The sequence below is a fragment of the Treponema sp. B152 genome, from assembly GCF_024181665.1.
GTDB lineage: Bacteria > Spirochaetota > Spirochaetia > Treponematales > Treponemataceae > Treponema_B > Treponema_B denticola.
Genome location: NZ_CP058668.1, coordinates 749478 through 1210850 on the forward strand (window position 1 = coordinate 749478; position 461373 = coordinate 1210850).

Here is a 461373-nt window from a genome sequence, read left to right on the forward strand (position 1 = left end):
TTCCTTATCGATATTATTTTTAAGTTTTTTTAATCCTTTAAAAAAACGCTTTTTACTTTTTTTAAGGCTGTGATCATAACGTCTATGTCTTCCTTGGTATTAAAAATAGAAAAACTTGCACGGCAGCATGAATTTATGTTTAGGTAAGCCATCAGGGGTTGCGTACAATGATGTCCGCTTCGAACCATAACGCCGTATTCATTTAAGATGTAGGATGTGTCATGCGAGTGCACATCTTTTACATTAAAGGCTATTATACCCGCCCTTTCCTCAGCATCGGTGCCGTAGGTTTCTATAAAATCAAGTTTTTTTAATTCCGAAAGAGCATAAGAGTCCAATTCTTTTACGGTTTTTTCTATATTGTCATAACCGATTTTTTCGATATATTCTATTGCATTTTTAAGAGAAACTATGGCAGTTGTATCGTGGGTGCCGCCTTCGTATTTGTAGGGGGCTTCCTTAAACTCGCTTGATTCTTCTGAAACAAAGTTTATCATATCTCCGCCGTATAAAAAAGGCGGCATCTTGTCCAAGAGCTCTTTTTTTCCGTAAAGAACCCCGACACCGAAGTCCGAAAAAATCTTGTGTCCCGAAAAAACTAAAAAGTCGCAGTCAAGGGCTGATACGTCCTGCTTGTAGTGAGCAATGGCTTGGGCTGCATCAACCACAACAACGGCTCCGTTTTGGTGGGCTAGTTTTATTACCTCTTCTACAGGGTTTATAATTCCTGTAGCATTTACCACGCTTGAGATGGCGACCACCTTTGTTTTAGAGGAAAGTTTAGCCTTAAAGTCATTTATGTCCAAGGTACCGCTTTTGTTAAGATAGATAAATTTTACGGCAGCCCCCGTTTGTTTTGCAACAAACTGCCAAGGTACGAGGTTTGCATGATGGTTTGATACCGCCAATAGAATTTCATCTCCGCTTTTAAGCTGTGATAAGCCGTAACAATAGGCAATTATATTGAGAGCCTCGGTAGAATTTTTTGTAAAGATAATGCTTTCAATTTTGTCGGCTCCGATAAACTCGGCTGTTTTTTTTCGTGTTTCTTCAACCAAAATAGAAGAGGCTATTGCAAGGGAATGAGAGCCTCGTCCCGCATTTCCGTTTGACTGTAAAAAATATTCTTTTATGCCTTCTATAACCGGTATTGGCCTCTGTGCCGTTGCCGCCGAATCCAAATAATGAATGTTAGGATTTTGCATAAGCAATGGAAAATCATTTTTGTACATCTATTTCTATGCTCCTTAAAGCCGCATTTCTCTTTATTTTACATAAAAATAAGCCTTTTGTCCAGCAATGGGGGATCGAAAAGGAATTAAGATGAGGGTAAGACTTGACAAGTAATCAAAAAATGATTATAATTTACATATGTATAGGATAATCCAAAAAAAACGGATCACAAAGGCTGTAGCAAAAATGCCGCAAAAAGAACAAGAATTATATGCTCAGCTCATACTTGATTTAAAAGAATCCGGACCTGTACAAACGGCTTGGTCCAATTTTAGTTCTTTAGGTAAAAATAAATATCATTGTCATTTATCATATCATTGGATTGCATGTTGGAAAGAGACGATAAAAGGTATTGAAATGGAGGTCTATTATGCTGGTTCACGTGAAAACGCCCCTTATTAAAATTGAAGGTGACATTCCGCCTGATTTATTAAACTTTGTAAAAACTAAATACAACCATGTTACTGTTGAGTATGATGAAGATGACGAATATGAAGAGGTAACTGAAACAGAATGGTTTAAAAATATTCAAAAAAATATGACACCTCAAAAAACATTAAAGCTTTTAAGAAACCGTGACAATCTTACACAGGCTCAACTCGCTGAAAAACTTTGTATTAATGTACAAAATGTCTCCGGCATGGAAAGGGGTGCCCGTCCTATCAGTATTGCTATGGCAAAAAAACTAGGAGAGGTATTTAACACAAGCTATAAAAAATTCTTATAGTATTTTTACTTGGAAATAAACATAACAGCTCCGCAAAATATGAAAATAGCAGTGAAATAGACAATTCCATTTATCAGGTTCTTTAATTGGAATTGTCCGGCCTTGCAGCATATTTTCTACATATTGAGGATTAGGCGAAACAGTTTACCTAAATATTCCAATGATAATAAGTCTTTTGCGTGAGATTAAACGAATATGACTGATTTTGCTTTTAAAGGAAGGATTGGGCGCTGACGGGATCGAACCGCCGACATTCTGGGTGTAAACCAGACGCTCGTACCAGCTGAGCTAAGCGCCCAATGATATGGATAATATTACAAATCACAAAAAATGTCAATACATATTTTGTAAAAAAATGAAGTTTTTTGCCGCAGTCTTATCGCTTCTTTTTGAGCTATTTATTTAATTTTACAAGCCCCGGCACCGGCTGAGGCTTGATAAATTTTATAAACTTAAATGGATGTATATCTATTGCATTTGAATACCAGCCGCCTATGGAGTAAATATCTATAATATTTACGCTTAACCTATAGGATATCGGAATAATCACGCTCTCTCCCAGCAAGAGCTCTTCTGCCTTGCTCAACATCTCGTATCGTTTTTTAAAGTCTTTTTCGGCATGGGATTTGAGGATTATTCTTTCAAATTCCTGATTTTTCCAGTCCGAGTCATTGAGGTTGGAATTAGGCCGGAACATCTCCAAAAAGGCCAGAGGGTCTGCGAAGTCCCCTATCCAAGTGATTGTTCCTAAATCGTAATCATTTGATTTTAGACTGTTATAATAAGCGTTCAAAGAAATAAGCTTAACTTCGGTTTTTACCCCGATTTTTGACCATGCAGCCGATAAAATTTCGGCTAATTCTTGATAATACGTATTTTCGGGTATTTTAATTACCACCTTTTTTTGTTCTTCGTTTAAATTAAGTTTATTTATGATTTCTTGGGCTTTTTGCAGGTTATATTCATTTACACCCTGAATTTTGGGGTAGCCTGCAAGGGGAAAAATCAAAGTTTCAGCCTTTATGGGATAACCATTGCGTAATTCCTCATAGGGAACAGCTAAAAGAAGGGCCTTTCTAAACTCCGCATCCTTAATATTCGGAGATGAAGTCTTAAAGAAAAAATAATCAGTTGCAAAAAGAGGGTCGATATTTACACAACGCTGATCGCCTATTTTAGAAATCACATCGCTTCTTGAAAGCCAATGAATCTTCCCTATATTGAATTTTTCTATAGCTTCTTCCTTGCTTAAATCGAGGAAGAGGTTTATTTGAGGAATCTGGACATTATCCTTATCCCAATAATTTTCATTTTTTACCAAAATCAGCTCTTTTTCGGAAAATTTTTTTATCTTATAGGCACCGCTTGATATGGGTTTAAAGCTGTCCCTTAATTTTTCTATTCTTTCTATGTTAGAAAATTTTAAGGCCGCTTCAAGCTGAGAGGCTTCAACTGCTGAAAAGGCATGATGGCATAGAATATTGGGAAGGTGCTCAATTTCTGTATTTGTGGTTATTAAAAGAACTTGCCCGCTTTCGGCTTTTATTCCGACTTGATTTTTATTTTTTAGTTTTCCGTTACGGTAATCGGCTGCTCCGTCTATGCAGTCCAAAAGCGAAGCGTATGGATGATTGCCGGCAGGGTTTAAAAGATTCAGCCATGAATCGACAAAGGTTTGAGCCGTTATGGGTTTTCCGTTTTCAAATTTTGCATCCTTTCTGATTGTAAAACGCCACGTTCTTCCGCCTGAAACACTGTACTTTTCGGCAAGAGCCGGAACCGGCTGCAATGTATAAGGATCATATACAAAAAGGCCTTCACAAAGGGCCGTTAAGATTTGGGCTTCTCCCGCATCGAAGGCCGTATGAGGGTGAAGCATTGGTATTCCTGAAGTTATGGAAATATTCAGTTCTTTTTTTTGGTCTTCTTGTGAAAACAGACAAAAGGATAGTAAAAACAAAAATAATGCTAATAGTTTATTCTTCATATAAGCGACATTATATTGTTTTTTTTATTATTATTCAATCGGATTATATTTTAGATAACCCCAAGTTTTTTCATTTGGCTTACTTCTTCGCTGAGAGTCTGATATTCGGCCCGGTATTGGTTTGCCTTTATAATCGAATTTGTGATTGTTGTAATTTCTATCTTAATACCTCTTATTTTGCTTCTAAGCTCAGGTTTTACGTTTTTATAAAATTCGTCAAGCCCTCCGAGCTGTTTTAGGATTTCATTGCTGTCGCTTATGTATTTTGTAAGGCTGTTAAAAAGAAGCTCGTTAGGCATTGTTTTTATTTTTTGATTGACAACCGAATTCGGCATCAAAATACTTTGGAATAAGGCTATTTTTTGAAGCACTTCTTTTTCAAAAACGGAATAGTTAATTGTTTGTTTTTTTGTATTTTGATTGATATTATCGGTAATAATGATTGTTATATGCTTTTCAGGAGGCTCCAATTTTAAAATTTGCCTGAAAATTTCAGCAATTTTTCTAAATAATGTATTTTCGGATTTATAAACGAGATCTTGATTTGATTTTATTTTTTCCAATGCTGCTTTTAAGTGAGGAGCGGAATTTGAAAGAACCCTTAAGCCCGATATTAAAATAGGTCTGTGGTTGACTTCTTTATTTTCAAAAGAACTTTCCTTTGGTTTGACTTCAAGGCGGGATAGAACCTCCTGTTGTAATATGGCCGAATCATCCCCGTAATCTTCTCTGATTATTTCGACTATAAGATCCGTGTAAAAAGGCTTTTTTTTGAGCTTTAGGGTGAAAATCTTTTTTATTTCCCTTAGTATATTTGAAGGATTTGCACAATCCGCCTTGGTTATCTTTACTGAAGGTATAATTTCTCTGCGTATTAAAAGTTTGTATTCTTCACGGTGAAAGATGGAAAGGCTTTTAAGCTGGGTATTGATATAGGTCTCGCTTTTTCCAAGATGAGCTACGGAATCCCGTAAAAGACTGCTTGATAATTGGTCCGGACTTTTAAAAAGGTTATTTATTATATCGGCTATAGCCCGCGTATTTGTATGACTCGATGTATTTGTAAAATCCGACCAAATAAAGGTACTGTTTAGTTCAAGAAGGATGGAAATTCTTTTGGGAGTCAAAAACTCGGTATTAAACTGATAATAATTGTTGACAAATTCCAGCATTGTTTCATAATGGGCCAAGCGGGTACCTATAACGCTAGCCTTTTCCGAGTCTGCAAAGTTTTCCTTGCTGGGAATTTCAACCTCAGTCATTTTACTGTCATATTTATAAGGATCATCATGGATGACCCGTTTTTTTAAAAGAGTGCTTCTGACTGCGTGAAGGGCACTGCTTTGAATATTGTAGTTTTCCCTCACCTTGGGAAGAATTTGAGAGTTAAACTCATTCCTTTTTGTTTCAAGTATTACCGAAAGTTCCTCAACAAAGTTTTTTCTATTTTCCATACCCCACTTATCGGCATTTTTCTCTTTTTGTATAAGTATATAATAAGTAAAGATTTTTACCGGCCTTAGGGGTTTGACAAAGTTCTTCTTTTATCGTATTCTGTTATACATGTTTGTTTCAGTTGTTATAGATCCGGGTGGAAGGGAATCGGCTTCTCATCTCGCAGAAGTTCTAACGGCCAACGGCTTTGAACGGGTTCAGCATGCCTGTTGGGAATCGGTAACAATAAACGATGAAGGCCTTGTTACATTAAAGCAGGATATAGACCGAGTTACCGACTATTATGATATAGTCCGCCTTTATCAATATCCTATTCAGGACGTGTTTGCCGTAACTACGCTTTATAAAAAAAAGTGGAGGAGGGTGCTTGTACGCCCGCCTGCAAAAAAGTTGGAGAATTAAACCTTATGGAAGACTATAGATCAAATTTAGAAGCCTTAAAAAACGATATCTCTAATATTTGGGGGCGTCTTTGACCCCGAGGCGGTTAAAGCAAAAATAGCCGAAAAAGAAGCTATAACCTTAGCTCCCGATTTTTGGAATGACAGTAAAAAAGCCGAAAAAATTATGGGCGAGATAAAGGCCCTTAAAAACAGAATTTATCCTTGGCAGGAGCTTATGGATGAGGTTTCCGATTTGGAAGTTTTAATGGAGCTTTCGGAAGAATCCGGCAATGAAGAACTGTCTGAAGAAATCGGCTCAAATTATAACTCGGTTTACGAAAAATATAAAAAATTAAGTATATTGAGCCTCCTTTCAGGTGAGGTCGATAAAAACGATGCCTACCTTACGGTTCATGCAGGGGCAGGGGGAACTGAGGCCTGCGATTGGGCCGGTATGCTGGTGCGCATGTATTTGCGCTGGTGCGAGTCCAGAGGCTTTAAAACGGAAACCATAGACGTTGTTGAAGCCGAGGGCGGAATTAAATCTGCAACATTTCAGATTTCAGGCGAATTTGCCTTCGGCCTTTTAAAAAGCGAAACGGGGATTCATAGGCTGGTGCGTATCAGCCCCTTTGATTCCAACGGCAGGAGGCATACATCTTTTACATCGGTCTTTGCTTTTCCTGTCCTTGATGATACGATAGAGGTGGATATAAGGCCTGAAGACTTGCGTATCGACACATACCGAGCCGGAGGGGCCGGAGGTCAGCACGTAAACAAAACCGACTCGGCCGTACGTATTACCCATATTCCAACCGGAATAGTTGTAGCCTGCCAAACTCAAAGGAGCCAAATCAGCAATAGGGCCACGGCTATGAATGTTCTAAAATCCAGGCTTTATAATTATTATGAAGAACAAAAAGAAAAAGAGAATATGAAGTTTGCCGCCGAAAAAAAAGGTATTTCTTGGGGCAATCAAATCCGTTCCTATGTTTTTCAGCCTTACACAATGGTAAAAGATCACAGGACAAAGTATGAAACGGGAAACATTCAGGCTGTAATGGATGGAGAAATAGACGAATTTATCAACAGCTTTTTAAATACAAAGATTGAAGATATGAGTATTGATGAGGACGATTCTCTATGATATGTATTGTATGCAAATCCGAATTTTTGGCAGCCGATATAAGAGCAATATGTCTTTCTCATGTAAACGAAACAATTAAGATTTTGCCTCAATCTTTGCTTTTGCATACATTAACAAATGAAGATGTCCGCCTCGTTTTTTTTGATTCAAGCCTTTTTACGGATACGGCTTCTTTTAGAAAAAAAAGCCCTCATACTCAATTTGTTGTTATTTCTTCTATCGGGGATGAAGGTCTTGCAGAAAAAGCTCTTATCTGCGGCGCCTCGGATTTTTTATTATGCCCATTTACGGAAAAAGGAGTTACAATCTGCTTATGAGGTTCTCCTTTAAATTGAAAAAACTTATTTTTTTATTCGCATTTTTTTTTATAGCTTGTTTTTTATTTTCACAAAAAAATGAAGATGAAAATTCCTATTGGACTATTGCCGTTTCGGAATTTAAAACGGACGGACTTCCTTCTTCTTATCAAAGTTATAAAACGATAGTGCCTGAAATGTTTTTAATCTACATGGATACCGGAGCAAAAAGAATAGTCCCCTTTGAAGAAAAAAAAATGAGGGCTGTGATGGAAGCTTCAAATAAAAAGCTGAGGCTTATAAAAGACAGGGCAAAACTTATAAAAGAAAGGGATGAGCTTTTTTTGTCGGTTGAAGACAAAAAAATAAAAGACGAAAAAGAGAAAAAACTTACGGAAGAAATTTTAAAAAAAGAAAAAAGTATTTATGAAGCCGATATAGATATCAAAATTGAAGAAACCCGTTTTTTTAGTTCAAGTCATCCTAAAAATATAAACTTATGGAAGTACGGAGAATCTTTATATACGATGTCTGAAAATGCCGACCTAGGTGAAAACTTAAAAAAAGAAAATATCTCGGCTCTTATTTACGGCTCGGTAAAAGATATTTCGGACTATATGGTTATAACCGCTTATTTGGATATGGGTATTCCCGGAATGAAGATTCACGAATTTTCGGGGGCCGGAAGATATGATGATGTTGAAAAAGTCGTAGAAATGATGGTGCGTCAAATATACACGATTATTCAAAATACAAAAGAGGTAAAGGTATTTTTTGATGTTACTCCTAAAAATGCAAAGGTTTATATTGACGGTGAGTTGATACGGGATTTTTCAAAACCCATAACGCTGCGTGAAGGATTTTATCAAATAGGAGCTTCTGCTCAAGGTTATGTTGAAGAAACAAAAAAACTGGAATTAAAAAATAAGGATGCCTATACCCTAAAAATTAATTTAAAAAAAGAAGAATCTATGGCAATCGGTTTTAATCTTAAAAGTGCTTCTCCCAATTTATTTTTTAAATCCCAATACTCTATTCGTATTCCCGGAATTATAACTATACCTAAAATGAAGTCTATTTTTGAATTTGAGGAAAATGGTGTCCATACTTTCGGTGTTCTTGAGCCGAAGAATAACACTTTTTCTCCTCAAAATGTTCAAAACATGATTATAAAGTTAAACAAAAAAAATGTAAAAGATTCGATAGAGACTCAACGAAAAATTTTATATTGGTCTTTAGGGGCTTTGTACATAAGCCTGCCTATAACGATGATTTTAAATTCTAAAGTAGATGATCAAGTATACGCTTTTAAAAGCGGAAAACTTCCTTATACACAATCCGAAGCAGATCGTATAAATAAACTCGTACTGACCCAAAATATTCTTCAAGGAGTTACGATTGCTTTGGGCATTAATTATTTTGTACAGTTGATAATCTATCTTGTGAAGGCTGATAGGGCCTTACCGCGAAAGATAAAACCTAATTATTCAGTTCCTGTTTATGAGGAAGTTAAGACTGATAAAGATACTGTAGTTAATGATAAAGATACGGTTATTAAAGATGAGGAGAATAAAAATGAAGAATAAAAGTTTTGCTGCCGGATTAAAAAAACTATTCGGTTTATATAAGGGTCCGGAAGAATCTTTTTTTGAAGATTTAACCGATACTCTGATAGAAGGAGATATAGGTGCAAAGACGGCCCTCGAAATAGAAGCTTCTTTAAAAGAGTTATGTAAAAAGGAAAAACTCGTTTCTGAAGATGATGTTTTAAACGGTCTTTATAATATTTTATTACCCTATGTAAAGGTAACTTCTTTAATTCCGGAGAAAGACAAGGTTTCTATTTATCTTGTCTTAGGGGTAAACGGAGTCGGCAAAACAACTTCAATAGGAAAGATGGCTCATTATTATAAACAAAAATACGGTACACCCATCATTTTGGCGGCCGGAGATACTTTTAGAGCCGCTGCAATTGAACAGTTGAAATTTCACGGTGAAAAAAATGATGTGAGGGTTGTCGCTCATCAGCATGGGGGAGATCCGGGGGCGGTCATCTTTGATGCCGGAGATGCAATGGCTTCATCAGGCGGAGGTCTTGTCCTTGCAGATACGGCAGGACGGCTTCACAATAAAGATAATTTGGTAAGGGAGCTTCAAAAAATCGACAGGATTGCAAAGACAAAGGCTTCTGAAGGCTGCTATAAAAAGATATTGGTATTGGATACAACTACCGGTCAAAACGGTTTAAGACAGGCTGAAGTTTTCCATGAAGCTATAGGAGTCGATGCGGTCTTTTTAACAAAGTATGATTCTACGGCGAAGGGCGGTGTGGCCGTTACGGCAGGAAAAGAGCTTAACCTTCCCATGCTTTTTGTCGGAACCGGAGAAAAATATGAAAACATATCTCCTTTTTCGGCTGAAAACTATGTAAAGGAATTTATCGGAAAAATATAAATGAGTTTAAAAAAAATATTATGTTTTGTTTTTATTTTATACTCTCTTTTTATTTTTGCAGACGGATCGGAAAATTCTGATGTTCAATCCCCTCCTGTTACAGAAACCGAAGATCAAAATTTGCCTGCAACCGAAAATAAAAATTTATCCGAAAACGAAAAAGATCCGGAAGAATCCGATAAGGGATTTTATTCCATCCAAAGCTCCGGGCTTACGGCCTGTTTTGGAGACAGGTGGTTTTTTGAACAACTGGATGATAAGGGCAGACCTCTTATTTCCGTCTTATATGAAAAAGATAAACTTATAGAAAAAAAAACATATACCTACAAAGACGGTTATCCTGAATCTTGCGAAGTCGTTTTATCGGATAAACTTATCAAAATAAAATATAATCAAAAAAGAATGGAAACCGAAAAAATCATTTACGATGCGGAAGGCAAAAACGAGCTCGAAAAAAATATTTATACTTATAATGAAAATAATTTATTGATAGAATCGTTTTTAAAAAAAGAAGGAACCGAATATATTTCAAAGTATGAATACGGACCTGAAAATAAAACAAAATCTAAAACCGACTTTGTAAACGGAAATAAAATTTCTTACACGGAATATATGACGGATAAAAAGATAGTTCATTTATTCGAATATGGAAAAGAAGTCGGTGTGGTAGAGGAAGAAACATAAAATGAAAAAGAATAATTGTAGATGGATTTTTTTTGTTTTAAATAGATTTAATTCCGCAGATACAAAGGGGCGTTCTTCAATCTCGACTCTTTTTTCCATATTGGGAATTGCCTTCGGTGTAATGGTCTTGACCGTGATTCTCTCGATAATGAACGGTCTTCAAATGGGATACATAGATACAATCCTGCAAGTTAGTTCGGGTCATATAAGGTTGTACGGCGAAAAAGAAGATCTAAAAGAAGCCGAAAATTTAAACCTCCATAAGGCTTTTTTTATTTTTCAGGAATCTCAAACATTGATGCAGGGAAATTACGGCAAGCAGCATGGCGTTTTAATCCGTTCGGTGGAAGAAGATATAATGCAAAAAGACAAAGGGCTTGCCTCTGCCTTAAAAATAACATCCGGTTCTTTTAATATCTTGGAAAAAGATTCTGTGATTTTGGGTTACGAGTTGGCCCGCCAGCTCGGTGTAAAAGTAGGCGATAATGTAAATATTATAGCCGTGTCAGGTTCATCCGAAACAAGTCTTTTTCCTGAAAATCAAGATTTAATTGTTACGGGTATTTTTAAAACGGGATATTATGAGGTGGATTCTTCTTTTGCCTTTATGTCTTTGGAAAACGGAGAAAACTTATTCGGAAAAGAATCGAAGCTATATGCCTCCGTCAAACTACAAAACCAAAACAATGATGCTGCCTATATATCTTCCCTAAATGCTTCATCCATTAATTTAAAAGCGGAATCATGGCGTACTTATAATCATGCTTTTTTCGGAGCTCTCAGAATAGAAAAAAATATGATGATGCTTTTGGTGATTTTAATTTTTTTGGTTGTGTCGGTTAATATTTATAACGGAATGAGGCGTTCAATTTATGAGAGGAGGGAAGAAATTTCCGTTCTTGCTTCTCTTGGGGCTTACTCCAAACATATACAGACCCTTTTTATTGCAAACGGTTTTACAATAGGCTTGATAGGTGCAAGTGCCGGTCTTTTATTGGGGCTTTTGCTCTCGGTTCAAATAAATTCTATTTTTAATTTAATAGAAAATATAGTAAATTCGGTTTTGAATTTTGTGTCAATATTGTTTCAAAATTCATCCGATGCGGATTTTGCTGTTTTTAGTCCGGTTTATTTTTATATGGAAACCGTTCCGGTTAGAATATTTTTTAATGAAATTTTATTGATTTTTTTGTTCGGCATTTTTTCTTCATCCGCTGCGGCCATGATAGCTGCGAGACGGATACTAAAATTAAAGCCGGCGGAGGTATTACGCTATGAGTAAGGATATAGTTTTAATTTCCGGTTTAACCAAAACATTTTCCTCGGCAAGTGAAAAACTTGTAATATTCGATAAACTGAATTTTTCCATTGAAGAAGGGAAAAAGATTTCGATTACCGGAGAATCCGGTTCGGGTAAAAGTACCTTTTTAAATATACTGGGCGGTCTTGAATCGGCTGACAGCGGCGAGATTATTGCAGGTTCTTATAAGGTTCATTCGCTTGATGAAAAATCTCTCACCGAATATCGAAGTTCCTTTTTAGGTTTGGTCTTTCAATTCCATTATTTGTTAAAAGATTTTACCGCTCTTGAAAACGTAATGCTTCCCGCCCTTATTGCAGGAAGATCAAAAAAAGAAATAAAGGAAAAGGCTCTCTCCCTTTTGGAGGATGTAAAATTAGCCGAACGCAAAAATCATTTTCCGTCTCAGCTGTCGGGAGGCGAAAGACAGAGGGTTGCTGTTGCCCGCTCTTTGATAAACAGTCCCTCTCTTATTCTTGCTGATGAGCCTACGGGAAACCTAGACCCTGCAAATGCCGAGACTGTTCAAAACCTTTTATTTTCTGTAGTCGATAAACACAAAAAGACCTTGGTTCTTGTTACCCATGATCAAAACATCGCATCAATGACGGATATTTCTTATAAACTTTATAAGGGCAATTTGGAAGAAGTATGAAAAATTTAGTCTTTATAAAAATGGCATTTAGATTTTTAGGTATAGGTTCGGGAAAAACGGTTTCCAATGCCCGCAAAAGTTTATTCGGTGCCGTTTTAGGTATAGGCATAAGTATAATTCCCCTCATTGTTGTTTTGGTTGTATCTGACGGTATGATTCAAGGAATAACTTCCCGAACAATCGAGCTTGGAACGGGTCATCTGCAAGTTATAAATATGCGGTCGATATCAAGCTATAAAAATGCAGAAACCGAAAAAAATGTGCGTTCATTAATTCTTGAGTTTAATGAGGGAAACTTTGTTGAAAATGCTTGGATTGAGAGGCAGGGAAACGGTTTGGTTATAGGTAAAAGCGGAAGAAGCGGCGGTGCAATCCGTGCAGTCGAGCCCGAATTCTTTACTCAAAATATCAGGGCTCTTAATCTTATAAAAGTCATATCCGGCTCTCTTGAATTTGAAAATAATAAGTCTGCAATTTTGGGAACAGCCATAGCCGAAAAGCTCGGCTTAAAAGTAGGGGATACATGCAGAATCATAACCATATCTAAAAACGAAAAAGGTAAAACAATTCCCCGCGTAAGTTCATTTAAAATTTCAGGCCTTATATCTTCAGGCTATCAAGAGCTGGATGCCTTGTGGGTTTTTATTCCTTTGGAGGAGGGCTTGAAGATTATGCCGATGAGTTCTTCTTTAACCTCAATAGTGGTTTCGACCAAGGACCCATTTGATGATGATAAGATGCAGGCTATCCAATTAAAATTAAGCTCGATATTACCCGAAACTTTTTCGATATATTCTTGGGCCGACTTAAACCGCTCTGCCTTTACTTCTTTTAAGACCACAAAGAATATTTTACTTTTTATCATGTTTTTGATAGTCTTGGTTGCTTCTGCCAATATTTCGTCGGCTATTGTTATGCTTGTAATGGAGCGAAGGCGGGAAATTGCCATACTAAAAGCAGCCGGCGCCCATCCCTCGTCTATAAGCCTTGCTTTTTTGCTTGCAGGTCTTTTAACGAGCTTAGGCGGAATTATTTTGGGAATGCCCTTAGGAATTTTAGCTGCCATACATATAAACGAAATCTTTGCCTATGCAGAAAAGATTTTAAACCACATTCAAAACTTTTTTTATACCTTCGTTTATGGGACCGGCGGTACCGGAAAACCTCTTGAAATTCATCTTTTAGACCCTGCATATTATTTGGAGTATATTCCCGTAAAATTAAATCTTTTTGACCTTTACACAATAGCCGTTTCTATGTTAATATTATCGGTAGTAGTGTGTTTGATTCCTGCAGTACGGGCAGGAAAAGAAAAGCCGATAGAAATTATGAGGAAATTATGATTTGTGATATGTGTAAGTTAAACGAGGCTAAAATTTCTGTGGAACAAGTTGCAGACGGTGTGACTAAAAATATTTATCTGTGTCCGGCTTGCTCGCAAAGACTTGGATTTGGTATGTTTTCCGAAACTATCGATATTTCCATAACAAAAATACTTGGATCTAATGATAATGATGGCGGCAGAAAATCGGATCAATGTCCTATATGCGGATTAAGTTTTAGAGAAATCGAATCTAAAAAAATGATAGGATGCTCAGACTGTTTTTCGTTTTTTAAAACCGAAATTATGGAAATATTGGGAAAAAAGAAAAAAAATCTAAAGTATTCGGGCTCTATCACGGATGATCAGTCTCCCGAAACATTTTTTGAAACTCATACTTCTGAAGAATTACATGAAGAACTAAAAAAGGCTGTCGAAACAGAAGATTATGAAAGAGCTGCCGCTTTAAGGGATGAGATAAAAGCTTTGGAGAAAAACCATGATATCAAAATTTGACGGCTGGTATATGGAAAGCGGTCCCGATACCGACGTAGTCCTATACAGCCGTTGTGATATAGCCCGCAATATATCGGGTTTTTTGTTTCCAAATAAAATTAATCTTTCCGACTCTGCTGACGTTGTTTCGCTTGTTTTTTCTTTTTTTTGCTCTTTGGGCGATTCCTCTTATTTTAAAAAGTTAAAACTTAGAGCAATAGATCCGCTTTCAATTAAGCTGCTTGAAGAAAGAGGGATTATTCTCCCCGATATGCCTGAAAAAATAGAAAAGGCAGTTTTGGTGCACGAAAACGGCTCTCTTTATATAGGCTTGAACCTTGAAGACCATATAAACATAACTTCTTTTGCTGCCGGAATGGATCCGGAAGAGGTATATGCAAGGGCATCATTTATGGAACTTAAAATGAGAGAAAAAATTAAATTTGCAGAAGATAGAGACTTGGGTTTTTTAACTTCCAATCTTATGAAAATCGGTACGGGACTGAAATTCTCGGTTTTATGCTCTTTTCCGGGAATCCTTTATTCCAACTGTTTAGGTTCAGTCTTGGAATTAACAAAACAAAACAATCTTAATGTTGCCGGTTACTACTCGCCGAATTCCAAAAGTTCCATAGGGGCTCTTTTTTTGATTTCGAATGACGTATCTGCAGGCGATAATGAAGAGATTCAGACTGAGGATTTTATTTCCTGTGTAAATTCCATAATTGAAATTGAAAGAGAGAAGAGAAAAATTTTTCTAAATGAAAATACATTGAAGGTTGAAGATATGCTTAGAAGAGTTCTCGCTGTAGCTCAAAGTGCAAAACTTATGGATTTTAAGGAAGCTGCCGATATAGTTTTTAAAATAAAGTTCGGCTTAAATATGGGCTTAATTACCGGTATTACCAATGAAGAATGCAACTCGATGATTTTTAAGTCCCAAATGGGTCATCTTGCTTTTTTATTGTTAAACAGTCATACAGGCTTATCCGATAGAAATTTAAACGATTTTTCTATAGAAGAATATAGGGCTCGTACCATTCAAGAACTTTGTTCAAAAGTCCGAATTATAATGTGAGGTGTTATATGTGTCAAGGTCTTTCACAAGATGCTCATAAGCTGCTTACTCTTTTTGGTCAGCAGGAAGCCAGGCGGGTTAATGCGAATCTGTTTCAACCCGAGCATATTTTATCTGCTTTGATCCGCAATAAGGTAGGCAGGGGTTATATAATTCTTCAAAAATTAAATATTGATATTCTCAATTTACAGTTATTTATAGAACAAAACACTCCTATCCGTACAGGGGATAGAATTATAGGTGAAATTCCTCCTTCTCGAAGAATTAAGACTTTGGTCGATATTGCAACAATAGAAGCAAGGACTATGAGGCAAAGTGTGGTTGGTACCGAACATCTTCTTGTAGCCCTTGTCAGAGAAGAAAATTCCATAATATCCGATTTTTTTATGCGGTATAATATCGTCACTGAAGATATAAGGATGATAATATTAAAAATAACCGATCAGATGGATTCTGTCCGAACAGCTAAAGCAGCTGATGCGTCTAAGTCAAAACCCTCAGCTCTTTCCGAATTTGGACGCAACCTGACGGATATTGTAAGTTCCGGAAGTCTTGACCCAATTATAGGCCGCGAAAAAGAAATCAGAAGGCTCATCCAAATCCTTTCCCGCAGAACAAAAAATAATCCCATCCTTGTAGGAGAGCCCGGAATAGGAAAGACCTCCATTGTTGAAGGCTTGGCCTTTGCCATAATAAATGAAAACGTGCCTCACGATTTATTGAATAAAAGTATTGTTTCTTTGGATCTCGGTTCCGTAATTGCAGGAACAAAGTATAGAGGTCAGTTTGAAGAAAGACTGAAGCAAATTATAAATGAAATAAAAGAAAATAAAAATATAATTTTGTTTATAGATGAAATTCATACCCTCATAGGTACCGGCGGCTCTCAGGGAGCGATGGACGCTGCCAATATTTTAAAGCCTGCCCTAGCCAGAGGCGAAATACAATGTATTGGGGCTACAACAGTTGACGAATACAGAAGATATTTTAAAAACGATTTGGCCCTTGAAAGGCGTTTTCAGTTGATTCAAGTTAAAGAACCGAATCCTGAAGAGACCTTTGATATACTATGCGGTATAAAACATAAATATGAAGAACATCACAACGTCATCTATGAACCCCAGACTGTAACCAAGATAATTGAATATTCAAAACGGTATATCACGGATAGATTTTTTCCTGACAAGGCTATTGATGTATTGGATGAAGCAGGGGCAATGAAAAAAACTATCCTTGACAAAAAACCCGGCGAACTTTTTGAAATTGAAGACAAGATAAAGGTTTTGATGCTTGAAAAAGCCGAGATGGTTGAGATGCAAAATTATGAAAAAGCAGCCTTAATCAGAGACGAAGTCCTTGAGCTAAAAAACGATATATATCAAATTAAAAATAAGTGGATGACTTCTTATCAGCATCCTATTTCCTATGTTGATGAAAACGATATAGCAGAAGTTGTTGCAATGATGACGGATATCCCCGTAAATAAATTGAGCCAAGATGAGGCCGAAAGGATGCTTCATATTGAAGATGAATTAAAAAAATCTGTGATAGGGCAAGACGAACCCATATCGATTTTGTCCAATTCAATTAGAAGGTCCCGTGCAGGTATTTCGTCTCCAGACAGACCCATAGGTTCATTTTTGTTTTTAGGCCCTACCGGTGTCGGAAAAACCCTTCTTGCAAAAACTCTCGCCGAATTTTTATTCGGCACAAAAGAAGCTTTAATCAGGGTCGATATGAGCGACTATATGGAAAAACATAATGCTGCAAAACTTATCGGAGCTCCTCCCGGATATGTCGGTTTTGATTCCGGCGGATTTTTAACCGAAAAAATAAGACGAAATCCGTATTCCGTTTTGCTTTTGGATGAGGTAGAAAAAGCTCATCCCGATGTCTTTAATATTTTGTTACAAATTTTAGAAGAAGGTGAGCTTAGAGACAGCAGCGGACGCATCGTCAATTTTAAAAATACGGTTATTATTATGACCAGTAATGCAGGCTCCAAGTCCATCATAAAAGAAAATCAGTTAGGCTTTAATCTTTCGGGAGATGGTGTAATGGCCTATTCCGAGATAAGAGCAAGCGCTCTTAACGAAATAAAAAAATTCTTATCACCGGAATTTATAAATAGAATTGATGAGTTGCTTGTTTTTAAGCCCTTGGATAAGGATGACATCAAACGGATATTAAAACTCGAGCTTAAAAAATTTGAAGATAGAATTGCAAAGCTGGATTTATATATTGAGCTTTCAAAAGAAGCCGAAGATTTCTTTGCAGATAAAGGATATGACCCTGCCTACGGTGCACGCCCCATGAGAAGACTTCTTCAAAATAAAATCGAAGATGTATTGTCCGTTAAAATAATAAGCGGAGAGTTTTCAAAGGGTAAGACTGCCCTTGTAGATTTTTCGGCTTCAGCGAATGATATAATAATCGGCATTAAAGAAAATCCGAATTACGAAGGTGCTTACAGCGCACCGGTTAAATGTGAGGTCGAATCCAACTGATGCGCCGATACTTTTTATATTGAAGTATTATCAGGTATTACGGAATTTTTTACTATAACGTATATTCCACCGACAACATGATAGAAACCGTAGTCGCCGTCGGGAGGTGTTTGGTCCATACCTATGGATACGTTATTTCCTATACGCACATTTTTGTCTATTATTGCAGAACGTATGCGGCAATGATTTCCTATACCTAAGCCGGGGCTTCCTTCTTTTAATCGGGTTTCCTTTTCCTCATGTGTTTCGTAATAGTCCGCCCCCATGCAGATAGAATCTTCTACAAAGCTGCCTGTTTCTATGATTGACCTGACCCCTATTACGGAGTGATTTATTGTGGAATTCGTTATGACACAGCCTTCGCTGCAGATAGATCTGCTCAAGTGTGCATAGTTTACTTTTGATGGAGGTAGATTTCTGTTATGGGTGTATATTGGCCTTTCAGCGTCATAAAAGTCGAATTTAGGTGTTATTTCCGTCAGATCAAGAGTTGCATCATAAAAAGACTTGATGGTTCCTATGTCGGACCAATATCCGTTATGAGGGAAGGCAGAAACCTTATATTTCCCGTTTATGGCGGCAGGAATTACTTCTTTTCCGAAATCGGTATGATCACTGTCTAAACATTCTTCCATAATCTTCGCACTGAAAATATAAATACCCATGGAAGCCAGATATTGTTTATTGGGATCATTCGGTTTGATAAGAGACTTTTCGGGAATTTTCCAATCATCTATGTTTTTGTCGGCTCCCGGTTTTTCCATAAACTCGGTAATTAAAGAATCCGAATTAACCTTCATAATACCGAAACCTGATGCATCCTCTCGTGTGACCGGAGTACAGGCTACGGTAATATCGGATTCCGATTCTTTATGAAAATTTAAAAACTTTTTTAAATCCATGCGGTAGAGTTGATCGCCTGCAAGGATTAAATAATGGGATGGATTTTGATGCCGAAAATGATGAAGGTTTTTTCTTATGGAGTCGGCCGTTCCTTCATACCAGCCCGTATTGTCGAAAGTTTGCTCAGCTGCAAGAATTTCTACAAATCCGTTTGAAAACGTATCAAAAGTGTAGGCTTTTGCAATGTGAATATGCAAAGACGCCGAGTTAAATTGTGTTACAATATAAATATTCCTAAAGCCGGAATTTATACAATTGGAAAGAGGTATATCGATAATTCGATGCTTGCCTCCGAAAGGAACAGCCGGTTTAGATCTATGCATGGTAAGCGGATAAAGACGTGTCCCTTTTCCGCCTCCCAATATTATGGAAAGAACTTTTGACATAGGCATCCCTCCTTGCCTAATATTATATAATGCTTTTTAAAATTTTACCAGACTAATTTACTGATTTATTAATTCTTTATAAATTCTTTCTACTTTTTTTGCAAAATTGGCAGACGAAAAGTCCTCGGCTATCTTAAATGCTTCTTTTGCATAACTTTGAATTTCTTCTTTGTTGTTTAATGCGAATTTAATGTTGTCCAAAAGTTCATCGTTTTCCTTAAATAATAAGCCTGTCTTTTTGTGCAAGACGAGTCCTTTGATATTTGTGTCGTCATATACCAAAACGGGAACTCCTGCGGCCATTGCTTCTAGAATTGTTAGGCCCTGTGTTTCAGTTTTTGATGGACTTATAAATAAATCGGCAGCTTTGTAATATATAGGAACCTTGTCGTTTGGGATTCTATTTGTAAATATTACATTATCTTGTAAATCTAAGTATCTTACCCTTTCTTCAAGCTCTAACCTATCAGGCCCGTCACCTACAATGATAAGTTGGATATTGTTATTTTCGCTTACTATTTTCGGCATTATATTAATTAAAGTTTCAATATTTTTTTCTTTTGATATTCTTCCTAAAAATATAAGTTTAAATGAATCTTTTTTTATGTTAAAAGATTTTAGTAAGCTATTCGTTTCGGCATCGGGAATATCTTTTTTAAATTTCTCAAGATTTATTCCTGTAGGTACTACATAAATTTTATTTTTTACTCCATAACTTATGAGAAGGTCCCTTGTTTTTTCTGTGGGTGCTATAACTCCTGAAAAATGGGCAATATAACGTTTTGAGAGCTTTCTTACTACTTTTTTTAAAGGGCTTTTGCCGAAATTGGAAATATAGTGGGTATATTCTTCATAGACAGTATGATATGTGTGTATGCAGGGAATATTTAGATCTTTTGCAATGAAAGTACCGAAGTTGCCCATAGAAAATTCCGTTTGAGTATGTACTATATCGAAATTTAAAGCCTTTACTTTATTGTATGCCTTTGTATGTTTTAAAAATAATCCTATTCTGAATTCGGACCATTTAAAGAAAGGGATTGAAGGAATACGGATAATATGTTTTTCATCCTCATCCTTAAAATTGGGAAATGTGGTTGTGATTATATAAACTTCATGGTTAAGCTTTTCCAGCTCTTTTTGTAAGTTCATCGTAGAGGTTACAACTCCGTTTATTTGAGGATAATAACAATCGGTAAAAATTCCAATTTTCATTTTATATAGCTCCAATCAAAATTTATCATATGCGGTTTTATTTTATCACAAATATTTTTCTTTGCCAACAGCTTTAGCAATACTTGACATAAACTTTAAGACCAACTAAACTAATCTTAGTATGAGCGGTTTTGATAGGCGGATCATTATCCTTATTTTTCTTTTTCTAAGTGCTCACTCTATCTCATCCGAAGAAGGAAAAACTTCATTTAGTTTTTCTGTTTCTCCGTCGCTTATAGCAGGTTCGGGATTCGAGTATGTCTTTAGCACTGACTCACATATTAGAAGCAAGCTTGATTGGCCTCTTTTGCCTGCCGGAGGCCTTACTGCCGATACCGAGTTTAAGCTTAAAAACGGATTGTACTTTTCTTTTATTTCTTCATTTATAATCCCCGCATATTCGGGACAAATTTTTGATTATGACTATCTTAATCCCTATGATTCTTCAATGCTGACCCATTTTTCGGAGCATAAGGCCTATGTTAAAAAGGGCTTGGATTTAAATCTAAATATCGGCTTTATGAAGCTTCTTGTTGAGTATAAAACCCCTTCGAATAAAAAAATAAGAGTCTCTTGTGCTCCATCCATAGGAATAAGGTATATTTTAAATGCGTGGGATGCCGTGGACGGTTACACCAAGTATCCTCCCGATACAAATCCTCCAAGTCCTGTTTTACCTGATACTCCTACCATTTCCGTTGCAGGACTCGGAATAAGTTATAAACAAAGCTTTATTTTACCAAGTGTAGGAGTTCTATTTAGATTTGAGCTTCCAAGGGAGTGGAAGATTGATTTATCTACTCAGCTTTGCCCGAGTGCTATTGGGTTTGCAGAGGATTTCCATTATAAAAGAGAGGATGGCGGCTTAAAATTTGTAGATGTTTTTAAAAAGAAAAATCTGTCCTTTTATTTATACCTTTCGGCTGAAAAAAGACTTTCAAAGCATTTTTCTTTTTTTTCTTCCATTGACTACACCTCGATTACGGCCTACCATGGAAAGCTTTTTACTTATTATTTAAAATCAGGAATATTGAAAAGCAGCTCATCTACCGGTTCGGTTGGCGCTGCTTTATATTCTACCCGTATCAATTTAGGCTTTATATTTCATATAGTAAAATAGATTTTTCAGATAATTTTAAATAAAAAACCCAAGCTCCCTCTATGGAAGCTTGGGAAAAATTATTTTAGGAGGTTCTATGTTTTACCAACTTTCTTGGCGTAAGACATAATCGTTAAAAGAGTTTAACTCAAGCACTCTTTTTACTTTTTCAAGTTCATGAGGCCTAATACCGTATAAAACAACTCTTGTAGTTGTTTCCGTTTTTTCATAGGCGGGTTCAAAACCTATCTTTCTTAATTTTATGACAAGCCTTAGGGCATTTTCTTCACGCTTAAATGAGCCCAGCTGAATTCTCCATAAAACGCCTTCTGTTTCCGAAGCCTTGGCAGGCGTATAAACAAGGCTTTTATTTTTTGTGCTGTCGGTTAAAGCTTGAAAGTCCTGCTCTTTTGTTTTTACCAAGTCCTTTGCTCTGCTGCTTGTTTCTTCCGTTTTTACGGGAGTCTTTTCCTGATTGATAGGCTTTTCTGACGTTTCGGTACTTGTAAAAGAACCCATATTGTTAGGATCTATCCTTCTTAGACTTACCCTTACAACTCCATAGGATAGCATATCCAAGGCAGCGGCGGCAGCCTTCGAAACATCTATTTCGCGGTTACCAACAAAGGGTCCTCTATCATTTATTCTTACGATGACCTTTCTTCCGTTCTCTAGGTTGGTAACTTCAACAAGAGTTCCGAACGGAAGAGTTTTATGAGCCGCAGTGTAAGCATTCATATCGAATATTTCTCCGTTTGCAGTCGGCCTTCCGTTAAAGGCTTCCCCGTAGTACGAAGCATAAGTTTCCTCGCTTATAATTTCTCCCTGTGCAGTTAAAAAAAGCATAAAGGATAAGAATAAAATTAACATAAGGATTGTTTTTTTCATTTAATTCCTCCCGAATTAAAATCTTATATATTCAGTATCGGAATAAAAAAAAAGAAGATTAGAAAAAAAAGCCTTAAACCGATTAAGTTTAAGGCTTTTGTGCTGAAGACGGGAATTGAACCCGTACGGCATTACTGCCAAGGGATTTTAAGTCCCTAGTGTCTACCTATTCCACCACTTCAGCGGATGTGGTATACTATCATAAATTTTAAAGGTGGTCAAGATGTTTTCCGATTCTCATGCACATTTTTTTATGATTTTTAAACGAAATGAAGGCGATGCTTCATTTTTAAATACAATGATGGAACGCAAATTCAGGTTTGCCATGGATATAGGCACTCAACTGGGAGATTTAAAAGAAAGACAAAAATTTATTTCGGAGGTTTTTGAAGGTAAAATACAAGGGCAAGAGACCGTTCATTTGCCTGAGCGTTTCCCCGATTTTTTGCATTTTGCTGCGGGGCTTTGGCCCCATGCCGAAAGCATTGCCGAGCCTGAAAAGGCTCTTGCAGCCCTAAAAACCGATATCGGTACTCTTTTTTTACAAAAAGCCGAAGCGGAAAAGACTAATCCGAAAAAGCCCTTTTATTGCGGCCTTGGAGAATGCGGACTTGACCGTTATTGGAACGGCCCTGCTGCCGAAAAAAGGGGCGGGGATTTAAATTCCGAAGAAAAAGGCACAAGCGATATAGAAGGGGAGGAATTCCTTTTTAAGGAACAGTTAAAAATTGCAAAAGAAAAAAATCTTTCCGTAATCGTTCATTCAAGGGATGCTTACGAAGATACCTTAAAATGTATTGATGAGGTAGGCCATCACAAGGGGATAATCCACTGCTATTCCTACGGGCTTAAAGAGGCTTATTCCTTTTTGGAAAGGGGTTGGTATATTTCCTTTCCCGGAAACATAACCTATGCTAAAAAGCAGGCCGATAAGGATAGGATTGCAGAGCTTGTGAGGGCAATTCCTGCCGATAAGCTCTTGCTTGAAACGGATGCCCCGTATTTAGCTCCCGTTCCTTTTAGGGGAAAAATAAATACTCCTCTTTTAATAGAATACACCTATGCCGCCATTTCCGAGATTTTAGGTAAATCCATGGAAGCTTTGACGGAACAAATTTATCAAAACTGCTGTTCTTGTTTTTTGGTAAAGTAGGATAGGGAATCTCTAAAAACTCGATTGTTTTTTAGAGGTTCCGTATAGTTTAAAAAAAGGTTCTTTACAGTAAAAAGGCTGTCCGCCCGTATGGGAGCCCCTTGTGGGGTACCCGTATGGGGAACAGTCTTTTGTTTTACTTAAAAAGTCTTAAGTTTTACTGCTTAATCAAAATAAATTCGACTCGGCGGTTTTTCCACCAATTGTCCCTGTCATTAAGAGAGGCAACGGGTTTGGAGCTTCCCATTCCTATAGAAGAAAGACGGGAGCTTTTAAGGCCTTCCTTTATAAGGAATTGGCGGACAGCCTCTGCCCTTTGTTTTGATAGGGGGAGGAGGGCTGTTGTTTCTTCTTTTTCGGTACCTGTCGTAGTATTGGCATGTCCTTCAACCTGAACTTGATATTCCGGGAATTTATTGAGGATAACGGCAATACGTTTTAAAATACTTTTATTCTTATCGACGATGGCCTTATCGAGGCCTTCAAAGTCGGCTGCATTTGCCCTAAATATAATCGAAGGTACGGCTATTTTAAGTTTATCCCCATCCCTGATAACAAGAATATCTACCGGAATGTAACCCCTGTAAACCGAGGTGAGGCCTACCTTGTCGGTTACCGTAAAGGTAAAAGGATAATCCGTTGCAGACTGTACAGTTTCTCCTGAAAGAGAGCGGCCGTCCCAGATAAGTTCATTAGTTATTTTTTCTTTTCCGCCGGTTTTCCAGAAAAGCTTTCCGCCATTTTCTTCCGGTTCGGTGATTTCAAACTTCCAGTTTTCGATGCCGGCCTTTGAATCGGCTTTTAGGCTTATGTAGAGGTCATCATCGGTTCCGTCATTATCGGGGCTGAAATATTTAGGCCTTGTGCTTACGCCGATCTTAGGCGCCTGAGTTGAAAGGATGAAATCTTCCGTAAAGGCCGTTACGATATCGCCTTTTTTGTACTCTATGTACATGGTTGCCATATACCTGCCGTCGGGAGCCTTTGAGTTTCCGCTCTTGCCGTCCCATACAAGTTTTTTAAGAAGTTTTCCGTCCTTTTTGGAAGTCCATTCGGCAAAAACCTTACCGCTTTCCACATCCGAAATCTGAATATTCCAGTTGTCTATTTCGGCATCAATATTTGTAAGCACCGAAATATTTTGAACATCCTTTATTCCGTTACCTGTAGGAGAAAATACCTTGTGTTCGGCGGTTATATAACCCTTGGCTTGACGGCGGTCTACGATGATTCCTTCAAGTTTTTGAACGGTCTTGTTTCCTGCCTCGTCTTCAGCCTCTACGACATAGGTATACTTTTCATCGGGGGCTTTATTGCCCTTATCATCATCTGCCTCCCAGATAAACTTATCGGCCTTGTTCTTCCATTTTAGGGTTTTTACCGTTTTGTTTTTGGAATCGACAAAGCGTCCTACCCATTCTTTTTCGGAAGAAGATATTTGATCTATGGGAAGGTTGGGCTTGTTGTTTCCTTCAACGGGAGAAAAGGCCAGATAAGGAGCGGAAATTTGAATTTCAGGATAAACCGTGTCTATCGTTATCGATGAAATAATTGATTTTGCCTTATTTTTATTTGCAAGCTCTACTTCAAATTCTGCGGAGTATATTCCGTCAGACACTATCGCTTTTTTATCGGCTGAAGGGAGCTCATCAGGCTGTCCGTCCCAAGTTATTTTCTTTGGAGGAGTATTGCCCTTGTAGGCTTTAACAAGTTTGCCCTTTGAATCTTTAATGTTAAGAGTAAATGAGCTGACAGGCGTTTTTGATTTTACTACAGGATAGAATTCCATGCTGTCCTTTACCCCGTCATTATTGGGAGAAAAGGCTGTATAATTTGATTGGAGAATGATATCCGCTTTTTCGGTATTGAGCTCTACAAGCACGGTATTCGAGAGAGCTTCGTTTTGAGCCTCATCAATTCCCCTTAACACATAGATGTACTTACCGTCTTCGGCAAAACTGCCGTCGGACTTTCTTCCGTTCCATTCAAATTGAGGAGGCAGCTTGTCCCCAAGGCTGCTTGTAAAAATAGGCGTACCGCTGATTGTATTTCCGCTTGAGGCCTTATAGATTTCCGCCGTCCATCTGCCGGGTTTTTCTTCCTTGTGAGTAAAGATAATGCTGTCCAGTTCTCCGTCGCCGTCGGGAGAAAATAGTTTTTGGTTCGTACTTGCTTCAGCCTTGGGCGGTGTAATGTCCAAGGTAAAAGAGGGCGTTTGAGTTGAAGGCTTATGTCCGTTTATATACCTTGCGGAAATAAATGCCTTGTATGTACCCTCGGGCAAGAGCTTTCCTGTTTCGTCCTTTCCGTCAAAACTTTTGGTTTCTATCTTTGAAGGAGTTCCCGTATATGCTTTTACGGTTGCACCTGTTTGATTTTTTACTTCAATCTTCCATTCTTCAAGCCCCTTGGTAATCGGAATAGAAGGAATAAAGCTTATCTTATTGTTTGAGCTGCTTACCGGTGAAAAGGCGTTTTTATCTATATTTATGTTAATCGAGGGCTTGTAGGTATCTACAATGATGTTTGAAAGGCTTGATACGGTTTTATTCTTTGCCCTGTCGGTAGATTCGATTTTATAGCTGTAAACTCCGTCAGGTACAAAAATCCCCGAATCGTCTTTTCCGTCCCAGCTTAAAGGAGAAAGTTCATTATTTTTAACCTCTATTTTTTTTACGACCTTGCCTTGGGCATCGCTTATGCTTGCCGTCCAAAGGTCTTCATTTGAACCCTTATTGTCGAAAACAAAGACATCCTTGTTTCCGTCCCCGTCAGGACTGAAGATGAGGGCTTCTTGGTTTTGAGGTTTATTAAATGTAAGAGCGGGAGGAGTTTTATCCACATAGGCTGTGTAAACTTGAGATTCCGATTTATTTTTGTTGTCGTCTTCGGCTCTTATTACAAAGCTGTATTTTCCGTCGGGGGCTATTTCTCCCGAATCGGTGCGTCCGTCCCAGCGGAGGGTATCGGGCACTTCAACACCTTCTTTGGATTTTCCTAAAAGTTTAAAAAATGAAGCTGCATCTTTCATTTCGCGCAAAGGGGTTTTGTTCGAAATTGTGCGGACAGTGTTTCCTTTTTCATCCTTTATTTCACAGCTCCAAGCCGTTACATATCTTTTGTCGGTAATTTTTAAGGGGATTTCCATTGCATCGTTTTCTCCGTCATTATTGGGAGAAAAGTACAGTGTGCCGTTTTCGGGCATTTCGGCTTGGATCTTAGGCCCTTCGTTGTCCTTTAGACCGAAGTGAACATTTACGCCTCCGCCGAATGCCCAAATTCCGTTATGGAATGGTTTTGCTGCAAACTCGGGTCGGATTTCGCTTTCTTCCCAGCCGTTTTTCTTTAAAAAGGAATCATCTGCCCCTTTAGATTTAATCTTTATATTTACCCCTATGTTGAATGATGGGATAAATGTTTGTTTTTTATTAATTGCTTCAAGCGTGTTGATGACAAAGCCCGTTTTAAAGGATATCATATCGGCCATGAGCATGTGAAGTCCCGTATTAAAAATAAGATTTTGGAAAAAGGGGGCCGAAAGGTCTGCGTGCATTCCGAGTTGGAAGCCGTCAATATCTACCAATGTTGAAGCAAAGCCTACCCTCGGAGTGAGTATTGCAGGGCTGCCGCTTGAAGCTCCTCCCTTTATGCCCGTTGCCTTTGGGTTATAGGTTTTGCCGAGTCCCGTTATCGAAACGCCCAGCTTGGAGTTTTTTAGAAATCCGAGGTCTCCGAACATATAAAGAGCTCCGATATCGAGCCCGAGTCCCCAGTCCTTTCCGATATCGGCGTAGGCTCCGACACCTATTAAAAATTTATCGGTTAAATCCTTTGAATATGAAAAGCGTAAGCCTCCCATTGTTCCAAGTTTTAAGGAATTAAATTCGGCATTTAAAAAGTGAAGACTTCCTGCAAGGTTTCCCCATCTAAAGGGGTAAAGGAGGCCTGCATTGACCTCATGACCTAAGCCTTTTTCTTCGCTAAGGCCTGCAATTAAAAAATAGGAAACGTCGAGAATAGGCCTTTGTTCGGCCCCGCCTAAAGCAGGGTTTACGGCAAGGCTGCCCGGCACCGTGTCCCCGAAAGGCCCTCCCGTAACAGAGGCCTGTCCTCCGGCAACCGAGGGGGATTGCAGCGCCGGCTTTTCTTCCCCTCCGGGCATGGGATCATAGGCAAAAACCGCCGATCCTATCATAAAAAAGCATAAAACAAAAAAAACTTTCGCTTTTAAACCGAATTTAAAAAAAATCATATTGAGCTCCTTTAAAAGCAAATATAACTGCTTAGTAAAACACTTTTAATAGGTAAAGTGTTACTTAAATTGGCTTTTAGGCAAATTAAAATCAAGAAAGACCTAGAAAAGCTGAAGTTTTTCGAGGTCCCTTTATTCCTTATATATCGGCAAAAACTTATTTTTTTTATGGATATATGAGTCAAAAACTGTTATAATAATTAAGGGAATATGTTGTACCGCATATAGGAGAGAAAATTATGGATGGTTGGAAAGGTTTTATTGTTATGTTTAGTGGTTTTTTAGTTGCTGTAATTTTAAGTATATACCTAAGTAAATAATTATGGTATAATATTGCTATATATATGGTGGGCTGCCAATAAAAGTAGAGAGTTTGGAATAATATGATCTATGAAAAATTTAAAGAGAGAAAAAAATATATTTTTTTAATTACAGTTTATTTAGTGTTTAATTTTGTTATTATGCTTATAGTGTTTTTACGTATTTTACCAGGATACTCAAGTAAGTTATATATTCCTGTAAATGACAGTGATATATCCATATTGAAAATAGAGCCTGTTCTTCAAATGCTTGGAAAGTATGATAAAAATTATACTTTAAGTATTAATGGTTCAGAATTTGAATTTGGTTTGAATATGAAAAAAGTAAGAAAAATTCTTATGGCAACTTTAATAGTGTTTTTTATCCCGAATTTTACTTTTTTTGTTTTTTTACTATATACTTATATAAATAAAATAAAAGATTTTACTCGAAAACAAAAAATAAAAATTATTTTTATTATAACTATTTATGTCATAATGAATATTATACTTTTTTTGTGGATAGATTCGTATTTTAATAAGCCAAAAAACTCGATAAGTTTTGTACCGTTGAAGAAAGAAGCAGTTGTTATAGATTCAGTTCCCACTGAGATCACTGAAAGAGGCTGGTACAATTCACAATTAGCACAAACGATTTCAGGTGCTGAATATTATATTGCAATTAAGTTAATACGCGTGAAAGAAATTGTTTTAATATTTTTAAAAAGGTTTTATATATATAATTACATATATACAATTCTTTTAATTATATATATGGGATATGTTATTAACTTAAACAAAGAAAAAAAATACATGAATATGAAAATAACAGATGTCTTTTTTTACATTGGTTGTGTTCTTCTTTGTGTTTCACCTATGATAGTAAAAATAGGCAAAGAAGATGTTTTTTTATATACTATTTTTATCGAGACTCTTGGTATAGGGTGTATGCTTCCAAAAGTTTACTTAGACTGTAGATATGCTTATTATCTGGGAAAAAAGTCGACTTGGTTTTTTGTGAAATTATTCGTTTTATCCCTTATATTTATAGCAGCTGTACTAATGTTTACTAGAACTTTATTGAGTGGATTTTAAAAATTTTATGTGTTTAATTAAACTTGAATTTCTATCAGATTGGTTTAGAATATGAAAACAAATTTTTACTTTTATTCACAACCTAACTATTTCAAACTGCAGCGGAGCCCTGAAAACTGAGATGCCGATACTTGCTTATTTGTATATTTTGTGCAATAATAAAAGCTATAAGAAAGCTTCAGAATTATTAGGGATAAGGTACAGCTAGTGCAGCTTCAAGCTTTATAATCCGGTGAAGTGTATGGATCCGGATGGTAGAGCTACATGGATAGACCAAGATGGCCTAGTTAAAAACGTGATTAATGATGTAACATTACGAGACACTAGTAATATTTTAGCAGGAATGAATGCTGCTTTTTTAGTATAGAATTTGACGATTTTCAAAAAGGTGCTGTGGCATTATATGCTAAGGGTATTTGGGGGGCTGTATAACGTTTTTGGTCAGGTTCCTATGTATGGAGAAAATAAATATCGGTATACGCGAAGTTTATATGGATATAGTATTATCCTAAAGTAAAATGAAAAGAGGTGAGTAATGAAGAAGAATATTTTTTTATTTATTATAAGTGTGCTTTTATTTTTTATATTTATAGCATATTGTATATATACAAAAAATATTTTTGATTCTGCAAGACAGGTAGTCTTATTTAATCATAATAAAAATATTCTTGTACTGTCTTACCAAGAACCTCTTTTATATTATGGCTCAGGAAATAAAATTTTATATATTTATAATAATTTTTATATATTGATAGACAAATGCCGGTATGGAGAATTTCCATTAAAAATAGGAGATATAAATAATAATGATATTGAGCTTCTGATCGAAATACCGTTTTCTAGTGCTTCCTGGGGTTCATATAAAGAATATACAATTGATTTTATTAAAAAAAATAAAAAAATAGGAAAGTATGATATTAATTATAAAATTATTACTAAAGATGAGGTCATATATATCAAAAATGGAGATTAGTTATTGTCATGTACAGCCTAACCATCTCACTTCTCGGACAGCGATTGAAGCGGAAATCCTTTTTGCGGTGCGTTTAAGCAAAAAGCAAGCTCTGACCGGAGGAAAGAGCCTTGCCTGTGAAGAGAGATGCAGTAAAAAGATTGGAGCGGTATTGGTGCAGCAAGCCGATAGGCGCAGCTTCGAAGCAAGCGCGGTGCCGATACTTGTTTGTTTTTATATTTTGTGCAATAATAAAAGTTATAAGGAACCTTCGGGATTCTTAAGGGCAGAGCCCTTAAGCAGCAGTTTTGAAGATAGGAGGGGTTGTAGGGGAGGGAAGAAACTTTTATCTGACAAAAGTGTCTTTCCTTCCCTAACCACAGCTCCGATAAATGATGAAGCGAAGAAACACAATGAGAACCTGCCCGGAATGGGAGGTATATACAACACGGTAAATTTACATGTTTATCATTATGCGGGGAATAACCCGATTAAGTATACCGATCCGGATGGAAAATGGTTTTTTATTGATGATTTACTTGTTTCAATTTTTGCAAAGTTAGAAGGTTTGCAAGATGAAGGAATATTTCAAGGAATGTGGATGTATTTTAAAGCATCATGGATGCATCCTATTGATTATGGAAAAGCATTTATTAAATTTGTAAAATTTATTTATGAAAAATATAAAGTGTTGAAAATTCCAATTAATAATAAATTAAAATTTTTTATTGATTGGGAAAAGAAAAGAATCGGTGTAAAAACACCGGATATAAAAGAAACTGAGATGAACATACCTGAATTTAAAATATTTGAAAATAATGATAAGGAGAATATGCAATGAAAAAAATAATTTTTGTTATTTTAGTGCCAATTGTTTTGTATGAGTTTATTTCTTGTAATTCTATTCCAAATAGTGAAATAACGGAGAAAGATAGTTTTATTATATATCAAATGAATCTTAGTAAATATGAAAGACAAATTGAGAAAGACCCCAATAATTATAAACTCTATTATGAGCGAGGTTATTATTACAGCTTATCCGGCTATTATGATTTAGCAATACATGATATAAACAGATCATTAAAAATAAATCCTAATTATGAAGAATCTATTTTACTGCGAGGTCTTATTTTTTATGCAATGATGAAATATAATGAAGCTATTGTAGATTTTTCTAGAGTGATAGAATTAATTCCCAATGATCCTAGAGCTTATAACAATAGATCGTCTTGTTATTTAGAATTTGGTGATTTCGAGAAAGTACTTTGTGATATTAATAGTGCAATAAAATTAGACCCGAAGGATTCTTTGCATTTTAAAAATAGAGGAGAGATATTTTATCGTCTGAAAGATTATGACAATGCTATTTTAAATTATACACAAGCATTAAAATTAAACCCGAGGGATTCCGATGCTTATTTTTCACGAGGTTTGTTTTATGAAACGATAAAAGATTATAATAGTGCATTATCCGATTATTATAAAGCCTTGAAGTTAAAATATCGTTCCAACGATATTTATTTTCATATAGGCCTTTCTTGTTATGCTTTAAAAGAATATGATAACGCAATAAATGCTTTTAATAAATATATTAAGATTAATAATACTGATGCTGAGGCTTATACATGGAGAGGTAGTATTTATTTTATATTGAAAAATTATGATAATTCGATAAAAGATTTGGATATGGCTATAAATTTAGGCGGCAGTAATGAAGTAGTATTTTATAATAAAGCCGTCGCTTTATACTCAAAAAATGAATTGAATGAGGCCATTGATTGTTTAGAAGAAGGTATAAATTTATTTCCTGATTATTATGATTTTTATCAAGTAAAAGCAAAAATTTATCGAAGTCTGTCTGAACAGACGAAGGATGAATATCAAAAAGGTATGTTTTTAAAGCTTGCAAATGACTATGAAGTAGTTTATAATAGTAAAAAAAACTAATTGAGGTTAATATGTTTTTTGTAAATGATTTATACTTATTGTCTAATTATGTGCAGAAGGTTGGATAGATAAACAATGAATTTGTGCAAATAAAATATAGAAAATAAATTTTATGTAATAAGGCTCAAAGATAATAAATTATTGGTATATAATAAAATAAAGGAAAAAGAAACGGTGTATATATGTAGAAATAAAACTTTTTTAGACAATGTGGTATAACCCCGAGCTATTGCTAATGATTTTGTTATGGATATTTTAAGATTTAAAAAACAAGAATGAGAGATGAAATGGAAAATTTACCTTCTTTTTTTGATTGTATTTGTATTTTTGGTATGTATTTTGTTAATTTATATTCATATGGTGGGTGGTAAAAAAAACTTTAAGGTAACCAGTAAAGAAATGGAAAAAATGAAAAATAGGAATTTATTAAAACAACAAGATAGTTTAACTTCTCGGACAGCGATTGAAGCGGAAATCCTTTTTGCGGTGTGTTTAAGCAAAAAGCAAGCTCTGACCGGAGGGAAGAGCCTTGCCTGTGAAGACAAATGCAGCAAAAAGATTGGAGCGGTATTGGTGCAGCAAGCCGATAGGCGCAGCTTCGAAGCAAGCGCGGTGCTGACACTTGTGTACTTTTATCTTTTGTGCAATAATAAAAGCTATAAGAAAGCTTCGGGATTATTAGGGGTAAGGTACCGCTAGTGCAGCTTCAAGCTTTATAATCCTGTGAAGTATGTGGATCCAGGATGAAGAGAAAATACTGCTATAATCCGTATTGATATATTCAAAATAGAAAAGGTAAAAACTGTTCCATTTTACCCGAATAACTTATTAAGGGAGACTAAATAATGAAAATTTTAAGGAATATGATTTTTATTTTTATGTTGGTTCTTTTGGTTTCATGTATAAAAAGAGAAAACAAGATGATTGTAAATGATGTTCAGCAGAATACCATAACTGAAAGTTCTAAGAATATTGACAAAACTCCTAAAGAAGAGAAAATTGAATTTGATACTTCAGGAAGTGGTAAAAAAAGTTGTTTTCCATATGGAGCTAATATTGTAAATAATACAAGTTATCCGTCAGATATTAATTTTGGTGATATATCTTTATTTCCAACTGATGCCCGTTATTTGAATGAAAATTTTAGATATAAGAAAATAATTTCTTGGCGCCGGTGGGATGAGCCTGCAATAAAACGAAAGTTAAAAAGTTATGCTGAAACCCCGGAAGGTGAAAATTTTATCGGTCATAAATATAGTTCTGCAGATATAGGTTTGATGCAATTAGAATCTGCAATTTTATTTGACGAAGATCAAAAGAAAATTATTGAAGTAGAAGATTCTCCATATTATGATGGTAAAATAGTAAAGTTGAATGAATATAATGATCTTGGTCTTCAAACAAATATATATGATTTTAGATTGGATAATGAAATTATCTTATTTAGTGAAGAATTTTATAATGAATTAAAAAATATTGATGATAAATTAATGTATTCTTATGAATACATTGATATTAAAGATAATCCGAATATTTTGAAATATAATCACTATTTTTATCATTCTAAGGGAAAAAAGATTTTGGAAAGCGGCCGAATAAGTAAAACTCTTAACATGAAAAATACTATGGATAATAATTTTTTTATTGCAAGAGCTAATAAAAGTTTAAAGTATTATTTAAAAGAAACTCATTCTTATGCATTATTTTATTATGATGAAATGGGGAGGCTTAGTAAAATAGAGCCTCTTCCTACTTCAATGGGGTGGAAATTCTATGATGCAAAGTATAATGGAAATAAACTATTGGAAGGGAAATTAAAATTCGATGAAAAATCGGATGCTTATTTTAAATATGTTTATATTAAACATGATAAAAATGATAATTGGATTGAAGCTAAAATATTTTATGATGATGATACTGAAGCTTCATATACTGCAATTAGAGAGATAGAATATTATGAAAATTAGGAAATCTAATACTTCAAAAATTATTTTTATTTTATTATGTTCATTTATATGTCTCATTATTATTTTTAACCCTGTAACGCTATATACGGTAGGCTGGCTAAGTGTAAAAATAATGGGTTCTATGGGAAATTTATTTAATTCTGCTGATCCGTCCATATCAATTAATATTTTTAAGAATACTCCTGCATGGGATTTGGCAAAAGCAGTTAATTCGCAAAATATAAAAAAAATAAATCAAATTTGTTCTGAGAACAAAGAATTGATAAATTACCGTGAGCCTCTTTATGGTACACCTCTGTTGTATTGGGCAATTGTAAACAGTAAGTATAATTCAGCAGAAATATTACTTAAAAACGGAGCTGATCCTGATCTTATGCAGCGTGCATCAAATAACACGCCTCTGTATTTAGCAGTTGGCAAGCGGTGGAAAGGCAAAAGTATTGATATGAATGAAAATATTAAATATACGAAACTATTATTAAAATATGGTGCAGATCCGAATATTCCATATTTTGAAGAATCTTATGGTGACAGAACCGTATTGATGAATGCAATATTTACAGGAGATAGTAAGTTATTGGTAGAGCTTCTGATTAATAACGGCGCCGATATCGATGCACGGCGAAATGCAGGTACTACTGCTGCAAGCCTCGCTTTACGTTTGAAGAGATATACCATTGCTTATTATCTTATAGTAGAATGCCATGCTGATATAACTGAAGCATGTTATGACCCTATGATAGATAAGAATTTGTATATATCACGAAAAGAAAAAATATATCCTGTAAATATCTTACGTGATTATTCTTGGGTGTTTCCGTTAGATAGTAAAGAATATAAATTAAAGCAGGATATAATCGCCGAATTTAAAAGACAGGGTGTCGATTATTATGCAACGCCTATTTCTGATAGAACGAAGTATCATATAAAATATACCTATCCTGATAATTATGAGGAAATGCTTGAAAAATTTTAAATATAAACATACTTATTAAGAAAATGTGTACACCGAGGATATTTGATGAAGAATAATTATAATCATAGGCAACCCAACTATCTCTTTTCTCGGACAGCGATTGAAGCGGAATGCGCTGTGCTGACACTTGTTTATTTTTATATTTTGTGCAATAATAAAAACTATAAGAAAGCTTCAGAATTCTTAAGGGCAAGGTGCTTGCACCGGCCCTTTAAACAGCAGTTTTGAAGATAGGAAGGGTTATGAGGAAGGGTAACAACCAACAATGTTTCGAGGTAAAGAAACTTTTATCTGACAAAAGTGTCTTTCCTCCCCTAACCACAGCTCCGATAGATGATAAAGCGAAGAAAGATAACGAAAACTTACCGGGCATGGGAGTCGTATACAATACGGTAAACTTGCATGTGTATCATTATGCGGGGTATTCGCAGCGCAGCTTCGAGCTATATAATCCGATTAAGTATACAGCTCCTGATGGGAGAGATATGGAAGAATCTCCAATCATTTCTGGTTCTTTAGCAGTTTTATTCGCAGCACGTGGCAGTATTGGATTTGCAAAAGATAGTGATAACCATATTGCATTATATATTAAAGAAGAGCTAGGACTTGGTGCAGGTGCAGATATTGATGTAAAAAAAATGCTTTCTAATGTACTTGGTAATGCAGGTAAAATTTTTACTGATAAACTGTTACATAGTTTTTTCGATAAAATGGTAGGAGAATGATATATGGTTATACGAGTTAATCCGTTTCTTGGAATTTCAATATTTATATATTTCATATCGGGCGCGATAATGAGATTTTATTTGCAGATAAAAGGAGGACGGTTGATCTCAAAAAAATTAGATTGTTTGGAATCATTAGGCATCGATAAAATTTTATTGTTTATGCCTGAATTCGTCCCTTTGTCGGTATTAAAACCGATATATGAAGGGCTTTCAATTTTCGATACCGAAAAATATGAATTGGAAGACTATATAAAAATGTTAAAAATATACCGCAGAATATATGTTGTACCGTTTTTTATAGGCGGTAGTATTACTTTGTTATATACGTTCATAAGAGCATTTTCATAGGAGGATTATGAATTACGAAAAAGTTAATGCGAAGGCTTGTCTTATTGCCTCCGTTTTCCTTGGAATAGTTTATGTTTTGATTTTTTATTTTTTCCCTTCCGCAAAAGAAAATATGAAATATAAGAATATTGATTTTTGGGAATTAGTTCATGCTTTAAAAATTCTTTACTTATGTTTATTTGGTTTGGGAGTTTCTTTTTATAAGTTCAGTTTTAAACTTTTAAGAACAAAAATTGAGAATATATATCCTAAACTTATAAAATTTTTACTGGCGGTCTTTAAAATATTGCTTTATATAACTTCTTTTCTTTTATCAAAAACATATATTTCTATTTTTGATCCTAAACCAAAATTTATTTTTTTTGTTATTCATATTTTATTTTTAATTGTGGGTATTGTGCAAAATATTATAACGGAAGCTGTTTTTGATTTCCATTCGGATAACTATAATCATCCATATTTGCAGTTAATTTTAGGAAAATTTGTTTTTATATTATGTGCTTTGCCTCTTTATGTTGACTTTCTTGGAGGTGTTTATTTATTATTATCTTTATTTTAAATTATTATGAATAGTTGGAGTGCTAAAGAAAAATTATGCTAGATTATAAATATAAACAGTTTTATATTTATCTCCCTCGGACAGCGATAGCGGAGCCCTGAAAAGCGCGGTGCTCAATTTTGTTTTCTTCGTAATGCTAAAAAACAAAATTGAGCAGTCCGCCGCTCAAAGCTGCTTAAAAAACAACTTATTACTAAACCGCCTCACTGACAGGACTTTTGAAAATAGACATGTTGGATGCAAGGAGAGAGAAAAAATTAACCGCAGGCGTACTTTATGTACGTTGAGGATTAATTTTTTTGAAGCGACGCAGCAGACAGCGTGTATATTTTCAAAAGAGGTTACCAGTTAAACCTCCCCTTAACCCATATAGAACTTATCTTGTTTAATTGTGCAAAGTCTCCTTTGCCGTCATAGCCTTTGGTGTAAAGGTCTCCGCCCGAAATTACATGCATGTTGTCGGTAAGGGAATAGTCAACCGAATAAGTGCTTGATGTGCTGCCGTAGTTTATATCGACTGCTCCGCTTGCCGAAACTTTGAGCGTGTCCCGCAAAAATGTTTTGCTTATATTGAGACTGACAAAACCCTTGTGCATAGGTCTTTCTATATCATCCTTATGATCGAGGATGAGGTCTTCAAAATATTGTGCGCTAAGCGTCCAAGAATTCTTAATCCAATCGACTCCTGCGAGTGCCAATAGCTGGTGTTTTTTAATTGCTGAATTAAACTCAAGCGTAACATCATCAGGTGTCTGTATTTTTAAATCATTGATAGACTTTTCTGTAAGCAAATTCTTCGGTTCAAAATACCGGCCTCCGATATAAGCAGTCTCCAGTCTAATCGTTATATCGCCTGCAGGAATCGCCGCATCAATGCCAGCCATTCCGATACGGTAATATTCTTTGTTTAAATTGGTGTGTAGTTCTTTCGGTACATATGGATTTAAAGGTCCGAACGGAGCGGCAGGATTAAAAAGCCCTTTTTTTGCATAGCCGCTTTTTACAAAGAGAGGATTTTTATCCCAGCCGTAAAAACCGGAAACGGAAAAATCGATTCCGGGTAAAAAGAAAGAAAAACGGGCGGCAGCTTCCGTGTCGGTAAACATCTTAGGTTTAGCGCTTTCGGTTTTTGTGTACTTAATTGGTATTGAGCCGAGAGGTGTCTTGGTATCGTAAGTGTCCGGCGTATCGATATAGTATAGATCGTCCTTTGCGCCGTCTTCAAAGTTGAATCGCGGCGGTTTGTTCGGGGTAAAAAACGGAACGGCTATCGCTTCAAATGTAAAAATATCGTGGAAAAATCTTAAGCGGATACTGTCAGATGCAAGTTTTGTGTCATCGGAAGAAAGAGCTAAAAAGGTGGAAGAATCTTTTGCACTCAGCACATCGGTAAGGGAAAAGCCGTCAGCCTGTCCCCAGTTGATGAGCTGTCTTCCGAAACTTAAATCCCAAATCTCGCCCGAATAGCGGAAATAGGCTTCATTAAGTTTAAAGCCCGTGCGTGCGGGATTGCGGTAATTGTATTCTGCCGAGGCTGAAAGAAAGGCATAGGCCGAACCTGCAAGGACTTCTCCTTTTATTTGAGCAATAGAACGGGACAGACTGTATTCGGCTCCTTTGTTCCATCTAAGACCGTGGGCCGTTTCCAGTTTTCCGCTTACCGTAAATACAGGTTTTGCGCTGTCATCTTCAGAATCGGCAGAAAATTCGTCATCACCTGAATCATCGGCCGCTTGATATTCGGATAATGTTCCTCCTGCTTCCTGCGCACCGCACGGAAATGTTAATGCAAAAAATAACATACAGAATGTAGTACCTAACAAGAATGCTTGTCTGTATTTTCGTATTGTTTTCATATCTTTATACCTCCCATAAAAACTTTTGCAGCAAATATCAATTTGCGAAAAAAAGTTTTTTCAAGTAGTTTTGCTTTATGCAAAACTACATACAATAATGCGACGTTTGCCGATGAGGCAAACTCGAAAGATAAACGGTGAGGCACTATTTGTGCCGAACTGTTTATCACACCTCCCATAAAAACTTTTTGAAAAAAGTTTTTTCGATACAGCTTACCGTAAGAAATCGTTTTCTGCTGTGTACTTTTAGAAGGAAAACAGAAATTGTATTAGCATTACAATGCCTGTTTGAACCAGAGAAAAAAACGGCACTATTATAAACGGCCACAACAAAAAATGCTCCGGTATTCCTATAACCTTCATCCAATTTTTTGTTTGATAGATTGGGTTATCTTCTGTTCCCGGAATGACAATCAACTTAGTCCACTTTTGGAATAAAAGACAATCCAACAAGAAAAAATCACCGAAATTCACGATAATCCAATGAATATATGCGGTACAAAATAGTAGCCTAAATGTATGAATTCCGCCATATAATGTACTGCTTACTCCATAAAGCCAGCACGTTCCCATTACTATAACCGTAAATATTTTATTTACCCGTTTTTCTTTTTTACTCATCGGTTCAGGTGCAGCTTTTTGAATCCCCTTAGGATATGAATCCATCAAATATCTTGGGTTAGCTATTACAAGAGCCGCCGCCGAACCGTTAAATATGGCCGCCATCGCTATGCCGTCCAATATTGCCCTGATTATATCCATATGGATTCCTCCTATAAAAACTTTTTGTAAGGATTATCAAATCCTGAAAAAAGTTTTTTCACGCAGTTTGTTTACAAGCTGCATACAATAATGCGATGTTTTGTACCTTGTGTACAAAACTCGGCAGATAAACAGTGAGGCAGTATTTGTGCCGAACTGTTTATCACACCTCCTTTTTAAAAAAAGCCTTTTGCAAATAGGCGAGGTAGATGCTAGGAGCGTACAAAAAACACCCACAGGCGTACTTATTGTACGTCGAGGACTGTTTTTTGTTAAGCGACAACGCAGATGCCCGCATATTTGCAAAAGTTCTACCTAATCTTCCCTTCCTCAAGCGAATTGACTCTAAAATAAGAATCCGGTATCTCTTTGTTAAATTCATGTTTTAGAATTTCAATTAAGGTTTTATGTTTTTTTTGCAGGTTGTTCATTTCCATTTTATTGCCTGTCCAAAAGCCGTCTTTTTTTTCGATACCGCTGACGGTAAGCACCTTTAAAATAGAACCTTGCTCATCATAAAATTCCGCCTTTATGTTTAAAAGGGATTCCTTGTCTATCCATGAAACATATTTCGAGTACATGGATTTTTTTACCGGAATTGATTCAATTTTCCAGCAGTCCTTAGAATCGATTTTTTCTTCGCCTAAAAGAGTATGTTTATAATCGTCCACCTTGCGGCCGCTCATGTCATCATAGGTAAAATCCGTTCCCATAAAGTAGTCTTGGCTTGATGAACCGCTTATGCGCTTAGCTTTTTTTAATGCAGGCATATAAAGCCAGCGGTCATCGCTTTTTGATTCATCGTCATACGAGAACGAAAGATAGCCGACGCCTTTTACATCTGCAGGAAGTAAAAACACCATAACCGTTTTTTCTTCCTTTCCGTAATCTTTTGAATAGGCTGAAACTTCCCTCACTCGTTTTTTTCCGCTTGAGTTTATAAGGGTCATCCTCATCTTAAAAGAATCGGTTACGGCCTTTTCCCTGTTACTTGCTTTTTGCATTATTTCTCTTCCCGTCAATTCCTGTGCAAACGCAAAGCTCACTGCTGCTGCCGCAAACACGGTCAGCACAATCAAATGTTTTATCCTTTTCATATCAACCTCCAAATAATTTATAATTATTGCCTCTGTATATTTTTTTTCTACACCTGCCACGATGCAGCTTTTTCGCGCATACCGACAAAGTGAGCATAAATACCGTCCTGCTGCATCAGCTCGGAGTGTTTGCCGTGTTGTACGATATTTCCCTTATCCATGACAAATATTTGATCGGCGTTTTTGATAGTTGAAAGCCTATGCGCAATGATGATTGCAGTTTTGTTTTTTAAAAGTTCATCGAGGGCTCTCATCAATTTCTCTTCGTTTTCGGGGTCTACACTTGAAGTTGCTTCATCGAGGATAACAATGGAGCTAGGCTTGAGCATTGCCCTCGCAATGGAAATACGCTGGCGCTCTCCGCCTGAAAGATTGCTTCCGCCTTCCTGCAGTACCGTATCATAACCGTCCGGCAGTTCCATAATAAAATCGTGACATTGCGCTGCTTTTGCCGCAGCGATAATTTCTTCATCGCTTGCATCCGGTTTTCCGAATTTGATGTTGTTTTTTATCGAGTCTTCAAAGAGATAGACATCCTGAAATACAAATGTAAAGTTCGATAAAAATGTATCGTATGCAAAATCTTTTATATTGGTATCGCCGAGCCTTATTTCACCTGCATCGACATCCCAAAAACGGGCAATCAGCTGGCAAAGGCTTGTCTTCCCCGAACCTGAATAGCCGACTAATGCGGTTACGCTGTTTTTCGGAATATACACATCCAAGTTGCAGAAGAGCTTTTCTTCAGTGTTCTTTTTTCCGCCGTATCCGAAGGTGATATTCTTGACGGTAATATCGTCATCACCTTGGGGCAGCTGTGAGCCTTCCGGTAAGGCTTGAATATTTTTAACCTTAAAGAGCGTATCCAAATTCTGCACCGCAACACCGCGCATTCTCTGCATTGTACCGGCTATTTCAAAACCGCCGAATACCACAAAGCTCGCGACAATCAGCATCAGCGTTTTTTCAATATCTATAGTCCCAATCGAATAGCGGTATAAGGCGCTCACGATAATTGCGGTTGTTCCTAATTTTAGCAGCAAAGAAAAAACCAGCAATGAAGGTGTCAGAGTCTTTTCTACGGCAAAGAAACCTGTCTTGCTTTTTTTAATACTTTCCGTCACATTTTTGAGTGCTTCGCTTGTTCTGCCGAACGCCTTTACTACGCCGATTCCTTGCACATACTCCAAAATATCGGTACGCAGCTGCAGCTTAAGCTCAGTCAGTTTTGCCGTTACCGCATCCGTCTTTTTTTGGAACAGATTATTGAATACAATCGCTACTGCAAGGGTAACAAAAATGATGCAGCCTGTTACCATGTCAAAGGGGAATACGAACAGTGCCATGATAACCGTTTGAATGCTTCCTGCAAACATCATTTCGAGAATCATCATGTCGATTGTTTCAACATCTGTGATAACCGTTGTTAATGCGCCGGAAATATCTCCGAGTCTCCTTTCGGAAAAATATCCCATGTGCACGTTTTTCAGCTTATCTCCGATGACGAGCCGATTTTCAGCTCCCATCGTATACGATGCGATATTTTTATTTCGGTCGGAAATATACCCAAAGATAATCTTTCCTATTATGCCGATAAGCATAATACAGAACACCGTAATGCTGTTGTTTTTTGTAACCGGCAGCGCCTGAAACACTGCACGGCTCAGCGTCAGTAAAAAATATCCGAGCCCGCCTAGAGTGAATCCTTCGAATATGCTTTTAAGCATATCGCAGATAAACATCGTTGTTATGCGCTTTGATTGCTTTCCCGCAATCGTGTATATCTTTTTCAATAAATCAAACATCTTAGCATTCCTCCAATTATCCGTTATCCCTGCCGCTGATATGGGACTGCCACATTTTTTGGTAGAGCGGCGAATCTTGTAACAGTTCGGTGTGCGTTCCCTCTGCAGCAATCCGGCCCTTATCCAGCACGATGATTTTATCGGCGTTGACAATAGTGGAAAGCCTGTGTGCAATCATAATAACGGTTTTATCTTTGACGAGGTTGTCGATGGACTGTTGAATAACGGCTTCGTTTTCAGGATCGGAATAGGCGGTTGCCTCGTCGAGTACGACAATGGGACTATCCTTGAGAAGCGCACGGGCAATGGTAAGCCGCTGCCGTTCACCGCCTGAAAACTTACTGCCTGCGTTTCCCGCATTGGTGTCATACCCGTTAGGCAGGCTTTTGATAAAATCATGGATGCTTGCTTTTGTACAGGCTGTTTCGATTTCCTCATCCGTTGCATTCTCTTTTGCCATCTTTAGGTTTTCCCGAATGCTCTTGTTGAATAAAAAATTCTCCTGCGACACATATGTAACCAGCTGCATGTTCCGTTCCAAACTCATGCTGCCGATGTCAGCGCCGCCGATGGTGATGTGTCCGCTGTCGATATTCCAAAAGCCTGCCAGCAGTTTTGCAATGGTAGACTTGCCGCTGCCGGAAGATCCGACAATCGCGGTGAGTTCACCTTCCTTTGCCGTAAAGTTCAATCCATCGAACACCTTTGTACCGTTCTTGGCAGCTGCACCGTCCGTTTCGCACAGTGTTCCGCCGTAGCCGAATACCACATTTTCAAAGCGCACATCAAAGCCTTGCGGATCGGGAGCCGTATCGTGCCGTATCAGTTCCGGTAAATCGAGCACCGATTTTATTTCACCGAATACGACACGCACATTTGCCATCGCATCCGTATAGGCCATCGCTTTTAAAAGCGGTTTGTACGACGCATACGAAAGCAAAATGCACATAATCAGCGTAGGAATTGTAATCCCTCCGGTCATAAAGAGGTAAAGCCCTACCGGTAATACGATAAGGAGCGTAGACGGCAGAACCTCCATCGCAGCTATCATGGCAAAACATACGCTTAAATACCAGTCGAGCATAGAGTCCCGATTGTCCTCCACTGCTTTTTGAAATTTATCATAGGATGAAGCCGACTTATTAAACGCCTTGATAACTTTGATGCCCTGAATATATTCGACGGCGGCAGCATTCATTTTTTTTGACGCTTCAATGTACCGCTTGGACTTTGCTTCGTAATCTTTCATCATCAGCATCGAAAAAAGTATACCGAGCGGCAGCGTTACAAGGTTTGCAAGACCGATCTTCCAATTTAATATAAAAATGATAACGACAATGACAACCGGAATGAGCACATTCGCCAATACTTCAGGGATTACATGTGCAATAGGTTTTTCCATCTTATCAAGTGTTTCTACCACAAATTGAGACCACTTGCCGCTACTTTTTTCTTCTATTGTGCCCATCGAAAGGCGGCTCAGTTTTTCCACAACCTTTTTCCGCGTATCTTCGATGACACTGAACGCAAGATTATGGGAACCGATTGTCGATATAGAATGCCCGATAAGCGCCCCTGCAAACCCTGCAAGAATAAGCCCTGCATAAGGCAAGAAAACGCGGTAATCCGTGACACCGTTTATCAGCTCTGTCACAATAGATGCAACAGCAAAGTACGGAACAATGCCGCAGGCAACACCGATAATTGCGAAAACCACCGGAACGATGATTGCGCCGATATGTTTTTTTAAGATATCCATAATACCTCCATGTGTAAGTAGTTCATAATTATTTTTTCTCTTTTCCGAAAGGTTTTGAAATATAAATTAATACGGGTGTCATCAGATAGTCGGCAATGAGGGCCGAAAAAAGACCGACGGCTGCTAAGATTCCCAATCGCAGGAATGCATCTATTTTGCTTGCCATGTACATTAAAAAAGTAACCGACAAAATTATCGTAGTCATTGCAAGTGTCTTTCCTATGGAATAAAAAGAACCGACAATCGCTTTATCATAAGAGCCTTCTTTTTCAAATAGGTACTTTGTATGGTTGGTAAAATGGATTGTGTCATCTACTGCTATACCGAGAACCATGGGCATAAGCGCCATTGTTACCATATCTAGAGGAACATGGAAGTAGCCCATAATCGCTCCTGTCGTAATAATGGGCATAATGTTAGGTATAAGACCTATGAGTCCCATTTTAATACTTCCGAATACAATCATCATTAAAACACCGATTGCTGCAAGAGATGTAAAAAAAGAATTTATTTCTCCATATACTATTTTGTTATTCATTTCTGCGGCATGGGCTGCAGCTCCTGTTAAAAAGGTTTCCGCATCGGGGAAAAGTTCCGCACATTTTTTATACACGCTTTCCAAATTGGCGGCAAGTTCATTTCCGTCAAAGGCGGCAACATCGACGGTCATTCGGAGAGTCCTGAATTCGTCATCAACCCAACGGGAAGTTTCTCCACCCGATATTTCGTATAAAAATAAAAGTTGAGTTAAGAGGTCTTCATCTTCAGGTATGGTATAAAAGGCCGGATCGTCGGCATGCATCGTTTGATTCATATCTTTTACAACATCTAAAATTGAAAATATTTTCGGCACTCCGTTATTCAGCTTTGTCAATTTAAAGCCCGATATGAGGCGGCTTAACTCCTCCAGCTTTTTTAAGTTTTCCGGTTTTTTTACTGCATCTTCTTCTTTAAATGTCAGCATTACATTGTAGTTAAAATAGGCTCCCAATTGAGAATGTGTAATTTCATAAATGCGTTTTACATAAGGAATTCTTGTTCCCATAAAGTTAAAACTGTCCATGTTTACGGTTATCATAAAAATACCGGGAAGACAAAGGACTGTTACAAGTGCAAAAACAATTAAAATCGGTTTTCGTTTTTTTAATACGGACCTTCCGAACTTTTCAAAAAAAGAATCCAGCTTTTTATATCTTATTGCACTCTTATTTTGTTCAGGAGGACAGTCCTTTCCGAAACTCATCAAAATAGGAATTAAGATGCTGACATAGACATAAACCGCAAAAACCATAGCGGCGCTTGCAAGCCCCATCCAATGCATCGGCTCGAGGTCAACCGTTAAAAACGATAAAACGGAAGCAACTGTCGTAACAACCGTAAAAAATAAAGGCCAGCCCGTATTTTCTATTGAATCGATAACGGCTTCTTTACGTTTTCCTATTGCGTAAAAACTGTTTCTAAAAGAATTTACAAGGTGAATTGAGTAGCCGACCGAAAGAGCCATTGCAAGAATTATTGGAACGGAAAGCATTTCGGAACTTCCTTCAATATTTAAATGCCCCATAAAACCTAAAACTGAAACTATTGCGCCTGTGGTGGCGATGATAGGCACTATCGTACCTCTTAGCGAGCGTGCAAAAATAATCAGGAGAATTATCATACACATAAAACTAAGGCTTACGCATTTTTTTATATCTGCGTTCATAACAATCTTTTCTTCCGTTTCAGTGTAGGGAAGACCTGCAGGTTTTATTGTGTAGGCGGAGCTTTTATATTTGGGATTTGTTACAATATCGATTGCTGTTTCTCCCATGATATACATAAGCTCCTTATCCGAAGTTTTCATCCATTCTTCTCTACTCGGGGTTGCTTTAAGCGAAAGAACAAGCCAGGTTTCTTTTGCATCGCTTGAAACAAGTTTATTTACGATGGATTTTCTGGATAGGATAAAATCCTTTGCTTTTTTAAGTTCGGCAGGATCTTCAGGGATACCGTCTTTAAAGGGATTTTTTATCTCGATTCCTTCTTCCGTTCCGATGCTTATATCGATATCGGTGATAGAAGTAACCGAATCGGCGTACGGAATTTTTTCCAAAAGTTCGCTTCCGATTTCCTTAATCATTTTTAAAACTTCAGGCTTAAAAACATCATCGGATTCTATAAGCAAAACTATGGTGTCATTGCTGCCGAAAAGCTCTTTAAACCTGTCTTCATTTTTTCTCATATTCTCCGTAATGTTTACAAAAACTTCTTCGGTCATTGACGTGGCTCTAAACTTTTTTAAGCCCATTGCGGCAAATATGCTTATAGCTGTCAATAAGATGAGTAAAAGCCAGCGGTATTTTAATTGAAACTCACCGATCTTTTTAAAAAATATATGCAAACTTTCAAGTTTCATAGTACAATCCCCTTGTAATACTAACAATTAGTAAACACTGTTTACCAGTTGTTAGTATAGCCATACATTAAAAATTTGTCAAGAGGAAAAAATAGTATTTTATCTGTTTATTTCCGCTTCCGGCTGCATAATTTTATTCCAGCAAAAATACATCACATCGGTTAATATGTCTATGAAGCCTTGGGTTTCTTTATACGAATATTCATGTGTGATTATTTCAAAAAGAGGTGTTAAGGCGGTGCTGTAAATTAAGTGAAGCTGATCGTCGTTTAAGGATCGGACTTTTATACCTCGTTTTTTTAAGTCGGCAATGAATTTTTTGCACGCTGTAACATCTGCCGTTACGAATTCGTGACGGATATTTTCGTATTTTGTTCCCGCCGAGCGGTTAAATAAAAGCCTAAAATCATCGAAGTGATTGTAAACCAGCGTACATAAATTTTGCAACGATATGCGTATTGCTTCTTTTGTTGATAAAAAGTCTTTAGTTTCATATAAATGTATTGCAATTTTGGAAAAATCGGAACCGATACTTAAGGTTTGTCCGATAAGCGGCTCTACGAGAGCTTCAAATATTGCCGCCTTTGACGGGAAGTGTTTGTATAAAGCTCCGGCCGTTATGCCTGTCATTGCGGCAATGGAACGCATCGATGCTTTTTCAAAACCGTTTTGCAAAAACTCAGCTTTTGCATTTTTGAGAATTTCCGTATAGGTATCATTTTTCTTTTTTTTCGATTCTTCCATCATTTATATTATAGGCCTCAGTTTGAAAATTGTCAAAGGGGGCATAAACGGTGTTTATTTAATTTGTAATTGGTAATATTTAATGAGTAATTATGCATGCAAACTGCTCATTACCAATTATACATTGCTTATTCCTCCTGCAACCGAATTTCCGTACCGTCTCCATCTTCGGTTTGCATGTACAGCTTCCAGTTTTTTTGTTTTGCAGCTTTGAAAGCCGCTCGAAACTCGGCTGAGGCGGGAACGGCCGACCCGCTTTCTTTAGGGAGCTTCTCCCCTTCGCTGTACAGTACGGCGAGGCCTTCTTCGTCCGTTTTGCGGTCGGGCAAACTTTTGAGTATCCGTATAAGGGCGTCTTCTTCAAGGCGGTTATGCTGAAAACCCAGCGCCTGTAAGGCGGGTAAGCCCTGCACATTGAGTGCGGTAATCTGATTATCCGAGCACACCAGTAACTGTAAAGCCGTCAGACCCTGTACATCGAGGGTGGTTAGCCGGTTATTTTCACAGTACAGCGTATGTAAGCCGGTAAGTCCCCGTACATCGATGGAAGCGATTGCATTGGAACTGCAATCCAGCTTCTGTAAAGCAGTCAAACGGCGTACATCCAGTGCGGTAAGCCGATTATCGTTGCAGAACAGCGTACGTAATCCGGTTAATCCCCGTACATCAAGCGAAGTCAGCTTATTGTCTTGGCAGTACAGATTTTTCAAAGCCGTTAAAACGTGTACATCAAGCGAGGTAAGCTGATTGGAGCTGCATTCCAGTACCTGTAAAGCAGGTAAGCCCTGCACGTCGAGTGAGGTCAGTTTATTGAAGTGGCAGTCCAGCCACTGTAAAGCCGTCAGCCCCTGCACATCAAGGGATGTCAGCCGGTTATTGTCACAGTACAGCGTATGTAAGCCGGTAAGCCCCCGTACATCGAGGGATGCGATTTCGTTATCATTGCAGTACAGCTCCTGCAAAGCGGTCAACCCACGTATATCCAGTGCGGTAAACCGATTTTTGCCGCAATACAGCGTATGTAAGCCGGTTAATTCCCGTACATCAAGCGAAGTAAGTATATTGTCTTGGCAATACAGCTCCTGCAAAGCAGTTAAACCGCGGACATCAAGCGAAGTCAGCCGGTTTTTGTAACAGACCAGCTCGATAAGAGCACCTTTAAGGACAACCTTTGTTCCCGTTGCCGTAAGTACCGTTTCTTCGCCGCTCGGGAATTCCGTAACCGTGCAGCCTTCTACCTGTACGGGCGAGCCGTCTGCCGTTACCGCCGTCACGGTTATCTCTTTTTCATGCGGGCTTATACCGAGTACCGCCCTGCCTGCGTTTTCCGTCGCAGCGACAGCGGTCAACAATCCCGCTGCAAGCAGTATTATTATAAACAGTTTTTTCGATTCTTCCATCATTTATATTATAGGCCTCAGTTTGAAAATTGTCAAAGGGTTATCTTTAAAAATATGGGGTTAGTTATTATTGACATAAGCTCTCTTATATTATACAATTATGTCAGCTTTTATAGCTAAACCGGAGAATGACTTATGAAAGAAATATACGGAACGGTCTACGATAAAAACAATAAACCTCTTGAAAAAGCCCTCGTAGCCCTCCTTAACAATAAATTCGAAATTGAATATTCCGATGAAACAAATAATGAAGGAAAATTCAATTTATCTGCTGAGCCGAAGTATTATCCGTTTTTTATTGCTGTAAAAGAGTACAAAGAAAATTATCTTGAATACTGGAGTCAAAATATAGACCTTGATGAGGATTTGGAAATTAATCCTAAAATAGATGTGATTGAGATATACGGTTTACACTGTTTTCAAGTTAAGGGAGCAGGTAACTATTTAATGGTCTACTTTAGACCCATGAGCCTAAGTAAGTTTAAGGCAAACGAAAAAAATATTGTTCTCGATATAGGTAAAGAATCTTTAACCGTATCTGTAAACGGTGAATTTTGCGAAATATTGACTCTTTCCTATGTTGAAGAACAATTTTCTGATGCCCAAATGACATCCTTTCTTATACAGATTTCAACGGATGGGGTAAAATTTTCCGGTAAGAATAAACTTGAACTTAGCATAACCGATAGGAACGGAGACTATGGAGAAGCTTCAATATTCTTTAAACTTTAATTTTTCTACAAATTTTATAAGGAGATACTAATGCAAAACAAAACTGCACCGAGATGGGATTTAAAAAATATTTATCCCGATTTTAAATCAAAAAAATATGCGGAATCAAAAAAGAAAATTCCTGCATTGACTTCCAAGTTTGAAAAACACTTAAAGGCTTTTTCAGATAAGGACTTAAAAAAATGGCTGGTAAAAGCTTTGGATATTTTAAACGAGTTTAATGCCGAAGCCGAAACTCTTTATGCCTATGCTTCGGCCGTGTATACAACCGATACCGAAAACAAAGAAGCTTTATCTGAGCTTAACTCGATATCGGCTCTCTTTGTTCCGTTTACGCCCCTTGGAGTGCGCTTTTCGAATATCTTGGCTTCCGTTTCTAAAGAGGTAAAGGCCTTGATAAAAAACGACAAGGATTTAAAATATGCTTCCTTCTATTTGGAAGATACATTGTTTTGGCAAAAAAAACAGATGAGCGAAGAAGAGGAATCCTTGGCTGCCGATCTTGCCCGCTCCGGTGCTTCGGCTTGGAGCAAATTACAGAGCACGATGACTTCCACAGCTTCATGTATTTGGGATGAAAAAACTAAGGAAGAAAAAACCTTGGTTCAGCTTAGAGCGATGGCCTATGATAAGGATGAGGCTGTCCGCGAAAAGGCTTTTAAAAAAGAACTTGAGCTTTGCAAGTCCATCGAAAAACCCGTTGCCGCAGCCTTGAACGGCGTAAAAGGAACTTCCATCACCTTAAATAAAAGGCGTAACTGGAAGGGCGGCACAATCGAAAAATCTGTAAAGCAGGCAAATATAACTCAAAAAACTCTTGACTCCTTAATTTCCGCCATCGAAGATTCTCTTCCTTCATGGAGAAAGTATTTAAAGGCTAAGGCCATGCTCTTAGGCAAAAAGGATTTACCCTTTTATGACCTCTTTGCTCCGGTTTCAAAATCATTTCCGACATATACTTGGGAAGAAGCAAAGGCCTTGGTAATCGAAAACTTTTCTTCATTTTCAAAGAACATGGGAGACTTTGCAAAAAAGGCCTTTGCCTCCAACTGGATAGACGGTGAGGTCCGTAACGGCAAGGTCGGCGGAGCCTACTGTACTCATTTTCCCGTAACAAAGGAACCCAGAGTTCTTTGCAACTTTGACGGCTCTTTTTCTTCTGTAAGTACCCTAGCACACGAGCTGGGACATGCCTTTCACTTTAATGTTGTAAAGGATATGCCCGTAATAAATCAAAGCTATCCTATGACCCTTGCCGAGACAGCTTCTATTTTTGCAGAAACCATTTTGTTTGAAAGCGAAATTAAAAAAATGAATGAAGAGCAAAAGACGGCTCTATTGGAAATTCATCTTCAAGACGGATGTCAGGTATTGATCGATATTCTTTCTCGTTTTTATTTTGAACGCTCCTTTATGGAAGAAAGGGAAAAGCATGAACTCACAGCTGAAGACTGCTGCCGCCTGATGCTTGAAGCTCAAAAGAAAAGTTATGGAAACGGCCTTGATTCTAAATTGCTTCATCCATATATGTGGCTTGTTAAGGGACATTATTATTCTGCCGACTTGGGCTTTTATAACTTCCCCTATGCTTTCGGCCAGCTTTTTGCTCTCGGTCTTTATAACCGCTATAAAAAGGAAGGAGAAAAGTTTACTTCCGTTTACGAGGATATTTTAAAAAAGACCGGTATGATGGATGCCGTTAAGGTAACAAAGAGTGCAGGCTTTAATATCGAAACTCCTGACTTCTGGAAAGAAGGCATAAAGATTTTTACGGATCAGATAAGCGAATTTGAAAAGCTCGTAAAAAAAGCAAAGAAAAAATAAGCCTTATTGTTTTGATAAAATTATTTATAAACTGCCGATTAAAAGCCCCGATTTTTTTGAATGAAAAGGTCGGGGCTTTTTGATTTTAAATATGTCTTTTTATTTTGAGCTTAAATTAAAATAAATTTTGAACGAGTTTGCCGCCGTCAGTTTCCGATGAAGAATTCTAATTGGGGTGATGAGGCAAAAGATAAAATAAGATGGGCAAATGAGATAAAAGATAGGATAACTAAGCCTTTAATTTGATTATTTGTCTTGAGTTGCAGAAAATAACACCGTTTAAAAGTTTTATTGTAAATATATTTGTTCCTTAAATAAACCGGCAAAAAGCGAATGAGATAAAAGTTCATTACATACGGTTCCGTCATATATTATTTTTCCGTTTTTAAAAAACAATACCCGTTTAAATTTCATTACGGTAGAAAGTCTATGTGAAATACATAAAACGGTAGTGTCTTTTTTCTTAAGTATTTTAGGAAGTATTTTTGCTTCCGTTTCAGAGTCGAGATTTGCCGTTGTTTCATCCATTATAATAAGTTCCGCTTTTTTTTCATTTATACGGCATACTGAAAGTCTTGATTTTTCTCCCTGTGAAAGAACCTCCGGTTTTAGAAAAGTCAATCCTCCAAATTCCAGCCGGTCATAAAATTCTTTAAGTTCTGCATCTTTCATTGTCTGTTCGGTTTTTTTATAGTTTTTTAAAGAAAAAAATATATTTTCAGTTAATGACATTTTAAAAAAATAAGGCTGTTGCTCCGCTGCGGCAATTTTAGCAAATCTATTTTTTGTTTTACAGGCCCTTTCTCCTGCAAATAAAATATCGCCTGATGAAGGCTCAATACTGCCGATTATTGCATTTAAAAAAGAAGTTTTACCGCTGCCCGTTTCTCCTACAATAGCTATTTTTTCATCTTTGTCTATTTTTAAATTAATGGAATCAAGTATTTTCTTTTCATTTATATGTATGGAAAAATCTTTAAATTCTATTGGAAAAATATTTTTAATATTACCGGAAATATTTTTTTGAGACGGAAAACTCAATATCAGTTCTTCAGTCATAACCGCAGTTTCCCGTATAAAAGAAAAGAAATCTATAAACTCATATAATATTCCCGTTATAAAATAGATGTATGTAAGCGATGTAAGAAAAACTTCCGGCATAATTTTAAAAAAAGGAATAAAAGCCGTAAAGACAAAAAATAAAGGGATATACAGAGTTTTTATCATATCGGTAAGAAGAGATTCATTATAATTTCCGCAAGCTTTTTTAATATTAGCGGCTCTTGCTTTTTTACTTTTAGCAAAAAACTGATTTAAAAAATAGTTTGAAGCTTCATATTTTCTTATTGTTTCTATGCCATTGCCTATTTCAGAAATGGTATTTTGCAATGCCTTATTTGTTTTTGATGCATTTGATATTTTTTCTTCCATATGTTTATAAAAATAAATTTGAATTGGAATTAAAAATAAAACGGGAATTACAGATATAATAAGAAGTTTTGAATTTATAAAAAAGCAAATGGTAATTACAAGTATAAGTTTAAAAAAAGAAAGCAGCATATATGCGATTATTTCCAGATATTCTATAGACATCATTCCGTTTGAATTAAAAGAGTCTATAAGAAAACCGTGATTTATTTTTTCACGTGCATTTAAAAATTTTTTATAAAAAGTTACTGCAATAATATGAATCGGTTCAAATAAAAAAACTTGTATATGTTTTTTAAGTAAAATAATTGAAAATATAAACCATACGGTAATTGAAATAAAAAGATAAAAAAGAATTTGAGGGTCATTGTTTTTATATAAAATATTTATACCTATTGGAATTGGAATAATAAAAAGAGAGATAAATAACTCTTTTAATAAGAGTATTGCATGTTCTTTTTTATAATTTTTAAAAAAATACAAATAAAATTTAATTAATCTCATAAATATAATCTCCTAAAACAAGTAATTTATTTAGTTTCTCTTTGTTCCATAAAAAGACTTTGTAATAATTCATTTTGCATAGCGGTATCTTTAGGTTCATCAAAAATTACACAACCGTCTTTAATCATAATCATCCGCTCCATATCTTTTATATCAGAAAAACGGTGAGATATTATGATTAACGTTTTAACATGGGGTTGTATGAACCGTATTATTTCATCTGCCAGTTTTGAGCTCACTGAAGATAGGGCTTCATCTATAATTAAAAAGTCCGGTTTACGTATTAAAGCACGTAAAACCCCTATTCTTGATTTCTCGCCTCCCGACAAATTTTTATGGAGTACATCATCTTCTGCAAAAGAAAAAGAAAATAATTTTATTGCTTTAGTTAAAAAAACTTTATCATAATTTTCCAATCCCAATAAAATATTTTCCTTTAATGTTCCTGAAAAAATAAAAGCATCCGAGCCTGCATAGCCTATAAGATTTCCTGCAGAAGTTCCGTATAAAACCTGTTTTCCGTTGTATTTTATTTGCCCGGATGAAGGAGCAAGATTAAGCATAAGTGTTTTTGCAATGACTGATTTGCCGGAACCTGTTTTTCCTATTATGCCTACTTTTTCATTTGACCTAAATTCTAAACTAACATCATTTAAAATATTTTTACCGTCCAGTGTAAGGTTAATATGTTCCATATTAATGCGGTTTATTCTTTCCGGGAAAACTGTAAGTTCTTTATTTTTAATAAACGGTTTAAGGTCAGTAAAGAATTTTAAGCTTTTATATGTTTTAAAATTGGTATTTATTAAACTTACAACAACGGGCAAAAAAAGGAGGAAAACCGAGTAAGCACCCGTTAGACTTCCTATCTTATTTGTACTATTTAAATTTATGTATATAAACATAAGAGGTAAAATAAACGGAAAAATGGTAAAAAAAAGCTCCCGAAATCTTCCCGTAAAACCTGTTAATTGAAAACTCTTGCTTAAATAGTCTATGCTTTTTGTAAAACGGTGTATAAAAAAATCTTCCGCAGAATTAAAATGGATCGTATAAGATGCATCCGCCATTTCAGTTAATAAATCGATGCTATGGGACTGAGCAGTATTTATATTATCAAATCCCCGTTTTTCATATTTTAAAAATCTGCGCCCTACAAAAAATATGATAAGCATACAACCAAAACCGATTACTGAAACAATAAAGTTGAATTTGGCAACGGCATATATGGAAACGGATATTTTTAAAATATTCAATATGGGGCTTCTAATTGAGGCAACAGCTGATGTAAAACCGTTAATCTTGCGGTTGATATCTAAAATATTGTTTATATTTAAATCTGAAGTCATAATATTTTTTAATATAAGCACTTGTAAGAATTCATTAGGTTTGGTAAATAAAAATATTTGAATCAGTTTATACTTAAAGGAATCAAATACCAGGGAAATAAAATATAAAAAAATCGGTAATAATGTAATCAGATAGTAAGAAATTCCATTCGCAGTATTCGTAAATTCTGAAATATTTTGTGTAAATGCTATTAAAAAATCGGATAATTTAAAAAATACATAAATGGAAAATAAATCCAATACGAAAATAACGGTATAAATAGGTGTATACTTTAAATATATTTTAAAAAACATATTTTTACGCATTATAAATCTCCTTATTTAAATCTATGATAGATTTAATAAAATTCATATTGTTTGGAACAGAGGCACTATATATCTCAAAAAAATCATTTCTATTTTTTATTAAAAATTGTACTAGTAACCCGCTCAAAATATAATCTTTATCTGTTTTACAATCTGTTAAATTTGATAAGTCATAAATACTATAACTCTGAATTTGAGGAAATGAATCAGTTATAACCCATGAAAGATACATCGCCAAACCTTCTTCTAATATTTTATTAGCATAACAATTTATACAAGAGGCAAAACCATGTATTAATTCATGAATGTTTTTTAATTCTGGAGATATAATGAGTTTGTATTTTTTTATAAAAAAAGAAGACTTATATATATCAAAAAAAATAGTCATTGTCTCAGAATAAAAAAAAGAAAATTTATAATTAAAGTCTTTTGGAAAATGAACATATATATCATTCAAAAGTTCGCTCAGATCATTTAATTGTTTACTTGTAATAAGTGTATCAGATACTAAATCTACATAATAGCTGTTTTTTTTTTCTAAATTATAACAATATAACTCAGGATTATATCCTTTTCTTTTTAATTCTTCAATTAATTGTGCAATATTGGAATTCATTTAGATTTCCTATTTTTTAGTTTTTGAATAATCAACCTTTTAGTCATTTCTCTATATGCTTTACATTTTGAAATATATAAAAAATCTTGATTTATGTTTTTGGCGTATTCTCTTATTAAATAACAACCTCCGGCACATATGCCTTCAAGTTCACAATTTATACATTCAGAGTTAGCACCTCGCATATTTTCAAGATAAAAGGTTTTAAGTTTTGGTATGTTGATATTACAAAAATCATAGTTATTTCCGATATAATTAGTACTTAAATTGCAGGTCGTTATATCTCCGTTAGGATACACAGATAATCCACTTCCACACATTGCATCACAATACGAAAATCTATTTTTAAAAAAATTATCGAATGGAACGAACAGATCTGCTTTTACTGTTATTCCATTTTCCAATCCGAAAATATATAATTCCTCGTATTTTTGTAATAGTGCATACAAATTTTTATCTGAAATATTTGTTAATGTATCTGTTGTCAAATATATAGAGTCAATTAATAATTCTTTTTTTAGCCAGGTAATAAAATTGACTGTAATGTAATCAAAATTATTTTGATTTATAAATATATTGATGTGGTATATGTGTTTTTTACCCGATAGATTTAATATTTTTATTGTTTCAACTAATCTTTTTTGTGATATACTATCTCGCAAAGGGCGAATTTTTATATCTATATTTGGGGGACCATCCATACTTGTTATAATTGAAATATCATAGTTTATAATATCATTGATAATTTTATGGCCAATATTAACAAGATTTGATACCATTGAAAATTGCAATATCCCTAATTTTATTTGTTTTTCAAAATATTTTAGCATTTTAGATATTTCTATCCAACATAATGTAGGCTCTGCCCCAACTAAAGAAATATAGTTTTTTTGTGCTTTATTGTACCATTTAAAATTATTTATTGCCTTTATCATATTCGTAGCAGTAAATACTCCTTCAGTTTTTCTATTTGCAGCTTTTCGTGTTCTGAGCAATATGCAATGTTTACAATTTAAATTACAATTATCTGTTGTTATTATTGCTAAATTATTAGTCATTTTTGGAGTATAGTTAGTAATAAATTCTAAATTCTCTTTTAAAAGTATATCTCGATCATCTATATTAACAGGTTTTAGTATCTTTTTTTTTATTAAAACATCCCATATATCTTTAGAAAAGATATCGTATTCATTAATTATAGATTTTTTCTCTTTTAGCTCTTCCAATTTATTAGCTAATTTTTTATTTATTATCATTGGTTGTGAAAATATGGAATTCCATACAAAAGTCTCATTCTCAAAATCAACGAGTTTTAATCTTTTTGTAATATTATACTTCATATAGAGCTTCCTGTTGTTCAAGATATTTTTTTATCATAAATTTAGTTCCCTCTTTATATAAAGAACATCTATATTTTTGTAGTTTATTGTTCATTGTATTAAATGCGGCATGACAGCCGCCAATACACGAACCTTCCAGAGAGCATCCTTTGCAACGAGTTAGTTGGCCGACACTTTTACTTCTGATTATTTCTATAAAATTTTTATTTGATTTTAATTCATTAATACTACTGAAACGAATTCTTTCTGGTGTGTATGAGCAAAATGAAATTGTTTTATCAGGTAATAAAGTAAAGCCTGCACCACTAAAAGCTCCACATGCAGTATCAGTATTATACGAAATCAAATTATCATATGCATTAAATGGTTCTGCATGAATTTTTATTCCTAATTTTTGTCCTTTTTCAACCATTGAGTAAATTTTCATTATAATATTGTCAATACTATCGTTGATTATACAGGTGGCATCTGTTGTGATATATATTTTTTTTATATTATATTCATTTATAATATATTCTATTAACGATTCATCAATAAACTTATAATTTTTATTTGAGATCATAATAACTACTTGATTAACTTTTGATTTAAAATTTGAATAATTGATCGTTTTTATATTTTTGTCTACACAAGTAAATATATCACTATTATTCTTTGCAATTCGATTAATATTATTAGCTATCCCTAATCCATCAAGACTAGTCCCAATTGCAAGATTATAATTTTTAAACAGGTCTATGGTTATTTTATCCAAAACTAATAAATTAGAGTTTATACTATACTCAAAATCATATTCAACATATTTTTCCTCACAATATTTTATTACATTAATTATAAATTCAGAACATAATGTTGGTTCCGCTCCGGAAAATGATATTAATATTGGGACATTAGTACTTTTATGATCTTCAACAAGTTGGTCAATTATTTGATATGCTAAAGATATAGGGAATTCCTTTAAGGTAGGCAAACTTTTTGTTTTCAAATTTCTATATAAAATACAGTTAGGGCATGACATGTTGCATTTGTAAGTAACAAAAAATACTACACCATGTATAAGATTTTTAATTTTTTTATTTTTATTTTTAATTTTTTCTTTACAAAAATTATCAATACTTTCTTTTGTGGTGTTTTTTATAAAAGATACGAGTTTTTTTGTACAAGTATTTAGTCTATTAAATTTTAAATCACTTTTTAATTGTTCAAAAATCGAAAACTTAAGAACAAAAGATTGACTTGTTATACGGTTAAATAGAAAAACTGTCTTTTGTGAGGGGCTGATGATATATAAATAATAGTCGGTCAATGTATAGAACAGCATAATAGAATCCATTTTTTTAGACCAAATATCTCATGCAACATAGCATCCTTTTTAAAATCAATCATAATCTCAGACTCTTTAGCCTTGTACTATTTAAGCGAGACAATTAGGGTAAATCAGCATCTTTGTTGGTCATCTTATAATCTCAGCTGAGCATTCTCCTCAAACTTTTCATTGAATTATATACAATATCATGTGCCATTTTTAATTGTATATAATTAACAAAATTACTAACTAAAAACACATACAACGAAAGAGGAAGTGCTAAAACAAAATATTTTAGCACTTCTCAACTTAATAGATTGATAATTGCCCATTAATTATACTGTCGATCATCTTCAGTTTTTTTGGATCCATTATCCCATTTGTAGTGGCAACACAAATTAATCTCATCTTCTTTCTTGATGAGTTCAAGAATCTCAAATTCGGATTCTTTTTTATTATTTTCATTCATATTATAGCCCTCCTAGTATCTAATTTAATCATATTAATTAAATTTTTTCAACCCCTTAATGTCAAAATTCTTTAGAAAAATCGTAATTTTGTTAAAAAATTCAATTATAATATATTTTTTTAAAAACCGACTTTCGTGAATCAGTAATAAATCAAAAAGTAATAAAATCATCTACAAAAATCCGGAAGGTATTTTATTCATTGGCACAGGGCTGCTTCTTCTTCGATATTGGGCACAGGACTGTTTTTGCTCGACTCAATGTTGACTATTCTGCGGGATATTTTTAAGAGGTCGAGGCTTCCCCTGCCTGAAAGTTTTTTGCTTCGAAAATCGCAGTGACGGCTCTTTTTCTTCGGTCAGTACCCTTGCACATGAGTTGGGACACGCCTTTCACTTTAATGTTGTAAAAGATATGCCCGTAATAAATCAAAGCTATCCTATGACCCTTGCCGAAACAGCTTCTATTTTTGCAGAAACCATTTTGTTTGAAAGCGAAATTAAAAAAATGAATGAAGAGCAAAAGACGGCTCTATTGGAAATTCACCTTCAAGACGGATGTCAGGTATTGATCGATATTCTTTCTCGTTTTTATTTTGAACGCTCCTTTATGGAAGAAAGGGAAAAGCATGAACTCACAGCTGAAGACTGCTGCCGCCTGATGCTTGACGCTCAAAAGAAAAGCTATGGAAACGGCCTTGATTCTAAATTGCTTCATCCATATATGTGGCTTGTTAAGGGGCATTATTATTCTGCCGACTTGGGCTTTTATAACTTTCCCTATGCCTTCGGCCAGCTTTTTGCTCTCGGTCTTTATAACCGCTATAAAAAGGAAGGAGAAAAGTTTACTTCCGTTTACGAGGATATTTTAAAAAAGACCGGTATGATGGATGCCGTTAAGGTAACAAAGAGTGCAGGCTTTAATATCGAAACTCCGGACTTCTGGGAAGAAGGCATAAAGATTTTTACGGATCAGATAAGCGAATTTGAAAAGCTCGTAAAAAAAGCAAAGAAAAAATAACTTTATCTTTTTGATAAAATATTTATAAGCCTCGATTGATTCACTCAAAAAGAAACAATCGAGGCTTTTTGAATTTAAGCCTTTTTAAAATAAATTCTGAACGAGTTTGCCGCCGTCAGTTTCGGGATCCTTGGTGCTCAGGTACTCCGAAATATCGACATCCTTTTTATAATAGTCAAGCATGTCCTTGTTTTTTTCAAAGAAATGACTTAGGGCTATTTTGAAGAATTCCATACAGACTCTGGCATCGTCTTCGGCACGGTGAGCATTTACAGCCTGAACCCCGAACTGTGTTGCAAGGTTTTGGAGAGCATAGCTTTGTAAGCCCGGCAGGGTTTCGCGTGCAAATGTTAGGGTGTCAAAAACCTTGTTTGTAAGTTTTGTTTTTCCGCACCTTTCAAGCTCGCAGTTTATAAAGTTTATATCGAAGCTTGCATTATGGGCAACGAGAACAGTGTTGCGGATAAAGTCCAAAAAGTCGGGTAAAACTTCTGCAAATTTAGGCTGACCTGCAAGCATCTCATCGGTTATCTGATTTACCTTGCCCGCTTCGGGAGGCATTGGTTTTTCAGGGTCAATCAGAACATTGTAGCGGGCGATAACTCCGCGAATGTCGAATTTTACGCAGCCGATTTCGACAACTCTTTCTGCCTTGGCCTCCGTGCCCGTTGTTTCGGTATCGAAGGCCGTAAAAACCGCCTTATCATAGACGGCACTAATCCAATCGTAAGAGCTCATTAGGCGTTTAGTACCCCGTTAAATTCTTTTTCGAATTCGGCAATTTTTTTATCCGATTGTTTTTTAGCTTCTTCAACCGATGAAACAACCTTCTCGGAATGGATTATGTAGATCTTTATCTTGGGTTCGGTGCCGCTGGGCCTTATGCAGATTATGGAGCCGTCTTCCAAATAATATTGAAGAACATTGCTTTTAGGTAAAGTAACTGTAGTTTTTTTGGCCGGCTCTAAAGGAGAATATTCCGTGCTTTCCTGAATATCCCTGATGGTTTTTACCTTCACTCCGGCGATTTCGCTTAAATTTCTTTCCCGTACTCTTACCATCATGTCCTGCATAATCTTTAAGCCTTCTGCTCCCGGGTATACCATGTTGATGGTCTTTTCTCCATAAAAGGCAAATTTAGAAAAGATTTCGTTTAGCCTGTCTAAAAGGCTCTTTCCCTTGCTCCTCCAATAGAGGGTCATCTCGGCACAAATTGCAGAAGAGGCGATACCGTCCTTATCTCTTACCTCGGTTCCGAAGTTGTAGCCGAAGCTTTCTTCATAACCGTAAAGATAGGAGTGGGAGCCCGTGCTTACCATCCTTTCGGCAACGCCGCATATCCACTTAAAGCCGGTAAGACATTCTTCGCTTTGCACATTGTAAGAGGCAGCAATCAAATCGCTTAAGGGAGAGGTTACTATCGAGCGTACTATTGCGGCATTTTGAGGCAGTTTATTTTGTTCTTTTAATGTAAGACAGATATAATCCGCAAAGAGGGCACCCATCTGGTTGCCGCTTATAAGCTGCATTTCGCCTGCATCGTTTTTTACTGCACAGGCAAAACGGTCGGCATCGGGATCGGTGGCCATCAAAATATCGGCTCCTTCCTTTATAGCCAAATCCATGGCCATCTTTAAGGCTTTCGGGTCTTCGGGATTGGGATAGCTTACCGTCGGGAAATTCCCGTCAGGTTCACGCTGTTCGGGAACGCTTATAACATTAAAGCCCATTTCTCCCAGTACCTTTTCTACATGCACGGCTCCCGTTCCGTGAAGGGGAGTGTAAACTATCTTTACCTTGGAAGCCATATTTTTAATAATTTCTTGACGGCTGATTTTCTTTTTAAGCATAGCCCAATATTTTTCGTCTATTTCTTTATCGATTATTACGAGCTTTCCGTTTTTAAGGGCTTCTTCTTCGCTCATCATTTTGATTGAAGAAACCTCGCCTACCTTTTTGATGATGCCCGAATCATGGGGCGGGGTAATCTGGGCTCCGTCCGACCAGTAGGCCTTGTAGCCGTTGTATTCCGGAGGATTGTGTGAGGCTGTTACTACAATTCCAGTATCGCAGCCGAGTTCCCTTATGGCATAAGAAAGTTCCGGCGTAGGTCTAAGGCTCGAAAAAAGGTAACATCGGATATTGTTTGCCGCAAAAATCAGAGCAGCCGTTTTTGCAAACACATCCGAAAAGCGTCTTGAGTCGTAGGCAATTACGGCACTTAAAGAACCGGCCTTGGCCTTCTCAGGCTTTGCTTCAATCAGATAATCCGCAAGTCCTTGGGTTGCGTTTTTTATTACTAAAGGATTCATGCGGTTTGTGCCGCCTCCTATAATTCCTCTTAAACCAGCCGTTCCGAATTCCAAGTCCCTGTAAAATCGGTCATATAATTCTTTTTCATCGTTTTTTTCGATTAAAGCCTTAACTTCTTCTGCGAATTTTACTTCCTTTTCTTCGGAAACATATTTTTTTGCTCTATTTAATACTTCATTTTTATCCATAAAAAGTCCTCCGGTTATAACTCTATAATTATACCACAGTTCAAAGGTTTTCTGCAAGTGTGAGAAAATTCTTGACAAGCTTATAATAAGTACTTCAGTAAATCTGCTTTATTACTTGGATTGTTACAGATACGGAAAAAGAGATTTAACCTCGGCAGAGATAAATTTAGATTGCTTTAAGGCGCTTTGTATTCTTTTTAGAAGCGTATCGGATATATCCTCTTTTTTTATCAGCCAGCCTTTATTGATACCGTTTATAATATCTATTGTAGACATAATCTTTGTACGTTTAAAGTCTACAATAGATTTATGCTTTATAAAAGGATGCTCGCCCGGATGTATTATGCAGCCTGTATCCTGATTATCAAATTTTAGAGAGGTAACGGATACCACTATTTGCTCGTTATTTTTATCGGAATCGGAGACTATAATACGTAAGTGCCGAAATTCTTGGCCCGATTTAGATTTTTCAGGCTTGCTTAAAAAGGCTGTTTTTTTAGGCATTTAATTCGGATAGTTGAGCAAGGGCTGCTTCTTCTTGAGCAAAAGATTGTTCCTCTTCAATAATAAAAGCTATCTCATCGGGGCTTTTGCCTAGGGCTTGTAGGATAGATTCAATGCTTATCGGTAGGGCTGAATCTTTAGGATCAGTCCATTCCGGGCAGTTTGCATGAGTATATTCGATAAGGTCTGTAAATGTGTAATTATGAAATTTAGAGTCGATACCGTCTAAAACTTCTTTTTCGTAGTCGGATAGTGTATTACAGGGTATCTTATCTGTTAGAGCCACAAGATCATAAGCGTCTTTTAAAAAACGGCTATTCCATAGATTCTGATCGTTTTGATTGCCTTTATTACGGATAAGATTATATGTATTTGATAATATAGGGCCTGCTTTTAAGGCTGCGTAGGTATCGCCAGTAATGGGAGAACCGATATCATAGTAAGATTGACGATCGGCAAGGTAGAGCATTTTAAGAAGTTTTGTATAATTGAGCCGATACTCATATTTTTTGAGCATATAATTTACAACTTCAATGAGTTTATGTATATTCATAAAATACCCCCTTATTTTTAATCTAGCACCTAGGCTCCCTTTTGTCAATACTTTTTTTACAATTTTTACTTTTTTTACGATAGAAAAATTCAGCGTATTTCTTCAAGGGTGCAAAAAACTTAACAAATCAAAAAAATTCCGGAACTAAAACCGTCTATAAAAAATCCGGAAGATACTTTATCCACTGCCTCAAGGCTGCCGCTTCTTCGATATGGGCCAAAGAAATATTTTTGCTTGACTCGATGTCGGCGATTGTGCGGGATATTTTTAAGAGGGCGTGGCTTCCTCTTCCCGAAAGCTTTTTTGAGTCAACAATCACGGAAAAAAATCTTTCCGCCTCGCCGCTCATTTTGCAAACTTCAGCCGTTTCTTGCGGTGAAAGTTTTGCGTTTTCATAAATTATGTTTTGCACTTTTTTCTCCTTATTTGTAAATTTTAATCTTTCCCATTGAATGAGCCTTGCGTTTTTTATTTTTTCTCTCATCGTTTGGGTAGAATATTTTGCCTCCGCCAAAATGTTTTCAGGTTTGGGCGGCATGACCGGAACCCTTATATCGATTCTGTCCAAGAGTGGGGCGGTGAGTTTTTTCCAATATTTTTCGATTTCGTAAGGGAGACAGGTGCAGACCTTTCCGGGGCTTCCGAAGTTCCCACAGGGGCATGGGTTAATCGCAAGTAGAAGCTGAAAGCGGGCAGGGAAGGTGCTGTTTCTTCCGGCACGGCTCAATGTTACGCTTCCAGTTTCTAAAGGAGCACGGAGACTTTGCAAAACGCTTGCCTTAAATTGAGCCGCTTCATCTAAAAAAAGAACGCCCCCGTGAGCTAGGGAAACTTCGCCCGGCATACATTTTCCGGCTCCTCCTATGATGCCTTCCATACTTGCATTTTGAGATGGCATTCTAAAGGGCGGCCTTTTTAAAAGACGGGGGCTCGATTGGGGCAAGAGACCGGCGATGCTGTAAATGCGGGTGGTTTCCATTGCCGTTTTTTCTTCCATGTCGGGGAGGAGGAGGGAAAAGCGGCTTAAAGAAAGAGTTTTTCCGCATCCGGGAGGGCCATAGGCTATGAGGTTATGGCCGCCTGCTGCCGCTATTTCTAAAGCCCGTATAAGGCCGTCCTGTCCGCGGATATCCTCAAAGCCTTTTACCAAGACGATCCCGCTTTTTGAGCCTTTTTGAAAATCGAAATTTTCTGTTTCTTCCTTATCACTCCATACAAAAAGATGTGCTGCTTCCTTATCGAGGGCGGTTCCCTTATCGGGAAAGCTTTCTTTTTTACGGCCTTTTGGCTCTGTGTAAAGTTTTCCGTTTTCTATTTGGTAGAAAAATTCCAGAGCTTCGATTAAATCGGACACTCCGAATACATTGATGCCGTCTTCGATGAGGGCCTCGGCTTCGTTTTCTTTTGGAACTATAAAGTATTTGATGCCTTGAGAACGGGCTGCCGAGATAGCTCCTATGAGACCGCGCACAGGCCTTACCCTGCCTGAAAGCTCAAGTTCGCCCATTATCATCACGGATTCTTTCGCCCTTTCTTCATCTTGGGGAATTATAGTTTGAGCTTTTGCTTTAACCTCTGCCGATTTTTTTCCCGCCTCTTTTGCAGTTAGGACGGCTATGGCAATAGGAAGATCGAAACCGCTTCCTTCTTTTTTTTGGTCGGCAGGGCTTAAATTTATCAGTATTCTGCTTGCAGGAAATTCAAGCCCCGAATTCCTGATAGCTGCCCTCATTCTGTCTCTTGCTTCCTTTACGGCAGAACCGGGGAGTCCCACTATGTCGATAACCGGCAATCCCCGCCTTAAATCCGCCTCAACCTTAATCAATTCTCCTTCATACCCAAATGATGAAAAACTTAAAATTTCCATTTTATACTCCTTTCTACTATTATTTTAGAAAAAAAATGATTTATATAGTAAAATTTTGGGAGAAATTTAAATTTCTCTTGCCCCTTGTTCCTTTTTTGTTTTAGTACTATAATGCCTGTAATTATCAATAAAATAGGAGTTTTTTATGCGAAGGGAACATGACTTACTAGGAGAATTGGATATTCCGGAAGATGCTTATTACGGTATTCAAACTTTCCGAAGTGTTGAAAATTTTCAAATTACAGGATTAAGGCTCTGTGATTTTCCCGATTTTATTAAGGGGCTTGCTTACACAAAGCAGGCAGCGGCCGAAGCTAACCATGAACTCGGTTATTTAAGCGATGAAGTTTACAAGGCTATGATTCAGGCTTGTAAAGAGGTTGCCGAAGGCAAATTCGACAAAGAATTTGTAGTTGATATGATTCAGGGCGGAGCGGGAACTTCTACCAATATGAATGCAAACGAAGTTATCGCCAACCGTGCAAACGAAATTTTAGGAAAGACTAAGGGAACTTATTCGCCCTGCCATCCCAATAATCATGTGAATTTTGCCCAATCTACAAACGATGCCTATCCTACAGCTGCAAAGCTCGGCATCTCGCTAAATACACCGGCTCTTATAGATGAGCTAAAATCTCTTGTCGCTTCTTTTAGAAAAAAAGCCCAAGAACTTGGAGACAATATCAAGATGGGAAGAACCCAGCTTCAAGATGCCGTACCCATGACCCTCGGCCAAGAGTTTGAATCCTATGCCGCTTCTTTGGAAAACGAAATTCCTCAGATTCAATTTGCAAGGGAAAATCTTCACACGATAAATATGGGAGCTACCGCAATCGGAACAGGTATCAACTCGGATCCAAACTATACACCGAAAGTAACCTCGCATTTGGCAAAGATTTCGGGGCTTGATCTAAAGGCTGCAAAAAACATGATAGCTGCCACGAACGATACCTCCGACTTTGTAACATATTCTTCCGAGTTAAAACGCCTTTCTGCAAAGCTTTCAAAGATATGCAGCGATTTACGCCTTCTTTCTTCGGGCCCCAGAACAGGACTTTACGATATAAGCCTTCCTCCGATGCAGCCCGGTTCTTCTATCATGCCCGGAAAGGTAAACCCCGTTATCCCTGAGGTTGTCAATCAAGTTTGTTACAGGGTTATCGGAAACGATACTGCCGTTATCTTGGCTGCAGAGTCTGCACAGCTTGAGCTCAACGTTTTTGAACCCGTTATGATTTATTCTATCTTTGAGTCGATTAAACTTCTTATAAATGCAATGAAGACTTTGAGGGAACGATGCGTTACGGGCATTGTAGGAAACTATGAGCATTGTAAGGAAAGCGTTCACCGAAGTATCGGCTTGGTTACGGCCTTAAATCCCGTCATCGGTTATGAGGCTTCTTCCGATATTGCAAAGACTGCCTTGCGCGATAACCGCAGCGTTTATGACCTTGTTTTGGAAAGAGGGCTTCTTTCAAAAGAAAAATTGGATGAGGTTTTAAAACCTGAAAACATGACAAAGCCCAGAAAGCTTTAGCTGATATAAAACCTCTAAAAACTTCAGCTTTTTAGAGGTTTTCCTTAGCCTATAATAGTAATCTCGACGCGTCTATTTTGAGAGCGCCCTTCCTCGGTGCCGTTTGGGGCAATGGGCTTTGTTCCGCCGGCACCCTGATAAATAAACTTTTCGGCCGGTATGCCCCTCTTTACAAGTTTTTCGATGACGGTCTTAGCCCTTTCTTGGGATAGATTTTTTTCATCTTCCGGCTTACCGACATCGGCTGTATGACCTTCCACAAAAAAGAATTCGCTTTCCGATTTTTTTAAAATCTTTGCTATTTCATCAAGCTTTGCTTCTTCTCCTTTTAAAAGAACAGCTCTATCAGGTTCAAATTGCAGATTGTTTAGCCTCAGCATTGTGCCCCGTTTTGTTTTAGCTACCTCAAAATCTTTATTGGGTTTGATTTCGGCTCGTACCGTGTAAGAATAAAAATGAAGCAAAAAGCCTCGGTGCTTTATTTTTTTTCCGTCCGAATAAAAAAACTCTTCATCTATTTTTTCCCGTATCAAAATGGGCCTATTTATATCATCAAGATAGATGTCCGTCTTTCTTCCGCCTTCCGAGCTCATAAGTTCTTCATCGCCCAGCATGTCTGAGTGTTTGTAGCGGAGCCCTAAGGCGGCTTCTACATGATGAACGCTTTGGCCGTTTAAAATAGTTTTTCCCTTATACTTAAAGCTTGCATTTACCGGAATCCTTACAGCAGTTTTTTCAGGCTTGGGTCTTACCACTACGGTACATTTTCCTTCCCAAGTTTTTCCTATGTCATCTGGTGTAAATTCTGTTTCAGGCAAAATCGGAAAATTTCTTAAAAGAGGGTAACCCGAATCTTCATCGAAAATTTGAGGCTGGTAAGGATTTTCAATATCTTCTTTATCTTGTTCCGGAATAAATTTAAATGAAAGGGGTAAAATCGAATCTATCGGTAAAGCGGCTTTAAGCCCGTCTTTCCGAGTCTTTTGAAGAACAAAGGCTTCTCCCTCGTAAAGATAGGCTTCCTCATTGCTGAGCTTTGTTTCGCTCATATAGAGGCGGGTTTCTCTGGAAGTGAGCCCCGCATATTTTCCGTCAATGTAGACGGAGTAATCGGCTCTTTCCGTAATGAGTATTTTACCTTGAGATAAATTTTCTTGCCCTAAAAGAAGATTTAGACAAAAACTAGAGAGAAAGCAGATTAAAAAAAGTTTTTTTACGAAGGTGCGGTTTTTGGGTTTATAGTAATTTTTAGCCGTCTGAATATTTATCATGCTAATAATTATAACACAAGCGAGTTCGTTTTTCAATTAAGGAATGCCGGAGTTAAGCCTGTGTTAATAATCAGAAGTATTTTTATAATTTACTATTTTTTTCAAATAATTCCTATAAATATAATGAGGAGGGAGAATATGAAAAAAGTAGGAGAAAAAAATGGTAAAAAGATTTGAAGATTTAACAATGCGGGATTCCAAAGGGCTGCAAGTCCTTTGGCAGCGCGAGGAAAAGGGATGGGGTCAAAGGGGAAGGGAAAAACCACCGCCCTGAACGGGGGGTTGTCCCTTCCCCTTTTAGAGGTTATAATAAATGCGGATGCCTTTAAAGACACTAAAGACAAAGATTTAAAAGAATTTTTAGAATATCTTAAAACAGGTAAGCCAAATAATGAATTTACAAGGAGGATAGAAGAAGTGATACAAACAATAAAAGAAAACGAACAAGCAAGACAAGAATATAGATTAATGTCTACTTTTGAGATGGACGCTAGGTATAAAGGTTTTTCAGAAGGCTTAAAGCAAACGGCTAAAAATATGAAAATGGAAAAGCTGGATATATCTTTAATTAAAAAAATAACCGGTCTTTCCGAATCCGAAATAGAAAAACTGTAAGTTTATCAAGATATTTATTATTAATTCCTCAAATCTTTATCTTATAGAAATACTTTGCAATAAATAGTAAAATTCCGCACTTGAAATCGGCAGGGAAATATGATAAAATCGCCGTCTTGAGCGATAGGTCTTAAAGCATGGAATACTTTGATGATGATTATTTTGACGACGAAAAAATATACCCCCTGGACCCTAAAAAGGTTTCTTCTCTTTTGGAGGAAGATGGACCCCTTGCTTCTTTTTTTGAAAAATACGAAGCCCGTGAGCCGCAGCTTGCTTTAACAAAATCGATTTGCCGCTGTTTTAATGAAGAGACTATAGGCGTCTTTGAGGCCGGTACCGGGGTAGGGAAGAGCCTTGCTTATCTTTTGCCTGCAATGATGTGGGCAAAACAAAATAAAAAACGCGTTGTAATTTCGACGGGGACTATAAATTTACAGCAGCAGCTAATCGAAAAGGATGTTCTTACTGCAAAGAAAATTTTGGGAAAGGGTTTTCAGGATATGAAGGCTTGCCTTGTAAAGGGGCGGCATAATTTTTTATGCTTACGCCGGATGACTCAGGCATTAAGGGAGAACGATTTTTTTACTGAAGGACAGGAAGAACTTGATAAGATAAAAGAATGGGCAACCGAAACAAAGGACGGCAGCCGCTCGGACCTTGATTTTATGCCGACGGAAAAAGTTTGGTCTACTGTTTGCTCCGAGCCCGACAACTGCCCGATGAATAAGTGCCCTTATTTTTCGGGCTGCTTTGTGATGAAGCTGAAAAGAGAAGCGGAAAACTCTTCCATACTGGTTGCTAATCATCACATCTTATTTGCAGACCTTTCAGTTAGGGCAGAAGGCTTCGGCTATCAGGGAACGGCAGTTCTTCCTTCTTATGACAATATAATAATCGATGAAGCTCACGGAATTGAAGATGCTGCACAAAGTTTTTTTTCGAGCGATATTTCCCGCTTTGCCTTGCACAAGCAAATCAATTTACTTTACCGCTTTAGGCGGGGAAAGCAGGCAGGCATTTTAAGCGGCATAGTTTCAATATCCAAAAAGGCGGAACTCTTTACCGAAATCATAAACCTTCTCGAAGTTGCTGCAGCTTCTTTTAATATTCTTGAAGAACAGGCCTTGCAAGTTCTGCAAACCTATCAGTCAAAAAGCCTCGCACAAATTTCAAGCGATGAAAAAGAAAAACTCTTATCTTGTGTAGATAATTTTTTTAAAAACATAAACAACCTAAACATAAAACTTGAAAACCTTATCAATGCAGCTGATGGAGAAGAAGATGAAGAAGGCTATATAAGAGACGGTCTTGTAGTCTTGCGCCGCTTAAAAAAAATGGCTTCCGTAATGGAAAACTTTTTAAACAGCAGCGAATTCCCGAACGATGTTTTTTGGTTTGAAAAAATAAAAACCTCTCAAGGGGAGGCAGTCCGCTTTATTCAGACACCGTTAAATTTGGCCCCGATAATGCGGCGTTCGGTTTTTATGCCCATGGCAACGGTCATCTGTGTTTCCGCTACCTTAAAAATCGGAGACGATTTTAACTTTTGGCTTAACAGAAACGGCCTTTATAATTTTACCGAAAAGAAAATTATAAAAGATTTTTTCCCTTCTCCTTTTCCGTACGAAAAAAATGTTGTCTTTAATATTCCGGCCGATATGCCCATGCCTGATGAAAACAATTTTCAAGATGCCGTAAACGAAACCGTCCTCGCCTTATTGGAAATAACTCAAGGCAAGACCCTTATTTTGTTTACGTCTTATGATTCTCTTCAAAAAACTTGCGAATATGTAAGAGAGCATATTGATGAAAAAATAAAGATTTTAAAACAGGGCGAGGCTGATAGAATGCAGCTTTTATACGAATTTAAAGATGATCTTACAAGCTGCCTTTTTGCTACTTCGTCTTTTTGGGCAGGTGTGGATGTGCCCGGGGAATCCCTTTCCCATGTAATTTTGGTAAAACTTCCATTTGCGGTTCCGACCGAGCCCATATTTAAGGCAAGGGCTGATCTTATCGAAAAATCGGGCGGAAATTCCTTTATGCAGTTGAGCGTTCCGGAAGCTGTTGTACAATTTAGGCAGGGCTTTGGAAGGCTCATGCGTTCCAATACCGACAGGGGTATAGTTACCGTCCTGGATAAAAGAATTTTAGTAAAGCGTTACGGTTCAATATTTATTCAAAGCATTCCGCAAACAATTCAATGTTTTTCGGAAACAAAAGCCGTATTGAATAAAATAGAAGATTTTTTGTATAATAACTAGATTCAGTTTCATAGGAGAAGAAGATGGGTGCTCTTATTGCGATTTTATGTTGTTTGGTAGCCTTGTCATGGAGGGCTGCGTTGATAGGTGTATGTCATTCCGTTTACAGACGCGGCTGTGATTGGGTTAATAGCGAAGTAATTGTAGGACCTGCTCCGCGCTTATTGTTTGCGATTTTTAAACAATATATCGGTTTTAGGTTTGAAGGAGATTATACTCTTACGGATCAGCTTCCTGAGCAGTATTTGGTTATATCCAACCATCAAAGTATTTTAGACATAGTGGTTCACATGAACTATTATAACGGAACGCGTCTCCGATTTGTTGCAAAAGAAGAACTCGGACATAATGTTCCCCTTGTTTCTCCTATGCTTAAAAGCGGAAAACATTGTTTGGTAAAAAGAACCGGAAGCCCGACGCAGGCTATGAAGGCAGTCGATAAATTTGCAGACCATGTTGTAAAAAACAATCTTATTCCCGTTATCTTCCCTGAAGGTTCCCGCTCAAAGGACGGTAATTTAAAAACTTTTCATGCGGCCGGGTTCCGCCGATTTTTAAATGCGGCTCCAATGCCTGTAGCAGTCTGTGCCGTTGACGGAGGTTGGAAAATATCTTCGCTGACCCGTATGGCAAAAAACCTAAAAGGCGGCGCATACAGGATTAAACTTTTAAAAATTTATGATGCTCCTCAAACAAAGGAAGAACAGATTAAGATTCTTGAAGAAGGGAAAGCCCTCATACAGGCCCAGCTTGATGAGTGGCGTAAAGCCGATAAAAAATAGGACTTAACCGCTTTAAGTTTTAACCTAGAATTTTATTTGTATAATAGCTTTAAATTTTCCTATCTTTACTTTTTCAAGAGGATGAGCGTATTCCATACCGATATTTGCGGCTGTGCTTATGGTCATATAAAGTTTGCCGTAAACCGACTGATAAATATCGGCCGTGTTTTTTCCTGCGTCTAAAAAGTTAAAGATTGCTCTGTATCCTGTTGTAATATTTAGCCTGTTAAAAAATATTGGAAGCCATGAACTTCCTGTTTGAATATCGTAACTTAAAAGACTGACCTCTCCCTCAAAGCCGAAGCCGTAATTTAATTTTTCCGGACGGATAAGTTTTTTTACGTTTTCATATTCGCTCATATCCGGAAGATAAGAGGCCATGCCCATCAAAGCCGTGCTGTTAAAAAATCCGTAGCTGCCGGTGTGCGGAAGAGCAAAGGCATTGTACCCGAAATATGAGCTCAAGTTTAATTTAATCGGAATTATCGGAGGTCTAAAAGCTGCGTAAGCTTGAACGGCAAGGGCATTTGTTTTTGAAGGAAAATGAAAACCGTGTTTTAATCCGGCAGCCGCTTGAAGCATTATAAAATCTTTTGTAAAAAAATTCGTGTTTAACTTTTGAGAAGATTTTTGATAAGTATAAACGGCGGATAATTCTTCGGACAGGACGGGATTTCCTAATTTTTGCTCATAGAGAGTTTTTGCACTTTTGTAGGATGAGCCGAAAAAACTGAAGCCTTCAATAGATAAACCGGCTTTTCCCGAAACATTATGATAAAAAGAATTTAAGGGTAAGAGCAATTCGCTTTCTATGCTGCTTCCGATTTTTCTATATTTAAAGGATTTATTTTCATCATAAAATTTAATCCGGATATCGGCAGGCCTTGTTGCTGCTTTAAATAAAATTGAAGTTTCATAAAAAAAAGGTTTAAAATAAAAAAGAGAAAGAGTTTCAAAATATAAAAAATTTGTAGGATCATTCCAATATAATTTTATACCGATCGGTACGGTTTTGTTTTCTCCTAAAAGTCCCGAAAAATCAATGATGGGCAGGGGAAAGGGTTTATGTATCCACGAAAAATAATTATACTTATCCTTTGTTAAAATATCGGTATTAGGAATTTTTGTTTTTATTTCTTGAGCCGAAATATCGAGCAGTTTTAAAGATACATTCCTTTCAGTAAAAAGTGAAGAATCCATTTTATAAAGCGAGTTGTATTTTGTAAAAACTCCGGCATAGATAATTTCATATTCGTTAGTATCTTTTTTTTGCCTTACAACAGGGAAAAAAGTACCGCCGGAAATGTCTTTTTCCAAAACCTTTAACTCATTCGTTTTTAAATTAAAAAAAGCCGACCTGTAAAGATTATCTTTACCCGCCCACGAAAAACTTAAAACAGGTTCTTCTTCCGAATTGTTGCTTTGTAAATATCTTATTGCGGGAAGAGGATTTTCAAATTCAAGTTTTTGTATTTTTTTTGAAGCCGTATCGAGTATCAGAATGTCTCGGTTTATTCCGTTGGCGGCAATGATGGCGATTTTGTTTTTGCCTGCAAATACGGGATTGTAAATAGCCGAATGGGGGAGTCCCGGCCCTGCCTTTAAAAGCCCGGTCTTGGAAAGACCTTCTTTTTTTTCAAAAGATTCTTGATCGATTAAAACAAGTTCGGAGAACTGCCCTTTTATTTCGATTCCGCAAAGCGTTTCCCCGCAAAAGGACGCATACCTTAAAGACGGAAATTCTTTACTTAAAAACTTTTTTTTCTGCATGTCAAAGATGGTTGCCCTATTGTGTTCACCGAGAGGGGTATTCACCAAATCGCTTACCAAAAGAAATTTTCCGTCTTGCGAAAAACTTAAAAAAGAAAGGGTTGGGTTCGCCGTAAAAAGTTTTTCTTCTTTTCCCGAATCGTCAAAAAATATTACGTTTTTTGTTGTAAAATCAAAACAGGCAAAGCCGTCTTTAGAGCTTGCAATAAGACTAAAACCTCCGGCTTCCTTAATCGGATTTTGAGGACTGAGAGCCTTTTCGGGAAAGTAAATAGATTCCAAAAAATTATTCCAAAGTTTATCGAGCTCTTTATTAAAAATCTTTTTTGTTTTTCCCTGAGGAAAAGAGGAAAGAGGATTAGCCCAGTATTTTACATAGGTTTCCATTCCGTAAATTTTTTGAAGATATTGGGCAAAGGCTCCGCCGTAAATATAAGGCCAAAGACCGCCCGGGTAAATATCTCTGGCTCCTGCCGCCTGTTTCCATGAAGGACTTGCATTTTCAAGCCGCCCCTGCATTAGGTGGTGCATTATCAGGGGATCGTTAAGTCTGCCCTGATCGTCTTCCGCACTTTCGTAAGAAACGGCAACACCCTCGGTAAAGGACATGGGGAGGAGGGGCAAAAAATATGTGAGCGAAATTGCATGGGTTAATTCATGATAGAGGACTTTTAAGATTATATCGCTTAAATTGCTTAGCTGACCTTCTTCCGGCAAGGTATCAAAAAGAACAATCCGGCGGTAAGGAAAAAAGGTATAATAGCCGTTTAAGGCTTCCTTTCCGCCTTCGATATAGATAGGCATTCTTTTTGGAATTTTACGGTTTAGTTTTTGAGAGATTTCTTCGGCATAATTGTCCGCATGCTCCGAAATCAAGGCTGCCGTCTTTTCCGATACCGGAGAATAAATTATATCGAAATACTTGGTTTTTTGAACAAAAAGATTTTGAGCATTTAGCTGTATAAATGCACAGGTTAAAAAGGAAATAAAAAAGGTGAATTTTATTTTGCATTGCATATTCTGCAATTATGCGTAAAAAAACTTAGGCTGTCAAGTCGAGTACAGCTGCAGGAAGGGGGGTGCCTCCGTATCCTATGTTTTCGGTTTGTACCATCGTGTTTTTGATTTGATTGTGGTAGTAATCCAAAAGCCCGTCTATTTGATTTTCGCTTATTTCCGATTCGAGTTGAGCTGCTGCAGATTCAGTAAGTTTTGCTTTTTGAGCTTCATTGGTTTTCATGGATACAAGTTGGTCGATTATTGAGTTTAAGATTCTGAGCTTGTCGATACTCATGCCCGATTGACCCTGAGCTTGAGCAAAACCCGAAACATATTTAAAATGGGCGTAGAGGACTTGGCTTGCCTTGACGGGCACAAAGGCTCTTCCGCCTGCCGAAATCCTAGGCATTGCAATTTGGGAAAGAGCTTGAAGCGGTGAACTGTTTGAAACCATCTATTCCTCCAATAAGCGGTTTGTTTACAAACCGCATACTCCATACACTTAGATTATCGGAATTTTTAGAATTGCCTTTAAGCGAATAAAATTTTATTTTTCCGTCAAGTTTATTGAAGATTTTGTTTTTTTGTGATATTATATACTGATATTTGTAATTGTAATGCTTATTTTTTTGGAGAAATTATGTTAAAAAATGATGGCGTAAACGAGAAGGTTAAATTCTCAATCGGTGCTAAACTGATAATTATTATTTCGATTTTGGTTGTGTTTTCTCTGGGTACTATAACAGGCCTTGTTACATGGTTTGTAGGCGAAGATATTCAAACTATGTCTGAAGAAAGCAACAGGACGGTAAATTTTCAAGCCGGAGCTGCGGCAGAAAAGGAGCTTTTGTCGATAAAGGCCAATGCTTTTTTGTTCTTGGATGTTCTTAACTCAACGGAAACCGGGTCAGGCATAGCAAAGCAGACTGCCGATTTTTATTTTGAAAGAAACCCTCAGGTAGCGGCTGTTTTGGTTACCGATGCAAGAATGAATAAGCGTATTTATCGAAAACTCGTTAGTACCAATTTTTTTCTTTCCCGTGAGTTGGATTATTCCGCCATTGATGAATTTATCGAAAACGAAATGGATACGGCTATTCAGGCGGAAAAAGGCATAGAGCAGGTTATAAATGCTTCTCCGTTTTTTGGAGAGTCCGTCCTTGTTCTTTTTTATCCTTATAGGGAAAAGGGCTTGGATCAAGGGTTGGTAATCTTCTTTTCGGCTGAGACCCTATCCGAGAATATAGGTACGGGAAAACTTCAAACAACCTATCTTGTAAATAACTTAGGTGATATTTTGATTCATCCCGATTTTGAGCTTACCAAAAACGGAATTAACATAAGCGATTCAAAACTCTTTATAGAAATGCGCGAAAAAGGCGACATGAACAGGCAAATCCTTTTTACCGACAAGGAAGGGAAAAAACAGTTCGGTGCATATAGAAAAATTTCGATAGCCGATCTTGCTGTTTTGACTACAGCCGAGGCCGATAAGGTTTTGGAACCCGTAGTCAGGTCAACCTTTAAAAATGTTACTTTAGGCGTTGCGGTTTTAGCTCTTGCAATCCTTTTTATCTGGTTTTTCTCAAAATCAATCAGCTCTCCGGTTAAGGCTCTTGCCTCGGCAGCAGGTGAAATAGAGCAGGGGAATTATGAGCTTGATCTAAAGGCTAAAACGAAGGATGAAATAGGCCTTTTGACAAACAGCTTTGTAAGAATGGGCAAGGGCTTGGCTGAAAGAGAAAGACTCAAGGATTCTTTCGGCCGCTTTATAAACAAGGAAATTGCAGAGCTTGCTATGAAGGGTGAGCTTGCACTGGGAGGCGAAACAAAGGAAACTACCATTTTCTTCTCGGATATACGCTCCTTTACGGCAATTTCCGAAAAACTTGAACCGAATGAGGTTGTAGAATTCCTCAACGAATACATGACCCAGATGGTAGAGTGCGTAAACGATACCCATGGTGTAGTAGATAAATTTATAGGCGATGCCGTTATGGCTGTTTGGGGAGCTCCTACAAGTGCAGGAGATCCGAGAGAGGATGCTCTTAACTGTATAAGGGCTGCTTTAAGGATGAGAGCCGCCTTAATTATATTCAATCAAGGAAGGGGAGGCGACAAAAAACCTATAATCCGCATAGGCTGCGGTATTAACTCAGGCCCTGTCGTTGCAGGTCAGATAGGTTCCAAAAAGAGGATGGAATATACGGTAATAGGCGATGCCGTAAACTTGGCCTCCCGTACAGAAGCCTTAAATAAACCTCTTGGAACGGATATTCTTATTACCGAAAACACTTATCGGCTTGTAAAAGATAAGGTCTTGGTTGAAGAAATGCCCTCGGTTACGGTTAAAGGAAAATCGGCTCCTTTAAGAATGTTTGCGGTTATCAATATGCCTGAAGAAACGGGCATTCCCGGAGCGGGAGAAAAAGGCCCCAAGACTTTGGCACAAATTAGAGCAAAATTAGGAATTCCTACTCCCGATTTGAATAAGGTAGATGTAAATGAAGACGAAAAGAAATACAACATTCAAGCCCAAAACAAACAGTAATTTTTTAGACCTTGTTGTGGTCATTGTTTCTCTGGCGGTTATATCTTTAGACTTGTTTTTGTTTGTAAAGGAGCTAAACAGAACATTTGAACGCACGGATACTCCCATAGCTACCATTGAATACAAATACAAAACCGTTCAGCGTAAATTCAACGATAGAGCCGTATGGGATCGTCCCGTTCAAAATTCTTATTTATATAACGGAGATACTATAAGAACTGCAAATGAAGCCTTGGCGACAATTCATTTTTTGGGAAATGAGGGTGCAAGCAATGTAGTCGAGGTTGATTCAAATACGATGGTTCAGATTTTTGCGAAAAATGAAGAATCGGAACTTAATTTGAATTCGGGCTCGGTTTCGGCAAAAACGGCAAACAATAATCTACGTTTAAAATCGAATAATGCAGACATAAACATCGAAAAGGGCTCGGTATTGCATGTGCAAAAAGGCGATGCTGAAAGTCTTCAGCTTGCGGTAGAAGAAGGTTCCGTTTCCGTTACAGGCAGTAAAACCGGAGAAACCGAAGTTCTTGAAGCCGGTTCAGTTTTACAGCAGGGGCAGGCAGCCAAGTTAGTTATGATAAGCCCGGGTAAAAATACGAGAATCTTAAATCAATCGAGGGATGATTTAGGTATAGATATTAAGTTTAAGTGGCAATCTTCCTTTTCAAATAATGAAGAAATTTTCCTTGAAACTTCTCCTTTGAGCAACTTTAGCGTAGATACTAAAAGATATGATGTCCGAGGTTTAAAAGAATTTACCGTCAGACACGACAGTGGAGCCTTGCACTGGAGGTTGGCAGCTAAGTCAGGGTCTGAAGAAGATACCGTATCAGGGAAAGTAACGGTTATAAAGGCTCCGGCTCCGGTAAATCTTCTTCCGGAAGCCGAAAAAACCTTTGCATATAATACAAATCCTCCCCATATCAGATTTTTATGGGAAGGTAATGAGCTTTCTTCATATTACACGGTTGAAATTGCAGACAATAAGAATATGGAAAATCCCAAAGTGGTAAAGAATTCGAGTACGGAATCTTTTTCGCTTTCGGAGTTGACGGAAGGAACTTGGTATTGGCGTGTTCTTCCAAAATACGGATTCGATTCTTCATTTAAAGCTCAAGCCTCGGATGTTTCGGTTTTCAGTATAAAAAAGACCGAAGAAGCCGAGAAACCTAAACTTCTTTATATGAAAAAGGTTATGGATACCTCGAAGGGAAAGGGCCTTACCTTTTCATGGAAGCCCAATTTGGATGCGGAAAAATACAGGGTAAAAATAGCCAGAGATAAGGCGATGACCGATGTGCTTATAAACGATATAGTTATAACGAGCTATTTGGACTTAAAAGAAGCTTCAAAACTTTTGCCTAACGGTGAGTATTTTATGACCGTTGCCTCTCTTGATGCAAAAGAAAACGAAATCGGCATAAGTGATGTTGCTTCCTTTATAACTATGGACTCCGAGATTATTTTGCGTGCCGTTTTTCCGCCTAATGATTATAGCTTACTTCAGCCTCTGACAGGAGACACCTTCTTTACATGGAAGAGTAATTTCGATTCGGATCAGATTTTTCAGGTTTCGGATACCGAAGATTTTAAAAAAATTACAGTTAATAAGTCTGTCAAAGGTTTAGGAATTGATGGAATTGTTTTGCCCGAAGGAAAATGGTATTGGCGTGTATGTACCGAACTGGACGGAAAGCAGTATGTATCGGACGTAAAAAAATTAAACGTTATTCCTCTTCTTGATAAGCCTGAACTGGAAAATGCAAAAAAAAGTATTGTAATAGTGCCCGGACGTAAAAGCAAATTTAACTGGAAACCGGTAGAAGGCGCAGATTACTATCAGGTAAAACTAACGGATAGAATTCCCGGCTCTAAACCTTTTTATGAAGACCTTTTTGCTTCAAAAACCGAAATAGAAATTGCTATGGGTAAATTTGAAGACGGGGATTACATATTGAATATACAGGCCTTTGCAAATGCAACATTGACTTCAAGCCGAAAATTTGGAAAGTCACAGGCACACGGCTTTACGGCAAAACATTTGAGGCCTGTAGAACTGTTAAAACCTGCCGAAGGTGCAAAGATTGACGGTATAGAAGCCGCTCTTAATCCTTCTCAGGCAGAGTGGTCGTCCGTTCATCCGCCTTTAGGTGTCGAATTTATTTTGGAAAAGGTAGGCGTACGCGCTCCCGTTTTTGCTTTAAAAGATGCGGGGTATAAGGTGCAGCTTCCGCCTTTAGTATCAGGAAAATACCGCTGGAAGGTTATAGCCGAAACCGAGGACGGATTCGATATTTCGTCGGAAAAATATTCCGCATTTACGGTTTTGCCCATACCGCCTCTTCCAAAGGCAAGGTTTGTATTCCCGGGCGAAAAAGAAGTCTTAGGAATTCCTTTCTTTTCTTCACATCGAAGTATAGTCTTTAAGTGGAAGCCTGTTGATAAGGCTACTCATTATGTTATGAAAATATATAACGAAAAAAACAAAGTAATTGCAAGCACCGAAATTAAAGCAAAATCGGGAGCAGAGGATCTTGTTTATGAATTTAAGGATTTAAGCAGATTATCGCGCGGTGCATTTTTTATAGAAGTTATTGCGGAACGGCGTTTGGACAGCGGATTGGTTTTTCAAACCGGAACCCCTTCAAGAAAACGCTTTGATATCGATTTACCTAAAAAAGATAATGTAGAAACTGATGAAACGGGAGTCCTTTATGGAAGATAAAAGAATATTTACCAGGAATTTAGTGATTTTATTTTTGCTGCTTTTGTTCCCTTTGGGAGTTTTTGCTCAAAAGGTTGAAGATAAAAATCAAAATGCTGAAAAAAATAATGAAGTAAAGAAAAATTATATTATTGAAACGGAAGGAAAAACAACGGTTTTTTATCAAACGCTTTCTTGGGAAAATGTAGAAGGTATTTTGCATTTTGAATTCGAGCTTGAAAAAAAAGAAAAAAATGGCAAGTGGGTTATTATAGATAAAAAGAAATTAAAGAAAAATTCTCTTGATGTTTCCTTACCTGCCGGAAAGTACCGATACAGGATAAAGGTTATAAACCTTCTAGGTCAGGTGGATGCGGTAAGTGCAGACCGTTATTTTGACATTCTTGTGGCCTATCAACCTGAGACTTCTTCCGTTTCACCTGCTGCAATCTATTTTGATGAAGAATATAGCGATGTGGTAAGTCTTTCAGGCAAGAATTTCAGGGAAGAAACTACCTTTGCGCTTAAAAAGGAAGGCGGAGCTCCTATTTTGGGCAAAATTTTAGAGATAAGCCCTGACGGAACTAAGGCAAAAATAAGTTTTAATATGTTGAGAATCAATCCGGGACAATATGAATTTGTTGTTACCGACCCAAGCGGTTTAAAAGATTCAAAACAGAAAATGATATTTAAATTTCAAAAACCTATTGATATTTTTCTGTCAGGCGGTTATGCCTTTAACGGCTTTGCAGGGAACAAGCTTTTTAAAGAATACTTTGGAAAAAATTTTGCCGCCTTAAGCGGTGTTTTAAGGTTTAGTTTTGTGCCTATAAAGCGTTCCTATGGAAATTTCGGCTTTAACTTTACCGGTTCGGGAATGTACTTAAGAAAAAAAGACTCGGATTATACCCTGTCTGCAGGTCTCCTTTTAGCCGGTATACAGGCCGTCTACATGAAACCTATAATAAGGCACCGCCTCAATTTTGATGCTCATTTAGGTTTCGGCACTGCATTTGTGGTAAATACACAATTTGTTTTTCCCGAGTTTAAAAGCCCAAAATCATGGTATTGGGGTTTGACAATGAATTTAGGCACAGCCTTGCAGGTTTATGTTTATAAAAAATTATATATCGAAGTAAATCTCGATCATATAATTCCGGTTAGAACAGGTTTCCCCAAATACATAGCACAGCCATCGCTCTCTGTAGGGTGGGAATTCTAGCATTGGAGTTTTTTATGAAAAAAATTTTGCGAATTTTAATAATTTCAGCGGTATTGCTGACAACTGCCATTGTATTTACAAGCTGTAAACAATTTATAGACAATCCTGAAGAATTCCTAGGCTACTGGTCTAGCGAAGTTGTCCCTATTGACTTCAGTATTGATAAGCCCTATCAAATAAGTAATGACGGAGCACTGTGCATACCGTCAGCAGACGATGTAAAGCTTACAGTTAAACTGCGTAATCCGAGAAACTTTGCCCTAATTATGCCGACCTCCGCTTTCAATGCGGGGAAAGTTATCAATTTCCCCGGGTTTCCTTCAGATCAGCAGCCTGGATACAATACGGACTACACCTTTACACAGACAGGCGATATGCTCGAACTCACATACAAAGACACATTTTTAAAAGCCCACGAATGGAGCAACGGCAGCATAGGTCCCGAAATTACCCTTACTTCCACGGACGGCAGAAAGTTCGGTAAAAAGTTCAGCTTGAATATTGAAGTAAACACAGCCCCGCCGGATGTCGGGAATATAACGATAGCGAAAGATGGGGTACATTATGTTTTGTGTTTTACGGTGGACGATTCGGCTATGAATACAACCATACCGGGTGGAAAGCTGCACAAAGATTTAGGCCTTGTCATTACTAGAGAGGGCGGAGAAACGAAGAAAATACCGCTTCCCATAGGAAGTTCCGGATTTGCTGTAGACTCGGCTGCCGAACTTTTGCCGGCAGCTTCGCAGATTACTGATCCTGTCCCCACAGGAACCTGGAAGGTCTATTTTAAAACCGATACAAGTCTTACGCAAAGCACGCTTCCCCAAAAATACACAGTCCGGCTGATCGACAGAAAAGGCCTTTCTTCCGCGCCAAAAGAAGCGCATACTTTAGGTTATATCCCTGATTTAAACGATGCCGGTACAGCATGGAAAAATCTAAAAAAAGCCGTCGAGAGTGCAGAGGCCGGCGGCGTTATAACCGTCATGGGTAATGTTAAAGCAACAAACGCTCCCGGCAACAACGGTGCAATCAATGTAAAAAAAAGCCTTACTATAAAAGGCAAAATCGGAACAACACTCGATGCAAATAAAAGTGCGTTACTTTCAAACGCTCACCGCATATTCACCGTAATGGGAAATAAGACGGAACTCACGCTCGAAAACTTGACGCTCAAAAACGGTTATGCAAACCCGGGCGGTTCCATGGACTACAAATACGGCGGTGCCATTGACGGTGCCGGAATAAAAACCTTGACGCTTAAACACTGCACTATTGAAGACTGTACAGCATATGGCGGAGGCGGTATATTTTTGGCCGGCAGAGTAGAGACAGTACTTGAAAGTTGTACCATTACGGGCTGTACGGCAACCGGCGCTGCCGGAGGGGCAATCTATGCCGGCAATAGTTACGACGAGCAGCCGGTTGTCCACATTAAAGGCGGCTTAATCAAAGGTAACAAAGGATATATAACAGGCGGTGCTATCGATATTGCCCGAGGAAGCCTGTATATCGAGAAGGATAAAGACAATAATCCAACAAAAATAGAAAATAATACGGTTATAGCGTCGGGCGGACAAGGCAACGGAGGCGGCGGTATAAGCTACTATTGGGACGCAGCCAAACCCGGCGAGCTTAAAATAGAAAACGCAGAAATCACAAACTGCAATATCAAGTATAACTCCTCTGGCGACGGAAAAGCACATGGGGCAGGCATCTATGTTTACGGAAACGGAAAGGTGTCTTTATCAAACGTAACACTAAACCAATGCGGGTTTACCGGTGAAATCCTCGGCAACGAGTTCAACCAAAAACAGGGCGGCGGCATTTGTCTTCGAAAGGTGTCAACGGCAACTATTAAAGGCTGTACTATTGAGAATAGCACAACCGCCAACGAAGGCGGCGGGATCTATGCTACGGACACTAACCTAACGATAGAAAATACCAAAATTAAAAACAATCAGGTAGAAAAAAAAGGCGGGGGACTTTTTTTTCAGGTAGCTTCTGCCGATGTAAACCTCATTATAAAAGGGACCACTGAATTCGAGAACAACAATGTAAATCTTAGTTCTGGCGATAGTTGGGGCGGAGGTATTTATATGAAAGGCGCCAACAGCCAATCCGTAAAGGCAATTATGACAGGCGGCAAATTCGTATCAAATGGAGCACATGACGGCGGCGGCATATATATCGATAGTTATGCTGCGTTTACCATGATAGGCGGCTCATTGAATAATAACACAGTGCCGACAACCTCCGGCGGTGAAGGATGTGCAGTGTACATTAATAACAACGGAGCCTTTATATGGGAGGGCGGTACTATTACGGGACATACGGTAAATCATGTTATTGAAGGAAACGGTACATTTACAAATAACTCTGGCAATACGGCAAGCTGAAAAATCAGTAAATAATAGGAAATGGGGTAATTGTTGGCTGTACTAAGCCTTTTTGCGGGACGAGTTCCCATCTGTGCCCTGGAGCGTCTTCCTTTCCTAAATAAAAAACTTTGACGAGGAGGAATATATGACAAAATTTAAAACTCACAAAAAGAAGGGAGCCGCGGCAATCATCACAGCCGCAGTTTTGGCGCTCATTGCGCTGTTCGGTATGGCTGCGTGCTCGAATGCGGCGCAATCCGGTACGGGAACAGACGGAAGTACGGCACCGCCCGCAGCTCCCTTTGTCGAAGGCGATGCCTCGCTCATCTTAAGCCCCGATAAGCTCGTCATCAACGTTAGGGTAAGAACCGCTGACGGTACCACCGTTACAGTTGAAGGCTGCGAAGAAACAACGCTTACAAGCAGCGGTACTGAAACCGTGCTGCACGCAAAAGGAACAACCGTTATCCTCAAAGGCAATATCACCGAGTTGGACTGCAGCTGGAATAAGCTAACCGAGCTTAACGTGCAGGGCTTAACTGCTTTGCAAGAGCTGTTCTGTCATTTCAATCAGCTCACCGAACTTAACGTGCAGGACTTAACCGCTTTGAAATACTTGGCGTGCCACGGCAATCGGCTTAATGCAGAAGCCTTTACCAAGCTTTTTAATGATTTACCGAAGCAGGCGAATAGTGATCGTGCAAATTGCGTTCTTTATATCGAAAAGCCCGGCTTTATCGACGACAACCATACTGATTTTACCGCTCCGCCGGATTTAGCAGCGTCCTTTAATAATGCAAAAACGGTAAAGAAGTGGAAGATGTATATGTATAAGGTTAATGGAATCAAGAATTGGGTTGAGCTTTAACGTTGCGTTCTAGCGTTTCATAGCGTTATATGCGAGCCTCTCGAATGCCTTCATGAGAATGGCTCGTATCGGGCGGATCGAAGGTACCTCGAAAGGTAATTGGTATCAAAGCTATATCAAAGTTTTTTAGCTTCATAAGTTTGGCTGTTTATTTCTTAGGTTCATAAAAAAATTACTTTGCGAAGTTGAGCGTGAGCTCAACGCTTTGCGCTCGCTGCGGTTAAATAAAGGAATAGAAACCGCAATGGTCCGAAAAAGGGTCTTAGCCTCGAAGCTTTGCCGGCTGTACTTCCCCTAATTTACAGTTTTTCAATCTCTTCTTCGGGAAGGCCTGTAACCTGCATAATTTTTTGTATCGAGTCTCCCAACTGTTTTAATATTGTAGCTGTTTCTATTGACTTTTGCTTTAAGCCTTCCGAAAAACCTTTATACCTAGCGTCCATCTCAAAAGTAGACATTAATCTATATTCTTGTCTTGCCTGTTCATTTTGTTTTACTGTTTGTATCATTTCTTCTATCCTCCTTGTAAATTCACTCTTTGTTTTGCCGGTTTTAAGATATTCTAAAAATTCCTTTAATTCTTTGTTTTCGGTGTTCTTAAATGCCTCTGCGTTTATTATAACCTCTAAATGGGGAAGGGACAACCCCCCGTTCCCTTACGGGCTTTTCAAGTCAGGGCGGTGGTTTTACCTCGAAACTCCGTTGGTTGTGCCCCTTCCCCTTTGACCCCATCCCTTTTTACCTTGAAGCTCCGCTGGTTGTACTCGCGCTGCCAAAGGACTTGCAGCCCTTTGGAATCCCGCATTGTTAAATCTTCAAACATTTTTAATCATTTGTATTCTCCTATTTTTTTCACATTTTCCCTATAAAAACTTTTTGCAGTAAATATCAGAGCCTTTCGGCTCTGTTCTGTAAGGAAATTTTTCATCGTATCCGCTAAAGCGGATAGCAAATCAATTTGCGAAAAAAGTTTTTTCCGTGCTTTTGCAACAAAGTGAAAAAGCACATATAATAATGCGACGTTTGTCGAAAGGCAAACTCGGCAGATAAACAGTGAGGCTGAATTCCTGCCGAACTGTTTATCATACCTCCCCATTATATTTATAGAAAATATTTGAAAAAAATAGTAAATTAGAAAAAAAATCATTTGCGAAGTTGAGCGTGAGCTCAACGCTTTGCGCTCGCTGCGGTTAAATAAAAAAACTGCCCTTACAAAAATGATGGAAATGTGGTATAATATTTAAAAATTGTGCATCCTTGCACAATTTTTAACTCGAGTTTTGAGCCTTGCTCAAAACATCGTAAGGTTTAAACCACCGCCATCCGTGGCGGAATAGGGAGGCTTTTTATGCATACAATGACTATGACAAATAAAGTGTATCAAGCATTGGAACTGGCGGTAAAAATTACCGGAGCGGCTAAAGATACCGTCTTGGAAAATGCCCTAAGCCGCTATCTTGCCGAATTGCAGGAAGATGCCGAAGATGCTCAGCTTGCCGAAAAAGCGTGGAATGACTTTGAGAAAAGTGGGGAAAGGACATATACCATTGCTGAAATGCGGTGTGAGTTGGGACTATGAAAGTCATCTTGACGGAAACATTTAAAAAGCAACTAAAAAAATTGGACGCGGTAATCTCAAAGCGTGTTTTAGATTACCTTGAACAGATAGAACTTCTTGATAATCCGCGTTCCCGCGGAAAAGCACTTACTTCAAATCTTTCAGGACTATGGAGGTACCGAGTCGGTAATTACCGTATTTTGTGCCGTATAAATGATGTTATACGCACAAGCCAATGGCTTGGATATTTTTTGTTTATTAGGGCAAAGTAGGAAGCGGTTGTATTAAAGCTGGCACGGAAGAAAAAAATCAAGTAAAACAAAGAGGCGATTGAAAAATGGTTTCAAAAATATAATATAAACTATAAAAATTTTATAAAAAGGAAGATTAATGAAAAAAATATTTTTTCTAACAGTAGTATATTGCTCACTACTAATTTCTTGTAAAAATAATTCCGATGGTAAAAAACTCAGTTATGATGGAAAAATATTGACCGAACAGTTAACACAAAGAGAATTTGATTACTCTAAAGCTAAAGAAGAATTAAATCGTGAGCGAACAGATTCACGAATTCCTTTTACAATGAATTTTTATGGTTGTTTGGGAAAACCTGTTTTAAAAGCGGAAGGGAATAATGACGTATATGTAATGTTAGATTCAGGTTCTACACGGAACTGGTTTTATTATTCTTTATTAGAAAAGATTAATGTGACTGAAGATGATTTCATACAAAAAGTAGTTGAATATATCAAACAGAATGAACTAGAGCTGATAAAGAATCATCCTTCAGAAAAAGAAGTTGCTCAATACTTAAAAAACGAATGGTCTAATTATAATCTTAATTATCTAGCTTCCGTATCTTTTGGAGACATTTCTCTGCGATATGATCCTAATGTTAGTGAAACTTTTGATGGAGTTATCGGAGCTGAATTTCTATTGAATTATGACAGAGTTACAATAGACTTTATCAATCAATATATTATTTTAAATGACGAAAAACTTGATGGTGCTGCTTTAAAAATGTATCAAAGTCCTAATGATGAATTTGATATTTATTTTGAATATAGAGGACAACCTGAATTCGGAATGATTGATACAGGTAATTATGGGTTTACTCCAAGACATAATTTTGGAGATAGAAATCAACAATATGATATAAATGATTATTCAAATTATGGATATGGCTATAAAGATAAAGTTCCTATTACACCAAGAGTAATGTATTCTTATAATGATATAAAAATAGGTGAGGTTATTTACAACAATATGAATGGTGCTTATTCAACAATAAAAGGCTCTGGTTTTAATAAAGGAGCACAATCTCATATGATGAAACTAAATGGGCTTGGTAATGTTTTTTTCTATAACCATATAATTCAATTTGATTTTGTAGATATGCAGTTTATTATTAAATAACAATACAAACAGGAATGTATTTGAATATAAAAAAAGGGATTTGTATTCGTGAAGCAGAAAATTCATCTGTTTAAGAAAGAATATTAGTTGGACGCTCTCATAGATCCGCTAGTTTTTTAATTTAAAATATAATACAAATAAATAAGGTGTATAACAAATGGCAATAACAATGATAACAACTCTTATGCTGATGGTGTTTTATTTTCTTTTGTTGTATGGAGGTGTGGCTTTTGTTCAAAACAAGAAGTTTTTTTCTTCAGCCCCCAAAGAGGTTTATGATGCTGTTCCTGACCGAAAAGAAAGATTTCACGGTGCACATATAATCGGTTGGATTATAATTGCAATTGCTTTTCTTATCCTTTTTGGTGCATTTATACTTGGAGCATGGGACGGAATTCATAATAATTTTAATTTTATTGAATTTTTCATAAGATTTTTAATTATGCTTTACGGAATGGAAACTTTCGATATTGTGTTTTTCGATTGGGTTCTTCTCTGTCATTCAAATTTCTTTCCTCATTTTTATCCGGAAGTTAAGGATATGGTAGGTTCGCATTTATTTGGATATAATTGGAAAACACATGTTATGCATTACATTATATATATTCCGATTTGCGCCGCACTAGCGTGGATATGTACTTTGTTTTAGGAAGCTCATTTGTTATGGAAAAAGAATTAAGATTATTAGTACAAGATAAATGAAAGACGTCTAACACCCGCTTCAACCTGACATTTGTTTTGTCATAAAACTTGCTTAATATGCCTATACGGCACCGCAAGTTTTACGCCAACTTTGCCTCGCTATACGCTTCGGCAAAGACACAAATGCAGGTCAAGCGGATGATAGATTGATTATTACAGTCATTGAAATCGGACATCGCTCAACGGTGTATCGATGAGCGGTCTCAGCCAAGAAAAAGTGGAAGCGATTAATTAATTGCCAGCGGATAGCCTCGATTTTTCATAAGTTTGGCTGTTTCTTTTTTAGTTTCACAAAAGAATACTTTGCGAAGTTGAGCGTGAGCTCAACGCTTTGCGCTCGCTGCGGTTAAATAAAAAATAAACTGCAGAGAGGGCGGCTTACTTTTCGGGCAGGCTGTCCAGTGGTTTTTCTTCTTCAGGGGCCTTTGAGATAAAACATCCTTTTTCGTTATTTCTGTGCTGAACAATTATCCGAGCATCAGGATTTTCTCTTTCTTTAATTCCGCTCATTAAAAGGGGATATATTTTAGCCTCTTTTTTGGGGCTTCTGTTAAAGATTAGGATCAAGGCCTCGTCTTTAAAAGCATCCATCATGTAAAAATCGCCGTCCCCGTCGCCTGCTATTAAAACGGGAGACTTGTTTTGGTGTTTCGGGGCAAGGACTCTTTTTATTGCTTCGGCCTTTCCCTCTTTTCTTGTTGCAGGAATCGAGGTGTCGTCTATAACGGTAAGCTTTTTATTTTCATCAAGGAGCCTTCTTCTTCCGAAAACGTTTTTACTGTCCAGCTTATATCCGTATTTTGGGTTGGATGCAAAAACGCGGACATTGTCTTCTTGGGAGGCTGAGCAAATATAGACTTCGATTCCGTTTTTCCTTAAAGCCGAAAACAAGTCTTGCATTTCTTCTTGAACGCGTAAGCCCTTTCTATAGCCGCCCTCTACTTCTCCGGCTCTTCCTTTTAAAACCGATGAAGATCTTACCTTATAAGTTTTTATTTCGTCTTTCAGGCCTTGGTCTATCGCCGTTTCGGTAAGGGCCGAAAGTTCTTCTATCGTCATACCGGTGCTTACGGATTGGCCGATGTCCACACCGCAAAGGGAGGCTGCTCCCCGCATTAAAACGAGCATCTTAGCCTTAAAATCTATAAACTCTTCGGTCAATGTAATTTCTGCAAGGCTCATTTTTCCGCTAAAACCCAAATAATTTTTATATAGAAACTCGTAGCGTTCGTTTAGATCGTCGGAAAGTTCTCCGGCAGTTAAGGCTCTGCCTTCAAGGTTTATTGTATGGGGCAAAATCTCATCTTGAGGAATTCCCGCCCTTATGGTTTGATTAAATTCTTCGGGGTTTAAATTAAAACAAAGATTTTCAATTTGGTACACAAAAAGATTATCCTGCGTGTCATAAAAAATTGAAGTAAAATCCCAGTCAAAAACGGCATAATTTCCGTTAAAGGCCTTTTCTCTTATCAGTTTTTCAAGCCTCTTTTTATTTTGAGGCTCCCAGTTTCCTGTTTTTAAAATTAAAGCGTCATCGTTAAGCATAATGGCATTATGAATAAATTGCAAAATAAAGTCAATCGGAGGGGGAAGAATAAGCATCTATAAAAATATCTGTTTTTTGAGAACATTATAAATAGCCCTTTTCAAAATTGTGTCATTGTGATACACTTACATTTATGAAATGTGTTGTTTTTACAGGAGGCGGAACGGGGGGGCATATTTTTCCCGGACTTGCCGTTGCAGAGGCTTTGAGATCTTCTTTGGAATGCAGAATAGTCTGGATCGGCTCTGCTAAGGGGGTTGACCGCAAAATAGTTGAATCTTCCGAGCTTTACTCGGCTTCTCCTTCAGTTCTTGAATTCATAGGTATTCCTGCCGGAAAATTGAGGCGGTATTTTAGTTTTCAAAACTTTATAGATGTTTTTAAGGTTGCGGCAGGCTTTATAAAGTCCTTTTTTATTCTTTTAAAGTTAAAACCTGTTTTTGTTTTTTCTAAGGGCGGCTTTGTTTCGGTTCCTCCCTGTGCCGCTGCAAAATTCTTAAAAATTCCGGTTATCACTCACGAGTGTGATTTTTCGCCCGGCCTTGCAACAAGGATTAATTCTAAATTTGCAAACCGTATTTTGGTTTCATATCAAGAAACAGCGGAGCTTTTGCCGGCTTCTCTCCGTTCAAAGGTTATATGTACGGGAAATCCCGTCCGCTTAAGTTTTTATTCGGGCAGGCCAGAAAAGGGGCGTTCTTTTTTAAACATAAAATCGAACTTACCTGTTTTGTTTGTTTTAGGCGGAAGTCTCGGTGCAAGACAGTTAAACGATTTGATTTCCGATTCAATCGAATATCTTGTAAAGCATTTTGTTGTGGTTCATCAGATTGGGGAAGCCAATATGGATCAGGGACAAAAAATTAAAGAAGGCCTTTTAAAGTCCTCCCCCGAATTTGCAGAAAACTATAAACCCTATCCCTTTATAAAAAAGGAGATGGCCGATGTTTTAAGCCTTTCTTCGATTGTGGTGTCGCGGGCAGGAGCCAATACGGTTTGGGAATCGGCAGCTGCCGGTAAGCCTATGATTTTGGTTCCTCTTGAAAAGGGAAGCTCCCGCGGCGATCAAATAGAAAATGCCGAATTCTTTAAGAAAAAAGGTTCCGCAGAAATTCTTTTGGGCGAAGATGTAAGGTCCGATATTTTTATAAAGCTTTTGCGGGATCTTGGTTTTGAAGAAAACATAAGCGGAAACGAAAGGCTAAAAAATATGGCTCAGGCTTCTGCCGCCTTGGCAGGTGAAAAACCTGCCCTCGTAATTGCTGACTTTTTAAAAAGCTTTTTTACATCTAAGAATGAAGATCTTTAAGCAGGATTAAGTGATGGAGAATAATTAAATGCGGATAGGAAGTGCCGATATAGTTTTTTTGATTATATTAAGTTTTTTTGTTATTAAGGTTACCGTAACCGGTTTTATAGACGAGTTTTTTTCAAAGGCTGCGGTTATTGTCGGCGGACTTGTAGCTTTTTTGTTTTATAAATTGCTTACCCCCGTAATTACCGATCTTCTTGGAGGAAAATCCTTATCTGCCGTGATAGCCTTTTTGATTTTATTTTTATCTACTTATTTGATTATAAAATTGGTTCAAGTTTTTTTAGGCTCCCTTTTTTCAAGCGAGTCATTAAAAAATTTGGACAGGTCATTAGGTTTTTGTCTGGGCCTTGTAGAAGGCTTGATTGTCATAGGAGTTATCCTCATGCTTATCAATATCCAAACCTTTGTTTCATTCGATAAAATATTAAGTGAAAGCATTTTTGCGAAAATCCTTTCTCCATTTATTTTAGATATTACCAAGCAGTTTTAGGGTAGGGGGTATAGATGTTTGAAAATCTCATAGATCAAGAAGCGGGGCTTAGGCTCATTCAAGATATAAAACAAAAAAAACTTCCGCCTTCGATTTTGTTTTCGGGGCCTGAATGTTCGGGGAAGCTGACCGCAGCCCTTGAGCTTGCCCGCTCCGTTTCTTGTACCGAATCGGGGAACTGGACATGTACCTGTTCTTCATGCCTAAGGCAAAAAGAGATGATCGCTCCCGACGTTCTTATTTTGGGAGCACGGGACCACAGCCCCGAAATCAAGGCTGCCTGCGAGACCTTATTAAAAACAAAAACTCTTTCTTCGAGATATTTATTTTTGCGGGCTATTAGAAAACTTACCGCCCGATTCGATCCCCGTCTTTGGGATACGGATGAAACAAGATTCGTTAAAGCCGCCCCTGTCATTGCAGAGATTGAAGAACTCCTGGCCGATCTATGTTCCGGCCCTATCGAAACTATAGATGACAATGTGCTTAACAAAACTGCGGAAGCTCTTGTTTTAAAATCCGCAAAACTTCAAGACGAATGTATGTACGATACTATTCCCATAAATCAGGTTAGAAAGGCTTCATCATGGGTACGCCTAATGCCTTCGGGAATAAAAAAAGTATTGATTGTCGAAAATGCCGATAAGATGCAGGAAGGTGCAAGAAATGCCTTTTTAAAAATTTTAGAAGAGCCGCCTTCCTATGCCGTCTTTGTTTTAACTACCGCTCATCGGGGAGCGATTATGCCGACGATACTGTCAAGGGTACGCACTTATACTTTTAAAGAAAGAGATAAAAAATCCCAAGAAGAAGTTATAAGACGGGTTTTTAAAGGAGAGCCTTGCCATGAACCCTTCGGTAAGTTTAATCTTTTAAGCTCCTACCTTTACGGCTTTTTACCGGTAAGTTTTCGTATGATTCAAAATGCGGCAGCCTTATTTTATGAGTATGTTTTTTTGCTCATAGACAGGCAAAATAAAATTCTCCCCTCGGCTCTTTATAATTCGATCTCAAATTACAAAAATAAAAACAAGTATGACAATTCAAATTGCACGGTTTCAAACATTGTAAATCTTTTAAATAAATGTAAACCTCATACGATTTATATTTTGTTCTTAAACAGCCTTTTATTTTTTTTACAAGACGGCTTAAAAAATGAAGAATGTTCCGCCTTGGAACTTGAATCTTATTTTAAAATAACGGCTTTAATAAAAAATGCCGAAGCTGCCGTAGATATTTTTAACATCTCACCTCAAGCCGCTCTAGAAAATTTGGCAGAAGAAATTAAGGAAAAACTTATATGAGAGAGTTTATGAGAAGGGGAATACAAAAATCCCCAAACATGAATGAAGCTCAACTGCGTACCTTTGTAAAGCTGCTTGCAAACGAGTATTCTCTATTGGATTCAGTAATGGATTCTTTAAATGACGGTGTTATAGTTGCAGATTCCGAAAATAAGATTATAAAATCGAATAGGGCTGCAGAAAGAATTTTAGGCACCTCTTTTAGAGGAACCTCTCTTAGAAGCACTTCACTTGGCGGTTCTGTTTTAGGAGAAGGCCATGAAAAAAATGTCTGGGAACATATAAAGATTCAGGATATTGCCGACTTTGTTTCTTCGGTTATTCAAAATGAAAGCGGACAAACTTCAAAAGAGTTTAACCTCAAAGCCGATAAGCCTGAAGGTAAAAATAAATATATTGAAGTTTCGGTTCTTCCCTTGGTAAACGAAAAGAAAATTCAAGGTACGATAATTATGATTGCGGATATTACCGAAAAAAGAATTGAAGAAATTAAAAACCGCCGCCTTGAAAATCTTGCAAGCCTTACAAATGTTGCAGCTGCCGTTGCTCACGAAATAAAAAATCCTCTTGCGGCAATCAGTATTCATTTACAGCTTTTAAAGAAAAATTTTACGGCCTGTAATTTATCAATAAACCAAAAGGCTCAAAAACATATAGGCGTTATCGAAGAAGAAATTGAAAGGCTCAATAAAATCGTGGTGGATTTTTTGTTTGCCGTGCGTCCCTTAAAATTCGAATTTGTTCCCGTAGATATAAATGCCCTTTTAAAGAATTTGTACGATACTTTTTTTGACGAGTTTAATGACAGCGGTATAACTATTGCCCTTAGCTTTTCAAAGGAGCTTCCTAAGATTCAAGGCGATGAAAGATTTTTGCGGCAGGCATTTATGAATGTCCTAACAAATGCAAAAGCCGCAATGCCTAATGGCGGCTTTTTGGATATATCTACAAAGGCAGTAAACGATTTTATTATTGTAACTATTTCGGATTCAGGGCAGGGTATCTTACCCGAGGATATGCATAAAATATTTGAGCCTTATTTTACGACAAAACATGACGGAACAGGTTTGGGGCTGACCATGACTTATAAGGTTATAAAAGAACATGGAGGAGACATAAACGTTTATTCGGATTACGGCATGGGAACAAGTTTTAAATTTTCTCTTCCGATAGAACGTAAGGGTGCAATGCTTTTACTCTCCGATAAAACTTTCGATTTTGATTCGGTAAAGGATATAAAATGAAATTCAGTATTTTGGTTATTGATGACGAAAAAAATATTCGTGAAGGCCTTGCGATGGCCTTGGAAGATGAAGGCTATGAAGTAATTACTGCCGATAACGGAAAAACAGGTTTGGATATTGCCTTAAAAGACGAAGTCGATCTTGTAATTACCGATCTAAAAATGCCTGAAATAAGCGGTGAAGAGGTCTTACGTGAAGTTATTTCAAAAACCCCGGGAGTTCCCGTAATTGTTTTAACCGGACACGGGACGGTAGAAACGGCTGTTGAAGCCATGAGGATGGGGGCCTATGATTTTTTAACCAAGCCCTTGGATTTGGAACGCCTTTTTCTTTTAGTAAAAAGAGCCTTACAAAACAGGGCCCTTGTTCTGCAAAATAGGGCACTCTTACATGACATTGAAACCAAACAAAGTTTTGAAAATATTATAGGCAAAAGTCCTCTTATGGAAAAGGTTTTTGAGAATATAAAAAAAGTTGCGCCGACAAAGGCCAGCGTCTTAATTACCGGAGAAACCGGAGTCGGAAAAGAATTGATAGCTCGAGCCATTCATAATCTTTCAAACCGTAAGGATAAGCCCTTTGTTCAAGTCCACTGTGCGTCCTTTGCCGAAAGTCTTTTGGAGTCCGAGCTTTTCGGTCATGAAAAAGGAGCCTTTACAGGGGCAGTACAGCGCAGCCGAGGCCGCTTTGAAATTGCAAACGGCGGTTCTCTTTTTTTGGACGAAATAGGCGAAGTCAATCAAATGATACAGGTAAAACTTTTGCGGGTTCTTCAAGAAAAAAAGTTTGAGAGGGTAGGAGGTTCTGAAACTATTAGCGTAGATACAAGGATAATCGCCGCAACAAACAGGGATTTGGTAGAAGAAATAAAAAAAGGAAATTTTAGGGAAGATCTTTATTTTAGATTGAATGTAGTTCATATTCACGTGCCTCCCTTGCGTGAACGCAAGGAAGACATTCCTCTTTTGGTTGCTGCCTTTATCAAAGACTTCGCCGAGGAGAACGGTAAAAAAATAGATTCTATGGAGCCTCGTGCAAGAGCTGCAATTTATAATTATGAGTGGCCGGGAAATATAAGGCAGCTTCAAAACTGTATTCAAAGTGCCGTTGTAATGAGCTCCGATAATGTAATTCACTTTGACGACTTACCGGAAACATTGCGCGAAAAGGCCGAGGCTTCTTCAATCCGTATACCGATGGGAGTAAATATGGCCGAAGCCGAAAAGCAAATTATTTTGCAGACTCTTGCAAACCAAAATAATAATAAATCCAAGACAGCCGATATTTTAGGAATAGGCCGAAGAACCCTCCATCGAAAACTTGATGAATATGATGCGGAGATTAAAGATGATACTTCCCGAATGTTGGAAGGAAAAGAAAATCAATCCAAAAAGGAAAAAGTAAATGGCAAAAAATAAATACAGCGAACCTGATTATTGGTCAAAAAAAGCTTTTTCCGAAAATTATCCTGCTCGTTCCGTATACAAACTTGAAGAGATGAATAAAAAATTTAATCTTTTTTCTCCTAATGATAAGGTTCTGGATTTGGGAGCGGCTCCCGGAAGCTGGACCGTCTATGTTTTGCGCTTTTTAAATAAAGAGGGAAGGGTAACTGCCGTCGATTTAAAGCCCTTGGATTCTTCAGTCTATGATGAGAGGCTTAATTTTTTTCAAGGCGATATGTTCGATAAGGGAATTATAAAATCGGTAAAAGAATTGGGACCTTATGATGCGGTTATCTGCGATGCGGCTCCTGCAACAACAGGAAACAAAACCGTTGATACGGCCCGTTCTTCAGGTTTGGTAGAGCTTGCTCTTTATTATGCACAAGAGCAGCTTAAACAAGGCGGTTCATTTGTCGTAAAGATATTCCAAGGCGGAGATCAGCAGATCCATTTAAACAATTTACGAAAATGTTTTAAGACGGCAAGGGCCTTTAAGCCTGAAGCATGCCGAAGTTCAAGTTTTGAAACTTATTTAATAGGTTTGGATTTTAAGGGTTAGAATCTTCCCTGTTGATTATTTTATCGATTATAACATTTATCTGAATAATCAATATACCTGTGTACCTCTCTATCTGTTCGATTATATATTTTTGGAGTTGATTGATCTTTCCGGTCAGTTGGGTTCCAAAAGGAATATCAATAGTCAGATCAAGTCTGTATCCGCCTTCTTCCTTTTTGATGTTGAGCTTTTTAATAACTACTTCTTTATCGTATTCTTCAATACAATTAAATACCATTTGAGTTAAAGCGGATTCGGATATTTCGACTGTACCGACTTTTGAGAATTCCGGGCGGACTACGGATTTTTCAAAAAGCTTTGATTGTTCGGTTCCTACGAAGGGTGTCTTTTTGTTTTTAAAAAATAGGCGTATCTTGTCGTAAAAGATTTGAGGGTAGGTGCGTTGTACTTCTATTGAAGGAACAGGTATAACATGTTTGCCTTCAACCCGCCTTGATCTCATTGCGGTTTCGATTTCTTCTCTGCTTGCAATGTCTTCAATTTTAATTATTTTTTGAGGCTGAGGAATTTGAAGGCGGGCGGCAATCTTGTTTACCATCTTTTCGGAAGTTCCCAATATTAAAATCTTTTTAAAGCTATGAGATTGTAAAGCCTTTGCCACCCCGTCTCTATGTTTTTTATCGTCAAATAAGGCAACCTTTACGGCCGCCAAAAAAGTTTTTTCTCTTTTTGCAGATTGGCCTGCAATTATCTTATCGTTATAGATTAAAAGCCCGTCGTCTATGATGAGCTTAATGCCGTATTTTTCGGCAAGCAGTTGAGCCCTAAAGCTCTTTCCCGTTCCGCTTTCACCGACAAGGGCATAAACCGAGACTCCCTTAATCTTCCATGAAATCTTTTTTAAAATTTTTTTAAAATCGATCATCGGTTCTTAGTTTCGTTCCGATAAGGTTAAGCTTAAATCGACAAGTTTTTTCCCTCTGACAATTTTAACCTTTACCGTTTCACCGGGTTTTTTATCCTCCAGTACAGAATAATAATCGGTTATGTTATTTATCTTTTGTCCGGCTATTTCAACGATTATGTCGCCGCCTATGTAAAAGACGGAACTGTATCTGCCCACTCCTGAACGCACAGCTTCATTTCCTCCGCGGAGGCCGGCCTTTGCCGCATTGCTTCCTTTTTTTACTTCGGAAACAAGGAGACCGTAAGAAACGGGGAGTTTTGCATAAGAGGCTAGTCTTCCTGAAACTTGAACCAAATCGGCATCGATAGAACCGCGGATAACCTTTCCGTATTTTAAGATATCTGCAACAACTCTTTTAGCCGTATTTACGGGAACAGCAAAGCCTACTCCGGCTGAGCTTCCCGATGTGGAATAAATCATGGTGTTTATTCCTATCATTCTTCCTTGAGTGTCTAAAAGAGGTCCGCCTGAGTTTCCGGGGTTAATTGCCGTATCGGTTTGAATCATGTTTTTGATGATAATGTTTTTATCGTTTTGAATCGGGCGTTTCAGTGCCGAGACTATTCCGTCTGTAAGAGTTCTTTCCAATCCGAAAGGGTTTCCGATAGCTAAAACTCTTTGACCGACTTTTAAATTGGTTGAGTCTCCTAATTTTATTACCGTAAGTTTAATATTTTTAGGCGGATCAAATTTTAAAACAGCCAAATCGTTTTCGGCATCCGTTCCCACTACTTTTGCCTCGTACTGACTTCCGTCAGAAAGAGAAATATAAATCTTTGAAGCTTCTGAAATTACATGTGCATTGGTCAGTACCAATCCGCTTTCGTCGATTATGGAGCCTGAACCTGAACTGCCTTCAACCGGAACAGGCTCAAAAAACCAGTTTGCTCCCATAGTTTCGGTGGTTATGTTTACGACAGCTTCATTGGTCGATTCGTATACATGGATATTTTGTGATTCGGCAGGAGTATAGCCCATGTATCCTGCTTCATTTGCAGTGTTTAAAGCTGCCGTATTTCCATGCTGCTGCATATTTAAATTGTGCGAATTTTCCGTCTGAACAAATCCGTTTTCTGCACTTTCTTCAAAATCGGCAGGGTTGCTTGAGGTTCCGCTTTGAATTCCAGTCAAGCCGGCGTTTCCTGTACTATATTTTATACCGGCAAAAAAACCTGCACTTGCAAAAATAACCGCTGCAATGAGCGAAAATACTAATGTTTGTCTTCTACTGTAAAGTTTCATAATGCCTAAAATTCTCCTATAATTATAGTCTATTAAAAATACCCCCTATTTGTCAAGCGTGGACGTAAAATCTCACAGTGTTTATTTTATATTAGATTTAAGGTGAGGCAAATCCGGCACTATACGAATAAATGATACTGTGATATAATGGACTAAAAATAGGAGCTGTTTATGTCTGCTGGTGAAATACCTATTGGCGAAATTGCTTTGCAAATCGTCCTTTCCGTTGGAATTATCGTTATTGTTGCAAAGTACCTCGGCCTTCTTGCAAAAAAACTGAATATTCCGCAAGTTGCGGGTGAAATTGTTGCAGGGCTTTTATTACGCTACCTGCCTTTTTTTCGTAATTTCGGCGGAGTCGAACCGAACATTATCTATGCCGAAACCAATCAGTTTATCGGATATATGTCGGAAATCGGCGTTATCCTGATTATGTTCTCTGCCGGATTGGGTACTAATTTAAAATCACTTGTTGCATCCGGTATCAAATCCACAGTGATCGCTGCTTGCGGCGTTATCGTTCCATTGGTTTTAGGTACGGCTATGGCCTTAGGGTTTTGGGGTTTCGACGGTTTTGGAACACCCGTATTTTATCAAGCCCTATTTATCGGGACTATTTTAACGGCGACTTCGGTGAGCATTACCGTTGCCGCATTGAAAGAGCTGGGAAAGATAAATTCGGAAGTCGGACAAACAATTATCAGTGCTGCAATCATCGATGATGTCTTAGGCATTATTGCATTAACGGTTGTACTCGGTGCAAGTTCCGGTAAGGGCGACTACCTCGCACTTATTATAAAAACGGCAGCGTTCTTTGCCGCTTCGTTGGTAGTAGGCTATGTGATTTACCGAATCTTCAAATGGTATGATAAGAGGCATCCTCATACTCACCGTATTTCGATTTACGGGCTAGGGGTTGCGTTGATTTTTGCCTATTGTACCGAACGATTTTTCGGTATTGCCGATATTACCGGTGCCTATGTTGCAGGGGTTGTATTATGCAACTTGCATGATGCTTCCTATATGGAAAAGAAAATAGACATCAATTCTTATATGTTTTTTAGTCCTATCTTTTTTACCTCTATCGGACTTAAAACGGACTTTAGCGGACTGAATATGAGCTTACTATGGTTTTCGATAGCCTTTGTGCTTGTCGGTTGTATCAGCAAAATAATCGGCTGCGGCGGTTCAGCATTGACGTTGGGCTTTAAGCGGAAGGAATCGCTCCAGATAGGGCTGGGAATGATGGTGCGCGGTGAAGTAGCCCTCATCGTAGCTCAAAAGGGACTTGCGGTAGGGATGGTTAAAGCCGAATACTTTGCACCGGTCATTTTGCTGATTATCGTTTCCTCCATGATTGTGCCTATTCTGTTGGGAAAAGCATTTTCGGATAGGACCCTTGAACCTCCAATGAAAGAACAGGTATAGCATTTTGACTTCAATCCGCCTTGATCTAATTGCAGTTTTGATTTCTTATTTTTAAATTCCCCTATTTGCCAAGCGTGGATTGAAAATTCTTCCGTTTTTTGATATACTGGTTCCATGTCTGTAGTTTCTCTTGTATTCCAGATGCTTGGAAGTTTAGGTTTAATCTTATACGGAATGAAAATGATGAGTGACGGTATTCAAAAAAGTGCCGGCGAAAGTCTACACCGTACACTCAATTTTATGACGGGAAACAGATTTTTAGCTGTTTTGACGGGTATAGTTGTTACCGGCATTGTTCAATCTTCCGGTGCTACAACCGTTATGACCGTTTCATTTGTCAATGCAGGAATGTTGAGCCTTCAGCAGGCTATAGGCGTAATTTTCGGTGCAAACATAGGTACGACTGTTACGGCATGGATAGTTTCTCTCCTGGGTTTTAAATTTTCTATAGCAAGCATAGCCATTCCTGCCTTCGGAATAGGCTATTTTTTAACATTTTTTAAAAAACTTAAAAAAGATAATCTGGGTGAGGCCATCATGGGCTTCGGCCTCCTTTTTACCGGATTGGACTTTTTGGCTTCAGCCGTGCCGAATATTTCGGGTGAACATATTGCCCTTTTTTCTCTTTTTAGACAGACAGGTATTCATAGTATTATAATCGGTGTTATCCTCGGCTTGGTGCTTACCGTTTTTCTCCATTCATCGAGTGCGACAACTGCGGTTCTTTTGACGATGGCTCATACCGGGGTAGTCGGCTGGGAATTTTCTGCGGCTGTAATTTTGGGAAGTAACGTAGGTTCTACAGTAGATGCTGTATTGGCCTCAATAGGAACAAAGCTCAATGCAAGGAGGGCGGCGGCCGTACACGTTTTGTTTAATGTTGCAGGCAGCGTTTTTACATTGGCTTTTTTTACGCCGTTTTTATCCTTAGTGGATTTGATTTGCCCTTCAAGCAGTCTTATGACTAAAATTGCAGTGTTCCATACCTTGTTCAATGTAATCAACACTCTTGTTGCCATTCCGTTTGTAAATCAGATTGCAAAATTTGTGTGCTGGCTTATTAAACCCAGAGAAAATGAAGAGCCTGCCCGCTATGTTCTTACCTTTCAAGCACCCGATATGAAAGAAAACACGGAGGCCTACGTGCTTAGGGCCGAGGTTGAAATTCTTAAGATGTCCAATATTGTACGGGAAATGTTCAGCCTTTTGCGTTCTCTTTTAAGTAAGGAAGAAAATGTTTCAAGAGAGTTTGTAATAAGGCAGTTGACCGAAAAAGAAGATTATACCGATCAGATGCAGGAAGAGCTTTCTGTATACCTTATTAAAACTTCTCAGCTTTCTTTATCCGAAAAAAACAGAAAGAATGTACGCCTTATGCTCGGTATTGTAGACGATATAGAAAATATGACCGATCAGATTTTTGAGCTAGGTCTTTTTATCAACCGAAGTATAGAATTAAAGATGCCCATCAGCCAAGACGATATGGATAAACTTTTGCCCTATATGGGGATTGTAAATCAGTTTATTCATTTTGTCCACGAGCACTTAAATAAACCTCTTGCTGCGGAGCAGCTTGCAATGGCCCACGAAATGGAAGAATCTATCGATGCGATGAGACAACACCTAAAGCATCTTGCCCGTACCCGCTTGGAAAAAGGTGCAAACGTAAAGGCCGAGCTTTTGTACATCGACATGGTCCGCAACTTGGAAAAAATAGGAGATTTTGCTTTTAGTATTTCCCGTGCCCTTGCCGAAACCGAATAAGAATTTTTACCGCCACTATTTACAATACAATCCTGTCGTTGTCTTGCCTTTTTAGCTTGCCTTCTTTTTCGAGAAGGTTAAGAATCGGAAGAATGTATTTGCGGGAAAGGCCGGTTACTTCCCGTGCATCGGCTATCGAAATCTTATCCCCTGTTTTGTATTTTGCAAATAATGAATTTACGGCCTTTTTGTAAAAATCCGTATGGTAGTGTAAAAAGTTTTCAAGGCGGATCAGCTTACCTAATTTTATCAGGTCTCTGGCCTCTTTTCGGGCTTGAGGGATCTTTATCTTGTCTATTTCGATGCCTTCAAAGCCCGCCTTAAAGGCTGCATCCAAAAGGGCCTTTGCATTTTTAGAAATATCTTCACCCGTTCTTCCGCTCAATTTATAAATATGAGCTTCTTTTTCCAGCTTTTTTTCATCACAAAGTTTTTTTAATATGGTAGTTTTTACCCTTTGCGGAACAGGTAAGTCCACTTCTTCAAGGGTAAAGCCTGCCTGACTTTCTTGAGCCGTTTTTAAAATTTTATTTTCCCAAAACTCAAGCCGCTTTTTTAAAAAACGCCAAGAACCGTACTCAATGACTTCACTCTTATCCGATGTGAGCTCTTGAGTTTTGATTTTAGTATCCTCGACAAAGCCTTCAATATTAAACTTGTAGCTGTGAATGGAAGGAAGTTCCTTATCCCTGTAAACCTCAAAGGCTTCCTTAAACTGTATTCTTTTATAGCTTGGAAAACTTGCGAGCACTCTGGCCGAGGCTAGAATTTCGCTTCCGCCGTGCCTGATTAAAACGGCTCTTTGATTCCAAGCAGAGGCAACAGGTTCTTCTAAAGAAAGACGGCCCAAGCTCCTGTCGAATTGGTTTAAGTGAATGCTGCCTATTGCATGGGCACTTCCGAGGGCTATTTCAATTTCGGCATGGTTTTTAAAGCCCCCTTCCTTGTTTGTAAAAACTTCATCGATGCGTACTAAAAGTTCCTTTCCGCTTAAAACAAAATTTGAATCTTTTTCAGCTAAGAGCATTCCTCTTTCAAGATTTGTTTTTTCTCCCAGCTTTAAGTTGAGGGCTGTCCGCGTGCCTGGGTCTATTTTTTCCACATCCTTATGATGGTTTTGTATCGATTTAATTCTACATTCTTCATTTGAAGGATATATCTGTAGGCTGTCTCCGGTGTGAAGACCTTTTCCTCTTAATGTTCCCGTAACGGTGGTTCCTATGCCTTTTAGGACAAAGACCCTGTCTACATATAAAAAGGGAGTAGGCGGGCTTTGCTTTTTTGATGAAGAAAGAAGTTTTGTAATTTCGGCTTTGAGTTCCTCGATTCCGCTTCCCGTAAGGGAAGATACGGCAACGGCAGGGAGTTTCCTTCCGATTATTTTTTTGCATTGGGCATTGGCATCTTCGATTAAAAGTTCAAGCATGTCCTTTTCTGCAAGGTCCGATTTTGTGATTACAAGAAGAATGGAGTCTATCTTCATGGCCTTGAGTACACGCAAATGATCGGAGGACATCTGCATCCAGCCGTCATCGGCTGCCACTATTAAAAGAGCCGCATCCAAACCCCATGTGCCTGCAACCATGTTGCGGATAAAACGTTCATGGCCGGGAACATCTACTATGCCGACAGTACCGTGAACAGGATCTTCAAGCGAAGCAAAGCCGAGCTCTATGGTCATCCCCCGCTTTTTTTCTTCAGGCAGATGACTGGTTTCAATTCCTGTAAGCCTTTTTACCAAGGCAGTCTTTCCGTGGTCTACATGTCCCGCTGTTCCCAAAATATACGGCATTCTTTCCCCCAATCAATATTATCGTATTCAGAACATTTTAGCATAACTAAGGGATTAGGGGAAGGGGGAGATGATTTGTGCGTGTACTTGACAAGCCGTTTTTTTTGTATTACACTTGTAATACGGAGGTTGCCATGACAACAGTAAGACTGCCGGTAGAGTATGAACAAAGGCTTAATTTTCTATCTACCGTAAAGAAAAAGAATAAAAGCGATTTAATAAAAGAAGCTCTTGATATGTTGTTCCACAATGAAGAAATGGAAATTGATTCGTATGAGCTGGGAAAAGAATATTTCGGCAAATACGGGAGCGGAAACTCAAATCTATCGGTTTCTTATAAGCAAAAAATCAAGGAGAAAATAAATGCTAAATACCGTCCTCATTGATACAGGTCCCCTTATTGCTTTGTTTGATAAAGACGATAAATATCATTTAAGTGTTATAGACTTTATCAAAGACGGTAATTATAGATTTGTATCAACCATTGCAGTATTAACCGAAGTAATGTATATGCTTGATTTTAATATAAAAGTTCAAATTAATTTTTTAGAATGGGTAATGAAAAAAGGGCTTATTATTCATGATATTAATAAAAGCTCTATCAAGAGAATCTCCGAATTAATAAATAAATATTCCGACAGGCCAATGGATTTTGCGGATGCAACATTGGTAGCCGCTGCAGAAGAGCGAGGAATCAATCGGATAATCAGCATAGATTCGGATTTTGATATTTATCGCCTACATAGTAAATTAAAGATAGAAAATATATTTAAAAAGAGATTTAAATAAGAAGTTATTATAAAAATTTTAATTATGTAGGCATATTTTTACAGAACTAAAAAATATGACAAAGAGCTATTTTTTATTAGGAATACGATAACGAAGTCCAAGACCGATATGCGGAATCCAATCTATAGATATTTGATCATTTATTTTTTTCTTAAATAATCCGGATTCATTGTTAGGGGCAAAGCTGTGATTCCTTTCTCCATAATAGTAAGTAAAACCGATAGCCGGAGCTGCTTCGATAAATAAGTTGAATGCGGATATTTTTTCAAAGTTTACTTCCCATCTTATGGGGAATAATACCGCAACACCAATACTGGCAGGTTTATACAATACCGCCCAACTGTTGATATCAATGGCAGTGCCAATTGTGAGCGGACAGTTTTGACCTTTAATTACCGGTTCCCATACAGTAAAAAGAAGGGCACTACGAATATTCACTATTCTAGCAATAAGAGGTATTCCTGTTGAACCTATCAGTAAATCAAATTCTATCAGATCGTTAAATTCATGTGAATAAGATAAGCCTATAAACGGTACACCCAGCCATGCTCCGATCTTATCTTTCCCTCCATTACCGTTTCCATTTGATAAATCGTTAGATTCTGTGAAAATATTTTGAGAAATCAAAACTGCACAGAAAAAAACCGCTAATAATTTTTTCACCTTAAATCTTCCTTTTTAATCGTTAAATTTAAGCTTTGAGAAAAGTTAAATTGTAAGCCGTTTAAAATCATTTTTACCATAAAGGTATACTAGTGTATAAACGATTATTTGTCAAGACTTGAATTTGGGAATTTTTGGGGGAGAAAAGTTGCTTCCACAAAAAATACTTGACAATACGTGTTAATACGTGCTATAATACTCTTGCAGGTTGAGCTATGACATCCAATGAAATTATAAAGCTCTTAAAAAAGGCCGGTTATGAAATAATAGCCGGAGCAAAACATGATAAAGCAATTCACAAAGAAAGCGGAAAGATGATAGCAATACCGCGTCATAAAGGTGATGTTCCAAAAGGAACTGCACATAATATTTTAAAAGAAGCCGGTATTAAATAGGGTAGTGGAGGCAAAAATGAAATATACATATCCTGTTATTTTTGAAAATGATGACGGAAAAATAGGGGTAAGAGTTCCCGATATTTCCGGCTGCTTTACATTCGGAGACACAGTAACTGAAGCTATAGAAATGGCAGAGGATGCCATAGCTATGATGCTTGCCCATTATGAAGATAACAATCAAGCAATACCAAAAGCCAGTAATATATCGGACGTAAAAATAAAAGACGGATTTGTAAACTATGTTATAGCCGATACGGATAAATGGCGCAGGCAATTTTCAGAAAAATCGGTGAAAAAGACGGTTACCATTCCGGCATGGTTAAATTACAAGGCCGAAACAGCCAATCTTAATTTTTCGCAAGAATTGCAAAATGCCCTTAAAGCAAAATTAAAGATTGGGTTGTAGTAAAACAAGGATTTTTTAGTATGTCTATAAAATCAATCAAATCAGATTTTAGAGCGGATATCTGAAAATACATCTTCATGAGAAAGCCGAACATTATATTCAATACGGCTATATAAAAAATTATGCAATATCGGCTTGACAAGTGTGCCGAGAAAGAGTATTATATTACTTAGTAATATTACTAAGTAATATAATTGGAGGGTAAGATGGAAGCCTGCAAGCGTACGGCAGATACAAAAGATCTGATACTTAAAAGTGCAAAAAAATATTTTCTTGAATACGGCTATCAGGCGGCTCCTCTTAGGAAGATTGTATCGGAAGCAGGATTTACGCCCGGAGCATTATACGGCTATTTCAACTCAAAAGAAGAGCTTTTTTACGCAATTACCGATCCGGTAGCAAATAACTTGATGGAGGTACTTGACCGTATCAGAAGCGAGATGGATGCTTTGCCTAAAAAAGAACGGCTCTACGGTATGGGCAAGGTCTACTACCCGAATATTCCTAAAATCGTTGATATTCTGATTGCGGATAGAGATGCCGTAAAACTCATTGTAAACGGGGCAAAGGGGACAAAGTACGAGAATTTTCTTGATACCATAGCCGGACGAAACGCTTTGACTATCAGTAAAACCGTAAAAAATATTGAAGAAAAAACCATTCGCCCTATTAAAGAACAGACGATAGAAGTCTTGATGGAAGGTTATATCACAACTTTGTTTAGGCTCATCATTTCGGACAAGGACAGGGAAACAATTGTCCGGTGTATGGAAATAATAGGAAAAATATATGAAACAGGAATTATTGCACTTATGCAAAAAGTTTTTATGGGGGAATGAAAATGACAGCTGAAAAGATTTTTGAAATTCCGCAAATGTCTGCGGATTGGATCAGGAATGAACTGAATAAGAAATTCAAACCTGATGAGGCCGAAAAAAAGTATCGGGAGGTTATTGAAACCTACGAAAAGTTTGCAAATGATGCACCGAGTATCGGCGGCAAAGACAATCCGATGTCTAAAAACTTTTACGGAGCCCTTTCGGCCTTTGCGTATTATGAATGTATGAACCGCAGTATGCTGCCCGATGAAATTACGGCTATGTGTTACGGTATGATGATCGGCAATAAAAAAGGCGGTCAGCTTTCGCGGTTCAACCTTAACAATAGGCTGGTGCAAAAACTCTTTCACGGGCTTTTCGGTCTGAGAGCACGCAAGCTGAACAAGCACAAAGAAGACGGCTCATGGAACAATACATGGGGAATGAAAATAAACCCGCTGCATCACAAAGAAGGAATCAGCATTCACCTGATCGGATGCCCCATTGCCGATTTTGCAAAAAAGAACGGATACGGTGAATTGATGCCGTATTTTTGCGAAACGGATAAGGCGGTTATGGAACATTTCGGAGGCACTCTTTACAGAGAACACACCGTTGCCGACGGATACGAAGACTGCGACTATTGGATTAAAAACAAAGGCGAATAATTCTTTTCAGGCAGTTTTTTCAATGCCTTGCTTTTTTGTAAAAAATCGCTTATAATCGGCTTCCAATGAATCTTGAAGCTTTTATTTTAGGCTGCGGCGGAATGATGCCGCTTCCATATAGACATTTAACATCGGTTTTGCTTCGCCGTGAGGGCGATTTGTTTTTGTTTGATTGCGGAGAGGGTACTCAGGTTGCCCTGCGCCGCCTAAACTTGCGCTGGAAAAGAATCAATGCTATTTTTATAAGCCATACTCATGCCGACCATATAACGGGGCTTCCGGGGCTTCTGATGCTTTCATCCCAAGTTGACAGGGAAGAACCTCTTTACATAATAGGTCCTCCAAAGGTTGCCGAATATGTGGAAACCAGCCGGAAAGTTTTAGATATGTATATCAATTATGAAATTATCGTAAAAGAAATAAAAGAACCGGGAGTCGTTTATTCTACCGAGGAATTTCAGGTACGTTCTTTTTGGCTGGATCATACAAAGCCCTGTATGGGATACACCTTTGAAGAGTTTGAGAGGCCGGGGGAATTTAATCCCGAAGCTGCAAGAGCCTTAAATGTTCCATGCGGGCCACTTTGGTCAAAGCTCCAAGGAGGAAATGAAGTAGTCTCTGCTGACGGAAAAACTATCCGCCCCGAAGATGTTATGGGTCCTAAAAGAAAGGGCAGAAAATTCAGTTTTGTAACCGACACAAAATATTTACCATCCATTGCTCAAGAAGTAAAACATTCCGACTTTTTTGTATGCGAGGGGATGTTTGAAAAAGGTATGGAAAAAGATGCTGCCGAAAAAAAACACATGACATGTACTCAGGCAGCTCAAATCGCTAAGGATGCCGAGGTCAAAAAGATGGCCCTAATTCATTACAGTCCGAGGTACACCGATAACGAGCTTAAAGTTCTTTTGGACCATGCCAGAGAAGTTTTCCCCGAAACGATCCTTTCAAAAGACAGAATGAATATTCAATTGGAATATGAAGACTAAAAATTCTTGTAAAGCCTATTTTATAATTTGACATAAATCTGAAAACAGTGTATAATTTATTAAATTTGTTAGATTAATTGTCTGTAAGAAACTTAATTCTTAATTTTTTGGCAATTAACATACAAAAAAGGAGTTTCTATGAAGAATATTGTTAAAATTTTCATCGGTTGTCTTCTAATTCTTGGAGTGCTGACTTCTTGCAGCAAAGAAGAAGGCAAAAAGGCTTTGATGGTCGGTATGGTTACGGATGCCGGAACCATAGACGATAAATCCTTTAACCAAGGAACTTGGGAAGGTATTAAAAAAGCCGAAAGTGATCTTGGTGTAAAGGTTAAATATTTAAAACCTGTCGGAACAACCGAAGCCGACTACATCAAAGAGATCTCAAACCTATATGATTCAGGATATAAATTTATTATTTGTCCCGGATTTAAATTTGAGACAGCTGTATTTAAGGCCCAGTCCAAGTACAAAGATGCAAAATTTATTATAATCGACGGAAATGCTCATCCTGCCGATGCATATGATGCCCAAAACGGACCTAATACAATCGGAATCAGCTTTTTAGAAAATGAAGCCGGTTTCTTGGCCGGTGTTGCCGCTGCTTTGCAGCAAAAAACCGGAAATTTCGGCTTTATCGGCGGTATGGAAATCCCTGCAGTACAAAAATTTAACTGGGGATGGCAGCAAGGTATTAAGTATGCAAACGAAAACCTCGGTACCCAAATTGAGATTTATCCTGAAAACTTCATATATCAGGGCGGATTTTCCGACATTGCAGCAGGTCAGCAGATTGCTGCTTCTATGTATGACAGGGGCGTTACCGTAATCCATGCTGCAGCCGGAGGTGTTGGTGTAGGCGTTATAAATGAAGCAAAAACCAGAACTCAGGCAGGAAAAAAAGTTTGGGTAGTAGGTGTTGACGTTGATCAATATGCGGAAGGAGTCATAGCAGACGGTTCTTCTATAATTCTTACATCTGCAATGAAGTATCTTGACAAGGCTTCTTATGATATGATTAAAGAAGAATTGAACGGAACATTCGCCGGCGGACGCTCATTATTGTTCTCTGTAAAAGAAAACGGCGTAGGAATTCCTGCTAAGAATCCTAACCTTTCCGATGATGTACAGCAAAAGGTAAACGAAATTTATCAAAAAATAAAGAACGGTGAGATTGTAGTAAGTGCAACTCAAGGCGATTTATTTAAATAAAACTTAAAGAAGTTTACAAAGGCCTCCTTCTAAAGAAAGTGCCTTTCTAAAGAAAGGGGGCTGTTTCTTATTTTTTGAGGAGTTCAAATTGTCCCATAGTGATTATGTGATTGAAATGAGAAATATCCGCAAGGAATTTCCCGGAATTGTGGCAAACGATGATATAAGCCTATGCGTTAAACAGGGAGAAATACACGCGATTTTGGGAGAAAACGGAGCGGGGAAGTCGACCCTGATGAGCATCCTTTTCGGTCTTTACCATGCCGATAGTGGAGAAATCTATGTAAAGGGAAACAAGGTAAAAATAAACAGCCCCAACGATGCAAACGATCTGGGGATAGGAATGGTGCATCAGCATTTTAAGCTCATTCATAATTTTACCGTAACCGAAAATATCATTTTGGGTAAAGAAGGCGGTTTTATCCTAAACGAAAAAGAAGCCGAAAAGCGGATAAAAGAGTTAAGCGATAAATACGGCCTTTTTATTGAACCTGATGCTCTTATAAGCAATATCACTGTAGGTATGCAGCAAAGGGTTGAAATATTAAAAATGCTTTACAGGAATGCCGACATTCTCATCTTCGATGAACCTACGGCAGTTTTAACCCCTCAAGAAATAAACGAACTTATGCAGATTATGCGGAACCTTGCCGCAGAAGGTAAGGCCATAATTCTTATTACCCATAAATTACAGGAAATTTTGGATGTAGCCGACAAGTGTACGATTATACGGCGTGGAAAATTAATAGATGTTGTCGATGTAGCTTCTACAACCAAAAATGAACTTGCCTCCAAGATGGTTGGCCGTCCCGTAGACTTTAAGGTTCCGAAAGGGCCTTCAAATCCGGGAAAGCCGATTCTCGAAATTAAAAACTTAAACGTATTAAAAGAAAAAAAACTGCCTGCCGTAAGGGATTTTTCTCTTGAGGTTAGGGCAGGGGAAATCGTAGGCATAGCCGGCGTAGACGGAAACGGTCAAAGCGAGCTTGTTTATGCCCTTTCAGGCCTCATGCCTGTCGAGTCCGGCAGTATACTTTTAGACGGAAAAGATATTACAAACTTTTCTGTAAGAAAAAGAGCAGAATCGGGCTTAGGCCATGTTCCTGAAGACAGGCAAAAACACGGTCTTATTTTGCAATATTCTATTGCCGAAAACATGGTCATAAAATCCTATTACAAACAAAACTTCCAAAAACACGGTTTTTTAAATAAGGAAAAAATAAAAAGTTTTGCCCAAAAAATCAGCGAAATCTTCGATGTCCGCTCCGGTTCCGGGATAGAATCCAAGGCGGGGAATTTAAGCGGTGGCAATCAGCAGAAGGCCATTTTAGGAAGAGAAATTACCCTTGATCCGCCTCTTTTAATAGCGGTAAACCCGACACGCGGGCTTGATGTAGGAGCTATAGAATCTATCCACAAGGAACTGGTAAAACACAGGGATAACGGAAGAGCTGTTCTTTTAATTTCCTTTGAACTTGACGAAATATTTAACCTTTCAGATAGGATAGCAGTCATGCACAGGGGCTCTTTAAGCGGAATTGTACGCCCTGAAGAAACTACTGCCGAAGAAGTTGGGCTTATGATGGCCGGTATGGGAGGAAAAAATGAGTAAGCTTAAAATACGATTTAAAGACTTTAACATAGCCGAAAACAATTTTATTATCAGTTTTTCCGCTGTTTTACTCGGCCTTATTGCCGGTGCCGTTTTTATAGCTGTTTCAGGCACAAATCCGTTTTTGGCCTTTTCCTACCTTTTCCGGGGCGGCCTAATGAATATAGAGCGTATAGGAAATACCCTTGCAACGGCTACGATTCTCTTGTTTGTAGGACTTTCGGTCAGCTTTGCTTTTAAAACGGGGCTTTTTAATATCGGTGCTTCAGGACAGATGCTCATTGGAGGCCTTTTTGCAACCTTTATAGCCTTAAACAGTTCAATGCCTCGCCCTGTTTTGTTGCTTGTTTTAATAATAGCCGCCATGATTGGAGGAGCCCTTTGGGCTGCTTTGCCCGGTCTTTTAAAAGCCGTATTCAATGTACATGAGGTCGTTTCTACCATAATGATGAACTGGATAGCCTATTGGATAGTTTATTATTCGGTTCAAGGCTATCTAAAGGCCGAATTTATCGAGACCGAAAGCCGCTCCATCGCTGTAGAACACACCTTGAGGGCAGGGTGGCTGAGTAATCTCTTCGGAAGCGAGTATATAAATTACGGCATATTTTTAGGTATTTTAGGAATTATTCTTGTAAAAATAATATTGGATAAAACGACTCTGGGTTTTGAGCTAAAGGCTGCAGGATATAATAAGAGCGGAGCTGAATATGCAGGCATCAAGGTAAACAGAAATATTATCTTTTCCATGATGATTGCCGGAGCTCTTTCAGGCCTTGCAGGTTTAACCTATTATGCAGGTTATTCCCTTAACATGCAGATCGGTGTTTTACCTTCTCAAGGTTTTGACGGAATAGCTGTCGCTCTTCTAGGTGCCGGAAATTCGATAGGTGTTGCTTTAAGCTCCATCTTTTTCGGTATTCTCCATGTGGGGAAGGGCTTTATGAGCGCCAACACAAATGTTCCGCCCGAAATAGCCGATACCATCATCGCAGTTATCATTTATTTTACGGCTACAAGTTTATTGTTAAAGAAATTTTGGTCTAAAATCCAAAAAAATAAGGAAAAAACCGTCAAGGAGGCGAACTAATTATGTGGTATACTTTAACTTCAATATTTCCCTATGTTATAGCATATACAATTCCGCTTTTAGTTACTTCTTTAGGCGGACTTTATAGTGAGAGGAGCGGAGTAGTAAATTTAGGGCTTGAAGGCCTCATGCTTGTAGGCAGTTTTGCCGCAGCTATTACCATCCATCTTTTGGAAGGTTTGATACCCTCCGGCCTTCTTATCCCCATAGGCCTTTTAGCTGCCGTAATTATGGGAATCTTATATTCTCTTTTACATGCCTTTGCTTCAATTACATTAAAGGCCGATCAGATTATAAGCGGTACTGCCATAAATATGTTGGCTGCAGCCTTGACGGTTTATACCGCAAGAGCCATCTTAGGTTCGGGAAATGTCCGTGTAAACAGCATAATCAGAAAAAATATTCCCGGCTTGGCGAATATTCCCGTTTTAGGGCCTTTATTCTTTTCTCAAAGTTATTGGAGTACATGGCTTGTTTTGGCTATTTTGGTTTTTTCTTGGTTTTTACTTTATAAGACCTCATTCGGTCTCAGGCTCCGAGCCTGCGGAGAACATCCTTCGGCCGTAGCCAGTGCAGGTGTAAATGTTCATAAGATGCGATACTTTGCCGTATGTGCGAGCGGTGCCTTGGCCGGTTTAGGCGGAGCCGTTATTCTCGTAACCTATTCCGGTGAATTTAACGGCAGTGTTGACGGCCTTGGTTTTTTAGCCCTTGCAGCTCTAATCTTCGGTCAATGGAAGCCTTTAGGCATCTTGGGTGCAACCTTCTTTTTTGGTTTTGCCCGTACGGTTGCAAATGTTTCTCAGGTTATCCCTTCCTTGAGCCTTATTCCGCCTGTTTGGCTTAAAATGTTCCCTTATATGGTAACCTTGATAGCCCTTGTCCTTTTCAGTAAAAATTCGGCGGCTCCCAAGGCTGACGGGGAACCTTATTAAGTTTTTTAATAAGGGAGAGCCTATGAAAAAACGCTTTTTTCGGCCGTTCAGTCTTATATTTAGTCTTTTTATAGCCTTTAATCTTTTTGGGCAAGAAAATACCGAAGCGGCCTTGTCCGAAAAGGTTCTTGGTATAGAGGGCATCTGGGAGAATGGAGGCCGGTTTATAGAATTTTCAAGAGATAGTGAAAAAAATTCTCTCGATATGAGGGTTGTTCTAAAGCCTTATTACCGCTTTGTATACGAAAAAATGGGGAATTTTTCTTCCTCCATAGAAGCCCTTGAAAATTCTAAAAGTCAATTTTATTTGAGGGTAAACTATCCCTATGTTAAAAAAGCCGTTGTTTTTCCCGTATGTATAGAAAACGGCTTTTTTTTTACTTCATTTTATAAAAAAATCCCTTATGAGGTAAAAGAAGAAAGCTCGGATAATCTTTTAGAAACAAAAGATGAAAACTCTGAAAGCTCCCTTGGCGATAAAAAGAATCTTCTGGACGGCTTTTGGATAGAGCAGGGCAGTCCTGACGGCATCCTTCTTTATCCAAATGAAGCTCCGTCTTCAATAGACGCTTATTTTTTTACCGGAGACGATTATATCCGTTTCCGCTATTGGCTTGATGACCTTGAGTATAATGACAAAAAAGTAATTGTAAAAGGAAATGACGGAACCGGTTACGAATTCCCCCGCCTTTTAAAGAGAGGCAGCCTTGTTTATTCATGCGTTACCAATACCGGCAGTATTTTACGCAATTATGAAACGGGAAAGTATACAACTTCTTCTGATTCAAATGCTGAAAATACCCAAGGCTTATTTTTAAGTTTTAATCCCCTTGGTGCAGGCCCCGGAACTCATGCCGTTCCCGATACTTATCCCAAAGCGCAGTTTTCGGTTTTAGAAAATTTACCTCTTTATATACTGGATGAAGGAAAGGTCTTTGCAATGGGCTCTCCATTTTTGATCAGATCCGATATTAAAGATTTGGATGCCGAAATCGAAAAACAGAATGCAAAGCGAAGGCCTCCGCCTGAGCCGTCTATACCGACTGAAGACTTATAAAAAAGGAAGGAATTATGCATTATAAGGTTTTGTTTAGGATTGAAAAGTTTAACTTAATAGATAAGCTAAAGCATAAGATAACAAACTACAAAAGATATTGTGAAGAATTGGGCGATACTGCCGAGATTGAGGTTGTTTTTGCCGGTGATGTTGTAAAATACTTTGAAAGTCTTGAAAACGATTTTACGGATTCGGGACTAGACATAGCCCTATGCCACAATGCCCTTACAGGACAAAACATGCCCGATATAAATTATAAAAATATTAGAACCGTCAGGGCCGGAATAGGCGAAATCATAAGCCGGAAAGCTGAAGGTTTTATCGAATATACGATAGAATAAAGATGCACTATAAAATTAAAAAGGTACCAGGAGTTTTTAATCATAGGTACCTCTTTAAATCTTGTTATTTTAAGCTTCTTATTCTTTAGGCCATGTCAAAACCTTTTCGCAAAGGGCTGCAAAGTCCTTTGCTACTTTTTTTGCATCATCTACCGGGATGACGGCTTCTTGATTTAAGGTTTTCTCAAAGAAATGCTCAATCAATTTAAAGGTATCGTGAAGAGGGTAAAATAGGAAAGCAAAGTTAATTCCTACAGGTTTTACTACCGTAAAAGCCGAAATAGCTTCTTGAGGAGTTTTGCTGTAAATAATGGTGGATTGATTTTTTGCAGTGTGAATATTGGATTCTTTAAATTTCAAAGGCACTTGAAAGTTTTTATCTCTAAATACAGGTTCGGTTGCCTTGTGGGGGAAGTTTGGCGGTTCTACCAATAAGAAAAGTTTTTTTCCGTTTGTTTGGAATGTTAATCCGTCACCGGTCATATAAATGTCTTTTACTATTGAATACGAAATTATTTCATAAACACTGTAGGCCGAATCTTCCTTAAAAAAAGATGAAACAATGTATCCTTCATCCATAGGCAATTTGTTTTGAGCATAAGCTTCAAAAAGGTCAATTGCTTTTAAATTCGACATAAAAATCTCCTTTTGATTTATTGTTGAATTATATACTATTTTTTTTAAGTCTTCAAGGCTTAACTCAAACTTTGTCAATAATTTTATAAAAAAAGACCTTGACATTTTTTCCGTTTTTTAGCATAATGTCCACCTTGCTTGGTGGGTATAGTTCAGGGGTAGAGCGCCAGATTGTGGTTCTGGTTGTCGTGGGTTCAAATCCCACTACCCACCCTCTGCGGAGCTTGCAAGGCTTCGCATTTTTTGCGCCTGTAGCTCAGCTGGATAGAGCATCGGACTTCGAATCCGCAGGTCGCACGTTCGAATCGTGTCGGGCGCATAGATTTGCCGCCTATTTTACTGTTTCCATAATTTTTAATTACTTGACAAAACAGTCTGATTTTGATAGGCTTAAAAATCTATTTTATTGTTATAAGAGGTGACGAATGGCGATTAAACAGCCTAAGGGAAAAACAGTTAGACGACTCGGCGTTAATATTTACGGCAACCCAAAATATGACAAACTTTTGGATCGCAAGCCGAATGGTCCCGGAAAAGAACGCGGCGCAAGAAAACGGGGCAAGACTTCTGTTTATGGTGAACAATTAAAGGAAAAACAAAAATTCAGATTTGCTTATGGAATTTCGGAACGGCAGTTTAGGAATTTATATAAAAAAGCAAGCCGAATGCCCGGTGTTACCGGTGATAATATGATTTCCTTGATGGAACAGCGTTTGGATAATACGATTTATCGAATGGGCTTTGCTATCAGCCGTGCACAGGCCAGACAAATGGTCACGCATGCTTATTTCTTTATTAACGGAAAGCCCGTAAACATTCCCTCGATGTGCGTAAGTGTAAACGATGTTATTACAACAAAAAATAAAAAAGGTATTCAAAACCTTATCCGTCATAATATGAGCACTTCTCAAAGTGCGAGAGGTTCTTGGCTCACAATTGATGACGAAAAACTTTCTGCAACGGTAAATATTTTACCTGTTACTACGGATATTCAGCCCGTAGGAAATATCCAGAACGTTGTTGAATACTATTCAAGAAATGCTTAAGTCTTAGCTTTAAACTCAAACTTGGATTTAAGCTCTTGCACAAAACGGCTCATTCAAAGGATGAGCTGTTTTTTTATTCGTGCGGAGGCTTTAATACCCCGACGCTATGCGTCGTAACAAAGGGTATTAAAGCCGACTGCAACCACCTTATGAGAACAACATACCCCGATGCTCTGCATTGGGGTTGTTGATTCGTGCTCACCATGCTTGATTTTTTGCTTCTTTAGTTCTATAATAGTAAACACAATTAAATTTGGAGAACTTAGATGAGCGATAATCCCGAGACCGTATTAGATCAAAAAAATGATGAAGCCGTTGTTGTAGAAAATAATGTTTTAGAAAATGATAACGAAGCTTCCTTGGAAGAAAAGAAAACACCCGAAACAAAAGAAGTAAAAATCAAAAAAAAGCACGGTGTTTTCTTTAAAATCGGAATGACTTTTTTAGTCATTGTACTTGTATTGGTTTTACCTGTTGCGGGTTTTCTTATTTATTCTGCAATCGATGGTATAAATCCTATCGAGTATATACCTGAAGGGCATTATGCCTATGTAAACATAGATTCTGCAGGGGAATTTTTACAAAAGACTCTTTCAATGCAGACCCTTGATTCGGTTTTAAGCTCGCCTGAAACTGCTCAATTACAGGGAACTATCCGTTCTTTTAGAGCCTCTCCAATGCTATCCTCATGGTGGTTCGGTTCTGCCTCAAATATCAGCTTAGACATTGCGGCCTATCCCAACGGTAGTTTCTTGATTTTTGCTAAACTGGGCTTCCGTTCGGCAGGAACAAGGCTTTTACCCCTTATTTTAAAATTTAAGCCTGACTTATTGGCTGATTTAAAAGAGCTTAAGCCTCTTGACGAAAACGGTATAAGTTTTTGGCAGTATAATTTGGGCAGCGGTCAAGCTATATATCTCTTAAATTATAAAGACTCCGTAATTGCTTCTACATCCAAAGATTTATTTTTTTCGGCCCTATCTAAAAAGCATGAAGATGAGCACATTAAAACTTTGCGTAAATTTATCAAAGAAAAGAAGGGCGGAACTTTAAGCATATTAAGTGATGTAAATTATTTTACCAAAGACACGCCAAAAGACGATTCTATAAGCAATAATGTTGTGCGGGCTCTTAAATTTCCGGAAAATGCAAAGATAGATCTTAGCTTGGATTATAAAGATATACGTCTTTCAGGACTTTGTAAGTGGGAAACCGAATCCGAGGGCTTAAATACTATTCTTCAAAGACAAGCCTTTATTCCGGGCATATTGAACAGGCTCCCCAAATCCGCCGACTATATAAGTTTGATAAACATGGGGGACCCCCAATTTTTATTCCAAAACGGAAAAGATATTTTAGGTTCATCTATATTGCAATCATATAATTCGGCAAATAAGGCAGCCAAATTTGTTTTTAATAAGAGCATCGATGACTTGCTTTTTTCATGGATGGGCGAAGAGATAGGTGTTTTTGAAGTAAAACAATCCGATGTTCCTATCTTTTTTGTTTCATTAAAAGACGAAAAACTATGCAGGCAAGCCCTCGAATTAATCTATTCCTCATTTTTTGTAAACAGAAATATCTCGGCCCTTGTTGACGGTATAAGAATACCGCGCATAGAATTCCCCGATATTTTAACGGCTCTTTTGCGGGCCTTTAAGGTTGAGCTTCCCACTCCTTTTTATGTTATTGAAGGCGGTTATCTTTATCTTTCGCAGAGTGCCGAAGCTCTAGCTTCTACATTAAATGATGTAAAAAGAGGAGATTTGCTTGTAAAAACCGAAAACTGGAAAAACATAACAAAATCTTTTTCTCCCGAAACCTCCGTCTTTGTTTATTATAGTTTGGAAAATCAAGTTCCCTCATTTTTAAGAACAAATGAGGTTTTACAATCCGTCTTAAAAGGTTTCGGACGGGGCCTGATCTCAATCCGGTTTGAAAAAGAAAAAACCGTTAAATTTGAGGTTTATGCTCAAAAAACCGAAGCTCATTCCTTGGGAGAGCTTTCTGCTTTTCCATTCGAATTTAATTCAAGGTTGAGCTCGAACCTTTATTGCGGAAAGGGGACAAACAATGTTCCATTTGCTTATTGGGTAAGCGGAACAAACCTATATGCCCTAAATTTAGCCGATAGACAATTAAAATCGATTAAACTCGATGATAAGGCTTATTTGAACCTCGATATTAAAAAAGGTATTGTGGATTCCGTTTGGGCAGTATCTGCTCGAGGAACCGTTTACAAAACGGATTATAATCTGGAAGTGTCCTCAGGCTTTCCGATTTTAACCGGAGAAAAGTTAAGCTCTTCTCCGGCGATTATACAGGACAAGATAGTTGTTCCGGTTGCAAATAAGCCCGTTCTTTTATATGTAGACAGCTCAGCTTCCTTTTATTATTCGGATGAGATGAATACGCGTTTAAAAACTGCTCCCGCAGTGTACGGTAATTTTATTACGGCTATTCCCCGTTCTTTTGACAGCTACATGTATGTTTTTGATGATAAGGGAAAAATTATTTCAGGTTACCCCAAAGAGCTTGACGGTATCTCGGCAGTTCAGCCTATTCTATATAAAAATAATACTTATGAAGCCGTCTTAACGGAGCAGGGCTTATTCTCTCTTAAGCCTTCACTTATACAGGGAAAAGAGGAGACTGTTTATTCCATAGACCTTAACAGCTCTTGTAAAACTCAACCCGTCTATTCCGAAAAGCTAAAAATGTTCTTTTTGATTACCGATAACGGCTTTTTATATAAGATAGATACCGAATGTAATATAATAGACAAAATTCCTTTAAAGCAAAAAAATGCATCCGATTATCTTATTACGCTTATCGATCTTGATTCGGACGGTTATGATGATGTGCTTGTTTCGGGAGGAGGAAATTCCATATATGCTTATAGTGCGAACCTTTCGCCCATAAACGGTTTTCCTGTTGCAGGAACGGGAATTCCTTATCTAATCGATGTAGACGGAAACGGAAGGCCTGAATTGATAACCTGCGGTATAGATAACCGCATTCATTCTTATACGGGAGTTTCAAAATGAAAAATAAATTTATTCTTTTGCTGCTTTGTGTTTTGATGGTTTTTGTATCTTGTTCAACAATACAAAAAGATTCGATTTATTCTACTACATTATCTCAAGATAATATTCGGAATGTGGAGCATATTGAAATTAACATTGTCAGGCAGTACAGGGAAAACAATCAGGAAAAGATTGAAGATATAAAAAAGGATTTAAATGCTCTTTTAGCTGTTCCTTCATCGGATAGATCCTATCTTGCCTTGTTGTATGCCCTTTATGCCGATTACTTTTTACTAAACAGGGACAAGGTTTCTGCCAAAAAAATGCTTAAAACTGCGGAAAGCTATAATCCTCACGAAGAATATGTGCATTTGGTTAAATCGCGGCTAACCGACAAGCTTGAAGACAAAAGAGATTATTTGATTTCGATGATTAAATTGAATCCGAGGGCATACAGGCTGCAATCGGAGCTGGGCTTTGTCTATTACCTCTTGGAAGATTATACTAGGGCGCTTGTTGCCTTTGATGCTTCTTTGGATTTTTTAAATGAAGAGTACGGTCTTCTTTACGGTGAAAAGAGGGAGTACTGCCGTAAATTCTATAAGGTGGATTCGGATGTTAAAAACTCTACGGCTCAAATTTTAACTCAAAGTAAGATAAGCTTAATAGATATGACAACCCTTACTCAGGATAATACCCATGCCCTTGATTCAATTACGGGTACGGCTTTTTGGCGGCCTGCAATGCTTGCAGACAGGCTAAAGGCTGCAGGCTGGTATGACGATTCGGTCAATATTTCAAAAGGAAAGGCAACAAGGAAGGATGCAGCTCTTTTTTTGTGGCACCTCCTTATAGGTAATGATAATGAAGCCCTCACTCAATACAGCCGCCAATATGTCTATAGCGGAAAATCGAGCCCCATAAAGGATGTTGCCATCGACGGAGTTTTCTTTGATGCAATCATAGGCTTGGTAGAAGAAGATATAATTCCCCTGATTGACGGTCGGCTCTTTGTGCCTGACGGGGATGTTTCCGGTCTTGATTTTTATGAATGGCTGAAAAAAGCCGACGGTTTGAGATAAAATCAACAAGCCCGGCGCGAGCGTCAAGTGCCGGTTTGTAAATTGCCGATAGCGTTTATCGATTATTTTTACTCAATTTTATACTGCAGCAGCAAAATTCTCAAATCTTCTTTGTTTGTTACACCGAAAAGACGGCATGCTGCTGCCATATCTTTTTTTACAACCGAAGTGCTTACATGATATTCGGCAGCAAGCTCTTCGTATGTTTTTCCGCCGTTGACCGTACCTTGAATAAAAAACTTTTGCCGCTCCGAAATGCCGTAGTCCGACAAGCATAAGGCTGAGCCCTTGGCAGGGAGCGGAATTTCAGGACTAATAACTTCTTCAACAGGTAAAAGAAAGGACAGCTTTGATTCCAGTTTTTTATAAAGACAGACCAGAAGCCCGAAGTGAAAAAAAGTAAGTGCAATTTCGAATATCGCCATTTTTATATTAAACGAAAAATAAATACCTATCGTAATGAGTATCCAGTACAAACAGAGTGCTGCGATCTTTTCTTTATAGCGGGTTTTAAAATCTCCGTTTACAAAAACCATAACGCAGCCTGCAGTAAAAAGGAGGGTGCCTATGCCGACAAAACCCATATGAGCGGTAACCCCGCCTTCGATAAAAAACAATAGATACGTAATCATTTTACAGCCCGGTTTTATAAACAAAAAGACACACAAACAGGCGGCAACCGCATTAACGGCAACATCAATCCACCGTACAACCAAAATGAACCCTGCAAGAGGAATTTGAGTGGTAATATTAAGCACGAGTGCAACACACAACGCAAAAAAAGCGGATGCATACATAATACGGTTTACGGTAAAAAATTTTCTCATAACAGAGCTAGTATAAAAAAATACGGTATAAAATGCAAGTAGACGCTTTTCAATTTTTAATTGGTAATTGGCAATTATGTGACATCGGTTACTTTTAAAATACGCTCATCTGTGCTATAATATCCATGGGGAGGTGCCTATGAGTACTTCAAACAGAAAATACAAAGACTCGGTGTTCGTCGACCTTTTCAGTGAGGATGAAAAAGCAAAAGAAAACTTTTTGTCGCTTTATAACGCTCTGCATGGAACGAACTTGAAAGATACAGAGCAGCTAAAAACGGTCAGGCTCGATCAAGTTCTCTATATGACATTCTATAACGATGTATCTTATCTTGTCGATAACAAAATAATAGTCCTTGCAGAACATCAATCGACGATAAATCCCAATATGCCCCTCCGCTGTCTTGAGTATGTCAGCCGCTTGTATGAAACCCTCTTTGAATCAAAAGAAAAATACAGCCGTAAGCTCTTAAAAATTCCGGTTCCTGAGTTTTATGTTTTTTATAATGGTGAGGAACCATATCCTTCCGATAAAACTCTGAAACTATCGGAGGCCTTTATAGAAAGAGGAACGGAAACTAATCTTGAGTTGACCGTTAAAGTAATAAACATAAACCGGCAAACCCGTCATCCCGTATTGGAAAATTGCCGGACAATGCAGGAATACAGTATATTTGTGGAAACGGTGCGCAAGTGGAAAGAGATAGATAGTCAAAACGGTTTTGAAAAAGCCGTTGAAGAATGTATAGAAAATAATATTTTGCGTGAATATCTAAAACGCAAGACGAAGGAGGTATTGAATATGTTACTGGCAGAATATGATTATGAAACAGATATTGCAGTACAGCGAGCCGAAGAACATGAAATCGCCTTTGCCGAAGGAATTGAGCAAGGTTTTTCCGACGGTTCATACAAAAAAGCTCTTGAAACGGCAAAAAACTTAATTGGGTTAAGATTGTCGATTGAAGATATAGCACAAGCCACCGGCCTTAGTAAAGAAGAAGTGGAAGCGATTAATTAATTGGTAATGGATAATGAATAATTGGTGAATACTTGAATTTGACCGTAAAGAGCACAACAAATATGCCTTGCGAATTTTAACTTTTGGAGGTTTTAATTTGCTCTTTGCACCAGTCTACAACAATATCCATTTCAACAAACCGGAGCCATTCATCTACATCATGTTCAAGGTCATTTTTCATATATTAATATTCCTTCGGTTGAAACCGTTTTTTCCAGTGTGGGCCTTTTTATGCGCTCATCAAAGTTTAATACATCGTTTACAATTACATCGCAAGGGGTTGTTCTGCAGTTACGAATAGCCCGATATGCTTTTTGAGAAAGTAAAATCGGATTACCGCTTTTTTCGTCTACAACCACATAAAAATCGTAGTCGCTTGTTTCGGTTTCTTCGTTGCGTGCATAGGAGCCGAAAAGATAAATGCGTGCGGGGTCGAGAGCTTCTTTTATTTTTTCCGTTATTTGTTTGATTTCTTCCGTTATCATCGGTTATATTATACACAAAAAATAGGACATTTGCAACGGAGAAAAACACAACAATGCCGTAAATTTCAAGTGGTTCCATTCTCACGATGTTTTGCCGTAAGGCAAAACTCGAAGCTCGATTAAAAAATATACCTCCTGTATATTTTTTAATCACGAGTTTTAGGCTTTCTGCCTAAAACATCGTATGCTTAAACCACCCGCCATCCATGGCGGGAAAAACACGGATGTACAATCCTTCAGCGGCACGGATGCCGCTGGTTCCACGCCTTGCGAGTTTTTTGCGCAAGCAAAAACACTCGAAGCTGAAAAATGTACAAGGATGTACATTTTTCAGCGAGTAACCAAAGTTCTTTTTCGGTAACCTTGGTTCTTTTTAGCAATATGAGTCCGTTTTAAATAGATAAAATATTAAAACCGTAGTATTATGCCCTCATGAAAAGACTTTTAAAAATTTTAACGGCGGCAGTTGCCGTAATTTTACTTTTTACAGCTTGTCAACAATTTCTGGACAATCCGGAAGATTTTTTAAGCTATTGGGCTAGCGAGAGCTTTGTCAAAGACCATAGCATCGGTTCGGCAGCTAGACCGGACGAAGCGGGTGTGCCTTGTGTCAGCTCTTCAGAAAAGGTGACTATTATGCTTACAGTGCATAACCCGAAAAACTTTTCGCTCGTTATGCCGACCGCTTCGGCACCTGCAGGCATTGTCGAATTTAAAGAACTTTCCGAACAGCCTGCGGCAGAAACCGAGTATGAACTGAAACAAGGCGATTCCGGCACGCTGAAGCTTACATATAAAAAAGCCTTTTTACAAAAATACGAACAAGGTTCAGGCAGTTTAAACCCGACCATCACCCTTAAAGCTAAAGACGGCAGGGTATTCAAGAAAACCTACACCTTCGGTATAAAATCGAACACTCCGCCGCCTGCACCTAAAGATATCGTAATTGCAAAGACAAAAGGAGAAGACTCTCGTTATGTGCTCTGTCTTAAATTCGATCCGGATGAAATGAAAAAGACGGTAACGATAAACTCACACGAGGTAAAGATACACAATGACATTAAAAACATTACAATAGAAAAGAAGGACTCATCAAACAATGGCTCATCCTATAAGCTTTCATACAAAGGTGATGATTCGGACTTTCAAACACCTGACGGAGACTCGTTTATCACGCACGGGTCCGTAGCTAAATTAACCGAAGACATACCGCCACCACAAGAGAAGTGGGTTTTATACTACAAAACGGACATAAAAATAGGAGCCAATAACGAGCAAACTTCGTACACCGTAACCTTGCGCGACAAAGAAGGCGTTACTTCGGATGAGGCTGCCGCAACGATAGCAGCAAGCGGTCCGACTCACACCGTAACATTCAGCGTAGCGGGCGGACAGGGCGGCTCTCTTACAGGCACATACAACGAGGAGACTAAAACGGCAAGCGGAGGCACAGAACAAACTTTTAACGTCTCGAGTGGAAGTACGGTAACCTTTACCGCAACGCCCACAAATCCAAACCAATACAAGGTTGGAAACTGGACTTGTACACCTTCGACAGACTTTACAGGAACAAGCGGAAGCCAGACTGCCACGCTTACCGTAAAGGCAGATACAACTGTAACCGTACAATTTGTAGAGCTTAATGCCCTAACTCCGACTGAGCTTAAAATACACGGGCAAAACGCTTTGGGTGGTTCCGTTACACTGCCTTATACCGTAGTAAATCAAGTGGCGAAAAGCGATATAAGTCTTGCGTTTAGCGGATACCCGAGTATTCCGTTTACCGTAATACCGCAATTGCCGCTTACCTTACAGCCGGGAGAGACTAAAAGCATTACCATAAACGTTGCGGCAAGTCCGGGAAATTATCTTGCGTGGTCAAAAATGGTCAGCATAACCCGATCAAAAAATGACGTTGCAAACTTAAAGAGCTTTAAACTTAACGGAGAAACCAAAACAGTTCCTTTTGCTAATGAATACACGGTCGCTTCCGATACGGCAGAAGTAAAAGATTTTACCTTTGATACTGCCAGCACGGGAGCAACGGCAAGCGTAAGTCCTCAAGGAAACGTAAACATACCCATAGGTTCGGGAAGAAATTTTACAATCACGGTAAAAGCTCAAGACGGTACTGTAAAGCAGAACGTAACATTTACCGTAAAACGCAAAGAATACACCGTAAACTACAGCGTAGACGGCGGACAGGGCAAGATTCAAGCCGGTTCATACACTCCGACAACAAACAGCAGCCTTTCAGTTGCGCACAACGGAAGCGTAACCTTTACCGCTCATCCCGATAATGGCTGGGAAGTAGACAGCTGGAAAGTTGACGGCATCACAGTATCAGGTCAAACGGGTACAACCTATCACCTTTCCAACGTAACCGGCGATAAAACCGTAACGGTCAAGTTTAAACCGGGTGTATTCGATTTAGCAGGCGGCCCCAATGCGTGGAAGCGCCTTAAAGAAGAAGTTGAAAAAACGGAAGGCGCCCATACCATCACTATCAGCGGGGAAATAACGGCAACGAACGACCCGGACAATAACGGAAAAATTAGTATCCGCAGAGAACTTATTATCAAGAGCAGCGGCTCTTCCGCCTCTTTGAATGCAAGCAATCTGTCGGGTGTTTTTGATGTGAACAACAAGCTCACCCTTGAAAATATAACGCTTAAAAACGGCACAGAGCCCGGAAACCGCACAGGCGCCGGCGCATACGTAAACAGCACGCTCATTATGAAAGGCTCAAGCGCTATCACCAACTGCTCGGCGCACAAAGGCGGCGGCGTATACGTAAACAACGGTACGCTCATTATGCAAGACTCAAGCACTATCTCCAGCTGCACGGCGACCGATAAGGGCAGCGGCGTATACGTAGCCGGCACATTCGAGATGAAAGGCAATGCAAGAGTGAATACAAACAACGACGTCTATTTGGAAAGCGGCAAAAGCATTACCGTAACCGGCTCATTGAGCCACCACCCCGCCGCACGGATAACGCCTAACAACTATACCAACGGCAGAGTCCTTGCAACGGGGGCTGCCGAAAAAGCGAACTTTAAGGTAACACCTCAAGACGGCAATAAATACTGGCGGTTCAAAAAGCAGGGCGGTGAAGTAAAGTTTGTACCGGCAAAACTGAAGGTTACCTTTAATAAAATAAAATGCGTAGAAGTGAAAGACGCCAGTTCTGAGGCCGAATATTATTGGACGATGAAGGTTGGCAAGTATGTGATAGCCGAACGTCCAAGCAACAGTGTATGGGATGCCAAAAAAGGTCATATATATGAATTTATCGAAAATGGTGAATATAACAAGTATTTTAACTGGGATTTCAGCTACTTTCCTATAAGTGAAATACCGGATATAAATACCACACCGAAAAATTACATCCCGGTATATATCAACATCATGGAATATGACAAATCCGACCCCGATGATCATATCGGTACGACCAAGGCACATCTGACCTATGATTATGACAATGATCAATGGAAATGGGAATATGACGGTTCGCAGTCTCACGGAAACCAAGAAAGCAATCCCCATATTACGATAGGCGACGGCGGTGAAGAAATATTTACGGAAGAATACCGCACTAACGACGGCGACACCGATGTTACGATTACGATAAGCTGGAAAGAGTAATGCAATTGGTAATTTGGTTTAATGTATAATTAATAAAGTATAATTAATAATTGTTAATGGAGAATTGATGTGAAGAAAAATTATGTAAAAACAGTACTCTGTGTGCCGGTGTTTTTGTGGATTATGGGAGCTTCCGTTCTGTTTGCCCAAGAGGTTGAGGATGAACCTAAGAGAAAAAAAGACGGCCTTCATTGGTCTTTGGGTCTTTCGGCGGAAGGGAATATGAATGTACCGAAAGGCTATGCCTTGGGTGCAGGTCTTTACGGGATGTTTGTACTGCCTGATTGGGTAAAGGCCGGCAGGTTTTCAGCCGGTGCAAAGCTCTTGTATTCGACGGGATTTAAAAGATACAGTCTTCTTGATACGGCTCTTTTATTCCGCTGGAACTTCTATGATTTTGCAAAGTTTAAAACCTGCGATTCGGGCTTTTTTGTTCAGGCGGAAGGAGGCGTTTCCTTAGGCTGGAACGGAAAGGCCGCAAAACCCTTTGTATTCGGTTTGGGAGAAGGAACATTCGGTTACCGCTTTGCAGTAAAAAACTTTTTTATCGAACCCTATATAAGAGGCGGCTACCCCGTAATCTGGGCTGCCGGAATCAGCGGAGGATTTAGAATATGAAAAAACGGAAAAGTCGGATTTTAGTTTTATTTTTGGCGGTACTTTTAGTATCAGTTTCTGCTTGTGAAAACCCGTTTTTAAAGAAGATGTTGGTTGAGGAGGAAAAGGGAAAAACCGTACCTGAAAAACCGCAGGCCCCCTTTGTCGAAGGCGGCGCCTCGCTCATCTTAAGCCCCGACAAGCTCAACATCCAAGTTAAGGCAGTAACCTCGGACGGTTCCGCCGTAGCTGTAGAAGGCTGTACCGAAACGGAGCTTACAAGCGGCGCCCAAACCGTGTTGCGCGCAAAAGGCACTGTTGTTATCCTCAAAGGCAAGATCACTGAGCTGTACTGCAGCGAAAATCAGCTTACCGAGCTTAACGTGCAGGGCTTAACTGCTTTGAAAACGCTGTCCTGCTGGGGCAATCAGCTGACCGCCCTTAACGTGCAGGGCTTAACTGCTTTGAAAACGCTGTCCTGCTGGGGCAATCAGCTGACCGCCCTTAACGTGCAGGGCTTAACCGCTTTGGAATGGCTGTCCTGCAGCAAAAATCAGCTTACCGAACTTAATGTGCAGGGCTTAACCGCTTTGCAAGAGCTGTACTGCAACAGCAATCAGCTCACCGAACTTAACGTGCAGGGCTTAACCGCTTTGAAAAAGCTGTACTGCGGAACAAATCAGCTCACCGAACTTAACGTGCAGGGCTTAACTGCTTTGAAAGAGCTGTACTGCAGCGAAAATCAGCTTACCGAGCTTAACGTGCAGGGCTTAACCGTTTTGGAACGGCTGTTCTGCTGGGGCAATCAGCTGACCGCCCTTAACGTGCAGGGCTTAACCGCTTTGAAAGAGCTGGACTGCGGCGGCAATCAGCTTACCGAGCTTAACGTGCAGGGCTTAAACAATTTGCAAAAGCTGAACTGCAACAGCAATCAGCTCACCGAGCTTAACGTGCAGGGCTTAACTGCTTTGAAAGAGCTGGACTGCAGCGAAAATCAGCTCACCGCCCTTAACGTGCAGGGCTTAACTGCTTTGCAAGAGCTGTCCTGCAGCGAAAATCAGCTCACCGAGCTTAATGTGCAGGGCTTAACCGCCTTGCAAGGGCTGTCCTGCGCCGACAATAATCTTACCGCACTTAATGTGCAGGGCTTAACCGCTTTGAAATGGCTGTACTGCGGCGGCAATCAGCTTACCGAGCTTAACGTGCAGGGCTTAACCGCTTTGAAAAAGCTGTACTGCGGCCGCAATCAGCTTACCGAGCTTAACGTGCAGGGCTTAACTGCTTTGCAAGAGCTGAACTGCGCCGCCAATCAGCTTACCGAGCTTAACGTGCAGGGCTGTACCGCTTTGCAAGGGCTGGAGTGCTGGAGCAATCAGCTCACCGAACTTGACGTGCAGGGCTGTACCGCTTTGCAAGGGGTGCACTGCTACGGCAACCGGCTCACCGCCATTAATGTACAGGGCTGCACCGCTTTGCGAACGCTGAACTGCTGGAGCAATCAGCTTAATGCAGACGCATTTAAAAAGCTCTTTACCGATTTACCGAAGAAACAGGATGGTGATGGCGCGAGTTGTGTTCTTTACACCGAACAAACAGGCGTTACCGAAGGCAATTGCAAAGATTTTAGCGCTCCGCAAGACTTGAAGGATGCCTTTGATAATGCTAAAAATAACAAGAAGTGGAAGATGTATAAGTGGAATGGAAGCTGGCCAGGGGTTGAGATTTAATTCTAATGGGTAATGGAGAATTGATAACCTATTATCAATTAAAAATGAGGAAGCTTTTATGTTGAAGTATTCACTAAAAACCGAGACGGCAAATATCGGCCCGTGCATCATGGGCGTTTCGGACAAACAGAACGGCACCATCACAATAGACTCGGTTATGGAAATACTCGGCAGCCGCTTAAAATTCGACCCGAAAGATGCGGAACAAGGAGTATTAGCCGTCTCGGGCTCCAAAACCGTCCGCTGTGCTTCGGTCATAGAAAATAAATCCGGCCGCCTCATAGTCCTTTTGAATCAAGTGTTCCGGCAGGAGGATAATGGATACATTACCAATTAAAAAAAATATAATTATTTTTAAATTGCCGTATTGAACTTTTAGGGCTTTTTGAGTATAATCCTTTCTTGTTGATCCGTTAGCTCAGTTGGATAGAGCGGCTGCCTCCTAAGCAGCAGGTCGGACGTTCGAATCGTCTACGGGTCATTTTTTTAGTTCGTGCAGGGCGTCAAAGGGATAGATTCCTTTAACATCCGTCAGCACTACATTGTCTAGCGAGGAGCCGAAGATTACCGGCGTATCTCCGCCCATAAATTCCGAAATAACCTGCCTGCAGGCTCCGCAGGGGCTTACGGGATAGTCCGCATCGGGCGTTGCAATGGCGATGGCTTTAAAATCCGTTTTTCCTTCAGAAACCGCTTTAAAGATTGCAGTCCGCTCTGCACAATTTGTAAGTCCATACGAGCGGTTTTCTATGTTCACTCCCGTTACAATAGAACCGTCTTCCAACAAAATAGCCGCTCCTACATGAAAATTGGAGTAGGGGACATAGGCTTTCTTTGCAGCCTCAAGGGCTGTTTTGAATAAATTTTCTAACTGACTTGAAATTTCCATAAAAGTAGTATATCATATTTTCCATGTTATTTAAAGGAAAAAATAAATTTATTTTTATCGGTGTAATTATTATTCTTGTTATATATATTTTTGCCGCTGCCGTTCCCATGAGGAAGGATGTGTACTTGATGCCTAAGTGGTCTTCACCTATGCCGAAGGTTCAAACCGGACAAATGTATTTCGGAGAAGCGGAGGCCTCCGGAGATGAACTTAAACAAAGATTTGCCGGAAAAACTCCGATTCCTTTTTCTTTGGGTAATTTGTTCGGGTATTTTACCGAAGACGGCGAGATTTTAAGGGTCGAAACTGCGGAAGAAAGATTCAGCGCTTCTTTTTATGCTTGGACAAGATATCCCCAAAAGCCTCTTTTTACGGATATTTATAAGCCTGAGGAATTCGATTTGGAAAAGCCTTTTTTGCGTATCGATAAGCCCGGTTATGTTTATCTCGATAAGGATAGAATCTTTTTGTTTGAACCGGAAGGTTCTTCTCTTTCAGAATATGATAATACCGGTAAAAAATTATGGCACTACACCCATACCTTTCCTATAACGGCTTTTCAGTCTTCTAAGGCCGGCTGTGTGATAGGTCATTCGGACGGACTTTTAGTATGCCTCGATTCTGACGGAAACACTCTTTTTAGTTTTTACCCCGGAGGCAGCACCTATCAGGCAATCATGGGGGCTGCGATTTCGGAAGACGGAAAACAAGTTCTCTGCTTATGCGGACTCGATAAGCAAAGGGTTGCTCTTATAAATATTTCGGGCCGCCAGCATAAAATAGTATTTCATTCTTCTTTTGGAGAGGATTTAAGAAGACAGGCCTTTGCTTCATTTGATAAAGCGGGGCATTTTGCCGTTTTTGAATCCGCTGAAGGAATAGGTATTATCGATTGTAGAAATTTAACTCTTTCACTTATAAAAGAAGAAGGTTTTATTGCCGGGTTGGGATTTCAAGATAAAAGCGCATTACTTACAGTACTTCTTAAAAAAGATGATGAATGTTCTCTTTTGTTGATAAACCCTCCCGATTTGATGATTGGAAAAACTAAATTTAAGTCTGAAAATGCCTTTTTAATTCAAAAGGAAAATAAAATTTACATAGGTACCGATGAAAAGATTACTGCATTGGATATACGGGGGCTTTAAATGAAAAAAAATCTTTATATATTTTTATTCTTTATGACTTTTTTATACTCTTATTCTTTTGAATGGCCTGTAGAAAATCCTTCTCTTTTACGTTTGTTTGCTCAAAGAAATGAGTCTTTCGTTTCCCGCTCCTTGGTGTTTAAAGAAGTTGATACGGTTCGAGCTTCGGGCTATGGTAAACATATAATAAGTATCGAGGAAAAAAACAGTACACGCTTTTTTCCAAGCACCTTGGGAAATGCTATGATTTTTATAGATGATGAGGGGCTTCAAAGTATTTATGCAAATCTTTCCGATACGGATTTATTTACCTCCAGAAAAGAAACCGAAGCCGGTTCTATTTTAGGATATGCAGGAAAATCGGCATGGACCGAAGAAAAGAGTTTAATCTTTCAGGTTGCGGATACACGCAATAATGTTTTAATCAATCCTCTTTTATTTATGCCGGCTATTGAAGAAAAAACGGAGCCTCAAATTCAAAATACCGTTTTAATAAACGGCGATAAGCAGACAATCGGTTTGGAAACGGTAAAAAAAATAAAGCAAGGGTCCTATGACCTTTATTCTTCAATCTCCGATTCAGCCGAAAAAGGAGGTCCGCAGCTTGCCCCTTTTAGAATTACGGTTTCCATTAACGGAATGAATATATCGGATCTTCCCTTTGAGGTTTTGAGTTCCGACGGTAAGGACCTTTATTTGCAAAATAAAAAATCGTCTTTATCCCTTTTATATGAAAAAGAAGGTACGATGCATTTAGGAAAAATAAATTTACCTGCAGGAAAGATTGAGCTTATAATTACCGTTCTCGACAAAAGCGGAAATCAAAAAAAGGCTTCCTTTATTTTTCAGGTAGAGTAGATTTGTAAAATCATGTTATTTTAAAATAAGGATATCCTTTCCATTTCTTTTTTTATATCGATGTCCCAATATTCCAAACAGATGGGACAGTTGAGCCCGTATTTTTCTAACAGGTCGGACAGCTTTGCAAAGTCTTCTTTTGAGACGGGGTTGTGTAGATCGTTTTTTCCGTCATTGGAATGGAGATGCATGTAGGCTATGTGTTTTTGATTATTGGAAAACCAGCTTTCGATTTTTTCGCCTGAAATTAGGGCATGTCCCCAATCGAGGTTTAATTTTACTTGAGGCAGGGCGACGGCTTCTATAAGTTTTGCAGTGAGGCTGCTGTCTTTTTCGCAGACGTTTTCTAAAACCACACAGCCCTTAAAGCCGGAATTTTCTACAGCCTCGTTAAAAAATTCCGCATTGCTTTTTAAAAATAAATCGAATTTAAAATCTTCCTTAAACCAAGGCATAATCTGAGTATGAAAAATTATAAAATCAAGGTTCAAGAGCTTTGCAAAAAATAAATCCCTCTTGTACATTTTTCTGCTGTAAGCGGCTATGTCCCTATTAAAAGAAGCTATATTTAAATCGATAAAGCTGCCGTGCATGGATTTTATTCCTTTTAAAGAGGGCAGTTTTTTTTCGTATTCGTTTAAAAGAGAGTATATCTCCGAGTCGGTTAAACAGGGCTCGGTAAAATCTTGAAGTTCAAGTCCTAAATTAAGCTCATTAAAAAGATTAAGATCAAAATCAGCGATTGTCCTAACGGCCTTAATCAGCTTATTTTTCATAAAAAGTTTTTAGTTTTGGCTCTTCAAAATTTTTTCGATATTTAATTCTCCTGCAAAGCAGGGAATGTTTATATCCCAGTTTTCCAAGACCTGAGGATGAACCTCCCCGAATATGCCTATTTGTTCTCCATTGTAAAGAAGACCTGCCTGCCTGCCCGGAATAAAGCGGGGGTCGTCGGTTTCGCAAACCTTGTATTCTATTCCGAGGTAGTATAAGAGATTTGCCGCCTCGCTTGCTGCCGTATTAAAGTTGGCATTTTGTTCTGCTGTTAAAAAGCCTAAACTTTGGCTTGTACTTGTGCCTGTGGAGTCGGAGTCGTCAAAAAAGGCAATTTTTCCGGTCTCAAATATTTTGTGCGGATAGACTGCATTTGCAGAACCCATCTCGGCATTTAAAAGAGAGGGGAGAATGGAGTTGCGTACAAACTGATAGTTTTCGGACATCGGGTTTGAAATCTCGATAACCGAAGCTTCATCTATGCACATTCTTTCAATATAGTCTTTTTTGGAGCCCAAATAGTTAAAAATCATTTCCTGATAGCCCATGCCCGTCATAAGCCCCTTTATTTTTCGGCTTAGCATTGTTGCAGGCAAAAGTCTTCCGATTGTAAATTCGTTGGGTGTTTCGGGCGTAAAGAAATTAACGGTTTTCCCCATCATTACGTCTTCGATTATATCCACTTCATGAAGAAAATCGTTGCGGTAGGGGGAGGGTTTCAGCCTAATCTTGTTTCCCGAAATTTCGGTTTCCGAGTCCATGCGTTTTAGAGCTTCGGCAATTTCTTCCGCCTTAAAAGAGGAGCCCAAGAGCTTGTTGACGGCTTCCACTGAAGTTTCTGCATTTTCTTGAAAATAAAACGGGGTAGTAATGGTTTTTCCGTATCCCGTTTCATAAGGATGCTCTATTTTAACGGGTAGAATCGTATATCCGCAGTCGGCAAAATCGCATGCGACTATATTTGCCGAAAGCAAAATGCTTGTCATATCCGTGCCGGTAAATTCTACAAAAAGGTCGGTATCGCCTGCTTGGACCGCCCCTATCTTGGCACTGTTTATAACGGGAGGCATCGAAAGGACTTCTCCGTTTGCATCCTTCAAAAGAGGAAAGAGCTTTTTGTCTTCAAGCAATGAGGCATACTCGATTCCCTTGGGGTGTTCTTTTAGGATTTTGCGGCATGAAAGAGGCTTTTCCATATCGAGCGGAGTGAATTCCGTTTTGTCGGGATCTACGGCCGTGTATTCGATGGGCCATTTTATAAGTTTTGAACGGTAAACGCCCATAGAAACCGTTTTTCTTTTTCTTCCGAAGTTGCGGCAAAGTTTTTCCTGTGTTTGGATTATGTCGGCAAGCATGAGCTCGTCTATGGGCTTACCCGAAATTACAAAGCCTGCCGCAAAGGGGCGGATTTCTTTAAGTTCGGGCGAGACCTTAACCATACGCTCGGCAGAGTCTTGAGTTTTTTCTTTTGATGAAAGGAAGCTTTGATAGCTTTTTGTATTTGATTTTCCTCCTGCATGGATGCGTAAAAGCCTTGCAAGGCCTGCCGTAGACCAAAGGTCGGGACGATTTGTATCGTTTAATTCTATCTTAATTATGCGCTCTTTTTCGGGAAGAGAGGTATCGGGTTTTTCGTCAAGTTCTGCCTTGGCTGATGTTAAAATTTCTTCAAGTTTGTCGTAATCATGCTTTGCTCCGAGCTCTGCTTCAAGTTCCGCCCCGAGCATCTTAAAAAAAAGGGATTCATTTACTTCAATCTTAGGCATTTTATCCTCCGCAGTTAAAAAAAACTGAAGGGGATTATATCATAAATTACGGCTTTATACAAGTATCGATATATTTTCTAAAAACAGCAATCTTGCAGCTAATAAAACAAAAACTAACCGAAAAAATTATGCGACAGTCCATCAAAAAGAGAAAAGAAAGTGAAGTTTTCAAGGGGATTTAAAACTTGTAAGTGTATATTGGGTATAGACTTAGAAAATAAGCGGATGATGGGAGTCGAACCCACGTCTCCAGCTTGGAAGGCTGGGGTAATAGCCGTTATACGACATCCGCAAGACTCATGCATTATATAGATTTTTAAAATTTATGTCAATACTTTTTAAAAAAAAAACATAAAAATTACAGGCACACAAAGGCGCTATTACAGAAAAAATCTATTGAGCTTGGCTGTCTTAAAGTCTGTTAATACTCAAAAGTACCGAATCTATGGTGGGAATTATCATTTTGGGTTTGATTTCGTGTTTTACCGATAATAATTTGTAAAATACATCGAAAGCTTCCTGTATCGATTTTCCTATTCGGCTTTTAAAATTCATTTTTGCTTTCAGCATCCATTTCGATATATATATCATTCCTAACAACACAATAGCTTTTTCAAATCCGCGTAATAGGGCTTGATGAGTTATATCTATACTTCCTATGCTAAAAATTATCTTGCCCATGGGAGGAAAAAGGTTGAAAACAGTGATTGCCGTAAACATAAAGATTAAATTTAAAAAATTAAGTTTTTGTCTGTCGGCTGCACAAAGAATCAGGGCAACTCCCAAAACAAGGGCTTGTACCGGCAAAAAAGGAACAAAGAGTAAGATTAAAAAAAGGCTTATACCCGAACCTATTCTAAGATACCTGTCCCTTAAAGTCCGGCTTTTTGTTTTTTCCGATTCGTTTTCACTCTTATAATGCCTTACCGCTTGTGAATTATCAGGGACAAAATCGAACCTTTCGGCCTTTACTCTTTGGTACCAGACGGATTGTATTTCAAATTCGGATGCGAACCAACCTAAAAATAAGGCTGTTAAGGTGCCTAAAGAAAATACGGGCGGAATTATGTAGACAGCCGATTTTCCGAACATGAGTAAGACTGCTAAAAGAAATTGCAGGCTGTTTGAAACAAAGGCTCCTGCCAAACTTATACCCATGAAGGAAATTGTTTTTCTCGGAATTTTTCTCATGGCATACATTAACAGACCCGAAGAAAATGTTCCGATTGCTGAAAAAAGAACGATATAAGAAAAAAGCGTTCCCGAAATAAGGGCTTGGCCTAAAACTTTTATAACTAAAAGAAGTACAAAGGCCGGAAAAGAGAAGAGGTCTATGCCTAAAATTACGGGCAGATTAGCCAAGCCGATTCTAAAAAAAGGAACCGGCTTGGGTATCATTATCTCGATTGCCGAAAGAAAAAAACAAAATCCTCCGAACAATGGAATAAGGGTATCCGCCTTTTTGGTTTTTAATGACAACCTGAGCACCCGCAGCCGCAAGCATCTTCGTCATGTTCATGACCGCATCCGCAGCCGCCTCCGCATCCTCCGGACATTTGCTGAATCAAAGCCTGCAATTCTTCTTCGGTGGTCTTTTTTACCGATAAGACTTTTACATCAAAATGGAGGGTTTCTCCTGCCAGCGGATGATTTGCATCTATGGTAATCTTATCGCCGTCTATTTTTGTAATTCTTACAATTCGGGCGTGATGACCTTCTCCGGCTTCAAAGTCCATACCGACTTCAAGTTTTACACCCTCAGGAAATTGCTCTCTGGTTGTTTCGACTATTAGATCGTCAAAAACTTCACCATAGGCTTCTTCAGGAGGAACAACTTGCTTAAACTCGGCCCCTTCTTCTTTGCCTTCAAGGGCTTTTTCCAAGCCTGAGATAATCATATTATATCCGTGGATATACTCCAATGGACCCATTACATCGGACGAGTCAAGGACTTCGCCGTTAGCATCTTTCAGTGTGTATTCCAAACTGACTGTTGTATCTTTTTCTATTTTCATCATAAAGATAATACATATTTTATAAACAAAAATCAAGAGAAGATCCGGCAAGAAATCTCGCAAATTCCTATGGAAATCAAATTTTTATCGGTTAGTGCACACAAAAAACTGTCCTCAAGGCGGAGTTTTTTTCAAATTGAGGGTGGTTAATTTAATTACCGGCACGGATTGCGGTGGTATAAATTCAAGCAAATTTTTTATAATTTACTATTTTTTTCAAATAATAACTATAAATATAATGAGGAGGGGGAAATGTTAAAAAATTAGGAGGACACAAATGGTAAAAAGATTTGAAGATTTAACATTTACAGACGATTTTATGTTTTGTAAAGCTATGCAAAATCCGAGGCTATGCAAAAAACTTATTGAAATGATATTATCAGATACAATAGGTAAAATTGCTTATATCTCAATACAGCATAATATTAACACTTACGAACAGGCTAAGTCTGTAAGATTTGATGTTTTAGTGCAGGCAGAAAACGGTAAATTATACGATGTAGAAATGCAGGTAAGCAATGAACTCAATATCCCTAAACGTATGCGGTTTTACCAAGCTGCCATAGATATTTCTTTTTTGGACAAAGGCAATTCCTATAATAGCTTAAACGACAGCTTTATAATTTTTATCTGTACCTTTGATGCCATAGGCAAAAATAGGCCTGTTTATACCTTTGAAAATCTTTGTATAGAGGACAAAAACACCCCTTTACAAGACGGCACACGAAAGGTTATAATAAATGCAGAGGCCTGTAATAACACTGAGGAGAAAGAATTAAAAGAATTTTTAGAATACCTTAAAACAGGTAAGCCGAATAATGAATTTACAATGGAGATTGAAAAAATGATACAAACAGTAAAAAATAATGAGCAGGCAAGGCAAGAATACAGATTATTATCTACTTTTGAAATGGATATTAAAGACAAAGCGGAGTACAGAGTAAAAAGAGAAACGGCTAAACTTATGAAACAGCGAGGCTACCCAATTTCTGAAATTTTATTAATGACAGGCCTACCTGAATCCGAAATTGAAAAGCTGTAATTTTCTATATTTAAAAAGTAAATCTCCGTATATCTAATGAAATTGGTTTATGCTTCTATAAATTACAAATTTGCTTACCGTGTCAAAGTCAAGGGCTTCTTACCCCTTGATTTTTTATATAAAATGACTTAAACTTAATCTAATGCAGTTATTGCAGGATTCAACAATGTACCGGAGGACAAAATGTTACCTTTTTATTTTCTTTCAATAACAACAAATTTGATTATGGGGCTTATTCTTGTATTTTTTGACAAGACTGTTAGAGGTGATGAGCCTGCTGACCGTGAAAATAGATATCCCGTTTTAAGGGATTCAACTTTTTTGCTGTTGCTTACAATATTTTCCGGTTTTACGGCAATTTCAAAAATGCTGAGTCCTGTCGGAACCAATATAGTGATATTGGGAGATTTTTTACCCGTAGTTGCAGGACTTGCAGGTTCGATAGTATTTTTGGGAAGATATTTGGAGTCTAATTCAAATATTACCTTACCGGATTTTTTCGGCTTAGTAAAAAATTATGACGAAATAATCGGTTATGTATGTTTGGCTTCTTCCGTCTTACACCTATTATTTTCAAAGGCTATCTTTCTTTAATATTGCCGTATTTGGATTTACAAATAATAGAGTTTTAATTTATGAAGCGGTTTGCTCTTTTTTTCTTATTTCTTATTTCTTTAAGTCTTTTGGCTTGTTCAAAAGAAGATCCTTTACAAACATTGGATTTGCCGTCGGATTCGGCTATGAACGATGCGAACCGCTTTGCCTTAATAATCGAAACCTATGTTTCTCTTTTAGATAAGCCGGGAGATGACGGCATAACCGTCTCGCATGCCAGAAAATTTGATGTCTTTCCCGTTGAAGGACTTGAGATCGTAAAAGAAGATGGAGAACAGATTCTTTGGGTAAACCTAGGAAAAGGCTGGATTCAAAGATCAAGTGTTCAGCTTTATTCTTCTAAAGAAAAAGTATTGACTGCAGCTAAAAAATTAAAATAATGGCCTTTTTTGCCGATATAGGAGCTATGAAGTCTTTTGCTGTTTTATCCGCCTATGATATTTCGGAATATTCGTTTAAAAAACTCGAAAACGGTATAATCCCATTTGAAGCCTCTTTCCGTGCGGCTGCCGCATTTCCCGATTGTAAAAAGGTTGTTATTTTAACCTCTGCTTCATGTGAAGCCCCTATCGTTTCCATATTAAAAAATATAAAATCTGACGAGCTGAAAATAGAGTGGAAGGTTAAGGTTTTGGGAAAAATAAGTCCTCAAGCCATATTTTCCGAGGCTGCAAAAGAAGCCGAAGCGGAATCTTCCGGCTTTGAAAATGTTTTCTTTTTGCATGGGGATGAGCCTTTTATCGATTTAAATGCAACGGAAAAACTTTTTAAGCAGCATTTGGAATACAGGGCAGAATACAGCTTTGCCGACGGATACCCCGAGGGCCTTATCCCTGAAATTCTTACCTCAGGTCTTTGTCCTATTCTTGCAAAGTTTTCCGAAAATGAAACTTCGTTTGAGCGTTCTTTTATTTTTGATACGATAAAAAAAGAAATAAACAGCTATGATATCGAAACTATGATCGCCCCCTTCGATTTAAGGCATCTAAGGCTCCGCTTTGCAGCCGACTCAAAACGGAATGCTCTTTTATGCAGCCGCTTTACAGGCATAAATGCTGAAAATTATGCAGAATTGATTGAAGAAAAAAAGGCAGAGCTTTTTACTCTTCCTGCATATTACGGTATCGAGATAAATTCTTCCTATCCTTTAAAGTCGATATATAAGCCTAATGAGGTTTTAGGACTTGCAGAAAAAAAAGAAATGGATAAGGCTGCTCTTTTTTCTCTTATCGAAAAAATTGCGGAATATTCCGATGATGCCGTAATTTCTCTTTCGGTTTTTGGAGAGCCTTCAATGTATCAGGATTGCCTTTCGGTAATCGAAAAAATTTTATCGTTTCCTAAGTTATCCGTTTTGATTGAAACTTGCGGTTTATATTGGCCTTCATCATTTATAGAGCGAGTTGAAAAAGTTATTGCGTCAGCTCCCGAAAGAAAAAACAAGATGCTTCCGGTTTATTGGATTGTATGTATTGATGCGGTCAGTTCAGGAATGTATGCTAAGGTGCACGGTCTTTCCGAAGATGAGGCAAACATTAAATTAAAACAAGCTCTTACTTTTACCGACAGTTTAAAAAAAGTTTTTCCCGATGCCGTATGGGCTCAAATTATGCGTATAAAAGAAAACGAAATAGAGGTTGAACCTTTTTACCGTTTTTGGAAAAACCTGGGTGTTAATGTAATTATTCAAAAATACGATACCTTTTGTAAATTGCTTGAAGATAAAAGAGTTGCAGACTTATCGCCTTTTAATAGACATCCATGCTGGCATTTAAAAAGGGATATGTATATTTTGGCTGACGGCTCGGTGCCTCTTTGCAAAGAAGATGTTAAAAGGAATAATATTTTAGGAAATGCTTTTTCGGACAGCTTAGACTCAATCCGTAAAAAAGCATTCGAGGCATATAAGAAGCATTTGGAATGCAAATACGGAGATTTGTGCGGAGCCTGCGATGAATACTATACCTACAATTTTTAATGAACGGAAAATTCCTTATACGGTTTTAGGAAAAAGCTCCGGCGATTTTAAAGCTCCAATTTCCGTTTTGGTATTAAACCGAGGTGCCAGATATTATCTTTCTTCTCTTTTTCAAAACCTGATAGATTTAGGTTTTAACTCAATAGTTTTTGTGGATAGCTCAAAGCGGGGCTTTGAGGTAGAGGCTTTGTCTTCTCAATTCCCGGAAGTAAAATTTTTACTTCCGCTTGAAAAGGTTACTGCAGGGGAGATGATTAATCTCGGTATTTCGGAAGTATCTTCGGATTATGTTATGGTTTTGTGGAACGATATGGCTTTGTCATCTTCGGCCTTTCCTGAAACCGTGATAGATACTCTTACCCAATCGGATGTAATCTGTGTTGCTCCGGTTTTAATCGATGAAAAAAATACCCTTATTCCCGTTCAGATTGTTCCTTCTATTACTCGCAGAGATTTTTCGACGGAACAATTTTTGTGCAGAAAAGATTTAACACATACTATTTATATGTATGATTTTGCCGGTATTTATAATCGGGAAAAATTTATCGAGATGGGTGGCTTTGATTATACTATAGAAAATCCTTATTGGCAAAATTTGGATTTCGGATTTAGAGCCCATCTATGGGGTATGGAGATTCTTATTTCAAATTTATATAAAATGAAATATGCCGGAGCTTGTCCCCTTGAAGATATTTCCGCAGATGATTCTTATATAAAATTTTACTTAAAAAATTTAGCGCCTATTGTAGGTAAAAAAGGAGGGAGCTTGCCTTGGTATTTGTTTTTTTCTTATGCGATAAGGTCAGGCTTAAATCCTTTTAAGGCCTATAAATATTTTAAGGCTGTACAAGACTGGGTGCATATAAATAAATACCGTTTTGTAAAATCACCTCAAGACTTAATTTGTAAATGGGAGCCCAGCATATGATTGGTTTATACGAAGGAACGGCTGTAATTGTTCAAGCACGATTAAGTTCCAAGCGTTTGGTTAGAAAGGCTTTGTTGGACTTGGGCGGCATGCCTATATTATACAGGGTTTTGGATTCGGTTAGAGAATTACCTGCCGAACATTTTATTTTGGCCTGCGATACAAATTCAAAAAAAGAATTTCAGCCCATAGCCGAATCCTTAGGCTATCTTTGTATTGACGGTTCCGAAGAAGATGTTTTAAGGCGTTTTTGTGATGCCGTTGAGTTTATAAATTCCAATTTTCCGAATAGACCTTTAAAGGCCGTTATCAGGGTTACGGCCGATAATCCGTTTCTTTTTGTACAAGCTGCCGAAGCTTCAATCCGCCGTTATTTTGAATTGGGAGAACCCGATTATTTTACTTACACAGGTCTTCCGCACGGATCGGGTATAGAAATTATCAAGGCCGATTCTCTTTTAAAAGCCGCTTCCGAAACCGATGACGAATATGCGCATGAGCATGTGTCTCCTGCAATTTACGGCCATTCCGATAAATATAGATGTGTCAGAGAGACGGCTCCGCCTGTGTGGTATTATCCCGAACTGCGGACTACAGTTGATACCGCCGAAGACTATGAAAAAGCAAAAGAAATTTATAAACACTTAATTTCAAATAAAAAGACGGCTCCGTTTACGCCTGCCGATATAGTTGAGGCTGTAAGTTATGCCGATAGATTAGTTGTATTCTGTCCCTCGGTTACTCCGGGTAGGGGAAGCGGACACTTGCATAGGGTTTGCGATTTAGCGAGATCTCTTTTAGGAAAGTTAAGATGTTTGATTTATATATCCGAGTCGGATTATCCTAATTTTTCAAAATCTCTTTTAAATTCCATTCCTTCCGAAATAGTCGTAAATGAGTTTCCAAAAAAAGCGGCACTAATCGTATTGGACAGATTTAGAACATCTGAAGATGAGATGGCTTTTTTTAAAAATAGGGGGCCTGTTATCGCAATTGACGATGGCGGCTCCGGCCGAAGATTTGCCGATTTTATTTTGGATATATTACCTTCACTTAAAAATGTAAGCTCGTCTGACGATGATTCCGGCTCTGAATGGCTTTCTAATCTTTTTTCGCCTGAGTTGATATCCCTTCCGGTAAATAGGCGAAAGCTCCTTTCAACTCAGAGATTGGCAAAAAATAAAAAGATACACTTAACTCCTAAACAAACAAAGGTTCTTGTAGTTTGCGGCGGAGAAAATTCTTATAGGATGACCCTTCCTATTGCACAAATTCTAGCCTCCTTAAAATTCGACGTTTCTGCAATAGATATAAATTTAGGTTTTGAAGATATAAAACGGCTTGAAGGAAAGGTTAAAGCTTTTTCAAGAATCGATAATTTAAAAGAGAGACTTTATGAATGGGATTTGGTTGTAACTCATTATGGGTTTATTGCCTTTGAAGCCTTGGCTGCAGGCTGTTATGTGCTTTTGGTTTCTCCTACCGACTATCATTATAAGTTAGGTTTAGCAGCCGGCTTTACATCACTTCCTGCAGGGATACCTTCCAGTACCGACTTTGCTAATGTCTTTTCTCATGGAATTAAAATACCTAAGATTATTACGCCTTATTCTGAATCCAAGGATTTATCTTCTCTGATAAAAAATTTATCTTTCGGTTCACGGTATTTCTGTCCTATTTGCGGAGAAGACGGTACCTCCGAAATTACAGCCAGAACTCCCGATAGGACTATGGCACATTGTTTAAAGTGCGGAATGTACCATATTTCTTTTATAATAAGTCCTCCAAAACAATATACCAAAACTTATTTTTTTGATGAGTACAAGGCCCAATACGGTAAAACCTACTTAGAGGATTTTGAGTCTATAAGAAAGCAGGGTATGCGCCGAATGGAAATTATCGATAAACTTTATATAGATATTTTTTATCGAAAAAGGGAATACAGTATTTTTGACGGAGAAAAGAAAATATTGGATGTAGGCTGTGCCTACGGCCCCTTTGTTCTTGCTGCAAAGTATTCGGGTTGGTATGCCGTCGGAACCGATATTTCGGAAGCTGCCGTAAAATATGTAACGGACGAGTTAAAGCTGCCGGCCTTTGTTTCGGCTTTTCCGGTTCTCCCGAAAACCTATGAGTATATTTACCAAAAACGAATGACGGGAAACGGATTTGAATCGGTTTCAAGGCCTATTGAAGACGGAGGTTTTGCGGCCCTTTCTATGTGGTTTGTTATCGAGCATTTTAGGGACTTGGATTCCGTTTTAAAAAAAGTAAACGATCTTTTAATGCCGGGCGGTATTTTTGCTTTTTCAACTCCAAACTTTTCCGGTGTTACGGGAACTTTTTCGCCTTATAAATTTTTTGCAGAAAGTCCTACCGACCATTATTCCATATGGGATTCAAGAACTGTAAGGTCTCAGCTCAGTATGTACGGCTTTAAAGTTTTAAAGGTTGTTTCGATAGGTCATCATCCTGAAAGATTTAAGTGGTGTAAAAATCTTAAAAAGAATGGAATACTTTGGAACATAGTTATGGCCATAGGCATGGCTATAAGCAAACTTTTTAAACTCGGAGACAGTATGGAAGTTTATGCAATGAAGCAGGGAAGACTGGAGGATATAAAATGAAAAAATATGTTTTAGCCTTTGATCAGGGAACTACGAGCTGCAGGGCAATCTTGTTCGATAGAGACGGAAAAAAAATTGAAACTGCCCAGCAGGAGTTTTCTCAAATTTTTCCTAAGCAGGGCTGGGTCGAGCATGATGCCATGGAAATATGGGGAAAGCAAAGCGGTGTAGCCCGCGAAGTTTTGGAAAGAAGCGGAGTTTCCACCCAAGAGATTGCTGCAATCGGAATTACCAATCAGCGTGAAACAACCGTTGTTTGGAACAAAAATACCGGCCGTCCCGTTTGTAATGCTATAGTTTGGCAGTGCCGCAGAACCGCCGATATCTGCGATGCTCTTAAAGAAAAAGGCCTATCCGATTCTATCAGAAAAAAAACCGGCTTGATAATAGACGCTTATTTTTCGGGAACCAAGATAAAGTGGATTTTGGATAATGTTCCCGAAGCAAGAACTCTGGCCGAAAGAGGCGAGCTTCTTTTCGGCAACATCGACACTTGGCTTATCTGGAATTTGACCAGAGGTAAGGTGCATGTAACCGATTATACAAACGCATCCCGCACCTTGCTTTTTAATATTCACACCCTGCAATGGGATAAGGAGCTTTTAAAGGCTATGGATATCCCCGAATCTATGCTGCCCGAAGTCAAGCCTTCAAGTTATGTTTATGGTTATACCGAAGAGCATACATTCGGGGGATCTAAGATTCCGATTGCGGGGGCTGCAGGCGATCAGCAAGCCGCCCTCTTCGGGCAAGCCTGTTTTGAAGAAGGCTCTGCAAAAAACACTTATGGAACCGGCTGCTTTATGTTAATGAATACCGGAGATAAAATAATAGAATCAGAAAACGGGCTTCTTACGACTATTGCCTTCGGTATAGATAATAGTGTAAAATATGCATTGGAGGGAAGTAGTTTTATAGCCGGTGCTGCAGTTCAATGGCTGAGAGATGAGTTAAAACTTATCTATACTGCCCACGAAACGGAATACTATGCAGGGCTTGTAAACGACACAAACGGTGTTTATTTTGTTCCGGCTTTTTCAGGTCTGGGTGCACCCTACTGGGATATGTATGCCCGCGGTGCTCTTTTGGGCTTGACAAGGGGGGCAAAAAGAGAGCATATTGTAAGAGCGGTCTTGGAAGCCATCGCCTATCAAACAAAGGATGTCCTTTATGCTATGGAAAAGGATTCCAAGATAAACTTAAAATCGCTTAAAGTAGACGGCGGAGCTTGTGCCAATAATTTTTTAATGCAGTTTCAGTCGGATATTTTAAATGTGCCCGTTTTACGCCCCTACGAAAAAGAAACGACGGCCTTGGGTGCTGCCTATCTTGCAGGCCTTGCCGTAGGCTTTTGGAAAGAGCAGGGCGAAATAAAACGGATACAGGATATCGAAAGGGAATTTAGGCCGGACATGGAAGAAGAAAAAAGAAAGACTCTCTATGCCGGATGGAAAAAGGCTGTAGAACGCTCAATGAAATGGGGGTAGGTTATGTATAATTTTGAATTTGAAGTGCCGGTTAAAATTTTATTCGGTAAGGGCAGTATTGAGAACCTCGTACCTGAGATTCTCAAATACGGAAAAAGAGTTCTCCTATGTTACGGCGGCGGAAGTATTAAAAGAATGGGGCTTTATGATACAATTGTTAAAAAACTGGATCAGGCCGGAATCTTTTATAAGGAACTTTCCGGTATTTCACCTAATCCCCGCATTGAAGAAGTTGAAGAAGGAATAAAGATAGTCCGTGAACACAAGCTGGATTTTATTCTACCCGTCGGAGGGGGAAGCACCATCGATTGCTCGAAGGCTGTTTCTGCCGGTGTAAATTATGCAGGCGCTCCTTGGGATTTGATTACGGGCAAGGCCGAAATTAAAGACGTACTCCCGATAGGAACGGTACTGACTCTTTCTGCTACCGGTTCCGAGATGAACTGCGGAGCCGTTATTTCAAACCTTAAAACGAAGGAAAAGCTGGGCTTCGGAGCTCCGCCCCTTCTTCCGAAATTTTCGGTTCTTGATCCCGAATACACCTATTCCGTTCCTAAAAATCAGACAGCCGCAGGTACGGCCGATATTATGAGCCATACCTTCGAATGTTATTTTAGTCTAAATGACGGGGCCTATCTTCAAGACAGGTTTGCAGAAAGTATCTTAAAAACCTGTATCGAATACGGACCCTTGGCTATTAAAAACCCGGAAAGCTACGAAGCCCGCTCCAACCTTATGTGGGCAGGTACATGGGCTATAAACGGTCTTTTAAGCGACGGTAAAAAAACGGCTTGGTCTGTTCATCCTATGGAGCATGAGCTGAGTGCTTTTTATGACATCACTCACGGAGTGGGGCTTGCTATTTTAACTCCTCATTGGCTGAGGCATTGCTTAAACGATAAAACCGTTAAAAAGATTGCAGATTACGGTGTAAATGTTTGGGGTCTTCCAAAAGGAGAAGAAGTTTATAAAACTGCCGAAAAGGCAATCGAGTGTACTTCGGACTTTTTTAAATCTCTTGGCATTCCGATGACATTGAAGGAAGCGGGAATAGGCGAGGAGCATTTAAAAGAAATGGCTGAAGCCGCTGTTGCTCACAGAGGTAAAAACGGAGTTATCTACGGCTTTCAAGAACTTCGAGCCGATGATGTTTATGCAATCTTTAAGGCAGCTCTTTAAGTAAACTATGAGCGATGATTTTGAGGTAGTGCGTCCCGAAGAGCAGGCCGGGGACGAAAAAGACAGAGCTCTTCGCCCACGCTCTCTTGTAGACTTTCAGGGGCAGACAAAGGCAAAAGAAAATCTTTCCGTTTTTATAAAGGCTGCCCGCGAAAGGGGAGAAAGCTTAGATCATCTTTTTTTGATAGGCCCGCCGGGCTTGGGAAAAACAACCCTTGCCCAAATTACGGCCAACGAGCTTGGTGTCGATTTTAAGGTTACGGGAGCTCCCGCCCTCGATAAGCCCAAGGATCTGGCAGGTATTCTTACTACCTTGACGGAACGCTCCGTATTCTTTATAGACGAAATTCACCGTTTAAAGCCGGCCATCGAAGAGATGCTTTATATCGCAATGGAAGACTATGAACTTGACTGGATAATAGGGCAGGGGCCGGGAGCCAGAACCGTGCGTATTCCGATTCCGCCTTTTACCCTTGTCGGAGCGACCACAAGGGCAGGCATGGTTTCAAGCCCCCTTATAAGCCGCTTCGGTATTGTGCAGCGTTTTGAATTTTACAGCCATGAGGAGCTTGCCTCAATTATAAGCCGCTCCGCTTCAATCCTCGAAATCGAAATAGAAAAGAAGGCTGCCATTGCCTTAGCCCGCTGTTCCCGCGGAACCCCAAGGGTTGCAAACCGCTTATTGCGGCGCATGAGGGACTTTGCCCAAGTTGCCGGCAAAAGCTCGATTGACGAGATGACGGTTGCCGCAGGCCTAAAACAGCTAAACATCGACGGCCTCGGCCTTGAAACCTATGACAGGCAGATACTCCGCTCGATTATCGAAAATTATTCGGGCGGCCCCGTCGGCGCCGAAACCCTTGCAATTTCTATAGGAGAGTCTCAGGATACCTTAGAGGATTATTACGAACCCTACCTTATCCAGTCGGGCCTCCTTCAGCGCACTCCCCGCGGCCGAATGGTTACGCTTAAAGCATACGAACACCTCGGCCTAAATCCGCCTAAACTTGGCGATGGGCAAGAGGGGCTCTTTGATTAGTGAACAGCCCAGCCTATTTGATTAATATAAGGCCGGGCTCTTTGATTAAGGGAGAGCCCTGCCTTTTTGATTAGGGGAGATAACCCGCCTCAATCATCCACATCTTATGTATTTTTTGATTTCTAAAGTCTTCGGGGATTGAGGCCTTTGTTATGTCTTTTACCCTTATCTTTTGTTCGGAAAAATTAATAAGCTCTGCCTCATCGAATTTTATCTTTTGGGAATTGGTAGAAAAATAAAGCTTTCCGTTTTTTGACAGCACTTTTAGGCAGAGGAGGCAGAGTTTTAGCCAATCTCTGTTTACATCAAAAATATCCGCACTTTTTGAATTTGAAAATGTAGGAGGATCGCAGATAATTAAATCCCATTTTTTTTGTTCTTCGATTGCTTTTTTTAAAAAAACGATTACATCGCTTTTTATAAGCCGGGTTTTTTCTTCATCGAAGAGCTTGTTTAGTTTTAAATTTTCTTTTGCCCAATTTAGATAGGTATTTGAAAGGTCTACCGAATCAACGGAAGCGGCTCCGCCCTTTGCCGCATGAACCGAAAAACTTCCCGTGTATGAAAATAGGTTTAAAACTTTTTTATTTTTTGCTTCTTTAAAAACCATGGAACGGGCAGGGCGGTGATCCAAAAAGAGACCGGAATCAAGATAGTCTTCTATGTTTATGTAAAAAAAACATTCTCCTTCTTTTACTCTTATAAGATTTTTACTTGAGCCTGCCTTTTCGTATTGGCTTTTTCCTTTTTGCTTTTCACGCAATTTTATAAAAATTCTTTCTTTAGGTATTAAAAGGCTTGAGGATGCCGCTTCTTCAATTTCTAAAAGCCATTCTCTTTCTTCTTCCTGAGATTTTTCGTAAGGCCTCTTGTAAAGATAGATAAGCAAAAAGGCTCTTTTTTCCGTTTCTTCTGTTTCGGCAAAGTAGATGTCGACTGCAAGAGGAATTTCAGGTATATCCTTGTCATACAATCTGTAAGCAAAAACGCCCTCCCGTTTTGCCCACTTTAACAAATGTTTAAATCTTTTTTGAAGGCGGTTTTTAAAAAGCTCCGCCTGATATTGATTTTTTTGCATCTTATTTTTTGGTATTCATCATAACGCCGAGCATTGCATAACCTGAGCTTAAATCTTCTTTTTGGACTATAACCTTATCGGGTACGGTGATTTTGATATTTGTAAAATTCCAAATTGCCTTGATTCCGGCTTTTACAATGGCGTTTGCGGCCTCTTGAGCATATTTTGAAGGAACCGTCAAAATAGCGATTTCGGGCTTATATTCTTTAACTTTTGTTTCCAATTCATCCATTCCAAACACAGGAAGTTCATGAATTTCTTTTCCAATTTTTCTTTTGTCTGAATCAAAGGCGGCACAAATGTCCAGCCCATGTTCTTTAAAACCTTGATAGCCTGAAAGAGCTGTACCTAAACTTCCTGCCCCTATTACAAAAGCCTTTTTTTCTTTATTCCAGCCTAAAAATTTTTCGATGGCCGTTATCAGTAATTTGACGGGATAACCTTTTTTGGGCTTACCTACAATTCCCGTAATTGTTAGATCCTTCCTCACCTGAATGGGTTCAAGTTCCAATTCTTCGGCAATGACCGTTCCCGATATGTATTCCAACTTATCGGCCTCTGCTTTTTTTACAAGGTGAAGATAAGAAGGCAGCCTCCGCACAGATGGAGCCGCCGGTACTTTTTGTTTTGCCATAGCATCCTTCTTAAAATAAAAATATCTATAACTATAATATTACATTCAAATACTTGCAATGTCAAGGAAGGTCCGTAGAAAGACTTGCAGATGATTTTAAATTATCCGGTAAAAAATTGGGCATTAGTCCTTGACAAGCTCTCCATTTTGTAATATTATTGGTCTATACTATTTTATTTAAGGAGAGCCGGAATGCCTTGCGGAAAAAAACGAAAACGAAAGAAGATGTCGACGCATAAACGAAAGAAGAAGCTTAGAAAGAATCGACATAAGAACAAGAAATAAATTAGGAGGGTATACCCCTAATTGTTCAAATATCTATAGCTTTCGGTTAAACGGAAGGGGGGCTCAGCTTTGAAGCCCCTTTTTTTTAGATTTTAGCGGAATATAATGACAAAAAACAGCTTATTAAGTAAAATAAAAGGCCCCGAGGATATAAAGCTCCTTTCCTATAATGAACTTAAAGACCTCGCTGTAGAAATACGAAAAGAAATTCTCACTGTAGTAGGCCATAACGGCGGCCACCTTGCAAGCAATTTGGGCGTAATAGAGCTTACGCTTGCGATTCACAGGGTCTTTTCAAGTCCCCATGATGCTATTGTCTGGGATGTCGGTCATCAGTCATATACGCATAAAATGATAACAGGCAGACAATCCCGCTTTTCTACCTTACGCCTTTGGGAAGGCCTTTCCGGTTTTCCAAAAAGAGAAGAAAGTGTTCACGATGCCTTTAATACCGGCCATGCTTCAACTTCAATTTCTGCAGCACTAGGTATTCTTGAAGGAAAAAGATTAAACAAGGATTCCGGAAAGGTTATAGCCGTTATAGGTGACGGTGCTATGACCGGCGGAATGGCCTTTGAAGCTCTTTCAAATGCCGGAGAATTAAAAAAAGATTTAATAGTTATAATAAACGACAATAAAATGTCCATAAGCAAAAATACGGGGGCTTTTTCCGAGTACTTGAGCCGCCTTACGGTTCATGAAGGCTACCAGCGTTTTAAGTACCTCTTTGATAAGGCTGTGGGCTCAATACCCCTTGTAGGAAACAAACTTAATTCCATAATTTGGCGTTTAAAAAGAGGAATGAAGGGGATATTCTACAAGAATAATATCTTTGTGGATTTCGGGTTTGAATATGTCGGCCCCATCAACGGCCACAATATGAGAGAACTTGAAAAGGTTTTAAAAAACGTAAAAAAATTAAACAGCCCCGTTGTAATGCTTGTAGAAACCATCAAGGGCAAGGGTTATCCTTTGGCGGAAATAAATCCTGCGGCCTTTCATGGGATCGGGCCCTTTAACATTGCAGACGGCAAGGTAGAAAAAAACGATGCGATTACCTTTACGCAAGCCTTTGGAAAGGCTTTGGTAAAAGCCGCCGAAAAAAACTCGAAAATCGCAGCCATAACGGCAGCAATGGAATCGGGGACAGGCCTTTCTCTATTTCATAATAGATTTCCTGAAAGATTTTTTGACGCAGGTATTGCCGAGGGCCATGCCGTTACCTTTGCAGCAGGACTCGCCTCGGCCGGAATGAAGCCTGTTACGGCAATTTACAGTACCTTTTTGCAGCGTGCAATCGACCAGATTATACACGACACTTCAATACAAAATTTGCCCGTGATTTTTGCTATAGACCGTGCAGGTCCCGTTCCGGCCGACGGAGAAACCCATCAGGGGCTTTTTGACATAGCCTTACTGCGCCCTGTTCCCAATATGGCAATTCTTTGCCCTGCATCCGAAAAAGAGTTGGACTTAATGCTTTCTTGGGCTCTTATGCAGGATAATCCTATAGCAATAAGGTATCCCAAGGCCGACTGCCCGAAAGAAATCCCCGAGTTTTCTCAAAACATAGAAAAAGGACGCGGAGTACTTATAAAGAATTCCGATAAGAGCCGCATTTTAATAACCTGTACCGGAGGGATGTACAATGAAGTTAAAGAAGCTTCTGCAATCCTTGCTCATAAGGGCCTTTTTACGGATATCTATAATGTGAGATTTGCAAAACCCATAGACAAAAGCTATTTTTTAAACATCGCAAAAGGCTATTCATACATTCTTTTTGTAGAAGACGGCATGAAGATAGGCAGTCTAAGCTCATATTTGGAATCACTTATTTTAAGGTACGAAAGAAACAAGACCGGGTTGCAAAATAAAAAAACTGCGGTATTGGCTTTTGAAGATATGTTCTTCCCCCATGGTACCCGCTCCGAAATTTTTAAGGGTGCAGGCGTATCGGCCGAACACATAGTACAAGCAGCAGAGCTGCTTTTTACCGAAACTCATACCGTTTCGGCTTCTACCGCTATTCCGGTAAAGGAGAATTAGGATATGGAATTTATTAGAAACATTACGGCTTTTTATTCTTCATATCTAAGGCCTGTTTTTGATGTGCTTTTACTCGCTTTTTTGATGTATAAGGCTTATCAAATTTTATTAAAAACTCAGGCAATTCAGCTTATAAAGGGTGCAATGTCTATATTGGTCATTTATGCTGTTGCCATGATTTTTAATCTTAAAACTCTTTTATGGCTTTTAAATACCTTGGGACCGGGACTTGTTATAGGTGTAGCCATCGTATTTCAGCCCGAACTTCGTAAAATATTTTTAAAGATAGGACAGAGCAACTGGCTCAGAACCGGAAAGCACTCAAACCACAGCCATATCGACTCGGTTGTTACTGCTGCCGAAATCTTATCCGACAAAAGACGGGGAATGCTGGTAGTTTTTATGCGCCGGAATAATTTAAAGGATATTATCGATACGGGAACAAAGCTTAATGCAGGGCTTTCATCCAGCCTCTTGGTTACTATTTTCGGGCATGATACCCCTCTTCATGACGGAGCTGCCATTGTGCAAAACGGAATGATAGTTTCTGCAGGCTGTTTTCTTCCTCTTTCGGAACAACAGGATATAAGAAAAAGCTTTGGAACCCGTCACAGGGCGGCAATAGGTGTTTCCGAAGAAACGGATGCAGTCGTTCTTGTCGTATCCGAAGAAACGGGAGCCTTGAGCCTTGCCTATGATTCCCATCTTTATTACGATTTAAGTGCGGATGAAGTTGTAGCCCAGCTTGAGCAGCTTTTGGAAATAAAAAAATATTTTGCTCAAGAAGAATCTTTGGATTTAGCGGAGGCCTTACAAGATGAAAATTAGAAAAATATTTGACCGCTTAGCTGAAAACTGGCTTGCAAAGGTTATAAGTTTTGCTCTTGCCATAGTTTTGGTACAGTTATATAAGGGCAGTCTTTTAGAGAAGAAGTATTTTTATGCTCCTCTTGTTATAGAAAATTCCGGAGATCTGGTTCCGGCTGTGAATATTCCGAGGCTGGTTAAAGTTTCGGTTTGGGGAGATTCAACCGTAATAGCTCCGATCATGGAAGAGCATATAACGGCCTATATGGATTTGTCTGCAATCAGCAGTCCCGGAGAGTACCGTATTCCCATACAGGCTAAACTAAAGGGCTTGGCTTCAAACATCAGTGATTTTGAAGTTGAAGTTGAACCTTCCGATATAACATTGACACTTGAGGAGAGTTTATCTAAGAGGGTTAATGTCCGCTTAAATCTGGGGGGCGTTCCGGCGGAAAATTATGAAGTTTATGAAAGAGATGTGGACCCCGCCACAGTAGAAATAAAGGGACCTCACTCTGTCGTTTCACAAATTGAAGAAATGCTGACAAACAGTGTACAAATAGATAACCGCAAAACCGGATTTTCAGGCTATGTAGAGGTCTTTGCCTCTAATCCTCTTGTTTCTGTAATAGGGACTTCCAGAATTGCCTATTCGATTAAGATACGGGAAATAGTAAGTTTACAAACTTATGAGGAAATAGCTCTTTATTTTGAAAATCTAAACGAGAAATTTGAAGTTGTGACGGATTCTGTTTTGGGAAATATCACTGTAAAAGGTACTAAGTCTAATATTGCTTCATGGACTCTGCCTGAAAATGTTTTGAGAGTAAACTGCAGCAATATAACAAAGCCCGGCGTGTACAGCTTGCCGGTTCAAGCCGTTATTCCGGGAAAGCTTACTCTTATAGATGCAAATCCTAAAAATATTCAGTTTGAAGTCAAGATAAAAGAAGCAAAGACATCCGAATAAGATGATACTCGGTCTAGGTATTGATATAGTTGAAGTTTCCCGTCTCGAAAAATGGCTGAACGATAAAAAGCTCCTTGAAAGGTTTTTTAATAAAGAAGAATTTGAATATGTGCTTTCCAAGAGAGACGGGGCTGCCCCTTCCTTGGCCGTCCGCTTTGCGGCAAAAGAAGCCTTTGGAAAGGCCCTTGGAACCGGCCTCGCAGGGATAGAGCTAAAAGATATAGCCGTTGTAAACGATAAAACAGGCCGGCCTTTTTTAAAACTTTCGGGCACTGCTCTTCAAGCCTTAAAAGAAAAGGGCGGGGCATCTATTCATCTTTCTCTAACTCACGAAAAAACAACCGCCGCCGCCGTTGTTATAATCGAAGGTTCTAGTTAAAACTCTTTTTTTTCGTATATTTTTATGCTCAAAAAAATAGAAAGTGGAATAGACAAAATAATTATTCCAATGAAGATCATAACATAAAAAGAATTTTCTTTAAAAGTATTTAAAAAATTTAAAACATAGATATTTAACTTTTTAATACCTGAAAACACAAAAATAGCCCCCATATATACTACTCCCTTAATAATTTGAGACTTGGCGGAACTCAAATATTCTAAAGGAATAAAGAAAATATTATACATAAATTGAATTATAAAAAAGTTTATAAAAAATATACTTGATATTTGAAAGGGGTTTTTAACTAAAAAAGATATTATAAAACTAAATCCCAATAAGGTACTGATCATTAAAAGACCGAACAAAAGTATAATAAGGTAGCGGCTGATAACTATTTCTTTTCGGCTTACAGGCAGGGAGTTCAATAAAATATCTTCTCCCTGCTTTATTCCCTCCTTGCGTTCAACCTTGGTTATCCCCGAAAACAGATGCATGGATACAAGATAAGGGAAAAAAACCATCAAAGGATTATTTGTAGCCGCAATGATTATGGGGGATAGTAAAAAGAGGATTATAAAAATTTGTTTGTTATTCTTTATTTTTCTTATATGTGTTAAAAGCAATTGTCTCATAAAAATTCTCCTTATAAAAACTTAATTTGAAGCCTTTTCATAAAAAAACATAATATCTTCTAAAGCCGGTTTTTCGATTATGAGGCTTGCAGGAAGACCTTGTTTTTCTTTTGTGAGGGCTTCAAAACCTACTCCGGTTTTGCGTATTCCGATAAGTTTACTTTCTATTCCTCCCTTTAACTCATCAAGCCCGCCCTTGACCAAAGCATATTCCGAAAAAACATCGTCCTTTCTCTTTGAAAAAACTATCTCTCCGTTTTTGATAAATGTGACATAGTCTGCAATACGCTCCAAGTCGCTTGTAATATGGGTAGAAAAAAAGATGCTGCATTTTCCGTCACTTATTACATCATAGAAAATATCCAAAAGTTCCCGTCTTATAACCGGATCCAAGCCGCTTGAAGGCTCGTCCATAATTATAAATTGTGCATTATGGGATAGGGCGAGGGCAAGTGAATATTTGGTTTTCATTCCCTTTGACAGCTGCATTATTTTTTGTGTTTCATCCAGCTTAAATTGCGAAAGATAATTTTTGTAAGCCTTCCAATCCCAGAAATTATAAAATGAAGCGATAATCTTTGTCATATCTTTTATTTTTAATTGTTCATAAAAACAAGGTTCATCATAAACAAAGCCTATCTTTTGTTTTAAGGAGTTGAAGTTTTTTTCGGCAGACTGACCGAAAATTTCTATGAGTCCCGAATCTCTTCTGATTAGCTGCATTATAAGCTTAATCGTTGTGGTTTTTCCTGCCCCATTTGCTCCGATAAAACCCATAACCGTTCCTTGAGGGATTTGAAAGCTTATGTTTTTAAGGCTAAAATTTTTATAGTCCTTGTTTAAGTCTTTTATGTTTAAAATATAATCCATAATTTTCTCCCATTATTATTCTTCATCAAAAAGAAGCTTTACGATTTCTAAAAATTCTTTTTGTGTTATCTTTAGCCTTTTGGCCTCATCTATAGCCTCGGCTATCTTTTCTTCGATTGTACATATTCCGGCTTCCTTGAGCCTTTCAGGATTTTGATAGGCTACAAAGGAGCCCTTTCCTTGAACCGAGTCTATAAAGCCGTCTCTTTCCAATTCGTCGTAAGCCCTCTTGGTTGTAATAACCGAAATTTGTAAATCTTTTGCCAATGTCCTTATAGAGGGAAGGGGTGCTCCTTCTTCTATTTCTCCGTTTAGGATTGCCTTTTTTATAGCAGAATATACCTGTTCGTATATTGGAGCTTGGGATGAATTGGATATAATTATTTTTAGAATTTCCTTTACCTCCTTAAAAAATAACGGCGCCTAATGTATATATAGTATATACTGTATATAAACACTTGTCAAGACCTAAAAAGAAATTTTATAAAATTAAGGAATTACATTTCCCTCTTCTCTTTTTTCTCAAATTTTGATACATTATAAGGCATATGTTAGATTCTATAATTAAAATTCTTTTCGGTTCAAAGCATGAGCGGGATATTAAGGCCATGCTCCCGATTTTACACAAGATAAACGAAAAAGAGGCTTGGGCTCTTTCTCTCTCCGAGGAGGAGTTTAAGGCAAAAACGGATGAGTTTAGGGAACGCTATCAAAAAGGAGAATCCTTGGATTCTTTTATCCCCGAAGCCTTTGCCCTCGCACGGGAAGCTGCCAGGCGTATCTTGGGAGAGCGTCCCTACGATGTTCAGATTTTAGGCTCCCTTGTTCTTCATTCCGGTAAGATTGTTGAAATGAAAACGGGTGAAGGTAAGACCCTTATGAGCGTTGCCGCAGCCTACTTAAACAGCCTTACGGGGAAGGGCGTTCATATTGTAACGGTAAACGATTACCTTGCAGAACGGGATGCCGATTGGATGAGACCCGTTTATTCTTATCTGGGCGTAAGTGTCGGTGTCATTCTTTCCAATATGGAAAACGATGCCCGCCGTATAGAATATAACTGCGATATAACCTACGGTACCAATAACGAGTTCGGCTTTGATTACCTCCGCGACAATATGCAGATGAGGCTCAAGGACAAGACCCAAAGAGAATTTTCTTTTGCAATAGTAGACGAAATCGACTCTATTTTGATAGACGAGGCTAGAACTCCCTTGATTATTTCGGGAGCTGCCGAAGACGATACTCAGCGCTTTTTTGAAGTTGACCGCCTCATAGGTCAATTAAAAGAAGTCGAAAAAAATCCCGAAACGGGCGAATATCCGAATGAGCTTGAGGGAGAAGAAGTTATCGGGGACTATACGATAGACGAAAAGAGTAAGAGGGTTTCTTTTACCGATTCAGGTATGCTCCATATTCAGGATATACTCCAAAGACAGGGACTTATCAAAAGCGGAAACCTCTTTGATGAAGAAAACTTTGAATATATTCACTATTTTACCCAATCGGTAAGGGCTCATGTTCTTTTCCATATTGATGTGGACTATGTTATTCAGGATGGTCAGGTACAGATAGTAGACGAGTTCACGGGCCGTGTTTTAGAGGGGCGCCGTTATTCGGACGGGCTCCATCAGGCTATTGAAGCTAAGGAGCATATTAAAATCGCTCAAAGGAACAGAACCCTTGCGACCATTACCTTCCAAAACTTCTTTAGAATGTACGATAAACTTTCCGGCATGACCGGTACGGCAGATACGGAAGCCGTAGAGTTTACAAAGATTTATAACTTAGATGTTGTTGTTATCCCGACAAACCTCCCCGTTGCCCGAAAAGATGAACACGATGTAATCTACCTAAACGAAAACGATAAATTTGAAGCTCTTTGTACCGAAATAAGCGAGGCTTATAAGAGGGGTCAGCCCGTCCTCGTAGGTACGGTTTCTATCGAAAAATCCGAGCTTATTTCAAAACTTTTAACAAAGAGAGGCGTAAGACACGAGGTTTTAAACGCCAAAAATCACGAGAGGGAAGCTCTTATAATTGCAGAAGCCGGAGCAAAGGGTTCCGTTACCATAGCTACCAATATGGCGGGACGAGGTACGGATATTAAGCTGGGCGGAAGTCCCGAAATGAGGGCTAAAAAACGCACGGGCACAAATCCCAATCCCGATTATTATGAAAAAGTTCTTGCCGAAGAATATGCAAAATGGCAAAGCGACTATAATGAGGTAAAAGAACTCGGAGGCCTTTACGTAATAGGTACGGAGCGTCATGAAAGCCGCCGAATCGATAATCAGCTTCGAGGCCGTTCCGGCCGTCAAGGAGACCCGGGACGCTCCAAATTCTTCCTTTCCCTAGATGATGACCTGATGAGGCTTTTCGGAGGCGAAAACTTAAAAAATGTTATGTCCAAGATAGGAATGAGGGCAGGAGAACCCATCGAGCATCCTTGGATAAATAAGAGCATCGAAAAGGCTCAGACAAAGGTAGAAAACCGCAACTTCGATATTCGAAAACATTTGTTGGAATATGATGATGTACTGAACGAACAGCGCTCCTTTATCTATGAGCAGCGAAATGCAATCCTTGCAGACGAAAATCTTATCGAGCGTATTTACGCAACCCTCGAAGAATTTATAAGCGAAAAATTCGATGAGTATAGTTCAAGCTCAAAGGCCGAAAAAGAAGAAAAAGCCCGTCTTATAAAAGATATCTTTAGGGAAAAGTTTTCTTATACCCTGACCGAAGAAGATTTTGCAAACATCGATAAAAAGAATCATGAAGAAGAGATAAACGAATTTGTAGAGCATTTTACAAAGGAGCTTAAAGAAAAAGAAGCTCTTGCAGGTAAAGAAAACCTGAACATGTTTATCCGCTATCAATACTTGCAGGCTATAGACAAAAAATGGCTCGACCATCTTGAAAATTTGGAATCCTTACGCGAGGCAGTTTATCTTCGCTCCTACGGACAAAAAAATCCTTTAACCGAATACAAACTTGAAGGATTCGATATTTTTTATTCCATGCTTGACGACATAAGAATCGAAATAGCCTCCCGTCTTGTCCGTGTTCAAATCAGCACGGAAGAAGAAGCCCATGCTTCACGCCAAATGCGATCCATTCAGGGAAATGCCCAGCACAATTCGATGGGAAGTTTTTCAGGTTCAGGGCAGGGAATGGGGCCGACAGCCCTTTCTTCACGAAGCCGTCCTGAAAATGCTCAGGTTGTGCGTACCGTTCCAAAGGTCGGAAGGAACGATCCATGTCCATGCGGCAGCGGAAAAAAATACAAATACTGCTGCGGAAAAAACGGTTAATTGGTATTGGGAATGAAAAAAAAACTTGTAGTACTGGTTTCGGGAAACGGGTCTAATCTTCAAGCCGTAATTGACGGAATAAAAAACGGCTCCATTGATTATAAGATTGAGGCTGTGGTTTCAAACAAAAAAGAAGCCTTTGCCCTCAGCCGTGCCGAAAGGGAGGGAATAAAGACTATTTATCTTCCTTTTAAAAAAGGCTCATCTCGAAATGAATATGATGCTCTCCTTGCCGAAAAGGTTAAAGAGTTTAAGCCCGATTATGTTTTATTATTAGGCTGGATGAGAATTTTAACTGACAGCTTTATATCTTCGTTTAAGGATAGGCTTATAAATCTTCATCCGGCCCTGCCCGGAACATTTCCGGGGACGGAGGCTATCGAAAGGCAGTACGAGGCCTTTATGAAGGGAGAAATCTCCCGCTGCGGGATTATGACCCACTTTGTTCCGGATGAAGGAGTGGATTCGGGGCCTGTAATTTTTACTGAGGAAGTTCCGGTTTTTAAGGGAGACAGGCTTGAAGATTTTGAAAAAAGAGTGCATGAGGCAGAACATGCCCTTGTAATAAAAACGCTAAAATTTTTATCGAAAGTTTGATAAGCATGGAGAGAAGATTATGGGATTGGTATTGGCATCGGTTTCCGATAAGACAGGTTTAAAGGATTTTGCATTCCGCTTAAAAGCGGCAGGTTATGATTTTATTGCCTCAGGAGGAACGGCAAAGACCTTACAAGAGGCCGGCATTAAAGTAAAAGAAGTTTCGGAATACACCTCTTCTCCTGAAATTTTAGGCGGGAGGGTTAAAACTCTTCATCCTATGATTCATGGCGGTATTTTAGCCCGCGATACCGAAGAGGATAGGGCAGAGCTAAAAGCTCTCGGCTTTAGCGGCATAGACATTGTGATAGCCAACCTATACCCTTTTGAAAAAACTATTAATTCCCCCGATTCAACGGAAAGCGATTGTATCGAAAACATAGACATAGGCGGTGTAGCTCTTTTAAGAGCTGCCGCAAAAAACTATTCCCGTGTTACAGTTATCTGCGACCCGGACGATTATGACGAAGTTTCTTCTGAAATTGAAAAGACGGGAGAGATTTCTCTTTCTTTACGCAAAAGATTGGCGATAAAGGCCTTTGACCTTTGTACCCGCTACGATGCGGCAATAACTTCTTGGCTTAGCGGGCTAAGCCGGCTTAGTGAAGGTATGGAAGAAAAGACCTCGCTTACCCTCTGTGCTTATCCCGGGCAGGATTTGCGTTACGGGGAAAACCCTCATCAAAAAGCTTGGCTCTATACAAACGAACCTAAGGCCGGCCCCTTGGGAGGAAAGGTCTTACAGGGAAAGGCTCTTTCCTATAACAATATCCTCGATGCCGACGCTGCATGGAGGGCCGTTTCTATGTTTACAAAACCTGCAGCCGTCGTGGTAAAACACCTTACCCCTTGCGGCCTTGCCGAAATAAATGAAGAACCTTTAAAAAACTCTTCCTCCGCTTCCCCTGATTCGGAAGTCTCTATTGCTTTAAGGGCAGCAATCGACTGCGATCCCGTTTCGGCCTTTGGAAGTATAATAGCTTTAAACCGTCCCTTCGATAAGGCTTCGGTTGAAGCCCTTGGAACCTTATTTGTTGAGTGCATCATAGCACCTCTTTTTACCGAAGAAGCAAAAGAACTTTTATCCGGCAAAAAAAACTTACGCTTAATCGAGGCTCCCATCCTTCAAGAAAAAGAGCCGTATGAATATAAGTCTGTCTTGGGCGGCTTTTTAAAGCAAGAAAAAGACTTGGGAGACCCCGAAGGTACTGAATATAAAGACGCAGCGGAAAGAAAGGCTGAGCCTTTTGAAAGGGCTCTTTTACAATTTGCTATGAAGGCCTGTACTATGGTTAAATCCAATGCCATTTTGCTCGCAGCCCCGATAGACCTGTCAAATCCCCAAAAAGGTTTTTGTTCCGTCGGCATAGGCTGCGGGCAGCCTAACAGGGTAGATGCAGCCCGCCAAGCCATCGAAAGAGCCGGCGAAAGAGTTAAAAACTCTGTCCTAGCCTCCGATGCCTTTTTCCCCTTTCCCGACACAATCGAAGAAGCTGCCAAGGCCGGCATAAAAGCCGTAATCCAGCCCGGCGGCTCAATCCGCGACGATTTAAGCATTGAAGAATGTAACAAACACGGAATGGCCATGCTGATAACGGGCGTAAGACATTTTAAGCATTAGGAATTTTTAATACGAGATTTTTTTTATGATATTATCTTTTTGCCGCCAGTTTTTGTTTACGCGGACTTGAAGATCCAATTGAACCTTGTAGGGAAAAATTTTACGCAGTTCGGCCATGGATTTTATCCTTATGCTCTTGATTACGGCGGCTCCCTTGCCTATGAGCATAGCCTTTTGGCTTTCTTTTTCGACATAGAGGAAGGCTCGAACCCAGAGTTCTTTGCCGTTTTTGCGCATTTCGGCATCTTCTACGCCTGCATAGAGGGCGTGAGGAATTTCTTCCCTTGTGTGAAGAATAGCCTGTTCCCTTATAATCTCCGTAATCCTAAAGACTACATCCTGATCGGTGTAGATGTCTTCGGGGTAGAGGGCTTCCCCTTCGGGGAGGAGCTCTATGAGGAGTGAAAGAATTTCGTTTATGCCCTTATCCTTTAGGGCGGAAATTTCAAAGATTCTTTCTTGCGGAATATCGGGTAAGAGGCTTAAAAGCTCTTTTTTTACAAGGTCTGCTTTCGAGGATTTGAGGTCGGCTTTGTTTAGGCCTATTACGGTTTTGTTTTGCAGGGGGATAAGAAGAGAACAGATATTTTTTTCTTCCTCTCCGAATTCCCGTGAAAGGTCTATCAGATATAAAACAGCATCCCCTTCTTCTAAGCGGGTTTTAGCAATTTCTTGAAGTTTTAGGTTTAATTTTTTTTCGGATTTGTGGTAGCCGGGGGTGTCTATAAAAACTATTTGTCCCTTGGTAGTGTTTACGATACCCCTGATTGCATTTCGGGTGGTTTGCGGAATTGATGAGACAATCGAAACCTTTTCACCTGAAGCCGTATTTAAAAATGTTGACTTTCCGGCTGAAGGACGGCCTATTATCGTTACAACTCCGCTGTTCATTTTATGCGCTTTGGCATCCTTCGCAAGATGTGCAAGAGTTAAACTTTACCTTGTTTTCGGTAAGCACAAGTACCTTTGTCGGGCAGCCTTCAACACACTTATTGCAGGAATCGCAAAGAGTATAATCTACCTTGGGTATTCCGTCTATTACCTTGATAGCTCCCGTAGGACAATTCTTTTCGCACTTCATGCACTTTATGCAGCCTCGTTTACAGTTTTTCATAATTTGAGGCTTACGCGGGTTTCTGCATGAACAGAGGGCTATGGCGCCTTTTTGATCTTTAGGAACTGTCGTTAGAACATGCTGCGGACACAGGGCAACACATACAGCGCAGCCCGTACACTTATCATAGTCTACTTCAGGAAGTCCGTTTTCTTTTATATGAATGGCATCAAAGGGGCATGCACGTTCACAGTCTCCAAGGCCTATACAACCCCAGTCACATTCCTTTGTTCCGTTAATTGAAATTTTTGCGGCCTTACAGGTTTTTACGCCTACATAGTCGCACTTGTCTCGGCAAACATCATGAGAGCCTTGGCATGTCAAAACCGCAACTCTTGCGGAAGCCGAGGCATTAACTCCCATTATCTTTCCTATGGCCTCGGCAACAGGGGCTGCTCCTACAGGGCATCCGTTTACGGGTGCATCTCCTGCAGCAACTGCTGCTGCAAATCCGTCACAGCCGGGATAACCGCAGGCACCGCAGTTTGCTCCCGGAAGAACCTCTCTTACGGCTGCAGCCGTCTTATCCGGTTCTACATAAAAGATTTTCTTAAAAAAGCCCAGCAAAAGGCCCAACAAAAGAGACAATACCAGCGATACAGCCAAGGTCAATAAAATAATATTCATGCATACTCCAATAAAACTTTATTTCTCTTGTATAATGCCATATTTTTACATTTTGTGCAAGTAATGGGTTTTAAAAATAGGTTAAGAAAATGGTAATAAAATTTGAAAATTGACATAATCTTATTTTTTCATTATAATGAGCCCTATGTTAAATCCTGAAAATATACGCAATTTTTGTATTGTAGCTCACATAGACCACGGTAAGTCTACCTTATCCGATAGGCTTATCGAAAAGACTAAGATAATAGATGAGCGCTATCACCGCAATCAGATGACCGATGATATGGACATAGAGCGGGAGCGGGGCATTACCATAAAAAGCCATGCTGTCCGAATTCCTTATACGGCTAAGGACGGTAAAAACTATGTTTTAAACTTTGTAGATACGCCCGGGCACGTAGACTTTTCCTATGAGGTTTCGCGTGCCATTGCCTCTTGCGAGGGGGCCATCTTAATTGTAGATGCCACTCAGGGCGTTGAGTCTCAAACCCTTTCAAATATGTATCTTGCCCTTGAGCATGACTTGGAAATTCTCCCCGTCATAAACAAGATTGATTTACCTGCGGCCGATATAAATGCTGCAAAGCATCAGATAGACCATGACCTGGGACTTGATCCCGATGCGGCTGTGGCCGTTTCTGCAAAGACAGGCGAAAATATCGATGCTCTTTTTGAAGCGATTATAACAACCTTTCCTCCGCCCAAGGGTTCAAAGGATAATCCATTACAGGCCCTTATCTTCGACTGCCATTACGACCCATACAGGGGAGTTGTAGTCCATGTGCGTGTTTTTGAAGGAATGATAAAACCCGGAATGACTATCCGCTTTATGAATACCGGAGGCGAATACAAGGTAGAAGAAACGGGAACCTTTGTCCTAGACCTTGTAAAGCAGGATTCACTGCAGGCCGGAGAAGTAGGCTATATAATTGCAGGCATTAAAACCGTTTCGGATGTAGGTGTAGGAGATACCATCACCGATGCAGCCGCTCCGTGCAAGGCCCCATTATCCGGTTTTAAAGAAGTAAAGCCCGTAGTTTTTTCTTCCGTCTATCCTACGGATACAAACGATTATGAGGAGCTCCGCGAATCTTTTGAAAAATTAAAGCTGAACGATGCAAGTTTAACATGGGAAAAGGACTCTTCCCTTGCACTCGGCCACGGTTTTAGGTGCGGCTTTTTGGGCCTTCTTCATCTTGAAATCGTACAAGAAAGGTTGGAAAGAGAATTCGATCAGTCGGTTATTTTTACGGCTCCCTCGGTACGCTATAAACTTACCATGCGTACGGGAGAAGAAATTATTTGCGATAACCCTGCCGATTATCCCGACGAGGGACTTATAGCCTCGGCTGAGGAGCCCTATATAAAGGCAACGCTTATAACGCCTACAAATTATCTCGGAAATGTTATGTCCCTCTGTATGGAAAAGAGGGGAGTGCAGACCAATATGACTTACTTGGACGAAAAAAGGGTTGAAATGACCTACGAGATGCCCTTAGCCGAGGTCTTGTTTGATTTTTATGACAGGCTTAAAAGTATAAGCCGCGGTTATGCTTCATTTGATTATGAGGTTATAGAAACCCGTCCTACCGATTTGGCAAAGATAGATATATTAATTAACGGAAAGCCGGTTGACGCCCTCGCCCAGCTTGCATATAAACCGAGCGCCTATGACAAGGCTCGTCTTGTCTGCGAAAAACTTAAAGACGAAATTCCGCGTCAACAGTTTAAGATACCGATTCAGGGAGCTATCGGAAGTCAGATAATAGCCAGAGAGACAATTTCGGCCTTGCGTAAGGATGTTCTTGCCAAATGTTACGGAGGTGACATCACCCGAAAGCGAAAACTTCTCGAAAAGCAAAAGGAAGGAAAAAAGCGCATGAAGATGATAGGCGATGTAGAGCTCCCGCAGTCCGCATTCTTAGCAGTATTGAAGACTAAGGAGGATTAAATTATTAGGGGGAGAGAACACCCCGTTCAGAGCAGGGTTTAGCCTTGAAGCTCTGCTGGCTGTACTCTCCCCCTATAACCCCCTCTTTTTCCCGCACTGCCAAAGGGGTATCCCCTTTGGAAACCCCGCTTTATTACAAATTTTATGGTTTATTTTTTGGTTGAGATGAATACAAAGGAGATTGGGTGAAATTACAGTTTTTCGATTTCGGATTCGGTAAGACCTGTAACTTGCATAATTTTTTGCAACGAGTCACCCAACTGTTTTAATATTTTAGCCGTTTCTCGCTTATTTTCATAAATACCCTTATACCTAGCGTCCATTTCAAAAGTAGACATTAACCTGTATTCTTGCCTTGCTTGTTCGTTTTGTTTTACTGTTTGTATCATTTCTTCTATCCTCCTTGTAAATTCACTTTTTGCCTTACCTGTTTTAAGGTATTCTAAAAATTCCTTTAATTCTTTGTCTTTGGCGTCCTTAAAAGCCTCTGAATTTATTATAACCTTTTTTGTTCCATCTTGTAAAGGCGTGTTTTTATCTTCAAGACAGATGTTTTCAAAAGTATAAACAGGTCTATTTTTGCCTATAACATCAAATAAACAAATAAAAATTACAAAGCTGTCATTTAAATCGCTATAGAAATTCCCTTTATCCAAGAACGAAATATCAATGGCTGCTTGGTAGAACCTCATTCTTTTAGGTATATTCTTCTCGTTGCTTACCTGCATTTCCACATCATAAAATTTACCGTTTTCTGTCTGCACTAAAACATCAAACCTTACGGATTTTGCCTGTTCGTATGTGTTAATATTGTGCTGTACCGAAATATAGGCAATCTTACCTATTGTGTCGGCCAATATCATCTCAATGAGCCTTTTACACAAATCCGGATTTTGCATAACTTTACAGAACATGAAGTCATCCTGTAGTGTTAAATCTTCAAATTTTTTTAGCATTTGTTTATCTCGCCTCCTCATTATATTTATAAGAATTATTTGAAAAAAATAGTAAATTATAAAAATATTTCTATAAATTGAATGTTTGAAAGTTTTGCGCAAGCAAAACTCTAAGATTAAAAATGTGCATGGATGTACATTCCCCAACCGCCATGGACGGCGGTGGTTTCAAACTTCGAGAGTTTGCGCTTGCCGCAAACTCTAAGATGAAAAATGTACAGGGATGTACATTTTTCATCGACCCTCTTTTTCTTTTCCCAAAAGAATGATATAATCGCTTGTTGTTTTAATAAATAATTTTTTAAGGATGGGAACAATTTATGAGCAAAAAGACCACCGATATTATTGTTATAGGTTTTGCTTTATTTGCTATGTTTTTAGGAGCCGGAAACTTGATATTTCCGCCTACTTTGGGACACTTATCGGGAAAGGATTGGATTTTTTCTCTTTTAGGTTTTTTGGTAACGGGAGTCGGAATGCCCGTTTTGGGTATCATATCCATGGGAAAATGCGACGGACATCTTTCCAATTTTACTAAAAATATAAACCAGTTATTTGGAACTTTTTTTATAATCTTTGTTATGCTTATAATAGGGCCGCTTTTTGCCATTCCCAGAACTGCAGCTACTACTTATGAAATAGCTATCAGACCCAACTTCGGGATAAGCTCTGTTCTATCGTCCTTTATATTCTTTGCGATTACTCTTTTCTTTGTTTTAACCCCTAATAATGTTATAGATAGGGTAGGAAAGTTTTTAACGCCTGCCTTGATAGCCGTTTTAGGCCTCTTGGTTATAAAGGGCTTTATTACTCCCATAGGTAGGCCCTCAGATCCTTCAGTCGATAAGATATTTTTAAGAGGCTTTAAAGAAGGCTATCAAACTATGGACGCTCTAGGCTCTATGATATTGGCCACAATAGTTATTTCTAGTATCAGTGCAAAAGGCTACACGGAAAAAAAATCTCTTTTAAAAATGACAATCTGGACGGGGCTTATTGCATGTATAGGCTTAGGTCTTGTTTACGGAGGCCTTGTATATGTAGGAGCAACAGGAAGTGCTGTCTTACCCGATAATCTTTCACGAACCGAAATTGTAGTTCAGTCCAGTGAGATATTATGGGGAAGGGGAGGCCGAATAGTTTTAGGTTTGGCAATAGGTTTGGCCTGTTTAACTACCTCAATCGGTCTTACCGCAACTGCAGGAGAGTATTTTTCCAAAAGATTTAAAGACGATATAAGCTACCGTGCCACCGTTATCATTATCTGTGTCGTAAGTTTTTTTCTTTCGAATTTCGGTGTAGATAATATTATCTCTATTGCAGGTCCTATTTTGGAAATTATTTATCCGGTAGCGATTGTGTTGATAGTTTTAAATTTGTTTGCAGAATTTATACCGAACAAGTACTTTTTTCATGGTGCAGTAATAGGCACTCTTTCGATAAGTATCCTCCAAGGCTGGGTTGCGGCTCAAGAGCTTATCAACAACTTACTTATTAAACTTGAAGCCTTTCCGGCAATGGATCAAGTGGGTATGAGTTTTAATACTACCATCAATGTATTAAAGACCCTCCCCTTTGAAGGTATAGGATTCCCATGGCTCCTTCCTGCTTTGGGTCTTTCTCTCTTATTCGGATTTGGTTATATTATTATGCAAAAGACCGAAAAAGCACCCTCAATGAAGAGGGAATCTCAAAAAAAGGATGAATAATGGCTGAGATAGAAAAAGTTAATTTATTGGATTTGGATGAAGAAGATTACGATACGGTTTTAGCTCCTGATATTCAGTTTAGCGGTAAGATAGAGTGTAAAAAACCGTTTATGATTAAGGGGCATGTGGAGGGCTTTTTGGTTTCCACAAGCGATGTAACCGTTGATGAAAATTCTGTTGTTAAGGCCAATATCAGGGCTGACAGGGTTGTGATCAAGGGGGCGGTTGAAGGTAATGTTTTGGCCGATACTATGGTGCATGTTTTTTCTTGCGGAAAACTGATAGGCGATGTTACGGCTCCGGAAGTAGTTCTTGAAAGTGGCTGCGTATTTAACGGTATTTGTACCATGACAAAGGATAAGCAATTTGGAAGATAAAAAAACAAAAATTAATTTTATCTTTAAATTTACTCTTGTTTTTTTTATGCTGTGCTGGGCTCCTGTTTTTTCTCAAAATAAGCCAGATGCTCTGGTCTTGTATAAGAACGGACGTTATGCCGAAGCTATTGCCGTCTGCGAGGCCGAAATTAAGCAGTCTCCCAATAATTTGGACAGTTATGTTGTAATGACATGGGCTCTCTTGGCTGACGGCCAATACCAAAAAACCTATGATATGGCCTTAGCCGGACGTAAAATTGCACAAACCGATCCCCGCCTTATAGCAACTCAGGCTGAGGCCTGTTATTATTTGGGTAAAAATTCCGAAGCCCTTAAACTTTTTCAAGATTATATTTCTTATGCTCCCAATGGAGTGCGTATTTCTTCTTCCTATTATTTTATGGGAGAAATATATTTGAGAATGGCAAAGTACAGGCATGCCGACATTTCTTTTTCCGTAGCCGTGACCCTTGATTCCTTTAACAGTCTTTGGTGGGTTCGTTTAGGCTATGCCAGAGAGCAGATAAAAGAATACCGTTATTCCCTTGAAGCCTACAATAAGGCCTTGAGCTTAAACAAAAACCTTGTTGATGCTCAGAAAGGGCGTGAAAGGGTGCTGCAGCGTTTTTAATCTATGAGTAATTTTTTTTCGGTTAGAATAGAAACGCTCGGCTGCCGCTTAAATCAGGTGGAATCCGAGGCTCTTGCCGTCCGTTTTGCCGAATGCGGTTTTGATGTGTTTTCAAAAGAAGCAGAGACTTCAATTTTGCCTGTAAAACTGTGTATTGTAAATACCTGTACGGTTACGGGAAAGGCAGAACAAAAAGCCCGTCGTCTTATCCGGCTTTTACTAAAGGAGCATGAAGAGTCTGTCATCCTTGTTACAGGCTGCTATGCAGAGCTTGAAGCCGATTCTATCGAAAAAATAAATAAAAGAATTATAGCCTTTTCGGGCAAAAAAAAAGATGAGCTTGATGGGCTTCCTAAGTTTTTAAAAGATTCCTGCCTTAAAAATAAAGATTTAAAAGAAGATACCGTTAATCTTAAAAAAAATCTTCTTATTTTTCGAAATAAAATATATTCAAAAGAAGACCGACCGGATAAATCTTTTTTGCTAAAGGAAACGGAAAGAAGAAAATCAATGTTTAAGCTGAGCTCTCCCGTTTTTGTTTTTCATTCCAGAGCCAGTTTAAAAATACAAGACGGATGTAATAATGCTTGCGCCTATTGCAGAATAAGGCTTGCACGCGGTACTTCCGTTTCCCTGCCTGCTGAAGAAGCCGTAAGGCGGATAGTTCAAATAGAAAAAAACGGAGCCGCAGAGGTTGTTTTGTCGGGTGTAAACCTATCCCAATATAGGGACGAAACCTATGGAGGCTTTGCGAATCTTTTGGCCATGCTTTTGGAAAATACAAAAAAAATAAGGCTCCGCATTTCGAGCATGTATCCCGAATGTGTAGATGACGGCATCTTAAAAATTGTAGCAAATAAAAGGATTTGCCCTCATTTTCATCTTTCGATACAGTCGGGAAGCGATAAAATTTTAAAGGCTATGAATAGGCCCTATAGGGAGGCCGACATCAGAAGGGCGATAAATAATTTGCGCAAGGCAAAGGATAATCCTTTTATCGGATGCGATATTATTACCGGTTTTCCTTCCGAGACGGAAGAGGATTTTTTACAAACATTTAAGATGTGTGAAGATTTAAAGATTCCCGGTATCCATGTTTTTCCTTTTTCGGCCCGCCCGGGAACAAAGGCTTTTTCGATGAGACCTAAGGTTCCTGAAAGAGACGCAGGTAGAAGGGCTTCGCTTCTTTCGGAATTGAGCGGAAAAAACTATCAAAGTTATTTGGCCTCCTGTAACGGAAAGTTGTTTTTTGGCGTTATCGAAAAACCTCAAAACAATGAGGATTTGAGGATTGTAACCGAAAATTATCTAAGTCTTCCTTTAGTAGTGAACAAGAAAGCCGAAAACTATAAGGGCGGAGAGGGCCTTTTTGTTGTCATAAAGGATGGAAATGCATATCTTGCGGATTAATGTATTTTATGATAAAATTATTTGGAAGCTTAATAAAGATATAAGGAATTTGAGCGGAGGTAAAAATGAAGAAAGTAATTGCGTTTTTGTTTTTGTGTATAATTGTTGGTTCGGCGTGTTTTGCACAGATTTCTATGCCTGAACCGGTTACTCCCTCATATGTTTCTCCCCGCATAAGCGGATTGGGGGCACCTTTTACAACATATCAGGCCGGAACCGAGACATTGTTTACAAACCCGGCTATATTTCCTTTTTTGACCAAACGTTGGTCGGCAGGAAAGATTGCTCTCCATGCAAATGAAGATAGTTTTGGAGGTTTTGGTTCTATCTTTGCCTCTGAAAAACTAAAGACCCTTGCGGAATATCTTTACAAAGGTGACAGTAAGTATTTTGACTTTTCTGCTACGGGCCCTTTAGCCCTCAGCTTAGCCGATAGGAATTTTGCGGTAGGCATTTTTAATAGAACCGTTTTGCACGCTGATGTACAAAATACTATAATGAAAAAACTTTTAATAGGAGAAGAGCTTTTAGTAACCGGAGGCTATGGTATTTGTCTTTATGACGATGATGTTAATAAGGTATCGCTAGGCTTTCAGATGAAGGGCTTTTTTCAAACATTTTCTTATGCTTTGAATAAGAGCAAGGCAGATATGACTTTGGCTGTGAATTCAGGTTTACAGGACTTAAATATTGTTTTAGCCAGCGGTATCGGTTTGGATGCCGGTTTTTTATATAAGTATGACAACTACTTTTTTTTAGGTATTACATGTAAAGATGCTTATACTCCGGTCTTTTTAACCCCTTATAATAATTTTTCAGATTATAAAAAGGCAATTACGGCAGGTAAAACACAATATAAAACTCTTTTGCCTAATTTGAGTGCCGGCATAGGATCAATGCCTGTTTTTGACGATGTATGGACTACCGTTTCTTCATGGTCATTTTATCTTGATTATCAGAATATTCTCGAGCCAATTTTTAACAAAAATAGGAGTCCTCTGCTCAACCTAGCCTTTGGAACCGAAATAGTTTTTCACAAGGTTTTGAGCTTTAGGTTGGGTATGCATGAACTTTACCCTCATTTGGGAGTCGGTCTTGATTTTACCTATTTTCAGATAGATTTTTCTGCCTTTTTAAAGGAACTGGGTAATAAACCTTGGGAAAAGCAAAAAATAGGCTTGGATTTTGCTTTTTCATTTGAATATTAATTTTTAACGTAATTTATTTTTAGGAATTCTTATGTCTTTTAAATTAAAATCAGGCAGCCGTATTAGAATTCTCTCACGGCTTGCTCTTCTTTCAGCCACCCTCTTATGGGGAAGTACCTTTGTTGCAGTAAGCAGCACAAACGATTTTTTTAAGCCCAACTTCTTATTGGCTTGCCGTTTTTTGCCTGCCTGTCTGATTCTTTGTGCCGTGTTCTTTAAGCGTTTAAAACAGCTTGATAAGCGTTACGTAAAGGCCGGAATGATTTTAGGGCTGATTATGTTTGCCGGTTATTCTTTGCAAGCCATTGCAATTACTACTGCAGGTGGGCTTCCCGGCCGAAGCTCTTTTTTGGTGGCTACCTATTGTGTTCTGGTTCCATTTGTAAACGCCGTAGTTTTAAAAAAAAGGCCTGATAAATTCAATCTTTTTGCTGCCTTTCTTTGTTTTGCAGGAATCCTTGCAATTTCGATGCCGGATTTGATCTTGGAAAGCCAAAAGGGGGTAAACTGGGGAGATGTTCTTTCCCTTATAAGCAGTTTTATATTTGCCGTATACATAGTTCTTCTTCCTAAATTTATGGAAGAACTCGATGTTCCCCTCATAACGCTAACTCAATTTGCCTTTGCAGGAACTTATGCTCTTATTTTTTCTCTTTTGTTCGAGGATAATTCCAATACCGTTTGGAATTATCAGTCTGTTTTTACGCTTGTTTATTTAACCGTTCTTTGTACGGCCCTCTGCGTCCTGCTTCAGGCTGTGGGGCAAAAGAACACGCCTCCGACTACGGCTGCCCTTATTTTTTCTCTTGAATCTGTATTCAGTATCTTTCTTTCGATAATGCTTACCGACGAAAAATTTACGCCTGCTTTAGCCCTAGGTTGTTCCTTTATCTTTATTGCAATTATAATCTCCGAAACAAAGCTTTCGTTTTTAAAAAAGAAATCGGTAGAAGTAAACTGCTAAGCGCTCCAAGAACGCAAAGGCTTTTGATAAATTTACCTTACGTTATACTTACAAGGTTCAACATATTTTTCTATCATCGGTTTATCGACACCTCGTTTTTTGATCATTTCGCTGTAGAATTCACCGCTTTTTTTGATGGTCCTTTCTTGAGTTTCGTAATTACAGTACACAAGGCCGAAACGGGCGGATTCTCCTTCTTTCCACTCGAAGTTGTCGATAAAGCACCAATGATAATAGGCTTCAAAGGGGAGGGGAGATTCGCTTATAAGCTTTAGGTGATCATAAATATAGCGGCATCTAAACTCATCCTTATTGTCGCAGGTTCCGTTTTCGCTTATGACTATCGGAAGGGGGAGGCAGTTATAACAGGTTTGAGCGCACTCGATTAAGCCCAAGGGATAAATATCCCAGCCTAAATCGTTTTTAGGCGTGTTTTCAAAAGCCTTGTAAGAGAACCCTCTTACTGCCTGCCTTGAATAATAGTTGATAGCTATAAAATCTAAATAGTTTTTCTTTTTTATGTTTAGGATATTTTTAAATGGAAATGAAAATTCTCCTTTAAAACAGGCTTCCATAATTCCGTCTTGGAAAATTTTGCTTATTCTTTTTGCCGCCCTTTGATCGGCTTTTCTATTCTTATCCTTTGGGTGGAAGGCCTGCATGTGGTGGGCAAAACTTACTCTTGTATCCGTAAGACCTTTTTCTTTGCGTATTTCATGGATTAAATCGTAGGCTTTGCAGTGTGCTGCTATGAAAATATTCATTACCTTTAAAGTTTTTGCAATCGATTTTTTTTCGGGCGGCCAAAGACCTAAAAAGAAGGACTGAACTGCATAGACATTGGGTTCATTTATTGTAACATAGTCGCTACAAAAGCTTCCAAGCTCGCTTATGCAGGTCTTTACATAATTTAAAAAGACTTCGACATTTTCTTTTTTTGTAAAGCCTCCCGAGTTCTCAAACCACATGGGATGGCTGAAGTGGTATAGGCTTATTAAGGGTCTTATACCTGCTTTTTTTAAAAGGCTTAATTCTTCCTTGTAGTGGTCAATGGCTTTAGTGTCGAACTTTCCTTTTTCAGGCTCAATGCGTGCCCATTCTAAGGACATGCGGTAAGTTTGAATCCCCATCTTTTTTAGAAGTTCGGTGTCTTCTTCAACCTTTTCGTAGTGCATATTTGCACGGGCGACATCGGAGCCGTCATTTGTCATTTTGCGGTCACAAAAATCGTTCCAGTTGGAGTTTACCCTTCCTCCCTCAATTTGGGTAGAAGCCGTAGCAACCCCAAGTAAAAAATTTTCTTTTAACTTAAACATCATTTTCTCCAGGAATTTTTTTACGATAAAAGTCCACGATGGATCTTCCATATACCCTTTCATCGCTTTTTGTCAAAGAGCCTATTGTTTGAGGCATCGCCTTTTCGGATGGCCTGTGCATCATCACAAGGCCTCCTTCTTTTAATATTTTTGATTCTGCTATTTTTTCGAGAAGTTCTATGTGAAATTTATAGGGAAAGGGAGGGTCGAGGTAGATAATATCAAATGATTCCTTAGCTCTTTTTATAAATGTTTCTGCAGGCATCCTTTTACATTCAAGCTTTTTATCTGCCATTGAAACGTTTTTTAATAAAACGGGGAATTTATCGGCATCTTTTTCTACAAGGTAGACGGGGTAGGCTCCTCGTGAGTAGGCTTCCAAACCGCAGACTCCTGAGCCCGTAAAAAGGTCTAAAAAAGAAAGACCTGAAAGGTCTCCAAGTATGGAAAAAACAGACTCCCTCATCCTGTCCATTGCAGGCCGTATTATCCCCTTAGGGCATTCTACCTGCCTGTTTTTTAAACTGCCGCCGGTTATTCTCATGAGAATAATTATAGCACAGACCTATCCTAAGTTCAATAACTCTGAAAGTTCATTTTGAGAAACTATGTTGTATGTTTCATTTTCAATATTCGTATCGGAAATATCTATATTTATTTTGCCGAGAAAATCCTGATGCTTTTTGTAAATACCTTCAATACGGGTTTTTTCCGTATTAAAAATAGATTCGCCTCCAAGCTTTTCAGTTAGGATAAGCTTCAAAACGCTCATATATTTTTTGATGCAAAAATAAAGACAGTTCATTGTGTCTATATAATCAGGCAGATGGGATTGAGGTTCTATCTGATTGAAGAGTTTTTGAAGAGCCGCATCAAAAAATAAAATATCCCTCATCATCTTATCTGCAAAAATACTTTCTGAAAGGTCTAAATTAAGACCGTCCTTTATTACGTCCAACATTCTTGTTATTTGAAACAAATTATCCTGAAAAACAATCTTATGAAGCATCTTCTTTCCCCTTTTAAAATAAACTAAAAAAACTACAGCTCTATTTTATTTTCGGAAGATAAATTTATCGGCTTTAATTGTTCGACCTTTTTTCCTTCCCCTTGCTTTTTTAGCGGTTCTTTGATAGACTGACACCATGGCAAAGACAGTAGACGATAAAAAGATTATTTACACAATGGATAGGGTTTCAAGAACCCATGGAACAAAACAGGTTTTAAAGGATATAAGCCTTTCTTATTTTTACGGTGCAAAAATAGGAGTTATAGGTTCTAACGGGTCCGGTAAGTCAAGCCTCTTGCGTATTATGGCAGGAATTGACGGGGATTATATGGGAGAAGTTTCTTCGGCTCCCGGCTATACTATAGGCTATCTTGAACAGGAGCCCCAGCTTCAAAGCGGCAAGACCGTTCGAGAGGTTGTTTCCGAGGGGGTTCAGGAATTGGTAGACCTTCTTGCGGAATTCGACAAGATAAACGAAGCCTTCGGCGATCCCGATGCCGATATGGATAAACTGATGGAAAAACAGGCCAAGGTGCAGGAAAAGCTGGATGCAACAGATGCTTGGAATTTGGACAGCCGTCTCGACCTTGCTATGGAAGCCTTGAGATGTCCGCCCGCCGATCAGGTAATCGATGTGCTTTCAGGGGGAGAAAAAAGACGGGTTGCCCTTTGCAGACTCCTTCTTCAAAAGCCCGATATTCTTTTATTGGACGAACCTACCAACCACTTGGATGCGGAAACGGTGGCATGGCTTGAGAGGCATCTCCATCAATATGCAGGAACGATTATCTGCGTAACCCACGACCGCTATTTTTTGGATAATGTTGCAGGCTGGATATTGGAGCTTGACCGAGGAGAAGGTATTCCGTGGAAGGGCAATTATTCAAGTTGGCTTGATCAAAAACAAAAAAGGCTTGCTCTTGAAGAAAAGGGAGAGACGGAGCGCCAAAAGGCTTTAAAACGGGAGCTTGAATGGATTGGTATGAGCCCGAAGGGAAGACATGCCAAGAGCAAGGCCCGTATCAACGAGTACGAAAAACTTTTAGCCCAAGGCTCAAAGGAAAAAATAAAGGATTCTCAGATTACCATTCCGCCGGGACCGAGGCTGGGGAACTTGGTTATAGATGTTAAAAATGCCGCAAAGCATTACGGCGACAGAATTCTCTTTGATAAGCTTAATTTTTCGGTTCCTGCGGGAGCCATAGTCGGTATCATAGGTCCGAACGGTGCCGGTAAGACAACCCTATTTAAGATGATAGTCGGGGCTGCAGGTTTTGAAACCCCGGAAGGAGCCGATCAAAAAAGGCAGATCGTAAAACCCGATGAGGGTGAAATCAAAATAGGGGATTCGGTAAAACTTTGCTATGTAGATCAGACAAGAGAAAAACTTGATCCTAACAAGACCGTTTGGGAGCAGCTTTCGGACGGGCTTGATATTATAAAGCTGGGAGCCTCGGACGGTTCTTCCGGTGTACGCGAGGTAAACTCAAGGGCTTATTGTTCTTGGTTTAACTTTTCGGGACAAGACCAATCCCGCAAGGTAGGCGTACTTTCAGGCGGAGAGAGGAACAGACTTAATTTGGCTATGATGCTAAAAGAAGGCGGAAACGTTTTAATGCTCGACGAGCCTACAAACGATTTGGATGTTACCACTCTTCGAGCTTTGGAAGAAGCCCTTGAAAGTTTTGCAGGTTCAGTCCTTGTCATAAGCCATGACCGCTGGTTTTTGGACAGAGTTTGCTCCCATATCTTGGCCTTCGAAGCTGACGGAGAAGTTGTATGGTTTGACGGCAACTGGACGGAATACGCCGAATGGAGACGCGAAAAGTACGGTAAGGATGCCGATACTCCCCACAGAGGCGTTTACAGAAAGCTTGAAAGGTAACCGGCTTAACCCTATGAAAAGCCCTGCGATGATTATATTCGATTATGGGAATACTCTTATTTATGAAAAGGAGCTTGATTTGGAAAGAGCCTATAAGGCCCTCTATGCTCAAATTCATAAAAATCCCGATAAAATAGATTTTATTACCTTTTATGAAAAGGGAATGGCTATTTTTGAGAAGGTAAAATCGCGGGCTTTACAAAACGATGTAGAAATACACACTCATAATTTTTATAATTGTCTTTTTCAAATCCTTAATGTAGAATTTAACCTATCCTACACGGAGCTGGAAATCCTTTTTTGGGAAGCTCTGGCACCGTGCAGGGCAATGCCCAATATCGAAAAACTTCTGCTCTTTTTGGAAGCCAAAAATATCAGAACTGCCGTCATAAGCAATATTGCTTTTTCGGAAAAAGCCCTGACTGCAAGAATAAATAAATATCTTCCGCGAAACAAATTCGAATTTATAATAGCTTCAAGTGAGTACGGGTTTAGAAAGCCCGATTGCCTTCTTTTTGAAGCAGCCTTAAAAAAAGCCTGCCTTTCCGCCGATGAGGTGTGGTATTGCGGAGACAACCCGCGAGCCGATGTTATAGGCTCAGCTGCTCTCGGAATAAAACCTGTCTTATATACAAGCAGTTTTGCCTGTCCCTATGACAACGAAAACCATATTTCTCCCGATTTTGAATTTACCAAAATAAGCGATTGGGACGAGCTGATAGAACTGATTGAAGGTTAAAATTCTTTACCCTATTGACAAATTTACAATATAGTTCAAAATAGAAAGATGAATAAAAGAATAACTTGGATAAATACTATTATCTTTTTAACTCTTCTGTTGGCAGCTATTTTTTTTATGCCGCAGCGGGCTCCTGCAACATCTAATTCCGAATCCGATGCAGGTAATGCCGATGTAAATTTACGATATCTTGAATCCGTGTACAAACTTCTTCAAGAAAATTATGTAGATGAAATAGACCCCGCCGTTTTATATAAGGGGGCTATGGAAGGGATGCTTAATTCTCTTCAAGACCCTTATACCTCTTATATTTTTAAGGATACGACGGCGGGTCATGATTTGGAGGATACTACAACCGGTGTTTTTGGAGGTATAGGTGTTCATATTACAAAACCGAATGTATCTACCCCTGAGCGTCCTGCCTATGTTGAAGTTGCAAGCCCTATTGAAGGAACTCCGGGTTGGAAGGCCGGACTTCAACCGGGAGACTATATTATCGAAATCGACGGAGTAAAAACCGAAGAGATTACCCAGGAGGATGTTTTAAATATGCTTCGGGGGAAAGAAGGTACTCAGGTTACAATAAAAGTTCTTAGAGGAAAAAATCTAAAGTTTGATCTTACACTGACACGAGCCATAATCGAAGTTCCTACCATAAAGTATACAAAAATCGGAAAGGATATTGCCTATATCCGTTTAATAGAGTTTAATCCTAATTCGGCAAAACGAATAACCGAGGCTATAGAAAAATTACAAGAAGAAGGCTGTACAAAGCTGATCTTTGATTTAAAGAATAATCCCGGAGGTTTGATTACAAGCTCTATTGATGTAGCGAGTATCTTTTTAGAATCGGGTGTTGTGGTTTCGACAAAGGGAAGAGCCCGCAACACAAGCGAAACTTATAATGTCCGCCGATTCGTAAAAAGGCTTCCTAAAGATATGCCCATAGTTGTTCTCATAAATGAAGGTTCTGCAAGTGCTTCCGAAATTGTGGCAGGTGCCTTAAAGGATCATAAGAGGGCCTATCTTGTAGGAACCCGCTCTTACGGCAAGGGCTTGGTGCAAAGTGTCGTCCAGTTGAGCGAAAAGGAGCTTGTGAAGCTTACAATAGCAAGATACTATTCTCCTAGCGGGGCAAATATAAATAAGCAGGGGATTCTTCCCGACTTGGAAGTTAAAAGGCCTAGTTTTACACCCGATGAAGAAAAGAGCGTACTTGAGCTTTTAAAGACTTCTAAAATTGCAAACTTTACAAGGAGCAAGCCTTCTATTTCAAAAAATGAGATGATAGATTTTTCTAAAAAGCTTGGTAAAGAATACAATGTAAGACATGAGCTGATTTTAAGTCTTGTAAAAGTTGAATACTACCGCTCTCACGAAAGTCCCGTTATAGATGAAGATGATGAGCAGCTGCAGGCAGCAATAAATCTTTTAAAAACAAAGGATGTAAATGCTCTTTGTAAAACTACGAAGACTCTGTTTGAGATGCAGGAAGAAGAAAAGGCAAGAACCGAAGATAAAAAATAATGAAGCAGCTGATTATTTCCGCAGAGCCGGATAAGGATATAATCCGGCTCAATAAAAAAGATTATAACTATCTTGTTTCCGTGCGGAGAATTAAAGAAGGGCAGGTCTTAAACATTTCTTTAAATGGAGTTAAGCCTGCCTCGGCTGAAGTTTTTAAAATTAATACCGAAAAAAAATATATAGAGCTTAGGCTTTTAAAGGAAGAATTAGCCTTAGAGGCTGAACCTTATAAACCCCATGCAGAAATTATTTTAATGCAATGGCTTATAAAGGGGAATCACATGGATATTGCAGTGAGGCAGGCTGCAGAAGCCGGCTGTTCGCTCATTGTTCCTGTTTTGGGAGAATTCTCTGTTATAAAAAAAGAAAACATAAATCAAACCGAAAGGCGCGAGCGTATTATCAGAGAGGCAAGACAGCAGTCAGGTTCCGTTGTAAATACTAAAATTCTTCCTGCCCAAGAATTGAAGGTGGCTTTGGATTCGGTTTTGGACTATACGGCGAACAGGAAAACCGCTTTTATAATGCTGAGCGAAAAAAAGGTAGGCTCGTTTAGTTTTTTTGACTGCTTATCGGCCGAGACCGAGGCGATAGTGCTTGCCATAGGCTGCGAAGGCGGCATAGGTTCTAAAGAAATTGAATTTTTAAAAGAACATAAATTTGAAGAAGTGCATTTTAATACAAATGTGCTCCGTGCCGAAACGGCGGCAATTTATTCGATTGCGGCCGCTCAGGTTATAATGGAGGAAAAAGGTGGCTGTAAAAAGAATTAATTTTTTAAATGTTCCTCTTGATGTTTTACATGAAGAAGATATAGAAGAAACCGTGATGTCTCTTTTAAATAAAGAAGGGCCGCAGCAGATTATCTTTATGACTATCTGGGATGTTCTTAGAGCACGCCGCAACGGAGAGTTTAGAAATATGGTTAAAGAAGCGGCTCTTTGTTTGCCTGTTTCAAAAAGCCTGATACGCGGTGCCCGCTTTTTAAAAAAAGATGTCCCCGTAAGAAGACAGCAGTTTTCGGTAGTTATAGATTTTCTAAACGTAATAGATTCCCACTATAAGAGCCTCTATCTTTTCGGAGGCCGGCAGGAAAGTCTTCTCGTCGCCGAAAAAAACGTTAGAAGCACATTTCCCGGGCTACGCTTGGTTGGCCGCTTTGCCGGTTACTATCATAAATCGATGGAGCCCCATATTATTTCGGCTATTTCAAAGGCAGCCCCTTCCGTAGTCATTATAGGAAAGGGAGTCCCCGGCGGGAGAAAATGGATTTACCGCAACAAGGAGCATTTTAATTCCGGAATCTTTATCCGTTATGCAAACCTAATCGATATTTTTTCCAAATTTAAAAAACGCCCCTCCGAAAAACTTTTTAATTCCGGGTGGGATTTTATAATCCCAGTGCTTAAAAATCCTTTTAGAATATTTACTTTTTTTGGTTATATTTGGTATAATATTTTGCTCTTATTTTATAGACTGTTTAGAAAAGGGTAAACTTTATGGAAAACTTTTTAATGAGTGTATCGATGTTTTTTTATAGGGTGCAGGATAAGGTCAGCATGACTATGTCTTTTTTTGTCATGGCGGCATGTATCATCGGCATTGTTCTTGTGCTCTTTTTTGCAAGTACAAAATTAAGAAAAATAAATGCTGTGCTTGCAATAGTATTGTCAACTGCCTTATCCTGTATTCTAATGATTCCGCTGATGACGGCATTTAATTCCTTTGTAAATAAAAAGGTGGTTAACGAGGTAACTGACAGTCAACTTGCCGAAATTGAGGCGCGCAAAGCTCAGATAAAACTTCTTGCAGCAAATCAAGAATTAAAAGAAAAGGAAAAAGAAATTCTTGACAATAAAATAAACATGCAAAAGCAATCAATCGAAATAAGCGGTTTAGAAGACAGTTTAAGAGTTTTACAAAATACTCAATTGAACATGCAGAGCTTTAAGGAAATATTGGAGCTTGGATTACTGGAAGCGAATTTAAAACAGACCACCTTGTATCGAAAACAGTTAAGCGGTATGTCAACCGGAATGGGTTTAAAGGCAGATCAATACTATGATGAAGGGCTTGTTATTTTAACCCACGATATCGATGCAAAATTCGGTGTCGATTTAAAAAGAATTAAAATTACCGTATCAAAGGATTTTCCGAATATTCTTTGGATAAAGGATATTCAGCCTAAATTTTTAGGAGCAAGCAAAAACAAGCACATAAAAGAAGTTGCCGAAATAAGGCGGGTTGATATAAAAAACAATATTAAAACATATAATATCTTAAACGGTCAATCCGAGGTAAAAAAGGCAAATCAATATGCAGATCTATGTGAACAAGAATACCAAACCCGTTTAAGTCAGGGCCTTGAAACGAATTTTATGAATGATGCCGTTTTAAAACTGGCCGAAAATTTTATAAAACTTATTTTAAGCCCTCTAAAAAAAGAAATCAGGTTCGATTCCGGTCTTGGCGGAGATACTATGTCATTGGAAGACTATATCGAAACCGAATTAAAAGAAATCCAAGCAAAATGCTTAGAACTTGAAGATAGCAATAAAACCCTTGATGCCGAAACTCAAACAAAAGAAAAAGAACTTGAAAATTTAAAATCGAAGATAGGTGACTGAAACCTAAAAGTCGGTAAATTTAAATTCAAAAAACATTAAAATTTATTAAAAAAATTGAAATTTTTATAAATTTATGTTTGACAGATGAAATTTTGGATGATAGATTTAAATTAGACATCGGAGGAAAATATAAACTTAAGAAAATTATTTTGTAGCGATATTATTTTTCCTTCGATGTTCTTATTATAGGGTATGGATTATGAATAAAAAAATAATAAAAGATCTATGTATTCTTTTTATATTGTATATTCTTGTTTTTTATATAAATTCGTATATTCATAAGTTTTTATTAAATAATTTTTATAATTGCTATTATGCTTTATTCGGTAAATATAATAAAATTGTTGACCTTCTAATATCTTTACTATTTATAATTGTTTTATATTTATTGTATCTAAAAGAAATGAAGATAATATTTACTTATAAAAAATTAAATTTCTTTTTTATTGTAAAAAGTTTGATTTATATATTATCAATTGGAATGATATATTATATAATATACTTTATCTTTGATAATGCTTTTCTTTTTAATTTTTTTAAATACTTTAATGATATTTTAAGTGGCAAAAAAAATATTACTATATATGATATTCTGATTTTAGAAAAATCGCTAAGGCCTTGTTTTGAACCTTTTATGTTTATAGCTACAGTAATTATCAGTCCTATTTTTGAAGAAATACTATATAGAGGGCTTATGTATAATAAATTAAAAGAAATAAGTAATGCCTTTATTGGTGTACTTATTTCTTCAATACTTTTTGCTCTTTTACACATACCAAAGTACGGTTTTGGAATAAATACATTCTTTTTATTTTTAGTAGGAATTTTATTGGCTTATTGTTATGAAAAAAGCAATAATATTTATGTTCCTATTTTTGTTCATTCAATTAATAATTTTTTTATATTTTTATTTAATTATGTATATTTTTATTTTTTAATAATTATTTATTTTATAATTTTTATTGCCGGTATAATGATAGCTATACAAGAAATAAAAAAACACCTAAAAGTGCGAAAAACTTTTAATCTTGTACAATCGGCTTCTCTATCGGAGAGTGAAAAATAATGTAATCGGCAAATTTAAATTCAAAAAACATTAAAATTTGTTAAATAAAATTGAAATTTTTATAAATTTCGTAAATTTACGCTTGACGGGTGAAATTTTATATGATAGGCTTAAGTTAGACATCGAAGGAAAATATAAACTTATGGAGGATTTATATGAAAAACACACCATTACTTAAAATGAAAGGTATAACAAAAGATGACGGTATTATTTTAAATGACGGTCTTATTCTTGATGGAATAAGTGATTCATTGAACGATGAAAAAGCTTGGGATGATGGTATGATGCCTATGGGAGGTGTTATGGAAGGAGATCCTAGGCGCAATCATGATTTTGGCCCTGGTCCTGGAGGTTGCGGTTGCGGCGGAGGAGGTTCAGGAAGCATAATTACAGAAAAGGAAATTATTTTATAACGATAATATTTTTCCTTCGATGTTCTTATTATAGGGTATGGATTATGAATAAAAAAATAATAAAAGATCTATGTATTCTTTTTATATTGTATATTCTTGTTTTTTTTATGCTTTCTTATGTCGGTAAATTCCTTTTTAAAAATTTTTATAATTACTATTATATTTTATTTGTTAAATATAATGGAATTTTTGGTATTTTATTATTTTTACTGTTTATAATCATTTTCTATTTATTTTATTCAAAAGATTTAAAGATAATATTTACTTATAAAAAATTAAATTTTTCTTTTGTTGTAAAAGGGTTGATTTATTTGTCATCAATTATGATGATATATTATATAATATACTTTATTTTTGATAATTCTTTTCTTTTTAATTTTTTTAAATATTTTAATGATGTTTTAACGGGTAAAAAGAATATTACTATATATGACATTTTGATTTTAGAAAAATTGCAAAGACCTCGATTTGAACCTTTTATGCTTATAGCTACAGTAATTATCAGTCCTATTTTTGAAGAAATACTATATAGAGGACTTCTATATAATAAATTAAAAGAAATAAGCAATGTATTTATTGCTGTATTTATTTCTTCAATACTTTTTGCTTTTTTACATATCCCCGGTTACGGATTTAATATAAAAATGTTTTCTCTTGTGCTTGACGGAATTTTATTGACTTATTGTTATGAAAAAACCGATAATATTTATGTTCCTATTCTTGTTCATTCAATTAATAATTTTTTTATATTTTTATTTAAGTATGTATATTTTTATTTTTTAATAGTTATTTATTTTATAATTTTTATTATTGGTATAATAATAGCTATACAAGAAATAAAAAAACATTTAAAAGCGCGGAAAACTTTTAATCTTGTACAATCGGCTTCTCTATCGGAGAGTGAAAAATAATGTAATCGGCAAATTTAAATTCAAAAAACATTAAAATTTGTTAAATAAAATTGAAATTTTTATAAATTTCGTAAATTTACGCTTGACGGGTGAAATTTTATATGATAGGCTTAAGTTAGACATCGAAGGAAAATATAAACTTATGGAGGATTTATATGAAAAACACACCATTACTTAAAATGAAAGGTATAACAAAAGATGACGGTATTATTTTAAATGACGGTCTTATTCTTGATGGAATAAGTGATTCATTGAACGATGAAAAAGCTTGGGATGATGGTATTAAGCCTATGGGAGATTATTTTAACAGAGATCCTTTTCCAATTTCTCCCCCTTCTTATTGTTGCTGCGGAGGAGGCTCAGGAAGTATAATTACAGAAAAGGAAATTATTTTATAACTATAATATTTTTCCTTCGATGTTCTTATTATAGGGTATGGATTATGAATAAAAAAATAATAAAAGAACTGTGGTTTCTTTTTATATTGTATATTCTTGTTTTTTTTATGCTTTCTTATGTCGGTAAATTCCTTTTTAAAAATTTTTATAATTACTATTATATTTTATTTGTTAAATATAATGGAATTTTTGGCATTTTATTATTTTTACTATTTATAATTATTTTCTATTTATTTTATTTAAAAGATCTAAAGATAATATTTACTTATAAAAAAATAAATTTTTCTTTTATTGTAAAAATTTTGATTTATATATTATCAACCAGAATGATCTATTACATAATATACTTTATCTTTGATAATGCTTTTCTTTTTAATTTTTTTAAATATTTTAATGATGTTTTAACGGGTAAAAAGAATATTACTATATATGATATTTTGATTTTAGAAAAATCTCTAAAACCTCGTTTTGAACCTTTTATGCTTATAGGTTCAGTAATTTTTGGTCCTATTTTTGAAGAAATACTATATAGAGGGCTTATGTATAATAAATTAAAAGAAATAAGTAATGCCTTTATTGGTGTACTTATTTCTTCAATACTTTTTGCTCTTTTACACATACCAAAATACGGTTTTGGAATAAATATGTTTTTTTTATTTCTAGCAGGAATTTTATTGACTTATTGTTATGAAAAAACCAATAATATTTATATTCCTATTCTTGTTCATTCAATTAATAATTTTTTTATATTTTTATTTAACTATGTATATTTTTATTTTTTAATAATTATTTATTTTATAATTTTTATTATTGGTATAATAATAGCTATACAAGAAATAAAAAAATACTTAAAAAGGAGACAAATTTTAAGTGAAGTATAAACTGATACCTTACCTCATGTACAAGAATGATGAGATTACCGTCATTCAAAATGAAAAAACTACCTGCATTATAACCGATACAAATTTAATTGATTTTTTTACAAGTAATGACGATGATTATAATCTTACCTTTACCCTTGAAGACCTTAAAGAACGATACGGCGAAGAAGGTGAGTTCTGTTTGGATTTTTTATTAAAAAATTTATTGGCGATTAAAGATGAATTTACGTCTCATCCGATAAATCGGCTTTATTTTTTTACCAATTCAAAAGAAATTGCTTCTTCATTAAAATTCAATTTATCGGGATTAAATATTCCCTATGATGTTATCACCTTCGATATAAATCTGGTAAGTGCCGAATTATTTTTAAACCTTGATAAGGATGCCGTATATTATATTGTTTTAAATCCCTTTAATTATAAACTATATACAGAACTTGCAAACTGCTTAAAAGAAAATAATGTTATCCACAAATTAGCTTTTTATTATAATTATAGCTTTTATTTTACAAATTATCATAAAGCCGATTGGCATAACCCTTGTCCCTTGTGTTATTTCAGTCATTTGGAAGGCTCTTTACGCTCCCAATCAAAACTTACGGGCAATGTTTCATTTCAAACAATTATCGACCTCATATACACAAAAACTGTATATTTTAATACCGAAAGTATTCTCGATAATTTTAAAATTATCCGGCTGATAAATGAGATTATAGACGATATAACGGATTTAAATGATTATACCGTAAAACTTATAAAACAACTGAATATGAAAACAGGCAAAACCGATTATGATATTGCAATTCCTTGGGAGGTTTGTCCTTGCCATGAATAATAATTTTATATTAAATTCCATATTAAAATTTTATCAATTAAGTAATCCTTTAAAACCCTTATCAGCCGATAGGACGATTGATGTAAATTTATTAAAAAATAATTCCGAAAATTATTCTAAAATTAATTTAAAAGAGTATTCCATTGAAAAATTACCTAAACTAATTATTGAATTAGACTCCCTTATAAATAATATGCAAAATAAAGATTGTTCATATTTCCCCGTTGTTTCTTTTTATAATACCGATTTTGTAGAAGCGGGAAATTATGCTTATGACAGTAGTTTTAAAAAGTTTATAAAATATTCCGAAATAAAAAATCTTAATGCCGAATACCAAATATCCGTTTCGTTTTTTGCTTCTTTGTATAACTCCTTATATAAATACGGAGCTTCATCTTTTATAAAATCTATCCTTTCAATAGGTGAAGCCGCAGGAAAAATAAAATCCTTTTGCAATAACTATGATTTTGTATTCACGGAGAATATAGAGAATTTTAATAAAACTTCTTTTGATCTTAATATTGATTCATTAAAACAGCTTTATATCACCACAATCAATATAAAGGGTATGCCCTATGTTTGATTATTATCAAAAATCTTTTTTTATGAATAAAACGGTTTTTAATGATGATCCTATAATTGGTTTAGGCGTTTTTAAAGTTGAAAAAACAAAAAATAAAAAGAAAATTTTCCCATATTCTAACACCTCATCAGGTAAAAATAAAATCGAAATTTTCGGAAAACTGCATAATGAATTTTTAGAACGCTTTAAAATGGTAAATAATTATCGCAGCAATAAAAAAACTGAAATTATTTTAATTAACGGATTAAAAAAAACTCTTGTAAAACGCAATGTGCTTACTTACGGTTATGATTCAAAATATGGTCATAAGGACACCACAGGAACGGCATCGGGTTTGAACTCTGCTATTTTAATAGAAAAAGCAATTTGCGAACTCTTAGAAAAAAATGAACTCATGCTTATGTGGTATAAAAAATTATGCAGCCTTGTAAAAATTACTCCTGCCGTAAAAGCCGTTTTACTGCAATACGGAATCAATGAAAAAAATATAAAAATATTTTATGCTCAAAATATAAGCAATATTCATACTATAATTGTTTTTATTTTAAATGATAATTTACAGATAATCGGTTCGGGTATTTCAGGCGATAAAGACGTTATGCACACCCTTGTTTCTGCCATTGAAGAAGCTTTAATGCAAAAATGGATGGACGAGCTTTCGCCTAAGTCTATGTATCTTAAAAATAATAAAAAATTTGACGATTATTTTTTTACTCTTTGTAATGTAAAACAAATAAGTATTGAGAATTTAAAGTCTGTACAAAAAATAATAATAAATCCGCCTTTTGATGATATTGAAGTAGGTTTATTAAATATTGCAGGTTGTAGAAGAGAAATTACCATAAAAGCTATATCAAAAACTATGTTTAATTGTATTCCTACAATTTCAAATATAAGGAAAAATAAAACAAGAGTTATTTCCGTTCTTTACGGTATTGAAAAAGAGTTAAAAAATGCCGTAGAATGTGCTGTAATATAGGGAGTTCAATATGTACGGCTTTTCATTTAATATAGGTGCAACAGCATTTAAAAATGATTTAAAAAATATAACTTGTTATAAAAACCTTGATTATGCAAATATTGTCGGAAATGCTATTCGCAATACTAAATACGGTGCTGCTCTTTGTGCAATAGGAGAGACCTACGAGAGAAATGCTTTAATTGAGTATAATCATATTCAGAACAAATCAATAGAATCTTTTTCATTATTGGATAATACCGTATATAACTTTTCACTTGATGAGCTAAAACAAAAGAATATTTTTTTTGATTCTTGCGGATGTGCAGCTCATGTAAATTCAAATAGTTGTCTTAAAAATGCTTTTTTTGAGTTTTTGGAAAGGCAAAGTTTTATTTTTTGGTATCTTTCAAAAGGTAAAAGTTATAAGATAGATAAAAGTATTTTGCACAAATATAATAGCTATAATATTTATTTTAACAATTTTGAATGTTATGAAATAAGTTTATCGGAATCATGTTATGTTGTCTTTTTTATAGGAGAATTAAAAGGTAAAATAGCGGTTTCTTTAGGTTCAGGTAAAAATCTAAACACAGCGATTATTTCAGCCTTAAATGAATTACATCAAATGTATTTAAGTCTCCTCAACGGCATAAAAATAGATGATAGTAAACCCAAGGATTATTCCGAAACCTATTTATCAATAGCACCTGAAAGAATAAAAAAAGCTTTTGAGTTTATAAATAAAAATGCCGTAAATTATACTGACCGTACCAAAAAGCAATATATTTCCATAAATGATGAGGTAAAAATATTAAATCAAAAATACAAAATGAATCCTCTTGTGTCTTTTTTGCCTCTTGATGAAACAAAAATAAACAATATTAAGGTGTGTAAAATTTTTGATTTAAATTGGTTTCCGTCGCTTTTACCTAAGACTTTTGATAAAAAAACTTATGATTTTATAGAATCGGTTACAGGTAAAACTTTGGATAGACGATGCACCTATATTCCTTTTCCGTAAATTCATAAGGAGTGCTTATATGTTAAATAAAAAAAATTTAAACCGCTGGTCTGCCTTATTTATAAAGCCGTTTTTTCCGGCCTTGTTTTTTCTCCTTTGTTTTTCTCTTATAGGTAATTATGCGTCTACCTTTGAACCTCTTTTTACAGGCAAAATAATCGATGCTTTAACCTTGAAGGACAGGGATGCTTTTTTCGCTTTTTTAAAAATCATTATTATTTTTCAAATTGCAGGTCTTGCCTTTTCACTTTTAAGTTCTTGGTTTCAGTTTTTGCTTCAGCGTAAAATAACCGTCTACACCGAAAGCCGCCTTTATTTAAACCTCTTACATTTACCGCCTAAGGGAAGTTCAGAGCAAGATTCGGGTAAATTTTTAAATCTTTTTTTATCCGATTTAGGAGTGATGACGGGTATCTATACTTCTCAAATTCCTTCTATAATAACTTCGCTTATTATGATGGGTATAATAGGTTTTAGACTCTTTAAAATAGATATTTTTATTTTTTGTCTTACGCTCATAGTTTCGGTTATTCCCGTTTTTTTGGCAAAATATTTCGGAACAAAACAGGCTGCCGTAAATGAAGTTCAGCGTAAAAGGCAGGATGAATATACTGCATATATAAATGAAACAATAAGGGGTTTACAGGAAATAAAAAACCATTCTTCACAAAAGTTTTTTATTTATAAGTTTAAAAATATTTTAAAGTATATTTTTATACACGTAAAAGAATCTACGATTATCGGAATGCAGTCATCTACAGCTTCTTTTTTTACCAACTTTACCATAAATATTTCTTTATTTGCCATTATCGGTTTAACCGTTCTTGAAGGAAAAAACACCGTCGGCACTATTACCGCCGCCCTCATGTATTCTCAAAAGTTTAGAAGCCTTGTTTCTTCCTGTGCCGAAACCTATAAGGGAATTATAGTCTCCTTTGTTTCGGTAGAACGCTTAAAAACTATTTTTGATGAAAGGCAAAATTCTTTTTCAATTATAAAAGAAGAAAAAGATACTTCAAACATAAAAAAAATCAAAATAGAAAATTTAAAGTTTGCTTATAAAAAAAATAATTTTCTTTTTGAAAAATTAAATGCTGAATTTACATTCCCCGGTCTTTATCTTATTAAGGGAGAAAACGGTTCCGGTAAAACAAGTCTTTTTAATATTTTTTCAGGGACTATTAGTTTTAAAGGTGAATCGGTATTAGAAGGTAAAATCATTTTTTTAAATCTTGCGGCAAGACTTTCGTATATAAGTCAAAATCCTTTTATTTTTTCAGGGTCAATAAAAGAAAATCTATTATTCGGTAAAGAAGTAGATGAGGTTACAATAAATGATATTTTGACAAAAACAAAACTTGATAAGGTTATAGATTCTTTGGAAAAGGGGCTTGATACGCAATTAGGCGGAAAAGAGCACATTCTTTCACAAGGACAAATTCAGCGTCTTGCCTTAAGTCGCTGCCTCTTGCAAACAGGCGAAGTTATTTTATTTGATGAAGTTGAAAATGCCCTCGATTCGGAAACAAGCCTTGCCTTAAACTCTCTTTTATCCGAGCTAAAGACAAAAAAACTTATTTTAATGATTACACATCGATCATCCTATGATAAAATAGCCGATGGGGTGTTTAAAATTGGAAAAAGAGGTGTATTATGAAAAAAGAAAAACTATTAACGGCTATCCGGTTGCAGCACAGGGCTGAAATTCGGGGATACTTTACAATTTTCTTCCTTTTCTTTAGAATATAGCCATCTTCTAAAATTAAAACTTTTTTTAGAAGGCTTAAATTTAATCTAAACTTAGGAAGACCTTATGAGCACTCTTATTCACGGCTTTGAAATTATAAGCAAAAATCCTTTACCCGAATTTAATGCTATAGGCGTTTATGCAAGGCATAAAAAGACGGGACTTGAACTTTATCACATTTTAAACGATGACGATGAAAATCTTTTTTCATATAATTTTATGACGAGCTCTCCCAATTCGACGGGGGTAGCTCATATTATCGAGCACACGGTTTTATGCGGCTCTAAAAACTATCCGCTTAAAGACCCCTTTATGGTTTTGGCAAAGCAGAGCGTTAATACCTTTTTAAATGCCATGACCTATCCCGATAAGACAGTCTATCCCGCAAGCTCCTTGGTTGAAGCCGATTATTTTAACCTTATGTCGGTTTACGGGGATGCGGTCTTTTTTCCCAACCTTGACGAATGGGCTTTTAAGCAGGAAGGACACCGCTTTGAGCTGGACGAAAACGGAAAGATGAGCGTTCAGGGAGTTGTCTTAAACGAGATGAGGGCTAATTATTCCGACTTTGACGGGGTAATGTATGATTGGGCAGCAGCTTCTATTTGTCAGGGAAGCATCTATGCCAAGGATTCGGGCGGCTCTCCATTGGAGATTCCCGATTTAACTTATGAAGAATACAAGGCCTTTCACAAAAAATATTATCATCCCGTAAACTGCCGAATTTTTTTAATGGGAAATATTCCGACAGAAAAGCAGATGAAATTTTTAGAAGAAAAATTTCTTTCTAAATTTGAAGCTGCCGAAAAGCCTCCCTTTGTGCCGCCGATTGAGCCATACGCAGAGCCCCGTTTCTTTTCGGTACCGGCTCCCGCCGGTGGCCCTGCTTCGGCAGGTGATACTGCTTCCGCCGAAGAGATGACTAAGGATTCCGTAATGCTTAACTGGCTTCTCCCCGAAACTTCGGATACCGAAAAACTTATGCAGGCCTATCTTATAGGAGAGGTTTTAATCGGGCACAGCGGAGCCTGCTTAAATAAGGTCTTATTGGAATCGGGAATAGGGGAAGACCTTTATCCTTATAACGGCATAGGAAAAAGCCTTAGAAACATCACCCTCACAATAGGAATGAAGGGAATTAAAAAGGAAACGCATGAGGATTTTAAAAAGCTGATTCTTAATGCGCTTGAAGAGCTTGTAAAAAAAGGAATCGACCCTAAAGAAATTGAAACGGCCGTTCATTCCATAGATTTTAGCAACAGAGAAATAAGAAGAAACTACGGGCCCTTCGGCATTAACCTGATGGAGCGTGCTATGGCAGGCTGGACATACGGGGTAAGTCCCGAAAAAACTCTTCAATACACTCCCGTTTTTGAAAAGGTAAAAAAAGACCTTGCCTCCGATAAAAGGTACATCGAAAAACTGATTGAAAAGTATTTACTAAAGAATAAACATCATGCCCTTGTAAGAGTTTACCCCGATGCGGATTTTTGTAAACGCTTGGACGAAAGTCTGGAAAAAAGGGCTGAAAATTTTAATGCAGGTTTAACTGAGGATGCTCGCAGGGCCATGCTCAAAGAGCAGGAGAGGATGAACGAGTTTAAACAAAAAAGCGATTCCCCTGAAATGCTCGCCCTTATTCCCCATCTTTCAAAGAAAGACCTGCCTCCTCTTCCGCCTCCGATAGATGAAGAAATTGCCTTTATCGGAAAGGTTCCCCTTGTTATGCATGAGCAGCCTACAAACGGGATAGGTTATTTTCAATTAGCCTTTCCTGTAGACGGTTTAAGCGAAGAAGATTATAAATATCTGCCCCTTCTTTCAAGTTGTCTTACGGGAATGGGAACCGAAAACCTTGTATGGAGCGAGGTTTCTTCCAGGCTTGCAAATTTACTTGGAAGCTTTTCGGCAAGTGCAGGTGTTTTTACGGCAAACAAAAATCTTTCTTTATGTAAAAATGCGGATAAGATAAGGCTTTCCGATATAGCCGGAAGGGATTGGCTTTTTGTTTCAGGGAAGATACTCGGTGAATTGATTCCTGAAGCTGTCTGCTTTGTTTTGCAGTTTTTAAACGAAATTTCTTTTGACGATAAAAAACGCTTAAACGATTTGGTAACCCAGAGGAAAAACGATTTTGAGAGTCTCCTTGCCCTTGACGGAAACAGCCTCGCTCTTCTTAGGGCTAGTGCACCCCTGTCCGAAAAAAATGCACGGAGGGAGATGCTTTCGGGATTAAGTCAGCTTAAATTTTTGAGGGAGCTTTATTTAAAAGTTAAAGAAGATAATTCTAAAAAAGCCGATTCCGAAAATGCTGATTCCGAATTGAATAAATTATCAAATAAATTAAGTGCCGTATATAAATCGATTATAAAATCAGGTTTGATTATTGAAGTTACCGGTACAAAAGAAAATCTGGCCGCTTTAAAAACTGCCTTTGAAAAAAACTTAAAAGGCTTTAAGGCTCCCGATAAGGCTGATAAGATTGTCTTTGAAAATCCATTTAAATTTAGGCCTTCTGAAAAAAAGAGGTTGGAGCTTATTCCGGCTTCTCTTCAAGTAGGTTTTGCAGTTTCTGTTTTTAAGGCTGCAGCTTTCGGTTCAAAGGAGCAAGCCTCACAGTTAATCCTGTGTAAATGGCTTTCAAGCGGCCCGATGTGGGAAAAGATAAGAAGCATAGGAGGAGCCTACGGTGCCTTTACCGTTCCTATGTCCTTGGAAGAACTTTTAGCCTTTGTTTCCTACAGGGATCCGAACCCGATAAATTCTCTTTCCGAATTTTTAAACTCGATAGACGAGACATTTACCCAAGACTTTTCGGAAGAGATGATAGAAAAGCTTATTACGGGAAGATACAGCAAGGAGATTATCCCGATGACTCCTGCAGGACGAGGGGCGGCAGCCTTTAGGGATCTTCTTTCGGGTATTTCATATTCCGAAAAAAAAGAAGTCGTTGAAAAGATGCTGGAAACAACGGCTGAGGATTTGCGTAATTGTGCAAAAAAATTATCGGTTCAAAGGGATTCCCTTTCTTCCGTAGTCTTGGCTTCCGATTCGGCTCTTGCCCAAAAGGAAACGATAAAAGAACTTTATCCCGATCCCCTTCTTTCGGAGAGGGTTTGAGGAAGTCTAAACAGGGCTTTAAGGAGTTTTAAATGGGTATTTTAAAAGCAGCTTCAAGCAAAAAAAATCTCCGCCCCTGTGTTATAGGGATTGATCCGGGTTTGGCAAATACGGGCTATGGAATTATAAGTTTTTCAAATAACCGCTTTGAGTGTATAGAATACGGCTCAATAAGTACCGAGCCCCATTTAGTCCAAGGGGAGAGGCTTTTAAAAATTTTCGATAGGGTTGCGGCTCTTATTGAAAAATACAGGCCTAAGGAGGCCGGAATAGAAACCTTATATTTTGCAAAAAATGCGACGAGTGCAATGTCCGTTTCGGAAGCCCGCGGCGTGGTTCTTTTGGCTCTGGCTCAAGGGGGGGTAAGGGTAGGAGAGTATGCTCCCAATTCCATTAAAAAAGCCGTAACGGGTATTGCTCAAGCCGAAAAAAGGCAGGTACAGGAAGCCGTAAAATTGATTTTAGGCCTAAAGGAAATTCCTAGACCTGACCATGCGGCCGATGCCTTGGCTGCTGCCATTACAAAAATAAATTTAGGAGATGTAGGGGAGGTACAGGCTTATGTTTAACAGCATTTCTGGAATTTTAAGCGGTAAAACAACCGATTCCGTCTATGTTGAAAATTCAGGTATTGAGTGGGAAATCTTTGTTTCGGCCTTGGCCCTCGATACCTTAGGCACTGTCGGAAAAGAGGTAAAGGTTTATACATGGCTTTATCACAGGGAAGACCAGATGAGGCTTTTCGGTTTTCCCAATCAGGCAGAGCGCTCCTTGTTTTTAGATCTTACGAAGGTTGAGGGGGTAGGGCCCCGTCAAGCCTTAAAGATAATGTCGGGGCTTAATTCCTCTTCTCTTGAAAAAGCCTTGGAGGAGGGCGACATTGACACCCTTCAAAAAGCTCCCGGAGTAGGCAAAAAGACTGCCCAAAAAATGATTCTTGCCTTAAAAGGAAAACTTACCAATCTAAACGAGGTTTCCTCAAAGGGGCAGGCTTCCGTTTCTTGTGAATATGAAGACATCGTTATGGCCTTAACCGAAATGGGCTTTGAAAGAAAATCCGTAATCATCCAAGTCGAAAAAATAGCCGAAGAAATGAAGGCCGCAGGTTCCGATCCTCTTAAAAACGAAGAAGAACTTTTTAGACGCTCAATCGTCGCATTGAGTTGAACCTGCTGCCTCGCATAATTTTTTAATCCTTAAACCTGATTCTTACCGAACCTATCCCGCCTTTGACGGTAATTGAGTTTTGGGCGATTGAACCGCTTTTTTGCCTATCGGCTAAAAAGGTTTTTGATTTTTTACCGTTTATTATGACCTCTCCTAAACCTGCACTTACATCAAAATCATAATCTTTTTCGGAACCATTTATTTTAAGATCCACTTCGCCTATTCCTCCCTTGACTGAGGTCTTACCCAGGGCCGTACCCGAAAAGCTAAATGAGCCGACACCGGATTTTATATCCATATTGGTTACTGTAGAATCCTTAAAGTTTACTTCTCCGACTCCGGCTTTTATTTCGGCATCCTTTGAAATCTTTGCATCATAAATATTTACTTCTCCGACTCCTGCTGAAAGATTAAATTTTTCTACATTGATATCGTGAATATCGAGTTCTCCGACTCCGCTCTTTATTTCAAAATTATTAAATACGATATTCCGCGGCAGGCTGATATATATTTTAGGCGAATTATTTTTAAAATTAAAGCCCAGATTCTTAAAAAATTTTGAAGGAGTGTTGTCTTCAAAACTGATTGTGTCTCCTTTTTTTTCTACATCAAAATACTTAGGATTAATCCGTTGAATTTTATATGAGGCTTCATCAGCACGATCGCTTATTTCTATTTTTACCTCTCCGACTTCTGCCTTAAGAAAAAAATTCTTAATTCCATCCAAGCTGATTGTTTCAGCCTTTTCGTACTCATCTCCAAAATACTCGTTCATATCATCCCCCCAAGATTCTAGGTCGTTTTCCATATCTTCTATGCCGTCTTCCATACTCTCGGCCGCCGACATAATTTTATTATACGTTCTGTCAATAAAATTCCGTTCACGAATTCTACGCTTAGATCTATAAAAAAATCTTCCGCCTAAACTATAACCTATGCCGACAAGCATAAGTCCCAAAAGAATAATTAAAATTGTCTTTCCTATTTTATTCATATAAATCCCCTTAATGATGTTTTGTGTGAATCGTTTATCGATTATCTTAATAATTTAATAATCGCAAGTATTATTAAAGCCGGAATACCCAGAACGATTGCACCTGCAAATAAAACCGGTATCAGCCAAAAAACCAGTTTAAAAGCAAGAGCTAAAATTCCCCCGACAATCCCGAAGACTGCAGCAATAATTCCGAAAACAAAAACAATAATTAAAAAAGCAATTAACATTTTTCCCTCCATAATGTGATGTTTTGTGCTTTGCACAAAACTCAAAGATAAATAGTGAGGCAGAATTTCTGCCGAGCTATTTATCGCCCCTCCATAAATTAAATTTTTTTTACCAGCTGCGATATTTTTCTTATAATCGCAGTAACAAAAATATATAAAAGTCTGGTAAAACCTATGGCTATTAAAATAGCTCCTATTAAAAGAATGCCTGTACCGAAGTCTACAAAAAGCATACCGAATGCGAATACTGCCAATATACCGCCGCCGAAAACAAGGGCAATAGAGGCAACGCAAAGTCCTACGCATAGAAGAACTATTACTACGGTAAGAATTACGGCCAAGGGTATTGCAATCGGAGCTGCAAAGATTCCGAGGATTGTAAACCATAAGGCTCTTAAACCTCCCCTTGCCGATTTTCTTGCTCCTTCGGCTTCTTTTATTGCATAGTCCGAAAGGATTTTTGAAGCAATGTGGGCAGGGCTTCTAAGCTCGTCTATTACCGTTTGCTCATTTTCACTTCCAGCCTCATCAAAATATTCTTCATAGAATTTAATTGCTTCCTTTCTATCCTTATAGGGCAGATGCCGAAGCCTGTCTTCAAGCTCTTCAATGAATTCTCTTCTTTTCATTTTATTCTCCTTCCTGAGTGCTTATTTTAATTTTTCCGAAAGCAGTGCTGATCTTTATGTTTGTATCTGAAGTTTTACTTCCGAGGTTAAGCCTGTCTCCTCGTCCTTCAATATTTTTCCCATTTAGTTTTACACTGCCTTGTTTAGAAAAAATATTTATATCGTAATTTTCTACTTTATCAGGTAAATTAAGATCCACTGAACCTATGGCAGAATTAATTTTAGCATAGTCATGCAGATTTCCTTGGAATATGATACTTCCTGCTCCGGTGTTTAGTATAACTTCATTAAAATCGCATTTTTGGAATTTATTTGTTCCCGCCCCCGTATTGAATTTTCCTCTGTCCGATTTTAATTCGTTTCCCGTTATATTTCCGGCTCCCGAATTTGCATTGATGTAGGAGCTTTCGGTTTTTATAAAGTCAATTGTTCCTGCCCCTGTCGATGCGGAAATATTACCGGCTTTTATGTTTTCAAATTTGATAGCACCTGCCGAAGAAGAAAGCTTCATAGTTTCAATATCCATATCGCTTATATTTATGGAACCTGCAGAAGTATTAAAATCTATTTTTTTGTGTAGACCGCTTTTTACCGAAAAATTCCCGCATGTTGTGTAGCCTTCAATGATTTCGACATTTACTTCTTCTATTTTTAAAGAACCCATCTGGGAATTAAATTCGAGCTTTTCAAGACGAGTATCTTTGGGAATATTTATGATGATTTCTCTTTTGCCTGCATTAAAAGAGGTATTTATGTTAAAATTTTCCAAAAAGGAAGCAAAGCCTTTTTTGCTGAAAAAGAAAACGGGCTTTTCCTTTATTATAAGCTTTCCGTTTTCAATCTTTGCCGAAAAATCATCATCTGCAATATTTTGAGTGGTATACTCAATTTTTTCTTCTTGAGAAGCATTTATTAAAACTTTTGCGGCTGTTATGTTTAAAATAATTTCCGAAATGCCTTCGTCGGGCGAAAACTGCCGGGAAACTTGAGTATTTTCACCCTTATATGAGGTTTTATGAAAATCTATAATCTCCTCTGCAAGTTTTTTTGGTGCTCCAAGTTCTTCAATTGCTGCTTCTTCGTTTTCGGCATCTTCAAAGTATTCTTCATAAAACTCGATCGTATTTTTTCTGTCTTCAGGTTTTAAAACCGAAAGATAAGAATTAAGTTCAGTTAAAAATTGGTCCTTTGTCATCTTTAATCTCCTAAAGGGCTGTTCCCTTAAAAATCTTGTCTATTAGTTCCTTATAGGACTTCCATTCTCCAATGTAAAGTTCATGCTGCCTTAATCCCGCAGGCGTTATTTTGTAGTACTTACGGTTTCGTCCGTCGATAGGCTGGTCGTAGGTTTCCAAATATCCGCTTGTTTGCAGTCTTTTTAGAACAGGGTATAAGGTAGATTCCGATATTGGAAGAAGGCTTTTGACATCCTGCGTTAATTTGTAGCCGTAAGAATCCGAGTCTTTTAAAAGGGCTAGAACGCAGGCTTCAAGCAAGCCCGTATTTATCGAAAAAATCATCCCGTTAACCTCCTTGCTATATCTGATATTATATAATACTATTTAGTATATTATTTATATTTATATATTATATAAAATATAATATTATGTCAAGTATAAATATGAATTTTTTATAAAAATTTTGACAAAATTTTTAATATATGATAGTATGGGTGATAATTATTTATATTGATTGGCGGCTTAATAGGTGCCTTGATCCTATAAAAATTGAATATATTTGGAGGTAAAATATGAAAAAAATAATTTTGATTACTTTATTTTTTATGTGTATTTTGGCTATGGGCTTTTCCGAAGATCCGGCTACCGGTTTATGGAAAAGCGTGGACGAAAAAACCAATGAGGTTACCGGCGTCTGGAACATTTATGAAAAAGACGGAAAATTGTTTGGAGAAATGCTTGTTACAGTAGGTCATGATCCTAAGGAGCTTGCGTCTTCCTGTAAAGAATCCTATAAAGATTTTCCGAAAGCCGGAAAGGTAAACGAAATGCCGCTTGTAGGCACGCCTTTTATTTACGGTCTTGTAAAAAAAGAAACCGGTTCATGGCATAAGGGTTATATCATTGATCCGGGTGACGGCAAGTATTACTATTGCAAAATAAAATTTCACAAGGCTGACGGTAAAAAATTTAAAACCGATACCCTTGAAATGCGCGGAGAAATCGGTCTCGGCATAGGACGCAGTCAGTATTGGCTTAGAACCGACAAGGCAGAAACCGATGAATTGATCAAAAACAATGTAGTTAAGAATTAGTATCAACGTAATTCCGTATCGGGGATAAGGCTTTTTGCAATGGCTGTAAGGGCCTGAGCTTGAGAGAGAGGATAGGGCTCTACCGAGTTCCACTCAGGGTTTAAACAAGTTCCCGGTACAAATTGGGCTAGCCTCCATCTTGCGTTTTTAGGCAGGAGGGAGGCTATTTTTTTTATTTCGTCTTCAGATACGAGGGGCGGAGCCAAAACAGTTCTGTATTCTACTTCCGTTTTTTCGGTATTTGATTTTAGAATATCGAGGGTTTTTAAGAGTGCGGTTTTTGCTTTTTTTGCGGCTGAATCGGTTTTTGAGGCTAAAAGTTCCCCGTACCTTTCAGGCGAAGTCTTTACATCAATGGCTATCATGTCTGGTTGAAGATTGGAAGAGCTTAAAACCTCTTCTATGCGTTCCGGAAAAAGGCCGTTTGTGTCTATTTTAACTGCAAGGTTTAAGGACTTGGCTCTTTCAATGAGCTCGAACAAGGCAGGAGACATAAAGGGTTCCCCCCCTGATATTACAAGGCCTGAAATAAGGTTTTTCCTTCTTTCTAAAAATGTATAGATTTCGCTAAGCTCATAATAATCATTGGAGCTTTCCGGATTTGCAGTAAAGGAAGAAGGCGAGGCTAGGGCGAGCTCTGCATTGTGGCAGTAGGGGCATCGTATATTGCAGCCGGGCAAAAAAACCGCCGCTGCGACGCGGCGGGGAAAATTAACTAATGTGGTTTTTTGTAAACCTGCAAGCATTAGGCTATTTGTTCTTTTTTTTCTGAAAGGTTTTCCGAATTTGAAAAATTTAAGGAGCCGCTGATGGGCGGGCAATTACAGTCGGACAGAGTTTTTCCAATCCTTTCGTTTTCGGAAGAGAACATAAGCCTGTGGTTATATTCTTCCCGTTTTCCTTTGTTCCAGTTACGGACCGATCGGTAGTAGCCTACAATTCTGGCATAAACCTCAGTTCCCGTGCCATGAACATTTTCAAGTTCTTTTTTTACCTCTTCAATTTCTGCATTGACTTTTTCAATGTCTCTCATTTTTTCCTCCCAGCTTTCGGAATAAACCGTTATTTAGCGTTCTATTCCTTATATCGGCTATTCTAACACTATATATAGTGTTTGTCAAGTAAAAAGTTAAAAAAAATAGAATTTTTGCAATTTTTTTCTCTTGATGTATATAAAAATGTGTGGTATATTTTAGATGTACCTTGGAGGAAGTATGTCTGCTTTTGAAAAACTTAGAAAAAACGGAATAAATATTTCGGAAAAAGATATAAAAATTATTGCGGCTAAATATTCCATTAAAGAAATATCGGTTTTCGGTTCTTCTATTCGTGATGACTTTGATACTGATAGTGATATAGATTTACTTATCGAATTTTATAATTCGGAAACTATTTCTTTATACGATATAATTGATATTCAAGAGTATTTTGAAAAAATTACACAACGTCCTGTTGATATTGTTGAACCGGAAGGGTTGCTTAATCCATATCGTAGGGAGAATATTTTAAAGACAAAGGAAATACTATATGCAGCTTAATGAAAGAGATAAAAGCTATATATACGATATGTTGACATATTCAAATGAGAAATTGCTTCCAAATCTATACCGGAACTAATTGATTTATTAAATTCAAAAAAATTTATATGATTTTCTCAAAACTTATTGACAAAAGTTAGAATTTGTGTAGACTATCTAGCTAGATAACTCGTTATACCATTTGCGGTTAAATTAAGTGAATGACTATTTACCGCTTCAAACATGACTTTTGTCACTGGTAAAGCGGGTAAAAAATATGTAAACTTACAGAAATGTAAGGCGGAAAGTTAAAATGTAAGCTATAGTAAATGCTTGTTTTAATTTTTTATGATATTATGAACATCGAAAAACTTCAGCTTTTCGATGTTTTCCTTAGATTTATTTGCGATGTTTTTCATAAGTATTTATGTATCAATGACTTATGAAAAACTCGCCATCAGCTTTGCTGATAAGGCATCTGTAAAAATCTAACAAGGTTTTTACAGATTACCTATAATATGTACAACTTTTTTTGGAGGTTTTGTATGAATATTGTACAGGTTAAAAACTTAAAGAAGACCTATCCGTTGGGAAAGGTTTTAGTTGAAGCCGTAAAAGGCATCGATTTCGCCATCGAGCAAGGCGAATTCGTTTCTATTTCAGGGCCTTCGGGTTCCGGCAAATCAACCATTCTTAATATGATAGGTTTAATAGATACGCCCTCTGGCGGGGAGCTCATCATAAACAATGAAAGTATTTATAAGGAATCGGATTTTGCGTCTCTTTTAAAAAAGCAGAATAAAAAGGTTAAAGTTCCCAACAAACTGGATAAAAAAATGACCGTACTCCGCCACGAGTATTTGGGCTTTATTTTTCAATCTTTTAACCTTGTTCCGGTTTTAAACGTATACGAAAATATAGAATTTCCTCTTTTATTTGGAAAGGCAAAAGAGAGTAAAGCAAATCAAAAAGAGTGGATTAACTATTTAATAGATAAGGTCGGTTTGAGCGAATGGAAGAACCATAAGTCTAACGAGCTTTCAGGAGGTCAAAGGCAGAGGGTTGCCATCGCAAGAGCCTTGGCTACTAAACCTCAAATAGTTTTAGCCGATGAGCCTACTGCAAACCTTGACTCAAAGACAGGTATTCAAATTTTAGAGCTTATGAAAGAGGTAAACAGGGAACTTAAAACAACCTTTATCTTTTCGACACATGATGCAAAGATCGTAGATATGACCAACCACCGCATTAAGATTTTGGACGGTCAAATCCTCGAAGATGTAAAGGTTTCAGCTTAAACTTAGGAAAATTATTATGAATAAGACAATTTTTAAAATGGCGGTAAAAAATCTTTTTGCGAGTAAAGCAAAAATGATTATTACCTTATCACTTATAGGAATAGGAACTTTTTTGGTTATCCTAGGCTTCGGTATCTTAAATTTTTCATTACAGCAAACTCAAGCGGTGTGTATAAGCGATTTTTCGGGAGATGTTTTAATTACGGGCAAGCCTGAAAAAGACACTGTAATGGTTCAACTCTTGGGAGTTTTTCAGACAGTCAGTGTCAGCATGGATACACCTAAGATGCCCTATCTGGTTCCTTTTGAAAAAGTTAAGTCTAAGGTTGAAAGCCTTCCTGAGGTAAAAGGCCTTACATCTTCCGTTTTTGCAAGCGGTATGCTCAAGGCTCTTGATTTACCCGATTCATGGGAGGCCGAAGACAAGAACCGGTCCTTTCTTCCTTATGCACAGATTCTAGGAATTGAACCTGAAAGTTATAAAAATCTTTTTGATACGATTAATATTTATGAAGGAGAATATCCTAAAACATCAAACGGTAAGTTTGCTCTGATTCCGCGTGATTTAAAAGAAAAGTTTGAAAAATATTATGACAGACCCTTAAACTTGGGAGACGAGATTTTGGTAACGGCCTTTGCAGGAAAGGCAAGACAGCAAAAAGTTATCATAACGGGCTTTTTCGATTATGCTCATCCCGATACGGCAATAGACGGTATAGCCTACTTTGATGTAGATACAACCCGAATACTTGCCGATATGACCATGGGAGCAAGAGTTGCAGCGGCCATTCCCGATTCCGTCGATTTAAGCCTTTCAGAAAAATCGGAAGATGAACTTTTTTCGGATGATTCAGGTGCAGATATTATTGATACCGTACAGAATTCAAATTCAAAGATTGATTATGAAAATCTTTTGGGAAGTACCGAACTGCGCGATCGGCTTAACTTAGCCGACAATGAAGCTTGGCATCATATCGTAATAAAGCTTAAAGATTCTTCAAAGACTCAAAGCGTAATAAAAACCTTAAATGATTGGTTTAAGGAAGAAGGAATAAGCGCTCGAGCTGTGAATTGGGAACGCGGAATGGCAATGTATTACAGTGCAATAGAAGGAACAAGAATTCTTTTTATTACAATGCTGGCTATTCTTTCCGTAGTAGTTTTAATCGTTATAATGAATACACTGGTTGTCGCCGTTATGCAAAGAAGCTCCGAGATAGGAACGATGAGGGCCATAGGAGCTAAAAAAGGTTTTGTAAGAAAGATATTTTTTGCGGAATCTTTTTTTATGTCTTGCGTAGGTGTTCTTATCGGCTTGGTACTTGCTCTTATCGCTGCAGCCGTTGTGAATGCTTTTGACATCAGGGTCGGAGATATACTTGCAGCTATGTTCGGCGGAAAACAGATTAGGGTAAGTATTTCGATCGGTTCTGCCGTTTGGACAATGGCTGCAATGCTTTTAGCAGGTCTTGCAGCAAACTGGTATCCGGTAAGGCTTGCTTTAAAGATAAGTCCTCTTGAAGCAATTAACCGTTAAAAAGGAAATGGATTATGAATATATTAAAAATAGCATTTAGAAATTTAAACAGACAAAAAAGGCGAAGTATTCTTTTGGTTTTTGCGATAGCCTTTGCTTTCTTTGTCGTTATCTTTATGGACGGAATGACTTCCGGTGCCGTAAACAGTATGGCCGGAGAAATTTCAAAAATCGTAGGAGGCCATGTCTATATAATAGGATCAAAAAAGGCTCCAGATAAGTCGGCGGATGATCCTGCTCAAATTTATATGGACAAAAACGATGTTGAGTTTATAGAAAAGACCGTAAAAGAATTAGGAATAGAAACTACGTACATCATAAAAAGAAGTCGTGCATCAGGTAAGCTGATATTTGAAGGAAAAGAAGTTACCTCTCAAATTGACGGCTGCAAATTCGATGAAGAAAAAATTTTACATGACAGTATTCTTTTTAAGGAAGGAAGCTGGGAAGCCATGAAAAAAGAAAATGCAATTCTTCTTTCCGAATCGGTAGCCGCAACCTTAAATGTAGACTTGCACGATATAGTTTTACTTGAAACTAGGACATCACAAGGTCAGCTTACGGTTATTGAACTTCAAGTAGAAGGTATTGCAGTAAATCGCTCTTCATTCGGCGGAATCACAAATTACATCAATTTTGATTATTTGCAAAAAATTACGGAATTGGAAAAAGACAGTATAGAAGTATATTCGCTTTTTTTAAAAAATCCCGATATGCAGGAAATTTATGCGCAACAGCTTGAAAGAAAAATCGCAGAAACTCATCCCATTACAAGCAGGGATCTTGCCCGAACTATAAGCCCTTCACAGCCTGCAAGCAATGTATTTAAGCAACTTGAAGAAGGAAAGTGGCAGGGAACCAAATTCGGCATAGCTACTTTTTACGATTTTGCTCCGCAGGTTATTACCTTTATGAATACCTTAAACGGTATAAGTTTCGGTATTTTGATTGTGCTTTTGGTTATTACGATGATAGGTATTTCAAATACCTTTAAAATTATTGTGTATGAAAGAAGGGGGGAAGTCGGAACCATGCGCTCTTGCGGTGTTATGAGAAAACATATAAGGCGTCTTTTTCTTGCAGAAGCTTCATTTTTATCCTTATTCGGAGCCGTATGCGGTTTTGTCCTTGCTGTTCTTGTAATGCAGGTTATCTCGTTTATTCCGATAGCTGTAGATTCACCTTTTTCGGTCTTTACCAAAAACGGATATTTTGCATGGAACTTATCCGCGCTTTTAGTTTTTTTAAAGTTTGTGATAATGTTGGGTTTAACCCTGCTTACTGTAAGGGGCTCGGCTTCGAGAGCCGCTAATATGATTCCTGCCGAAGCGTTAAGGTCAGGAAAATAAGTTTTTATAGGAGATTCGATAAACAGTTCGGCAGAAATTCAGCCTTACTGTTTATCTCTCGAGTTTTGTGCTTTGCACAAAATATCGTGTTATAGGAGAATGTATGAAATATTTTATTAACAAAAAATTATTGATTATACTCATTGCTTTTTTTGTAAGCATTGCGGTATTTGCCGAGATTCCCTCAATGGAGGAAATGTATAAGATTATGGATAAAGTTTTCGACACGGGAAATTTTAAAAAAGATTTTACAAGCACTCTCACACTGATTGTCGAAAAGCCTAATCAGCCTAAGGAAGTCGTTCAGTTTAAACTCTTTAGGCGTGACACTAAGGACCAAACAACTCTTATTCAGCTGGCTCCCGAAGCCGATAAGGGAAACGGTTATTTACAGGAAAAGGAGAACCTTTGGTTCTATGATCCTATTGCCCATCAGTTTACTCATTCTTCCCTTAAAAGGAATTTGGCAAACAGCGATACAAAATTATCCGATGTAAATAAAAAGTCGCAATTTAGGCAAGCTTGGGAAATTCTTAAAATTGAAGAAGCAAAGCTGGGTAAATATGAGGTTTATGCGGTAACTGCTAAGGCTTTGGAAAAGGATGCTGCTTATGCTCAAGAAAAATTCTTTGTACGAAAAGACGAACACCTCCTTTTAAAAATAGAAAGTTACGGTGCGAGCGGAAAACACATGAGAACTACCCTTATACCCAAATACGCAAATGTTGAAGGTATGCCGCTTCCCGTACATCAAATATATATAAATGAGCTTATCAAGGGAGAAAAAACAACGCAGATATTTCAAGACTTCAGCACTGCAAAAATTGATGATGTAGTTTTTACCAAGGCTTATTTGGAGAAGATAAACTAATATGAAAAAAATTGCGATTTTTATTTTTGTTTTATTTATTCCCTTTTTTGTGTTTGCACAAGAAAACTCTTCCGATTTGGAAAATGATCTTTTCGGCGGAGATGAAGATACCCTTATATCTGCCGACGAAGCCCGTTCCGGCAGTAAGAGTAATTTAAAGTTTAAGGCAGATCTTGAAAAGGCAAGCCTTAGCCTTGAGTCAAAAAAATTGAGAATAGGCGGAAGTTTAAGTTCTTCAATGGGAATAAATTATGCTTGGGTAGACCCTTATTCAAAGAAGGATGATTACCTGAAATCTTTTAAAGACGGAAAGGGAACCTTTAACACAACCTTAAACGGAAGCCTTTTTTTTGATGCCCGTCCCAATGAAGACTTAAAACTTTACGGAAAATTTCTTTTCGGCTTCCCATTCGAGAAAAGTTTATCCGGTGCCCTTACAGTTCCAAAAAATTCATTTGGACCTTTGCCACCGAATGATATAATCCTTCCCATTGGCGTAAACGGGGCTGCAAATATTAAAATTCAAGAGCTTTACACGGATTTTTCCGCTAAGAATATTGCTTTTTTCCGTTTTGGAAAACATGCGGTAAAATGGGGAACCGGTTACTTTTATAGTCCTGCCGATGTTATAAATATTTCAAGAATCGATCCTCAAGATCCTACGGCCGATAGGGAAGGGGGGATTTCTTTAAGAACCCATATAATAATTCCCAAAACCCAGCACAATATCTGGCTCTACCTGTTGCCTCCGGGGCAGGGAGAAGACTTTGATCCCAAATACACGGCAGGAGCTGCAAAGGGCGAGTTTGTTGTCGGCAACTGGGAATTGGGATTTGGAGGCTGGTACAAATATGAAAAGGCTCCCCGTCTTATTACTACCGTTTCGGGCAGTATCGCAGGAAAGGTTGCCGTCTTCGGCGAGGGCGTTTTTGCCTGGGGAAGCGACTATACCTATTATAAGGCCGATATGAGTTCCTATACCGAAAAAAATAAGCCCTTTTTTCAGGCAACCCTAGGCGGTTCTTATTCAAATGCCGACACTAATACCAGTATCGCTTTACAATATTTTTATAACGGCTTCGGGTACTCCAATGCGGATACAGCTCAAGATATTCTTTCAGAGGCTGCTGTGCACATAAAAAACAAGAATTACACTCATCCTTCAGTCCTTGCCTCAGGTGATATTTTAGCCATGGGAAATATGGGCCAACACTACATAGCCCTTAATATAAGCCAAAACAAACTCGGTACCGATAAGTTGAGCCTAAACCTTTTTCAGCAATTTGCTATATCGGAACTTGAAGGTTTTTCAAAGCTCACACTCAACTGGAAAATATATAAATTTGCCAGTATGAGCACCGGCCCTTCTTTTAGCTATCCTTTAAGTCCCAGCTCAAAGACGAAGGGGCAAATAGGGTATAGTCTTTCGTTTCGCCTAGGCGGCGGCACCTTCTAAGCCGTAAATAGAGGGGCATCTACTGCGTTGCTTAGCAAAAAACAGTCCTCGACGTGCACAAAGCACGCCTGCGGGTGTTTTTTGCACGCGCCTTGTATCTGTACCCTCTATTTACGGCTTAAGTTTGCGATACGGGATTCAAATGCGGTTAATTTTTATTCGCTTCGCGTCCTCGGCTCGCCTCTTGCCGGCTTGGCTCGGACTCGGATGTCCGTGGTTCTGGCTTGTTTTTTTTGATTATGTGTGCTAAAATATCGGTGGGAAATCCCACTTTTATTGGAGGTATGATATGCAGGCAATACCGGTAAAATCATATGATGCAAGAATTGACTCAAAAAAAAGAATTACTTTAAGGAATGCTTTATTCGAATATTTTAATGTTAAAGAATTTGCTGATGGAACAATTGTACTTGAGCCTAGAGAATTAACAAAGCCTTTTACTGTTTCTTCTAACACATTAAGTATGATGGATAAAAGTATGGAAAATTTTAATTTTGGGGATGTTTCAGATCCTATAGATATTTCTGTTTACGGAGATGTTCATTGATGTTCAAAATTCGTATGGGAATACCTGAAATGAAACAAATTTGGGAAAATTTAGAAAAAAAATACAATTCAAACACATTGAGCAAAGCCGAAAAAGAATTATTTAAAAAACTGATTAATTGTTTTAAAAAACTTTTAAATGATCCTCATTATCCGGGCTTACAATCTCACGAGATAGAATCATTAACAAGGCGTTATAAAATAAAAGTATGGGAATCTTATTTAGAAAATAATAAACCTGCAGCAGGAAGAATATTTTGGGTATATGGTCCGAATAGAGGTGATATTACAATTATAGGATTGGAACCTCATCCAAATGATAAAAAAAATGCTTATAATAAAATCACTCTTTCTTCAATTGAAAAATAGTCAGTAAAATTTTATACAGCAAGTTAGAAATATTTCTCTTCCTCTAATACCCAAAAAATCTTAAATACTTGCATATTCTATAAAAATATGCAATAATTAACTTATACATAAGAAAACTGCCGCTTATAGTATGTTTCGGCTGCATGAAGTCGGCACTTTCTTACAATTTTTTTTATGCTTTGTGCTGTTTAAAATATTGGAATTGAATAGCCGTGCATAAATTTTTATCTCGGTTTATTAGGATGGGAGTATGAATCATCATAATAGGCCATGGGTAAACTATGTTATAAAAATGTGTGTTGTGCTTTTTTAAGGAGGTTTTTATGTTTATTGAAATTAGGCCTTATGAAAAAGAGCGTTTGTCGGTACGTTTTAAAGCTGAGGGAGATGATTTTTCTAAAATTCTGCAATCAAGTACCTAACAGGGCTTGGAAACCGTCCGGATATTTCTGGATTATACCTGCAGATCGTAATTCTTGTGATATTTTATTAAACAACCTTTATAATGAAGGGATTTGCAGGGCAGATTCCGGCTTTGACTTTAAAAATTCTGAACTTAATAATACTGAGTCTTTGAATACCGAAATTAGTGGAGAAAGGAATAATCATACTGCAACCGATATTCAGAGTATTTTAAATAAGTTGGAAGAAGTTCTTACTGCCAAACACTACAGTAAGCGTACAATGGAGGCTTACAGCTATTGGATAAGCCGCTTTATTCGTGAAAATAAGAATAAAAATCTTAAAACTCTTTCCGATACGGAAATAAATGCCTTTGTGAGCCGTCTTGCAGTGAAGGAAAAGGCTGCCGCTTCAAGCCAAAATCAGGCTCTTGCGGCTCTTTTGTTTCTATATAAAAACATATTAGGCTTAACTATAAAGACTCCTGAAAATATAGTCCGTGCCAAAAAGCCCAAAAAGCTGCCTGCCGTAATGACCCGTGAGGAAACTGCAAAGATATTCTCTCTTTTGCCTGAAAACGATTACGGGCTCCTTATTCGCTTGCTTTACGGAACTGGAATGCGGCTTATGGAAGCCTTGCGGTTAAGGATTCAGGATATCGATTTTGGGAAAAATGAAATTACGGTACACTGCGGGAAAGGAGCTAAAGACCGTAAAACCGTACTGCCTGTTTCGCTTAAATTTCCGCTTCAAAAACATTTAGAAAATGTCCGCCTTATACATGAGGCAGACTGCAAGGACGGTTTCGGTTCGGTGCCGCTTCCCTCTGCTCTTGCAAAAAAATATCCCGCTGCAGGTAAAGCGTGGGCATGGCAATGGGTGTTTCCGCAAGCACGCCGATGGCAGAATAAAGAGACAGGCGAACAGGGGCGGCATCATATCGATCCTTCGGTTATTCAGCGAACTCTGCATGAAGCGGTTTTAAAGTCCGGCATCCCAAAGCCGATAGGTTGTCATACTTTCCGCCACTCATTTGCAACGCACTTGCTGGAAGCCGGTTATGATATCCGCACTATACAGGAGCTTCTCGGGCACAGCGATGTTAAAACCACTATGGTTTACACCCATGTCCTAAACCGCGGCGGTATAGGCATTCAAAGCCCTATAGACAGTATGTGATTTTTTTATCCCATTTAGTGAAGATAGGCCTAATCTGCCGACTGTTTATTTATTCGATTTGTTATTATGGTAGAAAGATGTGATTTTTTGTTTTACAGCAGTTTAGATTGCAAATTATTGGTTTTTATGATATAGTGAGGAAGGGTCGAAGGGGTGTTAGGTTGACCTGCCTACGGCAGGCGGGTGCGGAACCGACCTATAACATTTATTTCGATCGAAAAATCAATTTATAGGAGATAGGTTATGTTTTTAAACGTAAAAGGTTGCGATTCTTTCGAGCTGGCATATGGACATCGAGCTCCAACTCAAATGTCAATAAAAAAAGAAGACGTTATATCCTTTATAAAGCTTAATCGGGGAGATGAATATAAAACCGGCTTGTCTGTAAGATCAGGATACGGAGCTTCAAGATCTATTTATATCACTGAAGAGTTTGATTCATTTGCAGCAAAGATGAGCTAATTAGCAATTACCTATGAAGGCTCTAAGAAAAATCTATTTTCTTCGAGCCTTTTTTCTCTTTTTGAATTTGATTGGATAACAAAAGCGATGTTAATTTTAAAAGATAATGTTTAACTAAGTTATCAACTTAATATTATTTTAAAAGAATGTAAGGAGAATCAAAATGACAAAAGTCAAAATTCAATCAGTACAGTATGAAAAATCTGATACAATTGAAATGCAAGGAACCAGTGCAGATACTAAACGTTATATACGTAATGGTTACTTCGTCAAAGAAGAGAGAAATGGGTTCTGGGTACTTAATAAACCTTCGCGAGTATTAGCAGAAATTCTTATTAATAATAAGCCTGTTTTACAAAACATAAAAAATGAAATATTGAATTATTATAATCGTGATAGAATTTCACAAAATCTTGTTCAAAAATTTGAAAATGACTTAGTATCTGGAAGTGTTAGCTTGTATAGTGATTCAAATGGTGAATTTGTTATATCATAAAGTATAGTTCAAGAAATAAATATTAAGAAATTATATTAATATATTAGAAAAAGTAGATTATTGAGAAACCTAACACCCGCTTCAACCTGACATTTGTTTTGTCACGAAAGTTGCTTGGACGGTCGCCTGCGGCTCCCTTTTTTATGCAACTTTCGCGCCAACTTTGCCGCTGCTAAGCGCTTCGGCAAAGGCACAAATGCAGGTTAAGCGTTAGTTAGATTGACCTGCCTTGTGGCAGGCAGGTGCGGAACCGACCTATAACATTTATTTCGACCAAAAAAATAAATTTATAGGAGGCCAAGTATGGCAAAAGAAATTGTTTATTATGAGGTTACAAATTCTTTCAATGAAATTCTCAAAGGGACAAGATTTAAAGTAACTAAAGATTCTTCAAAGCATATTGATGCTTGTATAAAAGAAGGTCTTGCAGAAGAAACAGGAGTTCCTACAAACAAAATCAATCTATCAATGCTTAAATGTGTTGAAATTTAATTCAATAATGAGTGGAGCTTTATTTTGAAAACTTCACTCATTGGAAATTCAAGATAGTGGGATATATGGAATCTGATTATTTAAATTTCTCGCTTAAATAATAAAAATTTAGGAAATTTATATGAAATCAATTGAATGGATGTGCAGAAATTGTAGAACTATTGGAAAATAGAGAGAGCTTTTATATGAGAAGAAATTATGATGGCGATAAAGCATATCAAAGAGAAGTCCGTGCTCGTGGTGGACGTAGAACAGAAGCAGATTACAAGCGATATAAAGCTAGAAAAAGTATACATAGCAGCCATTTTATCGAGTATGCAGGTACTTTAGATTTTATTTTGATAAGTATTTTGTTAGGGTATTTAGGGGTTGATAGATTTTTATTGGGAGATAAAGGAAAAGGTATTCTTAAACTCATAACTTGTGGTGGTGCAGGTATATGGTGGATAATTGATATTTTCAGAATGCCAAAACTTGTTCGTGATAAAAAAGATAAATATTACGAACAATATAAAAAAATAAGGACTTGCCAAATAATAATATAACATTAGAAAAGCCTCCTGAAATATCAAATAATCAGTTGGATATTCAAACAGATGTAACAAAAAATTATGAAAAAATAATAAGAGAATCCAAATCTTTAATATTTGATTCCGATGATTCCCATAGGATATTATTGAATACTGGCGATTCAATAAAAGTTGAAGCCGTCAAAACAAATTTCAATGTAAATTCAGATGAAAAGTTCTTTTTTGCCTATGATGACACAATCAGGAAAAATTTTAGGGAAGGATTTTTGCTTACAGATAAAAATCTATATTTTACAGAAAAAGGTAAGAATATGCCTTTGCGAATAAATGAAATAGCCGAATTGTCTTTAAAAAATGGAAGTCTGACAAGATATATTATTGTAAATAATCATAAAATAAGCATTACTTCATTAGTATCAGAAGATGCTGCTGTCTTATTTTCATTTCTACAAAAATCAATTGAATTTATAAAGGACAGGTAACATAAACATGGAAAAGTCTGAACAATTCAAGCCGTTATATCAGGAACTTGTTACCTGCTTTAGAGATGAAAAGTGGGAAGCAAAAATATATCCTTTTTTTATTCAAGAAGGAAAGAAATTTCCAATGTCAAGCAGAAAAATCCTTTTTGTTGGAAAATCTGTGAATGGTTGGGTAACAAATTCCACAGATATTGAAATTCTGTTTAATGGTGATTCAGAAGGAAAAAGAAAAATTGTTAATCGAACAGATGAAATGAGTTGGGTTGTAAAGCCAAACGCAAAAAGGAAAGGAGTAAAAACCTATAAACATTCATCTTTTTGGAGATTAATTTATTTGATAACAAAATCATTACTTCCCAAGGAAAAATCGAAAGAATGGTATGATTATATTGCTTGGAGTAATTTGTACAAAATAAGTCCAAAGAAAGGAAATCCAACAGATGAAATGAAAAAACTTCAGCAAGAAGTATGTTGCAAAATTTTGGATAAAGAAATCGAGATTTTACAACCGAAATTTATTATCTTTCTTACTTCCGGCTGGGAAAAATTCTACATAAATCATTTAGGTATAGACTTATCATCTTTTTCTACCGTGTCATGGAATAAGAAGAATTATAAACTTAGGTATCATACAATTTCAGGTATTACATATATTTTGTCTCAACATCCTCAAGGCAAACATGAAAAAACTCATGGAAATAAGATAATAGAAATAGTAAATTTGAATGAAAACCTAACACCCGCTTCAACCTGACATTGCCTTTGCGGCAATGCAGGTTAAGCGGCAGTTATACGCACAAGCCAATGGCTTGGATATTTTTTGTTTATTAGGGCAAAGTAGGAAGCGGTTGTATTAAAGCTGGCACGGAAGAAAAAAATCAAGTAAAACAAAGAGGCGATTGAAAAATGGTTTCAAAAATATAATATAAACTATAAAAATTTTATAAAAAGGAAGATTAATGAAAAAAATATTTTTTCTAACAGTAGTATATTGCTCACTACTAATTTCTTGTAAAAATAATTCCGATGGTAAAAAACTCAGTTATGATGGAAAAATATTGACCGAACAGTTAACACAAAGAGAATTTGATTACTCTAAAACTAAAGAAGAATTAAATCGTGAGCGAACAGATTCACGAATTCCTTTTACAATGAATTTTTATGGTTGTTTGGGAAAACCTGTTTTAAAAGCGGAAGGGAATAATGACGTATATGTAATGTTAGATTCAGGTTCTACACGGAACTGGTTTTATTATTCTTTATTAGAAAAGATTAATGTGACTGAAGATGATTTCATACAAAAAGTAGTTGAATATATCAAGCAGAATGAACTAGAGCTGATAAAGAATCATTCTTCAGAAAAAGAAGTTGCTCAATACTTAAAAAACGAATGGTCTAATTATAATCTTAATTATCTAGCTTCCGTGTCTTTTGGAGATATTTCTCTGCGATATGATCCTAATGTTAGTGAAACTTTTGATGGAGTTATCGGAGCTGAATTTCTATTGAATTATGACAGAGTTACAATAGACTTTATCAATCAATATATTATTTTAAATGACGAAAAACTTGATGGTGCTGCTTTAAAAATGTATCAAAGTCCTAATGATGAATTTGATATTTATTTTGAATATAGAGGACAACCTGAATTCGGAATGATTGATACAGGTAATTATGGGTTTACTCCAAGACATAATTTTGGAGATAGAAATCAACAATATGATATAAATGATTATTCAAATTATGGATATGGCTATAAAGATAAAGTTCCTATTACACCAAGAGTAATGTATTCTTATAATGATATAAAAATAGGTGAGGTTATTTACAACAATATGAATGGTGCTTATTCAACAATAAAAGGCTCTGGTTTTAATAAAGGAGCACAATCTCATATGATGAAACTAAATGGGCTTGGTAATGTTTTTTTCTATAACCATATAATTCAATTTGATTTTGTAGATATGCAGTTTATTATTAAATAACAATACAAACAGGAATGTATTTGAATATAAAAAAAGGGATTTGTATTCGTGAAGCAGAAAATTCATCTGTTTAAGAAAGAATATTAGTTGGACGCTCTCATAGATCCGCTAGTTTTTTAATTTAAAATATAATACAAATAAATAAGGTGTATAACAAATGGCAATAACAATGATAACAACTCTTATGCTGATGGTGTTTTATTTTCTTTTGTTGTATGGAGGTGTGGCTTTTGTTCAAAACAAGAAGTTTTTTTCTTCAGCCCCCAAAGAGGTTTATGATGCTGTTCCTGACAGAAAAGAAAGATTTCACGGTGCCCATATAATCGGTTGGATTATAATTGCAATTGCTTTTCTTGTCCTTTTGGGTGCATTTATAGTTGGAGCATCGGACGGAATTCATAATAATTTTAATTTTATTGAGTTTTTCATAAGATTTTTAATTATGCTTTACGGGATGGAAACTTTCGATATTGTGTTTTTTGATTGGGTTCTTCTCTGTCATTCAAATTTCTTTCCTTATTTTTATCCGGAAGTTAAGGATATCGTAGGTCCGCATTTATTTGGATTTAATTGGAAAACACATGTTATGCATTACATTATATATATTCCGATTTGCGCCGTACTAGCGTGGGTATGTACTTTGTTTTAAGAAGCTCATTTGTTATGGAAAAAGAATTAAGATTATTAGTACAAGATAAATGAAAGACGTCTAACACCCGCTTCAACCTGACATTGCGGACAAGCCGCAAATGCAGGTTAAGCGAATGTTAGACAGATGTTGACTGATAACAAGTCTTTTAAACAAAATGTATATTGCACAAAAAAACATACATATATAGAGGTAAATTAATGGCAAAAATAGATACAGATCAGAGATTACATAAATATCAAATAGACTATGATACGGCTATCCAAGAATTAAACGATGCAAAACAAGCGGAAAATATTGCTGTTTTTATTGGTGCTGGAATATCAAAGTTTGTAGAGCCTAAATATCCAATATGGAATGAAGTAACTGCAAAACTAAGGCATGAATTACCCAACTGTACTACAAATGATGCTCTTGATATAGCTCAGGCATATTCAGATCAATTCGGTGAAACACGGCTTGCTGAGACTGTAAGTTCTTTATTTCCTGATTATTCATCAAATATAGACTTTTATCGCGAACTTCTAAAGTGCCGTCCAAAATATCTAATCACTACAAATTGGGATAATATGCTTCAAAAAACTATTGAATCAGAGGCATATATGTATGATACTATTGCTGATGATAAAGAGTTGATGGATTCCAAACTTTTTAATAAGTATATAAAAATGCATGGAGATTTTCAGCATAAATTTGTTCTAACAAGAAGCAGCTATAACTCATATTCTAAAAATTATCCACTCATTGAGAATTTTGTTAAGAGTATTCTCTGTACTCATACGGTTGTTTTTATGGGCTATTCTTTAAGTGATGAAGATTTTAAACATATTCTCGATTGGATTAAAATGTCAGCCCCTGCTGAGCCCAAGTTTTATTGTGCATTTGCTGTCGAGCACTACAATGAAGATTCTGCATCAAAATTTAACTCTAGGGGTATTAAGACTTTTAAAGTTCAAGATTTTACTCAATTTTTCACAAGATTAAATGACTCTAATAATGAACTTCAAAATAAGAATCCAATTCATGCCTTTGCAGGATTACTAGCACCTTTGTGTAAAGATAAATTTATTTTACTTTCTAGTCTTCGTAGCTTTATAAGCAATTGCTCTTTTAAATATGTTGATGAATACCGCTCATATTTAGAATTGTTTACGAATGAACTTACAGGTGATTATAATAAATATCGCCGTGATTTTTTTAATAGTCTTATAAAGACTATTCTGGATAAAAATATTGAGAATAGTACTATGTATTCTGATGGGTTACAGATAATTCATGATGTATTCAAGAAAACTGGGATTTTAGGAATTACTTATAATGGCTATAACAAGATATTACCTGTTGAATATAGCGATAAAAGTTTTGTCTATACAACTTTTAATTATGAAATACATGATGAAGATTCTGAAGAGTGTAAAGTTCAAAAATTGTACACACTTTCATCTATTGATGATAAAGAGGTTGCTAAAAAAGCTTTAGATTTAAATTTTGAAATTATAAAATCAGATATAAAGAGTAAAAATTATAGAAAACTTTTAATTTCCTATTTTAATCAAAATACTATTATACGAGTTCTTAATGTTGGTATTCCTATATCTAAAGCTATTGAATATATTGATATAGAAAGAAAGTATCTTACATTCCCTTCAATCATTCAAGCAGAAATATCAGATATTTATAATTTTATTACAGAAAATACACTTCGTGATACGATTATTATTCTCTCAGAAGCAATCGAATCTATAAAAGATAGATTAAATTCATTTGTAGCTATTGATATAGATCGATTTCGTTGGTCAGCCGAACATAAAAACCTGAATGATTTTGTATTTCTTAATCATATTCTTATTGAAAATAATGCTTTGTTTCGCAAAGTTCAACAGTTGTATGTAGAGATTGCAGTATTGCGGAAAACTGTTCAAAAACCTATCATTTTGAATAAAAATGAAATATTTTCATGTATTCATTATTTTGATTACCATAAAAATAACTACAGTCTTGATAACCTTTTTTTCGAAAATAAAGTAGAGTTAAAATTTGAACAGGTAGATGAAGATTGGCTTGTTAATATAGTGCTTCCAAATTGCATAAAAATGTATAAACAAAATAAACCTTATAATTCTAAGCTTTATTTATGCAATTTGCTATGTATATGCTCGTATGCTTTGGTTTCTGTAGAAAGTATAATTAAAATCATTAATAGTATAGAAGAAATAATTAGAGATTGTATTTGTAATGGTGATATTCTTAAACAAATAAACAATTTTATTGGCTTTCAATATAATAAAAGTATTGAGGTTTTTAAAAATAAAAGTTTTCTACCAGTATTTAAATGTGCTGTAAACAAGTACTTGAAACAATGTGCTAGTCCTGAAGAACAGATGGCATTTGCTGGTCTCGGATATAATTATTATGAGATTTTTTATAAAATTGCTAAGGCAAATAAAGAGAAATTTGAAGATGTAGAATTTTTGAAAAAGATTATAAACTCTTTTGAAAATGCTGTTTTTGATGCAAAAATAATATGTTACATTAAGATATTAATGCCATTTTATTTAGTCGGCAATGATGGAGTAAAAAAATATCTTAAAAGTATTCTTTTAGATTTTCTAAATAATATTCCAACTCAACCCGTTCCAAGTCAGTTTGGAGGTTTTGAATTTATAAGTTTATTAGATATTGAGTATTATAGATATTGGTATGAATTAAAGCTTATAGAAATAGGTTTGAAATTAGGAGACTCTACATATGTACAAAATTTAGAAGCATGGCTCACCAAGATTTACGATCAAGAAGGGACTTCAAGCATGATCAGTATAATTCATAATGAAATTCTGTTACTTAAAGAAAATAATCAGAAATTTGATAATGCAATGATAATATGTAAAAAAATAATAGAAAAACATACGTCTTATCGAATTTTACAGATTTAAGATATTAATAGTATCTATTAGATAAAAACTGTCTAACACGCGCTTCAACCTGACATTTGTTTTGTCACGAAAGTTGCTTGGACGGTCGCTGCTGTCGCAGCTCCCTTTTAATGCAACTTTCGCGCCAACTTTGCCTTACGCTTCGTGTTGGCAAAGCCACAAATGCAGGTTAAGCGGTAGTTAGGTTGACAAGCTAACCGCTTGCGGAAAGGTTTGTGCGGAATTGATTTTATATGAATTTATAAAATAACCTATGATATAGAAAATTATCTATCGGATAAACTGTACAACTGAAAATAAGTATAAAAATATTTGGACTTTATTAAATGACTAAACGTATATGATTTCATTATATATACTTGACAATATATCCTTATAAAGGTATATTATACTTATGGGGAAAACAATTATAAGTAAAGATAATCGTTTTGAATGGGATGAAGAGAAAAATATTGCTAATATTGAAAAGCATGGAATAGCTTTTGAAGAAATATTGGAAGTATTTGACGATCCTGCATTTTTGACAGGATATGATTTTGAGCATTCCACAAAAGAAGATAGGTATTATGGTATTGGAAATTTGAATGGAATATTGATAGTTCTGGTCTTTTTTACTGAGAAGAAGCACAGAATACGGTTGATATCTGCGCGGCAAGCAGAAAAAGAATTGAGGGAGGAATATTATGATTACTTCAAAAAAATTAACAGCTGAAAGATTGGAAGAAATAAAAAATTATCCTATATCGTATGATGAGGATAGTCCAAAACTGACAAAGGAACAAATTGCAAGATTAAGGCCGGTTCATGAAGCATATTGGAATGTAACACCTATTAAAAAAACAATTTCTATAAAAATAGATGCAGATATTCTTGCTGTGCTTCAGTCTTTGGGTAAAGGTTATCAAACAAGAATAAATAGTATTTTACGGGAAGCTATTACTACAGGTAATTATTAATCTAACACCCGCTTCAACCTGACATTGCGGACAATCCGCAAATGCAGGTCAAGCGAATGTTAGTTTGACAAGATTTAATACAATAAGGAATATGCAATTGAGCAAAATTAAAATAGCTTTACTACAATTAATGCCGGGGAACTCTCTTGTTGAAAATATGCATATCGGTATATCAGCTTGTCGCAAGGCAAAAAACATTGGGGCAGATATAGCATTGTTTCCTGAAATGTGGAGTATTGGTTACGAAATACCTGAATCTGTCAATGAATTAAAGAGTAAAGCAATTAGTAAAAATGATACGTTTATACGTTCATTCTCGGATTTAGCGAAAGAATTACAAATGGCTATCGGTATAACATTTCTTGAAAAGTATGAGCCATTACCAAGAAACAGTATCTGTCTGTTTGATAGATTTGGCAAAGAACTATATACCTATGCAAAAGTACATACATGTATTTTTGGAGATGAAAAAAATTTAATGTCCGGTAATGATTTTTATGTATCTGTATTAGATACAGAGCATGGTTGTGTAAAAATAGGTTCAATGATTTGTTATGATAGGGAATTTCCTGAGAGTGCACGAATACTCATGCTCAAAGGTGCAGAAATAATACTTGTACCGAATGCATGTCCAATGGAAATTAATAGAATTTCACAATTAAGAGCAAGAGCATTTGAAAATATGGTTGGTATTGCGACTGTTAATTATCCAAAAGGAAAACCTGATTGTAATGGTCATTCTACAGCATTTGACGGTATTGCCTATAAAATTGATGAACCATATTCGCGAGATACATTAATAATAGGAGCTGGAGAGGAAGATGGAATATATATAGCAACTTTTGATATAGAGGAATTAAGAAAGTATAGAAGTAGAGAAGTTCATGGTAACGCATACCGGCAGCCGACAAAATATAAGATTTTATTATCGGAAGAGAAACAAGAGCCGTTTATCCGTAAAGATTATAGAAAATCAGCAAACTAACACCCGCTTCAACGCTGACATTTGTTTTGTCACGAAAGTTGCTTGACGGTCGCCTATGGCTCCCTTTTTATGCAACTTTCGCGCCAACTTTGCTGCCGCTATGCGCGTCAGCAAAGGCACAAATGCAGGTTAAGCGAATGTTAGGTTGACCTGCCTACGGCAGGCGGGTAACGGAACCAATCAAAACAGCCTTTCGACCGAAAAAAAATAATTGCAATGAAGAGAGTGTTGCGAAAGGAAGGTCGAAATGAAACAGAAAAAAGTAGTTTCAATGGTTTGTGTATTGGTTCTAATAATTAGTGCAGTAACATTATATTCAGAAGAAATACGAACAAGCAAATATTATGGAGTTCATTTTATTACGGAAATAAAAGAGAATAATGTTAACATAAGAGAGGCTCCTTCTCTTGAAGCTAATGTAATAGTAACATTAAATGAAGGTCATAAAATTCGTATTACAGGCATATCAAAAGTGAATGAAAAAATTGACGGATATTCAGGGTATTGGTTTAGAATTGAAATTCTTGATTTTAAGGCTAAGGAGCTTTACCCATTAGGTAAATGGGTTTTTAGTAAATATGTAAAAGATAAAGATATTACTCCATCTATAATACGTCTAAAAAAATCCAATGAAATATTGAATAATCAAGTTTCCTCTTTAGAATTATTAATTGAAAAAAATGGTAGAACTAGAACAGTTAAAGTTCCTGTAGAAAGGAAAAAAAATAGATATACTTTTGTATGGAATGATTATCCTAATGCTGAGTTTATGTACTATGATGTTCCAGGAGTTTATAGATGGATTCCCGAATTTAATGAAATTAGGCATGTATCTTATTATTCTATCGATAAATGGTCCTCTGATGAGTTTACAGAAGATTACAGATATTGTATTAGTGATGAAGGTTCTGCACCCGGAATAAGAGGCGTTATTGTAAGAAATTTGAAAAATGGCAGGATAATTTTTGAAGGATACTATTATTCTTCTTGGAATTTAGACGGATATGAGATTGATATTGTCTATTCTCCAAGTGAGTGGGATATAAAAAATGGTCAAGTTGATCAAGAAACGCTAAAACATTTTACTGATTACGAAAAAAGTCATAAACTAAAAGAGTTTGAGTATATTTTAGTTAAATACCGTTATAATTTTGTAGAAAAAAAAGAAAATTTATCGGATGTGGGATAATGTTTAATAACAATTAGGATTTTAATATTTGCCACAATAATATGGTGAAAAAACAAGACATGTTTCATACATCTTTTCGTTGTATATATTGATAATATTTGATATTTATCTGTTATGAAGGTAAAAGGTGATAGAAAATATTTTAAAAATAAAACCTAACACCCGCTTCAACGCTGACATTGCCTTTGTCATGGAAATTGCTTATATCGCTTCGCCACTTACGTGTCTCTGCTTCTTTTATGCAATTTCCACGCCAAGCCCTGCACGGGCACGGCAATGCAGGTTAAGCGAATGTTAGACCGATGCCTTCGGCACGATAAACTGTAACTTTGAAAAATAGGGTGTATTTTTTATAAATTAAAGCATAAAACCAAAATTAATAGCTTATGTTCTTTGGATAAAGTTATGTTTTATTATAATATCTACTTGTATAAGAAAAATAAAACTTTAATCTTTGGATTTTAAAACTTGTTAAGGAAGTCAACGAGTTAAAAGTCCTTCGGACGGTCATGGTGATTATAATAATTAACTTGTTAAGGAAAACAAAACTTTAGTTTTTGTGTTTTAATATTGTTATGTAATAGTATAAAAATAAAGTTTATTTGTAGTATTAGATTTATTGTTAAAAGATTGAAAAAGTGATATATTATTTATAGTATGATATTTGATTGGAATAATGAAAAAAATATGATGCTTAAAAGAGATAGAAATATATCGTTTGAGCGGATTATTGTGGCAATTGAGCAAGATAATTTATTGGATATTTTAGAGCATCCAAATAAAGAAAAATATCCAAATCAACTTTTGCTTCTTGTAGAAATTGATAGATATGTATATGTAGTTCCTTGTGTACTTGAAAACGATGTTTGTTTTTTGAAAACTATTTTTCCAAGTAGAAAATATACATCGAAATATCTTGATTGGAGAAGAAAATGAATAGTGAAAAAGAGCTGTATGAATCTATAGAAAATGATGAATGGAAATCGGTAAAAAATTTTTATGATCTTAGTAATGATTTTAAAAAAGCAGCCGAAAGTATGCTTATGAAAAGCGAGAAGATAGATATAATGCTTGTCAAGCAAGATATGAATAATCTAAAGGCTAAAGCTTTTGAAGAAGGTATGGAATATGAAGTTTTTGCAGGAAGTATTTTACATAAATATTTAACTGGAAAGCTGATAGAAAGATAAATAATTCAATGCGTCTAACACCCGCTTCAACCTGACATTGCGGACAAGCCGCAAATGCAGGTTAAGCGAATGTTAGGTTGATGCCTACGGCACATGGAAATATACGAAGGTAGAAGTCTCAAAATATACACAAGAATTTATTAGCAATTGAGAAAATAACTTAGAATGGTATTAGCAAATATTTAGAGAAATAAATTAAAATTTGAGAAAATTAGAATAGATCAATACATTGAATTAAAAGAGTTGTTTGAGACAAGTAGGGATGATGAAAATGTAATAAAAATGACTGCATGTACGAAAAACAAATTTTTATTTTATGATTTGTCTAACTTCTTGGAAAAATATTGGTAAATAATTTTAGAAGTAATAAATTTTTTATTAACAAAGCGATAGGTTGAAGCTTACAAGATTATTCAAAGCCTAATTCTGACATAGATAAGAAATTTTGTTGAGCTCTATAAAAAGAAAATGGATGAATTGAGCATTAAGGATACAAGTAAATACTTATAAATCCTAATTTAAGGAGATATGTATGAAGTTTAATTCGTTAATACCTGAATTAACAGTAGCTAACATAGAGAAAACCAGAGAGTTTTATGTCGAAATATTACAATTCAAAATAGAATATGAAAGACAAGAGGATAAATTTATTTTTCTTTCATTGGAAAATAATCAAATGATGTTTGAACAAGATAATGGCAATTGGAATGTTGGTATACTGGAGCACCCATATGGGAGAGGTATTAACTTTGAGATGACTGTTTCTAATTTGGAGAGCCTCTATAGACGAATTTTAGATTTTGGAATAAAGCCGTTTCGAGAAATGACTGTCAGCCATTACAGTAATGGTTGCGAAAAAATTATTCAAAAAGAGTTTTTACTACAAGATCCAGATGGATATCTTTTACGGTTTACAGATTGATGAATCAAGGTTTATAGATAGATTTAATTAAGACTTATGCAAATGGTAGACAAATTGGAAACTAAAGAAGTATTATTTCTAGGATGGAAGATCATTCTGAATATGTTCGCCTCACAACATTAGATAAGATAGCGAGTATTTTTGGAAAGTAGTTAAAAATTTCAATGTTATAAAGAGATTACCTAACACCCGCTTCAACCTGACATTGCGGACAAGCCGCAAACGCAGGTTAAGCGAATGTTAGGTTGACAAGCTAACCGCTTGCGGAAAGGTTTGTGCGGAATTGATTTTATATGAATTTATAAAATAACCTATGATATAGAAAATTATCTATCGGATAAACTGTACAACTGAAAATAAGTATAAAAATATTTGGACTTTATTAAATGACTAAACGTATATGATTTCATTATATATACTTGACAATATATCCTTATAAAGGTATATTATACTTATGGGGAAAACAATTATAAGTAAAGATAATCGTTTTGAATGGGATGAAGAGAAAAATATTGCTAATATTGAAAAGCATGGAATAGCTTTTGAAGAAATATTGGAAGTATTTGACGATCCTGCATTTTTGACAGGATATGATTTTGAGCATTCCACAAAAGAAGATAGGTATTATGGTATTGGAAATTTGAATGGAATATTGATAGTTCTGGTCTTTTTTACTGAGAAGAAGCACAGAATACGGTTGATATCTGCGCGGCAAGCAGAAAAAGAATTGAGGGAGGAATATTATGATTACTTCAAAAAAATTAACAGCTGAAAGATTGGAAGAAATAAAAAATTATCCTATATCGTATGATGAGGATAGTCCAAAACTGACAAAGGAACAAATTGCAAGATTAAGGCCGGTTCATGAAGCATATTGGAATGTAACACCTATTAAAAAAACAATTTCTATAAAAATAGATGCAGATATTCTTGCTGTGCTTCAGTCTTTGGGTAAAGGTTATCAAACAAGAATAAATAGTATTTTACGGGAAGCTATTACTACAGGTAATTATTAATCTAACACCCGCTTCAACCTGACATTGCGGACAATCCGCAAATGCAGGTCAAGCGAATGTTAGGATTATTACGAAGGAATGAAATATGATTGATTTTAGGAAAAGACTCAGTGGATCTCAATTAGAGAAAAAGGTAAATCCGCTTGAGATATATGAAACGCTTGATCGAAAACGTGATGTTGGACCTTTGCGTCCATCACAAGAACATGTTTTAAAAACCTGGTTTGAAAGAAGAAGAGATAAAAAGAATACAATTATCAAGTTGCATACTGGAGAAGGGAAAACTCTTATTGGATTATTAATCTTAAATTCAAAATTAAATTCAAAGGATGGTCCATGTTTGTATATATGTCCTAATGTTTTTCTTTTTGAGCAAACTTGCCTTGAAGCTGAGAGATTTGGCATTCCTTATTGCATCTTTAGTGATAGTGAAGTGCCTGAAGATTTTATTAATGGTGAAAAGATACTAATCACGTATGTTCAAAAGGTTTTTCATGGCTATTCAAAACTAGGAATTGATAGGCAATCTATTGATGTTGCATCGGTAGTATTAGATGATTCACACGCTTGTATTGAATCAATACGTTCTTCCTTCTCAATTCGTGTTAATAATCAGCATCCTCTTCATAGATTAATACTTGAAATATTCTATGATGATCTTACTGATCAAGGTCAAGGAACACTCCTGGATATAGGATCAGGTCAATTTGATGCCCTATTGCCTATCCCATACTGGGCTTGGTTTGAAAAAGCAAATCAAGTTACAGAGGCAATTTCAAAATATAAAGCATGGGATGAAATCAATTATACTTGGCCGCTCATAAAAGATGATATAAATAAATGTCAAGCTTATATTTCAGGGAAATTATTAGAGATTGCTCCATATTTTTTACCAGTATTTAAGTATGGTTTTTTCCATAATGCTAGAAATAGAATTCTGATGTCCGCTAGTAATCAAGATGATGCTTTTTTAATTAAAGGACTTGATTACGATACTGAATCAATTGAAAATCCCATAACATTTGACTCTATGAAGTGGTCTGGCGAAAAGTTAGTTTTGATTCCATCTTTAATTAATGAACAATTGGATCGAGAGCTAATTATCACTAATATTGCACAACCGAATGAAAAAAGAAACTATGGTGTTATTGCCATTGTTCCGGATTTTAAGAAAACAGAGCAGTATGAGAAATTAGGATCAGTTATAGCAAATACTGAGACGATTAGCGAAATTATTTCTACATTGAAACAAAAGAACTTTGCAAATACAATTGTAATTGCGAATAGATATGACGGAATCGATTTACCTGATGAAACTTGTCGTGTTTTAATTATGGATTCAAAACCCTTCTCAGAATCACTATCTGAGCGTTATGAAGAATCAGTAAGAGTAAATAGTGATATTATTAGTAAAAAAATTGCTCAACGTATCGAACAGGGAATGGGAAGAAGTGTAAGAGGAGAAAAAGATTATAGTGTACTTATATTAATCGGAGCTGATTTAATTCAATTTATACGAAATCATAAGAATACAAAGTTTTTTCAAAACAAACACAAAAACAAATAGAAATTGGGATAAAAGTTGCAGACTTCGCTAAAGAAGATTTCATAGATGATGGTTCCTCTTATTTTAAAATTGTAACTTCTTTGGTTAATCAGGTGCTAAAAAGAGATGAAGGTTGGAAAGAATATTATAAGGATGAAATGGATACAATTATAATTGAAAAGAAAAACAATCAATTACTTGAAGTTTTCAGTTTGGAACGAGAGGCAGAAGAATCGTTCTATGATGGTAATTATAGTCACTCTGCTGAGGTGATGCAGCGTATCGCTGATAAATTTAGTAGCGATATAAAGGAAAAAGCTTGGTATATACAATCTCTTGCACGTATGACATATGGGTTAAGTAAAAATGATGCAAACAAGCTTCAAATAAGTGCGTTTAAGCAAAATCGGTACTTGTTAAAACCAAGAGATGGAATCAATTATGAAAAACTAATTGTTGTTGAAGATATAAGAGTCTCAAAAATACTAGAGTGGGTCGCTTTACATCAGGATACGAAAGAATTGCTTCTTGATGTTGATAAAATACTATCTGATGCTTCCTTTGGAGTTGATTCAGATAAATTTGAAGAAGCAATAAAGAATATTGGGCTTATGTTAGGGTTCCTAAGCCAAAGGCCAGATAAGGAATATAAAAAAGGACCAGATAACTTGTGGTGTGGTTCAAAAGGAAGTTATATTTTTTATGAATGCAAGAGCGAAGTAGAAATGGATAGAGATGAAATAAATAAAAGCGAAGGAGGTCAGATGAATACTCATTCTGCATGGTTTGAAGAAAACTATGGAAAAGCAACTTTTGTAAAACGGATATGGATACATCCATCTAAGAGATTAAGTTATTATTGTAGCTTGACACATGAAGTATTTGTTATGCGCCGAGGAAAACTTAATGAATTAAAGAAAAATATAAAAAACTTTTTTAATGAAATATCAAAACATCCTGTTGGTGGTGTTACGGAAAGTAAGGTAAATGAGTATTTATTTACTCATAGACTAGATATGTCAAATATACTTAATCAATATGTTGAATCAATTATGAAACCTGCAAAATCCTAACACCCGCTTCAACCTGACATTGCGGACGAGCCGCGAATGCAGGTCAAGCGTTAGTTAGATTGACCTGCCTGAAGGCAGGCGGGTAACGGAACCAATCAAAATATTCTTTCGACTTAAAAATAAAAATAATTGCAATTAAAAGGAAATTGCAAGAAGGAAGGTTGAAAGATGAAACAAAAGAAAGCAATCAGATTACTAATCGGAATAACGATAGTAAGTGCTGCTCTTTTATTTTTTGGTTGCACGACATTAGACTTGAATAGTGTATTTTTAGGAAAAGAAGATACATCTATTAGTTGGGAAATGGTAGAACTGGAAAAAGTACCTTCTATGAATAAACTCGAAAAATTGAGTAACACATCGAAGGAAGCAAGTGCAATATACAGATATGCAGATAGAGCTCATGCAGAAGATAAGAAGTGGTATAAATTTACAGCACCAGAAAAGCCAGGCGAAGAATACTATGCATATAAAAATACAAATGGTAACATTTCCAAGTGGGAAGTTTATAAGAAAAAATAATAAATAATAACAAAGGCTTTTAAAAGAAGTTCCTGATTTTAAAAGCCAATTTGAAAGTGGAAAAAATAATTGTGGTAGGGATGAAAAATGGATAAGTATTTACCATTGTTTAATTATTTAAAATCCATAAAAAATAATACTATTTCATTATTTTTTACAGAAATAGAAGATATTATAAATGCAGAATTACCCATATCTGCCTATAAATATAGGGAATGGTGGTCGAATGGAGAAAATAGTGGGCATTCCCAAACTTTTTCATGGCGAGATTGTGGATGGCTGGTTGATAAAGTTGATTTTAATAATAAAAAAGTATATTTTGAAAAAAAATGACTAATTTTTTATTAAAATAAATTGATAGATTTTTATGAAAATTTGGAAAAGAGTATGTTTCTGAATAAATAAAAAATCTAACACCCGCTTCAGCCTGACATTTGTTTTGTCACGAAAGTTGCTAGGCGGTCGCCTACGGCTCCCTTTTTTATGCAACTTTCGCGCCAACTTTGCCACCGCTATGCGCGTCGGCAAAGCCGCAAATGCAGGTTAAGCGGCAGTTAGACCAATTCCTATAAGCAGAGATAAGTATGAATGGTAAAATTAATAAAATACAACTTGTATTTCCCCCATTATCAAATCAAGCCGCCGAATGGCTTAAAGATGTTGATCAAATTCAAGAGATACTTAGCCATAGTAATTTATATGCTATTGGACAACGTGAAGAATTATTTTTTGAGTTTAATTATGAGACTTGCGTTGATTATAAGTTAAAATTAGTTCATGGAAGATTGCGAAGTGGTACTGCATCAGATTCATTTATTATTGATATGGAGGTATTGGCTGATTTTTATCATAATTTTTTTGATTCAGTTTATGATATTGATATGAGTGCTGGCCCTAAAATATTTAAAATATTTTCTAAAAAAGAAAATGATTTTATTAATTGGTGGACAGTTGAAAAACTTGTCTATGAAAGATCAATAAATTGCCCATTCATAAAAGGTTTGAATAGTTATCGTAATTTTTCTAAATATAATATTCATTATATCGGGATCTCGTTAGAAAATGATAGTCTTACTAGACTTGTTACAATACCACATGATAAAAGAATTCGGATTTTATCTAATGAATGGCCTTTAAACACTGGTTCTAGGTTAACAGATGAGATAGTTCTATTTTTTTTTGATATACAATCTTGTGATATAAATACTTATGATCAAAATAATCCAAATTTATTTATAACATCACCATCTAGCATCAAAGTAGATAAAAAAAATATAATTGCTGATGCTGAAAAGGCATTAGTTAAAATATTAAATAGTCAATATAATGAAATAAAATATCAAAACTATCCAAAATCAAAAGATGGCTTATGGAACTTTCCTGTTGATACACTAATATATTTTTTTGGTGATTCATATGAATTCGTTACTAACAATGTGTCTATAGTTGGAAATTATACAGTATATGATGTGGATAAAGATAATAAAGCTGATTTTATTATAGCTGATAAAAAAAATGTACAACTTATTAAAATCAACAAGAGTATCTAACACCCGCTTCAACCTGACATTGCGGACGAACCGCAAATGCAGGTTAAGCGAATGTTAGGTGCACGCCTTCGGCGGGCAAGAAAGAAGATTATTTACACATAAAGATAAATGTGGTAAATATATATCTGTAATAATCGAGAGGAGAAAAGGCCGGAAATGAACATATAAGATTTATATAAATTATCTTCACCATAATAATTATAGGAGTTTTATATGTACGGTCCTCAACCCAATGAAATACACCCCATGAAGGGGTTTGATCAAGTATGTTTTATTAAGAATATAATTACTAATCCAAATATAATCGTTGGTGATTATTCGTATTACGATGATCCGGTAAATTCAGAAAACTTTGAAAATAATGTTCTGTATCATTATCCATTCATTGGAGACAAATTAATTATTGGAAAGTTTTGTGCCATTGCCCGAGATGTTAAGTTCATAATGAATGGTGCAAATCATAAAATGAATTGTTTCACAACATATCCATTTTCAATATTTAGAAATGGATGGGAAAAAGTAACACCAGAAATGGAAGAGTTACCAATTAAAGGTGATACGGTAATTCAGAATGATGTGTGGATTGGTTATAATTCTTTAATAATGCCCGGAATAAAGATAGGTAATGGTTCAATAATTGCATCAAATTCTGTTGTAGTAAAAGATGTAGAACCATATTCAATCGTTGGAGGAAATCCTGCAAAATTAATACGAAAAAGATTTGATAATGAAATTATTGATCTTTTAGAAAGTATAAAATGGTGGGATTGGCCAATAGAAAAAATAACGACAAATCTCGAGATACTTACCTCAAATGATGTAAGTAAATTACGAGAAATTAGTGATATGAAAATCACCTAACACCCGCTTCAACCTGACATTACGGACAAGCCGCAAAAGCAGGTTAAGCGAATGTTATGTGGATGCACCATTGGTGCACGATGTTGAATTATAGGAAAATATATGGGCATAAGTGAAATTTTTTCCAGTGAATTGTATAATGCAGAGAAATTTTATGAATATTTCTCTGAGGAAGATATAAAAAATATCCCGTTTGATTTATATAATTTAATTGATATAGAACAAAAATATGAAAATCAATTTACATTTCAAAATTTTGTTGCATTCTTTTCTGATTTATATGTGAGTTTAAATATTAATGATAAAGATTTTAAATATATAGACTCAAAATTGGATGAAATTGGTTTTTCTCAAAAGTTTTCAGAGTATCTGTATTCTGATTTTTTAATAAAGAAAGAAGGGTCTATTTTTGTATTTGCAAAAATGAGAAAGAAAAGTAACTGTAAATACTTAGAAGAAGCATTTATTAATGAATATTATAAAAAAAATCCTATATTAGCTTCTAGATGCCTTAAGGAATTATTCTACTTGGGAAGTAATAAAGCAAATGAATATGAGAAATTACTTTTTGAAAATATTGATATAATTAATTTTATTACAATTATTTTGCTTTGCGATAAAGATCTTAGTGAAAAAGTATTAGAATTATATAAAAATGAAGAATTTTTAAAAAATATAAAAATTAATGACATTGAAGAATTTATTATGAGTTTTGAAATATTCATATCAAATTTGCTGGGTGTAAATAAGATAAAAGATTTTAAAAGAGATGAATATATAAATAGTTTTAATTACTATATAAAAATATATGGTTCTTATGAAGTAAAAGATTTTAATTCATTTTATAAAAAAAGTTTTCAGGAATTGAAAATTAACACATAACACCCGCTTCAACCTGACATTGCGGACAAGCCACAAATGCAGGTTAAGCGAATGTTAGGTTGACGCTTCGCGCGAGGTTAAATAAAATTAGTAATATATTTATCGAAATTTATTCATTAATAGATATTTAATATACTTAGAAAACAAAATAGCTTATCTAGGATTTTACCAATCAATTCAATGATAACTGGATTGGCTAGTAATTATGAATAGCTATTAGAAGTATTATAAGTATTTTAGAAATAGAAAATATTGTATTAATGGTATGCATAGTTTTAAGTATTATGTCGTAATTAATTGTATATTGAAACAATTAATTTATTTTATTAGAATTGAGGCAAAATAATTAATGTTTAGTAGCATCATATTAGAATCTGTAAAAGAATATATACCAAATAGTTATATCGAAAATAATGAGAAATATGATTTTATAGTCGGTAGTAAGGTTAAGAAAAAACTAGTTTTCAAAATTATTCATAACTATATTTTTATATTTTCGAGGATAAATAATAATGATTTTTCATTATTAATACATGAAATATCTGAAAAAATAAAGAATATAAAAGTAAAAGTTTGCATTATTTATATTCATGATTTTGACTTGGTGGAAGAAAATAATAAATTTTTATTTTTTATTAAAAAATGTAAAAGAGTTAATAGTTTTATAAGAATCAATAGCAGTAATGGACAAGTGTATTTTTCAACAAATAAAGATTTAGAAAATAAAATATGTTCTGAAAGATATGTATTTCTCTTAAATGAATACAAGTTTGCAATTAAAAATATCTGGCAGAATGAACTAAACAATTTTTATGATATTTGTTTTAAAATTGGAAAGAAATAATGTAGTAAACCCAACACCCGCTTCAACCTGACATTGCGGACAAGCTGCAAATGCAGGTTAAGCGGCAGTTATACGGATGTACTATCGTACACAAAAAAGGAAAAGAAATGAAAACTGGTGCTGTATGCTATATAGATTTGTTAGGTTTTTCTTATTTAACAAGAAATGTGAATAACAAAAAAAATGAGCCAATAATACGAAGATATATAAAAACTTTTCATAATGCTGTATATGAATCTTTAAGAAAAACAAAAATACACCATGTCATTCTGTCAGATGCAATTTTTCTATATACAGATACTGAAATTGATAATTTGTTGTTTTCTCTTTCTCAAATATTTAGAACATGCATTATGAAAGGTGTACTGCTACGAGGAGGAATGACTTATGGTGAATATGATGTTTTGTCCACAAAATTATTAGGAAATAATATTTTTGGAAGTGCTGTTACTAAAGCTGTTGAATATGAAAAGAGTGGAAAAGGTTGTAGAATTTTTATTGATTCAGATTTTCCAACTCATTGTGAATTATTCAACGAATCTTCTGTGCTATTTACTCCATATAAGAACTTTTCTGATTATTCCGTATTAGATATCTTTGAATGGCCATTGATTAATAAAAAATATATATTTAGATTGTCAGATTCAGATTATAAAAATCTACCAAATAATAATATAAGAGAATTACTCTTGGCAAATCATAAAATTTCAGATTTTTTAGGATGGTCACCATTGTTCAAGTGGAATGATTCTTGTATAGAGGGAACAAGACAAGTAAATTCTACGATTGAATATATTACGACATTAATTGATAAAATACTAGAATATACGGACATCATAGATAGAGAAATATTAGAAGTTGACTCAATAGTAAAAATAAAGAAAAGAAATAATGAAACAGTATCTAATCTAAATAAATTAAGATATTTAAAAATAATAACAGAAAGATAACGTCTAACACCCGCTTCAACCTGACATTTGTTTTGGCACGAAAGTTGCTTGATGGTTGCCTACGGCTCCCTTTTTTATGCAACTTTCGTGCCAACTTTGCCTTACGCTTCGCGTCGGCAAAGCCGCAAATGCAGGTCAAGTGAATGTTATGTGGACGCCCGTACTGGGGCGCGAGGAGTTTAAAATGAATAAAATCGGTAAGTCATTAAAAAACTTAAATTGGAAATTATTTATTTCCCTTTTAATTATGGGATTGTGTCCTACAATTTATACAACATTAAGAGTGTTCTTTTTAGGGGCTTTACCTGGAGATTGGGCATTTTCAATCGCCGGGCAGCTTTCGTGGGTAAATCTTATTTACGAAATATTAAATGAAGCAATAGTTCTTCCATTATATTTCTTTATGGGAAAATTTGTTGCAGAGAAATCTGAATATACAAACAGGATAAAAACTGGATTGATTATTTCATTTTGTGTTTATGCTGTTTGTTCTGTTTTAATTTGTTGTTTTACAAATCCTCTTTTGGCGATAATGGCTACAAGTAAAGATATTATTACAGAATCTGCTGTGTATATAAGAATAGAAAGTATTGCAAATATATTCTCTCTTCTGGCAACTTTTCTGCTCGTATGTTTGGTAACATTAGGAAAATCAAAATATGTATATATTCTCACAGGTACAAAACTTGTATTAAGTGTTATTCTTGATACATTCTTTGTTTCTACATTAAATATATCTGCAAATTTCGGTGTAAACGGAATCGGTTATAGTAATATTGTGGTAAATCTTATTCTGTTTATAGTTTCAGTTATTTTGCTCAGTAAAGAAGGTTACTTTATTTTCAGTAAGGAAAAACTTTCTTTTGAATGGGCTAAGGATTTTGTAAAAATTGGCGGTATCTCAGGAATAGAATCTTTTGTCAGAAATATTGCTTATATGCTTATGATAAGCCGTATGGTTAATATGGTAAATGAACAGGGTACTTACTGGGTTGCAAATAGTTTTATCTGGGGATGGTTGCTATTGCCGATTAATCAACTTGGAGAATTGATAAAGCAGGAAGTTAGTACAGATGAAAAGGCGATAAAAAATAATACGCTCGGATATTTTGCAGTTACAGCGATAGTTTGTCTTGTTTGGTTTATAACAATCCCCGGTTGGAAAGGATTTATGGCAAATGTGCTGCAATTTTCTGATGTTGATAAATTGTATAGCCTTGTTATGGTGCTTCTTGGCTTTTATGTATTGTATGCATTGCAAAGTGTATTTGATTGCGAGTTTTACGGACTTGGAAAAACAAATTATATGCTTTTTGAATCGATAGTTACCAATTCAATTTATTATGGTATAGCATTTGCTTTGTATCTTGCAGGTAAATGGACTCCGACATTGATAAGTATTGCATTGTTATTCGGTGTTGGAAATGCTTTTGACAGTATTGTTTCAGGTGGTGCTTTTGCATATCTTTTGAAGAAAAAAAAGATAAACATTCTGGATGTTGAATAATGAAATTAGTATCAATATATGAACACATGGAAAAAGGTGCTTCAAAAGTACCTGTCGGTCAAAATTGTAAAATCATTTTTCGTCACTCAATCAGAGGAAAAATAGAGTCTGGAGTTGGACGAGAAGTAGCTCTTACTGACGAAGGAATTGAACTCTGTAAAAGTTTTGGAAGAAATTTACAATATGACATCGGATATGTTGCCTCAAGTACTTGTTTACGAAATATTCAAACTTGTGAAAATATCCTTTTAGGGAAAGCCCAAAATAGGAATATTGTAAAAGCTCCTAATGAAATGGAATATCCACAAACAAAAGATATATTTCTAAGCGATAAAGTTTTCAAAGAGCTAAAATTTAATAATCAAGAAATCATTTTTAAATTAAAAAAGGAAGGTTTGGAAGGTTTTAATTCAATACAGGAATCCGCAAAAATAATGCTTGATTATATGTTTTCCAATGGCAATTTAGAGAATACTGTTGATTTGTATTGTACGCATGATTTTCAAATGGCTATTCTTTATGCATATTTATTTGACTTTGCTTCGACAAGGAGAAGTATTGAAAATAATAAATGGCCAATGATGCTAGAAGGTATGATTCTTTGGGGAGAAAAAAATCATTTCTGGTGTAGTTGGAGAAATGAAATTAGGGAGTTTGTAAACACATAACACCGTTTTCAAAGCCGACAAACGGGGCAAGCCCGTTTGCGGTTCAAAAAAATGTTAGAACTACAAGACGTATAGAATGACAGAATATAATGATTTCAATAGTTTTAGAAATAGTTTCAATTTAGATGAAAACGTATTTCAAAATATCACTCAGCATGCTAATCCAGATAGACTTGGATTTTCGGCATATATACTTCCAACAGAAGAATTAAAAAGAAAACTGAATATAGAAAGTGGTTTTGAATACAGAACATTATTTGCTGTCTATTTTAATAAATTCAAATCTACAATCAATAATCTTCAACCTCTCGTTGTTAGAATGGTTTTTGCTCTTTATGACGATAATAATTCATTGGGAGACTATATTCTTGATTATTCGCATATAAAAAATATAAAAAAAGTACCTGTTGATATTTACGATGATGATAACTATTTTTTTGATATAAACAATATAAAAATTTGTGATAAAAATGGTTCTGAAATAAATACATCTCATGAATTTAATAAAATGTATAATTACCATACTAAATTAAGTAAAGGAATTAATAGCAGTTTATTTTCGTTGAAAACATTTTTTTATAGAACTTTACCCCAAAAAATATATATGAAAGCTATTAAGATTTTTAATTTTATTTTATATTTTTTTGCAGGAGAAAAAATTGAGTCGAAAGTATTAAATTTCAATATTTTAAATGAAGTATTTCCCTCTGAAAAAAATAAAACTTTAACAAAAACAGAAGAAGTATCAAACGTTGATTTTTTTGGTTTAAAAGTAAAGTATGTACCATTATTTACTTATTCTCTTTTACACATTATTGGATATTTTATTTTTTATTATTTCAAAATATTTCCCAATTGGATAAAGCAAATACTAGAGTATAATTTTTTGACAGTAATATATGTTTTGACAAGTTATTTTTTGTATACATCCATTCCAGCAAAACTATTAACTCCTGTAATTGAATGGTTGTATAGGAAATACAACATTATTAGTAAACTTGTAATAAAACCATAAAAGAGTTCTAACACCCGCTTCAACCTGACATTGCGGACAATCCGCAAATGCAGGTCAAGCGAATGTTAGTTTGACAAGATTTAATACAATAAGGAATATGCAATTGAGCAAAATTAAAATAGCTTTACTACAATTAATGCCGGGGAACTCTCTTGTTGAAAATATGCATATCGGTATATCAGCTTGTCGCAAGGCAAAAAACATTGGGGCAGATATAGCATTGTTTCCTGAAATGTGGAGTATTGGTTACGAAATACCTGAATCTGTCAATGAATTAAAGAGTAAAGCAATTAGTAAAAATGATACGTTTATACGTTCATTCTCGGATTTAGCGAAAGAATTACAAATGGCTATCGGTATAACATTTCTTGAAAAGTATGAGCCATTACCAAGAAACAGTATCTGTCTGTTTGATAGATTTGGCAAAGAACTATATACCTATGCAAAAGTACATACATGTATTTTTGGAGATGAAAAAAATTTAATGTCCGGTAATGATTTTTATGTATCTGTATTAGATACAGAGCATGGTTGTGTAAAAATAGGTTCAATGATTTGTTATGATAGGGAATTTCCTGAGAGTGCACGAATACTCATGCTCAAAGGTGCAGAAATAATACTTGTACCGAATGCATGTCCAATGGAAATTAATAGAATTTCACAATTAAGAGCAAGAGCATTTGAAAATATGGTTGGTATTGCGACTGTTAATTATCCAAAAGGAAAACCTGATTGTAATGGTCATTCTACAGCATTTGACGGTATTGCCTATAAAATTGATGAACCATATTCGCGAGATACATTAATAATAGGAGCTGGAGAGGAAGATGGAATATATATAGCAACTTTTGATATAGAGGAATTAAGAAAGTATAGAAGTAGAGAAGTTCATGGTAACGCATACCGGCAGCCGACAAAATATAAGATTTTATTATCGGAAGAGAAACAAGAGCCGTTTATCCGTAAAGATTATAGAAAATCAGCAAACTAACACCCGCTTCAACGCTGACATTTGTTTTGTCACGAAAGTTGCTTGACGGTCGCCTATGGCTCCCTTTTTATGCAACTTTCGCGCCAACTTTGCTGCCGCTATGCGCGTCAGCAAAGGCACAAATGCAGGTTAAGCGAATGTTAGGTTGATGCCTTCGGCACTGTAAGCAAAATATACGGTTATTAAAAAATAATTTCCGTATTGACAAGCAAACCGCTATACAAATATAATAAAACCATATATAGTATAGATATATATGGCCTATAAGACAATCAATGTGTTATAAGGGACAATTATTAAAATAGACAATAATATTTTATATAATGTATAACTTAGGAGTCTTAGCGATGATAAAGTTGATTAATATGTTTTTGAACGATCCTGAAATAAACTATGAAAGTTTTATTATGGATAAATTTCAGGATCAAAATCAGGCAAAAACGATAATAAAGGCTATTGCAAAAGTAAGAGAAGATATTATGCAAAAATTCTATGATCAGCAAAGCAAACCAGATCACACTATTATGATGAAATTGGTTGTTCTTATGTATATGCCTCAATTGAATGAAGATGAGAAAATGATGCTTCCTTTTGCTATTGAAACTCTCAAAAAAGAAAGTTTAATAGAAACCAGAGGTATTTATCCTGCGTCAGTTATGGCTCTTACACAAGAAGGATATAGTTATATCAGGAAAATTCATACATAAAAAATATTTTATATCTAATGGATGGATACAGCAAAAAATAAAACAGTTCAATTACTTATGCCATTAGATATAACAGAAAAAATATACAGTAATATTTTCAATATCAACACATATAGTATTTACCTAACACTCGCTTCAACCTGACATTGCGGACGAGCCGCAGATGCAGGTTAAGCGAATGTTAGGTTGACAAGCTAACCGCTTGCGGAAAGACTTGTGCGGAACCAGCCTATAACATTTATTTCGATCTGAAAATAAATTTATAGGAGGCGTTTTATGAGAAAACGTTCTATACCATTATCTGTTTTTCTAACAGTAATTACATTTGGAATTTATGGAATTGTATGGTGGTTTAAAGTAACTGAAGAAACAATTCAGGAACTGAAGTATGAGTCTATCGATAGTGCACCATTGAATTTGCTCTACTTAATTATTAGTTTTGGTTTGTATTGCTTTTGGTGGAATTATAAAATTTCCACTTATTTAAGTACAATTGAAAGACGCCATAATGTAGAGCCTGATTTCTGGGCACCACTTATGTCATTAACATTTGGAATTATTCTCCATCAGTCAAGAATTAATAGGTTATCTGTAGAAAATAACTAGGAATTCAATAAGACTCCACTCAAGTCAAGTTTGTGTGGAGTTTTTGTATGGACTGCTAAGCCTCACCCAAGGAAATCAATTTTTGGGAAATTATTATTGTCATTGAATGAGTTATGACATTTTTAGAAAAAATTACAATTTTTTTTGAGTATTTTATGGATATTCCGACTTTAAAACCTGTAAAATGATTAAAATTGAGTTCAATAAACAGATAATAGACAGATGTGATTCAAAAATTGATTTCCGTGATTATATTCAATCAATTATAGAAAAACTTGATAATTTGTGCTATACTAAAAATGTTAAGGAGGCTATGTATGCTGTTAACTGCTGTTCAGGAAAAATTGGAGACAATTCCGGATGAATATATGGATGAAGTGTATAATTATTTAGAACTTTTACAATACAAAATACTATATAAAAAACAACATGAAGAATCTGTAAAAAGATTTCCTAATCGTCGCCCAGACATTTTAAAGCAACCAAATTTCTATATGTCGCCGGCTTTTGACGAACCATTGGAAGATTTTAAGGAGTATATGTGAAATATTTTTTAGATACTCATGCACTTATTTGGTATTTGTTTGATAGTGAAAATCTATCAAAAACGGCTAAAGAAATAATCAATAATGAATTTTGCTACTACAGTAAAGTTTCATTATGGGAAATTGCGATAAAACAGACCCGTAATCTTCTTCAGTATAAAAATTCAATCCAAGATATTATAGATGCCTGCAAGGAAGAAGAATTTGAAGAACTTTCAGTTTCCGGTAAATCCTTAGAATTAATAAAAAACTTGCCTGATATTCACAGAGACCCATTTGATAGGCTTCTAATTACAATGGCACAAGAAAATAATTTAACGATTGTTACAAAAGATACAAAGATTCCGTTGTATGATGTAAAAACTGTTTGGTAAAACAAAATAAACCTAACACCCGCTTCAACGCTGACAACAAGGACAAGCCTTGTTGCAGGTTAAGCGAATGTTAGGTTGACGCTTCGCGCAGTGGAGATAAAATATGAAAGTATTTATATCATACGCTTGGACAAATAATGAGTACACTTCAAAAATATTATTACTGGCTGAAAGATTAATGTCTGATGGTGTTGGAACGATTATTGACAAGTGGGATCTTTCTGCTGGTCAGGATAAATATGCATTTATGGAACAGATGATTCAAGATAGTAGTATCGATCATGTACTGATAATGCTTAATCGAGAATACAAACAAAAATCCGATGAGAGGAAAGGTGGAGTAGGGACTGAAGCACAGATTATTAGTTCAGATTTGTATAATAAAGTTGACCAAACTAAGTTTATTCCTATTGTAATTGAAAAAGACGATAGTGGAAGACCGTACCTACCGATATATCTTAATAACAGAATTTACATTGATTTATCAGAGAATGAAAATTATGAGTATCGGTATGAAGAACTGCTTAGATTAATTTATAAACGTCCTCAGTTTCAAAAACCTAAGCTTGGAACTGCACCTTTATGGATTTTTGAAGATAAAGAAAATATATCAAATATAAATATCAAGGAGCGAGAATTAATCACTTCTCTTGAAAAAAATCATAAAAGTAGGATTATAAAAGTAAGAGACTATATAGAAATAATACAAAGCGAGTTAATTAATGCAGAAATCAATGAGAAATATCATGGTCAGCATGATTTTGGGAAGGTTGCACTTGATTCATTTACTGCAATGACTCCTGTTAAAAATAGCTTATTAAATGTATTAAAAAACATAGCCATATATGATGAAAGTATAGAAACTTTCGATGAGTTTTTTCAGTTTTTTAGAAATATTGAAAAATTTTATAGACCAAATACTAACAAAGATAATTCATCATGGACACTGGGGCAATGCGATAATTATGCACTGTTTTTTATGAACTTATAATAAGTTCAATGGCTATTCTATTAAAATTTAATAGGTATAATCTTGCAAATAAATTTTTAAGTAATGTTTTGATAAAAGATAATGCTACAAATTGGATGTATGGTGGACTAGAAAAAAATATTGAAACCATTTATGATAAATTTGAAAGCTTACATATAATACCAGAATATTTTCAATCAATTACTGGGAAGTCTTTTTTACAGCCAGTTGTTGAAATACTAAAAAATCGAGTTTTTCCCAGTTTATCTTTCTCAGATATCATAGAAGCAGACTTGGTTTTACATTACTATCGTGCATTTACATCTCAATATAATCAATATTTCCCACGTTTTACTGTGTATTTAGGTGAATGCAAACTAACATTCCTTATTAACCCTATTTATAAAGATAAATCGAAAAGTGTTCTTACTGTTTTTGGAATTGATAATTTGAATCTCCTTAAGGAAAAAATAGATAATGGCTATTTCCTTTATGATAAACTGTATACCGATTATTATAATAGAATTCCAAAGTTGACATCATTAATAGATCAAAAATTATGGGGAACTAAATAATTATACCTAATATCCACTTCAAGCTTTAGCATGAAATTTACTAGAGTGAATATTAACAGAACGATTTTTCACAAAAAGGAGAAAATATGGATTCAACGATAATTGGAGCATTAATTGGAGTCATAGGAATAATTATTGGTGTTTTACTGACTTACTCTATGTCAAAAATAATGGTCTCAACTAAAAAGAAGTCTGAGTATTTACAAAAAGTGCATTTAAAAATATTATCTATGGCTGAAATTTGGTTTATGGCGGAAACTCAGTTTCGCGGTAGTCATGATCTCAAAAGCGATTATGAAGGTTCGCAGTTTATTTCCTTTTTCAAATCGACTTTAGAAGAAAATATTGAAATTATTGAAGGTGATTTATACCAAGTTTACATTGATTTAAAATATATGGATTTTGTGGAAGATTTTTCTGGATTTATGATGAATTTAAATGCAATCGAAAAATTAAATGTAGTTGTTGATGAATTTATTAAAGAAAATAAAAAACTAAAAATTTGTAAAAATGAAATAATGGATAGATATAAAAAATTAAGAAATTCGGTAAATTTATGGATATGGTTTTCAAAAAATATTCATGAAGTCACTACCATAAATGCAATTATGGCAATGAAATGGAATTTTAAAATTCCAATTGATGAAATTTTTGCAGATTCCTATTTTGATACGGTAATTAAGCCTCTAACCGATGAGAATAAAATACTTGAATTATTTAAAAATAGATATTATAAAGAATAGAAAGATAACCTAACACCCGCTTCAACCTGACATTGCGGACAAGCCGCAAATGCAGGTTAAGCGAATGTTAGGTTCACGCTTTCGGCGGGCGAGGAAAAATGGGAAATAAGTATTTTGAATCTCATGAATGGAATGTTTTTTTAGATCGAACATTTGGTCCATTATCATGGATATATAATTCTGAAAATGTTTTTGAAGGAAGTTGTTTTATTCTAAAACATCTTGATAGATTCTTTGTTGTAACTGCTTTTCATGTAACAGAGAATAATAAGTTTATTCTTATCCCCTTTTTTTATAATTACGAAGATGAACCTTGTGATGGATTGGTTAAATCATGGAAAATATTTCTTAGAGAAAATATTAATTATTGGTTTGATTCAATTTTGGATATTGCAATAATTGAGATAGCAGATATTCCATACAAAGGAATAGAACCAGTTCAAATTAGTAATTTGTCTAAAAAGATTGATAAATCAAATTGGGTACACTATTGTGGATTCACTAAATCGCATGTTAATCAAGTAAGAAAAAATGAAAAGTCAAAGAAACTAAAGAATGAAACAACTGGAAAATTACTTTTTTATCCTTTTCATGTACTACAACCCATAATAAGCTTTGATGAAAAGTATATTTATGGTGAGTATAGCAATAGACTTCCACGTTATTCGGAAAGTGATAAAGTGATAATTGAAAAACTACCAAAACCTATTGGCCTTAGTGGAAGTGCTGTATGGAAATTTGATCTTTCAAATAGTAATGAAAATCCAGAGATAATTGGTATAGGGATAGAATATTATGATAGTAATCAAACAATTAAGATATTGAGATCTGAGATTATTATTGATTTCATTTATAAAAAAATTACCTAACACCCGCTTCAACCTGACATTGCGGGCAAGCCGCAAATGCAGGTTAAGCGAATGGTAGACCGATGCCTTCGGCACGATAAACTGTAACTTTGAAAAACAGGATATGGTTTTTGTAAACTAAAGCTTAAAACTCAAATTAATAGCTTAGTTTTAGTAAAAATGCTGTATTTTATTATAATAACTGCTTGATAATTATACGCATAATGCGTATAATATGATTGGATATAAAATGACAGTAAAAGAAATAGAAAAAATACTAAAGGCGGATGGTTGGTATTTTGTAACAGCAAAAGGTTCTCATAATCAATATAAACATACTGTAAAATCCGGAAAAGTTACGGTCCCAAATCATAAAGGAGATATACCGATAGGAACCGTGGAAGCAATTCTAAAGCAGGCAGGATTGAAATAAGGATATATGGAGGAATATAAAATGAAATTAGCATATCTGGCAATAATAACATATTGTGAAGAAGATAATAGTTATAGTATAGAATTTCCCGATTTGCAAGGCTGTGTTTCCGGAGGATTTTCTCTTATAGAAGCGATAGAGATGGGAATAGATGCGGCATCAGGGTGGATATTAACAGAAATCGAGGAAGGAAATGCTGTTCCAAAAGCAAGTGAACCTACAAAAATAAAACTACCTGATAATAAAAGTTTTATAAATATGCTTATTTTAGATATGGATTCGTATAGTGAAAAATATTCAAGCAAATGTGTAAGAAAGAATATAACGCTTCCAAAATGGGTGAATACGCTTGCAGAAAAAAATAATGTAAATTTTTCACAATTATTACAGAACACGATAGTAGAAAAATATGTAGGTGTTATGTAAAAGCGTCTAACACCCGCCTCAACGCTGACATTGCGGACAAGCCTTGTTGCAGGTTAAGCGGATGTTAGACGGATGCCTTGCAGCACGATAAACTGTAACTTAGAAAAATGTGATATATTTTTATAAATTAAGGCTTAAAACATAAATTAATAACTTCGGTTTTTGATTAAAGTTATGTTTTATCATAATGACTAATTGAGTAAGAAAAAGTAAACTTTTATCCAAGTGTTTTTTAACTTATTAAGGAAATCAACGAACTAAAAGTCCTTCGGACGGTCATAGAGAGCTCTTTATTCACAATTAGTAAAAAATATGAGAGTTTAATCCACTTGACATTTTATAAGTATTTTAAGATAATTATTTAGTAAAATATTACGAATATTAGAGGTGTATATGATTGCTATAAAACCTGTTTCGGATTTGCGTAATTATAATGAAGTTTTGCAGGATGTTGCTGATGAATCGCCGGTTTTTCTTACTAAAAATGGCAGGGGGTGTTATGCTGTGATTTCTATAAGAGATTACGAAAAATTGACGGCTACGCAAACTCTTTTTTCTGAATTGAAGAAAGGCGAAGAATCTGCTTTGCAAAATGGATGGCTGGACACAACACAAGTCAGAAAAATGGCAGGACTTTGATGTTTGAGATAAAGATTGCTCCGCAAGCGGCAGCAGATTTACTTGAAATCAAAGATTATATAGAGAATGAACTTCAAAATCCCATTGCTGCACATAACACCATTTCAAAAATTATAGAAACTTATGAAAATTTGACGGCTTTTCCAAATGTAGGGATTCCTGTGGAAAAATATGTTTCATTTCCTACGGATTATAAGTTCGTGCTTGCAAATAATTATTCAATATTTTATAGAATTGAAGACGAAATTATAAGAATTGTAAGGATTTTGTATTCAAGAAAAGATTTTGTTCGTATTTTATTTGGAGAGAATAGCAAATAGCGTCTAACACCCGCTTCAACGCTGGCAACAAGGACAAGCCGCAAATGCAGGTTAAGCGGTAGTTATGTGCACAACGCGAAGCGTTGGAGGTAAAAGATTAAAATGTCAAAAAGCATTCATACAACTTATAAAATATTTAAAAATAAATCTAAAAAAGAAATAATAGAAATGTGTGACTTAGAAAATCCTGATTATAAAGTTGAAGAACTAAGAAAAAAACAGCAAATAAAGAAAGAAGTCAAAATAGCTAGAAAAAATAATAAGAATAAAAAATGAAACTATTCTTAAATTTGTTGTAATTATATTAATTTTAATAATATTTATGTAAAAAGTAAAGAAGAAAAAGTAAATCAGCAAAATTTATTATATTTAACTACTGTTTCATTAGATGAAGGTCAAATGGCTATAGCTAGTTATATAATTAGTAGGAAAAGAGAATATGAATTTACTAATTATTTCTTTTTAATATATGATGCATTTACATCTAATAATAAAATTGCTTTAGTTGCAGCGAGTACATATTTAAATGATTTTAAATCAGATGATTTTAGGAGACAATTGTCAATAAACAGAACTATTATAGAATTAGCTACTAAAAGATATATAATGAAAAAAAATTAATAGTAAAATTTGCTATAATTATGTATTTTCAAGACTTTACTTTGGAAATGGAAAATATGGTCTTATTGATGCTGCAAAATGTTATTATAATAAGAAATATAGTAAATTATCAGAAAAAGAATTTATTAGTTTATGCTTATTATTAACAAATCCTGTTATATATGATTTTACTAATGAAGAAATAAAATAATATTCAGAAGAAAAAGTTAATCAAATATATAAGAAATTAAAAAAACACATAACACCCGCTTCAACGCTGACAAAAGGGACTATGCCCGTTTGCAGGTTAAGCGAATGTTATGTGTACGCCCCACTGGGGTGCCTGGTGAAAAAAAGAAAAATATTCGTTGCAAAAAAAAGTAATCAAAAAAATGAATTGAACTTTAGGGCAAGGACGAAGAAGCATTTTAAAATAGGTATGTTTAATGAAAAAAAATATCATATTATTAAGTATATTTATATTTTCACTCTTGGTTTTATATGCAAAAAGGACTCCGCCTCCGGAAATTCCATCGATAATTCATAATGGATACGAGTATATTGCAAATTATTCAGAAGGAATTTTTAAGGGAACCGGTCAGATTATTATTAAATCTATTAAAGACTCAAAAATAAAGAAAACAATATCAATTTATTCAATCTGGTATAATCCGTTTCTAGAAAAAGATGTTCAATGGATTTTTATTAAAGAAACAGAATTGATTGATAATGATACGATTCGTATTTATAATGAAAATGATGAAATTTTTGATTTGGAATTAATTAACTATAAGGTTAAGAAAATAAAGAAAACCACATAACACCAGCTTCAACCTTGACGAACGGGATAAGCTCATTTTCGGTTTAAAATAATGTATGTGTACAGTGCAGGTGGAATCTGGAGAAAAAATGGAATTAGTAATAAATAAAAAAAATATAAAATTTTTAATTATAAAAATATTTCTTTCTTTACTTTTATTTATGTTGTTATGTTGTTTGTGTTTATATATTATTTTGAATATATATATTAATAATAAAGGTATAAAAATAAAGTATGAAGATATAAAAAATGAAATTACAATTGAATTAACTGAAAAGCAAATAGAGATTGTAAGTTATATTTACACGAATAATAAAAATCCAAAATTAAAAAAACTTCTGTTAATTATGGATTTTGTTTCTTCAAAAAATAAAATGGCATATATAATGGCAACATTTTATTTTGCAAAGAATGATGAAAGAAATAAAAAAATTACAACAATGGATCGGAGAATTATAATTTTTGGAACTATGAGAAATATTGAAAAAAATATTGACTATAAAGATTGCTATAATTATGTGATTTCAAATGCTTATTTTGGAAATGGAATAATAGGGCTTGCTGATGCATCAAAATGTTATTTTGATAAAGATTATAATTGTTTAAGTAATGAAGAATTTATAAAATTAATACTAGCTACAATAAATCCAATTAAGTATAATATAGAAATTGGAAATAAAAGACTTATAGAAGAAAAAGTTAATGAAATTTTTAAGTGTATAAATGAATAACATATACTACCGTTTTCAAAGCCGACAAATGGAGTTATGTCCAATTGCAGATTAAGCGGCTGTTATGCTCACAGCCAATTGGCCGATTCAGAAAATGTGTAAGTGATTTTGTTGCTTGGAAATAAATGGTGCCAAATATAACTATCCGCATTTTTTATAGATGAGATTGTATACTTTTAATGGGGGGGATAATGAAAACAAAAGTAGTGTATGTAAAAAGTACTTTTCCGTCAGATATTGATTCTGTATTTAAACTATTAACCGATGTAAAAACTTTGCAATATATTGCGTCTCCGTATGCTTCATTTAAACTAATTGGGGACGACAAGGAACTCGTTTGGAGTGAAGGACGGACATTTTCGTTTTTGTTTAAAATGTTTTGCTTTATTCCTTATGGAACTCATACAATTAAGGTAATTAATTTTAATAAAGACGAAATTTATACAAACGAAAGCAATACACATGTACCTATATGGAATCATAGAATTAAATTGATTGATAACGGAAATGGAACAACGGATTATAGTGATGAAGTTGAAATTGGAGCCGGTTGGAAAACATTTATTGTTTGGCTTTGGGCTAATTGCTTTTATAAACATCGTCAAAGAAAATGGTTGAAACTTATAAAAATTCGAAAGGTAGTAAAGTAATAATGTTCTGTAATTTTTGTAAAGAGCTCAAGCTTATACACACCAATTTTTAGTTAATGCAAAGACATATAGTAACAGGTATAGCTTTGGCATTGATGATAGAGCAATTAATGAATATATAATATTTGGAGATAAATAAGTGGAATCAAATTATGTAATCCGTATGGAAGAGATTCAAGATTATACTGTTGTTGAAAATTTAACTAGAGATTCTTTCTGGAATGTGTACAGACCCGGCTGCATGGAACATTATATACTGCACTGTTATAGGAATAATCCCGATTTTATTTCGGAGCTTTCATTGGTTATAGAGATAAACGAAAAAATCATCGGGCATGTGATGTATTCAAAAGCAAAGCTGGCGCTTGACAATGGTGAAAAAGTTTCTGCATGGACTTTTGGGCCGATAAGCATACATCCGGATTACAGGCAGAAGGGATACGGCTTGAAGTTGTTAAAATATTCGCTTGAAAAAGCTAGAACAATGGGAATTGGTTTTGTTTGTATTGAAGGTAATATTGAGTTTTATCGTCATGCGGGGTTTGATCTTGCGAGCAAGTTTCATATTCACTATTATTGTGAGCCGAAAGATGCCGAAGTGCCGTATTTTCTTGTGCTGGAACTTATTCCAGGATACTTTAAAATGCATGGAATTGTAGAAGCAACTTATTGTCCTCCGAAAGGATATTTTGCGGCTGATGAGAATCCCTGCGATTTTGAAGCGTATGAATCGATTTTTCCTTATAAAGAAAAATTGATTTTACCCGGTCAGTTACAGTAAACTATATACAACTTATATAGAAGCGGTTATTTCGGTACTTTTATTGCTGAAATACAAATTGAATAGTAAGGTTGATGCTCAAAATTTATTGGAAAAATAAAATGCTGAAAAAAATTAATTACAAATTACTATAATTGTCCTAACATCCGATTCAATGCCGGCAGCAGGTGCAAGTCTTATTGAGATTTAAAACAATATTAGATACATAGTCCTGGAGGTTAAAATACAAAATGATATTTATAACAATATTTCTTTTATTGGCGATTTATTTTCCGTTTCTCTTTAATGAAACCAAAAAAAGTCAGGTATATTTTAACATAATTATAATAGTATCAAATATAGCTCTAATGTTTTTATCCATATTTTCTTTTTACCTAGTTAGAAGTTTAAGTTTTATTGGAGTGCTTATATACATTAATTTATCAATTCTGATTATACTTCTAAATATTTTATTTACAATAACAAATATTATAAAAACAAAAAAAATTGGAAAATTATTTTTTTTACTGCCAATTCTATTTTCCGCTTTCTTTAGTTTCCTAATAATAAAAAATCAAATATCTGAAAAAATTGCCTTAAAAATAGAATTTACAAAATATAAAAAAGAACTTGATAGATATATCGCTAATAATATAAAAAATGAAAATATAAGAATATTTGATAATTATGTAGGAATTATGTGGAATCCTGGGTTTTTAGATAATTATAGTGTTATAATTTATGATAAAAATAATAATTTAGATATTTTGTATAATTCATCTGGAGATACATTTGAAAATAAAGAAATATATAATGAATTTAAAAAAGCCTTTGAATATGAAAAAATTGTTGATATAATAAAAATTGAAGACAATTATTTTAGATGTAATATATATCAATAAAAGGATTGCGTATAGCTGCTTATGAGTAAAAGAATAGAAATACTAAGGTCGTTTTATGATGATATCGATGAAGACAGCAGGCTAAACAGAAGCCGTCAGGGACAGTTGGAGTATATCACTACAATGAACTATATTCATCGGTATGCAAAAACCGGAGCGAAGATATTAGAGATTGGTGCCGGTACGGGTAGATACTCCATTGCCTTGGCAAAAGAAGGATATAATGTCACAGCTGTTGAATTAGTAGAGACCAATCTTGAAGTGCTGAAAAACAACAGCGTCGGCATTGAAAATATTATTTCTTATCAGGGAGATGCATTAAATCTTGATAGATTTGAAGATAATCAATTTGATATTACATTGTTGTTCGGCCCTATGTATCATTTATATGATAAAAAAGAAGTTCATAAAGCCTTAGATGAAGCAATTCGAGTTACCAAAATAGGCGGAATAATTTTAACAGCTTTTCTTTCAGTATATGCCATTATGAATAATAATTACCTGAAAGAAACTCTTGCAGCAGGTATCGAGATGAACTTTGATGATAATTATAAAGTGAAACATTTTGAAGATCAGTTATTTACAGGTTATGATATCGTGGAATTTGAAGAGCTTTTTGAATCACACAATACAAAATATTTAACTACGGCAGCTGTAGATAATATTTTAGAAACGGCAGAAAGAAGAACTGATTTTAAAATGTCGGATGCAGACTTTGAGTTATTTGTTAAATATCACTTAGCAACATGTGAAAAGCGAGAGCTGCTCGGTTCTTCAAGTCATTTATTATATATATGCAAAAAAGAAAACTAAATTAATTTAGGTGTTAAATATGAAGCAATATACATCTTACCTTTTTGATATGGGTTCTACCTTATTGGAATTCCATAATCCAAAATGGAATGAAAGTGAAATACTTAAAAACGGTCATAACCGTATGATAGCTTATATTTCTAATATTTACGGTAAATTCATTGCCGATAAAATAGACAAAGAAGTTATTTTACCTTGGTATGACTATGTTGAAAAAGAGCGTAAAATTAAAAGACTGGAATACCGTATTTGTGAAGCCTTGTTTTTACAATTTGGAGAGTTGGGTATACATATTTCTTATAATGAAATTATTAAAATATTGAAAAAAGATTATCTTGATTTTTATAATTATGCTCATCCGAATGAAGGAGTGATTGATTGTCTTAAATTTTTAAAAGAAAAGAAGTGTAAAATCGGTGTTGTTTCAAACATTATGTATCCCAAAGAAATATATATTGAAATTTTTAAGAGAGAAGGGCTTGATTTCTTTATTGATAATTATACTTTTAGTTATGAAAATACTTATATGAAGCCTCATTCTTCTATTTTTTTACGAGCTCTTATGCCGCTAAATGCAAAAATTTCGGAAACGCTTATGGTGGGCGATAATGAAAAAGTCGATGTTATAGGTGCAAAAACTGTAGGATTAAAAACCTGTTTATACGATAAAGATAAAAACTATAAACAACATCAAGCCGATTTTTATATAAATAATTTTATGGAACTTATTGATAATTAAATAAAAGGTTAGATGAAATCTGAAAATATAATGGATGAAAGAGGCTTTATGAATTTACCGATTTTAAAAGAACAAATTTCACAATTTCTTGATAAAAACGGCCGTATTGTCAGGTGGCCCAAGAAAACTTATGACAAAATAAATGTCTTAAAATATTTGCAAGGCAAATTCGATCCTGATAAAAAATATTCTGAAATTGAAGTGAATGCAGTCTTAAAAACTTGGCACACATTCAATGACCATGCTCTATTAAGACGTGAACTTTTTGATAAATTTTTATTGGAGCGGACACCTGATTGTAAAGAATATTGGATCAATACCGATAAAATTATAATTTAAAAGATATTATTATGACTGATGAAGAAAAATTTAAAGTAAAAATCATTCAAGATGCGGAAAAATATGTAGAAAAAATATTTAAAGAAGATTTTAGCGGTCATGATTTTTTTCATACAATGAGAGTATTCCGTACGGCAACTTACCTTGCAGAAAAAGAAAATGCCGATATTTTTATTGTTCAATTGTCTGCCTTATTACATGATGTAGATGACCGCAAACTTTCGCCGCATACAACTGTAAATAAAGATAGAGCTGTTTTATTCATGAAATCTAAAAAAATAAGCGATGCTCTATGTAAAACTATTGTTTCTATTATTGAAGAAGTTTCGTACTCCGGTAAAGATTCTAATAAACCGTCTTCAATTGAAGGGATGTGTGTCCAAGATGCAGATAGATTAGATGCTTTAGGTGCGATAGGGATAGCAAGGGCATTTGCTTATGGCGGAAGCCGTCATAGACAAATCTATGATCCGTCTATCCGGCCCCGTATGGGTATGGGAAAAGAGGAATATCAAAATCATGTATCGACTACAATTAACCATTTTTATGAAAAGCTATTTTATCTTAAAGATTTGATGAGTACCGATACGGCAAAAAAAATTGCAGAAAAAAGAGAATCGTATATGAAAGACTTTATTTTGGAATTTTTAAATGAATGGGATTTAAAAGATATGTAAGCCTTACAATCAAATTCTGTTAATTTGATGGAGTGAATATGAAAAAAACATTTTTACTTTTGATTTTTTTTAGTTTGTGTATTATAAGTGTCTATTCTTATGAAGCAAAATTTATAAACCCGTTAAATGGAAATGTTGTTATATACAGAGGCGATGAGTATCATGGTAGTGGAAAATATTATTTTATTGAAGATAACAAAGAAATATTAATTATTGAAACGGAATGTTATTATGGACCGCAAGTGTTCTGGTATGGGAATGACATTATAGAAATATATATTCCCTTTGGAGCCCCTTTTAATGGTTCATATATCTATAATTCTAAGACAAAATCAATATCGAATTTTATTGAAAATGTTTTGACGGTGTTTCCTGATGATGATATTTTGATTTGCAGTGACGGTTTTGAAAAAGTTATTTTTATAGATATAGGTACTCAAAAAATTGTGCAGGTGATAAAAATAGATGAAATAACCGGATCTTACTTGTCGATTCGTGAAGCCTTTGATATAAAATTGATGCTAGAGAAAATACTGATAGGAATTTATATTGATCCTAAGTCATTGAAAGAATTTGAAACCGTGAAATATTATAGCTTTAAAAGAGAATTTTAATATAAGAGTAATTTAGTAGCTGCTATGTTAAAATTACAGTTTAAACAACTTTATTTTCTTTTATTGATACTAACTCTTAGCTTAATACTAATTATAATATTTACAAGTATTTACTTAAATAATAATAACAAGGGAGAATCTTATTTTATAGATCGAATACAGGATTTTGAAGTTTATTTTGTAAATAATAATTATATTTTTGTTAGCTTTTCAGGAAATGGATCCTTTCTTTATGGAGGAATAATACATAAAGATAAATTTAAAAATGAAGAAGATTTATATTTTGAAAATATTGAAAACCGTTTAAATAGTGAAGATGGTTATAAATTTAAGTTAAATGATTATCCAGATAATGCTGTGATACATATTGGGAACTATGATTCAGATAAAAATATAGAAATATTCTTTTATGAATTTATGGGTAGAAGTATTGAGCTTCCTATAGAAATTACGCCTTTAGGTAAAGTGCAAAAACAAGGTGTATTTAATAATGCTTTCCTTATTTTTTCAATAATAATGAATATGTTTTTTAGCTATATTTTTGTGTTTATTTGTTGTATTTTAGTATTAGCTGTTTTGATGACTCATATGGGTATAAAATTTTTATGGGTTATCAAAGAATAATATTTACCCATAAGAGTTTCAGTACTAATAAAGGAGTTGAAATAAACTGATATTTTTAATTATTTTTTTAAGTGTTGATTTTTTTCTTTCTCTGTTTTTAATGATTAGGGGTATCAAAAAATATATGATTTCACTTGATACCTGTTTTTTAAATATGGGATTAATAACAACGATTATATTCATTGAGATATTGGTAGGCATAAATTCATATTATTTGGATTTTGTTCTTATACCTATTATTGTTTGGGTTTTCGGTGCGTTTTTTTTGATCTATCTTGTAGTGTGTGAGCATAAAACCTATTCAAATGTACAAGAAATTATTGTTCATCTTAGTTCGACAGGAAGGCACGAAGGTCTTTGTGATGCTTTGTTGGAAGGCTTTATCAAATTTGGCACATGTATGCCTCCTCGTGGGTGGTATGGCTCTGATGAATACTTATATCAAAAAGCTTTTCTGGAATTTTCCAATTTGGATTTAACGGGAGAATCAGAACAACTGATTAAATTTCAAAAACCTATTCGAAAATCACGAATTATAATAAAAATATGGATTGCCTTTTTTATAGCTTTTGCCCTGCAAATAATTCCGGTAATAGTCGGGAGCGCAATGAAGAATAGTTAATAAAGTTTATAATGATTTATGCGACAGTCCATCAAAAAGAGAAAAGAAAGTGAAGTTTTCTCACGGATCTGAAAACCTGTAAGTCTATATCCAATATAGACTTATAAAAATGGGCAATACTGGAATCGAACCAGTGACCCCAAGCGTGTCATGCTTGTACTCTAACCAACTGAGCTAATTGCCCTTAATTTCTTTAAAGATAGTCAGATAATATCGTATTTTTGACTTTACGTCAAGCCCTTTTTTTGTTATATTATATAAGTTGCAGATTTTGTTCTGTAAATTCATAAATTTTAGGAGTATAACTAATGAACAAAGAAATAAGCTTTTTTTTATGTAAAGAGAAAAAAGGAACTATTATCGGGATTGACTGCTGTCCGGATACTGAGGTTTCATGCTGCGGTGAAAAGCTTTCAGCCGTTAAAATCGGAAGTGTTGATGCTGCAAAAGAAAAACATGTGCCTGTAATCGAAGTAAACGGAAACACCGTAAAAGTTAAGGTAGGCTCCGTTGCCCATCCTATGACCGAAGAACATCATATAGCTTGGGTATGCCTCAAAACGGAACAAGGCCTTCAATTTAAAGAGCTGCCTGTTACAGGTGCTCCCGAAGTTGAATTCTCCTTAACTTCAGATGACAAGGTCATTGAAGCTTACGAATTTTGTAATCTTCATGGCGTTTGGTCAGGCAAATAAGGCTTAAGTTTTTTATCGGCCTTCTAAAAGTAAAGGTTTATTTTTAGAAGGCCTTATTTGTGTTTGAGTGTGTAAGTTTAATTTTTAGGGGTTAATTTTGATTAAAAGAGTATTGGTTACAGGAGGAGCCGGATTTATAGGTTCCCACATCGTTGCAGATTTATGCGAAAAAGGCTATGAGCCCATTATTTTGGATGATTTTTCTAATTCTTCACCTAAAATAATTCCCGTATTGGAAAAAATATGCTCTAAAAAATTGGAGCTTGTACAGATAGATATAAAGGACAAGGAAAAGCTTTTTAACTTTTTTAAAAGTGCCTCTGTTGATGCAGTAATTCACCTTGCCGCATATAAGGCCGTAGGGGAGTCCGTAGAAAAGCCCTTAAAATACTATGAAAACAATATTTCAGGGCTTGTCAATCTTTTGCTTGCCATGCAGGAACACAAGGTGAAAAACTTTATATTTAGCTCTTCGGCCACAGTCTACGGCGACGCAAAGGTTGTGCCCATACCTGAAAATTCTCCTATTTCTGCTGCAAATCCTTATGGAAGAACCAAGCTTATGTCCGAAGAAATTTTAAAGGATACGGCCTTTTCGGATAAGGATATGAGTATTATTGCCTTGCGGTATTTTAATCCCATAGGAGCCCATAAGAGTGCCGATATAGGGGAACTGCCTTCCGGTATTCCCAATAACCTTTTCCCATATATCGCTCAAGTAGCTTTGGGCAAACTGCCTCATCTAAACGTCTTCGGAAACGACTATGATACCCCTGACGGCACCTGTATCCGCGACTATATCCACATTTTGGATCTTGCATCGGGACATACTGCCGCCCTGGAAAAAATTGCCTCAGGTTTTAAGGGCTTTGATGTCTATAACCTCGGAACAGGAATCGGTTATTCGGTTTTAGATATAGTAAACGCCTTTAAAAAAGCCTCCGGTATCGATCTTCCCGTTAAACCGGCTGCACGCCGTGCCGGAGATGTTCCACGTTCTTGTGCAAACCCCGACAAGGCCAACAAAGAGCTTAACTGGAAGGCAAAATACAATCTTGAAGAAATGTGCAAAGACGGCTGGGCTTGGTATAAAAAACACCCCGAAGGCTTTGTGTAAAATCACAGACATAATTATTTATCAGGCCTATTGACATTTTATGCGGTTTTTTGCTATACTTCCTCCCTAGTGTTTAAATTTGTTCGGTATAAACCCGTTAATATGCCGGCAAAAGATTTTTTTATGAGGTATAAAGATGTACGCACTTATTGAGTATAAAGGCAAACAGTATAAGGCTGAAAAAGGAGCAAAGCTCGTAGTTGATAAGCTTTCTGCAGAAAGCGGAAGCAAAATCGACATCGACACCGTTCTTTTGATCAGCGATGGAGATAAGGTTACTGTAGGAACTCCCTACGTAAGCGGAGCTAAGGTTTCTGCAACCGTAGGCGATTCTTTCCGAGAAAGAAAGATTATTGTTTACAAGCATAAGGCTAAAAAGAACTACCACAGAACCCAAGGACATAGACAGGCTCATACCTGTATTACTGTTGACAATATTGTCGGATAAGACAAGTGGTAAAAATTCGGCTTCTTTCAAATGCTGAAAACTGTTTTTCGGCCTTTGAGTCGTCAGGCCATGCAGGAGGCAACTACGCCGGCAGCGGCCACGCCGATTTTGGCGATAGTGACGGCAAGCCGAAAAAAGGCGGCAATATAGTTTGTGCCGCCGTTACCATTTTGCTTAAAACGGCCGTTTTAAGCTTAAGCTCGGCTCAAAAAGAGAGTTCAAGCTTAAAGGCCGAGATACGGGCTGATAATCCGGGCTATCTTTCGGCAAAGATAACAGCTTTTTCAGACAAAGATAGACCCAGATTGCAGTATTTACTGGAATTTTTAACAATAGGTTTAATGGCCATTGAGGCCGAATATCCCGATTGTTTGGATTTACAGATAGAGTAAGATTTTGATAATTTTTTTGGAGGATTATTATGGCACGTAAAAAGGGCGGCAGCGGTGCAAAAAACGGAAGAGATTCCAATCCTAAATATTTGGGTGTTAAAGTTTACGGCGGAACGGAAGTATCGGCCGGTTCAATTTTGGTTCGCCAGAGAGGTACTTCAATCCATCCGGGTAACAATGTAGGCTGCGGAAAAGACTATACATTATTTGCAAAAGCTGACGGTGTAGTTACCTACCATGAAAGAAAGGGTAGAAAACTCGCATCTATCGAAGCAAAATAATTTTGCCTTCGAGCTTAAAATGTATAAATCTGAAAGCCGGTTTTTGCCGGCTTTTTTTGTAGGAAAAAAGATTAATTATGGTAAAATTTGCAGATGAATCTAAAATAAGAGTTTCCTCGGGAAAGGGCGGCAACGGATGCATTGCCTTTAGGCGGGAAAAGTATGTTCCCATGGGAGGCCCCTCAGGAGGGGACGGCGGCCGAGGCGGAGACCTTATCTTTGAAATACGCCGCAATATGAGAACTCTGGTTCATTTGAGACATAAAAGAGTGTACAAGGCAAAAAACGGCGGAGGAGGGGAAGGCTCTCAACGTTTCGGTAAAAAAGGCGATGACTGCATAATACCTCTTCCTCCCGGCTGTGTTATAAAGGACCCTGACACGGGAAAAACTATTTTGGATTTTGGAGATGCTGAAGAAGGCCGCTTTGTTTTTCTCAAAGGCGGAAACGGCGGTTGGGGAAACTGTCATTTTAAGACCTCCACAAATCAGGCTCCTAAAACCGCCCTTCCCGGACAAGAAGGGGAAACAAGAGAAATAATCGTTGAGCTTAACATAATAGCCGATATAGGCTTGGTTGGTTTTCCCAACGCAGGAAAATCCTCTCTTCTCGACTATTTTACAAATGCAAGGCCTAAAATCGCTCCCTATCCCTTTACCACCAAAATTCCGAACCTCGGAGTTTTGCGTGTAGACGAAGAAAGAGATGTCATCATTGCCGACATACCGGGAATACTTGAGGGGGCTTCCGAGGGTATAGGACTCGGCATAAGATTTTTAAAGCATATAGCCCGTTCTGCAGGTCTCGCCTTTTTAATAGACCTTTCAGACGATAACTATTTAAGGGCATACGATGTTCTTTGTAAAGAACTGGAAAGCTATTCAAAAGAATTGGCCCAAAAGAAAAGAATTATAATTGCCACAAAATTGGATTTACCCGATACAAAAGAAAGATTTACTGAGCTTAAAAATGCAATCCCCGATCAGGAAATTTTAGGTATTTCGCTTTACAATGAATGGGGCTTGGAAGAGGTAAAAAAAGCCTTTATCCGCTTGGCCGATGAAATGCAAAAAACAAAACCGCAAAAAGAAAGTCTTGACCCATACAGCCAAAATAAAAATTTTATGACGGCAGAGCTCGATGATGTTTCTTACGAAGAAAAAAACGATGACGAACACTTCGGGGCAACGGTCAGCCTAAGCCGTAAAAGGAAACCTAAAAAATGAGATTGGCAATCTTAGGCGGTTCTTTTAATCCCATACATCTGGGACATTTAAATTTAGCTTTTCACTCTTATAAAGAATTAGCCTATGATAAGATTGCTATTGTTCCGGCCTATATTTCTCCTTTTAAAATTTTTTGTAAGGATACGGAAGTTGAAGATAGACTTAAGATGATAGACCTTGCTATTGCCGATAAACCCTACATGTACTGCGAACTCTACGAGATTGAAAAGCAGGGCGTTTCTTATACGATAGATACGATAAATTATCTTTATCAAAAATTTTCCGATATCGAAGGAAAAATAGGCCTAATTATCGGGGACGATTTAAAAGAGAATTTTTTTCGCTGGAAGGATGCAGAAGAAATTATAAAGAAGACCGACATAATTATCGGAAAAAGAACAGGCCTTAAAAGCTCTTTTGATCCCTTAAATACCGAACCGGCAAGGGCTTCCGTCAAGGAGCTTAAAAACGAAGTCTTAAATATTTCGTCAACCCAAATCAGAGATGCGGTTTTAAAAAATAAAGATTTTTCCTCCCTTGTGCCCAAGGGAGTTTACGATTACATTATAGAGCATGGTCTTTATAAAGAAAAAGGCGTTTCAGCTTTAGGTGTTTCGGATTTAATGGATACCTCCGATATTGAATTAAAAACACGAGAAATAGATCGTTTTGCAAAAAGCGTTTTAACCGAATCCCGCTATGCTCATTCCGTGCGTGTTGCAGAATATGCACGGCATCTTGCAAAAGAGTATAAAAAGGAAGGCGTATCACCGGCTCTTGCATATTTTACAGGCCTTGCTCATGATATCTGTAAAAAATGTTCCGATGAAGAGCTGGTAAAACTTGTAGAAGCTGACGGGCTTGGAATCGACAATGTCGAAAAGAACCGCTTAAATCTTTTACATGGAAGGGCTGCTGCCGTGGTTTTACAAAAAAAATTCGGCATCAATGATGAGTCCGTTTTAAAAGCTGTTGCTTTTCACACCTTCGGCTATGAAGGGATAGATGCCTTGGGAAAAATTATTTATATAGCCGATAAGATAGAACCGGGCCGTCCCGATACCGAAAACTTTAGGAATATGGTAAAATCTTCTTCTCTTAATGAGTTGATGCTTGCGGTCTTGGATTGGAACCTTGCCTATATCAAAAAAAAAGGAGCAAGTGTTCATCCCGAAACAAAAAAAATGTATGAGCAAATACAAAAGGAGCTTAAAAAATGAAAATAAAACTTATGGATACCGGAAAAAATATTCTATTCCTCTTAGTAATTCTTATCGTTTTGATTACCTCCTTTGTTTTGGTTCTTATAAAAATGCAAAGAGATACCGTTCAAGATTATCTTTCCTCCGATAAGATTTTAAAAGTTCTTTTGGTGGTTGAAGACAAGGGTATTCCGATTTCGATAAGTATACTGGCCTATTATCCTGAAACGAAAAGAGCCGCTATGTTCGATGTACCGGCAAATATAGGCTTAATTATTCAATCCTTAAACCGCACGGATGCAATAGGAGCCGTTTACACCGAAAAGGGTATATCGAGTTTTAAGGCCGAAATAGAAAAACTTGCAGGTATTTCCGTGCCCTTTTATCTTACATGTAATCTTGAGAACTTTTCTATGCTGACCGATATGCTCGGAGGTCTTTCCGTATTTATTCCTTCTCCGGTAGATATAGAGAACGATAATATGCATGTTCTTTTGCCGTCCGGTTCCGTTTCTCTTGATGGAGATAAAATAAGGGATTTCCTTGTTTATGAGGATGACTTGGATGCTGAAGGAGAGTCCGCTGCAAGAAAACAAAAAGCTGTTCTGGCTCTTTTTAGGGCTATAAACGATAATTCTCCTGAGATTTTTTCTAAGGAAAGGTTTTCGGTTTTAAGCGGTAATTTTAAATCGAATGTTGCCGGTTCCGATTTAAAAAATTTGCTTGAATCCATAAGCAAGATGGATTCCGAACGTTTGGTTCCGCAGAGGCTTACAGGAGCTGTCCGAATTATCGAAGACAAACGCCTTTTAACTCCGTTCCGGGAAGGTCAGCAGATAAAAGAAATTATCCGCCAAACAATTGCAGTATTGGCTTCCGATGATTCTTCCGCCCTTGAGCGGGTCTATGCCTTGGAAATTTTAAACGGAACGAATGTGCAAGGTCTCGCAAAGAGCACCTCCGAGCTTTATCAAAGCTTTGCCTATGATGTTGTCAGTATAGGCAACTCCGAGAATCCTGTGGCTGAAACGGTTTTGATAGATAGAATCGGAAACCCTTCAGTAGCTAAAATTGTTGCAAAGGTTATAAGATGTAAAAATATTCAGACTACGCAGCTTCCGGCTGAAGGGGAATACGGAAGCGAAACCAATGTTGACTTTACCCTGATTTTGGGTTCGGATTTTAACGGCTTTTTTGTTGTCGAGAAAAAAGAGGACAAAAAAGATAGCGATGAAAATGATAAGGATAAAAACTAATGATAGAAAATTTTGACTTTTATACTCCGGCCTTGGAGCTTGGAAAATTATTGCGCGATTTTAAGGGCGAAAATGTTGTTGTCTTGGACTTACGGGACAAAAATATTTGGACGGATTTTTTTGTAATTTGTACCGTAACAAGCGCTGCTCATGCAGCCGGTTTGGAAAAAAGAGTGTACGAATTTTTGCCTGAACACAATCTGGAAGAATATCATACCAAGCGTAAATCTCCTGACGGGGATGAGTGGAGGCTTATAGATTTGGGCGGTATTGTTGTGCATCTTATGAGCGAAACTGCCCGTAATTTTTACAGCCTTGAAAAAATTTGGTTTGATTCAAAAAATATTCTTGAAGACTAATCTTTCCGATAAGAAGATGTAAAAATGAACAAAGCAAATTGTTTTAAAACCTATGCTTCTCTTTTTGCAAGTTTTTTTAAGATAGGGCTTGTAACTTTCGGGGGCGGTCTTGCCATGTTGCCCATCTTAAAAAGAGACTTGGTTGATTCGAAGGGCTGGCTTACTGAGGATGAGATTTTAGATTATTTTGCAATAGGGCAGAGTACGCCCGGCGTTATAGCGGTAAATGTTGCCACCTTTGTCGGATACAAAAGGGCAGGGGTGATAGGTTCTATTTTTTCTACATCCGGAATTGTTTTTCCTTCCCTTATAATCATTAGCCTCATAGCCGCCTTTGTTTCAAATTTTAACGAATTAGCCTGGGTTCAAAAAGCCTTAAAGGGAATAAATGTTGCGGTTTCCGTGTTATTGGTAAAAGCGGTTTTTTCTTTTGGGAAAAAAACGGTTTTCGATCTATGTACATTTTTAATAGCAGCTCTTTCATTTGTTCTAATGTTTGCTTTTAAGGTGCAGGGAGTCTGGATAGTAATCGGCTCGGCCCTTTCCGGATGGCTTTTTCAAACAATCAAATCAAGTTGGCTTTTAAAAAAGAATAAGGGAGAAGAATTCTGATGAGTTTGATTGGTTTGTTTTTTTTGTTTATGTACATAGGGTTTTGTACTATAGGCGGAGGTCTTGTTGCTATTACCCTCATGCAGCAAGAACTGATTCCCCGCGGGCTCATAAGTTCCGAAGATTTTTTTGCAATGGTTGCTATTTCGGAATCTACACCTGGACCGATGGGGATTAATATGGCAACCTATATCGGCTATGAACTTTACGGTGTTTTAGGAAGTGTCGTTTTAACTACCGGCATTGTTCTTCCGTCACTGGTAGTTATAGTTTTGATAGCCCGCTTTGCTTCATCATTTCAAGAAAAACCCTTGGTAAAAAAAAGTTTTTACGGCTTAAGGGCAGGTGCTGTCGGCATGATTACTGTAGCCTGTTGGCAGGTAATAAATATTTCCATTTTAAATTTATCTGTTTTTAAAGAAAGCGGTAAAATAACGGACATTGTACATATAAAACAGTTCGTATTCTTTTGGTTCTTATTTTTTGTAAGTATTTTCTTTAAAAAGCTCCATCCTATAGTTTTGGTTGCAGCCGGAGCAATATTCGGTGTTCTGTTTTTATAAAAGACCTATTGACATTTTTTGTATTTTGCTATATTATAGCTGTCGTTACGGGCAATAGCGCAGTTGGTTAGCGTACAAGTCTGGGGGACTTGGGGTCCCCGGTTCAAATCCGGGTTGCCCGATAAAACTTCGTTTTAAAAAAACGAAGTTTTTTTTTGCCTATAAAAAAGCAGTCTTTTAAGACCGCCCCTTATTTTTTAATATCCGAAAACAAGTTTTAGTGTTGCTTCGGCTCCGGTTCCTTTAAAACTTCCTGTAAATGAAGGAGATGCTGCCGAAACTTCTGTTTCAAGTCTAAATACTATTAATTTTTTCTTTATATATTGATATATTCTTACATTTATGATAGCATTTATAGCATGAGAACTCTAGACAAATCACTACCGTTATTATTAAAACGGATTTCGGAAAAATACCCTAGCATAAGAGCTCAAATGTTTAAGGGAGAAGATAAGGAATTTAAAAGTCTTTCTTACAAAGAGCTTTATGAAACGGCGCTTGATTTTGCGGCAGGCTTGCTTTCCATAGGGGCAAGACCCAAAGACCATATAGGTCTTATAGCCGACAACCGCAAAGAATGGCTTCATGCAAGTTTCGGTATTATGAATATCGGGGCTGCCGATGTTCCGCGCGGCTGCGATGCTACCGAGCAGGAAATTACCCACATTCTTTCTTTTTCGGAGTGTAAATTTGCCGTTTTAGAAAATGAAGCTCAAATTCGAAAAGTCCTTGTCCATCTGGCAGAAATTCCCCTGCTGGAGTCTATAATCAGTATTGATGATGTTGATTTTAAAAAGCTTGAAGAAGAATTCAATCTAAAAGAAAGAAAAATTGAATTCCATACATATGCCGATATTATTGACTTGGGTAAGTCGGCTAGGATTGAAGGTAAATTTAAACCTGAAGAATATGCCGAAAATGTAGATACCGATGATTTGGCTTCAATAATCTTTACATCAGGTACTACGGGCAATCCTAAGGGTGTTACTATGACCCATAGAAACTTTATGACTCAGCTTATGGAGCTTCCGGATAGGATTATTCTTAAGCCCGGCCAAAAAGCAATTTCGGTTCTTCCGGTTTGGCATTCCTTTGAAAGGGCTTGCGAATATGTTATAATCATTTCAGGCGGTACTATTGCTTATTCAAAGCCGATAGGAAGCGTTCTTTTAGCAGACATGGTCAAAATCAATCCGACTCTTTTTCCCTCTGTTCCGCGAATTTGGGAGGCTGTTTATGGCGGTATCTTTAAGGCTATGAAAAAAAGAGGCCGTCCTCTTTACTATCTTTTCTTGTTCTTTATTGAAGTCGGAATAAAGACAATGCGTTTAAAGCGCAGGGTAACCGGCCAATGTCCTCACTTTCAGCGAAAAACTAAGGTAATCTATCCAATCTTGGCCGTACTTCCTCTTTTGTGTATAGCTCCTCTTTATTACATCGGAGATCTTCTTATTTACCGCGCGATTCGTAAAAAGTTCGGTAAATGTTTTAGAGCAGGTGTTTCAGGAGGAGGGGCATTGCCTCCCAATGTTGACGAATTTTTCTGGGCTATCCGTATAAATGTAATGGAAGGTTATGGTATTACCGAGACTGCTCCCGTTATTTCGGTTCGTCCGATGCCTAAACCCGTGTTTGGAACACTGGGTAAACCGCTTGCGTGTTTTGAGTCAAAAATCATCGACAAAAACGGAAAAGAATTGCCTCATAATCGAAAAGGCTTGCTCCTTGTGCGTGGTGATGCCGTAACAAAGGGTTATTATAAGGATCCGGAAAGAACTGCGGAAGTTATCGATAAGGACGGATGGTTTGATACGGGTGACCTTGCAATAAAGACGGTTGACGGAGAATTAATCCTTAAAGGCCGCAAAAAAAATACTATAGTTTTAAGGGGCGGCGAAAACATCGAGCCTGTACCGATTGAGGTAAAACTGCAAGAGTCTCCATTAATTTCACTAGCTGTTGTTTTGGGACAAGACCAAAGGTCTTTGGGTGCTTTGATAGTTGTTCATAAAGAAAACCTCCAATCATGGGCTGCAAATAACGGATTACGAAATGTACCTGTTACTGAGCTTATACACGACTCTAATGTACAGAAAATGTATGAGGCTGAAGTTGCAGAGCTGGTTAACTCAAAAACAGGATTTAAACTATTTGAAAGGATAAATAAGATTGTTCTGCTTCCGGAAGAGTTTCAGGCAGGAAGGGAATTGTCTGCAAAGGGCGAGATGATGCGTCATAAGATAAATCAGCTTTATCGCAACGAAATATACGAGCTCTTTAAATAAGTATTAAAAATTATACAAAGCTTTAGTATAAAGCCCTTATAAGATGATTTTCTTATAAGGGCTTTTTTATGTTTAAAAACAATTATGTAAAAAAAAAGAACTCAATATTTGAGTTTTTTTTTTGCGGCGAACTGGACTTGAACCAGCACACCCGTTAAGGCATCAGCACCTCAAGCTGACGTGTCTACCATTCCACCACCGCCGCAACTGAAATGGATTGTATCAGATAATCAAAAAAAAGTCAATAGCAAGATAAGACTAATTTTATTTTATATAAATTGTAAGAGGTATTGCCCAAAAAATACCATTTTTATGAAATTCATGTATACATTTGATTGGCCGTTTTATAGCCAAACATCCGTCTAGGATAATTATTTATCCAATTCTCTACTTGTTTTATTTGTATGTCACTATATTTACTTATATCTGCTCCTTTTGGTATAAAGCGTCTAATTAATTTATTAGCATTCTCATTGCTTCCTCTTTCCCAAGAACTATAAGGATGTGCATAATAACAAGTTGTCCTTTTTTCTCCTTCTTTTAAACAAGAGGTTTCAAGGCCTTCTTGGTCTAAAAATTCAGTCCCGTTATCCATGGTTATGCTTTTAAATATTTCTTTAAACTCATCTTTATATTTCATCTCAAGCATATCTATATTTTTTTTAATACTTTCCTGTTTTTTATCGGGGATTTTAAATATTAATTCTTTTCTAGTAACTCTTTCAGTCATAACTTGTAAGCAGCATCTTCCTTTACCTACCACCAAATCCATTTCCCAATGTCCTTTTTCCTGTCTTTTATTTATCTGTTCACTTCTTTGTTCAATACTGCGTCCTTTTATGTTGTTTTTAGCAATTTTGCTTATTTTTTTATATTTTCGTTTAGTTTTATTGCGTTTTACAGGTAAATCTTTGTTTGTAAGCCTAGAAAAATCCCCTCTGTCTATCATATTGTATACAGTTTTGGTGCATATCATAACCGGAAACTGTAAGCCTAGTTCTTTTATTTGTCCTATAGCAGCATCAGGAGAAAATTTATTATCCGCTATACATGTTTCCAAATAATGTAAAAGTTTTTTATCCTTACCTATTTTTAAACCACGGCCTTTTAGTAATTTCATTTTATCGGCTCTTTGTTGTCCTTTTCGTGCCGAGTAAACTATTTTTTCAAGATAGTCAGGAACTTTTGGATTACGGCTTACATATGGATTTTCTGTTACTTTTATTACCATTCCCCTTTTTATCTCCCTCTGTATCGTTCTTCTATCCCTATTTAAAGACTGTGCAATTTGTCTTGCGTTATGGTCGCTTTTGAATAATGCTTCTATCGCATATCTTTCTTTTTCGCTAAGGTGTTTCCATTTTTTACTTTTTATGGTATCATTGTTTTGGTTCATCTGTTCCCCATTATCTTTGTTTTTCCTAATTTCATTATAATGGTTTTTTGGTTCAGATGAACCTTTTTTATTTATTTTTAGGGCAATTTATTTTACAACTTACCCTAATTTTATTTTATATCCATGGATTTTCCGTTTCGGTTGACTCTTCCTCAGTATTTTTAGTTTTAGTTGCGCCTTCACCGCCTGCCGGAGGATCTATAAAAATTGAAGGATCTATTTCAATAGGTGCTGTGTCTATTTTTATTTCTTCTTCTCCCTGAGCCATTCCTGAGCCCTTAATTCTGTCTATACCGATATCCCGTAATTTTATACCGGCTGTATGTTCCGTACAAATCTCGGTCGGCTCTGTTCCATATAAAAAGGGAAGGGTAATGGTTTCGTCTGTGCAGTTTTCCGAAGGGAGCATTCCGGATTTTTTACATACATCAACCATTATTACACCTTTTTCCGGCCTTACAAAATCTTTAAAGGGTTTATTTTTATGAACCTCACGCATAAAGTTTGCCGCTACATAACCTGAAAGAGCAGCACCGGCATTATCCGTTCCTAAGGAATATCCGCCTCTGTCAAATCCATACCATACAATAGCAGAGTAGTATGGAGAATATATTGCCGCCCATGAGTCCGACCAGTTTTGCGTTGTTCCGGTTTTTGCAGCCATCGGCATTCTAAATATTCTGCCTGTTTTTTCATCTTTATAATCAAATTTACTACCGCCTGAAGAAGCGCCGAATAATGTTCCCAGAGTAATAGTCTTTTTTAAAATCTCAGTCATTATAAAGGCATTGCTCGGACTTATTACCTGCATAGCTGCTCCGCGCTTTCTTTGCTCAATTCTAAGGTCAAGTTCAGGATCCATGATTGTAACGCCGTCCCGGTTTTCGATGGCTCTTACGGCTATCGGATCTACGGCACGCCCCTGATTTCCAAAGACAGCAAAGGCTCTTAAAAGCTGGACAGGTGTTACGGCGCTTATTCCGAGAGCCAAAGGATATACCTTTTCAAAGGTTTTATCAATTTCGACAGGGTCCGTGATCCCCATAAGAGCGGCAATGCGGTCTATGGCTCTATCAAAGCCTACCAATTCGAGAGTTTTTATAGCCGGAATATTTAATGAAAGGGGTAGTGCCTTATATACCAGAACAGTGCCGTTCCATTTTCCGCCATAGTTATTCGGAATATACTGTACTCCGTCGGCAGACTCAAAAACCTGAGGAGTATCATCCATTCTTGTAGCGGCTGTAATTACCTTTTCGTCAATGGCTGCAGAATATATCAGAGGTTTTATTGTACTTCCTACCTGAAGCTTTGATTGAGTTGCCCTTATAAGCTGGTTGCTTTCACTGTATTGGCTTCCGCCGATAAGGGCCGTTATATATCCTGTTTCATTTTCGATGGAGATAAAGGTACCTTCTACCACCCTTTCCATCAATACTTCCTGCATTTTAGCTGTCGATTGTTTGGTAAGAGTTTTTAGGTTGTCTATACCGCACATTAGGGCGAGTACATCAATGGTACTGTTCAGCTTGTTTTGATAATAAGAATTAGTTTTTACCTTGAGCTGTTTTTCTCCCACGCTTAGGGATTCTATTCCGAAGCAAAGGGTTAAAAGGGCTGTCAGGTTGCTGTATTGTTCCGCTTGACTGAATGATGTGGAGGTTGAGGCCGAAACCCTGTCATTGGCTATTGCAATGTATTTTTGAAACTCTCTATCGGCTATTTCTTGATGCCTTAAATCACAGGTCGTATGTACGGTATATCCGTCCTTATAAAGGTTCATAGTGCCGTATAGCATATTGTCGGCCACTTCTCGCCTTACATATTCCGAAAACCATCTGGCCTTATCTTCGCGGGTAAGCCATGCCGATAGGGCAATTCGGGTATAGTCAAAGTTAGCCCAATAGTCTTCAAAAGAATCCGCCGCCTCTTCCTTTGATATAAAGCCGAGGTTTATCATCCCTTCAAGAACATTTTCCTGTCTTTCCTTTGCTCTGTTCGGGTAATTAAAGGGATTGTATCTTGTAGGGTTTGAGAGCTGAATGATTAAGATGGCTGCTTCTGCAGGTGTAAGTTCAGAGGCTGAATGCCCGAAATAAAAGCGTGATGCCGCACTTACTCCGCTTGTTCCGCCCCCAAAGTAGGCTTCATTTAGGTAGAGCATCATTATCTCGTCTTTTGAGTGCCGTCTTTCCATCTGGATAGCCCACCAAAGTTCTTTTATCTTTCTTTTTACGCTTTTATCGGTTCTGTCGCAATAGAGAATACCTGCGATTTGCTGAGTAATTGTACTTCCGCCTCCTAATGATCTTCTTGTAAGTTGTCCTATGATAGCCCTGATAATCGATTTTATTCTAAAACCCTTGTGTTCATAGAATAGGCGGTCTTCACGGGCTAAAAGAGCTGCAATCAGGTTGGGCGAAATGTCTCCGTAATTTATGAGCTCTCGCTTTTCGTCTAATGAGAATTCGGTGATGAGATCTCCCCTGATATCCAATATTCTTGACGGCAGGGCCGGATTAAAGTCGACAAATAATTCGCTTTGTTTTATATTTTCTGTCATTGCCATCATTTTTCCTAGGGCAAAGGCTCCTCCGGCTAGGATCAAGAAAATCAAAATAAGGTATAGATATACTATTTTGCTCAGCTTATTCATAGTATCATATAAGAACATAATTTTAAGTTTTTTACAAGTGGGTAGGCTGTTCTTGCTTGTAAATTAGAGAAGTCCGTCTTTATCATAAAAGGCTTGATAAAAAAAAAGAGCCGGTTAAAAAACCGGCCCGCCCATCAGGCTATCGGCGGACGGTGGGTGGGAGGGGAACCATCCGCCGATATTTATTTATCGGCTAAGGATACAAAAACTTAAAGTTATCTGCGTTTATTTTTTAAAATAATCCATCTGATTTTATCTGCAAGATTAAAAAGTTTGTACATAAAAGGCTTATATACAAAGTCGAATGTGCCTATGTATTCTACCAACTGAGGATTATATCCTGCCTTAAATTTATGAAAACCGTACCATGAATTTTCGGTATCAGGGTTTGGGCCTAAACAGCCCCAAAGATCAAAAACAGAGCAATTTAACTTTTTCCCGTACTGAATAGCCTTCCACATGATGAGGTTATTGGGCATCAATTCCCTATGACTATTGCTTGAAGCTCCATAAGGGTAATAAAGTTTTCCGTTAAATTTAAAAAGAATCCATGCAGTTAAAACTTCATCTCCATAAACGGCTTCGAATATTCTAAGGGTATCTTTTGGGAAGATTTTGAACATCCGTCTAAAGTATTCCCCGTTATGGTTAAAAAAGCCCTGTCTTTTTGTAGTTTCTTCCATAAGTCTTATATAATCTTCCATGCCTTCTTCCGTGCTCTTATCTATTATGCTTACTCCTTTTTTTTCGGCAAGGCGGATATTATACCTTGTTTTGGAATGAAAAGAGGCTAAAAGCTCTTCTTCGGTTTTTTCTATATTTAAAAGAAAATTATATTTTTCAAAAAAAGGCTTTCCGTTCTTTGCTCCGTTTTTCAACAAGATTTTTTTCTTGTCTTCAATAGGATCTTCTAAAAATCCTGCATCCGAAGAAGTCTCTTCTAAAGACTTATCTTTTTGTACAGGACTAAATACATCCGGTTCTACTTTTATAAATACGGCTCTATGTTTTTTTGCCGCCTCTTTTAAGGCTTCGATGTGTTCTTGTTCCGGCATTATTGTTTTTGAGGCTATACCAACCGTATAATTAGTCTTAGGTATTTTAGAAAAAATAATCTGAATTCCGTTTTTTAATTTTTCGTCTTCAAAGAAACCTATCCTTTCGGGAACAGCTCCCATACTTTTTTTAAAGTCGCCCCAAACCCATGATTGAATGGGATGAGATACAAGCTTGTCGAATTCTTCTTTGTATTCATCGGTTAAGAACTTAGTTTCTTTCATGTTAACTCCCATAATAAGCAGATAACAGTGAGGCTGAATTTTGCCTAACTGTTTATCATAACTTCCTATTTTTGTGTGTTTACAAAATTGGCAGGATTTTTCGGTATACCTTGCTCATGTATTTCAAAATGAAGATGCGGTCCCGTAGACATTCCTGTAGAACCCACAGCACCGATAATTGTACCCGATTTTATGGTTTCATTCAAGCTCGCATAGACCTTGCTCAAATGGCCATATAGGCTGGCTCTTCCGTCGGTATGGGTTAAAATAATATAGTTTCCATAAACCTTGTTATAAGATATTTCCTTTACCCTGCCTGCGGCACAGGCCATGACAGGGCTCCCCGTGGGAGCTGCAATGTCTATTCCCGGATGATAACTTGCCTTGCCGGTAAATGGGTCCTGCCTTTTTCCGAAGCCCGAAGTTATAACCGCATCTTTAAGAGGAAAACGGTAAAAAGGCATAAAGAAAAAGGCTCTTACCGTTCCGTCAAAAATCTCTCCCGGAAAACAAAAGATTTCCCGTTTTTCTTCAGGGCCGTATATTTTTATTTTTAGCGGTTCCGTTTTATTCTTTCTAAAAAGAGCTTCAGTGAGTTTTTCGATACTTGAGAGGGCTTTTTCAGGAAGATAAACCGCCGGCATTGTCGGAAGAATCAGAACCCGTCCTGCAATGTCTGTTTGGACTGACTCAATTCTATTTAATGTAACGATTGCATCATAAGGAATAGAACAACGTGCTGCGATTTTTATTATGGTGTCTTCACTGTTCGCCTTGTACGTATAAAATCTGATAGGCAGTTCATTTCCTGTTTTGGCTAAGGCTAAAGCCTTGCGTGCATCTGCTACATCATCGCAATATTGAACAAAGATATAATCGTCAATATGTAATTTTTCTATTTGAGGGTAGGGGACTTGGGCCTTTAAGATTGAGCCCGATAAAAAAAAGAACAAAAATAGAAATTTAAAAGCCTTCATTACCGTTATTTTTTGATTGGTCTATACCGAAGGCTAAAAAACCGTAGATAACAAAAATTAAAATAAGTACAACTAATGCCGGTATTTTATTAAATGTCAAAACCAATTTGATACATAAGATAAGACCGCCTATTACGGTTATTTTTTTTAAGATGGAAATGATGAGTCCGCGAGGGCTTTTTTTATATGCCTTGACTGCTTTTTTTACCAATAGGTAAAGAATCCCGCATACAAAGATGCTTATGGAAATTATTGTGTACAAACTCACATTTGTAGCAGCTAAGAGCCACAAGGGGTAGGCTACTGCAATACCTGCAAGTACGCACACTCCGGCGATGGCCGAAAAGGTCAACAGGCCGAAAAAAACGGACCCGTATCCCTTAATAATTTTTCCAAAACTCATAAAAACCCTCCGGACTCGTGATTAAGGTTTAACCTGCCTAAAAATTTAAGCCGATTATTCCTCTGAGATTGCTTCCACAGGGCAAACGCCTGCACAAGCACCACAGCTGATACATGTATCAGCATCAATTACGTGTTTGCCGCCGGCTTCGCTGATAGCGTTTACGGGGCATTCACTTTCGCACGCAGCACAGTTCGTGCATTCGTTAGAAATTTTATAAGCCATTTGCATACTCCTTATCATAAATTTCTATATCTTTATTATAACATTTACATATAAAAAAGGCAATATAAAAGCGGTGTAAAAAAAAAAGAGATTGGCACTTTTGCCAATCTCTAAATTAAACGTTCTTGAAATAAGATTCAAAACGTATCATTATCGGTTAAGAAAAACGGCATCCGGATGTCAAAATAATGCCGTCATAACCCCGACCGTTAATTACATTATCGGGTTTATACAAAAAAAACTTAAATTTTTTATTTAAAATATGTAAAAAAAGACAAAATTTATGATAATTTTTAATAAAAAAAGGGATATAAGAAAATCTTATATCCCTTTAAGTGCCGTCGGACAGAATCGAACTGTCGACACAAGGATTTTCAGTCCTTTGCTCTACCGACTGAGCTACAACGGCGTAACACAGGCGATATTATCAGTTTTTCCAAATTATGTCAATAGGAAACTTCGAAAAAGTTCGGTTTTTTGAGGTGAGTTTTGCTCACCGGTTGTCCTTGATTTTTAATTGCCTTAACTAATAGATTAACTTGACGGGGCAGTGATCCGATCCCATTACTCCGTCCAAAATGATTGATTCTTTTATCTTAGCTAAAAAGGAATCGTTTACACAGTGATAATCCAGTCTCCAACCGATATTTTTTTCTCTGGCTCTAAAGCGGTAGCTCCACCATGTGTATTTTGCGGGCTCTTTGCAAAAATGCCTAAAGGTGTCGGTATAACCCGATGAGGTAAACTCGTCCATCCATGCCCTTTCTTCGGGGAGGTAGCCGGGATTTTTTTCGTTACTCTTAGGGTTTGCAAGGTCTATGGGTTTGTGAGCTATGTTGTAGTCTCCGCAAAGTATTACATTGTTTCCTTCTTCTTGGATAGAATCGCAAAATTCGAGGATTGCTGCACAAAAGTCCAGCTTGTAGTCTAGGCGGGCTCCTCCGTCTTGCGAGTTGGGAAAATAAGCCGAAATAATCGAAACCTTGTCAAAGTCTGCAACCAAAACCCTTCCTTCATCATCAAATTCCTTTAAGCCCATAGTTCTTACCTGCAGAGGTTCTTTTTTTGTAAATATAGCGGTTCCCGAATAACCTGCTTTTTTTGCAGAAGCCCAATAGGCAAAATATTTTCCGTTAGGCAGGTCGGGTTCGGTAAGCTCCTTGCTAAGCTGAGCTTTTGCTGCCTTTGTTTCCTGTACGCAAAGCACATCGGGATTTTCGGTATTAAGCCAATCCAAAAAGCCTTTTTTTTCTACGGCCCTGATGCCGTTTACATTCCACGAAATAATCGAATTCATCAAAGTGGCCTTCCTATAACTGCGATAAGATTTCGGTGTGGTCTTCAAAGATGGCTACCGTGTGTTCCATGTGGCAAGAAACCGACTTATCGGCCGTTACGACAGTCCAACCGTCATTTTTTACCTCGACATCGGCCGTTCCCATGTTAATCATAGGCTCTATTGCAACTACCATTCCTGCCCTTAGACGGGGATTTGGCCTCATTCTTTCAGGCACATTAGGAATACTCGGATCTTCGTGTACGCCGAGACCTACGCCGTGTCCGCAATAGTCATAAACTACCCCGTAATTGTGGGCGCTAGCCAAATTAAAGACAGCCTTTGAAATGTCGGAAACTCTTTTGCCTGCCTTACATGCTTCAATCCCTGCATAGAGACACCTGGTGGTAACCTCTAAAAGTTTGAGGTTTTCTTTTGAAACATTGCCGACAGGATAGGTTACACAAGAATCGCTGATGTATCCTCCTAGGTCTATTCCTATATCCATCGAAACAAGGTCTCCGTCTTTTACTATTCTTTTACCTGGAATGCCGTGAATAACCTCTTCGTTTATAGAAATACAGGCAGCTCCAGGGAATCCTTCGGAATACCATGCGGGAACACCGCCGATTTTTTTTATGTAATTAACACAAAAATCATCCAGCTCTTTTGTACTAATACCGGGCTTGATTACGGGTTTTAATTCTTCAAAGAGTTGAGCAAGGGCCTTGCATGATTTTCTGATTCCGTTAATTTGTTCTTCCGTTTTAATTATAATCATAATGATTCTCCAGTTGATTTTGAATAATTTTAATTCCTTTTAATTTTGGACTAAGCTTCATTGCCTCATTGACATATTGTGAAGCTTTATATGTGTCGCCAAACCTATAATATATTTCGGACATACGCTTAAAAATGTTAGCCCTATCTATCTTTTTAAAATCAAATTTCAAAGCCGCTTCATAACAGTCTAGGGCAAGCTCGTCTTCAACATACCTATGCAGTTTATCGTTTATGATGGATTTTATCAAGTCGGTAACTTCGGGAAAAAAATGTTTAAAGTAGGGTTTTTGTTTTTCCAAATAAAAGATTTCTTCTAAAAGCAAAAAAGACTCATAATACTCTCCGCGGAAATAAAGCTCTTCTGCAAGAACAAAGCCGCAGTCCATAAAATCTTCTTTATTAAAATACTTTGAAAGGTAGAAGCCTCCAGCCTCGCTTCTTCTTTTATTGTATTCTTCTACGGCAGATTGTTCCAATCCGTGAAAAAGATCAAAGAAGATGAGCTTAGCACGGCTTTCGTAGTCCGTTTTTTTTAAAAGCCATAGCCGGTAATCAAAACTTTCGGCTGCATTTTTCTTTGAAAAAAAATCGAAATAATCAAAGGGATTTTCACTGTTCGTTTTTTCTTTTAAGAGGTTTTGATAGGCATTTAAAAGAAGCCTCATAGCCGACTCGGATTTTTCTTTTTCTTCTCCTGTTTTGTGCCGAGTTAAATCGGGATGATGGAGTTTTGCTTTTTTTCTAAAAGCAGTTTTGATCTCGGCAACCGAGGCTTCAGGTGAAATTCCTAAAAGAGCATAATTATCGTCTTTTTTTATCATAGAACCCGTGATGATAGCATTTATCTAGGTGCCTTGTCTAGTGTAAATTGAAAATTAAAAATAAAGGATTTTTTTACTCTGTCGCTTGACAATAATTCTCTCTTATTTTAGAGTATAGGCGGAGGAGATTTTTGTAAATGCTTAAAAACACGGATATAAAAAAAGATGCTCTTATCGGTACAAAGCGCTTTTGGTTTTTAATGTGGGGCTTGGGCCTTGCAGGGCAGTTATGCTGGAACATCGAAAACCAGTGGTTTAATACCTTCGTATATGCTAAAATAGCAAAAGATTCTTCGATAGTAACCCTTATGGTTATTACGAGTGCATTAGTAACAACCTTTTCAACTTTTTTATTCGGTACCTTATCCGATAGGATAGGCTCAAGGCGCCGCTTTGTTTCGATAGGCTACATCGTCTGGGGGCTTACCACCATCCTTTTCGGCTTAACCGAATTTGTAGGAAGAGGGCAGGTAGGAACAGGGGCTAAGGTATCTGTATGGGCTGCAGTTCTTGTTATCCTTGCCGACGATTTTATGAGTTTTTTCGGTTCGATGGGAAACGATTCGGGCTACAACGCATGGAGCAACGATATGACAACGGATAAAAACCGCGGACAGGTTGGGGCTGTGCTTGCAATTCAGCCCGTTATAGGTACTATAGTCGGCACTGTGCTGGGCGGTCTTTTAATAGGAGCCGAAAATAATTACCAGCGTCTTTTTTGGTCTATGGGTTTGTTTGTCATAGGTACCGGTCTTATTTCACTTTTTTTGTTAAAGGATGCTCCCGATTTAAAACCGCATAAGGAGGGTTCTTTTGGCAAACAGTTTGCTGCGATTTTTAAGGCTGAAGGCTTTTTTTCGCATAAAGAACTGATGCTCGCCTGTATAACGACAGCCGTCTTTTTTATTTCGTTTAACGTTTATTTTGTTCACATGGGAAACTGGATGATTTACCGCATGGGCTTTGATGCTGCCCGCATGGGAATAATTCAGGGTTTAAGTTTGCTTGCTGCCTCCTTATCGGTTATTCCTGCAATCGGCCTTATAAATAAAAGCCGAACCCCGCGCCTTGCCGCATTTGCAATTATTCTTAACAGTTTGGGCCTTTGTATTTTATCTCTTTTTATAAAGCCGGCCTCGGTCAACCCTGATGCAGTGTTCAGTCTGCAAAATATTCCTCTTTTTTTGTCCGTATTTTTAGCCGGTACGGGACAGATTCTTGTAACCCAATCGATGACGATGTGGGTAAAAGAGCTATACCCCGAAACTTCGCGAGGACAGTTTGAAGGTATGCGTATTCTCTTTTTTGTGTTGACTCCGATGATTATCGGAACGATAATAGGAAATTTTTTGGTAAAAAATGGGGCTGGTTCCGTGGTAAACGAATTCGGCATAACCGAAAATATTCCAGTAGAGTCTATCTATGTATGGGGTGCCGTTTTAGCCCTATGCGCCTTTATTCCACTTTACTTTGCATCTAAGCTTTACAATAAGCGAAAAAACAATGAGCCTAAGGACACTGAATCCTATGAGAAAAAATAAACCTATAAAACCGCTTTTAACGCCTTGGGGCGAAAGCCTAAACAGAGACTGTCCCTTAAACGAATATCCTCGGCCTCAACTTGTAAGAGAAAACTGGCAGTGTTTAAACGGACGATGGGACTATGCAATAACCGAAACCGAAGAGGCTCCCAAAACATGGGATGGAACTATCATAGTTCCTTTTTCACCCGAGAGTCTGCTTTCAGGAGTACAAAGACAGCTTCTTCCCGGAAAAAGATTATGGTACCGCAGAGAATTTGTCTTTGAAAAGTGTAAGGATGGGGAAAGGCTTTTATTGCATTTCGGGGCGGTTGATCAGCATTGTTCGGTCTATATAAACGGAAAAAAGGCAGGCTCCCATTACGGGGGCTATTGGCCATTTTATTTCGATATAAGCGTTTTTTTAAAGGACGGCGAAAACGAAGTTGTAGTCTCCGTTACGGATAATACGGATACGGACGATGAAGCTTACGGAAAGCAGACCCTCAACCGCGGAGAGATTTGGTACACAGGACAAAGCGGTATTTGGCAAACTGTATGGGCTGAAAGAGTTCCCGAAACCTATATTCAGAGTGTAAAAATAACCCCTCACTTTAAGAAGGCAGAGGTTGAATTGGAGCTTTGTATGAGCGGAACCGATTTGTCTCCTATTACAGCCAATGCTTCGGTTAAAATCTTTGACGGGGAAAAAGCGGTTGCAGAAGGAAACTTTCAAAACAACCGCGCCCTTGTAAAAATGCCCGATGATTTTAAAAGATGGAGCCCGGAAAGCCCTTTTTTATATGACCTTGAAATTAAAGTGGGAAAAGACAGTATACGGTCCTATTTCGGTATGAGGGAATTCGGTATTCTTAAAGGAAAAGCGGGGCCCGTTTTAAGCTTAAACGGAAAGCCTATTTTTCATCACGGTCTATTGGATCAGGGCTATTGGAGTGACGGCATGTACACTCCTCCTTCCGACGAGGCTATGATATGGGAAATTAAAACGATTAAAAACATGGGTTTTAATATGCTCAGAAAACACATAAAAATAGAACCGCTTCGCTGGTATTATCACTGCGATAAAATCGGAATGCTTGTTTGGCAGGATTTTGTAAGCGGAGGCGGCCCATATAAGGACTTTGTCGTAAAGTATGCTCCTTGGCTTGGCTTTAATTTTAAAGACGGAAAAAGCCGTTATGCTCTTCACGGAAGAAAAAGCGAAACCGGCCGGAAAAATTTTATGCGCGATGCGGAACGTACTATCGATTTATTGTATGGCATAACATCTCTTGCAGTCTGGGTTCCTTTTAACGAAGGTTGGGGCCAGTTTGATGCCGCCTCAGCAGCCTCCTTTGTACGCAAAAAAGATGCTGCCCGCCTAATCGACCATGCAAGCGGTTACTTCGATCAGGGAGCCGGGGACTTTCACAGTTGCCACATTTACTATAAGGCCTTTAGACCTAAAAAAGATAAGCGGGGCAGGGTACTGGCCCTTACTGAATTCGGAGGCTTCAGTTTGCCGGCTCAAGAACACATGAGCTCTGATATTCTATTCGGCTACAAAATGTTTGGAACCAAAGAAGAGTTGAATGATGCTGTTTGGAAGCTTTATACAAAGGATGTTTTCCCTGCTATTGAAAAGGGCTTGAGTGCTTCAATCTATACGCAAGTAAGCGATGTGGAAGACGAAATAAATGGAATTTTTACCTATGACAGGAAGGAAATAAAATTTGATGAATCCTTGGGATTAAAAATTACAAAAACATTAAACGAAATTTTTAAGGAGAAATTTAATGGGAATTTATAATTACACAGTTAAGGACAGCTTAGGAAATAACTTTTCTTTTAATGATTACAAAGATTATGTTATTTTAATCGTGAACACGGCTTGTGAGTGAGGACTTACTCCTCACTTCCAAGGTTTGGAAGCATTATACAAAGAATACAGGGATAAAAAATTCCTTGTTGCAGCTTTTCCATGTAATCAATTCGGCGGTCAAGATCCGGGCACAAACGAGGAAATCAGAAATTTTGCTCAAAGTAAGTATGGGGTTTCTTTCCCCATAATGGCAAAAATTGAAGTCAACGGTGAAAATACCGAACCTATTTTTTCTTTTTTAAAAAAAGCTTCAAACGGTGAAGACATAAAATGGAATTTTGCCAAATTCTTAGTCGATAAAACGGGAGAAAGAGTTACCGCCTATGCTCCGACTGTTGCACCTGAAGACTTAAAAAAAGATATTGAAAAACTATTGAATTAGGTTTTATTATATAAATCATTATAGATAATTTTTTAATTAATTTATTGCGTTTTTTTTTACTTTGGTATATAATCCTTTTTCAAGGAGATTTATATGAACGCAAAAAAAAATAAAGCCTATCTTAATTGGTTTATTTTTACCGTACTTTTAACCTGTGCTACATTTTTAACATCATTTTTTCCGCTTTGGGCAAATGTTCCTATCAACATTATTGCTCCCATAGTAGTGTTATTTGTATGCAAGATGGTAATGTTTGAGAGGCTCAAACTTTCGACCCTCATAATAATGAGAACTCTTATCGTTCTTGTTTTGTTTAACCTTATGAACGGAGACCTCTTTGTTAAAATTGTTCTTATTTTTTTGGTTATCAATATTTTGGAAGCAACTTTTACCGATTTATTAAAAAATAAACAGCCGTATAATTTTGTTACCGGTTTGGTTCTTGCTGCTTCCGTTTTTTGTCTTGCCGGTTCTTGGCTGCCCGAATATATGGGACCTCTTACAGGTATTTATAAGGCCGAGGCTGGTGTTTTCGGAGAAGGTCTTTTTGCTTCTAAAAATGTTTTTATGCTGGGAACAGTTTGCTGGATTTTGGCTTATACGATTTGGAACTGGCTCTTTGTAATCGGCGAGTTTAGTCCCTCCGTTGCTCTTGAACATGTGGGTATTCTTCTTATGCCTCTTTTGGGAATATGTATTACAGGCACTCCCGGCTTTTGGCTGGTATTCCGTGCAAACTCTCTTACAACCGGAGGCGTTTTTCAAATTTCGTGCAAAAAGTTTGTTGAAAATGAATTTAAACATGAATCAATGATAAAACTTTGCAAAAAAATAAAAACCTCAAAGGTGCAGTGTATCTTAATGATTGTGAACTTAATATTAATGGCTGTTCCGATTATTATGTTCTTTACCGGTAAGGGATTTTAATGCTTTATGAAAAATTATGATGTCGTTATTATAGGAGCCGGAAACGGAGGGCTTGCATCTGCTGCAAGTCTTTCTCAGGCCGGAAAAAAGGTATGCGTGTTGGAAAAACACAATATCCCCGGCGGCTGCGGTACAAGTTTTTGCCGAGGCCGTTTTGAATTTGAAGTTGCTTTACATCAGCTAAGCTCCATGGGAACAAAGGAAAACCCCGGTCCGCTTCGTAAGCAATTTAGACGATACGGAATCGAAGATAAAATCGAATGGATTCCTATCGAGTCTTTATATAAAATCAATTTGCCTGATGGACGGGGAATTACTCTTCCTGCAGATAAAGAAGAAGTTCAAAAAAAACTGATTAAAGAATTTCCTGCAGAAGCTGAAAACATCAAAAGGTATTATCAAACCGTTTATAAGTTCAATGAAGAGATAAATTCTTTTAGGGCAAAAAGTGCAGGTTCTACAGGAGAGCCTTCAGGACTAAAAAAATGGCTTACCAAAACATTATTTCCTTCCGTATATCCTACTTTGACAAAGTATGCCGTACGCAGCACTCAGGATGTTCTTGATGAGTTTTTTAAGGACAAGGCTCTGCAATTATGCCTTTCTGCTTATTGGTGCTTTATGGGTGTCGCTCCGGAAAACTTTCCTTTTACGATTCTTGCGATGTGTACTTATATTTACACCGAAGATAAGCCCTTTTATGTGCGGGGAGGTTCTCAAGTTATAAGTCAGGCCCTTACAGAGATGATTCGGGAAAACGGCGGAACTATTTTATTTAATAAAAAGGTTGAACGCATTATTATCGAAAACGGAAAAGCCTGTGGTGTTATCGATGATGAAGGAGAAGAGTTTAGAGCAAAGAAGATAATATCCAATATTTCGCCTACTCAAACCTATGCAAAACTTTTACAAAAAGAAGAAATTCCGGATTCAATCCGATCGTATTTTAAAAGTTATAAACCCGGTATTTCCGCTTTAACTTGTTTTATCGGGCTGGACTGTCCGCCTGAAACAATCGGCTTTACCGACTCTTTTAATTTGACATATTCAAGTTTGGATGCAAATGAAGATTTTAAAAATGCCTATAAGCTTGACACCTCAATCGATCCGATTATTTCTACCTGCTATACCGTAGACGATCCCAAAGTTTCGCCTCCGGGTACAAGTATAATTACGGCCGGCACTCTTAAATATTCGGAAGCATGGGAAAAACTTTCGCCTGAAGAATACCACCAAAAAAAATATGAGCTAGCTTCAACGATAATTTACAGGCTCGAAAAGCGTTTCCCCGGTTTACGCAGTCATATTGAAGAAATAGAAGTTGCAACTCCCTTAACTCATATGAGGTATCTGGGACATCCTTCCGGAGCCATTTACGGATATGAACAGGATTTACGCTCTTCGGTATTTTTCTTTCCTGCAACGGATAATGTTATTCCTAACTTGGTTTTTGCAAGCGGATGGGTAAATACCTGCGGTTTCGGACCTAATTATATGTTTGCCGATAAACTTGCCTCGTCATTATTAAAGGAGATGGACAATGAGTGATCTTAAAACTCTTATTATAAGCCGTATGGAAAACGGAGCAAATATATTAAATGAATTGGCTGTTTCAAAAAGAATAGGAAAGGATATTACGGTTGATGCATCGGCTGTCGAGAAAAAAATAAATCAATATCACCCCAGTATTATGAAACTCATAGTTTCTGAAACGGAAAATATCGGCAATTATGCAAAAAAAATCCGCTTTGTAAGCGAAACAGGTTTTTTACCGATTTTTGAAGCAGGGCAGTATATCAACCTCTTTGTTCAAATTGAAGGGGTAAGAACTTCAAGGCCTTACAGCCTTTCTTCTTCTCCTAAAGAGCGAAGCTATTTTGAAATTATTGTTGCAAGACAGGAAAAAGGTTTTGTCTCCGATTATCTGATTGATAACGTAAAAGCCGGGGATAGGTTTGAAGCTAACGGCCCAGCAGGTGTATTTCATTTTAATCCGGTTTTTCATCATAAAAGACAGGTCTTTTTGGCCGGCGGAAGCGGTATAACCCCCTTTCTTTCGATGAGCAGGGAAATACTTCATGCCGGTTTGGATAGAGAAGTTTATCTTATCTACGGAACGCGGAATGAAGATCTTGCTATAAATCATGAAGAGTTAACTCGTCTTTCTGCCGAATTTAAGAATTTCCATTATTCTTTGGTTGTGTCGAATGATCCCGAGTGTAAAAAATACCGAACGGGTTTTATCGATGCCGAATGTATAAAGGCCCTTGTTCCGGATTATAAAAATGCTACCTATTATATTTGCGGCCCTGAAATTATGAACCAGTTTTGCAGCAAGACTTTAACCGAAATAGGTATTTTGCCTAAACACATAAGGCGTGAAATGTTCGGTGCACGACAGGATATTCAAAACGAACCGGGCTGGCCCAAGAACTTAAGCGGAAAAGAAACTTTTACGATAAAAGTCGGAGATAAGAAAATTCCTGCCTTATCCGGTGAAAGCGTTCTGACTGCTCTGGAAAGATCCGGTATAAGAATGAATGTATGCTGCCGAAGCGGTGAATGCAGTTTATGCAGAATTCGTTTGGTTTCCGGAACTGTTTTTACGGCTCGCGGAGTTTTAAGCCGATATGCGGATGAACTTTTTAATTATATCCATTCGTGCAAAGTTTATCCTATAAGCGACTTGGAAGTTATTTTGTAATTTTATTTATGGAGGTATTAAAATGTTTTTCTTTACAGGTTATACATTAAAAACTGTAATTGGGTTTGTCTTTTTACTGGTCATGCTTATAGGGCTTAATGAATTGACAAGAAGGAGCAAATGGATTTCTATTATCTTTTATGTTGCTTTACCGATTGTTTTTTCTATCTTTGTTTGGCCTATCACGACTGCAAACGGAAGTTCAGGTGCAACATGGTTTGCATGGGTAAAAACTTATTCGGCCTTGGCTGGTGTAATAGGTTTTATGCTTTTGCGCTATGTAAAAAAACTTGAAACAAACAAATTTATGCTTACCTTTCCCATGCTGATTTTGGTTATCAATATTTTGGAAGCTGTTTATGCGGATATTGAGTGCTATTCTATGCATGGGGTAGTACGCGGCGGTCTTTTGATGGAAGGAGGCCCTTGGAATATTATAAATGCAATTGCAGGTATATTTCTTTGCCTTTCTCTTTCAGGCTGGTTAAAAATAAAGATAAGCAATACAAAATCACGGGATATGATTTGGGCTGATCAATTATGGTTTTGGATTATTGCATACGATTTATGGAATATTTCTTATTGCTATAACTGTATCTCAAACCGATCTTTTTATGCAGGATTTACATTGATAGTTTCATGTACGGTTGCAGAATTCTTATTCCGAAAAGGCGCATGGCTTCAGCATAGAGCTCAGACTCTTGCGATCTTTGCAATGTTCTCGCTTACTGCTAATTATGCCTCATATACGGATTGGTTCGGCATTACATCAACTCAGGCTGCCGCTCCGAAAACAGTATTGGCTGTTGCTGCTTTGATTGTAAACCTTGCAGTATTTGCTTACGAACTATATATTATAAGCAAAACGAAGCGTAATCCGCTTAAAGAAGAAGTCTTTACCGATTTAAAATCATACAAGGCAATTCTTGCAGAAAATAAATTGAACTAATATTATTGACGGCTGTACCAAGTACGGCCGTTTTTTATAATTCTTATACTCTTGTTAATTAAGAGATAATATGATATTGTTTAATACGTAGATTTATTGTATGATGAGGTATGTTTGTTATGATGAAATTTAAGCACATTTTTATGATTTTATTTTTTGCGGTAGTTTTTCAGATTTTGGGAGCTCAGGCTGTTCTAAGTCCCGAAGTTCTAAAAAAAATAAACGGAGCCGTATTTGAAGTTGTTGTTTTAAAACCGGAAGAAGGGAAGCTGGAATATGAAAAAAAACTTCCCATGGAAAGGATTCCATTTGCAATACGAAACGACAAATATATTCCCATAGGAACCGCTTTTTTAATGGATGACGGCAAATTCTATTCTGCCGCCCATGTTTTTAACCTTTATGAAGAAAGTTTTTATAACGACTACAACCTCCGTTCGGTATCGGGGGATATTTATAAGGTAGGATCGGTTTTAAGTTACTCTGTTGAAAAGGATTTTATAATTTTTGAGGCAGAAAATTATAAGCATGTAAAAGGCGAAGGCCTTTCAGCCTTAAATGAATTCAACTTAAATACCCCCACCTTTTCCGTCGGCAATGCTTTGGGCGAAGGCATTATAATCCGTAACGGTCTTCTTACAAGCCAAACCTTTGAAGAAAGAAACGGAAAATGGAAGTGGCTTAGGTTTTCGGCTGCAGCCAGCCCCGGCAATTCAGGAGGGCCGCTTATTTCACCTGATGGAATGGTTTTGGGAATTATTACCATGAAAAGCGAAAATGAAAATTTAAACTATGCACTTCCCTTTGCCGAAACAAAGAATATTGCAAAAAATGTAGGTACGGTCTATCTTCCTATTTTTTATAGGCTGCCTCATATTCTTGAAGAAAGCAGTTTTTATGAATTTAAGTATGAAGAAAAATTACCCAAAAAGCTGACGGAGGTTCGAAAATCGGTCCTGTCCGATTATAAAAAATTTACACTCAGCATTATAGATGACTTGAAGAAAAAATATAGTTTTTCAGGAGCCGAATCCTTTACCAAGGCCTTGGGTTCGGAAGAGATTATGTATGGAGCTTGGGCTCCTTCTTTTCCTCTTCATTTGGCCCGTCAGGGAAATAAAAAGTGGGGATTATTTATTCCCAATGATCTAAAAGAATATAAGCTTCCTCAAAACGGCAAAGTAGTTTACGGTAAAATGCTTAATTCAACCATGGCTTTGATAAAAAAGCCTGATAATGTAAGCGAAAAAGAACTTATACAATCCCCTAAATTATATATGGACTATATTTTAAGTGCTGATCGTATTTATAGGACCGTCGCAGGAGAAAAAGTTCCTGTTTTATCTTACGGACAGGCATCAAGGTCTGAAAGTCATATAGATGTTTACGGTAGAAAATGGCTTGTAAATTATTGGGAGCTTCCCTTTGCAGACGGGGAAGTTATATCGTATTCTCTTCCTGTTCCCGGAGGAATATATGTTATGAGTAAAATTGATGCTATTTCTTCTACAAGGAACGGACATAACCTTGATTATAGTTTTATGACCGACTATATTCTACCTTCGTATAATGCAAATTTCGGAGATTGGAAAGAATTTTTATCTTTATCGCCCAAAGATTATCCTATTGACCCTATGCTTGCAGCAATTAAATTTGATTTTAATTCAAAGAATACGATTATAAAAGCCGGAGATTATGATTTTTCAATATCCAAAAAAGACTTTTCAAGTGATAAAGAAACTACCTTAGTGCTTTCTTTAGGATTTAATTTAAAAGGCAGTACGCCCGGTATTGAAGTGCGTAACTTGCAAATGTTTACAAAGGCCAGAAGCGATGATTATATATATATCGGGCTCTCAAAAAATTTAAAACCGCCTAAGGAAGCTCCCGAAAAAAATATAGAACAGTGGCAGCAAAAAATAAATCAAGCAGCTCCTTATAATGCGAAACCATATAATCAAGATCAGTATACATTTTATGATGAAATTCTTTTTATGAATGATATAAAAAAATCCGATACGGAAAAAATCAATCAATTGTATTATATAAGTTTAGAGTTAAAACAACAGGATAGGTTTGAAGAAATTCAAAAATTGGCTGCTGAAATAAAAAAAGGTTTAAAATCTCCCTTAAAAAAATAACTAGGGAATATTTATAGGAGAAATTATGGCAAAAGAATTTAGAACAAAAGCCGAAATAGATTTAGGCGAAGGTTTTAAAGTTGAATGTGAGGCATCAGGCAAGAAAATTATTGCGGATGAGCCCTTGAGTTTCGGGGGAACCGATTTAGGAATGAACCCGATAGAACTTCTTTTAAGCGGTTTGGGAGCCTGTAAGTGTGTTACTTCAAAGGTAATTGCAAAGAAAAAAGGTCTCAAACTGGATTATTTGGCTGTTGAATGTATAGGCTTTTTTAGACCGGGTACACTGGGACTTTCCGATATTGAAACAATATATCATATTAAGTCCGATGCTTCCGATGAGGAGCTTGAAAAATTTATGGCTTTGGTTGACGACAGCTGTCCGGTACACGCCACAATCAAAAATCCTGCCCCGATAGCTCATAAACTTATCAGAGTTTAATATCTGTAATTTTATTGAGCCTTAAAGATACGGGTTGATTTAATCCGTATCTTTAAGAGCTTCTTGTTTTTTAGCCTTTTTCTTGCGTCTATGCTTAACCTGTTTGCCGAGTTTTGCAGGGCGTACTTGGGTTCTGTCCATTGATACCTTTATTCCCAAATCATTTAAAACGCTTTTTACCGCAAATTCCAATTCCTTTCTTTGAGGATTCATGGGGAGAATAAAGTGCCTGCATTCCTTGTAAACATAGGTATAAACTTCTTGCGGCGGCCCTTCGGGATTTGCAATCAGTCTGATGTAATCTTTAAGTAATGATTTTAAACATTCTCCCTGTTTTATTTGAGGTTTAGCGTCAACTTCCTTATCCAAAAGAGCAAGATTTTCTATATATATCTTTTTAAATTTTGAAGACGAATCTATAAAGGCGCATGCCCCAGGCTGTAGGTAAACATAGAGCTTAAAATCCAAAAGCTTTTTTATAATATCGCTTGCATGCCCGCTAAAAATAATCTTATTTATTTCTTCGGTTATTCTTGAAGGGGATACAAATTCCAAAAGATGGGCATTTTTTCGTATTTGAAGCTGAAGGAAAAAAGGAATACCGGAATTCGTCATTGCCGCATACTTTATAGCCCGAATCATTCTTACCGGATCTTCCGAAAAGATAAGCTGTAGAGGAATAATAGGTCTTATTTTTTTTGCTCTTATATCCTTAACTCCGTCTACATAATCGATTACAAGTTCATGTATGGGGTCGTAATAAAGAGCATTTAAAGTAAAATCCCTTCGGTGAACGTCTTCATCTATTGTGCCGAATTTGTTTCCTATGCTTCCATCTTCCGTTGATCTAAAGGTGCTTACCTCATATATCTTTTCTCCAAAAAATATATGAACCAGCCTAAAACGCCGGCCTATTACTCTGGAATTCCTGAACATTTTTCGTATTTTTGAAGGTTCGGCTGAGGTCGCTATATCGAAATCTTTTGGAACATGACCTATCAATAAGTCTCTTACTGCTCCTCCTACTATATAGGCTTCAAAACCTTGAGAATTTAAACGCTGTATAATTTTTACGGCTTCAATGTCTATTTTTTCGAGAGCAATCTTGTGCTCATCCTTAGTATAGACCAAAGCCTGCCGAACCTGCTTTCCTTCGGCATTTTGACCGTATCGAACTAACATTTATGAATGAATATATTGCATGTAAAAAGGTTTTATGTCAATGAGTACCGCCTATTTTTACCAAATTTCTATGGTTTTAGATAAAAAAGCCCTTTTTAAATTCGTTACAATATGATATAATATTCTTTCTATACATTAGGTAATTGCATATTGGAGAAGTTGCGAAAAAATATGACAATAGATAATGCAGGACTCGGAACTATAATCTCTACAGACATAGTTGTTCTAAATGATCATGAAAGAACATTGGTCAAATATGCTTTTGAACAATTGAATGAAGAATACAAGTCCACTGTATTGGAAATAGGAAAGAAACTCATGGATTTGGAAAGAATGTCGGTTGCGATTTCCCACTTTCCTTCGATCCATGAGACAAGCATTCTTGCAGGCCAAAAACGCAGTCAAGAAACACTCATAGAAACTCTGTGTAAAACTCCTTCCGATGCCCGTACTCTTTCAATGCCCACAAAGGCCGTATTGGGCCGCGGTTTTCTTGTTGCAAAATTCCATATATTTTCTGCTCTTACCAAGGTCGCTTCAAATTCATCATTTTCGGAAGAAAAAATTGAAGAACTTAGAGCGGCTACTATGAATATCATGTTTACGATTATGTCCGAAGACGTTTATATTTCGATTTTGGACAGCAATATTTTGGATAAACAAAAACGAGAAAAGGTCGCAAATGCCTTAACCTATCTTTGGGAGCACCGTTTGGATCAAAACACAACTTCTTTTGCTCCCGTTCTAACCCGCGTTTGGACTGCCCGTGACACAATAGCTCCGGTATTCGGTACGATGATGGGCACCAGCGAGCTTTTTTTACTTTCTTCCAAATTGGATGATTCTTGGCAAAGTTTTATGCTTGCAAAACTATCCAATAAGATTATAGGGCAGTCGCTGGAAGAGTTTTTATTCGGCATCTCATATGAAGATATTCTCTATGTACGCAATCAGTTGGTAAGCTGTAAAATACCTGCAATGGGCAGGGAAGATGTTGCCAAGCTCTTAAATAAAAAACTGGATTTTGATAATTCCGATCCTCGCCATTTTTATTCTTCATATGTACAGCGCCGAAACAATGCCGATGCCCGCAAACGCCTCAACGCCGCCGGCCCTAAAAATACGATTGAAGACTACTACATCAGCTTTTTATTCGAAAAAGGCTTGGAGCTAAAAGACGGGAAGACGGAGACAAAAAAGTAAGCCTTATTCTCGTCAAGTATTTTTGGGAAGAATATTGTTTCATTTGCCGGATTAATAATAGAAATTGTTTTTTTGTAAAATTGTCAAAAATTTGGCTAAGTCCTCAATACTTGTAATAAAAGGGAAATATATAGAAACAAAGAATTCTTTTTCGGTAGATGATGCGATATTATCTCCAATTTTATCGTAATTTTGTTCACTGCCATAATCTTTAAGATAGTTTTCAACGCCGTATATTTCGAAGTGAACAGAACTAATTATATTCCAGTCAAAAAGTTGTATTTGATTCCTTGATATCTTTGTTGTAATTGAAACAGTATCAAAATCGAACTCAATATCACATAATCCGATAAAGCTGATTACAGGGATAGGGTACATATCCGGCTGATACTCTCCTTCGGAATTTTTATGATAATGACCATTAAAGAAACCTCTGTTTATTTTGCTGCCTGTATATTGTTTTATCAATGTTCTATGCAGTTCATGTGATTTATGGATTATAGGAGAATAAATTCTATTCAGTATCTCTCGTGTAGCTTCTGCCATAGCGTCTAATTTAACAAATTTCAGCCATTTATACAAGTTATTTTTTTGGCTAAAAATATGTCTGACCTAACTTCTATAGTATGTTTTTAGATTTTACTAATTCCCGGCCTTCAGTTTGTCTATCGTTTTAACCATCGGTTTATACCGTGAGAGATTTTTGTTTGTAAAATTGTCCCATGCCGTGTACATGTGCCCGAGCATCGCAGGGTTATTCTTGTATAAAAGCGAATAGTCGATGAGAGCGTTTACCGCTTTAATGCCCTTGAAACTTGTCGGCAGAACACGGAACCCCTTGTTTAAAAAATAAGGAATGGAGCCGTAGCGCTCCAGCTCGTCATAGTGCCAGTCGCAGATGATTATGTCCTTAGGAATGAGGTCTACGGCGGGGTAGGTTCCGTTACACGAGCTTTCGTATTCGCCCTTATAACCGCTATCTTCATCCTCGCTGTCGATGAGACGGTCGCCCCACATATACATTGTAAACCCGCGTTTTTTGACACAGTGATCGTAGAGTCTGTTCACGGCACCGGCGAACAGTTCGGCCTTGTCTTTTCCGCGGCAAAGGGGGCATGCGTCTTCGCCGATCAAAAACACCTCATCCAAGCCGACGTGTATTTTTTTTACCGAAAAAACTTCTGTAATTTCGTCGATTAAACCGAATAAAATCGTGTAGACTTTTTCATTGGAAGAACAGAGGCTGCGGCAATAAATATCCTTATTGCCGGGGTAGAGGCCCGGCGTTTCGTCCAGCTCGGGGTAGGCTTTGAGCAGGGCGAAGGTTTCGTTTTCCCACGATTGATGGCCGAGGCAGTTTATTTCGGGGATGAGGTCGATGGAAAGCCTGCGGCATTCTGCTGCAATTTCGCGTGCGACGGTTTCGGAAAGCACATATTTGTTATAGAGTTTCGGGTCGCTTTTCCATTGATAGTTGTAGCCTATTTCGAGAAAAAGCGTGTTGATTCCCCGTTTTTGTAAATCGGGCAGTTCTTTTATGAGGTTTTTGCCCGTTTTGTCGGTATTTACGCTTGCGTGAAATGCAATGACGAATTTGCGTTTAGGCATGGTGCCGTTTGTTTGAGCGTAAACAGCCGGCTGTAAAAGCAAAAGCAGCAAGAAGGGTACGAGTACCATTGCTTTTTCTTTGAGAGTTTTTGTTGTCATAGTGAACCTCCTTATTTAGTATACCACCTTTATCACTCCCACTCAATCGTAGCAGGCGGTTTTGAAGTTATGTCGTAGACTATTCGATTGATGCCCTTTACCTCGTTTATAATACGGGAAGAGACTTTGTCTAAAATCTCGTAGGGAATGCGTACCCAGTCGGCTGACATAAAGTCCGAGGTTTTTACTGCACGCAGGGCGAGGGTGTAGTCATAGGTTCTGAAGTCGCCCATAACGCCCACCGTCTTTGTTGAGGTAAGAACGGCAAAATACTGGCTTAAATCCTTTTTTATGTCAGCATGCTCAAGTTCGCTCCGCCAGATAGCATCGGCTTCCCTTAAAATATCGAGCTTTTCTTCGGTTATTTCGCCCATGATTCTTATGGCAAGGCCGGGACCGGGGAAGGGCTGACGGTGTACCAAATAATCGGGGAGGCCGAGCTCCGTGCCTAAGTTTCGTATTTCGTCCTTAAAAAGCGTTTTTAAGGGCTCGATGAGGGACTTAAAACTTATGTGATCGGGAAGGCCTCCGACATTATGATGGCTTTTGATTACGGCGGAACCCTTGGTACCGCTTTCAACTACATCGGCGTAAATTGTGCCTTGGGCAAGGAAGTCCACAGTTCCGATTTTTTTGGCTTCTTCTTCAAAAACGCGGATAAATTCTTCGCCGATTATTTTCCGTTTTTTTTCAGGGTCTGAAACGCCTTTTAGCTTGCCCAAAAAACGGCTTTCCGCATTTACGCGGATAAAGTTCATTGGAGCATCTCTAAAGGCTGCCTCTACCTCATCTCCCTCATTTTTACGCATAAGGCCGTGATCCACAAAAATGCAGGTCAGATTTTTACCGACAGCCCTATTTAAAAGAGCCGCAAGCACGGAAGAATCTACTCCTCCCGATAGGGCTAAAAGCACCTTGCCGTCTTTTACCGTATTTTGTACATCTTTTATAGCCTCAGCCAAAAAGCTTTTCATATTCCAATCGCCTTTAGCACCGCAAACATTGTATAAAAAGTTTTTGATTATATTTTGCCCTTCTTCGGAATGTTCGACTTCGGCATGGAATTGAATGCCGTAAAGTTTTTTTTCTTTATTTGCCATAGCCGCATTTTTTGTATTTGCCGTTTGAGCTGCCGAAACAAAGCCTTCAGGCAGGCGGGAAACGCAGTCGACATGACTCATCCAAACCGAAGATTTATCTTTTATATTTTTAAATAGCGGAATACCTGTGTCGAATTTTGTTAAGGTTTTGCCGAATTCTCTTTTTAAGCTTTTTTCGACCTTGCCGCCTAGGCAATGGGCCATGGCCTGCATACCGTAACAAATGCCTAAAATCGGAATATTTAAGTTAAAAATTTCTTTTGGGGGCAGGGGAGCTTTTTCTTCATAAACGCTGTTAGGCCCTCCCGTAAAAATTATACCTATGGGCTTATTTTCCCTTATGTAATCAATGGCCTTTGAGGCCGGAACAATATCCGAATAAACATTTAGGTCACGCACGCGCCTTGCTATGAGCTGATTATACTGACCGCCGAAATCCACAATTAAAATCTTTTCCGTAATCTTCATAAAAAGTATTTTAGCCGATAAGAGCTTTTTTTTCAAGTAAACCAAGTTTTTTTTACGAATGCATAAAAAAAAGCCCCATCCTCAAGATGGAGCTTTTAAGGTTTGGTGTAAAATTAGAACTTATAGCCTACGCCTAGACCGAATTCTAACTTCATTTGATGAGCGCCTTTTACGTTTGCACCGGCTTTCTTTGCTGCTTTTGCAGTCGAGTTCTGTCTCAAATCAAAACCGAAAGTTGCTTTGGGTGTTACAAAGAGATTGCCTGTAACAGTGATATCGGCTCCTGCACCTAAAACTAGGTAGTAATGATTTAAGTCACTTTTTTCATCATCAGACAGATGCTCTTTTGCATTCTTACCGTCATACTTAGTTGAAACATTGAAATCCACTTCCATACCGGCTAAGGGGTATAGCTTTACAATCTCGGCAATGGTAAAGGGGTATTTTCCCAAAACCGAAAGGCGGAAATTTATTAAAGATGTCTTATTATCTTTAGTTGTTCCTGAAAGAGGACCTGCATTTTCAAGTTTTGCCGTTATTCCGCCGACGAGGAAATTTACTCCTAAGCCTGCTCTTACGTATTCGGCATCAAAGAAACCGTTAACACCTAAAAAATTCACAGAAGTAGTTCCTTTTACATCTTCAACTTTAACTATGTTCAACATATGAGCAAAGCTAAAATCGCCACCTGCACTGAAATCAAGTGCAGCCAAAGGTGTTGCAAGCAATGCAACCAATAAAAAAACAAAAATAAGTTTTTTCATTTCATTCTCCTTTTCCGTAATTTTACGGAATAATTTTTTTGAGAAAATTCTCATTTGGTTGTAACCATAAATAAGCTTTTAATTTTATTGACAAGTTTACACGATACAACACGTACATAAGTATAAGTTATTAAAAAGAAAAGTCAAGCCCTCGCTATTTTTTTTTAAAAATTTATAGACGGCTAAAATGATTGACTCTTAATTGACTTATGATAATGATTATGTTATACTTTTTTTTAAAGAGGTATACAAATGTTTTTAAACAGTGTTGCCATCCGCACGGATGAAATGGAAAAATCACTTGAATTTTATGAAAAAGTACTTGGATTTACTTTTAATTATATGATGTCGGCCGCTCCGGGAAAAAGAATTGCTTTTTTAACGGAACCTGACAGCGGAATGAATCTTGAGCTCATAAGTCATGATGTTTCTAAGCCGCAAAATGGCAGCCGACTTTCTCTTACCGTTCAGGTCGATCAGATAAGTGAGGCCGAAAAGTACCTAAAAGCTAAAAATGTCCGTATAACGGCTCCTCCAAGAACCGTAAAAGACGGTAAAAAGATTTTAACGGCCGTAGATCCTAACGGTGTTGAAATAGACTTCATCGAATTCAAAAAAGAAAACGAATAAATTTAAAGAAACCGATTATCGAAAGATAATCTTCTAAAAACGGATGTTTTTAGAGGCTGCCTAAAATAAAAATCTTATTGGAGGGTAATATGATTAAGACTGTAAAAGATGTAAATTTAAAGGATAAACGCATAATAATGCGTGTAGATTTTAACGTTCCTATGAAGGATGGAGTAGTGCAGGATGATACGCGGATTAGGGCGGCTCTTCCTACAATAAAATATATATTGGAACAAGGAGCAAGAAGCCTTGTTTTGATGAGCCATTTGGGTGATCCTTCAAAAGATGCAAAAAAAGCCAAGGAAAAGGCCGAAAAAGACGGAAAACCCTTTGATGAGGAAGCTTATATTAACGGAAAGCACAGGATGAAACCTGTTGCAGAATATTTATCCGGCCTTCTTAAACTTCCTGTTGATTTTGCTCCCTCCTGCATGGGGCAGCTTGAAAGGGTAAAAGCTCTTCCACAGGGCGGAATCCTCATGCTTGAAAACACCCGCTTCCACAAAGAAGAAACTTCAAAGGAAAAGGCCGAGCAGCAAATCTTGGCAAAAGAACTCAGCTTGTACGGCGATATCTACGTAAATGATGCTTTTGGAACGGCTCACCGCTCTCATGCTTCTACAGCCGAAATTTCAAACTTTGTCAATACAAAGGTAGCCGGTTTTCTTATGGAAAAGGAAATTAAATACCTTGAGCCAATGTTAAATAATCCTGCAAAGCCCATGACGGCAATTATAGGAGGAGCAAAGGTTTCTTCCAAAATTGCAGTTTTGGAAAGCCTTTTAAAAAATGCCTCTTCTTTAATTATCGGAGGAGGAATGGCCTACACCTTCTTAAAGGTTCAAGGAAAGAAAATCGGAAAATCCTTATTTGAAGAAGATTTTATGGATACTGCTAAAAATCTTTTGGATAAGGCTGAAAAACAGGGTGTAAAGATAATCCTTCCTGTTGATCATATCTGTTCCGAAACCTTTTCTCCCAATGCCGAAGCCGTTTTAGTTGAAAGCACAGATATTCCCGATAATCTTATGGGAATGGATGTAGGACCTAAGACCTTGGCTCTTTATAAAGAGATTATTTTGTCGTCAAAGTCCATTGTCTGGAACGGCCCCGTAGGCGTTTTTGAGTTTGAGGCTTTTTCAAAGGGAACGGAAGAAACTGCCCGCCTTGTAGCAGCTGCAACGGAAAAAGGTGCACTTACAATCGTAGGCGGAGGTGATTCGGTTGCTGCCGTAAATAAGTTCAATCTTGCCGATAAGATGAGTCATGTTTCTACCGGCGGCGGAGCTTCCCTCGAATTCCTTGAAGGAAAAGTTCTCCCCGGCATTGCCTGTCTTGATACTATTTAATTTTTAATGAAAAATAGGGCAAATAAGGCTTTTTTTTCTATTTTTCTCTTGGTTTTTCTTTGTTTAAAAGCTTTTTCTGCGGGAGTTTCGGTTACCGATGCCGCAGGAAGGCTTGATCTCGATATTTCATGGGATCCGCTTTCGCAAGAACTTATTTTTATAAAAAATAATTCTCAGGTAAGCTGCAAAATAGGGGAAAGTCTTATAATTTTTGATAACGAAAAAGCCGATTTTACTCAGCCTCCCTATCAAAAAGACGGTCTTACCTTTATAAGCGGTGAAATGTATAAAAAGCTTGAAACTTTTTTTGCCGTACCTCAAAAAGAAGAAAATTATAGGGTAGGGGTTATCTTGATAGATCCCGGACATGGGGGAAAAGATCCCGGCTGTGTCGGCTCTTATGTCGAAAATAAAAAAACATTTGTCTTATACGAAAAAGATATCGCCTTAAAGGTCAGCTTAGATCTGTACAAGATGCTTAAAAAGGCCTATCCGGATAAAAAAATTCTTTTAACCAGAAATAAGGATGTCTATCCGACCCTTGAAGACAGGGTAAACATGGCAAATTCGGTAAAATTAAAAAAAAATGAAAGTATTCTCTATGTTTCCATCCATGTAAATGCATCCCTTAGCTCAAAGGCAGCCGGTTTTGAGGTCTGGTATCTTCCTCCGGAATACAGGCGTGAAGTAGTCGATAAAAAAACCGTGCCGAAAGAAATTCATTCCATATTGAATTCGATGATGGAAGAAGAATTTACTATGGAAAGTATTTTAATGGCCCAAAATATTTTGGACGGATTGGATGCTCAAATCGGAAAAAAAAGTCCCAATAGGGGAATACGTGAAAATCAGTGGTTTGTGGTACGTAATGTCAAAATGCCCAGCGTTTTAATTGAATTAGGCTTTATCAGCAATAAAACTGAAATTAAGCTTTTAAATTCTCCGGACTACTTGAAAAAATGCTCCTTGGGAATATATAATGGACTCTCTGCTTTTATAAGCAATTTTGAAAATAATTGATTTCGGGGTATGTAATGAATTACATAAAAACAAAGATTATTGCAGCTTTTTTATTGATTGTCATAATAATAGTTGTGCTTTTTACATCGGTTCTTAATAAAAAGTACGATCGATATGTTATGTTTTTTAAGAATTCCATAACGGGAAAGATTGATACCGAAATCCGTTATGTTCCGATCCAAAATATAATGGAGCCTGAGGCTGCTTTTTTTGAAGAATTGATGCTTGGACCGGTTAATCATTATTGTTATTCCTTTATCAGAGCCGGGTCCAAATTACTTTCCTGTTTTGTAAAAGAAGGTGTTTTATATGCCGATTTGCCTGTAGTTTTTATCGAAGATATTAAACAAGAGCTTGATTCCGATGAAATTAGGTATCTTTTGCAAAAAAATATATTTACCAACTGTAAGGACTTAAAAGCGGCTCATATCTTCGTTGAGGGTATAGAGATTTACGAATTATTAAAAAAATAACACTAAAAAGCAAAAAAAGTGTTGACAAAATTGAATTATTACGTATACTTATAGTATACAGGGCATAAATTAAGTGCATAAAAGGAGTTTTTGAATGAAAAAAACATTTATACTTGTTGCTATGGCATTCCTTTTGATGGGAGCCGTTGCGGTTGCTGAGGAAGCGATTATTATTGACTTCGCACTGTTGAATGCAGATATCATCGCAGATCCTAATGGTAAGATGACACAAAACAGAAGAACTGTTATGGATTACGGTAAGGTAGCCGGTGCTTCTTACACAGATGAGCAAAAAGCTTTGATGAGAACATCTTTGGCTCTTGAGCAGTGGGATGTTGAATTGAATTCTTCCGCTCAGAATCCTCTTTCTGTTGCTACTTCGACGATTAAGGAAGCTGAAGTAAGAGCTGAAGGAGAGAAATTTGCCGGTCAAAAGTTGATGGGTGTCCGCATCTTGTTCCCCGAGTGGACAAACAATGCTAATGCAAAAATTAAACCCGGATTTTTAATTCCTGCTTATGAAAAAATGGCTCAGGTTGATGATCAGGGTAATTTGCAGGAACCCACTGCAGAAGATAAGGCTTCCGGTAAATCAAGATTTGAAGACGGCTATGGTGTTGTTCGAAATACCGGCGTTATCAAATCAATTGCTGTAAATACCTATGGTATGAACTTCCCCCATGGTCTTTATGTTCTTCTTAGAGATCAGAACAATGTAGTAAAACGATACTTCATGGGTTATCTCTTGTTTGACGGCTGGAGAGAATTGGTATGGAACAATCCTTCATACATTGCGAACGTAAAGTCTAGGGAATTGAGGCTTTATCCTGTTTACCCTACAGCTCTTCCTCATGTAGCTTTTGAAGGTTTCTTAATTACTCGTGATGCCGCTCATGACGGCGGAGATGCTATTGCATACTTCAAGGATGTTAAGATCATCTATGACAAAGCCGTATTGACAACAGTACGAGACTTTGCTGATGAAGACCTTTGGGGTATTCAGGAAGAAAGAGAAACAAAGAGAAAGAAGATTGAAGTTGAAAAATTCGGACACACTCAAGTTTTACGATTCCTTGAACAGGAAAAGATGGCTACAGAAGAAGGTTTCACACCTTCAGAAGGTTCCGAAAAGAACACACAATAAGTTCTAAAAAATGATAAAGCGGTCGAGACTGCTCGGCCGCTTTTGTTTGATGTCCCTGTGTAAAAATGATTTTAACAAAATATGTTGTCTGAAGACGTACCTTGGCTCCCTAAAAAAGAAAAATTAAGGGAGATTTATACTTCTTATGTGCCTCACTTAAATGTCTTGATAGTGCGCATAGAGGAGTTTCTACGTTCTATAGTAAAAATAACTTCTGCTCCTACATATAAAACAAGGGTAAAAAGTTTTAATAGTTATTATTTGAAACTTTTAAAATTTCCTCCCAAAAAAGATACATCAGATCTTCCTGTTCTTACCGACATTCTGGGAGTAAGAATAATATGTCCATTTTTACAGGACATAAATGAAGTTGAAAGAATTCTGCTAAAAAATTTTAAGATAATAGAAGTGGAACGTAAGGGGTCTGAAAGAACTTTTAGAGAATTCGGGTATGAATCGGTTCATTTTTTGCTTGACATACCTGAAGAATTTAAGGTAGGTCTTGTCTTACCTAAAAATTTAATTTTTGAGATCCAGCTTAGGACTATTCTTCAAGATGCCTGGGCTGAGGTTGAGCACGAGTTGGTATATAAATCGGAGTTTTCTCCCTTTGATCAACCCTTAAAAAGAAAGCTTGCTTCGATAAATGCAAGTTTGAGTTTGGCTGATATTATTTTTCAGGAAATTCGCGATTATCAAAACAAGCTTAATGCCGAGCTTGAAAAAAGGCGCTTTGAATTTTATTCGATGGCTGATGAATATACGGCTCAAGTTTTACCTGAAACCAATATTGTTCAACATGATAATGTTGAGCATGGAGAGGAGTTGAAGCTTGCCGAAACTATAGATGATTTGATATTATCTGCAATTGAAGCTCATAATCAAAACCTTTTCGATAAGGCCGAAAAGATTTATACAAAAATAATTGAGCAAAATCCTAACGATATAGTTTTGTCGGTTGTATATAAACACAGAGGTATGGCCTATTTTGCCCAAGCTAATTATGAAGGCGCCTATGCCGATTTTTTGCAGAGCTGTAAATATAATCCTGCAAATTTTCGTTCGTTTTATTATGTGGGAATAGCTTTAACTCTCTTAAACAGAGATGATGAAGCCATTGAATATTTTACAAAATCGCTTGAAATAAATAAGTTTCAAGCCCATGTTTATTTTAGGCGTGCCTTGTCCTATTTTAAACTGGCCTTATATCCTGAAGCTGCCAGGGACTTGGATTCTGCCTCGGACCTTGGTTTAGCCGAAGAAGATGCAAAAAAATTGCGTATAGCTATTGCAAAAAAAATTGATATGGTGTAATCTAAGCGGCTGTATTATGTCATATACAATAACTATAGTTTTAAATTAATTACGGAGGTACCTTAAATGAAAAATCGATCTGCGATTAAAAGACATAACCAGAGTGAAGTGCGCCGAATGCGAAACCGCTCTGCAAAAAGTGAAGTACGTACAACAGCTAGAAAGTATACTGAGGCTGTTCATGCAGCTAATGCGGAAAATGCCGCAGCCTTACTTCGCGAGCTCTCCAGTCAGCTTGATTCTGCAGCCCGAAAAGGAATTTTAACAAAAAATTCGGCAGCCCGCAAAAAGTCAAGGATGCAGCTTTTGTACAACGCTTCATTTGCAGCAAAATAAGAATGAAGAAAAACCGCAAAACCGATTGGGATTGCGGTATTTTTTTATAGTTTACCAAATTTGCAGTTTAGTTAAGATGAAACAAAAGCGGTCAAAAATCGACATAATAGATTCCGTTTATCGAAACAATCCTCAATACCAGCTTAAGCAGATTAATGCCATAGCTAATCTGTTTTTAGATGAGCTTTCCGTGCTTTTGCAGCAAGGAATTCCTGTGGAGATACGCGGTCTAGGTTCTTTTGATTTTGCCGTTTTGCATGGCCGAAAGAATGCTCGTAATCCTAAGACCGGAGAAGCCGTTTTAACTGCCGATAGGTGTAAGGTAAGATTTAAACCGGGAAAAGAGCTTAAAGAAGCTCTTCACAAAATCGATACTCAAGAGCTTATTGAATCATGAAAAATAAATTTATATTTTTTACTTTAAACCTTTTGCTTGCTGTTTTAGGGGCCGTTCTTTTTGCCTTATCCCATCCTAATTATTTGAATCTAAACGGGTTCCCTATTTTTGCATATATAGCTCTTATTCCATTTTTTTTATTACTTAAAAGAACTAAGCTAAAGTTTTCATTTTTATGGGGAGCCTTTTCCGGTGCTCTTTCATATTTGATCTTTAATTTTTGGATAATATTTTTTCATCCTCTTGCTATTTATATAATAATTGCAAAGTATTGTATTCTTTATTCCGTTTTGTTTTTTGTCTTAAAAATAATAGACTCGTATTTTTCCCGTTACTCTTTTATTTTTCAAACGATAGCTTGGGTTGCTTTTGAATATTTAAATACTCTGGGTTTTTTAGGTTACTCGTACGGAATAATGGGCTATACTCAATGGAATTTTCCGATATTGATCAGAGTATCTTCGATATTCGGGGTATGGGGCATTTCTTTTTTGCTTGTTTTCTTTTCGGCATGTTCAGCCTCCTTTCTTTTTGAATTTTATAAAGAAAAAGATATAAAGAATGTTTATCAAAGATATAAATTGCCTATGATGATTTGGGTAGGTACTTTTTTTGCATTTATTTTATATGGAGCTTTTACAAAGATAGATCTTTCAGAGGCTCAACGGGCAAGGATTGCTCTTGTGCAGCCTAATAGAGATCCTTGGCTTGGAAATTTGGAAGTTTATAGAAATAATTATGAAGAACTTAAAAACTTATCTGAAAAAGCTCTTAAAAATTTTCCTGATATCGAATTAGTAGTTTGGCCGGAAACGGCTTTTATTCCTATGATAAGATGGCATTATAAATATACCTCAACCTATAATCCTAATTCTCTTTTGGTGCGGGAGTTGCTGCATTTTTTGGATAATCAAAAGGTTCCGTTTTTAATAGGAAATGATGACGGTGTTTTGGATGAAAAATTTTCAGATAATAACTTTGATAATCTTGAGGATAAGAAGCTTGACTATAATGCAGCCTTACTCTTTATTCCTAAGAAAAACGTTTCACCGCCTGAACCTCAGACTTATCGAAAAATGCATTTGGTTCCATTTACGGAGCACTTTCCTTACCAAAAACTTTTTCCACGTCTTTACGAATTTTTAAAAGAAAATGATACGCATTTTTGGGAAAAAGGAAAAGAAGCAAATATTCTTGAATTTAAGAATTTAAAAATCGGAACACCGATATGTTTTGAAGATACCTTCGGTTATATTTCAAGGGCTTTTTCAAAAAAAGGTGCTAATATAATCATTAATCTTACAAACGATGCTTGGGCAAATAGTGCTGTAAGTCAGTATCAGCATTTGAGTATGGCAGTTTTTAGGGCTGTCGAAAATCGCCTTCCGGTTTTAAGAGCAACAAGTTCAGGGCAGACAGCCTTTATCGATCAAAATGGAAATATTCAAGAAATGCTTCCCCCCTTTATCAAGGATATTTTGGTTGCAGATGTTACCGTCTTGACAGAAGGGCATAAAACCGTTTACTCTTATCTGGGCGATTTTTTTGGAGTTCTTTGCACAATTGTTTTAATTTTAAATTTGTGCTTTATCATAATTAATAAATTTATAAAAAGATCGGAGGTTAAATGAAACGGAATAATAAATATAAAGAAAAGAATGTTACGGTTTTAGGTAAGGAAACCGTTTTTGACGGGGTGATGAAATTCTCCGAAACCTTACAGATTGAAGGAAAATTTATCGGAGCCATAGATTCTCAAGGTTCCTTGTATATTTCAAAAAATGCAGACTGCAGAGTTCAGTATATTAAGGCCGCTTCGATAGTTGTTGAAGGCGTTATCGTGGGCTCCCTATCGGCTGCCGATAAGGTCGATTTAAAGTCCGGATCTTCCGTTAAGGGGGATATTACTGCCGGCCGTCTTAGAATAGCCGATAAGGTTTCTTTTGAAGGTTCTGTGAAAATGATTAAAAATAACAGCTTTCCCGAAAAAAACTTTTTTTCTATAAAGTCCGATCAGCTGAAAGAACAGCTTAGCCGTGAGTGATGCTTTTTTATAGGAATTTGAGTGATTGATTTTGAGCTTATAAAAAAAGTTTTTTTTGTTCTAAGAGAAAGAGGCATTAAGCTTATAACCGCCGAATCTTTGACCGGAGGCTTGATAGCTTCCGAATTCACAAAAATATCGGGGGCTTCAGAAGTGCTTTGGGGCGGTTATATAGTTTATACGCCTCAGGCGAAAATCTCGCTTTTAAATATAGAGCCTGATATAATAGACTCTTTCGGAGTGGTAAGTCCGCAAACCGTAGAAGCTATGGCTTTAGGTGCCGTTAAAAATTTCTTTAATGCTTCCTGTGCTCCTGAACCTGCTGTTTCTATTGCGGTAAGCGGAGTTGCAGGCCCATCAAGCCTTGAAGGAAATCCTCCCGGGACAGTATGTGTTTCTTCCGCTTTTTTTTGTCCGGCACCTTCTGATTTAAAAATTTTAAAAAAAGATGCTTTTGTTTTTAAAACGCATACCTATCGGTTTTCAGGCTCAAGGGATGAGGTAAGGGAACAAACTGTAAATAAGGCTTTTTTGCATGTGTTATCCTTAACGGAAAAAACGGCAGCCCCGATTAGAAACTGCCGTGATTTTAAGTGTTGAACCGAAATTGATATATAATACTGTTTTTCTTAAGACTCCTTGAAGTTTTTTATTCGTATGGAATAACTTCGGTTCTCCACAAAATCATAAAATGAATAGCCGTGTCCTCGTATTTTGTACCCTTGTACACATCCAATATGGTAATCTTAACATCTTCTTGTTCGGGTAAAAAACTTATGTCCACAGTTTGCGGGTGGGGTGTGTCCTTTACTATAAATTCTTTTTTCTTGCCGCTTGTAACGCCCTCAACCATTATCTTTTTAATTCTTCCGTTTTCATCGTAAAGTTTAGGATTTGAAGCAGAAATATAGCCGTTCATCAGTAAAATGTATTTATAAAAAGATCTGTTTTTGGTGCTTATTGTAAAGGTCTCTCCTATACCCCAGCCGTCTGCTCCTTCTACCCAAGGGGTGTCTTGTTCCATGATCGATAAATTTTCTATTTTATATTCTCGTTTTCCTTCCTTTGTTTCTTCGATAAGATACGAACTTACATTTTCATAATTAAAACAAGGATATTCTCCTGTTCCTCCTGAGGGAAATCTTGTAAAAAAGTCTGCTGCTTTTTTACCCTTGCTTGCGGGCAGCATACCGAGGCCTATAATGGCATCCTCGTTTTCTCCCCAAGCTTTTTTTGCCAAGCCCGTTAAAAGCATAAATTTATTGCCTAAATATTCTTTTGATTTTGGATCAAGGTTTGCATATAGGTCATCGGGCATATCGGCATCCAATTCAAATAAGGGAAAGCGGCCTATGTACTTTTTTTTGTAAGTATAGACCTTTTTTACCTTTTCTTCTTTTTCATTATACCAGCTTATTTCGATCTTGTTTCCTTTTTGGAATTCAATAAAATAAGCAACGGGAGGTCCGTCCGTATATCCGAATCCTGCCAAATCAAAGTTTTGCCCTATAGCAAAACTACCCATAATTAAAAAAAGACATAAAAATAAGTTTTTTTTAAATAAATCGATTTTTCTTTTAAAAAACATTTTTTTTCTCCTTCATTGGTCTGCTCGTGCATAGATAAGTCCTATAACTTCACTATTTTTCTTATCGGGAAGCCAAATTTCAAGTTGTGTATTGCCGATATTTTTAGTAAAAAATTTGACTGTTATATAAATACTATTATCTGAATCCTTAACGGTAAAGTCAAATTTCTTTTTTTCAAGTTTTTTGATAATTTGTGAGTATGTATTACCTCTTTCGATAATAAGGCCCTTTACATCAGCCCTATGAACAATCTCGAAATTAATACCTATATATTCAAAAATACCGTCATTAGTGAGACTAATTATAAATCCATCATCCTCATATACAACATCGTATCTTCCCGGCTTATGTCTATAAAAGGTCGGCTTACCGATTTTCTTTTCAATATCTTCTTTGGTATGTGTTTTATAAAATTCAAACTTTTTTCCACGCAAAATGATGGGGCCGTCATTAATTTTAACTTCACTAACATCATTGGCATATATTTGTATTAAAAAAATACAAAACAAAACACAAATAAAAATATTCTTTTTTCTCTTTAAAATCATTTTTCCTCTCCTTATAATCAATTGCCGTGTTACTTATTGGCAATATCCATATATAGTATTGCAACAAGCAGGACATTTTGCTTTTCATATCGGGAACACACAATCGTTGTGTTTACTTTTCCGAATTTTTTGCTCACAAACTCCATATCGATGACATGATTATTACCTTCTTGTTCATAAAGATTATATGTGATATTGAGATCCTTTATTTTTTTTCGAATACTTTGATATGTATCATCCTTTGTGATTTCTAAACCATATATTTTAACAGGCTTCATATCTTCTTTCATGAAAAAAAAGCTAAATCCACAAAAATAATTTTTATTGTCAAATAAAAATGCCACTCCTTCATCTTTATAAAAAATCTCAATAAAGTTTTCCTTATTCGAACTGCCGTCAGCTTTACCTATCTTTTTTTGTAATTCTTGTGGTGTATATTTTTCAGTTGGAATTAACTTTTTATTTCTAAAGATAAATGGATCATCGTTAATTATGAATTCCGCTTTTTCTGCAGCATTAAGAGTTGCTGCAAAACTTCCCATAATTAAAAAAAGACATAAAAATAAGTTTTTTTTAAATAAATCGATCTTAGTTTTTAAAAGCATTTTTTTCTCTCCTTATAAAAGTTTTTAATTAATTTTTTAGCCCGGACAGGTTTTAAAAACTATTTAATCCATATACCATAGGCTTACATCTGTTACTTCTTGTTTATCTGAATCTGAACAGTTAATTATTAATTTAATATTTCCGAATTTACTTTTTATTGTAATTTCAAATTTAAGCCTTCTATAGTTTGTTTTATAAATAATATTGAAATTTTTTTTAAGTTCTATTAGTTTTTTGACTATGCTTGAATGATTATCATTTTTTGATATAAGTAATCCATAAATGTTTAAGCCTTTTAATTTTTCAGGATGGTTAAAAGCTAATCCATCAAATGAATTCTCTTGATTAAAATTAAAGATAATCTTATCTTCATAAGAGCGGCACCAACCTCCGGGATTATCTTCATGCCAATCAGGTTTTCCCAGTTTTTTTTCAATTTCTTCTCTGGTATATTTTTTCCAAGGAATAAGGCTTACTCCCTTATAGATAAATGGCTCATCGTTAATTACGAATTCCGCTTTTTCTGCAGCATTAAGACTTGCTGCAAAACTACCCATAATTAAAAAAAGACATAAAAATAAGCTTTTTTTAATTAAATCGATTTTTCTTTTTAAAAACATTTTCTTTCTCTCCTTAATAAAAACTAGAAGATAAACAGTCAGGCATAATTCCCGCCAAACTGTTTATCATGCTTTTTTATAAAAGTTTTATTCGTATGGAATAACTTCGGTCCTCCACAAAATCATAAAATGAATAGCCGTGTCCTCGTATTTTGTACCCTTGTATACATCCAATATGGTAATCTTAACATCTTCTTGTTCGGGTAAAAAACTTATGTCTACAGTTTGCGGGTGGGGTGTGTCCTTTACGGTGAACTCTTTTTTCTTGCCGCTTGTAAGACCCTCAACCATTATCTTTTTAATCCTCCCGTTTTCATCATAAAGTTTAGGATTTGAAGCGGAAATATAGCCGTTCATCAGGAGTATGTATTTATCATCACTGCTTTTCCATGTTTTTATAATAAAGGACTCTCCTATACCCCAGCCGGCTACACCTTCTACCCAAGGAGTGTCTTCTCTCATGTCGCATAGATTTTCTATCTTGTATTCTCGTTTTCCTTCTTTTGATTTTTCGACAAGATGAGAACTTACATTTTCATAGTAAAAATAAGGTGTTTCTCCTGAGCCCCCTGAGGGAAATCTTGTAAAAAAGCCTGAAGCTTTTTTACCCTTGCTTGCGGGCAGCATACCGAGGCCTATAACGGCATCCTCGTTTTCTCCCCAAGCTTTTTTTGCCAAGCCTGTTAGAAGCATAAATTTATTGCCTAAATATTCTTTTGATTTTGGATCAAGGTTTGCATATAGGTCATCGGGCATATCGGTATCCAATTCAAATAATGGAAAGCGGCCTATATACTTTTTTTTGTAAGTATAGACCTTTTTTACCTCTTCTTCTTTTGCATTATACCAACTTATTTCGATCTTGTTTCCTTTTTGGAATTCGATAAAATAACCAAGTGGAGGTCCTCCCGTATATCCGAATCCTGCCAAATCAAAGTTTTGCCCTATAGCAAAACTACCCATAATTAAAAAAAAACATAAAAATAAGTTTTTTTTAAATAAATTGGTCTTAGTTTTTAAAAGCATTTTCTTTTCTCCTCAGTTTTTTTATGTCCATAAAAAAGGCCTTCAACTTTGAGATCTCCCTTATTGGAAAACCAGATTTTAAGTTCCATATTGCCTGTGTTTTTATTAAAAAATATGATTTTTTCTATAGAGATATCTCCATTTACACCCTCAATAACAATAAAATCAAGTTTCTTTTTTTCAATTTTTTTTCGAATTTCAGAATATGTATCGCCCTGTTCTATAGTAAGACCGTATATTTCAACCTTATGAAAAAAATTGAAATCCATAGATATTCCTTTAAACTTGCCATCATGATCAAGAGTCATAATAATTCCATCATTCTCATATCCAAGATATAATCCGCCGGGATTGAGTTCATCATAGGTAGTTTTACCGAATTTTTTCTCAATATCCTCCTTGGTATATACAGCATTAAAGTCAATCTCCTTTCCGCGGAATATAATAGAATCTTTATCTATTTTAAATTCATGAACATTATTGGAATATATTTGTATTAAAAAAATACAAAACGAAAAACAGATAAACATATTTTTTTTTATTTTTAATATCATTTTTTTTCTCCTTATTTCTTTTAATTTTTGTGTTTAGTTATGATAAATTTAATTATATCATATCCGGTTCGTAAATTATTTTTATAACTTTTTGTTTACCATTTGCAGAAAAAACAATATCTATCTTAGTTGAAATTGTATTCACATGCAACAAAAAACAGGTTATCGTAAAAGTTTTTTTTGGTACTTCTGTTACGATAAATGGTATATTTTTATCTTTTAGTTCATTTCGAATTTTTAAATAGGAATCGCCATTTGATATTTTTAGTTTCTTTAACTCTACCGCGTCAAAGAAACTAAGCTCAGCCGAGAGGCATTGAAGATAGTTATTTTTAAAATAAAATTTTATTTTTTCTTTTTTGTAAAAAATAATCCATTCTTCTGAGTTTAAATTTTCAATCCTATCCGACTTTCCGAATTTTTCTTCAAATTCCGAAGCCGTATAAGAGTTGGTAAATAACAATTCCTTTCCACGAAACACTATAGGCCCATCAGGAAGTTTTAGCACCTTATCTTCTGCAGCATTAAGAGTTGCTGCAAAACTTCCCATAATTAAAAAAAGACATAAAAATAAGCTTTTTTTAAATAAATCGATCTTTCTTTTTAAAAACATTTTCATTTTCTCCTTATAAAAGTTTTTAAGTAATTTTTTAAACCGGACAGGTTTTTAAAAACCTGTCCGATGAATATTTTATTTACAAATATTCTATTTTTTTATTTCAAAATAAAAACCTCCTAAATTTGATGTAAAATCTGCCTGACTATTACGCCCTCGTACATCTTTCCATGATTCTCCATTGCGTCCCATATAAGGTTCAATAAATCCCCCATTTGAGTATCCAATACCATGACGCCCATATTCTGAAAGATCCTTATTTCCCCAAAAATCTCTTTGTGGAAATCTTATCATAGCAGGATTATCTCCAACTAAAGCTTTTAATTCTTTCTCGCTTAGACCGGCCGGTATTTCATGACAAACGGCATCTACTCCAAATACCTCTTTGATAACATCAGTATACGGTTTACACTTTTCACCGGAAACAGCATCATTTAAAATTTTCTCCACATCTTCTTTTGTAAGGCCCTCTTTGTAATCATGTCCGGCAAGATTAATTGAACCTGCAACTGAAGCATATTGACAAATAGAAGGATATATAACTTTTCCATTTTTATCCTTTTGCATTGGTAGATTTTTTCCTCTTTCCTCAATCACCTCATTAAAGTTTAGTTTTTTCTTTGTGACTTTATCATCATAGTAAGCAGCCAACATGTCATTTTTGCATCCTGTCTTAGCATTTACAGTTTGTTCTATTGGATTTGTCAGGTTAGCTAATATACTCCTCGCTCTTTCAGCTGGTGAAACAGGTTTAGGACTTACATCTGCTGCTTGTGTTGTTTGCGTGGTATTGATGTTTGCTGCAGGCGGGGTGGTTGTTTGTCCTCCGTTTCCTACGCTTCCGTTTCCAATATCTCCATCATCATCGGTAGGAAGATTTGTGTTTCCTCCTGTTTCATCATCACCGTTGTCAGGTGTACCTCCTGAGGAACCATTACCTCCGTCATCATTTACCGGATTACCTGGGTCCGATGGGGCATCTTCTGTAGGATCTTTAGAATCTCCGCCTCCGTCACCATCATTTCCGGTGTTGGGCGGATTTCCCGGGTTTCCTGTACCCGGTGCCGGCTTTGGATTAGTTGGGCTCGGTGAGGGTGCATGATGATGATTCCCGTCATCATCAATGATATAATCAGGTTCCGGTGATGGGTTACATACATCAATACCTCTTGTGTTTATAGTGGTGTCACCTCCAACTACATTCATCAGATCATCCATTTCTAATAAGTGATATAAATTTTTTCCGGTTTCCATAAAATTCTCCTTGTAAAAAATATTTTTTCCATGCATAGAAAATATGGAAGCTTTTGGAAATCACTTAGTTTTCCTCCTGCCTCCATTATATTATAGCTTTTAGTTAAAAACAATAGTACTTTTAACAAAAATATTTTTTGATTCAAGCTTATTTTTTTCTCTCTTGACACTATTTATTATATTAGATACTATCTTTATAAAGTTAGAAAAGGAGGTCTTAATATGAAATTGGTTTTGGTCAGGCATGGCGAAAGTGAATGGAATAAGCTTAATTTATTTACCGGCTGGACGGATGTCGATTTAAGCGAAAAGGGTGTAGAAGAAGCAAAAGAAGGCGGAACCTATTTAAAAAAAGAAGGTTTTGACTTCGATATTTGCTATACATCCTATCTGAAACGGGCAATTCATACCCTCAATTATATTTTAAACGAGATGGATAGGGAATGGCTTCCCGTTATAAAAACTTGGAAACTTAATGAAAGGCATTACGGGGGCTTGCAGGGCCTAAACAAGGCGGAAACAGCCGAAAAATACGGAGAGGATCAGGTAAAAATTTGGCGCCGCTCCTTTGATATTGCCCCTCCCGTTTTGGAAGAAGGAGATAAGCGCTGTCCCTATTTGCAGGAACAATACAGAGGTATCGAAAAATCAGAGCTCCCTTTAACCGAAAGCTTAAAAGATACCATAGCCAGAGCCGTTCCTTTTTTTGAAAAGACTATAAAACCTCAAATGCTTGAAGGAAAAAGGATTCTTATCACTGCCCACGGTAATTCCCTCAGAGCCTTGGTTAAATATTTTGAAAATTTAAGCGACGAAGAAATAATCTCGGTAAATATTCCGACAGGAGTTCCCTTGGTTTACGAATTCGATAAGAATTTTAAGGTTCTTAGTAAACGCTACCTTGGAGATCAAGAAAAAATCAATGCAAAAATAAATGCAGTTGCAAATCAAGGAAAAAAGAAATAAGGTAATAGCATAAAATGAAGCGAATTTTAGTAGGATGCATAAATCACGAGTCGAACAGCTTTAACCCCATTATTACGGGAATTGAAGATTTTGTTATTTTTAGAGGAGAAGAGGTTTTAACAAAGGGTTTAAAGCCCTATTATTCTTCTACGGGAATTATTGAGACCATTCAAAAATGGGGCTGGGAGCCGGTACCTGCCGTAGTTGCAAGAGCAGTGCCGAACGGCTTGGTTGATTATAATCTATACACCGAACTTAAAAAAGATTTTTTAGCTTATATAGATAAGGCTCTTTTAGATGCCCCTATTGACGGCATCTGTCTAGGTCTTCACGGTTCCTTAAAGGTTCAAAACATAGGGCCTGCAGAAGGCGATCTTTTAAAGGCTATCCGTGAAAAACTTCCCCGTATTCCTTTAACGACAGCCCTCGACATGCATGCTACGGTAACCGACGAGATGATTAAGTATTGTGACGGCATTGTAGGCTATAAAACCGCCCCCCATATTGACTGTTATGAAACGGGAGTTCATGCAGCTGAGCTTTTAAAAAAGGTTTTGGACTCTTCAAATAAACTTTGTATAGGAAGGGTAAAAATTCCAATGCTGGTAGCGGGCGAAAAAAGCGAAACCGCTGCAGAGCCTATGAAAAGCTTAATCGCTTCATGCGTCGAGGCTGAAAAAGAAGAAGGCTTACTTGCAGCATCAGTTCTTTTGGGCTTCCCATGGGCAGACAGCAAGGATAACGGCGTAACCATAGTAACGACTGCCTTAAACGATCAAGCTCTTGCAGATAGGGCTGCCTTAAAAATAGCTAAGGAATTTTGGGCCGAGCGTCATAATTTTAAATTTAAGGTAGAGCATTATGATTCTTTTACTTCAATAAAAACCGCTATAGAATCGGTAATGCAAAATAAAGAAGGTCCTGTCTTTGTTTCGGATTCGGGCGATAATCCTACAGCCGGTTCTACCGGAGATTCTACCGAGTGCTTTGAGGCTCTTTTAAAACAAAAAGAAGCTTTAAAGGATCTTCCCACTAAGGTGCTCTATTCGGGATTTTTCGATAAGGTTGCCGTTGAAAAATGCTTTGAGGCAGGGGAGGGTGCTTCCCTGGAAATAACTATAGGCGGAACATGGGATAAAATTAACGGCAAAAAAATTCCTTGCGCTGTAAGGGTCTTAAAACTTGTAGAAAACTATGGCGTTTATAATTCCCGTTTAGCCCTTGTTGAAATGGGAGATATAAGAATAGTTTTAACCTCAAATCACATAGGTTTTGGAGACGAAGAGCTTTTGCCTGCCCTAGATGTAAATGCAGAGGATTATTGTATAGTTATCGTAAAGCTGGGCTATTTGGAACCCTGTTTTCAAAAAATAGCAAAGAGGGCAATATTGGCGGAATCTAAGGGCTGTTCAAATGAGGTTTTGGAAACATTGGATTACCCTCAAACTCCGCGCCCCATATATCCATTGGATAAGGATATGGATATGGATATAAAATTATAATTTAAAATCGGTTGGTGTTATGAATAGAGAGAGTGTGCTGCGATTCGGAATAGATGTCGGCTCGACTACAGTAAAGGTAGTTGTTTTGGAAACTGACGGGACGGTTTTGTTCAGTAAATATCAAAGACACAGAGCCGATATAAGGACGACTATTATATCCGTGTGTGAGCTTGCCGTTGATGCTGTCGAAAAAAAATACGGCGAAGATGTGGAGCTATCCCTCATCGTAACGGGATCGGGAGGTCTTGCCGTATCGCACTGGCTTAAAATTCCCTTTATTCAAGAAGTCGTAGCATCTACTGCGGCTGTTCGTAAGATAATTCCTCAAACCGATGTTATTATAGAATTAGGCGGCGAAGATGCAAAGATTACCTATTTTGAGCACGCCAATATCGAACAAAGAATGAACGGTACCTGTGCAGGCGGTACGGGTTCCTTTATAGACCAGATGGCTGCCCTCTTGGAAACCGATGCTCTTGGTTTAAACGAGCTTGCAAAAAAAGCTCAGACCATCTATCCGATAGCCGCCCGCTGCGGGGTCTTTGCCAAAACCGATGTTCAGCCCCTTATAAACGAGGGTGCAAAAAGAGAGGACATAGCAGCAAGTATCTTTCAAGCTGTTGTAAGCCAGACTATTTCGGGTCTTGCCTGCGGTAAACCCATCCGAGGAAAGGTTGCCTTTTTAGGAGGCCCCTTACACTTTTTAGATCAGCTAAGGCACAGGTTTATCGAAACTTTAAAACTTAAAGATGACGAAATTATTACGCCTGAAAATTCCGAGCTCTTTGTAGCCATGGGAGCTGCCTTAAGTGCTGCAGGAAGCTCTAATATACCTAAGGCTTCAAGCTCTCCCTTTCAGCCGCAGGTTCCATTGGATCTAAAAAAGGCTCAATTTAAAACATCCTTAAAAAAAGAAGAAAACAAAGCACCTCTTATTTTTGAAGAAGAGCCTGCAGCTAAACCTCATTTTATAAAGCTTTCTCAATTTAAAAAAGATATTTATAAGATAGCATCTTCCGAGATGACTGAGGTTCAGCGCCTTCCTCCTCTTTTTAAAAATGAAGAAGATCTTGAGAGTTTTAGAATAAGACACGCAAAGGAGACGGCTCCCTCAGCCGATATTTCCGGTGCTTCGGGACCCGTATTTTTAGGGCTCGATGCAGGCTCAACTACAACCAAGGCCGTTTTAATCGATGGGGACGGAAAAATTCTATGGCGTTTTTATGATGTAAATGCAGGAAACCCGGTAGAGCTTGCAGTAAGGGTTTTAAAAGACCTCTATAAGATACTTCCTCCAAAGGCATTTATAGCCCGATCGGTTTCTACCGGATATGGAGAAAGCCTTTTTCAGGTCGCTTTGGGTGTGGATGCCGGAGAAGTTGAAACAATCGCACACTACCGTGCCGCCGAATTCTTTTTGCCCGGAGTGGATTTCCTTTTGGATATAGGCGGTCAGGATATGAAATGCCTCCGCATGAAAAACGGGGCCATAAGCTCTATTCAGTTAAATGAGGCCTGTTCCTCCGGCTGCGGAAGCTTTTTAGATAATTTTGCCCGCTCCCTCGGAATGAGCATAAGCGAGTTTGCAACCAAAGCCCTTCTTGCAGAAAAACCGGTAGACCTAGGTACAAGGTGTACTGTCTTTATGAACAGCCGTGTTAAGCAGGCTCAAAAAGAAGGAGCTTCCGTAGGAGATATTTCTTCGGGTCTTTCTTATTCCGTTATAAAAAATGCCCTCTTTAAGGTTATTAAATTGCGCGATGCATCCGAGGTAGGAAGTAAGGTAATAGTGCAGGGCGGAACATTTAATAATGATGCGGTTTTGCGTGCCTTTGAGCTTGTTTCGGGAAGGCAGGCTGTCCGCCCCGATGTTGCAGGGCTTATGGGGGCTTATGGAGCCGCCTTAATTGCAAAAGACCAATGGCATGACCTTCAAGAAGAAAATCTTTCCGAAGGAAAAATAAGATCAAATATTGCCGATATGGAAGGCTTGGAAAATTTTAAGGTAAAGCTTGACTTATTACGCTGTCCTAAATGCCCCAACAACTGTCTTTTGACTGTAAATACCTTCGACATATCCGGAGTAAAACGCCGTTTTATCACGGGAAACAGGTGTGAAAGGGGTGCCGAGCTTGATAAAGACAGCGGACTTGAAGAATGTTCATCTCAAATCTCCGCTAAGGATCACGAAACCGTAAACAAAAAAGATATACCGAACATCTTTGACTGGAAGTATAAGAGGCTTTTTAAATATAAGCCCATTCCTAAAAACGATGCCCCCAGAGGAGAGATTGGAATTCCAAGGGTTTTAAACATGTACGAAAACTATCCGTTCTGGTTTACCTTTTTTACGGAACTTGGTTTTTCGGTTAGAATTTCTCCTCGCTCTACACGGGGAACTTATGAGATGGGGCTCGAATCTATTCCTTCCGAATCGGTTTGTTATCCTGCGAAGATTGCCCACGGGCATATCGAAGCTCTCTTAAAATTAGGAGTAAAAAATATCTTCTACCCCTGTATTCCATACGAAAAAAAAGAAGATGAGGGGGCCGGAAATCATTATAACTGTCCCATTGTTACAAGCTATCCCGAAGTCTTAAAAAACAATATTGATGTTCTCAGGCAGGACGCAAATATAATTTATCTAAATCCGTTTTTGCCATATTACGATAAACACCGTTTAATGGACCGTCTTTATGAAGAATTGGGTACAAAGTTTTCGATAAGTTTGGAAGAGATAAGGAATGCCGTTAATGCTGCTTGGACTGAAGAAAATAATTTTAAAAAAGAAACGGAAGAAAAGGGCGAAGAAGTCTTACGCTTAATGAAGGAAAAAAATCTAAAAGGTATTGTGCTTGCAGGACGCCCCTATCATCTTGACCCTGAAATAAACCACGGCATCCCTGAGATGCTCAACGGTTTAGGTCTTGCAGTTTTGACGGAAGATTCCGTAGCTCACTTGGGAAAAATAGAACGACCCTTACGTGTTGTGGATCAATGGAGCTATCACAACCGCTTATACAGGGCGGGGAATTTTGCCTCAACTCAAGATGATTTGGAATTTATACAGCTTACCAGTTTCGGCTGCGGCTTGGATGCGGTAACAGCCGATCAAGTGCAGGAAATAATAGAATCCAAGGGAAAAATGTACACCCTTATAAAAATAGATGAGGGCTCTAATCTGGGTGCTGTAAGGATAAGGGTAAGAAGCCTATTGGCTGCCGTAAAGGAAAGGAAAAGAAGCAGGCTTATTTTAAGCAAAAAATCGGCAGCCTATGAGCGCATAGTTTTTTCAAAAGAGATGGAAAAACGGTACACCATTCTGGCACCTCAAATGTCTCCCATTCATTTTGACCTTATAGGGGCAGCTATTTCTCATTCCGGTTATAACCTTGAGATCCTTACCGATATAGATCAGACTGCCGTTGAATACGGCTTAAAATATATAAATAATGATGCCTGCTATCCTGCAATCATAGTTGCAGGTCAGATGATAGCTGCTTTAAAATCGGGCCGTTATGATTTACGCACCACAGCTCTGGCTATTACCCAAACGGGGGGAGGCTGCCGTGCAACAAACTACATAGGCTTTATCAGGCGTGCCCTCATAGATGCAGGCTTGGGCTTTGTTCCGGTAATAGGTATAAGTGCCCAGTCCATCGAAAAAAATCCCGGCTTTAAATTAAAGCTTCCTGTTTTACACAGGGTGGCTCAAGCTATGTGTCTTGGCGACCTTTTAATGAGGGTGCTTTATCGAACACGTCCATACGAAAAAGTACCCGGTTCTGCAAACGAAATATATAAAAAATATGCCGTCCTTATCAAGGATGCTATAAAAAAAATGTCGTCCGGAAAATATAAGGAGATCATAAACAGTATTGTACGCGAGTTTGATAATCTACCCTTAAAAAATATTAGAAAACCGCGTGTAGGTGTAGTAGGAGAAATACTGGTTAAATTCCATCCTGCCGCAAATAACGATATTTTCAGTACCATTGAAAGGGAAGGGGCGGAATGCGTTGTTCCCGATCTTTTAGATTTTTTCCTTTATTCTTCTATTTCGGGTATCTATCAAAATACCTATCTCGATTACTCGTTTAAAAAACGCCTCTTTGCAAAGCTTGGTATCTGGGTAATGGAAAGATACAGAAGGCCCATAAAAAAAGCTTTAAATAAGAGTAAGCGTTTTACTTCTCCTGAGAGTATATACAGATTGGCCGATTCGGTTGACGGAATTTTACAGCTTGGAAATGTTACCGGGGAGGGCTGGTTTTTAACTGCCGAAATGATAGAGCTCATTCATTCGGGCGTTTCAAATATTGCCTGTGTTCAGCCCTTTGCCTGCCTTCCAAATCACGTAACCGGAAAAGGTATGATAAAGGAATTGCGCCGCCGTTACCCCGAGGCAAATATTTCGGCTATCGACTTTGACCCCGGCGCCAGCGAAGTAAACCAGCTCAACCGTTTAAAACTCCTTCTCGCCAACGCAAAACCCGGCCTTCACCCGGATGAAACGAAGTGAGAATGAGAAAGTGTGAAATGCCTCTTACAATTTATAAAGAGTGAAATAGCTTGCTCCTTATGCTTGATAAAATAAGATAAATTGAGTATTATTATATTAGTTATTGATAAGGAGGTGTGATAAACAGTTCGGCACAAATGGTGCCTCTCTGTTTATCTGCCGAGTTTGCCTTTCGGCAAACGTCGCATTATTGTATGCAGTTTGTAAACAAACTGCGTGAAAAAACTTTTTTCGCAAATTGCTATTTGCTGCAAAAAGTTTTTATTGGAGAAATAAAATGAAAAAATTAAGTTTTACCGTAGCAGCAGCTGCGGTTGTTGTTGGGATGGTTTTGCTTTGTACTGCCTGTCAATTTGACGGACAAAAAATTGTTGACCAATTTCTTTTAGGTTCCTATGGAACATACTCATGGAATTCGGGTAATACTGAGCTGACCATCATTAGCAACGAAGAGAATTTTCAAAAGCACTTTGCAGGATTAGGCAAAAACAGTGTTACTCTTAAAAAAGAAACTGTAGGCGCCGCCAAATATCTTACAAGCCCAGAATACTATCTTGACGCAAAAGATATGGATGGCGGTGTTTGGCAGGGAATTTTCTATTTAAAAGGGATGGGCTTCCGCACCATTAAAATTACGCTTAAAAGCGGCGGCCGCTGTGAGATTCAGCCAGGATTATCGGTTGAAGAAGGTATTAAGTTTCCTGAAGATTTAAAGATAACCGGATCCTTGGAATTAAATGCTGGAAAAATACTGCCGAAAGATCCTTCTACTACCGGTATGCCTACATATACCAAGCAATTTTTTGCTGCTGTAAAATCCGGTTCGTTAAAAACAAAATGGGTGGGCGATAATGAGGTTGAAACTTTCGCAGATCACAATAAGGTCAAGAAAGACATGATGGTTACGGAAACCTGGAAGGGCTCATCGCAGCTTTTTAAAACAAAAGCCGACAAAGTCTACTATAAGCAAGTTTATAAAGTCGACAGTTCAGATAATTTTGTGCCCGGTTCAGAGAACACTTTTGAAATCTTTATACCGAAAGGTACAGCACTGCCCGCAGTTTTTCCTTAATGGTTGTTTAATCTATAAAAGGGAAGGGGATACCCCTTCCCCTTCAAAAGTAGGCATTGATCTATATTCTTGCTTGACATTTTATAATTTTTAAGTATACTGACGGTTACGGTATTATTAAATAAAATATTTCTGATTAGTTGCTTTTTTTAACATAAAAACAACAGCATTGTTAAATTTATCCGAATCTGTGTTTTTTGTAGAAATTAAATATTATAAGGAGAATTAGTTATGAAACAAACTAATTTGAAACCTAAGAGTAAATTCTTAAATCGGGCAGTATCTTTTACTGTCCTGTTGTTGGCTGTGAGCCTTTTTATCGGTTGTCCGAATGGTTCAAGCGTAGTTGCAATCTTGGAAGGAGAGGGCGTAACTCCTGCGGTTAAAAATCATACCTATACTGTAGATGGAGTGGAATTTAAGATGATAAGTATAGCCGCCAAAACTGACGCATCCTTAGGCGATGATGAGCGTGCTGATAACAAAACTCACATTATAAGTTTAAGTGCTTACTACATAGGAGAAACTGAGGTAACGCAGAAGTTGTGGCATACAGTGATGGAAAACAATCCGAGTAATTTTAATAAAAACGATATTACCCAAGGGGAAAGACAGGATTGGCGTCCGGTAGAGTATGTAACCTGGTATCAAGCAATAGCCTTTTGTAATGAACTTACTAAAAAAGTAAACGGTCTTGGAGAAGCTGAATGTGTGTATTACAGTGATGAAGATTTTAATATGGTTTATACAAAGGAAGATGCTGATTCTAAAAAAACGCCCTGTCAAAAGATGAGTAAAAAAGGTTTTAGGCTCCCTACAGAGGCAGAATGGGAGTGGGCAGCCAAGGGTGGGACTGATTATAAATGGCCCGGAACAAGTTCAGACTATTTTTTTATAAACTACGCTTGGTACGATTTAAACAGTTTACGAAAAACCCATGAGGTAAAACTAAAAAATCCGAATGGCTATGGCTTATATGATATGTCAGGAAATGTCTGGGAGTGGTGTTGGGATTGTTATGAACACATCGATATTACAGGAAAAAAATTTCCACAAGATTATTCAGGCCCCTCGTTGAATAATAATAAACGAGTAAAGCGAGGGGGAGGGTATGAGGATCCTGCTTCCCAGTGTATAATAGTCTTACGAAGCTATGACATGCCTGATCACAAATTCAAAAATATTGGCTTTCGCTTGGTTTGTCGACCATAAAGAAATGACGAAGTATAAATGACCTTTCCATTAATTCGATATTTTCCCCTTCTTGACACTAAACTTTTTATTTTAGTATAATCCATAGTTATCATGGTAAGTGCTATCAAAAGGATAGCGTGCTATCAAAAGGATAGCAATAAGGAGTTTGCGTTGACAAGAGATTTAGGAGTATTAAAAGGAATTTATCTTGCTCCTTACATGCAGGTTGCTACCGCCTTAATCGGAAAGGCTCGTCATGCAGGAGGCAATATGTTCCGGCATCAGGTAGATACTATGGCTATTCTTATAGACTATGGATACATCGACAGTGTTCTTTTAAAGGCTTCTTTAATCCATGATGTTATAGAAGATATCGAAGATTTTAATGTAAACGAAATTTTAAGTATTGATTCCGAATCGGGACAGGTTTATGAACTTGTTTTGGAAGTTACAAAGAAAAAAGGTCAAGAAAAAACCGAGTACCTAAAAAATATAATAAAAAACGGATCGGAAAAGGCTAAAATTTTAAAATGTGCCGACAGAATAAGCAATATGATAAGTTTGGGCTTCGTAACGGATTCCGAATTTATCGAACGCTATTGCAATGAAACCGAGCTCTATATCTTTCCTATAGCCTTGGAAGTTAATTTTGAAATGTACAAGGAGCTTATGGCTTTGGTGGTTTCCCGCAGGCAATATTTGGTTGAGTGCGGTTATCTTGAAGAAAGAGTAAAGAAAATGCGCAAGGCAAGGTAAAGGGGTTTGGAGTATTTATGATTGAAATTTCAAATGTTTCAAAGGCCTACGGCTCTTCTAAAACAAAGGCTGTAGACGGTATTTCGGTAAACGTAAAAAACGGCGAAATCTTCGGTTTTTTGGGGCCGAACGGAGCCGGAAAAACTACTACAATTAAGATGATAACCGGAGTCCTTAATCCGGATTCAGGATCAATAATCGTTGACGGTGTAAATATAGCTGAAGATCCTATGGAAGCAAAGCGCAGGATAGGCTATGTTACCGATAACCCCGAGCTTTTTTCTCAGTTAAAAGCTGCAGAATACTTAAATTTTATAGGGGACGTTTATGGGGTATCTGCCGATGTAAGACAAGAAAGAATAGAAAAATACACTAAACTTTTCGGAATAAATGATGCTTTAAACGGGAGCATAGGAAGTTTTTCACACGGAATGAAGCAAAAACTTTTGGTTACCGGAAGTCTCTTATCCGATCCTCCTGTTTGGATTTTGGATGAGCCCATGGTCGGCTTGGATCCTAAATCAGCATTTTCCTTAAAAGAAATTATGAGAGAAAGAGCCGATGCCGGAAAGGTCGTTTTCTTTTCTACCCATGTTATGGAGGTTGCCGAAAAACTTTGTGACAGGCTCGCAATTATAAATGCCGGTAAAATTATGTTTGAAGGTTCTTTACAGGAATTACGCGAAAAAAGAGGAGAAAATGCTTCTCTTGAAAAGCTCTTTTTGGAACTTGTTGACGATAAACCTTCTTTTAATTTGGGAAACGGTGAAGTTTAAAGAGAGTTAAAAATTATGAAAGTTTTTTTTAGATTGGTTAAAATTTATTTGGCTTCTGTTTTTAACTTTAAAAATTTTAAGGCTCAAATTCAAAAAAGAAAAAAGAAGGGCGATCAAACCGTAACAAAAAATTCCAAGGCTAAGATGTTGGGAATGGTAATCCTCTTTTTATTTGTTTTTGCGGAATTTTTATTTATCTTCGGCTTTTTGATTTTCGGTCTATACGGAACGGCAAAGGCCGTAAACAATATAAGCATTCTTTTTGAAGTAACGGCACTTCTGATTTCGTTTATGAGTCTTTTATTCGGGTCCATGCTTACTATTTCTACCTACTACATAGGCGAAATTGAAGAACAGTTTTTGTCTATGCCCATTAAGCCGCGTACCTTGTTTGCATCAAAGTTTTTTGCAAACAGCGTTAATTCGCTCATTACATCTTTTGCTTTTTTTGCAGTTTTAATGGGAATTTACGGGTATATGGAATCTCCGCCCTTTATGTTTTATATATCGGCTGTCATCTGTGCTCTTGTAATTCCTCTGCCTATGATTTCCGTATGTTATTTTTTTAATATCCTTATTATGCGTTTTACTCGAGTTTTTAAAAATAAAAACGTTATAATGGCCTTAAACGGAATTTTAGGTATGGCTCTTGCCTTAGGTTTTAATTATATAATTCAATCGTCTTCGGGTTCCGATCCTGAGGTTCTTTATAAAATGGTTGAATCCAAAGCTGCCGCCTTTCAAACTTTCGGTTCATTCTACCCGCCGGTAAAACTTGTAGGTTATATTTTAAGTGAGCCTACTTCTGTTTTAAGCTTTTTATATATCCTATTGCTGGTTGCTTTTTGTGCAGCTCTTCCGGCCTTGGTTATAGGGTTTATGTCAAAACTTTATACGGAAAGCCTAATAGGTTTTAACGAAAAAAGTATAAAAAAGCTGGAAGCAAAACAGGTTTCAAGTTTTTTACATAAAAACATAAAAAAATCATCTCCCTTTATTGCTTATGTAAAAAGGGAATTTAGAATGATGAACCGTACTACCGTTTATCTTTTAAACGGCCCCTTTTCAATTATATTTATGCCTATCTTGTTGATTGTTATAAGTATTGCAAAGGGATTAAACTTAAATAATATTCCTCCCAATATAATCGATTTTATGCAGGGAAATGCAGGCTTTGTAATTACAGGCCTTGCAGCAGGCTTTTTAGGTTCAATGACCAACATCGCAGATACGGCTCTTTCAAGAGATGCAAAATTTATTCCTTTTATAAAGAGCTTACCGGTTGATATTGCGGTTTATATGTATGCTAAATTAGCCCATGCTATGATTTTTGCTCTTTTTGCCATAGTAATAGGCGTGGGGTTTGCAGGCTTTATATTTAAATTCGGCCTTCTTCATATAGTTTTATCGTCTTTGGTAGCTCTTTGCTTTTCGGCCCTTGTAAACCTTGTTTCTTTATTTTTGGATACTGCCCATCCTAAACTTCATTGGGATAATCCTGTTGCGGCTATGAAGCAAAATACAAATGTGCTTTTTATTATGTTTTTTAATATGATTATATTGGCTCTCTCTGCTGTTGTAGTATTTTTCAGTATGAATTCCTATCTTTGGCTTATCTTAATCTATTTTTGCGGTATACCTGCCGCTGTCTTTGCGGTTTTGATTAAGCCCTATGGAATATATGCAGAAAATAAAATTGCAAGTATTGAATTGTAATTACCTGCTAGACTAAAACGCGTTTTTTTTGTAATCTTTTAAAATATTATGGAAAGACTTAAATTATATTTTTCTTATTTTAAGAACAAGATTCTAAAAAAGTATGAGAGTAAAAAAGCTCAGTCGGTAATAGACACGGAAGAAATAAAAGAAGAAATATGGGAAGCCGATTTTTCTAAAAAGGAAAAAGCTCGTTTTATTGAAGAAACGGGAGACGGGTATCAATCCTTATTTGAAGAAAACCTTGACGGTAAGCATTCCTATTCTTTGGAGCTAAAGCGTAAACATCTTTACGCTTGGGCCCTAAATCCCTTATTTAGATATAAGGACTTTGTGCTTGATGCCGAAATTGAACTTCCTGTTTTTACCGATAACTTCTTTCCTGAAGAAAATACAAGTGCGGGCTATTGTGCTGCAGGATTTGTCTTTAGACACATAAGCGACAAAGCCTTTTATTCGCTTCTTATTTCCGACAAGGGATGGATAAGACTTGAGGCTGTTGTTAATTCTACTCCCATGCCCATCCTGGGCTGGACAAAGCCCTTAACCGATATCGATAGTTCAAAATTTAAAATAAAATTAATCTGTGCGGGAACAAGTATAACGGTTCTTGTAAACAATACTTGGTTAGGTAAATTCGAGTCCGATATTGTTCAGGCTGCCGGAAAAATCGGCTTTGCAGGGCAGAACTGGGAAACCTATCCTAAGGTAAAATTTTACTTAAACGAGTTTAAAATTATCTCTCAGCCCCTTCTTGTAGAAAATACCGATTCTGCCGCCAATAATCCTGATGCAATTTCTCCTGAAGCCTATATTAACCTTGCTTCAACCTATTATGCTATGGGGCAATATGTTGCCGCCATCTACCAAATAAAACAGGCATGGAAACTCCGTGAACCCGGCATTCAGGATCATATTTTAGCCGGAAGAATATATTTTGCCCAGCATTTAAATGAAGAAGCTGAAAAAGAATTTTTACATGCCCTCGATATTGAACACGATAATTATGAAATAATGGCCGAGCTTGCCGGCCTATACTATCAATACGGCAATATGAAAAAATTGGGAGATATTCTCAAAGATATTCCGAATGACGAAATTGAAAAGTCGGTCTTGCTTTGCTCTTTAAAGGGGCATTTTTTAAATTCCCAAGGGAAGCATGAAAAATCGGCCGCCTTTTATGCAAAGGCCTTTGAGCTAAAACCGGATCAGGGCTTATTAAAGTACAATGAAGCAAACGAGCTAAATCTTGCCGGAAAAACAGCTGAGGCTGTAGAAGCCTATACTGAGGCGGGGAAACTTTTTTTGGCTTCCGAAGAATATAACGAAATGGCCAATGTAATAAACGCCCTTGAGCGTATTGCTCCTGAAGATGAACGTACATGGGCTTTAAGCGGTAAATTCTATTATGCTGTAGACAATAAATGGGAAGCTAAGCTTAATTTTAAAAAACTATGTGATGCAAAGACGAGTGATTCTACAATATGGTATTTGTACGGCCTTCTTATTCATGATGAAAAACCTGAGGAAGCCGTCAAATTCTTTAAAAAGGCTTGTAAGCTTGGGCCTGAACACGGGCTTTATCATTTTCGCTTGGCGGAGGCCCTGTATTTAATAGGGGAAGACTGCTCTGTTCCTCTTTCGGAAGCTGAAGCCCTTGAACCTAATAACGGCTGGATTTTTAATTTAAAAGCTCTTTGTGCAATCGATGAAGATGCCTTTTTTGATGCGCAAATAGAAATTGAAAAGGCCCGAAAGATGCTCCCCGACGAGATAGTTATTTTGGAAAACTATGTTGAGATTATGCGTCTTCAAGGCCGTTTAAAAGAATGTGCACCTCTTTTTGACATCGAGGCGGGAACCGCCGATTTGGCTGCAGAAAGAAATAGGGCAGAGGCATTCCATATTTATGCAAATGCCTTGTTCTTTGATGAGCAATATGATGAAGCCGATATTTGGTATCAAAAGGCCTTAAAGCTTAAACCCGTAGATCCCGTTCTTCTAACCGATAAGGCGGAAAACTCCATAAAGATAGGCTATCTAAATGATGCTGACGGCCTTTTGGTTAAGGCTATGGATATAGAACCTACGGAAAGAATATACAGGCTTATTTCCCTTCTTGCAGTAAAAAAAGGAGACCATGCCCGTGCAGAAGTCAGCTTAAGACAAGCCATCGAAGAATTCGGCGAAAGCGAAGAGCTTTTATTCGATCTTACAAACCTTTATATTCAGACAAATCGTAAAGAAAAGGCCAAGGAAACTATAAAGCTCTTAACAAACTGTGAAGATCAAGAACGCCTAAAGGAACTTAAAGCTCTTTTAAAAAAATGATTTTAAAGATTAAAAAATCAAAACCCGTATCTCCCATGCCCATTGAAGTACCTCCTTCAAAGAGTCATTCAATGAGGGCTCTTGTTTTGGCTACATTTGCTGAAGGTCCTTCCCAAATAAAAAATCTTCTGATGAGCGGAGACACTAAAACGGCTGTATCGGTATTTGAATCCTTAGGCGTAAAATTTAAAATAGAACAAAAAAACATATCCTCTGCCGATATAATTGTTTTTCCGCCGAAAGAAGGCTTAAAAAAAAGAATCGAAAAACAAAAGCAGATAAAAATAGATGCAGGAAATTCCGGCACTCTTTTTTACTTTTTAGGTTCCATTCTTTCTTTAATGTCTTCCGATTTTATTTTAACCGGAGATTCATCTATTTTAAAGCGTCCCGCGAAGCCTTTAATCGAAATTTATGAGGAGCTTGGTTTAAAATACGAATTTCTTGACGGTTTTGAAAGAGCTCCTATACGGGTTTTTGGAAAAGATTCTTCAATTAAAAACCTTAAAGAAAAAAAACTCTGTCTTGAGGGAGATTTTTCACAGGTTATAAGCGGCCTCCTGCTTGGAGCCGGCTTACTCGATTTTCCTTTACAAATAAATTTAAAAAGAGCAGGGGAGCTTCCCTACTTAAAAATGACTCTTCATTGGCTTAAAACTTGCGGTATTAAATTTGATGTTTCGGACGATTTTAAAACTTTTAAAATTATAGAAAGTCAAAAAATTTTAGGTTTTTCGGCAGGCATTCCGGCCGACTGGTCTAGTGCTGCCTTTCCCATTGCCTTAGCTCTGATTACGGCTTCAACTATCAGCATAAAGAATATAGATATAAATGATGTTCAAGGAGATGCGAGGATAGTAAAGGTCTTAAAAGGGATGAATGCGGATATCCGCTTTGAAGAGAAATCGCAAACCCTTAAAATTTTTCCTTCAAGTTTAAAGGGCGGAACCTTTGACTGTTCCGATATTCCTGATGCAGTTCCGGCTCTTTCGGCGATAGCCTGTTTTGCAAAAGGCGAAACCATTTTAAAAAATATAGAAATCTGCCGTTATAAAGAGTGTGACAGACTTTCCGTAATTTCCTCGGAACTAAAAAAACTTGGAGCCGATATTACGGAGGGAAGGGATGTTTTACATATAATAGGAAACGCAGGTAAAAACCTAAGCCCCGCCTCGGTTGATTCTTATAAAGATCACCGCATAGCTATGATGCTTACCGTTATAGGCTTTGGTATTTATGATAAAAATGGGGCTGTATTTACCCTAAAAAACGCCGAGTGTTTTGATATAAGTTACCCATCCTTTTTGGAAGATCTAAAAAGGATGGGATTTAACATTAGTCAATAAATATGTAATGGTTCCATTAATAAGCAGTTGACTTTTTCTATTTAATGTTTTAGACTTTTTAGGTGGTGTATTGGTGTTTGATATAAGGGATTTCGGATGTGTATAAGAAACTAATTCTTTTATTTTTTATTTTGATTACTTTTAATTTATTTTCTGATGAGGATGTTCTTGTTTTTTACTCTCAGCCTTCATCCATTGCATCCAAATTTGTTACCGGTATTTTGCAGGATTCATACGGCCGGATTTGGTTCGGTACTAAAGAAGGTTTGGCATATTATGACGGTATTAAATATAAAAATTACGAATATATTCCTTTTTCAAAAGATTCCATTCAGTCTTCGCAAATTCAATGTCTTTATAATGACCCTATAAAAGCAGAAAACGGAAGCGATGTGTTTTGGATAGGCACTTTTTACGGAGTTGAAAGGTTTAATGTCGATACGGAAACTTTTACCCATTTTGATATGACGAGTTCGGTTGTTCTCTGCTTTTTAAGGGATTCTCACGGCCGCTTATGGATCGGAACCGTGGACGGCTTATATATACTAAATGAAGATGACGGTTCCGTTGTTAAATTTTCTCAAGCTTCCGAATCTTATATAGGAAACAACGGAATATCCCATATTTATGAAGACTCTGAAGGGCGGATATACGCATGTACAAATGGGGGCTTATGGGAGTATGATGAGTCCAATAAAAAATTTCGACGATCAAGACTTTTTGAAAAAAATAGTATGGTTACGGAATCAATTGTTAATAATATTTTTGAAGAAGACGGAATATATTGGGTATCCGTTTGGGATACCGGACTATTTCGAATTGATCCTAAAAACGGGAAAAGAGACCTGTTTTCATTTTCAAACAACAAAATAACATGCCTATCAAACGAATTTTCTGATGATGTACTATTGATAGGAACTTGGGGCGGCGGCTTAATAAGTTTTGATAAAAATACATATTCTTATACCGAGTATACTTCAAAACAGCGTTCATATAATCTTTCAAACGATTTTATTTTTTCGATATACGTAGATACTTACGGCTCATTATGGGTCGGCACAAACGGAGGCGGAGTAAACATATATGATACTAAACGTATGTGGTCAAAACTAATATTGCCCCATGAAAATAAAATCGACGGCAGAGAAAATTCGGTTTCCGGTTTGACTAAGGATAAAAACGGAAACTTATGGATAAGTCTTTTAAATAACGGTATAACTTATTATGACTTAAGCACAGGAAAAAAGAAATACTATCGTTATTCCGAATCTAAAATTATTTCCAACTCCGTATTTAAATTTTACATAGATAAAAATGAGGATATATGGGTTGGTACGGATCTTGGGTTATGTAAGTACGATAAAAAAAAGGATGCCTTTGTTGGAGTTAATCTATACAATGATAATATAATTGAAGACGGTGAAAGACTTATATACAGTATTATAAGCGATGATAACGGGTTTTTATGGATAGGTACTTATGATGGAGGCCTTATTAAATTTTCACCTTCATCCGGAATTCTTAACAGATATAAAAATGATCCTAAAAATCCCAATAGTATATGCAGCAACCTTGTTTTTAGTCTGCTGATAGATTCTTCTAAAAGGCTTTGGGCAGGAACCAATAAGGGCCTTGCCGAGTATAAGCCTTCAACCGATGAATTCGCAATATACCGATATGATGTAAATAACAGAAAAGGTATTTCTTCAGACCGAATAACCTCATTATTTCAAGATGTTTCCGGTAAATTGTGGATTGGAACAAGTGACGGAGGAATTAACATATTCGATACCGAAAAAAAAGAAGCTTTGAATTATACTGCAAATGAGGGACTCCCCGCAAACTTTATTATCGGTATGACACATATGGATAATCACTCCATATGTGTTACTGCAATAAAAGGTATGACAATATTTAATAAAGATACTGAAATTATATACAGTTATACTTTATATAATCATGAAAGACGATTTACAACAGTTCCTATTATGATTGGAGATCAATGTTTTGTGGGAACACAAGAAGGTGTTTTAGGCATTGATATTAATTATCTTTTATCGTTTAAAAAACAAGAGGTTCCCGTAAAAATAAGAACTATAGGTATAAATGGAAATCAGACTCCGGTATTTAAAATAGATCTTGAAAAAACTTATAAATATAAGTATTCCGAAAACAATATAAGCTTTGAGTTTTCATCGATGGATTTATCTCCTCTTTCAAGACCTTCTTACGTTTTTATGCTCGAAGGTTTTGATAAAAATTGGATTAATGCCAATATGAAAAATTATGTACAATATACTAATCTTAAACCGGGAAAATATACATTTAAAGTAAAGGATATTTCAAATCCATATCCTGAACCAACATCTTTTACTTTTATTATAGAAAAACCTTTTTGGCTTTCGATGCCGATGATAGCCGTCTATATTTTAATTTTTGCAGGCTTAACTTTTTTAGCTTGCAGGATTAACAGGCTTTTTCAATATAAGATTGCCAATAAAAAACTTCAACAAGAACAAAAAGACCTTATATCTGCAAATGAACAGCTTACGGTTTTATCTACGGTTGACGAATTAACAGGTGTAGGGAACAGAAGACAGTTGGACACAGTGGGTAAGGATCTTTGGCGTAGGGGATTGGATAATAAACAACCGATATCATTAATAATGATAGATATAGATTTATTTAAACAATACAATGACCTGTATGGACATCAGGCCGGAGATAATGTTCTTAGAACAGTTGCTCAAACCTTACAAAAAAAACTTAGAGCAAAATATGATTTTGTAGGAAGATACGGAGGAGAAGAATTCTTGGTTCTGCTTTATAATAGCTCTGCCTCCGAAACAATGAAGATAGCCGAAAAACTCCGTATTGAAATTAAAAATTTAAATATTGAACATTCGGCTGAAAAGGATAAGATCTTAACTATCAGTTTAGGTGCTTATACTTCCGTTCCTAATAATGAGCTTTCATATGAAACTATGCTTTCTTTTGCAGATTCTGCTCTTTATAAAGCTAAGGAAAGCGGAAGAGATATCTGCAAAATGTATACGGAGTAAGACTTATAAAATAATATCTTCCTATTGACCATTGCAAAAATAAGGTGTAGACTGTTCATCATGAAAGATAAAATAATTGACGCTGCGATTAGACGCGTTCCGGACTTCCCTAAAAAGGGAATCCTTTTTTATGATATTACCGGTATTTTAGTCAATCCGGAAGTTTTTAGCTATTGCCTTGATAAGATGACGGAAATGTACAAGGATAAAAAGGTAGATGCTGTTGCCGCCATTGAGGCTAGAGGCTTTATATTTGCTGCTCCCTTTGCCTATAAAATGGGAATACCTCTTATTTTAATTAGAAAGAAAGGAAAACTCCCCGGAGAAACTTACTCTGCCTCGTATGACCTTGAGTACGGACAAGCATCTGTTGAGGTTCACAAAACCGATGTAGTAAAAGGTCAAAAAGTCCTTCTTTTAGACGACCTGATTGCTACAGGAGGAACTTTAAATGCAGCTAGAAGTATTTTAGAAGAGGGCGGGGCAAAAGTTGTAGGTTTTTGTGGAGTTGTAGGTTTACCCTTTTTAAATTATAGCAAGGTTCTCGGGGATTTGCCTGTAAAGACTCTCATAGAATATGACAGCGAAAAAATTTAGTTCTATTTTTAAGATTTTTGATTTTTTTATTGCATATTTTTTATTTATATGATAAAATCTAAAAGTTACTTTGTAAATTTTTACAAAGTAACTTTTAAACTTAGGATTTATGCTTTATTATACGTATTTGGAGTTATGATATGACTAAAACAAAAGGAAAAGTAGTCGGTATTAACGGTAACATGATAAGCGTTTCTTTTGAAGGCTTGGTTACCCTTAACGAGGTAGGCTATGTTGAGGTTGGTTCAAAAAAACTAAAAAGCGAGGTAATCCGTATCAGGGGGGAAGTAGCTCAGCTTCAAGTATTTGAAATTACAAAGGGAATAAAGGTCGGTGATATCGTAGAGTTTACCGGAGATCTTCTTTCGGTAGAGTTAGGCCCCGGTCTTTTAGGCCAAGTTTATGACGGGCTGCAAAATCCCTTACCTGAGCTCGCTGAACAAGCCGGTTATTTTTTGGAAAGAGGTATCTATTTAAATGCTCTTTCCCGCACGGCAAAATGGCACTTTACTCCCTCTGCTAAAGAAGGAGACACATTAAAGCGAGCAGACTTGCTGGGAACCGTACCTGAAGGCAGTTTTACCCACCGTATCATGATTCCTTTTAACATGTATGGAACTTATAAATTAAAATCTATAAAATCTGAAGGCGATTATACAGTAGACGATACAATAGCCGAGGTTACGGACGAAAGAGGAAACGTAATGCCTCTTACCATGAGTTTTAAGTGGCCTGTAAAACGTGCAATCGACTGTTATGCAGAACGCTTAAAGCCGACGGAAACCTTGGTTACAAAGATGAGAACAATGGATACATTTTTCCCTGTTGCTAAGGGCGGAACCTATTGTATTCCCGGTCCCTTCGGTGCAGGAAAAACCGTTTTGCAGCATGCGACCAGCCGAAATGCCGATGTCGACATCGTTATTATTGCAGCCTGCGGTGAGCGAGCCGGTGAAGTTGTAGAAACTCTTACCGAATTCCCTGAGCTTAAAGACCCCAAAACGGGCCGAACCCTCATGGAGAGAACGATAATTATCTGTAATACGTCTTCAATGCCGGTTGCTGCCCGTGAGGCCTCGGTTTATACAGGCGTAACCCTCGCGGAATACTATCGCCAAATGGGCTTGGATGTTCTTCTTCTTGCAGACTCTACCAGCCGATGGGCTCAGGCTCTTCGAGAAATGTCGGGCCGCTTGGAAGAAATACCCGGCGAAGAAGCCTTCCCTGCCTATCTCGAATCCTACATCGCCGCCTTCTACGAAAGGGCAGGTATTGTCCGTCTAAGCGACGGTTCAAAGGGTTCCGTTACAATCGGAGGAACAGTATCTCCTGCTGGCGGTAACTTTGAAGAGCCCGTAACTCAAGCCACGCTAAAGGTAGTAGGAGCCTTCCATGGTCTTTCACGAGAAAGATCCGATGCCCGAAAGTATCCGGCAATTCACCCCCTCGATTCTTGGTCAAAATATCCCAGCGTTCTTCCTTTAGAACAAGTCAAATACGGAAGAAGCTTTTTACGCCGAGGAACCGAGGTTGAACAGATGATGAAGGTTGTAGGTGAAGAAGGAACAAGTATAGAAGACTTTATCATTTACTTAAAAGGCGACTTACTCGATGCCGTTTACTTACAGCAAAACTCCTTTGATAAGGTAGACGATGCAGTTTCGGTTGAGCGCCAACAGCACATATATAATATTTTGATTGAAATTTTAGGTACTTCATTTAAATTTGTTTCAAAAGATGAAGCCCGCTCTTATTTCAGCAAACTTAAACTTATGTTCATCGACTATAACTACTCGCCTTGGGGCTCGGATGCATTTAAATCCCATGAAGACGGAATTAAAAAGCACATCGCCGAAAAAGCGGATAGCTTAGACGAAAGAGCTAAAAAATTATTGAAGCAGGCGGTGTAAGATGAAAAAGGTATATAGTAAAATAGAATCGATTAACGGTTCGGTTATTACGGTTAAGGCCGACGGCGTATCATACGGAGAATTGGCTGAAGTTCAAACCCGTTTCGGAGCCTCCCTTGCAGAAGTCAATAAGCTTGAAGGAGACTTGGTTTCATTGCAGGTTTTTGCAGGAGGCCGAGGTGTTTCAACCGGAGATGAGGTACGCTTTTTAGGCAAGGAAATGCAGGTAAGCTATTCCGAAGACTTGCTCGGCCGTATTTTTAACGGTTCAGGCGATCCGCGGGATTCAGGCCCTGCTTTAAAGGATAACATGATTCCCATAGGCGGACCTTCGGTAAACCCCTCAAAGCGTATTCTTGCAAACAGAATGATTAGAACCGGTATTCCGATGATCGACGTATTTAACACTCTCGTCGTTTCTCAAAAGCTGCCCATATTTTCAAGTTCCGGTGAGCCTTATAACGAGCTTTTAGCCCGAATAGCCATGCAGGCCGAGGTTGATGTAATTATCTTGGGCGGAATGGGCTTAAAATATGACGATTATCTTTATTTTAAGGACACCCTTGAAGAAGCCGGTGCTTTGAGCCGCACTGCCATGTTCGTTCATACGGCAGCTGACCCTACGGTTGAGTGCCTTATGATTCCGGATATGTGTCTTGCAGTTGCAGAAAAATTTGCCATTGCGGGCAAGAACGTATTGGTTCTTTTAACCGATATGACAAACTTTGCAGATGCAATGAAAGAAATAGCCATTATTCAGGAACAGGTTCCTTCAAACCGAGGTTATCCCGGAGACCTTTACAGTCAGCTTGCAGCCCGCTATGAAAAGGCTGTAGACTTTGCCGATGCAGGTTCTGTTACGGTCTTGGCCGTTACAACAATGCCGGGCGATGACGTAACGCATCCGGTTCCCGATAACACCGGTTATATTACCGAGGGTCAGTTCTATCTTAAAAACGGACGAATCGAGCCCTTCGGAAGTCTTTCACGATTAAAGCAAAACGTAAACGGTAAAACAAGGGATGACCACCGAGCCTTGATGGACAATATGATTAAGCTCTACGCCTCATATAAAGATACATTGGAAAAGAAGTCCATGGGCTTTATGATGAGCGAATGGGACGAAAAGCTCCTAAAATACGGTGCAAAATTCGAATCGGGAATGATGGACTTGTCCGTAAACATTCCGCTTGAAGATGCCCTAAATCTAGGCTGGAAAATTCTTGCCGAATGTTTTACCCGTGAAGAAACAGGTATTAAATCCGAGTTGGTAAATAAGTACTGGCCGGCAAACTAAAGGGTAGGCTATGGCGATAAAACTGACAAAAAATGAGCTGAAGAATCAAAAAGAATCTTTAAAAATGTATAGAAGATACTTGCCGACTCTTCAACTCAAAAAACAGCAGCTTCAAACCGAAATCCGCACCATCGAAGCCAGGGCTAAAGAAGTAAGGCTTCACAGAGATGCTCTTAATCGCGAATTCGAAGACTGGGTAGCGGTATTCGGTGAGCAAAATGTTTTTCAACCATCGATGGTTAAGATAAAAGAGCTTTTAACTTCAACCGGAAATATTGCCGGAGTGAGTATCCCTGTTTTTTCCGGTGCGGAATTTGAACGCTCTAAATATGATCTTTATAAGACTCCTCTTTGGGTTGATACGGCTGCCGAAAAATTGCAGGAAGTTTTGAGCTTAGACCTTGAGGCAAAGGTGCTTGACGAACAAGTCCGCCTATTGAATTCCGAGCTTAGAACGACTACTCAGCGCGTAAACCTCTTTGAAAAGGTTAAGATACCCGAAACTAGGGCAAACATAAAAAAAATTACGGTTTATTTGGGAGATCAGCAGGTTGCAGCTGTTGTTCGCGGTAAGATTTCAAAAAAGAACCTTGAAAAGGTTCATCATAAGGATGAAGCTCTATGATTGTACCAATGAAAAAAGTAACTCTTTTAGTCTTAAAAAAAGAACAGCGTCATGCCTTAAAAGATTTAAGAAAATTAGGGCTTTTACATATTGAAGACCGTCCTGCAAACGGTACTTTAATAAACGAGCTAAGATCCGAAAAAAACGATATAACTCTTGCTATGAGCCTTTTAACGGAATATCTTCCCAAAAAAGAAAAAAAAGGAGTAACACCTCCCTCTCTTTTAAGCGAAGAAGATACCCTCACCTTTGTAGATTCCGTCTTGTCCTTAACAGCTTCTTATAAGAGCAATATGGAAGAATCTGCAAGGCTTTCAGGCGAAATAGCCTCTTATGCCGAGTGGGGAGAAATAAATACTGCCGATTTTAATTTCTTGGAAGAAAAAGGTATCTATCTTTTTCCTGCAACTACCTCATTAAAAACTTATTCTTCCCTTTCCGAAGATATTAAGACTATTTTAGTGGGGAAGGGAAAAACGGGGGTAAGGTTTTTAATCTGGAGCAAAACAAATGCTCTTCCGATTGATTTACCTCAGGATATTATCCCCTTAAGACTTCCTGAAACTTCCGTAAAGGCCTTAAAAGGAAAACTTAAGAGTTTAATGGCTAAGATTTCTTCTTACAAACAGGAAATGACAAAGATGTCTGCCTACTTAAACTCTCTCCGTGCCTTGGATGAAATTGTTACTAGGAAACTCCAATTTGAGATTGTGCATGATGGTATGCAGACAATAGATTTCGGAAATCAAAATGATGAAGAGAGAGTTCAATTAGTTTGGCTTACAGGTTATATTCCATGCGAAGATGAAGCAAAACTTTCTTCCCTCGCAAAGGAAAAGTCTTGGGCCTATATTTCTCAAGATCCCGAAGAAGAGGATCCTGTACCTACAAAGATAAAGCGTAATAAGATTGTAAACCTGATTTCTCCCTTAATCGACTTTTTGGGTACGGTTCCCGGTTATACTGAGCCGGATATCTCTCTTTGGTTCCTGCTCTTTTTCGGAATTTTCTTTGCAATGATTTTTGGAGATGCCGGTTACGGTGCCGTTTTGTTCGTAATTTCAATTATTTTGATATTAAAAACAAAGGCAAAAAAACAAAAAGTGCCTACGGCTTTTTATATGTTCGGCTATTTAGGTTTGATGACAATTATCTGGGGTACCCTGGTCTGTAACTGGTTTGGTATGTCTGCCGAAATTGTACCGCCTTTTCTTAAAAACTTGGCTGTTCCTGCTATTGCAAACTTTACCCCTGAGGATGTACGCAATCAAAACCAGATTTTGCTTTGCTTTACTTTAGGCTTAACCCAGCTGATGATAGCCCATGTGGTAAGCTTATTTAGGAACATTAAGTCCCCTAAATTCCTTGCCGATGTAGGTTCTCTTTCGATGCTCGGCGGAATGTACTTTGTAGTTTTAAACCTTGTTGTAGATTCCCAAAAGTATGCAATAAATAATGCCGTACTTCTTGCGATCGGTGCGGGTTTTGCTTTAAACTTTATCTTTGTAAACTATTCTAAAGGAATAGGGCAGGCTATTGTTGAAAGCTTAAAAAACATTATCAATATGCTTTTGGGCGTAGTAAACGTATTTGCAGATATTATGAGCTACATAAGACTTTGGGCTGTAGGCCTTGCCGGAGGCGCTATAAGTGCAACCGTAAACGAGATGGCAGGCCCTGCCTTAGGAGGCTTTATAATCTTTGCAGGTGTCTTACTTTTATTGTTCGGACACGGTCTTAACTATATTATGAACGTGCTTTCCGTTATAGTCCACGGTGTTCGTTTGAATACCTTGGAATTCTCTAATCATGTAGGCTTGACTTGGTCGGGCTTTAAATATGAACCCTTTAACGAATAAATTTGGAGGAAGGATATGACTTTTGGTTTTTTTGGTGCTGCTGCTGCGTTGGGTATTTCAGCTATCGGTTCTGCAATCGGTCTTGCGATTGCAGGTCAGTCAACAATCGGTGCATGGAAGCGCTGTTATTTAAATAACAAGCCTGCTCCCTTCAGTTTGGTCGCCTTTGCAGGCGCCCCTCTTACGCAGACTCTTTACGGTTTCTTGCTTATGAACAGGATGCTTACATCCTCCCAGAGCGATTGGTTCTTATTGGGCTTAGGCCTTGTTTGCGGTGTTTCTATCGCAGCTTCAGCTATTGCTCAGGGTAAGGCTTCTGCTTCAGGTTCCGATGCTATGGCTGAAACAGGAAAGGGCTTTGTACAGTACATTACTATCGTAGGTCTTTGCGAAACCGTTGCTCTTTTCGTAATGGTCTTTGGGATGATGAAATGCTAAAGCATACAGTATGCGGCATGATGAAGTGCTAAAGTCTACAGTATGCGGCATGATGAAATGCTAGGCTTTGCCGGGTATTGACTAAGATAGTATTTTTTGATATTCTATGAAAACTCCGGCTCGCAGAAAATGCGGGCCTCAGAAATGTGTCCATAGGAGGGAACATGAGAAACTATGAACTTATGACGGTTTTTCCGGTTGAAGAGGATCTCTATAAACCGGGAATAGATGCTCTACATTCAATTCTGGCGGATTTCGGTGTTCAGATCAAGTCTGAAGAGCCTTTCGGCGATCGGGATTTAGCTTATGAAATCAAAAAGAAGACAAAGGGACGTTATGTGCTTTTCAACATTGAAGCAGATCCTGCAAAAATGATTGAATTGGACAAGCGTTTTAAGCTGATCACTCAGATGTTGACCTATCTTTTTGTTCGTTTAGAGGACTAAAAGGAGACTTTATGGCAGATATAAATCATGTAGTATTGGTAGGCCGCTTAACTAGAGATGCTGAGCTTAAATATACGTCTTCCGGTATTGCGGTTTGTAATTTTGCTATAGCGGTCAACAGAAGACGGAAAACAGGCGATGACTGGAGCGAAGAAGCAAGTTTTTTTGACGTGGTTCTTTGGGGCCGGCAGGGTGAAGCCTTAAACCAGTACCTTGTAAAAGGTAAACAGGTTGCTATTGACGGAGAGCTTAGGCAAAACCGTTGGGAGCAAGACGGACAAACCCGCAGCAAGGTTGAGATTGTTGCTAACAATATTCAGCTTGTCGGAGGCTCGGCAGGTCAGGGCGGACAATCACAGGCCGCACCTCAGCGCCAAGGGTCATATCAGGGCGGTGGAAATAATTCGTATAATGATGGAAATCAGGCACCTTCTGCTTATCAAAGAAGACAGGAGCCTTCTTATGATGATTACCAGCCGGATATGGGAAATTCAGATTTGGATAATATTCCATTTTAAGGAGATTTAAATGTCGGACGAAACAATGAATGATGTAGACATGGAAGCTAACATGCAGGAAAATATTCGCGAAGGCGAAGACAAAAGAAAGGGAAGATCTTTTTACCGCAAAAAGGTTTGCCGCTTTTGTGCACAAAAGGTAAAGATCGATTATAAAGAACCGGATGCTTTACGCCGCTTTATAACCGAGAGAGGTAAGATTCTTCCCAGAAGAATTACCGGAACTTGTGCAAAACACCAGCGAAAACTTGCCGTTGAAATTAAGCGTGCAAGAGCTGTTGCATTGCTTCCTTTCGTTATGAACGAGTAGAATTTTTAGTGTAAGCAGCGGCCTTAAACTTCATTGCGTTATGGTTTTTGCTTACATTAAATGAAACTATTAAGCCCTTTCCGACTCCCGGAATTGGGCGGATATTTTTTTAGGAGCTTGTATATGAAAGTAATTTTAAATGAAGATGTTAAGTATCTCGGAGAAGAAGGCGATATTAAGAACGTAGCTAAGGGATATGCCCGAAACTACCTTTTCCCCAGAAACTTAGCTGTTCCTTGTAATGAGTTTACTCTGGCTCATTTTGAATCACGTAAAGAAGAAATTGAAGCTAAAAAGGCTGCAAAACGCCAAGATGCTGCAGGGCTTAAAGAAAAACTTGAGGCTCTTTCAATTAAGATTCTTATGCCTGCAGGACCTAACGGAAAACTCTATGGTGCCGTTACAACTCAAACTCTTTTTGATGAACTGCAAAAACTTAATTTCGATATTGAAAGAAAACGTATCGAAATCCCCGGTCAGACAGTTAAGAGCACAGGTGTACATAAGGCCATTGTAAAGCTTTATGAAAATACCTCTGCAGAGATTTCTTTTACCGTTGAGGCTCAGATTGCTGAAGAAAAGCCTGTTAAGGCTTCCGAGAAAAAAGGACGAAGACCTCGCAGGGATGAAGAAGCTTCTGATGAACAAATTTTAGCAGAAGAAAATTCCGTTACTGAAGAACCTGTTTCTGAAGAAGTTCAGAATTCGGAATCGGAAAACTAAGACTTTATAAATATGCGGATATTTTATCCGCATATTTAAATTTTAATCCTTATGGATAGTAAAGATATACAACCCCAGCCCAGATATAAACGTTTTACTATTCGCTTTTTAGACCGCTCAATAAGATTTTTGAGTGCTTCTATCTTTGCTTTTATTATTTTTTATATTTTAAGCAGTTCCCAAGATTTTTTAGATTCCAGCCTGTTTATAATCTTAAATGTATTGATGAGTCTTTGTGTCTTACTTATAATTTTTACTTTTGCAGCAATTGCCGTTAGAATTTTTTTTATGATACGTTATAAAGAGATTAATATTATAAAATTCATTACGGATATATTTTTATTGTTTTTATCGATAATATTGGCTGTTCTTTTTTCTTTTCTCGTAGTAGTTGCAAAGGGAAACGTATAAAAAAAGACTGCCGCAAGGTTTTCCTTGGGACAGTCTCATTAATATTTCGATAAGTTTTAAGCAGTTTTTTCGTCGATAAGTTTTATCTTAGGTTTTGACGAAGAGTTTCCTATCATTTTTTTATTTATTATCAGCTCTTTTCTACCCTTTATGGAGGGGGCTTCAAACATTGCATCCAGCATAAGCTTTTCGACAATGGAACGTAAACCTCTCGCTCCCGTATTTTGGTCTATAGCCTGCTGAGCAATGGCTGTAATAGCATCTTTGTCAAAGTGAAGATCGACATTATCAAGTTTAAAGGTTGCCTGAAACTGTTTTATTATGGCATTTTTGGGTTCAACCAATATCCGTGTTAAATCTTCCTTTGTAAGTTCATTTAAGGCTACCTTTATCGGGATTCTTCCTATCAGCTCAGGGATAAGCCCGAATTTTACCAAATCATCGGGTGAAACCTGATCATACAACTCGGTAAGATTTTTTTCGCTCAGCTTTTTTACCTCAGCACCGAAGCCTATAGGCTTTGTAGAGATGCGGGCTTCCACTATCTTATCCAAACCCACAAATGCCCCTCCGCAGATAAATAGGATATTTGTTGTATCTATTTTAAGCATGTCCTGATTCGGGTGCTTTCTTCCGCCCTGAGGAGGTACAGAAGCTGAGGTTCCTTCTATTATTTTTAGAAGAGCTTGTTGAACACCTTCGCCCGATACATCTCGGGTAATGGAAACATTTTCGCTCTTTCTGGAAATCTTATCTATTTCATCGATAAAGATGATACCCATTTCGGCTTCTTTTATATCTCCGTTTGCATTTTGGATAAGCTTAAGAAGGATATTTTCTACGTCTTCGCCTACGTAGCCTGCTTCGGTCAAGGTTGTTGCATCGGCGATGGCAAAGGGAACCTGCATTTTTTGTGCAAGGGTTTTTGCTAAAAGAGTTTTACCTGACCCTGTAGGACCCAGCAAAAGGACATTTGACTTTTCTATGACTACGTCATTCTCTAAAGGAGGATTCATTATCCGCTTATAATGGTTATAAACGGCTACAGATAGAACTCTCTTTGCCTGTTCTTGACCTATTACATATTCGTCAAGATACTCTTTTAGTTCTTGAGGGGTTGGAATGGGGCCTGAACGGTCAACAGGTTTGACAGTCTTATATGATTTTATATAGCTTCCGCAAAGATCTACACATCTATCGCAGATGGCAATACCTCCGGGCCCCGGAACTACAAAGCGTTCAGCACTTTCAGGTTTATTACAAAAAGAGCATATTAAAGCCCCGCCCATTCTATTTCTAGCCATCTTTTCTCCTATTCATAACGGTATCTATAATACCGTAGGCCAAGGCTTCTTCGGCCGACATAAAGAAATCCCTTTCCATATCGGCTGCAACCTGTTTTTCCGTCTTGCCGGTATTTTCTGCAAAGTATTTGATGGTAAGTTTTTTTAATCTTACAATTTCTTTGGCTTGAATATTGATATCTACGGCCTGTCCTTGAACTCCGCCCCATGGTTGGTGAATCATAACACGGGATGAGGGGAGGGCATAACGCTTATTTTTTGCTCCTCCGGCCAAAAGGACTGCTCCCATACTTGCACATTGACCCAAGCAAATTGTTTGTACATCGGGACGAATATGCTGCATAGTATCGTAAATCGCAAGGCCTGCCGTTACAGAGCCTCCGGGACTGTTTATATAGAGGCTGATATCCTTGTCGGGATTTTGAGCCTCTAAAAATAAAAGCTGGGCTACAACCAAATCGGCAGACATATCGTTTATTTCTCCGTCTACAAAGATAATCCTATCCTTTAAAAGACGCGAGAAAATATCATAGCTGCGTTCTCCGTTTCCGGTTTGTTCAATTACATAAGGTACAAGTGTACTCATTTTTTTTCCTTAAAACAGCAAAATTTAATCTTTTAAAAGTTCTTCAAAGGTAAGCTTTTTGCCTTTTTTGATTGTCGATTTTTCATAAAGAGCTTTAAAAAGTTTTTCTTCTTTTAAGCCTTCGCTTAAATATTCTTTTTCTCGAGGGTTGGAATAATATTTTTTCAGCTCATCAAGAGCGATATCCATTCTTTCGGATAAACGAACATATTCGGCTTCAATCTCGTCATCGCTTACTTCAATATTTCTTTCTTTAAGAAGGGTTTCAATTAAAACTCTTTCTTTTAATGTCTTCTCGGAATCTTCTCTCCAGCCTTCTAAAAGAGTAGCTTTTGATTGCGGGCCTTTACCGAACATTTTTTCAAGTTCTTCAGGCGTGGTTCTAAATTGATTAGCCATCATCATCCATCTGGATTCAAGTTCTGCTCTTACCATGGATTCGGGAAGATCTATTGTATGCTCCTTAACCATTTGTTCGGTTAAAGCATTTTTTTGTAAAGATTTGATTTTTTCTTCTACGCTTATTTCAAACTTTTTCTTGATATCGGCCTTTAGTTCATCCAAGCTCTTATACTTTTCGTTTATGTCTTGAGCAAAGTCATCATCAAGGGCAGGTAAATCTTTGTATTTAAGAGCTGTAAGAGTTACCTTTATTTTCTTTGTTTTTCCGGCAAGGTCCTTGTTTGAGTCGTCTTCGGGGAAGGTCTTGGTAATTTCCTTAGATTCGCCTTTTTTCATGCCGATTATATCATCATCAATCTTATAGATATTTAGGCCTGAACCTATTGTAAATACAAAATCTTGTCTTTCAGTGCCTGAAATAGTTTTTCCTTTATCGTCAAGTTCGCAATAATCGATTGTTGCAATGTGATCTTTTGCGGCTGAAGTTCCTTCTTTGCAGGCTGTAACAAGGGCATTCCTCTCTTGAAGTCTTTCAAGTTCTTTTTTTATGTCTTTTTCAGAAACGCTTGCTTCCGGCACTTCAATACTAAAGCCTTCGGTTTTTTTTATTTCTACCTTGGGGAAGACATCATAATGGACCGTAAAAGAAAAGTCTTCATCAACTTTTAATTCGGGCTTTTCGTTTAGTTCGGGATAAGAGTAGGGGAGAGGTCTTTCATATTCATCAAGAGATTCAAAGATTTCTTTTAAAGAATCTTCGATTAGGTCTCCTGCAAGGTCTCCCTTGATAGCATCGCCGTATTTTGTTTCAAGTACGGATACGGGAACCTTTCCTTTTCTAAATCCCGGTATTTGAAGCTCTTTTGAATATTTGTTGAGCAATTTTTTATAGCTTTCTTGAACATCAGCCTTTTTTATTTTTACTGAAAGTTCCGCATGTGATTTTTCTTTAAGAGTTATGTTCTTTTCGTAGTCCATTTTTCCTTCCTTAGAGTTGATTTTAAGACAGCCCTTTATATAAAAGGGTATAAAAAAAAGCGATCCGTTCACCGAATCGCTTTAGAAGCGGGAAACGAGGATTGAACTCGCGACATCCACCTTGGCAAGGTGGCGCTCTACCACTGAGCTATTCCCGCAATTCTACTCCACTTTTTGTTTTGTGGAATTGTGCGAGAGGAGGGACTTGAACCCTCACGCCGAAGCACTAGATCCTAAGTCTAGCGTGTCTGCCAATTCCACCACTCTCGCTTAACAGTGAGCGTGTGTATAATATACATAAACCCAAAAAATGTCAAGTATTGCAATTTTATGAGCAAGTCATCTAAAATGTCTCGCTCTCGAGGAGGAGTATATGCTTTTTTTATATTTTTGTCAATAGTTTGAGATAAAAATGTCTAAATAATTGACAATTTTTTTTAAAATGTCTATCATGTAAAGGTGTATTACTAAATTTTAACCAGATTGTTCGGGAGTTTTAAATGTTGAATGATATTTATAAAAATGAAATAATTAATGCATGGGTAGAAGACAATGAGCCTATAGATTTGATCGAAAAACGGTATAAAAATATAAGCAATATTGTTGATAGAATGTATGATTTTGTGTTATCATTTTCTTATTATTATACTGTAAGAAGGGATTATGGTACGGGTAAGAAATATACAATGATTGAAATGCATATTTTGACCGATATTTATGATAATGAAAATATAACGGTTTCAGCCCTAGCAAAAAAATGGAATAGAACATCAAGCGCAATTTCTCAAATTGTGCATAGGCTTATAAAATGGGGCTTGGTTTATAAAGAGGTAAACGAAGCTGACGGTAAAGTCTTTTTTTTACATACTACGGAAAAGGCAAAAAAAACGGTTTTAAGTCATAAAGCTTATGACAATAGAGATAATATCAAGACAAGAAAAAAACTTCTTGAAACTTTTACCGTTGATGAAATGGTAGCTTTTGATAAAATTTTAAAAGCTTATACCGATATTCTCGAAAAAAATAACAGCAAAAATAAGCCTTTATAAAAGACCTCCCCACATTTTCTATATTAAATATGAGGAGGAATTTTACCGGCAGTAAATTTTATTTTTAATGCCGGTTTTTAAGATCTTTTAAGGCCTTATTTAGTCTTTCTAAACTTTCTTGAATAACAGATGATGGAGCTGCCAAGTTGATTCTTTCAAATCCTATACCTCCGTCTCCGAAAATATAGCCTTCATCAAAAAATATTTGAGCTTTGTGAATCATAAATTCTTCCATAGCCTTATGATCCATTTTTAAAGCTCTAAAATCTATCCATTGTAAATAGGTGCCTTCAATAAGAGGAGCCTTTATTTCGGGGTGATTTACTTCAAAAAAATCTTTTACAATTCTTTGATTTTTGTCTATTACCTTTATGCAGCCATCCAGCCATTTTCCGCATTCTTTATAGCAAATTTCGCAAGCCTTATATCCGAGTGTAGTAAATGGCATTCCGCTTGTAATATCCCGAGACTTTGTAAACCTTTCCCTGATATCCGGATTTTTAATTATTATATTGCTCATGCCCATTCCTGCAATATTAAATGTTTTAGACGGAGCAGTAAAAGTAATCGTTTTATCGGCAAGCTGCTCATCAATAGATTGGAACACTGTATGCTCATAACCGGGCATAATTAAGTCAAAGTGAATTTCATCTGACCAGAGCATAAGATCGGACTTTAAAACTATGTCTTTTATTTTTTGAAGTTCATCTTTTTTCCAAACCCTGCCTACAGGATTATGCGGAGAGCAAAAGAGCAGTGCCTTATTATTTTTATCCTTGGATAATTTTTCCAGTTTTTCAAAATCGATTGTATAATATCCGTCTTTTTCCAATAATTCACATTCTATGATTTTACGCTCTTGATTTTTTATAGCCATAAAGAAAGGATAGTAAACGGGGGTGATGATAATAACTCCGTCTCCAGGTTTTGTAAATTCCCTAACGGCATTGAACACTGCAGGAACGACTCCGGCAGTATTTATTATCCAGTCTGTTTCAATATCCCATTGATGCCTATCCTTCATCCATTTTTTTACGGTTTTTTTATACTCTTCAGTAGGTCCTGTATATCCTAACACTGTTTCGTCAAGATATTTTTTTAAACCTTCAATAAGTTCCGGCGGATTTTTAAATTCCATGTCTGCTACTGAAAGAGGAACCACCTCATTTCCAACCTCAGGATTTTGTGAATACATTAAGTCCCACTTAAGTGAACCTAAGTTTTTTCTTGAAATTTTTGTTGTAAAATCGTAAATCATTTTTTTTCTCCTATTCTTTAGTTTCAGCAAGTAAGGCATCTTCGATAATTTGCCTTTTATTTGCTTCCAATTCTTCAATTTTTACATGTTTTGATTTTAAATTATAAATTGATAGAATCGATATGATAACCATAATCCCTATCATCAAAAATTTTTCTTTTGTTGAAAGCATCATAAACAGGTTATAGCATACTATAGCTGCACAAAGTGCCGAAAGAATACATATTATGTCCATAAGTATTCTGGGCATATGCAATACCGATTTTTTCCATTGCTCCGGATAGTCTCGTATCACCTTAATACATTTTATATTTGTATATAGGTTTGTAAGCATGGCAGGTATCATTACCAGCGAAACAATAGCATCTAATTTTAAACCTAAGAGAAGTGGAAAAATAGCTAATATATAGTATATACCATAAACAGCCCAAGGGTAACCATTTTTTGTAGTTTTTGTAAAGAATTTGGGGAGCCAACCTGCTTGTGCTACTTTTAGTATTGGATATCGAACCGTTATAACTCCGGTTATCATTGAGGTTGCTATTGCAAAAACTGCTCCGCCCATTATGAATAAGACAAAAATTGATCTTGGGAAGATCTCTGAAGCAACTATGGATAGATTTTTACCAGCTACCTCACTTATGGGAAGTACTCCTGCCGATACATAGGCCATAAGTCCATAAACAATGGCTATTGCTATTGTTACGAGGAATATACCATAGGGTATATTTTTTTTAGGATTAATTGTAACAGCCGAAACGGCTACAGGACCCATTGTGGTTCCTTGGCAAGCCCATCCCATTATTGCAATAGCTGATATTAAACCATTAAAACCGTTCGTAAAGAAATCTGGTCCTTTGAAGTATCCAGATTGAACTTTCGGAATACCAAACGAAATATAAAAGACTATTGATATTATTAATATAATTGTCATTATATTATTTATGGTTGAAACAAATTTTGATCCTCTGATTGTTATTGCAAAAAATAGAGTAATAATTATGATCGCAATTAATTTTGTGTAAGGTAGAATTTGAGGAAAAACTATTCCTGCATAATTTACCATTGCAAGGCTATACATAGAAAGAGAAAATCCATTTACAAATCTAATATAACCTACTATACCTGTAAAAAAAGGATTAAACACTAGGGCTTTTTGACTATAATCACCTCCTTCAAACATAAACATTGATGATAAAAGGACATTGTAAAAGTATGCTAAAAGCATAAAAATACAACCAGCCACAATTGAGACGACAATGGATTTTCCTGTAGCGGCAATTCCTAAGCCTGTTAACACGAAAATCCCGGAACCTACGGCTCCGCCGAAACCAAGAGAGAAAATATTAAGTAAATTTAAATTTCTCTTTTCTTTTTTTGCTTCCATAACTGCACTCCTTTCACTGATATTATAGTTAAGGTTATTTATTATTTATGCCATTAACTATTAAGTATATTATAAAATATCTTTTTAGAAAACGCAAGTCTTTTTTTAAGTTTTTTTTCTTTTTATACTGACAAAGTTATAGAAAATGCTTATATTATTTAAGTAAATTAGTGTAGAATTTATAAATAAAACAGGAAAAATCGGTAAAATACTTAAAAATGCGAGAAGATTATAACTTAGGCTTTATTTTGCAATATGAAAATGTTGCTTGGTTTGATGAAGAATGCGGAGAGGTGCGTATTTTAGACAGGCGTATTTATCCCGAAAAAAAAGAATTTTGTATATGTAAAACATATGAGGAAGTAGCAAAGGCCATTGCCGATATGGTAACCCAAAGCGGAGGGCCTTTTGCAGCGGCTGCTATGGGGATGGCCCTTGCTGCTTATCAAGGAAAAAATCTTTCAAAAACAGCATACCTTGAGTTTATGAAAGATGCTGCCTATGCTCTATCCCATGCCCGTCCTACCACAAGCAAGGCGATGCAGCTTGTTACAGCCGAATCATTGAGTCTCTTTGAAACTCTAATAAAAAACGGAGCATTTTCAAATGAAATTATTACCGCTCTAAAGCAAAATGCTGTAGAACAAAACAATGTCAGGTATAAAAAAAATACGGCAGCCGGCTCTTTTTTTGCCGATTTGGTTCCTGACGGCTCTTCAATTTTAACCCAATGTTTCGGAGAGACTACAGTCGGCGGATATTTACGCAGGTTTAAAGAAACCGATAAAAATATAAAGGTTTTTTGTGCCGAAACCCGTCCATATTTTCAAGGAGCCCGATTGACCGCTTCTTTGGCCTATGACATGGGCTTTGACACGACCGTCATTACCGACAATATGATAGCCCTTTTAATGAGCGAAAAAAAGATTAACTTTTGTGTTTCAGCTTCCGATGTTATAAGCCTTGATGGTTCTATCATAAACAAAATAGGGACCCTTCAAATTGCTATAGCTGCAAGTTACTTTGGTATTCCTTATTACGCAATAGGCTTTCCCGATAAAAATTATGTTTCTGCAAAAGAAGTAAAAATTGAATATAGAAATCCTGAAGAAGCTCTTTACGCTATGGGAAAAAGAACTGCAATTTTACCGGATGATTGTAACCTTGAAAATAAGAGAGGTTCAATCTCAGGGCTTTATCCTGCCTTTGATATAACGCCTTATGAACTTTGTGCAGGTATCATTACGGATAAAGGCTTTTTTCAACCCGGAGGCTAAGCTATAGTTTAAATATAAGACTGATTGCAACAGACTCAAAGAACAGGTCTATGTTTTTTTTTGAATTGATTATTTTTTGTGTAAAATGAGCTTCATCTTTGTAATTATAATAGATTGGAGCTGTCTTCCATACAGCTTGAAGTTTTATGCGTGTTTTTTCGGAGGCTTTAAAAAAGAGCTCATTCTTTAGTTCAAAAGTCCATAATTGTTCGGCCTTGTTTTTGGTAAAAGGGAGGGGCTTATATAGATTTTTATAACTTATAAGCTCTATTCGTACCATGTTTAAGTAAAGAGGCATATTGTACTCTATCGAGTATGTTCCGGTATAACGGGCTCCGTTTCTGTTTTCACCTAAGTCATTATCAAAAAAGAAAAAATCCTCATTTGTTTGAGGAACAATGTCTTTGTAACTTATAATATGCCTCGTTTTTAAAATTAGACCTGACCATTCATTTTTTATTTTTGAGTTTAAATCAAAATAAAGTTCTAGGCCCGCATTGAGATCAATAAAGAATTTTGAAAAATATAGCGGTTTGATAACCTGTAAGTTATTGACATTTTTATTTTCGGCAAGTCCATAAAAATTTAGGCTAGGGTAGGCCCAGCCTGTACTTATCGTAGTTCCGGAGAAAAAGTTGATAAAAGGCAGATAAACTATTTTTACATTTAAACACCCCAAAATATTTGCAGGCTTCAATGAGGCCTTAAACTCCATTTCCGTATATTTTGAATCCGAATTTTCCTTGTAAGACCTTAAAAAATGCGATATAGAAATATTAAAATTTAAAGGATAGCTTAACTCTGCTTCAATTTCAGTTTTTGCTTTGTTTAGATCGGTATTTCCAAAAACATATGAAAAATTTATGAGAATTAAAATACAAAAACATATTTTTTTTAACTTCATAACCTTTATATTTTTACAAAACAAAAAAGCCGAAGCAGGGATATCCCGTTTACTTCGGCTTTTTTATATTACCGATTATATCGGAAACCGATTAATCGTTATATCGGAAGCCGATTGATCGGTGATGCCTCAATTTTTTTACTGGGCATTTGCGGAGGTTGTGGCCGGGAGAAGATTCCCTGACCTGTCGATTATATCAACCTCCGAATTAGGTGTAATCTGATCTACATAGAATGTGTACATAACAGGCTCAGAAACATTGCCTACATTATCGATAGCTTTAACTTCGATTTTGTAAACTGCATTTTGTGTAAATCTGATCGGTTCTACATACTTGGTATATTCTCCGTCATTTACTTTTACATAAATTGCATCAACGCCTGAAAGATCGTCTTTTGCTGCAAATGAAACGGTTTCACTTGTAGAAACAATAACTCTGCCTTCTTCATCTACAACTCTATCGCTGGGGAATACCATGTACTCCTCATCCTTGTTGATAAGACGGTTTGAATTTGCAATGCTTACAACGGGTGCTGTTCTGTCGATAGTAACAGCGAGTAACTTAATAGGAGCAAGATTTCCTACATTGTCAATAGCTGTGTAATAAAGGTTTACAGGTCCTTCACCATCTAAGGAAACATAGGTCTGTTCAGACTCTTTTCCGTTTCCGGACATTTTAAGAGAGTTAAGATCCGTTCCCATGTAACCGGCTGCTACACCTGATCCTCCGACTACGTCGGCTGCAGAAACATACCACTTTGTATCGGCTGAGCAATAAACTACTACACCGTCATTGTACAAAGGTGCTGTTGTCTTGATCATTGTATCAGGAGCCGTATTGTCTACGATTACCGACAAAGTTTTGGGCAATTCCAGATTTCCACTGTTATCAAATCCTCTATATGAAATATCATATTTTCCTTCTTCAAGAAGTTGGAAGGGGTTTTTGTATCTCATAAAATCTGCACCATTCAAGGCAAATTCTACAAAGTCAAGACCGGTTTCTTTATCGGTTGATCTTAGTTTAAAAAAGACATCACTGTTTACATAGTTGGTGCCTTCTTCAACATAGTGAATTGCGGGGCGGACATAGTCTGTTCCAACAATCGAAGGAGCCTGTGCCCAAGCCGAAACCACTAAAAGTGAACATACGGCTACAAAAAAAATTTTTTTAATCATTAGTTACCTCCAAAATGATTTTTTAAAGTTTCATAGTGTTTATTTAACACTGTGAATTTCTACTCTTCGGTTTTTGAAGCGGTCAGTAATCTCTGAATGGCTTCGGGCAGGTTCACTTGCTCCTTTACCTTCGACGATTATATTGTTCGCATCAAACAGCTTCATTTTTTGAAAATAGCTTGCAACAGCAATTGCTCGCTGTAATGCAATACGATCTTCATCCTTTTGTGAATCCAGTTTTGCACTGTGACCGTAAATGACGATTTTCTTTACATTTTTTGCTTTTAGATCTTCGCCTATTTCTTTTAGTATTTGTGCAGTAAACTGATCGATTTGATAAGATTGCGGTGCAAAATATACCGTGTAATAATCATCAGACATATTTTTTTCATTTGCTTTCTTATCTGTTTCTTCCTTTACTACTTCTTGTTCTTGAGTTTTTTCAGGTTCAGCCGGCTTTTCTTCTTTTTGCTTGGGAGCAGACTTACAGGAAAACATAAAAAGAACAGACAATAGTAAAAGTAATACTCTTACTTTTTTCAAAGAAACCTCCTTAAAATAATAATCTTAAGTATATTATCCTGCTTTTCCAGCCAATAGTCAAGAAGATTTTCTCATTTTTCTTTAGCTTCGGTAACAAAGGTCGTATATTGGGATAAAAACAAAAGCGGGACAGTGCCTATGGGGCCGTTTCTTTGTTTTGCCAAAATGAGCTCGGTCGGAATAGGTTTTGCTTCATCTTCGCTTGTGTCGGCTCTTTCACGGTGTAAAAACATGACCACATCGGCATCCTGTTCAAGAGAACCCGATTCCCTTATATCGGCAAGCCCCGGTTTTTTTCCTTCGGCATCCCTTGTCAGCTGGGATAGGGCTACTACGGGAATATTCAGTTCTCTTGCCAGGCTTTTTAGAGACCTTGAAATTTCTGCAATCTGTTCATGACGCGGTATGCTTGCATTTTCTCCGGTAATAAGGGTTATATAGTCTATAAAAATAATTTTTACGTTATAGGGCGGACTGCAAAGCTGGCGGGCTATGGCTCTTAAATCCAAAAGCTTCATATTAGGCATATCCACAAGGTAAAACGGGGCTTCATAAAGCAGACCGCAGGTTTCGGATACCTTGCCGAAATCTCTGGCCGTTAGGTTTGCAGACCTTATTCTGTTCGAATTTATTTTTGCTCTTGAAGCTATCAAACGCTGTACCAGCTGCATATCCGACATTTCAAGAGAAAAGAAGGCAGTCGGAATTTTTTCGTCAATAGCGATGTGGGCTGCCATGGTCATGGCTAGGGCTGTTTTTCCTACGGAAGGACGGGCTCCTATTATGATAAATTCCGAGTCCTGAAATCCGTAGGTCATATTATCCAAATTACCAAAACCTGAAGGAACGCCGGTATATGCTCCCTTGCGTTCGTGTAATTTTTGGAGAACTTCCAAAGTCGGCATTATTACCTCAGCCAAAGACTTAAAAGTCGCCGAATTTCCGGCTTCCGTAAGGTCAAATATGCTTTTTTGAGCTTCTTCCAAGACTGTTCGGCTTGATATGCTGTCATCAAACACATCTGCAGAAATTTTATTGGAAACTTTTAGCAAATTTCTTCTTATAGCGGCTTCCAACACGATTTTTGCATAAAATTCGTAGTTTGCAGAGCTTGGAACCTCATCCGTAAGCGATGCTATATAGCTTGCCCCTCCGACTGAATCCAATTCATTTACCGAGCGAAGATAGTCTGTCAATATTAAAATATCCGCCTTTTGAGACTGGGTGTCTAATTCCGAAATAGCCTTATATATCTTTTGGTGCTGAGGAGAATAAAAAGCTGATGCATCTAAAATCGGTCTTACAAAGGTAAAGACATCAGGATCTATTAAAATAGCTCCCAAAACAGCCTTTTCTGCTTCCATATTGTGAGGCGGAAGCTTATTTTTTAAATTTTTTACACTATCCATTAAAAAAGCCCTCTCAAGCGAGGGCATTTTAACAGATAGTAAGATTAAAATCTAGCCTAAAGAAAACTTAAATTTTAAAAAGTTTAATATCTACGCTTTTATTTTCTTTGATTTCTATTTTTAACTTGTTAAATCCTCCGGGCCTTCCGCCATTATGGTTGCCGTATCCTACAGGTTCCTTAGGCATGCCTAAAAAGTTTCTATCCAGCTTATCGTTTTCGTTAATGTCTTGATAAACAAAAAAAACATATTCTCCTTGAGGTAGTTTTTCCGTTATTGTCATTTCCTTACCGTCTACTTGAACGCTGACAGTCTTTAAAGGCTCTTTTTTCTTAAAAGATTGTGCATCTTGATAGATACTCAAAAACAGTTTTCCTTCGATAGTTTCGATGTTGGTAATATTAAGAGTAACCTCAAATTCGGGTCCTGTCTCTTCCGAATATAGACCCGTAAAAACCGTCAAAAGAATCGTAAAAATAAAAATAATTTTTTTCATCATGTTCTCCCGTACCTTATTCGGCATTGCCGTAAAGAATCTTTACTCGGTATATTTAGATAAAAATATACAACAAGCATTGAATTATAGGAGGAATTAAAAAAGTAATTTCTGTGGTGGATAATTGACAAAAAATAGATGAATGGCCTATACTGCATTATAGAATAAAAAAGGATGGAGCATGTATGAAGAAGTTTTTTACTTTAGGTGTTGTTAGAACTGTGATTTTTGCTGTTTTGTTGAGCAGTTTTTATATGAGCTGTAAGCAACCGGTAACAGTTATTAAAGAGCCGTATGAGGTAAATACCAATGCAAATCGGATTAAAATACTGGTAATTGGTGAGCATTTAACAAAAGAAAAAGTTTCGTTTTGGGTTGAAAAAGGAGCTGTAGGTTCTGAGGTAAAAAAAGAAGCTGAAAAACTGATTACTTTTACTTCCGGCTATGAACTTGCTTCATGGAAATTGAATCAACAAAACGGTGCGGATATAAGCGATAAGGAAAAATTTACCGACGATTCAGTTCTCTTTGCGGTTGCAAAAAAAATAGACGAGCCGCAAAATACCAATATTAAGATTACTATCAAGCAGGTTGAACATACAACCGTATCGGAGCCGGAGTTTACCGTTGGGTCAAGATCATCTTGGCTCAGCATCAAAGAAAGAGCAATCAAGCGGCTTAATGTTGAAACAGGGTATGAGCTTATCGGTTGGAAACTTCGCACACAGGACAGTGTTTTTATCAATGATTCATACACCTTTGAAAGCAATACGGATATTTTTCCGGTTGTTAGACAGCAAGGCTTACCGCAACTGAAAAAGTTTACTTTGAGTATATTCGGCGATAGCAATATAACAGTAAAGCGGCAAACGCTGACGATTGAAGAAGGCACAAAGTGGTCTGAGGTTAAACAGGCTGCATCTGATAGTATAGAATGTGCTGAGGGATATGAATGTATAGCTTGGAGAATCGACAATCAAAGCGGTGAGGTTTTAACCGACAACTATGAGTTTACGGCAAACACAAAACTGTTTGCTGAAGAGAAAAAAATTCCTGTTCCTCCGGCCGAAATGATTACCATAACCGTTCAAGGTGATGTCGGCATCGAAGTAAAAAAAGATAGTATAGAGGTAAAAAAGAATTCCGTCTGGGCCGGTATAAAAACCGCTGTTGCATCGTGTGCGGTATGTAAACAATATTACGAATTTGTGCAATGGAAACTGACCGGTGCGGCCGGAACTGAAATAACAAACGAAACCTCATTCACGGAAGATGTAACTGTTTTTGCCGTGTCCAAGCGAAAAACTGTCACCGTCAGTATTGCAGGAAATGACAAAGTTACGGTAAACACATCAAGCCTTACTGTTGACTGTGGGTCGCTGTGGTCTGAAGTAAAATCTAGCATTGAAGCTTGCATAAACGTTGAAAACAATTTGAGTATCAGCTGGCTGCTTGGTGATGAAAATGGTACAAGTATAACGGATAACTATTGTTTTGACTCTGATAGTGCCGTCTTTGTTAAAGCATTTGACACAGGAATTTTTAGGCTGGATAACTATGGGGCAATTACCGGATACACTTGTCAACCTGAAAATTTACCTTCACATCTTGTTATACCCGATCAAATAGGCGGAAAAACCATTACAACAATAAACCAGAATGTATTTATCAACTGTAATGCAATAAAAAGCGTTTCTTTCCCAAAGACTCTCATTAACGTACAACCATATGCTTTTAGAAATTGTAGGGAACTTCAAGCAGTTGAATTTGCAGATGGGGGAACACAATGCTACAGTACTATTTTTGATCAATGCAAAAAATTATCAAAAATTACAATCTTGGGCGGTGTGGTAAAGAGTAACTTCTACTATGCTTTTTCAAGCTCTAGTCAGCTGCATATTTCTGAAATTGTATTATGTGAAGGTGTTACAAAAATCGAAGGTTATGCATTTAATAACTTTTCAGATATAACTAAAATTAGCATACCGGCTACTGTTACTGATATCGATACAAATGCTTTTGCAAATTGTACAAGCCTTAAGACGGTAGAATTTAAAAAAGGTTCCGTCACTATAGACAATAATGCATTTTACAACTGTGACCAAATTACGGAGTTGCGTATATTGAGCGGCGATATAACATTTACATGTTCAGCTAAACTTGGAAACAAAATTTCGCAGCTATACTTAGGTGAAGAAGTTACTTCAATATGTTCTAATGCCTTTTCCGGCTGTACACAACTTACGGGTTTGGATATTTCACACTGTAAAAAACTGACGTCAATACATGCTTCTGCTTTTAGTAATTGTACAAGTTTGGAAGTCCTTAAATTACCGGCTTCGCTTGAATTTATCGATAATTCTGCGTTTTCCTCTTGCAGTGGTATTGCCGAGTTGAATATAACCCATTGTGAAAACTTGAAAAGCATAAATTCGTCAAGCTTTGCAAATTGTTCAAACTTAAAAACGGTTCAGTTACCTAAGTCAATAGAAACTATTGGAAATAGTGCCTTTTTAGGTTGTTATCAGATAGAACAAGTAGATTTATCACCATATTCAAAACTTACCAAAATTGAAGACAGAGTGTTCTCCGGATGTTCAGCACTGCGAAGCATTACCCTTCCTGATAGTCTTGAGCGAATCGGAAACGCTGCATTTAATGACTGTTATGCTCTGACGGCTGTGCAGTTGCCGAATAACCTTTTAGAAATAGGTAAGAGTGCTTTTTATAATTGTTCGGCAATTACCGGCATTACTTTCGGTCAAAAATTGAGAACAATACAAGATAATGCATTTGAAAAATGCCGCGGTATAAGAGGTGCACTTAACATGCTGGCATGTACAAATCTTACCGAAATTGGAGGTTCAGCCTTTTTAGACTGTTCGGCGGTTACGGAAATCAAACTGCCCGCTTCGTTGCAAACGCTCAAGGATAAGAGTTTTGCAAACTGCATAGCTTTAAAGAAAGTTGTTCTTGGAAACGGTGCAATCACCCATACAACTGGTACTAGCGGTTCTTTTCTTAAGTGCAAAAGTATTAAGGAGCTGACAATTCTTTCAGGCAAAGTAACTTTTAAGGTAAAAGATATGCTTGCCGATTCATATAAAACGATGTCCTCGGTTGTTTTCGGGGAGGATGTTACCGAAATTGGTTCTACAGCTTTTAGTGAATGTCTCGGTATAAAAGGCGTTTTGGATTTGTCGCAATGCGATAAATTAACATCAATAGGTTATTTGGCATTTTACGGCTGCTCAAAACTACTTGGAGTCCGGTTACCGAAAAATCTTACCAAAATCGACAGTTCCGCCTTTTCCGGTTGTAGCGGTTTATCAGGTGTTTTGGATATGTCCGCTTGTAACAAGTTAGTGTCGCTCGGCTCTTCCGCCTTTTACGACTGCTCTAATATAAGCGGCATTAAATTCCCCAAAAACATTAAAACTATCGGGTCATCTTGTTTTGCAAATTGTTACAATATAGCAGGCACTGTTGATATGTCAGGCTGTACGGAATTGCAAAAAATCGAAAATTCGATATTTTCTTCCGATAAAAAAATACAAACAGTAAAGCTCCCCCCGAATATTACCGAAATAGCTGACTCGGCATTTTTAAAATGTTCCGGTTTGACGGAAATTAAACTTCCGGAAAGTCTTACAAAAATTGGGAATAAAGCATTTGGAGAATGTACTGCCTTAGCTTCAGTCGAATTTGGAAAGGGCGATATTTTAATAGCAACCGGAAACGATGCGTCGTTTTATAATGACAGAGATATAACTAAATTATCTGTTTTAAAAGGCAATATAAATTTTAAGTGTTCAGATGTCTTCCCTCATTCGTATCAAAAAATTAAAACGCTTATTTTAGGTGAAGGTGTTACAGGAATCGGGGCTTCTGCGTTTTCGGGTTGTATCGGCATTGAAGGCACTTTAAATTTAGGCAACTGTAGGGAATTGACCGCTATCGGTAATCAAGCCTTTAATTCATGCTATGGAATAACCGGCGTGCAATTCCCTGCAAGCTTACAAACACTCGGAGAGTTGGCATTTAACGGTTGTAATGGCATAAATACAATTATAGATTTATCTCAGTGTACTTCAATGCAATCTATCGGAAAATCCGCATTTTATAACTGTACAAAAATTACCGGAGTAAAATTCCCGCAAAGCCTTACATCAATCGGAAGTTATGCCTTTTATCAGTGTGTTGCACTTGAAGGTATGGTAGATTTATCCTCATGTTTAGACCTTAAAATTATTGATGAAAAACTGTTTCAAGGGTGCGGTTTAATAAGCGGTCTGAAGTTGCCTAAAACTATCAGTGAAATTAAATCATCTGCGTTTGAAAACTGTAAAAAAATTGATGCAGTTGATCTATCAGCATGTGCCGACTTAACTACTATCGGGGTGCAGGCATTTAAATCTTGTACGGAAGCTGTCATAACCTTGCATGTTAAGGTGAGTTCAGTTGGTACAGCCGCTTTTGGGAATTCAAATGATTCATACTGTAAAAAAGTACGTATTCCCAGAGGGGCTGACGGTGATAATTTGAAGTATAGGGTAAAAAGTTCCGGGTATACTGAAGCAAGAATTGAGAGGTATTAAGGCATTTATGTGGATGATAATAAGCCAATGCAGGGTAATTGACAATTTCTTTTTTATTCCTTAAAATGCTTCCCTATGAATAAAAATATTACGATTGATGAACTGCGTTCAAAATATATAGACTTTTTTAAAAGCAAGGGGCATGTGGAAATTTCGGGGAGGTCTCTTATCCCTGAAAATGACCCCACGGTCTTATTTACAACGGCCGGTATGCACCCGCTGGTCCCTTATTTAATGGGGGAGCCTCATCCTGCCGGAACCCGTTTAACCGATGTGCAAAAATGTGTGCGCACGGGCGATATAGATGATGTAGGAGACGCTTCTCACCTGACCTTTTTTGAAATGCTTGGAAACTGGTCTTTGGGAGATTATTTTAAAAAAGAATCAATCGCCTATAGCTTTGAATTTTTAACGGACGAAAAATATTTAGGAATTCCTATAGATAAACTTTCCTTTACGGTCTTTGAAGGAAATGAAGACGCTCCCCGTGATGAAGAATCGGCTTCTATTTGGGAAAGTCTGGGTGTCTCTAAAGATAGAATTTTCTTTTTACCCAAAGAAGATAACTGGTGGGGCCCTGCCGGAGAAACAGGCCCTTGCGGTCCCGACACTGAAATTTTTATAGATACGGGAAAACCTGCCTGCGGTTCAAATTGCCGCCCCGGCTGTAACTGCGGTAAATATGTAGAAATATGGAACAATGTTTTTATGCAATATCATAAAAACATTGACGGATCATATTCTCCCTTAAAAAGAAAATGCGTAGATACGGGAATGGGGGTTGAACGAACAGTCGCCATGCTTCAAGGAAAGCCTTCCGTTTATAATACCGAGGCCTTTACTTCAATTATTAAATCTATCGAAGACATAAGCGGCGTAAAATACGGCGATAACGAAAAAACCGATACCTCTATCAGAATTATAGCCGACCATGTCCGAACAGCCTGCTTTATTTTGGGAGACCCCAAAACTACGCTTCCGTCAAATATCGGGGCGGGCTATGTTTTAAGAAGGCTTATCAGAAGGGCTGTAAGACACGGCAAAAAACTCGGCATAGACGGCAACTTTTTATCCGTTCCGGCTTCTGCCGTTATCGCTCAAAATGCCGGCTTTTATACCGAACTAAAGGAAAATGAAACCTTAATTTTAACGGAACTTAAGGCCGAAGAAGACAAATTCCTTGAAACCTTAAAAAAAGGCGAGGCAGAATTCGAAAAAATGCTTCCGAACCTTTTAAAAAATCCTAAAAAGATTATTCCGGGAAGAATGGCATTTAAACTCTATGATACCTACGGCTTTCCTATCGAATTAACGGAAGAACTTGCCTCTGAATCGGGCTTAACCGTAAACAGGGAAGAATTTGATGAGGCTTTTAAAAAGCATCAGGAGCTATCCAGAGCCGGAAGCGAACAGGTATTTAAGGGCGGTCTTGCCGACCATTCGGAGCAGACAACGGCCTATCATACGGCAACCCATCTTTTGCACAAGGCTTTAAGAATGGTTTTAGGCGATCATGTTCAGCAAAAAGGCTCGAATATAACGGCTGAAAGGCTCCGCTTCGACTTTTCTCATCCCGAGCCCATGACGGAGGCCGAAAAAAAAGAGGTTGAAAGGCTTGTAAATGAGGCTATAAAGGCCGATTTGCCCGTAACTATGGAAGTTATGCCTTTAGAAGAAGCAAAAAAAATAGGAGCGATGGCTCTTTTCGGCGAAAAATATGAAGATGTTGTTAAGGTATATAAAATAGGAGACTTTTCTACCGAGGTTTGCGGAGGCCCCCACGTTGAAAGAACAGGTTCTTTAGGCCGTTTTTGCATTAAAAAAGAACAGTCTTCTTCCTCAGGGGTCAGGCGAATAAGAGCTGTACTTGAACATTAAATGTAACTTATTGCCGTTCAATTTTGTTAATAGGGCGAAGGTCGGCTTTGCCTTCTTTAAAATATATCATCCCCATATGGGATAATAGATGAGGATAAAATGAAAAAGAACATTTTTATTGCAGTTATGTTAGTCGGTTTTTTGGGCCTTTTGTTTGCCCAAAATGATTTACAGGTTATTGCACAGGTAAATCTGTCAAAAAAGGAACCTATAACTCTTGGTCAGCTTAAAAAGCTTGTAAAATTTGCCGAATCTCAGGGCGGAAATATAGCTACAAATGATGATAAAAAGCTTGTTTTGGAAAGTTTAATGCGAACCAAGCTTTTGGTTCAAGCTGCCGAAAAAGAAAATATCAAGATTTCCAATTCCCAAGTTGATAACGCTTTTAACGATGTGCTTTCTCAATATGTAAAATATCCAATAACAGAGAGCGAGTTTGCTAAATTGATAAAACAAAAAGAAAACATATCGCTTGACGAGTTTATGAAAAAACAAACAGGTTGTACTGTTGAAGAACTCAAAAAGATTATCAAAGATAATCTTATAATTCAAAACTATATAGCTTCAAAACATCAAGCAGAAATTGTAAAAATGGCAACACCTACAGACGCTCAGATACGTTCATACTATGAAATGAAAAAAGGTGAGTTGGTTCGTCCCGATATGGTCAAAATGCTTTTTGTCGCAGTAAAAAAAGAAGGTAAAGACAAGGAAGAAATAGATAAAATTAATGAATTGCACAAAAAGGTTAAGAAGAATATAAAAGAGATTGCAAACATCAAGAAAAATGCAGAAGCCGGTAATTACGTTGCCCAAGAAGGTTATATACCTAAAACGGCAGAGGGTGCTCAGTTGTTAAATGCTACTCCTGAAGCCTTAATGGAAATTTTCTCAAAAGATGTAAACTATATATTCGATATACAGGATAGGGTAGACAGCAGACAGTTTTTTGTTATAACGGAAAAGCTTAATGCCAAAATTTTAACTTTAAGTGATGTCCCTGATCCCTCATCTACAGTTACGCTTTATGATCAGATAAAAGCCCTTCTTTCTCAGGGACTTGCACTAAATGCTATTCAATCTATCATTCAAACTACATATGAAGGTTTACGCACCGATGATAATTGCAAGATATTAAAAAGCGATGCTGAACTTGATAAACTTCTTAAGTGGTAATCGATAGATTTTAAATGAGTGTAGGAAGACGCAGAGGACGGATTCTCGCTTTCCAAGCCCTTGTTGCTTGGGATGTTGGAGGAGCCGTCCTTGACGATTTATTGAATTTCTCTTGGCAAAATGAAGACTCTATAAAGGATCCCAATAGTTATCTCTTTCCTAAAATGATGGTCTTGGGTACAATCGAAAATATAACCGAAATAGATAAGGTAATTCAGGAAAATCTGGATAACTGGGTTATAGATCGGCTTAATTCTGTAGATAAGGCGATTTTAAGATTGAGTGTCTATTCTCTTATATATCAAAAAGATACCCCTCCGCCCATTGTAATAGATGAGGCTATAAATTTGGCCAAAGATTTCGGTACCGATGATTCCTATAAATTTGTAAATGCGGTACTTGACAGTATTAAAAATAAGTCTTAAAATTTAAAAATGCAGCGGCTAAAGACAGTTTTTATTCTTTTTATAGCTTTTTTATTTTTTTCTTGTTCGGGCAAAACTAATGAACAAGCTTTTTTTAAAGAACTTTCCAAGATTGATCTTCAAATAGCGGAAGGTTATCAGGCTAAGGCTTTGAAGAGTTTAAAACGTCTTCAAAAAAAGGCCGTAAATTCTACAAATTATGTAAGTATTGTCAAAAGGCAATTAAAACTTAATTCTATTCCTGATGCCTTAATTTCTCTTCAAACAGGTATAAAGAAGTATCCTGATTCGCCGGAGCTTTCTGCCTTATTAACTTCAATTCTTATTGATTCAGGAAAGCCGGCTGAAGCCCTGCCTTATTGTGAAAAATTAAAAGATACGCCTTATGCTTCATTGGGTGCCGAAGCCTCTATTTTATCCGATATCGCCTTTAATTCCTTTAATTCGGATTTTAGTCTTTTAAAAGCAGCTTACGATAAAACTGAAAATCAAGTTTTTTTAAAGAATGCCGCTATTGTCTTGGCAGCCAAGGGACAGTTAAGGGAGGCTTCTTATTTACGCTATAATATTCCGAATGATGTTGCTCCTGAGCATCCTTTTTTTTGGAGCTGTATTGTTTACGACTTAGGTGTTTTCGATTCTATTTTCGGCGATTTATATTTTTCTCTTGTTTATGCGGATAAAGACGGAGGCGAAGGTAAAACGGCTGAAAATGCACGGCTTCATCTTATGCTTGCTGCCGATGCAGCCTACGGGCAAGGAGATACGGAGAGGGCTAGGGCCTTTTGGCAGGCTGCGGCCGATAGAAGTCCCGAAGCTTCTCCCATAGTATTTTATGATTTGGCCCTTACGGCCCCTGACGAAAAAGAACGTGTAGATCTTTTAATAGAATGTATAGATTTATATCCCGGCTTTTATCCCGTTATAGCCCGCTATGTCCGTGAAGATATTGCTTTACGCGAATTAAATTCGCAAGATGAGCTTAGTGCCTATCTTGAATCTAAGGGCTTTTATTCAATGAAGATGGAAGAAACTTATTTTACCTCTCCCAAGATGACATATAAGCCTGAAGACCTTTTAGAAAGGGCCATGAAGACTCCTGATTTTGACCAAAGATTTATTTTAGAAGAATTTAGATACAATCAAATAACGGATAAAACTCATGCTGCCAAAGCAAGGGGCAAGGCCGATATGTGGAAGATTCTTGAAAAATACGGCAAGGAGCCCATTATCAGAGAATATGCAAAATGGTACTTTGCTCAATCAGGAGATTTTAATGCTTGCCTTAGCGTTAGTGAAATAGGAAAACGATATGAAGATTCTTTTTATGCAGGGATAAATTCGGCTTTGAGCGGAGACTTTGAAAATGCCGTATCTTCTTTTGCTGCTTCTGCACAACTTCCTGCCTATGCTTATGCTTCTACGGTAAATTCCGCCTATATGTATTATATGTCCGGCAAAACCGAAGAGGCTGTAAATGCCTACAGCCTTGCCGTATCAATGACACAGGATAAAAAAAGACAAAGTATGCTTCACTATGAAATTGCCTCAATCTTTTATGAAAGAAAGGCCTATGATAGGGCTATGAGCGTCTTAGGCTATGCTTTGGAATTAAATCCGAAAAACTATCAGGCAGCCTCCCTCTTAAAAAAATTAAAAGAGTTTAATTAATCGTTTTCGAGTTAAAAGGATTAATCTTCTTCCTCAAGTTTAAAAACCACTATACCTGAGGTTTCATGTTTTTCCGGTATAAAACTTGATGCAAATAAAACGGTAATTACAGCTCCCATTTTATCCGCCATTCCTGAAACCTTTCCGGATAAACGCTTGTTTTCTGCATATTCTTTTACGATTTTAAATGCATCATCATAATCTTCACGAAGAATATAAAAGTCGGTATGGTTAAAGCCGGTAACACCGTATCCTACAAGAACCGAAGCTACATGTTCATTTTCAACACGGTATGGAATATGTTCACTTTGAAATAATGATTTTATCATCATCAAGTCTTCTTGATAGAACAAGTGCATAAATTTGACGGCCTTTTTTCCCGATTGGACAGCTTCAAAAAAAGCATCTTCCATTTCAACTACATCATCTAAGGCTTCATCTTCTGCAGCAGTTCCGTCGTTTAATTTAACTCCTTCCGAATTTTCTTTCCACGATTTTTTTAAAAATAAAAACACAAAAATACCGCTCAAAACAGCAACTAACCACCACATAAGCACCTCCAATTAAAGCCTCTAAAAACTTCAGTTTTAGAAACTTCTTTAAATCATCTTATTCATTTTTCCGTAGATAGTGCGGACTATTATTTTTTGGTCTTCGTTAAAATTTTCTCCTGCAAGGTCAATCAGGCTTTGGAGGGATACAAGGCTTTCGTGTAAGGCCGTATGAAAACCTCTTGAAGTTTTAAACCAAAAATGTCCTGTACCGTCACAAAAGAGGGTTATAAAGCCCAGCTGCTTTGTAGTCTTTTTTGCTATTGTAGTTCTAAATAAGAGGTTTAAGGAATTTACAAGGGCTTCCAAATCTTCTTCAATAAAATAATTTTTATTTTTGTCAAAGCGCTTTTCATCTTCGGTTTTTTCTATCTGTTCAATATTAAAATTATTTACCACATTTAAAATTAAATCCATCTTTTCGCCTGAGAGGAGCTCGCTCTTATTGATTTCTATTTTTCCCCTTAAGCCCTTTAATTGCTCCAAGGCTCCGTTTTGATTTTCTTCACTGTATTTTTTGAAGACAGCCTCGGCCGTAAGTTTAAATTCTTTCCATGGAAGAATGAGATGCTTTTTGCCCTTGATTTTTTTGATAAGATAGCGAGTTCCTTCAATAAGAACGCTTTCTTCTTCCGGCTTTTTCTTTTCTTCTTTTTGTTCTGCCCTGTGTTCGTCTTTTTCTTTCTTTGCTCTTTTATCCTTTCTTTCTAAAAGGGCAGGGGCAACCTCTTCAATTATCTTTTTTGAAAGAGGAGAAACCGACATGGCATACATGCGCGAAGTTCTGACTATTTCGCCTGCAACTATAAACTGTTCTTTTTCCTTGTACATGCAGGAGCCTGGGTGGATAAAAATCTTTTCTGTTGTGAGGGAGCGGTAAGAGTCCCTTCCCTGAGCCGAGCATACAAACTGAATCATTCCCTTGGCTATAGCCGTAAGGTAGTGTTCCATTTTTCCGCCCGAAAGAATCGGAACGCCCATATCCGAAACTATGAGTTCAAGCTGTTCTTTTATGTTGGCTATTTCGGCCATTACTCTGTCATCGAGATAGTGAATTTTACAAAACCTTTCCTTATCGAGGGCTTGAGAGTACATTCTAAAAACCTTTAAGAATGAGGCAAAATCTCCGAGGGGTTCATCAAAAAGGGCGTGAGCCTTGCGGGCTTCAATTTCTTCGCCTTCGGGGAAGATGACGGGGCTCCGCGCCGATAAAAAGGCCGCGGCGATTAAAACTTCTTCTACAAGGTCGGGGTATCTTGTAATTGCTTCAACTATGATTCGGGATTGCCTTGGAGCCAAAGGGAAAAGACACATCATCTTTCCTATGCTGCTTAAAGAGCGGTCGCTTTCTAGGGCATCGAGCATGTTTAGGGTGTCTATGGCTCCTATTATGCCTTTTTTACCCGGAGGCGAAATAAAGTCGAAATTTTCAAAGTCTAGAATTCCCAGTTCCGCCATACGCATAACAACCTCGGATAGGTCGGTACGGTAGATTTCTTCGAGGGTATAAAGCTGCCTTGTTTCAAAGTCCTTGCGTGTGTAAAGGCGGTAGCATACGCCTTCCTGAGTTCTTCCGGCTCTGCCCCGTCTTTGATTACACGAGGCCTTAGATATGAGGGTTTCATCCAAACTTGAGGTAAAAGTAAACGGATTATAAAAGTTAAGTTTTGCAAGCCCCGAGTCTATAACGGCAGCAATGTCGTTTATCGTTATGGAGGTTTCCGCTATGTTTGTCGATATAACAATCTTCTTTTTTCCGAAGGGCGGGGATTTAAAAACTCTTTCTTGTTCTTCTTTGCTTAAACGGCCGTAGAGGGGGAGAATAAAAAGTTTTCTGTACCATGGTTCTTTTGACAGCCTTTCAATGCAGTCCTTGATAGCTCTTTCCCCCGGAAGAAAAACCAGAATGGCACCGCTCCGTCCTTCACTTAAAATGCGTCCTACAATCGAGGCTATCTTGTCCATCAAAGCCGTTTCCGCTTCTTGGGTATCGGTAGAAGCTTTAACCGCAGGGGGGTCAAAGATCAGGGTAACGGGGTAGGTGATGGCATCTATTTTGATTACGGGGCATCCGTCAAAGTACATCGAAAATAGATCTGTATTTATTGTGGCCGACGAAATTATAACCTTAAAATCTTTTCGTTCCGTTATTATCCGTTTTAAAAGTCCCAGTATAAAGTCTATATTTAAGCTCCGCTCATGAGCCTCATCGACCAAGATTACGGAATACTTACTTAGCCAAGGATCAAGTTTCAGTTCCTGTAAAAGGATTCCGTCGGTCATTATTTTTATTTTCGTATCGCTTGAAGTCTTATCTTCAAACCTCATCTTATATCCGACAAGGCCGGGCATAGGCTCTTTAAGCTGTTTTGAAATAAATTCGCTCACCGAAAGGGCTGCAATACGCCTCGGCTGGGTAACGCCTATCATACCTGAACGGCTGTAGCCTGCTTCATGTAAAATAACCGGCAGCTGGGTAGTCTTGCCTGAACCCGTAGGGCTTTCTACAACGATTACCTGATTGTGCTCAAGCATTTCCAATATTCTGTCTTTTTGTTCGTATACCGGTAGATTTTTATATTTCATATATTGAGCATTATAACTTATTTTGTATGAGGCTTCAAGTATGGTGGAACAGGCTTGACAACATATTTTTAATTAGGTAGACTATTTGCAAGTATGTATATTTAAAACTAATTTAAGGATATTTATGATCATGACACCACATAAATCGTTTATTTCGTACTTTAAAAAATTTTTATTTAGGCATAAAATACTTTTTGCGAGTTTATGTTTATTCTTTTTTTCTCATATTGGGCTTACTTTGTACATACCTCAGCTTTTTCAAAAGTTTATAGACGGAGTTTCAGGCGGACTTGGGACAAAAAGCATTTTAGTAATTGCTCTTTTTTACTTGGCATTTGTTTTTTTTGTAGAGATATTAAATACTTTCCGCAATTTTTTTATGCAAAAGCTTTCTTGGAGTTTAACTAAAGCACTGCGTTCCGATATGCTAAAAAATCTTTTGCAATTGGATATGACTTTTTATCATAACAATTCTGTCGGCGAATTGGTAGAATGTGTTGAAGGCGATGTGTTAATTCTTTCAAATAATATTTCTACTTTTGTACTTGATATAATTTCGAATATTATTATTCTTTTTGGAATTTTAATAATTGTTTTTTTTAATTCCGTTCTATTAGGATGTATTTTTGTTCTTTGTTCCGTTATCAGTATTATTATGATGTTGCGTCAATCTAAAAAAGATACTAGTTCTCTTGAGACTGTGCGAAAAAACATGGCAGAGGTGAATGCCCTTGTTACGGAAACTATTACAGGACGAGAAGAGCTTCACAGCTTAAACGCAAAAGATAAAATCCTTGCAAACTCAGACAGCTTACATGATACATCTTTTAAAAATGAAAAAAAATTTTATAGACTTTTTACTTTTACGATGATGTTAAGCCAAGCTATAACATTTATTGAAAAATCCTGTTTGGTTGTGATCTTGTTTTATTTACTAAAAAATGCGAAGCTAAGCCTCGGTCAAACTTTTATGTTATATAATTATTTTGTACTTTTAGAATGGCCGCTTGAAATGCTCGCTCAAAATGCAACTACCTTTCAAGGGCTTGGTGCAAGGATAAATAGGGTTTTTAAATTATATATTGAAAAGCCCCATATTTCTTTTGGGAATAAAACTCTCGATGATAAAACATATAGTGTTGAGTTTAAAGATGTTTCCTTTGCCTATGATGAGCGGGATTTGATTTTAGATAATTTAAGTTTTAAAATAAATGCCGGAGATCATTGTGCTTTACAGGGAAGGACTGGAAGCGGAAAATCGACTCTTGTAAAACTTTTATTAAAGCTTTATGAACCTCAGTCCGGCGAAATTTTATTAAACGGTGTTCCATTAAATGAGTTCAGTCAAAAATCGCTTGCCGAAAATATCGGATATGTAAGTCAGAGTATTGTTCTTTTTTATGCAAGTATTAGGGATAATATCCGCATGTTTGACGAAAGCATTTCCGATGAGCAAATAAAAGAAGCTTTAAAGAAAAGCGGAATGTATGAAAAGATTATGGCTTTACCGGGAGGCTTAGATTATATTTGTGAAGACGGAGCGGCAAATTTTTCCGGAGGAGAAACTCAGCTTTTAGCTTGTGCGAGGTTATTCTTAAAACAAAGTAAAATTATTATTTTGGACGAGTCCACTGCAAAACTTGATAATACTGAGCAGGAAAAAATTCAGCTTGCATTTAATGAGCTTATAGAAAACAAAACGGCAATTATAATTGCCCACAGAACTGAAACTTTAGAAAAAACAAATGTAAAATTTTTATTGGAGAATGGAAAATTATTTCAAGGAGAAAAAGCTAACCTCTCCGAAGGAGGAGCAAATGAAACAAATTAAACCGGAATCCTTATTATCAGTCAACTTAAAAGTTATAAAACGGCATCCGTTTTTTTTCTTGGCGGCAATGGTCTCGGCTTTTTTACTTCAGTTTACCGCCGGATTGTTTCCTGCATTTATCGAAAAGCAAATGTTTTCTCTTTTTGAAAATAAAATTGATTTGCCATTGGGTGTTTGGTTTATTATTATTTTGATGGCGACCGGATTTTTGTTTACAGCTTTTGCATATATAACTATGAATATAGGCTGGCTTTTTAGAACAAAAATAAAAAAACTTTTTGTAAACAAAATGCTTCGGGCAATCATATTACAACCGAAAGAGTTTGATACTTCGGAAGCAATCGGAGAAACCGCTTATAAGTTCCGTGAAGATATAGATCAACTTTCTTTTTTACTCACAGGATCTTTTCCGCATTTTTCTACATCTTTAGCTATTGCTATCGTAACAGTTGTGTTAATGTTTTCCGTTAATGTGACTTTTACATTTATTGCTCTTGTTTTAATTGCTTTTAATATTGGGATTATTACTTTGCTGCTTCCAAAAGTAGAACGCTGGCGTGAAAACAGCCTCAAAGCGGCCGCGGCAACTTCAGGTTTTTTAACGACTGCATTACAATCCGTCCAAGAAATAAAAACCGATTATAAAAATCAAAACTTTATAGATGCTTATTTTAATATAAATCAAAAAGCTGCAAAAGCCGCTCTTCAGGAAAATATCGGCAGCTCTTTAATTAAATCACTGTTTAGATTGGGGCATCAGCTGATTACTTCGGCAATGTTGATTTTTATTGCTTTAAACATCGAGACTATTAGTTTTTCTGTGGGCGATCTTGCGTTTTTTATCAGCTTATCTGTTTCACTTTCAAACTTTGCATCTTCTGTTTCGGATTTTTTTGTCAGCGTAAAACAAACGAAAATTTCTCTGGAGCGTGTTCAAGATATTTATACAAAAGCTGAAAACGAAGATGAACAGCTTGATATAAAAAGTCCGCAAGAATATAATATCGGGTCTATTGTTATAAAAAATCTTTGTGTGGAGTATCCCGAGAGCAATTTTAAAATAGAAAAATCGTTCGAGGTTTCCGGCGGGGAGTATTATTTTATTACAGGTGCCGTTGCTTCGGGAAAAAGTTCCGTGATAAAGTCCATGCTGGGAATTACTAAAAAAGCCGGCGGTAAAATAATCTTAAATGGAAAAATAATAGAAAAACCGGAGGCGATTTTTGTTTCGCCCCTTGCCGTTTATGTTCCGGCGACCCCGCAAATTTTTAACGCAAGCTTGCGTGAAAATCTTTTGCTCGGTGTCAGCTCTGAAACGGAAGGAAGCATTACCGAAGAGGAAATCCAAAAAGTTTTAAGAATTACCCGCTTAGACAAAGACATGGAAACCATGCCCAACGGCTTGGAAACAAAAGTCGGTAACTTAACGGGTGGCGTTTCAGGCGGACAAACCCAACGCATTGGAATTGCAAGGGCTCTTTTATGTAAGACTAAACTTGTAGTTTTAGACGATTGCTTTACTGCCGTTGATTCCGGGCTCGCAGGCGAAATTCGCAAAGACATCGCCGCTCTCGATGATTTAACGGTAATCGAAATAAGCAATCGCTGCCCAAATCTTGAAATGATTCCGAGAATAAAACAGCTTGAGTTTTAGACGGGCAAAATATTTTAAACCGAATCGCTTAGATTTAACCTGAGGTAATGCGAGGGCTTGACATAGGTCTCTTAAATTGTTACCCTGTTTTATTATTATGGTTATCAATTTGATTTGGAGAAAATATGAGCTCAAATTTTAAACTATCGATTATGCTAATTTTTGTTCCGCTTTTTGCGGCTCTTATTGCCGTAAGCGGTTTTATAGCATTTCCTCTTCCCGGAACTCCCGTTCCAATAGTGCTTCAAAACATGATGCCTATTTTGGCATCGGGGCTTTTGGGGGGGCTTTACGGGACGGCTTCAACAGTTCTTTTTTTGATTGCCGGTTTGCTCGGTCTTCCCGTTTTTTCGGGAAGCAGGGGAGGTCTTGCCCATCTTTTAGGGCCGACGGGAGGCTTTTTAATCGGCTATCTTGCGGCAGCAGCTTTTTTAATTATTTTTTTTAGAAAGCCCGGAGCAAAGGACCTTACCTTAGTTTCTTCAGGTAAAAATAATAGCATTAAGTTAATAAACTATTTAAAAATAATTGCAGCCTCTTTTTCAGGCTTTGCTCTTATTTATGTTTTTGGGATAGCAAGATTTATGCAGCTTACAAACAGGGGGCTTTTTGAATCATTGAGCCTTGCCTGTATTCCTTATTTGCCGGGGGATTTTATCAAGATGATATTGGTTTCCGCTTTAATTTATAAGCTGCGTCCCGTTACGGCAAGATATTTTTTAGAGGCTTCTTCTTAAACCATGAAAGAAGAAATTATAAGCTTAAAAAATATAAGTAAGACCTTTGTTCAAAGCTCTTTTGACGGAACGGTTAATTTTAAGGCCTTGGATGAAATTTCTTTGACTGTTTTTAAGGGAGAGAGCATTCTTATTTCGGGTGCAAATGGTTCGGGAAAAACTCTTCTTATGTCGATTATTGCAGGGCTTATAAGGCCATCATCGGGGCTTGTAGATGTAAAAGAAAGATGTGGCATAGTTTTTCAGGATTCAGACTTGCAGATATTGGGAGAAACACCTGAGGAAGATATTTTGTTCGGGCTAAAAAATATAAAACTTCCGCCGGAAAAAAGAAAAAAAAGATTGGATGAAGCCTTGGAAAAAACCGGCTTAAAGGATAAGCGTTATTATTCTTCCCGTTCTTTATCGGGAGGAGAAAAGAGGCGGCTTTGCGTTGCAGGAATTTTGGCGATGAAGTTTCCCGTAATCATCTTTGATGAGCCCTATGCAAATTTGGATTATGAGGGGGTAGTGCAGGTTAATTCCCTTATTAAAGAATTAAAGGCCGAAAACTATACCCTTCTTATTTTAAGCCATGAGCTTGAAAAATGTTATGCCCTCGCCGACAGGTTTTTAGTTCTCCATAGGGGTAAAAAAGTTTTTGATGGGACTGCTGAAGAGGGCTTAAGACAAAACCTAAAAGAATGGAGCATAAGACCTCCGATTACTTCATACACAAAGAGGGAGGATTTAATTTGGATATAATGCCCTTATTTTCGTACCGTAGAGGAGCGAGCTTTTTACATAGGATGTCCCCCCTTTTAAAATTGTTCTTTCTTTTCGGGTTTACAGTTCTGATTTTTTTCTTTCCTAATTATGTTTTCTTTTTTTCGGCATTTTTTATTTTTTTTGCCCGTTTTATAGGTTTTTCGTTTTTAGAGCAATTACGGGATTTAAAACCGATTCTGCCTTATTGCCTGCTTCTTGTAAGCCTCCATGTTTTTTCGGTTCTTATAAAAACGGAAAGCAGTATAAAGGATTTGGTCTTTCTTATTTTAAAACTCATCTGTCTTATGCAGATAAGCTCCCTTTTTTTTAATACCACAAGCTCTCTTCAATTGAAGGAGACATTAGAAAAAATTTTACCCTTTAAGCTTGCTGTTTTGTTTTCCCTTTTTTTGTTTTTTATTCCTCTTTTGTTTTCTATTTGGACAAAGCTGGATCACTCTTGGAAGGCAAGGGGAGGAAAAAAAAGTCTTTTAAAAATTTTTAAACTTTTTCCGATTTTTATTTCCGAAGCCCTTTACAAAGGCCAAAAACTGATGTATGCACTGCGAAACCGCTCAGAATGAACTGAAAAAAATAATTGACAAAAACTTATAATTATCTTATAATAGAACAATGATATCGATTAGATGGAGCCGAAAAGCGTCAAAACAACTTAACAAAATACAAAAAGCTGATAAAAAGCAAATTCTTGAAGCTGTTGATACTTTATCCGGATTTCCGTATGTTTTAAATGTAAAAGCATTAAGTAATCATAAATACGATTATCGATTGCGTGTCGGTAGATATAGGATTCTATTTAATCACATTGAAAAAATACATATATTATCAATCGAGGAGGTAAAAAAAAGAGATGACAACACTTATTGATGTTCAATTTATAGCAGGAAAGGACGGGAAACCGGAATATGCGGTTATTCCTTTTAAAGTTTTTCAAACATTATGTAATCATAAGGTAAGAGAATTTAACGAAAAAGAAACAATTCCGCATGAAGTAATAAAAAAAATACATTTGGAAGATATGAGTTCCATTCAGGCATGGCGTGAATACTTAAACCTTACACAGACTGAAATTGCCGAAAAAATGGGGATAAGCCAAGCAGCCTATAGTCAGATGGAAACATCCAAAAAGAATCGAAAAGCAACACTGGAAAAAATAGCCCAAGCTATGAATATTGACTATTTGCAATTACGAATATAATTTTTATACATTATATAAATTTAACACAATTAAATTCGTATTTTATGCCAAAATTTACAGCATGGTTGACGGTGCAGCCCTTATTTTGTATAATCATACTCTATGAAAGTATTATATTTAGGCGAAGAAACTTTGAGGGAAGTATCCAAACCTGTTGAAAAAATAGATGAAAATATTAAAAGCTTAATCGACGAAATGTTTGTTACCGTAAAAAAAGAAAACGGTATAGGCTTGGCGGCTCCGCAAGTAGGAGAAAACATAAGACTTTTTATCGTATTTATAAACGAACAAAAATATGTTTTTATAAACCCTGAAATTATCGAAACGTCTCAGGAAATGTGTTTGATGGAAGAAGGCTGTTTGAGCATACCTAAGGTCTATGATGAAGTTATGAGACCTTCAGCCGTAAAAGTGCAGTTTTTAAATATTGACGGTAAAATAAAGACCATTGAGGCCTCAGGACTCCTTGCCAGAGTTATTCAGCATGAAAATGACCACTTAAACGGAATTCTTTTTATAGACCGTTTAAGCGAAGAAAAAAAGGCCGAAGCTATCGAAAAGTTTGAGCATAAAAAGGCTCTTTTTTCAAAAAAGAGGATCCGCCTGAGATGAGAATCCTTTTTGCGGGAACTCCTTCCTGTGCCGTACCTGCCTTAAACCTGATAGCTCGCGAATTTGACCTTTGCGGAGTATTGACAAATCCTCCGGCTCCGGCAGGACGGAATAAAAAGATGCAGGATTCCGATACGGCTCTTGCAGTAAAGGAGCTTATAAAAGAAGGTGTTTTACCGGAAAACTTTCCTGTTTTGACACCTCAAAAACTTGATGATAATTCTAGAAAAGAACTTGAGGCTTTAAAACCGGAGCTTTTGGTTTGTTTTGCCTACGGTAAAATTTTCGGGTCTAAGACTATGGCTCTTTTTCCGCTGGGCGGAATAAATATTCATCCCTCTCTTTTACCAAGGTGGAGGGGGCCGGCCCCTGTTCCTGCGGCCATATTGGCGGGAGATAAACTTACCGGAATTACGATTCAGACCCTTGCTCAAAAAACGGATTGCGGAAGTATTTTGGGACAGCTTGAAATTCCCTTAAATGATTCCGAAACAACGGAAAGCCTTTTAGCCGATTGTGCCGATAAGTGCTGCCCGCTTTTACGTGATGTGCTTTCGGATTTTGAAAACAAATTAAAGCAGGCAAGGCCTCAAGAAGAGGCTAAAGCTCTTTATTGCTCAATGTTAAAAAAAGAAGACGGGCTTATAGATTGGTCAAAGCCGGCTGAAGAAATTGAAAGAAAAATAAGGGCATTTACCCCATGGCCGGGCTGCTTTACCTTTAAAAACAGCGAAAAAATAAGCATAATTGAAGCTAATTTATATGAAGATGCTTCAAATGAAATGACAAAAAATAAAAAATTTGGTACAATACTGGGTACCGATAAGAAATGCGGTATTTTAATTCAAACAGGAAATGTAATACTCGCTGTTTCGGTATTACAAAAGCAGGCAAAAAAAAAGCTTGAATGGAAGGATTTTTTAAACGGCTCTCCGGATTTTTTGGAAGGCGGTTTTGAAACATAAATTTTAAAATATGGATGGTGGAATAAATGGGTCTTGGTGATATTGCAGACAGCATAGAAAGTAACGGAAAAGTGATAGTTATTACTTCTTTAGTAATGCTTGTGTTTTTTATTATTGTTTCTACAATCGTGTTTTTTATGTCGGTAAAAACGGCCGATCAAGTTTTGGTTCCTAATATCGAAGGCGAAAAATTTGAAGATGCGGTTCTTAAACTACAGGTTAAAGAACTCTATCCTCGTCTTCAGTTAAGATTTTCGGATAATACCGAAGATGCAGGGACGGTTTTAGAGCAAAGCCCTCCTGCAGGAACTATCGTTAAAGCCGGAAAAAGAATAACTGTCACTGTAAGCAGCGGTGCCGTTCTTGACAGAGTAGAAAATTATGTGGGAAAAACCTTATCGGAGGTTCAACAGCATTTTGCCTCTCTTTTTACTTCAGGCCGTAAACAGTTGATTTCGATAAAAGAACCGATTATGTACAAATCAAGTTCAATTCCTGCCGGTACGATTTTGGAGCAAAATCCCGCTCCGGATACAAAGATATCCGAAGGCGTTTTTATTGAATTTATTGTAAGCAAGGGCCCTGAAAATGAGAAGGTTTCCGTTCCAAACATGGAAGGGCTTAAACTTGACGATATTTATTCTGCAATAGCTCAAAGTAAAATTTCATTTGTAATAAAAGCCGAAGTCAATTCTTCTCTTGATGCCCCGGTTGTTGTCAGTCAAAGCCAGCCGGCAGATTCCTCTATAGATGCTTACTCTCAAATAGAATTAGGTATGCAATTCCCCGATTCTACCGAAAAAATGGTTTACGGTGTTTATTCGCCTGCTTTACCTAGATATCCTTATCCGGTAAAAGTTACGGTTGATGCCGTATATCCTGACGGAAAGAGAAAGGAGCTTATAAGTTTTAATCATCAGGGAGGAAAATGCAGCATTCCTTACGGTCTTCCCCAAGGAACGGTTCTTGTTCTTACCGTATTAAACAAACAGGTTCAAATGTTTGAAGTAAAACAATAGGTTGTAACTAAGATAGAATTCATATTGTTTAGAGTTTGTATTCTATAATAAATAAATTAAGGAGACATAAAATGAATAGAAAAATTTTGAGTATTTTAAGTACATTTATGTTTTTGATTATTTTGGGTTCATGTAAAACAGCACCCAAAAATGATCCTAATTTTTTAGGTGACTTTTCTCCTATAGATTTAGGAACACTTATCGGAGGTTCAGTTAAGAGGACAAAGGAAGAGATAAAACCTACCGAATTTAAATTTACTTTTTACCCACGCACAAATATTGTATCTATTGAGCATAAATTTATGATTGATAAGGTTGAAGTTTTTTTGGATCAAGCAGATAGGGAAATATTGATTAAGGCAATGGAAACTTATCTGTCTTCTTATAACGATAGAAATTTGAGTGCCGCTAATGCAAAAAGAAAAGCTTTTTTCGGGAAGACAAAGGTCTCTATGACTTGGGGACTTTTTGGCGGAGGCGCACATGAGGCAAAACCGACATTAAGAGCAGAATATCAATTATTATCTGAAAATAAACCTTATTTTATATTAGGTAATGCAACAACAAAGGCTATAGGGGAAAGAGATGATGCAAGCTGTCCTGCTTTACGATTGGCATTTTCTCCTGCTCAATGCGAAGACTTTATTGAACTTTTAAAACAAGATAATCTTGTTAAAATTGTAGAAGCTATGCAAAAAGACTTTGATCGTTTTGAACCTTCAAATAAAACTGAAAGCGGCAACAAAGAAAATGCGGAAAAAGATAAGGTAAACTACGACGGTTTTTAACATAAAATAAACCGCAAAGGTTAAGAAGAGCGCAAAGATTTTTTTAGGATGTTTTTTAATCAATTATTATTCTTTGCGCTCTTGTGGGGTAATTTTATAATATAATTATTATAAAGTGTATCTTTTATAAATCTTCTATATTTCCATCTTGGTGTACGATAAATACTCTTGGAGTGTTTTTTGTAAAAAAACCGTTTTCTACTACACCTGTAATCTTGTTTAAACTTTCTTCCAAGGCTTTGGGATCTACATCGGCTGCTTCAGGCCATTTTACATCAATTATAAAGTTTCCGTTGTCGGTAACAACAGGTCCCATTTTTTTTACGCCCTCACGCAGAAATACTTCTATGTCTTGGGCTTCAAGAGCCTTTGTAATACTTAAACGTGCTTCCGGTATAATTTCTATTGGAAGGGCAAATCCTTTTCCCATAGATTTAACTTTTTTTCTTTCATCGGCAATGACGACAAATTCTTTTGAATTATATGCTATTATTTTTTCTCTGATGAGGGCGGCTCCTCCTCCCTTGATTAGGTTTTTATCCGGATCGATTTCGTCTGCTCCGTCTATAGCAAGGTCTAAGTTTCCTCCTATTTGCTGAGAACTTAAAGAATAAATAGGAATGCCTAGTTTTTCACATTCGATTGATGTTTGAAAACTTGTAGGTACGGCGTATATCTTTTTTAACTTACCTGACGACAATAATTGGGCGAGACGGTGTACAGCCGGCATAGCTGTAGAGCCTGTGCCGAGTCCTATCTTCATTCCGTCAAAAATTTTTCCTTCCGAAAAAAGAGTGTCTATTGCATGATAGGCAACCCTTTCTTTTAACTGTGACGTGTCCATTATAAATACTCCTTTCCTGCAAAAGCTTTAAATTGATGATAAGCTTGATATTCAAGCATTTTATAGCCGTTACAAACCTGACATCCTGCCGTCCTTGCCCGCTTTAACATCTTAGTGGTTTCAGGCCTGTAGATTAACTCAAATACTTTTTCTTTTCCTGTAAAGGTATAAAAATTAAGAGGGTCCATATCTATGTCGGGCTCCATACCGGCATTTGTGGTTTGAATTATCAGTTCCGAAAAAGCATGAAGCTGTTTTATATTTATAGGATCCAATAGTGCCCATTTAAATTTATATTTTTCGGCTATGTTTTTAGCTTTTTCGGCCGTACGGTTAAAGATACAGGCTTTTCCATGGAGAGAGCTTATTACTTCTGCGACGGCTCTGGCTGCTCCTCCGGCCCCTATAATAGCGACCTTATATTTGCGTAAGTCTTTTTCGTTTAAGAATTCCATTAAAGCCTGCTGAAAACCGTCAACATCCGTATTATAGCCGAACCATTTTTTGTTTTCGGCTACCAAGGTATTTACGGCTCCGATAAATTTAGAGGCTTCGGATATGGAATTTATCAGAGGAATGATTTCGCTTTTAAAAGGAGCCGTAACGGAAAGACCTTTTATCTTAAGAAGATTGGCAAAGTCCAAGGCTTCCTTTGATGACACCGCCGATATTGGGATATAAACGGAATTAAGATTTTTTCGTTTAAAACCCTTATTATGAATTTGGGGGCTCAAACTTGTGTTTACATCCTTACCTATAACTCCATAAAGACTTGTCTCCTCATCGATTTTTGAAAATCCGTATAATTCTTCTAAAGTTTCAGGATCTATAAGTGCTTGTTCAAGTTTATTTTTCTTTATGTATTCGGGAGTGAAGGTATATACGATTTGGGAATTTAATTTATTTGATAGGATACGGGAGCTTAAACCGTATGGCCCCATAACCGATAAAATGTACTCTTGATTTTTTATCAGCTTTGAGGCTTTAAAAAGCTCGGAAACATCGTTTAAACAATTTGCCGTAAAAGCCAATTTGGGAATGTCGGTTTCAAAACGGCTTAAACCTTCTACAGTCTTTACAATATTTTTTATCGGAACCTTACTGTGAAGGCTTCTTATTATTTTAATATCAAAGGCTCTTGCCGCTTCTTCGATTCCGGATGAATCAAAATCGCTTTCCAAATCTATATAAGAAAAATTTTTTATCGGGTCGGAGTTTGCAAAGGCAAGGCCGCGTGCAAAGATTGTCATCCTTGCACCTTCGCCTCCGGTAAAGTTTCCGCCGTCAGACTTTCTCCTAACGGTTAAGATACAAGGGATTCCGGCCCGTTCAGGGAAATTCCTTAAATAGAGTATTTCGCTTTGATTGAGATAATCTACGCGAAGCTCCGCAATATCAATAAATTTCTTATACTTTTCCAGTGCGGAAAGATTTTTTTCGATTGTTTTTTCCGTTAAAACAAGACAGACCTTTGTTGACATAATCAGCTTTTTTTTCGGTCTTGGGTTACATAACTCCCTTCAAAACCCTTAATTTCTTTTATTTTTTTTAGCCAATATTCGGCCTCGGTTTTATTTTTAAACGGTCCGACTCTGACTCGGTGTGTAAGCCCCGTTGCCGTCTCTTTGGTAAAGATTTCCGCCTTCATGTGTTTTGAGGTGAGGGTATCTCTTGCGGCTTCTGCATTTAAGCGGCTTGTCAAAGAAGCTGTTTGAACCCAGTACAGTGTGGAAACCGTTTTTTGAGCAGGGCTTGTTTTGACAGCAGGCTTTTCCGTTTTTTGAGGAGTCTTCTTTTCGGTTTTAGGTTTTTGAACCGTATTTGAGCTTACGCCTTTTACCGAAGCTACGCCTGTATTTTGATTAGCTTCTTTTGCAGGAGTAGTTTGTGTTTCGGTATCGGAATTTTTTTTATTGCCTTCTTGGTTTGTGTTTAAATTTGCAGCAAGATTTTCCGGTAAACTTGCAGTTTTTTCGTCCTTTTGAGTATTAGTTAAATCGCTTACGTTGATAGAGGTTTCTGTTGTTCCTGTTTGGCCTTCACCGTTTACAACGGTTATATTGTTGGCAATATTTACAAGTGTCGTAGAATCCGGCTCAAGCGGAGGAATTGATTCGGGATTTCGTGTCCATTGAAGCGGGTCAACGCTAGTATCCGTTTTGTCTGCTTCTATTCTGCCTAAATCGGATATTTGTGCTGCAGTCATAGTGCTTTTATTACGGAATGGGGCATACAGGTATAAACCGACACCGAAGATAATCAGAGCAAACAACGAAATAAAAAGTACTATCCATAAAATTTTTTTCTGTTCCATAAATCGACCTCAAAAACCTCTTTTTTTAACTTCCTGCAATAGTTTTCTTTTTAAACTTGCAGAAGACCAAAAGTTCTTTACTACTATTGTATCGGCATTTAAAAAAAAGTATTGAGAAAAGAATTTCTTTTGTTTTGAAAATCTTAACCAAATATTTTTTAAAGGCAGCCTGTCTCTTTTTTTTGCCCTTATAAGCCTTAAAATAAAAGGAGCATCTATGTACAATATAAAGAGACATTTTTTTATAAGGCTCGTCTTGTGAAGGGTGGGGGCATTTAAAAGAATGGGGCGCTCAGGTTTTTCAGTAAATACCCTTTTAATTTCCTCCCATATTTTTTCTTCGATTATGGGGAGAATAAAGGCTTCATGTTTTTTTAAAAGTTCTTCATCCGAAAAGACCAAGAGGGCAAAGGCTTTTTTGTCGATACCCTTTTCATTTTTTAAATTTATGCCTCGTTTTTCAGCCTCGGCTTGAAAGAGATTTAAAATTTCTTTTTCATGTTCTGTAAAAACTTTTCTTGAAACGGCATCGGCATCAATACAATAAAACCCGTAGTCTTGTAAAATAGTACTTGCCGTGTTTTTACCCGAACAAGAAGGCCCTGAAAGCCCTATTAAAATCGGTTCTGAGGGCGCATCGAGGCTTTGCCGGCTGTTTGAAACACTATCCATTAGTGGAACTCTCCCCAGCTCATTCCCGATTCTATGCTTACCCTTAATGGTACCGAAAGTTTGATTACGCCTTCCATTTTTTCTTTTACGAGGGACATGACTTTTTCTCTTTCAGATTCGGCAGCCTCTATTATAAGCTCATCATGAACCTGCAAAAGTATAGATGCATCAAGTTTTTGTTTTTTTAAGGCCTTATCGACTTCGAGCATTGCAAGTTTTACTATATCGGCGGCTGTGCCCTGAATCGGGGTGTTTACCGCAATGCGTTCGGCTCCCGCCTTTTCTACCTTGTTTTTACTGTTTATAGCCGGAAGATAACGTCTTCTTCCCATTAAGGTTTCTACATAGCCTCTTTGTTCGGCTTCTTGACAAACTTGGGCCATAAAGCCTGATACGCCCGAATAGGTGGCAAAATAAGCCTTTATAAACTCATCAGCTCTTTTGCGGGGAATTCTTAAAGAAGAAGCGAGGCGGAATGCACTCATTCCGTACATTACGCCGAAGTTTATGGTCTTTGCTATGCGTCTCATATCCTGACTTACATCTTTTATGTCTACGGCAAAGATTAGGCTTGCAGTCTTGGCGTGAACATCTATTCCCTTATTAAAGGCTTCTACTAGGTTTTGATCCTTTGAAAGATGAGCAAGGATTACAAGTTCAATCTGCGAATAATCCGCAGAAATAAGAACCCGTCCCTTTTCTGCCTGAAAGGCTTCCCTTATCTTCCGGCCCTCGTTTCCGCGGATGGGGATATTTTGTAAATTGGGGTCTCGGCTTGAAAGACGGCCTGTAGCTGTTCCCGTTTGAATAAAACTTGTATGGATTCTTCCGTTTTTGTCCGTCATCTTGGGAAGGGTATCGGTATATGTGGATTTTAACTTTGCAAGAGCCCTGTAATCCAAGATTTTTGCAGGTACGGGATCCTCCGAAGCAAGGTTTTCAAGGACCGAAGTATCCGTAGAATAGCCCGTCTTAGTTTTTTTGCCGGGAGTCAGTTTTCTTTCTTCAAATAAGACTTCTTGAAGCTGTTTAGGAGAAGCTATATTAAACTCATGGCCTACGAGGCGGTAAATATCTTTTTCGCAATCTTCAAGTTCTTTTCCCAATTCTTTTGAGTAGGCAGTAAGTTCTTCGCCTTTTAAAAAGATGCCCTTTATTTCCATCTCGGTTAAAAGTTTTGTGATGGGCATTTCGAGGTCAAAGAAAAGTTTTTCCAAATTATTCTTTTTTAAGAGGGGTAAAAATTTTTTATAAAATCGGAATGTTATGTCGGCATCTTCTGCAGCATAAGGACAGGCTTCTTTTAAGGGAATATCCGAAAAGTTTTGTCCCGGCTTTACAAGGTCTTTAAACCTTATGGTTTTTACGCCTAAAATACTTTCTGCAAGTTTATCCATTCCGTAAGAAGAGCGGGCGGGGTCTAAAAGCCATGCAGCTATCATTGTGTCAAAAAGATTTGCCGAAATGCCGCTTGCAAGTTTTGATGAAAGGGCTGCCTGAATATCGAATTTGCCGTTATGCATTATGAGGGTCATCTTCGAGTTGAAGAGCTTTGTTACAGCCCTTTGGGCATCCTTAAAGGCTATGAGTTTTGGAGCTTCCTCTCCCAGTTCAGGGCTCGGTGCTTTTATGGGAAAATAATAGGCCTCTCCTTCTTTTAGGGCAAGGGAGAATCCGCAGACTTCCGCATTTAGGGGATCTTCACTTGTGGTTTCACAGTCATAGGCTGCAAGGCCCTGTTTTAAGGCCTCGTCTACTATTTTAAAAAGTTCTTCCGCTTCGTCTACAAGTTTGTAATCACCCTTATTTTGAGGAAGGGAGATTTCTTCACCTGTTCCTAATTCTTGCGGGAGCATTTCGGGAGAAGTTTTTTGTTCCGAATTTTCAAAAAGACCGGTCTCTTGTTTTAAGTTTTCTTTTGAAGAAGTCTCATTTTTTTCATGTTTGGACAGAGCCTTTTCGGCAATTATTTTTTCGGAATATAGTTTTGCAATATTGGGAAGCTCTTCATTTATAAAAAGACGGGCAGCCGCCTCATAGTCCATTTGGGAAGTAGAGTAGGCGTTTAAGTCTTTTTCGACTGGAACATCGAAGCGGAGCCTTATAAGCTCTTTAGAAAAATAAGCCGATTCCTTTCCTTCTTCTATTTTTGTTTTTAAAGCCCCCTTTAAGTTCCCTGTATTTGCGTAGATGCCGTCGAGGGTTTTGTACTCTTCAAGGAGTTTTACGGCTGTTTTCGGGCCGACCCCTTTTATACCGGGAACATTGTCGGCACTGTCGCCTATGAGGGAAAGAAGGTCTAACATTCCGTCGGGATAAACGCCCCATTCTTCTTTTACGTTTTCGGCATCGAAGCCTTCCCAAGCCTTAATCTTCCCCGGTTTAAGCATTGTCGTGTTTTTTGAAACAAGCTGCATTAAATCCTTGTCGCCCGAAATAACCACACATTCCCTGCCTTCTTTTTCTGCAAGGGCGGCTATGGAAGCTATTACGTCATCGGCCTCAAAGCCGTTACAGCGGACTGCAGGCAATCTAAATGTTTTTAAAATTTCTTCTATTTTGTCGATTTGAGCATGGAGGTCATCGGGCGTTTTATCCCGTGTGGCCTTGTATTCTTTGTACATCTCATGCCTAAAAGTAGGTGTAAGTGAATCGAGGGCAGTAACAAAGAGCTTAGGATTATATTCGGTAAATATGGAATGAAGGCTTTTAAAAAAGCCGAAGATAGCCGAAACATTTTCGCCCTTAGAGTTTGTAAGAGGTCTTGAAATAAAGGCAAAATAAGAGCGATAAATAAGCCCGTATGCATCCAAAACATAGATTGTATCTTTCATAAAATGACCTCCGTTCGGAAAAGGATTATACTATGTAAGAGCCTTTAAATGCAAGCATTAAATGCGGCTATATTGTTATTTTTATATTTTTATGCTATTATGAAATGGATGTATTTAAAATTATAGATAAAAATATCAATTTTAGAGGTTTTTATGAAAAAGAAATTGTTTTTTGCTTTACTTGTTTTAATACTTTCTTCTTGTTCTTTATTTTTTCAGAAAGAATACGGAACCATTACAATCGATTTGGAAGGCGGTAGAGCCCGCTCAATAAATTCTTCGACAGGGCTTCCAAATCTTGCAGATTCGGAACTTGAAATAGATATTCTAACGGAAGGGAACAGTTCCATTTATAAAAAAATTCTTGCCTCCGAACCTAAATTTTTTCAAGCCGATTTTCCTATAGGATCAAGGTTAGAAATAACCGTAAAATTAAACGGCCCATCTTCTTCTTGGTCGGCTCACAATAGCCACACCGTAAAAGAAGGTAATAACGATATCCGGCTTCTTTTAAACAAAAACGCCTCTTCATTGGCAAACGTGGGCTTTTCGACGAAGGAAACAAATACATATGAATTTAATATAGCCGGAAAAAGAATTGATATAAACTCAAGAGAGCTTCCTGTTTTTACCAGAGACAGCCGAGGCCGACTCTACATTGCTTATAAACAATCTGCTTGGGCACTGAACCGCTATGAAAGCGACGGAACACAGAATAATTTTGACTTCGGTTCCCAGATAGTAACTACGATTACCGGTGCTTCAAGTGTAAAACTTGCTTCAGATCCCATAACCGGAAAGGTGTATGCCTTAATAAAGGATTCATCAAATAACGTCGTATTATATCGAATAAAAGACGACGGTTCTGTAATTGCCGGAAGTCCCACGATCCCGGTCAGCCCAATTGCAGTTTATAATAATAACCTATTTGCATTAGACATTCCTGCTAGTCCTGCTTTAAAAATGTTCACTATTACGGAAGGAGGAAGCGGGCTTACACTCAATCAGGCCGGCAGCACCACCGTATCAACAGGACAAATAACCATATCAGGAACACCAATTCAAGTAGATTTTAAGGATATCCTTGTAAAAAAAGATAAAATATATATCCTATTTGCAAAAAACAATCTGCCTACACCTTCTACACCTTCTCCTTATTACTCCTTAGGCGGTATGCTTGAATATACATACAATTCTTCCGAAGTAATAGATAATCCTCAAAAATACGGGTTTAATGACACGGTAACGGCTGAGAACGACATAGTTACTGCCGGTGAAACTAACTTTTACGGCCCTGCTTGTTTTATCGGCTATGATGAGCAAAGCATTTCGATTGCCGATGACGGCTGTACGTTTAAAAAGGAAGGCGGCAGTGTAAGAATCTATAAAAACGTAAACCGAATATTCTCGTTTAATACCTCAACCAAGAGCCTGTATTCTTACGCAACCGAAAATAAATGGTTTAAGGAATACGAAGAAACCGCCACGCCTCCTCCGCCTCCTCCCGGTACGACTGGCAAGGTCTTATTGTGGCAGAAGAATACTGCTCCCACCACTGAAGGCTTTAAATTTTATCTTGTTGATGAAAATAATAGTGCTTCATTACCAAGTACTGCTTTTCTTCAAGATAACGGCTCCGATTTCCCGACGGATGTTTTTTGCTATGACCAAGAAGGAAACCTCTATGTAGTTTGGTTTGATACTACAGGTTATTTTGTAAGAAGATATGAAAAAGCTAACGGTTACAGTACGGATAATACAAAAGAAAATCAACAAAAGATGGTGAATGATTCCGGAAGTACACAACTTTCTGCCTCTCAAAAACCGACAGCTATTGCTGTTGATGTTTCAGATACCCAAAAGGGATATGTGTATTATAGTTATAAAACCGGTGAGAAAATCATAATAAGGAATAGATGGTTTAAATCTAGCGATTTTAAGACAGGCTCATATCTTAATAAACACACATTGAATAACCTTTCTGGAGCTAATGATTCTAAAATTACTTCTATGACTGTAAATAATGACGGTTTATTTGTTGCTCAAAAAAACGAATATACTAGTCCAAAAAAGTTTAAAAATGTTATACATAAATACTCAAATTTTGACCACTCAAACACTGATTATATAGGTGATACATCAAGTACTATACCGCATAACACCGGTGATAATTATGTTGATGAAAATATTTTTGCAATGCAGATAATAAATGGTGTACTATATTATACAGTTATTAAGCAAGATGGACAGTTGGAAAATCAAAATACAAACATTGTAAAAACATCAGCTAAGTTAGTAAAAAGCAGCAATCCATTAAATAACGCAATGAATTATCAGTCTTTTGACACTGTATGGTCTACCCAATCTTCTTCTACTGACGGCTATGCCCCATACAGGTTCATAGGGACGGTTCTCAATAAACTAATAATCGCCTCCGACGGCTATTATGGGGATAAGAACAGTGCCGGTAATGAAGCTCAAAATAAAAATAAGGTCTTGAGTTTTGACATCACAGCTTCAACTACTTGGACTCTTATACCTAAAAATACCGATGCAAAATTTTCACGGGAGTTGACCTATGCCACAAATGCCTTTAAATGGGAGTAGAGTAAAATTAAACCGCTAAGGTAAATTCAGCTAAGACTGCATAAAAAATCTTTGCGGTCTTAGCCTTCCTTGCGGTTAAATTCTATCTTTCCTAAAATTTGAGCTTAGATATTTTAACTTCAAAACAATATTGCCTTGCTTTTGTATGGACATTGGTGTATAATATAGGTGTTTAATAACTTTGGAGGGCAAATGGCAAAAACAGCAAATCTTTATGCAAGAATTGAACCTGACGTAAAAGAGCAGGCTGAAATTATTTTAGATTCCCTTGGAATTCCTGCATCAAATGCGATAAGTATGTTTTATAAACAAATTATTTTAAACAGGGGCATTCCTTTTGAGCTAAAACTTCCGGCAAAGCCTCCTATTATTTTAGAAGATTTAACTGAAGAAGGCTTGAATAGAGAGCTTATGAAAGGCTACTCCGATATAACTAATGGAAATAAAAAAGCAGCTGAGGCGGTTTTTGATAAGATTCAAAAAGATTATTGTATATGACATATAAAATCGAAATTTCAGGTCATGCAGAATCCGATTTAAAAGATATTTATGAATATATTGCCTTTAAGTTGTTTTCACCTAAAGCTGCAGCTCGGCAATTAATGAGGCTAAAAGCCGGTATCATGAGTCTTGATCAGATGCCTAAGCGATATAAAGCCTATCAAAAGGAACCGTGGTATAGTAAGGGCTTGCGTGTTATGCCCGTTGATAAATTTTTAGTTTTTTATATACCATCGGAAGCCGATAAAAAAGTTTATATTATTCGTGTAATGTATGGCGGAAGAAATATTGAAAAAGAATTGAACAATTGACAAAAATCAATTTAGCATTTGTCCTTCTACCTTTGAAAAAAATTATAGTTTTTCCATTTCTGCTTTGGAACACCCTATAATTCTTGACTATTTTTATATTAAAACTATCTTCCTTCCCCAAGATTGACTTATTCTTTTTATATTGATATAATCTTATCATATCAAATTTTTAAGGGGTATCTATGCAAATAAAACGAGAAGCGGTTTGCGGAACACTCCAATCAAATGATTGCCTTGTCCGTATTGTTCCTTCCGAAAAACTTGAACTTGACTTAAAAAGCTCTGTTTTAAACGAATTCGGTGCACAGATTAAAAAAACGGTGCAGGAAGTATTGGATGAGTTTGAAGTAAAAAATGCCAAACTCTTTATCGAAGACAAGGGCGCCTTAGATTGTACAATCAAGGCCCGTGTAGAAACAGCATTGAGGCGCGCAAATGAAAAATAGAAGAAGTATGCTTTTTATGCCCGGCAATAATCCGGGAATGTTGGTATCAGCCGATATTTTGGGAGCGGATTCCATCATTTACGATTTGGAAGATGCCGTCTCCCTTGATGAAAAAGACTCGGCCCGTACTCTGGTGCGGAATGCTCTTTCCTTTTTAAAGTTTACCCATTCCGAAATCACTGTAAGAATAAACCCCATCGACTCCCCTTATTGGGAAAAGGACTTGGAGACAATTATCCCCGTTCTTCCCGACGGAATCGTAATTCCCAAGGCTTCGGTCGATGCCGTTCACTCGGTCGAGCAAAAAATAAACGAGATAAAAAAGGCTCACAATATCACTAAGAATTTCAGCTTTCTTATGCTGGTAGAATCGGCCCGCGGAATTATGGATGTAAATTCGATAGCCAAAGCTTCATCGCTAATTCAAGGCCTTCTTTTAGGCGGCGAAGATTATTCGGTAGATATGGGAATTCAGCGTACCCGTCTTTCAAAAGAACTGGAATATGCCCGCTTTAGTTTGACGACAGCCGCCCATGCATACGGTTTGGACTCCCTTGATACCCCTTTTACGGATGTAGAAGACTTTGAGGGGCTAAGGCTCGATACGGCCTTTAGTAAGAGCATAGGATTTTCGGGCCGCTTGGTTATCAATCCGCGTCAGGTCGAAGAGATTCATAAAATATTTTCTCCTTCAAGTGCCGAAATTGAAAGAGCCGAGGCTATTTTACAGGCAGCGGAAGAAGCAAAACAAAAGGGCTTAGGCGTATTCAGCTTTAAGGGAAAGATGGTCGACTTACCGGTTATCAAGAGGGCTCAAGCTCTTTATGATTCTGCCAAAAACTGGGGCTTGATAAAATAGGGAGGAAGAGATATGAATAACATACTTGGAAGAGAAGGCTTGGACAATCCTTTTAAGGGAGCCTTTGTAAATAAAAAAAATGCAAAATATGAGCTTACAAAAAATGTAAAACCCGTTTTCGGGAAAACATTAGCCCAAGCCCTTGATGAGCTTAAACTCCATGACGGAATGGTTATAAGTTTTCATCATCACCTTAGAAACGGCGACTATGTTCTTGATATGGTAATGAGGGAAATTAAAAAAAGAGGAATTAAAGATTTGACAGTAATGGCTTCTTCGATTTTCCCCTGCCATGAGATTTTGGTTGAACTTATGGAAGACGGAACGGTTACCCAACTTATGACCTCCTATATGTCAGGGCCTGTTGCAAAGGCTGTAAGTTACGGTAAGTGTAAAAAGCCCGTAATTATGACTACCCACGGCGGACGCCCCAGAATGATTTTAGAAAAAGAGGTTACGATAGACGCTGCCTTTTTAGCTTCGCCTTGTGTAGACGATCAAGGAAATATTTCGGGCTCCGAAGGAAGGTCATTTTGCGGTTCCTTAGGTTATGCCGTAGCCGATGCTCAAATGGCAAAAAAAACTATAGCCATTACCGATACAAGGGTTTCAAAGGTTAAAAAAGCAGACATCGAAGGCCGTTTTGTAGACATGGTGGTAGAGGTAGATAAAATAGGAGATCCTGCAGGTATTGTAAGCGGAACAACTCAGATTACAAAAGATCCGATCGGCTTAAAAATAGCCCGCGACTGCCGCACTCTTATTGAACACTCAGGCCTTTTTAAGAACGGCTTTAGTATGCAGACCGGAGCAGGCGGTATTTCCCTTGCTGTTGCAGACGAAATGCACCGAGCAATGAAAGAAAAAAACATAAAGGGAAGTTTCGGCTGCGGCGGAATTACAGGCTATTTTGTAAAGATGCTTGAAGAAGGCCTTTTTGAAGATCTTTATGATGTTCAGTGCTTTGACCTTTCGGCCGTAGATTCTACCGAAAAAAATGCAAATCATCACAAGATTTCAGCCGACCTTTATGCAAACCCTAACAATCCCGACCATGTTGCAGGAAAGCTTGACGTCGTTATCCTCGGTGCAAGCGAAATAGATTTGGACTATAATGTAAACGTAACCACCGGTTCCGATGGGATTATATTGGGAGGTTCGGGAGGTCATGCCGACACGGCAGCAGGAGCAAAGCTTTCGATAATCGTTTCAAAGCTATTTAATGCCCGTATTTCTTGTCTCGTCGATAAGGTCCGCACTGTAACCACTCCGGGAGAAACAATCGATATTTTTGTTACTGACAGAGGTATTGCAATTAATCCGCGCCATGCAGATTTAATTAAAAAGCTGAAGGCTGAAACAAATCTTGAAATTAAAACTATCGAAGAATTAAAAGAAATTGCAGAATCCTTTACAGGAAAACCCCAAGTTAAGCCCCGTTCCGGCGAAGTGGTGGGAATAAGCACCTACCGTGACGGCACAGTTTTAGATGTCATAAATAAGGTTTAAGCAAAATTCTTCCTATTGACTTTTTTGTTGATTTTTGATAAAGTTTCTTTATCAAAAATCAACTTGCCAACTTAGCTCACCCGGCAGAGCAGCACCCTCGTAACGTGCAGGTACTCGGTTCAAGTCCGAGAGTTGGCTTTTTTTTATTTCTAAATAGTTTTTTCTTTTCATTAACAATCAGCTAAATCATTGAAAATTTTAAATAAACCGAAAGGGTCGAGGAGAGCTCAAAGAGGAGGAGGAAGTTTTTAAAAGATTTGATGCATTGTGATTGCAAAAAATATTAAGACTTGACAAAAGTAAACATTAATGCTAACATTTATATGTGAAAAGAGAAATAAAATTTTATAAAACAAAGGATGGAAAATGTCCTGTAAAAGAATTTATAGATACTCAGCCTGGAAAGATTGCTCAAAAAATAACATGGGTTTTAAGATTAATTGAAACACAAGAAAAGGTGCCTAGAACTTATTTTAAGAATTTGAGTGGTACAAAAAATATATGAATGCAGAATAGAATTTGGAGGAAATATATATAGAATTTTAGGCCAGTTTTATCAAGGTTATTTTCTTTTATTGACAAATGGATTTCAGAAAAAAACACAAAAAACACCTAAAAATGAAATAGAATTGTGTAATAAAAGAATGGCAGATCAGATTGAAAGAGGGGTAAAGTATGAGTGATTTAGAAGAATATATTGCAGAAAGGAAAAAAAGAGATGTCGAATTTGCTGAAGATTTTGAAATAGGATATGAGCGGTTTAAAATAGGAGCTCTTATCAAAGAGATGAGACTTGAACAGGGAATGACACAGGAACAGTTGGCAGAAAAATTGGAAACAAAAAAAAGTGTTATTTCTAGGATGGAGAATCATGCTGAAGATGTTCGACTCTCAACATTAGAGAAAATAGCAAATGTGTTTGGAAGACAGCTGAAAATTTCAATGTTATAGAGATACAATTTTCTCCCCTTGCTTTTATTAAGATCATCGTGTATACTTTGGAAAACAAACATTATAATGCTTAAAATTTTAAGCTGTTTTTAGGAGATTAGTATGTATGATTTAATCGTTTTGGGCGGAGGCCCGGGCGGCTATGTTGCGGCCATAAAAGCTGGAAGGGCAGGGCTAAAAACCGCTCTTATCGAAAAAAACAGGCTTGGAGGAACTTGTTTGAACAAGGGCTGTATTCCGACAAAATACCTTCTTCACACAGCCGAGGTTTTCGGAAGCTTTGCCGAAAACGATCTCGGTCTTTCAGGTGAAAACTTAAAATACGACATTAAGGCCATCTACGAGAAAAAAAATGCTGTTGTGGATAAACTTGTAGGCGGTATCGAAAAACTCATCGAAAATGCCGGAGTTGATTTTTATAATGGGGAAGGCAAAATAACTTCAAAATCTTCCGTAAGTGTAAATGGAAAAGAGCTTGAATTTAAAAACCTCATCATCGCAACTGGTTCTTCTGTTTTTGCTCCTCCGATAGCCGGAATCGAAACTGCTATGACCTCTGACGATATTTTAGGAAAAGAGCCTGTCGATTTTAAGAGCGTCATCATCATAGGCGGCGGTGTTATAGGCATTGAGTTTGCCACAGTCTATGCAAATTTAGGTAAGGAAGTAACCATCGTCGAACTCGAAAAAACAATTCTTCCTCCCTTTGACAGGGACATTGCAATGCAGCAGGCCCTCGTTCTAAAAAAGAGGGGAGTAAAGATAATAAACGGAGCCATGGTAACCAAAATCGAAAAAACCGGCTGTACCTTTACTCTTAAAGAAAAAGAAGAAAGCATTACAGCCGATGCCGTAATCGTTTGTATCGGACGCATTGCCGAAATAAAGGATATAGGCCTTGATTCTGCCGGAATCGAATACGATAAACGGGGTATAATTACCGATGCCTGCATGAAAACTAATGTCGAAGGTATTTATGCCATTGGGGATGCAGTAAAGGGAAATGTAATGCTTGCCCACAATGCCGAAAATCAAGGTCATCTGGTTGTTGAAAACCTTGTAAACAATACTAAACACGAAAAACAAGACGTTATTCCTTCCTGTGTATATTCCACACCGGAGATTGCAGGAGTCGGCATTTCCGAAAAAGAGGCTGAAGCCAAGGGAATTACCGTAAAAATAGGAAAAGTTCCAATGGGTTCAAACGGAAAATCGGTGCTTTCAGGCTTGGATGTAGGCTTTATTAAGGTTCTATTCAATGAAGAAGACAGGATTGTAGGCTGTCAGATGATGTGCGATTCGGCTACCGATATGATAGGTGCCATCGGAACTCTTGTAACAAACAAGGCTAAGAGGGAAAATATCTTAAAATCCATGTATCCTCATCCCACAGTAGTAGAAGCCTTTTATGAGGCTGTAGAAGACGTCGAAAAGTCGGCTACCCACATGATTTACAAAAAATAATTATAAGAGAGCCTTTCAAAACTTCAGTTTTGTAAAGGCTTTCTATGATAGCCTTGCCGTTTTTGATTTTATAATTAAAGCAATATTTTTTTATCTATTTGCTATTGCTTTTCTTTTATATCTGGTGTACAATATGGTTAACTGGGAGGCGTGTTTTGAAAGAACAAAAAAGCAGTTTTAAAATGTTTTTTACAATAGGATTGCTGCTCTTAATTTTTATCGGAGCCTTTGTTGTTATAAAAACTGCAGATGCGTCTGTAGAAGGCGAATTATTAAAAGTTAAAGGAATTTATGGTGTCAGCATACCGATTTCCGAAATCAGAGAGGTCAAAAAACTCGAAACTCTGCCTTCTTTAGGAGTAAGGCGGGTAAACGGCATAGGTCTGGGGCCGATTAAGATAGGCTATTTTAGATATAATGAATTAGGCTCTGTAAAACTATGTATACTAAAAAATGAAGCTCCCTATATATTGGTTATAACCGATGAGCAAAAAATTCTTATAGGCTTAGGCAAGGGAAAAAATGAAGAGCTTTATAATAAGCTAAAAGACAATTTGTAATTAATAATTTGTAATCAAAACACTACACATTATCCATTACAAATTAAAATAAATTTAGGAGGATGAGATGAAAAGAACACCCTATTATGAAACCTTGCTCGCTAAAGGCGGCAAGTTTGTTGAGTTCGGCGGATATGAAATGCCCATTCAGTTTGCCGGTATCTTAAAAGAGCATCTTGCAGTTCGCAATAATGTAGGACTTTTCGATGTTTCACATATGGGAGAGTTTTATATTGAAGGCGACAATGCCGAAGCTGCCGTAAATGCCCTTATTACAAACGATATTCGCGGAATGGCTGACGGAGATGTACGCTACACCCTTATGTGTAACGAAAAGGGCGGAATTGTAGATGACTTCCTTGTTTACCGCTATAATCAAAAGAAATTCCTTTTGGTTGTAAATGCCGGAAACCACGACAAAGATTATGACTGGGTAAAAAAGCATTTGGATAAGAGCGTTACCTTTACTGACCGATCTTCCGAAATTGCCCAGCTTGCAATTCAAGGCCCCAATGCTCCTGCTGTGGTAAAAAAGTTTATTGCTCCTTCTGCAATGCCCTCCGCTTACTACACATTTAAGACCTTCCAGTGCCCCAAGGGAGAAGTAATCGTTTCTCAGACAGGTTATACCGGTGAAGACTGTTACGAAATCTACTGCCCCAAAGAATGGGCTCTTGAGCTTTTCAATCAAGTTATGAAAGCAGGAGAAGAATTCGGAATAGAGCTTTGCGGTTTAGGCTGCCGAGACACCTTGCGCCTTGAAGCCGGAATGCCTTTGTACGGCCATGAAATGACCGAAGAAACCTTGGCAACCGAAGTAACCTTAAAGCCCTTTATCAAACTTGAAAAAGAAGACTTTATCGGTAAAAAAGCTCTCGAAACCAACGAAGCCAAAAAAATCCGAAAAGGCTTTAAGATGATTGACAGAGGCATTGCCCGCGATCATGACAAAGTCTTCTTAGGCGACAAGGAAATCGGTTATGTTACCACAGGAACCTCTTCCCCATCATTAAAGGTCGGTATCGGACATATGAGAATCGATAGAGGCATTAAAGATGAAGAAGTCTTTATCGAAGTACGAGGTAAAAAACTAAAGGCTAAAATCGTGCCTACGAGCTTCTTAAAAGAAATTAAGGGCTAATTAAACAGGTTTTATAAGTTTTTGACAAAAACTTAAAAATAAAATATAGGAGTTAGATATGGAAATTAAAGAAGATGTAAAATACTTGGAATCACACGAATGGTTCAAGAAAGAAGGAAACATCGGTATTATCGGTATCAGTGATTATGCCCAAAGCGAAATGGGAGATGTCGTATTCATCGAGCTTCCTGAAGTAGGGGATGAAGTTACAGCTGACAAGGCCTGTGCTACGGTAGAATCCGTAAAGGCAGTTTTCGAAATCATCAGCCCCATGACAGGAAAGGTTGTTGAAATAAACGAAGAGCTTTTAGATGCTCCCGAAAAAATCAATGAAGATGCCTTCGGTTCTTGGTTCTTTAAGGTAGAACTTAAGGGAGAATCTTCAAAATTAATGGATGCAGGTAAATACAAAGGTCTCTGCAAATAATTAAAAATAAGTGTGATAAACAGTTGGGCAGAAATTCTGCCTTTCTGTTTATTCTACATGTTGACTTAAATTTAAATAGGAGGGTTTATGTCAAATTATATTCCTCATTCCGCTGAGGAAACAAAAGAGATGCTTGATCTCATCGGTGTCAAATCGATTGATGATTTATATAGCTTTGATAACAAGGGCTGTAAAAAAGTTGATATAGGTGAGGGAAAAACTCAAGCAGAAGTTGAAAAGTTTTTTCAAAATTTAAGCAGTGAAAACACTGTCTTTAAATCGATATTAAGAGGTGCCGGTGCTTATAACCACTATGCACCTGCCGCTGTAAGGCACATGGCTTCCAGAGAGGAGTTTTTAACAGCCTACACACCCTATCAGCCCGAAATGAATCAGGGCGAACTCCAAGCAGGTTTTGAATATCAGTCAATGATTTGCGAACTTACCGGAATGGATGTTTCCAATGCCAGCGTTTATGATGGAGGCACGGCAGTTGCAGATGCCATAGTTATGTCCTTAGGACGAAAACAAAACAAGGTTTTGATTTCGGAATGTGTTGAGCCCAGCTCAATCGAAATTGCTAAAACCTATTTAAAGCACAGCGGCGTAGAATTCGTAATGATTCCCCGTGACGGCTATAAGACGGATGTTTCAAAGATTAAGGGCCTTTTAGATGAAAGTGTCGGAGCCGTTGTTATGCAGCAGCCGAACCGTTTCGGTACAATCGAAGACTGCGAAGCTGTCGGTAAACTTGTAGAAGGTACCAAAACTCAGTTTGTAATGAGCTGCAATCCTATTTCTTTGGCAATCTTAAAAACACCTAAAGAATGCGGTGCTTCAATTGCCTTAGGCGAAGGTCAGGCCTTAGGGCTTCCTCTAGGTGCAGGCGGACCCTATCTCGGCTTCCTTTCTACAATCGAAGCCAATATGCGAAAAATCCCGGGACGAATCATCGGTCAATCAACAGACCATGACGGCAGAAGAGCCTTTGTTCTAACTCTTCAAGCCCGCGAACAGCATATAAGACGCGAAAAAGCCAGCTCCAGTATCTGTTCTAACCAGGCCCTTTGTGCATTAAGAGCTTCTATGTTTATGACAGCCTACGGAAAAGAGGGCTTAAAAACCGTTGCTAAGGTTTCCGTAAGCAATGCACATTATCTTGCAGATGAACTTAAAAAGATCGGCTTAACCGTAAAAAATAACGGAGAATTCTTCCATGAATTCGTAACTGATGGAAAAGGAAAGGCCGATGCAATTCTTTCAAATCTTGAAAAGAATAATATCTTGGGCGGTTTAAAGATTTGCGATGACTCAATTCTTTGGTGTGCAACCGATGTTCTTTGCAAATGCGAACTTGACAAGGCCGTAAAAATCATTAAGGAGGTATTGTAATGAGCGAATTGATTTTTGAAAAATCCGTAAAGGGTCATAAATTTGCCGAAGCAAAATTGACAGTACCCGAATATAAGCTTGATTCAAAATATTTACGAGCAAGCGATGCAAAACTTCCTGAAGTTTCGGAACTTGAATTTGTACGCCACTATATGGAATTGAGCAAGCGTACTCACGGTGTAGATAACGGTTTCTATCCTTTAGGTTCTTGTACAATGAAGTACAATCCCAAACTCAACGAAGAAGTCGCAGCTCTTCCGAACTTTACCAATATTCATCCCTTGCAGCCTGAGCATACAATGAAAGGTTGTATTGAGGCCATGGGCGATTTAGGTAAAAAACTCGGTGAAATTACCGGAATGGATGCTTTCTCCCTCCAGCCATCAGCAGGTGCTCACGGAGAGTTCACAGCCCTTTTGGTAATCAGAGCCTATCACGAAAAACGCGGCGACCATGCCCGAAACAAGATTTTGGTTCCCGATTCGGCACACGGTACAAACCCTGCCAGTGCCGCAATGGTCGGATGCGAAATTATAAACATTCCTTCCGATAAAGACGGAAACGTAGATATCGAAGAATTAAAAAAGACTGTAGGAAACGATACTGCAGCCCTCATGCTTACAAACCCGAACACCCTCGGCCTCTTTGAAACCCATATCAAAGAAATTGCCGAAATCGTTCACAAAGCAGGCGGCTTATTGTACTATGACGGTGCTAACCTTAATGCAATTATGGGAAGACTAAGACCCGGAGATATGGGCTATGATATAGTTCACCTTAACTTGCACAAGACCTTCTCGACTCCTCACGGAGGCGGCGGTCCCGGAAGCGGCCCGATCGGTTGTAAAAAATTCCTTGAAGAATTCTTACCTGTTCCCGTAGTTACAGGCTCGGACGGAAGCTATAAGCTGGATTATAACCGCCCGGATTCAATCGGAAGGGTTAGAAACTTCTACGGAAACTTCCTTGTCTTCTTGCGTGCCTATGCCTATATTCTTACGCTCGGAAGCGAGGGCATAAGGGAAAGCTCAGGCTATGCTGTCTTAAATGCAAACTATCTAAAGAAGAAGCTTGAAAAAGAATATGATGTTGCCTTTGACAGAATCTGTATGCACGAATTCGTTCTTACCCTTGAAAAGATCAAGGAAGAAACAGGCGTAAGCGCTCTTGACATAGCTAAGGGCTTAATCGACGACGGCATCCACCCGCCGACGATGTACTTCCCGCTCATCGTACATGAAGCCTTGATGTTTGAGCCTACTGAAACGGAAAGCAAGTCCACCTTGGACTTTACCGCCGAAGTTATGATCAAACTCAAAAAAGAAGCTTATTCAAATCCCGAAAAGCTTCACGGCTATCCCTACACGCGTCCCATCGGACGAGTAGATGAAACAAAAGCCGCCCGTGAACCTGTTTTAAGGTACAAGGCTTGCTGCTGTTGTAAATAAACAGCTTTAAATTTTAACAGCTTTGAGGGTAATCTTCAAAGCTGTTTTTTTGATTTTTTTAAATTTTAAATCATTTAAATCAGAGGTGCTTTTATGAGTGAAAAATTAAATTTGGTTATTCTTGACGGGTTTACTTCCAATCCCGGAGACCTTTCGTGGGATGAGTTAAAATCGGTTTCAAATCTTACAATATACGATAAAACAAGTGCAGAGGAACTTCTTGAAAGGTGTAAGGAGGCAGATGCCGTTCTTACAAATAAGGTAGTTTTTTCTAAAGAAATAATGGATTCTTTGCCGCGTCTTAAATATATAGGAGTTTTAGCTACCGGATACAATGTTGTCGATATTGAGGCTGCAAGAGCTAAAAATATCTGTGTAACAAATATTCCTTCTTACAGTACCGACAGCGTGGCTCAACTTGTATTTGCCCTTATTTTTCACTTTTATTGGCATGTAAAGGAACACAGCGATGAGGTTATGGGCGGAAAATGGTCGGCTTCTCCTCACTTTTGCTATCACAGTTTTGATATAAGGGAGCTTTCCGATAAGACTATGGGTATAGTCGGCTTTGGGAACATAGGCCAAGCCGTTGCAAAAATTGCCCTTGCCATGAATATGAAGGTAATCTATTTTAACCGCTCTAAAAAAAATATTAAGGGCTTAGAAGAAGCAAAACAAGTTTCTTTAGATGAGCTTTTTTCTTCTTCCGATATAATAAGCTTAAACTGTCCTTTGACTCCGGAAACAAAAGAAATTATAAATGCCGAGTCCTTAAAAAAGATAAAAAAAACTTCCATTGTAATCAATACGGGACGAGGCCCTCTTATAAACGAAAAGGATGCAGCAGAGGCTTTAAAGGAAAAAAGACTTGCCGGTCTTGCCTGCGATGTTCTCAGTGTAGAACCTCCGGCTAAAGATAATCCCCTGCTTAAAGCTCCTAACTGTATTATTACGCCCCACATAGCATGGCAAACCTTTGAGGCCAGAGAGAGGCTTATAAAAACAGCTGCAGCTAACGTAAAAGCCTTTATAGCCGGAAAGGAAATAAACAGGGTTAATTAGGCGGTTAAGTAGATTTTATTAACCCCTGTTGTTCTTTTTTTTATTTTATGTATACTATTCTTTTGAGTATTGGAAATGCTCTTAAAAGGAACTATATGAACTGGAAATTGATTTATTTTTTATTGATAGTATTGTTTTTAGGCTTATTCGCAGGCTTTAACATGAAAAACTCTTGCAATATTTCTTTGATTTTTTATACATTTGAAAATGTACCTGTTTATGTAAGCAATATTTTTTCGTTTTTAATCGGACTTATCTTAACCATTCCTTTTTTATTTGGAAGTAAAAAGAAAAAAAATAAGCCTTTAAATGAAAAAAAAGAAACATTTACGGCGAGCGATGGTGTCGGAATAGACACTGTGGACTTAAAAAAGCCTAAAAAATCATGGTTTAAGCGTAAAAAAGAATCTAAGACTTCAATTCCTGAAAGTAATTCTGAGATTTAAATGAGGTAAGAGATAAAAGGGTTTATGGAATTTAAGATAAAAAAAATACTATTTTTTTTATTGTTTCTCTTTTTTTTGCATAGCCTGACTGCTCAAAATTCCTTACCTCCGAATATTCAAAAGATTATCAAAAACGGTTTTACAAAAAAAGCTCCTGCTGATGTTTCTTCGTTTATTGAAGCAGAAATAAAAAAGATTTCTTCAAATGAAGAAAAAATTATAGCTTTATCCGTTTTGGCCGACTATGAAGAAAGGTTCGATTTATTTTTGAGAGCCGGAAGACACTATCTTGAAGCTGCGGAACTTTCTCCCGAGAAAGAAAGAAAAACTCTTTTAACCAAGGCTCTTGGAGCCTTTCTGTTAGCCGATAATATAAGCGAGTCCTCCGAGCTTTGCCGCAACCGCTTGCTGCCTATCATTGAGACCCCATTTTCTAAAGAAGATATAAAAGTTCTTGTTCTTTTTGAATGGCTTAAATTAAAATCGGATGAAAAAAGCTCTCTTGAAAATATAAAAAAATATGTTACCGATTCAAAATTCGCAGAATTTCATCCTGCGATGCTTTTGACTCTTTGGTGGGTCGATGGGGATAAGAAGGCTGAGAACACCCTCGTAAAAAAATTCCCTAACAGCATTGAGGCCGCTGTTGTCCGAGGTGAGGCTTTTTTAAGCCCTAAAACATTTTGGTATTTAATGCCTCAAAATAGAGGATTTAAAGAATCTCTTGCAGATTCAGCTTCCGAATCCGTCTCATTAAGTCAAGGCGAAACTTTAGGATTAGCACAAAATAATGAAGTGCCGGCTGCAAAATTTTATCAAACCGGTTTTTTTAAAACCGAAAATTTTGCTAAAGGACTTGCAGATGAACTTAAAAAGAAGGGCTTTACGGTAACAATAAAAAAAGAAGAGCGAGGGGAGGACTCTTTCTTTTCGGTTTTAGTAAAGGATGACGGCAAAGGAGATATAGTTATCCGGCTAAAAAGCGAGGGCTATGAAGCCGTTCCGATTTTTGATTAGGTTTCTTACTTTTTTTCTTTAGGCTCTTGTGTTGAATCTTTTTTTAGTTCAGGCGGATTTAAAAGTTTTTCTATTTCTTTTTCAAGTTCACTAATAGTTTTTTTATCATCTTCTTGTGTAAATTTTTCTTTGGATTCGTTAAGAAGTTCTTTTGCTTTTTCGTATTTTTTTACAATAATTAGAATTCTAACATAGTTAAAGAAATATTCGGGAGTTTCCTTATTTTCCAAATAAATCTTTTCATAAATTAAAAGGGCTTTTTCTTCTTTTCCTGATGAGGCCAGAGCATAGGCATAGGCTGTAGATATTTTTATGTTTTCGGGAGCTTTTTTATAGAGGGGTTCAATATATTTTAGACAGTTTTCCCATTCATTTTGAAGGGCATAAACTTGTGCCAAATTATATTGAGCTGCATTTTTATATTTTTCAGACTTTTCGGCTTTAAGATAATAATCTGCAGCTTTTGGGTAGTTTTTTAGCTCTGCATAGCCTTGAGCTATAGAAAAATACTCTCCTGCAAGGTCTTCTTCAAGAGCTCCCTTTGCAAAAACTTTTGTAAAGCAAATAAAAAACAAGAGACCAAAAAAAACTATAAAAGTATTTTTTTTCACCTTTTTTGAATCTCCCTAGTTTCCTAAAACGGTTTTTTCTATCTGACGAAGCTGAGAGCGGTAAAGCCCCGCAATATTTGAGCCATAGTCTGCAAGGAGCTGAATAATGTTTCTGGGTGTTTCATCGGTATCGGTTCCGTTTATCCTGTCTCCTGCATCGCCGAGACCCGGCATAATATAAGCCGAAGCATTTAAAGCAGGGTCCATCCAAAGGGTGTAAAGTGTGCAGTTATCCAAGGCACGCACAATGCGTAAGGCTCCCTTTAAGGCAGAAATTACATGAAAACAGCTTATCGATTTCGGCTTTACGCCCAGTTTTTTTAGGTGTTTTACAACGGTTACGAGGCTCCCTCCGGTCGCATTCATAGGGTCTGCAAAGATAAGGTCCTTTCCGTCCAAATCTTTTAGGTTAAAATAAGACTTATCCAAATCAAGGATGTACTGCATATCGTCTTCTTTGCGGGAATCATCTCTTTTAATCTTAAAGAGGGCAAAGGGGGTTACATAGCCGTGAGAAGAATACTCTTCAATTTCTTTTGAAAGAATCATAGAGGGGAGGAGGGCTCCTCTCAACATAACACACATAACCGTATTTTCGATTTTATGGTCAATGTCGGTTATCTTGTGAACCGCATAGTTTTGAACCGGATTCGTTACAGGAGTTTTTACTACAAGATAGTTTTTCTTGTCTTTTTGGTGCCCCTTATAAGCAAGTTTAAAAAGCATTTCAAAAGAACGCTGGGTATAGTATAAGAATTCGCTGTGTTCGGTTTTTATGGAGCGGAGTTTTGCAATAACCCTTGAAGCCTCGGCATGATTTTCATGTTCAGTATCAAAAGAGAAAACTTTAAGTTGAGGTATATCTTTGCATATATTTTGCATAAGATGTCCCATCTCGGTATAAAGTCTTATAACCTCATCTTTGGCCTTTTTCTTTTTTTCGCCGTTTTCCTTTTCTAAAACAGCAAAATTTTCAATAGCTTCCTGATAAAGAGCATTCATTTCGTTAAGATGCTTTAGATCATCCTCTGTTAAATACCCGTCAAGAGCTTCTGCCCCCATAATTACCTTACCCATATCGACTCCCAGAAAAACTTTTTGCAGCAAATATTCAGATAAACAGTGAGGCTGAATTTCTGCCGAACTGTTTATCAAATCTCCTAATTTAAAATCAGGGAAGTATAAAAGAAAATCGGTAAAAATTCAAGTACTCGCTGAAAATCGGACGTCCGTGTCCAATTTTCAGCTTAGAGTTTGCGGCAAGCGCAAACTCTTGAAGTTGGGAATCACGGACATCCATGTCCGCTATTAATGTACATCCATGTCCGATTTTAAGCGGGGTAAGATTACTTAGTATCGTTAAGTATATATTTATATAGTGCTTTTTTTATATCTATTGATACATTTGCTACATTTTTTCTTGCGGGAGTATGTAATGGGACAACACGGATTGGCCTTCCTTTAAAAGTATAATAATAGATATTTATTTTTTTACCTTGTTCTTCATGAGTTTCCGGTTTATTGTTTTTATCTTGTTTTAAAATGGCATCGTTAGTTTTTACATAATATTTTTTAAAAAATTTTGTGTACATGTCTTTTGAAGTAAGTACAATTGTATCAATGTCCTTATATTTATCAAGAAGGGAGTTAAGATCGTTAGTTTCCATAACTTCAAGATTTTCATCTGAGTTATTATCCTCTTTTCGCTTTGCTTTTTTAACAATGTCTGTTATACCAATGTTGTGTTTTTTCAATACTTCCTTTTTTTCTTTTATTTTTCTTAATGAATTTTCTTTACAGTCTAAAGCATATTCTATTAATTCCCAAAATTCGTTACATTTATTGCCGTAATACCAATCTTCTTTGTCATTCTCTTTATTAGGATCCGTAAAATCTTTTCCCGGAAAGGTACCCAATATTAAAGTCTTTGTGTTTTTAGAGACGAAGGGCTCAAACGGATGTACATGTTCTGTGCTGCTATTTGAAGCAGAATTGTTTTTGTTTGTCATAAAATTTTCCTTAAAATATAATTTTTCTGCTTTAAAAAGGTTTATCGAGCTGCAATGAATGGGATATGTCGTAGATAAATCCGTTGTTTTGACAATACGCCTCTATGTCTTTTTCAATTTTTTTGCTTGGGCCGTATTCCAGTAAATAGACGGTAAATCCATAGGTTTTACATTTATCCAGATAGGCAAAAAAATACTCTCTATCTTCTATGGGTTTTACTCCAAATGTATTATTCTTAAAATTTATTTCGGTAAATACGCTTTCCTGATTGATTCCGTTTACGATTCCTTTAAGAGCATTTTGCTTCATTGCTTGACTTATAAAAGTATCTCCGCCGTTTATTATAATAGGTTTATTTTCTTTATGTATTTCATGTAAAAGAGTCATAAGTCCCCGATATATTTCGGGTGTTTGATAATGATAATAGATGTCAGCATTATCAAGAAAAAAACCGTCTATGCCTTTTTGAGATAAGAGCCGTGCTTTGTCCTTTATTCTTTTTTGCCATCTTTTGTCCGCAACATTTATCCATTTTTCTTCATCCCAATTTTCATAGTCGCCTAAAGCTATATCTTCAAACGCTTCATAATCATCGCGGAATGTTTCGATAGAGCCGATGTTTAAATAAGAAAATATATTAACATTTCCGTTTTTGTGAAGCTGTTCTATATCTTTTTTAGAAAAAAATTCAGCATCAATTACCAGTGTTTTTATTCCTTTAAGATTTACCGCTTTGTCGGAGGCCATACCTATCAGTACTTTATACTCTTTGTTGTTTTCTGCCGCCATGCCTTTTATTACAATAATCGTAAAAAAAATCAAAACCATGTAAAGATATTTTGTGTTTTTCATAAACTGCTCCTTATCAAAATGAGAATATTATATCTCTTATTTATTTGCTGTGTATACTACGGCATAATCTTCTGCACGGCTTTCCGTAAAGCTGTAATCAGAATATGCTGAAACGGATTTGAATCCTGCCTGCTTAAATAAGGCTAAAAGCATTTGCCTCTTAAGTGGATGTAATACCGTAAAATCCGAACCAACGGTACTGCACAGCTTATCGGTAAATTCTATAGTAAATCTGATATCCCCGTCGGGTAAAAAATCATAGTGCCGCTTAAAAATAAAATCTTTCGTTTCTTTATCTTTAAAGTTCATTTTTTTATCAGCAAGGATGCGGTCATAATTGAGAACTTCAACAATAAAGATGCCGTTTTCCTCTAATGACCCATACACGGAGCTAAAAAAACGGCGGAGAATATCTTCATCACGCAAATGCGGAAGCGTATTACCGAAACACAACACACCCTTAAATTTACCGAACTGCATAATATCGGCGATATCTGCATGATAGAACATAAGTTCACCTGTTTTGCGGATACACGAAGCTTTCTTTTCTGCAATTCCAATCATCTTTGCATTTAAGTCGAGTCCGCATATATTATATCCCTTTTGATATAAACCCATTGCAAGTTCACCGGTTGCACAGCCTGCATCGCACAATCTGCCCGGCAACGGACAAAGGTGTTGTATAAATTCAAGTTTTTCCGTTTCAAGCGGAAAAAGTTCGCTGTAATGTTCTGCAATTAAATCGTATACATTCATAGTTTTCCTTATAAGGCCTCAGCTTTGGTAATAGTTTTTTTGTAAAATATCTAGGCTTAGTATACGGTTAAGTGCTATGGTTATCAAGCGGTAAAAATTTTTCCTATTGACAAAGTTTTTTCTTTAAATATACTGGTAACATAGTTATCAAGGCGGAAAATATGAATACCGGAACTTACGCACAAACACACGAAACGATTCTCAAAAACGGTAAAGAACTTTTTTTAAAAGAAGGCTTTGAGCGTGCCAACTTGCGTGAAATATGCAGGCTTTCAGGCGTTACCACAGGCGGATTTTACCGGCACTTTAAGGATAAGGCCTACCTTTTTTCCGCATTGGTGGAACCTGCAATTCAGGGATTACAAGAACAGTATTCCGCCTCCGAAAAACTGTGTTTTACCGTGCTTGAAAACAGCGGTATCGATGAAATATGGAAAGTCTCGGCAGAAGCTCTTGAAGATTTTGTCTCTTATATCTTCGATAATCTTGAATCATTTAAGCTGATTCTCTGCTGTGCCTCCGGTACAAAATATGCCGATTTTACTGATTGGATGGTGGAGCGGGAAATTAAGGATATGTATAAAACCTGCGAACTGCTTGGAAAAAAAGGCATTACCGTCCGCCGCCTTCCCGAAAAAGAACTCCACATGCTGACCCATGCATATTTTTCATGCATCTTTGAAACCGTACTGCATAATTTCAAAAAAAAAGACGCTTTGAACTCAATGAAAACCCTCGCCGATTTTTTTTCCGCCGGCTGGAGGAAGGTTTTTGGATTGGGAGATGGGGAGAAATAAGTTTATATGGAGCAATTCCGGTTATGCAATGTTACACCCTAACAAGTTCACGAATTGAATGCTGCCCTGTATAAAAAAATTATCTTTACACTATAAAAAGCAATACTTTTGCATAAGACGGTTTTATCCCCTTGACTTTTTTCTTATTTTGATAACAATGTTAGCATAAATTCTTTTATATAGGGAGAGATGTTGAAGTTTGCGGCTAAAACACTACCATATAGAAAATATTTAAATTTTTTGTATAATATGTGTTATGAGTTCTATAGATATAGCTTTGATGTGCAGGGCATTGAGCGACAGTACCCGTTTGGAAATAATTCAGATGTTAAACGATGGGGAAAAATGTGCCTGCAAGATTTTGGAAAAATTTTCAATTACACAGCCGACCCTTTCGTATCACATGAAAATATTAACCGACTGCGGTCTTGTTCTCACTCGAAAAGAATCCAAATGGATTAATTATTCTCTCGACAAGAAAAAACTTAAAACATTTCAAAAAGAAATTAACGCCTTAACCGATAAAAAATAATGCACCGAGCTAATAACGCTCTCTCTCCTTTTCATGTATTGATTTAACTTCTGAAAAACTTTAAAAAAAAGCAAAAATATATATTAACAAATATCTATATGTTTTATATGTTATACATAGAGGAATATCTATGTATAAGGAGGTGTCGTATGAACACATTTTTGGAACTCGCCAAAAGCAGACATTCGGTGAAGAGTTATGAAAAGCGTGCTGTTGAGGCGGAAAAGCTTAACTGTATTTTGGAAGCGGGGTGTATTGCTCCTACGGCAGCAAATATGCAGCCCTGCCGTTTTCTTGTTTTAAATGACGAGGCGGCGATGAGTAAGCTGCAAAAAGCATGTACTCCGCACGGTGCACCGCTTGCCATTGTGGTATGCGCCAACAAAAAAGCGGCGTGGGTTCGCCCCTTTGACAAAGCAAGCATGACAGATATTGATACGAGTACCGCAGCCGACCACATGATGATGTGCGCTCAAGATATGGGGCTTTCAAGCTGTTGGATTACTTATTTTAAGCCCGATGTAGTACGTGCTGAATTCAATATCCCAGATGATTTGATTCCGGTAAACATTTTGGTTATCGGTTACGGAAAAGAAGCGGCAAAATCTCCTAACCGTTATGACAATGAGCGGAATCCGATGGACATGATAGTTCAATACTCATCATTTTAGAAAAACAAGATGATAGATGTTGAACTCGGTCCTATAAGACCGCCGTCGGAACATCAAAGCCTCTTGTTGCGTTTGACAAGAGGCTGTCCTTGGAACAGATGTTTTTTTTGCGGATTGTATAAGGGGATGCGCTTTTCGGTGCGTTCTACCGAAGAGGTTATAGGCGATATAAAAAAATATGCTACCTATTACGGGGAACGCGCAAGTTTTTTTAAATCCTGCTTTTTGCAGGACGGAGATGCTTTTAATATTCCCGCAAAGGATTTACTTTCGATATTGCATACGCTTAAAAAATATTTTCCTGCACTGCAAGCGGTTACTACCTATGCCCGCTGTGACAGCATTTTGAAAAAGACCGAAACCGAATTACAAGCTCTTTGCGAAGCGGGCTTAAATCACTTGTACCGAGGAATTGAAACAGGCTCGGATAGGATACGATACTGCAAAAAATCAACAAGGGAATAACCGCAGAGCAAATTGTAAAATCGGACTTGGCAGCTAAAAAAGCCGGCATGACATTATCGGAATTTACCTTGCTCGGAATCAACGGTAAATCTCTTTCCGAAGAAAATGCAATCGAAACGGCTAAGGTAATCAATGCCGTTAATCCCGAATTTATTCGCGTACACCACACAGCATTTAAACCGAATACAAAATTGGGGCGGGATGTCGAAAAAGGCTTGTTCGATTTGCAATCGGAAGAGGAAATAGTTTGTGAGCAAAAACTTTTTATCGAGCAGCTTACCGATATTACAAGTTATTATGTGAATGAGCATATTGTAAACTTACTATTGGAAGTGCGAGGAAAACTGCCTGAAGATAAAGGTACAATGCTTGCAATTATCAACTCGTATCTTTCGATGAGTGCGGAAGACAAACTTAACTTTGCTGTCGGAAGAAGGTTGGGATATTATTATTACCTCAAAGATATGCAAAACGAAGCCGAAAACACCGCTGTTACAAAGTACATAAAAGAAAATCCTAATACCGACTTTACCTTATTCGTGCGGAGGGTTTAATACCCCGACTCATTGCATCGGGGTTGTTGATTTTGTAATGAGTGCAGAGCCAAAATGATATAGAAGATTTAATTGATAATATATATTTTTTCCCAAAACCTCTTGCCTTGAACCTAACTTCAAGGTTTATATTATTAAAAGATACATAAATTAGGAGAACTTATATGAATAAAATTCACATCACAAGTATTTTTTTAATCGGTACGGCGGTTTTGGCAAACTGTAATCTTTTTGCAAAAGAGCATCTCGAAATAAAAAAATTAGCTTCATCGCTTTCATCCCCTGTCGGAATGGCTTTTGACAGCAAGGGCTATCTGTACATTGCAAACTGGAGTGCAAGGCGAATTGACCGTTACCGTTCGGGAAAAATCGAAACGGTTATAAAAGACATTCCCTCGCCCTCAGGTCTTGCAATCGACAGCAAAGATACCTTATATGTTGCAACTTACAGCGGGGGTGTAATCTACAAAGTGCAAAACGGTAAAAAAAGCAATTTTATTTCAGGGCTCAGTGTTGTTGCAGGCATAGCCTTTGATGATAACGGAAACCTGCTTGTCGCCGAGCGGGGCAAAAGCAGAGTTCTTTCCATATCGCCTGAGGGAAAAATTTCGGTACTTGCCGACAAGGGCTTGACCACCCCTGTTGCAGCTATTCAGACGGGTAAAGACCGGTATGTCATTAACGACATCACCGGAACAATCTATCTCTACCAAGCAAAAAATGCCAAGTTCACCGTTTTAAGCAAAACACTCAATGCTCCCGCAGCGGGGCTCATTCTCGATCCGTTTCAGCCTGATTCCGTTTTGACCGTCGATTACGGCGGCACGGGGCTCTACCGCATTTCGCTTACGGACGGAAAAACCGAGCAGCTTACCGATAAACCTATTTCTCCTGTTGGGCTTATTGCCGACACCGGTTCAAAGGAACTGTACATCGCAGCATGGGGAGATAATTCGCTCTATAAAATTACACTACAAAGGAGCCACCATGACGATTAAAGAATTTGCTTTTAAACTCGGCGTAAGCGATTCGGCGCTACGCTACTATGAAAGAAAGGGAGTATTAAAGCCCATCCGCAGAAGAAAAAACGGGTATCGGGAATTTACGGAAACGGACATCGCATGGATGGAATTTGTTTTCCGCTTAAAAGCAACCGGTATGCCAATAGCTCAAATAGTCGAGTTTGCCGAACTTCGCGAAAAGGGAAACACCACCGCACCCGAGCGGCTCAAAATGCTTCAAGAACACGAAAAACGGCTTTTAGCGGAACTTGAAAACAAAACACACAGCTTAGCAAAAATCCGCGAAAAAATCGAATACTATAAAAAATTAGCAATGAGGAGGTAAAAAGATGAAAAAATACGTAGTTATCACAGGTGCAAGTTCAGGCATCGGATACGAAGCGGCAAAGCGGTTTGCACAGCGCGGGAAAAATATCGTTGCGGTTGCACGAAATGAAGAAAAGCTCGCAAAGCTAAAAGCCGAAATTACCGGCACGGTTAATCCGCCTGTGGAGGTCATCATCAAAACGTACGACCTTACCCAAAAAGAAAATATCTATGCCGTATACAATTCCGTAAAAGACTTGGATATTGAAGCATGGATAAACAATGCGGGCTTCGGCGATTATTGCAGTGTGGGAAATCAAAACCTAGCAAAAATGGAAGATATGCTGAGCCTTAATATAGAAGCCGTTGCGCTTTTTTCAGCTTTGTATGTGCGGGACTTTGCAGACAAAGAACATACGAAACTTATCAATGTGTCTTCCGTCGGCGGGTACACGATTGTTCCGACAGCGGTTACCTATTGCGCAACAAAGTTTTTCGTCGCCTCTTTTACCGAAGGCTTAAGCCGCGAGTTATCCGCAGCGGGAGCAAAAATGAAAGCAAAGGTTTTTGCCCCTGCCGCCACAAAAACAAATTTCGGCAATATCGCCAATGACATCACAAACTACGATTACGACAAGGCATTCGGAAAGTATCATTCATGCAAACAGGCTGTAGACTTTCTCATGCAGCTGTACGACAGCGATAAACCGCTCGGCATAGTAAACAGAGAAAACTTTGAGTTCAGCCTATCCGATTACCGCTTTCCTTATGTCCAAAAACCGCAAACCTTACAAAGGGTGTAGGAGTGATGAGGTTTTTAGGTCTGCACTTTTATGATAACGGTTCAGGGCTTTCAAGCTGCCGGATTACTTATTCGTGCGGAGGGTTTAATACCCCGATGCTCTGCGTCGGGGTTGTTGATTTTAAGCCCGATGTAGTGCGTGCCGAATTCAATATCCCCGATGATTTGATTCCGGTAAACATTTTGGTTATCGGTTACGGAAAAGAAGCGGCAAAATCGCCTAACCGTTATGACGATGAGCGGAATCCGATGGATATGATAGTTCAATACTCATCATTTTAGAAAAACAAAATGATCTGGAAAAGAGGAATTGGAAATTAGGGAAAATCATTTAAATGATGTCAGGTTTTATTAAAACTAAATTTAATTCTTCAATTTGTTCAAAAGCTTTATCTGCTGTAATCAACGGAATTTTATTTACTATTGCCGTTGCAGCAATAATTGCATCCGGTAATTTTGTTTTATAATGTTTACGGATTTCAATAGTTTTTTCTTTAACTTCTTTTGTTAATTGCAACTCTGAACATTCAGATAAAAAAGCTTTTATATTATTTTGTTCTTGATGACTTATTCCTGAAAACGACAAAAGTTCCATTTCCGAAATTATTGAAAATCCAATTTTTTTGGAAATATAAGGTTTCATACAGGTATTACCGGCAAGCAGATAAATTAAAGCATTTGTATCGGCTAAAAAATCAGTTCCATTCATTACGCATTTCCTTCTGTATTTTCAATGCATCTTGATGAAATTTTACTGAACCGAAATACTTTGATAAATCCGTATGTATTTCTTTTTCAGCTGATTGATTATATCTATAAAGAATATATTGGATATAATTCTCTATATCAGCAAGACATTCTTGAGGAACAGTTTTTATTTGTTCAACTAATGTTTCATAAACCATATATTTCTCCTTAAATTAAGTATATCAAAGTAACTTTCATCAAATATATCTTATTATATCATTTATTGCCGAATATTTCCACCATAAAACAGTTTTCCTCCCCTTTACTTTTTTCTTGTTTTAGATAACAATGTTAGCATACAATGTTATTAATTAGGAATGAGAAATTAATTAGGAGGAACCAAGATATGAAAACACAATTATTAACAAAAAGTCCGAGAGAACTGCTTTTTAAGCTGGCGATTCCCGGGATAATCGGAATGGCGGTTATCGGGTTGTACCCGTTTATGGACGGGGTATTTTCAGGAAGAATTATCGGCGATTATGCGATGTCCGCAATCAGTATTTCTATGTCGCTGACGCTGATAAACGGAGCAGTGTCGGCGTTGCTCGGTGTCGGAAGTGCTTCAATTCTGTCGCGGGCAATCGGCAAGGGTGGTATGGAAACGGTAGATAAAATCTTCGGCAATTTTTGTTATTGGGTGCTGCTTTTTTCGGCATTGATTACCGCAGCAGGTGTGCTTACCGCTCCGTACTTTTTGGAAATGGTGGGAGCAAAAGGAACGATTAAAGATTTAGGCGTGCGGTATTTGCGGATTGTATTTTTAGGTTCGGTATTTGTAAACTTTGCTCAAGCCGGAAACATGACCATGAGAGGCGAGGGTGCTCTAAAACAATCCATGTTCATTATGGGAACGGGGGCATTGCTCAATATCGTGCTGGATCCGATTTTTATGCTCTTGATGGGAGACTATGCAATTGAGGGAGCTGCGATTGCTACGGTGTTGTCGCAAATGGTACAGGCGGTTTTAACCCTGCGGTATTTTGCGAAAAAAAGTCCCTTTGTCAAAATACACAAAATCAAAAAGTATAAAGAAATTTACCGTGAAATGTTCGGCATTGGAAGCTCGGCTATGCTCATGCAGCTTTTGTTTGCAGTACAGCAAACGGTTTTATTCAAGCAGGCGTTTGCCTTCGGCGGAGATAACTGGGGGATTTTAATGTCCGCTACAATGCGGTTATACATGTTTTCATTTATTCCGCTGTGGGGTATGAGTCAGGGCTTACAGCCGGTTATCGGTGCAAACTACGGAGCCAAGCAGTACGAAAGAGTGCGGGAAACGATGAAGCTTTTTATGTACGGGGCAACGCTTCTTGCGGCTCTCTCGTGGGTTCCGGCAATGCTTTTTTCAGAAAGCCTTTTATCAATCTTCAATGTTCGCCCGGAAATAATTGCAGCAGGCCTTATCAATTTCAAACTGTTTTATTCTACATTTATTTTATACGGAATTATGATTATGACGCTTACCTTTTTCCAATCCATCGGAGATGCCAAAAAAGCCGGAATGATTGTCCTATTGCGTCAGCTCATCCTCTTTGTTCCGGCTATGCTGATTTTGCCGCACTTGTTCGGAAGCCTCGCCGTGTGGTGGGCGGAACCAGCCGTTGATTTTACGATGATACTCATCGGTTTTATCATGCAGCAGAGGGTGTTGAGGAGGTTGTGATGTGAGTTAATTTGTAATAGGGGAATGGGGTGGATTTGAGGGTTTTTATCTTAATTATTGAATACAAGATTAATTTTAAACTTAATTATAAATAGTTTTAAGAAAAAACTATAAAAAAAGGGATACCTAGTTGGAAAAAGTGGGCGGTTGATGTATAATGAGCATAGAGTTAATAGATTTTGGTATAAAATATGGAGGTATTATGAATGAAATTCGACGAACTTCAAATATCGAATTTTAGAGGTATTGATAATGCAAAATTGAAAAAGCTTGAGCAGGTAAATTTAATTGTAGGAAAAAATAATTCCGGAAAAACATCTTTACTTGAAGCAATGTTTCTTCTATCTGGTATGTCAAATCCTGAATTGTTGCTTAGTATTAATACTTTTCGAAGTCTGAAATTAGCAAACGATAATGATTTTAAATATATCTTTTACAATTTAAATATGGATAAATCTATAAAATTAAGTGGTAAGATAAGTGGTATTGAGCGTCGTGCTACTATTAGCCCTTATGCAGATACGACGAGAGATATATTTATAAAAAATATAGAGGATCAAAAACTTTTTGATCCGAGTCTAATTGGCTATATATCATTTAACGAATTAGGACAAGTTGATAAATCTAGTTTAAAAAATGAAATAAAAGAAATAGAAGGAATAAAGATAACTTTTAAAAATAATAATGATCCTGAACAAGAGGTGTATATAAGCATTAAAAATGGTAGGATAAGATTATCGAATACATATAAAGAAAATCTTTCCACCCGATATTTAAATTCACAAATTACATTGGCAGATAAGGGAACAGATTTATCTTCAATAGTAAAGAAGAAGCGAATTAATAGTCTTGTTGATATTCTAAAAACAATTGAACCTAACTTAATTGATATACAGATTGCTAATGATAACTCCATATATTTCGATATAGGAGAAGATGAGCTACTTCCCATAAATGTAATGGGAGATGGTATTAGACGGACACTTGCAGTTTTAGGTTCAATGTATGATATGCGAGATGGTGTACTATTAATAGATGAGATTGAGAACGGACTTCATTACTCAAGTATAAAGATATTCTGGAGAGCCATTTTAGAATTAGCAAAGCAGTTTGATGTTCAAATTATTGCTACGACTCATTCATACGAAGCTGTAAAAGCATTAAAAGATGCTCAACTAGAAAACAAAACTAATAAAAATGAAATAGCTCTTTACAGAATAGAAAAAAAAGATAATAAAACAAAAATAATTCATTATGATTATGAAGATATTATCATAAGCCTAGACAGTGATTATGAGGTCCGCTAATGCCAGAGAAAAGCAAAGCAGCTTCTTTAGAAGAAAGTAAAAGTGAAGAGCATATTTCAATAACTTCGAGTTATTTACTTTTAGTGGAAGGCAAAGATGAGTACCATTTTTTTAATGCGTTGCTGGAATTTCTTACTATCAAAAAAGTACAAGTGCATGATGTAGGCGGTAAAGATAAATTTAAAAAGAAAATGACATCATTTGTAAAAATACCAGGTTTTTCAAATGTAAAAAAATTAGGTTTTGTTCGTGATGCTGAAAAAGAATCAGCAAAAAGGGCGTTTGATAGTATATGTGATATTTTAAAGGCTAACGAACTACCATGTCCAAAATCTATTGGAAAGGTTGAATATTCAGAAGATACGGAAATTACGCAAATTGGTATTTTTATTATGCCTAATAACAAAGATGAAGGTATGTTAGAAAATCTCTGTTTAAGCTCAATTGAAAATGATCCTTTTTCTGCAGAAAGAAAATCTTATATGTCGGCTTTAAAAGAATACTTTAAAGAAAATAAGAGTTTTAATATTCCTAAGGCTGAAACACAAATATATCTTGCATCAAAAGTTCCTATTGTAACTGCCCTTGGCTTAGGAGCGGAGAAAGGGTATTGGGATTTCAATAATTCTGCATTTGATGATATAAAAAAATTTTTAAGGGACTTATTTTGCTGATTTATCTACTTAGAATAAAGTCCCATGTCTAGTTCTATCACTCGTTTAAAAAAATATCCGGAATCCCTTATTGACAAAAAACTAAAAACCCTTATAATATAACTAAGCTATATTTGACAGGTGCTTTTAATGGGAAACGGAGATTTTGACCTTACGCATAAGAAAATTCTGGAATGCGGGAAAAAGATTTTCAAAGAGAAGGGCTTTGAAAAAGCCAATCTGCGGGAAATCTGTGCGCAGGCGGGTGTTACGACCGGAGCCTTTTACGGTCATTTTAAAGACAAAGAAGCTCTTTTTTCCGAATTGGTACAGCCGGTCATTACCGATATAGAGTACCATTATAGCTTGCTCAAACAACAAAGTTTTACAATGTATAAAAAAGAAACGGTGATCACAAAACAAACAATCGAATCCATTCTCGATTTAAAATTAAAGGGAGCCGTCGGTATGGTATCCTATTTTTTTGATAACAAAGATATTTTCGAGCTCTTGGCGTTTTGTTCTTATGGAACAAAACATGAGCATTTTTTAGATGAAATAATAGAAAAAGAAGATGAAAACCACCTGAAAATCTTGGAGATGATTCACGGGAAAAAGAAGGCCGCTCAAGTAATCACCAAAAAAGGCATTCACTTACTGAACCATGCATACCTGTATGCACTATCGGAAGTTGCCGTTCATTGCGAAACAAAAGAAGAAGCCGAACACAATGCCTATTTAATTGCGGACTTCTTTAATGAAGGCTGGAAAAAAATGCGCACAGGTTAATTGCAATTATGAATTAAAACTCATTTATAATTATGAATGAGGAAAAATTGTTTTTTTAAGTTTAAATATAACTAAGTTATATTACAGGGAGTATAGGAGAAGGAAATTCTCTTATTAGTTATTCCCAATTAGAGAAAACCCTTTTGAAAATAGAGGGAGCAGATTCAAGGCGCGTGCAAAAAACACCCGCAGGCGTACTTGCTGTACGTTGAGGACTGTTTTTTGCTAAGCAACGCATAAGATGCCCGTATATTTTCAAAAAAATTATAGGAGGTTTTTTATGAAGTTAAAAGACATTGTACGGATAGCCGTGTTGACGGTTATCGGGTTTGCAATCGGAATGGCAATTTCGATGCTGACGGGAACACTGGGAGCCATAGCCTTATACGCTTCTGCAGGATTTGCCGCTTTTGCAGTAGGCCCTGTTTTTGTGATAACGGCTAAAAAAGTAAAACACCGCTGGACGGCATTTTTATTTTGGCTTATCTACGGACTTTTATATACCCTTATGGGCTATTGGATAATGATACCGATTTGTTTGGTTTCGGCAGTGCTTGCCGAAATCATCATCGGCGATTATTCAAGCAATGTAAAAGTTTCAATCGCTTTTTCGGCTGCAATGTTTGTTGTTGCAATGCACCCGATTATATTTGTCAAAGTATTAGGTGCGGAAGGAATTACGAAGTTCGCTCCGTCTATTTCAAGTGAACAGGCTCAGTGGATGATTCAGTTTTATACGGGAAAAGCCATCGCAATAGCGGTAGTGTGCAACATCGTCTTGGAATCTTTGGCAGGCTTATTCGGTACCTATATCAACAAAAAGTTCTTTGAAAAGAGCAGTAAAAAGGGCGTATTATAATGAAGCCGGCAAGAAACACTCAAGGATGGTCAATGAATCCGATAACGCTTTTTATACTCATACTGCTCACATCATTCTTGGTGTTTCTTGTCAATCAAACCATGTATTATGTGCTGCTCGGTATGAGCTTTCTTTTTTTGTTCTTATTTTCGTACACGGAAGGCGTAAAAAGGGCTTTGGCCTACATCGGCCTATTTTTGCTGATAAAGCTCTTGGCATATGTCGATTTAGGAATGACAACCGGCGCATTGATAGGATTGATAGCCTTATTTTTAAGGCTCTATCCTATCTTTAACATCGGAAGGATATTGATTTTAACCAGTCCCTTAAAAATTATGAGCGCATTGCGTGCGGTAAAAGCGCCGCAATCTCTTTCGATAGGACTGGTTACCGCCTTACGCTTTTTGGACGAAATGACGGCACGGTTAAACGAAATAAAAAACGGTATGAAGGTGCGGGGTTTGCGTTTGAGCCTGTTACATCCTATCCGTTCGTTTGAACTCTATCTTATTCCCCTTATTTATAAATGTCTTCATGTAAGTGAAACGCTGACCTCTTCGATAATAGCAAAGGGGATTGAGTACGAAGGAAAAAAGACGAGTTATAAACCGGTGCGCTTCGGCTGGTACGATACGGTGGGTTTATTAGCAGCTGTTTTTTTACTATGGAGATCCGTATGGGCATAGTAGAAGCAAGAATAAAAAACTTCACCTATGAAAATGATGAAAGTCCCACGCTCCATGCCATTGATTTGAGCATTGAAGAAGGCGAACTCGTTGTGCTTACGGGTTTTTCCGGCTGCGGGAAGACTACCTTAACGCGGATATTAAACGGCTTAATTCCCTATCATTACGGCGGAATACTCGACGGTGAGGTGCGCATTTTAGGGAAGAACATCTTGGATTATAAAAAGGGTGAATTGGCAAAGTACATCGGCAATGTGTTTCAAAATCCGAGTGATCAGTTTTTTGCTACCATTGCGGAGGAGGAGGTTGCCTTTGCCGGAGAAAACCTCGGTATGGATTTTCAAACCCTATGCGAAAAAACCGATGCTGCTTTTCAGACGATGCAGATAGAATCGCTTAAAGGCGCGAAACTTTCAGAGCTTTCCGGCGGGCAAAAACAAAAGGTCGCCATCGCTTCCACACTCATCTATGACACAAAGCTGCTGTTTTTCGATGAGCCTTCTTCCAATCTCGACTATGAGGGTATTGTGCAATTTCAAGCGATGATACGGGATTTAAAGGCGATGGGGAAAACGATTATCATTGCCGAGCACCGCTTGTTTTTCTTAAATGAATTGTACGATAAACTCATCTACATGAAGGACGGCACTATCGAAAAAATCTTTTTGAAAGGTGAATTGACAACAGAGGATTGTAAGCGGTACGGACTGAGGGCAATACGGTATGACAGTCTTGTCTGCGAAAACCCTTCGGTACCGAAAGAAGCGGTTACGCATATCGAGGATTTGAGCGTTTCTATCGGCAGGCGGGAACTTATCAAAAATCTTTCGTTTGATGTACACGCAGGGGAGATTATCGCCGTTATCGGAAAAAACGGTATAGGAAAGACCACACTCGGCAAAGCTTTAGGCGGGCTTTTGTCTTGCAAGGGGCAGATCGGTTACGGGAAGCGGCGGCGGCAGCGCTTAAGAAATGCGTATTATATGATGCAGGATGTTGACTATCAGATTTTTTTTGATACGGTAGAAAACGAGCTTATTCCTTCTTCAAAACGGAAGGATGAATCCTATTTGCAACAAGCGGCTGAGTACCTGCGCACAATTGACCTTTGGGAAAAAAGGCTTGACCATCCGCAGGAACTTTCAGGCGGACAAAAGCAGCGGCTCGCCCTTGCAACGGCATTTTTGAGCGGCAGGCGCATCATCATCTTAGACGAGCCGACCAGCGGCCTCGACTACAAACGCATGGACGAAATCGCAAAGCTCATCTTACACTGCGCTCAAGAAGTTCCCGTCCTCATCATCACCCACGACTTGGAACTCTTATTCAAAGTCTGCAACACCGCCCTCCTGCTCGGTGAAAACGCATACAAGAAAATTCCGGTAAACGGAAATGAAGGTGAAATTATTGGGTTTATGGGGAAACTTTCAATATAACTCAAATTCGACTCTTCTCTAATTCAAGCGGAAAAAGGTCGCTGTAATGTTCTGCAATTAAATCGTATACATTCATAGTTTTTCCTTATGATACCCCTGAAAAACTTAAGAATACTACAAAAGCAATAAAAAAGCAATGCTTTTAATAAGAGATTGAGGCATATTATGAATAATATACTTGAAATTAAATTACAAGATACCAAGTGGGAATTCACTTATATTGATCATGATAGAGAAATTGTAAGAGCTATTGTAATAACCTAAAAATATACATTTTAATAATAAAGATACTTGACTAAAATTTAAAAAAATGATAATTTAATTATTAAAGATAATTAGATTATCGAATTAAAAATATACGGAGAAGAAGACCGGTGTCATATTGTTCGGATATAACAAAAAACAGAATTTTGGAATGCGCTAAAGAAGAGTTTTTACGGAACGGTTTTGAAAAAGCACAGGTGGGGGAGATTGCGAAAACGGCGAATGTAACCACAGGTGCAATATACCGTCACTTTAAAAATAAGGAAGAACTGTTTTTTACACTTATCGAAGATGTATATGAGTACACATTAGACATCGTAACGGATGTTGAAATTCGAAGTACTGATAAAGCGTCTATGCCGCTATCGGAAGAAACTGACGATGTTGTTATTGAAGCATTATTTTCTGAAACCATGAGGTTTGTAGATTATATGTATGAGCATTTTGATGAGTTTAAGCTGCTTCTTGCCTGTAGTAAAGGTTCACGGGTAGAAAATTTTGCGGAAGAAATTGCAGATAGATATACGCATAAAAATATGAAGCTCATTCAAACCGCAGCCGGCAAAAAATCTTCTGCAACCAAAATTAAAGAGCTTGAGGTGCATATCATTACGAAAGGTTATATAACATCATTATGTGAATGTATTATTCACGCTATTCCATACAATGATGTGAGCATGTACATCAAAAGCATTGTTACTTTTCAATATTATGGTTGGGGCGGCTTATTAAATGAATTGAGGATATATCATGAATAATAAACAAAGCAATGTGGTTTCATCTCTATTGAGATATGCGGGAAATAAAAAAGCCGATTTATATAAATCAATTTTTTGGGCAATTATAGGAGAACTGTTCGGAATGGTTCCATTTATTGCTATAGCAAAACTGATAGAAAAAATCTATTTATATGAAGCAACGTTTAAGACCGTTATATACATAACGTTAATAGCCTTATTAGGACAAATATTGAAAGGTACTTTTACATTATATTCAACGGTTATTTCACATAAGGCAACCTATCATATTTTAAAAAACATAAGAAGTAACATTGCGGAAAAAATGTTATCGGTACCCATGGGAGTAATGATTGACACACCAATAGGTACATTTAAAAACATAATGGTCGATACAGTATCAAAACTTGAAGATTCTATGGCTCACTTTATGCCGGAAATAACATCTAGTGTGATATCCCCTGCATTTTTTTTGATTTTGATTTTTCTCTTGGATTATAGAATGGGCTTTGCTTCCTTGCTTACCATTCCCTTAGGTATGCTCGGATATATCGGCATGATGAAAGATTATCAGATAAGAAGTAAGACATATGCAAAAGCGCAAAATGATATGAATAGCACCTTGGTTGAATATGTAAACGGAATAGAAGTTATCAAAGCATTTAATCAAAGTACTGCTTCTTATGAAAAATTCAGTAATGCAATAGATTTTTTTCACAACAGTACCTTGAGTTGGTGGAAGCAAAGTTGGTTTTGGTCTGCGTTTATTCAGGCAGTTACGCCTTCAACCCTGCTCGGTACTTTACCGGTCGGAGCCTATTTATATATGAACGGGCAAATAACTTTGTCAAATTTTATCGTTTGCATTATTTTACCTATCAGTTTTATAGCGCATTTTATAAAAGTAGGAAAGTATTCCGAGCAATTCAATATGGTAAAGGCAAGTTTAGGCATGATAGAATTGTTTTTGTTAAAAGATGAGCTTATAAGACCGAAAGAAAAAGTAACATTTGATAATACGTTATACCGTTTTGAAAATGTTTCCTTTGCGTATGATACGGAATTGGTAGTAAAAAATATCAGCTTTGAACTAAAACCGAATACGGTAACGGCTCTGGTAGGCTGCTCCGGATCCGGTAAATCAACTATTGCTAAATTAATGGCCGGTTTTTGGGATCCTACAAAAGGGCATATCTTTTACGGCGGCAAAAAAATATCAGAAATACCATTTGAGCAGCTTACCGGTGAAATAAGCTATGTGGCCCAAGATACTTTTTTATTTAATACAAGCATAAAAGAAAACATCAAAATAGGAAATCCCAATGCAAGCGATGAAGAAATTATTGAGGCGGCAAAAGCAGCCTCTTGCCATAATTTTATTATGGAATTGAAAGACGGCTATGATACAAAAGTCGGAGACGGAGGAGGAGAGCTTTCCGGCGGAGAGCGCCAGCGCATTACTATTGCACGCGCAATATTAAAACAATCTAAGGTCATCATTTTAGATGAAGCGACCGCTTTTGCCGATCCGGAAAATGAATATTTAATTCAAACCGCAATCAATAATCTTATAAAAGGTAAAACGCTTATTGTTGTGGCTCATCGACTTTCAACAATTACACATGCCGATACTATTTTAGTTATGAAAAACGGAGAGATTGTTGAAAGCGGTATTCATGATGAGCTTTTAAATCAACACGGTGTATATACCTCATTATGGAATAAATATGTCGGCGGAGTAGATGAAGATAAGGAAGAACAATAAATGTTTAACATTGTAAGAAGAATATTAGAAATATCAGGCGAATACCGTTCAAATGTAATTCGAGGTCTTATTTTCGGCGCATTTAAATCTTTTTTTGCTTCGTTTATGCTGTTTTCGGTTTTATTTATCCTGATAAACCTTGAAAAATTAAATATGCTCATTATTTTGCAGGCTGTTTTAATTGTAGGAATAAGTATATTGGGGAGGTTTATCTTTCAATATTTGTGTGATAGAAACCTAAGTGCATCAGGCTATGAGATTTTTAGAGACAAAAGAATTGAAATAGGAGAAAAATTAAAAAAAGCACCGATGGGGTATTTTTCGGAAAAAAATTTAGGAACAATTCAAACCATCTTAACGACGACTATTTCCGATTTAGAGGCAATGGCTATGCTTGCAGTGAACTTTATTGTAGGCGGATTTTTTCATGCGTTCAGTATGACAGTTATGCTCTTGATATTTTGTTATCCGGTAGGGCTGATATCTTTGACGGCTATTATTTTAGGGGTTGCAGTATTAGGGTTGATTGCAAAACAAGCCGAAAACTATTCATCGGTTATGCAGGAGGCGCAAGAGCAGTTAGTTACTCATGCTATCGAATACATCAGAGGCATTTCTGTGCTTCGTTCATTTAAAAAAGGAAAAGAAGGTAAAGATAAGATTGAAGAGGCTTTTTCTAAAAAGTGTAGCGTTGATATAGCTGTTACGGAAGCTACCGCATTAGTTATGAAGCTGTATGAGATGATTTATAAAGTTGCAAGTTGCGTGTTAGTATTTGTTGCAGTGATCTTGTATTTACATCATAGTATTCCGCTTTCGTATACACTTATGTTTATTGTATCCGCATTTTTGATATTTATGGAATTGGAGTTAATAAACAACGGGGCATTTTTAAGCAAAATGTTAGCAACACAATTGGATCGATTGGAATATATTTCCGACATTCCTTCTTTAGATGAAAATGGAAAGGATATAACTATAAACTCCTATGATATAGAGTTTAAAAACGTTGACTTCGGCTATAACGAAAGGACAATCTTAAAAGATGTCAATTTAAAAGTAAACTCAAAAAGCAGCTTAGCGATTGTAGGCGCTTCCGGTTCGGGTAAAACAACATTGTGTAATTTAATAGCGCGGTTTTGGGATGTACAAAAAGGCGAAGTGCTGATCGGCGGAAGGAATGTAAAAGACTTTACTTCCGAAAGTTTATTAAAAAACATCAGTATGGTTTTTCAAAAAGTTTATTTATTTAACGATACGATTGAAAACAATATAAAATTCGGAAATCCGAATGCTTCTCATGAAGAGGTTATAGCAGCGTGCAAAAGAGCCTGTTGTCATGATTTTATTATGAACTTTCCGGATGGATACCGCACCCTTATCGGCGAGGGCGGTTCTACCTTATCAGGAGGAGAAAAACAAAGAATATCCATTGCACGGGCAATTCTTAAAGATGCTCCGATTATTATTCTTGATGAAGCAACTTCGAGCGTTGATCCTGAAAATGAGCATTTATTAATCAGTGCGATACGGGAGTTAACAAAAAATAAGACGTTTATAAGTATTGCTCATAGATTATCTACCGTTAGAGAAGCTGATCATATTATCGTTATAGATAAAGGCAGAGTTGTGCAGCAGGGAAGTCATAAAGAGTTGATTAAGCAAGAAGGAATTTACAAGCATTTTATCGAAATACGCGAAAAATCCATCGGCTGGCATATATAGGATAATTGAATGGCAGATAGTATTGTTGATTTTGATGATGTAAGTTTTAGCTATGGAACACAAACAGAAGGTTCTTTAAAGCATATCAATCTTAAAATAGAAGAAGGAGAATGTATTGTCCTCACAGGACAATCCGGCTGCGGAAAAACAACTATTATGAGGTTGATAAACGGTTTAATACCTCATTTTTTTGAAGGCAGTTTGACAGGATGTGTGAAAATTCTTGGTAAAGACACAAAAACTACTTCTGTAGGAGAGCTCGGCAGAAACATTGCTTCCATATTTCAAAATCCGAGGAGTCAATTTTTTACAACAAACACCACGGCAGAAGCGGCATTTGCTTGTGAAAATTACGGAATAGAGAGAGCCGAAATGATAAAGGGCGTCGACAATGCGTTTTATGATTTTGACGCTAAATGCCTTATGAATAGAGATATGTTCTCTTTGTCAAGCGGAGAAAAACAAAAGATTGCTATTATTGCTGCAAAAACTTTAAATCCTAACATATATGTTTTTGATGAGCCATCTGCCAACTTGGATATTCATGCAATTATGCAGTTACAAGAAATGATACGGAAGCTGAAAGAAGCAGGACATACGGTTATTGTTTCGGAACATCGCTTATTTTATTTGAAAAACTTATGTGATAGATGTTTTATCATGAGTAACGGAAATATCGTTAAAGAATTATGTAAAAGTGATATTGAAAATATGAATACAGCCGATTTGACAAACTATAAACTGAGAACATTTAATATAGAAGAAATCGGGTTGAATAGGGAAAATAAAACAGAATATGAGAGAAGCGACAACATAAAACTTGAAATTAAAAAATTATCTTTTTCATATAAACATTCTAAGAAGCTTTTAGACAATATCAATATAACGGCTTATGCAGGGGATACCATTGCAATTATCGGACAAAACGGTGAAGGTAAAACTACTTTAGGGAAAATTATTGCAGGCTTATTAAAATCCGCTCATGGCCGATTTTTCCTTGACAGCAAACAGGTAAAACAAAAAGAATTATATAAAAGTGTTTATTTTGTCATGCAGGAATCTGATTATCAATTATATTCAGATTCTGTTTTATCCGAGCTATATGTAAGTTCCGGATTATCCAGCAAAAGGAATACGCAAAAAATCGAATGTATAATGAAATTATTACATATCTTTGCATATAAAGAAAAGCATCCATGGGCACTATCAGGGGGTCAGAAGCAGCGGGTAACTATTGCGGCAGCGATGGCTTCAAATAAATCTATTCTTATTTTTGATGAGCCGACTTCCGGGCTTGATTACGAAAATATGAAAGCAGTCTCAAAAGCAATAAACATTCTGAGCCGACAAGGAACCGTAAACTTTGTTATTTCCCATGATTTGGAATTTCTTAGCCGAGTTGCAACAAGAGCCGTTTTTATAGCAAACGGTACAATCGGCGGAAGTATCAGTTTAAAAAATAATCGAGACTTTAGAACCGTAAAAGATTTTTTGTTACGGAATGGGGTTGCAAAGTAATGTTTAAGCGCTGTAAACGATATGGAATAAAATATGATCCAAGAATTAAATTATTGCAAGTTTTATTAGTAAGTGTTTTTGTTTTTACATTACCGGGTAAAAAATATGAGATATTGCTTTTTTTATCGGTCTTTATCTTTGCAATAATGAGCGGGATAAATAAAACTGCTGTTAAATTTCTATTTGTATACAGCGGGCTTTTTATAGCAGCCGAGATAAGTCCTTTATTTATCGCAACAACAATACATTATTTTCTTTTATGTTTTGTTACAATACTACTTGCTGCAACAAACTTGATGAGAACTGCTGAAATATCGGAAATATTGGCTACCTTACAAAATATGAAAATTCCATACTACATCAATATTCCTTTAGCGGTTATCCTGCGTTTTTTTCCTACGATAAAACAAGACATTGTTTGCATTAAACAAGGAATAAAGACTAGAGGAATAGATGTTTCTCTATTGGGTGTATTAAAGCATCCATGTAAAATGTACGAAATGATGTTGATACCGTTCTTAATGAGAATGTTATCTACTGCAACGGAATTAGCCGCTTCCGTTGAAACACGAGGATTAGGTGTTTCAGGTAAAAAAACAAGCTATAGAGAAGTTCGTTTCGGGATGCTTGATATATTGCTATTGATAATAATGCTTGTTTTTTATACAGCTGTTGTTGTTATGAAAATAAAAAATATTGAATTTTAAGGAGAACTTAACTTATGGAAGGAAAAAGAAATTTTCAAATTAAAGATTTGATTATTACGGCATTGATGGTTCTATGCTCACAGATTTTGTACAGAATACTGTCTTTTCTATTTATGTCGCCATACACAATGCTTTTAACAATGCCTATCTGGGCAATCATCGGAGCAATTGCTTATTTCTTAGTACCTGCTAAAACAAAAAATCCATGGATGATATTATTGTTTTGTATACTTACAAGTATTATAGGCTTTTATCCGCCATATATAATCAGCTGCATCATTGGCGGTGTTCTTGCAATGCTCATCGCAAGAATAAAAGGAATTGAAAATTATAAAGGCTTGACAATCGGATATATACTATTTTGTGTTCTTGCAAGTTTTGGAGGAATGTATGTGCCGTTTTTATTTTATGCAGAGCAAACACTTAATGCATATAAAGAAATGTTTGGAGCCGAGTATTTGGAAACGTTAACTAAACTTGTTTCACCTACAATAACCGTAATAATGCTTATTATAACGGCGCTATGCGGATGTATTGGAGCGCTTATCTCGAAAAAGCTTCTTAAAAAACATTTTGAAAAAGCAGGTATGATTTAAGAAAGGGTGTATATCCTCTTTCAAAAACCCATTTTTAATGCTATAATCTTATCTATAAAATGAAACTGGATTTATATATCGACAAAGATGGACAAAAGCTAAGATGCGGATATACGACGGGGAGTTGTGCGGCGGCGGCGGCTAAGGCTGCGGCTTTAATTTTAGGCGGTGAAACTATGACCTCGGTTAAAATCGATACGCCTGCAGGACTTGTCCTTGACCTTCCTGTAGAGCATTGCCGCTCCTATAAAGACACAGACGGAACAGCTATTGGAGAGGCAGCCGTTCAAAAAGATGCAGGAGACGATCCGGACAGCACCGACGGCATCTATATCCATGCTCGGGTATCTTATAGAAACGATGGGAAGGTTCTAATTGACGGTGGAGAGGGTATAGGAAGAATTACCAAAAAAGGGCTTTTCGGAGAAGTAGGGGAGGCTGCCATTAATCCCGTACCCCGTCAAATGATAGAAAAAGAAGTTTTAAAGGTCTCAGAAAAGGGCTTCAATGTAGAAATTTTCAGTCCTCAAGGAGCCGAAATCGGCAAAAAAACCTTTAATAAAAATATCGGTGTTGAAGGCGGCATCTCTATTATCGGCACAAAGGGCATAGTCTATCCTATGAGCGAAGATGCCATCAAAAAAACCATCTACCTTGAAATAGATGGAATATTACAAAATTCGAAAAAAAAAGAAATACTTTTGGTGCCGGGAAACTACGGGGAAGGCCTTAAAGGAAAACTAAACACTATAATAGACCTTCCCACCGTAAAAATTTCAAACTATATAGGAGATAGTTTAAGCTATGCCTATTCTAAAGGCTTTAAAACCATGACCTTACTCGGACACATAGGTAAATTCGCTAAACTTTCCATAGGTATTTTTAATACCCATAACCGCACCGCCGACACACGCATGGAAGCCTTTGTCTATTACCTTGCCATGCATGGGGCAGACAAAAAAACAATCGAAACGGTCAATGCCTTTTTAACGGCTGAAGAAGCCTTCAACTATCTTGTTGAAAACAAGATTGAAATGATTCTCAAAGCCATGGAAAGAGGAGCCGAAGAAAGAATCAAAAAATACCTCAAGGATGACAGCCTTTCGATAAGGGTTTTAATTTATTCGATGAAGCACGGCCTTGTAGAATGAACAATTTATAATTTTATAGTAAGTTATAAAATTAAAACTTGCTATTTTAATAAACATATTGTACAATTAAAGGTATAAGTGGATTTAACTTAGGTTAATATATATGATATAAGGAGTGTGCAAATGAGTCGACTTGAGATATTTTCACAAAACCGGTCTCAAATTATAATTGAAGAACTGTATGAGAATCTTCAACATCGAATTGAAGCAAGTCCTCCCGGACTTTGTCCCGTTTACATAACACGAGCCTTTATTGAAATGTGTCATGCCCAAACTTGCGGAAAATGTGCACCATGCCGTATAGGTCTTTTACAGTTAAAGCATATTTTAACTGATGTCCTAAACGGAAAATCAACAATGAAAACCCTTGATCTTATTGAAGAAACTGCTAAATCTATAAGGGAAACAGCAGACTGCGCTTTGGGTTATGAAGCAGCCGATATGGTTTATAAAAGCATAATCTATTGCCGTGATGACTTCGAAGAGCATATAAAACACGGAAGATGCGGCTGTATAACAACTCAGCCCGTACCCTGTGTAGCCCTCTGTCCTGCAAATGTGGATATTCCGGGCTATATTGCCCTTGTCAGGGATGAAAGATATGCCGATGCCGTCCGCTTAATCAGAAAGGACAATCCGTTTCCTTCTACATGTGCCTTTATCTGTGAACATCCTTGCGAGCATAGGTGCCGGCGAAATATGGTAGACAGTGCCATAAATATACGGGGACTAAAAAGAGTTGCCGTTGAATTTGCCGGAAAAGTTCCGCCTCCACCATGTGCACCCTCTACAGGAAAATCGATCGCCATAGTCGGGGGCGGCCCTGCAGGGCTTACCGCGGCTTATTATTTACAGCTCATGGGGCATCAGACAACCGTATATGAGATGCTGCCCAAATTAGGAGGAATGCTCCGTTACGGTATACCTAATTACCGTCTTCCTAAGGACAGGTTGGATGAAGATATAGATGCAATTCTTGAAACCGGAGTTAAAGTCGTTTACGGTAAAAAAATAGGAACCGATATAGAACTCAATGAACTTATAAAAGATAATGATGCGGCTATAATAGCAATTGGAGCCTCAACCGACAAAAAGCTGGGCCTTGAAGGAGAAGATTCGGAAGGCGTTATCTCCGCTGTTCAATTCCTTAGAGATGTGGGAATGGATAAGGGCATGGATTTAACAGGTAAAAAAACTGCAATAATAGGAGGCGGAAATGTTGCCATGGATGCAGTGCGTACTGCTGTCCGCCTAAAATCGGAAAAAGTTACCTGTCTTTACCGAAGGCGTGTAGCCGATATGACGGCTCTTCCTGCCGAAATAGAAGGAGCCTTAGCCGAAGGTGTAGAAATGATGACCCTAAAAGCTCCTTCAAAACTTGAAGTAAAGAATGGAAAACTCACAGGCGTTTGGGTTACTCCTCAGATGATTTCCAAAATAAAAGACGGGCGAGCCTCCGTTGTATCTACAGGAGAACCTGATATTTTTATTCCGTGTGAAGTGCTTGTCGTTGCAATAGGTCAGGATATCGAAACTCAACATTATGAAGATTCCGGTGTACCTGTTGATCGAGGAAAGCTTTTTACCATGCCCAGCGCAAGTTTTCAAGGAATGCCTGGCTTATTTTCAGGCGGAGACTGTGCTTCAGGCCCCGCTACGGTTATAAAGGCCATTGCCGCCGGAAAAGTTATGGCCGCAAATATAGACGAATATTTAGGCTATAGCCACACTATAAGCTGTGATATAGAAATTCCCATTCCCAATATTGATGACCGCCTTGCTTGCGGAAGGGTTGAACTTGGAGAGAGGGAAGCTTCTGAAAGAATAAAGGATTTTGAAGGCGTAGAATTCTGTATGAGTAAAAAGGAAGCTTGTCAAGAATCAAATCGCTGTCTTAAATGCGATCACTTCGGATTTGGTATATTTAAAGGAGGACGGGAACGATTATGGTAAACTTGACTATAGATAATATAAAAATATCGGCTAAAGAAAACATGACGATTATGGAAGCTGCAGAAAGCGCTGGAATCCCTATACCGAAACTTTGTTTTTTAAAAGGAATAAATGAAATTGCTGCCTGCCGTGTATGTGTTGTTGAACTGGAAGGAAAAGAAAAACTTATAACCGCTTGTAATAATTCCGTTGAAGAAGGAATGGTTGTATACACTAACAGCCCCAAGGTAAGAATTGACAGAAGAAGAACCGTTCAGATGATTTTGTCACAGCATGATTGTAAGTGTGCCATCTGTGTAAGAAGCGGAAACTGTACCTTACAAACTCTTGCAAACGATCTTAACATTCAAGATATTTTATATGAAGAACAGCTTGAAGATCAGCCATGGGATAAGAATTTTCCTCTTATACGGGATTCAAAAAAATGTATTAAATGTATGCGCTGTATTCAGGTTTGCGATAAGATCCAAAGCCTGAACATTTGGGAGTTGGAAGGAACGGGAGCAAGAACTACAATAAATGTTTCAGGCTCAAGGACTATAGCCGATGCAGACTGCTCTTTATGCGGTCAGTGTATTACCCATTGTCCCGTGGGTGCCTTACGTGAAAGAGATGACACGGAAAAATTCTGGAGGGCAGTTGCAAATCCTGATAAGGTTGTTGTCGTGCAAGTAGCCCCTGCAATACGTACGGCTTGGGGAGAACATATCGGCCTTGATCTAAAAGATGCTTCCGTAAACAAAATATTTGATGCATTAAAAAGAATAGGAGCCGACTACGTATTTGATACAGCCTTTTCGGCAGATTTAACCATAATGGAAGAAGCCTATGAATTTATTGAACGTTTTTCGAAGGGAGAGCTAAAAGATAAACCGATGTTTACCTCCTGTTGTCCCGGATGGGTTCGCTTTATAAAAAGCCAATATCCTCATTTGGTTTCTCATCTATCTTCCGCTAAGTCTCCCATGCAGATGTTCGGTGCGGTTATGAAGTCATATTTTGCAGAAAAAATCGGTAAAAAACCTGAGGATATTTTCTCTGTAGCTATTATGCCCTGTGTTGCAAAAAAAGGTGAAATTAGCATGGAGCTTTTCTATGGAGAGTATGCAGGACATGACATGGACTGTGTTTTGACTACGCGGGAATTTGTAAGGATGATTAAGTCTGCTCATATTCTCCCCGAAACCCTTAAAGAAACGGAACCTGATAAACTTTTCCATGATGCTTCAGGAGCCGGAATTATTTTCGGAGCTACAGGCGGTGTTATGGAGGCCGCCTTACGTACAGCCTATTATGCCATTATGGGAAAAAATTGTCCGCCGGATGCTTTTAAGGTTGTAAGGCATTCTTCGCAAGAAGAGTCGGGCATTATTGAAGCATCTTTTACCTTAAAAGAAAATAATTTACGGATTGCCGTAACCAGCGGACTTGCCAATACCAGACGGCTTATAGATTCTATAGAAGCAGGCGAAAAACACTATGATTTTGTAGAAATTATGGCTTGCCCCGGCGGATGCGTAGGAGGCGGAGGGCAACCGATACATGAATCCGGTGAATTGGCTGTTAAAAGAGGCAGTAATTTATACTTTATCGATAAGAACTCAAAAGTGCGGTATTCTCATGAAAACGAATGCATAAAAGCTCTCTATAATGATTTCTTTGAAAAGCCGAACAGCCACAAAGCGCACAGTCTTTTACATACGGACCATTTTATATGGGAAATGCCGAGAAGTCCGAAGCGGGATCGAAAGGGCTATGTTATAAACGAGAAATTTCAATCATAATTATAGAACAGATTTTTAAATCTGCATCTTTTTGGTGTTGCCGTATAGTTCTTCACGCAGCTTTTTGATGTGTTCGTCTTTTATATAGTCGTCAAAATTCATCATCCTATCGATTACGCCGTTGGGTGTAATTTCGATAATTCTATTTGCAATTGAAGAAATAAATTCGTGGTCATGGGAGTTAAAAAGAATAACGCCGGGGAATTCCACAAGGGCATCATTTAAGCTCGTGATAGCTTCAAGGTCGAGATGGTTTGTCGGCTCATCCAATATTAAAACATTTGCTCCCGAAAGCATGAGCTTACTCAACATACAGCGTACCTTTTCGCCTCCGGATAGAACATTTACGGGCTTTAATGACTCATCACCCGAAAAAAGCATTCGGCCTAAAAAGCCTCTTACATAGGCATCATCTTGGTCGGGGGAATATTGTTTAAGCCATTCGGTAATATTTAAATCGTTATTAAAATACTCGGCATTGTCCTTATTAAGGTAGGCATGGGATACGGTCTGTCCCCAGTAAACATCTCCCGAATCGGGGTTTAATTTTCCGGTTAAAATATCGAAGAGGGCGGTTTTGGAATTATGCTCTTGGCCTACAAAGGCTATCTTATCGGTTCTGTTTACCGTAAACGAAAAATCGCTTAAAAGCTGAATGCCCTTTTCTTCCGCAGTGTCGGGTGTCTTATAAAAAATTTTTTCGGTGCGGACAACATTGTTTCCGATTTCCCTATTGGGCTTAAAATGAACATAAGGGAATTTACGGCTCGTAACTTCAATTTCTTCTAAGGCCAGTTTATCATAAACTTTTTTTCGGCTGGTTGCCTGACGGCTCTTTGCAGCATTTGAAGCAAAGCGTAGGATAAACTCTCTCAAATCCTTCATCTTTTCTTCTCTCTTCTTTTGTTGGTCCTTAGCCTGCCTTTGCATAATTCTGCTCATCTGATACCAGAAATCGTAGTTACCGGAATACAGACGGATTTTTCCGTAGTCAATGTCGCAGACATGGGTACAAACTGCATTTAAAAAATGCCTGTCGTGAGAAACAACAATTATAATATTGGGAAAGTCTATTAAAAACTCTTCAAGCCATGCTATGGATTCAAGGTCTAAACCGTTTGTCGGTTCGTCCAAAAGAAGAATATCGGGGGTGCCGAAGATAGCCTGAGCCAGCAAGACCCGCACCTTCTGTCCCTCATCCAGTTCGCTCATCATTCTGTCATGGTAGTTTTCATCAAGGCCCAAACCTGAAAGGATCTGCTCTATCTGATTTTCAGCTTCCCAGCCGTTTAAATCGGCAAATTCGGCTTCCAACTCCGAAGCCCTTATTCCGTCTTCTTCGCTAAAATTTTCTTTTGCATAAATGGCTTCTCTTTCATTTCTAACATTGTAGAGCTTAGGATAGCCCATAAAAACCGTGTCTTTTACACTGTACTCATCAAAGGCAAAGTGATCCTGCCTTAAAACAGCCATTCTCTCTCCGGGGGTAATACTGAACTCACCTGAGTCATGCTCCAATTCTCCCGAAAGCACTTTTAAAAAAGTAGACTTTCCGGCTCCGTTTGCGCCGATAATTCCGTAGCAGTTGCCTTTTGTAAATTTTAAATTGACATCCTTAAAAAGCGGCCTGTCGCCGAACTTTAAACTTAAATCGCTTACTGTAATCATAAGCTACGATAATACAACAAAGGGGAGAAAATGTCAATCAATTCAATTTTTGCATCAATTCAGTTTGGGCGATGAAGAACCCGACCAGCCGAGCTTTGAGCGCAGGGCCTTGTAAAAATTATCGGGAGAACAACCTGCCATTTTTACCTTATTGGGAGACTCGCTTATTATAATCTCATCGGCTTCTTGTAAAGAAACCATCTCCTGTCCGTCAATAGAAACTATAATGTCTTTTGCTCTTGCAGGAAGAATTTTTATCTTCATTTGACCCGATGATGGTAGAACCAAGGGGCGGTTCGATAAGGAAAAAGGAGAAATAGGGGTCAAAACAAAGGCCGATACATCGGGGTCTAAGATTGGTCCTCCCGAAGCTGCCGAGTAGGCAGTTGAACCTGTAGGAGTAGAAACTATTACCCCGTCAGCTCTAAAAACACCGAAAGAAATTCCGTTAAAGGAAATATCCAAGTTTATCAGCTTTGCTATGCCCGAACCGGAAACAACTGCATCATTTAAGGCTTCATATTTTACAATTTCTTTATTTTTCCGTTTTATCGAAGCTGAAAGGAGCATCCTTTTATGTAAGGCTTGTTCGCCATTTAAGAGGTGTAAAAGTTCGCCTTCCCATTCCTTGGGTTCGATATTTGCTATAAAGCCGAATCTCCCTAAATTTATCGGAAAAACGGGGATGTGCCGCGGAGCACTGTAACGGGCAGTAAATAAAACCGTACCGTCTCCGCCGAGACTTATTGCAAGGTCATAGTCTTCATTTAATTCGGGAGAATGGGAGATGCCGTCATATTTATATACAAAAGAATCGATTCCCTTTGCCGATAAAAAAGCTTCGATTTCTTTACAAATCTTTTTTGCATTGGGTTTTTCGATACTTAAAACTATAAGGGCTTTTTTCAAAATTTCTCCTTAAAAGCTCGGGCCTAATTTTATAAAAGAAATTAGGGCAGGGTAGCTAAAACTCTTGCAATCTCGGACGACTTTTTTGCTCCCAATCGCGGATAAAGAGGAAAAAGGACACATCTTAATAAAAGAGAAGATGCATTTATAAAACTTTCTTGATTTTCTTTTAAGTATTCGACAGTAGAATTTTTAAAAGCAAGCTCTATGTCTATATCCTTTTTTGCCGCATATTTTTGCACATCCGAAACTCCCGAATTTAAAATAACCGGAAAAGAATAAACCGGATTTACCGTGTCTTCTTTTTGAGCTATAGTTTTATGTTTTCCCTGCATCAAAGAGCGGATATAGGACTCGTGCATTTCCTTGCGCTGCTCCATGTTTTTTGCCATCTGCTTCAACTGAACAAAAGCCAAGGAAGCATTTATGTCGGGTAATTGGTCCGTAAGAGGGGATTCGTCATAAAGCTTTTTTAAGACTATTGCATTCCGCCTTTCGGGAGCAAGTAATACGGCACCTCCTCCGCCTGTTAGAATATCTTTTTCTTCCAGTCCCAAAATCGAAAAGACTCCCATACTGCCGGCATATTTTTCCTTGTAGGCAGCTCCTGCACTTTGAGAAATATCTTCTATTACGGGAATGGTTAAGCTTAATATCTTTTCCATATCCGGTAAAAAACCCAAGGTTTCATGTAGGACAAGAACTCTTCCGCCGGCTTGAACCGCATTTTCAATGCTTTCAAAGGAAGGAAAAACGGAATCGGCTTCTACATCAAGCACAATCGGTTTATACCCTTGGCGGTTTAATTCTACATATTGCCAAGAGGGTGCAAGGCTTGAGATAATAACCGATGAACCGTTTTCAAGGTTTAAGGCTTTTAAAGCATAATTTAAAGCTATGGCCGGGCTTCTAAATGCGGCGGCTCCTGCCGTTTGAAAGGTCTCGCAAACCTGCTTGATAAGCTTTTGGTTCATCTCGCCGGGGCCTATTTTTTCCTCGACCATACATGTAAGAACAGCATCCATTTCGGAGCGTCTTATAGTGGAACTGTAAACGGGTATTTTCATAATTTTTATAAATTCGTAATCTTCTGTAATTCTTTCGGATTAAAGAGCCTGTGAATATCCAAGATTATCAGATAACCCGGATCTCGGCGGACAACGCCGTTAATGTACTCGGCTCCGATACCTGCAATCATCTGGGGCGGAGGCTGTATTTCTTCTTTTTTTACGTCAACAACACGGGCTACTCTATCGATTATAATACCTATTTTATTGTTCTCAACCTTTATGATTATAAAGCCGCCCAAAAACTCATCGCCTTCATCCAAAGAAGCCTTTTTTATATGAAATCTCTTGTGAAGACTTATTACCGGAATAATTTCGCTTCGTAGGTTAAAAATTCCTTCAACATAATACGGAGCATTCGGAATAGGCCTTACATCCTGAACCCTGACTATTTGGTCAACATCCATAATTTCTACACCGTAAAGTTCTTCTCCAAGTTGGAATGTAACTAATTTTAAAAGGTCATCATTTTCGACCTTGGCCTTTTTATTAAGGCCTCCTGCATTTGCCATATAGTTTCCTTCCTCCAATATTTAAGATATTATCATACAAACACATAAAATTCAAGGGGAAAATGGAGATGTTTTAGTTTTATTTAGTTAAAACTCGTCGTCAGCTTTGCTGATGTGTCACATTCCCTCAAAATAGTTTATTTTCATTGCAGAGCGGACAGAATGAGTTGTAGCTGCGGCTTTTTCCCTTGCTTTTTTGGTGCCTTCAATCAGGATTTGATAAACGGAAGGGAGGTCTTTTTGAAAGGCCTCTCTTTTTTCCCTGATTGGCCTAAGTTCTTCCTGTAAAATATTGTTTAAGAATTTTTTAATTTTAACATCGCCTAGGCCGCCTTTTCGGTAATGCTCCTTAACCTCATCCAAGCATGAATAATCGCTCCAAAACTCAGGAAAGTGCTCATTTCGGGCAAAGGCATCGAGATATGTAAATACCGGATTCCCTTCAACCTTCCCCGGATCTTCAACACGAAGGTGATTAGGGTCTGTAAACATTCCCATTACCTTCTTTTTGATTTCTTCGGGGCTGTCCGAAATATAAATACAGTTGCCGAGCGACTTACTCATCTTAGCTTTTCCGTCGGTTCCGGGAAGCCGGCCGCAGGTTTTGTTTGCAGGCAAAAGCTCCTTGGGCTCTACCAAAGTTTCCCCGTAAAGAGAATTAAAGGAGCGGACTATTTCGCGCGTTTGCTCAATCATGGGCATCTGGTCTTCGCCTACAGGAACCGTATTTGCCAAAAAGGCCGTAATATCGGCTGCCTGACTTATAGGGTAGGTTAAAAACCCTACAGGGATACCGGTGTTACCGCCGGCGTTGGCACCGATGTTAAAGCCTCTCAGCTTAATCTCATTTTTTACTGTAGGGTTCCGTTCAAGGCGGGCCAGGGTAACGAGATTCATATAATAAAAGGTAAGCTCGCAAAGTTCAGGGATTTGAGTCTGCACGAGGATTGTCGATTTTTGAGGATCTATTCCGCAGGCAAGATAATCCAAGGCCACTTCGATAACGCTTGCACGCACTTTTTCAAGATTATCCGCATTGTCGGTTGTAGCCTGCGCATCGGCAATCATAATATAAATTTCGTCATACTTGCCCGAATCCTGCAAGGCCACCCTGTTTTTTAAGGAGCCTACATAGTGTCCGATATGAAGTTTTCCTGTGGGTCTATCCCCGGTCAAAATAATGTTTTTCATTTAAGCCTCATTCCTTAATCGCCAAATGCAATTCGTCCAGCTGCTTTTGGTCTACTTCGCTGGGGCTGTCGTCCATGGGGCTTACTGCAAAGGAGTTTTTCGGGAAGGCGATTACTTCTTTTATCGAGGTTTCGCCTGCCATAATCATCACTATGCGGTCAAGTCCCGGAGCAATGCCGCCGTGGGGCGGGGCACCGTATTTAAAGGCTTCCGTTAAAAAGCCGAACTTCTTTTCCGCCTCGCTTTCGTCAAAACCGACAATCTTAAAGATACGCTTTTGCAGTTCTGGATTATGGATTCTTATGGAGCCGGAGGCTACCTCATATCCGTTTAAGACAAGGTCGTAAAGATCGCCTTTTACGGGTTCGGGATTTTCTTCCATTGTTGCAATATATTTTTCTTGAGGGGCCGAGAACATGTGATGAGCCGGATCCCATTTGTTTTCTTCCTCATTCCATTCAAAGAGGGGGAAGTCCACAATCCAAGCAAATTTAAATTCGGCAGGGTTTAAAAGGCCTAAGTCTTTTCCGAGCTTGCTTCTGACGGCTCCCAAGGCCGTACAGGCAATCTTGTACTTATCGGCTACAAAAAGAATTAAGTCGCCTTTTTCGGCTCCGAGTTTTGAGCAAATTTCCGCTTCCTTTCCTTCAAAGAATTTGGAAATACCGCCTTCAAGTTTTGCACCGCCTTCCGTTACCTTAATCCAAGCCAAACCCTTTGCCTTGTAGATTTTGGCTGCGGCTTCAAGCTCTTCAATTTTTTTACGGCTATAGGCTTCCGCCTGTCCTTTTACTACCAATGCCTTGACGGCTCCGCCTAAAGAAAGGGCATCTTTAAAGACTGCAAAGTTTCCGATTTCGGCCATAAAGTCTGCATCCTGCATCTTCATTTCAAAACGGAGATCGGGCTTATCGGTGCCGTAAACATCGATAGCTTCATCGTAGCTTATGCGTTCAAAGGTGTTCGGAAGGTCTACATTTATGCTCTTTTTAAAAGCATACTGCATCATTCCTTCGGTTAAGCTTAAAACATCTTCGCGGGAAGCAAAGCTCATTTCAAGGTCGATTTGAGTGAACTCGGGCTGTCTGTCGCCTCGGGCATCCTCGTCGCGGTAGCAGCGTGCAATTTGAAAATATTTATCAAAACCCGATACCATTAAAATCTGCTTATAAATCTGCGGAGATTGGGGTAGGGCATAGAATTTTCCCGGATAAAGGCGGGAGGGAACCAGATAGTCGCGGGCTCCTTCCGGCGTGGACTTAATAAATGTCGGGGTTTCAATTTCCAAAAATTCTTTTGAAGTTAAAAATTCGCGGACAGCAAAGGTAAACTTGGAGCGCAACATAATATGGTCCTGCATTGCCTTTGAGCGCAAATCCAAATACCTGTATTTAAGCCGCAAATCTTCGTTTGCATTTGTTTTTTCGTCAATCTGAAAAGGAAGCACCTCGCTTTTTGAAAGCACTTCAATCTTTAAGGCCTTAACTTCGATTTCTCCCGTTGCCATTTCCTTGTTTATCATAGAATCGGGGCGCGGTCTTACAAGCCCCTCAACGGCAATACAGAATTCCTGCTTGAGGCTTATAGCAAGAGCTTTTAATTCTTCGCTTGCATCATCGTCCACAACCACCTGAGTCAAACCGTAACGGTCGCGTAAATTTAAAAAAGTAATACCGCCGTGATCCCTTTTTCGGTGAATCCAGCCGTTTAAAACAACAGTTTTTCCTGCAAAATCCTTATTTAAGCCGCCGCAGGTTACGGTTCTTTGCATTTTTTCCATAATTAAATATTATAGTTAAAATGCAAAAGCTATGCAAGAGTGCATGAAGATTTTATTGTGGAGATTTTATCTTAAAAAAATAAGGATGTCATCTTAAAAAAAGATTGACAAAAGCCGGTAAATAATTATAATTACAAAATATTTTTATTTTTAGGAGTTTATATGAAACACACCTATAAGACAAGGATTTACAGAGTCCTTGTAAATGCTGCTATGGGATTAGCTCTTGCCGTAATTGTAAGCTTTATTGTCGGTTTTTTTATACCAAGCAATATAGTAAGAGCGCTTGTTTTTATTGCCATTTTGGCAGGGTATGTTTGGCTTGTAATTATCAATAATATCATTACGATAGAGGTTGATGATAAAACGCTGACCATAAAAAAAGGTAAAAAAACGGACATATATGATATTGCGACAACAGCTGTCAGGGCTAAAATCGTTACCTCGACATACGGACGATCTTCTGCCGGAAGCGATACGGAATGTTCACTGTATCTTACGAGACCGGGAGAAGAGGAAGTACTGGTTGATTGCGAACTTATCGGTATTTCTCATTTTAATGAGCTTTTGGAAAACTTAGGTATTACCGGAGATTCTGTAGCCAAGCTCGATACCGAAAATACAACGGAAAAACACAACAGCTGATAAAACGCTAAGCTGAAAACCATAAAGGAGCAAACATATGGACACAATCATGAGTAATGCAAGTTTTTCAAATATATATTATTTTATCATTATCCCGATAGGTTTAATTGCTTATTTTGCCTTTGCAATATTTAAAACAAAGAATGAAAAGAAACGGGTTACAAACTGGCTGAATGAACATCCCAATGCCGTAAAAGTATATATCGGTAAAACAAGTTCGGTAACCGGTTATCTGGCAAGTGCTGCCCGGCAAATATCCGTCAACAGTGTTGACGGAGAGCGCCCGCTATTTTTTACAGAAAAACTTTCAAACGGATTTTATGTTACACCGGGAACCCATATCGTCGAATCTTCGTTTACTAAAACGAGGCCCGGTATTATTTATAGGAGTGTTACTACTACCTATGGTCCGAGTAAACAGGAAATTACCGTAGAAGGCTTAAAATCTTATAATTATAGCTTTGATACAAACGAAGAACGATATGTTTTTGAAGCGATAAACTAAAAATACCGATCAAAACGGGAAGCTTTGTTATGAGCACGGAAGAAAAATATATACATCCGACATGGGATGATATTTTATAGCTGTGCTCCAACAGAGCTTCCCCCTAACTATTCCAATTCAAAGACAATGCTTATTTCTGCAGAAACTTCAATCTGTCCCATGGGAGAAAAATTTCCGCCTGCTGCCTCATAATCGGCGGCTTCTTTCATATTTTGGGCAGCATAATTATAATAGTTTCGTTGGAATATACCTGTAGGTTCCTCGCTTATGCTGATTATTTTTCCTAAAGAAAGGGGTTTTCCGCTGTTGGTGGCTGCCTTACAAAGAAGGAGAGCTTTTTCTTCAGCTGCTTTTACGGCCTCAGCCCTTGCCTCATCCATTAGTTTTCTCATATCGGCAACCGAAAAGCCTACATTGTAGATTCTATCGACCCCCGTATTTAAAAGGTCGGTTAAAAAGACTTCGTAATCTTCAATCTTTGTAAGAAGAACGGCTATGTTCTGTACCACCTCATATCCGTCAAAATATTCATCACCGTTGTCCCTATATCTGGATCTAGGGTTAATATTTACGCGTTCAATACTTATATTTTTTTGTTCGATTTTATATTTTTCAAAAAGCTCTTTTAATTTTAAAATTGCCGCATCATTTTTCTTTTTTGCCGCAGATAAGTCCCTATCCTTAGAAAAAACCGAAAACGAAATTGAAACCTGATCAGGAGATTTCGAAATAGAAGATCGTCCTGTAACGCTTACAAAACGCTTTTCGCTTGCTTGAGGACTGCATGCTCCAAATAAAACAAAACAGATACATAAAACACCGATAAGTTTTATGACCTTAATACTAGAATTTTTCATAAAAGCCTCCAAAAAAATTAAGCACTTACAAAAGCCAAAAAACTCCTTTGTAAGTATACTAAAACAACAAAATTTTACCTTATAAAGTTACGACTTTTTAGTTATAGTCTTTTAAAATCAATAAAACTATGGTATCATTATTATAATGGATGCAGGATAAACAGCTCGGCAGGAATTCTGCCTTACTGTTTATCTGCGAGTTTTGTGCTTTACACAAAACATCGTTTATTGTATGTAGTTTTGCTTTGCAAAACTACTTGAAAAAACTTTTTCGCAAATTAATATTTGCTGCAAAAGTTTTTATAGGGGAGGCTTATGAAAATAATGATGGTTACAAGCGAGCTTGTTCCTTTTGCAAAAGTAGGAGGTTTGGCTGATGCCGTTACAGCTTTATCAATAGCTCTTGCAGAAAAAGGACATGATGTAAGGGTTGTAATGCCTCGTTATTATAAAATCGATCGAAAAAACTTAAAGCAAATTCCGGGGGCTATGGCCGTTCATCTTGGGCCTTATGAACACTGGGTAGGAGTTTATGAGTCAAATCTGCCTTCTTCAAAGGTAAAGGTTTATTTTATAGACCATGAACAAGCCTTTGGCAGAGATGGCGTTTACGGTTCAGCTTTTGAACCTGATTTTTCCGATAATACGAAAAGATTTTCACTTTTAGCCCATGCAGCTTTTCAAGTTTGCAGAAAACAGGCATGGATTCCCGACGTTGTACATGCCCATGATTGGGCTGCGGGCTTGGTACCCGTACTTTTACGCTTTACAGAAAAAAATACGGAATTTAAAAATACGGCAAGTGTTTTTACCATTCATAATATGGGTTACCAAGGTGTTTATTCAAAGCATACCTTTCCCGACACAGGCCTTGATTGGAACGACTTTTATACTACAGGCTTTGAAGACTGGGATAGAATAAACTTTTTAAAAGCGGCCCTTGTTTCTTCCGATATGCTTACAACCGTTTCTCCTTCTTATGCGGAAGAAATTAAACGCCCCGAATTCGGCTTTAGGATGGATGGTATTTTGCGGTACAGGGAAAAAGAACTGACAGGAATTTTAAATGGGGTAGACACCTCAATTTGGAATCCTTCAAAAGACGAGTATATTCCTTACCGATACAATTCTAAAACCCTTGAGGAAAAGGAAAAAAATAAATCCGTTTTACAGGAAAGGTTCGGTCTCGAAATAGATATTTCCGTTCCGGTATTCGGTATGATAAGCCGATTGGTTGATCAAAAGGGTATTTCAGAGCTTTTCGGACCCATGTACGGTTCAGCCTTTAAGATATGTTCCGATATAAAACTTCAAATGGTTGTTTTGGGCTCAGGTGAATCTTGGTGCGAAAAAGAGCTCAATTTTCTTTCACAAAGGCTGCCTAATTTTAGATGTTATATAGGCTATAATGAAGAATTAAGTCATTTAATCGAAGCCGGAAGCGATTTTTTCTTGATGCCTTCAAGATATGAACCATGCGGTCTAAACCAAATGTATTCCCTCCTTTACGGAACCTTGCCGATAGTCCGAAAGACTGGAGGGCTCGCAGATACGGTAGAAAACTATAATGAAGAAACAGGCGATGGAACGGGTTTTGTGCTTGAATACTTAAGCCCTCAAAGTATTTACGATACGGTAGGCTGGGCAGCTTATGCATGGTATAATAAAAAAGATCATATAAAAAAGATGAGAACCAAGGCCATGAGTAAAAAGTTCGGATGGAATATAGCCGCGGAAAAATATTTAAAAGTATATGCCGATGCTATTGAAAAAAAAGCTTCCATGCTATAGACTAAATAAAAAGGAGGAGGTTTAAAACCGTATTTCTATGATAAAATATGTAACTTCATTTTTTAGAGCTATTAATGCAAATGCTCATCCCGGTGATATAGCTCATGCCGTCGCCCTAGGCCTCTTTTTGGCAATATTACCTAAAAATAATTTAACATTTACGTTTTTGTTTTTTTTATCTATTTTTATCCGCATAAATAAAGGAGCCTTTTTTATATCTTTTATTTTATTCGGCTTTGTAACTCCATTTATGGATGTACTAATAAACAATATAGGTTTTTGGGCTGTTCAACTGCTATTTTTACGTCCCATCTTTATCGCCTTAGAAAACATTCCTTTTGTAGCTCTTTTTAAGCTTTCGAACACAATGGTCTTAGGGGGCATAATTTGGGGACTTATACTGTATATTCCCGTATACATCTTAACAAGAATTATAATAGCAAAATATAGAAAATATATGCAGCCTGCTGTAAATGTAAAGGGTGTCGGCCTTTTAGGTAAGATACCGCTTCTTCGCCACTTAACAAAAATATCTGATATAAAGGACAATTTTTAATATGACGAATAAAAATAACGAATCATTGCAAAAAGATGAAATAAAAGCTGCCAAAAGGGCCGCTAAAGAGGCAAAAAAACTTGAAAAGGTAAAAAAACTTTTTAAAAAGCGTTATACAAAAAGATCTCTTAATCGAAAAATCTATAAAAAGATTTTCATTCCGGCAGATAAAGATTTTATCCAAGGTTTTATAGTTTCAAGTACCGATGAAAAAACAAACAAAGAGTATTTCGAATTCGATAAAACAAAGATAAACGATAAGACTCAATTAAAACGAATAAACAAAATAGCTTTGGAAATAGGCAGGCAAAAGGGAAGGGTAAATTTTCCGGCAGTACTGGGTGCTTTGGCCTGCGTTTTTGCCGTTCTATTCTTTGTATATATTTTTAGAAATGTATTGGCAAAAAAAATTGTAGTCGGAGGTTCTGAAGCAGCCTTCGGTGCAAAATGCGAGGTAAGCCTTGTGGACTTCGACTTGTTTAACACTAGGTTTAGAATTCAAGGATATAAGGTTGCAAATAAAAAAGAACCCATGCGCAATTTATTTGAAATCCAAAATATAGATTTTTATTTTAACCTTTTGGAATTAAGCCGCGGAAAATTTGTTGCAGAAAATATGGCGATTGAAGGTTTTACATGGAATACTGAAAGGTCAACTTCCGGAGCCTTGCCTCCCAAAAAACAAAAACCTGTAGACCCCAATAAGAAGCCTAATCCCATTACGGAACTTATCAATGCTGAAGTTAAAAAAGTACAATCCCAAATCTCCGTTGACAGCGGTTTAAAAGCCGTTCAAGATCAAATAGATCCGAGAAAAATTCTTGAACGAGAAAAGGCCGCTTTTAAAACTCCTGAAATTACCGAAAAGATAATAAATTCCGTAGATCCTATGGCTCAAAAATGGATTAAGACTAAGGACGATGTAGAAAAACAGGTTGTAGATACCGTTGAGTCTGTTCAAAAACTGATGGCCATAGATATAAATAATATTAATGATGTAAAACAGCTTCAAGAATTGATAGAAATTATTCAAAAAGTAGTTAAAACAGGGCAGGATGATTTTGATTTGGCGAACAGCCTTTTTAATGATGTTCAAAACGATATAAAGGACGTTGACCGACTGGCACGGGAAGCAGGCGAGTCAATTAAAAATGACTTAAACCGCCTAAACAAAATTGCAGGGCAAATAAAATCTATCAATATCGATACCGGAAAAAAACTGGTTGCCGATCTTATAAACACTTTTATAGTAAATACTCTTGGTACATATTATCCTTATTTTGTTCAAGGAATGGAACTTTTACAAAGCTCTCAAAAACAGCCTAAACAAGAAAAGGAACTTACATTGGCTCAAAAATCGAAGGCTATGGAACGCCTTCCCGGCAAAACCTTTATCTTCGGAAAAGACTCGGTTCCGACTTTCTTGATACGGAATATTTCGCTTTCAGGTCATCATCCCGAAAAGGATGTCTTTGAAATCGGAGGAAGAGCTAAGGCTATAACTAATGATTACGATAAACTCGGTATTCCTCTTACAATTAATTTAAATGCAGCCCACGGAAAATTAAAAGAAACAGCAGAGGGTATAATCGATTTACGCTCTTATACCAATGAGCTTGTCGATACCGATTTTACATTTGAAGGCTTGGATATGGATATTCCTTCACCTGCAGATGCCGTTCCTTCTCTTACAGGTATCTTAAAAACCGGAGGCGGTGTAAAGGTTTCTAAAGATAAGGATGTAGTTATCAATGCAAATATGGAAATCATGAAAAGCCTTCTTACAGTGCAAAAGTTTGAACCGGCCTTTGTTTTTGAAATATACCAAAATATTTTATCAGATATAAAAAAGATAAACGTAAAAACAACCCTTACAATCAATAAGGGAGAAAGTTTTACCCTCGATGTCGATACGGATGTGGATAATCAAATAGCGGCAGCCTTAAAAAAAGAATTCGCTCGTCAGGTTGAAAAAGTAAAAGCAGAGCTTTTAAAGCAGGGACAAAAATGGCTTAATGAACAAAAAGAAACTTACAAAAAAGAAATCGACACCTTTATGTCGGCAGCAAATAAGGCGAAAAAGCTTCTTGATGATGTAAAAAATTACGAAAAAATATTGGATAAGAAGAAGGCTGAAGCCGAAAAACGCATAAAAGATATTGCCGCAGGGAAAATAAAAGAAGCTCAAAAAGAGGCAGAAAACAAGGTAAAAGATCTTTTAAAAGGATTCGGATTTTAATGTCCTTAAACAATAAAGAAATAGATCTAATTCTTGAAGAGCTAAAATTAGAGGGCTTTTTTATTCAAAAAATAATTCAGCCCTCTTATACAGCCTTGGCCTTTTATCTTTACAAAGATAAACCTCTTACTCTTTTTATTTCTCTTGATGCCGGAGCATGCCGGCTTCATGCTACACGTAAAAAAATTCCTAAATTCGATAAGCCTATGCGTTTTATGGAGCTTTTAAAATCCAGAATCAAGGGCGGGAAAATCCTAAAAGCGGAACAACTCAACGAAGACAGAATCATACGTCTTCACATTGCAAGCGGAGCAGGGGACTTTTTTTTATATTTAAGGCTGTGGAGCGGGGCTGCAAACATAGTTTTAACCGATGAAAATAACCTTATAATCGACGCTTTTTACCGTCGCCCCAAGAAGGGAGAAATATCAGGCGGAACTTGGGTGAATCCCGAACCTCAAAAAATAAAAAAACAAGATTATTGTGTTCGCGAGTATGACAAAACAAAAAGTTTTAATGAGGCTGTCGAAGAATGGTATATTAATAATGCTCCAAAGGTTTCAAAAGAAGCCCTGCTGGATGAGGCCGAAAACCTTTACGGAACTAAAATATTAAAAATCGAAAAAGCTCTATCAAAACTTAAAGCTAAAAGGGAAGAATTTTTAAATGCTCAAAGTTTAAAAAATGCAGGAGATTTGCTTTTTTCAAACCTTCATCTGATAAAAAAGGGAATGAAATTTATAGAACTTGAAGATTACACAAAAAACGGTGCAAAAATAAATATTACTTTGGATCCCCTAAAAACACCCCAAGAAAATGCAAATCTCTATTACGAAAAATATAAAAAAGCCGTTTCTGGTTTAGAGGCCTTGGAAGAAGATATTATATCGGCCGAAAAAGAAATAGAAAAACTAAAAGAAAAAATAGAAAAAATTAAAACGGAAGAAAACCCTTATTTAATTCAAAAAATTCTTCAAAAAGAAAAAATTCCGGTACAGCAAAAAGCAAAAAATACGAAAACCGCTCCGGGCTTAAAATTCTTTTCGGAAGGCTGGGCTATTTTAGTAGGCCGAACGGCAGCCGAAAATGATGAGCTTTTGCGTCATTTTGTTAAGGGGGCAGACCTTTGGCTTCATACAAGGGATTATGCAGGTGGCTATGTTTTTATAAAGGCTAGGGCGGGGAAGAGTATACCTTTACCTGTTTTGATTAAGGCCGGAAACCTCGCAGTCTTTTATTCAAAGGCGAGAAAAAACGGACAAGCCGATCTATATACCACTCAGGTAAAACATTTACGCAGAGCAAAAAACGCACCCAAAGGAACCGTTCTTCCTACACATGAAAAAAATCTTTCCATAAAACTGGATGAAAAAATCTTAAAACAATTGGAAGAAGAAAAAATATCTGCTTTATAAATTTTTAAATTCCATTGACGGTTTTGCATCTTTGCTCATAGTTAAAATTCCATAACTCTTATTTGAGCCCATTCTAGGTCTTGAGGCAGAGCCTGGATTTACCAAAAATATTCCGTTTGTTTCTTTAGTCAATGGTACATGGGTATGGCCGAAAACAGCAACAGAGCAGTCTTGCTGCCGTGCAAAATTTAAAAGAGTGTTTAATTCAAAATCTACATAGAATTCATGCCCGTGGGTTAAAAGAATTTTTTTACGGCAAGCCTCTAAAAAGAGAAATTCAAAAAATTCCAAATATTGTTCGGGATTTTTTTTAAAGCCGAAATCCGCTCCCGTTTTTCTTGCATCTAAATTTAGAACATATTTTTTTGAATCGCAATTTCCCATAACAAGGGCTGCTACAGGAGGCATACATTCCATCAGCTCTTTTTCATATTGTGAAATCGTTATATAATTTAAAAAATCTGCAAGGCCGTCTCCTGAAAATAAAACGGCATCGGATTTTTTTCCCTCGCGGCCCAAAATATCGATTATAGTATCTACATTACCGTGTGTATCCGAAATTAAAATAAGGCGTGCTTTTTCGGCAGATTTTAGTTTTTCAAGAGCTTCAGGAGATGCAAAAATCCCTTTATTAAAGTACTCCAAAGAGTTCACCGGTTAAACACCTCCCTCAAGCTTATCCGGATTTATAATGCCGTCATTCTCCGTTTCGTTTTCTCCTGAGTTTTCTTTATCATCCAAAATATCCGTTTCTTGACTTTCATCAAAATCCTTATAAATTAAAATATATCTGTGGGATTGAAGTCCCGTATCGGAATCAGTATACGGTTTAATTGTATAATGATGATTAGTAAAAAGCGTCTTGCCCAAAATTGTTTGTGCCGTAAAAAAAGCCTGTTGAAATTCCTCTATCGGAAAAATCTTTATGTTTTTGTTATGAGCATTTATATCCTCACCGGCAAAAATAGCTGCTACAAGTAAGAGCATAACCTCATTATCGCTTATCAAAAAATCCTTTTCCTCATTCATTATCTCTTTAGGAATTTGAAAATCAACTACAATATCCGAAGCAGCTTCTAGTGGGAGAATTTCGTCCATGGGCAAAAGGCTTATTATTGAAAGTTCAGGATTATTCTCCGCCGCCTGAATAAGATAACGGCCTCCGCCTTCAGGTATACCTATGGAAATAAGTATCGTGGTTTTTTGTTCTTCAATCTTTTCGTTAATCATTCTAAGACGGGGCTGTTTAGCCGCTTTTACCATATCGGAATAGGGTAAAACTTGAACATGAGAATCGGAACTCCCAAGAGCATATTCATCTTCAAGATATTTTAAAATATCTTTCCGCTCATAATAATCTTTTCCAAGAACAATGAGGATATTATTTTTTATAATCCTTTTAGGTTTTATTTTTTCATGAACAATTTCTTTTTCTTTATTATTGCTGCAAGAAGTAAGGGCGGATGATAAGAGTAAGATTGTACTTATAAAAATCAAAAAAAATAAAAGCTTTTTCTTCATAATAAAATTCCAATTTTCCTTTTAATGAAAGGGGCTTATAAATATGAAAAAGTATATCAAAATTTTAAGATAAAGAAAAGAGGAGATGAAAACTTTTAAAATCATCCTAATTTCAATTAAAGCCCCGAATAAGTAGACAGAACATACATTATAGGAAGTTTTATAAAGGGTTTTTATGAGCTGGTTTTTAAAAGGAATTTTTACCTATTCCTCACAATAAAATCCAAGTTGTTATCTCTATTGCCAACTTATCCATTTATACAACTTACCTTATACAACTTACCAATATTATAAAATCTATTCTCTATTTTAGTCGAACCAGCATATTGTTTATTAAATATTGTTTATTAAGATGTATTATTATTTCTACAATATTTAATAATTCAGTATAAGAATGTATACATGTTAAGATTTTATCTAATTAAGATTTGCTCTAAATGTTTTTCCTTTTAGTTCTTTTAATTCTGCATGGGCAAAATTTCCGATTAAGGATTCGGGAGGATTGCCCTGAATTACGGTCATCTCTCCTTGTTCGGTGTGCCCGAAAAGTTCAGACCTTTCATTCCTTGAATGGGATTCAACCAAGATATCTACCGTTTTACCGAGCTTAGCCTTCATTTTTTTTGCCGTAATTTTTAGCTGTAAGTCGATTACACGGCCCAATCTTTCTATTTTTACTTCTTCAGGAATCCTGTCAGGATAATTAAAAGCCTTTGTTCCTTCACGCGGGTTATAATGATACATAAAGGCTGAATCGAATTCTATTTCCTGCATCAAATCCAATGTAGCCTTTACATCATCTTCGGTTTCTCCGGGGAAGCCCATCAAAATATCGGTACTCAAGGCTATATCGGGTATGGTTTCTTTTAGGCGTTTTATTCTGTTCTTATAATGTTCAATCGTGTAAACCCTGTTCATTCTTTTTAAAATTGTATCGGAGCCGTGCTGAACCGGAAGATGAACAAGTTTGCAAAGTCTTTTTTCTGCAGCGATTGTGTCGATTAAAGCATCGGACATATCCTTAGGATGACTCGACATAAAGCGTATCCATCTTATCATATCGATTTTATCCGCTTCTCTCGCTATAAGAGTTAAAAGTTTTGGAAAATCGATTAGCCTCCCCTCCCCGTCTTCTCCTTTATAGGAATTTACGTTTTGGCCGAGCAAGGTAATTTCCCTTACCCCCCTTGATGAAAGCTCGGTAATTTCCTGCAATATTTCATTTACGGGACGCGAAACTTCCCTTCCCCGAACATAGGGCACAATACAATAAGTACAAAAATTATTGCAGCCGTTCATAATGGGCACATAGCTTTGAAAGGACTTCGGCGAATGAGAAAGAGGTGCGAAATAATAACCCGATACGGGTTTTTCTTCGATATTGTTATGAGTAAACTCCGCCATATAATTATCATTTTTAAGGCGGGCTTTAATTTCATCAAAAATTTGAGGAAGAAGATTGCGTTCAAACATTCCGACAACATAATCGATGAGCGGGAATTCTTTTTGTATTTCGGTATAAAGCCTTTCAGCCATGCAACCTATTAAAAGCACAAAAAATTTACGCTTTTTTTTCAAGCCTGAAAAATGCCCAAGCCTTCCTAGAACTCTGTTTTCGGCTGTTATGCGTACTGAACAAGTATTTATTATAAGTAAATCGCAGTGTTCGGCATCGGAGGAATTCGTCCAGCCCTTCTCAAGCAAAACCTGTTCCATTGATGAGGATTCAGCCTGATTCATCTGACAGCCGTATGTTTCAAAAAAGTATGTCATATTTAGCTCAACACATGCTTTTCGGCATGATAACTGGAACGAACAAGGGGACCGCTTTCCACAAAAGAAAAGCCTTTTTCCAAGCCTATTTGTTTATATTCTTCAAAGACTTCAGGCCTTACATATTCTTTAACCTCAATGTTTTTTATAGAGGGCCTGAGGTATTGGCCTATGGTCATAACTTTGCAGTTTATTTTGCGTAAATCGTCCATCGTTTCTAAAATTTCAGCCCTTGTTTCACCCAGTCCCAACATAATACCGGATTTGCATACCAAGCCGGAGTCTGCAATTTGTTTTAAAACTTTGAGAGAGGTGTCATACGTAGCCCTGCTCCTGACATGGGGAGAAAGCCTGCGTACCGTTTCAAGATTATGAGAAATTACCTCCGGTTTTGCTTCGATAATCATCGATACCAAATCTTCATGGCCTTGAAAATCCGGAATTAAAACTTCCATTGTAACATTCGGTGTTTTTTGTTTTACGGCTTTTATAACCTTTACCCAGTGGGAAGCTCCGAAATCTTTTATATCGTCCCTATCTACCGAGGTTAAAACTACATGTTTTAATTTTAAAGCTTCAACCGATTGGGCTATTTCCATCGGCTCATTAGGATTTAGGGGCAATGGGCAACCGGTAGGCACATTACAGAATTTACATGCACGCGTACAGATATTTCCGCAAATCATAAATGTTGCAGTTCCGCACCTCCAACATTCTCCCTGATTGGGACATTTGCCGCTGGTACATATAGTATTTAATTTATGTATTTTTATTGTATTCGATACTTCCTGTGAAAGCTCTCCGGTAGGAAGTTTTATTTTTAACCAATCAGGTTTTCTTTGATTACAAGTCATAAACCCAGCCTTAAAATTCATAATTTTATTGATTATAGATTAAAATCATAAAAAAGTCTAGGGTACTCACACAGATTCTTTTACAACTACTGTTTTTTTCTTAAAAAGATTATCGCAATATGCCAATATTTCTTCTAATACATTTCGCGTGCATAAATTATTTAAATACTCATAAATTAAGTATTCTTTTCTAAATGTCATATCTTCACTGGCTTTTTTCCATTTGTTTAAAACATAGGGAAAGCCGAATTTTTTGACTAAAATTGAGTATCTACTTTTAGCAATAAAATCATTTACATTCTCAAGAGTTTTCATTATAACTCCCCAGCCATTCACGATATACTTTCATTTCGGTACTACCCTCAGAATACCAATTCGGAATTCTTTCAGGAGGTACTCGGTAGTAAAACCAGTATACATGTGGATCTTCGGGATCTTCAGTACTATTTCTATTTATCCAAACATAAGGGACTTCAACTGTCTTTTTGATAAATATTTTATCCGTTTTTCTTATAAATTCTTTTATTTTTTTTGTGATTTTACAATTTTGTTCTACATCAAAAATAGCACATCGAATATTTAAATGATGCAGATAATCATCATGTTGGTAATGAAAAGATTTATCATACGGAAGTGTATTAACAATCTCCTCCCATTTATTTAGTAAATAATTAAAACCTCCGAGCGCAATAAGTTTTTTAGAGTATTTTCCTAATTGTAAGTAATCATTTATTTCTTTACTTATTCTAAAAACTTGAATATCTTCTTTATTGAAAATCTCTTTTAAACGTTTCTCCATTTTTATCATAAAACATTGACCTCTTATCTTCCGCAGAAGGATATTATGGATAATTAAGCCGTCAGAACCTAAATATGCTTTGGCACCGTCTCTTTTGCGGGTACCACACTTCAGTATCAGGATCATTTAAGACTTCATCCATAAGTTGTTTTTATTTAATAATAACTTTCTTTTGGCGGACTGCTGACACTTGTGCACTATCATAATTATGTAAAAGTACACAAGTGTCAGCACCGCGCTTTTCAGGGCTCCACTATCGCTTCGGTATCTTTCCGCAGAAATTGCTGCGGAAAGATGTACAGCAAAAGCAATTTTTATAAATTGCTTTTGCTCCCTTTCAATCGCTGTCCGAATGAGATAGTTAGAATGTGAATAAATGCAAACCTCTACTTTCATTTCATCATTTATCTCAATTCAATAAATTTTTATAAAAATATTATCAAATTGTATATTCGATTTTATACAACAATTTAATAAAATATTTTACGTGTCTCTTCCCTTATAAAATTACCATTGATATCATATAAGTCAGAAGTATATGTATCAACAAATTCTAACATATAATTTATTTTCATAAAATAATGTCTTTTACCTTCATACATTATATAAAACCATAACATAAAGTTTGGATCATCAGGTTTGCTTTTATCACTTATAAGACGTAAAGTAACATTATCAACTTCATAGTAATGACAGGATATTACTCCACGTTTTAAAGGCTCTTGATATACAAGATAATATACAGTTTCAATAATATCAAAAAAGTCAGGATTATAATTAACTTCTGACCATCCGTACGACTTCATGTATTTCTTTAAACTTTCATATTTTTTTCTTTGGGGAAATGTAGAACATGAAACCATCATAAATCCTAACACAACAATTAATAGCAAACTAAATTTCTTTCTCACTTTTTTATCTCCCATATTATTTATATCTGTAACCATCAATATTACCATCATTATCGATATCAATATATTCCTTATATTTTCCTACGATTTCTTTTTTTTCAAAATCATATGGGTTAACTTTAAATATTATCATTGTTAAAGTAATATCCTTCGGTTTAACATCTCTTTTAAATTTATCTGCAGATCTCTTATATTTACTATTATTAGGTATTGCATCAATTTTTTTATTTAATTCTATTTGATCCTTTTCCTCCTCAGTAAAATCTTTTTTAATCGTTATTGACTTACTATCAATCGATACCATCATATCTTTATTGTCATTGCTGGCAGAACCTTTAAGATCATCATGCACTTCTTTTTTTTCTTCATTGGTTACAATTGTCCATCCATCTTCTTTTAATTTTAAAAGAATTTCGTCAATTAATTTACCTGGTGCATTTTTTCCTAAGTTTTCGATTTTTTTTGCTGTTTCCTCGTCAGCTGTTAATCTCCCATCCGGATCCACATATTTCACCGGATTATTCCCCGCATAATGATACACATGCAAGTTTACAACATTAAATACTCCACCCAGTCCCGGCAGGTTTTCATTATGCTTTTTAGCATCATCGTCAATAGGCGCTTTGGGTATATAGTCGCTTAACGCCGGGTCTCCCGATAACCACCTACTATACTTCGGATCAAGATACCTCGCTCCATAGTAGTACAGTCCTGTTTCTTCATCCAGCTCTTTCCCCGTAAACCTGAACGGCAGTTTGTCCAATCCCGCAGCAACTTCTTCAATCAGCCCTGCGGGCTGCTTTGCAAGGAAATTATTATACGTCGTCAAAAACAGCATAGCAGTTTTTGACTTGTAAGTCCACAGTTCTCCGTAGGGTGTATATTCAATGTGTTCGTATTGCCTGCCTTTCCAGTCGGTTACGAATTGTGCGCTTCCCAAATGATCACTATGATAGTAGTACCGTTTTGCTTTTTGCTCTTCATTATCGCCTTGGTTGTCGGTATGCGTCATCGCGGTTACTAATCTTGAATTTCCCACGAATATGTGTTTGTGTACCCGTAAGCCTTGCGGGTTGTTTTGGTCTTGTGTCGGGATATGTATCGTAAAGAAGTTATTGAAGTATAGTGTTTCACTTCTTCCCTCGTCGGTGTATTTAAGGGCCCGCTGTCCGTCTTCGCCGTAGCGGTAGTGTACGGTAAAGTTGCGGTCGCTTGATTTGCTTAATAAGTTACGCTCGTTCCATGTATAATTTCTTCTATACGCAAAGAGGTCTTGCGGGTTTGTTTGATCGGTTTCTTTCGGGGCGTCAAGGCCGAAGCCGTAATCTATTCCGTATACATCTTTCTCTTTTGAAAATATGCGGGCATCTCCTGCGTCGCTACGCAAAAATAAATGTTCGACGTATACCCGATACGCCTCCGCTTTATTTTTACTAGGCTCCTTGTATCTGCTCCACCTATTTCCAAAAGTCCTGTCAGTGGGGAGGTTTATTAATAACTTTATTTTGGCGGACTGCTGCATTTTGTTTATTATTATCATGAAGAAAACAAAATGCAACACCGCGCTTTCCACTCCAATCTTTTTGCTGCACTTGTCTTTAGAGGCAAGGCTCTTCCCTCCGGTCAGAGCTTGCTTTTTGCTTAAACAAACCGCAAAAAGGATTTTCGCTTCAATCGCTGTCCGAGAGAGATAGTTAGACTGTGAATAAATGTAAAGTTTTGTTTTCATATAAAAATTATTTCTATTCTCATTTATAAAATAAGATAATACGAATATCTCCATTAATCGACATAAATACTTCATAATTTATATCCTTCAGTATTTCATCCAAATTATAATTAGAAATAAAATCTTCATTATACATTCGAGAAAAAATACTATAATTATATATTTTATCTTTTGCAAAAGTATTTAATATAACATAAGGTGGAGCAGAATTTCGTTTACCTAATATCCACTCATTTTCAACTTGCACTAATAAAATAAATTTCTTTTTGTATTGCGACTTTTCAATGTGTACTTTCCATACTTTTGCTAAGTATAATGCTGAATAGATACTAAATCTAATTCTGTCTTTCTTATTGCCTATTTTAAGAGAAATGTCAGCTATACTGTGACATATATGTCGCTGAAAATCAAATTCCATCTCCTTACCATTTATATCAAACAATTGAATCATATTATCTTTTATTAAATTGGTAATAAAATATTCTCCTTCCGTCATTTATTCACTCTCCAAAGGTTTATTGTTTTCTTATGGTCTGTTAGGGAAGGAAAGACACTTTTGTCAGATAAAAGTTTCTTTACCTCGAAACTTTGTTGGTTGTTACCCTTCCCTATGCCCCTTCCTATCTTCAAAATAGCGGCTTAAGGGCTCTCTGCCCTTAAGAATCCAGAAGCTTTATCATAGCTTTTATTATTGCACAAAATATACAAATAAGCAAGTGTCAGCACCGCGCTTTTCAGGGCTACGCTATCGCTTCGGTATCTCTCCGCAGAAATTACTGCGGAAAGATGTACAACAAAAGCAATTTTGATAAATTGCTTTTGCTCCCTTTCAATCGCTGTCCGGGGGAGATAGTTAAGCTGTGAATACAAATGATGATTTGTTTTCATTATTTTATCTATTTTCCTCTCAACGGTTTTATTAATTACTTGTTACTTGTTACTCTTTCCTCCAAGTTTTTTATTTTCTCACATAATACCATATTTCAACTATTTATACAATTTATTTTAATATCCTATAAATACTAAGTAAATCCGTATGTTCAACATCATTTCCTTCTTCATATATTTGCTTATGAAAGTTTAAAAATTGAGAAGCCTCATAATATGTCGGAAAAAAAAATTATTAAGATTCTCTTTGTATTTATAAAAAAAATCATATGAGGAAAAAATTATCTCATTGTATATTGAAGAAAAGGAATAATAATCAATATCAAGAATTCCTACATCAAATCCATAACATTTATTATTTATATTATGGTTTTGATCTACACAAATACAGTTAGAGTAAATACTTTCTCTATCCACTACAATCCCCTCAATACCTTTATAGGCTTGAAAAAAAACATCTAAATTAATATGTTTTATTTTTGCAATATTTAATAACTGTTTAGAGTAACCATTTACTATTTCATCACGTTCAATAATTATCTTGTAACTCATATTCACCAATTACTCACTAATTACAGAAATAGTTGCATTATCTTTTTTAGAAATATTTTATTATCAATGTGTAAGCCTTTCATTATACTACAATTGTCTCCTTAATGCATTTTCTGTTATTGGATCATTAGAAAATTCCCCAACACCTACCATCAAATGTTTTTTTCCATCCGGATCCACATAGTTAAAGGGAAGGAAAGACACTTTTGTCAGATAAAAGTTTCTTTACCTCGAAACGTTGTTGGTTGTTCCCCTTCCCTATGCCCCTCCTGTCTTCAAAATAGCTACTTAAGGGCTCCGCCCTTAAGAATCCCGTATCCTCAGTTCGATTTTTAATCCTCCATAAAAATAAAGCATAATAGTATAGTTGTAAAAATTGATTGAAGATTTGAATATCAAATAAAGTTCTATAAATTTTCATATTTACCTATTGCAATATATTTATTAAAAAATGTCAACTAATTTTATTTTAAATATATACTTTACAATTGTAAAGATAAATATACCGCCAACTAAAAAAAGATCTTCATTCACTCCTTCTCGGTGTTTTTCATATTTTTTCTTAATAATACATAGTACTATCATCATTACACCAAATACAAAGCAAGAAAGCAAAAATGAGAAAATATGCAGTTCTATGTCATATACAGCAAGCCAATACCATAAAGTAATAATTATACTTAAAACTATATTTGTCTTTATTATTTCATTCCACGATTCAATATTTAAAAGAGCCGATTTTGCAATCGATCCTAAATTCGCCATAACAAGAATAAAAGTATATAATATAAAATTACCCATAAAATCTTCCATATAATTTTAAACACCTTGCCCTTAAGAATCCCGAAGGTTCCTTATAGTTTTTATTATTACATAAAATATAAAAAAAACAAGTGTCGACACCATAGCCAAACTGTTTATTCTAACAGCGCACAAAAATCAAGTTTCATCAAACATATGATCGTATTTTTTATACTAAAAATTTAGTAATAGTTTTCTTTTGGCGGACTGCTCAATTTTGTTTTTTAGCATTACGAAGAAAACAAAATTGAGCACCGTTCTTTTCAGGGCTCCGCTATCGCTTCGGTATCTTTCCGCAGAAATTGCTGCGGAAAGATGTACAGCAAAAGCAATTTGTATAAATTGCTTTTGCTCCCTTGCAATCGCTGTCCGGGGGGGGGGGAGATGGTTAGGCTGTGGGTAAAAATAAGGTTCTGTTTTCATAGTTTTATATTAATTTATCTTCCAATACATGATTTATATTTTACTCTTCATTACCGATAACTTTTTATTTTATCGTAAAAAGTTATATCACCTAGCCTAGCATCAAGTTTATTTACATTCTCTAAATATATAGCCCCTTCAATAAACACAAACCCAATATATTCTTTTTCACCAAATATAAATTCGCATCCTACATAATGATAATTATATTGATTTTTTAAAATATTTCTAGAAGAAAATTCTCCTATACAAAAAAAATCAGAAGTTTGATAATCTGCAGTAATACTGCTCGTTAATCCAACTTCAATTATTTTACCATAAAAGGGAGATAGCATATCAGTATTTATATACAGTCTAAATAAAATACGTTTCCTTTCTAAGGCATTCAATTCATCATACGACCAAGATTTTGAGTTTATACATATTTCCATATTTTGTGCATCTGCTATATATTCTTTTTTTTCTCTAAAACCATATGCAACTACTTTATTATCTGAAAATAAAATATGGTTACTCATTATTTTAGCTTTTAATGACTTATATATATCTGAGTTAAATTGTAATTGTTCTATATCAATATCTTTTTTTATACACGAAATAAATAAAAAAAAATTTAAACATAGTATTATATATTTTTTATCAATATTCATCCCATATCTCCTCTTTTATCAATATCTTCAAAACCGCTGTTTAAAAGGGCGGAGCAAGCACCTTGCCCTTAAGAATTCCGAAGCTTTCTTATAGTTTTTATTATTACACAAAATATAAAAAAAAACAAGTGTCGGCAAAACAGCATACAACTTTCTAACTTAGAAGTCCATAGTTCTCCGCAGATAGTTAATACCGCTTTCCCTGTTACATAAATTAATTAAAAACATACCATGACTCCAATATTCAACTCAGCACACATCTTAGATATCTCGGAAGAAAGTTCAAAAGCGTAATGATAATAAGTCTTTAGACATAATGTTATTTTACACCATACCTTTTCTTTTATCGATGAACACATATCAACAATATGTCTTTTATAAAAACTAATAGCCATATCAATTTCATTCTCTAAATAAGTATCCTCAGTTAAAGGGAACTCATGTGCATAATAAACTACTCCATTATTAAAGTCATACATATGAGTATGATACATAGGGGATGGTATTGGCTGTTCAATGGAAACGATTATAAAATCCAGAACCTTATAATCTGTACTTTCAGAGACTATATTTTCACTCGCCATCAACATACTCAAACATAATGGTATACTTAAATCAGCACATTCATCTAAAATCCGTGGAGACAATTCAAATATATTTTCATTATGTATTTTATCCAGATAAATTTCATAGATTACATTCCCGCCGCTTTGCAAAAATGATTCAAGTTTTTGTCTATCTTTCACTTTCGATTTAAAATATGTATTCAAATAATGAATGATAATATCATGATTATTCCTCTTTAGTATTTCAGGAACAACATCATAACGAACATAAGACTCTCTGAAAATTCCGCATTTTTTACCGGAGGTTGAAACTCGCGCTTCATTAACAGAGTGTTTAGCAGCTGCTTTAATATCAAAAATAAGTGTTATATCACGAGCAGGCAGTATCGGATGTCTTACTACAATTGCAATATCAAGTTTAAGCATACACCCCACCTATTTTACTGGTATTACTGGAAATCTTTAAGATTCTCTTCAACTTGTGCATTCCCTTTTCCATCCATCATTTACAATAATATATAGCCAAACTGTTTATTCTAACAGCACACAAAAATTACGTTTCATCAAACATATGATCGTATTTTTTATACCAAAAATAAGGCAAGACATGGCGCCCCATCATATATAAAAACAATAAGCCTGTTAAAATCCATAACACTAATAAAATACTAACTACAATGTTAGTATAATACCACTGTAAAGCTGATACCTGAATATTTTTCATATCTTCTTTATTAGTTAAATAATAATTGCCATTTATAATATCTGTTTTATCAAAAATTAATTTCCCGCTGGCATAATACTTATCTGTTCTAGCAAGAATTACAAATACTATAGTCAATATTACAATGCATATTCCAAATTTTTTCATAATTACTCCTTGGTTGTATTATGATTTTTAACCCGATACACCTTTAGTTTTCATTTTTAATATTATTCTGGTCTTTTTTACAAAACATTCATTTTGAAAATAAAAATGTATATTTTTCAGGCATTCCATACCTAAGCCATTCATCATATAATATAACCCTTATTTACTTATACCAATATCCAATAAAAATCTTTTAGTTTAAGTCAAACAAATAAGCGAGATAAAGAAAGCAATCACATGTACAAAACCCATCATCACAAGTAATGATGTTTCAATATTCAAAGCTTTAACAAGTCTCTTTCTATATCGTATTATCTTCTCGCTATCATCTTTCTTAAATTCCAAAGCTTTTTTCTTAATGTATGAATTAGGCATTAGCCATGTCCAATTCCCTTTATTATTTTCATGATTCCAATATTTACCGTAATAATGCCCTTCTAAAAAAGCTGTTTCTACAAGAGAATCGTAATCTAATCCTGGTATTCTTTTTTGATAAAAAACTTGAACCTTGGATACTATAAAAATTCCTACTAATATAAGAAAATTTAAAAATACACATAATACTAAAATTAAAATAGCCATATCAGTACCCGTCTTATCAACGGTCTACATTTAAACTCTACCATACATAATATTGTGTTGTCAAGCTCTTGCATAAAATTATTTTTTTATTATAATAGCTTTCCATGAAATACATAGTTAACAATTCGCATGACCCCGAATATAATATGGCCTTTGAAGAGTACTGCTTTAGGAACCTCCCTTTGGAAAATGAGGAATATGTTTTTTTATGGAGTAACAACCCCACTATTCTTTTAGGTAAAAATCAAAATACCTATCAGGAAATAAACGAAAAATATATAAATGAAAACGGTATAAAGGTTGTCAGACGTATTACAGGCGGAGGGGCCATCTATCAAGACCTCGAAAACTTAAACTTTTCTTTTGTTACAAAAACAAAAGGAAACGAAAAGATTGATTTTAAAAAATATTATATTCCGATTGTAAATGCTTTAAAAAAAATCGGAGTTGATGCAGAACTTTCAGGCAGAAACGATGTTACGATTGAAGGGCAAAAATGTATAGGGGCGTCTCAGTCGGTTTGGCAGGGACGGGTTTTAAGCGACGGTTCCATTCTTTTTAATGTGGAAATGGAAGCCCTTTCCAAAGCCTTGACTGTCCGAAAAGAAAAATTGGAATCTAAAGGCGTAAAAAGTATCCGCTCAAGGGTAACAAATATAAAACCATATTTAAAACGGGATATTACAGTTGACCAATTTAAAGACGAACTTTTAAAAGCAATCTTTGAAGTTGAAAACCAAGAGCCCGTAGAGTATAAACTTTCGGAAGAAGAACTTAAAGGTGTTATGAAAATTTATGAGGAAAGATTTTCTCGCAAAGAATGGAATTACGGAGCCTCTCCAAAGGCAGAATATTCTCACTACGAGCGTTTTCCAATAGGCAGTATCGAAGTATTTTTTAATGTCGAAAATATGAAAATAAATTCTTTAAAAATTCACGGGGATTTTTTCGGTACAGCCGATAAGGCAGAACTGGAAGAACTTTTAAACGGCTGCGAGTATTCCGAAAATGTTTTAACCGAAAAACTTAGAAACACTGATCTAACACCCTACTTCGGAAATCTGGAAAAAAAAGATTTTATCGGAATGTTTTTTAAGTAAAAACTTCCAAATAAAAAAGCACCGATTAAAAACCGGTGCTCTTTTTAAAATCAATTTATTTTTTCTTCCTCTTTTCTTTTAAATTTCCTTTTTCGAGTAAGAGGGTCTTAGTAGGTATGTCACATACTTCAAGGTCACCGAAATATTGAATTGCTCCGGGGAATCGGTAAAGGGTTTCGACAGCCCACTTATCCCTATTTTTTTCATAGGTTTTAAAAGGTTTACCGTTTAGATCTACTACGGATTTTTTTATAACCGGAGTCATCTTACCCTTTCTTCTTTCCATATTCATCATCATAGAAAGAGGTACGCCGCAAGGAAGCCAATGTTCTACCTCATCAGTCAGATTTTTAACCGAAGCTATATAGCCTGAAAATCCGTTAAGTGCCAATAAAAAGGCCGTAAAGCCCAAGGTATAACAATAGTCCGAATCAAAGTTTGAAGGAAAGGCAGAGCGCCCCTCATATCCGAAAAAATGAGCATAGGTACTGAATTTTCCGTTATATGTCCCTTCCTTTTTCATTTCGGTTATTTTTCTGGTGACCAAATCTATTAAAAGTTTTTCAGTTTCAATGCGGGAAACTTGAACATTTCCGTGTGGGTCTCTATCCATTAAAAGCTGTAAAGAAATGTTTTCAGGCAGGTTGTCAAAAAGAGCAAAGGCTTTTTTGGACAAGTGTTTTTGAAGCCAAGATTTTTTTCCTGCAAAGGTCTTTAGCTTTGAAAAGGCTGAAGTCTTTTCGGCCATAATATCATTTATTTCTTCAATCAATTCATCCATTTCAGGGATGAATTCTATAATTCCTTCCGGAACCAAAACAACCCCGAAGTTTTCGCCTTTTTGGGATCTTTTTACAATTATATCCACAATGTAATCCGTAACCTGCTGTAAGGTAACCTTTTTTTCGGCCAGTTCTTCACCGATTAAGCAGACATTGGGCTGGGTTTTTAAGGCACATTCAAGGGCTATGTGGCTTGCAGAGCGTCCCATGAGCTTTATAAAATGCCAATATTTACGTGCGGAATTTACGTCTCGGCAAATGTTTCCGATCAACTCAGAATAGAGTTTTGTTGCAGTATCAAAACCGAAGGATGTTTCGATGTATTGATTTTTTAAGTCGCCGTCTATTGTTTTTGGAACGCCTATAACCTTGGTATTTAACTTTGCCTGAATAAAGTATTTTGCCAAAAAAGCCGCATTTGTATTCGAATCATCTCCTCCGATTATGATAAGGGCATCCAGTTTTAATTTTTTTACGTTTTGAATAGAACTTTCAATCTGTTCCTCAGTTTCTATCTTTGTTCTTCCTGAGCCGATTATGTCAAAGCCGCCCGTATTTCTGTACTTATCGATTAAGGCTTTTTTTATTTCGACATAACGCCCTTTTACCAAACCTTCAGGGCCTCTTAAAAATCCGTAAAGTTTGGAATTTGCATTACCTTTTTTTAGGGCATCAAAAAGACCGGAAATTACGTTGTGACCTCCGGGAGCCTGTCCCCCCGAAAGAATGACACCGAATTTTAAGGGCTTATGCTCTACTTCCGATTTTCCCTTTACAAATCTGATAATGGGCATTCCGTAAGTATGTGGAAATATTTCTTTTAATTCCGCCTGATTAGATTGTGCATGTGTAGCCTCTCCTATTTCCGGCTTAATCAAACTCAAAGGTTCCGCAAATACTTTTGGGATTTTCGGTTCGTAATTATAGCGCAATCTCTGCATTGTGGATTCATTCATTTTTATTCTCCCATAAAAATTAAAATTTAATGCGGCCGTTTAAACTCCTTGCAAGGGTCAAACGATCGGCATATTCCAAATCGCCTCCGACAGGTAAGCCTGAGGCAAGCCTCGTTATATTAACAGGCAGGTCCTGCAATATTTTTTGAATGTACAGGGCCGTAGTATCGCCTTCAATCGTCGGGTTGGTTGCAAGAATAACCTCGGTAATTCCGCCTTCATGAATACGTCTGATAAGCTCGCTTATATGTAATTGATCGGGGCCTATACCTTCAAGGGGAGCTATAAGTCCGCCCAAAACATGGAACAATCCTCTATATTCGGGGATTGAAGAAATTGTATTCACATCCTGAGGAAAGCCTACTACACAGATAGTTGCCCTATCCCTTGTTTCATCCGCACAAATAGAACAAATCTCATCTTCCGTATAAGAACCGCATATAGTACAAGGATGAATTTTCTCGTGTAAGGTAGAAACAGCTTCCGCTAAACGCAAGGCATCCGCAGGCCCTTGTTTTAGAAGATGATAGGCGATGCGGGCAGCACTCTTATGACCTATACCGGGAAGGCGGGAAAATGAGTCTATAACGGAATCAATAGCATTCATCTAATTTAATACCTCTTTTAAAAAGGTAAACCGCCTGCAAGACTTGCAAGGGGCCCAAGTTTATTTTGTAAAAGCTCCTTTAGTTTTGCCACTGCATCATTATGAGCAGCCCTGACTAAATCCTGAAGCATAGGAACATCACGATTATCTACAGCTATAGGATCAAGAAAGATAGATTCAACTTCAAAACTGCCTTTTAAGCGGATTTTTACAAGACCTCCGCCCGATACACCTTCAACAACTTCTTGATCAAGGTCGGATTTAATATTGGCAATTTTTGCTTGGATTTCTTTTGCATTTTTCATAATATCAAAAGGATTCAATTTGTTACTCCTCACAAATACTTTTTTATTGTAAATAACTACAATAAGATTAACATTTTTTTATAAATAATACAAGTAAGCTATTTATAAATATTTTTACAAATTTTTTACAAAAAAAGATCTGCGCTGAATCGGACTATAGCCGTTAAATCTAATTGCTTCTATGTGCTTTTTTGTTCCGTAACCCTTGTGTTTTTCATATCCGTATTCCGGATAAAGCCAAGAGTAGCGTATCATCATTTTATCCCTTGCAGTCTTTGCTAAAATAGAAGCAGCCATAACCTCATAAACGGAATCATCAGCCTTTACGAGAGCTTTAATCGAAGAGCAATTTTTAATATTGGGAATAAAGTTACCATCAACAATAATATCCGGTTCTATAAATTTATCATTGTTTAATTTACAGAATTCTTGAAGTTTTAAATAAAGGCCTTCATAAGCTCTTTCCATTGCCAAAAAAGTTGCCTGCAAGATATTTATCTCATCTATTTCGTAATTGGATGCCCAGCCGATAGACCAAAGAACATTTGGGTCGGCATATATGGTTTTACGTACTTCTTCTCTTTTTTTTTCTGTCAGTTTTTTTGAATCTTTTAAAATTGAAAAATCAAAGCGGCTTGGAAGGATAACGGCAGCTGCCGTAACAGGACCTGCAAGGGGCCCTCTTCCCGCCTCATCTATACCGCATAACATTATGGTTCTCTCTCAATTGAATTTGAAAAACCTCTGACAATGGGTTTGAATTTAATATCCATTCTTGAATTCTTATTATACCAAACAGCGGTATCCCTATTTTGTGCCGATTCAGGTAAACGGATAAGATTAAGTTTTCCTAAAGATATTTCGGAATTCCACGCCTCTAAAAACCTTGCAGTAAAATTCGGACTAAGAGAGGCGTTTAGATTATCAAGCTCAATAATCGAATTTGAGGCGGAGATTGCTGCAACCGAAAATCCTTTTCCTGTAAAATCAGTATTTTGAAAAACGGCTGAAGAGTTATTTAGGTTAAATATAAGGCAGTGCTTTGTCTGTTCCGAAATTACCTTAGTATCGGATATATCCAAATGAGAATAGAAAGAACTTAAAACAGGCCCGCCCTCAAAAGCTTGAAGACTTACATTATTAAGTTTTATACTTGCCTTATCTGCATAAATTATCGGAACCTCACGCGGTTCTTCAGCTCTTTCCCTTCTAAAAATCTTAAAGTTTTCAATTTCGAAATTTGCACCGATTACAACAAAACCCGAATTTTTAGAAAAATGAATTGCGGTCTTTTGACCTGCAGAGGTAATTTTTATATTTCTTGTAATAAGCACGGCTTCATTTAAAATACAATCCCCTCTTACATATATTTTCCATTTTTCGGAACTTACCTTATTTTGTTGCAATAGAGATACCTTATTTATATAATCAACAGCTTCATAAATAGAAGAAAAAGGTTTTGACGGATTTCCATCGGAATTTTTAATCTTATAATTATTATCTACATATACGGCATTTTTATCTATTATAAATTCCTTATTGACATTTGCACTCTTATTACCTGCTTCATCCTTATTATAAATATTTACGGAATAAATAGTTTTTTCACCCATAGCTCCGGTTAAAACAATTTCGTCTTTCGAAGACGAAGTAAAAATAGGAGGTTCAATTTCAACTACTGTCTCAACTGAAGCCGATTTAATTTTTATTTTTACATCCGAATTTGTAGGCGATACGGGCGGGCTAAAAGAAACTTCAGGTTTTTCGGGAGGAAGCTTATCTATTGTAAATGATGTTTTCAACTCGCCATGAAAGAGACCATCATAGAAAGCTCTTATTTTAACATCAAAAAAACGTTCTTCTTTTATTCCCACATCAAATATATAAGATGCATCTTTTTTAAATTGAGAAGAATTTTTATCGGGATAAATATAAGTATTGCCGTCACCTGTTTCAAAAAAATAAGTATAACGCTTATCATCAAATTTAAGCTCAATATTTCTATTTACTGCTGTTTTAGGTACTGAGGATAAAACAGGTTTTTTAGGTAAAAATATTTTATTTACCTTTTCTTCTTTTGCTTTTACCCAGTAAAATACGGTATCTTTAGTTCTATCAATAAAAACAGGCCCGTCATAAATATTTAAGAGTTGGGAAGCATCGGTTGTTGAATCATCATTTGTTTTTTTGATCAAATAATAAATAGGCACATCGGAATTAAATTCCAAAAAATACCAATTTAAAATATTGTACTCTAAATCTTTATCGGGCTTTTCATTTAAAGCGGTCTCAGGTATTTTAGGAGAAGGAATACCATCGGGAGATACTTCATAGTTTATTATTTTCTCTGTGATATTTCCCGATTCGGGTACAGCCTTTATTCTAAGCTCTATTTTTCCTTCTTTTTCAAGGTTGATAGGTCCGGTATATAAAAGACCGAAGTCTAAGGGATCGCTTCCATCCACGGAATATATAATTTGTGTTTTAGGAGGATGTTGAATTATAAGTTTTTGCGTCTCATTCCAAGTACCCTCTTGAGGACTTAAAACATTTAAAAGTTTTTTTTCTTCCAAGGGCTCAACAATTAGATGAGAAGGTCTGCTCATTGTGCCTGATGAGGTTTGTACCCAAACACAAAGCTCCGTTCCAAAATTAAAAAACGGCTTTTCTCCTTTTTTTAGTTTACCGTTTGAATACAAATTGGTAAGCGGATTAAAAGCTCTATAAAAAACGTAATCCTCTTTGCTTTCAGGATATTTTATATCAAGGTTTACACCGTCTTTTTTGTAATCTTGTTTTATTTCAAGTTCATCCAATTCATAGCAATTTAAATCTAAAGCAAACAAGCCAAAAGCTGCTATAATGAAACCAATTTTAAGAATGCTATAAATCTTAAGTCTTTTCAATTTATTATTCCTTTAAATACATCTTTTAAAGCAGGATTTTTCGAATAATAGTTTTCTTCGAGTTCTTTATTAGAAAGACCGACTAATTCATGGCTCATATAATGAATCCATAAATTATCCTTTTCTGTATAAATATCATGCTTTCGGCACCAATAATCGGGATGATGCTCATATTGTTCTTTTTTATCATGAAAATATTTATAATCATGAACGGCAATTTTTATATTTTCTCTTTTTAATCCTTGTTTAATTAACTCATCTACGAGATAATTTATTGTAGCACCGGAATCGAAAATATCGTCTACCAATAAAACCAAAGCATCGGCCGGCAGTTTGCTTGGATGGAGCGTCCAACCGTCCAATACTATTTCCGAGTTATTATGAACTCCGGAGTAAGAGTGAGCGACAACTGTTGAATATAAAATCTTCTTTTCGTCTTTATAAGCTATTTTAAAAAATTCACTTATTACATTTGCCAGATAAGCACCTCCTCTCATAGAGGCATAAATAACATCGGGAACATATCCTTCATCATACATCTTTCTGGCGAGAATGAATCCGTTATCTCTTACCGTATTGTAATTTAAAAATTCTTTCATAAAATCCTCGTGATATTAGAAGATTATATCATTTTACGGTATATTTTTCAATATATTTTTCGGTTATTTTTTTAGCAAAGAATCTATGTATTCGATAGTTTGATGAGCGGTAGTTTCCCAATTATATTTTTTTACCCAGTCAAGACCTTTCTCTATAATTTCTTTTCTTTTTGCCGTATTTTTATCGCAATCGACTAAAGAAGAAATGGCTTCTGCAATTTCCTCCGGTTTTTTTGAATTAAAAAACAGTGCAGAATCCCCTGCAACTTCCGGAAGCGCTCCGGCCCTTGCACAAGCAACAGGAACACCGCAGGCCATGGCCTCAATAACCGGTAAGCCGACTCCTTCTATCATCGAAGGAAAAACACAAAGGTCTGCCGATGAATAAAGCTGAGGAAGACTTTCATGAGGAAAATAACCTGTAAGCAAAATATCCGAAGAAAAGCCCGATTGTATTACCGCATTATGAACAGCTTCGGAATTATTTCCGTCAGAACCTGCAATAACAAGACGATGAGGAGAACCTGTTTGCTTTTTAAATAGGGCAAAGGCCTTTATCAATTCTACATGGCATTTTTGTTCATGTGTTATGCGGGAGGCATAAATTATATAAGGTCTTTGAATTGCAAAGGGCTGTATTAAAACCCTGTCTTCATCATTTGTGATGGGTTTAAAAAGAGAGCCGTCAATACCGTTATATATTACTTTTATATCGGATGCATTTACCCCAAATTGTGATAAATCGTTTTGAATATATTTTGTAGGACTTATAAGGCCTGAGGCATTTTTAAGCGTACGCCTTAAGCCCATCTTTGCAATAACTCCAAGGTCTGCAGATAAAAGACTTTGAATGACCAAAATAGAAGGTACGGTAAAAATCGGAGGTAAAAGTTCTACCCCTGCAGGGTAAATGACGGCATCATATCTTTGCTTTTTTATAAAAGAGTTTAAATTTTTAAAATGCCAAATTTTTTCCGAAAATTTTGTATCGGAAATATCTATACCTGTAAAAGAAACATAATCTATGTCGGATGTATATGTATACTTATCAAGTTCGGGACCAAAAAGCTCGAATTCGTAATCATTTTTAGGCAAATTTTTTACAATAGACAGTATATAAGAGCCTATGCCTGAGCGGCCGTGATCACATCCGAATGCATCTACTCCAATTTTCAAAACAAATTCCTCCGAGCGGGAATAATTATATCACAAATGATAATTTTATTCTACAAGTACCTATTATTGACCGGCGGCTTTTTTTAATAAAAGACCTTCTCCGGCCTTATTATGCTCAGTTATGGTTTTTGTAAATACATGCTTTCCGGTATCCGGATCGATCAGTCTAAAATAAAAATAATCCGTATTTGCGGGATTACAGGCAGCATTTAAGGCCGTAAATCCGGGGTTCGAAATAGGCCCCGGCGGAAGGCCTTCATGGATGTAGGTATTGTAAGGACTTTGAATTTCCAAGTCTTCATAAAAAAGCCGAGTAGGATGCTTTTTATTTTTGATTTCGGTAATTATGTATTCAACGGTTGCACATGATTGAAGCCCCATATTTATTTTAAGCCGGTTAGTAAAAACGCTTGAAATTATAGGAGCTTCTTCAGGAAGCTGATACTCTCTTTCAATAATGCTGGCCAAAATCACTTTTTTATAGATTTCGTTAAAATCTTTAGGAAAATTCGGAATGGATGAAGTTTTTTCAAAAAAGGTTTTTATGATCATTTTTACCATCATCTCAGGAGTATCTTCTTCTCCGAAAAAATAGGTATCCGGATATAAAAAGCCCTCAGCTGTTTTTGCCTTAATTCCGTTTTTTTCTAAAAAATCGGAATCGGAAGTTATTGCAATAAAGTCTTCAGCTTTTATAAGACCTACAGTTTCGAAAACTTGAGCCGTTTTTTTTAAAGTTAAGCCCTCAGGTATTGTAAGCTTTTTAAGAGCTTGAGAGCCTTCTGTAAGTTTGTGCAAAATATCATGGGTGGTCATTTCGGGCTTTATTTGGTATGTGCCGGCCTTTAAATTAAGTTTTTTAAGCCTAAGATAGGCATAGGCATAAAGCTCCGAGCGTATAAGATTTTTAGCTTTTAACTCACCAATAACCGTTTTTGCTGCAGTACCGCGCGGTATTTTAAATGTTACAAGCGGCTCTGAAAATTCCAAAGGGGGATTATTAAGCGACAAAACAAAAAATATTGTACCGGCAAGAAAGCCGGCTATACACAATATTATTATGACAATCTTTGATTTATTTTTCATATAAAAAATTCCTTTTTTCTTATAAGGAGGCTTGCTCAAAAAAAGCCTCTGCTTCTCCTATAGTCATCCTCCCATAAACGTACGATTCTGCAAAATCGGATAATGGTTCTAAAACTCTGGGAAGCGAGTCGGCATTTTTTCTGAGGTATAAAGCCAGTTGTTTTAATTCGTTATCTGAAAACAAATATGATACTGATTCGGTTTCACTCATATTAAAAAAGACCTGCCTTCTTGAGCAATAAAAATCTTGATATCGGGAGCACGAGAACAATCCCTGTACCAGTCGGCTGTTTGTTTGAGCGAAAATACTTTTTTATCATGATATGTAGGCTCATGATGAAAAAGAGCAATGCTTTTTATATTCCAACCGGCTGCAAAATCTATGGCTACGGAAAAAGTCGAGTGTCCCCACCCTTCCTTTAAAATTGAATCGGTAAGGGTGTATTGGGCATCAATTATCAGCATCTCGGCATCGGTATAAAATTCGGCATTTTGTTCGTTCCTTTCAAAATCACGAGGACGGAGCTCCGTATCTGTAGAATAAATTATTTTTTTTCCTTTTTCAATTACCGAATAGGCCGTACATCCTCCCGGATGACGCACTCTATGCCAGCCTATCTTAGTATCGCCTATCTCAACATATTTTTGATCAGGCTCAATATATTTAAACTCAAAAGAAGCACCGAATCCGTCTTCTCCTAACATCGAAATAGGAAAATACGGATACTTCATCTGATCTTCTAAAAATTCTTTTGCTTTTTTTCGGGTACTGTAAACAATTATCTTGTTTCGGGGGTCATAGGCGGGATTAAAAAAAGGAAGACCCTGAATATGATCCCAATGAAAATGTGAAAAAAACAAATGATAGGTCGTGTTTTTTCCATAGTCGGGTCTTTTCATCAAATCGATTCCTAACTCCCTTATTCCTGTTCCTGCATCAAAAATAAGGTGTCCACCGTCATCGGTTTCGACTTCAACACAGGCGGTATTGGATCCTATAGTACCAAAAAGCCATTTAGGAAGAGATGCTAAAAACCTTTCCCTTGAGTCCTGACTTTCGATGTCTTTTAGAGTTATCCTTTGAACTACAGCAGCAATCTTACTTTGAACTTGTGCCGGCGTAAGCGGAGCCGGAAGCGACCCCCTAACGCCCCAAAATTTTACAAGCATAAATACTCCAAAAATTCTTCCTTAAGATTTTAATCTACTCTCCGTTTAATACAAGGTTCAGCTTTTCTCCTTGTAAGAATTTTTTCAATTTTTTCTGCAGAATAAAATTCGCCTTTTCCCATACCGGGACAATATCGGGCATTTATATCCCACATATCCTTTGAACTTAAAATCGAATTCCAAAAAGGAAAATCCGAGCATTGACGGGGTCTGGCAGTATAGGCCTTACATCCGTCATCCCAAAGTATACAGTCATAATTGGGTTTTTCTTTTAAGGATAGGTACTCAAAACCGTCATCCTTAGGAACCCAGCGGCAATACACTTTTATAAATTCATCTTTCGGCATAGTTGCCCATTCCAATAATCTCGAAAGATCATGTTCGGATAAAAACACAAATCCCGGATCAAATCGGCAGCAGGCCGAACACCTTGTACATGAAAAATTTAAACCGCTTTTCCAGAATTGCTTATCCATGTCAATAGTATAAAACAAAAAAGGGATTGTTTCAAGCTCTTTTTATCAAAAGACTTAAAACAATCCCAAAATGGGGAGTCAAGGATTCGGACCTTGGAAGGCATAGCCAACAGATTTACAGTCTGCCCCCTTTGACCGCTCGGGAAACTCCCCATAAAAAGCCAACTTAGGGATTCGAACCCTAGACCCCGAGATTACAAATCACGTGCTCTGGACCAGCTGAGCTAAGTTGGCATAGACAACAAGAGCGAGTTTACTCGATATGCCGGATTTTGTCAAGAGGTTTTACCCGAAATTTCAGATAATTTTCCTTAATTTTTGGGGTATTATAAAAACCGCTATTTTTAAAGGCTGCCCTTTATAAATTTTATTTCTCCATCAGAACCGGCATATAAAAGATATTCCGTATCAGGCTTAAAATTATGTAAACTTACGGTTTTTATCTTTGCATAAGAAAAAACTTTTAAAAGATGGGGAGAAAAAACTGCATATCCGTAAAGGTTTTTTATAAGTTCTTTTTCTTCTTTTGAAAAAAAAGAGTAATCATAAATTGCAGGATACCCATCTCGGTTATAATAATCAAAAAGTTTTACACCGGTACCGTACTTTGACTCATTCGAAAAAAGGCGGTAAGGAAATACTATTGAACCTGATTCAAAGGTAAAAACTATACATTCAAGATTAAGCTCCCAGCCCTGCCAAGCTCTTTCGTAACTGTTTATAAGATTTCCGCTCGGTGTAAAAAAAGAAATAACGGCACTTACCGTTTCGGTATTTTGTCCGAATGTTTTTATCATCGTTCCCGTACTATAAATACTTAAATTTGTTTTAGACAGTTTTTGTTTGATAGAGCCGAATTTATAATTATAAAAGTCCGTCAGTCCGAAGATTAAAAAAAATAAAAGAGAAACGGATAAAAAAATAATTAAAAACCTTTTTTTTCTCTTTAACAAGGCTATACCTTCCCAATAAGATTTAAAAAAGCCTCTTCGGTTATGATTGCTGTTCCCAATTCTTGGGCTTTTTTGTTTTTAGATGACCCTGAATCGGGTGTATTGGTTACAAGATAACTTAGGCCCTTTACAACGGAAGATTTTACAGTTCCCCCCTTTTCTTTTACCAAGGCTTCAGCCTGAGCCCTCTTCATCGTGTTAAGCTCCCCAGTAAAACAAAAACTTAAGCCCTTTAAAACTGCCCCCTCTTCCGATGTAAGCGGAGGTTTAATTTTTATATAACCCTTATCTATCAATCCGGTCATCTCACCTTTTAAGATCGAAAGGTTTGTTACTAAGGTATGGGATAGAACCTGCCCGAACTGATAAACATTTGTAAAATCGGCTTCCGAGGCTCTAAGAAGCTCATTCAAATCATTAAAACCCGCTTCTTCAAGCTTTTCGACCATTGTTTCGCCGATTCCTTCAATATCAAAACCTGCAATAAATTTGGTTAAGCTTATTTCTTTTTTGGAATGGAGGGCCTTATATACCTTTTCGGCAGAAAGCTTTCCCATGCGGTCTATAGCTGCCAGTTCTTCGACAGTGAGGGTATATAAATCGGTGATTGAATTAACCCGTCCCATCTCAAAAAGTCTTTTTATGAGGGTTATACCGAAATCCCTTATATCGAGAACGCTTATCCATTTTTCGATTCGGTGATGAATAAGTTTAGGGCAGCTCATATTAGGGCAATAAAGCCTTGTACCCTCATTGGTAAGAGGACTGCCGCATACGGAACATGTATCTGGATATTCTATTTCTTTAACATTAGGAGGATTTTCTGCAAGAGCTTCTATCTTAGGAATTATCTCCCCCCTCTTGGTTACCACTACCCTGCTTCCGATTTTTAAGTTTAGAGCCTTGATTATGTTAGGGTTTGCAAGGCTTGCTCTTTTTACCGTAGTACCGGCAAGGCGTACAGGCTCTATAATGGCTATGGGTGTATAGGTTGCCCCAGACTCGCTCCATTCGATTTCTTTTAGGACGGTAACCGCTTCTTCCAAGCTGAACTTAAAGGCTATCTGCTTTTCGGGGCGGGCTCTCTTCATATCTTCAGGATCGATTGTATCGTTTTTGATTACGAGGCCGTCTATGTCATAGTCCAATGAAGGGCGGATATCCATAACATGAGCCCTATATTCTATTACTTCAGCAATACTTTTACAGTATTTTACTTCAACACAATTAAAGCCCGCTTCTTTAAGCCAGACGAGTTTTTCGGACTCGGTTTTAAAGGGGGCATCTCCCGTAAAGGGATTGCCTATACTTCCTTGAACGGCATCATAGGCAAAAAGATTTAAGTGTTCGCACAATTCTCCGTTCTTTTTTTTCATAAGCCCGTTTGCAGCATTTCGGCAATTAGCCTTATCCTTAAAGTATTTTTGATGAATGGAACGAAGCATTATAACCTCGCACCTTATTCCGCCTGAAAATGGTTTTGCCACATCGGCGGAGGCATGATCCGCATTTACAGTAATGTCTTTTATCAGCCTTTTCATTTTAAGCACATTCTCGGTTATATCGTCCCCGATTTTTCCGTCGCCTCTTGTAACGGCACGCACAAAATGCCCTTCTTCGTATTGAAGCTCAAGGCTTGCTCCGTCCATTTTATATTGAACGATATATTCTTTAAAGGGCATCTTTAAGGCCCAAGCTTCAAATGAAGGCGGATCGGCAGCCTTTTCCTGACTTCCCATAGGAATAATATGCTCCGACTTTGCAAAACCCTCGGTAGATTCCAGCGGAACCGTAAAAAAAAGTTTATTTTGAGGATCCAGTGCTTTTAATTCATCCCAAAGAGCATCGAATTCCGCATCCGAAATTTCAGGCTGGGCATTATAATAAAGGTCTTGATGTTTTTTTATTGTCTTTTCAAGGTCTAAAATTCTTTTTTCTTTTGCCATAATTCTGCTCCAAAATTTTTATAGCATTCTTATTTTACCAAAAAAGAAGAATTTGGGCAATTACCAAATATAGATTGCCAATTTTTCCTTTTTGTGATATATTGTGAAAAGATGATGGAATTAAAAAATCGGCTTGAACATATCGAAAAAACTCTCGATTGTTTTTTGCCCGAAAAAATAAATTCTTCGTGGATTTCTCAAAGTTTCGGCGAATTAGCTTACGGCTTGCCGGACGGCTTTTTTTTGAATATCATCAATCCTGTAAGGGATTTGGTAAAACGCGGAGGAAAAAGGTGGCGCCCCCTTCTATGTGTTCTTTCATGCGAACTTGAAGAAGGCGATCCCGAAAAGGCCTACCCCCTTACCCCCCTCATCGAATTTTGTCATACGGCAAGCCTCGTCCATGACGATA

At 37.1% G+C, this 461373-nt stretch carries 450 protein-coding genes, 15 tRNA genes and 1 pseudogene (1 of these 466 cut by a window edge); 312 read left to right on the top strand and 154 right to left on the bottom strand.

The window, feature by feature from the left end; translation table 11 throughout:
* Positions 1-29 precede the first annotated feature (29 nt).
* The gene (locus HYB91_RS03335; protein ID WP_002675491.1) at positions 30-1232 is read right to left on the bottom strand and encodes a SufS family cysteine desulfurase; all 1203 of its coding nucleotides are present in this window, start codon (positions 1230-1232) and stop codon (positions 30-32) included.
* 187 nt (positions 1233-1419) lie between these two features.
* On the opposite strand from HYB91_RS03335, the gene HYB91_RS03340 reads away from it, so the two are divergent.
* On the top strand, positions 1420-1635 hold the full coding sequence (locus HYB91_RS03340) for a hypothetical protein (RefSeq protein ID WP_002674690.1): 216 nt from the start codon (positions 1420-1422) through the stop codon (positions 1633-1635).
* Positions 1604-1960: a helix-turn-helix domain-containing protein gene (locus HYB91_RS03345; RefSeq protein ID WP_002668322.1), complete on the top strand. Its 357-nt coding sequence runs from the start codon at positions 1604-1606 to the stop codon at positions 1958-1960. The genes HYB91_RS03340 and HYB91_RS03345 overlap by 32 nt, the downstream gene beginning before the upstream one ends.
* A gap of 224 nt (positions 1961-2184) precedes the next feature.
* Here the strand turns inward: HYB91_RS03345 and HYB91_RS03350 are convergent.
* The 3 genes from HYB91_RS03350 to HYB91_RS03360 form a co-directional block, all read right to left on the bottom strand.
* Positions 2185-2258: transfer RNA gene (locus tag HYB91_RS03350), tRNA-Val, on the bottom strand.
* 96 nt (positions 2259-2354) lie between these two features.
* On the bottom strand, positions 2355-3839 hold the full coding sequence (locus HYB91_RS03355) for a peptide ABC transporter substrate-binding protein (RefSeq protein WP_002675490.1): 1485 nt from the start codon (positions 3837-3839) through the stop codon (positions 2355-2357).
* Positions 3840-3997: 158 nt separating this feature from the next.
* Positions 3998-5401: a TP0584 family protein gene (locus tag HYB91_RS03360; protein ID WP_002675488.1), complete on the bottom strand. Its 1404-nt coding sequence runs from the start codon at positions 5399-5401 to the stop codon at positions 3998-4000.
* A 109-nt stretch (positions 5402-5510) separates the two neighbouring features.
* On the opposite strand from HYB91_RS03360, the gene HYB91_RS03365 reads away from it, so the two are divergent.
* The 12 genes from HYB91_RS03365 to HYB91_RS03420 all read left to right on the top strand — a co-directional run bounded on the left by HYB91_RS03365 (position 5511) and on the right by HYB91_RS03420 (position 17722).
* On the top strand, positions 5511-5804 hold the full coding sequence (locus HYB91_RS03365) for a hypothetical protein (RefSeq protein WP_002668328.1): 294 nt from the start codon (positions 5511-5513) through the stop codon (positions 5802-5804).
* 5 nt (positions 5805-5809) lie between these two features.
* Positions 5810-6932 (top strand): peptide chain release factor 2 gene (gene prfB / locus HYB91_RS03370; RefSeq protein ID WP_252508159.1). Its coding sequence is split into 2 segments (ribosomal slippage): positions 5810-5875 and positions 5877-6932, totalling 1122 coding nucleotides; the frame shifts between segments, so codons are not numbered across the junction.
* Positions 6929-7249: a response regulator transcription factor gene (locus HYB91_RS03375; protein WP_002668331.1), complete on the top strand. Its 321-nt coding sequence runs from the start codon at positions 6929-6931 to the stop codon at positions 7247-7249. The genes prfB and HYB91_RS03375 overlap by 4 nt, the downstream gene beginning before the upstream one ends.
* Positions 7246-8814 (top strand): PEGA domain-containing protein, encoded by a 1569-nt coding sequence (locus HYB91_RS03380; protein ID WP_002675484.1) that lies wholly within the window; start codon positions 7246-7248, stop codon positions 8812-8814. Before HYB91_RS03375 ends, HYB91_RS03380 begins: the two co-directional genes overlap by 4 nt.
* Positions 8804-9682 carry a signal recognition particle-docking protein FtsY gene (ftsY, locus tag HYB91_RS03385; protein ID WP_002675482.1) on the top strand — a complete coding sequence of 293 codons (879 nt, stop codon included), beginning with the start codon at positions 8804-8806 and terminating at the stop codon, positions 9680-9682. Before HYB91_RS03380 ends, ftsY begins: the two co-directional genes overlap by 11 nt.
* Positions 9683-10366, top strand: a complete 684-nt coding sequence (locus HYB91_RS03390; RefSeq protein ID WP_002675481.1) for a hypothetical protein — start codon at positions 9683-9685, stop codon at positions 10364-10366.
* Position 10367: 1 nt separating this feature from the next.
* On the top strand, positions 10368-11648 hold the full coding sequence (locus tag HYB91_RS03395) for an ABC transporter permease (protein WP_002675480.1): 1281 nt from the start codon (positions 10368-10370) through the stop codon (positions 11646-11648).
* Positions 11641-12321, top strand: coding sequence for an ABC transporter ATP-binding protein (locus tag HYB91_RS03400; RefSeq protein WP_002668339.1), 681 nt, complete (start codon positions 11641-11643; stop codon positions 12319-12321). Before HYB91_RS03395 ends, HYB91_RS03400 begins: the two co-directional genes overlap by 8 nt.
* Positions 12318-13664 (top strand): ABC transporter permease, encoded by a 1347-nt coding sequence (locus HYB91_RS03405; protein WP_002668340.1) that lies wholly within the window; start codon positions 12318-12320, stop codon positions 13662-13664. The genes HYB91_RS03400 and HYB91_RS03405 overlap by 4 nt, the downstream gene beginning before the upstream one ends.
* The gene (locus HYB91_RS03410) at positions 13661-14158 is read left to right on the top strand and encodes a UvrB/UvrC motif-containing protein (protein WP_002675479.1); all 498 of its coding nucleotides are present in this window, start codon (positions 13661-13663) and stop codon (positions 14156-14158) included. Before HYB91_RS03405 ends, HYB91_RS03410 begins: the two co-directional genes overlap by 4 nt.
* A complete protein-coding gene (locus HYB91_RS03415) occupies positions 14142-15215 on the top strand; it encodes an ATP--guanido phosphotransferase (protein WP_002675477.1) in 1074 nt (357 codons plus the stop codon). Before HYB91_RS03410 ends, HYB91_RS03415 begins: the two co-directional genes overlap by 17 nt.
* A gap of 8 nt (positions 15216-15223) precedes the next feature.
* Positions 15224-17722 (top strand): ATP-dependent Clp protease ATP-binding subunit, encoded by a 2499-nt coding sequence (locus tag HYB91_RS03420; RefSeq protein ID WP_002675475.1) that lies wholly within the window; start codon positions 15224-15226, stop codon positions 17720-17722.
* 14 nt (positions 17723-17736) lie between these two features.
* On the opposite strand, the gene HYB91_RS03425 is transcribed toward HYB91_RS03420, so the two are convergent.
* Complete coding sequence (locus tag HYB91_RS03425) at positions 17737-19011, bottom strand: glucose-1-phosphate adenylyltransferase (protein WP_002674820.1); 1275 nt, start codon at positions 19009-19011, stop codon at positions 17737-17739.
* Between the two features lie 57 nt (positions 19012-19068).
* The gene (locus tag HYB91_RS03430) at positions 19069-20226 is read right to left on the bottom strand and encodes a glycosyltransferase family 4 protein (RefSeq protein ID WP_002675474.1); all 1158 of its coding nucleotides are present in this window, start codon (positions 20224-20226) and stop codon (positions 19069-19071) included.
* 121 nt (positions 20227-20347) lie between these two features.
* Here HYB91_RS03430 and HYB91_RS03435 point away from each other — a divergent pair, with 121 nt between their 5' ends.
* Complete coding sequence (locus HYB91_RS03435) at positions 20348-21346, top strand: omptin family outer membrane protease (RefSeq protein ID WP_002675469.1); 999 nt, start codon at positions 20348-20350, stop codon at positions 21344-21346.
* A gap of 81 nt (positions 21347-21427) precedes the next feature.
* On the opposite strand, the gene HYB91_RS03440 is transcribed toward HYB91_RS03435, so the two are convergent.
* Positions 21428-22213, bottom strand: a complete 786-nt coding sequence (locus tag HYB91_RS03440) for a septal ring lytic transglycosylase RlpA family protein (protein WP_002675466.1) — start codon at positions 22211-22213, stop codon at positions 21428-21430.
* 100 nt (positions 22214-22313) lie between these two features.
* Positions 22314-22397, bottom strand: a tRNA-Leu gene (locus HYB91_RS03445).
* Positions 22398-22436: 39 nt separating this feature from the next.
* On the opposite strand from HYB91_RS03445, the gene HYB91_RS03450 reads away from it, so the two are divergent.
* Complete coding sequence (locus tag HYB91_RS03450; protein WP_002675464.1) at positions 22437-23366, top strand: TatD family hydrolase; 930 nt, start codon at positions 22437-22439, stop codon at positions 23364-23366.
* A 157-nt stretch (positions 23367-23523) separates the two neighbouring features.
* Here the strand turns inward: HYB91_RS03450 and HYB91_RS03455 are convergent, their stop codons facing one another.
* Complete coding sequence (locus tag HYB91_RS03455) at positions 23524-27618, bottom strand: FlgD immunoglobulin-like domain containing protein (protein WP_002675462.1); 4095 nt, start codon at positions 27616-27618, stop codon at positions 23524-23526.
* A 383-nt stretch (positions 27619-28001) separates the two neighbouring features.
* Here HYB91_RS03455 and HYB91_RS03460 point away from each other — a divergent pair, with 383 nt between their 5' ends.
* The 10 genes from HYB91_RS03460 to HYB91_RS03505 all read left to right on the top strand — a co-directional run bounded on the left by HYB91_RS03460 (position 28002) and on the right by HYB91_RS03505 (position 36489).
* Positions 28002-29012 carry a hypothetical protein gene (locus HYB91_RS03460; RefSeq protein WP_002675460.1) on the top strand — a complete coding sequence of 337 codons (1011 nt, stop codon included), beginning with the start codon at positions 28002-28004 and terminating at the stop codon, positions 29010-29012.
* 535 nt (positions 29013-29547) lie between these two features.
* A complete protein-coding gene (locus tag HYB91_RS03465) occupies positions 29548-29985 on the top strand; it encodes a hypothetical protein (protein WP_002675458.1) in 438 nt (145 codons plus the stop codon).
* Positions 29986-30178: 193 nt separating this feature from the next.
* The gene (locus HYB91_RS03470; RefSeq protein ID WP_252508157.1) at positions 30179-30805 is read left to right on the top strand and encodes a hypothetical protein; all 627 of its coding nucleotides are present in this window, start codon (positions 30179-30181) and stop codon (positions 30803-30805) included.
* Positions 30802-31911 carry a tetratricopeptide repeat protein gene (locus tag HYB91_RS03475; protein WP_002675454.1) on the top strand — a complete coding sequence of 370 codons (1110 nt, stop codon included), beginning with the start codon at positions 30802-30804 and terminating at the stop codon, positions 31909-31911. Before HYB91_RS03470 ends, HYB91_RS03475 begins: the two co-directional genes overlap by 4 nt.
* A 339-nt stretch (positions 31912-32250) precedes the next feature.
* Complete coding sequence (locus HYB91_RS03480; protein ID WP_252508156.1) at positions 32251-32610, top strand: hypothetical protein; 360 nt, start codon at positions 32251-32253, stop codon at positions 32608-32610.
* A 146-nt stretch (positions 32611-32756) separates the two neighbouring features.
* Complete coding sequence (locus HYB91_RS03485; protein ID WP_002675450.1) at positions 32757-33878, top strand: hypothetical protein; 1122 nt, start codon at positions 32757-32759, stop codon at positions 33876-33878.
* Positions 33868-34854 (top strand): ankyrin repeat domain-containing protein, encoded by a 987-nt coding sequence (locus tag HYB91_RS03490; RefSeq protein WP_002675447.1) that lies wholly within the window; start codon positions 33868-33870, stop codon positions 34852-34854. The genes HYB91_RS03485 and HYB91_RS03490 overlap by 11 nt, the downstream gene beginning before the upstream one ends.
* Before the next feature lie 242 nt (positions 34855-35096).
* Complete coding sequence (locus HYB91_RS03495; protein WP_002675445.1) at positions 35097-35579, top strand: hypothetical protein; 483 nt, start codon at positions 35097-35099, stop codon at positions 35577-35579.
* A 102-nt stretch (positions 35580-35681) separates the two neighbouring features.
* Entirely contained in the window at positions 35682-35930 is a 249-nt protein-coding gene (locus HYB91_RS03500; protein WP_252508155.1) for a hypothetical protein, read from the top strand.
* Positions 35931-35937: 7 nt separating this feature from the next.
* Positions 35938-36489: a hypothetical protein gene (locus tag HYB91_RS03505; protein ID WP_002675442.1), complete on the top strand. Its 552-nt coding sequence runs from the start codon at positions 35938-35940 to the stop codon at positions 36487-36489.
* Positions 36490-36830: 341 nt separating this feature from the next.
* On the opposite strand, the gene HYB91_RS03510 is transcribed toward HYB91_RS03505, so the two are convergent.
* The 8 genes from HYB91_RS03510 to HYB91_RS03545 all read right to left on the bottom strand — a co-directional run bounded on the left by HYB91_RS03510 (position 36831) and on the right by HYB91_RS03545 (position 48313).
* Entirely contained in the window at positions 36831-38345 is a 1515-nt protein-coding gene (locus tag HYB91_RS03510) for a hypothetical protein (RefSeq protein ID WP_002675440.1), read from the bottom strand.
* A 246-nt stretch (positions 38346-38591) separates the two neighbouring features.
* Positions 38592-39107, bottom strand: a complete 516-nt coding sequence (locus tag HYB91_RS03515) for a hypothetical protein (RefSeq protein ID WP_002675439.1) — start codon at positions 39105-39107, stop codon at positions 38592-38594.
* 311 nt (positions 39108-39418) lie between these two features.
* Positions 39419-40204: an outer membrane lipoprotein-sorting protein gene (locus tag HYB91_RS03520; RefSeq protein WP_002675437.1), complete on the bottom strand. Its 786-nt coding sequence runs from the start codon at positions 40202-40204 to the stop codon at positions 39419-39421.
* A gap of 47 nt (positions 40205-40251) precedes the next feature.
* Positions 40252-42009 carry an ABC transporter ATP-binding protein gene (locus HYB91_RS03525; protein WP_002675435.1) on the bottom strand — a complete coding sequence of 586 codons (1758 nt, stop codon included), beginning with the start codon at positions 42007-42009 and terminating at the stop codon, positions 40252-40254.
* A 16-nt stretch (positions 42010-42025) separates the two neighbouring features.
* Positions 42026-43768, bottom strand: a complete 1743-nt coding sequence (locus tag HYB91_RS03530; protein WP_002675433.1) for an ABC transporter ATP-binding protein — start codon at positions 43766-43768, stop codon at positions 42026-42028.
* 28 nt (positions 43769-43796) lie between these two features.
* Positions 43797-46166 carry an efflux RND transporter permease subunit gene (locus HYB91_RS03535; RefSeq protein WP_002675431.1) on the bottom strand — a complete coding sequence of 790 codons (2370 nt, stop codon included), beginning with the start codon at positions 46164-46166 and terminating at the stop codon, positions 43797-43799.
* Between the two features lie 99 nt (positions 46167-46265).
* On the bottom strand, positions 46266-46913 hold the full coding sequence (locus tag HYB91_RS03540; protein WP_002675430.1) for a TetR/AcrR family transcriptional regulator: 648 nt from the start codon (positions 46911-46913) through the stop codon (positions 46266-46268).
* Between the two features lie 125 nt (positions 46914-47038).
* Positions 47039-48313: a leucine-rich repeat domain-containing protein gene (locus tag HYB91_RS03545; RefSeq protein ID WP_002675427.1), complete on the bottom strand. Its 1275-nt coding sequence runs from the start codon at positions 48311-48313 to the stop codon at positions 47039-47041.
* Between the two features lie 132 nt (positions 48314-48445).
* Between HYB91_RS03545 and HYB91_RS03550 the strand changes: the two genes are divergently transcribed.
* Together HYB91_RS03550 and HYB91_RS03555 are read left to right on the top strand one after the other, a co-directional pair.
* Positions 48446-49042, top strand: a complete 597-nt coding sequence (locus tag HYB91_RS03550; RefSeq protein WP_002675424.1) for a carboxypeptidase-like regulatory domain-containing protein — start codon at positions 48446-48448, stop codon at positions 49040-49042.
* Positions 49043-49072: 30 nt separating this feature from the next.
* On the top strand, positions 49073-50866 hold the full coding sequence (locus HYB91_RS03555) for a M3 family oligoendopeptidase (protein ID WP_002675422.1): 1794 nt from the start codon (positions 49073-49075) through the stop codon (positions 50864-50866).
* A gap of 288 nt (positions 50867-51154) precedes the next feature.
* Here HYB91_RS03555 and HYB91_RS03560 read toward each other — a convergent pair whose 3' ends face one another.
* The 6 genes from HYB91_RS03560 to HYB91_RS03585 all read right to left on the bottom strand — a co-directional run bounded on the left by HYB91_RS03560 (position 51155) and on the right by HYB91_RS03585 (position 58184).
* Positions 51155-52798, bottom strand: coding sequence for an ATP-binding cassette domain-containing protein (locus HYB91_RS03560; RefSeq protein ID WP_002675420.1), 1644 nt, complete (start codon positions 52796-52798; stop codon positions 51155-51157).
* Positions 52799-52824: 26 nt separating this feature from the next.
* On the bottom strand, positions 52825-54453 hold the full coding sequence (locus tag HYB91_RS03565; RefSeq protein ID WP_002675413.1) for an ATP-binding cassette domain-containing protein: 1629 nt from the start codon (positions 54451-54453) through the stop codon (positions 52825-52827).
* Positions 54446-55069 (bottom strand): hypothetical protein, encoded by a 624-nt coding sequence (locus HYB91_RS03570; RefSeq protein WP_002675411.1) that lies wholly within the window; start codon positions 55067-55069, stop codon positions 54446-54448. The genes HYB91_RS03565 and HYB91_RS03570 overlap by 8 nt, the downstream gene beginning before the upstream one ends.
* On the bottom strand, positions 55066-56409 hold the full coding sequence (locus HYB91_RS03575) for a radical SAM/SPASM domain-containing protein (protein WP_002675409.1): 1344 nt from the start codon (positions 56407-56409) through the stop codon (positions 55066-55068). Before HYB91_RS03575 ends, HYB91_RS03570 begins: the two co-directional genes overlap by 4 nt.
* Positions 56399-57730 carry a radical SAM protein gene (locus HYB91_RS03580; RefSeq protein WP_002675407.1) on the bottom strand — a complete coding sequence of 444 codons (1332 nt, stop codon included), beginning with the start codon at positions 57728-57730 and terminating at the stop codon, positions 56399-56401. Before HYB91_RS03580 ends, HYB91_RS03575 begins: the two co-directional genes overlap by 11 nt.
* A gap of 316 nt (positions 57731-58046) precedes the next feature.
* The gene (locus HYB91_RS03585) at positions 58047-58184 is read right to left on the bottom strand and encodes a hypothetical protein (RefSeq protein ID WP_002675403.1); all 138 of its coding nucleotides are present in this window, start codon (positions 58182-58184) and stop codon (positions 58047-58049) included.
* Positions 58185-58521: 337 nt separating this feature from the next.
* Here HYB91_RS03585 and HYB91_RS03590 point away from each other — a divergent pair.
* A pseudogene (locus tag HYB91_RS03590) lies at positions 58522-59202 on the top strand (M3 family metallopeptidase); the annotation flags it as partial.
* An 84-nt stretch (positions 59203-59286) separates the two neighbouring features.
* Here HYB91_RS03590 and HYB91_RS03595 read toward each other — a convergent pair.
* The 5 genes from HYB91_RS03595 to HYB91_RS03615 form a co-directional block, all read right to left on the bottom strand.
* The gene (locus tag HYB91_RS03595; RefSeq protein ID WP_002675399.1) at positions 59287-59940 is read right to left on the bottom strand and encodes a 3'-5' exonuclease; all 654 of its coding nucleotides are present in this window, start codon (positions 59938-59940) and stop codon (positions 59287-59289) included.
* Positions 59940-61703: a phospho-sugar mutase gene (locus tag HYB91_RS03600; RefSeq protein WP_002675397.1), complete on the bottom strand. Its 1764-nt coding sequence runs from the start codon at positions 61701-61703 to the stop codon at positions 59940-59942. The genes HYB91_RS03595 and HYB91_RS03600 overlap by 1 nt, the downstream gene beginning before the upstream one ends.
* Before the next feature lie 123 nt (positions 61704-61826).
* On the bottom strand, positions 61827-62207 hold the full coding sequence (locus HYB91_RS03605) for a hypothetical protein (protein ID WP_002675396.1): 381 nt from the start codon (positions 62205-62207) through the stop codon (positions 61827-61829).
* On the bottom strand, positions 62200-62760 hold the full coding sequence (locus tag HYB91_RS03610; protein ID WP_002675393.1) for a Panacea domain-containing protein: 561 nt from the start codon (positions 62758-62760) through the stop codon (positions 62200-62202). Before HYB91_RS03610 ends, HYB91_RS03605 begins: the two co-directional genes overlap by 8 nt.
* A 154-nt stretch (positions 62761-62914) precedes the next feature.
* Complete coding sequence (locus HYB91_RS03615; protein WP_002675391.1) at positions 62915-64627, bottom strand: YifB family Mg chelatase-like AAA ATPase; 1713 nt, start codon at positions 64625-64627, stop codon at positions 62915-62917.
* 145 nt (positions 64628-64772) lie between these two features.
* Here HYB91_RS03615 and HYB91_RS03620 point away from each other — a divergent pair, with 145 nt between their 5' ends.
* Positions 64773-66164, top strand: coding sequence for an aspartate ammonia-lyase (locus HYB91_RS03620; protein WP_002675390.1), 1392 nt, complete (start codon positions 64773-64775; stop codon positions 66162-66164).
* Positions 66165-66208: 44 nt separating this feature from the next.
* Here HYB91_RS03620 and HYB91_RS03625 read toward each other — a convergent pair whose 3' ends face one another.
* Positions 66209-67435, bottom strand: a complete 1227-nt coding sequence (locus tag HYB91_RS03625) for an OmpA family protein (RefSeq protein WP_002675389.1) — start codon at positions 67433-67435, stop codon at positions 66209-66211.
* Between the two features lie 237 nt (positions 67436-67672).
* Between HYB91_RS03625 and HYB91_RS03630 the strand changes: the two genes are divergently transcribed.
* From HYB91_RS03630 to HYB91_RS03640, 3 genes are all read left to right on the top strand, one after another.
* Positions 67673-68050 carry a hypothetical protein gene (locus HYB91_RS03630; RefSeq protein ID WP_002675386.1) on the top strand — a complete coding sequence of 126 codons (378 nt, stop codon included), beginning with the start codon at positions 67673-67675 and terminating at the stop codon, positions 68048-68050.
* A gap of 137 nt (positions 68051-68187) precedes the next feature.
* On the top strand, positions 68188-70317 hold the full coding sequence (locus HYB91_RS03635; RefSeq protein WP_253719633.1) for an ATP-dependent DNA helicase: 2130 nt from the start codon (positions 68188-68190) through the stop codon (positions 70315-70317).
* A 23-nt stretch (positions 70318-70340) separates the two neighbouring features.
* Complete coding sequence (locus HYB91_RS03640; RefSeq protein ID WP_002675380.1) at positions 70341-71099, top strand: lysophospholipid acyltransferase family protein; 759 nt, start codon at positions 70341-70343, stop codon at positions 71097-71099.
* A gap of 24 nt (positions 71100-71123) precedes the next feature.
* Here HYB91_RS03640 and HYB91_RS03645 read toward each other — a convergent pair whose 3' ends face one another.
* Both HYB91_RS03645 and HYB91_RS03650 read right to left on the bottom strand, forming a co-directional pair.
* Positions 71124-73886 carry a hypothetical protein gene (locus HYB91_RS03645; RefSeq protein WP_002675378.1) on the bottom strand — a complete coding sequence of 921 codons (2763 nt, stop codon included), beginning with the start codon at positions 73884-73886 and terminating at the stop codon, positions 71124-71126.
* A gap of 25 nt (positions 73887-73911) precedes the next feature.
* Entirely contained in the window at positions 73912-74322 is a 411-nt protein-coding gene (locus tag HYB91_RS03650; RefSeq protein WP_002675375.1) for a hypothetical protein, read from the bottom strand.
* A 186-nt stretch (positions 74323-74508) separates the two neighbouring features.
* Here HYB91_RS03650 and HYB91_RS03655 point away from each other — a divergent pair, with 186 nt between their 5' ends.
* The 5 genes from HYB91_RS03655 to HYB91_RS03675 all read left to right on the top strand — a co-directional run bounded on the left by HYB91_RS03655 (position 74509) and on the right by HYB91_RS03675 (position 83600).
* Positions 74509-76419, top strand: coding sequence for an adenylate/guanylate cyclase domain-containing protein (locus HYB91_RS03655; RefSeq protein ID WP_002675372.1), 1911 nt, complete (start codon positions 74509-74511; stop codon positions 76417-76419).
* Positions 76373-79147 carry a FecR domain-containing protein gene (locus tag HYB91_RS03660; RefSeq protein ID WP_002675370.1) on the top strand — a complete coding sequence of 925 codons (2775 nt, stop codon included), beginning with the start codon at positions 76373-76375 and terminating at the stop codon, positions 79145-79147. The genes HYB91_RS03655 and HYB91_RS03660 overlap by 47 nt, the downstream gene beginning before the upstream one ends.
* A complete protein-coding gene (locus HYB91_RS03665; RefSeq protein ID WP_002675368.1) occupies positions 79137-80348 on the top strand; it encodes a hypothetical protein in 1212 nt (403 codons plus the stop codon). Before HYB91_RS03660 ends, HYB91_RS03665 begins: the two co-directional genes overlap by 11 nt.
* A gap of 14 nt (positions 80349-80362) precedes the next feature.
* Positions 80363-82750 carry a right-handed parallel beta-helix repeat-containing protein gene (locus HYB91_RS03670; protein WP_002675366.1) on the top strand — a complete coding sequence of 796 codons (2388 nt, stop codon included), beginning with the start codon at positions 80363-80365 and terminating at the stop codon, positions 82748-82750.
* Positions 82751-82877: 127 nt separating this feature from the next.
* Positions 82878-83600 carry a leucine-rich repeat domain-containing protein gene (locus HYB91_RS03675; RefSeq protein ID WP_002675365.1) on the top strand — a complete coding sequence of 241 codons (723 nt, stop codon included), beginning with the start codon at positions 82878-82880 and terminating at the stop codon, positions 83598-83600.
* A 299-nt stretch (positions 83601-83899) separates the two neighbouring features.
* Here the strand turns inward: HYB91_RS03675 and HYB91_RS03680 are convergent, their stop codons facing one another.
* Positions 83900-84244 carry a hypothetical protein gene (locus tag HYB91_RS03680; protein ID WP_044901910.1) on the bottom strand — a complete coding sequence of 115 codons (345 nt, stop codon included), beginning with the start codon at positions 84242-84244 and terminating at the stop codon, positions 83900-83902.
* A gap of 704 nt (positions 84245-84948) precedes the next feature.
* Between HYB91_RS03680 and HYB91_RS03685 the strand changes: the two genes are divergently transcribed.
* The 4 genes from HYB91_RS03685 (at position 84949) to HYB91_RS03700 (ending at position 87223) form a co-directional block, all read left to right on the top strand.
* Positions 84949-85179, top strand: a complete 231-nt coding sequence (locus HYB91_RS03685; RefSeq protein WP_002669806.1) for a hypothetical protein — start codon at positions 84949-84951, stop codon at positions 85177-85179.
* Positions 85176-85430 carry a type II toxin-antitoxin system RelE family toxin gene (locus HYB91_RS03690; RefSeq protein ID WP_002675360.1) on the top strand — a complete coding sequence of 85 codons (255 nt, stop codon included), beginning with the start codon at positions 85176-85178 and terminating at the stop codon, positions 85428-85430. The genes HYB91_RS03685 and HYB91_RS03690 overlap by 4 nt, the downstream gene beginning before the upstream one ends.
* Before the next feature lie 118 nt (positions 85431-85548).
* On the top strand, positions 85549-86574 hold the full coding sequence (locus HYB91_RS03695; RefSeq protein ID WP_253719634.1) for a hypothetical protein: 1026 nt from the start codon (positions 85549-85551) through the stop codon (positions 86572-86574).
* A 157-nt stretch (positions 86575-86731) separates the two neighbouring features.
* Positions 86732-87223, top strand: a complete 492-nt coding sequence (locus HYB91_RS03700) for a hypothetical protein (RefSeq protein ID WP_002675358.1) — start codon at positions 86732-86734, stop codon at positions 87221-87223.
* A 431-nt stretch (positions 87224-87654) separates the two neighbouring features.
* On the opposite strand, the gene HYB91_RS03705 is transcribed toward HYB91_RS03700, so the two are convergent.
* Positions 87655-88821 (bottom strand): HAD family hydrolase, encoded by a 1167-nt coding sequence (locus HYB91_RS03705; protein WP_044910044.1) that lies wholly within the window; start codon positions 88819-88821, stop codon positions 87655-87657.
* 134 nt (positions 88822-88955) lie between these two features.
* On the opposite strand from HYB91_RS03705, the gene murG reads away from it, so the two are divergent.
* The 6 genes from murG to HYB91_RS03735 are packed head-to-tail and all read left to right on the top strand — an operon-like array spanning position 88956 to position 95179.
* Positions 88956-90131 (top strand): undecaprenyldiphospho-muramoylpentapeptide beta-N-acetylglucosaminyltransferase, encoded by a 1176-nt coding sequence (gene murG, locus HYB91_RS03710; RefSeq protein ID WP_002694454.1) that lies wholly within the window; start codon positions 88956-88958, stop codon positions 90129-90131.
* A 28-nt stretch (positions 90132-90159) separates the two neighbouring features.
* Entirely contained in the window at positions 90160-90627 is a 468-nt protein-coding gene (locus HYB91_RS03715) for a CvpA family protein (protein WP_002675351.1), read from the top strand.
* Positions 90628-90641: 14 nt separating this feature from the next.
* Complete coding sequence (locus HYB91_RS03720; RefSeq protein WP_002675349.1) at positions 90642-91931, top strand: hypothetical protein; 1290 nt, start codon at positions 90642-90644, stop codon at positions 91929-91931.
* Positions 91928-93175, top strand: a complete 1248-nt coding sequence (locus HYB91_RS03725) for a two-component system sensor histidine kinase NtrB (protein WP_002675348.1) — start codon at positions 91928-91930, stop codon at positions 93173-93175. Before HYB91_RS03720 ends, HYB91_RS03725 begins: the two co-directional genes overlap by 4 nt.
* Positions 93172-94593: a sigma-54-dependent transcriptional regulator gene (locus HYB91_RS03730; RefSeq protein WP_002675346.1), complete on the top strand. Its 1422-nt coding sequence runs from the start codon at positions 93172-93174 to the stop codon at positions 94591-94593. Before HYB91_RS03725 ends, HYB91_RS03730 begins: the two co-directional genes overlap by 4 nt.
* Positions 94580-95179: an SAM-dependent methyltransferase gene (locus HYB91_RS03735; protein WP_002675342.1), complete on the top strand. Its 600-nt coding sequence runs from the start codon at positions 94580-94582 to the stop codon at positions 95177-95179. The genes HYB91_RS03730 and HYB91_RS03735 overlap by 14 nt, the downstream gene beginning before the upstream one ends.
* On the opposite strand, the gene HYB91_RS03740 is transcribed toward HYB91_RS03735, so the two are convergent.
* The gene (locus tag HYB91_RS03740; RefSeq protein WP_002669796.1) at positions 95169-96065 is read right to left on the bottom strand and encodes a P-loop NTPase family protein; all 897 of its coding nucleotides are present in this window, start codon (positions 96063-96065) and stop codon (positions 95169-95171) included. The two genes, HYB91_RS03735 and HYB91_RS03740, sit on opposite strands and share 11 nt — an antisense overlap.
* A 6-nt stretch (positions 96066-96071) precedes the next feature.
* Positions 96072-97349: a S1C family serine protease gene (locus HYB91_RS03745; protein ID WP_002675340.1), complete on the bottom strand. Its 1278-nt coding sequence runs from the start codon at positions 97347-97349 to the stop codon at positions 96072-96074.
* 171 nt (positions 97350-97520) lie between these two features.
* On the opposite strand from HYB91_RS03745, the gene HYB91_RS03750 reads away from it, so the two are divergent.
* Both HYB91_RS03750 and HYB91_RS03755 read left to right on the top strand, forming a co-directional pair.
* Complete coding sequence (locus tag HYB91_RS03750) at positions 97521-98777, top strand: cation:proton antiporter (protein WP_002675338.1); 1257 nt, start codon at positions 97521-97523, stop codon at positions 98775-98777.
* 114 nt (positions 98778-98891) lie between these two features.
* Complete coding sequence (locus HYB91_RS03755; RefSeq protein WP_253719635.1) at positions 98892-100541, top strand: Na/Pi cotransporter family protein; 1650 nt, start codon at positions 98892-98894, stop codon at positions 100539-100541.
* A gap of 19 nt (positions 100542-100560) precedes the next feature.
* Here the strand turns inward: HYB91_RS03755 and selB are convergent, their stop codons facing one another.
* Entirely contained in the window at positions 100561-102333 is a 1773-nt protein-coding gene (gene selB / locus HYB91_RS03760; RefSeq protein ID WP_002675336.1) for a selenocysteine-specific translation elongation factor, read from the bottom strand.
* 134 nt (positions 102334-102467) lie between these two features.
* On the opposite strand from selB, the gene HYB91_RS03765 reads away from it, so the two are divergent.
* Entirely contained in the window at positions 102468-102719 is a 252-nt protein-coding gene (locus HYB91_RS03765) for a hypothetical protein (protein WP_002669791.1), read from the top strand.
* On the top strand, positions 102697-103122 hold the full coding sequence (locus HYB91_RS03770; protein ID WP_002669790.1) for a type II toxin-antitoxin system VapC family toxin: 426 nt from the start codon (positions 102697-102699) through the stop codon (positions 103120-103122). The genes HYB91_RS03765 and HYB91_RS03770 overlap by 23 nt, the downstream gene beginning before the upstream one ends.
* 66 nt (positions 103123-103188) lie before the next feature.
* Here HYB91_RS03770 and HYB91_RS03775 read toward each other — a convergent pair whose 3' ends face one another.
* Positions 103189-103785, bottom strand: a complete 597-nt coding sequence (locus HYB91_RS03775; RefSeq protein ID WP_002674935.1) for a hypothetical protein — start codon at positions 103783-103785, stop codon at positions 103189-103191.
* Positions 103786-104000: 215 nt separating this feature from the next.
* Between HYB91_RS03775 and HYB91_RS03780 the strand changes: the two genes are divergently transcribed.
* From HYB91_RS03780 to HYB91_RS03830, 11 genes are all read left to right on the top strand, one after another.
* On the top strand, positions 104001-104180 hold the full coding sequence (locus HYB91_RS03780) for a type II toxin-antitoxin system HicA family toxin (protein WP_002675334.1): 180 nt from the start codon (positions 104001-104003) through the stop codon (positions 104178-104180).
* A gap of 16 nt (positions 104181-104196) precedes the next feature.
* Complete coding sequence (locus tag HYB91_RS03785) at positions 104197-104589, top strand: type II toxin-antitoxin system HicB family antitoxin (RefSeq protein WP_002674939.1); 393 nt, start codon at positions 104197-104199, stop codon at positions 104587-104589.
* Positions 104590-104795: 206 nt separating this feature from the next.
* Positions 104796-105428, top strand: coding sequence for a TetR/AcrR family transcriptional regulator (locus HYB91_RS03790; RefSeq protein ID WP_002675331.1), 633 nt, complete (start codon positions 104796-104798; stop codon positions 105426-105428).
* A 2-nt stretch (positions 105429-105430) separates the two neighbouring features.
* A complete protein-coding gene (locus tag HYB91_RS03795; protein WP_002675329.1) occupies positions 105431-106075 on the top strand; it encodes an L-2-amino-thiazoline-4-carboxylic acid hydrolase in 645 nt (214 codons plus the stop codon).
* Positions 106076-106140: 65 nt separating this feature from the next.
* Positions 106141-107067, top strand: a complete 927-nt coding sequence (locus tag HYB91_RS03800) for a ribonuclease Z (RefSeq protein WP_002675327.1) — start codon at positions 106141-106143, stop codon at positions 107065-107067.
* A gap of 138 nt (positions 107068-107205) precedes the next feature.
* Positions 107206-108279 carry a BMP family lipoprotein gene (locus tag HYB91_RS03805; protein ID WP_002669780.1) on the top strand — a complete coding sequence of 358 codons (1074 nt, stop codon included), beginning with the start codon at positions 107206-107208 and terminating at the stop codon, positions 108277-108279.
* 88 nt (positions 108280-108367) lie between these two features.
* On the top strand, positions 108368-109891 hold the full coding sequence (locus tag HYB91_RS03810; protein WP_002683413.1) for an ABC transporter ATP-binding protein: 1524 nt from the start codon (positions 108368-108370) through the stop codon (positions 109889-109891).
* Positions 109884-110981 (top strand): ABC transporter permease, encoded by a 1098-nt coding sequence (locus HYB91_RS03815; RefSeq protein ID WP_002675321.1) that lies wholly within the window; start codon positions 109884-109886, stop codon positions 110979-110981. Before HYB91_RS03810 ends, HYB91_RS03815 begins: the two co-directional genes overlap by 8 nt.
* 2 nt (positions 110982-110983) lie before the next feature.
* Positions 110984-111916 (top strand): ABC transporter permease, encoded by a 933-nt coding sequence (locus HYB91_RS03820; RefSeq protein WP_002675319.1) that lies wholly within the window; start codon positions 110984-110986, stop codon positions 111914-111916.
* A gap of 22 nt (positions 111917-111938) precedes the next feature.
* Positions 111939-112973 carry a hypothetical protein gene (locus HYB91_RS03825; protein WP_002675317.1) on the top strand — a complete coding sequence of 345 codons (1035 nt, stop codon included), beginning with the start codon at positions 111939-111941 and terminating at the stop codon, positions 112971-112973.
* 14 nt (positions 112974-112987) lie between these two features.
* Positions 112988-113314, top strand: a complete 327-nt coding sequence (locus HYB91_RS03830; RefSeq protein WP_002669775.1) for a DsrE family protein — start codon at positions 112988-112990, stop codon at positions 113312-113314.
* 78 nt (positions 113315-113392) lie between these two features.
* On the opposite strand, the gene HYB91_RS03835 is transcribed toward HYB91_RS03830, so the two are convergent.
* Positions 113393-113950, bottom strand: coding sequence for a hypothetical protein (locus tag HYB91_RS03835; protein WP_002675315.1), 558 nt, complete (start codon positions 113948-113950; stop codon positions 113393-113395).
* 141 nt (positions 113951-114091) lie between these two features.
* Here HYB91_RS03835 and HYB91_RS03840 point away from each other — a divergent pair.
* From HYB91_RS03840 to HYB91_RS03860, 5 genes are all read left to right on the top strand, one after another.
* A tRNA-His gene (locus HYB91_RS03840) sits at positions 114092-114163 on the top strand.
* Between the two features lie 32 nt (positions 114164-114195).
* Positions 114196-114269, top strand: a tRNA-Arg gene (locus HYB91_RS03845).
* 106 nt (positions 114270-114375) lie between these two features.
* Positions 114376-114996, top strand: coding sequence for a 30S ribosomal protein S4 (rpsD, locus tag HYB91_RS03850; protein ID WP_002669771.1), 621 nt, complete (start codon positions 114376-114378; stop codon positions 114994-114996).
* Between the two features lie 266 nt (positions 114997-115262).
* The gene (locus HYB91_RS03855) at positions 115263-118043 is read left to right on the top strand and encodes an FG-GAP repeat domain-containing protein (protein ID WP_002675313.1); all 2781 of its coding nucleotides are present in this window, start codon (positions 115263-115265) and stop codon (positions 118041-118043) included.
* Complete coding sequence (locus tag HYB91_RS03860; RefSeq protein WP_002675306.1) at positions 118040-119104, top strand: hypothetical protein; 1065 nt, start codon at positions 118040-118042, stop codon at positions 119102-119104. Before HYB91_RS03855 ends, HYB91_RS03860 begins: the two co-directional genes overlap by 4 nt.
* A gap of 68 nt (positions 119105-119172) precedes the next feature.
* On the opposite strand, the gene HYB91_RS03865 is transcribed toward HYB91_RS03860, so the two are convergent.
* The gene (locus HYB91_RS03865; RefSeq protein ID WP_002674962.1) at positions 119173-119931 is read right to left on the bottom strand and encodes a hypothetical protein; all 759 of its coding nucleotides are present in this window, start codon (positions 119929-119931) and stop codon (positions 119173-119175) included.
* 139 nt (positions 119932-120070) lie between these two features.
* Here HYB91_RS03865 and HYB91_RS03870 point away from each other — a divergent pair, with 139 nt between their 5' ends.
* The gene (locus HYB91_RS03870; protein WP_002674964.1) at positions 120071-120952 is read left to right on the top strand and encodes an Rpn family recombination-promoting nuclease/putative transposase; all 882 of its coding nucleotides are present in this window, start codon (positions 120071-120073) and stop codon (positions 120950-120952) included.
* 170 nt (positions 120953-121122) lie between these two features.
* Here the strand turns inward: HYB91_RS03870 and HYB91_RS03875 are convergent, their stop codons facing one another.
* Positions 121123-121437 (bottom strand): nucleotidyltransferase family protein, encoded by a 315-nt coding sequence (locus HYB91_RS03875; protein WP_002669761.1) that lies wholly within the window; start codon positions 121435-121437, stop codon positions 121123-121125.
* A 432-nt stretch (positions 121438-121869) separates the two neighbouring features.
* Here HYB91_RS03875 and HYB91_RS03880 point away from each other — a divergent pair, with 432 nt between their 5' ends.
* The 5 genes from HYB91_RS03880 (at position 121870) to HYB91_RS03900 (ending at position 127890) form a co-directional block, all read left to right on the top strand.
* Entirely contained in the window at positions 121870-125085 is a 3216-nt protein-coding gene (locus HYB91_RS03880) for an InlB B-repeat-containing protein (RefSeq protein WP_253719636.1), read from the top strand.
* Between the two features lie 69 nt (positions 125086-125154).
* Positions 125155-125703, top strand: coding sequence for a hypothetical protein (locus tag HYB91_RS03885; protein ID WP_002675304.1), 549 nt, complete (start codon positions 125155-125157; stop codon positions 125701-125703).
* Complete coding sequence (locus HYB91_RS03890) at positions 125700-127409, top strand: leucine-rich repeat domain-containing protein (protein ID WP_253719637.1); 1710 nt, start codon at positions 125700-125702, stop codon at positions 127407-127409. Before HYB91_RS03885 ends, HYB91_RS03890 begins: the two co-directional genes overlap by 4 nt.
* 58 nt (positions 127410-127467) lie before the next feature.
* Positions 127468-127746: a DUF4469 domain-containing protein gene (locus tag HYB91_RS03895; RefSeq protein WP_002675295.1), complete on the top strand. Its 279-nt coding sequence runs from the start codon at positions 127468-127470 to the stop codon at positions 127744-127746.
* 70 nt (positions 127747-127816) lie between these two features.
* A tRNA-Arg gene (locus HYB91_RS03900) sits at positions 127817-127890 on the top strand.
* Here the strand turns inward: HYB91_RS03900 and HYB91_RS03905 are convergent.
* A complete protein-coding gene (locus tag HYB91_RS03905; RefSeq protein ID WP_002675293.1) occupies positions 127888-128298 on the bottom strand; it encodes a cytidine deaminase in 411 nt (136 codons plus the stop codon). The genes HYB91_RS03900 and HYB91_RS03905 overlap by 3 nt on opposite strands.
* A 23-nt stretch (positions 128299-128321) precedes the next feature.
* Between HYB91_RS03905 and HYB91_RS03910 the strand changes: the two genes are divergently transcribed.
* Positions 128322-129446: a hypothetical protein gene (locus HYB91_RS03910; RefSeq protein ID WP_002675291.1), complete on the top strand. Its 1125-nt coding sequence runs from the start codon at positions 128322-128324 to the stop codon at positions 129444-129446.
* Positions 129447-130304: a hypothetical protein gene (locus HYB91_RS03915; RefSeq protein WP_002674986.1), complete on the top strand. Its 858-nt coding sequence runs from the start codon at positions 129447-129449 to the stop codon at positions 130302-130304. It begins immediately after the preceding gene.
* A 20-nt stretch (positions 130305-130324) separates the two neighbouring features.
* On the opposite strand, the gene HYB91_RS03920 is transcribed toward HYB91_RS03915, so the two are convergent.
* From HYB91_RS03920 to HYB91_RS03940, 5 genes are all read right to left on the bottom strand, one after another.
* A complete protein-coding gene (locus HYB91_RS03920) occupies positions 130325-131080 on the bottom strand; it encodes a sugar phosphate isomerase/epimerase family protein (RefSeq protein ID WP_002669752.1) in 756 nt (251 codons plus the stop codon).
* Between the two features lie 9 nt (positions 131081-131089).
* Positions 131090-132844 carry a phenylalanine--tRNA ligase subunit beta gene (gene pheT, locus HYB91_RS03925; RefSeq protein WP_253719638.1) on the bottom strand — a complete coding sequence of 585 codons (1755 nt, stop codon included), beginning with the start codon at positions 132842-132844 and terminating at the stop codon, positions 131090-131092.
* Between the two features lie 220 nt (positions 132845-133064).
* Positions 133065-133136: transfer RNA gene (locus HYB91_RS03930), tRNA-Gly, on the bottom strand.
* A gap of 119 nt (positions 133137-133255) precedes the next feature.
* Positions 133256-134284 carry a Gx transporter family protein gene (locus HYB91_RS03935; protein WP_353743518.1) on the bottom strand — a complete coding sequence of 343 codons (1029 nt, stop codon included), beginning with the start codon at positions 134282-134284 and terminating at the stop codon, positions 133256-133258.
* Between the two features lie 29 nt (positions 134285-134313).
* Positions 134314-134862 (bottom strand): FKBP-type peptidyl-prolyl cis-trans isomerase, encoded by a 549-nt coding sequence (locus tag HYB91_RS03940; protein ID WP_002669747.1) that lies wholly within the window; start codon positions 134860-134862, stop codon positions 134314-134316.
* Positions 134863-135136: 274 nt separating this feature from the next.
* On the opposite strand from HYB91_RS03940, the gene HYB91_RS03945 reads away from it, so the two are divergent.
* The 9 genes from HYB91_RS03945 (at position 135137) to ruvB (ending at position 145754) form a co-directional block, all read left to right on the top strand.
* The gene (locus HYB91_RS03945) at positions 135137-135901 is read left to right on the top strand and encodes an Rpn family recombination-promoting nuclease/putative transposase (protein WP_002675285.1); all 765 of its coding nucleotides are present in this window, start codon (positions 135137-135139) and stop codon (positions 135899-135901) included.
* A gap of 183 nt (positions 135902-136084) precedes the next feature.
* On the top strand, positions 136085-136495 hold the full coding sequence (locus tag HYB91_RS03950) for a hypothetical protein (protein ID WP_002669743.1): 411 nt from the start codon (positions 136085-136087) through the stop codon (positions 136493-136495).
* A gap of 41 nt (positions 136496-136536) precedes the next feature.
* Positions 136537-136896: a hypothetical protein gene (locus HYB91_RS03955; RefSeq protein WP_002669741.1), complete on the top strand. Its 360-nt coding sequence runs from the start codon at positions 136537-136539 to the stop codon at positions 136894-136896.
* 26 nt (positions 136897-136922) lie between these two features.
* Positions 136923-138494 carry a spiro-SPASM protein gene (locus HYB91_RS03960; RefSeq protein ID WP_044910041.1) on the top strand — a complete coding sequence of 524 codons (1572 nt, stop codon included), beginning with the start codon at positions 136923-136925 and terminating at the stop codon, positions 138492-138494.
* Positions 138469-139422 carry a glycosyltransferase family protein gene (locus tag HYB91_RS03965; protein WP_002675282.1) on the top strand — a complete coding sequence of 318 codons (954 nt, stop codon included), beginning with the start codon at positions 138469-138471 and terminating at the stop codon, positions 139420-139422. The genes HYB91_RS03960 and HYB91_RS03965 overlap by 26 nt, the downstream gene beginning before the upstream one ends.
* Positions 139419-142049 carry a cytidylyltransferase domain-containing protein gene (locus HYB91_RS03970; RefSeq protein ID WP_002675281.1) on the top strand — a complete coding sequence of 877 codons (2631 nt, stop codon included), beginning with the start codon at positions 139419-139421 and terminating at the stop codon, positions 142047-142049. Before HYB91_RS03965 ends, HYB91_RS03970 begins: the two co-directional genes overlap by 4 nt.
* Positions 142046-143536 carry a glycerol kinase GlpK gene (gene glpK, locus HYB91_RS03975; RefSeq protein ID WP_002675280.1) on the top strand — a complete coding sequence of 497 codons (1491 nt, stop codon included), beginning with the start codon at positions 142046-142048 and terminating at the stop codon, positions 143534-143536. The genes HYB91_RS03970 and glpK overlap by 4 nt, the downstream gene beginning before the upstream one ends.
* 3 nt (positions 143537-143539) lie before the next feature.
* Positions 143540-144715 carry an iron-containing alcohol dehydrogenase gene (locus HYB91_RS03980; protein WP_002675279.1) on the top strand — a complete coding sequence of 392 codons (1176 nt, stop codon included), beginning with the start codon at positions 143540-143542 and terminating at the stop codon, positions 144713-144715.
* A 7-nt stretch (positions 144716-144722) separates the two neighbouring features.
* Positions 144723-145754, top strand: coding sequence for a Holliday junction branch migration DNA helicase RuvB (gene ruvB / locus HYB91_RS03985; protein ID WP_002669727.1), 1032 nt, complete (start codon positions 144723-144725; stop codon positions 145752-145754).
* Positions 145755-145824: 70 nt separating this feature from the next.
* Here ruvB and HYB91_RS03990 read toward each other — a convergent pair whose 3' ends face one another.
* Both HYB91_RS03990 and HYB91_RS03995 read right to left on the bottom strand, forming a co-directional pair.
* Complete coding sequence (locus HYB91_RS03990; protein ID WP_002675278.1) at positions 145825-146832, bottom strand: class I SAM-dependent methyltransferase; 1008 nt, start codon at positions 146830-146832, stop codon at positions 145825-145827.
* Position 146833: 1 nt separating this feature from the next.
* Positions 146834-147466, bottom strand: a complete 633-nt coding sequence (locus HYB91_RS03995) for a redox-sensing transcriptional repressor Rex (protein ID WP_002669725.1) — start codon at positions 147464-147466, stop codon at positions 146834-146836.
* A 390-nt stretch (positions 147467-147856) separates the two neighbouring features.
* Between HYB91_RS03995 and dxs the strand changes: the two genes are divergently transcribed.
* The 4 genes from dxs to HYB91_RS04015 are packed head-to-tail and all read left to right on the top strand — an operon-like array spanning position 147857 to position 151953.
* Positions 147857-149797: a 1-deoxy-D-xylulose-5-phosphate synthase gene (gene dxs, locus HYB91_RS04000; RefSeq protein WP_002675276.1), complete on the top strand. Its 1941-nt coding sequence runs from the start codon at positions 147857-147859 to the stop codon at positions 149795-149797.
* A 3-nt stretch (positions 149798-149800) separates the two neighbouring features.
* Positions 149801-150625, top strand: coding sequence for a diadenylate cyclase CdaA (gene cdaA / locus HYB91_RS04005; RefSeq protein WP_002669723.1), 825 nt, complete (start codon positions 149801-149803; stop codon positions 150623-150625).
* The gene (locus HYB91_RS04010) at positions 150615-151574 is read left to right on the top strand and encodes a CdaR family protein (RefSeq protein ID WP_002690442.1); all 960 of its coding nucleotides are present in this window, start codon (positions 150615-150617) and stop codon (positions 151572-151574) included. The genes cdaA and HYB91_RS04010 overlap by 11 nt, the downstream gene beginning before the upstream one ends.
* A gap of 1 nt (position 151575) precedes the next feature.
* The gene (locus tag HYB91_RS04015) at positions 151576-151953 is read left to right on the top strand and encodes a holo-ACP synthase (protein WP_253719639.1); all 378 of its coding nucleotides are present in this window, start codon (positions 151576-151578) and stop codon (positions 151951-151953) included.
* Here the strand turns inward: HYB91_RS04015 and HYB91_RS04020 are convergent.
* Genes HYB91_RS04020 through HYB91_RS04030 form a run of 3 tightly spaced genes read right to left on the bottom strand, consistent with a single transcriptional unit; the run spans position 151950 to position 153851 of the window.
* Positions 151950-152588, bottom strand: a complete 639-nt coding sequence (locus HYB91_RS04020) for an ABC-2 transporter permease (RefSeq protein WP_002675023.1) — start codon at positions 152586-152588, stop codon at positions 151950-151952. The two genes, HYB91_RS04015 and HYB91_RS04020, sit on opposite strands and share 4 nt — an antisense overlap.
* A 21-nt stretch (positions 152589-152609) precedes the next feature.
* Positions 152610-153458: an ABC transporter ATP-binding protein gene (locus tag HYB91_RS04025; RefSeq protein ID WP_002675275.1), complete on the bottom strand. Its 849-nt coding sequence runs from the start codon at positions 153456-153458 to the stop codon at positions 152610-152612.
* 15 nt (positions 153459-153473) lie between these two features.
* On the bottom strand, positions 153474-153851 hold the full coding sequence (locus HYB91_RS04030) for a GntR family transcriptional regulator (protein ID WP_044909914.1): 378 nt from the start codon (positions 153849-153851) through the stop codon (positions 153474-153476).
* A gap of 155 nt (positions 153852-154006) precedes the next feature.
* Here HYB91_RS04030 and secA point away from each other — a divergent pair, with 155 nt between their 5' ends.
* Genes secA through purH form a run of 3 tightly spaced genes read left to right on the top strand, consistent with a single transcriptional unit; the run spans position 154007 to position 158993 of the window.
* A complete protein-coding gene (gene secA, locus HYB91_RS04035) occupies positions 154007-156775 on the top strand; it encodes a preprotein translocase subunit SecA (RefSeq protein WP_253719640.1) in 2769 nt (922 codons plus the stop codon).
* A 12-nt stretch (positions 156776-156787) separates the two neighbouring features.
* A complete protein-coding gene (gene purN / locus HYB91_RS04040; RefSeq protein ID WP_253719641.1) occupies positions 156788-157372 on the top strand; it encodes a phosphoribosylglycinamide formyltransferase in 585 nt (194 codons plus the stop codon).
* Positions 157373-157391: 19 nt separating this feature from the next.
* Complete coding sequence (gene purH / locus HYB91_RS04045) at positions 157392-158993, top strand: bifunctional phosphoribosylaminoimidazolecarboxamide formyltransferase/IMP cyclohydrolase (protein WP_002675269.1); 1602 nt, start codon at positions 157392-157394, stop codon at positions 158991-158993.
* 6 nt (positions 158994-158999) lie between these two features.
* Here the strand turns inward: purH and era are convergent, their stop codons facing one another.
* The gene (era, locus tag HYB91_RS04050) at positions 159000-159884 is read right to left on the bottom strand and encodes a GTPase Era (protein WP_002675267.1); all 885 of its coding nucleotides are present in this window, start codon (positions 159882-159884) and stop codon (positions 159000-159002) included.
* Position 159885: 1 nt separating this feature from the next.
* Positions 159886-160734 (bottom strand): RnfABCDGE type electron transport complex subunit B, encoded by an 849-nt coding sequence (locus HYB91_RS04055; protein ID WP_002669703.1) that lies wholly within the window; start codon positions 160732-160734, stop codon positions 159886-159888.
* Positions 160735-160879: 145 nt separating this feature from the next.
* On the opposite strand from HYB91_RS04055, the gene lepA reads away from it, so the two are divergent.
* Entirely contained in the window at positions 160880-162685 is a 1806-nt protein-coding gene (lepA, locus tag HYB91_RS04060; RefSeq protein ID WP_002694425.1) for a translation elongation factor 4, read from the top strand.
* A gap of 191 nt (positions 162686-162876) precedes the next feature.
* On the opposite strand, the gene HYB91_RS04065 is transcribed toward lepA, so the two are convergent.
* Complete coding sequence (locus HYB91_RS04065) at positions 162877-163641, bottom strand: Rpn family recombination-promoting nuclease/putative transposase (protein WP_002675263.1); 765 nt, start codon at positions 163639-163641, stop codon at positions 162877-162879.
* Between the two features lie 320 nt (positions 163642-163961).
* Between HYB91_RS04065 and brnQ the strand changes: the two genes are divergently transcribed.
* The 6 genes from brnQ (at position 163962) to HYB91_RS04095 (ending at position 169940) form a co-directional block, all read left to right on the top strand.
* Complete coding sequence (brnQ, locus tag HYB91_RS04070; protein WP_002669699.1) at positions 163962-165350, top strand: branched-chain amino acid transport system II carrier protein; 1389 nt, start codon at positions 163962-163964, stop codon at positions 165348-165350.
* Positions 165350-165727 carry a bactofilin family protein gene (locus tag HYB91_RS04075; RefSeq protein WP_002669698.1) on the top strand — a complete coding sequence of 126 codons (378 nt, stop codon included), beginning with the start codon at positions 165350-165352 and terminating at the stop codon, positions 165725-165727. Before brnQ ends, HYB91_RS04075 begins: the two co-directional genes overlap by 1 nt.
* Positions 165717-166358 carry a tetratricopeptide repeat protein gene (locus HYB91_RS04080; protein WP_002675261.1) on the top strand — a complete coding sequence of 214 codons (642 nt, stop codon included), beginning with the start codon at positions 165717-165719 and terminating at the stop codon, positions 166356-166358. The genes HYB91_RS04075 and HYB91_RS04080 overlap by 11 nt, the downstream gene beginning before the upstream one ends.
* Before the next feature lie 3 nt (positions 166359-166361).
* Entirely contained in the window at positions 166362-167768 is a 1407-nt protein-coding gene (gene mtaB / locus HYB91_RS04085) for a tRNA (N(6)-L-threonylcarbamoyladenosine(37)-C(2))-methylthiotransferase MtaB (protein WP_002675259.1), read from the top strand.
* Between the two features lie 65 nt (positions 167769-167833).
* Positions 167834-168976, top strand: a complete 1143-nt coding sequence (locus tag HYB91_RS04090) for a hypothetical protein (protein ID WP_002675257.1) — start codon at positions 167834-167836, stop codon at positions 168974-168976.
* A gap of 31 nt (positions 168977-169007) precedes the next feature.
* Positions 169008-169940, top strand: a complete 933-nt coding sequence (locus HYB91_RS04095; RefSeq protein ID WP_002675037.1) for a DMT family transporter — start codon at positions 169008-169010, stop codon at positions 169938-169940.
* A 32-nt stretch (positions 169941-169972) separates the two neighbouring features.
* Here the strand turns inward: HYB91_RS04095 and HYB91_RS04100 are convergent, their stop codons facing one another.
* From HYB91_RS04100 to HYB91_RS04110, 3 genes are read right to left on the bottom strand one after another with little or no spacing between them, the layout of a single operon-like run.
* Positions 169973-171256, bottom strand: coding sequence for a glycoside hydrolase family 1 protein (locus HYB91_RS04100; RefSeq protein ID WP_002675255.1), 1284 nt, complete (start codon positions 171254-171256; stop codon positions 169973-169975).
* Complete coding sequence (rsmD, locus tag HYB91_RS04105) at positions 171249-171800, bottom strand: 16S rRNA (guanine(966)-N(2))-methyltransferase RsmD (RefSeq protein ID WP_002675254.1); 552 nt, start codon at positions 171798-171800, stop codon at positions 171249-171251. Before rsmD ends, HYB91_RS04100 begins: the two co-directional genes overlap by 8 nt.
* 21 nt (positions 171801-171821) lie before the next feature.
* Complete coding sequence (locus HYB91_RS04110; protein WP_002669683.1) at positions 171822-172265, bottom strand: hypothetical protein; 444 nt, start codon at positions 172263-172265, stop codon at positions 171822-171824.
* Between the two features lie 136 nt (positions 172266-172401).
* Here HYB91_RS04110 and ettA point away from each other — a divergent pair, with 136 nt between their 5' ends.
* The 19 genes from ettA to ruvA all read left to right on the top strand — a co-directional run bounded on the left by ettA (position 172402) and on the right by ruvA (position 192146).
* The gene (gene ettA, locus HYB91_RS04115) at positions 172402-174150 is read left to right on the top strand and encodes an energy-dependent translational throttle protein EttA (RefSeq protein WP_002675252.1); all 1749 of its coding nucleotides are present in this window, start codon (positions 172402-172404) and stop codon (positions 174148-174150) included.
* A 13-nt stretch (positions 174151-174163) separates the two neighbouring features.
* Complete coding sequence (locus HYB91_RS04120; protein WP_002675251.1) at positions 174164-174889, top strand: HAD family hydrolase; 726 nt, start codon at positions 174164-174166, stop codon at positions 174887-174889.
* Between the two features lie 48 nt (positions 174890-174937).
* The gene (locus HYB91_RS04125; RefSeq protein ID WP_002675250.1) at positions 174938-176416 is read left to right on the top strand and encodes a S41 family peptidase; all 1479 of its coding nucleotides are present in this window, start codon (positions 174938-174940) and stop codon (positions 176414-176416) included.
* Positions 176416-177189, top strand: a complete 774-nt coding sequence (locus tag HYB91_RS04130; RefSeq protein WP_002675249.1) for a 16S rRNA (uracil(1498)-N(3))-methyltransferase — start codon at positions 176416-176418, stop codon at positions 177187-177189. Before HYB91_RS04125 ends, HYB91_RS04130 begins: the two co-directional genes overlap by 1 nt.
* Positions 177170-177910 carry a WecB/TagA/CpsF family glycosyltransferase gene (locus HYB91_RS04135; RefSeq protein ID WP_002675248.1) on the top strand — a complete coding sequence of 247 codons (741 nt, stop codon included), beginning with the start codon at positions 177170-177172 and terminating at the stop codon, positions 177908-177910. The genes HYB91_RS04130 and HYB91_RS04135 overlap by 20 nt, the downstream gene beginning before the upstream one ends.
* A 5-nt stretch (positions 177911-177915) precedes the next feature.
* Positions 177916-179043, top strand: coding sequence for a hypothetical protein (locus tag HYB91_RS04140; RefSeq protein ID WP_002675247.1), 1128 nt, complete (start codon positions 177916-177918; stop codon positions 179041-179043).
* Between the two features lie 199 nt (positions 179044-179242).
* Positions 179243-180109 carry a CPBP family intramembrane glutamic endopeptidase gene (locus HYB91_RS04145; RefSeq protein ID WP_253719643.1) on the top strand — a complete coding sequence of 289 codons (867 nt, stop codon included), beginning with the start codon at positions 179243-179245 and terminating at the stop codon, positions 180107-180109.
* Between the two features lie 155 nt (positions 180110-180264).
* Positions 180265-180522 carry a hypothetical protein gene (locus HYB91_RS04150; RefSeq protein ID WP_002669654.1) on the top strand — a complete coding sequence of 86 codons (258 nt, stop codon included), beginning with the start codon at positions 180265-180267 and terminating at the stop codon, positions 180520-180522.
* A gap of 44 nt (positions 180523-180566) precedes the next feature.
* Positions 180567-181433, top strand: coding sequence for a CPBP family intramembrane glutamic endopeptidase (locus HYB91_RS04155; protein ID WP_253719644.1), 867 nt, complete (start codon positions 180567-180569; stop codon positions 181431-181433).
* A gap of 155 nt (positions 181434-181588) precedes the next feature.
* Positions 181589-181831: a hypothetical protein gene (locus HYB91_RS04160; RefSeq protein WP_002669651.1), complete on the top strand. Its 243-nt coding sequence runs from the start codon at positions 181589-181591 to the stop codon at positions 181829-181831.
* A 44-nt stretch (positions 181832-181875) separates the two neighbouring features.
* Entirely contained in the window at positions 181876-182712 is an 837-nt protein-coding gene (locus HYB91_RS04165) for a CPBP family intramembrane glutamic endopeptidase (protein ID WP_253716103.1), read from the top strand.
* Positions 182702-183547 (top strand): McbB family protein, encoded by an 846-nt coding sequence (locus HYB91_RS04170; RefSeq protein ID WP_002675246.1) that lies wholly within the window; start codon positions 182702-182704, stop codon positions 183545-183547. Before HYB91_RS04165 ends, HYB91_RS04170 begins: the two co-directional genes overlap by 11 nt.
* Positions 183540-184130: a hypothetical protein gene (locus HYB91_RS04175; RefSeq protein WP_002675245.1), complete on the top strand. Its 591-nt coding sequence runs from the start codon at positions 183540-183542 to the stop codon at positions 184128-184130. Before HYB91_RS04170 ends, HYB91_RS04175 begins: the two co-directional genes overlap by 8 nt.
* The gene (locus tag HYB91_RS04180) at positions 184123-185109 is read left to right on the top strand and encodes a YcaO-like family protein (RefSeq protein WP_002675244.1); all 987 of its coding nucleotides are present in this window, start codon (positions 184123-184125) and stop codon (positions 185107-185109) included. Before HYB91_RS04175 ends, HYB91_RS04180 begins: the two co-directional genes overlap by 8 nt.
* 10 nt (positions 185110-185119) lie before the next feature.
* Entirely contained in the window at positions 185120-186112 is a 993-nt protein-coding gene (locus HYB91_RS04185) for a YcaO-like family protein (protein WP_002675243.1), read from the top strand.
* Positions 186113-186131: 19 nt separating this feature from the next.
* Positions 186132-187769: an ABC transporter transmembrane domain-containing protein gene (locus tag HYB91_RS04190; RefSeq protein ID WP_002675242.1), complete on the top strand. Its 1638-nt coding sequence runs from the start codon at positions 186132-186134 to the stop codon at positions 187767-187769.
* 156 nt (positions 187770-187925) lie between these two features.
* Entirely contained in the window at positions 187926-190979 is a 3054-nt protein-coding gene (locus HYB91_RS04195; RefSeq protein WP_002675240.1) for an insulinase family protein, read from the top strand.
* 32 nt (positions 190980-191011) lie between these two features.
* Positions 191012-191548 (top strand): crossover junction endodeoxyribonuclease RuvC, encoded by a 537-nt coding sequence (gene ruvC / locus HYB91_RS04200; RefSeq protein ID WP_002675238.1) that lies wholly within the window; start codon positions 191012-191014, stop codon positions 191546-191548.
* The gene (gene ruvA, locus HYB91_RS04205) at positions 191541-192146 is read left to right on the top strand and encodes a Holliday junction branch migration protein RuvA (protein WP_002675237.1); all 606 of its coding nucleotides are present in this window, start codon (positions 191541-191543) and stop codon (positions 192144-192146) included. The genes ruvC and ruvA overlap by 8 nt, the downstream gene beginning before the upstream one ends.
* Before the next feature lie 22 nt (positions 192147-192168).
* On the opposite strand, the gene HYB91_RS04210 is transcribed toward ruvA, so the two are convergent.
* The 5 genes from HYB91_RS04210 to HYB91_RS04230 all read right to left on the bottom strand — a co-directional run bounded on the left by HYB91_RS04210 (position 192169) and on the right by HYB91_RS04230 (position 195519).
* Entirely contained in the window at positions 192169-193140 is a 972-nt protein-coding gene (locus HYB91_RS04210) for a DUF4097 family beta strand repeat-containing protein (protein ID WP_002675235.1), read from the bottom strand.
* A 41-nt stretch (positions 193141-193181) separates the two neighbouring features.
* Positions 193182-193370 (bottom strand): hypothetical protein, encoded by a 189-nt coding sequence (locus tag HYB91_RS04215; protein ID WP_002675061.1) that lies wholly within the window; start codon positions 193368-193370, stop codon positions 193182-193184.
* A 98-nt stretch (positions 193371-193468) separates the two neighbouring features.
* Positions 193469-193999, bottom strand: a complete 531-nt coding sequence (locus tag HYB91_RS04220; protein ID WP_002675232.1) for a DUF1700 domain-containing protein — start codon at positions 193997-193999, stop codon at positions 193469-193471.
* Between the two features lies 1 nt (position 194000).
* Positions 194001-195194: a DUF4097 family beta strand repeat-containing protein gene (locus HYB91_RS04225; RefSeq protein ID WP_002675230.1), complete on the bottom strand. Its 1194-nt coding sequence runs from the start codon at positions 195192-195194 to the stop codon at positions 194001-194003.
* Positions 195195-195204: 10 nt separating this feature from the next.
* Positions 195205-195519, bottom strand: coding sequence for a PadR family transcriptional regulator (locus tag HYB91_RS04230; RefSeq protein ID WP_002669619.1), 315 nt, complete (start codon positions 195517-195519; stop codon positions 195205-195207).
* A 230-nt stretch (positions 195520-195749) separates the two neighbouring features.
* On the opposite strand from HYB91_RS04230, the gene HYB91_RS04235 reads away from it, so the two are divergent.
* Positions 195750-196271: a DUF2147 domain-containing protein gene (locus HYB91_RS04235; protein WP_002669617.1), complete on the top strand. Its 522-nt coding sequence runs from the start codon at positions 195750-195752 to the stop codon at positions 196269-196271.
* A gap of 2 nt (positions 196272-196273) precedes the next feature.
* Here the strand turns inward: HYB91_RS04235 and HYB91_RS04240 are convergent, their stop codons facing one another.
* Positions 196274-197017, bottom strand: coding sequence for an anaerobic ribonucleoside-triphosphate reductase activating protein (locus tag HYB91_RS04240; protein ID WP_002675228.1), 744 nt, complete (start codon positions 197015-197017; stop codon positions 196274-196276).
* Positions 197017-197304 carry an anaerobic ribonucleoside-triphosphate reductase gene (gene nrdD / locus HYB91_RS04245; protein ID WP_002675226.1) on the bottom strand — a complete coding sequence of 96 codons (288 nt, stop codon included), beginning with the start codon at positions 197302-197304 and terminating at the stop codon, positions 197017-197019. Before nrdD ends, HYB91_RS04240 begins: the two co-directional genes overlap by 1 nt.
* A 181-nt stretch (positions 197305-197485) precedes the next feature.
* On the opposite strand from nrdD, the gene HYB91_RS04250 reads away from it, so the two are divergent.
* From HYB91_RS04250 to HYB91_RS04580, 67 genes are all read left to right on the top strand, one after another.
* On the top strand, positions 197486-197809 hold the full coding sequence (locus tag HYB91_RS04250; protein ID WP_002675072.1) for a nucleotidyltransferase family protein: 324 nt from the start codon (positions 197486-197488) through the stop codon (positions 197807-197809).
* Positions 197810-198333: 524 nt separating this feature from the next.
* Complete coding sequence (locus HYB91_RS04255) at positions 198334-199086, top strand: ABC transporter ATP-binding protein (RefSeq protein ID WP_002675224.1); 753 nt, start codon at positions 198334-198336, stop codon at positions 199084-199086.
* 16 nt (positions 199087-199102) lie between these two features.
* Positions 199103-200623 (top strand): ABC transporter permease, encoded by a 1521-nt coding sequence (locus HYB91_RS04260; protein ID WP_002675217.1) that lies wholly within the window; start codon positions 199103-199105, stop codon positions 200621-200623.
* 14 nt (positions 200624-200637) lie between these two features.
* The gene (locus HYB91_RS04265) at positions 200638-201972 is read left to right on the top strand and encodes an ABC transporter permease (RefSeq protein WP_002669609.1); all 1335 of its coding nucleotides are present in this window, start codon (positions 200638-200640) and stop codon (positions 201970-201972) included.
* Between the two features lie 103 nt (positions 201973-202075).
* Positions 202076-202843, top strand: coding sequence for an outer membrane lipoprotein-sorting protein (locus HYB91_RS04270; RefSeq protein ID WP_002690346.1), 768 nt, complete (start codon positions 202076-202078; stop codon positions 202841-202843).
* A gap of 1 nt (position 202844) precedes the next feature.
* The gene (locus tag HYB91_RS04275) at positions 202845-204299 is read left to right on the top strand and encodes a hypothetical protein (protein WP_002675213.1); all 1455 of its coding nucleotides are present in this window, start codon (positions 202845-202847) and stop codon (positions 204297-204299) included.
* Positions 204300-204588: 289 nt separating this feature from the next.
* The gene (locus HYB91_RS04280) at positions 204589-204846 is read left to right on the top strand and encodes a hypothetical protein (RefSeq protein WP_002669606.1); all 258 of its coding nucleotides are present in this window, start codon (positions 204589-204591) and stop codon (positions 204844-204846) included.
* Complete coding sequence (locus HYB91_RS04285; protein WP_002675212.1) at positions 204846-205214, top strand: hypothetical protein; 369 nt, start codon at positions 204846-204848, stop codon at positions 205212-205214. Before HYB91_RS04280 ends, HYB91_RS04285 begins: the two co-directional genes overlap by 1 nt.
* Positions 205215-205559: 345 nt before the next feature.
* On the top strand, positions 205560-206795 hold the full coding sequence (locus tag HYB91_RS04290) for an integron integrase (RefSeq protein WP_252508153.1): 1236 nt from the start codon (positions 205560-205562) through the stop codon (positions 206793-206795).
* A 243-nt stretch (positions 206796-207038) separates the two neighbouring features.
* Positions 207039-207257: a hypothetical protein gene (locus tag HYB91_RS04295; RefSeq protein WP_002675193.1), complete on the top strand. Its 219-nt coding sequence runs from the start codon at positions 207039-207041 to the stop codon at positions 207255-207257.
* Positions 207258-207420: 163 nt separating this feature from the next.
* Positions 207421-207753 carry a hypothetical protein gene (locus HYB91_RS04300; protein WP_002675191.1) on the top strand — a complete coding sequence of 111 codons (333 nt, stop codon included), beginning with the start codon at positions 207421-207423 and terminating at the stop codon, positions 207751-207753.
* Positions 207754-208056: 303 nt separating this feature from the next.
* Positions 208057-208245: a hypothetical protein gene (locus HYB91_RS04305; protein WP_002675189.1), complete on the top strand. Its 189-nt coding sequence runs from the start codon at positions 208057-208059 to the stop codon at positions 208243-208245.
* Positions 208246-208430: 185 nt separating this feature from the next.
* Positions 208431-208790 (top strand): TM2 domain-containing protein, encoded by a 360-nt coding sequence (locus HYB91_RS04310; RefSeq protein WP_002675187.1) that lies wholly within the window; start codon positions 208431-208433, stop codon positions 208788-208790.
* Positions 208772-209257, top strand: a complete 486-nt coding sequence (locus tag HYB91_RS04315) for a hypothetical protein (RefSeq protein WP_002675185.1) — start codon at positions 208772-208774, stop codon at positions 209255-209257. The genes HYB91_RS04310 and HYB91_RS04315 overlap by 19 nt, the downstream gene beginning before the upstream one ends.
* Before the next feature lie 7 nt (positions 209258-209264).
* Positions 209265-210011, top strand: a complete 747-nt coding sequence (locus tag HYB91_RS04320; protein ID WP_002675178.1) for a hypothetical protein — start codon at positions 209265-209267, stop codon at positions 210009-210011.
* A 205-nt stretch (positions 210012-210216) separates the two neighbouring features.
* Entirely contained in the window at positions 210217-211242 is a 1026-nt protein-coding gene (locus HYB91_RS04325; protein WP_253719645.1) for a hypothetical protein, read from the top strand.
* A gap of 157 nt (positions 211243-211399) precedes the next feature.
* Positions 211400-211891 carry a hypothetical protein gene (locus HYB91_RS04330; RefSeq protein WP_002678629.1) on the top strand — a complete coding sequence of 164 codons (492 nt, stop codon included), beginning with the start codon at positions 211400-211402 and terminating at the stop codon, positions 211889-211891.
* A gap of 200 nt (positions 211892-212091) precedes the next feature.
* Positions 212092-214824, top strand: coding sequence for an SIR2 family protein (locus HYB91_RS04335; RefSeq protein WP_002678628.1), 2733 nt, complete (start codon positions 212092-212094; stop codon positions 214822-214824).
* 394 nt (positions 214825-215218) lie between these two features.
* On the top strand, positions 215219-215536 hold the full coding sequence (locus HYB91_RS04340; RefSeq protein ID WP_002678627.1) for a BrnT family toxin: 318 nt from the start codon (positions 215219-215221) through the stop codon (positions 215534-215536).
* On the top strand, positions 215508-215780 hold the full coding sequence (locus tag HYB91_RS04345; RefSeq protein ID WP_002669526.1) for a BrnA antitoxin family protein: 273 nt from the start codon (positions 215508-215510) through the stop codon (positions 215778-215780). The genes HYB91_RS04340 and HYB91_RS04345 overlap by 29 nt, the downstream gene beginning before the upstream one ends.
* 91 nt (positions 215781-215871) lie before the next feature.
* Positions 215872-216765: a carbon-nitrogen hydrolase family protein gene (locus tag HYB91_RS04350; protein WP_002678599.1), complete on the top strand. Its 894-nt coding sequence runs from the start codon at positions 215872-215874 to the stop codon at positions 216763-216765.
* Positions 216766-217012: 247 nt separating this feature from the next.
* Positions 217013-217954, top strand: coding sequence for an SH3 domain-containing protein (locus tag HYB91_RS04355; RefSeq protein ID WP_002678630.1), 942 nt, complete (start codon positions 217013-217015; stop codon positions 217952-217954).
* A gap of 657 nt (positions 217955-218611) precedes the next feature.
* A complete protein-coding gene (locus tag HYB91_RS04360) occupies positions 218612-218890 on the top strand; it encodes a hypothetical protein (protein ID WP_002694401.1) in 279 nt (92 codons plus the stop codon).
* Positions 218887-219144: a hypothetical protein gene (locus HYB91_RS04365; RefSeq protein WP_002672992.1), complete on the top strand. Its 258-nt coding sequence runs from the start codon at positions 218887-218889 to the stop codon at positions 219142-219144. Before HYB91_RS04360 ends, HYB91_RS04365 begins: the two co-directional genes overlap by 4 nt.
* Positions 219145-219676: 532 nt before the next feature.
* Entirely contained in the window at positions 219677-220066 is a 390-nt protein-coding gene (locus HYB91_RS04370) for a bleomycin resistance protein (protein WP_002675091.1), read from the top strand.
* Positions 220067-220520: 454 nt separating this feature from the next.
* The gene (locus HYB91_RS04375; RefSeq protein WP_002678627.1) at positions 220521-220838 is read left to right on the top strand and encodes a BrnT family toxin; all 318 of its coding nucleotides are present in this window, start codon (positions 220521-220523) and stop codon (positions 220836-220838) included.
* Positions 220810-221082 carry a BrnA antitoxin family protein gene (locus HYB91_RS04380; RefSeq protein ID WP_002669526.1) on the top strand — a complete coding sequence of 91 codons (273 nt, stop codon included), beginning with the start codon at positions 220810-220812 and terminating at the stop codon, positions 221080-221082. The genes HYB91_RS04375 and HYB91_RS04380 overlap by 29 nt, the downstream gene beginning before the upstream one ends.
* An 85-nt stretch (positions 221083-221167) precedes the next feature.
* Positions 221168-222649, top strand: coding sequence for a DEAD/DEAH box helicase family protein (locus HYB91_RS04385; protein ID WP_002678624.1), 1482 nt, complete (start codon positions 221168-221170; stop codon positions 222647-222649).
* 137 nt (positions 222650-222786) lie between these two features.
* Positions 222787-223701, top strand: coding sequence for a hypothetical protein (locus tag HYB91_RS04390; protein WP_252508206.1), 915 nt, complete (start codon positions 222787-222789; stop codon positions 223699-223701).
* Positions 223702-223869: 168 nt separating this feature from the next.
* Positions 223870-224223 (top strand): hypothetical protein, encoded by a 354-nt coding sequence (locus tag HYB91_RS04395; protein ID WP_002678620.1) that lies wholly within the window; start codon positions 223870-223872, stop codon positions 224221-224223.
* Positions 224224-224310: 87 nt separating this feature from the next.
* The gene (locus HYB91_RS04400; RefSeq protein WP_002678618.1) at positions 224311-224556 is read left to right on the top strand and encodes a DUF7662 domain-containing protein; all 246 of its coding nucleotides are present in this window, start codon (positions 224311-224313) and stop codon (positions 224554-224556) included.
* A gap of 251 nt (positions 224557-224807) precedes the next feature.
* On the top strand, positions 224808-225773 hold the full coding sequence (locus HYB91_RS04405; protein WP_002678616.1) for a hypothetical protein: 966 nt from the start codon (positions 224808-224810) through the stop codon (positions 225771-225773).
* Positions 225774-225986: 213 nt separating this feature from the next.
* Complete coding sequence (locus HYB91_RS04410) at positions 225987-226634, top strand: Vat family streptogramin A O-acetyltransferase (RefSeq protein WP_002678614.1); 648 nt, start codon at positions 225987-225989, stop codon at positions 226632-226634.
* 102 nt (positions 226635-226736) lie between these two features.
* Positions 226737-227516, top strand: a complete 780-nt coding sequence (locus HYB91_RS04415) for a hypothetical protein (protein WP_002678613.1) — start codon at positions 226737-226739, stop codon at positions 227514-227516.
* A 349-nt stretch (positions 227517-227865) separates the two neighbouring features.
* Entirely contained in the window at positions 227866-228360 is a 495-nt protein-coding gene (locus HYB91_RS04420; protein WP_002669589.1) for a hypothetical protein, read from the top strand.
* Positions 228361-228467: 107 nt separating this feature from the next.
* Positions 228468-229310 (top strand): hypothetical protein, encoded by an 843-nt coding sequence (locus tag HYB91_RS04425; protein ID WP_002678612.1) that lies wholly within the window; start codon positions 228468-228470, stop codon positions 229308-229310.
* A gap of 184 nt (positions 229311-229494) precedes the next feature.
* Complete coding sequence (locus HYB91_RS04430) at positions 229495-230817, top strand: MATE family Na+-driven efflux transporter (protein ID WP_252508205.1); 1323 nt, start codon at positions 229495-229497, stop codon at positions 230815-230817.
* The gene (locus tag HYB91_RS04435; protein ID WP_002678603.1) at positions 230817-231485 is read left to right on the top strand and encodes a histidine phosphatase family protein; all 669 of its coding nucleotides are present in this window, start codon (positions 230817-230819) and stop codon (positions 231483-231485) included. Before HYB91_RS04430 ends, HYB91_RS04435 begins: the two co-directional genes overlap by 1 nt.
* A 76-nt stretch (positions 231486-231561) precedes the next feature.
* Positions 231562-232500, top strand: coding sequence for a hypothetical protein (locus HYB91_RS04440; protein ID WP_002678601.1), 939 nt, complete (start codon positions 231562-231564; stop codon positions 232498-232500).
* Positions 232501-232597: 97 nt separating this feature from the next.
* A complete protein-coding gene (locus HYB91_RS04445; protein ID WP_002678599.1) occupies positions 232598-233491 on the top strand; it encodes a carbon-nitrogen hydrolase family protein in 894 nt (297 codons plus the stop codon).
* A 347-nt stretch (positions 233492-233838) separates the two neighbouring features.
* Positions 233839-234198: a hypothetical protein gene (locus HYB91_RS04450; RefSeq protein WP_002678598.1), complete on the top strand. Its 360-nt coding sequence runs from the start codon at positions 233839-233841 to the stop codon at positions 234196-234198.
* A 276-nt stretch (positions 234199-234474) separates the two neighbouring features.
* Complete coding sequence (locus HYB91_RS04455; protein WP_002678597.1) at positions 234475-234804, top strand: DUF4234 domain-containing protein; 330 nt, start codon at positions 234475-234477, stop codon at positions 234802-234804.
* A gap of 317 nt (positions 234805-235121) precedes the next feature.
* The gene (locus HYB91_RS04460) at positions 235122-235349 is read left to right on the top strand and encodes a DUF2281 domain-containing protein (RefSeq protein WP_002678595.1); all 228 of its coding nucleotides are present in this window, start codon (positions 235122-235124) and stop codon (positions 235347-235349) included.
* Positions 235346-235723, top strand: a complete 378-nt coding sequence (locus HYB91_RS04465; protein WP_002678594.1) for a type II toxin-antitoxin system VapC family toxin — start codon at positions 235346-235348, stop codon at positions 235721-235723. Before HYB91_RS04460 ends, HYB91_RS04465 begins: the two co-directional genes overlap by 4 nt.
* 103 nt (positions 235724-235826) lie before the next feature.
* A complete protein-coding gene (locus HYB91_RS04470) occupies positions 235827-236714 on the top strand; it encodes an SEFIR domain-containing protein (RefSeq protein ID WP_002678592.1) in 888 nt (295 codons plus the stop codon).
* 8 nt (positions 236715-236722) lie between these two features.
* Positions 236723-237268: a hypothetical protein gene (locus HYB91_RS04475; protein WP_002678589.1), complete on the top strand. Its 546-nt coding sequence runs from the start codon at positions 236723-236725 to the stop codon at positions 237266-237268.
* An 86-nt stretch (positions 237269-237354) separates the two neighbouring features.
* Complete coding sequence (locus HYB91_RS04480) at positions 237355-238011, top strand: hypothetical protein (protein ID WP_002678588.1); 657 nt, start codon at positions 237355-237357, stop codon at positions 238009-238011.
* Positions 238012-238109: 98 nt separating this feature from the next.
* Positions 238110-238880: a hypothetical protein gene (locus HYB91_RS04485; protein WP_002675111.1), complete on the top strand. Its 771-nt coding sequence runs from the start codon at positions 238110-238112 to the stop codon at positions 238878-238880.
* A gap of 229 nt (positions 238881-239109) precedes the next feature.
* Positions 239110-239292 carry a type II toxin-antitoxin system HicA family toxin gene (locus tag HYB91_RS04490; protein WP_002678587.1) on the top strand — a complete coding sequence of 61 codons (183 nt, stop codon included), beginning with the start codon at positions 239110-239112 and terminating at the stop codon, positions 239290-239292.
* Between the two features lie 21 nt (positions 239293-239313).
* Positions 239314-239718 (top strand): type II toxin-antitoxin system HicB family antitoxin, encoded by a 405-nt coding sequence (locus tag HYB91_RS04495; protein WP_002678586.1) that lies wholly within the window; start codon positions 239314-239316, stop codon positions 239716-239718.
* Between the two features lie 393 nt (positions 239719-240111).
* Positions 240112-240357 (top strand): type II toxin-antitoxin system prevent-host-death family antitoxin, encoded by a 246-nt coding sequence (locus HYB91_RS04500; protein WP_002669519.1) that lies wholly within the window; start codon positions 240112-240114, stop codon positions 240355-240357.
* Positions 240357-240677 carry a type II toxin-antitoxin system RelE/ParE family toxin gene (locus HYB91_RS04505; RefSeq protein ID WP_002678585.1) on the top strand — a complete coding sequence of 107 codons (321 nt, stop codon included), beginning with the start codon at positions 240357-240359 and terminating at the stop codon, positions 240675-240677. The genes HYB91_RS04500 and HYB91_RS04505 overlap by 1 nt, the downstream gene beginning before the upstream one ends.
* Before the next feature lie 102 nt (positions 240678-240779).
* Complete coding sequence (locus tag HYB91_RS04510) at positions 240780-240953, top strand: hypothetical protein (protein WP_002678582.1); 174 nt, start codon at positions 240780-240782, stop codon at positions 240951-240953.
* Positions 240954-241076: 123 nt separating this feature from the next.
* Positions 241077-241298, top strand: a complete 222-nt coding sequence (locus tag HYB91_RS04515; RefSeq protein WP_002678579.1) for a hypothetical protein — start codon at positions 241077-241079, stop codon at positions 241296-241298.
* Positions 241299-241362: 64 nt separating this feature from the next.
* Positions 241363-241488: a transglycosylase domain-containing protein gene (locus HYB91_RS04520; RefSeq protein ID WP_252508211.1), complete on the top strand. Its 126-nt coding sequence runs from the start codon at positions 241363-241365 to the stop codon at positions 241486-241488.
* Positions 241489-241723: 235 nt separating this feature from the next.
* On the top strand, positions 241724-242098 hold the full coding sequence (locus tag HYB91_RS04525) for a hypothetical protein (protein WP_002678577.1): 375 nt from the start codon (positions 241724-241726) through the stop codon (positions 242096-242098).
* An 88-nt stretch (positions 242099-242186) separates the two neighbouring features.
* Positions 242187-242828, top strand: coding sequence for a transglycosylase domain-containing protein (locus tag HYB91_RS04530; protein ID WP_002678575.1), 642 nt, complete (start codon positions 242187-242189; stop codon positions 242826-242828).
* A gap of 191 nt (positions 242829-243019) precedes the next feature.
* On the top strand, positions 243020-243478 hold the full coding sequence (locus tag HYB91_RS04535; protein WP_002678574.1) for a hypothetical protein: 459 nt from the start codon (positions 243020-243022) through the stop codon (positions 243476-243478).
* 139 nt (positions 243479-243617) lie between these two features.
* On the top strand, positions 243618-244259 hold the full coding sequence (locus HYB91_RS04540; RefSeq protein ID WP_002678571.1) for a GNAT family N-acetyltransferase: 642 nt from the start codon (positions 243618-243620) through the stop codon (positions 244257-244259).
* Between the two features lie 230 nt (positions 244260-244489).
* A complete protein-coding gene (locus HYB91_RS04545) occupies positions 244490-245140 on the top strand; it encodes a hypothetical protein (RefSeq protein WP_002694389.1) in 651 nt (216 codons plus the stop codon).
* 21 nt (positions 245141-245161) lie between these two features.
* Positions 245162-245953 carry a class I SAM-dependent methyltransferase gene (locus HYB91_RS04550; RefSeq protein WP_002678568.1) on the top strand — a complete coding sequence of 264 codons (792 nt, stop codon included), beginning with the start codon at positions 245162-245164 and terminating at the stop codon, positions 245951-245953.
* A 19-nt stretch (positions 245954-245972) separates the two neighbouring features.
* The gene (locus HYB91_RS04555) at positions 245973-246692 is read left to right on the top strand and encodes an HAD family hydrolase (protein ID WP_002678567.1); all 720 of its coding nucleotides are present in this window, start codon (positions 245973-245975) and stop codon (positions 246690-246692) included.
* 48 nt (positions 246693-246740) lie between these two features.
* A complete protein-coding gene (locus HYB91_RS04560) occupies positions 246741-247031 on the top strand; it encodes a DUF2087 domain-containing protein (protein ID WP_044910037.1) in 291 nt (96 codons plus the stop codon).
* Between the two features lie 11 nt (positions 247032-247042).
* Positions 247043-247708, top strand: a complete 666-nt coding sequence (locus HYB91_RS04565) for an HD domain-containing protein (protein WP_002678566.1) — start codon at positions 247043-247045, stop codon at positions 247706-247708.
* A gap of 38 nt (positions 247709-247746) precedes the next feature.
* Entirely contained in the window at positions 247747-248322 is a 576-nt protein-coding gene (locus HYB91_RS04570) for a hypothetical protein (protein WP_002678564.1), read from the top strand.
* A gap of 24 nt (positions 248323-248346) precedes the next feature.
* A complete protein-coding gene (locus HYB91_RS04575; protein ID WP_002678563.1) occupies positions 248347-248946 on the top strand; it encodes a hypothetical protein in 600 nt (199 codons plus the stop codon).
* A gap of 100 nt (positions 248947-249046) precedes the next feature.
* Positions 249047-249568, top strand: a complete 522-nt coding sequence (locus HYB91_RS04580) for a hypothetical protein (protein ID WP_002678562.1) — start codon at positions 249047-249049, stop codon at positions 249566-249568.
* Positions 249569-249678: 110 nt separating this feature from the next.
* Here HYB91_RS04580 and HYB91_RS04585 read toward each other — a convergent pair.
* A tRNA-Val gene (locus HYB91_RS04585) sits at positions 249679-249752 on the bottom strand.
* A gap of 124 nt (positions 249753-249876) precedes the next feature.
* Here HYB91_RS04585 and HYB91_RS04590 point away from each other — a divergent pair.
* From HYB91_RS04590 to HYB91_RS04650, 13 genes are all read left to right on the top strand, one after another.
* Entirely contained in the window at positions 249877-250263 is a 387-nt protein-coding gene (locus HYB91_RS04590; protein WP_002678560.1) for a desulfoferrodoxin family protein, read from the top strand.
* Positions 250264-250360: 97 nt separating this feature from the next.
* Complete coding sequence (galE, locus tag HYB91_RS04595; RefSeq protein ID WP_002678558.1) at positions 250361-251380, top strand: UDP-glucose 4-epimerase GalE; 1020 nt, start codon at positions 250361-250363, stop codon at positions 251378-251380.
* Between the two features lie 136 nt (positions 251381-251516).
* Entirely contained in the window at positions 251517-251828 is a 312-nt protein-coding gene (gene rplU, locus HYB91_RS04600) for a 50S ribosomal protein L21 (protein WP_002669481.1), read from the top strand.
* 5 nt (positions 251829-251833) lie between these two features.
* Complete coding sequence (locus HYB91_RS04605) at positions 251834-252220, top strand: ribosomal-processing cysteine protease Prp (protein ID WP_002678555.1); 387 nt, start codon at positions 251834-251836, stop codon at positions 252218-252220.
* Positions 252221-252249: 29 nt separating this feature from the next.
* On the top strand, positions 252250-252501 hold the full coding sequence (gene rpmA / locus HYB91_RS04610) for a 50S ribosomal protein L27 (protein ID WP_002669471.1): 252 nt from the start codon (positions 252250-252252) through the stop codon (positions 252499-252501).
* A 77-nt stretch (positions 252502-252578) separates the two neighbouring features.
* Positions 252579-253727: a GTPase ObgE gene (obgE, locus tag HYB91_RS04615; protein ID WP_002678552.1), complete on the top strand. Its 1149-nt coding sequence runs from the start codon at positions 252579-252581 to the stop codon at positions 253725-253727.
* Positions 253724-254947, top strand: a complete 1224-nt coding sequence (locus HYB91_RS04620) for a nicotinate-nucleotide adenylyltransferase (protein WP_002678550.1) — start codon at positions 253724-253726, stop codon at positions 254945-254947. The genes obgE and HYB91_RS04620 overlap by 4 nt, the downstream gene beginning before the upstream one ends.
* Positions 254944-256185 (top strand): LCP family protein, encoded by a 1242-nt coding sequence (locus HYB91_RS04625; RefSeq protein ID WP_002678548.1) that lies wholly within the window; start codon positions 254944-254946, stop codon positions 256183-256185. The genes HYB91_RS04620 and HYB91_RS04625 overlap by 4 nt, the downstream gene beginning before the upstream one ends.
* On the top strand, positions 256185-256544 hold the full coding sequence (gene rsfS / locus HYB91_RS04630) for a ribosome silencing factor (RefSeq protein WP_002678546.1): 360 nt from the start codon (positions 256185-256187) through the stop codon (positions 256542-256544). The genes HYB91_RS04625 and rsfS overlap by 1 nt, the downstream gene beginning before the upstream one ends.
* Before the next feature lie 24 nt (positions 256545-256568).
* Positions 256569-257156: a chromate transporter gene (locus HYB91_RS04635; protein WP_002678544.1), complete on the top strand. Its 588-nt coding sequence runs from the start codon at positions 256569-256571 to the stop codon at positions 257154-257156.
* Entirely contained in the window at positions 257156-257719 is a 564-nt protein-coding gene (locus HYB91_RS04640) for a chromate transporter (RefSeq protein WP_002669456.1), read from the top strand. The genes HYB91_RS04635 and HYB91_RS04640 overlap by 1 nt, the downstream gene beginning before the upstream one ends.
* A 48-nt stretch (positions 257720-257767) precedes the next feature.
* Positions 257768-257841, top strand: a tRNA-Pro gene (locus HYB91_RS04645).
* A gap of 237 nt (positions 257842-258078) precedes the next feature.
* Positions 258079-260004, top strand: a complete 1926-nt coding sequence (locus HYB91_RS04650) for an AMP-dependent synthetase/ligase (RefSeq protein ID WP_044909902.1) — start codon at positions 258079-258081, stop codon at positions 260002-260004.
* A 122-nt stretch (positions 260005-260126) separates the two neighbouring features.
* On the opposite strand, the gene HYB91_RS04655 is transcribed toward HYB91_RS04650, so the two are convergent.
* The 11 genes from HYB91_RS04655 to HYB91_RS04705 all read right to left on the bottom strand — a co-directional run bounded on the left by HYB91_RS04655 (position 260127) and on the right by HYB91_RS04705 (position 269821).
* Positions 260127-260209: transfer RNA gene (locus HYB91_RS04655), tRNA-Leu, on the bottom strand.
* 114 nt (positions 260210-260323) lie between these two features.
* Entirely contained in the window at positions 260324-261400 is a 1077-nt protein-coding gene (locus HYB91_RS04660; protein WP_253719447.1) for an IS30-like element ISTde2 family transposase, read from the bottom strand.
* A 115-nt stretch (positions 261401-261515) separates the two neighbouring features.
* Positions 261516-264056 carry a penicillin-binding protein 1A gene (locus HYB91_RS04665; protein WP_002678538.1) on the bottom strand — a complete coding sequence of 847 codons (2541 nt, stop codon included), beginning with the start codon at positions 264054-264056 and terminating at the stop codon, positions 261516-261518.
* A 215-nt stretch (positions 264057-264271) separates the two neighbouring features.
* A complete protein-coding gene (locus HYB91_RS04670) occupies positions 264272-265336 on the bottom strand; it encodes a lipid II:glycine glycyltransferase FemX (protein WP_002678530.1) in 1065 nt (354 codons plus the stop codon).
* A gap of 65 nt (positions 265337-265401) precedes the next feature.
* Positions 265402-266313: a LysM peptidoglycan-binding domain-containing M23 family metallopeptidase gene (locus tag HYB91_RS04675; protein ID WP_002678529.1), complete on the bottom strand. Its 912-nt coding sequence runs from the start codon at positions 266311-266313 to the stop codon at positions 265402-265404.
* Positions 266300-266716: a hypothetical protein gene (locus HYB91_RS04680; protein WP_002670896.1), complete on the bottom strand. Its 417-nt coding sequence runs from the start codon at positions 266714-266716 to the stop codon at positions 266300-266302. Before HYB91_RS04680 ends, HYB91_RS04675 begins: the two co-directional genes overlap by 14 nt.
* Before the next feature lie 54 nt (positions 266717-266770).
* Positions 266771-266941 (bottom strand): DUF362 domain-containing protein, encoded by a 171-nt coding sequence (locus HYB91_RS04685; RefSeq protein ID WP_002670897.1) that lies wholly within the window; start codon positions 266939-266941, stop codon positions 266771-266773.
* A 336-nt stretch (positions 266942-267277) separates the two neighbouring features.
* Positions 267278-267350, bottom strand: a tRNA-Phe gene (locus HYB91_RS04690).
* Positions 267351-267467: 117 nt separating this feature from the next.
* Entirely contained in the window at positions 267468-268238 is a 771-nt protein-coding gene (locus HYB91_RS04695) for an exodeoxyribonuclease III (RefSeq protein ID WP_002678526.1), read from the bottom strand.
* A gap of 13 nt (positions 268239-268251) precedes the next feature.
* A complete protein-coding gene (map, locus tag HYB91_RS04700) occupies positions 268252-268998 on the bottom strand; it encodes a type I methionyl aminopeptidase (RefSeq protein WP_002678522.1) in 747 nt (248 codons plus the stop codon).
* Positions 268985-269821 carry a DnaJ domain-containing protein gene (locus HYB91_RS04705; RefSeq protein WP_002678520.1) on the bottom strand — a complete coding sequence of 279 codons (837 nt, stop codon included), beginning with the start codon at positions 269819-269821 and terminating at the stop codon, positions 268985-268987. The genes map and HYB91_RS04705 overlap by 14 nt, the downstream gene beginning before the upstream one ends.
* Before the next feature lie 137 nt (positions 269822-269958).
* Between HYB91_RS04705 and HYB91_RS04710 the strand changes: the two genes are divergently transcribed.
* The 9 genes from HYB91_RS04710 to HYB91_RS04750 all read left to right on the top strand — a co-directional run bounded on the left by HYB91_RS04710 (position 269959) and on the right by HYB91_RS04750 (position 280768).
* Positions 269959-271362, top strand: a complete 1404-nt coding sequence (locus HYB91_RS04710; protein WP_002678517.1) for an MFS transporter — start codon at positions 269959-269961, stop codon at positions 271360-271362.
* On the top strand, positions 271349-273151 hold the full coding sequence (locus tag HYB91_RS04715; RefSeq protein ID WP_002678516.1) for a glycoside hydrolase family 2 protein: 1803 nt from the start codon (positions 271349-271351) through the stop codon (positions 273149-273151). Before HYB91_RS04710 ends, HYB91_RS04715 begins: the two co-directional genes overlap by 14 nt.
* Complete coding sequence (locus HYB91_RS04720) at positions 273138-273605, top strand: glutathione peroxidase (protein WP_080612226.1); 468 nt, start codon at positions 273138-273140, stop codon at positions 273603-273605. Before HYB91_RS04715 ends, HYB91_RS04720 begins: the two co-directional genes overlap by 14 nt.
* Positions 273606-273698: 93 nt before the next feature.
* Complete coding sequence (locus tag HYB91_RS04725; RefSeq protein WP_002678513.1) at positions 273699-274532, top strand: DUF5692 family protein; 834 nt, start codon at positions 273699-273701, stop codon at positions 274530-274532.
* A 6-nt stretch (positions 274533-274538) separates the two neighbouring features.
* Positions 274539-276080, top strand: coding sequence for a phytoene desaturase family protein (locus tag HYB91_RS04730; RefSeq protein WP_002678509.1), 1542 nt, complete (start codon positions 274539-274541; stop codon positions 276078-276080).
* Positions 276073-277236 (top strand): iron-sulfur cluster-binding domain-containing protein, encoded by a 1164-nt coding sequence (locus tag HYB91_RS04735; protein ID WP_002678507.1) that lies wholly within the window; start codon positions 276073-276075, stop codon positions 277234-277236. The genes HYB91_RS04730 and HYB91_RS04735 overlap by 8 nt, the downstream gene beginning before the upstream one ends.
* Positions 277237-277258: 22 nt before the next feature.
* Positions 277259-278185, top strand: a complete 927-nt coding sequence (locus HYB91_RS04740; protein ID WP_002670917.1) for a DUF5692 family protein — start codon at positions 277259-277261, stop codon at positions 278183-278185.
* A gap of 119 nt (positions 278186-278304) precedes the next feature.
* Entirely contained in the window at positions 278305-280326 is a 2022-nt protein-coding gene (locus tag HYB91_RS04745; RefSeq protein ID WP_002678501.1) for a S1 family peptidase, read from the top strand.
* A gap of 25 nt (positions 280327-280351) precedes the next feature.
* On the top strand, positions 280352-280768 hold the full coding sequence (locus tag HYB91_RS04750; RefSeq protein WP_002669420.1) for an OsmC family protein: 417 nt from the start codon (positions 280352-280354) through the stop codon (positions 280766-280768).
* A 39-nt stretch (positions 280769-280807) separates the two neighbouring features.
* On the opposite strand, the gene pcnB is transcribed toward HYB91_RS04750, so the two are convergent.
* Positions 280808-281950 carry a polynucleotide adenylyltransferase PcnB gene (pcnB, locus tag HYB91_RS04755; protein WP_002678499.1) on the bottom strand — a complete coding sequence of 381 codons (1143 nt, stop codon included), beginning with the start codon at positions 281948-281950 and terminating at the stop codon, positions 280808-280810.
* A gap of 171 nt (positions 281951-282121) precedes the next feature.
* Here pcnB and HYB91_RS04760 point away from each other — a divergent pair, with 171 nt between their 5' ends.
* Positions 282122-283153, top strand: a complete 1032-nt coding sequence (locus tag HYB91_RS04760) for a hypothetical protein (protein WP_002678497.1) — start codon at positions 282122-282124, stop codon at positions 283151-283153.
* Between the two features lie 51 nt (positions 283154-283204).
* On the opposite strand, the gene HYB91_RS04765 is transcribed toward HYB91_RS04760, so the two are convergent.
* The 4 genes from HYB91_RS04765 to HYB91_RS04780 form a co-directional block, all read right to left on the bottom strand.
* Complete coding sequence (locus HYB91_RS04765) at positions 283205-283699, bottom strand: hypothetical protein (protein ID WP_002678495.1); 495 nt, start codon at positions 283697-283699, stop codon at positions 283205-283207.
* A 96-nt stretch (positions 283700-283795) separates the two neighbouring features.
* Entirely contained in the window at positions 283796-284860 is a 1065-nt protein-coding gene (locus HYB91_RS04770; RefSeq protein WP_002678493.1) for a family 20 glycosylhydrolase, read from the bottom strand.
* Positions 284861-284892: 32 nt separating this feature from the next.
* Complete coding sequence (gene guaA / locus HYB91_RS04775; RefSeq protein WP_371922094.1) at positions 284893-286437, bottom strand: glutamine-hydrolyzing GMP synthase; 1545 nt, start codon at positions 286435-286437, stop codon at positions 284893-284895.
* A 104-nt stretch (positions 286438-286541) separates the two neighbouring features.
* Entirely contained in the window at positions 286542-287192 is a 651-nt protein-coding gene (locus HYB91_RS04780) for a TDE1717 family outer membrane beta-barrel protein (protein WP_002678489.1), read from the bottom strand.
* A gap of 252 nt (positions 287193-287444) precedes the next feature.
* Between HYB91_RS04780 and HYB91_RS04785 the strand changes: the two genes are divergently transcribed.
* From HYB91_RS04785 to HYB91_RS04835, 11 genes are all read left to right on the top strand, one after another.
* The gene (locus HYB91_RS04785; RefSeq protein WP_002669403.1) at positions 287445-287822 is read left to right on the top strand and encodes a VOC family protein; all 378 of its coding nucleotides are present in this window, start codon (positions 287445-287447) and stop codon (positions 287820-287822) included.
* A gap of 89 nt (positions 287823-287911) precedes the next feature.
* Positions 287912-289171: a phosphoglycerate kinase gene (gene pgk / locus HYB91_RS04790; protein ID WP_002670924.1), complete on the top strand. Its 1260-nt coding sequence runs from the start codon at positions 287912-287914 to the stop codon at positions 289169-289171.
* A gap of 6 nt (positions 289172-289177) precedes the next feature.
* Positions 289178-290191, top strand: coding sequence for an N-acetylmuramoyl-L-alanine amidase (locus tag HYB91_RS04795; protein WP_002670925.1), 1014 nt, complete (start codon positions 289178-289180; stop codon positions 290189-290191).
* A 14-nt stretch (positions 290192-290205) separates the two neighbouring features.
* The gene (locus HYB91_RS04800; protein WP_002670926.1) at positions 290206-290664 is read left to right on the top strand and encodes a hypothetical protein; all 459 of its coding nucleotides are present in this window, start codon (positions 290206-290208) and stop codon (positions 290662-290664) included.
* 94 nt (positions 290665-290758) lie between these two features.
* The gene (locus HYB91_RS04805; protein ID WP_002669397.1) at positions 290759-291808 is read left to right on the top strand and encodes a flagellar filament outer layer protein FlaA; all 1050 of its coding nucleotides are present in this window, start codon (positions 290759-290761) and stop codon (positions 291806-291808) included.
* An 81-nt stretch (positions 291809-291889) separates the two neighbouring features.
* Positions 291890-293122: a RelA/SpoT domain-containing protein gene (locus HYB91_RS04810; RefSeq protein WP_002678486.1), complete on the top strand. Its 1233-nt coding sequence runs from the start codon at positions 291890-291892 to the stop codon at positions 293120-293122.
* A gap of 66 nt (positions 293123-293188) precedes the next feature.
* A complete protein-coding gene (gene rpsT, locus HYB91_RS04815) occupies positions 293189-293458 on the top strand; it encodes a 30S ribosomal protein S20 (RefSeq protein ID WP_002669392.1) in 270 nt (89 codons plus the stop codon).
* A 76-nt stretch (positions 293459-293534) separates the two neighbouring features.
* The gene (locus HYB91_RS04820) at positions 293535-293855 is read left to right on the top strand and encodes an HU family DNA-binding protein (RefSeq protein WP_002669390.1); all 321 of its coding nucleotides are present in this window, start codon (positions 293535-293537) and stop codon (positions 293853-293855) included.
* Entirely contained in the window at positions 293852-295486 is a 1635-nt protein-coding gene (lnt, locus tag HYB91_RS04825) for an apolipoprotein N-acyltransferase (protein WP_002678484.1), read from the top strand. The genes HYB91_RS04820 and lnt overlap by 4 nt, the downstream gene beginning before the upstream one ends.
* Positions 295483-295899, top strand: coding sequence for a bactofilin family protein (locus HYB91_RS04830; protein ID WP_002669387.1), 417 nt, complete (start codon positions 295483-295485; stop codon positions 295897-295899). Before lnt ends, HYB91_RS04830 begins: the two co-directional genes overlap by 4 nt.
* A 21-nt stretch (positions 295900-295920) precedes the next feature.
* Positions 295921-296499: a CinA family protein gene (locus tag HYB91_RS04835; RefSeq protein ID WP_002678481.1), complete on the top strand. Its 579-nt coding sequence runs from the start codon at positions 295921-295923 to the stop codon at positions 296497-296499.
* Positions 296500-296548: 49 nt separating this feature from the next.
* Here HYB91_RS04835 and HYB91_RS04840 read toward each other — a convergent pair whose 3' ends face one another.
* From HYB91_RS04840 to HYB91_RS04875, 8 genes are all read right to left on the bottom strand, one after another.
* Positions 296549-297487: an NADase-type glycan-binding domain-containing protein gene (locus HYB91_RS04840; RefSeq protein ID WP_002678479.1), complete on the bottom strand. Its 939-nt coding sequence runs from the start codon at positions 297485-297487 to the stop codon at positions 296549-296551.
* A 12-nt stretch (positions 297488-297499) separates the two neighbouring features.
* Positions 297500-298036, bottom strand: a complete 537-nt coding sequence (locus HYB91_RS04845; protein ID WP_002670939.1) for a hypothetical protein — start codon at positions 298034-298036, stop codon at positions 297500-297502.
* Positions 298037-298065: 29 nt separating this feature from the next.
* Complete coding sequence (locus HYB91_RS04850; RefSeq protein ID WP_002678477.1) at positions 298066-298641, bottom strand: hypothetical protein; 576 nt, start codon at positions 298639-298641, stop codon at positions 298066-298068.
* 63 nt (positions 298642-298704) lie between these two features.
* Entirely contained in the window at positions 298705-299262 is a 558-nt protein-coding gene (locus tag HYB91_RS04855) for a hypothetical protein (protein WP_002678476.1), read from the bottom strand.
* 87 nt (positions 299263-299349) lie between these two features.
* Complete coding sequence (locus tag HYB91_RS04860; protein ID WP_002678474.1) at positions 299350-300288, bottom strand: NADase-type glycan-binding domain-containing protein; 939 nt, start codon at positions 300286-300288, stop codon at positions 299350-299352.
* Positions 300279-300842 (bottom strand): hypothetical protein, encoded by a 564-nt coding sequence (locus HYB91_RS04865; protein ID WP_002678472.1) that lies wholly within the window; start codon positions 300840-300842, stop codon positions 300279-300281. The genes HYB91_RS04860 and HYB91_RS04865 overlap by 10 nt, the downstream gene beginning before the upstream one ends.
* A gap of 52 nt (positions 300843-300894) precedes the next feature.
* Positions 300895-301455 (bottom strand): hypothetical protein, encoded by a 561-nt coding sequence (locus HYB91_RS04870; protein ID WP_002678470.1) that lies wholly within the window; start codon positions 301453-301455, stop codon positions 300895-300897.
* A gap of 93 nt (positions 301456-301548) precedes the next feature.
* Entirely contained in the window at positions 301549-302712 is a 1164-nt protein-coding gene (locus tag HYB91_RS04875; protein WP_002678468.1) for a hypothetical protein, read from the bottom strand.
* A gap of 222 nt (positions 302713-302934) precedes the next feature.
* Between HYB91_RS04875 and gpmA the strand changes: the two genes are divergently transcribed.
* From gpmA to HYB91_RS04985, 22 genes are all read left to right on the top strand, one after another.
* Positions 302935-303678, top strand: coding sequence for a 2,3-diphosphoglycerate-dependent phosphoglycerate mutase (gene gpmA / locus HYB91_RS04880; protein ID WP_002678467.1), 744 nt, complete (start codon positions 302935-302937; stop codon positions 303676-303678).
* 14 nt (positions 303679-303692) lie between these two features.
* Entirely contained in the window at positions 303693-305180 is a 1488-nt protein-coding gene (locus tag HYB91_RS04885) for a M81 family metallopeptidase (RefSeq protein ID WP_002678466.1), read from the top strand.
* 19 nt (positions 305181-305199) lie between these two features.
* Positions 305200-309702 carry a 2-hydroxyacyl-CoA dehydratase gene (locus HYB91_RS04890; protein WP_002678464.1) on the top strand — a complete coding sequence of 1501 codons (4503 nt, stop codon included), beginning with the start codon at positions 305200-305202 and terminating at the stop codon, positions 309700-309702.
* A gap of 277 nt (positions 309703-309979) precedes the next feature.
* Positions 309980-310774 (top strand): hypothetical protein, encoded by a 795-nt coding sequence (locus HYB91_RS04895; RefSeq protein ID WP_002678463.1) that lies wholly within the window; start codon positions 309980-309982, stop codon positions 310772-310774.
* Positions 310775-311005: 231 nt separating this feature from the next.
* Positions 311006-311986: a formylglycine-generating enzyme family protein gene (locus tag HYB91_RS04900; RefSeq protein WP_002678461.1), complete on the top strand. Its 981-nt coding sequence runs from the start codon at positions 311006-311008 to the stop codon at positions 311984-311986.
* Positions 311987-312079: 93 nt separating this feature from the next.
* Positions 312080-312724: a hypothetical protein gene (locus HYB91_RS04905; protein ID WP_002678459.1), complete on the top strand. Its 645-nt coding sequence runs from the start codon at positions 312080-312082 to the stop codon at positions 312722-312724.
* 17 nt (positions 312725-312741) lie between these two features.
* The gene (locus tag HYB91_RS04910) at positions 312742-313500 is read left to right on the top strand and encodes an ABC transporter ATP-binding protein (RefSeq protein WP_002678456.1); all 759 of its coding nucleotides are present in this window, start codon (positions 312742-312744) and stop codon (positions 313498-313500) included.
* Positions 313501-313515: 15 nt separating this feature from the next.
* Positions 313516-315216 (top strand): hypothetical protein, encoded by a 1701-nt coding sequence (locus tag HYB91_RS04915; RefSeq protein WP_002678452.1) that lies wholly within the window; start codon positions 313516-313518, stop codon positions 315214-315216.
* A gap of 48 nt (positions 315217-315264) precedes the next feature.
* Positions 315265-317547 (top strand): tetratricopeptide repeat protein, encoded by a 2283-nt coding sequence (locus tag HYB91_RS04920; RefSeq protein WP_002678451.1) that lies wholly within the window; start codon positions 315265-315267, stop codon positions 317545-317547.
* Positions 317544-318893 (top strand): 3-phosphoshikimate 1-carboxyvinyltransferase, encoded by a 1350-nt coding sequence (aroA, locus tag HYB91_RS04925; protein WP_002678449.1) that lies wholly within the window; start codon positions 317544-317546, stop codon positions 318891-318893. Before HYB91_RS04920 ends, aroA begins: the two co-directional genes overlap by 4 nt.
* A gap of 98 nt (positions 318894-318991) precedes the next feature.
* Positions 318992-321955, top strand: coding sequence for a ligand-binding sensor domain-containing diguanylate cyclase (locus HYB91_RS04930; protein ID WP_002678448.1), 2964 nt, complete (start codon positions 318992-318994; stop codon positions 321953-321955).
* 60 nt (positions 321956-322015) lie between these two features.
* Entirely contained in the window at positions 322016-322552 is a 537-nt protein-coding gene (locus HYB91_RS04935) for an adenine phosphoribosyltransferase (protein WP_002678446.1), read from the top strand.
* A gap of 140 nt (positions 322553-322692) precedes the next feature.
* Positions 322693-324462 carry a V-type ATP synthase subunit A gene (locus tag HYB91_RS04940; RefSeq protein WP_002678444.1) on the top strand — a complete coding sequence of 590 codons (1770 nt, stop codon included), beginning with the start codon at positions 322693-322695 and terminating at the stop codon, positions 324460-324462.
* A 1-nt stretch (position 324463) separates the two neighbouring features.
* Positions 324464-325759: a V-type ATP synthase subunit B gene (locus tag HYB91_RS04945; RefSeq protein WP_002669361.1), complete on the top strand. Its 1296-nt coding sequence runs from the start codon at positions 324464-324466 to the stop codon at positions 325757-325759.
* A 10-nt stretch (positions 325760-325769) separates the two neighbouring features.
* Complete coding sequence (locus HYB91_RS04950) at positions 325770-326384, top strand: V-type ATP synthase subunit D (protein ID WP_002678442.1); 615 nt, start codon at positions 325770-325772, stop codon at positions 326382-326384.
* Entirely contained in the window at positions 326381-328243 is a 1863-nt protein-coding gene (locus HYB91_RS04955; protein WP_002678441.1) for a V-type ATP synthase subunit I, read from the top strand. Before HYB91_RS04950 ends, HYB91_RS04955 begins: the two co-directional genes overlap by 4 nt.
* Positions 328244-328258: 15 nt before the next feature.
* Complete coding sequence (locus HYB91_RS04960) at positions 328259-328681, top strand: ATP synthase subunit K (RefSeq protein ID WP_002669353.1); 423 nt, start codon at positions 328259-328261, stop codon at positions 328679-328681.
* 164 nt (positions 328682-328845) lie between these two features.
* Entirely contained in the window at positions 328846-329127 is a 282-nt protein-coding gene (rpsF, locus tag HYB91_RS04965; protein WP_002669351.1) for a 30S ribosomal protein S6, read from the top strand.
* Between the two features lie 11 nt (positions 329128-329138).
* Positions 329139-329645: a single-stranded DNA-binding protein gene (gene ssb, locus HYB91_RS04970; protein WP_002669349.1), complete on the top strand. Its 507-nt coding sequence runs from the start codon at positions 329139-329141 to the stop codon at positions 329643-329645.
* Between the two features lie 40 nt (positions 329646-329685).
* A complete protein-coding gene (gene rpsR, locus HYB91_RS04975) occupies positions 329686-329955 on the top strand; it encodes a 30S ribosomal protein S18 (RefSeq protein WP_010957016.1) in 270 nt (89 codons plus the stop codon).
* 123 nt (positions 329956-330078) lie between these two features.
* Positions 330079-330678 (top strand): 50S ribosomal protein L9, encoded by a 600-nt coding sequence (rplI, locus tag HYB91_RS04980; RefSeq protein ID WP_002678440.1) that lies wholly within the window; start codon positions 330079-330081, stop codon positions 330676-330678.
* Between the two features lie 51 nt (positions 330679-330729).
* Positions 330730-331089 (top strand): hypothetical protein, encoded by a 360-nt coding sequence (locus HYB91_RS04985; protein ID WP_002670987.1) that lies wholly within the window; start codon positions 330730-330732, stop codon positions 331087-331089.
* 56 nt (positions 331090-331145) lie between these two features.
* On the opposite strand, the gene clpX is transcribed toward HYB91_RS04985, so the two are convergent.
* The 5 genes from clpX to HYB91_RS05010 all read right to left on the bottom strand — a co-directional run bounded on the left by clpX (position 331146) and on the right by HYB91_RS05010 (position 334629).
* The gene (gene clpX, locus HYB91_RS04990; protein WP_002678439.1) at positions 331146-332393 is read right to left on the bottom strand and encodes an ATP-dependent Clp protease ATP-binding subunit ClpX; all 1248 of its coding nucleotides are present in this window, start codon (positions 332391-332393) and stop codon (positions 331146-331148) included.
* Positions 332386-332979, bottom strand: a complete 594-nt coding sequence (gene clpP / locus HYB91_RS04995; protein WP_002669341.1) for an ATP-dependent Clp endopeptidase proteolytic subunit ClpP — start codon at positions 332977-332979, stop codon at positions 332386-332388. The genes clpX and clpP overlap by 8 nt, the downstream gene beginning before the upstream one ends.
* 24 nt (positions 332980-333003) lie before the next feature.
* Entirely contained in the window at positions 333004-334359 is a 1356-nt protein-coding gene (gene tig / locus HYB91_RS05000) for a trigger factor (RefSeq protein WP_002678438.1), read from the bottom strand.
* Positions 334360-334445: 86 nt separating this feature from the next.
* Positions 334446-334517, bottom strand: a tRNA-Gly gene (locus HYB91_RS05005).
* Between the two features lie 32 nt (positions 334518-334549).
* A tRNA-Leu gene (locus HYB91_RS05010) sits at positions 334550-334629 on the bottom strand.
* A gap of 230 nt (positions 334630-334859) precedes the next feature.
* On the opposite strand from HYB91_RS05010, the gene HYB91_RS05015 reads away from it, so the two are divergent.
* A complete protein-coding gene (locus HYB91_RS05015) occupies positions 334860-335408 on the top strand; it encodes a MarR family transcriptional regulator (protein WP_002670991.1) in 549 nt (182 codons plus the stop codon).
* 64 nt (positions 335409-335472) lie between these two features.
* On the opposite strand, the gene HYB91_RS05020 is transcribed toward HYB91_RS05015, so the two are convergent.
* Complete coding sequence (locus HYB91_RS05020; protein WP_002678435.1) at positions 335473-336666, bottom strand: cystalysin; 1194 nt, start codon at positions 336664-336666, stop codon at positions 335473-335475.
* Positions 336667-336676: 10 nt separating this feature from the next.
* Positions 336677-338053 carry an APC family permease gene (locus HYB91_RS05025; protein ID WP_002678432.1) on the bottom strand — a complete coding sequence of 459 codons (1377 nt, stop codon included), beginning with the start codon at positions 338051-338053 and terminating at the stop codon, positions 336677-336679.
* Positions 338054-338271: 218 nt separating this feature from the next.
* Here HYB91_RS05025 and HYB91_RS05030 point away from each other — a divergent pair, with 218 nt between their 5' ends.
* Positions 338272-339330, top strand: a complete 1059-nt coding sequence (locus tag HYB91_RS05030) for a s-methyl-5-thioribose-1-phosphate isomerase (protein WP_002678431.1) — start codon at positions 338272-338274, stop codon at positions 339328-339330.
* Position 339331: 1 nt separating this feature from the next.
* Here the strand turns inward: HYB91_RS05030 and HYB91_RS05035 are convergent, their stop codons facing one another.
* The 5 genes from HYB91_RS05035 to HYB91_RS05055 all read right to left on the bottom strand — a co-directional run bounded on the left by HYB91_RS05035 (position 339332) and on the right by HYB91_RS05055 (position 343861).
* Positions 339332-340234, bottom strand: coding sequence for a hypothetical protein (locus HYB91_RS05035; protein WP_002678430.1), 903 nt, complete (start codon positions 340232-340234; stop codon positions 339332-339334).
* A 138-nt stretch (positions 340235-340372) separates the two neighbouring features.
* Positions 340373-341413 carry an OmpL47-type beta-barrel domain-containing protein gene (locus tag HYB91_RS05040; RefSeq protein ID WP_002678418.1) on the bottom strand — a complete coding sequence of 347 codons (1041 nt, stop codon included), beginning with the start codon at positions 341411-341413 and terminating at the stop codon, positions 340373-340375.
* Positions 341414-341452: 39 nt separating this feature from the next.
* Positions 341453-341956, bottom strand: a complete 504-nt coding sequence (locus HYB91_RS05045) for an OmpA family protein (protein WP_002671003.1) — start codon at positions 341954-341956, stop codon at positions 341453-341455.
* 71 nt (positions 341957-342027) lie between these two features.
* Entirely contained in the window at positions 342028-343365 is a 1338-nt protein-coding gene (gene dnaB, locus HYB91_RS05050; protein WP_002678416.1) for a replicative DNA helicase, read from the bottom strand.
* A 67-nt stretch (positions 343366-343432) separates the two neighbouring features.
* Positions 343433-343861, bottom strand: a complete 429-nt coding sequence (locus HYB91_RS05055) for a DUF2141 domain-containing protein (RefSeq protein WP_002678414.1) — start codon at positions 343859-343861, stop codon at positions 343433-343435.
* Between the two features lie 185 nt (positions 343862-344046).
* Here HYB91_RS05055 and HYB91_RS05060 point away from each other — a divergent pair, with 185 nt between their 5' ends.
* The 5 genes from HYB91_RS05060 to HYB91_RS05080 all read left to right on the top strand — a co-directional run bounded on the left by HYB91_RS05060 (position 344047) and on the right by HYB91_RS05080 (position 353609).
* Positions 344047-348459 (top strand): leucine-rich repeat domain-containing protein, encoded by a 4413-nt coding sequence (locus HYB91_RS05060; protein ID WP_002678412.1) that lies wholly within the window; start codon positions 344047-344049, stop codon positions 348457-348459.
* A gap of 75 nt (positions 348460-348534) precedes the next feature.
* Positions 348535-350337, top strand: a complete 1803-nt coding sequence (locus tag HYB91_RS05065; protein ID WP_002678410.1) for an alanine--tRNA ligase — start codon at positions 348535-348537, stop codon at positions 350335-350337.
* 99 nt (positions 350338-350436) lie between these two features.
* Entirely contained in the window at positions 350437-351513 is a 1077-nt protein-coding gene (locus tag HYB91_RS05070; protein WP_002678408.1) for an MOSP complex formation periplasmic protein, TDE1658 family, read from the top strand.
* A 14-nt stretch (positions 351514-351527) separates the two neighbouring features.
* Positions 351528-351938 carry a transcription antitermination factor NusB gene (gene nusB, locus HYB91_RS05075; protein WP_002671009.1) on the top strand — a complete coding sequence of 137 codons (411 nt, stop codon included), beginning with the start codon at positions 351528-351530 and terminating at the stop codon, positions 351936-351938.
* Positions 351939-351947: 9 nt separating this feature from the next.
* Complete coding sequence (locus tag HYB91_RS05080) at positions 351948-353609, top strand: tetratricopeptide repeat protein (protein WP_002678406.1); 1662 nt, start codon at positions 351948-351950, stop codon at positions 353607-353609.
* A gap of 20 nt (positions 353610-353629) precedes the next feature.
* Here HYB91_RS05080 and HYB91_RS05085 read toward each other — a convergent pair whose 3' ends face one another.
* Both HYB91_RS05085 and HYB91_RS05090 read right to left on the bottom strand, forming a co-directional pair.
* Positions 353630-354160 carry a putative signal transducing protein gene (locus HYB91_RS05085; RefSeq protein WP_002678403.1) on the bottom strand — a complete coding sequence of 177 codons (531 nt, stop codon included), beginning with the start codon at positions 354158-354160 and terminating at the stop codon, positions 353630-353632.
* A 48-nt stretch (positions 354161-354208) separates the two neighbouring features.
* Positions 354209-356746: a helicase-related protein gene (locus HYB91_RS05090; protein WP_002678401.1), complete on the bottom strand. Its 2538-nt coding sequence runs from the start codon at positions 356744-356746 to the stop codon at positions 354209-354211.
* Positions 356747-356870: 124 nt separating this feature from the next.
* Here HYB91_RS05090 and HYB91_RS05095 point away from each other — a divergent pair, with 124 nt between their 5' ends.
* The 11 genes from HYB91_RS05095 (at position 356871) to HYB91_RS05145 (ending at position 366318) form a co-directional block, all read left to right on the top strand.
* A complete protein-coding gene (locus tag HYB91_RS05095) occupies positions 356871-358577 on the top strand; it encodes an ABC transporter ATP-binding protein (RefSeq protein ID WP_002678396.1) in 1707 nt (568 codons plus the stop codon).
* On the top strand, positions 358564-360231 hold the full coding sequence (locus HYB91_RS05100; RefSeq protein ID WP_002678395.1) for an ATP-binding cassette domain-containing protein: 1668 nt from the start codon (positions 358564-358566) through the stop codon (positions 360229-360231). Before HYB91_RS05095 ends, HYB91_RS05100 begins: the two co-directional genes overlap by 14 nt.
* 125 nt (positions 360232-360356) lie before the next feature.
* Complete coding sequence (locus tag HYB91_RS05105) at positions 360357-360968, top strand: biotin transporter BioY (protein ID WP_002678393.1); 612 nt, start codon at positions 360357-360359, stop codon at positions 360966-360968.
* A gap of 3 nt (positions 360969-360971) precedes the next feature.
* The gene (locus HYB91_RS05110) at positions 360972-361712 is read left to right on the top strand and encodes an ABC transporter ATP-binding protein (RefSeq protein ID WP_002678391.1); all 741 of its coding nucleotides are present in this window, start codon (positions 360972-360974) and stop codon (positions 361710-361712) included.
* Positions 361712-362299: a CbiQ family ECF transporter T component gene (locus tag HYB91_RS05115; RefSeq protein WP_002678388.1), complete on the top strand. Its 588-nt coding sequence runs from the start codon at positions 361712-361714 to the stop codon at positions 362297-362299. Before HYB91_RS05110 ends, HYB91_RS05115 begins: the two co-directional genes overlap by 1 nt.
* A gap of 49 nt (positions 362300-362348) precedes the next feature.
* The gene (locus tag HYB91_RS05120; RefSeq protein WP_002669263.1) at positions 362349-362603 is read left to right on the top strand and encodes a type II toxin-antitoxin system RelE family toxin; all 255 of its coding nucleotides are present in this window, start codon (positions 362349-362351) and stop codon (positions 362601-362603) included.
* Entirely contained in the window at positions 362587-362934 is a 348-nt protein-coding gene (locus tag HYB91_RS05125) for a helix-turn-helix domain-containing protein (RefSeq protein ID WP_002669261.1), read from the top strand. Before HYB91_RS05120 ends, HYB91_RS05125 begins: the two co-directional genes overlap by 17 nt.
* Before the next feature lie 102 nt (positions 362935-363036).
* Positions 363037-363546 carry a peptide deformylase gene (gene def / locus HYB91_RS05130; RefSeq protein WP_002669259.1) on the top strand — a complete coding sequence of 170 codons (510 nt, stop codon included), beginning with the start codon at positions 363037-363039 and terminating at the stop codon, positions 363544-363546.
* Positions 363543-364511 (top strand): methionyl-tRNA formyltransferase, encoded by a 969-nt coding sequence (fmt, locus tag HYB91_RS05135; protein WP_253719647.1) that lies wholly within the window; start codon positions 363543-363545, stop codon positions 364509-364511. The genes def and fmt overlap by 4 nt, the downstream gene beginning before the upstream one ends.
* 26 nt (positions 364512-364537) lie before the next feature.
* Positions 364538-365530 carry a PASTA domain-containing protein gene (locus HYB91_RS05140; protein ID WP_002678383.1) on the top strand — a complete coding sequence of 331 codons (993 nt, stop codon included), beginning with the start codon at positions 364538-364540 and terminating at the stop codon, positions 365528-365530.
* A 71-nt stretch (positions 365531-365601) separates the two neighbouring features.
* On the top strand, positions 365602-366318 hold the full coding sequence (locus HYB91_RS05145) for a hypothetical protein (protein ID WP_002671027.1): 717 nt from the start codon (positions 365602-365604) through the stop codon (positions 366316-366318).
* Positions 366319-366442: 124 nt separating this feature from the next.
* Here the strand turns inward: HYB91_RS05145 and rpiA are convergent, their stop codons facing one another.
* From rpiA to polA, 5 genes are read right to left on the bottom strand one after another with little or no spacing between them, the layout of a single operon-like run.
* The gene (rpiA, locus tag HYB91_RS05150; protein ID WP_002678376.1) at positions 366443-367162 is read right to left on the bottom strand and encodes a ribose-5-phosphate isomerase RpiA; all 720 of its coding nucleotides are present in this window, start codon (positions 367160-367162) and stop codon (positions 366443-366445) included.
* The gene (locus HYB91_RS05155; protein WP_002678369.1) at positions 367162-368643 is read right to left on the bottom strand and encodes a type I 3-dehydroquinate dehydratase; all 1482 of its coding nucleotides are present in this window, start codon (positions 368641-368643) and stop codon (positions 367162-367164) included. Before HYB91_RS05155 ends, rpiA begins: the two co-directional genes overlap by 1 nt.
* Before the next feature lie 2 nt (positions 368644-368645).
* The gene (locus tag HYB91_RS05160; protein ID WP_002671034.1) at positions 368646-369476 is read right to left on the bottom strand and encodes an SPOR domain-containing protein; all 831 of its coding nucleotides are present in this window, start codon (positions 369474-369476) and stop codon (positions 368646-368648) included.
* A 9-nt stretch (positions 369477-369485) separates the two neighbouring features.
* Positions 369486-370148, bottom strand: coding sequence for a dephospho-CoA kinase (gene coaE, locus HYB91_RS05165; RefSeq protein WP_002678367.1), 663 nt, complete (start codon positions 370146-370148; stop codon positions 369486-369488).
* Positions 370148-372982, bottom strand: a complete 2835-nt coding sequence (gene polA, locus HYB91_RS05170) for a DNA polymerase I (protein ID WP_002678365.1) — start codon at positions 372980-372982, stop codon at positions 370148-370150. The genes coaE and polA overlap by 1 nt, the downstream gene beginning before the upstream one ends.
* 153 nt (positions 372983-373135) lie before the next feature.
* Here polA and HYB91_RS05175 point away from each other — a divergent pair, with 153 nt between their 5' ends.
* The 19 genes from HYB91_RS05175 (at position 373136) to HYB91_RS05265 (ending at position 389123) form a co-directional block, all read left to right on the top strand.
* Positions 373136-375589, top strand: a complete 2454-nt coding sequence (locus HYB91_RS05175; protein ID WP_002678358.1) for a hypothetical protein — start codon at positions 373136-373138, stop codon at positions 375587-375589.
* 192 nt (positions 375590-375781) lie between these two features.
* On the top strand, positions 375782-376087 hold the full coding sequence (locus tag HYB91_RS05180; protein ID WP_002669240.1) for a type II toxin-antitoxin system RelB/DinJ family antitoxin: 306 nt from the start codon (positions 375782-375784) through the stop codon (positions 376085-376087).
* Positions 376084-376401, top strand: coding sequence for a type II toxin-antitoxin system RelE/ParE family toxin (locus HYB91_RS05185; RefSeq protein WP_002678357.1), 318 nt, complete (start codon positions 376084-376086; stop codon positions 376399-376401). The genes HYB91_RS05180 and HYB91_RS05185 overlap by 4 nt, the downstream gene beginning before the upstream one ends.
* A 182-nt stretch (positions 376402-376583) precedes the next feature.
* A complete protein-coding gene (citD, locus tag HYB91_RS05190; RefSeq protein WP_002669237.1) occupies positions 376584-376847 on the top strand; it encodes a citrate lyase acyl carrier protein in 264 nt (87 codons plus the stop codon).
* On the top strand, positions 376837-377706 hold the full coding sequence (locus HYB91_RS05195) for an HpcH/HpaI aldolase/citrate lyase family protein (RefSeq protein ID WP_002678356.1): 870 nt from the start codon (positions 376837-376839) through the stop codon (positions 377704-377706). The genes citD and HYB91_RS05195 overlap by 11 nt, the downstream gene beginning before the upstream one ends.
* Positions 377707-377718: 12 nt before the next feature.
* The gene (gene citF, locus HYB91_RS05200; RefSeq protein ID WP_002678355.1) at positions 377719-379215 is read left to right on the top strand and encodes a citrate lyase subunit alpha; all 1497 of its coding nucleotides are present in this window, start codon (positions 377719-377721) and stop codon (positions 379213-379215) included.
* Between the two features lie 65 nt (positions 379216-379280).
* A tRNA-Thr gene (locus tag HYB91_RS05205) sits at positions 379281-379353 on the top strand.
* A 187-nt stretch (positions 379354-379540) separates the two neighbouring features.
* On the top strand, positions 379541-379720 hold the full coding sequence (locus HYB91_RS05210) for a hypothetical protein (RefSeq protein WP_252508203.1): 180 nt from the start codon (positions 379541-379543) through the stop codon (positions 379718-379720).
* Positions 379701-379898, top strand: coding sequence for a type II toxin-antitoxin system RelE/ParE family toxin (locus HYB91_RS05215; RefSeq protein ID WP_252508202.1), 198 nt, complete (start codon positions 379701-379703; stop codon positions 379896-379898). The genes HYB91_RS05210 and HYB91_RS05215 overlap by 20 nt, the downstream gene beginning before the upstream one ends.
* On the top strand, positions 379891-380166 hold the full coding sequence (locus HYB91_RS05220; RefSeq protein ID WP_002678354.1) for a helix-turn-helix domain-containing protein: 276 nt from the start codon (positions 379891-379893) through the stop codon (positions 380164-380166). Before HYB91_RS05215 ends, HYB91_RS05220 begins: the two co-directional genes overlap by 8 nt.
* 102 nt (positions 380167-380268) lie before the next feature.
* Positions 380269-381630, top strand: a complete 1362-nt coding sequence (lpdA, locus tag HYB91_RS05225) for a dihydrolipoyl dehydrogenase (RefSeq protein WP_002678352.1) — start codon at positions 380269-380271, stop codon at positions 381628-381630.
* Between the two features lie 155 nt (positions 381631-381785).
* Positions 381786-382190 carry a PH domain-containing protein gene (locus HYB91_RS05230; protein ID WP_002678350.1) on the top strand — a complete coding sequence of 135 codons (405 nt, stop codon included), beginning with the start codon at positions 381786-381788 and terminating at the stop codon, positions 382188-382190.
* A gap of 67 nt (positions 382191-382257) precedes the next feature.
* The gene (gene gcvT / locus HYB91_RS05235; RefSeq protein ID WP_253719648.1) at positions 382258-383331 is read left to right on the top strand and encodes a glycine cleavage system aminomethyltransferase GcvT; all 1074 of its coding nucleotides are present in this window, start codon (positions 382258-382260) and stop codon (positions 383329-383331) included.
* A 58-nt stretch (positions 383332-383389) separates the two neighbouring features.
* Positions 383390-383758 (top strand): glycine cleavage system protein GcvH, encoded by a 369-nt coding sequence (gene gcvH, locus HYB91_RS05240; RefSeq protein WP_002669223.1) that lies wholly within the window; start codon positions 383390-383392, stop codon positions 383756-383758.
* A gap of 87 nt (positions 383759-383845) precedes the next feature.
* Positions 383846-385150: an aminomethyl-transferring glycine dehydrogenase subunit GcvPA gene (gene gcvPA / locus HYB91_RS05245; protein ID WP_002678346.1), complete on the top strand. Its 1305-nt coding sequence runs from the start codon at positions 383846-383848 to the stop codon at positions 385148-385150.
* Positions 385150-386598 carry an aminomethyl-transferring glycine dehydrogenase subunit GcvPB gene (gene gcvPB / locus HYB91_RS05250; protein WP_002678342.1) on the top strand — a complete coding sequence of 483 codons (1449 nt, stop codon included), beginning with the start codon at positions 385150-385152 and terminating at the stop codon, positions 386596-386598. The genes gcvPA and gcvPB overlap by 1 nt, the downstream gene beginning before the upstream one ends.
* Positions 386599-386691: 93 nt before the next feature.
* On the top strand, positions 386692-387660 hold the full coding sequence (locus HYB91_RS05255; protein WP_002678340.1) for a D-2-hydroxyacid dehydrogenase: 969 nt from the start codon (positions 386692-386694) through the stop codon (positions 387658-387660).
* Between the two features lie 95 nt (positions 387661-387755).
* Positions 387756-388106, top strand: a complete 351-nt coding sequence (locus tag HYB91_RS05260) for a hypothetical protein (protein WP_002678338.1) — start codon at positions 387756-387758, stop codon at positions 388104-388106.
* Between the two features lie 24 nt (positions 388107-388130).
* Positions 388131-389123 carry an SPOR domain-containing protein gene (locus HYB91_RS05265; RefSeq protein WP_002678337.1) on the top strand — a complete coding sequence of 331 codons (993 nt, stop codon included), beginning with the start codon at positions 388131-388133 and terminating at the stop codon, positions 389121-389123.
* Positions 389124-389128: 5 nt separating this feature from the next.
* Here HYB91_RS05265 and HYB91_RS05270 read toward each other — a convergent pair whose 3' ends face one another.
* The 5 genes from HYB91_RS05270 to HYB91_RS05290 all read right to left on the bottom strand — a co-directional run bounded on the left by HYB91_RS05270 (position 389129) and on the right by HYB91_RS05290 (position 393352).
* Complete coding sequence (locus tag HYB91_RS05270) at positions 389129-389734, bottom strand: tetratricopeptide repeat protein (protein ID WP_002678336.1); 606 nt, start codon at positions 389732-389734, stop codon at positions 389129-389131.
* A gap of 15 nt (positions 389735-389749) precedes the next feature.
* The gene (locus HYB91_RS05275) at positions 389750-390811 is read right to left on the bottom strand and encodes a uracil phosphoribosyltransferase (RefSeq protein WP_002678335.1); all 1062 of its coding nucleotides are present in this window, start codon (positions 390809-390811) and stop codon (positions 389750-389752) included.
* A 269-nt stretch (positions 390812-391080) separates the two neighbouring features.
* Positions 391081-391743: a uracil-DNA glycosylase family protein gene (locus tag HYB91_RS05280; RefSeq protein ID WP_002678334.1), complete on the bottom strand. Its 663-nt coding sequence runs from the start codon at positions 391741-391743 to the stop codon at positions 391081-391083.
* Positions 391744-391774: 31 nt separating this feature from the next.
* A complete protein-coding gene (locus HYB91_RS05285; RefSeq protein WP_002678333.1) occupies positions 391775-392596 on the bottom strand; it encodes a glycoside hydrolase family 191 protein in 822 nt (273 codons plus the stop codon).
* 36 nt (positions 392597-392632) lie between these two features.
* On the bottom strand, positions 392633-393352 hold the full coding sequence (locus tag HYB91_RS05290; RefSeq protein ID WP_002678332.1) for a class I SAM-dependent methyltransferase: 720 nt from the start codon (positions 393350-393352) through the stop codon (positions 392633-392635).
* A gap of 161 nt (positions 393353-393513) precedes the next feature.
* Here HYB91_RS05290 and HYB91_RS05295 point away from each other — a divergent pair, with 161 nt between their 5' ends.
* The 9 genes from HYB91_RS05295 (at position 393514) to HYB91_RS05335 (ending at position 398783) form a co-directional block, all read left to right on the top strand.
* Complete coding sequence (locus tag HYB91_RS05295; protein WP_002678329.1) at positions 393514-394149, top strand: TetR/AcrR family transcriptional regulator; 636 nt, start codon at positions 393514-393516, stop codon at positions 394147-394149.
* A gap of 256 nt (positions 394150-394405) precedes the next feature.
* Entirely contained in the window at positions 394406-394681 is a 276-nt protein-coding gene (locus tag HYB91_RS05300) for an ArsR/SmtB family transcription factor (RefSeq protein WP_002678328.1), read from the top strand.
* 149 nt (positions 394682-394830) lie between these two features.
* Positions 394831-395352 (top strand): nitroreductase family protein, encoded by a 522-nt coding sequence (locus HYB91_RS05305; protein WP_002678327.1) that lies wholly within the window; start codon positions 394831-394833, stop codon positions 395350-395352.
* Positions 395353-395361: 9 nt separating this feature from the next.
* Positions 395362-395817 carry a radical SAM protein gene (locus HYB91_RS05310; protein ID WP_002678326.1) on the top strand — a complete coding sequence of 152 codons (456 nt, stop codon included), beginning with the start codon at positions 395362-395364 and terminating at the stop codon, positions 395815-395817.
* Positions 395818-395843: 26 nt separating this feature from the next.
* Complete coding sequence (locus HYB91_RS05315) at positions 395844-396371, top strand: coproporphyrinogen III oxidase (RefSeq protein WP_252508201.1); 528 nt, start codon at positions 395844-395846, stop codon at positions 396369-396371.
* Between the two features lie 164 nt (positions 396372-396535).
* Positions 396536-397369: a hypothetical protein gene (locus HYB91_RS05320; protein ID WP_002678324.1), complete on the top strand. Its 834-nt coding sequence runs from the start codon at positions 396536-396538 to the stop codon at positions 397367-397369.
* Entirely contained in the window at positions 397359-397718 is a 360-nt protein-coding gene (locus tag HYB91_RS05325) for a MerR family transcriptional regulator (RefSeq protein ID WP_002678322.1), read from the top strand. The genes HYB91_RS05320 and HYB91_RS05325 overlap by 11 nt, the downstream gene beginning before the upstream one ends.
* A 4-nt stretch (positions 397719-397722) precedes the next feature.
* A complete protein-coding gene (locus HYB91_RS05330; protein WP_002678321.1) occupies positions 397723-398502 on the top strand; it encodes an SDR family NAD(P)-dependent oxidoreductase in 780 nt (259 codons plus the stop codon).
* A 5-nt stretch (positions 398503-398507) separates the two neighbouring features.
* A complete protein-coding gene (locus HYB91_RS05335; RefSeq protein ID WP_002678320.1) occupies positions 398508-398783 on the top strand; it encodes a nitroreductase family protein in 276 nt (91 codons plus the stop codon).
* A 49-nt stretch (positions 398784-398832) separates the two neighbouring features.
* Here the strand turns inward: HYB91_RS05335 and HYB91_RS05340 are convergent, their stop codons facing one another.
* Positions 398833-399210, bottom strand: coding sequence for a type II toxin-antitoxin system VapC family toxin (locus HYB91_RS05340; RefSeq protein WP_002678319.1), 378 nt, complete (start codon positions 399208-399210; stop codon positions 398833-398835).
* On the bottom strand, positions 399197-399406 hold the full coding sequence (locus HYB91_RS05345; protein ID WP_002678317.1) for a hypothetical protein: 210 nt from the start codon (positions 399404-399406) through the stop codon (positions 399197-399199). Before HYB91_RS05345 ends, HYB91_RS05340 begins: the two co-directional genes overlap by 14 nt.
* A gap of 188 nt (positions 399407-399594) precedes the next feature.
* Between HYB91_RS05345 and HYB91_RS05350 the strand changes: the two genes are divergently transcribed.
* The 16 genes from HYB91_RS05350 to HYB91_RS05425 all read left to right on the top strand — a co-directional run bounded on the left by HYB91_RS05350 (position 399595) and on the right by HYB91_RS05425 (position 418844).
* Complete coding sequence (locus HYB91_RS05350) at positions 399595-400914, top strand: MATE family efflux transporter (RefSeq protein WP_002678315.1); 1320 nt, start codon at positions 399595-399597, stop codon at positions 400912-400914.
* Between the two features lie 206 nt (positions 400915-401120).
* The gene (locus HYB91_RS05355) at positions 401121-402221 is read left to right on the top strand and encodes an AAA family ATPase (protein WP_002669182.1); all 1101 of its coding nucleotides are present in this window, start codon (positions 401121-401123) and stop codon (positions 402219-402221) included.
* Positions 402221-402895 carry a DUF3226 domain-containing protein gene (locus HYB91_RS05360; protein ID WP_002678313.1) on the top strand — a complete coding sequence of 225 codons (675 nt, stop codon included), beginning with the start codon at positions 402221-402223 and terminating at the stop codon, positions 402893-402895. Before HYB91_RS05355 ends, HYB91_RS05360 begins: the two co-directional genes overlap by 1 nt.
* 129 nt (positions 402896-403024) lie before the next feature.
* The gene (locus HYB91_RS05365) at positions 403025-403663 is read left to right on the top strand and encodes a TetR/AcrR family transcriptional regulator (RefSeq protein WP_002678311.1); all 639 of its coding nucleotides are present in this window, start codon (positions 403025-403027) and stop codon (positions 403661-403663) included.
* A 280-nt stretch (positions 403664-403943) separates the two neighbouring features.
* Positions 403944-404522, top strand: coding sequence for an MptD family putative ECF transporter S component (locus HYB91_RS05370; protein ID WP_002678309.1), 579 nt, complete (start codon positions 403944-403946; stop codon positions 404520-404522).
* Positions 404522-405208 (top strand): energy-coupling factor transporter transmembrane component T family protein, encoded by a 687-nt coding sequence (locus HYB91_RS05375; RefSeq protein ID WP_002678307.1) that lies wholly within the window; start codon positions 404522-404524, stop codon positions 405206-405208. Before HYB91_RS05370 ends, HYB91_RS05375 begins: the two co-directional genes overlap by 1 nt.
* Positions 405199-406644 (top strand): ABC transporter ATP-binding protein, encoded by a 1446-nt coding sequence (locus tag HYB91_RS05380; protein ID WP_002678305.1) that lies wholly within the window; start codon positions 405199-405201, stop codon positions 406642-406644. Before HYB91_RS05375 ends, HYB91_RS05380 begins: the two co-directional genes overlap by 10 nt.
* Positions 406645-407018: 374 nt before the next feature.
* Complete coding sequence (locus HYB91_RS05385; protein ID WP_002678302.1) at positions 407019-407666, top strand: TetR/AcrR family transcriptional regulator; 648 nt, start codon at positions 407019-407021, stop codon at positions 407664-407666.
* Entirely contained in the window at positions 407659-409410 is a 1752-nt protein-coding gene (locus HYB91_RS05390; RefSeq protein WP_002678301.1) for an ABC transporter ATP-binding protein, read from the top strand. The genes HYB91_RS05385 and HYB91_RS05390 overlap by 8 nt, the downstream gene beginning before the upstream one ends.
* The gene (locus HYB91_RS05395; RefSeq protein ID WP_002678300.1) at positions 409411-411135 is read left to right on the top strand and encodes an ABC transporter ATP-binding protein; all 1725 of its coding nucleotides are present in this window, start codon (positions 409411-409413) and stop codon (positions 411133-411135) included.
* Between the two features lie 9 nt (positions 411136-411144).
* Positions 411145-412653, top strand: coding sequence for an ABC transporter ATP-binding protein (locus tag HYB91_RS05400; RefSeq protein WP_002678299.1), 1509 nt, complete (start codon positions 411145-411147; stop codon positions 412651-412653).
* The gene (locus HYB91_RS05405) at positions 412653-413360 is read left to right on the top strand and encodes an energy-coupling factor transporter transmembrane component T family protein (RefSeq protein ID WP_002671103.1); all 708 of its coding nucleotides are present in this window, start codon (positions 412653-412655) and stop codon (positions 413358-413360) included. The genes HYB91_RS05400 and HYB91_RS05405 overlap by 1 nt, the downstream gene beginning before the upstream one ends.
* Before the next feature lie 14 nt (positions 413361-413374).
* Positions 413375-413956: an MptD family putative ECF transporter S component gene (locus tag HYB91_RS05410; RefSeq protein ID WP_002669155.1), complete on the top strand. Its 582-nt coding sequence runs from the start codon at positions 413375-413377 to the stop codon at positions 413954-413956.
* A gap of 59 nt (positions 413957-414015) precedes the next feature.
* Positions 414016-415107 carry a cobalt-precorrin-5B (C(1))-methyltransferase CbiD gene (cbiD, locus tag HYB91_RS05415; RefSeq protein ID WP_002678296.1) on the top strand — a complete coding sequence of 364 codons (1092 nt, stop codon included), beginning with the start codon at positions 414016-414018 and terminating at the stop codon, positions 415105-415107.
* Between the two features lie 123 nt (positions 415108-415230).
* Positions 415231-417060, top strand: a complete 1830-nt coding sequence (locus tag HYB91_RS05420; RefSeq protein ID WP_002678294.1) for an NAD(P)-binding protein — start codon at positions 415231-415233, stop codon at positions 417058-417060.
* Positions 417054-418844, top strand: coding sequence for a [FeFe] hydrogenase, group A (locus tag HYB91_RS05425; RefSeq protein ID WP_002678293.1), 1791 nt, complete (start codon positions 417054-417056; stop codon positions 418842-418844). Before HYB91_RS05420 ends, HYB91_RS05425 begins: the two co-directional genes overlap by 7 nt.
* A 15-nt stretch (positions 418845-418859) precedes the next feature.
* Here the strand turns inward: HYB91_RS05425 and HYB91_RS05430 are convergent, their stop codons facing one another.
* The 6 genes from HYB91_RS05430 to aspS all read right to left on the bottom strand — a co-directional run bounded on the left by HYB91_RS05430 (position 418860) and on the right by aspS (position 425962).
* Positions 418860-420512, bottom strand: a complete 1653-nt coding sequence (locus tag HYB91_RS05430) for an ABC-F family ATP-binding cassette domain-containing protein (RefSeq protein WP_002678292.1) — start codon at positions 420510-420512, stop codon at positions 418860-418862.
* Between the two features lie 54 nt (positions 420513-420566).
* On the bottom strand, positions 420567-421421 hold the full coding sequence (locus HYB91_RS05435; protein ID WP_002678291.1) for an NAD(+)/NADH kinase: 855 nt from the start codon (positions 421419-421421) through the stop codon (positions 420567-420569).
* Positions 421422-421462: 41 nt separating this feature from the next.
* Positions 421463-422488 carry a DegT/DnrJ/EryC1/StrS family aminotransferase gene (locus HYB91_RS05440; RefSeq protein ID WP_002678290.1) on the bottom strand — a complete coding sequence of 342 codons (1026 nt, stop codon included), beginning with the start codon at positions 422486-422488 and terminating at the stop codon, positions 421463-421465.
* Positions 422489-422493: 5 nt separating this feature from the next.
* A complete protein-coding gene (locus HYB91_RS05445; RefSeq protein ID WP_002669135.1) occupies positions 422494-423000 on the bottom strand; it encodes a chemotaxis protein CheW in 507 nt (168 codons plus the stop codon).
* A 117-nt stretch (positions 423001-423117) separates the two neighbouring features.
* A complete protein-coding gene (gene trpS / locus HYB91_RS05450) occupies positions 423118-424191 on the bottom strand; it encodes a tryptophan--tRNA ligase (RefSeq protein ID WP_002678289.1) in 1074 nt (357 codons plus the stop codon).
* 7 nt (positions 424192-424198) lie between these two features.
* The gene (aspS, locus tag HYB91_RS05455) at positions 424199-425962 is read right to left on the bottom strand and encodes an aspartate--tRNA ligase (RefSeq protein ID WP_253719658.1); all 1764 of its coding nucleotides are present in this window, start codon (positions 425960-425962) and stop codon (positions 424199-424201) included.
* A 171-nt stretch (positions 425963-426133) separates the two neighbouring features.
* Between aspS and HYB91_RS05460 the strand changes: the two genes are divergently transcribed.
* On the top strand, positions 426134-426616 hold the full coding sequence (locus HYB91_RS05460; RefSeq protein ID WP_002679263.1) for a hypothetical protein: 483 nt from the start codon (positions 426134-426136) through the stop codon (positions 426614-426616).
* Between the two features lie 37 nt (positions 426617-426653).
* Entirely contained in the window at positions 426654-427121 is a 468-nt protein-coding gene (locus tag HYB91_RS05465) for a hypothetical protein (RefSeq protein ID WP_002669127.1), read from the top strand.
* Positions 427122-427228: 107 nt separating this feature from the next.
* On the opposite strand, the gene HYB91_RS05470 is transcribed toward HYB91_RS05465, so the two are convergent.
* Positions 427229-427978, bottom strand: coding sequence for an SIMPL domain-containing protein (locus HYB91_RS05470; RefSeq protein WP_253719649.1), 750 nt, complete (start codon positions 427976-427978; stop codon positions 427229-427231).
* A gap of 315 nt (positions 427979-428293) precedes the next feature.
* Between HYB91_RS05470 and glgA the strand changes: the two genes are divergently transcribed.
* The 4 genes from glgA to HYB91_RS05490 are packed head-to-tail and all read left to right on the top strand — an operon-like array spanning position 428294 to position 433979.
* Complete coding sequence (gene glgA / locus HYB91_RS05475) at positions 428294-429769, top strand: glycogen synthase GlgA (RefSeq protein WP_253719650.1); 1476 nt, start codon at positions 428294-428296, stop codon at positions 429767-429769.
* A 37-nt stretch (positions 429770-429806) separates the two neighbouring features.
* A complete protein-coding gene (locus HYB91_RS05480) occupies positions 429807-430325 on the top strand; it encodes a DUF2062 domain-containing protein (RefSeq protein WP_002669123.1) in 519 nt (172 codons plus the stop codon).
* Position 430326: 1 nt separating this feature from the next.
* Positions 430327-432564: a TIGR03545 family protein gene (locus HYB91_RS05485; protein WP_253719651.1), complete on the top strand. Its 2238-nt coding sequence runs from the start codon at positions 430327-430329 to the stop codon at positions 432562-432564.
* Entirely contained in the window at positions 432564-433979 is a 1416-nt protein-coding gene (locus HYB91_RS05490) for an NFACT RNA binding domain-containing protein (protein ID WP_253719652.1), read from the top strand. Before HYB91_RS05485 ends, HYB91_RS05490 begins: the two co-directional genes overlap by 1 nt.
* On the opposite strand, the gene HYB91_RS05495 is transcribed toward HYB91_RS05490, so the two are convergent.
* From HYB91_RS05495 to HYB91_RS05575, 17 genes are all read right to left on the bottom strand, one after another.
* A complete protein-coding gene (locus HYB91_RS05495) occupies positions 433974-434633 on the bottom strand; it encodes a metallophosphoesterase (RefSeq protein WP_253719653.1) in 660 nt (219 codons plus the stop codon). The two genes, HYB91_RS05490 and HYB91_RS05495, sit on opposite strands and share 6 nt — an antisense overlap.
* A gap of 3 nt (positions 434634-434636) precedes the next feature.
* Positions 434637-435500, bottom strand: a complete 864-nt coding sequence (locus tag HYB91_RS05500; protein ID WP_253719654.1) for a hypothetical protein — start codon at positions 435498-435500, stop codon at positions 434637-434639.
* A 417-nt stretch (positions 435501-435917) separates the two neighbouring features.
* The gene (gene miaB / locus HYB91_RS05505) at positions 435918-437273 is read right to left on the bottom strand and encodes a tRNA (N6-isopentenyl adenosine(37)-C2)-methylthiotransferase MiaB (protein ID WP_253719655.1); all 1356 of its coding nucleotides are present in this window, start codon (positions 437271-437273) and stop codon (positions 435918-435920) included.
* Between the two features lie 2 nt (positions 437274-437275).
* Positions 437276-438127 carry a lipoyl synthase gene (gene lipA, locus HYB91_RS05510; protein WP_010690679.1) on the bottom strand — a complete coding sequence of 284 codons (852 nt, stop codon included), beginning with the start codon at positions 438125-438127 and terminating at the stop codon, positions 437276-437278.
* A gap of 66 nt (positions 438128-438193) precedes the next feature.
* Positions 438194-438442, bottom strand: coding sequence for a hypothetical protein (locus HYB91_RS05515; RefSeq protein ID WP_253719656.1), 249 nt, complete (start codon positions 438440-438442; stop codon positions 438194-438196).
* Entirely contained in the window at positions 438429-438935 is a 507-nt protein-coding gene (locus HYB91_RS05520; RefSeq protein ID WP_002678259.1) for a hypothetical protein, read from the bottom strand. The genes HYB91_RS05515 and HYB91_RS05520 overlap by 14 nt, the downstream gene beginning before the upstream one ends.
* A 461-nt stretch (positions 438936-439396) precedes the next feature.
* Entirely contained in the window at positions 439397-439888 is a 492-nt protein-coding gene (locus HYB91_RS05525; RefSeq protein WP_002678256.1) for a hypothetical protein, read from the bottom strand.
* Positions 439854-441641, bottom strand: coding sequence for an RHS repeat domain-containing protein (locus HYB91_RS05530; RefSeq protein ID WP_002678254.1), 1788 nt, complete (start codon positions 441639-441641; stop codon positions 439854-439856). Before HYB91_RS05530 ends, HYB91_RS05525 begins: the two co-directional genes overlap by 35 nt.
* A complete protein-coding gene (locus HYB91_RS05535; RefSeq protein WP_002678251.1) occupies positions 441586-442062 on the bottom strand; it encodes a hypothetical protein in 477 nt (158 codons plus the stop codon). Before HYB91_RS05535 ends, HYB91_RS05530 begins: the two co-directional genes overlap by 56 nt.
* Before the next feature lie 143 nt (positions 442063-442205).
* On the bottom strand, positions 442206-442454 hold the full coding sequence (locus tag HYB91_RS05540; protein ID WP_044909889.1) for a hypothetical protein: 249 nt from the start codon (positions 442452-442454) through the stop codon (positions 442206-442208).
* A gap of 192 nt (positions 442455-442646) precedes the next feature.
* The gene (locus tag HYB91_RS05545; protein WP_002678249.1) at positions 442647-443006 is read right to left on the bottom strand and encodes a hypothetical protein; all 360 of its coding nucleotides are present in this window, start codon (positions 443004-443006) and stop codon (positions 442647-442649) included.
* 444 nt (positions 443007-443450) lie between these two features.
* Positions 443451-443819, bottom strand: coding sequence for a hypothetical protein (locus HYB91_RS05550; protein ID WP_252507550.1), 369 nt, complete (start codon positions 443817-443819; stop codon positions 443451-443453).
* Positions 443820-443981: 162 nt separating this feature from the next.
* Complete coding sequence (locus HYB91_RS05555) at positions 443982-444230, bottom strand: hypothetical protein (RefSeq protein WP_044909887.1); 249 nt, start codon at positions 444228-444230, stop codon at positions 443982-443984.
* Between the two features lie 50 nt (positions 444231-444280).
* Positions 444281-444880 (bottom strand): hypothetical protein, encoded by a 600-nt coding sequence (locus tag HYB91_RS05560; protein ID WP_002669092.1) that lies wholly within the window; start codon positions 444878-444880, stop codon positions 444281-444283.
* Positions 444881-445098: 218 nt separating this feature from the next.
* The gene (locus tag HYB91_RS05565; RefSeq protein WP_002678245.1) at positions 445099-445872 is read right to left on the bottom strand and encodes a hypothetical protein; all 774 of its coding nucleotides are present in this window, start codon (positions 445870-445872) and stop codon (positions 445099-445101) included.
* A 127-nt stretch (positions 445873-445999) separates the two neighbouring features.
* Entirely contained in the window at positions 446000-446317 is a 318-nt protein-coding gene (locus HYB91_RS05570) for a hypothetical protein (protein ID WP_002678244.1), read from the bottom strand.
* A 198-nt stretch (positions 446318-446515) separates the two neighbouring features.
* Positions 446516-446899, bottom strand: a complete 384-nt coding sequence (locus HYB91_RS05575) for a hypothetical protein (RefSeq protein WP_002678243.1) — start codon at positions 446897-446899, stop codon at positions 446516-446518.
* Between the two features lie 104 nt (positions 446900-447003).
* Between HYB91_RS05575 and HYB91_RS05580 the strand changes: the two genes are divergently transcribed.
* Positions 447004-447999, top strand: a complete 996-nt coding sequence (locus HYB91_RS05580; protein ID WP_002678241.1) for a lipoate--protein ligase — start codon at positions 447004-447006, stop codon at positions 447997-447999.
* A gap of 55 nt (positions 448000-448054) precedes the next feature.
* Here HYB91_RS05580 and HYB91_RS05585 read toward each other — a convergent pair whose 3' ends face one another.
* From HYB91_RS05585 to ligA, 15 genes are all read right to left on the bottom strand, one after another.
* Entirely contained in the window at positions 448055-449737 is a 1683-nt protein-coding gene (locus HYB91_RS05585; RefSeq protein WP_002678239.1) for a diphosphate--fructose-6-phosphate 1-phosphotransferase, read from the bottom strand.
* A 19-nt stretch (positions 449738-449756) separates the two neighbouring features.
* Positions 449757-450344, bottom strand: a complete 588-nt coding sequence (recR, locus tag HYB91_RS05590; protein ID WP_002678237.1) for a recombination mediator RecR — start codon at positions 450342-450344, stop codon at positions 449757-449759.
* Positions 450345-450361: 17 nt separating this feature from the next.
* Positions 450362-450667: a YbaB/EbfC family nucleoid-associated protein gene (locus HYB91_RS05595; protein ID WP_002669078.1), complete on the bottom strand. Its 306-nt coding sequence runs from the start codon at positions 450665-450667 to the stop codon at positions 450362-450364.
* Between the two features lie 96 nt (positions 450668-450763).
* Positions 450764-451360: a ribonuclease HII gene (locus tag HYB91_RS05600; protein ID WP_002678234.1), complete on the bottom strand. Its 597-nt coding sequence runs from the start codon at positions 451358-451360 to the stop codon at positions 450764-450766.
* Positions 451360-453555: a chitobiase/beta-hexosaminidase C-terminal domain-containing protein gene (locus HYB91_RS05605; protein ID WP_002678232.1), complete on the bottom strand. Its 2196-nt coding sequence runs from the start codon at positions 453553-453555 to the stop codon at positions 451360-451362. Before HYB91_RS05605 ends, HYB91_RS05600 begins: the two co-directional genes overlap by 1 nt.
* Entirely contained in the window at positions 453552-454154 is a 603-nt protein-coding gene (locus HYB91_RS05610) for a phosphoribosyltransferase (protein ID WP_002671177.1), read from the bottom strand. Before HYB91_RS05610 ends, HYB91_RS05605 begins: the two co-directional genes overlap by 4 nt.
* A 63-nt stretch (positions 454155-454217) precedes the next feature.
* Complete coding sequence (locus HYB91_RS05615; protein ID WP_002678231.1) at positions 454218-455330, bottom strand: glycosyltransferase family 4 protein; 1113 nt, start codon at positions 455328-455330, stop codon at positions 454218-454220.
* Positions 455331-455393: 63 nt separating this feature from the next.
* A complete protein-coding gene (mltG, locus tag HYB91_RS05620; protein ID WP_002678229.1) occupies positions 455394-456416 on the bottom strand; it encodes an endolytic transglycosylase MltG in 1023 nt (340 codons plus the stop codon).
* Between the two features lie 19 nt (positions 456417-456435).
* Positions 456436-456627 carry a hypothetical protein gene (locus tag HYB91_RS05625; RefSeq protein WP_002669067.1) on the bottom strand — a complete coding sequence of 64 codons (192 nt, stop codon included), beginning with the start codon at positions 456625-456627 and terminating at the stop codon, positions 456436-456438.
* Positions 456624-457586 (bottom strand): MBL fold metallo-hydrolase, encoded by a 963-nt coding sequence (locus tag HYB91_RS05630; RefSeq protein WP_002669065.1) that lies wholly within the window; start codon positions 457584-457586, stop codon positions 456624-456626. The genes HYB91_RS05625 and HYB91_RS05630 overlap by 4 nt, the downstream gene beginning before the upstream one ends.
* A 29-nt stretch (positions 457587-457615) precedes the next feature.
* Entirely contained in the window at positions 457616-458062 is a 447-nt protein-coding gene (locus HYB91_RS05635; protein ID WP_002671181.1) for a YkgJ family cysteine cluster protein, read from the bottom strand.
* Positions 458063-458133: 71 nt separating this feature from the next.
* Positions 458134-458215: transfer RNA gene (locus HYB91_RS05640), tRNA-Tyr, on the bottom strand.
* Between the two features lie 6 nt (positions 458216-458221).
* A tRNA-Thr gene (locus tag HYB91_RS05645) sits at positions 458222-458296 on the bottom strand.
* 110 nt (positions 458297-458406) lie between these two features.
* Complete coding sequence (locus tag HYB91_RS05650; RefSeq protein ID WP_002678226.1) at positions 458407-459015, bottom strand: hypothetical protein; 609 nt, start codon at positions 459013-459015, stop codon at positions 458407-458409.
* A 2-nt stretch (positions 459016-459017) separates the two neighbouring features.
* Entirely contained in the window at positions 459018-460961 is a 1944-nt protein-coding gene (gene ligA / locus HYB91_RS05655; protein WP_002678224.1) for an NAD-dependent DNA ligase LigA, read from the bottom strand.
* A gap of 111 nt (positions 460962-461072) precedes the next feature.
* Between ligA and HYB91_RS05660 the strand changes: the two genes are divergently transcribed.
* Positions 461073-461373: the 5' end (the start) of a polyprenyl synthetase family protein gene (locus HYB91_RS05660; protein WP_002678222.1), read on the top strand. Its footprint extends 734 nt past the window's final position; 301 of the gene's 1035 nt are visible here — the first part of the coding sequence; its start codon is at positions 461073-461075; the stop codon falls past the right edge of the window.

Bases quoted from the DNA above. Each gene is read 5' to 3' on its own strand.
- HYB91_RS03335 (WP_002675491.1), bottom strand. From the start codon at position 1,232: ATGTACAAAAATGATTTTCCATTGCTTATGCAAAATCCTAACATTCAT.
- HYB91_RS03340 (WP_002674690.1), top strand. From the start codon at position 1,420: ATGCCGCAAAAAGAACAAGAATTATATGCTCAGCTCATACTTGATTTA.
- HYB91_RS03345 (WP_002668322.1), top strand. From the start codon at position 1,604: ATGCTGGTTCACGTGAAAACGCCCCTTATTAAAATTGAAGGTGACATT.
- HYB91_RS03355 (WP_002675490.1), bottom strand. From the start codon at position 3,839: ATGCTTCACCCTCATACGGCCTTCGATGCGGGAGAAGCCCAAATCTTA.
- HYB91_RS03360 (WP_002675488.1), bottom strand. From the start codon at position 5,401: ATGGAAAATAGAAAAAACTTTGTTGAGGAACTTTCGGTAATACTTGAA.
- HYB91_RS03365 (WP_002668328.1), top strand. From the start codon at position 5,511: ATGTTTGTTTCAGTTGTTATAGATCCGGGTGGAAGGGAATCGGCTTCT.
- HYB91_RS03375 (WP_002668331.1), top strand. From the start codon at position 6,929: ATGATATGTATTGTATGCAAATCCGAATTTTTGGCAGCCGATATAAGA.
- HYB91_RS03380 (WP_002675484.1), top strand. From the start codon at position 7,246: ATGAGGTTCTCCTTTAAATTGAAAAAACTTATTTTTTTATTCGCATTT.
- ftsY (WP_002675482.1), top strand. From the start codon at position 8,804: ATGAAGAATAAAAGTTTTGCTGCCGGATTAAAAAAACTATTCGGTTTA.
- HYB91_RS03390 (WP_002675481.1), top strand. From the start codon at position 9,683: ATGAGTTTAAAAAAAATATTATGTTTTGTTTTTATTTTATACTCTCTT.
- HYB91_RS03395 (WP_002675480.1), top strand. From the start codon at position 10,368: ATGAAAAAGAATAATTGTAGATGGATTTTTTTTGTTTTAAATAGATTT.
- HYB91_RS03400 (WP_002668339.1), top strand. From the start codon at position 11,641: ATGAGTAAGGATATAGTTTTAATTTCCGGTTTAACCAAAACATTTTCC.
- HYB91_RS03405 (WP_002668340.1), top strand. From the start codon at position 12,318: ATGAAAAATTTAGTCTTTATAAAAATGGCATTTAGATTTTTAGGTATA.
- HYB91_RS03410 (WP_002675479.1), top strand. From the start codon at position 13,661: ATGATTTGTGATATGTGTAAGTTAAACGAGGCTAAAATTTCTGTGGAA.
- HYB91_RS03415 (WP_002675477.1), top strand. From the start codon at position 14,142: ATGATATCAAAATTTGACGGCTGGTATATGGAAAGCGGTCCCGATACC.
- HYB91_RS03420 (WP_002675475.1), top strand. From the start codon at position 15,224: ATGTGTCAAGGTCTTTCACAAGATGCTCATAAGCTGCTTACTCTTTTT.
- HYB91_RS03425 (WP_002674820.1), bottom strand. From the start codon at position 19,011: ATGTCAAAAGTTCTTTCCATAATATTGGGAGGCGGAAAAGGGACACGT.
- HYB91_RS03430 (WP_002675474.1), bottom strand. From the start codon at position 20,226: ATGAAAATTGGAATTTTTACCGATTGTTATTATCCTCAAATAAACGGA.
- HYB91_RS03435 (WP_002675469.1), top strand. From the start codon at position 20,348: ATGAGCGGTTTTGATAGGCGGATCATTATCCTTATTTTTCTTTTTCTA.
- HYB91_RS03440 (WP_002675466.1), bottom strand. From the start codon at position 22,213: ATGAAAAAAACAATCCTTATGTTAATTTTATTCTTATCCTTTATGCTT.
- HYB91_RS03450 (WP_002675464.1), top strand. From the start codon at position 22,437: ATGTTTTCCGATTCTCATGCACATTTTTTTATGATTTTTAAACGAAAT.
- HYB91_RS03455 (WP_002675462.1), bottom strand. From the start codon at position 27,618: ATGATTTTTTTTAAATTCGGTTTAAAAGCGAAAGTTTTTTTTGTTTTA.
- HYB91_RS03460 (WP_002675460.1), top strand. From the start codon at position 28,002: ATGATCTATGAAAAATTTAAAGAGAGAAAAAAATATATTTTTTTAATT.
- HYB91_RS03465 (WP_002675458.1), top strand. From the start codon at position 29,548: ATGAAGAAGAATATTTTTTTATTTATTATAAGTGTGCTTTTATTTTTT.
- HYB91_RS03475 (WP_002675454.1), top strand. From the start codon at position 30,802: ATGAAAAAAATAATTTTTGTTATTTTAGTGCCAATTGTTTTGTATGAG.
- HYB91_RS03485 (WP_002675450.1), top strand. From the start codon at position 32,757: ATGAAAATTTTAAGGAATATGATTTTTATTTTTATGTTGGTTCTTTTG.
- HYB91_RS03490 (WP_002675447.1), top strand. From the start codon at position 33,868: ATGAAAATTAGGAAATCTAATACTTCAAAAATTATTTTTATTTTATTA.
- HYB91_RS03495 (WP_002675445.1), top strand. From the start codon at position 35,097: ATGAGGAAGGGTAACAACCAACAATGTTTCGAGGTAAAGAAACTTTTA.
- HYB91_RS03505 (WP_002675442.1), top strand. From the start codon at position 35,938: ATGAATTACGAAAAAGTTAATGCGAAGGCTTGTCTTATTGCCTCCGTT.
- HYB91_RS03510 (WP_002675440.1), bottom strand. From the start codon at position 38,345: ATGAAAACAATACGAAAATACAGACAAGCATTCTTGTTAGGTACTACA.
- HYB91_RS03515 (WP_002675439.1), bottom strand. From the start codon at position 39,107: ATGGATATAATCAGGGCAATATTGGACGGCATAGCGATGGCGGCCATA.
- HYB91_RS03520 (WP_002675437.1), bottom strand. From the start codon at position 40,204: ATGAAAAGGATAAAACATTTGATTGTGCTGACCGTGTTTGCGGCAGCA.
- HYB91_RS03525 (WP_002675435.1), bottom strand. From the start codon at position 42,009: ATGTTTGATTTATTGAAAAAGATATACACGATTGCGGGAAAGCAATCA.
- HYB91_RS03530 (WP_002675433.1), bottom strand. From the start codon at position 43,768: ATGGATATCTTAAAAAAACATATCGGCGCAATCATCGTTCCGGTGGTT.
- HYB91_RS03535 (WP_002675431.1), bottom strand. From the start codon at position 46,166: ATGAAACTTGAAAGTTTGCATATATTTTTTAAAAAGATCGGTGAGTTT.
- HYB91_RS03540 (WP_002675430.1), bottom strand. From the start codon at position 46,913: ATGATGGAAGAATCGAAAAAAAAGAAAAATGATACCTATACGGAAATT.
- HYB91_RS03545 (WP_002675427.1), bottom strand. From the start codon at position 48,313: ATGATGGAAGAATCGAAAAAACTGTTTATAATAATACTGCTTGCAGCG.
- HYB91_RS03550 (WP_002675424.1), top strand. From the start codon at position 48,446: ATGAAAGAAATATACGGAACGGTCTACGATAAAAACAATAAACCTCTT.
- HYB91_RS03555 (WP_002675422.1), top strand. From the start codon at position 49,073: ATGCAAAACAAAACTGCACCGAGATGGGATTTAAAAAATATTTATCCC.
- HYB91_RS03560 (WP_002675420.1), bottom strand. From the start codon at position 52,798: ATGAGATTAATTAAATTTTATTTGTATTTTTTTAAAAATTATAAAAAA.
- HYB91_RS03565 (WP_002675413.1), bottom strand. From the start codon at position 54,453: ATGCGTAAAAATATGTTTTTTAAAATATATTTAAAGTATACACCTATT.
- HYB91_RS03570 (WP_002675411.1), bottom strand. From the start codon at position 55,069: ATGAATTCCAATATTGCACAATTAATTGAAGAATTAAAAAGAAAAGGA.
- HYB91_RS03575 (WP_002675409.1), bottom strand. From the start codon at position 56,409: ATGAAGTATAATATTACAAAAAGATTAAAACTCGTTGATTTTGAGAAT.
- HYB91_RS03580 (WP_002675407.1), bottom strand. From the start codon at position 57,730: ATGCTGTTCTATACATTGACCGACTATTATTTATATATCATCAGCCCC.
- HYB91_RS03585 (WP_002675403.1), bottom strand. From the start codon at position 58,184: ATGAATGAAAATAATAAAAAAGAATCCGAATTTGAGATTCTTGAACTC.
- HYB91_RS03595 (WP_002675399.1), bottom strand. From the start codon at position 59,940: ATGAGCTCTTACGATTGGATTAGTGCCGTCTATGATAAGGCGGTTTTT.
- HYB91_RS03600 (WP_002675397.1), bottom strand. From the start codon at position 61,703: ATGGATAAAAATGAAGTATTAAATAGAGCAAAAAAATATGTTTCCGAA.
- HYB91_RS03605 (WP_002675396.1), bottom strand. From the start codon at position 62,207: ATGCCTAAAAAAACAGCCTTTTTAAGCAAGCCTGAAAAATCTAAATCG.
- HYB91_RS03610 (WP_002675393.1), bottom strand. From the start codon at position 62,760: ATGAATATACATAAACTCATTGAAGTTGTAAATTATATGCTCAAAAAA.
- HYB91_RS03615 (WP_002675391.1), bottom strand. From the start codon at position 64,627: ATGGAAATTTTAAGTTTTTCATCATTTGGGTATGAAGGAGAATTGATT.
- HYB91_RS03620 (WP_002675390.1), top strand. From the start codon at position 64,773: ATGCGAAGGGAACATGACTTACTAGGAGAATTGGATATTCCGGAAGAT.
- HYB91_RS03625 (WP_002675389.1), bottom strand. From the start codon at position 67,435: ATGATAAATATTCAGACGGCTAAAAATTACTATAAACCCAAAAACCGC.
- HYB91_RS03630 (WP_002675386.1), top strand. From the start codon at position 67,673: ATGGGGTCAAAGGGGAAGGGAAAAACCACCGCCCTGAACGGGGGGTTG.
- HYB91_RS03635 (WP_253719633.1), top strand. From the start codon at position 68,188: ATGGAATACTTTGATGATGATTATTTTGACGACGAAAAAATATACCCC.
- HYB91_RS03640 (WP_002675380.1), top strand. From the start codon at position 70,341: ATGGGTGCTCTTATTGCGATTTTATGTTGTTTGGTAGCCTTGTCATGG.
- HYB91_RS03645 (WP_002675378.1), bottom strand. From the start codon at position 73,886: ATGCAATGCAAAATAAAATTCACCTTTTTTATTTCCTTTTTAACCTGT.
- HYB91_RS03650 (WP_002675375.1), bottom strand. From the start codon at position 74,322: ATGGTTTCAAACAGTTCACCGCTTCAAGCTCTTTCCCAAATTGCAATG.
- HYB91_RS03655 (WP_002675372.1), top strand. From the start codon at position 74,509: ATGTTAAAAAATGATGGCGTAAACGAGAAGGTTAAATTCTCAATCGGT.
- HYB91_RS03660 (WP_002675370.1), top strand. From the start codon at position 76,373: ATGAAGACGAAAAGAAATACAACATTCAAGCCCAAAACAAACAGTAAT.
- HYB91_RS03665 (WP_002675368.1), top strand. From the start codon at position 79,137: ATGGAAGATAAAAGAATATTTACCAGGAATTTAGTGATTTTATTTTTG.
- HYB91_RS03670 (WP_002675366.1), top strand. From the start codon at position 80,363: ATGAAAAAAATTTTGCGAATTTTAATAATTTCAGCGGTATTGCTGACA.
- HYB91_RS03675 (WP_002675365.1), top strand. From the start codon at position 82,878: ATGACAAAATTTAAAACTCACAAAAAGAAGGGAGCCGCGGCAATCATC.
- HYB91_RS03685 (WP_002669806.1), top strand. From the start codon at position 84,949: ATGCATACAATGACTATGACAAATAAAGTGTATCAAGCATTGGAACTG.
- HYB91_RS03690 (WP_002675360.1), top strand. From the start codon at position 85,176: ATGAAAGTCATCTTGACGGAAACATTTAAAAAGCAACTAAAAAAATTG.
- HYB91_RS03695 (WP_253719634.1), top strand. From the start codon at position 85,549: ATGAAAAAAATATTTTTTCTAACAGTAGTATATTGCTCACTACTAATT.
- HYB91_RS03700 (WP_002675358.1), top strand. From the start codon at position 86,732: ATGGCAATAACAATGATAACAACTCTTATGCTGATGGTGTTTTATTTT.
- HYB91_RS03705 (WP_044910044.1), bottom strand. From the start codon at position 88,821: ATGCTTAACGATGACGCTTTAATTTTAAAAACAGGAAACTGGGAGCCT.
- murG (WP_002694454.1), top strand. From the start codon at position 88,956: ATGAAATGTGTTGTTTTTACAGGAGGCGGAACGGGGGGGCATATTTTT.
- HYB91_RS03715 (WP_002675351.1), top strand. From the start codon at position 90,160: ATGCGGATAGGAAGTGCCGATATAGTTTTTTTGATTATATTAAGTTTT.
- HYB91_RS03720 (WP_002675349.1), top strand. From the start codon at position 90,642: ATGTTTGAAAATCTCATAGATCAAGAAGCGGGGCTTAGGCTCATTCAA.
- HYB91_RS03725 (WP_002675348.1), top strand. From the start codon at position 91,928: ATGAGAGAGTTTATGAGAAGGGGAATACAAAAATCCCCAAACATGAAT.
- HYB91_RS03730 (WP_002675346.1), top strand. From the start codon at position 93,172: ATGAAATTCAGTATTTTGGTTATTGATGACGAAAAAAATATTCGTGAA.
- HYB91_RS03735 (WP_002675342.1), top strand. From the start codon at position 94,580: ATGGCAAAAAATAAATACAGCGAACCTGATTATTGGTCAAAAAAAGCT.
- HYB91_RS03740 (WP_002669796.1), bottom strand. From the start codon at position 96,065: ATGATCGATTTTAAAAAAATTTTAAAAAAGATTTCATGGAAGATTAAG.
- HYB91_RS03745 (WP_002675340.1), bottom strand. From the start codon at position 97,349: ATGAAACTTTACAGTAGAAGACAAACATTAGTATTTTCGCTCATTGCA.
- HYB91_RS03750 (WP_002675338.1), top strand. From the start codon at position 97,521: ATGTCTGCTGGTGAAATACCTATTGGCGAAATTGCTTTGCAAATCGTC.
- HYB91_RS03755 (WP_253719635.1), top strand. From the start codon at position 98,892: ATGTCTGTAGTTTCTCTTGTATTCCAGATGCTTGGAAGTTTAGGTTTA.
- selB (WP_002675336.1), bottom strand. From the start codon at position 102,333: ATGCCGTATATTTTGGGAACAGCGGGACATGTAGACCACGGAAAGACT.
- HYB91_RS03765 (WP_002669791.1), top strand. From the start codon at position 102,468: ATGACAACAGTAAGACTGCCGGTAGAGTATGAACAAAGGCTTAATTTT.
- HYB91_RS03770 (WP_002669790.1), top strand. From the start codon at position 102,697: ATGCTAAATACCGTCCTCATTGATACAGGTCCCCTTATTGCTTTGTTT.
- HYB91_RS03780 (WP_002675334.1), top strand. From the start codon at position 104,001: ATGACATCCAATGAAATTATAAAGCTCTTAAAAAAGGCCGGTTATGAA.
- HYB91_RS03785 (WP_002674939.1), top strand. From the start codon at position 104,197: ATGAAATATACATATCCTGTTATTTTTGAAAATGATGACGGAAAAATA.
- HYB91_RS03790 (WP_002675331.1), top strand. From the start codon at position 104,796: ATGGAAGCCTGCAAGCGTACGGCAGATACAAAAGATCTGATACTTAAA.
- HYB91_RS03795 (WP_002675329.1), top strand. From the start codon at position 105,431: ATGACAGCTGAAAAGATTTTTGAAATTCCGCAAATGTCTGCGGATTGG.
- HYB91_RS03800 (WP_002675327.1), top strand. From the start codon at position 106,141: ATGAATCTTGAAGCTTTTATTTTAGGCTGCGGCGGAATGATGCCGCTT.
- HYB91_RS03805 (WP_002669780.1), top strand. From the start codon at position 107,206: ATGAAGAATATTGTTAAAATTTTCATCGGTTGTCTTCTAATTCTTGGA.
- HYB91_RS03815 (WP_002675321.1), top strand. From the start codon at position 109,884: ATGAGTAAGCTTAAAATACGATTTAAAGACTTTAACATAGCCGAAAAC.
- HYB91_RS03820 (WP_002675319.1), top strand. From the start codon at position 110,984: ATGTGGTATACTTTAACTTCAATATTTCCCTATGTTATAGCATATACA.
- HYB91_RS03825 (WP_002675317.1), top strand. From the start codon at position 111,939: ATGAAAAAACGCTTTTTTCGGCCGTTCAGTCTTATATTTAGTCTTTTT.
- HYB91_RS03830 (WP_002669775.1), top strand. From the start codon at position 112,988: ATGCATTATAAGGTTTTGTTTAGGATTGAAAAGTTTAACTTAATAGAT.
- HYB91_RS03835 (WP_002675315.1), bottom strand. From the start codon at position 113,950: ATGTCGAATTTAAAAGCAATTGACCTTTTTGAAGCTTATGCTCAAAAC.
- rpsD (WP_002669771.1), top strand. From the start codon at position 114,376: ATGGCGATTAAACAGCCTAAGGGAAAAACAGTTAGACGACTCGGCGTT.
- HYB91_RS03855 (WP_002675313.1), top strand. From the start codon at position 115,263: ATGAGCGATAATCCCGAGACCGTATTAGATCAAAAAAATGATGAAGCC.
- HYB91_RS03860 (WP_002675306.1), top strand. From the start codon at position 118,040: ATGAAAAATAAATTTATTCTTTTGCTGCTTTGTGTTTTGATGGTTTTT.
- HYB91_RS03865 (WP_002674962.1), bottom strand. From the start codon at position 119,931: ATGAGAAAATTTTTTACCGTAAACCGTATTATGTATGCATCCGCTTTT.
- HYB91_RS03870 (WP_002674964.1), top strand. From the start codon at position 120,071: ATGAGTACTTCAAACAGAAAATACAAAGACTCGGTGTTCGTCGACCTT.
- HYB91_RS03875 (WP_002669761.1), bottom strand. From the start codon at position 121,437: ATGATAACGGAAGAAATCAAACAAATAACGGAAAAAATAAAAGAAGCT.
- HYB91_RS03880 (WP_253719636.1), top strand. From the start codon at position 121,870: ATGAAAAGACTTTTAAAAATTTTAACGGCGGCAGTTGCCGTAATTTTA.
- HYB91_RS03890 (WP_253719637.1), top strand. From the start codon at position 125,700: ATGAAAAAACGGAAAAGTCGGATTTTAGTTTTATTTTTGGCGGTACTT.
- HYB91_RS03895 (WP_002675295.1), top strand. From the start codon at position 127,468: ATGTTGAAGTATTCACTAAAAACCGAGACGGCAAATATCGGCCCGTGC.
- HYB91_RS03905 (WP_002675293.1), bottom strand. From the start codon at position 128,298: ATGGAAATTTCAAGTCAGTTAGAAAATTTATTCAAAACAGCCCTTGAG.
- HYB91_RS03910 (WP_002675291.1), top strand. From the start codon at position 128,322: ATGTTATTTAAAGGAAAAAATAAATTTATTTTTATCGGTGTAATTATT.
- HYB91_RS03915 (WP_002674986.1), top strand. From the start codon at position 129,447: ATGAAAAAAAATCTTTATATATTTTTATTCTTTATGACTTTTTTATAC.
- HYB91_RS03920 (WP_002669752.1), bottom strand. From the start codon at position 131,080: ATGAAAAATAAGCTGATTAAGGCCGTTAGGACAATCGCTGATTTTGAT.
- pheT (WP_253719638.1), bottom strand. From the start codon at position 132,844: ATGCCTAAGATTGAAGTAAATGAATCCCTTTTTTTTAAGATGCTCGGG.
- HYB91_RS03940 (WP_002669747.1), bottom strand. From the start codon at position 134,862: ATGATGAAAATAGAAAAAGATACAACAGTCAGTTTGGAATACACACTG.
- HYB91_RS03945 (WP_002675285.1), top strand. From the start codon at position 135,137: ATGGTAAAAAGATTTGAAGATTTAACATTTACAGACGATTTTATGTTT.
- HYB91_RS03950 (WP_002669743.1), top strand. From the start codon at position 136,085: ATGTTACCTTTTTATTTTCTTTCAATAACAACAAATTTGATTATGGGG.
- HYB91_RS03955 (WP_002669741.1), top strand. From the start codon at position 136,537: ATGAAGCGGTTTGCTCTTTTTTTCTTATTTCTTATTTCTTTAAGTCTT.
- HYB91_RS03960 (WP_044910041.1), top strand. From the start codon at position 136,923: ATGAAGTCTTTTGCTGTTTTATCCGCCTATGATATTTCGGAATATTCG.
- HYB91_RS03965 (WP_002675282.1), top strand. From the start codon at position 138,469: ATGAATACTATACCTACAATTTTTAATGAACGGAAAATTCCTTATACG.
- HYB91_RS03970 (WP_002675281.1), top strand. From the start codon at position 139,419: ATGATTGGTTTATACGAAGGAACGGCTGTAATTGTTCAAGCACGATTA.
- glpK (WP_002675280.1), top strand. From the start codon at position 142,046: ATGAAAAAATATGTTTTAGCCTTTGATCAGGGAACTACGAGCTGCAGG.
- HYB91_RS03980 (WP_002675279.1), top strand. From the start codon at position 143,540: ATGTATAATTTTGAATTTGAAGTGCCGGTTAAAATTTTATTCGGTAAG.
- ruvB (WP_002669727.1), top strand. From the start codon at position 144,723: ATGAGCGATGATTTTGAGGTAGTGCGTCCCGAAGAGCAGGCCGGGGAC.
- HYB91_RS03990 (WP_002675278.1), bottom strand. From the start codon at position 146,832: ATGCAAAAAAATCAATATCAGGCGGAGCTTTTTAAAAACCGCCTTCAA.
- HYB91_RS03995 (WP_002669725.1), bottom strand. From the start codon at position 147,466: ATGGCAAAACAAAAAGTACCGGCGGCTCCATCTGTGCGGAGGCTGCCT.
- dxs (WP_002675276.1), top strand. From the start codon at position 147,857: ATGACAAAAAACAGCTTATTAAGTAAAATAAAAGGCCCCGAGGATATA.
- cdaA (WP_002669723.1), top strand. From the start codon at position 149,801: ATGGAATTTATTAGAAACATTACGGCTTTTTATTCTTCATATCTAAGG.
- HYB91_RS04010 (WP_002690442.1), top strand. From the start codon at position 150,615: ATGAAAATTAGAAAAATATTTGACCGCTTAGCTGAAAACTGGCTTGCA.
- HYB91_RS04015 (WP_253719639.1), top strand. From the start codon at position 151,576: ATGATACTCGGTCTAGGTATTGATATAGTTGAAGTTTCCCGTCTCGAA.
- HYB91_RS04020 (WP_002675023.1), bottom strand. From the start codon at position 152,588: ATGAGACAATTGCTTTTAACACATATAAGAAAAATAAAGAATAACAAA.
- HYB91_RS04025 (WP_002675275.1), bottom strand. From the start codon at position 153,458: ATGGATTATATTTTAAACATAAAAGACTTAAACAAGGACTATAAAAAT.
- secA (WP_253719640.1), top strand. From the start codon at position 154,007: ATGTTAGATTCTATAATTAAAATTCTTTTCGGTTCAAAGCATGAGCGG.
- purN (WP_253719641.1), top strand. From the start codon at position 156,788: ATGAAAAAAAAACTTGTAGTACTGGTTTCGGGAAACGGGTCTAATCTT.
- purH (WP_002675269.1), top strand. From the start codon at position 157,392: ATGGGATTGGTATTGGCATCGGTTTCCGATAAGACAGGTTTAAAGGAT.
- era (WP_002675267.1), bottom strand. From the start codon at position 159,884: ATGAACAGCGGAGTTGTAACGATAATAGGCCGTCCTTCAGCCGGAAAG.
- HYB91_RS04055 (WP_002669703.1), bottom strand. From the start codon at position 160,734: ATGAATATTATTTTATTGACCTTGGCTGTATCGCTGGTATTGTCTCTT.
- lepA (WP_002694425.1), top strand. From the start codon at position 160,880: ATGTTAAATCCTGAAAATATACGCAATTTTTGTATTGTAGCTCACATA.
- HYB91_RS04065 (WP_002675263.1), bottom strand. From the start codon at position 163,641: ATGCTAAAAAAATTTGAAGATTTAACACTACAGGATGACTTCATGTTC.
- brnQ (WP_002669699.1), top strand. From the start codon at position 163,962: ATGAGCAAAAAGACCACCGATATTATTGTTATAGGTTTTGCTTTATTT.
- HYB91_RS04075 (WP_002669698.1), top strand. From the start codon at position 165,350: ATGGCTGAGATAGAAAAAGTTAATTTATTGGATTTGGATGAAGAAGAT.
- mtaB (WP_002675259.1), top strand. From the start codon at position 166,362: ATGAGTAATTTTTTTTCGGTTAGAATAGAAACGCTCGGCTGCCGCTTA.
- HYB91_RS04090 (WP_002675257.1), top strand. From the start codon at position 167,834: ATGAAGAAAGTAATTGCGTTTTTGTTTTTGTGTATAATTGTTGGTTCG.
- HYB91_RS04095 (WP_002675037.1), top strand. From the start codon at position 169,008: ATGTCTTTTAAATTAAAATCAGGCAGCCGTATTAGAATTCTCTCACGG.
- HYB91_RS04100 (WP_002675255.1), bottom strand. From the start codon at position 171,256: ATGTTTAAGTTAAAAGAAAATTTTTTACTTGGGGTTGCTACGGCTTCT.
- rsmD (WP_002675254.1), bottom strand. From the start codon at position 171,800: ATGAGAATAACCGGCGGCAGTTTAAAAAACAGGCAGGTAGAATGCCCT.
- HYB91_RS04110 (WP_002669683.1), bottom strand. From the start codon at position 172,265: ATGCTTCATAAGATTGTTTTTCAGGATAATTTGTTTCAAATAACAAGA.
- ettA (WP_002675252.1), top strand. From the start codon at position 172,402: ATGGCAAAGACAGTAGACGATAAAAAGATTATTTACACAATGGATAGG.
- HYB91_RS04120 (WP_002675251.1), top strand. From the start codon at position 174,164: ATGAAAAGCCCTGCGATGATTATATTCGATTATGGGAATACTCTTATT.
- HYB91_RS04125 (WP_002675250.1), top strand. From the start codon at position 174,938: ATGAATAAAAGAATAACTTGGATAAATACTATTATCTTTTTAACTCTT.
- HYB91_RS04130 (WP_002675249.1), top strand. From the start codon at position 176,416: ATGAAGCAGCTGATTATTTCCGCAGAGCCGGATAAGGATATAATCCGG.
- HYB91_RS04140 (WP_002675247.1), top strand. From the start codon at position 177,916: ATGGAAAACTTTTTAATGAGTGTATCGATGTTTTTTTATAGGGTGCAG.
- HYB91_RS04145 (WP_253719643.1), top strand. From the start codon at position 179,243: ATGAATAAAAAAATAATAAAAGATCTATGTATTCTTTTTATATTGTAT.
- HYB91_RS04150 (WP_002669654.1), top strand. From the start codon at position 180,265: ATGAAAAACACACCATTACTTAAAATGAAAGGTATAACAAAAGATGAC.
- HYB91_RS04155 (WP_253719644.1), top strand. From the start codon at position 180,567: ATGAATAAAAAAATAATAAAAGATCTATGTATTCTTTTTATATTGTAT.
- HYB91_RS04160 (WP_002669651.1), top strand. From the start codon at position 181,589: ATGAAAAACACACCATTACTTAAAATGAAAGGTATAACAAAAGATGAC.
- HYB91_RS04165 (WP_253716103.1), top strand. From the start codon at position 181,876: ATGAATAAAAAAATAATAAAAGAACTGTGGTTTCTTTTTATATTGTAT.
- HYB91_RS04175 (WP_002675245.1), top strand. From the start codon at position 183,540: ATGAATAATAATTTTATATTAAATTCCATATTAAAATTTTATCAATTA.
- HYB91_RS04180 (WP_002675244.1), top strand. From the start codon at position 184,123: ATGTTTGATTATTATCAAAAATCTTTTTTTATGAATAAAACGGTTTTT.
- HYB91_RS04185 (WP_002675243.1), top strand. From the start codon at position 185,120: ATGTACGGCTTTTCATTTAATATAGGTGCAACAGCATTTAAAAATGAT.
- HYB91_RS04190 (WP_002675242.1), top strand. From the start codon at position 186,132: ATGTTAAATAAAAAAAATTTAAACCGCTGGTCTGCCTTATTTATAAAG.
- HYB91_RS04195 (WP_002675240.1), top strand. From the start codon at position 187,926: ATGAGCACTCTTATTCACGGCTTTGAAATTATAAGCAAAAATCCTTTA.
- ruvC (WP_002675238.1), top strand. From the start codon at position 191,012: ATGGGTATTTTAAAAGCAGCTTCAAGCAAAAAAAATCTCCGCCCCTGT.
- ruvA (WP_002675237.1), top strand. From the start codon at position 191,541: ATGTTTAACAGCATTTCTGGAATTTTAAGCGGTAAAACAACCGATTCC.
- HYB91_RS04210 (WP_002675235.1), bottom strand. From the start codon at position 193,140: ATGAATAAAATAGGAAAGACAATTTTAATTATTCTTTTGGGACTTATG.
- HYB91_RS04215 (WP_002675061.1), bottom strand. From the start codon at position 193,370: ATGTTAATTGCTTTTTTAATTATTGTTTTTGTTTTCGGAATTATTGCT.
- HYB91_RS04220 (WP_002675232.1), bottom strand. From the start codon at position 193,999: ATGAAAAGAAGAGAATTCATTGAAGAGCTTGAAGACAGGCTTCGGCAT.
- HYB91_RS04225 (WP_002675230.1), bottom strand. From the start codon at position 195,194: ATGACAAAGGACCAATTTTTAACTGAACTTAATTCTTATCTTTCGGTT.
- HYB91_RS04230 (WP_002669619.1), bottom strand. From the start codon at position 195,519: ATGATTTTTTCGATAAATACGGGCTTGCTTGAAGCCTGCGTTCTAGCC.
- HYB91_RS04235 (WP_002669617.1), top strand. From the start codon at position 195,750: ATGAAAAAAATAATTTTGATTACTTTATTTTTTATGTGTATTTTGGCT.
- HYB91_RS04240 (WP_002675228.1), bottom strand. From the start codon at position 197,017: ATGCTTGCAGGTTTACAAAAAACCACATTAGTTAATTTTCCCCGCCGC.
- nrdD (WP_002675226.1), bottom strand. From the start codon at position 197,304: ATGAGAGACATTGAAAAAGTCAATGCAGAAATTGAAGAGGTAAAAAAA.
- HYB91_RS04250 (WP_002675072.1), top strand. From the start codon at position 197,486: ATGTCTGCTTTTGAAAAACTTAGAAAAAACGGAATAAATATTTCGGAA.
- HYB91_RS04255 (WP_002675224.1), top strand. From the start codon at position 198,334: ATGAATATTGTACAGGTTAAAAACTTAAAGAAGACCTATCCGTTGGGA.
- HYB91_RS04260 (WP_002675217.1), top strand. From the start codon at position 199,103: ATGAATAAGACAATTTTTAAAATGGCGGTAAAAAATCTTTTTGCGAGT.
- HYB91_RS04265 (WP_002669609.1), top strand. From the start codon at position 200,638: ATGAATATATTAAAAATAGCATTTAGAAATTTAAACAGACAAAAAAGG.
- HYB91_RS04270 (WP_002690346.1), top strand. From the start codon at position 202,076: ATGAAATATTTTATTAACAAAAAATTATTGATTATACTCATTGCTTTT.
- HYB91_RS04275 (WP_002675213.1), top strand. From the start codon at position 202,845: ATGAAAAAAATTGCGATTTTTATTTTTGTTTTATTTATTCCCTTTTTT.
- HYB91_RS04280 (WP_002669606.1), top strand. From the start codon at position 204,589: ATGCAGGCAATACCGGTAAAATCATATGATGCAAGAATTGACTCAAAA.
- HYB91_RS04285 (WP_002675212.1), top strand. From the start codon at position 204,846: ATGTTCAAAATTCGTATGGGAATACCTGAAATGAAACAAATTTGGGAA.
- HYB91_RS04290 (WP_252508153.1), top strand. From the start codon at position 205,560: ATGAAAAAGAGCGTTTGTCGGTACGTTTTAAAGCTGAGGGAGATGATT.
- HYB91_RS04295 (WP_002675193.1), top strand. From the start codon at position 207,039: ATGTTTTTAAACGTAAAAGGTTGCGATTCTTTCGAGCTGGCATATGGA.
- HYB91_RS04300 (WP_002675191.1), top strand. From the start codon at position 207,421: ATGACAAAAGTCAAAATTCAATCAGTACAGTATGAAAAATCTGATACA.
- HYB91_RS04305 (WP_002675189.1), top strand. From the start codon at position 208,057: ATGGCAAAAGAAATTGTTTATTATGAGGTTACAAATTCTTTCAATGAA.
- HYB91_RS04310 (WP_002675187.1), top strand. From the start codon at position 208,431: ATGAGAAGAAATTATGATGGCGATAAAGCATATCAAAGAGAAGTCCGT.
- HYB91_RS04320 (WP_002675178.1), top strand. From the start codon at position 209,265: ATGGAAAAGTCTGAACAATTCAAGCCGTTATATCAGGAACTTGTTACC.
- HYB91_RS04325 (WP_253719645.1), top strand. From the start codon at position 210,217: ATGAAAAAAATATTTTTTCTAACAGTAGTATATTGCTCACTACTAATT.
- HYB91_RS04330 (WP_002678629.1), top strand. From the start codon at position 211,400: ATGGCAATAACAATGATAACAACTCTTATGCTGATGGTGTTTTATTTT.
- HYB91_RS04335 (WP_002678628.1), top strand. From the start codon at position 212,092: ATGGCAAAAATAGATACAGATCAGAGATTACATAAATATCAAATAGAC.
- HYB91_RS04340 (WP_002678627.1), top strand. From the start codon at position 215,219: ATGGGGAAAACAATTATAAGTAAAGATAATCGTTTTGAATGGGATGAA.
- HYB91_RS04345 (WP_002669526.1), top strand. From the start codon at position 215,508: ATGATTACTTCAAAAAAATTAACAGCTGAAAGATTGGAAGAAATAAAA.
- HYB91_RS04350 (WP_002678599.1), top strand. From the start codon at position 215,872: ATGCAATTGAGCAAAATTAAAATAGCTTTACTACAATTAATGCCGGGG.
- HYB91_RS04355 (WP_002678630.1), top strand. From the start codon at position 217,013: ATGAAACAGAAAAAAGTAGTTTCAATGGTTTGTGTATTGGTTCTAATA.
- HYB91_RS04360 (WP_002694401.1), top strand. From the start codon at position 218,612: ATGATATTTGATTGGAATAATGAAAAAAATATGATGCTTAAAAGAGAT.
- HYB91_RS04365 (WP_002672992.1), top strand. From the start codon at position 218,887: ATGAATAGTGAAAAAGAGCTGTATGAATCTATAGAAAATGATGAATGG.
- HYB91_RS04370 (WP_002675091.1), top strand. From the start codon at position 219,677: ATGAAGTTTAATTCGTTAATACCTGAATTAACAGTAGCTAACATAGAG.
- HYB91_RS04375 (WP_002678627.1), top strand. From the start codon at position 220,521: ATGGGGAAAACAATTATAAGTAAAGATAATCGTTTTGAATGGGATGAA.
- HYB91_RS04380 (WP_002669526.1), top strand. From the start codon at position 220,810: ATGATTACTTCAAAAAAATTAACAGCTGAAAGATTGGAAGAAATAAAA.
- HYB91_RS04385 (WP_002678624.1), top strand. From the start codon at position 221,168: ATGATTGATTTTAGGAAAAGACTCAGTGGATCTCAATTAGAGAAAAAG.
- HYB91_RS04390 (WP_252508206.1), top strand. From the start codon at position 222,787: ATGGATACAATTATAATTGAAAAGAAAAACAATCAATTACTTGAAGTT.
- HYB91_RS04395 (WP_002678620.1), top strand. From the start codon at position 223,870: ATGAAACAAAAGAAAGCAATCAGATTACTAATCGGAATAACGATAGTA.
- HYB91_RS04400 (WP_002678618.1), top strand. From the start codon at position 224,311: ATGGATAAGTATTTACCATTGTTTAATTATTTAAAATCCATAAAAAAT.
- HYB91_RS04405 (WP_002678616.1), top strand. From the start codon at position 224,808: ATGAATGGTAAAATTAATAAAATACAACTTGTATTTCCCCCATTATCA.
- HYB91_RS04410 (WP_002678614.1), top strand. From the start codon at position 225,987: ATGTACGGTCCTCAACCCAATGAAATACACCCCATGAAGGGGTTTGAT.
- HYB91_RS04415 (WP_002678613.1), top strand. From the start codon at position 226,737: ATGGGCATAAGTGAAATTTTTTCCAGTGAATTGTATAATGCAGAGAAA.
- HYB91_RS04420 (WP_002669589.1), top strand. From the start codon at position 227,866: ATGTTTAGTAGCATCATATTAGAATCTGTAAAAGAATATATACCAAAT.
- HYB91_RS04425 (WP_002678612.1), top strand. From the start codon at position 228,468: ATGAAAACTGGTGCTGTATGCTATATAGATTTGTTAGGTTTTTCTTAT.
- HYB91_RS04430 (WP_252508205.1), top strand. From the start codon at position 229,495: ATGAATAAAATCGGTAAGTCATTAAAAAACTTAAATTGGAAATTATTT.
- HYB91_RS04435 (WP_002678603.1), top strand. From the start codon at position 230,817: ATGAAATTAGTATCAATATATGAACACATGGAAAAAGGTGCTTCAAAA.
- HYB91_RS04440 (WP_002678601.1), top strand. From the start codon at position 231,562: ATGACAGAATATAATGATTTCAATAGTTTTAGAAATAGTTTCAATTTA.
- HYB91_RS04445 (WP_002678599.1), top strand. From the start codon at position 232,598: ATGCAATTGAGCAAAATTAAAATAGCTTTACTACAATTAATGCCGGGG.
- HYB91_RS04450 (WP_002678598.1), top strand. From the start codon at position 233,839: ATGATAAAGTTGATTAATATGTTTTTGAACGATCCTGAAATAAACTAT.
- HYB91_RS04455 (WP_002678597.1), top strand. From the start codon at position 234,475: ATGAGAAAACGTTCTATACCATTATCTGTTTTTCTAACAGTAATTACA.
- HYB91_RS04460 (WP_002678595.1), top strand. From the start codon at position 235,122: ATGCTGTTAACTGCTGTTCAGGAAAAATTGGAGACAATTCCGGATGAA.
- HYB91_RS04470 (WP_002678592.1), top strand. From the start codon at position 235,827: ATGAAAGTATTTATATCATACGCTTGGACAAATAATGAGTACACTTCA.
- HYB91_RS04475 (WP_002678589.1), top strand. From the start codon at position 236,723: ATGGCTATTCTATTAAAATTTAATAGGTATAATCTTGCAAATAAATTT.
- HYB91_RS04480 (WP_002678588.1), top strand. From the start codon at position 237,355: ATGGATTCAACGATAATTGGAGCATTAATTGGAGTCATAGGAATAATT.
- HYB91_RS04485 (WP_002675111.1), top strand. From the start codon at position 238,110: ATGGGAAATAAGTATTTTGAATCTCATGAATGGAATGTTTTTTTAGAT.
- HYB91_RS04490 (WP_002678587.1), top strand. From the start codon at position 239,110: ATGACAGTAAAAGAAATAGAAAAAATACTAAAGGCGGATGGTTGGTAT.
- HYB91_RS04495 (WP_002678586.1), top strand. From the start codon at position 239,314: ATGAAATTAGCATATCTGGCAATAATAACATATTGTGAAGAAGATAAT.
- HYB91_RS04500 (WP_002669519.1), top strand. From the start codon at position 240,112: ATGATTGCTATAAAACCTGTTTCGGATTTGCGTAATTATAATGAAGTT.
- HYB91_RS04505 (WP_002678585.1), top strand. From the start codon at position 240,357: ATGTTTGAGATAAAGATTGCTCCGCAAGCGGCAGCAGATTTACTTGAA.
- HYB91_RS04510 (WP_002678582.1), top strand. From the start codon at position 240,780: ATGTCAAAAAGCATTCATACAACTTATAAAATATTTAAAAATAAATCT.
- HYB91_RS04515 (WP_002678579.1), top strand. From the start codon at position 241,077: ATGGCTATAGCTAGTTATATAATTAGTAGGAAAAGAGAATATGAATTT.
- HYB91_RS04525 (WP_002678577.1), top strand. From the start codon at position 241,724: ATGAAAAAAAATATCATATTATTAAGTATATTTATATTTTCACTCTTG.
- HYB91_RS04530 (WP_002678575.1), top strand. From the start codon at position 242,187: ATGGAATTAGTAATAAATAAAAAAAATATAAAATTTTTAATTATAAAA.
- HYB91_RS04535 (WP_002678574.1), top strand. From the start codon at position 243,020: ATGAAAACAAAAGTAGTGTATGTAAAAAGTACTTTTCCGTCAGATATT.
- HYB91_RS04545 (WP_002694389.1), top strand. From the start codon at position 244,490: ATGATATTTATAACAATATTTCTTTTATTGGCGATTTATTTTCCGTTT.
- HYB91_RS04550 (WP_002678568.1), top strand. From the start codon at position 245,162: ATGAGTAAAAGAATAGAAATACTAAGGTCGTTTTATGATGATATCGAT.
- HYB91_RS04555 (WP_002678567.1), top strand. From the start codon at position 245,973: ATGAAGCAATATACATCTTACCTTTTTGATATGGGTTCTACCTTATTG.
- HYB91_RS04560 (WP_044910037.1), top strand. From the start codon at position 246,741: ATGAATTTACCGATTTTAAAAGAACAAATTTCACAATTTCTTGATAAA.
- HYB91_RS04565 (WP_002678566.1), top strand. From the start codon at position 247,043: ATGACTGATGAAGAAAAATTTAAAGTAAAAATCATTCAAGATGCGGAA.
- HYB91_RS04570 (WP_002678564.1), top strand. From the start codon at position 247,747: ATGAAAAAAACATTTTTACTTTTGATTTTTTTTAGTTTGTGTATTATA.
- HYB91_RS04575 (WP_002678563.1), top strand. From the start codon at position 248,347: ATGTTAAAATTACAGTTTAAACAACTTTATTTTCTTTTATTGATACTA.
- HYB91_RS04580 (WP_002678562.1), top strand. From the start codon at position 249,047: ATGATTAGGGGTATCAAAAAATATATGATTTCACTTGATACCTGTTTT.
- HYB91_RS04590 (WP_002678560.1), top strand. From the start codon at position 249,877: ATGAACAAAGAAATAAGCTTTTTTTTATGTAAAGAGAAAAAAGGAACT.
- rplU (WP_002669481.1), top strand. From the start codon at position 251,517: ATGTACGCACTTATTGAGTATAAAGGCAAACAGTATAAGGCTGAAAAA.
- rpmA (WP_002669471.1), top strand. From the start codon at position 252,250: ATGGCACGTAAAAAGGGCGGCAGCGGTGCAAAAAACGGAAGAGATTCC.
- obgE (WP_002678552.1), top strand. From the start codon at position 252,579: ATGGTAAAATTTGCAGATGAATCTAAAATAAGAGTTTCCTCGGGAAAG.
- HYB91_RS04620 (WP_002678550.1), top strand. From the start codon at position 253,724: ATGAGATTGGCAATCTTAGGCGGTTCTTTTAATCCCATACATCTGGGA.
- HYB91_RS04625 (WP_002678548.1), top strand. From the start codon at position 254,944: ATGAAAATAAAACTTATGGATACCGGAAAAAATATTCTATTCCTCTTA.
- rsfS (WP_002678546.1), top strand. From the start codon at position 256,185: ATGATAGAAAATTTTGACTTTTATACTCCGGCCTTGGAGCTTGGAAAA.
- HYB91_RS04635 (WP_002678544.1), top strand. From the start codon at position 256,569: ATGAACAAAGCAAATTGTTTTAAAACCTATGCTTCTCTTTTTGCAAGT.
- HYB91_RS04640 (WP_002669456.1), top strand. From the start codon at position 257,156: ATGAGTTTGATTGGTTTGTTTTTTTTGTTTATGTACATAGGGTTTTGT.
- HYB91_RS04650 (WP_044909902.1), top strand. From the start codon at position 258,079: ATGAGAACTCTAGACAAATCACTACCGTTATTATTAAAACGGATTTCG.
- HYB91_RS04660 (WP_253719447.1), bottom strand. From the start codon at position 261,400: ATGAACCAAAACAATGATACCATAAAAAGTAAAAAATGGAAACACCTT.
- HYB91_RS04665 (WP_002678538.1), bottom strand. From the start codon at position 264,056: ATGAATAAGCTGAGCAAAATAGTATATCTATACCTTATTTTGATTTTC.
- HYB91_RS04670 (WP_002678530.1), bottom strand. From the start codon at position 265,336: ATGAAAGAAACTAAGTTCTTAACCGATGAATACAAAGAAGAATTCGAC.
- HYB91_RS04675 (WP_002678529.1), bottom strand. From the start codon at position 266,313: ATGAAGGCTTTTAAATTTCTATTTTTGTTCTTTTTTTTATCGGGCTCA.
- HYB91_RS04680 (WP_002670896.1), bottom strand. From the start codon at position 266,716: ATGAGTTTTGGAAAAATTATTAAGGGATACGGGTCCGTTTTTTTCGGC.
- HYB91_RS04685 (WP_002670897.1), bottom strand. From the start codon at position 266,941: ATGGCTTATAAAATTTCTAACGAATGCACGAACTGTGCTGCGTGCGAA.
- HYB91_RS04695 (WP_002678526.1), bottom strand. From the start codon at position 268,238: ATGAATTCGATTATTTCGTGGAATGTAAACGGCATCAGGGCCGTAGAA.
- map (WP_002678522.1), bottom strand. From the start codon at position 268,998: ATGATTATAATTAAAACGGAAGAACAAATTAACGGAATCAGAAAATCA.
- HYB91_RS04705 (WP_002678520.1), bottom strand. From the start codon at position 269,821: ATGATAAAAAAAGACGATAATTATGCTCTTTTAGGAATTTCACCTGAA.
- HYB91_RS04710 (WP_002678517.1), top strand. From the start codon at position 269,959: ATGCTTAAAAACACGGATATAAAAAAAGATGCTCTTATCGGTACAAAG.
- HYB91_RS04715 (WP_002678516.1), top strand. From the start codon at position 271,349: ATGAGAAAAAATAAACCTATAAAACCGCTTTTAACGCCTTGGGGCGAA.
- HYB91_RS04725 (WP_002678513.1), top strand. From the start codon at position 273,699: ATGAACGCAAAAAAAAATAAAGCCTATCTTAATTGGTTTATTTTTACC.
- HYB91_RS04730 (WP_002678509.1), top strand. From the start codon at position 274,539: ATGAAAAATTATGATGTCGTTATTATAGGAGCCGGAAACGGAGGGCTT.
- HYB91_RS04735 (WP_002678507.1), top strand. From the start codon at position 276,073: ATGAGTGATCTTAAAACTCTTATTATAAGCCGTATGGAAAACGGAGCA.
- HYB91_RS04740 (WP_002670917.1), top strand. From the start codon at position 277,259: ATGTTTTTCTTTACAGGTTATACATTAAAAACTGTAATTGGGTTTGTC.
- HYB91_RS04745 (WP_002678501.1), top strand. From the start codon at position 278,305: ATGATGAAATTTAAGCACATTTTTATGATTTTATTTTTTGCGGTAGTT.
- HYB91_RS04750 (WP_002669420.1), top strand. From the start codon at position 280,352: ATGGCAAAAGAATTTAGAACAAAAGCCGAAATAGATTTAGGCGAAGGT.
- pcnB (WP_002678499.1), bottom strand. From the start codon at position 281,950: ATGTTAGTTCGATACGGTCAAAATGCCGAAGGAAAGCAGGTTCGGCAG.
- HYB91_RS04760 (WP_002678497.1), top strand. From the start codon at position 282,122: ATGACAATAGATAATGCAGGACTCGGAACTATAATCTCTACAGACATA.
- HYB91_RS04765 (WP_002678495.1), bottom strand. From the start codon at position 283,699: ATGGCAGAAGCTACACGAGAGATACTGAATAGAATTTATTCTCCTATA.
- HYB91_RS04770 (WP_002678493.1), bottom strand. From the start codon at position 284,860: ATGACAACAAAAACTCTCAAAGAAAAAGCAATGGTACTCGTACCCTTC.
- HYB91_RS04780 (WP_002678489.1), bottom strand. From the start codon at position 287,192: ATGAAAAAACTTATTTTTGTTTTTTTATTGGTTGCATTGCTTGCAACA.
- HYB91_RS04785 (WP_002669403.1), top strand. From the start codon at position 287,445: ATGTTTTTAAACAGTGTTGCCATCCGCACGGATGAAATGGAAAAATCA.
- pgk (WP_002670924.1), top strand. From the start codon at position 287,912: ATGATTAAGACTGTAAAAGATGTAAATTTAAAGGATAAACGCATAATA.
- HYB91_RS04795 (WP_002670925.1), top strand. From the start codon at position 289,178: ATGAAAAATAGGGCAAATAAGGCTTTTTTTTCTATTTTTCTCTTGGTT.
- HYB91_RS04800 (WP_002670926.1), top strand. From the start codon at position 290,206: ATGAATTACATAAAAACAAAGATTATTGCAGCTTTTTTATTGATTGTC.
- HYB91_RS04805 (WP_002669397.1), top strand. From the start codon at position 290,759: ATGAAAAAAACATTTATACTTGTTGCTATGGCATTCCTTTTGATGGGA.
- HYB91_RS04810 (WP_002678486.1), top strand. From the start codon at position 291,890: ATGTTGTCTGAAGACGTACCTTGGCTCCCTAAAAAAGAAAAATTAAGG.
- rpsT (WP_002669392.1), top strand. From the start codon at position 293,189: ATGAAAAATCGATCTGCGATTAAAAGACATAACCAGAGTGAAGTGCGC.
- HYB91_RS04820 (WP_002669390.1), top strand. From the start codon at position 293,535: ATGAAACAAAAGCGGTCAAAAATCGACATAATAGATTCCGTTTATCGA.
- lnt (WP_002678484.1), top strand. From the start codon at position 293,852: ATGAAAAATAAATTTATATTTTTTACTTTAAACCTTTTGCTTGCTGTT.
- HYB91_RS04830 (WP_002669387.1), top strand. From the start codon at position 295,483: ATGAAACGGAATAATAAATATAAAGAAAAGAATGTTACGGTTTTAGGT.
- HYB91_RS04840 (WP_002678479.1), bottom strand. From the start codon at position 297,487: ATGTTTTTTAAAAGAAAAATCGATTTATTTAAAAAAAACTTATTTTTA.
- HYB91_RS04845 (WP_002670939.1), bottom strand. From the start codon at position 298,036: ATGATTTTAAAGAGAAAAAAGAATATTTTTATTTGTGTTTTGTTTTGT.
- HYB91_RS04850 (WP_002678477.1), bottom strand. From the start codon at position 298,641: ATGCTTTTAAAAACTAAGATCGATTTATTTAAAAAAAACTTATTTTTA.
- HYB91_RS04855 (WP_002678476.1), bottom strand. From the start codon at position 299,262: ATGTTTTTAAAAAGAAAAATCGATTTAATTAAAAAAAGCTTATTTTTA.
- HYB91_RS04860 (WP_002678474.1), bottom strand. From the start codon at position 300,288: ATGCTTTTAAAAACTAAGACCAATTTATTTAAAAAAAACTTATTTTTA.
- HYB91_RS04865 (WP_002678472.1), bottom strand. From the start codon at position 300,842: ATGATATTAAAAATAAAAAAAAATATGTTTATCTGTTTTTCGTTTTGT.
- HYB91_RS04870 (WP_002678470.1), bottom strand. From the start codon at position 301,455: ATGTTTTTAAAAAGAAAGATCGATTTATTTAAAAAAAGCTTATTTTTA.
- HYB91_RS04875 (WP_002678468.1), bottom strand. From the start codon at position 302,712: ATGGAAACCGGAAAAAATTTATATCACTTATTAGAAATGGATGATCTG.
- gpmA (WP_002678467.1), top strand. From the start codon at position 302,935: ATGAAATTGGTTTTGGTCAGGCATGGCGAAAGTGAATGGAATAAGCTT.
- HYB91_RS04885 (WP_002678466.1), top strand. From the start codon at position 303,693: ATGAAGCGAATTTTAGTAGGATGCATAAATCACGAGTCGAACAGCTTT.
- HYB91_RS04890 (WP_002678464.1), top strand. From the start codon at position 305,200: ATGAATAGAGAGAGTGTGCTGCGATTCGGAATAGATGTCGGCTCGACT.
- HYB91_RS04895 (WP_002678463.1), top strand. From the start codon at position 309,980: ATGAAAAAATTAAGTTTTACCGTAGCAGCAGCTGCGGTTGTTGTTGGG.
- HYB91_RS04900 (WP_002678461.1), top strand. From the start codon at position 311,006: ATGAAACAAACTAATTTGAAACCTAAGAGTAAATTCTTAAATCGGGCA.
- HYB91_RS04905 (WP_002678459.1), top strand. From the start codon at position 312,080: ATGGTAAGTGCTATCAAAAGGATAGCGTGCTATCAAAAGGATAGCAAT.
- HYB91_RS04910 (WP_002678456.1), top strand. From the start codon at position 312,742: ATGATTGAAATTTCAAATGTTTCAAAGGCCTACGGCTCTTCTAAAACA.
- HYB91_RS04915 (WP_002678452.1), top strand. From the start codon at position 313,516: ATGAAAGTTTTTTTTAGATTGGTTAAAATTTATTTGGCTTCTGTTTTT.
- HYB91_RS04920 (WP_002678451.1), top strand. From the start codon at position 315,265: ATGGAAAGACTTAAATTATATTTTTCTTATTTTAAGAACAAGATTCTA.
- aroA (WP_002678449.1), top strand. From the start codon at position 317,544: ATGATTTTAAAGATTAAAAAATCAAAACCCGTATCTCCCATGCCCATT.
- HYB91_RS04935 (WP_002678446.1), top strand. From the start codon at position 322,016: ATGAAAGATAAAATAATTGACGCTGCGATTAGACGCGTTCCGGACTTC.
- HYB91_RS04940 (WP_002678444.1), top strand. From the start codon at position 322,693: ATGACTAAAACAAAAGGAAAAGTAGTCGGTATTAACGGTAACATGATA.
- HYB91_RS04945 (WP_002669361.1), top strand. From the start codon at position 324,464: ATGAAAAAGGTATATAGTAAAATAGAATCGATTAACGGTTCGGTTATT.
- HYB91_RS04950 (WP_002678442.1), top strand. From the start codon at position 325,770: ATGGCGATAAAACTGACAAAAAATGAGCTGAAGAATCAAAAAGAATCT.
- HYB91_RS04955 (WP_002678441.1), top strand. From the start codon at position 326,381: ATGATTGTACCAATGAAAAAAGTAACTCTTTTAGTCTTAAAAAAAGAA.
- HYB91_RS04960 (WP_002669353.1), top strand. From the start codon at position 328,259: ATGACTTTTGGTTTTTTTGGTGCTGCTGCTGCGTTGGGTATTTCAGCT.
- rpsF (WP_002669351.1), top strand. From the start codon at position 328,846: ATGAGAAACTATGAACTTATGACGGTTTTTCCGGTTGAAGAGGATCTC.
- ssb (WP_002669349.1), top strand. From the start codon at position 329,139: ATGGCAGATATAAATCATGTAGTATTGGTAGGCCGCTTAACTAGAGAT.
- rpsR (WP_010957016.1), top strand. From the start codon at position 329,686: ATGGAAGCTAACATGCAGGAAAATATTCGCGAAGGCGAAGACAAAAGA.
- rplI (WP_002678440.1), top strand. From the start codon at position 330,079: ATGAAAGTAATTTTAAATGAAGATGTTAAGTATCTCGGAGAAGAAGGC.
- HYB91_RS04985 (WP_002670987.1), top strand. From the start codon at position 330,730: ATGGATAGTAAAGATATACAACCCCAGCCCAGATATAAACGTTTTACT.
- clpX (WP_002678439.1), bottom strand. From the start codon at position 332,393: ATGGCTAGAAATAGAATGGGCGGGGCTTTAATATGCTCTTTTTGTAAT.
- clpP (WP_002669341.1), bottom strand. From the start codon at position 332,979: ATGAGTACACTTGTACCTTATGTAATTGAACAAACCGGAAACGGAGAA.
- tig (WP_002678438.1), bottom strand. From the start codon at position 334,359: ATGGACTACGAAAAGAACATAACTCTTAAAGAAAAATCACATGCGGAA.
- HYB91_RS05015 (WP_002670991.1), top strand. From the start codon at position 334,860: ATGTTGAATGATATTTATAAAAATGAAATAATTAATGCATGGGTAGAA.
- HYB91_RS05020 (WP_002678435.1), bottom strand. From the start codon at position 336,666: ATGATTTACGATTTTACAACAAAAATTTCAAGAAAAAACTTAGGTTCA.
- HYB91_RS05025 (WP_002678432.1), bottom strand. From the start codon at position 338,053: ATGGAAGCAAAAAAAGAAAAGAGAAATTTAAATTTACTTAATATTTTC.
- HYB91_RS05030 (WP_002678431.1), top strand. From the start codon at position 338,272: ATGCGAGAAGATTATAACTTAGGCTTTATTTTGCAATATGAAAATGTT.
- HYB91_RS05035 (WP_002678430.1), bottom strand. From the start codon at position 340,234: ATGAAGTTAAAAAAAATATGTTTTTGTATTTTAATTCTCATAAATTTT.
- HYB91_RS05040 (WP_002678418.1), bottom strand. From the start codon at position 341,413: ATGATTAAAAAAATTTTTTTTGTAGCCGTATGTTCACTTTTAGTGGTT.
- dnaB (WP_002678416.1), bottom strand. From the start codon at position 343,365: ATGGATAGTGTAAAAAATTTAAAAAATAAGCTTCCGCCTCACAATATG.
- HYB91_RS05055 (WP_002678414.1), bottom strand. From the start codon at position 343,861: ATGAAAAAAATTATTTTTATTTTTACGATTCTTTTGACGGTTTTTACG.
- HYB91_RS05060 (WP_002678412.1), top strand. From the start codon at position 344,047: ATGAAGAAGTTTTTTACTTTAGGTGTTGTTAGAACTGTGATTTTTGCT.
- HYB91_RS05065 (WP_002678410.1), top strand. From the start codon at position 348,535: ATGAATAAAAATATTACGATTGATGAACTGCGTTCAAAATATATAGAC.
- HYB91_RS05070 (WP_002678408.1), top strand. From the start codon at position 350,437: ATGAAAAAGAACATTTTTATTGCAGTTATGTTAGTCGGTTTTTTGGGC.
- nusB (WP_002671009.1), top strand. From the start codon at position 351,528: ATGAGTGTAGGAAGACGCAGAGGACGGATTCTCGCTTTCCAAGCCCTT.
- HYB91_RS05080 (WP_002678406.1), top strand. From the start codon at position 351,948: ATGCAGCGGCTAAAGACAGTTTTTATTCTTTTTATAGCTTTTTTATTT.
- HYB91_RS05085 (WP_002678403.1), bottom strand. From the start codon at position 354,160: ATGTGGTGGTTAGTTGCTGTTTTGAGCGGTATTTTTGTGTTTTTATTT.
- HYB91_RS05090 (WP_002678401.1), bottom strand. From the start codon at position 356,746: ATGAAATATAAAAATCTACCGGTATACGAACAAAAAGACAGAATATTG.
- HYB91_RS05095 (WP_002678396.1), top strand. From the start codon at position 356,871: ATGATCATGACACCACATAAATCGTTTATTTCGTACTTTAAAAAATTT.
- HYB91_RS05100 (WP_002678395.1), top strand. From the start codon at position 358,564: ATGAAACAAATTAAACCGGAATCCTTATTATCAGTCAACTTAAAAGTT.
- HYB91_RS05105 (WP_002678393.1), top strand. From the start codon at position 360,357: ATGAGCTCAAATTTTAAACTATCGATTATGCTAATTTTTGTTCCGCTT.
- HYB91_RS05110 (WP_002678391.1), top strand. From the start codon at position 360,972: ATGAAAGAAGAAATTATAAGCTTAAAAAATATAAGTAAGACCTTTGTT.
- HYB91_RS05115 (WP_002678388.1), top strand. From the start codon at position 361,712: ATGCCCTTATTTTCGTACCGTAGAGGAGCGAGCTTTTTACATAGGATG.
- HYB91_RS05120 (WP_002669263.1), top strand. From the start codon at position 362,349: ATGATATCGATTAGATGGAGCCGAAAAGCGTCAAAACAACTTAACAAA.
- HYB91_RS05125 (WP_002669261.1), top strand. From the start codon at position 362,587: ATGACAACACTTATTGATGTTCAATTTATAGCAGGAAAGGACGGGAAA.
- def (WP_002669259.1), top strand. From the start codon at position 363,037: ATGAAAGTATTATATTTAGGCGAAGAAACTTTGAGGGAAGTATCCAAA.
- fmt (WP_253719647.1), top strand. From the start codon at position 363,543: ATGAGAATCCTTTTTGCGGGAACTCCTTCCTGTGCCGTACCTGCCTTA.
- HYB91_RS05140 (WP_002678383.1), top strand. From the start codon at position 364,538: ATGGGTCTTGGTGATATTGCAGACAGCATAGAAAGTAACGGAAAAGTG.
- HYB91_RS05145 (WP_002671027.1), top strand. From the start codon at position 365,602: ATGAATAGAAAAATTTTGAGTATTTTAAGTACATTTATGTTTTTGATT.
- rpiA (WP_002678376.1), bottom strand. From the start codon at position 367,162: ATGGACACGTCACAGTTAAAAGAAAGGGTTGCCTATCATGCAATAGAC.
- HYB91_RS05155 (WP_002678369.1), bottom strand. From the start codon at position 368,643: ATGTCAACAAAGGTCTGTCTTGTTTTAACGGAAAAAACAATCGAAAAA.
- HYB91_RS05160 (WP_002671034.1), bottom strand. From the start codon at position 369,476: ATGGAACAGAAAAAAATTTTATGGATAGTACTTTTTATTTCGTTGTTT.
- coaE (WP_002678367.1), bottom strand. From the start codon at position 370,148: ATGGATAGTGTTTCAAACAGCCGGCAAAGCCTCGATGCGCCCTCAGAA.
- polA (WP_002678365.1), bottom strand. From the start codon at position 372,982: ATGAAAGATACAATCTATGTTTTGGATGCATACGGGCTTATTTATCGC.
- HYB91_RS05175 (WP_002678358.1), top strand. From the start codon at position 373,136: ATGAAAAAGAAATTGTTTTTTGCTTTACTTGTTTTAATACTTTCTTCT.
- HYB91_RS05180 (WP_002669240.1), top strand. From the start codon at position 375,782: ATGGCAAAAACAGCAAATCTTTATGCAAGAATTGAACCTGACGTAAAA.
- HYB91_RS05185 (WP_002678357.1), top strand. From the start codon at position 376,084: ATGACATATAAAATCGAAATTTCAGGTCATGCAGAATCCGATTTAAAA.
- citD (WP_002669237.1), top strand. From the start codon at position 376,584: ATGCAAATAAAACGAGAAGCGGTTTGCGGAACACTCCAATCAAATGAT.
- HYB91_RS05195 (WP_002678356.1), top strand. From the start codon at position 376,837: ATGAAAAATAGAAGAAGTATGCTTTTTATGCCCGGCAATAATCCGGGA.
- citF (WP_002678355.1), top strand. From the start codon at position 377,719: ATGAATAACATACTTGGAAGAGAAGGCTTGGACAATCCTTTTAAGGGA.
- HYB91_RS05220 (WP_002678354.1), top strand. From the start codon at position 379,891: ATGAGTGATTTAGAAGAATATATTGCAGAAAGGAAAAAAAGAGATGTC.
- lpdA (WP_002678352.1), top strand. From the start codon at position 380,269: ATGTATGATTTAATCGTTTTGGGCGGAGGCCCGGGCGGCTATGTTGCG.
- gcvT (WP_253719648.1), top strand. From the start codon at position 382,258: ATGAAAAGAACACCCTATTATGAAACCTTGCTCGCTAAAGGCGGCAAG.
- gcvH (WP_002669223.1), top strand. From the start codon at position 383,390: ATGGAAATTAAAGAAGATGTAAAATACTTGGAATCACACGAATGGTTC.
- gcvPA (WP_002678346.1), top strand. From the start codon at position 383,846: ATGTCAAATTATATTCCTCATTCCGCTGAGGAAACAAAAGAGATGCTT.
- gcvPB (WP_002678342.1), top strand. From the start codon at position 385,150: ATGAGCGAATTGATTTTTGAAAAATCCGTAAAGGGTCATAAATTTGCC.
- HYB91_RS05255 (WP_002678340.1), top strand. From the start codon at position 386,692: ATGAGTGAAAAATTAAATTTGGTTATTCTTGACGGGTTTACTTCCAAT.
- HYB91_RS05260 (WP_002678338.1), top strand. From the start codon at position 387,756: ATGAACTGGAAATTGATTTATTTTTTATTGATAGTATTGTTTTTAGGC.
- HYB91_RS05265 (WP_002678337.1), top strand. From the start codon at position 388,131: ATGGAATTTAAGATAAAAAAAATACTATTTTTTTTATTGTTTCTCTTT.
- HYB91_RS05275 (WP_002678335.1), bottom strand. From the start codon at position 390,811: ATGGGTAAGGTAATTATGGGGGCAGAAGCTCTTGACGGGTATTTAACA.
- HYB91_RS05280 (WP_002678334.1), bottom strand. From the start codon at position 391,743: ATGACAAACAAAAACAATTCTGCTTCAAATAGCAGCACAGAACATGTA.
- HYB91_RS05285 (WP_002678333.1), bottom strand. From the start codon at position 392,596: ATGAAAAACACAAAATATCTTTACATGGTTTTGATTTTTTTTACGATT.
- HYB91_RS05290 (WP_002678332.1), bottom strand. From the start codon at position 393,352: ATGAATGTATACGATTTAATTGCAGAACATTACAGCGAACTTTTTCCG.
- HYB91_RS05295 (WP_002678329.1), top strand. From the start codon at position 393,514: ATGAATACCGGAACTTACGCACAAACACACGAAACGATTCTCAAAAAC.
- HYB91_RS05300 (WP_002678328.1), top strand. From the start codon at position 394,406: ATGAGTTCTATAGATATAGCTTTGATGTGCAGGGCATTGAGCGACAGT.
- HYB91_RS05305 (WP_002678327.1), top strand. From the start codon at position 394,831: ATGAACACATTTTTGGAACTCGCCAAAAGCAGACATTCGGTGAAGAGT.
- HYB91_RS05310 (WP_002678326.1), top strand. From the start codon at position 395,362: ATGATAGATGTTGAACTCGGTCCTATAAGACCGCCGTCGGAACATCAA.
- HYB91_RS05320 (WP_002678324.1), top strand. From the start codon at position 396,536: ATGAATAAAATTCACATCACAAGTATTTTTTTAATCGGTACGGCGGTT.
- HYB91_RS05325 (WP_002678322.1), top strand. From the start codon at position 397,359: ATGACGATTAAAGAATTTGCTTTTAAACTCGGCGTAAGCGATTCGGCG.
- HYB91_RS05330 (WP_002678321.1), top strand. From the start codon at position 397,723: ATGAAAAAATACGTAGTTATCACAGGTGCAAGTTCAGGCATCGGATAC.
- HYB91_RS05335 (WP_002678320.1), top strand. From the start codon at position 398,508: ATGAGGTTTTTAGGTCTGCACTTTTATGATAACGGTTCAGGGCTTTCA.
- HYB91_RS05340 (WP_002678319.1), bottom strand. From the start codon at position 399,210: ATGAATGGAACTGATTTTTTAGCCGATACAAATGCTTTAATTTATCTG.
- HYB91_RS05345 (WP_002678317.1), bottom strand. From the start codon at position 399,406: ATGGTTTATGAAACATTAGTTGAACAAATAAAAACTGTTCCTCAAGAA.
- HYB91_RS05350 (WP_002678315.1), top strand. From the start codon at position 399,595: ATGAAAACACAATTATTAACAAAAAGTCCGAGAGAACTGCTTTTTAAG.
- HYB91_RS05355 (WP_002669182.1), top strand. From the start codon at position 401,121: ATGAAATTCGACGAACTTCAAATATCGAATTTTAGAGGTATTGATAAT.
- HYB91_RS05360 (WP_002678313.1), top strand. From the start codon at position 402,221: ATGCCAGAGAAAAGCAAAGCAGCTTCTTTAGAAGAAAGTAAAAGTGAA.
- HYB91_RS05365 (WP_002678311.1), top strand. From the start codon at position 403,025: ATGGGAAACGGAGATTTTGACCTTACGCATAAGAAAATTCTGGAATGC.
- HYB91_RS05370 (WP_002678309.1), top strand. From the start codon at position 403,944: ATGAAGTTAAAAGACATTGTACGGATAGCCGTGTTGACGGTTATCGGG.
- HYB91_RS05375 (WP_002678307.1), top strand. From the start codon at position 404,522: ATGAAGCCGGCAAGAAACACTCAAGGATGGTCAATGAATCCGATAACG.
- HYB91_RS05380 (WP_002678305.1), top strand. From the start codon at position 405,199: ATGGGCATAGTAGAAGCAAGAATAAAAAACTTCACCTATGAAAATGAT.
- HYB91_RS05390 (WP_002678301.1), top strand. From the start codon at position 407,659: ATGAATAATAAACAAAGCAATGTGGTTTCATCTCTATTGAGATATGCG.
- HYB91_RS05395 (WP_002678300.1), top strand. From the start codon at position 409,411: ATGTTTAACATTGTAAGAAGAATATTAGAAATATCAGGCGAATACCGT.
- HYB91_RS05400 (WP_002678299.1), top strand. From the start codon at position 411,145: ATGGCAGATAGTATTGTTGATTTTGATGATGTAAGTTTTAGCTATGGA.
- HYB91_RS05405 (WP_002671103.1), top strand. From the start codon at position 412,653: ATGTTTAAGCGCTGTAAACGATATGGAATAAAATATGATCCAAGAATT.
- HYB91_RS05410 (WP_002669155.1), top strand. From the start codon at position 413,375: ATGGAAGGAAAAAGAAATTTTCAAATTAAAGATTTGATTATTACGGCA.
- cbiD (WP_002678296.1), top strand. From the start codon at position 414,016: ATGAAACTGGATTTATATATCGACAAAGATGGACAAAAGCTAAGATGC.
- HYB91_RS05420 (WP_002678294.1), top strand. From the start codon at position 415,231: ATGAGTCGACTTGAGATATTTTCACAAAACCGGTCTCAAATTATAATT.
- HYB91_RS05425 (WP_002678293.1), top strand. From the start codon at position 417,054: ATGGTAAACTTGACTATAGATAATATAAAAATATCGGCTAAAGAAAAC.
- HYB91_RS05430 (WP_002678292.1), bottom strand. From the start codon at position 420,512: ATGATTACAGTAAGCGATTTAAGTTTAAAGTTCGGCGACAGGCCGCTT.
- HYB91_RS05440 (WP_002678290.1), bottom strand. From the start codon at position 422,488: ATGAAAATACCCGTTTACAGTTCCACTATAAGACGCTCCGAAATGGAT.
- HYB91_RS05445 (WP_002669135.1), bottom strand. From the start codon at position 423,000: ATGGCAAATGCAGGAGGCCTTAATAAAAAGGCCAAGGTCGAAAATGAT.
- trpS (WP_002678289.1), bottom strand. From the start codon at position 424,191: ATGAAAAACATTATTTTGACCGGGGATAGACCCACAGGAAAACTTCAT.
- aspS (WP_253719658.1), bottom strand. From the start codon at position 425,962: ATGCAAAGAACCGTAACCTGCGGCGGCTTAAATAAGGATTTTGCAGGA.
- HYB91_RS05460 (WP_002679263.1), top strand. From the start codon at position 426,134: ATGAAACACACCTATAAGACAAGGATTTACAGAGTCCTTGTAAATGCT.
- HYB91_RS05465 (WP_002669127.1), top strand. From the start codon at position 426,654: ATGGACACAATCATGAGTAATGCAAGTTTTTCAAATATATATTATTTT.
- HYB91_RS05470 (WP_253719649.1), bottom strand. From the start codon at position 427,978: ATGAAAAATTCTAGTATTAAGGTCATAAAACTTATCGGTGTTTTATGT.
- glgA (WP_253719650.1), top strand. From the start codon at position 428,294: ATGAAAATAATGATGGTTACAAGCGAGCTTGTTCCTTTTGCAAAAGTA.
- HYB91_RS05480 (WP_002669123.1), top strand. From the start codon at position 429,807: ATGATAAAATATGTAACTTCATTTTTTAGAGCTATTAATGCAAATGCT.
- HYB91_RS05485 (WP_253719651.1), top strand. From the start codon at position 430,327: ATGACGAATAAAAATAACGAATCATTGCAAAAAGATGAAATAAAAGCT.
- HYB91_RS05490 (WP_253719652.1), top strand. From the start codon at position 432,564: ATGTCCTTAAACAATAAAGAAATAGATCTAATTCTTGAAGAGCTAAAA.
- HYB91_RS05500 (WP_253719654.1), bottom strand. From the start codon at position 435,500: ATGAAGAAAAAGCTTTTATTTTTTTTGATTTTTATAAGTACAATCTTA.
- miaB (WP_253719655.1), bottom strand. From the start codon at position 437,273: ATGACATACTTTTTTGAAACATACGGCTGTCAGATGAATCAGGCTGAA.
- lipA (WP_010690679.1), bottom strand. From the start codon at position 438,127: ATGACTTGTAATCAAAGAAAACCTGATTGGTTAAAAATAAAACTTCCT.
- HYB91_RS05515 (WP_253719656.1), bottom strand. From the start codon at position 438,442: ATGAAAACTCTTGAGAATGTAAATGATTTTATTGCTAAAAGTAGATAC.
- HYB91_RS05520 (WP_002678259.1), bottom strand. From the start codon at position 438,935: ATGATAAAAATGGAGAAACGTTTAAAAGAGATTTTCAATAAAGAAGAT.
- HYB91_RS05525 (WP_002678256.1), bottom strand. From the start codon at position 439,888: ATGATGGTAATATTGATGGTTACAGATATAAATAATATGGGAGATAAA.
- HYB91_RS05530 (WP_002678254.1), bottom strand. From the start codon at position 441,641: ATGAAGTATTTATGTCGATTAATGGAGATATTCGTATTATCTTATTTT.
- HYB91_RS05535 (WP_002678251.1), bottom strand. From the start codon at position 442,062: ATGACGGAAGGAGAATATTTTATTACCAATTTAATAAAAGATAATATG.
- HYB91_RS05540 (WP_044909889.1), bottom strand. From the start codon at position 442,454: ATGAAAACAAATCATCATTTGTATTCACAGCTTAACTATCTCCCCCGG.
- HYB91_RS05545 (WP_002678249.1), bottom strand. From the start codon at position 443,006: ATGAGTTACAAGATAATTATTGAACGTGATGAAATAGTAAATGGTTAC.
- HYB91_RS05550 (WP_252507550.1), bottom strand. From the start codon at position 443,819: ATGGAAGATTTTATGGGTAATTTTATATTATATACTTTTATTCTTGTT.
- HYB91_RS05555 (WP_044909887.1), bottom strand. From the start codon at position 444,230: ATGAAAACAGAACCTTATTTTTACCCACAGCCTAACCATCTCCCCCCC.
- HYB91_RS05560 (WP_002669092.1), bottom strand. From the start codon at position 444,880: ATGAATATTGATAAAAAATATATAATACTATGTTTAAATTTTTTTTTA.
- HYB91_RS05565 (WP_002678245.1), bottom strand. From the start codon at position 445,872: ATGCTTAAACTTGATATTGCAATTGTAGTAAGACATCCGATACTGCCT.
- HYB91_RS05570 (WP_002678244.1), bottom strand. From the start codon at position 446,317: ATGAAAAAATTTGGAATATGCATTGTAATATTGACTATAGTATTTGTA.
- HYB91_RS05575 (WP_002678243.1), bottom strand. From the start codon at position 446,899: ATGGCTATTTTAATTTTAGTATTATGTGTATTTTTAAATTTTCTTATA.
- HYB91_RS05580 (WP_002678241.1), top strand. From the start codon at position 447,004: ATGAAATACATAGTTAACAATTCGCATGACCCCGAATATAATATGGCC.
- HYB91_RS05585 (WP_002678239.1), bottom strand. From the start codon at position 449,737: ATGAATGAATCCACAATGCAGAGATTGCGCTATAATTACGAACCGAAA.
- recR (WP_002678237.1), bottom strand. From the start codon at position 450,344: ATGAATGCTATTGATTCCGTTATAGACTCATTTTCCCGCCTTCCCGGT.
- HYB91_RS05600 (WP_002678234.1), bottom strand. From the start codon at position 451,360: ATGTTATGCGGTATAGATGAGGCGGGAAGAGGGCCCCTTGCAGGTCCT.
- HYB91_RS05610 (WP_002671177.1), bottom strand. From the start codon at position 454,154: ATGAAAGAATTTTTAAATTACAATACGGTAAGAGATAACGGATTCATT.
- mltG (WP_002678229.1), bottom strand. From the start codon at position 456,416: ATGAAAAATAAATCAAAGATTGTCATAATAATATTGTGTATAGCCGGC.
- HYB91_RS05625 (WP_002669067.1), bottom strand. From the start codon at position 456,627: ATGAGTGAAACCGAATCAGTATCATATTTGTTTTCAGATAACGAATTA.
- HYB91_RS05630 (WP_002669065.1), bottom strand. From the start codon at position 457,586: ATGCTTGTAAAATTTTGGGGCGTTAGGGGGTCGCTTCCGGCTCCGCTT.
- HYB91_RS05635 (WP_002671181.1), bottom strand. From the start codon at position 458,062: ATGGATAAGCAATTCTGGAAAAGCGGTTTAAATTTTTCATGTACAAGG.
- ligA (WP_002678224.1), bottom strand. From the start codon at position 460,961: ATGGCAAAAGAAAAAAGAATTTTAGACCTTGAAAAGACAATAAAAAAA.